This is a genomic window from Fenollaria sporofastidiosus (assembly GCF_943169635.2).
GTDB lineage: Bacteria > Bacillota > Clostridia > Tissierellales > Peptoniphilaceae > Fenollaria > Fenollaria sporofastidiosus.
Map to the genome: position 1 here is coordinate 980415 of NZ_OW968186.1, position 461373 is coordinate 1441787.

Sequence of the window (461373 nt, forward strand, 5' to 3'; positions counted from 1 at the left end):
AGGCTTGAGCCAAAGAAGAGATACGAAGGCGAGATTATACTTCTTAACGATGGTGAGGAGACCATATTCAAAGACGTTAAGTACGTAGAGATTGATATGAACTACAAGAAGATTTATAGAATAGTATTTGCTAAAGATAGTTATTGGAACAACTTAAAAGATAAATTTTTATAGGAGGCATAGATGTACGATTTTCATTTGCATTCAAATTTTTCAGTTGACTGCAAGGTCCCACCTGAGGATATGGTTAAGGAGGCTATCAAACAAGGGCTTAAAGCTATATGCTTTACTGACCACATAGACCTTTCGCTTGACCAAGACAAAAGTAAAACAGTTCTCTTTAACATAGAGGACTACCTAAAAGAGATAAATAAATTAAAATACTCTTACATAAACGAGATAGAAGTATTAAAGGGAGTGGAGTTTGGCCTTCAGCTTGGTCTTGTTGATGAGTATAACGAGCTAAGCAAGAACCCCTTCGACTTTATACTTTGCTCTATACACAGTATAGATGGAGAGAAAATCTTTTCAAGAGAGAAGAACTTCGTTAGTGACTATGAAGAAGGACAGATTAAGTACTACACACAGATGCTAGAGATCTTAAAGAACTTTGATAGCTTTGACTCACTTGCACATATCGACTTTATCGATAGGTACTACAAGTACAAAGACATTGAATACGAGTTTACAGATGCAGCTAAAGAGATAGTCTACGAGATATTAAAACTGCTCATAGACAAAGAAAAGGCATTGGAAATAAACACTGCTGCACTTCGCTTTGATATGAAGTGCTTCCATCCGCAAGATGACATACTTGATATGTATAAGGAACTTGGTGGCGAGCTAATAACTCTTGGTTCCGATGCGCACTATACACAGGACCTTGCATATGGTATAAAAGATGCTCAGAGGTATCTAAAGGATAAGGGCTTTAAGTACCTATACATCTACAAGAAGAGAAGACCATATCCAATACATTTGTAAAAATTAATAAAAAACAACTATCACTCCTTGATTATTTCTTCAAGGAGTGATAAAGTATATTTAGGGACACGAAACATTTGTAAAGGAGGAGCAATATGTTTAAATCACTAAAACCTCTTTTAAGATATTTCAGAAAGTACAAGTGGGGTTACATACTAGGGATATTCTTCCTACTGTTCATAGACGTTGTTCAGTTATACATACCTCAAATACTTAAGTACTTTGCAAACGACTACCAAAGGGGAGTCCTTACTATGAAGCTTGCGACAAAGTATGCACTTCTTACTATAGCTACAGGATTAATGGTTGCCGTTGCGAGATATTTTTGGAGAAACTACATAATAGGTAACTCGATGAGAGTTGACTATGATTTGAGAAAAGATTTCTTTTGGAAGTTAACGAGTCTTTCTCAAAATTTTTTTAATACGCACAAGACAGGGGACCTAATGAGTCTTGCGACTAACGACATAAACGCTGTTAGGATGACTCTTGGTCAAGGCATCATCATGTTTATCGACTCAACATTCTTACTTATACTTAACTTTGTAATGATGATTGCAACAACAAACGTCTTGTTTGCATCAAAAGTTTTATTCACAATACCACTTATCATACTATTAGTAACAAGATTCGGTGGTGTTATTCACTCACGCTTCAAAGCAGTGCAAGCTCAATATGGCAAGATAACAACTAGGGCACAAGAGAACTTCTCTGGCATTAGAATCATCAAAGCCTTCGGTCAAGAGGAAGAGAACAAGAAGCTCTTTATTGAAGAGAACCTTAAGTACTACGACAAGAACATTGAACTTGCAAAAATGCAAAGCTTTTTCAATCCATTTATACAAGTATTAAGCAACCTAAGCTACCTTTTCTTACTCTTCTTCGGAGCAAAAGAGGTTATGCAAGGCACTATGCTACTAGGGGACTTCATTGCCTTCAATGCATACTTAGGACTAATGATGTGGCCAGCGAGAGCCCTTGGTATGGTTATAGTCTTTATGCAAAGAGGCGCTGCATCCATGGACAGGCTTAATAATATATTCAATACCGAGCCGGAGATAGTTGATGCGAAAGATACCATCGACTTGAAAGACACAAAAGGCGAGGTCGAGTTTAAAAATGTTTCGTTTAAGTACGCAGAGGACCTTCCATATGCACTTAAAGACATAAGCTTTAAGATACGCCCGGGTAAGACACTTGCTATACTAGGTAGGACTGGTAGTGGCAAGTCGAGTATAGTTAATGTTATGCTAAGACTATACGAAGTGAATCAAGGTCAGATACTTATCGATGGTCACGACATAAGAGAAATAAAACTAAACTCACTAAGGGAGAACATCTCTTATGTGCCACAAGACGACTTTTTATTTTCAAAGACTGTTAAAGAGAACATCGAGTTTCACTACGAGCATGAGCTTGATGATGAGACCATAGAAAAGTACGCCAAGATAGCTGGAGTATATGATGACATCATGGACTTTAAGGACGGCTTTGATACCATACTAGGTGAGAGAGGCGTAACTCTATCTGGAGGTCAAAAGCAAAGAGTCTCTATAGCGAGAGCCTTAGCAAAGGAAAAGAACATACTTATCATGGACGACTCCTTATCTGCTGTTGATACTGAGACTGAAGAAAAGATATTACAAAATCTTAATAGAGACGAAAGAGGCGCATCGAAGATCATCATCTCACATAGAGTTTCAACTATAAAGGATGCAGATGAGATATTATTCATAGAAGACGGTGCTATAGTCGAGAGAGGTACTCATGATGAACTAATTAAGCTTAACGGTAGATACAATAAATTATATGAAGATCAACTACTAGAGCAAAAGATAAATAGAGGTGATGAATGATGGAAAGAAACATAGACGATATAAATTATCAAGGCAAGAAATCCAAAAACACCTTTATGAGAATGCTCTCATATGCAAGACCATATACCCTACAGTTAATCGCGACTTTCGTGATGATAATTATACTAACAGGTCTTGCGCTCCTTAGTCCATACTTAATTAAGGTTGCCATAGACGAGCATATACAAATCGAAAAGATTAGGATGTATGAGTACCCAAGCCCTAATGAAAAAACTTTAAGCGTAGTTCGTACTAAGGATAATATGCAAGGTGGTATTCCATACTTAATAAGAGAGAGTGATCTTAGTAAAGAAGAGAAGAAAGAGTATGAAGGCAGAGGCGCTTTTCATCTAAAAGAAGATGGAGACGGAGCCTACCTATACAAGTCGGGTGACGAAACAAAGACCGCCATATACGAAGTGAGCCCTAGTGAGTTTAAAGCGTATAGACAGAGGGACTTTAAAGCCATAAACAGACTGAGTTTGTACTTCCTTCTTGCAATCATCTTAACCTTCGTGCTTGACTACTTGCAAACGATGTCCATAACAGTGGCGTCACAAAAGATGATCTACAGCATGAGAATCGAAGTTTATGATCACATCATATCGAGGTCGCTTAGCTTTTTTGATAGAAACGCCATAGGTAGACTAACAACAAGACTTACTAACGACATAGAAGCTGTTAGTGAGATGTACACAGACGTAATGATAACATTGTTCAAAGACATATTTATGCTTGCAGGTATCATGCTCTTTATGTTGTCAATGGACTTAAAGCTAAGTCTACTAAGCTTCATTACTTTGCCAATCATACTAGTCGTTTCTATATACTTTAGAGACAAGATAAGAAAGATACTTGCTCTATCGAGAAAGAAGCTATCACTAATCAACTCTAAGCTTAATGAAAATATTTCAGGTATGAGATTGATACACATCTTTGGCAAGGAAGACAAGATTAACAGAGAGTTCGACGAAGCCAACTCTGACTACAGAGACACTATGCTTAGAAGAGTAAAGCTAGTCTCTATATATAGACCTGGTATAGATATAATAAGAAATATCGCTATAGCGAGCCTTATCTACTTCGGTGCGAAAGAAGTATTAAATGAGACTATGTACTTCGGTATGCTTTATCTATTCATCGACTACCTTAAGAAGTTCTTCATGCCTATCATGGACTTAACAGAGAAGTATAACATCACGCAGTCAGCCATGGTATCGGCTGAGAGAGTCTTTGCCATACTTGATGACGATAGCGAGATCAAAAATCCAGAGCATCCACTTAAATTTGACGACGTACAAGGCGAGATTGAATTTAAGAATGTAAGCTTTAGTTATATAAAAGGCGAGCCTGTGCTTAAGAACATATCCTTTAAGATAAAGAAGGGTGAATCCATCGCCTTAGTAGGTCCTACAGGTTCAGGTAAGACATCAATCATATCACTATTAACAAGGTTCTACGAGATAGACGAAGGCGAGATACTAATCGACGGCATCAACATTAACGACATAAGAAAAGAAGACCTTAGAAGGAACATAGGCGTTGTCTTGCAAGATGTATTTTTGTTCTCAGGTACTATCAGGGACAACATCAAACTTAACAAAGAGATATCAGACGAAGAGATACTTAAGATATCGAAGTATGTTAATGCCGACTCCTTTATACAAAAGCTTCCAGGCAAGTATGACGAGCCTGTTATGGAGAGGGCATCGACACTGTCATCAGGTCAAAGGCAGCTACTTAGCTTTGCAAGGACACTAGTATATGAACCAAAGATACTCGTGCTTGATGAAGCTACTGCCAACATCGATACAGAGACAGAACTTTTAATACAAGACGCGGTGAAGAAACTTATCAAAGGAAGGACATCTATCGCCATAGCGCATAGACTATCAACTATACAACACGTTGACAAGATACTCGTTATTAAGAACGGTACTATTAGAGAAGAAGGTACGCATCAAGAGCTTCTTGACAAGAAGGGTCTTTACTACGACTTATATAGATTACAATATGATAAATAGTTTAGAAAGAAAGCTAATCAAGTTCGATTAGTTTTCTTTTTTTATTCTTTATGTTTTATTCATGCGCTTAGTGGGTATATAAATAATAGTAAAATATAAAGGAGTGATATTATGGGACTATTTGATTTCATATCAGCGAAAGCGAGAGAAGAACAAAGAAAAGAAAGAATGAAGAACGCTGGCAACATTGCCATGGGTACTTTATTAGGACTAGCAGCAGGTGCTGCAGCAAGCTATCTATTTGCACCAAGAAGTGGTGAAGAAACTAGAGAGATGATTGCTAAGAAGAGTAGAGATACTTATAACGACATGAGAGAAGGCCTTGCTAATGCAACTCAAAGAGCAAAAGAGCTAGGTCAATGCGCTATGGAAAAGGCAAAAGAGTTTAAGGAAGAAGCTGCTCAAAGAGCTGAAGAACTTAAAGAAGAAGCTGAAGAAAAAGCTAAAGAGCTTAAAGATAAGGCAGAAGACAAAGCAATTGAAGCTAAAAAAGAAGTAGAAAAGAAGGCTAACGACGTTAAGAAGGATGTTGAAAAAGAAGTAGAAAAGGCTAAGAAATAGGTGATAATATGGGCATAGATTTTGGCAAGATTAAAGATGAAGCAGCTAAAAAAGCTGAAGAATTAAAGAACGAAGCTGAAAAAAAGGCTGACGAACTAAAGAACGAAGCTGAAAAAAAGGCTGACGAACTAAAGAACGAAGCTGAAAAAAAGATTGACGAAGCTAAAGATGCTGCTGAAAATGTAAAAGATGAAGCAGTAGACAAAGCTAAAGAAATTAAAGAGGATGTAGAAAACGCATTTAAGAATATTGGGAAATAGGTGATATAATGGACGCAATGTATATATTAAAATGTGTGCTAATAGTTTTTGGCATAGCAGCACTAGGTTCATTAGCTTATCTATTCATTAAAATCGCTTCATCAATTAGCACTATGAAGAACATGATGGAAGAGAACAGACTTAACATCGGTCAAACAGTAGCTAAACTTCCTGAAGTGATGAACAATGTTAACGGTATCACAAGTAATGTTAACGGACTTGTTGACGACATAAGACCAGACATCAAAGAGATTACAACAGAGACTAAGGACCTTGTAAGAGATCTTGGACCAAACATCAAAAGCGTTACTGATGATGTAAGTAGACTTGTTAATGATCTAAGACCTAATATCGCAGGCATTATGAATAACATTAACGGCGTTACATCTGATGTGTCTAGACTTACTAATACAGCTATGGGTATTACTGATAGCGCGATTAGTACTGTAAACAGAATCACATCACAAGTTGCAAACACTGCAAACAATGCTTATGGTGCAGTTAATGGTTTACTTGGCAATGTGAAGGACTCCATCTATGAAAAGAAGATGAAGTCAAAGAGCATGATTGAAAATATTATCTTGAAGGTAATGGACATTTTTAAAAGAAGCTAATAAGTTCTAAAAAGCTAATAAATTCTAAAAGAAGGACTCGTGAGAGTCCTTTTTTCTTTGCAATATTAGCAAGATTTAATTTAATATTGATAATTTTATAAAAAAGAATAAAAAACTATATAATATTCCAATAATAAATTACATGTATTAGTGTTATAATAATATGTGTGTTAATTTTAGAAAGCCTAAATTAAAGGAGAGGAAAAAATGAAAAAAATTAAAATTTTAGCAATCTTATTAATGGTCTCAATGTTATTAGTTGCATGCGGACCAAAAACAGATACTAAACCAGAAGAAACTAAGACAGCTGAAGCAACTGAAACAAAAGAATCAAGCGACACAGAAGAAAAAACAGATGATAAAGATACTGCAACATTAAATGGCGTTACAGAAGAAAATCCACTAAAAGTGGATAAAGACTCTAAGAGCGTAACAATCTATGCTAAGTACAACGGAAAATTTGAAACAGAAGCAACAAGACACTTAGCAATCTTTAAAGATGGCAAGTTAAGCGATATGTCAATCTTTTCATCTTATGTATCTCCAGTAGACTTCTACGACGCTTTAGTTGAAGTAGGAGCTGAAGCTGGTAACAACATGAATGCTGACAATGCTGCAACAACTAAGACAGAAGGCTCTAAGCTTGATGTAAGTTTAACATGGGAAGGCAAAGATAGTCCAATAGGTGTTGATGAAGTAGTTAAAGATTCAAACGGTAAAGCTTTAGACATCAGATTCTCAGGAAACATTGATAATTCGAAAGAATTCAACACAGGATGCATTACATGTCTTGATTCATGCTTCGTTGGTATTACAAGTAACGGTGAATACCCACTAGGTGCTATTGAAGAAACAAAAGAAGTGTCATTCTCAGTAGATGCTGACAAAGCACCAGAAGATGGAACTCCAGTAGCAATCACATACACAGTAAAATAGTTGAAGAAATTCTTTAATTTACTCCTTGCGATAGTAGTAGGAATTTTAGCCGCATCGATTGTATCAAGCCTTATTAGCTTAAGCCTTTGGCTAGATATGAGGGTGCATTCAAGGTATATATACTACGTTTTTATTGCACTTGCAGTTATAACTTCACTATTTATGAACAGAGCAAATGAAAAAGTCTTTTTAATTATAGAATTTATATCTATAGCATTAATTTTATGTCTTGGTAAGTTCAGAAGAATTATGTACGAGCTAAGAGAAGCAATGCGTATAAATATGAATATAAATCTATTTCAAAATATTATAATAATAATTTTGATAGTAATTAATTTAATGGTTTTTCTAAAATTTATAATAAAGAAAAAGAAGTCTGCGTAATTAAACGTAGACTTCTTTTTTTTCAATCTAATATTCGATTTCTTTCAATACTTCTTCAGTATATATGTTGATGAGTTTTATCTTTTTGTCGTCCATCATAGCAACTGAGGCGATGCCATCTTTAGGTATGGTTGTTGAACCAGGGTTTAATAAGATGATGCCGTCTTTTATATCTAAGACCTTTATATGTGTGTGGCCAGTAACTATCATCTTGATGCCGGAGTCTTTTGCGTACTCAAGCCTTGCAAATTCTGTTTCCTCATAGCCATGTATAAGCATAGTCTTAAGGCCATTGATATCAAGAACTCTCATCTTGTTTGTAAGGTCCTTATCTGTTACCATCTGATCGACGTCACTGTCACAGTTACCTCTTACGTAGATAATGTTGTCTCGCTCTTTTAAGTATGCAGCAAGATCCTTTGGATTGTAATCACCTGGAAGTGCATTACGAGGTCCGTGATATAAGACGTCGCCTAAGTGGTATATGGTCTCGCAGTCCTTAAGCACTTCAAGCGCTCTTAGTGTTTCGTCGATGCCACCATGTGTGTCGCTTATAAAACCAATTTTCTTTCTCATTATATATAAACTACCTTCTCTGTTCTTTCTTTTGCCTTTGGAACTTCATCAGCATATCCCAAAGCCATTAGTCCATATGAGATGTGATTAGCTGGAATCTTAAATGAATTCAATACTTCTCTTACGCCTTCGTCCTTGTTGCCTCTTAGTTGATTGATCCAAACAGATGCAAGTCCAAGCGCATGGCTTGCTAAGTAGATGTTTTCCATGGCAGTTGATGTGTCTGCGTCGCCTAGCTTTAGATCTTCAGGCACAGTTATTATGATTAAAGCCTTTGCATCATATATGCGGTAGTCGTCTCTATCAAGTGACTTTGCGATGGCGGAGGCTAGTCTTTGTATATCTTCTTCTTTAGTCACAACAGTGAAGAGTCTCTCTTGCTTATTCATACCTGTTGGTGAAGCCTTTGCACACTCTATTATCTTCTCAAGTAGATCACGAGGTACTTCATCAGTTTTAAACTTTCTTATGCTTCTTCTTGTCAATAGGTTTTCTATTGCGTCCATATCATCACAACCTTTCTTATAATTATTATACCACAAAAATGGGTATAATGATAAGGGTGATTATATGAAGGATAATTTTTTAATACAAGGTATGAGCTGCGCTGCTTGCACGGCAAGGCTTGAAAAAGTATTATCAAGGCAAGATGGCGTTTCAAGAGCTAATGTCAATCTATCGTCTAATAGAGCAAGAGTTATATATGACGAAAATCTAATTTCCCGTGACGATATTTTAGCTGTCATCTCAAGAGCGGGATTTACTGGCTACTATCAAGAGAGCCGTGACATAGCTAAGGAAAGGGAGCTTAGAGAGAAGGAAATAAAAACACTTAAGCGCGACTTTATCATCTCTTTAGTATTTGCTTTGCCACTTTTCTCAGTTATGTTCCTACACATGGCAGGAGTGCATGTCTTCTATGCGGATCCGTGGTGGCAGTTTGCCTTTGCGACTTTGGTACAAATTTTTGGAGGACATAGGTTTTATAAAGGAGCAATCAGCTCATTAAGGAGCAAGACCTTTAACATGGATGTGCTTGTTTCTATGGGCACCACAGCTGCCTACCTATACAGCATATACAATATGTTTATATCGAACCCGCATCTATACTTCGAGTCTTCAGCAGTCATCATTACACTAGTATTACTAGGTAAGCTTATGGAAGCTAAGGCGAAGGCAAAGACAAACGAAGCAGTTGATAAATTACAAAATTTAAAAGTCGATACTCTAACTGTCATTAAAGATGGCACTGAGAAGACTATTAATATAGACGAGCTTGAAGTAGATGACATCGTTCTTGTTAGACCAGGTGAGAGGGTCGCCTCAGACGGAGTCATCATAGAAGGCGAGGCGTCAATCAATGAAGCGATGATTACAGGCGAGAGCCTTCCTGTGAATAAAACGGTAGGTGACGCAGTTATAGGATCGACTGTCAACGGACCTAGTACGTTTAAGTTCAAGGTCACAAAGGTTGGTGACGACACTACACTAGCTAACATCATAAGGATGGTTGACGACGCAGCAAGTTCGAAGGCGCCGGTGCAAAGGATGGCAGACAAGATTGCTAATGTCTTTGTTCCATCGGTAATGGCTATTGCATTTTTAACTTTTTTGATTTATACTATATTTAAGGACGCTAATACAGGTATTATTAACGCAATCAGCGTTTTAGTTATTGCTTGCCCATGTAGTTTGGGACTTGCAACACCTACCGCCATCATGGTAGCAACTGGTAGAGCAGCACAGTCAGGCATACTTATAAAGTCTGGCGAAGTTTTGGAAGCAAATGCTAAAGTCGATGCAGTATGTTTTGACAAGACAGGCACACTTACAGAAGGCAAGCTTGCTCTTACTAAGTTTATAAACAAATCATCAATGAGTGATGCTGACATCTTAAAGTATGCTTACAGTGCTGAGAACCAATCAGAGCACTTAATAAGCGAAGCAATATCATCTTATGCAAGGGATAGAGGAGTTTCTTATATAGAAGCTGATGAGTTTGAAGCAATTCACTCCAAGGGTGTACGCGCGAAGCTTGATGGCAAGGAAATAATATTATCGAACGAAAGATACTTTGACGAGCTTGGCATAGCTTACGACAAAGACATAATGAAAGAACTTTTAGATGAGGGCGCTACTGTCATAGTCATGGCTGTAGATAAATCAGCTGTAGCTTACTTTGCAATTGAAGACAGCTTAAGAAGTGACAGTAAAGAAGCAATCGCTAAGATCAAGGCTATGGGTATAAAGACATACATGCTTACAGGGGACAATAGTACTGTCGCTAGGAACGTCTCTCGTAAACTTGGTATAGATGATTTCAGGGCAGAATTGCTTCCAGAAGATAAGCTTAAAGCCATAGAAGAGATAAAGCGCGAGTGCACAAAGCTTGCCATGGTAGGTGACGGTGTAAATGATGCACCAAGTCTCGCAAGTTCAGATGTTGGATACTCAATCGCATCAGGCACAGATGTTGCATTAGAAGCAAGTGACATAAGCTTATTAAACAATTCCATCTTTGGTGTTGTAAGAGCTTTAGAACTATCGCGAGCAGCCATGAAGATAATCAAAGAAAACTTATTCTGGGCGTTCTTCTACAACGTGGTTGGCATACCATTTGCCATGCTAGGACTACTAACACCTATGCTTGCAGGGACTGCGATGGCATTCTCATCAGTATGCGTAGTTACAAACTCACTAAGATTAAGATATAAGTAGAATAGAGGAGGAAATTTATGGATAGCAAAAAATTAGACATCGCTAGAAACAGAAAAGGTTTCATAGCTGCCTTAGACCAAAGTGGTGGATCAACACCAAAGGCCTTAAGACTATATGGTATTGATGAGGATAAGTACTCATCTGAAGATGAGATGTTTAAGCTTGTTCACGATATGAGAACAAGAATCATCAAAGCACCAAGCTTCAATAAGGATCACATACTTGGAGCAATACTATTTGAACAGACTATCGATAGAGAGATTGATGGTATGAAGACAGCTGACTACCTATGGAATAAATTAGAGATACTTCCATTCGTTAAGGTTGACCAAGGTCTTGCTGATTTGGAAAATGGCGTACAAGTTATGAAAGAGATGACTAAGCTTGACTCGCTTCTTGAAAGAGCGAAGGAAAGAGGTATCTTTGGTACTAAGATGAGATCAGTTATCAAAGAGTTCGACTGCATAGGCATCAAAGAAGTAGTTAAACAACAATTTGATTATGCTAAAAAGATCATCGCTAAAGGCTTCGTACCTATAATTGAGCCAGAAGTTGATATACATGCAGAGTATAAGGGCGAGATTGAAAAGATCTTATTACAAGAGTTAAAAGACAATATTGAAAAGCTAGATAAGGATGACTACATCATGTTAAAGCTTACACTACCTGAAGAAGACAATCTATACCTACCACTATATGACTACGACAATGTTTTAAGGATAGTAGCACTTTCTGGTGGATATACAAGAGAAGAGTCTAATGAAAGACTTGGAAGAAACCACAGAGTCGTTGCTTCATTCTCAAGAGCACTTACTGAAGGAGCAAAGGCAAGTATGACAGATGAAGAGTTTAATAAACATATGGAAGAATCTATAGAATCAATTTATAAGGAGTCGATTAAGTAATGAAAAGAATTTTAAAAGTAAACGGAATGAAATGTGAAGGATGTAGCAAAGCTATTGAAAAGGCATTAGAAAAATTTGATGAAATTGACGTTGTAACAGCTGATTTCGCATCAGGTCACGTTAATATCGAAAGCAAGGAAGAATTCGATCTAGCAAAGGCAAAGAAAGCTATCGAAGACCTTGGATATGACGTAGAAGACTATGAAGGAGTTAAATAAGAGAATACTCGATATAGCAGAAAATTTGTTAAAAATAGATTCACCATCGGGCATGTGCCAGATGGTGAATACTTATATAGAAGAGCATTTCAAAGGTAAGTTGAGCTTAGAGAAAACAAATAAGAATGCTCTTTATGCTATATTGAAGGGAAAAGATTCATCTAAGCTAAGGATAGTTACTGCTCATGTTGATACACTTGGAGGCATAGTATCAAGAGTTAAGGACAACGGCAGATTAGAGTTTGAAAACATAGGCGGCTTTATGTACGCATCACTTGAAGGAGAGTTAGTAAGAGTTTATACAAAGAAGGGCGTAGTGAGTGGAACAGTGCTTCCAAATAAGGCGAGCGTTCACACTATGGAAGACGAAAGGGAAAAGACTCTTCCAAGAGAGAGACATTCGACAGAGATAAGGCTTGACATAGTATCATCTAGTAAAGAAGAAACTATAGAGCATGGCGTAGCTGTTGGCGACTTCATTGCCTTTGAGCCGCGCACAAGAGTAACAGAAGACTTTCTTGTATCACGCTTCATAGATAATAAACTTCATGCAGCAATCATGATCTATGAGATGGAAGAAGTACTTAATAATAATATTGAGCTCGCATGTGACACGATGTTTTACTTTACAAACTTCGAAGAGCTTGGCCACGGCATAAGCTATGTACCAGACAATGCATATGAGGTACTTGCTCTTGACATAGGTATAGTTAGCTATGAGAACAACTCAGCTGAAGACAAGGTAACTATAGTTGCAAAAGATTCAAGGACACCTTACCCAATAGAATTTAGAGACAGACTTGAAGATTTAGCAATTAAAAATAAAATTGACTATGCAATAGATGTTCATCAAAGATATGGATCAGACGGATCACTTGGTGCAGTCGCAGGACTTAATTTAAACTTCGCCTGCATAGGTGTGGGAACTGACGCGTCACATCATATTGAAAGGACAAATATCAAGGCGATAGAGAACACAGAGAAACTATTGAGAGCTTACTTAGAAAATTAAATAAGGTATATACTAGATAGGCGGGCAGTACAGATGCTCGCCTTTTTATATGCGCAAAAAAAAGACTCCGAACTTAATCGGAGTCCATATAGTAATTATTTTAAATTATTTGCCAAGATTTTCATGAATCTTATCAAAAACGAATTGAACTTGTGGTCCAATAATGATTTGGATTGAATCCTTATCAGGTTTGATAAGTCCTAAAACTTTTGCTTCTTTAATTCTTGCTTCGTTAACCTTAGCGCCATCTACTAAGCTTGTTCTTAGTCTAGTTGAGCAGTAGTCGATGTCTTCAATGTTATCTTTTCCACCAAGGCCTTCGATGATGATAGATGCAACTTCATCAAAGTCATTGTTCTTTGTAACTGTATCTGCGCTTACTTCAACATCGTCATCTTCTCTACCAGGAGTCTTTAAGTTAAATGTTCTGATGAAGAACTTGAAGATGAAGTAGTAGATTACGAAGAATACTAGTCCAAGTGGAATTAGCATCCAAGGGTTATTAGCTACTGGGTTTCTTAATGATAAGAAGTAGTCAACAAAACCTGCTGAGAAACCAAAACCTGCTGTCCAGTGGAAAGCTGCTGCGATAGCAACTGAAATACCTGTTAATAGTGAGTGAACAAAGTATAGAGCTGGAGCTAAGAACATGAATGAGAATTCAAGAGGTTCAGTAACGCCTGTGAAGAATGATGCGAATGCTGCTGCAACTAATAATGATTTAGCAACGTTCTTCTTTTCAGGTTTAGCTTCTTGATACATAGCAAGAGCTGCGCCTGGAAGACCAAACATCATTACAGGGAAGAAACCTGCTTGGTACATACCTGTTACACCTTTAACAGCTGTACCTGCTTCAAGAGAAGCTGCGCCGCCTAAGAAGTTAGGTATATCGTTGATGCCAGCAATATCAAACCAGAATACTGAGTTTAGTGCGTGATGAAGACCTGTAGGTATTAGTAGTCTGTTAAAGAACGCATATATACCTGCACCTATAGCACCTAAGCTTTCAATACCTTCACCGAAAGCAACTAGAGCGCCAAATAGTATAGGCCATACATAGTAAAGAATTGCTGAAACGATTATCATGAATAAAGATGTCATGATAGGAGTAAGTCTTCTACCACTAAAGAATGCAAAAGCATCTGGTAGTTGAACTTGATAGAACTTGTTGTATGCCAATGCTGCAACAAGACCTGAGATGATACCAACGAATACGTTACCGTTGTTCATCTTTTGCCAGCCGTCAGTTAGAGCTAGTTCGGATACATCTACTCCTCTAAATACTGCAACAGTACCTGCTGAAAGAAGTGTAGTTGCGATTAAGAATGCTACTAGACCTGATAGACCTGCTGCACCGTTTCTATCCTTAGATAGACCATAAGCAACACCAACTGCGAATATAATTCCTAAGTTGTCAAGTATAGCTGCGCCTGTCTTGATTAAGAATGCAGCAACGATGCTGTTAGCGCCCCAACCATTAGGGTCGATCCAATAACCGATACCCATTAGTAGAGCAGCAACTGGTAGTATAGCTACTGGTTGCATCAAAGCCTTACCTAGGTTTTGAAGTTTTTTCATCATAATAATGACCTCCTTAATAAAATTGAATAATAATTACTATTATTATATATATTATACCATATTCATTCGAAATTAGAAATACTAAACAAAAATTTGTTTGCAAAAATTAGATATTTATTGTAGAATGAGTATAGAGACACTTAGTATTAAGTAAAATTAATTTAAGTGAATTATCAGGGGGTGTTACTATGCTTATAAAGGGAGCTAATGTTTACTGCGATGGTAAATTTATTAGAAGGGACATTGCTGTGAGTGGAGAGATCTTCACTGTATACAGTAGTGACGACATCGTTAAAGACTATGCAGATACTTACATCATACCAGGACTAACTGACATACATTTCCATGGAGCGATGGGCAAGGACCTTTGTGATGGAACTAAGGAGTCCATCGATACCATATGCGAGTATGAAGCAAGAAATGGTGTTACACAAGTCATACCTGCTACTATGACCTTAGCAGACGAAGAGCTTGAAAGGATATTCAAAGCGATTGGTGAGTATGAAGGAGGCAAGGGAGCAGAGTTTATTGGTGTGCACATGGAAGGACCATATATATCAAAGGACAAGATAGGTGCGCAAAATCCAAAATACTTAGCCGTGCCAAGTCTTGATAACTTTGACAAGTACCAAAAGCTTTCTAATAATAGAATCAAAAAGATAACCATAGCACCTGAGGTAGAAGGAGCGAAGGACTTTATTAAAGAGAGAGCAGACGAGGTTGTCATATCCATAGGACATACTGACTGCGATTACGATACTGCACTTGAAGCCTTTGACCTTGGAGCAAAATCGGTAACACACTTATTCAATGCGCTTAACGACATTAAACACAGAAGCCCTGGTGTATGCGGTGCAGCTTTTGACAGCCCTGAAGTCATGGTTGAGCTTATAACAGATGGTGTACATATACACCCTTCAGTAATAAGGATGATATATGCAATGTTTGGCGACGACAGAGTCATACTTGTATCTGACTCCATGATGGCAACTGGTCTTTCTGATGGCAAGTATAGCCTTGGTGGACAAGATGTATATGTTAAGGGCAAGAAGGCAACTCTCGAGTCGGGAACTATTGCCGGCAGTGCAAGTAATTTATTTGACTGCATTAGATATGCTTACTCGATAGGCGTACCTTTTGAATCACTAGTTAAATCTGCAGCAGTAAACTCTGCTAAGGAAGCTGGCATATATGATAAGTATGGCAGCATCAGAGTTGGCAAGTATGCAAACTTTGTTGTAGTCGATAAAGATTTAAACATAGCCGATGTATATATAAGAGGCAAACAAATAGGTGGAGTAAATGAGGATAATTAAAGGAACTATAGCTAACAAAGGTCTTGTTTTAGGCAAGGTAAAGGTCTTTAGTGATGAGAAGATTGTTATTAGTAAAGAAAAGATTGATGACTGCGCTAAAGAACTTGCAAAGCTTGATGAGGCTATAAAAGTGTCCATCAAAGGACTAGATTGCTTATATGAGAAGGCAAAAGTGGATGCAGGCGAAGAAGAGGCACAGATTTTCGAAGTGCACAAGATGATGCTTGAAGACATAGAGTATCAAGACGAAATTAGAATAAACATAAACGAAGAGAAGTTTAACGCTGCATATGCTGTGAGCTTAGCAGAAGAAAAATTTTACGAAGTCTTTAACAGCATGGACGACGAGTATTTTAGTCAAAGAGCAAAAGACATTAAAGACATATCGCAAAGATTAATTAAAAACATACTTGGAATTAAGAATTCATTTAGTGAAGGACTTGATGAGAAAGTTATTTTATACGCAGAAGATTTATTGCCAAGTCAAACTCTAAACATTGACAAGGATAAACTTCTTGCAATCGTTACAGTTAAAGGTTCAACACAATCACACACAGCAATACTAGCAAAGTCTATGAACATAGCATCGCTTGTAAACTTAGACTGTGATCTTGATAAAGAGCTTGATGGCAAGCTAGCCATACTTGATGCATATAATGGAGACTTCATTATAGATCCAGATGACGCTTTGCTTAAAGATGTAAAGAAAAGGATAGAGAAGGAAGAGGCAAGAAGGCTTGAATTAGAAAAATTAAAGACAAAAGAAGCCATCAGTAAAGACGGTACGCATATAAGCGTCTACGCCAACATTGGTAAGTCTAAAGACTTGCCGCTTGCTATTGCCAACGGTGCAGAGGGCATAGGACTATTTAGAACAGAGTTTTTATACCTTGGCAGAGACTCTCTTCCAACGGAAGAAGAACAGTTCAAGGAGTACAAGTACGTTGCCGAGGCTATGCAAGGTAAGGAAGTCATAGTTAGAACTTTTGACATAGGCGCGGACAAAAAGGTTGATTATCTAAATCTACCTGAAGAAGAAAATCCAGCTTTAGGCTATAGAGCAATAAGGATATGCCTTGACAATGAAGAATTATTCAAAGCACAGCTTAGAGCCATCATCAGAGCATCTCACTATGGCAATATAAAAATTATGCTTCCTATGATTAACGATGTATGGGAAGTAAAGAAGAGTAAAGAGATTATTCAAGAGATATTTAATGAACTTAGAGAGAAGGGCGTGCCATTTAACGAGAACATCGAAGTAGGCATCATGATAGAGACGCCGGCCGCAGCAATCATCAGTGATGACCTTGCAAAGGAAGTAAGCTTCTTTAGTATAGGCACAAACGACTTAACACAATATACGCTTGCTGTTGATAGACAAAATGAAAAGATATCAAAGCACAGAGACATTCATCACAAAGCACTACTTAAGCTGATGGAGATAACATGCGCAAATGCAAAGAAGCACGGCGTAAAGATAAGCGTGTGCGGCGAGCTTGGAAGCGACCCTGAGATGACTGAGTTTTATGTAAAGAATAAATTTGACAAGCTATCTGTTAATCCAGGACAGATACTTGAACTAAAGAGTAGAATAATTAATTTATAAGGAGGTTACTATGAAAGAATTCGAATACACAATCACAGACCCTATAGGTATACATGCAAGACCTGCAGGTCTACTTGTAAAACTACTTGCAGCTATCAAAAGCGATGTAAAGGTAGCTAAGGGTGAAAAAAACGTTAACGCAAAGTCAATACTTGGACTTATGGGCTTGCAAGCAAAGCAAGGTGAAGCTATTAAGTTCATAGTTGAAGGTGATGACGAGGACGAAGCTATAAAGAAGATAGAGGACTTCTTAAAAGAAAATTTATAATCTTGACTTATAGCCCCTTATGCTTGTATAATATAAGCATAGGGGGTATTATTATGGAAAAAGAAAATTTCAGCCCGAAAGAGATATTGTCCATGACCTTGGACAACGGTGTAAAGAAGACAAAGCTTAAAACGAGAACACAGTTCTTCTTAGGACTACTTGCAGGTATGTATATAGCCATGGGAGGAGCTGCATCAACTATAATCAACAGCCTTGGCAAAGGTTTCAATCCACAAATAACAAGACTCTTAGTTGGATTAACATTCACCATCGGCATAGTTGCAGTAGTAGTTGGGGGTGCAGAACTATTCACAGGAAACATACTTATGTTTGGAGCGGCACTTGACAAGAGAAGTAAACTAAGCACCATCATATACAACTGGCTCAAGATATTTATATATAATTTCATTGGAGCACTTATCTTTGTTTGCGTTGTTTATTATTCGAACATATTGTCTGACAGTACAAAGGAATTATTCGTAAACATTTTTAACGCAAAGACATCGCAAGGCTACTTTGTATTATTTGTAAAGGGCATAGGTTGCAACATACTAGTGTGCTTATCAGTATGGCTGAGCACAGCAAGTAAAGAGATTACAGCTAAGATCTTTGCGTCAGCCTTTCCAGTAGCAATCTTTGTTATATGCGGTTTCGAACACTGCGTTGCTAATATGTTCTACTTGCCTATAGCTATGATGATAAGTGGTAATTTTGATATGCTTGCCCTAGTGCACAATCTAATACCTGTCACATTAGGTAACATAGCAGGTGGTATGATCTTAATAACGATGTACTACTACGCTTATAAAGATTAATTTAAAATATAGTTTTAGAACAAGTACTCATATGAGTGCTTGTTATTTTTTTGCATAAAAAAGGTCAAGCCTTATATAGCTTGACCAAGATCATATATTATTTTTTTAAATTTAAAACTTTTAATAGGCTAAGAGTCGAGCCCTTCTTTGGAGTCTTCAATGCATTAGTTGTCATAAGAGCCATCTCACCACGATTAAGGTAGTCGTCACCGTTTAAGTCCAAGCCATCCATAAGGCCATATGTCACTGCATAGTCAGAGACAGCGTCCCACTTCTTTGCTTCGGATGTGTAGGCAAGTATCCTTAGTAGCACTGCTTGATACTGTCTAACGGTTACATAGCTACCAAAGCCAAACTTGTCCTTGCTCGCACCATGTATGTAGCCATTGGATACTGCCCAGTTGATATATGGCAAGTAAATCTTGTTAACATTCTTAAGATCTGTAAACTTTGTTTCAGAGCTATACTTTTTTGCTCTCTCTTCATCATTCATCAGTCTCGAAAGAATAATAATTAAATCTTCTCTCTTAAGATTCTTATCAAGCATAAGATCACCTGAGGCATCACCTTGTATTATATTGTATGACTTTAACTCTTCGGCACTTTTTTTGTATTGATCGACCATATTCTTTGCATATACATTAGCAAAGGACGATATGAACATCAAAAAGCATAAGAAGAGTGTAATTTTTTTCTTCATGCATACCACTCCACTTACATTATACTATATAATAATCATTTCGTATATTAAGTTCTTGTTACAAAACATATTTTTTAATTAATATATAGTAAAAGCCTTTATATTTAACTTGTTTGTAACATTTCTTTCACTGATTATGTGGTATAATTAATACATAAGAATTAGAAGACTAGTTATGAAAGGAGTAAACTTATGAAAAATAACTTAAAAAGAGTATTTAGTTTAGTGCTTGCACTAATGTTATGTATGACATTTATACCTACTAACACAGTAAGCGCAAAAACTTTCAAAGACGTACCAAAGTCTCATTGGGCATACAGCTTTATTAACGAGATGAGCAATCAAGGATATATCGATGGATATCCTAACGGTACATTTAAACCACAAAAATCAATTTCATTTTTAGAAGCAATGAAGTTTGCAGCTATACTTACACAATATGATCAAAACGGATTAGAAGCTGCAAGAAAAGTTTGGCTAAAGGACGTAGTAGCGCTTGGAGTACCTGATTGGGCACAAGATAATGTTGTTAAGTGCTTAGCAAAGCAAGTTATAAATATGAAGACATTACAAGCAGCTAAGAAATTAAATTTGTTTAGCTCAAATAAGCAACTAAGCAGACGTAATCTTGCAGAGTACTTTGCAAGAGCAATGAGTGTGAAGTCAAATGACCCAGTTATATCACTTCCTTACAAGGATACAAGCAATATTCCAGAAGAATCAAGAGCATTAATTGCTGGTTTGATAGACGCTGGAGTTTTATCACCACAAGGTAGTGGAAACGGTATGTTCAATGGCAACAAAGCTGTTCAAAGAGATCAAGTTGCCAAGATGGTACACTTAGCTCTTAAGTATCAAGCTACACAAGGAAACGGAGCTAACACAACACAACCTGTTCAACCAGTACAACCTGTACAACCTGTTAACCCAACACCAACAGTAGTTACAGGTACTATCACTGAATTCTCAACTACAGGTGCAACAGCTATATTAGTAGTAAATGACAACACAAGCACAGGCAAAGTATTCTCATTAAACGCTGCAACACTTATCACAGTTGATGGCAAATTAGGAAACCTTACAAACTTACTAGTGGGACAAACAGTAACTGTTACTGCAAAACAATCAATACCTGTTATGCAAGCAATCTCTATTGATGCAAAGGGAGTACAATTTAACCTTGAAGGTGAAGTAACAAACGTTGATAACGACAATAAAGAAATTAAGATTTCTTATACAGACAGCAATAAAAACAAAGTTTCAAGAGTATTCAAAGTTGACTCTGACTCATCAATAACAATTAACAATAGATCAAAGAGCCTTTACGATGTTAGAACTGGTTCACAAGTTAGAGCAAGTATCTACAATGACAAAGTTAAGACATTAGAAGTAACAGTATCTTCAGATGATTATAAAGGATATGTTAAGAGAGTAGACTACAGAGAAATCACTATCGTTTCATTAAATGGTAGAGAAAACAGATACAAACTTCCTAGAAGAGATACAGACTATGATATATATGACGACAGATATGACAACAGAAACAGCTACTACGGAAGAGAACGCAAATTGACAGCTGATGCATTTAGAAGCCTTGTTAGTAGCAACACAGCAGTATATGTAGAAATCGAAACAGACTCAAGAAATGATGATGAAGTTTCATACATCACAATTGGTGACGGCTTTGATAACGAGTATATCGTATCTTCAAACTATGGCTATAGCAGATCAAGAGATCGTAGAGACTACGAGATAGTTTTATATCCTAAGGGAACATATGATGACAATAGAAACAGAGAAACTTACTACTATGATTCAGACCTAAGAGCAGATACCTTTGATTTAAGAAGAGACAGAGATGTTAGAGTTAGAGATATAGGTCCAGGATCAAGAGTTGTTATACTTGATAAGGATAAAGACAATAATATCAAGAAGATTATGGTTATCGACTCAAGATATAATAACGGTGGAACTTATTATGGAGACGTAATAAGAGGATACGTAAGAAAAATTGACGGCAACTATATTTATTTAGATGACTATTCAAATAGAAACATTGATTATGTTATAGATATTAATAATGTCTCAGTTAGAAGTATAGAAGTAGGTAAGCCTTATTACTTTAGCGTTGATAAAAAAGATGCTAGATTACCAAAATTATATGCATACAGCGATACTGACCCAAATCCATATAGCAACAGATATGGCGGATATGAAAAGTCATTTAAAATTGCAAAGGTTGATGTCACAAGTGTGGATCAAACTATAATATATGATGATGTGAATAGCAGAATTGGTTATATTATAAACAGAAATACAGATGTAACTGGGGATTATAGCTTAACTCAAATGTTAAGTATGAATACAATGCAAATTAACGGATTATATGCATCTATCATTACTGATAGAAATAATCGAGTAATTAAATTACTTATCAAAAACAATAGATAAACTATACAAAAAATCTTAGGGCTTTTGTCCTAAGATTTTCTTGCGTTAAAAGCATTTTAATAAATGTAAATCCATTAAAAAATTTTTTTCATAGCAATAAAAAATAATTGTAATAAAGATTCTCATATGTTATAATCTTAACGAGGTGAAAACATGAAACTTGGTTTTTCAAATGAACTATATATAAAGGAACAAAGCGACTATATTCTTAAGAGGGTTGAAAAGTTTGAGAAGCTTTATATGGAGTTTGGTGGCAAATTAATTGGCGATAAGCACGCTCAAAGAGTGCTTCCTGGTTATGACGAGGACATTAAAACTGTTTTGCTTGAAAAGTTAAAGGATAGGATGGAGGTCATCATCACTATACATGCGCAAGACATCATATCTAACAAGCTTAACAATAACACAGGTCTAACATATGAGAGAGAGGCTATCAGACTTATAGAGAGACTTAAGGCAAAGGGTATTAAGATCAACAGCGTTGTTATCAATCGTTACAAAAAGGACGAAAACGTTGATAAGTTTAAAGAGTACGTGGAAGCAAGAGGCATGAGGGTCTACCTTCATGACAAGACTGAGGGCTTCCCTAATGATGTTGACAAAATTTTATCTGAAGATGGTTTTGGCAAGCATCCATACATTGAGACAACTATGCCTATCATAGTTGTAACTGGTCCAGGACCTGGTAGTGGAAAGATGACTACATGTCTATCGCAGCTATATCATGAGTACAAGCGCGGCGTTAAGGCAGGTTATGCGAAGTTTGAGACATTCCCTGTGTGGAACATGCCTCTTAAGCATGAACTTAACCTTGCATACGAAGCTGCAACTGCTGACTTAAGTGATGTTAATCAAATCGACCCATACCACTTACAAGCTTATGGTGAAATATCTGTAAACTATAACAGAGACGTACAAGCTTTCCCTATATTAAAGAAGATTCTTGATAGGATCATGGGTGAGGAGTTCTACAAGTCACCAACTGATATGGGTGTTAACAGAATCAAGTCTGGCATTATTGACGATGAAGTTGTTAGAGAGGCATCAAGACAAGAGATTATCAGAAGGTACCTAAAGGCGCTTCTTATTTATAAGATGACTAATCAAAAGAAGGACGAAGCACAAAGGATAAAGACTCTTATGGAAGAGCTTAACCTTACTGTTGAAGACAGAAAGTCTTTGGTTGCTGCAAGAAATAAAAAGGCGGAGCTTATTGAAAAAGGCATCACTAACTCAAACGTTACTGCTATCGAGTATGAAGATACTATCATCACAGGTAGAGACGGCGAGCTAATGGACTCTGCAGCGGCTGCTGTACTAAACTTACTAAAGTATATATCTAAGCTACCTGATGAATTACACCTAATCGACAAGGCAATACTTGAACCTATAAAAGAAGTTAAGGGCATCATCGAAAAGAAGGAAAGCCCACTACTTAATGTTGAAGAAGTGCTTATATGCCTTGCTACATCAAAGATGTTTAATCCGAGTGCAAAGCTTTGCATAGACAACCTATCTAAGATAAGAAATTTAAGAGCACACTCAACAGCTATGTTAAATCTAACAGATATAGAATTATTCAGAAAGCTTAACATAGACTTAACAAGTGACTATGTTGATACAAAATTTTAATTAATATAATCAATAAAAGAATCCTGATCAAACGATCAGGATTTTTTGCGTTAAAAAAGGCCAAGCTTTAATAAGTTTGACCTTGATATCTTAATTATTTTCGTCGATGTAGGCTATGGCTAAGCAGCCTGGTCCGACATGAGCACCTATAGCAGTACCTATCTCTCTAATAGTTATGTCCTTTGCATCAAACTCTTCGTTTATCATATCGTATAGTTTTTGAGCGTTTGCTAAGTTATCAGTGTGACCGATGATAGTGTGCTCTAGTATCTCAGGATTGCGTCTTGCATCTTCTAAGTAAAGACTTAGTATCTTCTTATATAGTTTTGCTTCGCCGCGCACCTTGTCTTTTAAAATTAACGCACCGTTTTCATCATTTGCAAGCAGTGGTTTTATGTTTAGAACTTGACCAACAGCTTTGATTGCCTTTGATATCCTTCCACCTCTGTAAAGGTACTCAAGGTTCTCAACAGTGAAGAGGTGTTTAACCTTACCAGCTAAGAAATTAGCTCTTTCTTCAAGCTCTTCGATGGACTTACCTTCATTATTCATCTTTATCATCTCTCTAACGATAAGCTGCTCACCTATAGTCATAGACTTGGAGTTTATAGATACCATCTTGATGTTTGGATACTTATCCTTTAGCATATTTATCGCCATGCAAGATGAGTCCCACGCAGTAGTAACGCCGTAGGAAAGACAGATGTAGATGAAGTCTTCGCCTTCTTTGCAAACCTTTTCAAAGCCTTCTAGGTATTGGTTAAGGTTGATCTGACTAGTTTTGTAGATTTTACCACTTCTCATGTTTTTATATATTTGTGAAGTCTTTATATCAAGTCCGTCACGATATACAGTCTCGATGTCATCAGTATCAATAACGCTTACATATAAGGGCTCTAAATTAAATTCTTTAATTTCATCTTGAGTGAAATCACTCGCACTATCAATTATTATTCTTGTCATTTTTTACCTCTCTCATAGCTCAAATTATATCATATAAAATTATTAAAGACAAGCACAATATTATTCTTGTATAAATAATTAGCTATGACTAATAGTATTAGTACTAAAAAATATATTTTTGTGGTATAATACATACATAAGGGAGGTTTTATTATGTCAATAGACGATAGAGTTAAAAGTTTAAGAGAACTTATGAAGAAGCATGGCATCACTATGTATATAGTTGCTACTGCAGACCCACATATGAATGAATACATCAGTGATCATTACAAGGACAGGGTGTTCATATCAGGCTTTACAGGTTCACAAGGTAATGTCATCATCACTTTGGACAAGGCGATGCTTTGGGTCGATGGTAGATATCACGTGCAAGCTGAAAACCAATTAAAGGGCACTTCATATGAGATATTCAAGTGGGGCAAACCAGGTGTTCCTACCTTTATGGAATACTTAAGAGACAATGTTAAAAAAGGCGAAGTGATTGGCTTCAATGGTAAGACTTTCTCTGAAGCTATGTTTGAAACGATAGAGGACTTAGTTGAAGATAGAGATGTAAAATTTGTTGACGACCAAGACCTTATCTCTGAAATATGGACAGACAGACCAGCTCTTAAGAAGGATAAAGCCTTCATACTTTCTTCTGAAGAAGCGGGCGAGAGCACAAAGGATAAATTATCAAGAGTTAGAGCAAAATTGAAAGAAGAAGGTGCTGATCTAAGCATCATCGCTTCACTTGATGATATATGCTGGCTATACAATATCAGAGCAAATGATATTCATTCATCTCCAGTATTGATTAGCTACGCTTACGTTGACTTTGACAAGGCTGCTATATACACAGACCTTGACAAGCTTGATGAGTGTGCTATCAAGGCTCTTAATGAACAAGGCGTAGAAGTTAAAGACTACGATGCTTTCGAAGAAGACTTAAGAAAGATTAAAGATAAGACTATCTACCTAGATGAAAATAAGATGAACAGATACATGTTCAAGCTTATAGAAGACGACAACTATGTTATTGATGGCTTAAACATCACTACAAAGTTTAAAGCTGTTAAAAATGATACTGAAATCAAGAATATAAAGGCTGCACACATAACTGATGGTGTTGCTCTTGCAAGATTTATGAAGTGGCTTAAAGAAGCGGACAAGACTACTCTTGACGAGCTTACTGTACAAGATAAATTGCACGAGTTTAGAGCAATGTCAAAGGACTTTATCGAAGAAAGCTTCGACACTATCTGTGGTTATGCAGATAACGCTGCCATCGTTCACTATATGTCAACAAAAGAAACTAACAAGAAGCTTGATAACAAGGGACTTTTACTAGTTGACAGCGGCGGACAATACAGATTCGGAACAACAGACGTAACTAGAACTATGGCCATGGGACCTCTAACAGATGAAGAAAGAAAAGGTTTTACACTTGTACTAAAGGGCTTCATAAGACTTATGAGTGTTGTATTTAAGAGAGGCACTAAGGGTATGGCTCTTGATATGCTAGCTAGACTTGACCTTTACAAGCATCAAATGGATTACTTACATGGAACTGGTCACGGAGTTGGATACCTACTAAACGTACACGAAGGACCACACAACATCTCATCTAGATACAATGACATCGACCTAGTTAGAAATATGGTATTCAGCGTTGAGCCAGGTGTTTATGAAGACGGAAAATATGGCGTAAGAACTGAAGTATTAATCCATGTAGAAGACGCAGGATCAAGTAAGTACGGCGATTTCTTCAAGCTAGTACCATTGACATACGCAGCAATTGACAAGGACGCTATAGATAAAGATATGCTTACAGCTGAAGAAGTAGCTTGGTTAAACAGCTATCACAAAGCAGTTTATGAAAAAATCAGCCCATACCTTAACGAAGAAGAAAAGGCATGGCTAGAAAAGGCAACAAGTGAAATTTAATGTTTAACTTTGAAGAAGAGATAAAGAAGCTGCCTAAGAATCCCGGCATCTACATCATGAAGAATGATAAGGGCGAGATCATCTATGTAGGTAAGGCAAAAAATTTATCTAATAGGGTGAGAAGCTACTTTAGAAGCAGTACTAATCACTCTGAAAAAGTTAAGGCGATGGTAAAAAACATTGCCGAGTTTGAATATATAATTGTTGATAATGAGGTTGAGGCTCTAATTTTAGAGTCCAACCTTATTAAGCGTTATGTTCCAAAGTACAATATCGTACTTCGTGACGACAAAAGCTACCCATACATAAAGGTAACGACTAATGAAAAGTATCCCAGGATACTTAAGACTAGGCTCTTAAGAAAAGATGGAGCGAAGTACTTCGGTCAGTATCCAAACGCTGCGAGCGTCAACATCGCCATCGACATAATAAACAGAGAGCTTAAGCTTAGAGACTGCAGCTTGAACATAGAGAAGGTAAAGGGAAAGATTAGACCCTGCCTTAACTACTTTATCGGTAAGTGCATAGCGCCTTGCAAGGAAGATGTGAGCGAAGAAGAGTACAAAGAGCTTATCGATAGAGCGATGAGGATTTTGCAAAACAAGGACAAGTCCATCTTGGAGAAATACAAGTCAAAGCTTGATGAGGCAATAACGAATTTGGAGTTTGAGAAAGCGCAAGAGTACTTAAACGTTGTAAATGCATTTAACGATATACATAAAGAGCAAAAAATTACATCGCCTGACGCCATCAACAGAGACGTTCTTAGTTATGCAGAAGGTATCTCTGACCTTATACTTGAGCTGTTCATTATACGCGATGGCAAGATTATAGAGCGAAACTACTACCTATTTGAGAACGAGAAGAAGACAGACATCAAGGAGATCTTCAAAGCCTTCATCTCGCAGCACTACTCAGCAAACATCGATATGCCAAATGAAATCATCACCGAGATCGACTTTCCGGACATGGATGAGATGGCGGATGCACTATCAAAGATTGCAAATCACAAAGTCGAGATACACGTTCCACAAAGAGGCGAGAAGAGAGCCTTGGTACTTATGGCAAAGAAGAACGCCATCGACATGGTAGAGAAACATGCTGACAGATATATAAGGAAGAAAGCTTTGAAAGATATGGCGATGAAGCGCTTCAAGGACATACTTTGGCTTGAAGATGTACCAAACAGACTTGAGTGCTACGACATATCCAATACCATGGGACAAAATTCAGTTGCATCTATGGTCGTCTATGAAAACGGCGACATGCAAAGAAATGAGTACAGACGCTTTAGGATCAAGACTATAGTCGGAGCGGACGACTACGGCTCACTAAGAGAAGTACTTGAGAGAAGATTTTTAAGAAGCAAGAAGGACAAGGAAGGTTCATTCGCAGCGCTGCCAGACATCATACTTATAGACGGCGGTCTTGGACAAGCATCGAGTGCACAGATGGTTTTAGATAAATTAGGTATAGAGATACCGGTAGTAGGTCTTAAGAAGGACGATCACCACAGAACCGACTCTCTTGCATACATGGGCGAGATTATAAAGCTTGATAAAAGTTCAGAACTTTTTAAAATACTTACAAGGATACAAGACGAGGCACATAGGTTTGCCATCACATATCACAGGTCATTAAGAGAGAAGAACATCAACAGATCCATACTCGATGAGATAGTTGGCATAGGACCGAAGAAGAAAAAGATACTCTACGAAGCCTTCGAAGATATCGATGGCATACGTAGAGCGAGCCTTCAAAAGCTCGAGTCCATAAAGGGCATATCAAAGACAAATGCAAAAGATATATATGAATTCTTCAGAAAAGATACTTAATTGATTTAAGTATCTTTTTTTAATTAAGTATCGCTTAAAATTAAAATGAAGAGTTAAAAAAATAAAAATTTTAGTAAGAGTCTTATTGTAGTAATTTTTTTTTATGAAAATTTAAAGTTTATTTAACTATTTATATAAAGCACTTGACAAATTAATTAGCTAGTGCTAACATAGATTTAGAATAAGCTTATAAAGCTGTGAATTAAAATATTATATAAGAAGATAAAAAGAAATTTTATAAAATTATTTATTAAAAGGAGAAAATTATATGAAACAATTAGGTTTTAATGATGACGAGAAAATAAAAGCTGACTACAAAAACTGGGTTCCAAAAAGAATGTTGCAGGCTAAGATTGGTGAAAGTATAGTAAGTCTTATTTTATTTGGCATATTTGGTGCAAGCGACTTAGTTCTTCAAGGAAGGCCAAGGATTATCTGCGGATTTATTCTAGGGGCATTGTGCCTAATACTTATATTAATTACTTTCTGGCTTAGCATTTTATATAAGAGTTTTGATTACAAGGGTAAAAGAAAGCTCGCTAAAGTCATAATAGAAGGGACTGCCGACTATGTAAAAATCAAAGATGGTGGAGTGGGCTTAGATGTGGGCTGCGGCAGTGGCGCGCTTACTATAGCCTGCGCCAAGAAAAATCCAGAGGCAATCATGGTGGGTTGTGATATATGGAGTGGCCCATACAAGAGTGAATTTCAAAAGAAGCTCTGCCAGGACAATGCTAGTGCTGAGGGAGTAGCGAATGTGAGATTTGAAGAAGGAAATGCAGTCAAGCTTCCATTTGAAGATGAAAGTTTTGATGCAGTGACAAGCAACTATGTTTATCACAATATAATGGGGAAAAATAAACAAAAGCTTTTACTTGAAACACTTCGTGTACTTAAAAAAGGTGGAGTTTTTGTTATTCATGATTTGATGAATAAGTCAAGATATGGAGATATGAATAAATTTATCGAAAAACTAGAAAGAGATGGCTACGAAGATGTGCAGTTAATTGATACAACAAAGGGCCTTTTTATGACTCATAAAGAAGCTGTTTTGCTGGGACTTTCTGGCTCGATGCTTCTTATTGGAAGAAAATAAAATAGTATATAAATTATTATAAAAATTTTAGAAAATTAATGAGGTATGCAAGATGAAGTACAATGGTTTTTATTTTTGCTTATTTAAAAGACCGATGAAAAAAGTTCTTATAGAGAAGTATGATAAAGTATATGCTTCGGATATTATTAGAAAGAGCAAAGGTGTCTATAGAGATTTGGTTGAGAATATGGATGACATCGGTGCTGACAACCCAATGGTTTACAATGAAATGTTTGCACTAGTATTTGTATCTCCATATTTAGCAAGCAATAAGAAGATTCCGCCAGAAACCATCCAAGAAATGATGCGCAGATCTCTCTACTATATTAAGTGGTTCTTTGCTATGACAGACTTAAATACCAAGAGAGGTAAGGCCAGCAACAAAAAGAATATAGTTAAGTATTATAAATGGTACACTCCAGAAAAAGAAAAACTTTATCCGACTTCTTTTAAGGTCGATTTCGAAGGGCAACCTTACGAAGATGCTTGTTACTATCGAATAACTCGTTGTCCAATATGTACATATACCAAGAAGCTGGGGGTAGATGAACTAATGCCACTATTCTGCGAACTTGATGATGTGATGATTACCCTTCAGCATGGAGTACTTCACAGAAAAGATACTATAGCAAATGGAGCAGATTGTTGCGATTTTTTCATCACAGGAGACAAAGAGTAATAGATAATTTATTATTTGTAGCCTATTTGATTTAAAAAACCAATACCTAAACTTTTATTAGATAAGCTTATGGGCAAGGATAATCTAAGCGTAATAGAAATGACCTATCCAAAAATTTCGAAAAATACTATTAAAAATGCCTGCAAGTTTATCTATCATTACAAGCATCCAAAGAATTTAATTAAGTTTTCAAATCCAATAATGTTTTGGAGGGGAAGCGAAGACCAACTCTGCAAAAAGTGAAAAAATATTAAGAGTATCTTCCACAAATGAAAACAGAAGTATTTGAAGGAATGGATCATGGACAATTTCTCCACGATCATCCCAAAGAATACGCGGAGAAACTAAAAATCTTTTTGAAAAAAATAAGGAGAATATTATGGATATAACTAGAGCAATATTAGATGGAATTGCAATGGCTGCTATCTTTAACGGTGCAGTGGCAGCTTTTGTACTGATTAACCCGAGATTTTTCTTTGATTCCTATCCAAAGAAAATACAAAATTCGGCTCCAGAAAAGATGACAAAAGAAGAAAAAAGAATAAATTTAATACTTACACTTATAATTTTAGGAATCGTATTTATATATGGGGTGACCTCTCTTTTACATACGGGAATAAGAGGACTTAGAGATCTTTTCTGGATGAGCTATATTCAGTGGTTAATATTAAACTTGGGAGATTTCTTTCTATTGGATGTGCTTTTGTTCCAAGGAAAGTACAAGGATAAGATAGTAATACCAGGTACAGAAGGACATGAGGACTACGAATTTGGAAATTGGATGAAACATTTGGCTATTAAAGAACATTTTATCTTAACTCCATTTTTGATAATTCCAATCGCATCTATAGTCCAAGCGTGGCTAGTGATTCTACTTGGATTATAAAATAAAATTTTAAAGGTATGACGAAAGTTGTGACACAAAAGAAGTTCGAAAAATAACACTTTAAAAAATGTGACTGATATACGATAATAATAAATAAAATAAATTTTAGCAGCTTTCTATCAAATCGATACTTATGAGATAGTTGGCATTGCTCCAAAAAGAAAAGATATATATGAATTTTTTAGAAAAGATACTTAAAAGGTTTTAGGTATCTTTTTTATATGCGCGGCACAAACATTGTAAGTAGCGAGCTACTATATGATGCACCTAAAACGATTTTTATGAAAGTCGTAAGAAGCGAGGAACTATATAGGACGTTAAGAACGATTTTTACCTTAAGTTTTATAAGCCTCTTGTAATTAAAAAATTAGTAAAAGCTTGCGCAAAATTTAATTTACAAAAAAATTTTAGTATAAGAAAAGCTTATAGGTGATCCAAATCACATTTATAAAATATTCTTGCAAATATTGAACCTTTGGTATATAATTGAAACTGTAAAAGATAATAATTTTAAATAGGAGGAATAAAAATGGCAAAAGTTTTTAAAACCATGGATGGTAACACAGCTGCTGCTTATGTATCTTATGCATTTACAGAAGTTGCTGCCATCTACCCAATAACTCCTTCATCGAATATGGCGGAAGCTGTTGACAGCTGGTCTGCTCACGGTAAAACAAACATATTTGGCGAAAGAGTTTTAGTTCAAGAAATGCAATCTGAAGCAGGTGCAGCAGGTGCTGTTCACGGCTCATTACAAGCAGGTGCATTAACTACTACATATACAGCTTCACAAGGTCTTCTACTTATGGTTCCAAATATGTACAAGATCGCTGGTGAACTACTTCCAGGTGTATTCCACGTATCAGCTAGAGCTATAGCATCACACGCTCTAAGCATATTTGGTGACCACCAAGACGTTATGGCATGCCGTCAAACAGGCTTTGCTATGTTAGCATCAGGCTCAGTTCAAGAAGTTATGGACCTTGCAAGTGTTGCTCACCTTTCAGCTATTAAAGGAAGAGTACCATTCTTACACTTCTTCGATGGTTTCAGAACTTCTCACGAAATTCAAAAGATCGAAGTTATCGACTATGAAGATCTAAAGAAACTTCTTGACAAGGACGCTCTAAGAAAGTTCAGAGAAAACGCTTTGAACCCAGAACACCCAGTAACAAGAGGTACTGCTCAAAACCCTGATATCTACTTCCAAGCTGCAGAAGCATCTAACAAACATTACGAAGACATAGTTGAGATTGCTGCTGACTACATGAAGGAACTTTCTAAGATTACAGGAAGAGAGTACAAACCATTCAACTACTATGGAGCAGAAGATGCTGAAGACATCATCATCGCTATGGGTTCTGTAACTGATACAGTAGAAGAAACTGTTGACTACTTAAACAGTAACGGCAAGAAAGTTGGTCTTATCAAGGTTAGACTATATAGACCATTCTCTAAGAAATACTTCTTCGATGTATATCCAAAGACAGTTAAGAGAATTGCTGTTCTAGATAGAACTAAGGAAAAGGGCGCTCTAGGCGAACCACTATACCTTGACGTTAAGTCAATGTTCTACGATGCAGATACTAAGCCACTTATCGTTGGTGGTAGATATGGTTTAGGTTCAAAGGATACTACTCCTTCACAAATCTTATCAGTATATGAAAACTTAGAATCATCAAACCCTATCAATGGCTTCACTATTGGTATCAATGATGACGTTACTCATAAATCACTAGAAATTAAGAAAATTATAAATACAGAACCAGAAGGAACTATCAAATGTAAGTTCTGGGGCTTCGGTTCAGACGGTACAGTAGGTGCTAACAAGTCAGCTATCAAGATTATCGGTGATAACACTGACCTATATGCACAAGGCTACTTTGCTTATGACTCTAAGAAGTCAGGTGGTGTTACAGTTTCTCACTTAAGATTCGGTAAATCACCTATCAAATCAACATACCTTATCAGTCATGCAGACTTTATAAGCTGTTCTAAGCAATCATACATCCACCTATATGACTTATTAGATGGACTTAAAGATGGCGGAACATTCTTACTAAACTGCATCTGGGACGAAAAGGAACTAGAAGAAAACTTGCCTAACAAGTTAAAACGCGCTATTGCTGAACACCATGCTAAGTTCTATACAATAAACGCAACTAGAATCGCTGAAGAAATCGGTCTAGGCGGAAGAACTAACATGATTATGCAAGCTGCTTTCTTCAAGTTATCTGAAGTACTTCCACTTGACGAAGCTATCTCTCACTTAAAAGACTCTATCGTTAAATCATACGGACGTAAGGGTGAAAAGGTAGTTAACATGAACTACCAAGCAGTTGATAAGGGTATTGAAGAATTAAAAGAAATCAAATATCCAGAAAGCTGGAAAGACTTAAAAGACGAAAAAGAAGAAAAGAAAGAAACTACTAAATTCTTTGAAGAAGTTGCTGAAGTAATGAACGCTCAAAAGGGTGACACTCTTCCAGTATCTAAGTTTATAGGTATTGAAGACGGTACATTTGAAAATGGTACAGCTAAGTTCGAAAAGAGAGCTATTGCTGTTAACCTACCTAAGTGGCACAAAGAAAATTGTATCCAATGTAACCAATGTTCATACATCTGTCCACATGCTGTAATTAGACCAATACTATTAAATGCTGATGAAGCTGCTAAGGCTCCTGCAACATTTGAAACAATTGAAGCTAAAGGCAAGGGACTAGAAGGACTACAATATAGAATGCAAGTTTCATCACTTGACTGTACAGGCTGCGGTAACTGCGCTGACATCTGTCCAGCTAAGGAAAAAGCACTAGAAATGGTTCACTTCGAAGATATTGCAGAAGTAGAAAACGAAAACTGGGATTTCGCTATGGACGAAGTCGAAGTAAAAGACGACGTTATGGATAAATTTAGCGTTAAGGGATCTCAATTCCAACAACCACTTCTTGAATTCTCAGGCGCTTGCGCAGGTTGCGGTGAAACTGCTTATGCTAAACTAATCACTCAACTATATGGCGACAGAATGATTATTGCAAACGCAACAGGTTGTTCATCAATTTGGGGAGGTTCAGCTCCATCAACTCCATACTGCGTAAACAAATGCGGTAAGGGACCTGCATGGGCTAACTCACTATTCGAAGACAACGCTGAATATGGCTACGGTTTTGCTCTAGCTGATGAAGTTAACAGAAACAGAATCAAATCTCTAATGGAAAGCTACATCGCACTAGACAAGAAAGATGCTGAACTTGAAGAAGCATTCAAACTTTGGTTATCAGATATGAGAGATGCAAGAGTAAGCAAGGAAGCTTATGCTAAGATGGCAAACAAATTAGCTAAGAAGACTGGAGACGCTCATCAAGATGAAATACTTGAACAAATCGATGAATTAAGAGACTACATGATTAAGAAGTCTGTTTGGGTATTTGGTGGAGACGGTTGGGCTTACGATATAGGCTTCGGCGGACTTGACCACGTACTAGCATCAGGTAAAGACATCAACGTATTCGTATTCGATACAGAAGTTTATTCAAATACAGGTGGACAATCATCAAAGGCTACACCAACAGCAGCTGTTGCAAAATTCGCTGCTTCTGGTAAGAAGATTAGAAAGAAAGACCTTGGTCTAATGATGACAAGCTATGGCTACGTATATGTTGCTCAAATCGCTCTAGGCGCTAACATGAACCAAGCACTTAAGGCAATCAAAGAAGCAGAAGAGTACGATGGACCATCAATCATCATCGCTTACGCTCCATGTATCAACCACGGATTAAAATGCGGTATGGGCAAGAGCGTTAACAGAGAAAAACAAGCTGTTGCTGCTGGTTATTGGCACCTATACAGATTCGATCCAAGACTTGAAAAAGAAGGAAAGAATCCATTCGTATTAGATTCAAAAGATCCAACAGAATCATTCCAAGAATTCATAGGTTCTGAAGTAAGATACACATCACTTCAAAAGGACTTCCCTGAAGAAGCAGAAATCTTGTTCAAGGCTGCTGAAGAATCAGCTAAGGAGAGACTTGCAAGCTACAAGAGAATGGCTGGCTTAGATAAATAATTTAAGTAAATATATTTAATGAGATGCGAGGAGAAATCTTCGCATCTTTTTTATTGCATTACATATAAGTATAGCTTATAATATATAAAAGGAAGTGAAGAGATGAAACTAATTAAAGCAAATAAAAAACATAAAGATATAGTACTTGCGTTTAAAAAGAAAGTAATTGAAGCTGGGGAGAGATTTTGCGGCGTAAGCGGTCTTGAAAGACTTGACTTTGATGATTGGCTTGAAAGAAATGACTTGATAGAAAACAAAAGTACTTGTCCAGAGAATATAGTACCTGCTATGCAATATATCTATGTAAATGATGAAGAGGGAGAAGTTATAGGTATGATCAATCTACGCCTTGAACTAAATGATTTTTTGATGAAATTTGGTGGGCACATAGGCTACTCAATCGCGCCAGATGAAAGACGTAAAGGCTATGCCAAGTCGATGCTTAAAGAGGGACTTAAGTTTTATAAAAATCGCGGCTATGAAAAAGTTCTTATTACATGTGACGTAAATAACATTGCCTCCGCTAAGACCATAGAAGCCTGTGGCGGTGAGCTTGAGAATATTATAAAAGAAGATGAACTTCACTCAACAAAGAGGTATTGGATAAAGCTTTAATTGGGTATATATATTTTAAGGAGTTGATTATATGTATTTACTAAGACTATATAGAGACTTTGACCTTGTCTACTCGATAGGCATGTTCAAAGAAGAAAAAGATTACAAAGAATTTTTAAAAGCAATCCCAAGTTGTAAGCCAGAAGAGGATGGATACAACTACAGGATATATCTTAAAGATTTTCCAGCACTTTTAAAGTTAAAGTTCAATGATGCTGACTTTATATTGTCAAGAGACTTATTTTTAAATAGAGAATACCTTTATGTTGACGTAGAAGAGTACCCCGTGCTTAATGAATATAAGGGCATCTATGACAAGTATCAAGTGATAGGCGGCTATGCCATCGGTACAGATGAACTCGAAGACTACGTGACAAGACGTAACAAGAAGCTCGACCTTGTTTTTAAGATACTTAAGGACATGGGTGTTGAAGCCTTCAGAGACTACTCAGACTCTGAAGATGGAGAGTGCATTATACTTAAGAAGGACTCAAGCATACTATTTGAACTAGACCCATCATTCAATGAAGACCTTCCGGACGATGAAGAAGGACTAAGAAAAGCTATCGAAGAAGAACTTAATAATAAGTAAATGTATCATAAGATCTAAGGCGTACTTAGATCTTTTTTACTACTCAAAGCTCATTGATAAGGCGTTAATAATTGTGATTAAAATGCTTGACAATTACGCTTGAATCTAATATAATGACTATATTAATATATATGTAAGGGGAGAGATGTATGGCCAAAGAACAATACTTAACAGAAGAGGGTTTAAAACAAAAGGAAGAAGAGCTCGAGTATCTTAAGACGGTTGCAAGAAAAGAAGTTGCAGAGAAGATCAAGATCGCTCTTGGCTACGGAGACTTAAGTGAAAACGCTGAATATGATCAAGCAAAAAACGATCAAGCAGCACTTGAAGAGAAGATAGCTAAATTAGAAAACATACTTAGAAACGCAGTGCTTATAGACGAAGCAGGTGAATCAGACAATAAGACAGTTAAGGTAGGCTCGAATGTTAGGTTCAAGGACATGGATACAGATGAATTCTTAGAATATCAAATCGTTGGTGTTGTAGAAGCAGATCCATTTAACGGCAAGATCTCAAATGAAAGCCCTGTCGGAAGAGCCATGATAGGCAAAAAAAGAAACCAAGTTGTTGAAGTAGAAGCACCATCAGGTTTGAAGAAATATAAAATAACAAAGATATCATAGGAGTTGAAAGATGCAAAACACAGATTTAAATGAAATGCTACAAATTCGTAGACAAAAGTTAAAAGAATTACAAGATCAAGGCAAGAACCCATTTACAATTGAAAAGTTTAATCCTGATCATCACACAACAGATATTACTGATAACTTTGAAGAATTTGAAGGCAAAGAAGTTACATTAGCTGGCAGAATTATGTCTAAGAGAGGCCACGGTAAAATCTCTTTTATGGACATACAAGATATGAAAGGAAGAATACAAATCCTTTCTAAAATCGACGAATTAGGCGAAGAAGCCTACAAGATTATCTCATACTTAGACATGGGAGACATCGTTGGCGTTGAAGGCGAAGTTTTTAAAACACAATCAGGAGAAATTAGTATTAAAGCTAAAAAGCTTACATTACTTTCCAAATCCTTACAAATACTACCTGAAAAGTGGCACGGACTAAAAGACCCTGACCTTAGATATAGACAAAGATACGTTGACCTAATCGTTAACCCAGAAGTAAAAGAAACATTCTTATTAAGAAATAAAATCATAAAAAAGATTAGAGAATTCTTAGACAATTTAGGCTACTTAGAAGTAGAAACACCTATACTTGGTAATATTGCTGGTGGTGCAAACGCAAGACCATTCTTAACACATCATAACGCACTAAACATCGATATGTCATTAAGAATAGCGAACGAACTTTATCTAAAGAGACTTATTGTCGGTGGTTTCGACAAAGTTTATGAAATGGGTAAGATGTTCAGAAACGAAGGTATGGACACAAGACACAATCCAGAGTTTACTAATATCGAGCTATACGAAGCATATGCTGACTATAACGATATGATGGAAATAACTGAAAATCTTGTTGCTTATGTAGCTAAAGAAGTTTTGGGAACTACAAAAGTTGAGTATCAAGGCAAAACTATTGATTTTACTCCACCATGGAAAAGAATCAAGATGCAAGATGCAGTTAAAGAGCACACAGGTGTTGACTTTGATAAGATAAATACAGATGAAGAAGCTATCGAAGTAGCTAAAGAACATAAATTAGAGATAAAACCTGGCATGACTAGAGGACACGTTATTAGCGAAATGTTCGAAGAATACTGTGAACAATATATGGATCAGCCAACATTTATCATTGGCCACCCAGTAGAAATTTCTCCATTAGCAAAGAGAAATCCAGATGACACAAGAATTACTAACAGATTCGAAGCCTTTGCTAATTGCTGGGAAATTGCAAACGCATTCTCAGAATTAAACGATCCAATTGATCAAAGAGAAAGATTTGAAGAGCAATTAAGACAAAAAGAATATGGCGACGATGAAGCTCACCCAATGGACGAAGACTTCTTAAACGCTATCGAGGTTGGTCTTCCACCAACAGGCGGACTTGGTATAGGCGTAGATAGACTTATCATACTATTAACAAACCAAGCATCCATCAGAGACGTAATCTTCTTCCCAACAATGAAGCCTTTAGGCTTAGAAAAGGCAGAAAATAGGGATTCGTCAAAAGAAACTTACGAAACTTACGACAAACTTACGACAGAAGAAATCGACTTTTCAAAAGTAAAAGTAGAGCCATTATTTGAAGATATGGTTGATTTTGATACATTCTCAAAATCTGATTTTAGAGTTGTAAAAGTTAAGAACTGCGAAGAAGTTCCAAAGTCTAAAAAACTATTGAAATTTACATTAGATGATGGTTCTGAAAAAGAAAGAGTTATTTTATCTGGTATTAAGGAATATTACAGCGCAGAGAGCTTAATTGGAAAGACACTACTTGCGATTTGTAATCTTCCTCCTCGTAAGATGATGGGAATCGACTCAGAAGGTATGATTATATCTGCAATTTGTGAGTACGACGGAGAAGAAAAACTTAACTTAATAATGTTGGATGATAATATTCCAGCAGGATCAAAATTATATTAAAAGAACACGCTAATTATGAAACTGGGGTTTGTTATGAATCCCAGTTTAATTTTTATATTAAGTTTGACACTACGTTATTAAACGTAGTTTCTGCTCTAGATCTATATAACACATCAGAAACAAGATCAAATCAAAAATCTTTTGGTCTAAATTATCAAAAAACTGGCAAGGAACTAATGAGCCAAGATGAAATAACTGTAATGGATGGCGGTAAGTGTATATACCAGCTAAGAGGAGTAAGACCTTTCTTATCAGATAAGTTTGATATTACGAAGCATAAGAATTACAAGTTGTTGGAAGATTATGATAAGAAAAACTTGTTTGATGTGGAAGAGTATTTAACAAATAGAGATAAAATAAAAATAAACAGAAACAGTTTGATTACAAGATTATGAATTAAGCCTAGGATAAAAATATTTTTGGTATAATATCTATATATAAACCATGGAGGTAGGCATATGAGGTCTTATGAAAGTAAGGAAGAATTAAAGAATGAGATAAAGAAAACTTTTGAAAAATATATTTCAGAGTTTGACAATATACCAGAAGAGCTAAAAGATAAAAGACTAGATGAAGTTGATAGGACACCAGCAGAAAATATTGCCTATCAAGTAGGTTGGACAACTTTACTTTTAAAATGGGAAGAAGATGAGAAAAAAGGACTAGAAGTCAAAACACCATCAGATAATTTCAAATGGAATCAACTTGGAGAATTATATAAGTGGTTCACAGATACCTATGCCCATAAATCGCTATATGAACTGAAAGAACAACTCACAAAAAATATAGAAGATATATATCTTTTGATAGATGAATTAACAGATAAAGAATTATTTAAACCACATATGAGAAAATGGGCAGATGAAGCAACAAAAACGGCTATTTGGGAAGTGTATAAATTTATCCATGTAAACACAGTGGCACCATTTGGAACGTTTAGAACTAAGATTAGAAAATGGAAAAAGTTAGTTGTTTAAATAAAATTTATTTAGAATTATAATTAAAAAACTTTTGACAAATAAGTTTTGGGGCAATTAACATAATAATTGTAACTTATTTGAATAGATAAGTTTAGTAAGATATTTGATGTGGAGAAAGTAAATATGTTTGAGCAAATAAAAGTTTTTTTTATGAAAATTTGGAACGAATTAATAATAACAATTATTGTAGGGTTTTTTATTAGGAGTTTGAAAAAGTCGAAAGAGCTTGTTAAACCGACCATTAACGAATTACTTAATAATATTGATTACAATAGCAAAAATTGGAAGGAAGAAATAGATAAAGTGTTAGAAATTAAAACTACTGTTGAGAGACATTTTCCAGAATATAAAGATTACCTTTTGATACAATATGGTTCATCAGTTATTCCTGACAATAAACTTCCAAGTGATTATGATTTTATAGTTTTGTTATTAGGATACCAAATTGAAGGAAATAGATATATGCATAATAAAGGAACTATAAGTGATGAATCGAATGAAGCAAACAAGGATCAAGTTGATATCGTTTTTAGAGATTATTTATCTTTTTTATTTGCGGCTTCAGCTGGTATGCCATATGAAAACAGCGTGATATATAATGGTAAGTTAGTAAAAGGACATCAAGGATATTTTCAATGGCTAAAAAATATAACGAAAAACATTTTGTTTGATAAAGATTTTTTAATTAGGAGGTTTAAAGAGAAGATAATAGCAGAAAAACAAGAGTTTCATAAATGTTTGAAAGAATGTGAAGAATTTGGGCATGATGAATATTACGTTATAAGAGCGGGATATTACTATATAACTTCAATTTTGCAACTCAGAAGGATTCAAAATTTTGAGAAAGTTATTACTCAAAACCAAGTTATTGAACTTTCAAAAGTCAGAAGTTTTTATGAAGATATTTTAGATGATAATATCAGAAATAAATATGAACATTTAGTTGAAAATTTAAAACGTAATAATACATTAAATTTAATAAGCATTGATGATATAAAAGAAGTCTTACTATATATTGGTGAAGAATATGATAAAAATAAATAGAATATTTAATAGAAAAAATAAAAATATAAGTATATTTTCTGAAAGCACTTTAAAGACAAGTTTTTATGAAGAACTTCAAAAAAATGAATGGTGTAATGTTATTGATGATAAACCAGATAACTTAATGGAACTGATAAAAATAAAAATTAATAAGAATCGAAAAGTATAGATATATTTGTAATATAAGATTTAAAATATGGCGATAGAAATTAAAAACTCTATCGTCTTTTTTATACTCAAAGTTAGGAGGTTAAAATGGTAAGGATATGAAGTCTCACTTAAAAAATTTAATATATAATATATTTAGCGATTGAATTAAAAGGTCAGTCGTTTTTTAATTGAAATTTATAGATTAAGGAGAAGAAATTAATGGATAGAGAAAAAGAGGAATAGTATAGCACATAACTATAAACCATTATGGATACAGTTAGCAAAGAGGACTAAAAAAACAGATGTAATAGCCATGGCAAGACTTACAACAAATGTTATAGCACAAATGGGCAAGGATAAACCAATTACAATGAAAAACATAGAAAAGATATGTAAGGCTCTATCTTGCACTCCTAATGATATTATTAGTTTTGAAGATGAATTGAAAGATAGATTTAAAACGGAACAGATATGTATTAAAATATAAAAATTATCATTTAAAACGGTAAAAACACTTGACTATTTTTTAAACTTGTGATATACTCAAAGCGAAAATAATCAAACATACAAAAATAAAAAAACAAACGAAACTGCAATTTACATAGGAGGTAATATAGTTGGAATTTTCAGATGGTGAACTACTAGTAATGGAAGAGTTGTGGAAGGGCGATGTCTTAGACGAAAATGGAGAAATCCAAGCTCTTGCCTTATCAAAAATATTGATGGAAAAGTACGATATAAGTAAAACATCTTGCTACACCTTTTTTGGAAGATTAGTAGAAAAAAGGGCGATAGCTAGGAGGTATCCTAAATATACAATTAGGGTTCTTGTATCAAGAGAGGATGCTCTTTTGAATAAGCAAAAAGAAGCCTTTCATAAACTTTTCAAAGGATCACTTTTAAATATTTGCAAAACGTTTTTACAAAATGAGAAGGTCACAAAAGAAGAAATAGAAGAAATGAAAAAATTAATAGATAGCTTTGACGAAGAGGACCAAGAGGAAGACAAGGATGGCAATAAGTCTAACTAGTGTTTTTATACTCGAAAAATCTATCAAAAGTCTTTTCTTATTAGCTATAATTTTCCTAGTTAGACCAATATTAAATAAGAAAGCCTTCAAGTCAGCAAGTATTGTTTTGTGGATAGTTTTATTAATCTACTTAATAAGTCCCTATGAACTTGAAATAGGAATAGAAAATGTAAAGGAAAATTCTATCTTACTTGCTATAACAAATTTTTTTGAGCATTCCCTTGGATGGTTAGTAAATAAAATAGGCTCTATATTTTTTAAACTAAATCGACTAATAGGTTCGGTTTTGATTTTTACTTATCTCGTAATAAAAATTTATAAATTCCATACAGTAATGAAAGGCTCTACCCTTACCCAAAATACTTTATGTAAGAAAAAAATAAGAGAATTTGGACTAAAAAGAAAAGTAGAGATTTATATAAATAACAATTTAAAAACACCCCTTACCTTTGGCATTTTAAGACCCAAGATAATCTTACAAGATCATATCTTAGCTGATGAAAAATTACTAGACCATGTTTTGATCCATGAACTAATGCACATAAAGAAATTTCATATCCTACTTAACCACCTGATAAACATTGTAGCCTGCCTATATTGGTTCAATCCACTCTTGTGGCTAAGCTTAAAATACCTAGACCAAGACATTGAAATAAACTGCGATAAGCTAGTGGTTGAAAACTTAGTCGACACAAGAAAAAATAGAAAAGCTTATTGCTCATCAATGCTAAAACTAGTGGAAAGAGAATTTTATGAAAACAACCTATATTTAAAATTAAATCCTAATATAGAAAGAATTAAGATAATAAAAATATGGAGGAAAACTCTTTTGGGACTTATAAGTTTTATCCTTGCCCTTACTTTTTCTTTGCCAGCCTTTGCCAATGTGATTGACCTAAGCCAAGATAGGGTTGAAGTTCTAGGCCAAGAGCTAAATAATTTTGAGATTAATAATGGGGGAAGAGTTGAAATAATAAGTGATGAAGAATATCAGAAATTAGAATTAGGAAGGTTATCGAGTAGACAATCTGACACAGCAAAGGTCAATGAAAAAATAAAGTTAGGAAGATTTGAAAACACCTCCTATGATTTTGAGTTTGTTGATGATAAGAACGAAGGTTTTATCATAAATTTAAAAAATATGTCTTGCTCTGGAGGAGTAGAATTTTCAGTAATTATAGAAGAAGATGGGGAAATAATTTATAAGAGAAGATTTGCCGCAGACTCTACATTAAAAGTTAAGACACAAAAAGGAAGTGCTTATATTGTCACTGTTTGTAATGAGTCTAATAAAAATTTATCGGGACAAGTAAATATAAATTCTTATACAAGATAAGAGAGGATTATATGATAATTTCAAAAGAAAAAATATTTGAGTTGATGCTAGTATTATTTTTTATGATTAATTTAAGCTCTTGTTTAAATTCTAATGATAAAACTATAAACAAAGAAAAAGATGAAATCTCTTTGACAGTTAATATTTATGATGAAAAACAAGAAACTTTTAAAGAATTAGTCACAACCCAAGACCAACAAAGGAAAATTTTAGAACAGCTGAATGAATTGAAGAAAGATTCTAGTTTATATGATTCAAAAAATCAATATCTAGGATTGGATAATGCCTATTCTGAAGGAACATATTTAATTAAAGTACATGATAATAAGGAATATGAGATAGAAATAGGAGATGACAGTTCCCTTAGTACAGATAATAAATATTGGTACAATATAAAATCGAAAAATAAGGATAAAGAGGGGATATACAAAACTTCTTATAATTTGAAAGAAAGAATAGATCAATTATATTTGAGGAAGACAAATAGTTAAACAAAGTTATATGAGGAGGTAAGAAATGAAAAGAAGATTTACTCTATTAATAGCCATGGTGATGCTGTTAACAGCAATGGCAACAAATGTATTTGCTTCATCAGCAAATAATAACTCAAAAGTCAGCCCTAAAGAATGGCAAGAATGGTTTAATGGTCTAAGTAAAGAGGAACAATTAAGTGTAAACTATGAGCCAAGTCAAGTTATAAAAGCACTTAGTGCTAATGAAGTTTCAAAAGTTAATATTGACGACAAATATGAAACCAAAACCTTTTTGACAGAACTACAGAACCTATATCCGACCATGGAAAAAAAGTCTATAAATCAATATATATCATCTTATATTGAGATTTTCAATATGTACAGGGGTATGTATCCAAATCTTTCAAATAAGGCTATCGCAGAAAAAGCAAAAGCGAATATGTTGAATAAGATAGAGTATATGATTGATGATTCAAAGTATGAAGCTAAGGATATTATAATCCGCTCAGCTAAAGAACCTGATGGGTATGAAGCCATTGTCGACTATATAAATAAAAATCTCAAGCCTAATTACTACGCTACTTTGGACACGACAGAAGAAAATATAAATATTCTAAAAAGACATATTAATAGTTTACCAAACGAAGTCAAAGAATCAGCATTGTTATATATTGAAGATATGGAATCAGGAGATAATTTCGACGAAATAATTGCTAAAAAATGTTTTTCAAGTAAGACTTTTTTAGTAGAATCTAGAGATAAGAAAGGATCCACGCATTTTCAAATCCGCTTGTTAAAAGGAAGTGTAGCTACTTTTGCTAGAGAAAAATGGAAAAAAGGTGATACAGTAGTCATTAAGTTAAAGTCTTTAAAAGGAAATGATTTAGAAGTAGGTATTTTGCCTGCCGAAGACATTAACGCTGGCTGGGGCTATAATGATTATGGTGCTCCTATAAAAAAGGTAGAAAACCCAGAAGATGATGTAAAATTTACTATTCCGAATGATGGAGAATATGGAATTTACGTTAAAGATATGAAATCAAATGCTTTTTCTTTTCTAGAATTATTTAGGGGAAAAGAAATAGTATCTACAAAGTCGGGAGGGAAAAAATCAGCAAAAGATCATAAACATGAATTAAATAATCATAATTGTATTGAATTTGAGTTAGAAGTAAATAAGAAATTTATCAATCCTTTAACTAAAACAGAAAGATTGAAATAAAATTATTAAAGAGGAAATAATTAAGAAATCAATTAGTTTAACTATGGCTTTAATGCTGTTATTGGCAATGGTAATGCCAACTTCTAGTTTTGCGATGGCTAAAGAAAAAAAACACCGCAAGTAGAATACAAGATTTAGAAACTCCGATAGTTGAGGATTTTGATGGTTTTATGATTGTGCCTTATGCCAATCATTTGGTAGTGGATAGCGAGAGTATTGGTAATAGTGGAATATCGTGGGATTAACCAAAGAACTATAACGCATATCGTGAAACCTTTAGGTTTATCGCAACATAGACATGGGAAAAAAGTAGGTATATCAAGGACGGGTATAAACAAAATAGAAACTGGGAAAACAATTCCGAGTCTTAAAACTGCTAACGATATAGCAAATGCTTTAGGGGTTTGTAAATATCAGATTTTTGACTTGGACGGAGAAGAAACATATAAATGTCATAGTCGTAATTGTTGTTAGGAATTATATGACTATATTTAGTTAGTAAAATGGAGGTGGTGTAAATGAACTTAAAAGTTGTATCAAAAGTTATCGGTTCTTTAATTCCTGCTATTATCGGGACATATTTGTTAGTTAAAGATTATATAGCAGCAGCAAATCATCCTGAATGGAGTGTTTCGCCAATGGTAATGTGGGTGAAATTTGGCGTAGGTTTGATTGTTAGTATCATCTTGCTCTTTGTTGTTTTTAGACGAAAGAATTAAACAGTTTTTGTGTTTTAAAATAATACAAATAGAAAAAATAAAGTTAAAAGCTATATTATAGCGTAGCGACTAAGATTGCACTCTTAGTCGCTTTTTATTTGATATATAAATGAAAGGAAACAAGAAAATGAGAAAATTACAACAAATAAGACAAGAGTCAAAAGAAATAAAAGATAAAATTGACGATACAGAAGAAAGATTAAGGCGACTAAAAAATCAAGAAAAGAAGATATTAAAACAAGACATAGTAAAAAGAAGAAAAGAAAGAACTCATAGGCTCATAACAAGAGGAGCAATTTTAGAAAGCTTTATAGAAAATGCAGAAGAACTAACAGATGAAGAAATAAAAAACCTACTAGAAGAAGCAACAAAGACAAAAGAATTTAAAGAAACACTAAAAATAATGAGAGAAAATTAGGGAAGATATAATAATTAAATCTCCCTTAGATTTTCTAAGGGCGCAATTATACACCCTAAAGAGTGCTTGCGTGCCTTTAGAGCCAAACCCTTGCAGGGAGCAACAACTATTCGCTTTGGGCCTGCCCAGCCAATTTTCTCCAACGAAAATTTATTTGAGTTGTAGAGATAATTAGGCGAGGGTATTAAAAGTCAATGGTAAATAAACTCGCTAAGGCTCGCCCTTGACTTTTAAAATTTGAAATGAACAAAACAATTAAGCCGACATACTGAAACAACAAAAATTAATTTAGTAGTCGGTTTTTTTAATTCTATCAGGGTCTGCCCCTGCCAATCATTCACCACGAGCTTGCAAGTGGATTGAATGATTAGGCAAAGGGTATTTCAAAACGCTCATTCACAAAGTGGATATAGAAAATTTTCTAAGCCTCCACCTAAAACAACAAAGAAAGGAAGTGATAAAAATACCCTCCTTACTGGTTTGTCCAGTAAAGAAGGTACACATCAAATAGATTCTGTCGTCTTTTTAAATTTAATTAAAGACCTAGTGAGTGTATTTTAATTATTTTAATAAAAGCAAGTCAAATTATTGTTTTTGAAAAAAATGTGATATAATATTTTATGAGAGATTAACTTGGAGGCACTTATGATAAGAGATAAATATAAAAAGAATTTTTTTAAGATTTTATTGTTATTTATAACAGGAATAATCGTAGGTAGTTTAAGTATATTTCCCATGGTTTTCATTCAAAAGGTGATTGACTACTTAACATTGGGTGTACAAAGTGAATTTGTAAAATACATAGTACTTTATTCGCTTATTTATATCTTGGTAAATATGTTTAAGATAGCCCTTGTTAATTTTGGCTCGAAATTTGAATTAAATTTGAATAGAGAGATAAAGGATGAGATTGTTGAAAGCATACTTAGTACAAAGATTGAACAATTAGAGCAAGCTGGACGCAGCAACGTCTTCAATGTGATTATTGATGATTTAAAATCGCTTGATGATAAACTAATACCGCTAATATTTGATTTAGGCTTTTCAATATCAAGCTTTGTAATTGGTTCCATTATAATTATAAATTACGATTACATCATGCTATTTGCGATGATTATCATATCTGCCATATCGACAGTAGTGATTCAAAAGATTTTACAGAGCTCAGAGCTAGCATCTGAAAAGAGTCAAATACAAAGACTTAACGTTATAAATAAATTTTTTGATATCATTGTTGGAGCGAGAGACATAAAACTATTTAACAAAGAGAAAGTTTTTACAAGCGAGTTTCACGAAGAAAATCATGATTTAACTAAGCTTGATAAAAAAATCGTAAACATCAAAAATGTTTCTCAAGCACTTGTAAGTTTACTGTTTAATTTGATTATGGCGACTCTAATTTTTATCGGAGGTATGCGTGTTAGTCAAGGTAGTCTCTCTGTCGGAGCGCTAATCGCCATAATATTGTATGCATCGATGATTACTGATCCAATATTTAATATCATAGAAAATCAAAAAGAAATATCCGCTTTTAAAAATTCTGTTAAGAGAATAGACGAGACTTTTAAAAATATAGAGAGAGAAAATATTAATTTAATCGAAGATTTTAATACAATTGAATTTAGAGACGTTTCGTTAAATTATGGAGACAATCATATTCTAAATGATTTTAATTTAATCATAAATAAAAAGGATAAATTGAAAATAAATGGCAGAACTGGCTCTGGCAAGTCGACTATTGCAAAACTAATTACTAATATGTACAAGCCAAGCTCGGGTAATGTTTATGTCGATGGTAAAGAAAATCAAACAATATCCTTATCAGCAGTTTTTCAAGAGAACAAATTGTTTAACATGTCAATTATTGATAACATCACATTCAAGTCCAAAGTAGACGAGGATAAGCTTAGTAAAATCACTAAGATATGTAGATTAGATGAAGTTATTGAAAAATATGGGAAAAACAATATAGGTTTTGATAGCAGCACATTATCAGGTGGCGAAAAGACGAGAGTACTATTAGCAAGAGTCTTATATAAAGATTGCGAACTATATATCTTTGATGAGATAAGCACAGGACTAGACGAAGCGCTTTTCTATGAGATATTTGATGACATTATGAAATATTTAGCGTCAAAGACAATTATTACAATCGACCACAAATATATATGCGAAAATTATTTCACAAAAAGCATCTCCATATAATAATATTTAAAATATGAAAAGAAAAATTAAAAAATGGATAAGAAATGCAAATCTTATCCATTTTTTAATTAAGAGAGTTTTATCCTAAACATATGGATTTATCTAAGACAAACGAAAAAGAAGTTCAAGATGTCCTTAAACTTCTCAATAACAGGCCAAGAAAATGTATTAGCTATAAAACACATCAAGAGTTATTTGATGAGTATTTATGTGAATGTTGCACTTGATTTGACAAATTATCGTAAAAAATGGTACAATATTACGAATGTTGAGTAAAACAAATTTGAATTTGTGGAGGAATAGGGATATGAATTTAGATGAATTAAGAAACGATATTATCATTAAACAGAAAAAAGGATTACCATTTATTATTACATCTGTTGTAATTTGGTTGTTTATTACTGTTGTTGCGGCATTACAAATTGATATTATGCTAAAAAATATATTGGTTTTTTGTTGCTCAACGCCTTTACTCCCACTGGCATGGAAGCTTGGGAAGAAAATGGGTGTAGATATATTTTCAAAAGCAAATGAATTGGGCAGTTTAGGTCTTTTGTTTACAATGAATCAGGTTATATATCTACTAATTGTAATGTGGGTATTTAATGCCGTTCCGGATAAAATGATTATGGTATATGCGATGGTTTTTGGAGCCCATTTATTACCATATTCATGGTTATATAAATCAAAATCATATCGGATTTTCGCAGTGATTATTCCAGTATTGGCACTTGTTTTAGGAAATATGTTTAATGGATTTGTTGTATCTGGAACATTAGCAATTGTGGAGATTATCTTCGCGATAAGCTTGTATAATGAATTTAAAATTTTTATGAAACGACAGGCATAAATCCTAGTTTGTTGAATTTAGCAAACTATAAGTTTTTATGAGATTAAACCTATAAATCTTGTACGGATATTGTGGGGCAGGAAAAGAAATCTTCCTCTATAATAAAATAAACTGACGGAAAGGGGGAATCGAAGTGCATATTATCAAGTCGTTTAACAATACGATTGATTATCTTGAAACAGTTCTCGATGATGAGATTGACGAAAAGAAAGTAACTCATTTATCAGGATATTCTTATTCAATGTTCAGTCGCTTGTTTTCTATTCTGACCGAAACAACACTCTCAGAATATTTAAGAAGCAGAAGATTGACTGAAGCAGCCGTTATTTTAAGAGATACAGACGAAAAGATTATTGATGTTGCCTTCAAATTTGGATATGAGTCATCGGATTCATTTGGAACAGCTTTTAAGAATTTTCATGGATTTACTCCTTCAGAGGTGAGAAATGGGAAACCGTTCAAATTAGTTTCACGAGTGCAATTAGCACTAAGTGTAAGAGGAGGAAGAAGTATGAATGTTACAATTCAAAAGAAAAAAGCATTTACAGTTGCAGGGGTAAATGAACAAAACATCAGTTCATCGCTATGTCCGAGTATCTGGGATAAGCTAAATGAAAAATATAGCCACGATGAACTTGCAGATTTGGGAAGTGGTCAAAGTGTAGGTGTTTGCCATGATGTGGAAAATCCAAGTACAATAAACTATATGGCAGGCTATGTTGTTACTGATGAAGACAAAGCAAGAAGCATGGGCTTAGATGTTTTGAAAGTTGAAGAAGCGGAGTATGCTGTTGTAGAGTTAATAGGAAGTGTTCCGGATTGCATTCATAACGGGTGGAAATATGTGATGGAAGTATTCTTCCCTGAGCATGGCTATGTCCATTCAGGAAAACCCGACTTTGAATATTATTACGAAGGGGATATGGATAGCAAAGACTATAAAATGGAACTTTGGATTCCGATAACTAAAGCTTAAAACACCAGTTTGTCAAGATAAAATAATTAAATAAAAACAATAGAATAGCAACTTACGAAAGCAGTAAATCGAAAAAGGTTCACTGTTTTTTCTTTGTCTATAAGTGGAAAGGAGAACTATGGAAGAAGAAAAAAGAGAAATAAAAGCACCGTCTAATAATGATGTGCACCCAGAAAACTGGACATATCATGACTTGCACCAGTCTTTTAATATGTCTAAAATAAATTTTTATCTTTTATAACGCATCATGTAATCATACAAAATTATTGATGTCGCAATCGAAACATTTAAGCTGTCACAATCACCACGCATAGGTATCTTAATCATCTCATAACGCTTTTCGTACCAAGGAAGCGATATGCCATATTTTTCGCTGCCAATCACAAAGCACGCCTTATCCTTATATTCAGTATCCATGTATATGGCTTTGGCATCAGTATCAGTTAAGTAAATGGTATAGCCATTATCCATTAGATAAGAATAAAGTTCATCGAAATTTGTATCAATAATATTCATATTAAGAAAGCTTCCAAGAGAGGAACGAACAAGTTTCGGGTGATTGATTCTGACCTTCCTATTGATAAAAACAACGTCGTAGATGGCAAGAGCATCAAGCGTCCTAAGTATAGTTCCAATATTGCCATGGATTTCAAGACCGTCAAGCACAACAAGAGGTTTTGACTGATCGATGCACTCAAACCTACCTTCATTCATAAAAAAGACCGTGATGATACCTTGAGGGTTCTTCTCCTCACTTAAGAAGTCATAAGTCTTCTTCGAAACAAAGAAAAGCTTTGCGCCCTTATCATAAGAAGAGTTAATAAGACTTTGTGCTTCAGCAGTCATTATGTAATCAGGGCAGACAACCAAGTAGTTGATCTTCTTGTTGTATTTTAAAATTAAATTCAATCCCCAAACACCCTCAAGAGCAATTTCATTTAATGGATTTGCACGAGAGTTTTTATTTAGTTTAATAAGACTAAGAATCTCAGGATGCTTTTTCGAAGCCTCAATGTATTTACCTTTAAAGTTATCCTTTATTGTAAAAAGTCTTTCTTCATCACTCATAGAATTCAAATCAATAAATTTCATATAATCACCAAGAAAATTATAGCATAAGCAGATATAAAAATCAATTTAAGCATATGACTAAGAAAATAGTGTAAAGAGGAAAGCTTGACAACAATATGGAGTGGTAAGATACAGATGGGTTAAAAATAATTCAAAAATAAATAAAAAACTTTTAAAAAGTACTTGACAAAGATAAAAATAAATGGTAGAATGGATAAGTCATCTGGAAAGACCAGAGGGCAAGCAAAACTGAATAAAAGTGAAAAGAACGATTTAAACCAATCAATTTTTATTGATAAGTAATTTCGAATTTAAGAGCCAAGGTTAACTTGGGATTAAATAAACCATTTAATCGAGAGTTTGATCCTGGCTCAGGACGAACGCTGGCGGCGTGCTTAACACATGCAAGTCGAACGATGAAAGAGAATCCGATCTCTTCGGAGTGAAGAATCTCTGGATTAGTGGCGGACGGGTGAGTAACGCGTGAGCAATCTGCCTTACACAAAGGGATAGCCTCGGGAAACCGGGATTAATACCATATGATATCACATCTTCGCATGAAGAAGTGATTAAAGAATTTCGGTGTAAGATGAGCTCGCGTCCCATTAATTAGTTGGTGAGGGTAACGGCCCACCAAGATAGCGATGGGTAGCCGATCTAAGAGGATGACCGGCCACATTGGAACTGAGAAACGGTCCAAACTCCTACGGGAGGCAGCAGTGGGGAATATTGCACAATGGGGGAAACCCTGATGCAGCGACGCCGCGTGAGCGATGAAGGCTTTCGAGTCGTAAAGCTCTGTCCTATGGGAAGATAATGACGGTACCATAGAAGAAAGCCCCGGCTAATTACGTGCCAGCAGCCGCGGTAATACGTAAGGGGCGAGCGTTGTCCGGAATTATTGGGCGTAAAGAGTGCGTAGGCGGCAAATTAAGTCAGATGTGAAAACTAAGGGCTCAACCCATAGATTGCATCTGAAACTGACATGCTTGAGTCAAGGAGAGGAAAGTGGAATTCCTAGTGTAGCGGTGGAATGCGTAGATATTAGGAGGAATACCGGTGGCGAAGGCGACTTTCTGGACTTGTACTGACGCTGAGGCACGAAAGCGTGGGGAGCAAACAGGATTAGATACCCTGGTAGTCCACGCCGTAAACGATGAGTGCTAGGTGTCTGCTCATAAGAGTAGGTGCCGTACGTTAACACAATAAGCACTCCGCCTGGGGAGTACGTACGCAAGTATGAAACTCAAAGGAATTGACGGGGACCCGCACAAGCAGCGGAGCATGTGGTTTAATTCGAGGCTACGCGAAGAACCTTACCAGGACTTGACATACCAAGGAAAGTTTTTAGAGATAAAAACCCTAGATTTATCTACCTTGGATACAGGTGGTGCATGGTTGTCGTCAGCTCGTGTCGTGAGATGTTGGGTTAAGTCCCGCAACGAGCGCAACCCTTACATTTAGTTACTAACAGGTCAAGCTGAGGACTCTAGATGGACTGCCGATGACAAATCGGAGGAAGGTGGGGATGACGTCAAATCATCATGCCCTTTATGTCCTGGGCTACACACGTGCTACAATGGTCGGTACAAAGAGAAGCGAAATAGCGATATCAAGCAAACCTCAAAAAACCGATCCCAGTTCGGATTGATCTCTGCAACTCGAGATCATGAAGCCGGAGTTGCTAGTAATCGCAGATCAGAATGCTGCGGTGAATGCGTTCCCGGGTCTTGTACACACCGCCCGTCACACCATGGGAGTAGGCAATACCCGAAGCCTGTGAGCTAACCGTAAGGAGGCAGCAGTCGAAGGTAGGGTCAATGACTGGGGTGAAGTCGTAACAAGGTAGCCGTATCGGAAGGTGCGGCTGGATCACCTCCTTTCTAAGGAGAACATTAGTTCTTTTCACTTTTGGGTTCTGCTTAAAAAATAAATATTTTATGGACCTGTAGCTCAGGTGGTTAGAGCGCACGCCTGATAAGCGTGAGGTCGGTGGTTCGAGTCCACCCAGGTCCACCATAGAAACCTTGACAAGGTATATTTTTTATGATATACTATATCAGCTAAACATTATGGATCTTGAAGAACTTAAAAAAGGTGCAAATCCTTTTAGATCCAAAAACCAAATAAAACTTAATAACCATAATCAAATGAAAACGAAACGACATTTATAAAGAAAATAAATACAGTAAATTTTAACAATAAGCGTTAAAGGATTTTAAAAAAATGAATTAGGTCAAGTTACTAAGAGCGCAGGGCGGATGCCTTGGCACCAAGAGGCGAAGAAGGACGTAGAAAGCTGCGAAAAGCTCCCTAGATCTGCAAACAAGAAACGAAAGGGAGATATCCGAATGGGGCAACCCACTTAAGCAAACCTTAAGTATCTATATATGAATAAAATAGTATATAGAGGCAATACCGGGAGAACTGAAACATCTAAGTACCCCGAGGAAAAGAAAGAAACATCGATTTTCAAAGTAGCGGCGAGCGAAATGGAAAGAGCCCGCTTAAAGAAATACTAAAACAATATCCGAATGATCTTGGAAAAATCATCCATAGAAAGTGAAAGACTTGTAAGAGAAGATATTAGAATTTCAATAAGCTATACGAGTACCACAAGGCACGAGAAACCTGGTGGGAATACGGGAGGACCACCTCCCAAGGCTAAATACTACTTGGTGACCGATAGAGAACAGTACCGTGAGGGAAAGGTAAAAAGAACCCCGAAAGGGGAGTGAAATAGAACCTGAAACCCTGCGTTTACAAGCAAAGAAAGCACGTGAAAAGTGCAATCTTGTACTTTTTGTAGAACGGGCCAGCGAGTTACTTTTGTAAGCGAGGTTAAGAAGTTAAGCTTCGAAGCCGAAGAGAAATCAAGTCTTAATAGGGCGAAATAGTTTACAGGAGTAGACCCGAAACCAGGTGACCTATCCATGAGCAGAGTGAAGTTAAAGTAAAATTTAATGGAGGCTCGAACCGGGTGTGGTTTAAAACACATCGGATGACTTGTGGATAGGGGTGAAAAGCCAATCGAACCTGGAGATAGCTGGTTCTCCTCGAAATAGCTTTAGGGCTAGCCTTTAGGATGTTTAATGGAGGTAGAGCTACTGACTGGTTGCGGGGTGTTTATACATTACCAAAACCTATCAAACTCCGAATGCCAAGAAAACAAACCTAAGGAGTCAGACATAGTGGGATAAGCTTCTATGTCAAAAGGGAAAGAGCCCAGACCATCAGCTAAGGTCCCCAAATACCGATTAAGTGGTAAAGGATGTGAAGTTACCCAAACAACTAGGATGTTGGCTTAGAAGCAGCCATACATTTAAAGAGTGCGTAATAGCTCACTAGTCGAGTGACCTTGCGCCGAAGATTTCCGGGGCTAAATCGGATACCGAAGCTGTGGACTCAACTTGAGTGGTAGAGGAGCATTGTGTAATAGGCTGAAGCAGTATCGAAAGGCGCTGTGGACGAAACACAAGAGAGAATGCTGGCATAAGTAGCGAGAAGGAGTGTGAGAATCACTCCCGTCGAAAACCTAAGGATTCCTGAGCAAGGCTCGTCCCCTCAGGGTAAGTCGGGACCTAAGGCCAGGCCTAAAGGCGTAGCCGATGGACAACTAGTAAAAATTCTAGTACTATCAAATATCGTATAAATGAAGCGGGGACACAGAAGGATAAGCTAAGCGTACCAGATGGAAGAGTACGCTCAAATAAAAAGGCATGCCAGGACTAATAACCAGGCTAAGCTGATTTATGATGAGGATCGAAACAAAGTAGAGAAGTAGCCGATTTCACACTGTCAAGAAAAGCCGCTAAATAGATAAATGATACCCGTACCGTAAACCGACACAGGTAGGAAAGGAGAGAATCCTAAGACGCGCGGAAGAACCTTTGTTAAGGAACTCGGCAAAATGACCCCGTAAGTTAGCGAGAAGGGGAGCCAGAGCGATCTGGCCGCAGTGAATAGGCCCAAGCGACTGTTTACCAAAAACACAAGTTTCTGCTAAGTCGAAAGACGACGTATAGGAGCTGACACCTGCCCGGTGCTGGAAGGTTAAGGGGAAATGTTAGCGTAAGCGAAGCATAGAACTTAAGCCCCAGTAAACGGCGGCCGTAACTATAACGGTCCTAAGGTAGCGAAATTCCTTGTCGGGTAAGTTCCGACCCGCACGAAAGGTGTAACGATTTGGGCACTGTCTCAACAAAGGATCCGGTGAAATTGAAGTAATGGTAAAGATGCCATTTACCCGCGACAGGACGGAAAGACCCCATGGAGCTTTACTGTAGGCTGACATTGGATTTCGGTAGTACATGTACAGAATAGGTGGGAGGCAAAGATCCTGGTACGCCAGTATCAGAGGAGCCGAAAAGTGGGATACCACTCCTGTAGTGCTGGAATTCTAACCTTGAGCCGTAAACCGGTTTAGGGACACTGTCAGTTGGGCAGTTTGACTGGGGCGGTCGCCTCCCAAACAGTAACGGAGGCGTTCAAAGGTTCCCTCAGCACGGACGGAAATCGTGCAAAGAGTACAAAGGCAGAAGGGAGCTTAACTGCGAGATAAACAGATCGAGCAGATGAGAAATCAGGACTTAGTGATCCGGTGGTACCACGTGGAAGGGCCATCGCTCAACGGATAAAAGCTACCCTGGGGATAACAGGCTTATCTCCCCCAAGAGTTCATATCGACGGGGAGGTTTGGCACCTCGATGTCGGCTCGTCTCATCCTGGGGCTGAAGTAGGTCCCAAGGGTTGGGCTGTTCGCCCATTAAAGAGGCACGCGAGCTGGGTTCAGAACGTCGCGAGACAGTTCGGTCCCTATCCGTCGTGGGCGTAGGAAATTTGAAAGGAGCTGTCCTTAGTACGAGAGGACCGGGATGGACAAACCAATGGTTTATGAGTTGTAACGCCAGTTGCATAGCTCAGTAGCTACGTTTGGAAAGGATAAGAGCTGAAAGCATCTAAGCACGAAGCCCCCCTTAAGATAAGATTTCCTTTAAGTAAGACACCTTGAAGACCACAAGGTAGATAGGCAGTAAGTGTAAGAGTAGTAATACTTTAAGCCTAACTGTACTAATATGTCGAAAACTTGATCAAAAGACGCTTGTTGGAAGAATTATGGTTATTAAGAAATGTGGCAGCAATAGCAAGAGGGAAACACCCGTTACCATACCGAACACGGAAGTTAAGGCTCTTAACGCTGAAGGTACTTGGTTGGAGACGACCTGGGATAATAGGTAGCCGCCACTTGAACAAAAAGACAGTTCGTTAGAACTGTCTTTTTTAATCTTATCAGAATTGCGCATGGAACTTGTTCGCTTTGTCGGCAATGCTCGAATACCTGCAGTATGCTCCGCTTGTCTCAAACTGCCACTTCGCTTAATTCATCGTAGCGTAAAGGTTCTTGTCCATTTATTGACAAGGTTCTTCTTTTATCAGCGAAATATTAGTTGTGCTTAGTACATTCTGTTTGCCAAAAACTTCCACTTCGCTTAATTCATCGTAGCGTAAAGGTTCACGTTCATTTATGGACGGGGTTCTTCTTTTGCTGAAAGATTTCATATGCGATAAATATACATATGCGCCTTATTTATAATAGCTCAAAGGATTTTTATGATAAGTCGTAATATATATTACTGTATAAAGAAAGGAGTAATAAATGTTTTACAACACTGATGATTTAAAAGACAATGAAATATATTTACATCTTAGAAAGACATGCGATGCACAGCCTGAGAAACAGTGGCTGCCTGCATACTACTACGACATTTGCTTATTAAATGGTACTAAGGTAGGTGCATGCGACTTAAGAATTGGGCATAATTCAAATACATACATTGGAGGCAACATCGGTTATGCTGTTGACGAACCTTACAGAGGCCATCACTATGCTATGAAGGCGTGTAAGCTATTGTTCACTTTAGCTAAAAAGCATGAGATGGATTATTTGATAATTGCTTGCAAACCTGATAACATACCTTCGTATCGTACTTGTGAACTTCTTGGCGGAGAACTTATAGAAGTAAAAGATGTTCCTCTAGATCATGATTTGCGTAAACAGGGATATACTAATGTTAATATATATAGGTTTGATTTAAATATTTTGTAGTATATTATATTCAATAAGAGAGTATAAAAAAATCCACCCATTTACTTGGGTGGATTTTTTCTATCTAGATATATTATTTATTTTTGTTTTTATAAATTATTTTTAGTTTTTTTAGTTCTTGCTGCATTTTTATATTTCTAAATATTTTACTTACTGAGGATGCAATCATCAGTCCTACTGCTATGGCGATTGCCATAAACAAGGCTTGTATACCTTCTGTTGCGCCGCTCTTAAGGTCGTCTGTAATGAAGTAGTTCATTGACTGATATATCTTAAGGCCAGGAACTAGTGGTATTACGCCTATAATGAAGTAGCAATTGACTGGTGTTTTTTGCCATCTTGCAAAGAATTCGCCTAAGATGCCGCATAGTAGTGAGCATAGTAGTGAAGAGAATATATAGTTAAACTTGTTTGCTGTCAAAACCATGTACAAGGTCCAGCATATCGCACCGTTGATTGCACATAGGAAGATATTTTTCTTTTGTATATTAAATAGCACGGATATAGTTGCGCATGATATGCTTGCAAGCACAAATTGTTTTATTACGTAGTTCATTATATTCCTCCAATTAGTGACATAAAGACTAGCACGCTACCAACACCAAAGGCGATGGCTACTGCTACAAAGACTGCCTCGAAGCTTCTTGCTATGCCTGAGATCAAGTCGCCACTTAAGAAGTCTCTAATACCTGATGTAAAGGCAACTCCTGGAACTAGTGGAAGTATGGAACCAACAACTATCATATTAAGGTTGTGTCCTAAATGTAGTTTAATCAAAAGCACTGCGGCAAATGTTGCTACTAAAGAGGATATAAAGTTTCCTAAAAATGGTGTCTTTGAAAGCTTTAGTATATACTCATTAATAACGAAGCCTAGGGCTGATGTAAATATTGAGCATAAAAAGTCATTTGTGCTACCGCCAAGCATTAGTGTAAACATAGCGCAGCCTATGCAAGCCATCAGTAGTATAGTTAAGAAGCTATATTCACTGCTGCCTGCAATCTCATCAAGTCTTTGCATTGCTTCTGCGACCTCTATTTTCTTTGCGCAGAAATCTCTTGAGAAAGCATTAATCATATTAACTCTGCCAATATTGTTACCTCTTGTTTCTATATTTTTAACGAGGTAGAATGAGGAGTTATTGCTACTGTCTCCGATTATGATTACTGTAGGTGAAAGGAACAGTGGTATGTCAAAGAAGCCGTAGCTTGAGAGTATCCTTTTAACAGTATCGTTTGCCCTTGAAACTTCCGAGCCGTTTTTAAGTAGCAATTCAGCAGTTCTTAGGGCGATATTATAAATTTCTTTTCTATTGTTATCGTTGATATTTTCTATTACATTTTCCATTGAATCACCAAGTATATTATAATATATTTTTGTACAAATGTCACTTATTTTGAGTAAATTCTTTATTAAATTACTTTTAAGTGTTATAATTTTATAAAGAGGTAGACATGAGAAGGAAGTATTCATTTTTTGCGTGTATTATGGTCTTAGCTGCCATATACACTTATTATTTCAATATCAATAGTTACATTTTAGCAAGCCTTGGCATCATATTAGGGGTGAGTTTCTTCACTAATAAGCGTGTTAGGCTTTATCTCATTTTATCTGTGGCAGTTTTTTCACTAACTGCCTTGTACACAAGCTATAGAGGACGCAGCATTTTTAAAAAATATAAGAATGAAAGGCATGAGTATGTATTACGAGTTGAGAACGTTAAGGAGTACGAGGGCTACTCAACGTTTATTGCTTCTGTTAAAAATATACATGGCAATGTTTTCAATGAAAAATTAAAGGCCTACTACAGCGGCAAGGCTCATTTGGAGAACTTTGACACGATTATAGTTAGCTCTAAGCTTGAAGATATACGTATAAATGCAAATCCAAACTTGTTCAACGAGAAGATGTATTATTTAACAAAGAACATCAAGTACAAGATAAAGTTTAATGACTTCGAAAAGGCTAAGTGGAAGATCTCTTTTGCAGAGAAATTAAACATCTCCTTTGAAAAGAAGCTGGATGCACTTACAAAAAACACTATGAAGGAAAGCAACGCAAACTTTCTCAATGCCATATTTATGTCGAACACGAAATTTTTGGATGAGGATGAGCTTGGAACATACCGCTCGGTAGGTCTTGGGCACCTACTTGCGGTTTCAGGACTGCATGTATCACTCATAAGCTTTGCAATCATTTTTATACTTATCACTTTTGGCTTAAGCAAGAGAAGGGCGAGCTCTATATGCATAATTTTTCTTCTGATTTATGGCGCGCTTATAGCTTATCCAGTATCCTTCCTTAGAGCAATGATACTTTTTATCGCGCTTGACCTAGCCTTTGTCTACGACATAAGCATAGAGCGAGCCCAAATCATCTCCATCGCTTTAATGATAACACTTTTAATCAATCCATACTATGTATTTTCGGTCTCCATGCTACTTTCATATGGTGCAGCTTACGCTATAGAACTTTTGTTTAGAAGATTTAAAAAGCTTATAGACAAGAAAAATAAAATGCAGGAAGCGCTTCTTTTTGTGCTAGCAATAAATTTAGTTCTTGCTCCAATTCAGCTATACACATTTCACGAGTTTAACTTTATCTCGCTGATCACAAATTTATTATTGCTGCCAATTTACTCAGGTATCATCACAATAAGCTTTGTAGTATTGCTAGCCTCGCTACTAATAAGTCCACTTGCCATCATATTTAGGATTGTAGACTATGTACTTAGCTCTTTATATGAGGTCTTGCTCTTAATAAGCAAAATTGACATTTTAAAAATCAGTCTTTACAATCAAGATGCACTGATATTCGCATATTTCATAGTCTTAATCGGCTTTTATCTAATAAATAATTTCAGCTATATGAAGGCAAAGCTTATAAGGTTTATGCTTATGATGATGGCTGTGATCTCAATATCAGGAAGCTTTGTATATATGCAAGGCCAAAGGCATTATGACACGCTAAATATGATTAGCATAGGCCAAGAGGAAGCGATGCTTCTAGACATTGCTGGAAAGAAGATAATGGTTGATGTTGCAGGTGACATTATGGGTACGTCATTTTCTTATGACAGAACGCTTAAAGATGTTTTGAAGAACTATGGAATTCATACTTTAGACATGATATTTATCTCGCACTTTGACAAAGACCACTACGGCAACCTTGTATATCTGCTAGATGATTTTAAAGTAAAGAAAATTTGCTTTTACAAAGACATTGCGACAGAGGATGTGAAGCAAAAACTTATAGAAAAGGGAGTCGAGTACATCAATCCTGAAAAATTTGAATGGATAGACTTTGGAGGCGGAGTTAAACTCAGGATGTATAAGTCTTCGAAGGCTTTGAAGGGCAACAATCGCTCATTAGTTTTCACGCTTAATGTGCACGGGACAAAGATTCTCTTCACTGGAGACATAGAAGCAATTGCGGAGAGTCATTATCTAAGTCAGCTAAGCAAGGTTGATATACTAAAGACGCCGCATCACGGATCTAAGACTAGTTCAACGAAGGAGTTTTTGGAGAAGACTAGACCTAAAGATGCAATTAGCTCGCAAGGGCTTAACAACTTTTATGGACATCCTCATAAAGAGACGCTAGAAAGGCTTAAGGCTATACACGCAAACTTTTACAGAACTGACAGGCAAGGTATGATTAGCGTAATTTTTAAAGGAGATACTTACGAGATTAAAACTTTTTACAAAGAGTATTATAAGTACCTTGATTATATGAAGAAGTACATCTTCTTATTGAGCTTGCTATCTATAATATTTTCTTATATAATAAGTATAGTTATTTATGAGTATAAAAAGTACGGAGACATGACATATGAACTATAGAAATTTCTTAAATGAAGTTAAAATGAATAATGTGAGCGGCGCTTATCTATTTAAAGGCATAGAGACTTATCTTATGGACAAGACCTTGGATGCACTTATAGATAATTATCTTGACAGCAATCAAAGACTTATGAACCTTGCAGACCTTAAGTACTCTGAGAACTTAGTTAAAGATATCAAAAGCAATATCACCATGCTTCCACTAATGGCTGAGAAAAAAATTACCATAGTGAGAAAGGCAAATGATAGCATCAAGGTCCTTAACGATGACGACTTACTTGATGAGCTTGGAAAAATGCCTGACACAAGCATAATCATCTTTATGGATGAGGACGATAGCATAAAGAAGACGCTTAAATTTTACAAGCACTTCAAGAAAAATGATCACATAGTGAGCTTTGACAAGGAGAAGATAGAGGACCTTGTTAAGTGGACAGCGCGCAAATTTAACGAGCTGGGCGTAGAAGCAGGCTTTGCTGAAGCAAGATTTTTGATCGATAGACTCGGCTTTTACAGCGACGAGAGCGTTAATATGTATAGCCTTGAATCAGAAGTTGAGAAGCTTGCAAGCTATATAGCTAAGGGCAGACTCACTCGAGGCGCAATAGAAAAAGTTGTTAAGGAAAATACCATTGACAACATCTTTGCCATGATAGATGCAATTAATAACAAAAGGACAGCTGCGGCACTTAATGAGTATGAGAAGCTTCTTACTAATGGCGAGGCAGACATAAAGACTTCGTATATGATATTTAGAAATGTAAGATTGCTACTTGAGCTAAAGGTATGCGATATAGAAAAGAAAAGCGAAGTAGAGAAAAAAGATCTATTGAAGATATCGCCATATGAGTATAAGAAGTTATCAAGCCTTGCACACGCGTATAACTATAAATTTTTGCTTAAGTTTATGAATGAACTTAAAAATTTAGATATAAGTTTGAAAAACACAAGCAAAGACAGCACAATAATGATAAAAAATTTAATATATAAGATGACAGAGTAAGTTTGTTTAAGGAAGAGGGCTAAGGCTCTCTTTTTTATTATATGCGTTATTTATAATAAAGAGAAAGATATAGAATTTTATAAATTTACTATAAAAAAGTGCAAAATCACTTGACAAAGATAAAGTTAAGAAATATGATTAAAATGAATAAAGTATTAAATAGAAAAATGATAAGGAGTGAGAATTAAATGAAAGAAAAGAACAATGCGGCTTGGGAAAGTCATGAAAAAAGAGCTAACGATAAGATTTTTTTGATTGTATTAATTATAGTTTTACTAGCATTTGCATATAGAGTTTTTGTTTATGATCAATATTTTAATCCAGAAACACTATTTATCAAAGCTGACAAACTTATGTCTAATACTGATGCTATTAAGATTGAAGATAAGTTAGTTAAGTTTGACATAGTATCTAGCTCAATAAGAAAGGAAAGGGCTGAAGGCGAGTACACTGATACAAAAGAAGTATTACTTCTTAATGATGCTGGCAAAGAGATAGGCAAAGCAAAATTTTCTAAATTTAAAGATGAGTATGTAATTAGAGTGTATAAATATGAGTGTAAAGTTGAATTATTAAATGAAAGTGCTAAACTTAATTCTTTATTACTTAAGGAAATAATTTAGTATCGAGATTAAATTTTCTATATAAAAGTTAATAAGCCCATAGATATTAATGACTAGTGTAAAAGCTAGTCATTTTTTATTTAAGAAAAAATAATTTAGGCTTAAAAATAATACTAAAGTAGTATTTTTTGGACATTTCTGTAACATGATTGTAATAATTGTAGTAAAAAGTAGCAAAATGGTTTAAAATGGTTGTAATAAAGCTAGAAATGGTTCGAAATGGTTATTAATGTTTCGAATGCATTAAGAAGGTGTTATCAATGTTCATGGGTTTATTCAAACATAGTATTGATTCAAACGGGAGGGTTATCATACCCTCTAAAATGCGTGATGAACTTGGTAAAGACTTCATAATCACGAGAGGATACGACAGATGTATCTACGTTTATAACCGCGAAACATACGAGAAAAAGCTTGAGCAATTCGATGATCTACCTGACACTGTCTTAGAAAACAGAAAATTTGAACGTGAGATGTTCCTTTATATGAACGAAGCAAACATGGACAAGAACGGCCGTGTAATGCTTCCTGAGATGCTTAGAGAGATGATGGATATAAAGGGTGACGTCTACATCATTGGTGTTAGAAAGAGAATCGAAATTTGGGATACAGAAGTTTATAAGAACTACAAGGCAACTGTCGCACCTCTTGAAGAGCTTGCAAACAATATAAAGAGAGATTAGTTATGGAGTTTAAGCACGTACCTATAATGCTTTCAGAAGTGATTAATGGCCTTGATATAAAGCCTAACGGCATTTACTTAGACGGAACCATAGGCGGAGCAGGTCACTCACAAGAGATATTAAAAAGGCTAAGTGACGACGGACTACTTATAGGTGTTGACAGGGATAAGGAAGCTCTTAATAAGGCAAACGAAGTGCTAAGTAGTGTTGGTGGCAATTTTAAGTTAGTTCACGACAACTATAGAAATATTAAAGCCATTTGCCAAAGTCTAGGTATTAAGCACCTTGATGGCATACTACTTGACATAGGTGTATCGTCATATCAGCTTGACAACAAGGACAGAGGCTTTTCATACAGACTTGATGCCAAACTTGATATGCGCATGGATCAAGAAAGTGGCAAATCGGCATACGACATCGTTAATACATACTCTAAAGAGGAACTAGAAGAGGTCATCTTCAAGTACTCGCAAGAGAGATGGGCTAGAAGGATAGCTGAATTCATCTGCGAATACAGAGAAGAAAAGCCGATAGAGACGACATTCGAACTTACTGATGTGATCAAAAGAGCAATACCTAAGAAGGCGAGAGAGAACAAACACCCTTCAAAGAAGACATTCCAAGCCTTAAGGATAGAGGTAAATGACGAGCTGGGCGCACTAAATGCTGCTTTGCAAGACGCTATCGATATATTAAATACGGACGGTAGGATAGCGATAATTACATTTCATTCGATGGAAGATAAAATTGTAAAAGACATATTTAAGTTTAATACGCTTGATTGCATTTGCCCACCTGAGAGCATTATATGTACATGCAATCATAAGAGAAAGCTAAAGCTTGTAAACAATAAGCCGCTTGTAGCAAGCAAAGAAGAATTAAAAGCTAATCCTAGAAGTGAGAGTGCAAAGCTTAGGATAGCTCAAAGAGTATAGAGGGAGGAATATTATGTCATCTGCAGCGAGAAAATTATATGATAGTCCAGTTTATTCGCAAGAAAGAACAATAAGTAGACCACTTGTTAAAAAGAATTTAAAGAGTAGATCTAAAGCAAAGGAGAGAGTAGTTAATGTCTTCTTTGTTAGAACAGTTCTTTGTGCTCTTGCACTTGGAATGATATTTACTATGCTTGTTTTTTGCGCAGATAGAGTAACTAGAGTGCAAAACTCTATAAACCATAGCAATGCTGAAATCTCAAGACTTAAAGCTAGTCTTATAGATGAAACAGCAAAGCTTGAAAGCCTTAAGAATGCAGGAGCTATAGAGTTCGAAGCAAGGACTAAGCTTGGAATGATATACCCTAATGAAAGTCAAATATTAAACATAAATACAAATAATGCTGCAGAAAAAGAGATTGACGATAAAGTTATCGTTAGTCTTGATCATGACATCGATAAAAATATAGAAGAAAGTGACAGAAAATGAAAACGCGAAATAGCGATAGACATATAAGACGAAGAAAGACAGGCAAGTTTAAAACTCCTAATAAGTATAATAGGATTTTGACTGTACTGGCTTTTTTTGGATTAATAATACTAGTATTTTTAATTAAATTATTCTCAGTGCAGATAACTGGTGCGAAGGGCTTGAAAGAGTACGCCGTTGGTCAATGGACTAAGGCGGTCAGCCTTGGCAATCAAAGAGGCTACATATACGATAGAAATAATAAACCATTAGCGGTAAATAAAAACATCGTAACTATATGGAGTGCTCCATTCAAAGAAGATGAGGATGAAAAGGAAGAAGCGAAGTTAAAGAGAGAGAAGAAGTATAACGATATAGCTGAAGAAGTTTCAACAAAGATATCTGAGATAACTAAAGAGGATGCAAAAGATATACTAGATAGAATCAAGAGCAAAAAGAGAATTAGAGTTGTTAAAGAGATGGAACTTGATGATTACAAGAAGCTTAAAGAAAGCATGGCAGGCATCAAGTTTAAAACTGTTCTTGAAATTGAAGAAAAAGCTAAGAGATACTACCCATTTAACGATTTAGCATCTCAGCTTATTGGCTTTAATGATATTGACAACGTTGGTATCAATGGCCTTGAGGTTAAGCTTAATGAGGCTTTAGAAGGTAGAGATTCTAAGAAGGTTCAACAGCTTGAAGCAAACATGAAAAACGCGCTTCCTAACCAAGAAGCAAGGATTATAGAGGGTAAAAAGAGCGTTAACGTCGTTCTAACTATTGACGAAAAACTTCAAAGAGAAGTAGAAAAGATAGCTGACGCTGCGAGAGAAAAGCAAAGCGCTGAGTCTGTATCGATCATAGTTATGGACCCAAGAGACTCATCTATACTTGCCTTAGCCAATACTGGCAGATTCAACCTAAACGACCCAAGAAATAAGCCGGACGATGTTGAAGAAGAAGTTTGGGACGAGGCAAAGGATGAAGAGAAGAATCAAATATTATTTGATAAGTGGCGTAACAACGCTATAAGTGACTCGTATGAGCCGGGATCTGTTTACAAGGTAATAAACCTTGCAGCAGGACTAGAAGAAGGCAAGCTAAATGACAACATGACATTCTCTTGTTCAGGCTCTATAAACATCTTCGGAAGAACACTATCATGCGCCGAGCACAAAGCTCACGGCACACAAAATATATCACAGGCGCTAAACAACTCTTGTAACGTTGCCTTCGTGCAAATAGGTAACATCTTAGGCAAGAAAGACCTGTTTAGATACGCAAAGGCTTTTGGCTTCGGCGAAAAAAGTGGCATCGACTTACCTGGCGAGAGCTTAGGTATACTTCCAACAAACTTTGATACTATAGGTCCAGTTGAGCTTGCAACTATGTCATATGGACACGGTCTTGCGGTAACACCTATACAGATGGCGAACGCAATATGCGCTGTTGTTAATGGCGGTACGCTTTATAAACCAAAGCTTGTTTTAAAGACTGTTGATGACTTTGGCAATGTCATAGACACACCAAAGAGTGTTGTTAGAAGAAAAGTTATTTCAGAAGATACAAGTGAGCATATGAGAAGACTTCTTGAAAGTGTTGTTAGAGACGGGCACATCAAAAGATCAAGGATAGAAGGCTACAGAATCGGCGGCAAGACAGGTACAGCACAAAAGATAGTTGATGGTAAGTACAAGAAGAACGCATATATATCGTCCTTCGTAGGAGCTTTCCCTATCGATAATCCAGAGTTTGTAGTACTTGCAATTGTGGATGAGCCAAGAAGCGGTATTGCATACGGTTCTTTGGTTGCGGCACCTATATTCCAAGATGTAGCAAAATTTATAATCGACTACTACAAAATACCTCCAGCTAGCGAGGTTACAGAAGTTGAGAATGAAAAGGTACAAGTACCTAACTTAAAAGACAAGACTATGGGTGAAGCGGGACTTGAACTTGCAGACCTATCACTAAGTTTTGATACTAATTATAAAGAATATACAGAAGAATCAGTAATCATATCACAAAGCATAAAGCCAGGTGTCTATGTTGAAAAGGGCACTGTTATAACGCTTGATGTTGAAGTTAAGAAGGAAAATACAATTCTTACACCGGACTTCAAAGGTATGACTCGTGATGAGGCATTAGGACTAGCTGAGAAGATTGGCATTAAGCTAAGAATCAATGGAGATGGCATTGTTAAGAAGCAAAGTCCTCAAGCGGATAAAGAAGTAAGAAAGAACTCTATAGTTGTATTAGATTTGGGGGACTAAGATGTTTAAAAATATAAAGACATACAGCATAATCATATCGATACTAAGCTTTCTTATACTTTGCATACTTGCGAAGATAATCATACCAGAGCTTAGAAAGTACAAACTTGGACAAAACATAAGACAGGAAGGACCTAAATCGCATCTAAAGAAGGCAGGCACGCCGACTATGGGTGGAGTCTTGTTCGTAGTAAGTTCACTACTAGCGCTTATCGCTTCATACCTTATGGGCTTTGTCTTTACAAAAGAGATCATACTACTTGCCTTAGGCAGCACTGCTTATGGCCTTGTAGGTTTTTTAGACGACTATATAAAATTCTTTAAGCACAGAAATTTAGGCTTAAGGGCATATCAAAAGCTATTATTGCAAATGCTTTTCTCAGCTCTTATAGCATACTTTGCATACAAACTAGTAGGAACTAAGGTATCTATACCATTCTACAAAGAAGTGAACTTAGGTAAGTGGGTAATCTTACTTAACTTCTTCATACTAGTTGCAAGCACAAATGCAGTTAATTTAACAGATGGACTTGACGGACTTGCGACAGGCGTTATGTCTATCATACTACTAACACTAGCGATATTCTCATTAAAGATTTCAAATATGACAACATACGCATATTCAATAATAATGTTTGCATCGCTACTAGGATTTTTATTATTTAACAAGTACCCAGCACAAATTTTTATGGGTGACACTGGATCATTGTTCTTAGGAGGCGTCTTAGCAATATTAACTATACTACTAGGACTGCACTTCTACATGATTATATATGCTTTAGTTTTGATTATGGAAACACTTTCGGTTATCATACAGGTAGTGGTGTTCAAAAAGACAGGTAAGAGAGTTTTTCTTATGAGTCCACTGCACCACCACTTTGAGATGAAAGGCATGAAAGAGACTAAAGTTGTTATGATGTTTTGCGTGTGGACACTAGTTCTATGCGTGGCATCATTAGTAATATTTTTGAGGTGATAATATGGACTACAAGGACAAAAATATTCTGATTTTAGGATATGGAATATCTGGCTACGGAGCTTCTTTATACTTTATAAGTAAAGGAGCTAATGTTTATGTTTACGATGACAACATGGATCAAATCTTAAAGGACAGGGCAAACGAGAACCTTGACGATATTAAATTTTTAACAAGAACTGAGCTTGATGCCATCGAGTTTAGCTTTGTGTTAAAGAGCCCTGGAATAAAACCATCTTCAGATATAATTCGCTACCTTGTAGACAAGAACGTTGAGATAGTCTCTGATATAGAAATACTTTATAGAGACTTTAAGAATCATAAGTTCATCGTTATCACAGGTACTAACGGAAAGACAACTACAACAACATTCATCGGCAAAGTGCTTAAAGACCTTGGCTACAATGTCAATGTCATAGGCAATATTGGAGTCTCGCCACTACTTGAAGCAGCAAGCTATGACACACACGTCATAGAGGCATCAAGCTTTCAATTAGAGTACACAAAAGATTTCAAACCTAACATTGCCATCATACTAAATATCACACCAGATCATTTGGATTGGCACGGATCATTCAAAGCTTATGAAGAGGCGAAGAAGAAAATTTATAAAAATATGGACAAGTCGTCATATTTGATACTTAATTATGACGATATCGCCTTAAATAAGGTGGATCAAGATACAAATATACTATATTTCTCATCAAAAGAAAAAGATTTAGTAGATATGAACTACATCGCACCAAACATAGTTGACAAAGATAAAAACATTGTCATAAACAAGGACGATATATTCATAAAGGGTCGTCACAACTACGAGAACCTTATGGCAGCAACTCTTGCTCTAGAAGTCTTTGGTGTTAAGAGAGAAGACATAGTTAAAGAGATAAAGGACTTCAAGGGGGTTGAGCATAGAATCGAGTTCGTTAGATCGCTTGATGATGTTGAGTACTATAATGACTCTAAGGGCACTAACCCTGATGCGTCTCTTAAAGCGGTAGAAGCCTTTGACAAGAGCATAGTTTTAATTGCAGGTGGCTATGATAAGAACATACCATTCGAAGACTTTGCATCGAAGGCGAAGAATAAGATTAGAAGCCTAGTATTATTTGGCCAAACAAAGGATAAGATCAAAGAGGCTTTCAATAATGTTGGCTACGACAAGATAACTATGGTTCAAAATATGAGAGAAGCAGTTACAGTTGCTCGCTCGCATGCACAAAAAGGCGACATAGTACTATTGTCACCACTATGCGCAAGCTGGGGAATATACAAAAACTACAAAGAACGCGGACTTGAATTTAAAAAATTAGTAAATGAGTTGAAGTAAATGAAAAATAGAAGTAATGCACCTGATTATCACATCTTAATATCTGTTATATGTCTAATCATCTTAGGCATACTGCTTGTATATACAAGCTCATACCCATACAGCTATCAGCTTGAGAATGGTAAGTATGGCGGGGTGTACTTTTTAACAAGGCACCTAGTCTTTGTCTTAGCAGGGGCAATACTATCATTAATTGCTTATAGGATTGATTATAAAAAGTATGATACAAGATTCTTTATAAGCTTTATGCTAATATCAAGTATAGTTTTAGTATTGATACTAAAGCTTACACCACTAGGTACTGACTTCGGTAAAGGAGCGAAGAGGTGGATCAACTTAGGTGGTTTCTCTTTCATGCCTTCTGACGTAATCAAAGTTGCAGCAGTCTTTTGCATGGCATCATATATGAGCAGAATTAAGATGAATAGAAGAAATATGCAAAACATCGTCGTAGTGCCTATAGCCATCATCGCATTCTTTTCTGGAATTATATACATACAAAAGGACTTAGGTACTGCAGTAACAGTTGCAGGCTCTCTATCTATCATGTACTTCATAGGTGGCGCACCGCTTGGTATAATACCGCCTGCCTTAATAGGTGGAGCAGGTGTTGTATACCTTGCGATATTTAGAAACACATTTAGAAGAGAGAGAATCTTTGGCTACCTAGATCCAATTAAGAATATAAGACACGCAGGTTGGCAGCCGGCACAAAGTTTATTTGCTTATGCCAATGGCGGCCTATCGGGTGTTGGCATTGGTAGAAGCACGCAAAAGTTCTTCTATATACCAGAAGTTTATAACGACTATATACTTGCTATATGTGGTGAAGAACTTGGTTTCTTAGGTATGATTTGCATTGTTGCCTTGTTTTCTGTTATAATCATTAAAGGATATTTAACAGCTGCAAGAGCAAAGGATAGATACGGACTTATGCTTGCAAGTGGCATCAGCTCACTTATAGCTATACAATTTTGGATAAACGCAGCGGTATCTGTTAACCTAGTGCCATCTAAAGGTATTACACTACCATTTATTAGTTATGGTGGTACATCTTTAATCATATATATGATACTAGCAGCAGTACTGTTAAATATATCTAAGAGTGCAAATTCAGAGGTGAAGTAATGCGATTTATCGTAACAGGTGGTGGCACAGGTGGACACATATACCCAGCCATGACCATAGCAAAGAAATTAATTGAGAATAATCATGAAGTAATATACGTTGGCAGAAAAGGCAGTCTTGAAGAAAGACTTGTTGCTAAAGAAGACATAGTCTTCAAAGGCATAGACATTGTTAAGATACCGAAGAAGAACCCAAAGGATGCTTTGAAGTTTTTGAGACTTCTTTTCAAATCGCTTGGTGATTGCAAAAGGATAATCAAGGACTTTAAGCCGGATCTTGTCATAGGTACGGGTGGCTATGTATCGGGCCCACTTGTCTATGAAGCACAAAGGCTGAAGATCAAGTCAGTAATCTTCGAGCTTAATGTTCACGCAGGCATCACAACAAGACTTTTGAAGAAGAGGGCGACTAGGATACTAGTTACGAATGAGAATACAAAGATGCTTCTTAATAAAGAAGACGTTACTAATATAGTTGGAATACCAATTAGAAAAGATTTTGATGATATACATGAGAAGGCAGATCACAAGTCCTACTACGACTTTGATAACGACAAAAAAATTGTCTTATCATTTGGCGGAAGCGGTGGACAAAAGTCTATCAATGAGACTGTGCTTGATATGATTAAGAAGCATTATAAGGACATGGACTTCAACATTTTCCACGTAAGTGGAACTTATGCATACAACTGGTTCAAGGGAGAACTTGATAAGGCAGGTATTGATTACACTAAATCTAATATTCGCGTTGGAGAGTATCTATATGATATGCCAAAGGCTTTGATAGATGCTGACATGGTTATCACGAGTGCAGGGGCGCTTACACTTAATGAAGTCTCCTGTGTTAGGAAACCTGTCATTATAATACCAAAGGCCTATGTTGTTGAGAACCACCAAGAGTATAACGCACGCTACTTTGAAGAGATGGGCGCTGCAAAGATGATTCTTGAGAAGGATCTTAACGAAGACCTATTATACGAAGAGGTCAATAAAATACTTCATAACGAAGATGTTTACAAGTCAATGCAAGAGGGACTTAAGAATATATTTCACAAAAACGCTATTGATGAGATATATGATATAATTATAAAAACTGTTTAAAGGTGAAATTATGGAACCAATGAGTAAAAAGGATATAAGGAGAAACAGAATAAAGAAGCAAAGACAAAGAAGGAGAAGTCTGATGAGATTCTTCGTAATTACTGTAATTGTTTTTGCCTTCATCTTGTTTATATTCAATACAAAACTCTTTGGCCTAAAGAATATAAAAGTTACAGGCAATAAAAACTTGTCAACAGATGAGATCATAAAGGCGAGTGAACTTGAGATTGGCGAGAACATACTTAAGCAAAGCTTAGCAGAAGCAAAGGCAAAGATTAAAGTTAACCCATATGTCGAGGATGCACACCTTTCTATGTCTTCAAAGGACACTATAAGTATAGAGATTAAAGAAAGATTGATTGCAGCTGAGTTCTATAGTGACTCTAAGTACATCTACATTGACGAAAAGGGTACCGTACTGGAGAATAGTAATTCATACAAGGACGGTTACCCACTAATAAAGAACTTTGACAAGACTCATCTTGAACAAGGAGAGAACTTTTATAATACGGAAGTTGGTGCTTCATTACAAGAGCTTATAGTTGAGATGAGCGCTAATAATTTAGTTAAAGATATTAAGACTATAGAGAAGAATGCAGACTTAGAGGTTTCACTTAACTATAGGAATGGACTTGTTGTTCAGCTAGGTGAGTTAAAGGACATCAGATACAAGATGAAGGTTTTAAACGAGCTTATGATTAAGCTTAAGGACAAAGGACAGGTCCCAAAGATGATTATGTTTAACAAGGGCAAAGCGCCTGTTGTAGTTTTAGATACGGGTGAATAGATGAAAATTGATAAGAAAAAGATAATGTTATTCATTGCTTGCGTAGTTGTAGGTATAGCCATAACGATGCAGCTTAAGACGGTTAGAAAAACAGTTGGCAACCCCTTAAATGTTAAGAGAGCGCAGGAGCTTGCACAAAGGGTTAAATCTCTGGAGTCTGAAAGAGATAAACTATTGCAAAGGCTTGACGAGACAGAAGACAAGCTTAGAGAGTATGAAAAACCTGGATCAAGCAACAATGAGATAGCAAAGAAATTATACGAAGAAACTGAAAAATATAAAATGATATCAGGCTATACTGATCTAAAAGGCAAGGGCATCATATTAACTATAGATGAGCCTAAGCTTGCTGATGGAGAAGTAGGCTTCGGCATACAAAATGACATCGACTTAGTACTTAGCACTATAAGCGTTTTGAACAGTGCAGGAGCAGAAGCCATCTCAATAAACGAAGAGAGATACACATCATTTACAGAGATAGTAAGTGCAGGTAAACATATAGAGGTCGGCGGAGTCAGTATGTCAGCGCCTATAGTCATCAAGGCTATAGGCGACGCCGACACCATGCAATCGGCTATAGAGTTTAAGGGCGGAATTAAGGACGAGCTTCAAAACTATAACTATCAAGTAACATTGACAGCAAGGGATGACATAGTTATACCTAGATACAAAAAGAGTATCGAGTTCTTGTATGCTAAGCCTGTTTATGAAGTGCAAGAATGAAATACAAGACTAAACGCATTGTGCTTGTCATAATTTATCTTTTAATAGGTGTCTTCTTAGGCTTATACTTAAAGACAGGCAAAGAGTTTTTCGAGCCTTTAAGCATAAACAAGATGAAAGAGACGAGTACTAAGATAAAAAATTTAAAAGCTGAGATAAAGAGCATCAATGAAGAGCTTGAGAAGCAAGACAAAAAACTTGAGACTCTTGAGAAACTTGTCAAGAACGATAGCGAGTTCTTAAAGTTCTTAAAGGATGAAAAAGTTTTTTATGAGATGATATCAGGCGACGTGGACCTTGAAGGTGCAGGCATAGTTCTAACGATTACGGAAGAGAGTGTCGATAGACCTGTCAAGAGGACCGATGTTATTCACGATAGCGACCTACTAAGAATAATTAATGATCTTAGAACTTCAGGTGCTGAGGCCATATCTATAAACGACCTGAGAGTTTATTCGAGAACAGGCGTTAAGTGCAACGGCCCTGTCGTTAGACTCAACGGCAGAACTAAGGGTGCACCTTTCATTATAAAGGCGATAGGCAACAGTGATAAATTATACTCAGCAATAAAATCACCAGGTACCTTTGCAAGCATACTAGAGACCATAAACCCAATTAAGCTTGAGATTGAACAAAAAGAAAAGGTGCTTGTTAAGAAAAAGATAGACGAAGATAAGATTATATATTCAAAAACTTTGACAGGAGAGGATAAAAAATGATTATTGCAATCATAGGTATAGTAATTGGTATACTCATAGGCTACCTATTACCATACAGCTACAATCCATATTATTCATTGTATATATCCATGGCACTACTTGCAGCGATTGACTCAGTCTTTGGCGGCTTGAATGCATACTTGGACAATAATTTTAATAATAAGCTATTTTTATCAGGCCTTATAGGTAACTCCATCATCGCTGCACTACTGACATGGCTTGGAGATATCTTAAGCATACCTCTATATTATGCAGCAATATTTGTCTTTGGAGGAAGAATTTTTAACAATTTTGCAACAATTAGAAGAAAAATACTAAACAAAATGTAAATTTTGTGGTAGAATATAAGTAATAGAGTAAATAATTAAAACTTAGTATAAAAAGGAGGATTCGTAAATGATTGATTTTGATGTAGAAATTGACCAATTTGCAAAGATTAAAGTTATAGGTGTTGGTGGAGCAGGTAACAACGCCGTTAACAGAATGGTTGATGCAGGTGTAAAGGGTGTTGAATTTATTGCTGTTAATACAGATAGACAAGCTCTTGCATCATCAAAGGCACAAAACAAAATTCAAATAGGAGATAAGGTAACTAAGGGACTAGGAGCTGGAGCTAATCCAGAAGTAGGTTCTCAAGCAGCTCTTGAAGATAAAGAAGGCATCACTGAAATGCTTAAAGGCACTGACATGGTATTTATCACAGCTGGTATGGGCGGTGGAACTGGTACTGGTGCTGCACCTATCATTGCACAAATCGCTAAGGAACAAGGCATACTAACTGTAGGCGTTGTTACAAGACCATTTGGCTTTGAAGGCATGAAGAGAGCTAAGAACGCATCTCAAGGTGTTAGCCAACTACTTGAAGTTGTTGATACACTAGTAACTATACCAAACGATAGACTACTTCAAATAGCTGACAAGAAGACATCACTAAAAGATGCATTCATTATGGCTGACGAAGTATTAAAACAAGGTATTCAAGGTATATCAGACCTTATTAGTGTTCCAAACCTAATCAACCTAGACTTTGCTGACGTTAAGACTATCATGGAGCAAAAGGGTATCGCTCATATGGGTATAGGCTTTGCTCAAGGAGATAACAGAGCAACAGATGCAGCAAAACTTGCAATCAAGTCACCACTACTTGAAACATCTATAGAAGGAGCTAAGTCCGTTCTATTAAACATCACTGGTGGTACAGACCTTGGTATGTTCGAAGTTAACGAAGCAGCAGACTTAATCAGACAATCAGTTGCTGACGATGCAAACATCATCTTCGGTGCTGGTATTGACGAAAGCCTTGGCGACTCTATAAAGATAACTGTTATTGCTACAGAGTTTGACGATGGATCTAAACCTGCTAAAAAGGATGCAAATAAAGACTCTGAAGCTGAAGAAGAAAAGAACGAAGAAAGCAGAAGTGAAAGCACTTCAAGCTTTAACGATACTTTACTAGTACCTGATTTTTTAAAGAATAATTAATTATGAAGTGTCCTTTTTGTTCTTACGAAGATTCAAAAGTATTAGATTCAAGACCTACTAATGAGGGTACTGCGATTAGGAGACGTAGAGAGTGTCTTCGCTGTAAAAAAAGATTTACAACATATGAAAAAATTGAAGAAACACCTTTAATAGTTGTCAAGAAAAACGGAGACAGAGAGACATTTGACAGAAGTAAGATATTAAAGGGCGTAATAAAATCTTGCGAGAAAAGACCTGTTAGCTTAAGTCAAATTGAAGGCTTGGCAGATAGCGTCGAAGAAAAGCTTATGAGCACTATGAAGAAGGAAGTTTCTTCCAACGAAGTAGGCGAGCTTATAATGCAAGGTCTTAAAGAGATAGACCAAGTTGCATATGTAAGATTTGCTTCAGTATATAGAGAGTTTAAAGATACTCAGTCATTTATGAAAGAGCTCCAAAAGATTATAGACGAACAAAACAATTAATAAATGAAAAATCCTGACCATGTGGTCAGGATTTTTTTGATGGGAATATTAAACTACTCGATGATTATAGGTCCATTGCTTGTTTTTATATCACCGAATAGAGTAAGGTCTGAATCGTTATTTAGTGAGGCAGTTGTTAGCTCGTCGTTATCTCTGTTAAGAACATATCTATCGTCATCAAAGACAGCTGGGCAAGTATACTTATTTATGCCTCTTAGGTTTAGCTTAACATTCTTGCTTACACTCTCTAATTCGACAGTGACAGGTCCATTGCTGTTAGTAACAATGATGTTCTCTGCACAGTTGAATACATCTTTTACATCAACAAAAGCGTTTGTTGTGTGCGCTTCTAAATTAACGAATGGAGTGTTGTATAAAGTTATTTCAGCATTTGTTGTATTTATTAGTAGATCAGTGAACTTTGAGTCCTTAATCTTTATTGAGTCGTTAGTTGTTTTAAGCTCCGACTTATTAATTATTGAATCTTCAATTTTGATATAGTCATTGCTTGTTGTTAAGTAAAGCTCGTTACATATGATAGAGTCAAGTACTATCTTGTCATTGCTTGTTGTAGCTTTAACATTTGCAAAGGATTGTGCAGGCACTAATACCTTTAGGCTTACAGCAAAGTCCTTCTTTGTAAGTTCAGAGTAGTTTGGCTCTATAAGAACTTCTTTATCATCAATATAGCAGTTGATGAACTCATAATTTTCTGGTATATCTTTCTTATCTGTATAATATATCTTGCCATAGACCTCAATTTGATCTGAGTTCGATGGAAGTATCTCTATCTTTTCATTAGTATTGTTTATAATTAAATCATATTTTTTCTTTTTGTCTAAATCTAACTTAAGTGTCGCGAACTTTTTCTTTTTTAGTCCATTGTCCATATCGAAGTTAAGGTTTGCATATACACGGCCATTCTTCATGCCTTCTTCAGCAACATGCAAGGATTTATTCACTATCTTATTAACAAAGTTTGAGATTTTGTTTGCAAACTTATCTGACATATCCATGTAATCAGAGCCTTCAGCGTTGTAATGAACTTCGTGTTTGTTGTTTGGCTTGTATTGCTTTTCATTTTTCTTTGCACCAACTGCATTCAGAAGCTTTAGCGCTTCTTCTTCGTTAATCTTTCCATCCTTTAACATCTTAAGGATCATAATTTTTTCTTCAGACATTTTAAACCTCCTTTAGTTCAAGAAGCATTTTTTCTGCTTCACTACTGCTTATTGCACCGGAATTTAATAACTCAAGTATATCTTTCTCGCTGGTACTACTCTTGCGATCAGAGATGATCTCATTTATTTGATCGAGTTTCTTAACTACAGTAGGGTAGGATATACCAAGAGCTCTTTCAATCTCTTTAATATTGCCTCTGTTTAACAAAAAAGTTTTGATAAAGTCAATCTGCTCAGCGTTAAGCTTGTAGAAAGAACTGTTTTCAAATCTTCCTTCTATGCTTGTGTTGCAGTTTTCACAAACTAGCCTTTCTATGTATAGTTTTGATCCGCACACAGGACATTCATTTAATGCTTTATTAATCATATTGACCTCCTTGCTTAAGATTATATATCTAAGAATTAAAAATGTCAATATATTTTTTAAAAATATTTAAAAATATTTAAGTTTTTACTTAAAAAAATTAATTTTAGAATAAAATAATTTAATGTTGGACATCTTGCATCTTATTTGATATAATAAAAACGGTGAGAGAATGAATTTGTTTGATATGCAAAGAGAAAAAAATTTAAAATTAGGTCAAAATTTGGCTGAAAGATTTAGACCGAAGAGTCTAGATGACTATATCGGTCAAGAAAAAGTCATCAATAAGAACTCTTTTCTATACAAAGCAATCAAGGCAGACAGACTTCCATCGCTAATACTATATGGTCCTGCAGGCACAGGTAAGACTTCACTTGCTAACGTCATTGCTAACACAAGCAAGTCAAACTTTATCAAGATAAGTGCCGTGGGTAGTGGAGTGAGCGATTTAAAGAAGGCAGTCGAAGAAGCTAAGAGGCTTTTAGAAGAGAACAAAAAGACCATACTCTTTGTTGACGAGATACACAGATTCAACAAAGCACAGCAAGATTTTCTCCTACCTTATGTTGAAGATTCAACAGTAACGCTCATAGGTGCGACGACAGAAAATCCATACTTCGAGGTCAATAGCGCGCTTATATCAAGGTGTTTCATAATAAGGCTTGAGAAGATGAGTGAAGAGAACTTAAAAGTGCTTGCGAGGAAAGCGTTGACTGACGAAGCCAATGGTCTTGCCTCACTAAAGGCTAGTATAGATGAAGACGCATTAGACTATCTAGTAAGGATATCAAACGGTGACGCGAGAAACATGCTTAACTTTTTAGAGATAGCTGTTCTTAGTCAAGACGTTGAGGGCGATATGACAAGAAAGATAAAGTTCGAGGACGTCAAAGGCTTAGTATTTGAGAGAGCTCACTCATACGACAAGAGCTCGACTATGCACTACGACACAATCTCTGCCTTTATTAAAAGTATGAGAGGCTCAGATCCTGATGCAACAGTCTTTTATCTAGCTCACATGCTAAACAATGGCGAGGACCCATTATTCATTGCTAGGCGCATAGTGATATTTGCTTCAGAAGATATAGGACTTGCCGATCCTAATGCACAGACGCTTGCGACATCAGCCTTTTATGCAGTCAAAGCCATAGGTATGCCGGAAGCTCGCATCATTTTGAGTAACGCAGCCATATACATGGCGCTTGCTGAAAAGAATAACTCGACTTACATGGCAATCAATAGGGCTATGGCAGATGTCGATAAGATTAAAGAGTTCCAAATACCTCTGCACATAAGAGACGCACACAACAACGACAAGAAGGTCTTTGGAGATCACGCGGACTACAAGTATCCACACAATTATAAGGATAAAAAACCTGAGCAAAATTATTTGCCTGAAGGTTTAGAAGATAAAAAATATTTTAATAATAATTAAGGAGGTCAACAAATGAAGGTTGGTATTAATGGTTTTGGTAGAATTGGTAGAGATGTTGCTAGGATTCTAGTTGAAGAAAACAACGGCTTAGAATTAGTGCACATCAATGCCTCAGGTGATTTAAAGACACTTAGTCATCTATTTAGAAATGATTCTCTATATGGTAGATTATCAGTTTCTTGTGAAGCTTGTGAAGACGGCTTTATGATAGATGGCAAGAAGATTACAAATACTCAATTTAGAGATCCGGCAGAGATTCCTTGGAAGGACTATGGCGTAGACATCGTTATAGACTCAACTGGAGCTTTTAAAAACAACGAAACTCTTTACAAACACATTGACAAGGGTGGAGCAAAGAAGGTTATTTTAACTGCACCTGCAAAGGGCGAAATTGACAAAACTATCGTTATGGGAGTAAATGAAAAAGAATACGACAAGACTAAGCACAATGTAATCAGTAACGCATCTTGTACAACTAACTGTCTTGCGCCATTAACTAAGGTTATAGAAGACAACTTTGGTATCAAAAGAGGTCTTATGACAACTATCCACGCTTATACTTCTGATCAAGTTTTACTTGACCACAAGCACAAAGACATCAGAAGAGCAAGAGCTGCAGCTATGTCTATGGTCCCTACAACTACAGGAGCAGCAAAGGCGGTTGCACTAGTTATACCATCACTAAAGGATAAGCTTACAGGATATGCAGTTAGAGTACCAGTACCTACAGTTTCACTTACAGACGTTGTATTTGAATTAAATAAGAACGTTACTAAGGAAGAAATCAACGAAGCTGTTAAGAAAGCAAGTGAAAATGAATTAAAGGGTATACTTGAATACGCTGAAGAAGAACTTGTTTCTGTTGACTACGTTGGCGATAGACACTCATCAATCTTCGACCCATTCTTAACTTTAGTAATAGATGGAAATCTAGTAAAGGTTGTTTCTTGGTATGACAACGAATATGGTTACAGCCACAGAGTTGTTGACCTTGCAAAATACATTGCTGATCAAGAATAATTATTATAAAAGGATAAAATGATGAAAAAAACATTAAAAGATTATAATTTTGATGATAAAAGAGTATTGTTAAGATGCGACTTCAACGTTCCTATGAAGGACGGCGTAATCACTGACAATAAACGTATATTTGAGTCGCTTCCAACAATCAAGCACCTTCTTGACAATGGAGCAAAAGTGATTATGATGAGCCACTTGGGTAGACCAAAGGGTGAGTACAACTTAAAATTCACTCTAAAGCCTGTTAAAGAAGAACTAGAAAAGCTTCTTGGAAGAGATGTAAAATTCATCTCTTGCGCAGAAGTTGTTAATGATGAAGTAAGAGAGGCAGCTAAAAATCTTAAAAAAGGAGAACTTCTTTTACTAGAAAACACTAGATTTAGAAAAGAAGAAGAAAAATGCGACGAAGCTTTCTCTAAAGAGCTAGCAGAGCTTGCAGATATCTACATTAATGATGCTTTTGGCACCTCACACAGAGCTCACGCATCAAATGTTGGTGTAAGTAAATTCTTGCCATCAGCACTAGGCTTTTTAGTTGAAAAAGAAATGAACATCATGGCTAAAGAGCTTGACGAGCCAAAGCACCCATTCATTGCTATACTAGGCGGATCAAAGGTATCTGACAAGATTGGCGTAATCGAGAACCTATTAAACAAAGCTGACAAGATACTTATAGGCGGAGCTATGGCGTTTACATTCTTAAAGGCAAAGGGTATGAACGTTGGCAAGAGCTTAGTTGAAGACGATAAGTTAGAGCTTGCACTTGAACTGTTAAAGAAGGCTGATGCAAAGAAAGTTGACTTGGTTTTACCAGTTGACGCTCTATGTGCTAAAGAGATAAAAGAAGACGCAGAAGCTGAATGCTTTGAAGTAAATCATATACCAGATGATATGATGGGTCTTGATATCGGTCCAGAAACTATTGATGTATTTACTAAAAAGCTTTTAGGCGCAAAGACTATAGTTTGGAACGGACCTATGGGTGTCTTTGAGATGGACAAGTTTAAAAACGGTACTAATGCCATCGCCAAAGCACTAGCAAACTCCGATGCAACAACTATTGTCGGCGGAGGAGATAGCGCAAGCGCTGTTCAAAAGGCTGGCTACGAAGAAAAGATTACACACGTTTCAACAGGTGGCGGTGCTTCACTTGAGCTTATGGAAGGAAAAGTTTTACCTGGCATAGCTGCTATTAATGATAAATAAGGAGACAAATTTGAAAAAATTTTTACTTGCTGCAAATTGGAAGATGAACATGGATATAAAGGAGACTGAAGGCTTCTTTAATGATTTGAAGCTAAAGCCTAATGACTACTATGATGTTTATGTCGCAGTTCCATTTACAGATATTTATTTAGCAAATAAAACTAAAAAATCGAATGATATAAAGATAGGTGCACAAAACATCTACTTTGAAGACAAGGGAGCCTTCACTGGTGAGATCAGTACTAAGATGATTAAGTCATGCGGAGCAGAATTTGTTATCATAGGTCACTCTGAAAGAAGAGAAATTTTTAAAGAGTGCGACGAGATGATTAACAAGAAGGTCCTTAAGGCAATTGATGACGATGTAGAAGTAATTCTATGTGTTGGCGAAACTTTGTCTGAGAGAGAAGATGGAGGACACTTTGATAAGATTGAAAAGCAATTAAAGGCTGACTTACTTGGAGTAGATGCTTCTAAGCTTAACAGCTTTGCCATAGCTTATGAGCCAATCTGGGCTATAGGCACTGGCAAGAGCGCTTCTAAGGAAGATGCTGAAGAGATGTGCCGTTTCGTTAGAGAAAAAGTTAAGCTTATGAATCCAAATCTTGCTCAAAAGCTAAGAGTACTATATGGCGGTAGCGTTAAAGATTCAAACGCGGCTGACTTAGCTAAAGAAGAGAACATCGACGGCTTCTTAATAGGCGGTGCTTCACTAAAGAGTGAGTCTTTTGAATCCATTGCTAAGGAGATATAAGATGTCAAAGGCAATACTAATAATACTAGATGGTTTTGGAATTGGTAAAGATAACGACGCGAACGCTGTATATAGAGCCAAGACTCCAACCATAGATAAGTTATTTAAAGAGTGTCCACACGCAAAACTACAAGCGAGCGCAGAGTATGTAGGATTGCCTACGGGACAGATGGGTAACTCTGAAGTTGGCCACTTAAACATAGGCTCAGGTAGAGTTGTCTATCAAGACCTTTCTATGATCAATAGAGATATTAAGAATGGCGACTTCTTCAAGAAAGAAGAGTTCCTTAAGGCGATAGAGCATGCGAAGAAAAACAATACTAATCTTCACCTTATGGGCCTACTAAGCTATGGTGGTGTGCACTCGCACATTGATCATATCAAGGCGCTTTTAGAGCTATGTAAAAAAGAAGGCATGGGTGAGAGAACATACCTACATGCAATCTTAGATGGTAGAGATGTTGGCATACACTCTGGCAAGAGTGATGTCAAGGAAATACTTGACTATATGAAGAGCATCTCATGCGGCAAGCTCGCATCCATAAGCGGAAGATACTATGCTATGGATAGAGATAAACGCTACGAGAGGACTGAAAAGTATTACAAGACTGTAACGTCTAAGACTCCAAATCTTGTATCGGATGACGCTGTAGAGGCTATTAAAAAATCATACGAAGAAGATGTGACTGATGAATTTATCTTGCCTTGTGCTATAAGAAATGATGGTAAAGTAACTGAAATAAAGTCTGGCGACAGCATTATATTCATAAACTTTAGACCAGATAGAGCAAGACAGATCACAGATGCATTCACCAACAAGGACTTTACTGGCTTTGATAGGAAGTTTTTAGATGACATATATTATGTGTGTATGACAAACTACGACTCCAGCTTTAATAATGTTCACATCGCATATAAAGACGAAGAGATAGTGAACACACTTGGAGAAGTTGTCTCAAAGCACGGACTAAAGCAGCTGCGCATAGCTGAGACTGAGAAGTATGCCCACGTAACATACTTTTTCAATGGCGGCCGTGAAGAAAAATTTGCTGGTGAAGATAGAATATTGATTAACTCACCAAAGGTAGCGACATACGATTTAAAACCTGAGATGAGTGCTTATGAGCTTACAGATAAGCTTGTGAGCGTTATGGGAGATTATGACCTAATCATACTAAACTATGCAAACACAGACATGGTTGGACACACAGGAGTTGTTCCAGCAATAATCAAGGCAGTTGAAACAGTTGACACATGCCTTGCAAAACTATTAGCAAAGGCAAAGGAATGTGGCTTCACAGCCATAATCACAGCTGACCACGGTAACTGCGAGGCGATGTTTGATGATGAAGGAAAACCAATCACATCACACACAACAAACCCAGTTCCAGTTATCTTATATAATGACGGAAAGCACAAGATTAAAGATGGTGTCTTGGCAGACTTAGCACCATCATTATTAGATATATTGAATATAGAAAAGCCACAAGAAATGACTGGCGAGAGTCTTTTAGTATCGGAGGATTAAAATGAGTAGAATTATTGATGTATTTGCGATGGAAGTGTTAGACTCAAGATCTAACCCTACTGTAGAAGTAACAGTTTTAGCTGAATCAGGGGCAATCGGCTCAGCTATAGTTCCATCTGGAGCATCTACTGGAGAACACGAAGCAGTGGAACTTAGAGATGGAGATGCAAAGAGATATTGCAAGAAAGGTGTATTGAAGGCTGTAGACAACGTAAACAACTTAATTGCACCAGAGATATTTGATATGGAAGTAACAGATCAAGTCTCAATTGATAAGCTAATGATAAACCTTGACGGAACAGAAAATAAGGGCAAACTTGGTGCAAACGCTATGCTTGGCGTGTCACTAGCAGTTGCTAGATGTGCTGCAAACGAGTTAAACATGCCACTTTATAGATACATCGGCGGAACTAATGCTAAAGTATTGCCAGTACCTATGATGAACATTTTAAATGGCGGTAAGCACGCTGACAACAATGTTGACATACAAGAGTTTATGATTATGCCGATAGGTGCAGAAACATTTAGAGACGCACTTAGGATGGGCTCAGAAGTTTACCACAGCCTAAAGAAAGTACTTCAAGAAAGAAAATTAGCTACAGGAGTTGGTGATGAAGGTGGTTATGCACCAGACTTATCAAGCAATGAAGAAGCTATCGAAACTATCATTGAAGCGGTTAATAAAGCTGGATATGAAGTAGGAAAGGACATCTACCTAGCCCTTGACGTTGCCGCAAGCGAGCTATATAACGCCGACACTAAGAAATATTACCTAAAGAGCGATAACGCAGAGCTAACAGACGAAGGCATGATTGACTACTATGAAAAATTAGTTAATAAATATCCACTATACTCAATCGAAGATGGTTTAGACGAAAACGATTGGGAAGGTTGGAAGAAGTTAACTGAAAGACTAGGAGACAAGATTCAATTAGTTGGTGACGACCTATTTGTTACAAACACTAAGAGAATCAAAGAAGGTATTGAAACTCATACAGCAAACTCAGTTTTAATAAAGCTTAACCAAATTGGCACATTAACTGAAACTATCGAAGCTATCGAGATGGCTCACAGAAATCATTACACAGCAGTTATTTCACACAGATCAGGCGAAACAGAAGATACAACTATCGCAGACCTATCAGTTGCGCTAAACACTGGACAAATCAAAACAGGTGCACCTGCTAGATCAGAAAGAGTTGCTAAGTATAATCAATTACTTAGAATCGAATACATGCTAGATGACACAGCAGTGTATGCAGGCAAGAGTATACTAAGAAAATAATTTAAGAAAATTTTTTACATGGGATGGGCGCTTTATGCTCATCCCATTTTTATATTTTAAATAAAACTAGAAATATTTATAAGCATATTGTATAATTAAGATAAAGTAAAATAAAAATTATCTAAACAAAGGAGAGTTTATAATGAAAGTCAAAAACGCAATATTAAGTACAATTATCGCAACACAAATTTTAAGCACAGCAGCACTTGCAGCACCAGATGAAGCAATCAAAGAATTTAAGAAAGTAGCGCCAATTAAACAAGAAGTAAAACACTTCCAAGGCGAAGTAAAACTATTCATCATTAAAGACGGAGAAAAAGTGAGAGTCGATCAAAAGATGACAGATGGCTTAAGAGTAGTTAATGGAAGAACATGTGTAGGAGTAAGAGACCTTGTAAACGCAATCGAAGGAGCAAAAGTTGAGTGGGACGGCACTAATCACATAGTCGACATCACATATGCTGGCAAGACAATATCATACCCAGTAGGAAAACCACTTATGTGGGCAGATGGCAAAGCAGTGACAATAGACGTGCCAGCACAAATCGATCCACAAATATCAAAAACATTCTTACCTATAAGAAACATAGCAGAGACATTGGGCTTCAAAGTAGATTGGGACAACAAAGCAAAGGAAGTAGTCCTAACACCAGGCGCAGGCACAGGGGTTACAACAGCTCAAACACCTACACAAAACAGCAAGACAAAGATAAAATTAGCAAGTGGAGAAGTAATTGATATAAATAAACCCATACTAGATAAAATTGAATATGATCAGGGAAAACCTTTTTTGAAATCTCATATATATGAGCTAAGCGATGCAGACTTTATTGATAATGGCGATGGAACTATGACATTTGGAAAAGGTACTAAACTTGAACAAAACTTTTTAAAGAAATTTAAAAGAGTTGACTCATCACCATCAAATCCTAATTTCAAAATAGCAGGAGAAAACAAAGGCGATACACGTATAGGAACATATGTAATAGGCGAAGGTAATCCAATGTCAGACAAGTGTTATAAAGAATGGTCAGATAAAAAAGGTCATGAGCTGTATTTTAGTGAATTAGGGGCAGTAACTGGCGAATACAAAGTAGCTAAAAATTATTTTGATGACAGTGATTCATTTTTTGTATCTGGAGACAATAGAGATGAATACCTTTTAAATTTATTTAAAGAAAGAAAAATTGATAAAACTGAAGTCAATAAATTTTTATCGACATATAAGTATGATAAAAATGAAATTTATATAAAAAGATGGTTATTAAATAAAAATATCGATTTCTATGACGGAACTGGTATTATAAATGTAACAATGAACGGTAGTAGTAGATTAGATTTACCATATATAGCTTTCTATATTACTAAAGATAAAAAAGTTTTATCAGATGAGTTTTCAGATGATTATAAATATAAAATAGATGTAGATAAAGTTATAGTGTATAAATTGTTGCCAAAATATATAAATGGAAAATATGAATACCATGATGCTCTCTTTGTAATAGATATACCAGATATTACTTTAAGAAGACTTTATACAGTAAATGAGAAGAGAAATGGACTTTTTCATATAATCACACCAAAGACAGTAAAAGAGATTAAAGGTATATAAAGTAAATAATAAATAAGGAGTGATAAAATTGAATAAATATTATAAAGCTATGCTTAGTATGATGCTTGCCTTCATACTAGGCTTTTTCTATATGATGCCATAAAACAAGAAGCGTTATGCACGGCTTTATGTATATGTAGTTGTATTAGTTATGACATTATAGGTTAAGCATGACATAAGAAATCAAGCGCATAATGACGCATCATCTATGAGATACTTGATAAGCTATGAGATAAGAAACAATTATGAATATACTTTCAAAAAAGCATTGCAAAAACTATAACGTTATGGTAAAATATATATGTTATAAGTAAGAATGGAGGTGTGTGTATGAATTACGTATTGTATGCACTAGTTGCGATTTCGGCTTTAGTATTAACTATATCAGTAGCAGCTACTGCAGGAGACGATCAAGGCTTACAAGCATTGGGCGGAGCTGAAAGCATATGGGGTTCAAAAAATCCTACAAGAAATGTTCTTTTAAAAAGAATAACTACAATTTCATCAGTTGTGTTTATGGTAACAACTTTGATACTAGCAGGTTTCAAATTATAAAATAGGAGGAAGAAATGGACAAGATTTTAATTGTAGCTCCTATAGTTGGAGCTATAGCACTATTATTTGCTTTAGTTAAAGCTCTATATGTTACTAAGCAAGATGCTGGTAATGAGAGAATGAAAGAGATTTCTGGTTATATCCAAGAAGGAGCTCTTGCATTTTTAACTAGAGAGTACAAATATCTAGCAATATTTATTGTTGTATTATTCGCAATTTTAGCACTAGCTATTAACATCGGCACAGCTGTTTGTTATTTAATCGGTGCTGTATTCTCTATTTGCGCAGGCTATATCGGTATGACTGTAGCTACTAAAGCTAACGTAAGAACAACTAATGCTGCTAAGGAAAGCGGTATGGGCAAGGCTCTAAACGTAGCTTTCTCAGGTGGTACAGTTATGGGTATGTGCGTTGTAGGTTTAGGTTTACTAGGCACAAGCATTGTTTGGATGATATTCAAAGATGCTAACATAGTTACAGGTTTCGGACTTGGTGCTTCATCAATCGCTTTATTCGCAAGAGTTGGTGGCGGTATCTACACAAAGGCTGCAGACGTTGGTGCTGACTTAGTAGGTAAGGTTGAAGCAGGTATCCCAGAAGACGACCCAAGAAACCCAGCAGTTATCGCTGATAACGTTGGTGATAACGTTGGCGACGTTGCAGGTATGGGTGCTGACTTATTCGAATCATATGTTGGAGCTATAATCTCAGCTATCACATTAGGAGCGTTAGCATTTAGCGATAACGGTATTTCATTCGCACTTGCACTATGCTCAGTTGGTATAGTTTCATCTATTATTGGTACATTATTTGTAAAGGGCGACAAGAACCCTCAAAAAGCTCTTGATATGGCTACTTGGGGAAGTTCAATAATCACTATCATCGCTTCTTACTTCTTATCTACAAAGATACTAGGTTCAATCAAACCTTTCTACGCTATCGTAGCAGGTGTTGTAGTTGGACTTATCATAGCAAAAGTTACAGAATATTATACAGCTGCTGAATATAAGCCAGTTCAAAAAGTTGCTGAAGAATCTGAAACAGGAGCTTCAACAAACATCATCGCTGGTTTATCAGTAGGTATGATGTCAACAGCTATACCTATGATTGTTATCTCAATAGGCATACTAGCTGCATTCTTCTTAGCAGGTGGATCAGAAAGTGCTGTAAACGGACTTTATGGTATCTCACTTGCAGCAGTAGGTCTACTAGCAACAGCCGCAACAACTATCGCAGTTGACGCATATGGACCAGTTGCTGATAACGCTGGTGGTATCGCTGAAATGTGCGGACTTCCAGAAAGCGTAAGAGACATTACAGATAAGCTAGACTCAGTTGGTAACACAACAGCAGCAGTTGGTAAGGGTTTTGCCATTGCTTCAGCTGCACTTACAGCTCTAGCACTATTCGCTTCATATACTCAAGCAGTTGGACTTAGTCAAATTGACTTAACAAATCCATTAACTATAGCAGGTGTATTCATTGGTGGTATGCTACCATTCTTATTCTCATCATTAACTATGGATGCAGTTGGTAAAGCTGCTAACCAAATGATTGAAGAAGTTAGAAGACAATTCAGATCCATCCCTGGTATCATGGAAGGAACTGCTAAACCAGATTATGGTAAATGCGTAGATATTTCTACTAAGGCTGCTCTTAAGGAAATGGTTATTCCAGGACTTCTAGCTGTTGTATGCCCAGTTATAGTTGGTATACTTCTAGGAACAGAAGCTTTAGGCGGTCTACTTGCAGGTTCACTAGTAACAGGCGTTCTAATGGCAATCTTCATGTCAAACGCTGGTGGAGCTTGGGACAATGCAAAGAAGTATATTGAATCAGGTGTTCATGGTGGTAAAGGATCAGATGCTCACAAGGCAGCAGTAACAGGAGACACTGTTGGTGACCCATTCAAGGATACATCAGGACCATCACTAAATATACTAATTAAATTAATGACAATAGTAGCATTAGTATTTGCACAAGTATTTGTTAGCTACGGTGGACTTATTATAAAATAAGATAAAATTGTAATTGGACTCCCCTTGATTTTAATCAGCGATGCTATTAAATAAGGGGAGCTTCATTTATAATATGGGTGATTTTATGGAAATAACAATTGACAATATTAAAATTAATTATATAGCCCTAGGCGAGTCGGAAAAGCCTGTTCTTATACTTCATGGTTGGGGCGCTTCAATAGACGCTGTTATGAGTATAGTGAACGCTTTGAAGGATACTAGAAAAGTTATTGCCATAGATTTACCAGGCCATGGCAAGTCGTCTCAGCCAGATAGAGTTTTTGGTGGAGAAGACTATGCAAATATTGTTAAGTCCTTTGTAGAGAAGCTCGGCATTGAAAAATTTGACGCCATAGGTCATAGCTTTGGTGGCAAGACCTTGATACAAATTGCTTCTGAAGGATACAAAAGGCTTGATAAGATGGTTCTTATCGATGCATCAGGTATTCTTCCTAAGAGAAGTTTTTCATATTATCTAAAAGTTTATACATATAAATTCCTTAAAAAGCTCTACAAGTTAATCTTCTTTTACAAGAGTGAAGAAGAGCTTATGAAGAAGCTTTCTAAAAAATTTGGCTCTGATGACTACAGAAACACTAGTGGCATCATGAGACAGACCTTCGTCAAGGTCGTAAATGAATCCCTTTTTGATAGGCTAAGTCTTATCAAGAACGATACTCTTATATTGTGGGGCAAAGATGACGATACAACTCCACTATATATGGGTAAAATTATGAATGAGAAGATAAAGAATTCTGCTCTTATTGAGCTTGAAGGCGGACACTTCTCATATGCAGATGATTATCAAATATTTTCACGTGTAATTAGATCTTATCTTAGTAAGGAGGAACTATGATAGCTATATTTATATTCTTGCCAATATTATTAACAGTTTTAATTTATATACATTCTTTGGCATTTTTCCAAATATTGCAATTAAATATGTACATTTCAAGCGAGTATGAGCTATGGCTTAAAAATTTTGGCTGGCTTAAGAACTCATTAAAGAAATTAACACCTGGAGATAAGAAGCCGCTTGTCTTTACTGACAGGATGAAGAGACTGATGAAGATATTTGTAAGCTTCAACGTAGTGATTATGTATACGTCAATCATCGCATATCTATTATTCGGTGAAAAAATTGCACTAGCATATTTATTAGTACTTGCTTTTGAACTATACATCATAAGAGCGAAGAGTGTAAAGTTTGCAAATATATTAGCACAGCCGATTGAGAATAAAATCAATCACGGTTTTTATATACAAGCACAAAATAAAATTAAGAAAGAAAAAGAGAATAAATTAAAGGTGGTAGGTATAACAGGAAGCTATGGCAAGACATCGACTAAGCTTGTTTTAAATGATATTGTGAAGAATAGCCTTAAGACATACGCAACGCCAAGTTCATTTAACACACCTATGGGTATATCAAAGGTAATAAACAACGAGCTTGAAAGCGGCACTGAAGTTTTCATCTCTGAACTTGGAGCAAGATATGTCGGAGAGATAAAGGAAGTTGCTGAGCTTGTTATGCCAGATATCGCCATCATCACTAACATTGGCCCATGTCACATCGAAACCTTTGGATCAATGGAGAACATTGTCAAGACAAAGTTCGAACTTATAGACACACTTAAGGAAGGCGGCCTTGCTATATTTAACTACGACAACCCATATATTAAAGAGAAGGCAGCTGAGGTTAAGACTAGAAAGGTGTATATCTCACTTGAAGATGATGCGTGTGACTACTTTGCGAAAGATATAAGTGCCAGCGAGTTTGGCACTGAGTTCACACTTGTCTACAAGAACAAAGAGTATAATTTAAAGACAAAGCTTCTTGGTAAGCACAATATATACAATGTTCTTCTTTCGGTTGCGGCAGCTCGTGAGTTAGGCATGAGCATGGAAGAGATACAAGAGGCGGTTCTTAACGTTAATCAAGTTGAACACAGACTATCACTTGTAGAGAACCCAAACAATCTTATTATCATCGACGACGCTTTTAATAGTAACCCAAGCGGTGCACAAGCGGCTCTAGATGTTATAAGTGAGTTTAAAGAAGGAAAGAAGATAGTTATCTCACCAGGCATGGTTGAGCTAGGAGAGCTTCAATACGAAGAGAATAAAAAGTTTGGCAAGAATGCAGCAACCGTTGTAGATTATTTCATTATCGTAGCAGAAGTTAATAAAGAAGCAATAAAAGATGGTCTAGTAGAAGGTGGACTTGATGAAGATAAGATACATGAGGCAGCAAGCTTAAGTGATGCACAATTAATACTACAAAAAATATGTCAAGCAGGCGACGTAATACTTTTCGAAAACGATTTGCCTGATAATTATTAGGAGTTGATAGAATGCTAAAGGTAGGCGTTATATTTGGTGGAAGAAGCGTTGAACATGAAGTATCAGTTATTACAGGAATGCAAGTAATTGAGAACATGGATAAAGAAAAATTCCTTCCAATTCCAATATATATTACAAAAGAAGGTAAGTGGCTAAGTTCAGAGGCCTTCAAGAATTTTAAAACATTTAAAGACGGTGACTTTAGTTCAGCTAAGAACGTTATGCTTGGCTGTGACTATGGAGATTTTAACCTATATATAAATCCTGAAACAAAGTCTATGTTTGACAAGAAGGTATACGAAAGGCTTGATATGGTCTTCTTCGCGCTTCATGGAACTAACGGCGAAGACGGATCATGCCAAGGACTTGTTGAGACAGTTGGTCTACCATATACAGGCACTAACGTCTTAAGTTCTGCAGTCGGTATGGACAAGGTCATAATGAAGGATGTATATAGGGCAAACGGACTTCCTGTAGTAAACTACAGGTACTACTACAGAAGTATGTGGAGAAGCTCAAAGGACAATGTTATGTCTGACATAGAAAAGAATTTAAAGTATCCATTGTTTATAAAGCCATCCAACCTTGGTTCGTCTATAGGCATATCTAAGGTTAAGAGCAAGGAAAACTTGGAAGAAGCTTTGATGATAGCCTTCAGTTATGATAAAAAGGTCATAGTTGAAGAATCAGTTGAAAACGCAAGAGAGATAAACTGCGCTGTCATGGGTTACGAAGAAAATATCGAGACATCAGAATTAGAAGAACCACTAGACTTCAAAGAACTATTGACATTTGATGATAAATATGTATCAAATAAAAAAACTCCAGGCACTAAGATGATGAGAAACCTTTTAAAGAAGGACGAGCCATTGAGACCTGAACTTGAAAGACTTGCTAAAGCAGCTTTCACATCCATTGATGCAAGCGGCAATGCTAGAGTAGACTTGCTTGTATCGAAGGACACTGGCAAGGTATACATTAACGAAATAAATACAATACCAGGTTCTATTGCGTTTTACTTATGGGAGCCAAAGGGCTACTCATTTAAAGACTTAATCACTAAGATGATTGGTATAGCAAAAGAGATTGACACTATGAGAAAAGAAACTGTTTACTCATACGATGCCGAACTCTTTAAACGTATTCAATACGGAAAGAAATTATAGGTGATAAAATGAAAATCAGGGAACTTGTAATGAACTATTTTAATAGAGAAGACTATGTACCCCAAAGCAAGAAGGACTTACTAAGAGCGTTTAAGATTACGAAGAAAGATAAGAAAATATTTGAAAGACTTCTTAAATCATTAGAAAAAGACAAAAAAATTATTTGCAGCAATGATAAATATTACACTTACAACAGTTCCCATATAATAAAAGGAAAGTATGAAGCTAATAAACGTGGCTTTGGCTTCGTTATAGGTGATGACTTTGATGTCTTCATAAGATTTGAAAACTCGATGTACGCTATGGACTCTGATGAGGTATGCGCTATAATCACAGAGAAGAAACTTGATGGTAACTATGAAGGCAAGATAATCAAGATATTATCCAGAGCTACAAAGAGGGTTGTTGGAACTTATCAAGACAATGGCAGCTTTGGCTTTATCAGATGTGATGATGTCAAGATTATATATGATGTCTTTATCAATAAGAGCAATTCAAAAGGCGCAAAGCATGGTGACAAGGTAGTTGCTGAGATCATTAAGTATCCAGACAAAAATAAAAATCCAGAGGGAAGAGTTGTTGAGATTATCGGTAAAGAAGATGATCCAGGTATAGACATCACATCCATCATTAAGTCGTACGAACTTAGAGAGTACTTTCCAAATAGAGTTAAAGATGAATTAGAAGATATTAACTATGATATAAGCTCTGAAGAGATAGAGCGCAGAGTAGACTATAGAGACTTATTAACGGTAACTATAGACGGTGTTGACTCGAAGGACTTAGACGACGCCATAAGCTTAGTGAAAAGTGGCGATATGTATACACTCTACGTACACATAGCAGACGTTGCTAATTATGTCAAGGAGCGCACATACTTAGATAAGGAGGCTTACTTAAGAGGCAACTCATACTACTTACTTGATAGGGTTCTACCGATGCTTCCAAAAGAGCTTTCGAATGGCATATGCTCACTTAATCCAAATGAAGATAGGCTAACACTATCTGTTAAGATGGATATAGATAAGAACGGGGAGGTTTTAAGTCACAAGATATCAGAGGCTGTGATTAACTCTGACTACAGACTTAACTACACACAAGTTTCAGACCTTTTAGAAGGCAAGAAGAAGGCGGCTGAACTTGGTCTTGATGCTATAGAAGATACGCTTAAGAACATGCAAGATTTAATGCATATTCTTAATGATAAGAGAAACAAAAGAGGTAACATAGACTTTGACATCGTTGAAACAAAAGTTGTTTTGGACGAGAAAGGCAAAGTTCTTGACATAAAACCAGAAGAAAGACGAGTTGCTAATAAGATTATAGAAGAGTTCATGATAGCTGCTAACGAAACTGTAGCTAAGGAATACTTTATGAAGGACTTGCCTTTTGTATATAGAGTACATGAGAAACCAAAGAGGGAGAAGATGTTCTACCTTTCTGAGTTCTTGAAACGCTTTGACTTATACATTAACCCTGATAATGTTACTCCAGCTGATTTGGCAAGGGTGCTTAATGAACTTAAGGGTAAAAAAGAATCGGCACTTATTTCAAACATAGTTCTTAGGACTATGCAAAAGGCGAGATACACTTATGAAGAGCTTGGTCACTTTGGACTTGCTTCGAAGTACTACTCGCACTTCACATCTCCTATCAGAAGATACTCAGACCTTATTATTCATAGAATCATTAAGGACTTTATGAATGGCAGACTTAAGGAAAGCAAGATTGTTTACTACGAGAAGAACCTTGATCAGATGACAAAGCATATATCTGAAACGGAGCTTGTTCAAGAGAAGGCAGAGCGCGACATAGTACAAATGAAGTGTGCTGAGTACATGCAAGATAAGATCGGCAATGTTTATGTTGGTGAAGTTTCATCACTAACATCCTTTGGCGTATATGTTATGCTTGAGAATACCATAGAAGGTCTTTGCCACTTTGCAAATATGGATGATGACTTCTATTATTTTGATGAAACAGAATACAAAGTCATCGGCAAGGACTCATTAAATGAATACAGGATAGGTATGAAGGTAAGAGTTGCTGTCCTTGATGCATCGAAAGAGACGAGAACTATTGATTTTAAAATTCTTGGAGTGGTTGAATGAAAGAAGAAGATATAAAAGTTGTAGCTAATAATAAAAAAGCGAGACACGATTATTTTATAGAAAAGACGTATGAGGCGGGCTTAGTTTTAAAAGGCACCGAAGTAAAATCCATTAGACAAGGTAGAGTGAATTTAAAAGAGAGTTATGTAATTGTTAAGAATGGTGAAATTTTCGTCTTTGGTATGCACGTAAGTCCATACAAGGAAGGCAATATATTTAACGAGGACCCACTTAGGACAAGAAAGTTATTGCTCAACAGAAAAGAGATTAGAAAGATTTCTCAAGATATAAAGCTTGAGGGCTCTACTGTTGTTCCGCTAAGATTATATTTTAAGCACGGAAGAGCGAAGCTTGAGATAGCACTTGCTAAAGGTAAAAAACTTTATGACAAAAGAGAGAGCCAAAGAGAAAAAGACATTAAAAGAAGTATTGATAGAAAGTATAAAATCTAGGAGGTAAGCAAATGAAAATCGGTGAATCAAGAGAAAATTATTTAGAGATGATACTAATGCTACAAAACAAAGGCATTAAGGTTAGAAGTACAGACGTTGCGAAGGCCCTTGATTTTTCTAAGCCAAGCGTTAGTAGAGCAGTTGGTATATTAAAAGAAGATGGTTATATCGAAGTTCAAGACGATGGCGAGCTAACATTTACAAAGGAAGGCGAAAAGCTGGCAAAACTTGTTTATGATAGGCACTGTACACTTAGAACTTTCTTTGAAAATATTGGCGTTGACCATGAGAATGCAAATGATGATGCTTGTAGGGTTGAGCACGTTATAAGCCAAGTCACATTTGATAAAATAAAGGAATTAGTTAATAAAGGTAATGAATAATATTTTAGATAGATTAAACGCAAGCCAAAGGGAAGCTGTTTTATATAACAGTGGTCCCTTATTAATCATGGCTGGGGCAGGTTCAGGCAAGACTAGAGTAGTAACATACAAGATTGCCTACCTTATAGAGAATGCACTTGCGAGTGAAAACGAAATACTTGCGATAACATTTACTAATAAGGCTGCTAAAGAGATGAAGGACAGAGTGGCATCATTTTTAAATAAAGACATCTCATCCATGTGGATAGGCACCTTTCACTCTATAGCACTAAGACTGCTTAGACGCCATGCAAACCTTGTTGGATATACAAACAACTTTACTATATATGATAGAGACAATCAATTGACTCTTATCAAAGATATACTTAAAGAGCTTGAGCTTGATCCAAAGACTTATGTGCCATCATACTTTATTAATTTAATATCTACATTGAAGATGCAAAACTTGGATGCAGATGAATACGAAAGCATTTCTGATAGCTATAGAAAGAAAACTGATGCAGAAGTTTACAGATTATATCAAAAGAAGTTGCTCGAGTATGATGCGATGGACTTTGATGACATGATAGCTAACTGCGTTAGACTTTTAGAAGAAAATGATGACGTAAGACAAATTTATCAAGAGAGATTCAAGTATGTCTTTGTAGACGAGTATCAAGATACAAACTATATGCAGTATAAGATGGTAAAGCTGCTTTCAGATCTTTACAAGAACATCTGCGTAGTAGGTGATGCAGATCAAAGTATATATGGCTGGAGAGGAGCAGACATCAGAAACATCTTAAACTTTGAAAAAGATTATAAAAATGTTAAGACTATACTACTTGAGCAAAACTATAGGTCGACTAAGAATATATTAAATGCTGCTAACAAGATTATAAAGAACAACGACGAGAGAAAGGATAAGAACCTTTGGACAGATAATCAAGATGGAGATGACATATATTGCTACATGACGCAAAGCAATGTGGAGGAGAGCTACTTTGTTGCGCAAAAGATAAAAGAGCTATTGAACGAAGGTTATAAGGAGAGCGACTTTGCAATACTTTATAGAACTAACGCTCAATCGAGATCTTTTGAAGATATGTTCTTAAAGTTTGGCATCAAATATAACATAGTTGGCGGAGTAAAGTTCTACGATAGAAAAGAGATCAAGGACATACTTGCCTACTTTAAATTTTTGGATAATACAAGCGACTTTATCTCTCTTAAGAGAATTATAAATACACCAAGAAGAGGTATTGGAGACAAAAGTGTTGAGAGTATAACAGAAGATATGATTAATAAGAATATTAGCCTTTATGATGCTCTATCCATAAGCAAGAATAAAAAGATAAAGGATTTTTATGAATGCATGGACTACATCAAGAAGCTAAAGGACAATCTTAGCTTGTCAGAGCTATATGATTTAGTTTTAGATAAGACTGAATATCTTAGTGCACTTGAAAGTGAGAACACTGTCGAAGCAAGAACAAGAATTGAAAACTTAGATGAGTTTAGAAACCTTTTACTTGATTACGAAGATAATTATGATGAGATTACACTTAAAGACTTCTTAGGAGAGATTTCACTTTTAACTGACCTTGACAAGACAGAGGATAAGGGCGAGGCAGTAACTATGATTACTATGCATAGCGCCAAGGGTCTTGAGTATAATATCGTCTTCATAGTTGGTATGGAAGACGGTCTCTTCCCAAGCGAAAGAGCTATCGATGAGGGTAGTCTTGAAGAGGAAAGAAGGCTTTGCTATGTAGCAGTGACTAGAGCAATGAAGAAGCTGTTCTTAAGCTTAGCTAAAGAGAGAAGAGTTTATGGACAAACTATAGTATCTAAACCATCAAGATTTATTGATGAAGCACAAGACGCTGTAAAGCTAGTTAACTATAGATCAGATAAATTTGATGAGAGCTCTATATTTGAAAGCTCAGTTAATAACAAGGCTTCTCATAGAGAGCAAAGCTTTGACAAGACTGTTTCACGTTTTAAATCATTTAGCGGAAGCGAAGGCCCATCAGGTGATAAGAAAGACATCAAGGCAGGCGACAAGATTAAGCACAAGGCCTTTGGTGAAGGTATGGTCGTTAGTGTCAATGGTAAGAATCTTACTATAAGTTTTCCAAATAAAGGTATTAAAATTTTGAATATTGATTTTGCACCAATAAAAAGGATAGATTGATATGGACAGGATGGAAGAATTAATCAAGAAGCTAGAGGAGTATAATTACCACTACTATGTGCTTGATGACCCTATAGTTTCTGATAAAGAATATGACAAGTTATACGATGAGCTAGTGAAGCTTGAAAATGAAACAGGAGTTCACTTGCCATACTCTCCAACACAGAGAGTAGGCGATGCGGTGCTCGATAAGTTTGTTAAGCATACACACCTTGGAAGGCTTTGGAGTCTTGATAAGGCTCAAAGCTTTGATGCACTTAGACAGTGGCACGAGAAGAACCTTCGCTTCGTAAATTCATACAACGAAACACATAGTGACAAGCTTCAAAACCTTGAGTATATACTTGAATATAAGTTCGATGGCCTTACTATCAACCTAACATACGATGAAGGAATTTTTAAGATGGGAGCAACAAGGGGCAATGGCGAGGTAGGCGAAGAGATATATGAGCAGGTACTTACCATAAAGTCCATACCTCTTAGAGTTAAATACAAAGGCAAGTTTGAGGTACAAGGCGAGGGCCTTATGCCGCTATCAAAACTTGAAGAGTACAACGAAAAGAACGAAGTGCAGCTTAAGAACGCAAGGAACGCTGCAGCAGGTGCGCTACGTAACCTTGATGTGAAGGAGACCGAGAAGAGACATCTAATAACTTATCTATACAACATTGCTTATATAGAAGGCAAGGAGTTTAAGACTCAAGAGGAGATTGTGGAGTTCATTAAAGATAACGCTCTTCCAGTTTCGAATTATCATAAAAAATTTTCAAGCATGGAAGACCTTCTTAAAGAGATAGATATACAAAAAGAAGAAAGATTAAAGCAGGATTTCTTAACAGATGGTATGGTAATTAAGATAAACGATGTAAAAACGCAAAAGCTTATGGGATATACAAATAAATTCCCACGCTTTGCTATCGCATATAAGTTCGAGGCACTTGAAACATCTACTAGGATCATAGGTGTTGAGTGGAATGTCGGTAGAAGCGCTAAGGTAACGCCAACGGCACTATTAGAGCCGGTTGATATAGGCGGAGTCACTATAAAGAGGGCGACACTTAATAACCTTGAAGACATAAAGAGAAAGAACCTTCATTTGAATGAGAGAGTTCTTATTAGAAGATCGAATGATGTTATTCCAGAGATCATGGGGCCACTAAAGACTGATGAAGAGGTCTACGACATAAAGCAGCCAGACAGATGCCCTTACTGCCATAGTAAGTTATATAAAGAAGGAGTACATTACTTCTGTCCTAATACATTAGGATGCAAGCCACAGCTTGTTAAGACCATAGTCCACTTTGCATCCAAGGAAGCGATGAACATAGATGGCTTCAGCGAAAAGACTGCTGAGTTATTCTTAGAAAAGCTTGACATAGATCAAGTGTCTATGTTATATGACCTTAAAGAAGAAGACCTACTTAAGCTTGATGGCTTCAAAGAGAAAAAGGCAAAAAATATTATTGATTCGATACAAAACTCAAAGACAGTACAGCTTAAGAACTTTATATATGCCTTGTCAATACCGAACGTTGGCGTAAAGACAAGCAGGGATCTTGCAGAGCACTACAAGAGTGTAGAAAACTTTTTAAAGGCAGACTTTAATGACCTAATTGCTATCGAAGATGTTGGTGAAATAACTGCAAATGAGATAGTTTCATTCTTAAATGATGAAACGAGTGAGAAGTCTATACAAAGTTTGTTTGAGCATGGTATAAAGGTGTTAGACGTTCAAGACCATGGCGATAGATCACTGGAAGGACTAAAGTTTGTTCTAACAGGTACGCTTGAAAACTATACGCGTGATGAACTTAAAAATATTCTTGAAGAAAAGGGGGCAAAGGTACAAGGCTCTGTATCATCAAAGACAGATTATGTAGTTGTTGGTGAGAACCCTGGTTCTAAATTTGATAAAGCGAAGACTTTAAATATAAAAATACTATATGAAAACGATCTGAAGGAGTTGATATGATGGATAGAAAAGACATTGAAAATCTATGCTACACTGCCAGACTTGCAATCGATGAGTCAGACATAGATGCATTCACAAAGAAGTTTAATGATATTATCGATATGATATCTGTAGTTAATGAGCTAGAGGATAAGGACATAGCTAAGACTTATCAAGTTAACGCTTATAAAGAGTGCTTACTTAGTGATGACGTAGTTGATACTGAGTATATGATATCAAAAGAGGAAGCACTTAAGAATGCACCAGAAGAAAAATTTGGTTTCTTTAAACTAAAAAGAGTAGTAGAAGCTTAGTATAGGAGTTATTTATGGATATTACGAATTTAAAAGCATGGCAATTAAAAGAAAAAATTATTAATAAAGAGCTTAAAGTTTCAGAAGTAACAGAGGCTTTTATTAATAGAAGCAAAGAAGTAGATAAAGATATCAATTCATTCATATCAAACGATTTTGAAGGCGCATTTGAAAGAGCAAAGTCTTTAGATGATAAAGAAGCAAAGGGCAAGTTATTTGGTCTACCTATCGGTATAAAGGACAACATCTCTGTTAAGGGAATGAAAAACACTTGCGCATCAAAGATACTTAAAGACTACGAAGCAGTTTTTGATGCAAATTGCATAGAGCATATAAATGAAGAGAACGGTATCATACTTGGTAAGTTAAACATGGATCAATTCGCTATGGGTGGTTCGAACGAAACATCATACTTTGGTCCTGTTCATAACCCACTTGATCTAAAGAGAGTGCCAGGTGGTTCATCAGGTGGATCAGCTGCTGCAGTTTCATCAAGACAAGTGCCACTTAGTCTAGGTACAGACACAGGTGGTTCTGTTAGACAACCTGCTAGCTACTGTGCTTGCGTTGGATTTAAACCAAGCTATGGAACAGTATCGAGAAACGGTGTTGTATCTTTATCAAACACACTTGATCAAGTATCAACATTTGCAAACGATGTAAAAGACCTTGCACTTATCACAAGTGCCATCACACATAAAGATCACAGAGACCTAACAAGTCTCTCTAACCCTATTGATGAGATTACTTATACTTATGATGAGGCAATCAAATACTTAAAGTCCATCAAAGTAGGTGTACCTAAAGAAGTTTTAGAAGATGAAAAAGATCCTGAAGTTGAAAAAGCATATAGAGAGAGCATAAAACTATTAAAGAACAATGGCGTTGAGATAGTAGAGATAGACCTAAAAGATCTTAAGTATGCAGTTTCAACATACTACATCATAATGAACGCTGAAGCAAGTTCAAACCTTTCAAGGTTCGATGGAGTTAAGTATGGCTTAAGAGACTTCGATGCAGAAAGCTTAGAAGAGATGTATATTAAGACAAGAGCTGAAGGCTTCGGACCAGAAGTTAAAAGGAGAATCTTATTCGGAACATATATACTTAGTCAAGACAAGGACAGAGATTACTTCCAAAATGCATTAAAGGCGAGAACACTTTTAATAAATGATTTCAAAGAAGCATTTAAAAAAGTTGATACATTATTACTACCAACATCGCCTTTAATGCCGTTTGAAATTGGAGCTAATATCAACGATCCAATAAAGATGTATAACGCAGACAAGTACACTGTTCCTGTTAATATAGCAGGTAACTGTGCTATATCCGTGCCAAGCACTAAAGAGCACATATTAAATTCTGGTATGGAATTTATCTGCGACAACTTAGAGGACAATAAACTTATCAAGATTGCTTACGCATATGAAGGGTTGGTGAAGTAGATGGCTTATAAAACTATTGTTGGACTTGAAATACACGTTGAACTTAAGACAAAGACAAAGATGTTCTGCCATTGCAAGAATGAATTTGGTGAAGAAGCTAACACAAACGTTTGTCCTATATGCCTAGGACTGCCTGGAGCTTTGCCACAAGTTAATAAAAAGGCGATAGAGTATGCGATTAAGGCAGGTCTTGCAATGAACTGCAAGATACATCAGCACACTAGATTCGATAGAAAGTGCTACTTCTATGCAGACCTTGTTAAAGGATATCAAATCACACAAGATGAGCTTCCACTATGCTACGAAGGTTACATTAATATCGAAGACGAAGAAGGCAATGAAAAGAAGATTAGGTTGATAAGAATACATGTAGAAGAGGATACAGGTAAATCACTTCATACAGACAAGGGCGAAACACTTCTTGACTACAACAGAAGTGGTGTACCACTTATAGAAATAGTTTCATACCCAGATATGAACTCAGCAAAAGAAGCAAGAGAGTTTTTGGAAAAGCTTAAGGCAACAGTTATCTACCTAGGAGTATCTGATGGTAAGATGGAAGAAGGCTCTTTAAGATGCGACGTTAATGTCAATGTAGTTGACACAGAGACAGGCGTTAAGACAAACATCTCAGAAATTAAAAACATCGGTTCATTTAGAGGCGTAGAAAGAGCTATCAATTTCGAAGAAAAAAGACACATTGCCCTACTTAAAGAAGGTAAGAACACTAAGAAAGAAACAAGAAGGTGGGACGAACTTAAGGGCGAGTCTATATTAATGAGAGAGAAGATAAAGGCTAATGACTATAGATATGCACCAGATGGCGACATACCACCTATGGATATATCTGACGAGATGATAGAGATGCTTAGAAAAGAGATGCCAGAGCTTCCAGACGAAAAAGTTGCAAGACTAGTTAAAGATTACGGCATAACGAAGGGCGATGCAAAGACACTTAGTCTTGATGTAAGCCTTGCTGATTACTATGAAGAGCTTGCAAAGAAGGTAGGCGACAACGCACTTGCACTTAACTGGCTACTAGGCGACGTACTAAGAAGACTTAAAGAAGACAACAAGAGCATTGCACAAATGCCATTTGCCATTGAAGATCTTGAAAAGCTACTTACACTTGTTAAGTCAAACAAGATTAACAACAATGCAGGAAAGAAAGTTCTTCAAGAGATGTTTAAGGAAGCGGAAGACCCTGAAGCAATCGTTAAGAGACTTGGTCTAGTTCAAGTAACAGACGAAGGAGCCATAGAAGAAGTCGTTGATAAAGTCTTGGCAGCAAATCCACAATCAATAGAAGACTATAAGAATGGTAAGAACAGAGCCTTTGGTTTCTTAGTTGGACAAGTAATGAAAGAGATGAAGGGCAAGGGCAACCCACAAATAATAAACGAGTTATTGAACAAAAAATTAAAATAGCATAAGACGATATTTATATAAGGCACATCGCAAGATGTGCCTTTTTTTATATATAGTCCACGCTTCTAATATAGTAATGAGTCTCTCATATAGTTATACGCTTCTTATATATAAGCAAGCTTTCAATATACTCCCACGCAACTTACACTAGTTGAGGCTTACATTGTTACATTTGTGTAACAGTCATTGAAAAAAGTTGCATTTTGATGCGATTGATGTTAACATATTAATTAGGAGGCATGACTATGAGAAAATTTATTTTAAGTCTACTTATTATTTTTTGCTTATTAAGCTCAAGTAATGCGTATGCAAAGAAGATTAATGTGAAAATTTCAAATAAGGAATATAAAACGCAAACGGTTAATGTAAAAGTTGATGGTGTAAACAAGGTAAGTAAGGATATGCCAAGCTTTATATACAAGAATAGAACCCTTGTACCTATAAGGTTTCTTTCAGAGACTTTTGGTGCAAAGGTTGATTGGAATCAAAAGACCCAGTCAGCCATCATAACTATGACAGATAAGAAGATTGTCTTAACTATTAACAAGGCTGTAGCAAGCATAAACGGCGTGCAAAAGAAGCTTGACAACTCATACACACCGAGAATTATCAGGGTCAATGGTGGCGGAGCAAGAACTTATGTACCGCTAAGGCTTATCTCTGAGATTTTTGGATACGAAGTCTCATGGGATCAAAACACTCAAACAGCGATCATTAATACTAATACTAGCTCTGCAGCCAATGAAGAAGATGATGATGTAATAATTTTACCAAGCGTTGATGAATTTGATGAGTTTAAACCTAATCAAGAGACGATAAAGCCAAACCCTAATGATAATAATCAGCCTACAATTAAGCCTAATCAAGATAATTATGCACATCTTTCAACTATAGTTGCGACTACTTATAATAACAGAGATGCTATATTATTTAAAGGCTTAAGGGGCAAGTACAAGGCTATGATACTTAATAATCCAGACAGGCTTGTTCTTGATTTTGATAGCGCAATCTTTGATGATCCTGAACTGTATAGAGAGTATAGGATTGCCTTTAATGGCATCAAGGGTGTAAGAGCTAGTCAGTTTGCAGACAATGAAACATCACTAGCTGATAAGAATGTAAGAGTGGTTATAGATCTTGAGGATAGTGCTATTGATTATCAAATAGATGATACTAATGATGGCCTTGTCTTCTACTTAAAGAGTTCAATGAAGAACTTCTACACTTATGACGGTAGAACTTTTATGGTCAAGAATACTGAAGGCAGAGTTTCTGATTACTATTATGATAACAATAAAAAGACTGTGACTATGAATGTTGAGACTTATAAGAACATTGAGACTGGAACTGAAAAGTTTAAAGATCCATTCATAAGTTCACTTAGCATAGAAAGAGCGGCTAATGGCTACACTTATACCATAAATCTAGTAAGAAATGTACTCATAGAAAAGCTTGATACTAGAGAAGCTGACTATGCAATTAAACTAAGTAGAATTATAAACAACAAGCCATCTGACTACTTGATTATGATAGACCCGGGTCACGGAGGAAAGGACCCAGGAGGAGTATCAAAGATTGATGGTTCTAGTGAAGTTGACTTTATCCCGATAGTTGCTAGAGCTTTGGAGGCAAAACTTAAGGCTGCAGGCTACAATGTCATGAAAACTAATGATACTATCGATGAATATGTTGATATTTTCGAAAGAGCTAAGATGGCTAATAGTGTTAACGCAGATGTATTTATAAGCATTCATGCGAATGTTGCTGATTCACCAGCTGCATCTGGCTTTGAGGTTCTTTACTCGAGTGAAGCAAAGCATAAGAACAAGACTAGAAATCAAAAAGAGCTTGCGACTTGCATACTAAACGCTGTTGGAGACCTTGTAGGTAACAAGGGCCGTGGCCTTAAGGAAGGCGCCTATGTTGTTACAAGAAATACCAATATGCCAGCAGCTCTACTTGAGATGGAGTTCTTATCAAACAAGAAGGGTCTTGCACTACTAAAGAGCCAAGCCTACCTTGACAAGATGGTGGATGGTTTATTCAATGGTATAGTAGATTACTTGAACAATTATTATTAGAGGTTGATTATGAAAAAAGTTGTTGTATCGACAAATAATGTAAATAAGTTAAAAGAGATTAAGTTAATATTTCACGAGCTAGGCTACGAAGTTCTTTCTAAGAAGGAAGCAGGCATTGCTGACTTTGATGTTGAAGAGAGCGGTACTACGTTAGAGGAGAACGCCTACATCAAGGCGAAGGTTCTGCGTGATATGGTGGAGTGTGCAGTAATAAGTGACGACTCAGGTCTATTCTGCGACGGACTATATGGCGAGCCAGGTATATACTCAGCACGTTATGCAGGTGAGCACGGCGATGACCACAAGAACAACGAGCTCTTGCTTAAAAATCTTGAAGGTAGAGACAGAACTGCTCACTTCAAGAGCGTCATTTGCTTTATAGACGACAATCATAAAGTCTTTTATGGACATGGCAATGTCGATGGCGAGATACTTCATGAGTACAGAGGCGAAGGCGGCTTTGGCTATGATCCACTCTTCTTACCAAAGGGTCATGACAAGACTTATGCAGAGATAGGCACAGAAGAGAAGAACAAGTTCTCTCATAGAAAGAGGGCCTTAGAAGATATAAAGGAAAAGATCTTACTTGAAGAAAGACATGAGGATTTATATAAAAAGGTTGATTTTGCACTTAAGCTTGATGAGATGAAAAATATATTCAGAGTGAACAAGATAGCTGATGGTTCAAGAAGAGAAAACGATGCTGAGCACAGCTTTCACGCGGCAGTTCTTGCGCCAGTATTTAAGGACATGGGAAAGTTTGAAGTTGATGCAAATAAGACAGCAGTCTTGCTTTTATATCATGATTTAATTGAGATATATGCAGGCGACACATATTGCTATGATACTAAGGGCAATGAGGATAAGAAGCAAAGAGAGAATGCTGCAGCAGATAAATTATACTCAAAGCTTGGCACACTTGGCTCAGAGCTAAGAAAGTACTGGGATGAATTTGAAGCTTGTGAGACTAATGAAGCAAAGTATGCAAATGCACTTGATAGGTTCCAACCACTCTTGATGCACTTTGCCTTTAACTCACATTCGTGGCAAGATCACAATATAACAAAAGAAGCCGTTCTTAAGAGGATGGCACCTATAAAGATATATTCAGACGAGATGTATGATTTCGTATTGGATTATGTAGAAAGTCAATTTAAGAAAGAGGAGATGAAGTAATGAAGATTACACTTAACAAGAAGAATGGTATCAAAGTTTTACCGGTATTTGAAGATGACAGAGAGTTTTTTGAAAAGGCAGAAGGACTTGACGCCTTAGTAGAAAAAGAATACTTCACAGGCAAGGCGAGCGAAGTATTTGCAAAGCTTGGCGAAGATGACATCATATACCTTGGCCTTGGTAAAAAGGACGAGATCACTACAAAGAAGATTATCGTTGCTTTCTTTGAACTAGCAAAGGCACTTAGAAAGTATAAGATTAAAGACGCAAACATAATTTTCAACAAGAAGCTTGATAAGATTTGCTACAAGACTACTATGAAGGCAATAGTTGATGGCCTTGCATGCTTTGATTATGACTTTGATAAGTATTTATCAGAAGATAAGAAGGGCACAAAGCTTGGCACTATCAACATAGAAGTTCTTGCTGACAAGGTAGACAAAGTTAAAGATGCTGTAGAAGAAGCACTTAATATAGCCGAAGGATATTCATTAACTAAGGATTTAGTTAACACTCCTGCCATAGACATGTATCCAGAAGTTTTAGCTAAGAGAGCTAAAGAAGATCTTGAGCCGCTTGGCGTTACTGTTGAAGTGTATGGCAAGAAAGAGATAGAAGAGCTTGGCATGAAGGCATTCTTAGCAGTTGCAGTTGGTTCTGACAGAGAGCCAAAGCTTATAGTTATGAAGTATATGAATGGCGAAAAAGATGATAAGCTTACTGCACTTGTTGGTAAGGGTTTAACATATGACTCAGGTGGATATTGCATCAAGCACCCACAAGGCATGGCAACTATGCACATGGACATGGGTGGAGCAGGTGCTGTTATAGGCGCAATGCACGCTATTGCCAAGAACAAAGTTAAGAAGAATGTTGTAGCAGTTGTAGCTTCATGTGAAAACTTAATCTCTGGCAAGGCATATAAGACTGGCGACCTAATCGGTTCTATGTCAGGCAAGACTATAGAAGTAGCAAACACTGATGCTGAAGGTAGACTTACTCTAGCAGATGCTATATACTATGCTGGTGAAGTGCTTAAGGCTGACAGGATAGTTGACCTTGCAACACTTACAGGAGCGTGCGTTGTTGCACTTGGCTCATATAGAACAGGTGTTGTTACAAACAACGATGAGTTTATGAATGAAATGCATGAAGCATCTAAGAAAGCAGATGAAAAGCTATGGGTAATGCCTAACGATGACGAGTATAAGGACATGGTTAAGGGAACTATGACTGATCTACTTAACTCAGTACCTGGCGGCGCTGGTATGATCACAGCTGGTATGTTCCTTGAAAACTTTGTTAAGGAAGGAACTCCTTGGATACACATGGACATAGCAGGAACTTCAGACACTTCAAAGGACTATGCACAATACAAGAAAGGCTCAACTGGAGTACCAGTTAAGACTCTTTATTATTTAATAAACTCTGAACATACTTGCTAATATTTTAATATATACAAAGCGAAAGCTCTTCTCAAACGAGAAGAGCTTTTCTAATGCAAAATTATTTACTTAAATATTTATTATATGCTTCTTCGTCTACAACTAAGTCGAACTCACCTATAAACTCAGTGAAGTCCTCTTCGTTTAAGAAGCCTCTTTTGAATCTGTATAGACCATCTTCATCATCAAGCTTAAATATGCCGCCAAAGTCGTAGCGCATAGCGCCATGAGCCTTTGCATACTTAATCATCTCCCACTGCATTTGATAGTTTGGCATATAGTTTCTGTGAAGATTGTTTGATGCACCGTACATATACCACGCGTAGTCCTTATACATGATGAGTATCGCGCTAGATAGAGGAGTAGCTTCAAAGTCTGTTAAGAAAATCTTCGCATCGTAATTATCGATGAGCCTTTTGAAGTAGTCCTTCGGTCTATATGTTATGCCGTTACGCTCAGCCATGACCTTAGTTTCTTCGAAGAATATCTCTAAGTCCTCATCACTTTGTGAGATGCGAGTCGTAACATTTTTCTTGTAGCTTAGGCGAATGTTGTAGCGAGTCTTTGAGTGGAAGCCTCTCAGTATATCATCCTCAGACTTACTTATATCGATGATGGCGTTCCTTCTTGGCTGTATGAAGCTATGCTCATCAGTGCCTCTCGTTCTTAGTTTTAATTCTGCACCCTTGTATAGCTCAAGAAGTTTCTCATCATAGAGAACGGCTGGATCGAATCTTAATAAAAAGGCATCCTTGAACTTGTCTAATTTTTTCACTTCATCAACTAGAGCTAAAACAGTTTTCTTATCATATATATCGCACACTGGTCCTCTGTTCGCATATAATAAGTACTTATCATCTACCGCCTTGACAGATAGTATACTCATAGTAGCGTATATAGCTCCATCTTTTTCTAAGTAGACATAGTCTTCGGACCAATTATTTTTTATCTTCGCCCACGCTCTGTCCTGAGTCAAGAAACTGTACTGAGACTTGCGAAGGAAGTCGTCGTATCTTTTTACTTCGTTTGCATCATTTAAGTTTAATATAGGCATCTAATCTATCAACTTCTTTCTAATTATATTGCGTTTATACTATAAACATTATAACACAAAGTATTCTTCCTTGTATAGAGATAAAAAAATTCATCATTCTTATGCAATTAGAGTGCAAAATATGTTATAATTAAAAAGGAGGTCTTTGTATGGAGAACAATTTTAACAATAATGATAATAATATAAATGATAATATAGATATTGAAGCAAAAGCTGCGAGTGAAAATGAAGTTTTAGAAGCGGCAGAGGCGCTTGCTAAGGCTAAAGCCGATGACATAAAGTCGTGGATAGTCTCTATCGTTTCGACGGTTGTCATAACACTTTTCTTAGTAAACTTTGTCTTTGCTCTAACAAGGGTAGAGGGGATATCGATGGAGCCGACTCTACATACAGGTGACAGGGTCTTTGAGTGGAAGCTCTTTAAGTACTTTAAGGAGCCTAAAAGACAAGATATAGTTGTCATTAAGGGAGAGAAGACAAACGGCGACCACTATATTAAAAGGCTCATTGGTCTACCAGGCGATGTTATCGATATCATCGATGGTGAGGTCTTTGTCAATGGCAAGGCACTTGATGAGCCATACTTAGATAGAAAGACTAGCGAACAAAACGGTAACCACTGGGTTGTGCCAGAAGGATGCTACTTCGTTATGGGTGACAACAGAGAAGGAGGAAACTCTTATGACTCGAGAAGTTTCGGCCCTATAGAGAAGTCATATTTACAAGGTAAGGCCGTGTTTAGATTTTGGCCTTTGAATAAATTAAAATTATTTAGATAGGATGATAAGATGGATCAAAAATATATTCGTAATTTTTCAATAATTGCTCACATAGACCACGGTAAATCTACTTTGGCTGACAGAATTATCGAAAAGACTGGACTACTTACTCAAAGAGAGATGCAATCGCAAGTTTTAGATAGCATGGACCTTGAAAGAGAAAGAGGAATAACAATTAAATTAAAGGCTATACGTCTAATATATAAAGCGAAGGATGGTCATGACTATATCTTTAACCTTATAGACACACCGGGCCACGTCGACTTTAACTATGAAGTTAGTAGGTCACTAAAGGCGTGTGAAGGTGCTATACTAGTTGTTGACGCAACTCAAGGTGTTGAAGCGCAAACATTATCAAACGTGTACTTAGCTATAGACCAAGACCTAGAGATACTTCCTGTTATTAATAAGATGGACTTACCGAGTGCAAGACCTGAAGAAGTTAAGGAAGAGATTGAAGATATCATTGGCCTTGATACTAGTGAGGCGCCACTTATTAGTGCAAAGAGCGGACTAAACATTGAAGATGTTTTAGAAGACATAGTAAAGAATGTACCACCACCAAATGGCGATAAGGACAAGCCACTTAAGGCTCTTATCTTTGACTCTGTATACGATGCTTACAGAGGCGTTATCTGCTACATCAGAGTTTTTGATGGCGTGATTAAAAAGGGTACAAAGATCAAGATGATGCAAACGGGATCTACTTTTGAAGTTGATGAAGTTGGTGTAAACAATACATCACTACTAAAGAAGGATACACTTGAAGCGGGAGAAGTAGGTTATTTCACTGCACAAATAAAGAATGTAAAGGACGCTAGAGTAGGTGACACCATCACATATCTTGACAATCCTACTGCTGAGCCACTAAGTGGATATAAGAAGGTAGTACCTATGGTTTACTGCGGTATATATCCAGCAGAGGGCGAGGACTTCAACAGCGTTAGAGAAGCACTTGAAAAGCTACAAGTTAACGATGCCTCACTTGTTTTTGAAGCAGAAAACTCAGCAGCACTAGGCTTTGGTTTTAGATGCGGCTTCCTAGGACTACTTCACATGGAGATAATTACTGAAAGACTAGAAAGAGAATTTAACCTAAGCATAATTACTACTGCTCCATCAGTTATATATGAAGTTCATAAGAAAGATGGCTCAACAATATTTATACAAAACCCATCCAACCTTCCTGATCCAAGCGAGATCGATTACATGGAAGAGCCAGTCGTTGATGCAGAGATTATGACTCCAAAGGATTATGTAGGAGCCATCATGGACATATGCCAAAACAGACGTGGTGAGTTTATAAATATGGAGTATCTTGATCAAACAAGAGTTACACTTCACTACAAGATGCCGTTAAACGAGGTTATATATGACTTCTTCGATGCACTTAAGTCCAACACTAAGGGCTATGCATCGCTTGATTATGAAATTTCAGGTTATCAAAGAAGCGATCTTGTTAAGGTTGACATACTTATCAACGGCGACCTAATCGATGCGTTCAGCTTGATACTACACGAGTCGAATGCTTACGAAAGAAGTAGGTCCATAGTCGAAGGACTAAAGGATGTTATACCAAGACATCAATTCCAAATACCATTGCAAGCAGCCATCGGCTCAAAGATTATAGCCAGAGAAACAATCAAGGCACTTAGAAAAGATGTTCTTGCAAAGTGCTATGGCGGCGACATTTCAAGAAAGAAGAAACTACTTGAAAAGCAAAAAGAAGGTAAGAAGAGGATGCGTCAAATCGGCTCAGTAGAGCTTCCACAAGAAGCTTTCTTATCAGTATTGAAGTACAAGGAAAAGAAATAATGAATAAATTAGGAATATATATACATATTCCTTTCTGTGAAAGAAGATGTAAATATTGCGATTTTACATCTTCTATTTTTAATCAAAGCAGAATGAAGGAGTATCTAGAACATTTATTATTAGAGATAAAAAACAATAAGGAGCTCTTAAAGGATTACGTAGTCGACACTATATTTATAGGTGGAGGCACACCATCATTATTAAGCGTAGATGAATTAACTCGCCTTGTGAATGGCTTAGCTGAGGCTATAATCTTAGATGAGACTTACGAGTTTACCATAGAAACAAATCCAAACTCCATAAGTGAAGAAAAGTTACAAGCATATAGAGAGCTAGGCATTAATAGAATTTCTATAGGAGTACAAAGCTTTAACGATAGACTGCTTAGAATCATAGGCAGGCTGCACACAGGTGAGGAGGCGCGAGAGAAGATAAAATTAGCGAAACAATATTTTGACAATCTTAGTCTTGATTTTATATTCTCACTACCTACAGAGACTTTATCAGATGTGATAGCGTCGATCGATGCAGCAAAGGACTTAGGCGCCAATCATGTATCGCTTTACTCACTTATACTTGAGGAAGGAACTAAGCTTACTAGCTTAGTAGACAGTGGCGTATATAGAGTGAACGACCAAGTGACAGATAGGCTCATATATAGAAAGGCAGTAAGTCACCTTAAGGAGCTTGGATATAAGCAATACGAGATATCAAACTTTGCAAAGGATGGCTATTACTCAAGGCACAATTACAAATACTGGTCCATGGATGAGTACCTAGGACTTGGCATGGCGGCTCACTCACTTATTAAGGACAAAAGATTTTTTAATTTGGATACATTTAACGAGTACTTTGACGATGTGAAGAAAAATATTTATCACGACGAAGAAGACTTAAGTAAAAAAGATAAGATAAGTGAGTATATAATTTTTAAGCTAAGGACTAACGAAGGTATAATCATAAATGAAATCAATAAAAAATACGATATAGACTTTGAAGATATATATAAGGAAGAATTAACTAAGGCAATGAACGAAAAGCTACTTAAAAAAGATGGCGGAAGATACTTTTACACAGAGCTTGGTAGGGACCTTGCAAACCAAGTGGAAATACTTTTTGTATAAGGAGAGGCTATGGACGAGATAATTAAAAGAGCAATTGAGTATCTAGATAATATTTTTAGTGGCAACTCAGACGGCCACGGCGCTGATCACAGCCTAAGAGTGTATAGGAACGCTTCTATGATAAGGGCGGCTTATAAATGCAATGAGCTCTACGTAGATTTAGGAGCTCTTCTACATGACGTGGACGATCATAAGCTATTTAATAATAAGCACAATGAAAACGCAAGAAAATTTTTAAGTGATAATAATTTTGATGTCGAGGCGATAGAAGATATTGTAGAGATTATTAACTCAGTTTCATTCACAAAGAACAAGGGTGCTAAACCAAAGACTCTTGAAGCGTGTATAGTGCAAGATGCAGACAGGCTTGACGCGATAGGTGCAGTTGGCATAGCGAGGACCTTTATGTATAGCGGAAGGCATAAGCGTGGCATAGAGGACTCACTAAAACACTTCGACGAGAAGCTTTTACTATTAAAGGATATGATGAATACGGATCAAGCAAAAAGGCTCGCTGATCAAAGAGATAAGTTTATGAAAGAATTTTTATCAGAGATTAATGACGAGCTTAATAATAAACAATAGATTACTATATAGAAGGCGATGATAATATCGCCTTTTTTATATTTATAAGGCTTTTTGAATAAAAATTTTAAAAAAAAGTAAATATTTTTCAAAAAAGCTTGATTTTTTTATTTTATTGGGTATAATAGAAATAGAGTTAGCACTCACTAGGTAAGAGTGCTAACAAAAATGATGGAAGGTGATCAATTGGATGAGAGAAAATTAAAGATTTTAAAAGCTATAATCAGCTCATACAATGAAACAGGTGAACCGGTTGGCTCGAGACTTGTTGCAAAAGACGAGTCCATTGGTCTTAGCTCGGCAACTATTCGTAACGAGATGCAAGACCTTGAGGAAGCGGGCTACTTAATCAAAACTCATCTTTCTAGTGGAAGGGTGCCATCACAAAAAGCGTATAGACTATACGTCGACATGGTGCTTAAGCAAGACTTTGAAAACTTATCTTCATCAGAGAAGAAATTTTTCTTAGATGATATAAAGGATAAGTCGAAGAACTTAGATAGTATGATAGGAAAGATGTCAAAAGTTTTATCAAGCTTAACAGACTTTACATCGCTAGCCTATATAAGAAAGAGCGGTGCTACAAAGCTTAAGAGCTTAGAGCTTTTAAAAGTCGACGATAAAAAAATACTTGCCATCTTTGTATATGAAAACTTTGCTATAGATAAGACACTGATAACACTTAATGAAGATATAAACGAAGAAGAGCTACAGTACTTTAAGGATATTTTAAATAAGAATTTAGCTGGTAAGTCGATTGACTCGGTTGATTTCGATTCTTTAAAATATGAAAAGGAAAGCCTTCTTAAGTATAGAGACATTCTAGAGAGTGTTTTGGAAAAGTTTTCACAAGAAGACAAGGCAAATAATATGAACAGCATATTCCTTGAAGGGATAAATAAGATTTTAAACTATCCAGAGTATGCAGACTTTGATAAGGCTAAAGAGCTTATAGAGCTTCTCGAAGATAAAAGAGGTCTACTAGATTTGCTTGAGAGTGAAAATTTGGATAAGGATCTTGTTATCAAGATAGGCAATGAAAATGATATAGATATCTTCAACAACATTGCCCTAGTTTTAAAGAACGTAAACATCTTAGATAATGAAGTTACTTTTGGATTAATAGCTCCAATGAGAATTGACTACAAAAAAGTTCTTTCTATATTTGATGATTTTCATATGGATGATTTATTTTAGGAGGGATTAGATGAAGAAAGATAAAAGTATTAATGAAGATATGGATAATGAAAAGCTTATAAATGAAGAAGCTAGCGAAGAAAAAGAGACTAGTGAAGATCAAGACGGCTTAGCAAATGAGATAAACGACATGCAAACAAAGCTTGTAAGACTACAAGCGGACTTTCAAAACTATAAAAAGAGAGTTGAGAAAGAGAAGGACGACCTTGTATCGATAGGCGTTGTTAGCATCGCAAATCAAATACTACCTGTCATTGATAACTTCGAGAGAGCCTTGGAGCATGACAGCGAGAGTGGTTCTTTTAAGGAAGGTATGGTACTTATCTATGAAGGACTTAAGGATGCTCTTAAAGCAAAGGGCATAGTTGAATTAAAGGCACTAGGCGAGGACTTCAATCCAGATTTTCATCAAGCGGTATCTATGGGCCACAACGATGAGTATAAAGAAAATCAAATCATAGAAGTATTACAAAAAGGTTATGAGTACAATGGCAAGGTTATTCGCCATGCCATGGTTATTGTAAATAAATAAAAAAATTATTAAGGAGGAAATATATTATGGGAAAAATAATTGGTATTGACTTAGGTACAACAAACTCTTGTGTATCAGTAATGGAAGGTGGAGAAGCTATAATCATTCCTAACGTAGAAGGTAACAGAACTACTCCATCAGTTGTTGCATTCACAAAAGACGGAGAAAGATTAGTAGGAGAAACAGCTAAAAGACAAGCTATAACAAATCCAGACAGAACTATATCATCAATCAAAAGAGAGATGGGTAGTAACTACAAGATTGACATAGACGGAAAAGATTATACACCACAAGATATATCAGCAATGATATTACAAAAATTAAAATCAGACGCAGAAAGCTACTTGGGAGAAAAAGTTACAGAAGCAGTTATCACTGTTCCTGCATACTTTACAGACGCTCAAAGACAAGCTACTAAGGATGCTGGCAAGATCGCAGGTCTTGAAGTAAAGAGAATTATTAACGAGCCAACAGCAGCAGCACTTGCTTATGGCATGGACAAAGAACACGGTCAACACAAGATTATGGTATATGACCTTGGCGGTGGTACATTCGACGTTTCAATACTAGAAGTAGGCGACGGTGTATTTGAAGTACTTGCTACAAGAGGTAATAACAAACTTGGTGGAGATGACTTCGACCAAAGAATTATAAATTATATCGCAGACAACTTTAAAAAGGAAAATGGCGTTGACTTAACTCAAGACAAGATGAGCTTACAAAGATTAAAAGAAGCAGCAGAAAAAGCTAAGAAAGAGCTTTCTACTACAATGACAACAAACATTAACTTGCCATTTATCTCTGCTACAGCAGCTGGTCCACTTCACTTGAACATGGACTTAACAAGAGCTAAGTTCAATGAACTTACTCACGACTTAGTCGAAAAAACAACTGAGCCAGTTAGAATGGCTATCAAAGACGCAGGTATTGATGCAAAAGACATCGACAAAGTATTACTAGTTGGTGGTTCAACAAGAATCCCAGCTGTACAAGAAGCAGTTAAACAAATCATCGGCAAAGATCCACAAAAGGACATCAACCCAGATGAATGTGTTGCTATCGGTGCATCTATACAAGGTGGAGTATTAACAGGTGAAGTAAAAGACTTATTGTTACTAGACGTTACACCACTATCACTTGGACTAGAAACATTAGGTGGAGTTACTACAAGACTTATTGAAAGAAACACAACTATACCTACAAGAAAGTCACAAATATTCACAACAGCATCTGACTCACAAACTTCAGTTGATATACACGTGCTTCAAGGTGAAAGAGAGATGGCAGCTGACAATACAACACTTGGACGCTTCCAACTAGAAGGTATAGCACCAGCACCAAGAGGAATTCCTCAAATCGAAGTAACATTCGATATCGACGCTAACGGTATTGTTAATGTATCAGCTAAGGACTTAGGTACAGGCAAGGAACAAAAGATTACTATCACAGCTTCATCTAACTTATCAAAAGAAGACATAGATAAAAAAGTTAAAGAAGCAGAAGAGTTTGCTCAACAAGATAAGAAGAAAAAAGAAAATATCGAAGTAAAGAACAACGCAGATCAAATGATATATCAAACAGAAAAACTTATGAAGGACCTTGAAGGTAAAATCTCTGACGATGAAAAGAAAGACATCGAAGCAAAACTTGCTGACCTTAAGAAAGCAAGTGAAGGCTCAGACTACGATGATATGAAGAAGAAGACAGAAGATCTAACACAAGCCTTCTACAAAGTTTCTGAAAAGCTATATAAACAAAATGCACAGGCAGGTGCAGCTGGCCCACAAGCAGGTGCACAAGGCTCTGAAGAACATAAAGGCGATGACGATGTAGTTGATGGTGACTATGAAGTTGTTGACGAAGATAAATAAGATTTATTAGATTTAGATTAAGAAGAATGGAGATCAGCTTCATTCTTCTTTTTTTTTACATAAAGCGAAGCATATACTTTTATTTTTCACGTATATTTGGTATAATATAATGTATATGATAAGTATTTTACATTTAGAAAGGGTGTAAGTTTTGAAAGATTTATACGAAGTTTTAGAGATAGAGTCAACTGCGACTGAAGCAGAGATAAAAACTCAATATAGAAAGCTTGCAAAGAAGTATCATCCAGACCTTAATCCTGGAGACAAAGAAGCTGAAGCAAGGTTTAAGGAGATATCTGCTGCTTATGAAGTCTTGGGTAATGCTGAGAAGAGAAAACAGTATGATACATATGGCGAGTCGATGTTTCAAAATGCTGGAGCGGGTGCTGGTGGATATGGAGGCTTCTCTGATGATATATTTGGAGACATCTTTGATATATTTGGCGGCGGCTTCGGAGGCTTTTCATCATCAGCTGCACAAAGTAAAAGGCCTATGTATGGAGAGGACGTTAGGTATAACCTTACTATAGAACTAGAAGATGTTCTCAATGGTACTCAAAGAGAGATAGAGATAGACAGAGTAGAAGAGTGCTCACAATGTCACGGAAGCGGAGCAAAGGATAAGGACAGTAAGAAGACATGTACGACATGCTCTGGTAGAGGCACTATTAGAAAAGAGAAGAGAACGGCATTTGGAGTCTTCATTCAAAGTGATGTGTGCCCCGACTGCCACGGAACAGGAGAGATAATTACTGAGGAGTGTCCACACTGCCATGGCAATGGTACTGAAAAGAAAAAGAAAAAGATTATTGTCAATGTGCCAAAGGGTGTTCGTGAAGACAGCGTTATCAGCATAAGAGGCGAAGGTAGCGTTGGCAAGAATGGCGGACCAAATGGCGACCTAAACGTTTACATCGACATAAGAGAGAACAAAAAATTTAAAAGAAGCGGCGATGATTTATATACAAGCGTTAGCATAAATTATTTGCAAGCAGTTTTAGGTGATCAGATTGAAGTCGATACGCTTGATGGCAAGGTGAAGCTTAATATACCTGAAGGAACTCAAAGTCATACGAAGTTTAAAATTGCGGGCAAGGGTTTATATCCACTTCACAAAAACTATAGATGCGATTTATATGTTGTAGTCAAGGTTGATGTGCCAAAGAATTTGACTAATGAACAAAAAGAATCCTTAATAAAGCACTTTAAGGATATGAATTTTGATTATGAGCCTAAGAAAAAATCATTTTTTGAAAAAATAAAAGAAAAGCTATAGGAGTTAAAATGAATTATAGAGAAATTAAATTAAAATTTAAAAAAGAATATGAAGAAAGGGTCGAAATTTTCTTATCTGACCTTGGTATTGACAACATGGCTATAGAAGATCCAGACGATTTAAAGATATTCCAAGAAAGACAAAATGCTTGGGACTTATATGATGACGACCTAATAAAATTAGAACAAGGTTATATAAGATTTACCATCTACTTAGATGACATTTCTGACAACGACGAGAGAGAAGCTAAGATTAAGGCTCATATTGAAGAGCTTGGAGGAGAATTTACTAAGGAAATTATTGACGACAGTGATTGGCAAAACAATTGGAAAAAATTCTTTAAGATTTTAAAGCCAAACAAAACTATAGTCATAGTTCCAACATGGGAAAAGTATGAAAAGAAAGATGGAGAAGAGATCATTAAATTAGAGCCAGGCATGGCATTTGGAACTGGCTCACACGAAACAACAGCTTTATGCATAAAGAAGCTTGAGGAGTATATGAAGCCTCACATGAAAGTTCTTGACATAGGTACAGGAAGCGGCATACTATCAATCGCAGCATCAAAGCTAGGTGCAAGCGAAGCTCTAGGTGTTGATATAGATCCAATGAGCGTCTACATTGCTAACGAAAATAAAAAGCTAAACGAGGTTACAAATGTAAACTTCATAGTTGGAGATCTACTTTCAAAGGTTAAGGACAAGTATGATATAGTAGTTTCAAATATACTTGCAGAAGTCATAGTTACAATGACAGGAGATCTAAACAAGTTTTTAAACAAGGACGGAATTTTTATATCTTCAGGAATATTAAAAGTGAAGTCAGCCATGGTTATCGATTCACTTGAAGCTAATGGCTTTGACATAATAGATGTAGAAGACCAAAATGAATGGACTTCAATCGTAGCTAAACATGCATAGATTTTTCGCACAAAGAAAGGCTGGGGACCTTTTATACTTAGTAAAAGAAGATATAAAGCACTTTAAGGATGTCTTAAGGATAAAAGATGACGAAGAGGTTGAAGTTTATATTGATGGTAGTGGTTATATAGCTATACTAAACTCATATGCAAAGGACGAATTATCTCTAAAAATAATTTCAGAGATAAAGGAACAATATGAACCCAATATAAAAATAACTTTATTTCAATCTCTGGTAAAGTCTGACAAGATGGACTTTATCATTCAAAAGGCTATAGAGATGGGTGTTTACTCGATAGTTCCTATCGAAACTAAGAGGTCTATTGTCAAGAAAAAGGATATCAAAGATAAAAAACTAGAGAGGTATAAAAACATCGCTAAGGCGGCAGCTATGCAGTCAAAAAGAGAGTTTATACCAAGCGTAGCTGACGCGATAAAGTTTGATGAAGCAAAAGAAATTTTAGATAGTTTTGATCTTGTTTTAATCGCGTATGAAGATGAAATTGAACATAGCATAAAGGATTTTGAAATCAAAGATAAAAAAAATATCGCCATCATTGTAGGACCTGAGGGCGGCTTCGACATAAGTGAAGTTGATGAGCTTAAGAGATGCGGCTACAAATCCATTAGCATGGGCAAAAGAATACTCAGAGCAGAGACAGCACCAATAGCACTCCTTACTATGCTTTACTATGAATACAACGGAAGTGGTCTTTTATGATGAAGGTTTATGTACAAAACTTGGGCTGCAAGGTAAATTTATATGAGGCACAAGCGATAAAAAATTCCTTTGAGCAAAGAGGTTATGAGGTTAAGGAAGACTTTGATGATATAGATGTTTACGTAATTAATACATGCACTGTTACAAACAAATCGGACTCAAAGTCGAGACAGATGATATCAAAGGTCAAGAAGAAGAATCCTGACGCTATAGTAATAATTTGTGGCTGCTACAGCCAAATCAACTCTAAAGAGATTGAAGAGATGGATATAGCTGACATCATAGTCGGCACACAAGGCAGAAACAAGATAGTAGATTATCTAGAAGAGTACTTAGATCTTGGAGTAAAGAAAAATTATGTCGAGGATAATATTGACAAAAACTACGAGGAGCTTCTCTTTGATAAAAATTTCGATAGTACTAGAGCCTTTATCAAGATAGAGGACGGCTGCAACAATTTTTGCTCATATTGTATAATACCATATGCAAGGGGCAGAGTTCGTTCAAGAGATGCTTCTAGCATAATAAAAGAGATTACTTCATTAGCTAGTGATGGATATAAAGAATTCGTTATTACAGGTATACAGATTACTGATTACGAAGATGATGATATCGATCTAATAAAACTATTAGAGATGATAGATGAAGTCCCAGGTGTAGAAAGAGTAAGACTTGGTTCAATACAGCCAAAACTGTTGAAAGACGAAACAGTAGAGAGGCTTGCTAGGCTTAAACATTTGCAGCATCAGTTTCACTTATCACTTCAAAGCGGCTCAAACAAAATACTTAAGCTTATGAACAGAAAGTACACACGAGAAGACTACATTGAAAACACTACAAAGATATATAAGGCTATGCCAGATTCATCCATAACTACAGACATCATAGTTGGTTTTCCTGGGGAAGATGACGATGATTTTAAGGAGTCCATAGACATAGTTAAAAAAGTAAATTTTTTAAAGGTTCATGTATTTAGATACTCAAGGCGTAAGGGTACAAAAGCTTATGACATGGAAGGCCAAGTGCCTGAGAGCGTTAAAAAAGACAGAGCTGAACTTTTAGAAGGCTATCAAGAAGCATCAAAACATATATTTATAAATAAGTTTATTGGTGAAGACTTTGAAGTTTTGTTTGAGGAGAACAAGGATGATTGCTATGAAGGCTACACATCTAATTACATTAGAGCCTACCTAAAAACTGATGAAGAGCTTCACAATAAAATATTAAAGGTTAAAGCGGTAGAAACATATAAAGATGGAATATTAGTAGAAAGGATTTGATCTAATGGATTGTTTATTTTGTAAAATTATAGAAGGCACTATACCTTCTGAGAAAATTTATGAAGACGATATGATGCTATGCTTCAAAGACATCAACCCAACATGTCCAGTGCATGTTCTTATGATACCTAAGAAACATATTGCATCCCTTGACGATCTTAAAGAGGGAGATGAAGAAGTAATCTCTCACATGATGCTTAAGGTTAAAGAGATTGCTAAGACTATGGGCCTTGCTAATGGATACAGACTTGTTATCAATACAGGCGAGGATGGACAACAAAGTGTTAAGCACCTACACATGCACTTAATAGGCGGCAGAAAGTTAAATTGGCCTGCAGGTTAAATCAAGAAAAATAGCAAAAAAAGATTAAAAAAGCCTTGAAAATACTTTAGATTTGTTGTATAATATCTTTAGCTTAGTCATAAATGATAGTAATTGTTTTATGAGGGGAGGGATACTATGACAGAAATAAGAGTTAGAGAAGACGAATCACTTGATAATGCACTTAAGAGATTCAAAAGATCATGCGCAAGATCAGGCGTCTTAGGAGAAGTTAGAAAAAGAGAACACTATGAAAAACCAAGTGTAAGACGTAAATTAAAATCTGAAGCAGCTAGAAGGAAAAAACATCAAAAGTTTTAATTTAATTTTATTTGAAAAGATAGAAGGTGTATGATGTCCCTTAAAAACGAACTTAAAAGTAGATATATAGAATCTATGAAAAATAAAGATACAATCATTAAAAACACTATCATGATGGTTAACTCAGCTATAAAACAAGTTGAAGTTGATCAAAGAAAAGAACTAAGTGATCAAGACATTATAGCAATTATACAAAAGCAAATAAAAGAAAAGAAAGGCGCTATGGCTGAATTTGAACAAGGCCATAGAGCTGATTTAGTCGAACAGACACAAAAAGAAATAGAAATTCTTATGGAGTACGTACCAAAGGAACTTTCTGAAGAAGAGATTAAAAGTATAATCAGTGATACTTGCAAAGAACTTGAAGACAAAGGAGCAAACTTTGGCTTAGTTATGAAGACTGTTATGTCAAAAGTTAAAGGCAGGGCAGACGGATCATTGGTTACAAATCTTGTTAAAGAATATCTAGCCGGTGCAAAGTAGCATCGGTTTTTTCTTGTGATAGAGATTAACTATCACGGCAATTTATATAAAGGGAGGATATTATGAAATTTGTAAAAACTTTAAGCAAAAGAAACTTATTAAAAACAGCTAAGCACGGCGGATGCGGTGAATGCCAAACTTCATGTCAATCAGCTTGTAAGACATCTTGTACAGTTGGAAACCAAAAGTGCGAAAATAAGAAAAATCATAAATAGACTTTGATGTACGATACTAATTTAATACATAAGTTTTATCTAAACGATAAGTATGTAATCTTAGATGTCTATAGTGGTGCTGTACACGTAGTAGATGAGATTATATATGACTTAGTTGATTACATGGAAGCTGGACTTGACGAAGCTTTAGCGAAGCTATCTACTAAGTATGAAGCTTGTGATATTAAAACTGCTTTTAAAGAAGTAGAGGAATTACACAAAGAAGATTTGTTATTTACTGCTCCTATAGAGGCTACTCAATTGGACTTAAGTAAATACAACATAGTAAAAGCTCTTTGCCTTCATGTTTCACATGACTGCAACCTTAGATGCAAGTACTGCTTTGCCTCTCAAGGCGATTTTAAAGGTAAAAGAGAACTTATGAGCACAGAAGTAGGTAAGAAAGCTTTAGACTTTTTAGTTCAAAACTCTGGCAACAGAAGGAACTTAGAGGTAGACTTCTTCGGAGGAGAACCACTAATGAACTTTGAGGTTGTTAAAGAACTTGTTACTTACGGAAGAAGCTTAGAAGAAAAATATAATAAGAATTTTAGATTCACTTTAACTACAAACTGCGTCTTGCTAGATGACGAGGTTATTGATTATTTGAATGAGAATATGTCAAACGTTGTTTTAAGTATAGACGGTAGAAAGTGCGTTAACGATGCGATGCGTCCGACTACCAATGGTAAGGGCTCATATGATTTAATCGTTCCAAAGATAAAGAAATTTGTCGATAAAAGAGGAGACAAAGACTACTATATTAGAGGTACGTTTACATCGGAAAACCTAGACTTCTCAAAAGACGTATTAGACTTCTACAACAATGGCTTTAAGAAGACTTCTATGGAACCTGTTGTAACAGATCAAAAGAAGTCTTATGCTATAAGACCAGAACATGTAGAAAGAATCAAAGAAGAGTATGAAAAGTTATCTAAAGAATACATCAAGATAAAAAGAGAAGATGATGAATTTCTATTCTTCCACTTTATGATTGACCTTGATCAAGGACCATGCTTAATCAAAAGAGCTGTAGGTTGTGGAGCAGGTTGTGAATACCTAGCTGTTACACCTAAGGGCGACTTGTATCCATGTCATCAGTTTGTAGGTGAAGAACAGTTTAAGATTGGCAACGTTTATGCTGGCGTTACAAAAACTGAATTAAGAGAAGAATTTAAGAAATCTAATGTATTTAATAAAAAAGACTGCCAAACATGCTGGGCTAAGTTCTACTGCTCAGGTGGCTGTCATGCTAACTCTTACTACAATACAGGCGATATTAACGGTGTATTTGAAATAGGCTGTGAGTTAGAAAGAAAAAGAATAGAATGTGCAATATCAGTTATTGCAAATTTAGATTAGGAGGCCAAAATGAAAAAGTTAAGCACACTTAAGATTGTGATAACAGTCATTTTAATTGCCTGCTTCGGATTAGTAGCTGTATTTGGCTTTGACTTTGCTGGATACAAAATAAAGAGCGCTAAAGACTCAATTAACCTTGGTCTAGACCTAGCTGGTGGGGTATATGTACTTCTTGAAGCTGATACAGACAAAACAGGTGAAGAACTTAGCAAAGCTATGGAACAATCTAGGGCAATTATTCAACAAAGAGTTGACGGTTTAGGAATTTCTGAACCTAACATATCTATAGAAGGTTCAAACAGAATCTCTATCGAACTAGCAGGTGCTAAGAATGCACAAGACGCTATAGAAACTATAGGTAAGACAGCTCAACTACAATTTATCGATCCAGATAATAATGTAATTTTAACAGGTAAAAACATTAAAGAATCAAAAGTTGTTTATACACAAGACAACTTAGGTAAGTCAACACCAGTAGTTTCAATGGAGTTTGACGAAGAAGGAACTAAAAAATTCGCTGATGCTACAACTAAGCTATATAACGAAACAGTTCCTGAAAAGAAAATCCTAAAGATAGTTCTAGACGGTGAAGTTATTTCTGCACCTATAGTACAAAATTCACCAATAACAGATGGTAAACCTATCATCGAAGGTGGATCAAAAGGTTTCTCAGTTGAAGAAGCATCTAAACTAGCTACATTAATCAGAGCCGGTGCACTTCCTATTGAATTAAAAGAAGTTAGATCAGAAATCATCGGAGCTTCATTAGGTATTGGTGCATTCCATAATTCAATGATGGCTATAATTATCTCAATACTACTAATCAGTTTATTATTAATCGTAGTATATAGAATACCAGGCATAGTAGCATCAATTTCGCTTATCGCATACACACTACTAGTTTTACTAGCATTCATAGTGTTCCACATCAAGTTGTCACTACCAGGTATATGCGGTTTGCTATTATCAATAGGTATGGCGGTAGATGCTAACTGTATCATCTACGAAAGAATTAGGGAAGAATTACTTAACGGTAAGACAGTAAGATCAGCAGTTGATGCAGGCTTTAAGAAAGCCATCGCTACTATCATGGACTCAAACATCACAACTATCATTGCAGGTGTTGTACTTTATGTATACGGTATCGGTTCAATCAGAGGCTTTGGTATTACACTTATCATAGGTATAGTAATTTCATTATTGACAGCAGTTGTATTGACAAAATTCTTACTAAAGAACTTTGCTCAAATTACATCTAACGAAAATAAAAAGGCATATGGAGCATAGGAGGTAAATATGATTAATTTTAACAAATTGAAAAAGTTTTTTGCTCCAATACCATTTATAGTTATCATCGCAGGTATCATCGGATTCTGCATCAACGGTTTTAACTATGGTATCGACTTCTCAGGTGGTACTATCATGAGAGTCAATGCTGGACAATTTATTGAAGAAGCAAAAGTATATGATATAGTTAATAAAGTAGACAGTGGAGCAAGCGTTGTTTATGCGGGAGCTAACAAAGAAACTATTGTTATTAAGTCTACGCTAGCTTTAACAAACGAACAAAAGAATCAAATCAGCCGTGCATTCGAAGAAGAATACAAGGTTGACAGAAACAACATCGAAGATACAACAACAGGACCATCAGTAAGTAGAGAAATAAGACAAAAGGCTGTTATATCCATCATCATCGCATCAATCTTAATGCTTATCTATGTAACATTTAGATTTGAGTGGAAGTATGGTGTTGCAGCAGTATTTGCTCTTATAGTTGACGTTCTTGTTATAGTAAGCACATATGGTATCTTTAACCTACAAATCGATTCATCACTAATCGCAGCAGCATTAACTATCGTAGGTTATTCAATCAACGCAACTATAGTTATCTTTGATAGATTCAGAGAAAACAAAAGAATGTACCCAAGGATGGAAAACTCTGAACTAATCGAGTCATCACTTAACTCAACATTCAGAAGAACAGTTCTTACAACAGTAACTACACTTATCGCAGTTGTTGTTTTATACATCCTAGGAGGCCATGTAATCGAAGCACTATGTATACCACTACTTGTTGGTATCATTGAAGGTATGATTTCATCTACATTCATTGCACCATACACATGGGGCTTACTAGAAAAGAACTTTGGTCACGGAGCTAAAGGTAAGAGAGCTTAATTAATTTATATAAGGGGAGACTTTAAGTCTCCTTTATTTTTTGTTTATTTTTAATATAGTAATATAATTATGGTGTTTTGGGTATCAATGTATCAGGTAAGTGAATTATAAAGTACATTAGTATAAGTAATTTTTATATCATAAGGAGGTTATTATGACAGAGATTTTAAAAGGTAAGCCAGTTGCCGACATGATTAAGGCTGACATGACAAAGAAGATTGAGGATTTTCGTGCTAAAGGCATTGCGCCAAAGATTGCTATAGTTAGACTAGGCGAGGATGCAAGCGACATATCATATGAAAAGGCAATACTAAAGGTTAGTGCAAACTTAAACATTGATTCTGAAGTGTTCAACATTCCTAGAGAGTCAACAACTGAAGAACTTCTTGCACTTATGGACAAGCTAAATAATGACAAGAAGATACATGGCATCTTAGTATTTAGACCACTTCCTAAGCAAATAGACGCTGAAAAGGTTGCAAACTTTATCAATCCTTATAAGGACATTGACTGCATGAATCCAATGAACCTAGAAGCAATATTTGAAGGCAAGAAGGACAGCTTTGAACCTGCTACACCTAGAGCTGCTGTTGAGATATTAGGCAGAACAGGATATGATTACACAGGTAAAAACGTTGTTATAATCAATCGTTCAATGGTAGTTGGCAAGCCACTTGCTATGATGCTTCTTAATGAGAACGCAACAGTTACTATCTGCCACTCAAAGACAAAGGATCTAAAGGCTGTTTGCAAGAATGCTGACGTAGTATTCACTGCACTTGGCAGAGCTAAGATGTTTGATAAGTCTTACTTCAATGAAGACTCTATAATCATAGATGTTGGAGTAAGTATGGACAAGGAAGGCAAGATATCGGGAGACGCTGACTATGATAATCTTCTTGACTATGTAGCAAAGATAACACCAGTACCTGGTGGAGTTGGAAGCATCACAACAACTATACTACTTAATCAAGTATTGAAGGCAGTAGAAAAACAAAATAAATAGTTAGATGCAAATAAAAAGTGCTAAGCAAAAATTTTGCTTAGCACTTTTTTGTATCTCAATATATTATGGTAATATCTTTACATCGCCATCGTCTTCGCTTCCTGTATCGTTGTTGTTATTGTGATGTTTGTTATTATTGTCACTGTTATTGTTATTATTTCTGTTGGTAATATCTGTTATTATATCGCTCCAATCAACAGTTTCATCAGGATTGTTTAAATCAATGCCATGATCTTTGTTGTAGTTATCTAAGTCTTCTTGAGTGTCTGATGCAGTAGGTGGGTAGTAGCTGAAGTCCTTAGGTATTATACCGTTGTGTTCGGCAGGATTATAAGCAGGATTTAGAGCAGTGAATACTTTTGTGATTCTTAGGTTTTCTGGTGTAAACTCTGTAGCAAGCTTGTTGTTTTCGGAGTTAACTTCTAAAGATACATGCACATCACAAACATCTTTAGGCTCGGTACCTTTTGCGAATATCTCTTGCCTTACAACGCCTCTTGGGTCTGATGAGCACAGCTCATTTGGTTTCTTTCCTGACTTAGTGCATACATACGCCTTAACTATGCCTTCAGGCTCTGTAAATTGTGGCTTGCTTTCTTTGCCTTCGTGTATCTTTGTCATTATGTGGCCCCAAAGTTTTGCTGCTAGCCAAGAGTTTTGAGTTATGGTAATCTTTGGTGAGTCGTTACCCATCCATGTAGCAGCTGCGTAGTAATTAGTGAAGCCAACAAACCAAAAGTCTGCGTTGTAGTCAGTAGTACCAGTCTTACCAGCACTTGCTTGTCCCTTAAGAACAGCGTTGCCACCAGTGTGTTCGTAGGCTGTTGATCTAAGTATATCCTTCATTACATATGCGATTTGTGGACTAACAACTCTTCTTTGCTTTGGTTCTTTCTCAAGAACAACGTTGCCGTCCTTGTCTAAGACCTTTGTATATATAATTGGTTCGTTATAAACACCATCGTTAGCTATAGCGCTGTAGGCTGCTGTCATATCTAGAGGGCTCACACCCTTAGTCATACCACCAAGTGCTAGAGAAGCTAAGTTCTCGTCGTTGTGAGTTTTGTTTTCACTCGATTCAATAAAGTTATCCCTAGATGGATCATCTTCATTTATTATACCTAAAAGCTTTAGATACTTAAGAGATGTTTTAATACCAATCTTCTTTAATGTTCTTGCTGAACTTACGTTGATAGAGTAGATCAGAGACTCTCTTAGCGTTGTTATACCTTTAAAGCCAGTGTAAACGTTGTTTGGCCATACCTTGCCATCAGCTGTAATCATAGGTAGGTCAAGGATTGGAGTTGCGGCAGTGTAACCGTTATCTAAAGCTGGCAAATATACTGCAAGCGGCTTTATCGATGAACCTGGTTGTCTTGCTGTATCAGTTGCTCTGTTTAGTATTCTTGATCCCTTTACATCACGGCCACCAATCATTGCAACTATGTGACCAGTTCTGTAGTCCATAACAACAGTTGCAGATTGTGGCTGAACAAGACCAGATTTATTAGTGTAGAAGTACTCTGGACTAATAAGTAGATTACCAGCTTCATCTTGCTTGTAGAACTTATCGTTTGTTTTAAAGAATTCTCCCTTGATTATAAAGTTGTGCTTTGCCTGTCTTAAGTAGTAAGTATCTGGCACTGCAAGACCGCCAACTCTGTGAGTTAGAAGGTTCTTTGCATCATCGATAGAGTAGAAGTCTTGTATATCACTTGATTTCTTGTAGGCATATATTCTTGGACTTGTGATATTAAGGTCGCCGTTTTCACTGATTGCGTACTCAGACTTCGGTATTATAAGGAAGCCATCTTCAGTAAGAAGATTAGATCTCTTGTAGTAGACCATGTTGCCGTTTTTGTCAATGATGTTACCTGCACTGTCAAGGTTTCTATCAACAAGTATAGGCGCTTTGTACCTTGATACGTCACCTAAAAGTATGCCGTTGAAGTTTCTATTAACTTCGTCAAGATCCTTTTGCACCTTAGTGTCAATGGTTGAGTATATTCTAAGACCGCCTGTAAATAATCTCTCTTGAGCTTTTTGCTTAGTGATTTGGTATTTTTCCATCAAATCGTGAACAACTTGATTCTTGACATAATCACTTGCGTAGCTTGTAATCTCAGCTTCTTTCTTTTCGCTAGGCTTTAGGCTAGAAGCAACATCAAAGTTTATAGCTTCGTCATATTGATCCTTAGTAATTTTACCAAGTTCAAGCATCTTCTTAAGTATTGTTCTTTGTCTTTTAACAGATTTATTGTTAAAGACAAGGATGTACTTTTCACCAAGAATTTCAGTTTCGCCAATCTTTTGCATAGTATTCTCGTCATACTTAAGAGGAGTAACCCTGTAGAATGGTTGGTAAATGTTAGGACCTTTAACTATGCCTGCAAGCAAAGCCGCTTGAGCGATGTTTATCTCGTCAACATTCTTAGAGAAGTATGTTCTCGAAGCTTCTTGCACGCCGTAGGAGTTTTGTCCCAAAGAAATCATATTTAAGTAAGACTCAAGAATTTGATCCTTGCTAAGCTTAGTCTCCAAGTTTAGAGCAAGGTATATTTCTTTTAACTTTCTAGTAAGAGTTTGCTCGTTAGACAAGAATGTATTTTTGATTAGCTGCTGAGTGATAGTTGACGCACCACGTACAACACCACCGGCTTTAAAGTTCTCGTAAAGAGATGACAAGATACCCTTAGGGTCTATACCAGGGTGCTCGTAGAATCTTTCGTCTTCTATACTAATGAAAGCATCCTTTAGATACTGAGGAACCTTGCTTAGCTTAACAAAGGTTCTGTATTCAGCAGTTTCAATTTTCTCAATTAAATTATTATCCTTATCATAGATAAGAGACGTCTCTTCAAAGCCACTGTTGATTGAGTATGGATCAATCTCAGGGGCAGTGCTAAGTATATTTACAAAAGCAAGGCCTACAGTGCCAGCAAACAAAGTTAAGGATATAAGCACAGTCATAAGCGATATGACAAGTAGCTTCTTTAGCGTAAACCTCGGCTTTCTTCTACGTTTATAATTAGACATATAATCACTCCTAATACAAATGTATACTTGTATTATACCACATATTGCGGGATTTGACATATATTTTGAAAAATATTATTTTAAACGAGGCATTTGTGCTATAATAAAGAAAATATTACACTTAAATTATATAAGGAGATACAGATGATAAGGACAAAGAAGAATCCATTTCATGCTAAGAACGTCTACATAGACTTTGACCTTGAAGATATTGATGCCATAGCCTCTGGTGCATTTAAAGAGATAAGTAAGACCTATCACGCACCACTACAGATGATGCTAGATAGTGAGGACGATCCTAAGAAGAGAGACTTTATTAAAGAGTGCGGCTTTAAGAAGATGAGGACCTGCTATAGTATGACAGTTAGAAAAGACAGCCTCATCAGTAGGGATGCAAGCAAAGCTAAGATTTCACATGCAAGAGAAGGCGAGGCTATATATGAAGAGCTTGCAAAGTGCTACTATGCTTATTATAAGAAGACACATGAGAGCATAAATCCGTTGACGGTAGACTTTGATACTTTTAAAGAGGTCTTGACTAAAGACGTTTATTATAACATGGAAGATGAAACTGCACTTGCCTTTGTAGAAGATGACGAGATAGCATACGTATATGCATCAAAGCCTCAAGAAGCTTCCGGCTTTTATATAAGCCTTTGCGAAAAGCTCTTTAATGATTATGAACAGATATACTTCGAAGCAGACGATGTAGACGCAAGCGCGATTGAACTAAAGAAACTCTTTAAAGATGGAGTTGATGAGATAACAGAGACGTGGGTTTATAGTATAGCTGATGAGTAAAGATAAGATATATTAAATGAGCTTTGCAAATACTTAGCTCAAAGTTTTGTAAAGAGCATGTCGGATAGACTTCGCGTTAAAGGCATAGAACACAATGATGTTTAGTGCATATATATGTTTAGAGCAGTATTAAAAATTGAGATACCACTTTTAACTATGTACGAGTTATTATTACCATTTGCTGACAAGGGTCTATCATGGCTCTTGCCATCTATAGGCGCAATTGTGCTTATGAAAGTCTTTGATCTAGTGACAAAGAAAAAGGCATATTAAAATATTGCTTACAACAAAGGGTGCTTTATTGAATAATTAATTTAAACATAGCGTAGATGATGAATAATTGTCTACGCTATATATTTATCTATAATAAATATTTTGACATTTAAGCATGCCTTTGGTATAATTACAAAGAGGTGCTATATGGAAAGAGCGATTATATATACAATTGAATTTGACTCAAAGACTGATGAGTATCTTGACGAACTTGAAGCGCTTCTTGAGGCATGCGACGCCGAGGCTATAGTCAGAGTGAAACAAAGTAAGGACGTACTCAACCCTCGCACGTATATGGGCAAGGGTAAGCTTAACGAGATTAAAACGCTTATTGAGGCTAATGACATCGACTTACTTGTTGTTAATGATGAGCTAAGTGGTATTCAAACAAGAAACTTGGAGGATGAGCTTGACATTAAGGTTGTTGACAGGACCAATCTTATCTTGGATATATTTGCTCTGAGGGCTGAAACTGTTGAGGCAAAGCTGCAAGTAGAGCTTGCTCAGCTTTCGTATAGGCTTCCAAGGCTTGTAGGTATGAACAACTACCTATCAAGAGAGGGCGGTGGCATCGGTACAAGAGGTCCCGGTGAGCAAAAGCTTGAAACTGACAGGCGTCATATACAAGAGCAGATTGACAGAATCAAAAACAAGCTAAAAGAAGCTCAAAAGTCGAGGGAAAACATCTCTAGAAAGAGAAATGAGAGCGAAATACCATATGTAAGCATCATCGGTTACACTAACTGTGGCAAGTCTACTATACTAAACAGTATGATTAGACTCTCAGAAAGTGGTGCAAGGGAAGTTTTAGCTAAGGATATGCTCTTTGCAACTTTGCAAACTTTTGTAAGAAAGATAAAGTTTTCTAGTGGATCTGAATTTATCGCTTCAGATACTGTAGGTTTTGTTTCGAATTTGCCAACAAAGCTGGTAGAAGCGTTCAAAGGTACACTTGAGGAGCTAAAGTATGCAGATTTAATCTTGCACGTAGTTGATATATCTGATGAGAACATGCATCTTGAGATTGAGACGACTCTTGAACTTATGAAGTCTTTAGGGCTTATGGACAAGAGGGTCTTAAGAGTATATAATAAGGTAGATAAACTTGACGAGCAAAGAAGGGCGTCTTTGAAGGATACAGATGACATTATCTACATCTCGGCAAAAGATGACGAAGATGTTAAAAAGCTTATAGACAAGATCGAGTCAATAATCAAAGATGATCACAAAGAAGTGATTATGAGAGTTCCGTTCAAGGACAGCGCTCTTGTTGACAGGCTTAAAAAGAGCTATGCCGTTGAGGTTACAAAGTACGACGAAGCTTCGATGTACATAAAAGTGAAGCTTTCTCAAAAAGATTACAATAAATATAAAGAATATGTGTGCGAATAAAGAGTACAGGTCGGTTCTGGGCCTTGTTAGCGCCGAGGATTTGATAAATAAATCAAAGTTTATAGCTCACACAAAGCACGTGACTAGCGAAGAAGAGGCTAGTAATTTTATCTCTGAGATGAAAGAAAAGTATAAGGACGCAACACACAATGTCAGCGCTTATATTATCAACGGTGCGATTCCTATAAAACGCTACGATGAAGATGGAGAGCCGCAAGGTTCATCTGCAAGACCCATACTAGGCGTTATGGAGATGGAGGGCCTCTCAAACATCGTTTGTGTTGTAACTAGGTACTTTGGAGGGATTAAGCTTGGAGTAGGTGGCCTTGTAAGAGCTTACTCTGGTGCATTTAAAAAGAGCATAGAAGATCAAATTTATGACTATGGAAGCTTTCTTAAGTACAGGCTGAGATTCCCATATTCAGAGCTTGACAAAATTAAGAATCATCTATCACATACTGTTTATGATTTAGATAATTTAGAATACATGGAAAATATTAGTGCCGACATATATATAAAGGAAGAAGATAGCAAGGAGCTTTTAGAGACGCTAAAAAACCTTGCTAATCGCGAGCTCGAATATGAGTTTGTAGATGAAGATATATGTGCACATATAGACAAAAGGATCGTGAAATAATTGAAAGATTATGAAAAGATAGTTCAAGATATGGTATCTTGGTTAAGAGATAAAAGGGACAAGACTGGCTTAAAAGGAGCAGTTTTCGGGCTTTCAGGGGGTGTTGACTCAGCTGTAGTTGCCGCTCTTTCTAAGCTTGCCTTTGGTGATGATCACTTAGCTATAGTGATGCCAATACATTCACTCAAAGAGGATGAAGTAGATGCAAAATTACTAGCAGATAAGCTAGGCATCAAAACTACCAGAGTTGACCTAACAAGCACATATGATGACTTTGTTAAAAATGCCAAGGCAGAAAGCTTTACAAAGATGAGTCTTTCTAATATAAAGCCGAGACTTAGGATGACTAACCTCTACTTATATGGACAGAATTTATCATATATGGTCTTAGGCTCATCAAATAAAAGTGAGTACCTAGTTGGCTACTTTACTAAGTGGGCAGACAGTGCTTGTGACGTATATCTACTTAGGGACTTTTACAAAAGCGAGGTATATGAACTAGCGAAGGTCTTAGGAGTACCTGATGAGATCATAAACAAAAAGCCATCAGCAGGACTATGGAAGGGTCAAAGTGACGAAGACGAGTTAGGAGTTTCGTATGACGATATAGAAAAGTATTTCGAGGGCGAGACTATTGACTCAGAAAAAGCAAAAAGAATACAAGCGCTATACAAGTCGACTCAGCATAAGAGAGACAGTATAGATTATTATAAAAAGTAAATTAATTTAGGAGGAATAAAATGTCAGGACATTCAAAATGGAAAACAATAAAGGCTAAGAAAGGTAAAGAAGACCAAAGAAGAGCCTCAGTATTTACAAAACTAGCTAGATACATTACTGTTGCAGTTAAGGAAGGTGGATCAAACCCAGAATTTAATCCATCATTAAAGTCAGCGATAGAAAAAGCTAAGGCTGAGAACATGCCTAACGACAACATTGAAAGAGCTATCAAGAAAGGTGAAGGCTCAGAAGGCGATGCAAACTACGAAAACGTTGTATACGAAGGCTACGGAGTTGGTGGAGTTGCAGTTATAGTTGACTGCTTAACAGACAACAGAAACAGAACAGCATCAGACGTAAGACACGCTTTTGATAAACATGGCGGAAATTTAGGAACAACAGGCTGCGTATCATATCTATTCGATAAGAAAGGTTTTATCGCTATAGAAAATGACGGATCAGTTGATGAAGACACTCTAACAATGGACGCAATAGATTTAGGAGCAGAGGATTTCAAAGCATACGAAGAAGGCTTCGAAATATATACAGCCGTTGAAGACTTTAACCAAGTGGTAGAAGGACTAAAGGACAGAGGCTACAAGCTAAGTGTTTTTGAAATATCCAATATACCACAAACAACAGTTAAGCTTGATGAAGAACAAGCAATCAAGTTTGAAAAGATGGTTGACGAACTAGAAGAGTCTGACGACGTTCAAAGCGTTTCACACAACTTAGAAGATTAACAATGAAGAATATGAAATTATCAGTTGCTATTATATTAAGTCTTAATATAATAGCACTTATATTATCACAAGCAATTCAAACAGTATCCTTTGATGAGAATGCTGTTTATATGAATGCAAAGCATATGGATAACTTTGACTATATTGGTAGAAGCGAAGAAGAGGTCCTTGTAGCATCGAAAGTCATAGCAGGCTACCTAAGAGGAGAGAATGAGGATGAGCATCTTGAGCTTATAGGACTAAACAAAAAAGAGATAAGCCACATGGGAGATGTAAGAAGAATATACAAAACTATTGACATAATTAAGATAGTCTCAGCAGTTATAACATTAGTTATAATAATTTTATATGCATGGAAGAAAGTCAACGTATTTGTGTTTAAAGAGCTAAGAAATGCACTCTTTATTGCATATATAATACCAATATTTTTTGGTATATTATATTTAACAAGCTTCTCCTCTGCATTCACTAAGTTTCATGAAATCTTCTTTACGAATGATTTGTGGCTTCTAGACCCAAGTACGGACCTACTTATAAGACTAATGCCCGAAGAGTTTTTCATAAGAGGTTTTCTTAAGATTCTAGCCTACTATACTGTATCAATATTCGTCATACATCTATGCAGTTTTTACTATGTTGCAAGAAGCAATAAAAATATGAAGAAGAAGGGAGTATAAAATTCATTTATGTTAGATATAGGTAATTTTATAGATCAAACTAATTTAAAACAGGATGCATCAGACTTAGACATCATAAAACTTGTTGAGGAGCAAAAGAAATATAAGTTCAGATCCATATGTATAGCACCTTCATTTTTGCAAGTTGCTCGTAAAAACTTGCAAAATATTTATCTCACTACAGTAATAGCGTTTCCAAATGGATATGCAAGTACAGAAGCAAAAGTATTTGAAGCAAAAGATGCAATAAAAAATGGAGCAAATGATTTAGATGTTGTTTCGAATATCGGAAGAATCAAGATGAGAGACTATGACTATCTGAGTAAAGAGATAAATTCTTTAAGGGAGGCAAGTTTGGGCCATATTTTAAAATTTATAATAGAAACATCCTTTCTAGACAAGGAAGATATATTTTATATAACAAATTTACTAGTTGAGGGTGGGGCTGAGTTTGTGAAAACATCAACAGGTTTTACGAAATTCGGAGCATCTATCGATGATGTAAAATTTATAAAAAAGAATTTTGATGGCAAAATAAAAATAAAAGCATCAGGTGGAATTTCTGATTATAAAACTGCGATTGATTTTATAGACGCTAGTGCTGATGTTATCGGCACTTCACACGGAATTGACATTATAAATTATAAATAAAACTAATAAATTTTGTAAAAAAAGCTAAAGAGTATTTATGAATAATTTTAAAAAAAGCTTGCAACTTTATAAAAAATAGTGTAATATATATGTAACATATAGCCGTTATTATATGAAAAAAATTTAAGGGGGAATATTAATGAAACTTAAAAAGACATTAGTGTTTTTATTAGTACTATCTATGGTATTATCAGCTTTCGCATTCGCATGCGGCAAGAAGACTGACGAACCAGCAGAAACAGGTACTGAAACAGAAGCACCAGCAGATGGCGAAGAAACTACAGATGAAGAAACAGCTGAAAGACCAACTGAGCCAAGTGGACAATTAATAATTGGTTGTATTACTGAACCAAGCGGAGACTTCTCAGGAGTATGGCAAAACAATGCAACTGACGCTGACGCTAGACGTTTAGTTCAAGGATATGGTACAGTTGATCAAACAGATGAAGGCGAATTCGTAATTGATGACTCTATCGTTGAAAAGTATGATACTAAAGAAAACGAAGATGGATCAAAGACTTACACTTTCACTGTTAAAAAAGGTCTTAAATATGCAGACGGTAAAGAAATCGATGCAAAAGACTATGTTGCTAGCTTCTTACTTTGGGGCTCAAAACTTATTGGACCTGACTTCTGTAAAGGTAAAAACACAGGTGGTATGGACCTAGTAGGTTATGATGCATTTAGTAAGGGAGAAAAGAAAGAATTCGCTGGTGTTCATCTAATCGATGATTACACTTTCTCAGCAACAATAAATCCTGATAATACACCATATTTCTATGAATTAACTTCTGTATCAGCAAGTCCAGAAGATCTAGAATTCTGGTTAGGTAAAAAAGTAGACATTAAAGATGACGGCGATGGATGTTACTTTGTTGAAGATATAAACACTGAAGAGTATGCGAATGCTGTTAAAGCAGCAAGAGATAAAAAGACTCTTCCAGCAAGCGGTCCTTATATGTTAGAAAGCTATGATGAAGCACAAAAATTAATAACTATGGTTATCAACCCTAACTTCCAAGGCGATAGATTAGGCAGAAAACCTCTAATTCAAAAAGTTATCATTAAGAAAGTTACAGAAGCAACTCAACTTGACGACTTAAAAACTGGTGGTGTTGACCTATTAAAGGGCATCACAAAGGGTGATGACATCAACGCTGGTATGGACTTAACAGAAGGCGAAGGCTTTGCTCATACAGATTATCCAAGATCTGGTTATGGTAAGATTGCATTCTCTTGCGACGTTGGACCAACTCAATATGCAGAAGTAAGACAAGCACTTGCTTACTTACTAGACAGAAACGATTTCTGTAAACAATTTACAGGCGGATACGGTTCTGTTGTTAGCGGACCTTTTGGTACAGCTCAATGGTTCTATCAAGAAACTAAGAAAGAACTTGAAGAAAAATTAAATTCTTATCCATATGACCCAGCTAAGGCTGTAGAATTACTGAAAAAAGCTGGCTTTACTCTAAACGAATCAGGCGCTGAATACCAAGAAGCCGACCCAGAAAAAGGCATAGAAGGAGACGGAACAAGATACAAAAAGATGGATGACGGTAAGTTAATGCCACTTGAAATCAAATGGGCATCTACTGAAAACAATGACGTATCTGACTTACTAGTTGTTAAATTAGCTGAAAACCCTGACCTTGTAAAAGCAGGTATCAAGATTCAAAGAGACGCAATGAGCTTTGATGAACTTCTTAACTGGATATACAGAGACGCATCAGTAGATGCTAAGTATGCTGTTCCAACATATAACATGTTTAACTTAGCTACAAAGTTCCCAGCTGGTTATGATCAAAAAGAAACATATACAACAAAAGAAGATTTAATCAAGCAAGGCTACAACACTAACCGCATCTTCGATAAAGACTTAGAGCAAGCAGCTATTGACATGGTTAAATGTTCACCAGATCAAAGAGATAAATTCAAGGAAAACTTTGTTAAATTCGTAACTAGATGGAATGAAATGCTTCCTGACCTACCACTATACTCTAACCAATTCTTTGACTTCTACAATTCTAAATTAAAGAATTGGGTTAATACTCAAATGAAGCCATTCGCATCAACAGTAATGGATGCTTGGGTTACAGAATAGTAAATATTAAAATTTAAAGTTTATTTTGTGGAAGGCAATAGAAATATTGCCTTCTATAAAAATACAGATAAGGTGGATGATGATGGGAAAATATGTTATAAAAAGAATACTTTACATGGTATTCGTATTCTTTGTTATGTCTATTTTACTTTTCTTCTTATACAATATGATACCTTCAGACCCTGCAAGAGCAGAGCTTGAACCAATGAAGGCACAATTGAAACCAGAAGAGTACAATAGAAGATATCAAGACTTAAGAAAACAATACGGTCTTGACGATCCTATGATAATGAGATATGGTAAATGGCTTGGTAGATTGTTACAAGGCGACTTAGGAGACTCAAGAGTATATAAAGATAAGGTTATAAATGTTGTAAAAGAACCTTTAAAACTTACTATATTTATTAATATTTTTGCAATAATTTTAGGTCTAGGTATAACTATACCTTTAGGTATTGCGTGTGCTGTTAAAAAGAATTCAGTTTTCGACCAAGTAACACAGGTATTAACAGTTATAGGTTACTCTATACCAGTTTTTATCACAGCACTAATGTTCATTTATGTATTTAGTGTTAAACTACAGTGGTTCCCAGTTAGTGGTATGAGAACTGCAGGAAAGAACTATACAGGTATTAAGGATACACTTGATATCTTAAAGCACATTACGCTTCCTCTAATAATCATGACAGTAGGTTCACTTGGTGGTATGACAAGATACGTCAGAGCTGCTATGGATGACGCTTTAGGCATGGATTATATTAAGACTGCAAGAGCAAAGGGCTTAAAGGAAAAGGCTGTAATTTATTCACACGCGTGGAGAAATGCGCTTTTACCAGTAGTTACACTAATTGTTGGCTGGTTTATGAGTATATTCTCTGGATCACTAATTATTGAAACAATGTTTAATTTAAATGGTATGGGTAAGTTCTACATAGATGCTTTAAACAAGAAGGACTATGACTTAGCGCTTGCAATTCAGCTATTTTATATAATAATAACTCTAGTTGGAAACTTGGTTACTGACTTAACATATGGCTTAGTTGACCCTAGAGTTAGAGTAGAAAATTAGGAGGTTAAAATGGAAAAAGAAAACAAAGATACAAAACAAATACCTCCAAAGAAAAAAGGATTTAGTTTATTCAAGAAAAAGAAAAAAGACGTCATGGTAGAAGATGACATTCAAACACCTTTTAGAACTATACTTAATGTATTTCTTGCTAACAAGGTTGCTATGACTGCATTTTTTATTTTCTTTGGTATTTTCTTATTAGTGTTAATAGGACCTTTATTCAATCCTTTAGACTTATCTTATGTTGAAACAACACAGTCTAATATTGCTCCAGGTTTTGATATACTTCCTTTACCAAACGGTCTTAAGAACATCAAAACGCTTAGTGTTGGATCTACATTCAGTGCAGCTGTTGATGAGAATGGCAAAATTTTTGTTTGGGGTAAAACAGCTATCTCTCAAAAAGTTGACGTAAGAAAAGTCCCTAAAGAAGTAAGAAAGGCTGGAAAAAATATTGTTAAAGTAGCTGCTGGTACTGACCACGTAATAGCACTTACTGATGATGGTAAAGTTCTTGGTTGGGGTAATAACAGACTTCAACAAGCAAAGGCTCCAGCAGAATTAATGGGTGTTAAAGTTATTGATATAGCCGCATCAGACCAAGTGTCTTATGCACTAGATGACGATGGATACACATACGCTTGGGGTAATATGTCTATTAATGACTACAAAGAAGGCCATGACTATCAAGGAGAAATTGTTAAAATAGCTACAAATCCTAATACAGCTTGCGGCATTACTAAAGATGGTAAGGTTGTACATTTAGGAGCTCAAGAATCGGGTCTATCAAAGGTACCTGAAATAAATGAAAAGGTTGTTGACCTTGCTTCTTCATACAATACATTCGTTGCTGTAGGAGAATCAGGCAAGATTTATATGTGGGGTAACCCAACTACAACTGGTGAGTGGGACGTTCCTGAAGATATACAAGGTAAGGTTAAGAATATATATGGACAAAGATATTCATACCTTGCTAAGTTAAATGATGATACTATCATTGAATGGGGTTCTAACTCATTAGGACAACTTAATGTGCCTCAAGAACTTAGAGGTAAAAAGGTAGATAAAGTTTATACTGGTTTCTATCAAACACATGTTGTTGATCAATCTGGAAAGGTATATAGCTATGGTCACAAAGGTTACTTATTAGGTACTGATGACCTAGGCAGAGATATCTGGAACAGAATTCTTAACGGTGGTAGAAAATCTATGACTATAGGTGCTATCGCAGTTATAATCTCGACTATCATCGGCGTAATCGTTGGTGGTATTTCAGGCTTCGTTGGAGGCTGGGTTGATAACGTATTACAAAGGGTTGCTGAAATGATAGGTTCACTACCATTCCTACCATTTGCGATGATATTATCAGCACTTGTTGGCCAAACAATGACTGCCGACCAAAAGATCTTTATGATCATGATTATACTTGGTTTACTATCTTGGACAGGACTTCAAAGACTTGTTCGTGCTCAAGTACTTTCAATTAGAGAGCAAGAGTATGTTGTTGCTGCAAGATCACTAGGTATTAAAGAAAAGAACATTATATTTAAACATATATTACCAAACACTATATCTATAATTATAGTTAATGCTACGCTATCATTCGCATCAAGTATGCTTACGGAAGCATCACTATCATTCCTAGGCTTTGGTGTTCCAGCACCATATCCAACATGGGGTAATATGCTTAACGGTGCTAATAACTCTATAATTATTCAAAGATACTGGTGGAGATGGGTATTCCCTTCTATTATACTAGGTGTTTGTGTAATTTGTATTAACTTAATAGGTGATGGCCTAAGAGATGCTATCGACCCTAGATCAGCTGAAAGATAGGAGGTAAGATTAATGGCATTATTAGAATTAAAAGACTTGCATACCTTTTTTACAACAAAAAAGGGAATAATCAAAGCTGTTAATGGCGTTTCCTATTCAGTAGAACAAGGTAAAACATTAGGAGTAGTAGGAGAAAGTGGTAGTGGTAAGAGCGTTTCTGCCATGAGTATCATTAAACTACTTGATGGTAATGGATATATTGACAGTGGTGAAATTTGGTTTGACGGAGAAAATATTACTGATATACCTAAGAACAAGATGGGTCATATCAGAGGTAATGATGTTTCTGTTATATTCCAAGAGCCAATGACTTCACTTAACCCTGTATTTACAGTGGAAAGACAAGTAAGTGAGCCGTTCATTATTCACCAAGGCATGAACAAGAAAGAAGCAGCTGAAAAAGTTGTTGAAATGCTTAGCATGGTTAAGATTCCAAATCCAGAGACTGTTGCTAAACAATATCCTCACCAATTATCAGGTGGTATGAGACAAAGAGTCATGATCGCTATGGCACTTGCTTGCGTACCTAAGCTTCTTATAGCTGACGAACCAACAACTGCTCTTGACGTTACAATTCAAGCTCAAATACTTAGACTAATGAATGACTTAAAGAAGAGAATTGGTACTTCAATACTATTTATCACTCATGACCTTGGCGTTATTAACCAAATGGCTGATGACGTTGCCGTTATGTACTGTGGTCAAGTAGTTGAAAAGGCACCAAGAGATATTATCTTCGAAGGAAAGAGTAAATTCATGCATCCATATACAGAAGGACTTATGGTATCTATACCAAGATTGGATACTCCTCAAGGCATGAAGCTAGATGCTATACCTGGAGCTGTTCCGCACCCACTAAATTTACCTAAGGGCTGTAAATTTGCGCCTAGATGTAAATATAGAACTGAAAAGTGTGACAACTATCAACCAGATCTAGTTAAGGTAGATGACAATCATGAAGTAAGATGTTTCTATCCTGAAAAGGGGGTAAGATCCGATGGAAAATAGAGAGTTACTATTTAGAATACAAAACTTAAAACAATACTTCCCAGTACAAAAAGTTGGTAAGGAAGTTAAATATGTAAAAGCTAATGATGATATCTCATTGGATATTTACAAGGGTGAAACTATCGGTTTAGTAGGAGAGTCTGGTTGCGGTAAATCTACTTTTGGTAGAACTTTATTACAACTATACAAGCAAACTGATGGTAGAACTATTTACTATGGCAGAACTAGATGGGAAGTAAATCCTAAATATGTATATAAACTAATCAATGGTTTTGCTAGCCATAAGAACAAAGTTAAAGAGCTTAAAGCTGAGATTGAGAAGGATACAGCTGCTTATGAAGCACTTGCTGAAGGCAAGGAAAAGGGAGAAGCGCTTAATAAGCTTAGAGAGGCTGAAAAGCAATATAAACTTCTTTATAAGGACTTAGCGCAAATAGCTGGAGCTTTGATATATCATGACAATGAAAGCGAAGTTAAATCTTTACTACTGAAGGAGCAAGAACTTAACCACAAAGTATTTCTTGCTAAGAAAAACGGCAAGGAAGATTCATCAGCAGAAAACGAATTAAAAGATGTTGAAGCAAAACTTGCGTCACTTAGAGAAGATGTTAAGGGACATGCTGAATACGAAAAAGCAGAAGGATATAGAGATGCTGGTGTAAACTTAGCAGAGCTTGAGTATGAAGAGATGAGACACTTAAGAAAAGATATGCAACTTATCTTCCAAGACCCATATTCATCACTTAACCCACGTATGACTGTTGGACAAATTATATCTGAAGGTTTAGTAGCTCACGATATCTACAAACAAAAGGATAAGGCACTACAAGACTATGTTGTTAAGGTTATGCAAGATTGCGGTTTAGCTCACTACTTTATACACAGATACCCTCATCAATTCTCTGGCGGTCAAAGACAAAGAATTGGTATCGCTAGAAGTGTTGCATTAAAGCCTGACTTTATCGTTTGTGACGAAGCGGTATCAGCACTTGACGTATCTATTCAATCACAAATTATAAACCTATTGATTGATTTAAAAGAAAAAGAAAATCTAACATATCTATTCATATCACATGACTTGTCAGTTATTAAATATATATCTGATAAGGTAGGTGTAATGTACTTAGGTAATATAGTTGAGTTTGCAGACTCTAAGGAGTTATATGCTAGACCAGTGCATCCATATACAGAGGCACTTCTAGGCGCAATACCAACTACTGACTCTAAGAAAGAAATACAAATACTAGAAGGAGACATACCAAGTCCTATCAATCCACCTAAGGGCTGTAAGTTCCACACTAGATGTAAATATGCTACTGAAGAATGCAAGACAGTTGTACCAGTATTTGAAGAAGTAAGACCTGGACACTTTGTTGCATGTCATCACAAGCTAAACTTAGATAAGTAATGTTTTTTCAAAAGAAAATTGATCGTGCCTTTGAAGAGCTCAAGAAAACTTCAGGTAAGTATGATGAGAAAGGTAATCTAGTCGATACTAAAAATGAAGATACTGAGAAGGGCGACATTGCTGCAATGTTTCTTGCTGCAGCTAAGGTATTCGGCCCGATCTTTATAGTTTTGATTATAATTTTAATATTAACTAGACCAAGATAAAGATTAAAGCTACGAGTAATCGTAGCTTTTTTTATGGTAGAAGCTCTTGACCATGTGTGAGAATCATATATATACATTGACAAATACATATATATAAATGAACTTAGAGCAAGGCAGAGATTAATATACAAAATATTTTGCTCTTGTTTAGTTTAGCACGATTAAGGGTAAATAAAGAATAATAATAAAGGAGGTTTTCTTATGAAAAGGAAAGTATGTTTATTTTTAATATTAGTATTGCTACTTACAAACGCAGTCTATGCAGCTGAACTTAAAGTGAATGTGCCAAACGGCTATGTTTTAAGTGAAGCAGAGATCGAAAGACTGAACCTGGTTATTAACAAGAAGATGAAAGATGAAAATGATGAAAGAGAAGACTTAGTTGGTTATGTTATACCAGTTTACAATCTATCGACAGAGTACTTATTTAACAACGCAAATAAAACATTAGAAGATTCCTTTGTTGATAAAGGAAACGCCATTATGATCATTAAAGATAAGATAGGTCCATTTATGCAAGCGGGACTAGTTAAATCAAGTAAGGGGCTTATAGTTGAAACATACTCGGATATAGACGAAGGACTACTTGAAGCCATCACTCTATTAAAAACAAAGAGTATGACAAGTCCAAGATACTTAAGTTTGGATTTGACAAGTAAACCTAGTTTAATACTTGCAAGCGAAGGCAAAGTAAACAAGGCTATATCAGTAGATCTTTTAAACAATAGGGATAAAAATAGTATAGATCTTGATGGTGCTATCTTGGATACAAACGATGTGTATGAGCAAATCAAGCAAAACAAGATTGCAGATATGGAGCTTACTGTTGAGAACCTTAAGAAAGGCGAGCCATACAAGACTGATCAAATATCACTATTTAAGCCTGTTAAAGCTCAAAAAGCAGATAAGAAGAGCTATATAAAATTAATACTTATAGTTGTATTAGTAGCTATACTTGTGATATTAGCTTACTTATTCTTAATGAAAAAGTCTTCTAAGAAAATAAACTTTAAGAACAAAAAACATAAAAAAGACAAGGACAACACAGAAGATATTAATAATGATGATATCTTGTTGTAATATATATTAAAAGGAGCTTCGATTAAGATGGGATATAGAATACTATTTTTAGTATCAGTATCGTTTGTACCACTATTACTTATTGCAATTGGAAAAATATTTGCTAAATTTCCAATCAAAGAGCCAAATATTGCTGTTGGCTTTAGAACAAAGCTTGCTATGAAGAACAAGGACACTTGGAACTACGCACAAGAATTATTCCCAAAGGTATGGATTAAACTTGGCTCATACTTGCTACCAATAAGCATTGCTGTTATGTATGTAATGCACAGTGATGATAAGGACTCTGCAGGCAGTGCTGCACTCGTTATAATGCTTGTTCAGGCTTTAGCGATGCTTGTATCAATATATAGCGTCAATCAAAAGCTAAAGAAAGCCTTCAATAGTGACGGAACACGTAAACAATTTCAATAGATAATATAATAGACTAAGTATCATGTCGATGCTTAGTCTATTTTTTAATTTCTTCTATAAATTGGCTTATTTCGTAGTCAGTGTTGTTTCTTTCTTTAAAAGCGCATATGTTTAGATTCTTCTTCGCTCTAGTCATTCCAACGTAGAATATCCTTCTTTCTTCTTCAAGCTCTACATCGCTTGCGTTGTTTGAACCGGGTATTTCATCATCAACTATGTCCACAAGAAAGACGGTGTCAAATTCTAGTCCCTTTGCACCATGTATAGTCGATAGTATAACATTGGATTCGTTCTGACTGTATATCTTATTTCTTAGCACGTTGAGTCTTAGTTTTAACTCATCCATGCTCTTAGTGTAGAGTGCAATCTCTTTTAGGAAATATATCATGGTAAGAAGCTTGTTAAAGGATTCGCTCTTGTCTCTACCTTTGCTTCTTAAGTAGCCTCTGTAGTTCATATCATTAACTATATAGTCTATGATGTTTGATGGCTTCATCTTCCTAAGAGCTTTGAAATCCTTCATTAGCTGCAGTATATAGTCCTTCTTGTAGCTTTGTATAGACTCTGAGCTGTAAAGAGTTTTCAAAACATCAATATCTGTTAATGCATAAAGCCCATTGATATCATCTTTTGATAGGTAGCCCTTGATCTTGTAGTAAATTTTTCTAAATAGGGCGGCATCGTTCATATTGAGCGAGAAATTATATATGTCAAAGATGTCATCTATAATCCAATGAGTGAAGAACCTCTCCTTCTTATCATACGATGTAAAGCTTATTAGGTAGCGCTCAAGAAACTCTGCAAGAGGTATTTGCGAAATGTTGTTTCTATATAAGATTGCTACTGTTTCACTTGCACTCTTTAGATACTTTGCGATGTAGCGGTACTCATCAAGGTCTTTGCCAAAGAGCTTTATATTGACGGGCGTCTTGTCACTACTCGAAGTGCTAAGCTCTTTTGTATACCTAAGCTTATTGTTTTTTATAAGTCTGTTAGACGCATTAATTATGCTTGGAGTAGACCTGTAGTTTTCGCTGAGCCTATAAAGCTCGGCACCTTTGTAGTATTTCTCAAAATTTAGTATCCTCTCTGGACAAGCACCTCTAAACTTGTATATGGACTGGTCGTCATCAGCAACAACAAAAAAATTCTTATCAGTATTTATAAGCTTATCAAGTATCATAAACTGTATAAGTGAGGTGTCTTGACCTTCATCAAGTAGTATATACTCATACTTGTCTTTGAACTTTGATATTATATGTTTGTCTTTCTCAAGCAAATCGTTCGCCATAATTAACATATCGTCAAAGTCAATCAAATGTTTTTTCTTCTTATAAGCTTCGAAGTCATCCACAACGACCTTGTATTCAAAAGGTCCATCGGCATCAATATAATCTTCGTTGGTATTTTTGATGTAGCCAAGTATGGATTGTATTTGATCTATCTCTTCTTCACTCGGATAAGTCTTAAGCTTTTGTATATATATCTTTCTTAGTATATCTCTCGACCTTGGCGCATCTTCAACATCGAGCAAGGTGTATTTAGTTTTCTTATATCTTTCATACTCTCTAATTATCTTGTAAGATAGGGCGTGTATAGTTAAGACACTTACTTCTTTAGAATAATTATCATCAAGCGCCTCTAGTATCCTTCTTTGCATGTCAAGCTGCTGCGACTTTGCAAATGTTATAGCAAGCACTTTATAAGGGCTTACACCCTTTTCTTTTATAAGGTATTTAATGCGGTTAACTATAACTGTAGTCTTACCAGAGCCGGGCACAGCAAGAACTAGTGCAGGTCCACTATCGTGCCTTGATGCTTTGAGCTGATTAGGATTTAATTTCATTTAATCACCATAGCTATTATATAACAAAACTTGAGAAAAATAAAGGTTTGCTAAGTACTTACACTTGTGGTATAATATAGGCGTAGTTCAAATTTTTATTTTACATATTATTTTTTAAGGGGGAGATACATTTTGTTAATGAATAATTTTCTTAAATCAAGAAAATCAGTTAGAGATTTTAAGCTTAAAGATCTAAGCGATGACACTTTAATCAAAATAAAACAACTTTGCAGCGAAGTTTCTAAAGAAGATGGACAAAGCTCTGTAAGTTTTAATCTAATTAAGGACGGCAAGAGAGTTTATGAAGCTTTAGATGGTATCGCTGGTTACTCAGGCGTTATGATTAAGTCGCCACACTATATAGTGATTAACAGAACAGACGATTCTAGTAAATCAATGATGCTTCAAAGCTACTACACTGAAAGTCTTATTACAAAGCTACATAGCTTAGACATCGCAACATGCTGGGTTGGACTATTTGGCGCATCTGAAGACAAGAAAAGAGAAGTTTTCGATATGTACGCAAACAACTTAGACTTTGTTTTAGCAATCGGTTATGAAAAACCATCAAACCCATTTGACCTAGACCAATATTCTGAAAGAAAAGCTGTTGAAGAGCTTGTATTTGACGGCAGCTTAAAAAATCATATGAGCATAGAGATGCTTGAGAACTTAGGCTTAGACGAAGTATTCTACTATGCAAGATTTGCACCATCAACATCAAACCGTCAACCTTGGAGATTCGTAATCAAGGGAAGTTATGTTGAATTATATATTGAAGATAATAATGGCAAGCCATCTTATGTTGATGCAGGCATTATGATGTACTACTTAAGAAGTATGCTTTTAATGAGAAATGATAATAACATGTGGGAACTAATTGACGATGGTGAATTAGTTGACGGCTACAGATTGATAGCAAAGATTAAGCTATAGGAGGAACTATGAAACTATTTATTGATACAGCTAATGTTGATGAAATTAAAGAGATTGCTAAGTGGGGAGTAGTAGACGGAGTTACTACAAACCCAAGCCTTATCGCTAAAGAAAAGAGAGACTTCAAAGAAGTTGTTACTGAGATAACAGGTATTGTAGATGGACCTATATCTGCAGAAGTTGTTTCACTTAAGCATGACGAGATGGTAGAAGAAGCAAAAGAGCTTGCTAAGATCCACAAAAACATCATTATAAAGGTGCCAATGACTGAAGAAGGACTTATCGCAGTTAAAGAACTTCACGCTATGGGCATTAAAACAAATGTAACACTTATCTTTACATCAACACAAGCACTTCTTGCTGCAAAGGCAGGAGCAAGCTATGTAAGCCCATTCTTAGGTAGACTTGACGACATCTCTACAGATGGACTTAATTTAATCGAAGAAATCATGGATATCTTTGGAAACTACGATTATGACACAGAAGTCATAGCTGCGTCTATAAGACATTCAATGCATGTTGTTGAATGCGCAAGACTTGGATGCGACATCGCAACTATTCCATACAAGGTATTCAAGCAAATGCTTCATCACCCACTAACTGACAGTGGTATAGAAAAATTCTTGAAGGATTGGGAAAGTGTAAAATAGGAGAGATACAATGGATAGAAATTTAGTAATGAACTTAGCAAGAGTCACTGAAGCAGCTGCATTAAGCTCAGCCCCTTGGTTAGGTAGAGGCGAAAAAAACGCTGCTGACGGAGCTGCAGTTGAAGCAATGAGAAGGATGTTTGATACTGTTGACATAGACGGTACTGTAGTTATAGGTGAGGGCGAGATTGACGAAGCACCTATGTTATATATTGGAGAGAAAATTGGTAATCATGAGGACGGAGCCCTTAAGGTTGATATCGCAGTTGATCCACTTGATGGAACAAACTCCATCGCCAATGGTATGCCAAATGCTATATCGGTAGTAGCTGTTGCACCTAAAGGATGCCTTCTACACGCTCCTGATATGTATATGAATAAAATTGCTGTTGGACCAAAGGCAAAGGGTGTTGTTGACATCGAAAAGTCTGTTACAGAAAACCTAAAAGCAGTTGCAAAGGCACTTAACAAAGAAGTATCGGAAACTACTGTTGTTATGTTAAATAGACCAAGACACGATGCTATTGTTAAAGAGCTTAGAGCAAATGGCGCTAGAATAAAATTTATAAACGATGGCGACGTTATCGCAGCTATACAAACTTGCTTTGAAGACACTAACGTTGACATGCTACTTGGTAGTGGCGGTGCACCTGAAGGGGTTCTAGCTGCTGCAGCACTTAAGTGTATGGGAGGAGAAATGCAAGGCAAGCTTCTTCCAAAGGACGAAAAGGAAAGAGAAAGATGCATTAAGATGGGCATCAACCCTGACAAAGTGCTTCACCTTGACGACCTTGTTAAAGGAGATGAAATCGCTTTCTCAGCAACTGGTGTATCACACGGCGAACTTCTTGACGGAGTTAAATTTATCAAGAAGAATGTATGTGAAACAGAAACACTAGTACTAAGAGCTGAGACAGGCACTATAAGATTCATTAAAGCAACTCATATACTAGATAAAAAACCGGAGTACGCTAAATGATTGTAGATAATCACTTAGATGATTATAAATTAGTAGAGCTGCAAGATTTTGCAAAGAGATACGGACTTAAAAACTTTACTAAACTTAAAAAGCTTGAGCTTATTGAATATATACTAAAGAGCATCCGCACTAATCAAGATGAGGATGCTTTTCAGTCGTGTAAGGACTTAGATGATTTTCTTAAAAAGGCCAAGAGCGCATCAAGTAAAAAAGCAAGCAAAGATAAAAAGGACGAAAAGAACATAAAGTCAGCACCTAATACCATAGACGGCATAGAGACTGTTCCTGCTAATGGCATCTTGGAGATATTGCCTGATGGCTTTGGCTTCTTAAGACGCGAAAATTATTCGCAAAGCGATCATGATTACTACGTCTCGCCAACATATATAAAGAAGTTTCATCTTAGACAAGGCGATGAGATTACAGGAGTAGTCAGAAAGAAAGACGAAGCAAACGAGGAGAACACAAGAAACGCCATAGTCTACATCAACAAGGTTAATGGTGACAGCTTAGATGTATGCTTTAAAAGAGCAGACTTTGATGAGCTAGTCCCTGAATATCCAGATAAGCTTATTAAGCTGGAGACTACCAAGGACGAAGTATCGACAAGGTTTATAGATCTAATCTCACCTATAGGCAAGGGACAAAGAGGCCTTATCGTTGCTCCTCCAAAGGCAGGTAAGACTACACTTATTAAGAAGATAGCTAACGCCATTAACATAAATCATCCAGAGATTAAGCTTATAGTTCTGCTTATAGATGAAAGGCCTGAAGAAGTTACAGACCTAAAGAGATCTATCAATGGCGATATCATATACTCAACTTTTGATGACGACCTTGAGAACCATATCAAGGTTTCACAAATGACGCTTGAAAGAGCCAAGAGGTTAGTTGAACACAAAAAGGATGTTGTCATACTTCTTGATAGTATCACAAGACTTGCAAGAGCATACAACATGACTATAGCACCGACTGGCAGGTCATTATCGGGCGGCTTGGATCCAGGAGCTTTGTTTGGACCAAAGAAATTCTTCGGAGCTGCGAGAAACTTTAAAGACGCTGGCAGCTTAACCATACTTGCGACTGCACTTATCGATACAGGCTCAAGGATGGATCAAGTTATATACGAAGAGTTCAAAGGCACTGGCAACATGGAGCTCTACCTTGATAGAGAATTATCGAACATGAGACTCTTCCCAGCCATCGACATATTAAACTCGGGCACTAGGAAGGACGAACTCTTACTTGATGAAAAGACTCTAAACATACAAAGGAAGTTCAGAGTGATGATGAAGAACAATGGCAATGAATATGCTGTTGAGTTCTTGCGTAAGTTTATGACTAACACTTCGTCTAATAAGGAGCTTGTTGACAGTTTAGACAAAGCACTTATTAAGAGTGAATAATTTTATAAAAGACTTGAAAATAGTCTTCTTATATGATATAATAAACAAGGTAATATTTTGCATTGAAGAGTGGCTCGCCACTCTTTATTTTATAAGAGGGGTGAGATATATGAATTATAAAAGTTTAATTGAGAAGCTTAAGCTTAAGATAGATGGAGTGCTTAAAGATATGAACGCAGAGCTTGTCGACCTTGAGATACTAAGACATAAGGACGAGATGACGGTATCTGTGTACGTATACAAGAAGGACGGCCTTGATATAGACCTACTTCAAAGCGTAACTGAGAGATTAAATCCAATATTTGATGTTGTAAGCGAATTAAAAGATAAGTATTACTTAGAAGTGTCGTCTCCTGGACTTGATAGACCCATCAAAACAGATGATGACTTTAGAAGGAATATGGACATGAAACTCGATGCAAAACTTAAGAACAAAGAAAAGCATACAGGAGTGCTAAAGAAGTATGATTTAGAGACATTCACACTTGATTGTGATGGAAAACTTATTAGTATAAAGAGGTCTGATGTAAAGATGCTTACACAGGCAATAGAATTTTAGGGGGTTATGATGAACAAAGAGTTTATAGACGCTTTAGATGAATTAGAAAAAAGTAAAGGTATATCTAAAGAAGTTATTTTTGATGCACTAGAGACTGCACTAGTTTCTAGTTTTAGAAAGAATTTTCAAACTGAACAAAATGTTTTAGTCGACATCAATAGAGAGACCGGAGATATTAAACTTTATTCACAAAAGACTGTAGTTGATGAAGTGGAAGACGATGTTAACGAAATATCGCTTGAAGATGCAAAGAAGATTAGTTCAAAGTACAAGGTGGGAGACACTGTAAATTTTGAAGAAGCTCCAAAGGAATACGGAAGAATCGCTGCTCAAACAGCTAAACAAGTTGTAATACAAAAAATTAAAGATGCTGAGAGAGAAAAGATTCACGACGAGTTCATAGTGAGAAAAGGCGAAATTATTACTGGACAAATACAAAGAATATCAAACAAAAACATCTTCATAGATATGGGCAAGGTAGAAGGTATAATCCCTCCTACAGAGCAAATTCCAAACGAAGTATATAAGATGGGAGACAGACTAAAGCTTGTTATATCTGAAATTAGAAAGACAAGCAAGGGACCACAAATAGTTCTATCTAGATCAAAAGCCTTACTTGTTAGAAGACTTTTCGAGCTTGAAGTTCCTGAAATAACAGAAGGACTTATAGGTATCTACTCAATATCCAGAGAAGCAGGCTCAAGATCAAAGATTGCTGTCTACACAAATGACGAGAGTGTCGATCCGCTAGGAGCTTGCGTTGGACAAAAGGGCCAAAGAGTAAACTCTATAGTTGAAGAGCTTAATGGAGAGAAGATAGATATAATAATCTACGATGAGAATCCAGAGGTATTTATTAAGAACGCACTATCGCCAGCAGATGTTGTTAGCTGCGAAATTAATGAAGAAGAGAAGTCAGCTATCGCCATAGTACCAAACTCACAAATCAGCTTGGCTATAGGTAAGCAAGGACAAAATGTTAGACTTGCTGCTAGACTAACAACTTGGAAGATAGACATACATCCTGAAGATCCAGACAGCTTCACTGGCCCAATGAGCGAGCCATACTACGACAGCGACAATCAAGAGATATTAAATGATTCTTTAATAGATTTATTCAAAGATGACGAAGCATAATACTTTTGAGAGAAAATGCGTTGCGTGTAGATCATTTCACAACAAGTATGAGATGATAAGACTTGCAAAAACAGATGAAGGCGTTTTTATTGACAAGAATCAAAGGATGCAAGGACGCGGAACATATGTATGCAATAACGAAGAATGTATTAAAACTGCACTAGAGAAGAACTTATTTAAGAAGTCTTTAAAGTGCAATATAGATAATGAAACCCTAGAGGAGCTTAGAAATGTAAAGAAGGAGTGATTATATGAAGACAAGAGTTTACGAGTTAGCGAAAGAATTGAATATGGAAACAAAAGAATTACTAGACAAACTCCAAGAGCTTAATTTACCACCAATGACACACCTTAGTGGTATAGATGAAGAAACTGCAAATTTGGTAAGAGATCTTTTCTTGGAAGAAGAGAAGATTAAAGTTAAAGAAAAGCCAAAGAAAAAAATTCATAAAAAAGAAGAAGATACTGAGAACGTAAGAGACAATAAACAAGCAAAAAAGAAAAGTGTAAAGCCTGAGACTAAGAAAGCTGATGGACAAGAAGCTAAAAATAATCAAGGCGCAAAGAAGAACGATACAAATAATAACAGAGAAAATAATAAAAAGAATAAGAATCAAAACAATCAAAACAATCAAAACAATCAAAATAATAACGCACCAATGAATAATAAAAAGAATAACAAGCACAACAATAATAAAAACCAAAAACAAGCTGAAGCCAAAAAGGAAGAACAAGAAGCCAAAAAGCCAAAAGACGAAGTAGTATTAATACCAGAGAATATAGTGGTTAAAGACTTAGCAGAAAAGCTAGGAGTTGGAGTAAATCAACTAATTACAAAGCTTATCATGCTTGGCTTAATGCTTAATCAAAATCAAAGCGTTGACTTTGACACAGCATCACTTATGGCGGATGAGTTCGGCGTAAAAGTTGAGCTTGAAGTTCCTCAAAGTGAAGAGGAAGCGCTTGAACTTGACTTTGAAGACAGCGAAGACAGTCTTGTTACTAGACCACCAGTAGTTACAGTTATGGGTCACGTTGACCATGGTAAGACATCACTACTTGATGCTATCAGACAAAGCAAGGTGCAAGCAGGTGAAGCAGGTGGTATCACACAAAGGATAGGTGCCTACAGTATCACTGTTAAAGGCAAAAAGATCGTTTTCCTTGATACACCAGGTCACGAAGCCTTTACACAAATGAGAGCTAGAGGAGCACAAATTACAGATATATCTGTAATAGTAGTCGCAGCAGATGACGGTATCATGCCACAAACAAAAGAAGCAATCTCGCACAGTAAGGCAGCAGGTGTACCTATCATCGTAGCAATTAACAAGATAGATAGACCAGAAGCAAATATTGAAAGAATATACCAAGAGCTTGCAGATAATGATCTACTTCCAGAAAAGTGGGGCGGCTCAACTATCACAGTAGAAGTATCTGCGAAGAAGAGAATCAACATAGATGAACTACTAGAGATGATAATACTAGTTGCTGAGATGGAAGATATCAAGGCTAACCCTAACAGAAGAGCTATGGGTACTGTTATTGAAGCACAGCTTGACAAAGGACAAGGTCCAACAGCAACTGTACTTGTACAAAAAGGAACTCTTAAGAAGGGCGACTATGTTGTATCAGGAACATCTTGCGGCAAGATCAGACTTATGGTTGATGACAACGGTAAAGGCATAATGAAGGCCACTCCAAGTACACCAGTTAAGATTATGGGTCTAAGCGAAGTGCCTGAAGCAGGCGAACTTTTCTATGCAGTTGAATCTGAAAAGAAGGCTAGAGCAATTGCTGAGATGAGAAAAGAAAAAGCTAGAGAAGAAATGATAACAGCTACACAAAAAGTTTCTTTAGACAATCTATTTGACAGAATCAAAGAAGGCGAGCTAAAAGACTTAAACGTTATCATCAAGGCAGACAACAAAGGTTCAATCGAAGCCATCGCTTCATCACTTACTAAACTATCAAACGAAGAAGTTAAGGTAAGCGTTATACACAGCGGTGTGGGCGGAATCAGTGAGTCTGACGTTATGCTTGCTAGCGCATCAAACGCCATCATCATAGGCTTCAACGTAAGACCAAACAACGGTGCTATGGACCTAGCTAATTCTGAAAGTATCGAAGTTAAGACATATAGGGTTATTTACGACATAATTGACGACATCAAGAATGCTGTTAAAGGTATGCTTAAACCAAAGACTAAGGAAACTGTCTTAGGTAGAGCAACTGTAAGAGCAACATTTAGACTTCCTTCAGGTCAAACTATTGCTGGTATTTATGTTGACAACGGCAAGATAACAAGAAACTCAAGCATAAGACTTCTAAGAGACGATGTTGTTATTCATGACGGCGGCATCTCATCATTAAAGAGATTCAAAGATGATGCAAAAGAAGTTGCTACAGGATATGAAGCAGGTCTAGGACTTGACGGATACAATGACGTCAAGGAAGGCGACGAAATGGAAGCCTACATCATAGAAGAAATTAAAGCATAGGTGAGTTTATGGACAAGAGAAGGTTATATAGAGTACAAGCTGAAATAAAAAGAATTGTATCTGAACTACTAATCGAAGGTCTTAAAGATCCTAGGATTGATAAGATGACTAGCGTATCTAAAGTTGATTTATCAAAGGATACTTCTGTGGCAACTATATACTTTTCGATATATGGTAGCAAGAAAACTAAGGAAGATACATTAGATGCCTTAGAAAACGCTAAGGGATATATTAGATCTCGTCTTGCTAAGGTCTTAGAGATTAGACAAGTGCCCGAGCTTAGATTTAAAATTGATGAAAGCGTTGAATATAGTATTGAGATACAAAAGATTTTAAACAAATTAAATATTGAAAGCGATGTAGAAGATGAAGAGTTGGATGAAGATGAAGAATAATATGAGCATAAAAGATATAGGCCTTGCTATTGAAGAAGCAAAAAGTATAAATATTGTCTCACACAGATCACCTGATGGAGACAATATAGGCTCTTCGCTTGGCTTATATCTATCATTGATACAAAAGTATAAAGATAAAAGTATAAATATAATAAAGCCTGATGATATACCGAGTAAGTATCAGTTCATCGAAGAGAAAAAGTACTATGTAGAGAATCAAAATCCAGTTGACTTACTTATAGTACTTGACTGCGCCGATGAGAGAAGGGTTTTAGATGGCGAATTGTTTAAGAAGGCAAAAAAAGTAGTAAACATAGATCATCACAAGAGCAACAGCTATTTTGGATGCATAAATTATGTCATAGAAGAGTACTCATCAACATCAGAGATAATTTTTGACATTATAAAAGAGCTGAACTTGCCACTAGACAAAGAGATTGCAACTATGATATACATCGGTATTGATACAGATACGGGCAGGTTTATGTACTCATCAACTACAGCTGAAACTATGCATAAGCTTGCACAACTTATGAGCTATGGCATAGATATTAATGAAATAAACATTAAGCTCTATAGAAGCATGAGCAAGAACATCTATGAGCTATATAGACTTGCCATAGATAAAATAAATTTCTATAAAGACTTTGCTTATGTCATTTTAAACAATGAAGATTTCGAAAAAACGAATACTACTAGAGAAGATACAGATGATATACTTGCATTCTTACAAGGACTTGAAGATTACGATATGATAGCGATTATTAAAGAAGTCAAGGACATATATAAAGTATCCTTAAGAAGCAAGTACAAGTATGATGTAGGTAATATCGGAGAAGACTTTGATGGCGGAGGACACAAGTACGCTGCGGGCTTAACTTATAAAGGCAAACTAGACGAACTTGTAAAGAGATTGAAAGGATATGTAGACAATGCAAATTAGTGGCATAGTCAATATTTTCAAAGAAAAGGGCAAGTCCAGTAGATACTATACCAATAAAGTAAAGTACATCTTAAAGACTAAGACTGGTCATGTAGGCACCTTAGATCCAATGGCTTTTGGAGTCTTGCCAATAGCAGTAGGTGAAGCTACTAAGTTTATTGACTACCTTGGCTTTGACAAGAAGGCATATATCTATAGAATAATTTTCGGAAAAACTACAGATACACTTGATGCCGAGTCTGAGATCATAGAAGAAAAGTCTTGGGACTTCGATAGAAGTGACCTAGCAAGAGTTTTAGAAGATATGGAGGGCGAGTATGAGCAAGTTCCTCCAAAGTACTCTGCTAAAAAAATTGATGGCGTCCCTATGTATAAGCTTGCAAGGGACAATGTAGATGTTGATACGAGCATAAGAGCAAAGACTGTTGAGATATATAAAAACAGGTTATTAAAGTTTAACAAAGAAAAAGAATACGCCATAGTCATGAGCGAGGTCTCTACTGGAACATATATTAGAACCTTGGCTTATGATATAGCACAGAGCTTGGGAACTATTGCTTATATTGACTACCTAATGAGGTACAATAGCGGTCCGTTAAATATAGACGAAGCCATATGCATAGATGAGCTAAATGAAACAGATCTAATGTCTGTAGATACGCTCATAAACCTACCAAAGCTTACACTTAATGAAAAGAGATTTAAGGCAGTTCAAAATGGTATGAACTCATATGTAAATGACTCTTACAAGGAAGAGTACTATAAAGTTTACTGCGCTGAAAAGTTTTGTGGCGTGGGTTATGTTAAAAAAGACCAGAACAATAGAAATAATGTTTATATGAAAAAGGTTTATAAATATGAGGATAATTAATCTAAATGATGAGTTTACAAGTAAAAATAATTATATAGCACTAGGTTACTTCGATGGAATGCACCTTGGTCACTTAAAGATTATTAAAAGCTGTATAAGTGACGCAAGAAAAGATGGCCTTATGTCATCGGTCTTATTACTTGATTTCAAAAACAAAAAGTGCTTAACTACCATAGATGATAAGATTAAAATACTCGAAGAGCTTGGTATAGATACGGTTTATATACTCGACTTCACAGATAAAATCAAAAATATGGATCCAAAAGTTTTTGTTAAGAGTATACTCATAGATAGACTAGATTCAGTAAGAACATATTCTGGAGAGGACTACAGCTTTGGTATAGATAAACTGGGGGATACTAAACTTCTTCAAGAGATGATGAAGGAGTGCGGCAGGAGCGCTGTAGTATTAAATTTTGAACTTGATGAAAAGATGCAAAAAATTTCATCGAGCAATATTAAGAAGATGATACTATCAGGCGAAGTGATGAGTGCAAACAAAGACTTATCTAGATACTACTCAATCAAATCAAGAGTCATTCATGGCAAGAGATATGGTTCATCAGTCGGCATACCAACAGCGAACTTAAATATCAACACTGAATACATCATACCATACCAAGGAGTCTACGTTACAAAGATTAAGATTAGAGACAAGATATATAAATCCATCACAAGCGTTGGTAAAAATTTAAGCTTTGATGAGGACTTTGTAAGTGTAGAGAGCAATATCTTTGACTTCAAAGAGGACATATATGATGACGTAGTAAGGTTATTTTTTATATATAGAATAAGAGACATGTTAAACTTTGAAGATAAAAGTGACTTAGTAAAACAAATCAAAGAGGATATAGAATTCGCAAAAGAATTTGAAGATTATTTATAATTATGAGTATAAAATGCTTTACAAAAGCTAAAGTTCGTGATATACTAATATAGGTACCTTATGCTATGTATATCGTTCCCGTCGATACACTTGGCTAAGGCAAATAATATTAAAGGGGGATAATAAAATGTTATCAAAAGAAGAAAAATCAAAAATTATTGACGATTACAAAATGCACGAGGGAGACACTGGTTCTACAGAAGTTCAAATAGCAATATTTACAAAGAGAATCAATGACCTAACAGAACACTTAAAGACACACAAGAAAGACCATCATTCAAGAAGAGGACTATTCAAAATGATAGGTCAAAGAAAAGGTCTTTTAAAATATTTGTATAACACTGATATTGAAAAGTATCGTGAATTAATAGACAGATTAAATATTAGAGGATAAAGAGGGCGGGGCTATCCCGCTCTTTTGTTAGATTAAAGGAGATGTGAGATGCAAGAAAATTTTAAAACTACCTTAGCTGGTAGACCTTTAGAAATTGAAACAGGAAAAATGTGCGAGCAAGCTAGTGGATCTTGCTTAGTTAAGTATGGCGATACTTATGTTTTAGTTAATGCGACAAGCACAAAAACTCCAAGAGAAGGAGTAGATTTCTTTCCACTAAGTGTTGATTACGAAGAAAAATTTTATTCTGTTGGTAAAATACCAGGAGGATATATAAAGAGAGAGGGAAGACCTTCAGAGAAAGCAGTTTTAACTTCAAGGCTAATTGATAGACCGATTAGACCTTTATTTCCTGAGGGCTTTTTTAATGATGTGCAAGTTATAGCAACTGTACTTTCTGTTGACCCAGACAACAGTCCAGAGATTGCAGCTATGATTGGCTCGTCAGTAGCTCTATGTATTTCAGACATACCATTTAATGGACCAACTGCAGCAGTATATGTTGGACTTATAGATGGAGAATACGTTATAAACCCAACACAAGAAGAGATGGAAAAGTCAGATATTAACTTATGTATATCAGGAACTAAAGACGCCATCATGATGGTTGAATCAGGCTCAAACGAAGTGTCTGAAGAACAAATGATTACAGCAATACTAAAGGGACATGAAGCAATTAAAGAAGTGTGTGAATTTGAAGAAGAAATTATTAAGAAGATAGGTAAAGAAAAATATACTTTTGAAAAATTTGAAGCTAAAGAAGAAATATTTAAAGAGATTGATGCTGAGTTTAGAGAAGACATTAAAAATTCAATTTTTGAAGCAGATAAGATTCAAAGAATTGAAAATAGCGAATCTGTAAAAGATGCTATACTAAATAAGTATCTTGAAAAATATCCAGATGATCAAAGAAGTATACTTAAGACTATTGACGATATAACAAGTGAAGAGTTTAGAAAGGGTATTCTTGAGAGAAATCAAAGACCAGATGGTAGAAATACTGAACAAATCAGACCGCTTTCTGCTGAGGTTGGAATATTACCTAGAGCACACGGCTCAGGACTATTCAAAAGGGGTCAAACTCAAGTATTAACTATAGCTACACTTGGTTCGTTTGGCGATAGTCAATCACAAGATGGACTTGTTGAAGAAGGCGAAAAGCACTACATGCATCAATACAATTTCCCACCATACTCAGTTGGAGATGTTAGACCTCTTAGAAGCCCAGGAAGAAGAGAGATAGGTCATGGTGCACTAGCAGAAAGAGCACTTGTTCCTGTTGTGCCATCATTAGAAGAGTTTCCATATACAATTAGACTTGTATCAGAAGTTCTAAGCTCAAACGGTTCATCATCACAAGCAAGTATTTGCGGTTCAACTCTTGCACTAATGGATGCGGGTGTTCCAATTAAGAAGCCAGTTGCAGGTATTGCGATGGGACTTATTAAATCAGATGACACTACAAGGATACTAACAGATATACAAGGTCTAGAAGACCACTTAGGAGATATGGACTTTAAGGTTGCTGGTACTAAAGACGGTATCACAGCTATGCAAATGGATATTAAAGTTCAAGGTATAGATGAAGAGATAATGAAGACTGCACTAAAACAAGCTAGAACAGCAAGATTTGAAATACTTGATGTAATCAAATCAGCTATTGATGCTCCAAGAGCAGAATTATCAGAATACGCTCCAAAGATTGCAACTATAAAGATTGATCCTGAAAAGATTAGAGACGTTATAGGTTCAGGTGGAAAAGTAATCAATAAGATTATTGAAGAAACTGGTGCTAAGATTGATATAACTGACAACGGCGATGTTTACATCTCAGCAGACACTATGGAAGGTGTCAACGGAGCTAAGAAGATGATTGAAGATATCGTTAAAGATGTAGAAGTTGGCGAAGTATACTTCGGTAAGGTTAACAGAATAACTAACTTCGGTGCCTTTGTTGAAGTTTTAAACGGTAAAGAAGGTTTACTACACATCTCTCAAATCTCTAAAGAAAGAGTAAATAAAGTAGAAGATGTATTAAAGCTTGGCGATGAAATCATGGTTAAAGTTACATCTATAGATGAACAAGGAAGAATTAATCTTTCAAGAAAAGCATTAGTTGAAAATGCTGACAGTGAATCTAAATAAATTTAGGGCGACAACATGGTAACTGTAAAGATAATTAATAAGAGTAAAAACGATATACCACAATACCAAACAGAAAACTCAGCTGGAGTAGATATAAGAGCTTCACTTGATGAAGACTTAGTATTAAAGGCAGGAGAGTTTAAACTAGTAAGTACAGGTATCTATTTAGAGATACCTTCTTCTTACGAAGTTCAAATAAGAGCAAGATCAGGCTTAAGTGTTAAGCACGGCATAGGTCTTGTCAATGGTATTGGCACTATTGATAGTGATTACAGAGGCGAAATCAAAGTTCCTCTAATAAACTTTTCTAAGGAAGACTTTATTATTGAAAATGGCATGAGAATCGCTCAAATGGTTTTATCTAAGTATGAGAAGATGGACTTTGAAGAAGTAGATGAGCTTTCAGACTCTGAAAGACAAGATGGCGGTTTTGGTTCAACAGGAGTAAAATAATGACACTACTTAAAGCAATAATACTCGCTATAGTTCAAGGCATAACAGAATTCTTGCCAATAAGCTCATCAGGCCACTTAGCCATACTACAAATATTATTTAATATAAAAGAAGGTAATGTATTCTTCTCACAAGTCTTACACTTCGGAACATTACTTTCTATTTTGCTTGTATATCATAAACAAGTAATAAATATGATTAAAGAATTCTTTAAGATGATAGCATCACTTATAAGAAAAGAGAAAATAACACTTAATCATTATCAAAAACTTGCACTATACATCATTATAGCGACAATACCAACAGTTATAATTGCTTTGTTTATAGAAAAGTTTTTGGACCAATTATATATGTCAGCGCTACTTATAGGTATATGCTTCTTGATAACAGCTGTATTGATTTATATTATCGATATCAATATGAGAAGCACTAAGAAGATAAGTGAAGCTGGAGTTCCTACAGTGCTTGCTATAGGTGCGGTACAAGGTATTGCTGCTTTACCAGGCATATCAAGATCTGGTTCTACTATATTTATCTCTCATGTATTAGGTGTAAGAAAGAAAGATGCAGTAGATTTTTCATTCTTACTAGCTATACCTGCTATGTTTGGTGGCTTTATCCTAGGACTTAAGGACATATATAAAGAGGGAGCTAGTGTAAGTTTCGACACAAATGCAATTGTTGGGCTTATTATTAGTTTTATTACAGGAGTTTTAGCAATCAGACTAATCAAGTTATTAGCTAAGAATAAAAAATTCCATGTATTTTCATATTACTTAGTTGTACTAGGTATTGTTTGCATAATAGCAAGTTTTTTATAAAGATATAAGCGAAGGGATTTTATGAAGACTAAAAATAACAGAACAAATAAAAGAAAAAGAAGTAAAGTAAATAAAAAGGTAGACAAGAATGAATCTTTATTGATATCAGGTCTTACAATACTTTTTGCGTCTATATTTTTGCTAATTTTTGCGAATAGCGACGCAACAGGTGTTTTTGGCAGATGGATAAAGAGTGGTCTTATCTACCTTTTTTCTATGGGATTTAATATATTTTTATTCTACTTATTAGCTATAGCCTTGGTATTATTGGTGCCAAAGTCTAGGCATTATGCAAGAAAACTTATTATATCACTTAGTATAATCTTTCTAAGTCTTTTAGTAGTCTTTGATTCGTCTACTGTACTTATGAGTTCTTTCTCATCACATGTTTCACAAGCAATCGAACTATCAACAGATTTAAACTCTGGAGGACTTATTGGCGGCGCTTTTGGATACTTATTCTACAGATTATTTGGTGCAGTAGGTACTATCATAGTTTTAGTTATTATAAATATTATTAACATCTACTCGTTAACAAGCATTAAAAAGTCTGATATAGCACAAAAGACTGACAATACTATGAATAAAATTCAAGATGGTATTGAAAGCAGCGTTGAAAAGATAAAGCTTAAGAGACAAGAGATGAAGAATAAAAAGGTTTTATCATCTGATGATATTTTTAGTGACGAGGAAAATACATCTGTTGGTGAAGAAGCTAATAAAAAAGCAGATAAGGACATTAACGAAGAAGACTTTAGTGACGACTTTGTAGACATTAAAATCAATGACTCTGCAAATCAGGAAGATATAAAATTAGATCAAGAGCAAAATAAGAAAGAGGCCTTAAAAGAAGAGACAAAAGAGACAAAAGCAAGTAAAACTACTAAGAAAGAAACTGAAAAAACTGATGAAAGTGAAGATATCGATATAAGTAAAGAGATTCATAATGAAGACATCATTCACTATGAATTTCCATCTTTAAACTTGCTTAAAGAAGCTCAAGCTAGCAACAATAGCACAAAGGGCAGAGAGATTAAAGACAACATCAAGATCATACAAGACACACTTAATAACTTCGGCGTCGATGCAAAAGTTATCGGAGTTAATAGTGGACCAACTATCACTTCATATGAGATAAGTCTTGCTGCTGGAGTCAAGGTAAGTAAGATATTAAGTCTTTCTGATAACTTGGCGCTTGCTCTTGCGACAACTGATATAAGAATACTTGCGCCTATACCAGGCAAGAGTGCGGTTGGTATTGAAGTTCCTAATAAGAACAAGGATACCCTACTATTAAAAGAAATTTTGGATACTGATGAATTTAGAAATCTAAAATCAAAATTGCCACTTGCTCTTGGCAAGGATGTAACAGGCAATACCATCATTAGCTCAATTGCAAGTATGCCTCACTTACTTATAGCAGGTGCTACAGGCTCTGGTAAGAGTGTGTGTATTAATACCATAATCATGAGTATACTTTACAAGGCGAGACCTGACGAAGTAAAACTAATCATGATAGACCCTAAGGTTGTGGAGCTAAATGTTTACAACAACATTCCTCATCTATTGATACCGGTAGTAACAAACGCTAAAAAGGCACAGTTCTCACTTAACTGGGCGGTTCAAGAGATGGAGAAGAGGTATCAATTATTTGCAAAGAACAATGTAAAAGATATGCAAAGTTACAACGAGCTTGAGACTATCACTGAGAAGATGCCTCAAATCGTTATAATCATAGACGAGCTTGCAGACTTAATGATGGTTGCTGCAACAGAGGTAGAAGACGCTATATGCAGGCTTGCTCAGATGGCGAGAGCTGCAGGTATGCACTTAATAGTTGCAACACAAAGACCGTCGGTTGATGTCATTACAGGAACTATAAAGGCGAACATTCCTTCGAGAATTTCCTTCCAAGTTTCTTCACAAATAGACTCTAGAACTATACTTGATATGAGTGGAGCTGAAAAGCTTCTAGGCAAGGGCGATATGCTTTACTACCCATCGAACCTTTCAAAGCCGATTAGAGTTCAAGGCGCCTTTGTAAGCGATAAGGAAGTTAAGAGTGTTTGTGACTTTATTAGGAACCAAGGTGAAGCAAATTATAATCAAGATGCAGTTGAGTCAATCACAACAAATAACACTAGTCAAACTATGCAAGACGATAAAGATGAATTATACGAAGAAGCAGTTAAACTTGTGGTGATGGATGGACAAGCATCTATATCATATTTACAAAGAAAGCTTAAGATAGGCTACTCTCGTGCTGCAAGAATTGTCGATCAGATGGAAGAGATGGGCGTTGTAAGCGGTTACGATGGATCTAAGCCTAGAAAAGTATTGATTGAAAAAGAAGATATTGAGAATTTAAACGGTGAAAGCGGTGAAACACTTGAATAAAGTATTTATACTTACTATGGGCTGCTCAAAAAATGATGTAGACTCAGAAACTATGGCATATAAGCTAAAGAATGATGACTATACAATTATAAACAATCCAAGCGAGGCTGATTATATAATTATCAACACTTGCTCGTTCATAAATGCAGCAAAGGAAGAGTCTATAGACGCAATATTTGATATGATTAATCAAAAGAAGGCAGGTGCTAAAATTATAGTTAGCGGCTGCCTTGCTCAAAGGTATTCAAAAGAACTCAAGGAAGAGATACCAGAGATAGATATCATAGTTGGTACGGGTATGTTCCAAAATATTGCGAGCATAATTAAAGAGTATGAAGATAATAACAAAGACGATGTTTATGTTGACAATATAAATGCAGATATTGAATATATAGAAAAGGATGCTGCGGACATTACAGAGTATGTAAAGATTGCTGAAGGCTGTAACAACCTATGCACTTATTGCATAATACCAAAGCTTAGAGGCAGACTAAGGTCGAGACCAATCGATGATATAGTTAATGAAATTAATCATCTATACAAGCTTGGCACTAAAGAAGTAATACTTATAGCACAAAACACAACAGACTATGGCACAGATATATACTCAAGACCGTCACTTGATATGCTATTGAAGGCGATACTTGACAGGACGAAGATGCCGTGGATAAGAATTATGTATTTATATCCAGACAATATTACTGATGAGCTAATTGGAACATTTAATTCATCAGATAGAATACTTAAGTACATGGATATACCTCTTCAACATGCATCAGACCACGTACTTAAGATGATGAACAGGCATATTAACAAAGAAGAGACACACGCTTTAATAAGTAAACTTAGAACAAAGATAGACGACTTAGTACTAAGAACAACCTTCATAGTCGGCTTCCCAGGAGAGAGCGAAGAAGACTTTAAAGAGCTATTAAACTTTATAAAAGAAGAAAAGTTTGATAAGCTTGGCGTCTTTGAATATAGCGACGAAGAAGGTACAAGGAGCTACTCCTTTAATGAAAAGCTTGATGAGGATACAAAGAGGCGCAGAAGAGAAGAGATTATGGATGCGCAAATGGACATCTCAAGAGCAAGTTTAGAAAAGAGAGTAGGAACAGTTATGAAGTGTTTAATCGAAGATGGGGCCGATGGCGAGTATACAGCCAGAAGCTTTATGGACGCTCCTGATGTTGATGGACTAGTTTACATAAGCACAGATAAAGATTTAGAACTTGGAAGCTTTTTTGATATTAAGATCACAGAAGCACTCGAGTATGATTTAAGAGGTGAAATTTATGAACCTAGCAAATAAAATTACAATGTTTAGAATATTTTTGCTGCCAATTTTTGTATTAAGCTGTTATTTTGATCAAAGTGGTATATCTAGCCTATTAATATTTTTACTTGGATCATTTAGCGACTTTCTAGATGGCTACGTTGCCAGAAAGTACAATATGATTACAGACTTTGGTAAATTCATAGACCCTATAGCAGATAAGATACTTGTACTAAGTGCCTTTATTATGTTTATAGAAAGGGGCTTTGTTGAGCCATGGGTAGTCATAGTAGTTTTATTTAGAGAGCTACTTATCTCTGGCTTTAGAATGCTTGCAGCGAAGAAAAATATATCCATAGCTGCAGACATCTTTGGCAAGCTAAAGACAACAACACAGTTCTTCTGTGTAATATTTTTCTTTTTAACAATTATTTTGATAAGTGGAAAGATGTTTATAATTGGCAAGGTTCTACTATATATTTCTGTAGTTTTAACTGTTTTATCAATGATAAACTATTTATATAAGAACAGGGAAGTATTACATGGAACAATGCTGTAAGATTATTGAAATCTTAAAAGAAAAGCAAATGACAATCTCGGGTGCTGAGTCCATAACAGGTGGTCTTATATCATGCGAACTTGTTAAGGTATCAGGCGCATCCGATGTCTTTCGCGGCACGCTTGTATCGTATCAATCATGCGTAAAGGTAGATACACTTAAAGTACCAGTGGATCTTATTGATAAGTACACACCGGTATCTATGCCCGTACTATCTAGTATGCTTGATGGAGCAAACGAGCTATTTAATACTGATTTTGTATATGCAATAACAGGTAGCGCAGGACCGACTTCATACGATGGTATACCTGTTGGACTTGTTTACTATGGTGTGAAGTATAAATCACATCAATATTTACATAAAAAGGTATATACAGGCACAAGATGTGATATAATAAAAGAAGCGAAGAATAATTTAATCGACTTAATATTAGAAATAATAAGTAAATAATAGAGGTGAAGAAATGGACAAGAACGAAAAAGAAAAAGCTCTTGAGGATGCTTTAAAGAAGATTGAAAAAGATTTTGGCAAAGGTTCAATAATGAGACTTGGCGATCACGCTAAGCTAAATATTGAAAGCATACCAACTGGTTGCTTATCACTAGATATGGCTTTAGGTATAGGTGGTATTCCAAAGGGAAGAATCATCGAAATTTATGGACCTGAATCAAGTGGTAAGACTACTCTTACATTGCATATCATTGCTGAGTGTCAAAAAAGAGGCGGCACAGCTGCTTTTATCGACGCAGAGCACGCTTTGGATCCTCAATATGCTAGGAACTTAGGTGTAGATATCGATAAGCTTATAGTATCTCAACCAGACAATGGTGAGCAAGGTCTTGATATAGCAGAGGCACTTGTAAGAAGTGGCGCTGTTGATTTAGTTGTTGTTGACTCTGTTGCTGCACTAGTACCAAAGACTGAGATCGAAGGAGCTATGGGAGACGCAACTATAGGTTTGCAAGCAAGACTTATGTCACAAGCAATGAGAAAGCTTTCAGGAGTTATATCTAAGACAAAGTCAACAGTTGTTTTCATAAACCAATTAAGAGAAAAGATTGGTATCATGTTTGGTAGTCCAGAAACAACAACAGGTGGTAAGGCATTGAAGTTCTACTCATCAGTAAGACTTGATATAAGAAAGTTTGATGTAATAAAACAAAAAGAGGAGACAGCAGTTGGCAAGAAGGAAGACGTCATTATAGGTAACAGAGTTCGTGTTAAAGTTGTTAAGAACAAAGTTGCACCCCCATTCAAAGTTGTTGAATTTGATATCATGTATGGAACTGGTATCTCAAAAGAAGGAGATATCCTAGACGTTGCAGTTGATAGAGGCATAATCGAAAAGGCTGGCGCGTGGTTCTCATACAATGGCGAAAAACTTGGCCAAGGTAGAGAGAATGTTAAACAATTATTTAAAGATAAACCTGAACTAATGGAAGAGGTTGAATTAAAAGTTAGAGAAGCAAGCAAAAGTGAAGACGAAGCTATAGAATTAGAAGCGTCACAAGAGACAGAAGAATAAAGTTGATATAATGAAATTTGTATTTTTAACAGATACACATATTAAAGAAAAAAATCCTATCAATAGACTAGATAATTATTTTGAAACGGTAATTAATAAGATTGACGAAGTCGCACACTTTGCTGTTGACAATAAAGTTGATTTTATAGTTCACGGTGGAGATCTTTTTGATACTCCAACCGTTTCAACTATTTGTCTTGTCAAATTTAATAGGATTCTTTTTTATTTAAAAGAGAATAATATAAATTTCTACGTAGTTAGTGGCAATCACGACATCTACGGACGCAACCCTGATACGCTTCCGAGAACACATCTAGGACTGCTTGAATCATTTGAAGCGGTAGAGATGCTTGATAGGTATAATACAGTTGAGGAAAGATGCAGTAACGGTAGGACAATCAAGATAGTGGGCACGCCATATATATACAAGATGGATGGAGAGGATAAGAAGGCATACCTATTAAATGACTATGAGAAAGATGATAATGAGTTTTTGATAAACGTTGTTCATGGTATGCTCTTAGAAAAACCATTTATTAAAGAGATAGAGCACACTGTTGTGACTGATATACTTGATACTAAGGCTGACCTTACCTTATCAGGCCACTACCATACAGGCTTTGGTGTGATTAAGCTTAATGGAAAGACGTTTTTAAATCCAGGTTCACTTACAAGGTGCTCAAATACGACTGAAGAGTATAAGAGGATGCCTCAATATGCACTAATCGAAATAAATGAAGACTTTAAATTAGATATTAAGCTCATCGATGTGAAGTGTGCAAAGCCGGGATTTGAAGTTTTAGATAGAGAGTACATCGAAAAGCATAAGAACGACAAGCTTGAAGTTCTTAACTTCGAAAATACCATCAGAGAGGCTGCAAACTTCGACAAGTACGACTACTATAGCGTCTTAGAAGAGATAATTAAGTCTGATAATGTTGAAAAGGCTGTTATAGATGAGGCGAAGAAGCGTTTAGAGAGAGCGGAGGAAGATATACATGGTCAAGATTAAAAAATTAGATCTAATAAATTTTCAATCGCATAAGTTTACTTCACTCGAATTAGCTGATGGTCTTAATGTCATAGTAGGTCCATCTGACAACGGTAAGACATCAATACTAAGAGCTATACGCTGGGTACTGTTTAACGAGCCACAGGGTATGAGTATGCTCAGAAACAATGAGGACTTCGTATCGGTAAGAATCTACTTCAATAACGACTACTCAGTGGAGAGAAAGCGCTCGAAGAAGGAGAATTTATACATCATCTACAATGAAAAGACTGGTGAAGTACAAGAGTTTAACAGCTTAAGAACTGGACTTCCACCGGAGGTCTTACACGTGATGAAGATAAAGAAAGTTACACTTGACAAGGCTAATGACATAAACTTCAATATACAGTTTCAGCACGATGGACCTTTTATGTTTAGCTTCACTGCAACACAAAAGTCAGCCCTCATAGGTAAGATGTATAAGCTTGATGTTGTTGACAAGGCAATCGACGATACTAACAAGGATATAAAGTCGCAAAAGTCAGATATTAAGAGAATCAACGAAGAGATAAAAGATCTTGATGAAAAGATACTCGTATACGCTAACATTGAAAAGGAAGAGAAACTTCTTAAAGACAGAGAGCAAATTACGAGAAGAGTAGAAGAGTCAGTAGAAAAACTAAACTTTGTAAACAAGATAAAAGAGAGCTTAGAAGAGAATACACAAAACAGAGACTACTTGCTTAATAAGATAAAAGATTTTGATAAGCTTCTAAGTAACGAGGCATTGATAGCTAAAATTACAAAAGCATATAAACTATTTGGTGAGTACAAGGTATACAAGCAAAGACTAGACAAAGTAAAGCTTGATATAGACAAGACAGAAGCAATATATACAAAGAGCAAGACTCTTACAGATAAGCTTGATATAGACAAGACAATTGTTAAGAACATAGATACATTCACAAAGCTAAGCGAGTTAAGAAAGCGCTTATTAGATGTAAACGCATCCATTGACAAGGGTAGATACTTTATCAAGGATAATGATGATAAGCTAAGTAGCGACCTAAAAGAGTATACAGAGCTTCTTCTTAAGCTAAAGAAGTGCCCTTATTGTAACTCAGATGTTGATAGAGAGCACATCGACATGATTGTTAAAGAATATTTATAATAGGTGATAATATGGATTATATAACAAGATTAGAAGCATTGAAAGATAGCTTGGATAAGGCGAAACTAAATAAGGTTAAGTATGAGGAAAGGTTAAATATCTTACTTAAAGATAGAGAGAAAATCATTGAAGAGATTAAAAAGCTCGGCATAGAACCAGACAATATTGACAATGAGATTAAAAACTTGGAAAGCAAAATAGCTTCAGACATAGCAAAGGCTGAAGACCTTATAAGAGACAATGAATAATTATACTTTAGAGATTGAAAGAATCAAAAAATTTAATAAGTCTTTAGAGAATAAAATTTTGCAGGATAAAACGAAGAGACAGATGCTACTTGAGAAGAAAGCTTCACTTGCGAAAGAAGCAGAAAACTTAGATGAGAAGAACATGATCTTTGAGAAGACAAAACTCTTACTTGAAAAGACGAGCGACTATGCAAGAAAGCAAGCGATAAAGGGCATTGAGAATATGGTTACAGGCGCCTTAAGAGAGATATTCTCCTCGCAAAGCAAGTTCATCATAGAAGAAAAGACAGTAGCTGGTAAGGTCGCTGTTGACTTTTACCTTGAAGATGAGGTCGATGGCGAGAAAGTGCTTACAGATCCACAAGAGCAAAGAGGCGGCGGCTATGTCGATATTATATCACTTGCACTGCGTTTTGCAATGATTGAAGTTTTCAATCCTAAGATCGAAGGACCAATATTATTAGATGAGCCAGCAAAGTTTGTCTCAGAAGACTACATCTACAACGTTGCAGAGTTTTTATCAAAGGTAAGCGAAAGCTTTAAAAGGCAGATAATCATGGTAACACACTCAAAGTACTTATCGAACATAGGAGAGAAGACTTTTGAAGTCATCAAAAGAGACAATGTATCAGAAGTAGTAGAGAAGTAGTAGAGAAGTAGGTGAGCTTATGTTTAAGTTTATATTTGGTGTAATAAAGCTTATCTTGATACTGCCGTTCTTACCGATAATTTTCATTGCATCATTATTTCAAGATAAGAGTCAAAAGAAGCCAAAGAAAATAAAGCAAAATAAAAAAGATGATCTTGCTTGGATAGATAGACTTGAAGAGCTAGATGCCATCATCGAAGATTAATTTAATATTGAACAAAAGAAAGGCTATGATTATTCATAGCCTTTTATATTGCAAAATTATTTAATTTTTTCTAAAAATATACTTTTAATTCTATCTAATTCTTTCTTTGCTTCAGCTTCATTCTTTGTTCTTATCGAGAAATAGAACTTAATTTTTGGCTCTGTGCCCGACGGCCTTATAGCTATCCACGAGTATGGATCAAGATAGTACTTCAATACATTTGACTTATCAAGACCAGTTTCATCATTTAAGTAGTCGACTCTTTTAACAAATTTAAGTTCATCAATCTCAGCCTTGTAATTATTTCTGAAATCATCCATGATCCTATCCATCTTTTCTTTGCCAGCAAGTCCTTCAAAGACTATGGACTCTTGTGCTTGTACAAAGTAGCCGTACTTTTTATAAAGCTCATCTAAGTGCTCTAAGATGTCCATGCCGCGCTTCTTGTAATAAGATGTCATTTGCAAAAGTATCATAAAAGCATTCACAGCGTCTTTGTCTCTAACAAAATCTTTGTAAACATAGCCTATGCTCTCTTCAAATCCAAAGAAGAAGTGCTTGTTCTTATCTTTTTCAAAGTCGTTTGCAAGCTTGCAAATATTTTTAAAGCCAGTTAAAACATCTACGCACTCTAGACCATGCTCCTCAGCTATAGCCTTTGCAAAGTCGGATGTTACGATGGACTTAACAAGGTAAGAAGTCTTTGGAGCCTTCACATGATTTAGAATGAAGTCAAGCATAAGAGCGCCAACTCTATTGCCATCTAAGATTACATAGTCATCCTTTTGTTTAAGCGCCATGTTAATCCTGTCGCAGTCAGGGTCACTTGCAAATATCACATCAGAGCCGTGCTTCTTAGCTAGTGCTATAGCTAAATTGAAAGCCTCCTTGAATTCAGGATTAGGATAAGGGCAAGTTTTAAAATCAGGGTCTGGAATTTCTTGCCTTTTCGGTATATGGTAATTATTAAAGCCAAAGTCCTTAATAACTTTAAGTATAGGCTTTAGACCAGTTCCGTTAAGCGGAGTATAGACAAAGTTTAAGTCCTTGTCCATATCTAAATCTAATTTTATAGAGTAGAGGTCTCTGTAGTAAGACTTGAAAAATTCATCATCAATTATTTTAAGAAGAGCATCGTTTGTATCAGTAATCGACACCTCATCAAAGTCGACTTCTTTCATTGCACTTTGAACACTATCTGCCATATCTTCAAGAATTTGTGAGCCGTGCTCATTATATACCTTGTAGCCGTTGTAGTCCTTAGGGTTATGACTAGCTGTAACCATAACACCAGCGCTTGCTTTATAGTGCCTTATACCATAGCTTACAAATGGAGTGGGTAGCGGCTCATTAAATAAGTATACCTTGATGCCCTCATTAGTAAAGATATTTTTACTTATATTAGCAAAGTCCTTAGACATATGCCTTGTATCATAGCCGATAACAACAGATGGATTAGAAAATTTTTGCTTTAACACCAAAGCAATAGCTTTTGCAGCAAGCTTTACAGTGTAAACATTCATCATATTAGTTCCTAGACCAAGCTTACCTCTAAGGCCAGCAGTACCGAAGACAAGGTCGCTAGCAAAGTTACTTTCAATCTTTTTGCTACTCAAAGATTTTAGAGAAGCCGCATCACTACTAGTAAGACTTGTGTAAGAAAGCCATTTATTATACCTTTCATTCGAGCTTTTAATTCTGATGTTCATTTTAGTAGAAAGTAAGTAGTAATCAGCACCGCAAAGCTTCGCAATGTCATCGATCATAATTAGAGTTCTCTTTGTATTATATTTAGTCTCGATGTATATGTTTCTAAACTTGTATGGACTTTTAAAGTCACTACCTGAACTAGAGTAGAAGCCATTATCTATATAATACTTGTATATAGCATCCTCGTTGTCAACAGACAGAATCTTTAACATTAGTTGGTATGCTTCAATATATGTTTTAACCCCATATGACTTACCATTTATATACAAGTAACTTAGTACTAGGCCTTGTTTATAATTATCATAAGTAAATGTATATGGTTTAGTGTGAATTGTTTTTGTATAAGATTTAAAAGTTTCTTGATCTTGCTCATTAATATCGTTTTTAAAATTTAATATTTTACCCATTAAATCACTCCTTAGTATAACTATTATAATACATATAAGAAATATAAACAATAAAAAAGATCAAACTAATAACAGTTTGATCATATATGGCGGGAGTATGTGCGAATCGAACACACCTATGAAGCTACAAACCCCACATGCACGGTTTTGAAGACCGGAGAGCCCACCAGGACTCATCTACCCCCAGACTTGTATATTATAGCACAATCAATATAGATTTACAAGTTATTTTATTAACAATAGAAGATTTTGATAAAAAATAAAGAAAATACAAAAAAAGTCTTGCTATTTATAAAAATATATGGTAAAATATCAATGTTATGAAATTTGGAGGTGAGATTATTGGCAAACATTAAATCTGCGAAGAAAAGAATATCAGTAATTAAGAATAAAACTTTAGTAAATAAATCTAGAAAGACTGAGCTTAAAAACCTTATAAAGAGATTTGAATTATTGGTTGGAGAAGGCAATACAGACGAAGCTAGAGAAGTACTTAAAGTGATAGATAGAAAATTAAAGAAAGCAGAACAAAGAAACTTATTCCACAAGAATAAAGTTGCTAGAAAGATGAGTAGATTAACTCATAAGTTAAATAAGGCTGTTTAGTTAAAAGAGACCTTATTGTCTCTTTTAACTATTTTAATTTTTTTAAAAGAAATTTAAAAAAAACTCTTTACAAAACGAAATTCTTGTTGTATAATGATAAGGTAGTTTTGGACCATTAGCTCAGATGGTAGAGCAACTGACTCTTAATCAGTGGGTCTAGGGTTCGAGTCCCTAATGGTCCACCACGAAGAAACGTGTTATAGCACGTTTCTTTTTTTATGTCCACAGCTATTAAAGAAGTTCATATATCAATACATTTGTGATTCTAATCAATTGACAATTAAGCCATTTAATGTTAATATATTAGTAGGTGATGATAGTGGAGAATTTTGTAATTATAGATGGTTCGAGCTTACTTAACAGGGCTTTTTATGCGATTAGATTATTGAGTAACAAGAAAGGCATATTTACTAACGGTATATATGGCTTTTTAAATATGCTTGACAAGATTAACGCTGACTACAATCCAAAGTATATGTGCGTTGTCTTCGATAGAAAGGAAAAGACTTTTAGAAAAGATATGTACGAAGAGTATAAGGGCAATAGAATGAAGTTCCCTGATGAGCTTAGCGTTCAATTTCCAATACTTAAGGACATACTTACTAAGATGGGCATAAAGGTTTTGGATAAGGCTGGTTTTGAGGCAGACGACCTTGCTGGCACTCTAACTACTATCAATTGTGAGGGCGTTAAAAAGCTTTTAATAACTGGAGATAAGGACTACTTGCAGCTTATTAAGGATGACACTGATGTTATCATTACCAAAAGAGGCGTTAGTGAATTTGATACATACAATAAAGATAAGATGAACGAGGTTTATGGTTTAAGTCCTGACGAGTTTATTGATTTAAAGGCTCTGATGGGTGACCAATCTGACAATATTCCTGGTATTTATGGCATAGGCGAGAAGACTGCTTTAAAGATACTTAGCGAGTATAGAACCATAGAAAATTTATATGAACATGCGGATGAATTAAGTAAGAACAAGACTAATCAAAGAATTATAGAAGGCAAGGACATGGCTTTTTTATCAAAGAAATTAGCTACTATCGTTAAAGATGTTGATATATCTATGAATATTGAAGACTATAAGATAAAAGATCAAGATGATGAAGCGCTTAGAGAAGTATATGAAGATCTTGAACTAAATTCAAGGTTAAAATCACTTGGTAGCACAAAAAAGGTAGAAGCTGTTGAAAATAATTTAGAGGTAGAAATTCTTGATAAAGACAATTTAGATATTCTTAAAAATCTTAAAGATGAGTTTATATTTTATATTACCACTGATACTGACAAGTATCTTAGCTCTAAAATCGTCTATATTACTTTTATCTTAGATAAAGTTTATATAATAAAAACTGACAATTTATCAGTGATAAAGCATATACTTGAAAGTTCTGAGATAAAAAAAGTATCGCACGACATAAAGAAAGTTTATGTATTAGCTCAAAAAGAAGGTATCAAGATAAATAATTTTAGTTTCGATACAGCTATCGCATATTATTTGATTGATTCAAATAAGTCTAACTATAGCATACAAAGTATGGCTATGGACTATTTGCAAAGACAAATAAATTCGTTTGAAGATATTTATAAAAAAGAAAAAATTAAAGAAAAATTAGTCTCAGCTGTTGATATGAATACAGCTGAAGGCGTATTAAGTAATGAGATTAAGACTATAAAAGATGCGTATCCAATACTTAAGGAAAAAATTGATAGTTTGGATGAAAGAACACTGTTTTATGATATAGAGCTTCCACTTAGTGAGGCTTTAGCAGATATGGAATTCATTGGATTTAAGGTGGATAGAGATGAGCTTTTAAGACTTGGCGACGAGTATGACGAACTTATCAAAGAAAAAGAAAGAATTATTTTCAGTTTAGCTGGTGAGGAATTTAATATAAATTCACCTAAGAAATTATCTGAAATACTATTTGATAAGCTAGGCATTAAGCCTATCAAAAAGACAAAGACAGGCTACTCAACTGACGCTGAAGTCTTGGAAAAGCTGTCTGACAAGCATCCGATAGCAGACCAAATTGTTGAATACAGAACTTATCAAAAGCTTAAATCAACATATATTGACGGCCTTAAGGATTTGATTGATGAGACAGGCAGGATACACTCCTACTTTAATCAAACAAATACTGCAACAGGAAGGATATCCTCGCAAGATCCAAACCTTCAAAACATTCCTATAAGGACTGAGGCCGGCAGAAAGATTAGAAAAGCCTTTGTAAGCGAGGAAGGATATACTCTTGTTGACAGCGACTACTCGCAAATCGAGCTAAGAATACTTGCCTACATTGCTAATGATGAAAAGATGCTACACGCCTTCAAAGAAGGCTTTGATATACACAGAAAGACAGCTTCAGAAGTGTTTAATATACCATTTGATGAAGTAGATAGCGAGCACAGATCGAGAGCAAAGGCTGTTAACTTCGGTATTGTTTATGGTATAAGCGACTATTCACTATCACAAGATCTAAAGATATCGAGAAAAGAAGCAAAAGAGTATATTGATAAGTATTTTGAAAAATTTTCTGGAGTTCATAAATATATGTCTGATGTTGTGGAAAAAGCCAAGGAAGATGGCTACGTTAAGACTCTTTTCAACAGAAGAAGAAATATTCCAGAGCTTCAAAACTCAAACTTTAATATAAGGGCATTTGGCGAGAGAGTTGCTCTTAATATGCCTATACAAGGCACTAGTGCAGATATCATTAAAATCGCTATAGTAAAGATATTTAATAAGTTTAGAGATGATTGTCTAGATGCACACATAATTGTAACTGTTCACGATGAAATCGTTGTAGAAGTAAAGAAAGAAGAGCTTGATAAAGTTAGAAATATCATAAGGACTCTTATGGAAAATATTGATGGCCTAGATATGGACTTGAAGGTTGACATCAATCAAGCGGACAATTGGTACGATGCAAAATAATTATGTCTTAACAGGTTCCATAGCATCTGGAAAGTCTTCAGTATTAAAAATAATTTGTGAAGAAGGATATAATACAATAAGCGCAGATGAAATTGTCACTGAGCTTTATGTTGATGAAGATTTTTTAAGAGATTATAAGAACTTTATAGGTAGAGAATACTTTACCGAAGGGTTAAAGCTTGATAAATATAAGCTTAGGGATGATATATTTAGAGATTCTGCTTTGAAAGAAAGAGTAGAATCCTTTGTGCATCCGCAAGTTTATAAAAAAATCAAAGAAAGTCTAAAAAGTGGATACAATTTTATAGAAATACCACTATTTTTTGAAGCACAAAAATATTTTCTTGAATCAGATATAGAGATAAAAGGCGTAATTTTTATGAATATAGATAAGAATTTACAAGTTTCAAGACTTATGCATAGAAATAAGATTACTAAAGAAGAGGCTGAATCAATGATTGATAGCAGAATTAGTATCGATGATAAAATAAGCTCATCAGACTATATTATTAACAACAATTCAAATTTTGATGATCTTAAAAAAGAAGTCTTGAAAACTTTGGAGAAAATAAATGAAAAAACTAATTAAATTTATTATAAAGCTGTTTATATTAATAATTGTAGCTGAGCTAGTTTACTTGCATTTCATACCTAGGAAGTATGATAAGATTATAGACAATTACTCAGCTGAATATGGAGTAGACAGATCATTAGTTAAGGCGGTAATATTTAAAGAGTCACGTTTTAAGGAAACAGCAGTTTCATCTAAAGGAGCTATTGGACTTATGCAATTAATGCCTTCAACAGCACTGTGGCTTATGAACAAGTTAAAGATAGAAGACTACAAGATAGAGTCACCACAGAACAATATAAGACTAGGAACATATTATTTGTCGTATTTAATGAGTATTATGGATGAAGATGAAGAGCATGCACTACTTGCATATAACGCAGGACCAGAGAATGCTAAGCGCTGGATAAACGCTGAAGGCTACAATAAACAAGATATGGATAACTATGTTGACTTTAATGAAACAAGAAAATATGTTAGAGAAATTAAGCTAACAAGAAACATAATTGATTTTGTTGACAAATATGGCATTCTTTTAAATGAGCTTTCAAAGTTATTGGAGGATTACTTATAGATGAAGAGAAAACTATCATTATTAATTATACTAGTACTTTGCATCACACTAGTATCCTGCAATAAGTCAAGCGATAAAAAAGATAAAACTACTTCAGATAATGAAGCTTATCTCTTATCGCAAGGGGGCAATATTAATTTGCCGCTAACGCCATTTAAGACATTTGATCCAATACTTAATGATAATCTTTACTATTTTTACTTTAAAGATTTGATATACTCTAGCTTATTTGAAGTTAACGATGATTCATCTCTAAGTAATCTCTTAGCTAGCTCTGTAGAGAAAATAGATAATACTAGATACAGAATAAAGCTTAGAGAGGGGGTTAAGTTTCATAACGGCAAAGCCTTGAGCGCTGATGATGTTGTTTTTTCGTATAATTACATTATAAATAACAAAGACAGGTCATTTTATTACAACTTAATTAATGACGAAGCTAATAAAATATTCAATGGTGCAGAGCTTTTTTCTTTAAACAGAATTGATAATAGCACTATAGAAGTGAAGTTCGCAAGTGCAAAGCCAAACAATTTATACGCTCTAACATTTCCTATAGTATCATCAACAGATGACTATAGCGATTATAAGCCGAACGGCACAGGACCTTTTATGTTTAAATCATATGAGAACAACAAAATGCTTGTACTTGAAAAGAATAAATCATACTTCAACGGACAAGCATCCATAGACACAGTTACTGGAGTTGTTATTGAAAATCCGGCTAATATAGAAGGCATATTTGAAACAGGAAAGCTAGATATGTATACAGCCTTTGATTCAAACTATCTAGAGTTTTTAAATAGCTCAAAGTACTCTGTTATAGAGTATCCATCCAATAAACTATATTATCTTGCATTCAATTATAATAAAAGTCCTTCATTAGATTTAAGAAAGATAATTGATGCTAGCATAAATAAAGAAATGATTAATAAAGAAGTTTTTTCTTCAAACTTAGAATTATGTGATGGCTTTTATCCTGACGAGTCAACATTTGGTCAGCACGATATTAAAGAGAGGGAAGACTTAAGCAATTTATTAATAAAGAAAAATGAAAATCATGAATACATTGATGAAAGAAACAAAAAGATTAAATTAAGAGTGCTTTACAATAAGAACGATGCGAAGAGAAGTGCGATAGCAAATATTATCTACACGCAGCTAGACAATTCTGGCTTTAAAGTAGAACTAATTGCTAAAGATGGAAGCAATATTGATTTTAATGAAGACTACGACATCTATGTTGGAGAATATTTAGTAAATAATGCATTCGATCTTAACTATAAATTCTCATCAAGATCAGCATCGAATTTCACGCACTATGCAGACGAGAGATATGAAGAACTGCTTAATAAATTATATACTGGCAATATAGATTACAAAGAACTTAACAATTATTTATTAAATGAAAAAATATATATACCACTAGGTTATGAAAAAAATGCTCTAATATTTAAAGAGAATATGATCTTTGATACTAAACTTAATTTTCAAAATGTATATTCAAAGATAAAAGATTTGATTATTGTGAGCGCAAAGTCTTGATAATATTTCTATTAAATGTTATAATAATTATTTGTGAAATGGGGTGATTTTATGTCAATACTTAAGACCTTTACTGGAGGCGTTCATATGCCTGAGTACAAGGAATTATCAGAAAAACAAGCTATTGAAGAGCAAAAAGAACCAAGTAGAGTTGTTATCCCACTAAACCAACACGTAGGTGCTGAATGTACACCACTTGTAAAAAAAGGCGAATTCGTTAGAGAAGGCCAAAAGATAGGGGATAGTGATGCATCTTTATATGCACCAGTTCATGCGAGTATTTCTGGTATAGTTAGAGATATTGGCAAAGTTTACACTACAGGAGGCTGGCTTGTAAATTCAATTACGATAGAAAAAGCTAGTGATGAAGAACTTGAAGCTTTAGGCAATCCAAACAGTAGTGAACTTTTGATGGAAGGTTACGGTGACTTTAGAAACTTATCTAAAGAAAAAATCATCGAACTAATTAAAGAAGCAGGAATTATAGGTATGGGTGGAGGAGCATTCCCATCGTTTGCAAAAATACAATCATCAGACGATGGCACCATAGATACTATAATCATCAACGCTGCTGAATGCGAGCCATTCTTGACATGTGACCATAGAATGATGCTTGAGTATTCTGACAGAATGATAGGCGGACTTAGGATAGTTATGAAATATCTTAACGTTAGCAGTGCTTACATAGGAATCGAAGACAATAAAAAAGACGCTATAGACTTATTAGAAGAAAAGTTGAAAGATGACAGCTACATAAAAGTAGCAGTACTTAAGACAAAGTTCCCACAAGGGGATGCTTACAGAATGGTAGACTCAATATTAGGAAGAAAAGTTCCTCAAGGTGGAAGAACTAAAAATGTTAATACGTTTGTAAGTAACGTAGGTACTTTTGTTGCCATATATGATGCTGTAACATTCGGTCACACATCTCACAAGAGAGTTGTTACAGTAACAGGCAATGGCATTAAGACACCTAAGAACATCAATGCATACGTTGGAACATCTATTAGAGACCTAGTTGAACAAGCTGGCGGATTTAATGGCAATGTTACAAAAGTAATCGTTGGTGGACCAATGACAGGTGTTGCACAATTTTCGTTAGATACTCCTATCTCTAAGAACACATCAGGTATTATACTTTTAAGAGATGAAGATTACAAAGATGAAGAAGAAAGCCAATGCATTAAATGCGGAAAATGCGTAGAAGTATGTCCAGTACATCTAATGCCACTATACATCTCAAGATATCAAGCTTTAGGCAATCTTAAGATGTGTGACAAATACAACGCACAAAGCTGTATAGTATGCGGATCTTGTTCATATGTATGTCCTGCAAAGAGATTCTTAGCTGAAAGAATTTCAGTAGCAAAGAGAGAGATTAAACAATCTCTAAGAAGATCTAGATAGGAGGTAACTATGGAAAAAAATCAAAACATTCAAGAAGAAAAGCTTTACAGAGTAAGTTTAGCTCCATATTTGCGTTCTAAATCAACTACTCAAAGGATGATGCTAGATGTTATCATAGCACTACTTCCTGCATTAGCAGCAAGTATTTACTTCTTTGGTATGAATGCACTTATGCTATGCGTAGTATCAGTAGCATCATGCGTTGTAGCAGAAGTTCTTATGCAAAAGTTATTTAAAAAGAAAGTTACAGTTAGCGACTTATCAGCTGTTGTAACAGGCATTTTGTTAGCATTTAACTTACCAGCAAGTGCACCATGGTGGATGCCAGTATTTGGTGGTTTCTTTGCTATATGCATAGTAAAACAAATATTTGGTGGAATTGGCTCAAACTTTATGAACCCAGCACTTGGAGCAAGAGCAGCTATCATGGCATCTTGGCCAGGACTAATTACTAATTACATTACACCTGATGGAGTAGCAGCAGCTACACCACTTCAACTAATGAAGGCAGGTACAACAGGTGAGTTGCCATCTTTAATGGACATGGCAATTGGTAATATCGGTGGAGTTATAGGTGAAACATGCTCAATATTATTAATCCTTGGCGGAATTTATTTAATAGTTAAGAAAATTATAGATTGGAAAATACCATGCTTATATATTCTAACAACAGCAGTTTTATTAGCTGCATTTGGTGTAGATATAAGCTTATTACCATACCATATACTTGGCGGGGGACTTATACTAGGTGCTTTCTTCATGGCAACAGACTTTGTTACTTGTCCAGTTACACCAAATGGTAGGATAGTATTTGCTATAGGTTGCGGTGTAATAACAGCTATAATTAGAGTATACGGCGGTATGGCTGAAGGTGTATCATATGCAATCATACTTATGAACACAGCATCACCACTAATTGAATCACTAACTACACCTAAAGTATTTGGGGAGGTTAAGAGCAAATGAAAGAAACATTAAAACTTGGTTTAATATTATTTATCATTGCGGCTTTCTCGGGTGGAGTTTTATCTTATACAAACAGTTTGACTAAACCTATCATAGATCAAAGAGAATATGAAGAAACTCAAGCTGCATTTAAAGAATTAATTCCAGATGCTGACAGTTTTGAAGAGCTTGATGCAGCAAAACTTGAAAGCTTAAAAAGTGAAAATAAAAAGATACAAGATATCTATGAAGCGAAGAAAGACGGTTCAGTTGTAGGATATACATTTAAAACAGCTGGATCAGGTTATGGCGGAGACGTTGTTATATTAACAGGCGTTATGAATGATAAGATTACAAATATACTTGTTTTATCACATAAAGAAACACCATCATTAGGTGATAGAATTGAACATGAAGAATTCAAAAATCAATTCGCTGACAAGGATGCAAGTAAGGAACTAGTTTTATCTAAGACTGCTTCTGGAGAAGAAATACAAGCAATATCAGGCTCAACAATTTCTTCAAGAGCAACAGTAGAAGCTGTTAATCAAGCGATTGACGCTTTAAGCAAGTTAAAGTAGAGGTGCTGAGATGAAAATATCAAAAATATTTAAAAACGGTATGGTTGATAGCAACACAATATTGTCACAATTAGTTGGTCTATGCTCAGTACTTGCTATTTCTAGTACACTTAAAAATTCAGTAACAATGGCAGCTGCTGTAATTATAGTTACAATCCTTTCAAACTTTTTCATATCCTTGTTAAGAAAGGTTATACCTTCTAAGATAAGAATACCTATATATATCGTTATAATAGCAACATTTGTTACTATCATTGACTTAGTATTGCATGCATATTTACCTGATATGTACAAGCAATTAGGCTTGTTTATCCCACTTATAGTAGTAAACTGTATGATACTTGCTAGAGCTGAGAGCTTTGCATCAAAAAATAATGTTTTCTACTCAATGCTAGATGGTCTAGCATCAGGTTTAGGATATGCTTTTGCAATATGTTTATTAGGCTTTGTTAGAGAGTTAATAGGCGCAGGTTCTATATGGGGCAATAAAATTATGCCAGGAGCCTCACTATTCGTACTACCTCCAGGAGCATTCATTGTTCTAGGTATATTTGTAGCAATCTTTAACATATACTTATTGAAAAAGAAGAAGGAGGAAAACTAGATGGGAACAATATTTAAGATTTTGATTTCTACAATCTTTGTAAACAACTACGTTTTCGCTCAATTCTTAGGAATTTGTCCGTTTTTAGGTGTTTCAAGCAAAGTAGAAACAGCGACAGGTATGAGTGTAGCAGTAACATTCGTTGTAACACTTGCTTCAATCATTACTTATTATGTACAAAAATTATTATTAGATCCATTTAATTTAGGATATTTACAAACAATAGTTTTTATACTTATCATAGCATCACTAGTACAATTTGTTGAAATGGTTATTAAGAAAATTTCACCAGCTCTTTATGGAGCAATGGGTGTTTTCCTACCACTTATTACAACAAACTGTATGGTACTAGGTGTTGCAATACTTAACATACAAAGTGGATACAGCATATTTGAAGTAATAACAAACGCTATCGGCGCATCACTTGGTTTTGGTTTAGCACTAATACTACTTTCATCACTAAGAGAAAAACTAGAACTTGTTGATGTACCAGAACCTCTTAAGGGAATGCCTCTTGCATTAATCGCAGCAGGACTTATGTCTATTGCGTTCATGGGCTTCTCTGGCTTAGTATAGGAGGTATTACAATGGAAGTATATTTAATACCTATAGCTGTTTGTGGTATCATAGGTTTGATATTTGCTGTTTTACTTTCAATAGCATCTAGAGTATTTGAAGTAAAACTAGATCCAACAGTAGATAAAGTATTATCTGCACTACCAGGAGCTAACTGCGGAGCTTGCGGATTTCCAGGTTGCGAAGGACTTGCTAATGCAATTGCAAAGGGAAGTGCACCAGTTAATTCATGCCCTGTAGGAGGTGCAGCATGTGCAAGTAAGATAGCTGAGATACTTGGCGTTGATGCAGGCGGCACTGAAAAGATGGTTGCTAATGTTTTATGCCAAGGCGACTGCGACAAAACAAAGTTCAAATATGACTACAATGGCATTGAAAGCTGTTCATTTGCATCACAAATATCAGGTGGACCAAAGTCATGTGATTTTGGCTGCGTTGGTTGTGCTTCATGCGTTAATGCATGTCCATTTGATGCTATCGAGATGAGAAATGGAGTTGCTTTTGTACTTAAGGAAAAATGTAAATCATGTAAGATATGTGTTGGAACTTGTCCTAAGAAAATTATTGAGATGGTTCCATATAAGAGCAAGGTATTTGTTAAGTGTAAGAACACTAATATGGGCAAGAAAGTTAAAGAAGCATGCGGCATAGGATGTATAGGCTGCAAGATCTGTGTTAAGAACTGTCCAAAGGATACCATAGCTTTTGAAAACAACCTAGCTCACATTGTTTACGAAGGATGTATAAACTGTACTATATGTGCACAAAAATGTCCTACAAAGGCAATACATGCTGAGAATTTAAGACCAAAGCCTGTAAAGCCAGCAGAGCCAGCAAAACCTGCTGAAGCTGCTAAACCAGCAGAGCCAGCAAAACCTGCTGAAGCTGCTAAACCAGCAGAGCCAGCAAAACCTGCTGAAGCTGCTAAACCAGCAGAACCAGCAAAACCTGCTGAAACTGTAAAAGAAGTACAAGTGACAAAGGAAGAAGAAAATAAGTAGATAATTAATTGTTTTAAGGGTATGGACAGCCATACCCTTAAAACGATAAAAGTAGGTTTTCATATGAAAAAATTAGACATAGTTTTAATTATATCTTTAATATTATTTTCGTTTATCTTTATTATTAAGGATAGATTTTTTGCGTCTAATTCAAATAATAAATACATAGCCATATCAGTTGATGGCAAAGATTATAAAAATTTAGAATTTAAGGAAAAAACATACATATATCCATTAAAGACAAAGTTTGGCTTTAATAAGATAGAGGTTGCAAAAGATTATGTAAGAGTTCTGGAGGCTGATTGCCCAAACAAGCTCGATGTACAACAAGGAAAGATATATAGAGCAAATCAAAGTATAGTTTGCATACCTAACAGAATGATTATTCAGATTAAATCAAAGGATAGTAATAATAATGATGATGAAGTGGATGCTGTGATAAAATGATGAAGACAAGAGATTTTGTTTATATTGCCTTATTTACTGTTTTTGCAGTAGTATTAAGTATCTTAGAAAATTTCATACCATTGTCATTTAGTATACCAGGCTTAAGGATTGGCTTTGCAAACATTGCAGTAATTGCTGTTTTATATATATATTCATTTAAGTACGCTTTATTTATAGTGCTTATTAAGAACTTTCTTGTCTTTTTGCAATTTGGAAATATCATTGCATTTTCAATGTCAATGTCAGGCGGTTTATTAAGTCTTATCTTTATGTATATATTTAAGCGTTATTTAGATAAGTACTTTAGTATATATGGAGTAAGTGCTGTAGGTGCATTTTTTCATAACTTTGGACAGATTACATGCGCATCTATCATATTATCCAATAAGATTATATTTGCATATTTGCCAATACTTGTTATTATAGGAACTTTTACTTCAATAGTTATAGCTAAAGCAGCTGAGCTTTTTATAAGCAGATTTAAGAATATTAGAGGTTATATAAATGAATAATTTTGAAGAGAAAAAATTAATGATGCAAGACATTAAGCTTGATGATAGGCCAAGGGAAAAATTAATTAGCCGCGGTAGAGAGTCGTTAGAGCTTGCAGAAATTCTTGCTATCATAATAGGAACAGGAACTACAAACTATAGTGCGATTGAATTATCAAAACAAATTTTAAGAAGATTCAATAATTTAGGTGGCTATGCTTCGTTAAAGGTTGAAGACTTAACCGAAGTAAGTGGCATAGGAAAAGCTAAGGCGTGCCAAATAATTGCCGCGCTAGAATTAGCTAGAAGACTTACAGGTCCAAACAGTTTGTATGAAGCTGAAAGCTTATCTGACCCTAAAAAGGTTTATAAGGCATATAGAAATGAGTTTATGAATGAAGCTCAAGAAAAGTTTATTGTGCTTGCTCTTGATACGAAACTTAAATTAATTAAGATTATAGAAGTATCTAAAGGAACTGTTAACTCTACACAAGTTCATCCAAGAGATGTGTTTAGAGACCTTGTTAAGTGCAATGCAAGCAGCTGCATATTGATACACAACCACCCAAGCGGGGACTCGAGTCCATCTAATGAAGATAAATTATTAACAAAGAGACTTGTAGAGTGTTCAAAAATTATTGGTATATCAATTTTAGATCATTTAGTTATCGGCGATGACTTCTTTAGTTTTAAAGAGCATGGCCTTATGGAGTGATATAATGAATTTTATTAAAAAACATAGAATAATTATAACAATTTTACTTATTATCGTGGCTTTAGTTCTTATTATTACAATAAATAATAAGAAAAAGAGCCTTAATAGTGTTGAGTCTGCACCTAGTGATATCATCTCAAAGGTATCATCTTTCTTTTATAGCGGTGCGAATAGAATTTCTAATGGCTTTAAAGGTTTATTTTCTAAAGAAGATTCAAAAAGCAAGATAAAAGAACTTGAAGAAAAGCTAACTATGCTTGAAGATAAGAATAGAGAGCTAGAAACTGTTATTATGAAATCTTCATATCTTAAGAAAGAATACAATTTATTACAAAATACAAAATATAATTTAATTAAAGCTAAGATAGCATCTATGGATCCTGATGAATGGTATAAGAGGTTTACTATAAATAAGGGAAGTAAAGACGGTATCAAGAATGGCGATATTGTCATAGGTGCTTCTGAGATACAAAACAATGTCTATATAGAAGGCTTGCTAGGAAAAGTTACTGATGCTTCTAGAGATTCATCAAAAATTATTTCTCTTAATGATGATAAGTTTAAAGTTAGCTTTAATATTTTAAGAAATAATGAGTCTGGTGTTATGGGCGGAACTTTTGACTCTAAAATTGAGGGTTATATGTTTGATTCTAATGCGGACGTATTAGTTGGAGATAAACTGATTACATCAAGCTCATCTGAAGAGTATCCTGCCAATATTTACTTGGGAGAAGTTGTAGAAGTGATTAATGATGAGTCTAATTTAAAGAAGATAATAAAAGTTAAAGCGGCAGTAGATATAAAAGATGTAAGCAATGTATTTGTCATAAAAAGGTAGCAATATGAAAGCATTAGCATTTTTAATTTTTGTATTTATAAACTATATTTTAAAAGTAGCGATTTTGCCAAATTTTCTACCTACAAATTTTATCTTTAATTTAACACTTTGTATTATAGTCTCGCTTGCACTTCTTGCTAAGAATAGAGAGGGTTTAACTTGGACTTTAGTCATAGCTGTATTAAATGATTTACTTTCTCATGAAGTATTATTTATGAATCTATTTTTATTTTCAATAATATATTTATTCTTATATTTCTTTAGAGATAATATAAATTTAGAGAATTTGCTAAGCATAGCTTTACTTAATATAGCTGCATATATATTTTATATGCTGTTTTCATATACACTCCTAAGCTTTATGGGCGTAGATCTTACTATAAAACATCTTTTTAGAAATATTTTTTCTATAAAGGCCTTATTTGTAGCTTTATATGGAGTACTTACGTATCTTATATCTAAAAGGATATTTAGATATAAGAATTATGATATTTAGGTGGTAGTATGAACAATATTGAAAAGAGTAATAGATATAATTTTATTAATCTTGTAGTTTTGATTATTCTAAGTGTTTTACTTATAAAACTTGCACACTTGACTTTAGTTGAAGGAGATCACTACAGATATATATCGGACAACTCTAAAATTAGGACAATAACTGTTACAGCACCTAGAGGGGAGATAAGAGACAGGTATGGAAGGTTGATAGCTGGTAATCTTCCTTCTTTTACTGTGCAAATTTATAAAGATGATATGCTTAATTTAGATGCAGATGATAGAAATAAAGCTCTTCTTGAACTTACTAGAAGTCTTGAAGAGGATGGGGTTATTTATCAAAATGACTTCCCAATAGACTTTAACTATTTTGCATATAAAGATGAGGCAGAGTATATTAGTAACGACAAAACACCTTTAAAGACTGTTATCGACTTTATGAAAAATAAAGAAGTAATTAATGATTGCTTGGATATGTACATGACTTTTAAAAATGAAGATAAAAAGTATGATGTTAGACTTGCCAATAGAGCACTTTATGCAATCAAATCAAAGTTTGTTGACTTTCCAGTTGAGTATAAGAATACTGGTGAAAAATATGAATTCATTGCAAATGATAAATTTCTTGATTTTAAACAAAAGAATGAGTTTAAAGATGACTTAAGTCCAAGAGCCCTTGTAAATGAGATTATTGTTAGTGATGATACTATATTAAGTAGAGTGTTCTCACATCCTATGATTAGAAAGCTTGTATATGAAAAGTATAAAGATAACGGTTTAGGAAACATTGTGCTTAAAGACTGTGTTAATACTTTGTATGAAGCTTATCTTGAGCAAAAAAGAACACTGATGAAAGAGTATCCAAACTATGTTACTTATGAGAGCAGTGCTAAAGATGACTTTATAAATATTTTTAAGAACACATCGCTTAAAACTATGCTTGGTAAGGCTTATAAGAATGAAGATGATGAAATTATTGCTCCAGGTAAAATACTTATTGATCTTATAAGATCAAAGAACATAGAAACAAAGGTTGAAGCTATAATTAATCCTGATACTTTAGATGTTCTTTATAGATATAAAGATCAAAATGTAGATCCAGAGCTTGCAGCTATCGATGAGCTTATTAAGGAAGCTGACAATAAAGAGATTATGGATCAGTTTATAAGCAATAACAAGATAAGACCATATGCTCAAAAGTGCTTGCTAGATGATGAAGTGCAAACAAGGATATCTATAGCAGGTGACTTTGAGTATGTTGACATGATTCAGTATAAAACCTTTTTAGAGAGAATCTTTAAGTTCAAAGATAAATTTGAAGATAAGAGTCCTGAAGAAACATTAAAAAAGGCGATGGAGAAGTATAAGATAGATGAAAATTATTTGCGTTACGAAGCAAAGACGCTTCTTAGTATATATGAGCTGTTCTTAAAACAAGGCCAGCTTGCATATCAACCTATCAACTTTGCTTATGGAATAAAACCTCAAACGGTTGCTAGAATTGAAGAGAAGCTTTATATGAATACAGGGGTTAAAATATCTATAGAACCTATAAGATATTATCCTATGGGCTCTGTCATGTGTCATGTAATCGGATCTTTAGGAAAGATTTCAAGTGATGCTGAGATAGAAAAGTATATAAATCAAAAGAAGTATTTACCGGATTCTATAATTGGTAAAACTGGCATAGAAGAGGCATATGAAGACGTTTTAAAAGGTAAAGATGGAGAGATGCTTGTTGAGGTAGACAGAATTGGCAATAAAACTAGAGTTATCTCTGAGACTAAACCTGTTAGAGGAAACACTATATACTTAAGTTTAGATGCCGAGCTTCAAAAGAAGTGCGAAAAACTACTTGAAAGAACGATTAAAACAATACCAAGAAGCGGAACTTTTCTTAGTAAATATGGTGACTTCAAGATGGAGTGGGATAGAAAAAGAAAGAGAACATATGATAATACTAGCTCAGGAGCTCTTGTATTAAATAATCCTAATACTGGCGAAGTATTAACTATGGCTAGTTATCCAGGATACAATCTAAACCTATTTGCTACCGGTATAAGTAAGACAGACTGGGACAGTTTAGGACCTGTTGAAGTGAACAATCCACTTGCAGCAAGACCATTATTAAATGTTGCTACTCAAACTGCTGTGCAACCAGGATCAATCTTTAAAATGTGCACTGGCCTTGCAGCACTTGAGAAAGGTTTAAGCCCAGAAACAAAGATAACAGACATGGGCTATGCTGAACTTGGTACAAAGAAGTTTAGGTGTTTATTGTGGACCGACTATCATATGACTCATGGAGCTATCAATTTAAGTGACGCATTAAAAGTCTCATGTAACTACTTTTTCTACTCTCTAGCAATGGGAGAGAATCAAAGACTTGGCAAGAAGCTTGATATAAAATTATCGATTGATGATATAGTTGACATGGCAAAGAGATTCGGTCTTAATGATAAGACAGGCATAGAAATCAATGTGCCTAACGAGTTCTCTGGAGGCGTACCAAATCCAGAAAAGAAGCTTCAAAATATGAGATTCTATCTAAGAAACTTCTTAAATGATAATCTGCAAGATTATGTTAAAGAAGGAGTAAGATATGATGAGGTCTTTAGGGATAAAGCTATAAAAGAAATATTGTCATGGCTTGAAGAAGGACCGAATATGACAAGAAACGAGGTTATAGAAAGTCTTGAAAAGCTTGGCTTTGATACTGAGAGAAAATTAGCTGGTAAGAGGGAAGGCATAGCTGACATTATCAAGTACACTTATTTAAATCAAGCTAAGTGGAACCTAGCAGATACACTTTATGTCACTATTGGTCAAGGTGACTCGTCATATACACCTATACAGATGTCTAACTATGTAGCGACTATCGCCAATGGCGGACAAAGAAACAAGTTAACATTGATTGATTCGATTAAATCATATGATGGATTAGAGGATATCTATACTTTTGAAAGAAAATCTGAAGATATTGGTTTAAAGAACAAGAAGGACTTAGATGTTATAAAGAGTGGTATGTATAAGGTAAGTAAACTTGGATCTGCAAAACCATTGTTTAAAGATTTCCCTATAAATATTGGATGTAAGACTGGTACTGCGGAAAAGAACGGTATAAATCCATATACAAAGATGCCATATGATTCGTTCTCATGGTTTGTGGCCTTTGCACCATACGAAAAGCCTGAGCTAGCAGTTAGCGCTCTAGTATTCCAAGGTGGTATGGGTATAAACGCTGGACCTATGGTTAGGGAAGCTATAGCAGAGTACCTAGGAATGAATAAAGAAAATATTTCTAATGATTTACCACTAGTTACAAAAGTCTTAAAGTAAGGAGAATATATTGATTAATAGAAAGAAATTAGAAAAAATATTAAAGCTTGTAGAAAAGCCTGCGAGATATATAGGCATGGAGAAGAACTCTATAGTTAAAGATTTTGAAAAAACAAAGGTGAAGTTTGCTTTTTGCTTTCCTGATATGTATGAACTTGCAATGAGCTACTTAGGACTTCACATACTTTACTTTTTGATAAATCAAAATGAAGACTACTTATGTGAGAGAGTATTCTTGCCATGGCGCGATATGCAAGAAAAGATGAGAGAGGAAGAACTTGAATTATTTTCTCTTGAAAATAAAGAAGAGCTTAAAAACTTTGATGCGGTTGGCTTCACTTTGCAGTATGAAATGAGCTTTACAAATATATTGAATATGCTTGACTTATCAAACCTTGAATATAAAAGTAAGGACAGAGGAGAGGATGATCCGATTATTGTTGCGGGAGGTCCTTGTGCAGTAAACCCTGAACCTATCGCTGAAATAATTGATGTTTTTCAAATAGGCGAAGGCGAAGAGATGATGCTAAGGTTTTTAGAGCTACTTAAGATTAAAAAAGAAACAAAACAAAGTAAGGACGAATTTCTTGAAACACTTGCTAAAGAAGATGGCTTTTATGTACCGAAGTTTTATAAGCCTCATTACAATGAGGATGCTACTATAAAAAATTATGAAAAGCTAAATCCAAATTGCAAGGATAGAGTAAAGAGGAACTATATTTCAAGCGTTGACAAGATGTTTCAAATTGACAGAATGATTGTTCCATACATCGATGTAGTTCATAAAAGAGCAGTTGTTGAGATATTTAGAGGTTGCACTAAAGGATGCAGATTTTGCCAAGCTGGCATGTTATACAGGCCTATAAGAGAAAAATCAGATGAGAACATCAAGAATATCGCCAAGACTATGATAGACAATACTGGTTATGACGATGTTAGTTTGTTCTCACTAAGTACTTGTGACTATACTAACCTTAGAGAAGTTGCTCGTGAGATGAAAGAGTACTTTGTACAGAACAATGTTAGCGTCTCACTACCATCACTAAGGCTTGACTCACCGAGCATAGATGTATTGAAGGACTTATCTGATGTGAGGAAGTCATCACTAACTTTTGCTCCAGAAGCAGGCAGCCAAAGGTTAAGAGATGTTATCAACAAAAATGTTAGCGAAGAAAATTTAATTGATGTCATGACTTATGTATTTGGAGAAGGCTGGTCTAAGATTAAACTTTACTTTATGATAGGCCTTCCTACTGAGACTGAGGATGATATAAGGGGTATAAAAGAACTTGCTTATTTAGTTAGAGATCTATTCTTTAAAAGAGATAGGGAAGATATAAAGGGAGACTTTAGACTAGTTGTAAGTACATCGTGTTTTGTGCCAAAGCCTTTCACACCATTCCAATGGTTTAAGCAAGATAGTATAGATGAATTTTACGAAAAGATAGGCATACTTCGCTCATGTATAAAAGATAAAAAGATTGACTACAACTATCACGATCCTGAGCTTAGCTATATTGAAGCGGTACTTGCAAGAGGCGACAGAAAGCTTGCGGATGCGCTTATATATGTCTACGAAGAAGAGAAGAAGGCTGAGAAAGTGGATAACGATTTTATCTACAACAATTACATGAACGCATTCAAAGAGTTTAATTTAGATCCTGACTTCTACGCAAGACGCGAAAGATCATATGATGAAGTTCTACCTTGGGATATAATAGATATTGGTGTTAGCAAAGAGTTTTTGATTAGAGAGTATGAGAAGTCGATGAAGGCAGAGACTACAAAAGACTGCAGAATTTCTTGCAATGCATGTGGTATTAAGAACTGTGAAATGAGGGGTAAGCATGAAAATTTTGTGTAAATTTACAAAGTTAGGTTACTTAAAATTCATCTCACACTTGGACCTTGTGGACTTATTTCAAAGGACTCTTTTTCAAAACAAAGTTGATGTAAAGTTCTCGGAGGGCTTTAATCCACATCCAAGGATGTCTATTGCTTATCCACTTCCACTAGGTATAGAGTCAAATAGTGAGTATATGGAGATATACTTAAACTCAAAGATTGATTTAAATGATTTTATTATTAGAATGAACGAGAAGCTTCCTCATGGCATTAAGATAGTAGAAGCAAAGTATGATGACGATGAGTCTATATCTAACAAGGTGAAGTCGGTCGTATATGCCTTTAAGCTATTGAACACTTTTTTTGAAAAGAATAAGAACGTTGATATTGTAAGCGAACTTTCGAAGATTAATGACATGGATGAGGTCGAGATAGAAAGAAAGAGAAAGAAAGGTAAGAGAAGGATCTTCGTTAAGGAAAATGCAAAAGACTTTTTGACTAGATTAGAGCTTAAAGATGATGCAATATATGCATATATAAAGATGAGTGAGGAGGGCTCGTTAAAGCCTGCACTAATATTTGACATACTTAATAAATATACAGACATAACTATGGATGAGCTTGACATAGACTTAGAACGCATAGGCTTGTATCAAGACTATGAAGGAGAGAATGAAATATTTTTATAAAAGTATAAGAATTGATTATAAATAGCTTGTAAATTATAAAATTTGATGATATAATATGAATTACAGAGTAGAGGAAATGCGCTAGTGTTAAAAGATGGGATGTAGCTTTTAAACGAATGGCGATGAGCCGCGGTATTTCTTCGCTTCCGCTGTATAAATATTATATTATTTAGCACAGCCTCTGGAATTTTATTTTAGGAGGATTTTTTTATGCAAAAAAGGAGATTTACGACTAAGAAATTAGTCCTAAGTGCATTGTTCGTTACGTTAACAATTTTAATGTCTAAATTTTTGAAAATTAAAATTGCTACTGGATTAGTTTTCTCATTTGGTGGATACCCACTAATGTTTGGTGGTATGGTTTTAGGACCTTATTACGGCTTTATGATGGGTATAGTTTCAGACGTTATAAAATTTATGCTATCACCAAGCCAATTTGGTTTTAACTTTGCCTTTACACTATTAGAGGGCTTGTTAGGATGGTTCCCAGGCTTTATGGTTTGGAAATTAACTAATGGCGAAGGTTTCTCAGCATTATTGGAGAACAGAAAGAAACAAAACATAGCAATCATATCAACAAGTTTATTTAGAGCTATATTTATAAATATTATATGTAATTCAGCACTTTTACACATATATATGGGTAAAGCACTAATAGCACTAATGACAGCAAGAATACTTAAGAACACTATAGAAATATTCTTAGTATACTTCATCCTTACAGCTATAGTTGAAGCTTTAAGAGCAAGAAAAGTTAAATTTGAGTTTTAGCTTATATATAATAAATAGTAAATGCCTCATGACATTCCGGTGAGGCATTTATTTTTGGCATAAGATAAGGCAGGATTTTTGGTCCTGCCTTTTAATTTATTTACTAGATTTATCTTTTAGAACTTTTTTCACTGCTTCATTTAATACTTTTTCATTATTCTTTCTAAAGTTACCATCTACAATGTATATTTCGTTTTTAAACTTGAATACTAAAGTAGATGTTGAGAACTTGCTAGCGATATATGCTTCTTCAAAATCATCAGAGAAACAATCGTACTTAATATACTCTATGTTACCTTGATTATTGCTAATATTTCTATCTTTAATAACGCTGTATATATAGTTTAATATGTTTTTGTTTTTGCAGTAGTAATACTCACTCTTCATAATTAAAGATTCATATTTAGAGTCTGAGTATCTTGTGAAGCTATAATTTTTTGTGTACTTATTGACAAAGAAGTTTTTATTCTCAAACTTTGTATTCATATAATACCTATTGTCCTTTATATTCTCATCCACTTGGAAGATATCTTCATTGATTGCATTATTAACAGGCATTTCCAACAGTCTTGTTTGTAGATTTGTTATCATAAATAAAGAAACAACTATAAACAAAAATCTTGGAAAGAACTTATCGAAGACCTTTTCTATGAATAGTTTATACACACCGTAAGCAAGAGCTGCTCCTATCAAGAATGAATAGCTTGAGAACAGTTTCAAGAGTGTTATATTGCCAACAGTAAAATTATATATGTCTATCGATACATAAAGAACAATCATTAGTGCAAGCAGGGTAAATAATGCTAGCATTAAAATTCTACCAAACTTAAAAGCTGAAGGCTGCTCAAATTTTTTACGCAAGCCTTTGAAGTAGAAGTAAATAATTCTTCTTAAGTACATAATGGATAGATCTAAAAATATTAGTGGCACTAAGACCATAAACATAAACTGTTTTATGTAGACAAACTTATCTATGTTTGGCCAGAATAAAAAGACTGTGTTTGCTAAAAATATCATAAAGAATGATAAGAAAACTGATATTGAGAAGAATCTTATGTTAGAGATGTTCTTCCAACTTTTTTCATCCGCATCAGCTGTAGCTTTTTTGCTCGCATTATGATTTTCATATATGTTAATATCTTTGAAGCCACAAACAAATTTAAAGCCAGCACTCTCCATATCATATAGGTGAGTTGTGAAGGCTCCAAATTTATTCTTTCTCGATGTAGTGAATGGATAACTCTCGCAAAAATATACAAAATTATTAGCATCGACTGCTTTTTCTAAGCTAATCGATGCTTTTTTTACATCTTTTATCTTGTATCCATCTTTTCTTAACTGGTTTAGATGCTCTTCAAGACCTTTGTAGTCAATGTTTTGAAAGAGCATTAATTCATTTATTCTTGTGTTTTCTTGCATAAGCTTTCACCCTTTTTATATAGTATTACGCCTAATGGTACGAGCAGTATCGATATCCATTGTGATGTTGAGAAGTATAAGAAGTGTCCTCTTACGTCATCATATCTTAAAAATTCAACTAAAAATCTTCCTATGCCATATAGTATGATATATAGGCCCGAAACTTTTCCTCTGGATCTATCTTTCTTTGAGTAGATGAACAGAATTATAAATATAATAATGTTGCCTAATGAGCTCAATAGCTGAACAGGGAAGAGCTTTACTCCGCTTAAACCAACGCTTTCTTTTGGAAAGATTACTGCAAATTTACTATTGCATGGCAAACCATAGCAGCAGCCAGCCATAAAGCAGCCGATTCTACCAAAGGCGTGTGCAAGTGGTACTTCAGGGGCCATAGAGTCTATCATATCTAAGAAATTAATTTTGTATTTTTTAGAGTAAATATACAAAGCGACTAGCCCGCCTATGATGCCTCCGTAGAATACATAGCCACCTGCTAAGATATCTCTTAGTGTTGAGACTAAGTCTTTAGTATTCTTTAAACTATCTACAACAAAGTTAAAGTCTGTTATAAGATAGAGAAGCTTTGCTCCTAAGAAGCCACCAATCATACCATATACTATGGAGTAGTAGATGGTTTCTTTATCTGCGGGATACTCTTTTTTTCTATACCAATAAACAAGGCTTGCTACAACTATGCCAAGGGCTATAAGTGAGCCATAGCTAGCAAGTCTTATTCCAAATATTGTGTAAAATGGTTTCATATTCTACCACATAGAACTCATTAAAGAGCAGCCAATGCATGATAAGCAAGCTATGCAAGCAACAGTTACAAGTAGTGTAGAGCATAAACTTATAGTGTTAAGTATTATACCTGTCTTTGCATAAGCTGTGTCTCCTTTGTTTTTAGCGTCAACACCCATGATCAAACCAACTATAGCTATGATACTTCCTATGAATGATAGTTGTCCTAAAAATATGCATAGTAGTGATACAGCACCTAAGATTAAAGATGTTAAGCCTTTGTTGCTGCGTCCATAGTTATCGTCATTAAAGCCGGTCCTATAGTTGTAATCGTTTTTATTGTAGTCATAGTAGTGACCCTTAGCTCTCTTTCTGTCTTGTCTTTCTTTTATTTCATCCTCACTTAAAACTTCTTGATCGTTGAAGTCCTTATCGTCATAAATATTGTTCATAATATCCCTCCTTGTATAGTATTATACCCCTTTAAGCATTATTATACATAAAAGAAATGAAAATTACAAGAAAAATAAAAATTTTAAAATTATCTCTTATATGGTATAATAATTAATAGAGGTGATTTTATGAGTTTTACGCATTTGCACTTGCATACTGAGTATTCTTTACTTGATGGTTCAAACAAAATAACAGAGCTTATAGATAGAGTTAAAGAGCTTGGCATGGATGCATGTGCTATAACTGACCATGGCAATATGTATGGTGTAATCAAATTTTATAAGGAAGCGAAGGCTAAGGGTATCAAACCTATCATAGGCTGCGAGGTTTATGCATGCGAAGATAAGCTTGTAAAGGACAAAGAAACACCTTACTACCACTTGATACTTTTATGCGAAAACGAAAAGGGATACAAAAATCTTATAAAGATAGTCTCAGACGCCTCTATTAATGGCTACTACTATAAGCCAAGAACTGATTTTAACTATTTACGTGAGCATAGCGAAGGCATCATTGCACTATCTGCCTGCTTAGGTGGAGAGGTGCAAAGGATGATACTCGATCAAAATATGGATGGAGCAAAAAAAGCTGCGCTTAGATATAAAGAAATATTTGGAGAAAACAATTTCTTCCTAGAGCTTCAAGATCACGGTATGAAGGAGCAAGCATATGTTAATAATTATCTTATCGATCTTTCTAAGGAGCTAGGTCTTGGACTAGTTGCGACAAACGATTGTCACTACCTACGCAAAGAGGACGCTAAGGTTCACGACGTGCTTTTATGTATACAAACTCTTTCAAAGATTGATGATGAAAACAGAATGCGCTTTCCTAGTGAAGAGTTTTATGTAAAGAGTCCTGAGGAGATGGAGAAACTCTTCTCATATGTACCTGAGGCTATAAAAAATACTGAGATTATTAAAGACAGATGTAATGTAGAGATTGAGTTTCATCAAAAACATTTGCCTAACTTTGAGATAGATGAAGACATGACGCACTCTGAATACCTTCATAAGCTTTGCGAAGAAGGTTTAAAGAAGAGATATGGACATGTCAGTGAAGACATAAAGAATAGGATGGAAACTGAGTTTAAGATTATCGACTCCATGGGCTATGTTGACTACTTCCTAGTAGTTAGGGACTTTATAATGTACGCTAAAAACAATGGCATACCTGTTGGACCAGGAAGAGGTTCTGCGGCAGGCAGCATTGTTTCTTATGCTTTAGGCATAGTTGATGTTGACCCTCTAAAGTATGATTTGCTATTTGAAAGATTTCTAAATCCTGAGAGAGTTTCCATGCCCGATATAGATGTTGACTTTGGATATGAGAGAAGATCTGAAGTTATTGACTATGTAATAAGGAAGTATCACGAGGACAAGGTTAGTCAGATTATTACCTTTGGTACACTTGCCGCAAGAGCCGTTATTCGTGATGTTGCAAGGGCTTTAGATGTGCCTTTAAACAAGGCAGATACACTTGCAAAGATGGTGCCAAGAGATCTAGACATAACCATAGACTTAGCTTTAGAGAGAAATCCTGAGTTTAAGAAAGCCTACGATGAAGACGAAGAGGCAAAGAAAATAATTGATATATCAAGACAGCTTGAGGGTTTGCCAAGGAATATTGGTACTCACGCTGCTGGTATATTAATCACTGAAGAGACTATAACAAACCACCTACCTCTTGTTAAGAACAAAGAGTCTATATCCACTCAGTACACTATGACAGAGCTTGAAGAGCTTGGATTTTTGAAGATGGACTTCTTAGGCTTAAGAAATTTAACGGTTATTCAAGATGCACTTGATATGATAGAGAAAAACTATAATCTTAAAGTTGACTTTGATAATATGGAATGCGACGACAAAAATGTTATAAATTTATTTACAAACGCTGAAACAATAGGTGTATTTCAATTCGAGTCGGTTGGTATGAGAAGGTTCTTAAAGGAATTAAAGGCCCAAAAGTTTGAAGATCTAATTGCTGCAAACTCATTGTTTAGACCGGGACCTATGCAATCGATACCAAAGTTTGTCGAGGCAAGGCATGATCCATCTAAGATAAGCTACTTAGATCCGCATCTTGAACCAATACTAAAGGAAACATATGGTTGCATTGTATATCAAGAGCAGGTTATGAGAATATTTAGAAACCTTGCTGGCTACTCACTTGGCGGTGCTGACATAGTTAGAAGAGCCATGAGTAAGAAGAAGATGAAGGTCTTGGAGCAAGAGAGAAAGAACTTTATCTATGGTAAGGACGACGGGGATGAAGTGATTATCAAGGGTGCTGTGAGAAACGGCATTAAAGAAGAGGTAGCAAATCAAATTTTTGATTACATGCTTGACTTTGCAAACTACGCCTTCAACAAGTCACACTCTGCTGCTTACTCGGTCGTTGCATATAGAACAGCCTACCTTAAGTACTACTATCCAAAAGAGTATATGGCAAGTCTACTTAGCTCTGTAATGGGCAACACTCCAGATGTAATAAAGTATCTAGAAGAGGCAAAAAGACTTGGCATAGAAGTCTTAAGACCTGATATAAACAAGTCATTTAGAAAGTTTGCAACAGAAGACGATTGTATAAGATTCGGACTTTCAGCGATTAAAAACGTAGGAAGTAATGTTATTGATTCAATACTAAAAGCCAGAGGAAAGATAGATGGCTTTACTTCATTTGAAGACTTCTTAACAAAGACTTACAAAGTTGATTCGGCTGCTATGAACAAAAAGTCTATAGAGTCTCTAATAAAAGCAGGGGCGCTTGACTCACTTGGATTGAATAGAAGCCAAATGCTTGGTTCATATGACTTTATTCTTAAGAGTATACAAAAGGATGCAAAGAGCAATGCCGAGGGACAGCTTGGTCTATTCGGACTTAGTGATGATAATTCATCCCATGCACAATACAAGGTGCCGGAAGCTACAGAACTTTCAAAGTTTATGCTTCTTGAGGGCGAAAAAGAGATGACTGGCATATATTTTTCAGGTCATCCACTTGAAGAATTTACACAAGAACTAAGAGATAACAGCGACTTTACGTCCATTGAGATGAAAGAAAAGCTTGCTGATGAAACCGATACAGACATTAAAGATAATATGTTTATTTCTTATGCAGGTATGATATCTGATGTCACTAAGAAGGTAACAAAGAATAATCAAATGATGGCCTTCATCGATTTAGAAGATATTTATGACAATATTAGAGTGGTAATCTTCCCAAGAGTTTACGAAACTTACAGAAGTTTGATAAAAGAAGGAGAGAGAATAGTAGTTAAAGGAAGATTGCAAATAAGCGCTAATGATGAGATAAACATCATAGCAGATAGAGTTAAAAGGCTTGAAAAGCGTAAAGAGACTTTATACTTAAGAATAAAAAAAGATAAAGATGATAATGATAAAATGGATATCTTGGATATTCTAAAGAAATATAAGGGAGATAACCCTGTTGTAGTGTACTTTGAAGAGACAAAGTCTACTATTGAATCCAACGATAGCACAGCTATTGACATAGACAATGAGAAGCTATATGAGGATTTAAAAATGCATTTAAACGAAGATGATATAGTTATCAAATAGGAGGAAGAATGAAGACTATTGCTATATTAACAAGTGGCGGTGACGCACCTGGAATGAATGCTGTTATTAGATCGGTTGTAAGAACAGCGATATATAACGATGTAAAAGTTTTAGCTGTAAAGGAAGGTTACAACGGTCTAATAAAGGGTGACATTGAAACGATGACACTATCGAGCGTTGCAGATATAATTCATAGGGGTGGAACTATACTTAGAACTGCAAGAAGCGAAGAGTTTATGACTGAAGAAGGTATTAATCAAGCTCTTAAAGTAATTAAGAAATTCAAGATAGATGCTATAGTCGCTCTTGGTGGAGATGGTACATTTAGAGGAGCAAGAGAGCTAGTAAAGCGTGGCATAAAAGTATCATGCGTTCCATGCACAATAGACAACGACCTTGCTTATACTGACTACACTATAGGATTTTTAACTGCAGTTGAGACAGCAGTATCCGCTATAAGTAAGCTAAGAGACACATCAGAGTCTCACGGCAGAGCTATAGTACTACAAGTTATGGGTAGAAACTGTGGAGACATTGCTCTATACTCAGGCATAGCTGGTGGTGCAGAAGCCATAGTTGTGCCAGAGCTTGAAATAGATACTGATGCCATAATTCAAAAAATAAAAAATGGTAGAAAAAGAGGTAAGAAGCACCACATCATAGTCACTGCTGAAGGCGCGCTTGATGCATACGACTTAGCAAAGATTATAGAAGAAAAGAGCGATATTGAAACTCGTGTTACGGTCTTAGGTTATGTTCAAAGAGGCGGTGTGCCTACAGTACAAGACAGAATTCTTGCAAGTGAATTTGGTTACAGAGCGGTAAACTTACTAATAGAAGGTAAGACTGGCCTTGTCTTAGGATATAAGGACGGCAAGTTTATTGAAGTAGATATAAACGAAGCACTTAATGCTAAGAAAGAGCTAAATAAAGAATTGCTTAAGATGGTAGACATACTATCGATTTAGAGGCAGACTTATGAAGAAGACTATGAAAAAGACCAAGATAGTTTGCACTATTGGTCCAAGCTCAGACTCATATGATGTCTTGAAGGATTTAGTAAGTGAAGGAATGAATGTTGCAAGACTAAACTTCTCACACGGCACTCATACGGAACATAAGACAAGGATAGATACTATAAAGAAGCTTAGAGAGGATATTGATGAGCCTATAGCGATAATGCTTGATACAAAGGGTCCTGAGATTAGGATAAAAACATTTAAAGATGGCATGATTAGGATAGAGCAAGGACAAGATTTTATTTTAACGAGCGAGGACATTGAAGGAGACGAGACAAAGGTTTCTGTCACATACAAAGACATTGCCAAGGATTTAAAGGTAAATGACAGAGTACTTATTGACGACGGTCTTGTTGAGTTCACTGTAAAATCAGTCGATGAGAACAATGTTTATATGAGGGCTGTTAACTCGGGCGAGCTAAGCGATAGAAAAGGAGTTAATCTTCCTTCAGTTAAAGTAAATTTACCAACGCTTACAGAAAAAGATGTTGAAGACCTTATCTTTGGCATAGAAAATGATGTAGATTTTATTGCAGCTTCATTTATTAGAAGCGCAAAAGATGTATTAGAGATAAGAAAAATTCTTGAGAGCAATGGCGGAGAAGACATTAAAATAATTTCTAAGATAGAAAATCTAGAAGGCGTTCAAAATATTGACGAAATAATCGAAGTATCTGATGGCATCATGGTTGCTAGAGGCGATATGGGCGTTGAGCTTGATGAGGAGGACATACCACTAGTTCAAAAAGAAATAATAAGAAAATGCAATCTAAAGGGAAAGTTTGTAATAACAGCCACTCAAATGCTAGATTCTATGATAAGAAACCCAAGACCAACAAGAGCAGAGGTAACTGATGTTGCTAACGCAATACTAGATGGATCAAGCGCGATAATGTTATCTGGAGAAACCGCTGCAGGAGCATATCCTGTTAAGGCTACTGAGATGATGAGAAAGATTGCGCTTAAAATTGAGGACAGCTTGGATTATAAAATCTTAATTAATAGCACTAATGATGAGCATGAGATAAATATAACTAATTCAATCGCGAAAGCGACTAGAGAAGCAGCACTTGATTTAAATGCAAAACTAATTATTGCAGCTACATCATCAGGGCTTACTGCAAGAAATATATCAAAGTTCAAACCAAAATCGCCAATCATCGCAGCTACTACAAATGAAAAAGTTAGAAGGCAATTATCAATTGAGTGGGGAGTTTATCCTATAAGAGCAAAGTTAGCTACAAATATTGATGAACTCTTTCATGATTCAGTAAATATTTTAAAGAATGTAAAATTTGTAAAGGAGGGAGATCTAGTCATCCTAACTGCAGGTATGCCACTAGGAAAAACTGGATCGACAAACATTATGATGGTAAAGACAGTTGGTAAACTACTATGCAAAGGTATGGGCATAGGCAAGCATAAAATTAGTGCAAGAGCATGTGTTGCAAAGAACGCACAAGAGCTTGAAGAAAAATTTAAAGATGGCGATATAGTTGTAACTATAGGCGTATATAAGGAGATGCTACCATTCATTCAAAGGTCCAAAGGCATAATAACAGTTGAAGGAGGACTTACTAGTCAAGGTGCTATAGTCGGAATAAACTACCATCTAGCGACTGTTGTTGGAGCAAAAGAAGCTATGGAAAACATTGAGAGTGGCGAGATGATAAGTGTTGACGCATCAACTGGAGAGATATATGAAGGTAAAATATTTAATGAAGGGGAAGTGATTTAATGGCAGACACAAGATCTTCGTGGCAAGAGTATTTCATGTCTATCGCTCATATGATAGCAAAGAGATCGACATGTGATAGAGCATATGTTGGTTGCTTATTAGTAAATAAGGACAACAGAATTGTCTCCAGCGGTTATAACGGAAGTATAAAGGGTAATCCACATTGCTCTGAGATAGGCCACACAATGAGAGATGGTCACTGTATAGCGACTATACATGCAGAGATGAATGCACTTTTATATTGCGCAAAAGAAGGCATCAAAGTTGATGGCTGCGTGTGCTATGTAACACATTTTCCATGCCTTAACTGCACAAAAGCGTTGATTCAAGCTGGAATAAGCAAAATTTATTACACAAATGACTACAGAGTAGACGATTATGCTTTAGAATTGCTTGACAAAAATCATATAGAGCACATTAAATTAGATGTAGATATAAAGTAGAAAATTTTGATTAGGAGGAGAAGAAAATGTTAAAAGAATTCAAAGAATTTATTTCAAAGGGTAATGTTATGGACCTAGCAGTAGGTGTTATCATTGGTGGAGCTTTCGGAAAGATTGTTAGCTCACTTGTTAATGACATCATCATGCCACTTATCGGACTTATACTTGGTGGCACAGACATGAGCAACTATTTCATTACACTAGATGGTGGTCAATACGCTACACTTGCTGAGGCGCAAGAAGCTGGAGCAGCTACTCTAAATTACGGTTTATTTATTACACAAGTAATAAACTTCTTAATTATAGCCTTTGTTATATTTATGATGGTTAAGGCTGTGAACAAAGCTAGAGCACTTACTAAGAAGCCTGAGCCAGAAGCAGCACCAACAACTAAGGAATGTCCATATTGCAAATCAACAATTGATATTAATGCAACAAGATGCCCTAACTGTACATCAGAATTAAAATAATAGAGGTGACTTATGACAATACTTAATAGAAGTGAAGTAGATAAAAATCTTACTTGGGATACGTCAGCTATCTTCAAATCTAAAGAAGAAGCAAGAAAAGAAGCTAATGATATACTAAATGCTTCATTAAAATTAAAAGAAGAGTACGAAGGAAAGCTTACTGACTTTGATACTATCGTTAAAGCATTCAAAGAGTACGAAAAAATCGTTGAAAGATTTTCGCTAGTAGTTGATTATGCATATCTAAACAAGGACGTTGACCTAACTAACTCTGTTGAACTAGCTTTCTTTAACGAGCTATTAAATATGTACAATAAGCTTGATGAGAACACATTATTTGTTGAGCTTGAGATAGCTAAGCTTGATATTCCGATGCTTGAAAAGCTAGAGAAGGTAGATGGCTTAAAGGTATATTTCCACAGTGTTATCTTAAAGAAGAAAACATACTTAAGCGATGCAGAAGAAAAAGTTATACAAGCTTTTACACCATTAACAATGGCACCAGAGCAATTATACAATACAATTAAATTGCAAGATTTAACATTTGAACCCTTCGAGGTAAACGGCAAGAAGTATAGCAACTCATATGCTTTATTTGAAGAAAAGTATGAGTATGATGAAGATAAGGACTTAAGAAGAGAATCATTTAAGCATTTTTACAATGACTTATCAAAGACTATCAACAGCACAGCTATGGCATTTAACTTAAATATGCAAACTGATAAGATTATCTCTAAGCTAAGAGGCTATGAAAGTGTAACTGATTATCTACTTGCTAAGCAAGAAGTCCCTAGAGACATCTACGAAAACCATCTTGATACAATTATGAAAGAACTTTCACCAGTTATGAGAAAATTTGCTAGAGTATTAAAAGATGGCCTTGGCTTAGAAAAAATTAATTATTATGACTTAAAGGCTAATATAGACCCAGAATTTGATCCAGAGATAACACTTGATGGAGCAAAAGAATATATCTATAATGCTTTAAATGTATTAGGTGATGAATATCTAGAACAAATTAAAAAAGTTTTAGAAGGTAAGAACATCGACTATGTTGAGAACAAAGGTAAGTACACAGGAGCATATTGCTCTACGCCAGCAGGCTTCCCTTCATATATACTTATGATATGGACAGGCAAGATGGACAGTGTGTTTACTATGATACATGAGCTAGGTCACGCAGGTAACTTTATGCTATCTCAAAAGTATCAATCATACTTTGACTCAGACCCATCTATGTTCTACTGCGAGTCACCTTCGACAATGAATGAGATGATGCTTGCCAACTACCTAATGAAGAAGACAGAAGATCCTAGGATGCTTAGATGGATTTACTTCTCAATCATTGCTAAGACATACTATCACAACTTTGTTACACACTTCTTGGAAGCATATTTCCAAAGAAAAGCATATAACTTAGTAGACGAGGGACAAAACTTAGATGCAGATACACTTAATAGATTGTACAAGGAAACACTTGAAGAGTTCTGGCAAGGTGAAGTTGAATTAACAGATGGCTGTGAGATGACTTGGATGAGACAGCCACACTACTACTCAGGACTATACTCATACACATACTCAGCAGGCTTATCAATTGCAACTAATGTATCAAAAAAGATATTAGAAGGAGATAAGGAAGCTGTTAAAGACTGGTTAGTGGCATTGAGACAAGGCGGACTATATAACCCAATCGATTGGGCAAAATTATCAGGTGTAGACATCACTACAACAGCTTCATTAAAGAATACTATTGCATATATATCATCAATAGTAGATAAAATTGAAGAATTAAGCAAGAATTTATAAAAAAATCAATGAAAATGCTTGACAAGCAAAGTATTTTGTATTAAAATATTGGTTAGTGTTTTAGAAAAGACCCGGAAACTTTTTTAAAAACAATGTTTTTTAAAGGAGGAAAAAAATGAGTTCATTTATGGCCAATGCTCAAAATATTGAGAGAAAATGGTTACTTATAGACGCTGAAGGCAAAGTCCTAGGTAGACTAGCAAGCGAAGTTGCTAAGATCTTAAGAGGAAAACACAAAGCAACTTTCACACCACATGTTGATACAGGTGATTTCGTTATCATCATCAACGCTGATAAGGTAAAATTAACAGGAAAGAAATTATTACAAAAGAAACACTACTATCACACAGGTTATCCTGGAGGACTTAGAGAAATCAGTTACCAAGATATGATGCAAAACAACCCTGAAATGGCTATTAGATTAGCTGTTAGAGGTATGCTTCCAAAGAACAGATTAGGAAGACAAATGTTTAGAAAGTTAAAAGTATATGCTGGCGCAGAACACAACCACGAAGCTCAAAAGCCAGAAGTATATGAATTTTAGGAAGGAGGACGAATAGATGGAAAAACTTATTCAAGGAACAGGCAGAAGAAAATCTTCAGTAGCTAGAGTAAGATTAGTGCCTGGCGATGGTAAATTTACTATCAACCACAGAGATATTGATCAATATTTAAAAGAAGAGTTATTAAAAAACATTGTTCGTGAACCTCTTAATTTAACTGACACACTTGGTAAATTCGATGTTTACGTTTTAGTTAACGGTGGCGGATTTACAGGCCAAGCAGGAGCTATAAGACATGGCTTATCAAGAGCTTTACTTGAAGTTGATCCTGAATACAGATCAATATTAAAGAAAGCAGGATTCTTAACTAGAGATCCACGTATGAAAGAAAGAAAGAAATACGGATTCAAGAAAGCTAGAAAGAGTTCACAATTCTCAAAGAGATAGTTTTATTACTATATACACGAAAGACCTTGCATTTGCAAGGTCTTTTTTTGTGAGTATTAAATTTTAGATCTTTTAATTAAGCCGCTTTCATCAAGCTCATATATTTCATCTGCAACATGATTTATAAAGTATCTATCATGCGAAACAAAGAAGATGGCTCCGCCAAAGGTTTTCATCTCATTACTTATACTAGGTAAGGAGAGAGGCGATATGTTTCTTGTTGGCTCATCAAGAACTAAAATATCAGGCTCCATAAGCTGCATCCTAGCAAAAAATAGCTTTGCTTTCTGTCCGCCACTAAGTTCAGAAATGTTTTTAGTCACCTCATCTTTAGTAAACTTTAGAGAAGCAAGATAAGTTCTAATCTTAGTTTCTTCATCTTTAGTAAAGTCATTTCTTAAATATTCAATAGCGTTTTTATGAACATTTAGTTCTTCCTCATAGTTTTGTGGCATATACGAGACTCTTAAGTCTTTACTTATATTATCTTTAATAATGTTTAATAGAGTTGTTTTGCCAGCACCATTCTTTCCAACGATAGCAATTTTATTATTGCCATATGATTCAAGATTTATATCTTTGGCAAGTATTTTATCACTAGCTCTTAAAACTTTAAGATGCAAGTTTAAAACACATTTGCCGTTTTCAATAAGTTTTTCTTTATTATAATTAACAAAGATTTGTTCTTCGTATTCTGGTTTTTTAGTCATTTTTCCTTTTTCCCACTCGATAAGCTTTTCGTGAGCCTTCACTTCGTGCATAGTCTTTTTAAGATACCTACCTAGTCTGTCGTTCTTTTCTCTTCTAAGATCATGCTCTACGCTATCATGAACATGCCTCCACCTTGCTTCCTTTTCATCCATGCGCGCCTTGTCGTTTTTAGCTCTTTGCATTTGAGTAGAAATTTGTTCTTCTCTAAGTTTAATATAAGTATCGTAGTCATTACCACTAATATTTATACGTGATTTTGTTTTATTTTGAAGCAGTTCAAAATGTATTATTTTATTTGCTAGTTTTTTGATGAAGTATGTATCGTGGCTTGCAAAGATGATTTTCCCGTTAAATTCTTTAAGCACTCTCTCAAGAACTTCCATAGACTCAAAATCTATATCATTAGTCGGCTCATCAAGTATTAGTAGAGAAGGACCCTTTGCTATAGCGAGTGAAATTAAAATTTTCATTCTCTCTCCGCCTGAATATGTTTCAAGCTTCCTTTCCAAGTCGTTCACATCGACGTTAAAAGCGTTGATTAATTTATAAAATTCGCCTATGTCAACAGTAAGTTCATCATTAGCATAAATAAGATCACTCAAACTTTTACAAAGCACATCAGCTGTAGCTATTTGAGGCACAATTGCTATAGATTCATCACGGCTAATCTCACCACTTATATCCGCATAAGTAAGAACATCGTTTATATTTGTAAGCGCCTTAATTAGAGTAGATTTACCATTGCCTTCTTCGCCTATAAGTGCAAGCCTGTCGCCATTGTTTATAGAAAACGTTAAATTGTCAATTATGCTTCTACCATCTTTCTTAAGTCTAATAGTTAAATTTTTTATCTGCATAGACGCCTCCTATATGATTATTTATTTAAATTATATATTAATTGCTAAATTATTTCAAATAAATATAAATTTTATAAAAATTAAAGTTAAAATATTAGCAAAAATGTATTTTATATGTTATAATGAAATCGAAGATTTCTGTTGTGAACATAGTAAAGTGTTCCTAAAGAAATTTTCACGACGCTATAATAGTTAACAATATTAAGAAGACAAGGAGGCCTAATATTTTGATGCTTAGTTTAGCTTAGGTGTTGAAATATTTCTTGTAAAAAATATTGTATATTATAAATGTAGATTAAGGAGGATGAAAAATGGAAGGCAAAAAAACTGCTTTATACGATGAACATGTAAAACTAGGTGGCAAAATTGTAAATTATGCTGGCTGGTTACTACCAGTTCAATACGCAGGCTTAATCGAGGAACATAATGCAGTAAGACAAAAACTAGGGGTATTTGACGTATCTCACATGGGTGAAGTTTGGGTTACTGGTAAAGATGCATTTGATTTTGTAAATCATCTAATTACTAATGACTTACACGCTATCGAAGACGGACAAGTACAATACAATGTTATGTGTTACGAAAATGGTGGCGCTGTAGACGACTTACTAGTATACAGATTCAACCAAGAAAAGTTCTTTTTAGTAATCAATGCAGCAAATGTTGAAAAAGACTTTGAATGGATTACTAAACAAGCTAAAAACTTTGATGTTAAGGTTGAAAATGTTTCAGATCAAACATCACAAATAGCTGTTCAAGGACCACTTGCACAAAAAGCTGTACAAAAATTAACAGATGTAGATCTAGATACTATCAAATTCTTCCACTTCATTGATGGCTTTGTACTTGCTGGTAAAAAAGTTTTAATCTCTAGAACAGGATACACTGGAGAAGACGGATTTGAAATTTACACAGATAATGATTCAATAGTTCACATCTACAAAGAAGTGTTAAAGGCTGGAGAAGAGTTTGGAATTGAACCATGCGGACTAGGATGTAGAGATACACTTAGATTTGAAGCTATGCTTCCACTATATGGCCATGAAATATCACAAGATATTTCTCCAGTAGAAGGCGGACTAAACTTCTTTGTTAAGCTAGATCAAGAAGCTGACTTCATTGGTAAAGAGGCTCTTAAGAAGATTAAAGCTGAAAACAAGAGAATACTTGTTGGCTTTGAAATGATTGATAAGGCTATACCAAGAGAAGGATATGAAATTGAAAAAGACGGCAAGAAGATTGGCTACGTTACAACAGGATATCTATCACCAACACTTGGCAAGAAGATAGGTAACGCTCTAATCGATGCATCTTACAAGGAAATGGGAGCTGAATTTGATGTAATTATCAGAGGAAAAGCTCAAAAAGCTAAACAAATTAGCAGAAAATTCTTAAAAGACATTAAAAAATAAATTATACAATTAGGAGGAATTTACAATGGAAATTAAAAAAGGTTTACTTTACACAGAAGATCATGAATGGGTTAAGGTTGATGGAAACATCGCTACAGTTGGTTTAGCTGACTACGCTCAACACAACTTAGGAGACATAGTATATGTTGAATTACCTGAAATTGATGATGAATTCTCAAAAGGCGATGCAGTAGCATCAGTTGAATCAGTAAAGGCAGCTTCAGAAGTTTTCACAGCAGCTAGCGGAAAGATAGTTGAAGTTAACGAAGCGCTTGACGATGAACCAGCTCTAATCAACGAAGGACCATATGACGCTTGGATATTCAAGATTGAAATGAGTGATCCATCTGAATTAGACGATTTAATGGACGACGAAAAATACGCTGAATTTGCTAAGGAGGACTAGTATGTATCCATATCTTAGTCAAACACCTGAAAACATAAAAGAGATGCTTGACAAGATAGGTGTAAAATCTGAAGAAGAATTATTTGATTGTATTCCTGAAAGTGTTAGATTCAAAGGCGAGTTAAACTTACCTAAACATAAATCAGAATTAGAAGTTAGAAAGATCATGAGTGATCTTGCAAATATGAACTGCTCTACAAATAAGAAAATTTGCTTCATAGGAGCAGGAGCATATGATCACTACATCCCTTCAGTAATTGGTGCTATAGCATCAAGAAGCGAGTTTTACACTTCTTATACACCTTATCAACCAGAAGTATCTCAAGGAACTCTACAAATGATATTTGAGTTCCAAACAATGATGAGCAATCTAGTAGGACTACCTATTACAAATGCTTCACTATATGACAACTCTAACGGTGTTGTAGAGTCAGCTCTAATGTGCTGCAACACAACTCGTAAGAAACAAGTTATAGTATCAAAAGCACTTAGCCCATCAGCTAGAATGGTTCTAGACACATATACACACAGCCATAACATAGAAGTTGTTGAAGTTGACATCAAAGATGGAGCAACTGACTTAGATGACTTAAAGAAGAAACTAAGCGATGACGCAGCATGCGTAATTATGCAAAATCCAAACTTCTTTGGAGTTATCGAAGATATGAAGGCTGCTTGTGACTTAACTCATGAGTTCAAGAAAACATACTTCATTGCTGACGTTGACACTAACTCACTAGGTATACTACAAAGACCTGGCGACTACGGTGCTGACATAGTAGTTGGTGAAGCGCAGGCCTTCGGTATACCACTATCTTATGGTGGACCATACCTTGGATTCATCTCATCAACTGATAAGTTCATGAGAAAATTACCAGGAAGAATCGCTGGTCAAACAGTTGATAGAAACGGTAAGAGATCTTGGGTATTAACATTAACAGCTAGAGAGCAACATATCAGAAGAGATAAGGCTACTTCAAACATATGCTCAAATCAAGGCTTAAATGTACTTTGCGCAACAATTTACATGTCACTTATGGGCAAGAAGGGCTTAAGAGAAGTTTCTGAGCAATGCGCTAAGAAAGCTCATTATCTACAAAAAGAACTTTGCAAATCTGGTAAATTTAAATTAATGTATAATAAACCATTCTACAAAGAATTCGTTATCACTAGCGATATCTGCGTAGATAAGATCAACGCAGCTCTTACAGCTAATGGTTTCATGGATGCATTTAAACTTTCTTGGTTCTACGGTGATGAATACAAGAACGCATTCATGCTTGCTGTTACTGAAAAGAGAACAAAAGAAGAAATGGATAAATTAGTAGAAGTATTGGAGGGTGTTGAATGTTAGATAGATATGACAAAGTAATATTTGAAATTTCAAGACCCGGTAGAACTGGATACAATTTACCAGATCTTGATGTTGAAGATTTAAAATTAGATAGCGTAATTCCAAGTGAATATTTAAATAAAGAAGAACTAGACCTACCTGAATTATCTGAGGTAGACGTAGTAAGACACTTTACAAATCTTTCAATAAAGAATTACGGACTTGACAACGGCATGTATCCTCTAGGATCATGTACAATGAAATATAATCCTAAGATTAATGAAGATATGGCTGCTCTTGAAGGCTTTAGAGACTTACACCCATACCAAGGCGATGGTTGCACACAAGGCGCTTTAAAATTAATGTATGACCTTGCTGAATCACTAGCTGAAATTTCTGGTATGGACGGAGCAACATTGCAACCAGCTGCAGGTGCACATGGTGAGTTAACAGGTGTTCTATTAATTAGAGCATATCATGAAGCAAGAGGAGATATGAATAGAAACAAGATGATTATCCCTGACTCTGCTCACGGTACAAACCCTGCAACTTGCTCTATGGGCGGATTTACTCCTGTAGAAATTAAGTCAGATGAAAATGGTTTAGTTGATCTTGAAGCACTAGAAGCAGCTATGACTGAAGAAGTTGCTGGTCTAATGCTTACAAATCCAAACACTTTAGGTTTATTTGACAAAAATATTGAAAAGATAGCTGAAATCGTTCATAGAAAAGGCGGTCTATTGTACTACGATGGCGCTAATATGAACGCAGTTATGGGACACTCAAGACCTGGAGACATGGGATTCGACGTTGTTCACTACAACGTTCACAAGACATTCTCAACACCACACGGCGGTGGAGGACCAGGCGGTGGACCAGTTGGTTGCAAGAAAGAATTACTTCCATTCTTACCAGTACCAGTTATCTCTAAAAATGATGACAAATACTTCCTTGACTACAATAGACCACAAAGTATAGGAAAGGTTAAAGACTTCTACGGACACTTCAGTATCCTAGTAAGAGCTTACACTTATATCCTAACAATGGGTTCAGATGGTTTAAGAAAAGCATCAACAAATGCTGTTTTAAATGCAAACTATCTATTAAGTCAATTGAAAGAAAATTACAATGTTCCATACGATACAATTTGTATGCATGAATTTGTATTAGGCGGACTAAAGAACTGTGATACTGGAGTAACAACATTAGATGTTGCTAAGGGATTAATCGATAGAGGATTCCATCCACCAACAGTATACTTCCCACTAATAGTTCATGAAGCATTGATGATCGAACCTACTGAAACAGAAAGTAAGGAAACATTGGATGCTTATGCAGCTGCACTTAACGATATCGCTAGAGTAGCTAAAGAAAATCCACAAGACTTACTAGACGCTCCAAAGACAACTATGGTATCTAGACCAGATGAAACATTGGCAGCTAGAACTCCAGTATTAACATATACTAAAGAAGAAAAATAGTAAGTAATATAATGGGGCACATCAAAGTGCCCCTAATACATAAATTTTATAGGAAGGTATAAAATGAACGCAAAATTAAAGTCTAATTTATTAATAGTTTTAGGCGCCTTTATGGTTGCCATCGCTGTTTATTTCTTTTTAACTCCAACTAAGATGACTATAGGTGGAGCTACAGGTATAGCAATTGTTTTATCGTATTTATTACATTTACCAATGAGTTATGTTTTATTTGCAACAAACATAGTTTTATTCGCTCTAGGATTTTTATTCATAGGTAATAAGTTTGGTGTAAAGACAGTACTTACATCACTTGGTATATCTTTAATTATATTCATACTAGAAAAAATTATTCCACTTGACGGACCTATAATTGATGACTTGCTATTACAAATGATAATAGCTGTTATAGTATCTGCTGTAGGTATGGCTATAATACTTAATCAATATGCATCAATTGGTGGTACAGATATACTATCTAAAATCATAAATAAATTCACTGGACTTGATCTTGGCAAGGGCGTACTACTTTGCGACTTAGTCATCACTTTATTTGTAGGCATTGTATTTGGTCTTGAAATCGGTTTATATTCACTACTAGGTATTATAATGAACGGGTTAATCATAGATTTTACTATAGACGGTTTAAATACATCTAAGAATATTATTATAAATACAGAAAAACCAGAGCTTGTTAAAGACTACATTGTTAAAGAACTTAATCACTCAGCAAACCTTTATAAGGCTGTTGGTGCATATACTGGTAATGAACATACGGTAATCATGACTGTTTGTTCAAGAAGGGACTATTTACTTTTAAAAAGATTTATAGAAAGGAATGCTCCAGACTCTTTCTTGGTTGTAATGAATGCAAGTGAAGTCTATGGCTTTAGATGGAGGAATATTTCTGAATAAAATATAAAATTACTGGAGGTACTATGTTTGATTTTGACAAAATAATTGACAGAAGCGCTTTATCATCTGCTAAGTATGAAACTTCACGTTTAGCAGGTAATGATGAGTCAGTTATACCATTCACAATTGCTGATATGAATTTTGCAACAGCTCCTGAGGTTAAAGCTGCATGTTTAAAGAGAGCAGACAGGGACTTTTATAGCTACACTTTACCAGACGATGATGTATATAAGGCTATTATTAACTGGCAAAAGGATATGCATGAGCTTGATATAAAAAAGGAGTGGATAGTATTTACTCCAGGAACTGTTCCAGGACTTGATCTTGTTATTAGATCAATAGTCGAGGATGGAGAGAAAATAATAATTCAAACACCAGTTTATCCTCCATTTTTTAATTTCTCAAATCTAAAAAACATGGAGATACTACAAAACAAACTTATATTTGACGGTAATCATTATACAATAGATTTTAATGACTTGGAAGAGAAAGCAAAGCTAGCGAAAGCAATAGTTCTATGTAATCCGCACAACCCAGTAGGAAGAGTTTGGACTAAGAGTGAACTTGAAAGATTATCTGAAATTGCATATAAGCACAACTTATTTATCGTAAGCGATGAGATGCATCAAGATTTTACTTATGGCAATAATTTTTATACTCCAATAATGAGAGTGTTTAAAAATTATGAAAAAGTTGTTTCCTTTATGGCACCTTCTAAGACATTTAATATTGCAGGTTTAAATACTGCTTATGCTGTTATACCTGATGAAAAACTAAGAGAGAAGATAATCAGTGTTGAAGCTAAATCTTTGATGGGCTCGGTCAATCCATTTGGGCTTGAGGCGTTAAAGGCAGCCTACAATGAAGGTAGATCTTGGTATAGAGAGATGCTTAAGTACTTAGAGGGGAACATTAATTATGTATGCGAGAAATTTTCCAAGATAGATGGAATAAAATTTCAAAAGCCTGAAGGAACATATTTAATCTGGGTAGACTTATCAGAATTAAAATATAGTCCAAAGGCTATGCATGAAGTTTTCATTAAGAACAAGATATTTTTATCCGATGGAGCGATGTTTGGAGATGAGATGTCGGTAAGGATTAATCTTGCTTATCCAAGAGAGATTATTTATTTCTTAGTGGATAGTTTTAAGAAGTCAATTGAAGAGATAAAAACTTTAAATAAATAAATATACTATAAACAAAAATATAGAGAGCCTAAGCCCTCTATATTTTTTTATATTCTTTAGCTAAGTCGTCTATATACTTTGTGATTATATCCTTGATATTTTCTTCTTTGAAAGGATTTTTTAATCTACTAAGCTCAATGCTTGTAAGGAAGTCTTCTTTGCTTGCGTTATCCATAAGTAGTGTCATCTTTTTGAAGGCTTCTTCCTTATCTTCCAAAAGATTGTTGTAGAAGTCAATTCCACTTAAGTCACCGATTGCATAATTAATTGAGAGCATAGGTGTATTAAATAGGGTGTGGTAGTTAAGCCACCACATGCCAACATCAAATACTTTCTCATCAACACTTATGAAAGGGAAGTACTCTTTGTGAAGCTTTCTAAATATTTCATATCTTTCCTCAAGATCTGTGTTTATATTTAGATACATAAGCTCTTCAAACTCATTAATTAAGCAGTAGAAGAGTATATCGAATAAAAGATTTATTTTATATGAAATCATATAATTTTTTGCGCCATTTTCAAACAGTTCATCAGCAAAGCTCAATATAATAAATGAGAATGCAGTAGAGTAGGCGTTAACTATATCATCTTGCGGTTCAATATACTCAATAAGCTCGTTGTATGAGCCTATATATAGAATTAGAGCATAGCTTAGGCAGGTTATGAAGTTTGAAAAGCTTAATAGGTCTGCTTCATAATTAGCGAACATAAATGTTATATCGTGGTTATATATGTTTGTTGCATAGTTATAGCTAGCTTTATTTTTTCTTGGCAATAGGTCAAGAGATTTATCGTTTATAATCTTTCTTATTATTTTACTTAAAAATGGATTATATTCTTCAAGCTTATTCGCTATCTTCTCTAATAATAGGTAAGGATCCTTTATGGGCATAGCATTGTAGTCTTTAAAGTATACTTTAAGGTCATAAGTATAAATTTGATCAACACCAAGCTTTTCTTTTTTTATATCAGCAATGACATTAGCATTAGTAGCAAGATGTTTTTTTATTGCCTCTCTAAACTTAACTATATCGTTATGATTATAATTAATTCTGCATCTTTCCTTATCGGAGTAGTCAAGGTAGTTATTATAACCAAGTCTTTTGGCTATCTTATATCTCATAATAACAAGATCTTTATACTTCTGTGCATAGTAGGTATTGCGCTCTAAGTTGCTTTTATTCATTTCTTCGAACAAACGCTTTCTTTGATTTCTATCATTAGATAGTAGGAATTTTGCTAAAGTTTTGTTAGTAATTATTTCTCCATCAAAAGAGATGGACTTTGTATTTCTATACTCATTAATCTCTTGCAAGATTTTGTTTTCATTCATATTAAGACCAACAACATCTTTCTTGTAGAGATCTTGCATTATACTTAGCTTGTCAAAATAGTACTTGCCCCACCTCTTTTTAAGTCTTTCAATATCGTCATCTTCAAGTAGTGTTAGCGCAAATTTAATCGTAGCCTTCTTAAACTCATCTTCATTACTTAAAATATATGAAAATTCATTTTTAAAGAATTCATCACTAGTATCTTGCGAAAATTTTACAAATACATACTCTTTAAAGCTATGGTAGCGCCTTTTAATTATGTCGACCTCTCTAATTAAAGTGTTTTTCTCATCAAAGTCACTAGAGCGTGCTAGACGGCTCGCATAGTAATTAACAAGGTTTGCTTCACTAAGTATATCTATTCTTTTATAATCTTTTTCAATTTTATCAAACAACATAGCCTTCATCCTTTAAATGTATTATCATATTTAATTATATATCATTAAGGAGCCTTTTTCAATTAAATAAGAATATTTATATAAAATTTTAAAAAGTAGTTGACAAGCCAGTATATATGTGATAAACTATGAATGTTAAAAATATACCGCGGCAAATATATTTTTAGAGGTGTTTTAATGTCAAGTTTAAACGGACCAAGAGTAAGAACGGTCAGAAGATTAGGCTTAAATGTCTATGGATTAGCGAAAGCTACAAAAGGTATGAAAAAAGGAGCTGCACGTTCAGATAAGAAATTATCTAACTACGGTCTTCAATTACTAGAAAAACAAAGATTAAGAGCTTACTATGGAGTGCCAGAAGTTCAATTAAAGAAGGCATTCTTAAAAGCTAAAAAGTCTAAAGATCAAACAGGTCACGCTCTTATCAAATTACTAGAAACAAGATTAGATGCATTTGTTCTTAGAGCAGGTTTTGCTCAATCAATCAGACAAGCAAGACAAATGGTTGTTCACGGACACATCCTTGTTGACGGTAAGAGAGTAGACAAGCCAGCTTATCAATTATCAGTTGGACAAAAGATCAGCTTAAAAGAAAAATCAAGATCAAATGAAATGTTTAAGGAAAACTTCCAAACAGTAGTTGGAAATTCTTATCCATACATTGAAAAAGATATTGATAAATTCGAAGCAGTTTTATCTAGATTACCAGAAAGAGAAGAAATTCCAATAGAAATCGAAGACGTTTACGTAGTAGAATATTATTCTCATTAATAAATTAGCTCTCAGAGTACTGAGAGCTTTTTCATTGGAAAAACTTTTATTAAGATTAAAGGCAGAGCATAAGCTCTGCCTTTTTAATACAAGAAGATTTTATTATTTTCAGTAATTATAGCTTCATGCGAATTTTCATCAAGCTTTTGATTGTACTTCTTCATCAAATAATCATATATTTCTTTCTTATTATTAAACTTAAGCAATTGATATGGCTCTTGGAAGCTTAGCTTTTCTAAAAAGTAATATTTCTTGCCACTTTCATACATAAGTCCTGTGTGACCAATAAAGAGAATATTCCCATCAATTTCATCATTAGAGTTTATATATACTGAGACAACTTTTACATCTTCATTCTTAAATTTAATGCCTCTTGCATCAAATTCTTTCATAATTATATCTTTATAATCTTCTTTAGCATCTTTAACGTTGATTGGTGCATAATATGTAATGAACTTTTTAAGCTCATCATCATTTAGTAGCGACTTATCACTTATAGCTTTTTTGTCAAAGTCTAATACAGAAGATTTATCATTCAGCTCTTTCTCAATGTCTAAACTGTTCTTAATTAGAGAGAATGTTGTTATCCTGCAGTTAATACCAAGAAAGTCTGGATTCTTTTGTGTAAACTTATCAATGCTATTGTTATAAGAAATATTGTCATTATACGCTGTGAACTTAGATGCTAATTCATTTGCATCAGCACTGTCGTTATATTCATCAACGTTATTCATAAAGAAGTTTACATCGTTCTCATCAAGGCATTTATCAATAAGCGCTTTCTTTAAATCGTTCTTTGTTTCATCACTTGTAATGTTAGTATACATTATAGTCTCATCATCTTCATTATCTTTATCATCAGGAGCGCTTGAAGGAGCATTTACTTCACTGTCTGTACCATTTACCTTAGGAGTACATGATACTAAAATTAAAGCCATAGATAAAGATAGTAGTAAGAATAATACTTTTTTCATATAACCACCTCAAAACAAATTATAGTTTACAAATGAGCACTTGTCAATTAGCTAAGCTTTACAAAAAGGTAACAGTTTATATTAACAAGCTTCACATATCTTTGGATAGGTGGCAATTCTTCTTTTTCTTGACATAAAATATTGCTTAGTTTATAATTAACTTAAGTAAAAGGGGGAATCAATATGAATTCAAAAGATTTGGCAAAGGATTTAATCGGTTTTATTGATAATAGTCCATGTGCCTTTTTTGCTGTTAAAGAGATTGAAAACGAACTAAAGAAATCAGACTATAAAGAACTTAAGGAAGAAGATAAGTGGAACTTAAGCTTGGGATCTAAGTACTATGTAAAGAAGAATGACTCGGCTATATTGGCTTTTGATATTCCAAAGAAAAAAGACGACTTAGCTTTTAAGATCATAGCTTCGCACTCAGATAGTCCATGTTTTAGAGTTAAGCCTCAGCCAGACATATATCAAAACGGCTACCACAAGTTAAATACAGAAGTTTATGGAGGAGCGATACTCCACACATGGTTTGACAGAGCTCTTTCATTAGCAGGTAGAGTATATACTAGAAACGAAAAGGATGCATTGCACCCACACATGCACCTGCTTAATATAGATAAAGATCTTATGAGCATAGTAAGTCTTTGCATACATCAAAACAGAGAAGTAAACAAAGGTTTTGATATAAACGCACAAAAAGATACACTTCCAATACTTGAGCTTATTAACGATACTGTCGAAAAGCTTAAATTAGAAGATGTAATTGCTAAAGAATTAAAAGTTAAGAGAGAAGACATACTTGACTTTGATTTATTTGCTTACGATAGAGAAGGTGGCAAGATTCTTGGTTTAAACAATGAATTTATGCAAGTTGGCAGACTAGATAACTTAGCTATGGCGCATCTATCATACAAGGCTTTATTAGCCAAAAAAGCATCGAAATTTATTAACTTAATATATGTATCAGATAACGAAGAAGTCGGATCTATGACTAAGCAAGGTGCAAACAGTCCATTCTTAAAGAATGTAATGAGAAGGATAATATTAGCGCTTGGTTTAGATGACGAAGAGTTCTACAGAGTAAAAGCAAAATCATTTATGATTTCATCAGACCTTGCACACGCATACCATCCAAATTATCCTGAAAAGTGCGACATTACAAATATGCCAAGGATGGGTGAGGGCGTTTGCATAAAGTATGCTGCTAATCAAAGCTACACATCTGATGCTGAGTCTGCAGCAGTATTTAAGCAATTTGCTACTAAGGCAGGAGCTAAGGTACAAGCTTTCCTTAACAGATCAGACGTTCGTGGAGGATCAACTATAGGTCCAATCAGCTCAACACAACTAGACATTAAATCGGTTGATATAGGCAACCCTATACTTGCTATGCACTCAATCAGAGAATTTGGAAGCGTTGAAGATCATTACAATTTGTATAAGATATTCACAGAATTTTTTAAATAATGAAGAGTAAAAAGACTAAGCTCTTTTCTATACTTGTCATTGCAATATCTATTCTTGTTGTTTTACTAAGTGCATATTTTATAGACGGACCAGAGAAAATCATTGCAACAGTGAGGCAAGCCAATGTTTATTATTTAATATTAGCTGCTTTCCTGATATTTTTGTTTTGGTTCTTTGGCTCACTTTCATTAAACGCACTACTAAAAGTTTTAGGAGTTAAGCTAAAGCAAGTTGATGCATTTAAAGTTACAATGACGGGCGCCTTTTTTAACGCAATCACACCATCATCAACAGGCGGTCAACCTATGCAAGTATTAAGAATGAGGGATTTTGGACTAGCGCCAGGACTTTCATCTTCAGTGGTTATATTATTACTTATAATCAACAACGTAGTTACACTAGTTCTTGGATTATTCTCAATATATTACTCATATCATAATTTAGGTAAAACCTGGTTTACGGGATTAATGATGATACTTGGCGTTGCACTAAGCGTTTTAGTAACGTTTTTAATTGCAACAGTAATCATATTTCCAAGAAAGAGTAAAGAGTTTATAGTTAAAATTGTAAAATTATTTAACAAGAAGAATCCTGTCGAACAGATAGAAAAGCTAGATAGACAGATAGACTCATTTTATGACTCATTTAGAGTTTATAAAAGAGAGGGGCTATATAAATTACTTCCTTGTGCGATTTTTGTAGCACTTCAAAACATATCACTATGGTCAATACCACATGTAGTTTTCTCAGCTTTTGGAGGACAAACGCCTGATATAGTCCTAAGTGTGTGCGCTGCATGCATGGTTGCACTTATATCTGGCTATGTTCCACTTCCAGGAGCAGCATTAGGAGCGGAGGGAGCTTTTCTTAGTATATTTGGACCACTATATAAGAACATTTCATCAGTAGCCATAGTAGTAATACTGTGGAGAGTATTTACATTCTACGCACCTATCATAGTTGGAGCGTTCTTTACAGTTAATTTTAAAACAGATAAAGAGGTTGAGAGATTTGAATAACGAAGAAAAAAAGTATATACCGAGTGTCGATACAGTACTTAGAAGACACGTACAAAAGGTTCCTGAAGCAGTATATAGATGCTCTGGCATTAACATTATGGGCAGAAGAATAAAGTCTTTAGTCTTCTCAACAGATGTTGCCATCATTAGAAACACCAATGCAGATGGAGTTATAGCTGTCTATCCATTCACACCAGAGTTATCAATAACGAAGGCCATACTAGATGTATCACCAGGACCAGTTTTTGTTGGAGTAGGCGGAGGATTAACTACAGGCCAAAGAAGCATACAGATAGCTTTTCAAGCAGAACTTAATGGAGCTTTTGGCGTCGTTGTAAATGCACCTATGAAAAACGAGGTTATAAAAGAGATGTCTGAGTATATAGACATACCTGTTATTGCATCCATCGCATCTTTTAATGATGATATTGAAGGCAAGATTAATGCTGGAGCTAGAATACTTAACATAGCAGGAGGAAAAGAGACTGCAAATTTAATAAGACACGCTAGGTCTATAGTAGGAGAAAAATTTCCTATAATAGCAACAGGCGGACATACTGATGAACATATATTAGAAACAATTAGAGCAGGAGCAAACTGCCTATCATATACACCAAGAACATCACCTGAGATACTTGAAGACATCATGGTGGCATATAGAGACAAATAAGATTAGCACCTCTATGACTAGAGGTGTTTTTCATGCACGGTATTATTTCTTTTAGATTGTTTGAATACCACACTTTTATTGAAAAAAATGATCTTTTATGATATAATCATTGTGAAATTTTATGAAGAGGTAAGAAATGAACAAGTTAGGAATAACAATTGAAGCAAAAGTAATTAAGCACAGTGGCAGTGATTATATTCTTGAAGACCTAGATAAAAACACTTATCATGCGAGGTCTGATGATAAAAAATATGACGTAGGAGACACTGTTAAGATATTTAACTATCCACTTGATGGCAAAGTTATATCATCTTTTAGGCTGCCATACATAGAAGTAGGCGAGATAAAAAATTTAAAAGTAGTCAGCAAGACAAGGATAGGTTACTTTTTAAACATGGGTCTTGATAAAGATGTATTACTACCGTTCTCTGAAGCAATAAGAGATCCAAAAGTTGGTGCTATGGTCTTAGTTAAACTTTATATTGACAAGTCGGGTAGACTTGCGACAACTATGAAGATTAGAAACACATTAGAAAGAAGTACTAATTTTAAAAAGGGAGATATAGTAGATGGTATTATCTACAACATATCCAGAGAATTTGGTTTATTTGTAGCCATTGAAGACAAATATGAGGCCATGGTTCAAAAGAAAGATGTATGTGATGACTACGAACTTGGAGAGAGAATGAAGTTTAGAGTACAAACCGTTCATGAAGACGGTAGACTTGTATTGAGCACTAAATTAGAAAAGTCAGCATACGATGAACACAAGAGTGATTCATTAAAAGTGTATGAAATATTATTAAAGAATAAAGGCAAGATGAACTACGCAGATAAGAGTGATCCTGATGATATTAGGAAAATTTTCAATATGAGTAAGTCATCATTTAAAAGGGCAATCGCCATTTTGTATAGACAAAGAAAAATTATTATCAATGACGATTCCATAGAAATTAAGGAGGATTAATATGTCAGTAAAAATTAACACAGAGGTAATTGAATTAATGCTTGTATTTTGGCAAAGCATTGCAGAGAGAGAAAAGGTTTCTGAAGATTATATCAGAAGCGTAGCAGATAGAGATGAAATGAAGTACACTTACTGCGAAGGCTTCAATGAGGAATCTGTAAGAAAAGTTCTTTCAGCAATTTCTAACAAAGAACTTTTAAATAACGCTACAAAGGAAGAAAAGAAATTCTGGAATAACAATATGTGGATGACAGAAGATTTAAGCGTTGTTAACATGATGGTTGAACCAATCAAGAAACTTAATCTTGATGCAGTTAACGCTGATAAGAAGTTAATATTTGTTCCTGGACATTTAGAAGAAAAGTATATAGATGGTAATACTATAGTAGTAAACTTCTTCAAGATCAATGTTGATATCTTTGGAGGAACAGGAGCAGTTACAGTTAACGGTAAGGATTTTAAAGAATATATATTAGATCTAGTTCAAGATAAATAATAAGTAGTAGACATCAGGAGGCAGTATGGAAATATTAAAAGTAGAGCACTTATCAAATGCTTTCGATGGAAAGGAAATTTTAAAAGATGTAAACTTTTCAGTAAATTCTGGAGAGATTATTGGTTACATTGGACCCAATGGCGCCGGTAAATCAACAACTATCAAGATAATTATGGGTCTTAACAGAGACTACTTTGGAGATGTTTCTGTTTTTGGTAAGAATATTAAAGACTCACTTGATTATAAGAAGAAGATAGGTTACGTTCCCGAAGCTAGCGAGGTTTACGAGAACTTAACAGCAATTGAAAATATAGAACTAAATGCAGCACTATATGAAATTGATGTAGAAAGTGCAGTTAGAAGAGCTAAAACTATGCTAGAAGTGCTTGAAATGAAAGACGTGATGGATTCACAAATATCATCTTTTTCAAAGGGTATGAGACAAAAGTATCTATTCGTCTTATCACTACTACATGATCCCGACATAGTCTTTCTAGATGAGCCACTTAGCGGCATTGATGCAAACTCGGTTTTAGTTATCAAAGAGATTCTTGCCTCACTTAAAAATAAAGGCAAGACAATATTTTATTCATCACATATATTGGAAGTTGTTGAAAAACTATCTGACAAGATCATACTTTTACAAAATGGAAAAGTTATACTAAATGACAGCATAGATAATATTAAAAAGACTCTTAATAATAATGAGGATAGTGATGAGTCACTTGAAAATATCTTCAATGAAGTAACTGGTTTTACTAATCACAAAGAGTTAGCAGAAGAATTTGTTAAAGCCATAGGTGAGAGTGATGTTTAAATTATTCTCACTAAAGGTGCTTGATTTATTTAAACCACTTTTTAATGGTCTTAGAGTTGATTATAATAAGCTTAGAGCAATACTTAAGGCTAAGCTTATCATGGAAAGCAGAAGAACATCTGCCTTTTCCAATAGCTTTTCAGGCCAAGAGAGCAAGAGTAAATTATCACAATTTTTTCAAAATAGCAATTTTTTCAAAAGAGGCTATATATTATTCTTAATATATGGACTAATATTAGCTGGAATATGTTATGGAGCACAGGACATAAAGACAAGGTATACAGCTTTATTCGCTGTTGGTATGTTTTTATTCTTTGCAGGTATTATAGTTGACTTTACTGAAGTACTTATAGACACAAGAGACAGAAATATATTACTTTTTAAGCCTGTTGGCGAAAGAGAAGTAAATTTAGCAAGGTTAATATCACTAATCATATATGTAGTGAAATTAGCCTTAATTATGTTTGGTCCAGCGCTTTTAGTTACAATCGTAAAAAGGCCGCAAGAAGCTCCAATACTGCTAGTAGAAGTATTTATGTTATCTGTAAGTCTCGTAATGTTTGAATATATATTTTACTATGCATTATTTAAAATATTTAAAAATCTTAATATAAAGTCTATAATAACAACAGTTCAAGTACTGATCTTTGTTGTGCTTATGATAGGCTTTCAAGTTTTTGGACACATTGTTGATAAAGAAATGGCAATAAAAATATTTTCAAGTGAAGCTTTTAAATATTTATTCATACCAATGTGGTTCACAGGGCCGTTTGAATTACTATATGGCAATTTTGAAACCATAAATATAATTTATACAGTATTATTAATTGTATTTTTCATTGGATTTATAGCTATAAATACAGCTATATCGAAAGATTTTGAAGAAATTTTATCAAAGAAAGACAAAGTTATAATAAATAAAAAGACAAGCTTTTTACAAAGGTTAACAAATAAGTTTTTTGCCAAGAACGATATGGAAAGAGCTGGGGTAAACATGGTATTTTGGATGAAGGGCTCTGATGAAAAACTAAAATTTCAATTAGGCTCTATATCACTTATGATAATTGTTTATCCACTAATCTTTCTATTTGCTGCGTTTAAGAAGGGCAGCGACCCAATGGCTGATATGGTTTTAAAAGATCATGCGAGGTTCGTGACTTTAATTAATTACATGTCATCTATAATGGCTATGGGCATTTGGCAAATTTTAAATTATGCTACAAATTATAAAGCATCAATAATACATTTAATCACAGGCAATCTAAGACTTAAAGAATTTAAAAATGGTGTAAAAAAGGGAGGATTATTTTCCTTTATATTTGTGCCAGTTTTGATAGATGCGATGCTTATGTCATTATTTGTAAAAAATGCTTGGTTTATTGACTACATCAATCCAATCATATTTATAATGCTATCAGGCGTTATCTCTTCAGATCTTTTACTAAAGAATATACCATTCTCATTGGATTTTACAAAGATTAAGAATGGTCAAAAAGGATATTTCTGGGCTGGTATGGCATCTATGTTTATAACAGCTGTGCTTACTGGATTAAACGCTCTTCTAATATTTTTAAATACACCGTTTATATATTTATATTCATTAATTGGATTAGGAGCACTAATATACTTACTTAAAAAATAGGGGAAATAATGAAAACCATAGATTTAGAAGAAAGACGAGACTTAATACTTCATGGTGACATGAAAAAGACAATAATAACGCTCGCAACACCCATAGTTTTAAACAATATAATACAAACGCTATATAATCTAGTTGACTCATATTGGGTAGCGGGCATTGGTGAGATAAGTTTCGCTGCGACTGGATTTATTTGGCCAGTTATGTTCTTATTTATATCTATTGGTATGGGTTTATCAATAGCATCAACAGGTATCATTTCTCAGCTTATGGGAAGAGGTGATGCTCAAAGAGTAAAAACATACAAAGAAAATGTTTATATATTAACAGCACTGCTGTCTATAATAGTTGTAAGTGTTGGTTTATTGTGCTCATCAACAATATTAAGATTGATGGGAGCAGAAGGAAAATTATTCGAAGAAAGTAAGGCTTACCTAGATATACTGTATTTAGGATGCCCCTTTGTATTTTTCTTCTTTTCAACAAACTCAATATTTCAGTCAGCTGGTGACACAAGAACTCCAACAATAATTAGTGGTATATCAACAATAATTAATATGCTACTAGACCCTGTATTCATATACGAAGAGATACCTTTTATAGGTTTACGTGGTTTAAATATGGGCATAAAGGGAGCTGGGCTTGCTACTATAATCTCACAAGCATTCATGGCTATAGCAATCATAATTATTGCTTATAAAAAAGGATTAATTAATCTTAATGTATTTAAATATAGCTTTGATGCTTCTGCATGTAGGAAGATTATATCCATAGGAGTTCCATCATGCATAGGCCAATCTGGTGAGGCAGTAGGCTTTATAATACTTAATACATTTGTATTATCATATGGTCAAGACGCATTAACAGCCTTTGTAACAATAAACAGGGTTACATCTATCATATCGCAACCACCAGGAGGTATAGGTCAATCAATAGTAAGTATTGTCGGTCAGAATAAAGGTGTTAAGAACTTTGATAGAGTTAAAGAGGCCTTTAGGACTGCATGTAAGATGTCAAATGTAATATGCGTTTTAGGCTCAATAATAGTATGGATATTTAGAGATCAAGTGCTGGCGCTATTCTTAAAAGATGCAAGCGAAAATCTTATGTATCTTTCAAAGCAGTTCTTATTTTTCATATTGATAACGAACTTTTGCATGGGTCTATACAACGTTTATCAAGGACTATTTCAAGGCTCGGGTAAAACTGATCTTGCAATGAAGATGCTTCTTGGTAGACTTTGGGTTTTAAGAATACCTATGATATTAGTATTCAAACATATACTGATGATGGGCCCTATTGCAATATGGCTTGCTATGAGTTTGTCAAACTTATTCACATCGTTGTATGGATATATTTTATATAGAAAAGGTAATTGGAAAGGGGATATAATCTAATGAATCAAGCTATAATTTTAGCTGCAGGCGAAGGTTCTAGAATGAAATCTTCTCTAATCAAAGTGCTGCACAAGATTAATGGCAAAGCAATGCTAAAATATGTATTAGACGCTACAGAAAGAGCTGGCTTCGATAAGAGATATCTGATAGTTGGCAACAACAAAGATAAGGTTATGGAAGAATTCTCGTCTGATAAGAGCATTGAGTTTATAGAACAAAAGATGGGTCCAGGCGAACCATATGGAACTGGTTATGCGGCCTCACTTGCTAAGAGCCATATCAATTATGATGACAATGTACTAGTTATTTTTGGAGACACACCATTGGTTGACGAAGAAGTCTTAAAAGATTTTCTTAGTTTCCATAAAGACAAGAACAACAACCTTACAATTTTAAGTGCAATCTTAGACAATTGTGATGGTTATGGAAGGATAGTAAGAGACAAAGATAATAATCTTAGTAAAATTGTTGAACAAAAGGATGCTAATGAAGATGAGCTAAAAATAAATGAAGTTAACTCTGGCATTTACTGTTTCAAAGGTGAAGACTTTTTAGACTCTATAAACAATTTAAAGAATGATAATGCTAAAAAGGAATATTATTTAACAGATGCAGTTGCTTATCTTTTAAGCAAAAATAAAAAAGTTGACGCATATATAAGTACAGATCAAAACATTGCTTTAGGCGTTAACAATCAATTGGATTTATCCAAAATTGAAGAGATTGTAAGAAAGAAGATAATTACTAAGTGGATGCTAGAAGGTGTTTACTTTAGAAATCCATCTAATGTATATATAGAAGAGAATGTTAAGATTGGTAGAGATGTTGAGATATATCCAGATGTTACTCTTGAAGGGGATACAATAATTGAAGACAATGTTAAGATATATGGACATACAAGAATTATAAATTCGCACATTGCAAAGGATGTTATAATTGAAAGCTCGCTTATTGAAGACTCCTTTATAGATGAAAGAACAAAGGTAGGACCAAATGCACACCTAAGACCAAAATCAAAGATAGGTAAGGACTGCAAGGTTGGCAACTTTGTTGAAATAAAGAACGCTAGCCTAGGCGATGGAACTAAAGCTGGTCATCTTGCATACATAGGTGATGCTGATGTAGGATGCAATGTCAATATAGGCTGCGGTGTTATATTTGCAAACTATGATGGTAAGAATAAGCATAGATCGAAGGTTGAGGACAACGCCTTTATCGGTAGTAATTCTAATATTGTGGCGCCAGTAGAGATAGGAGAAAACGCTTATGTGGCTGCTGGTTCAACAATAATTAAAACTGTTATCAAGGATTCTTTGTCTATAGCGAGAGCTAGACAAGTTGATAAGATAGATTGGGTAAAAAATAAAAAAAATATGGAGGAAGAAAAATGAATTCATTTCTAGGACAACTAAAAGTATTAACAGGAAACGCTAACAGACAATTAGCAAAAGATGTTTGTAAGCACTTGAACACTGAACTTATTGATTCAGAAGTAACACATTTCTCAGATGGAGAGATTGCTGTTAACATCAAAGAAACAGTAAGAGGCGCAGATGTATTTATCGTTCAACCAACACATGAGCCAGTTAACGATAATCTTATGGAGCTTTTAATCATGATTGATGCATGCAAGAGAGCTTCAGCTGGCAGAATCAACGCTGTTATACCATACTACGGATACGCGAGACAAGACAGAAAGACTAAACCAAGAGAACCAATCACAGCTAAATTAGTTGCTAATCTAATTGAAAAAGCAGGAGCAGATAGAGCTGTTCTTATGGACCTTCATGCAGGACAAATCCAAGGCTACTTTGATATACCAGTAGACCATCTATCAGCTATCAAACACTTAGCAGAATACTTCAAGTCATTGAATCTTAATGATGTAGTAGTAGTTTCACCAGACCTTGGCGGAGTTACTCGCGCAAGAAATTTTGCTAATGAATTAGACGCTCCTATCGCTATAATTGAAAAGAGAAGACCAAAGCCAAACGTATCAGAAGTTATGAACGTTATAGGCGACGTTGAAGGCAAAACTTGTATCTTAGTTGATGACATCATAGATACAGCAGGAACTATTTGCCATGCTGCTGAATATTTAACTGAAAAGGGCGGAGCAAAGAAAGTTTATGGCTGCGCAACTCATGGTGTATTGTCAGGACCTGCTATTGAAAGACTTATTTCTAGTAAGCTTGAAGAATTTGTTATAACTGATACAATTCCTCTAAACATAGGCAATGTTACTGATAAAATCAAAGTTGTAAGCATAGCTGATCAACTAGCTAAGGCAATCGAAAGAATTCATAACAACGAATCAATAAGCTCGATATTTGATTAATGAAACTCATAGTAGGACTAGGCAATCCTGGAGATCGCTTTGACGGAACTAGGCATAATGCTGGTTTTGAAACGATTGACATCTTAGCAGATGAGTTAAATCTTAAGCTAAACAATGCTAAGTTTCATGCACAATTTGGTTACACGACATATAATGGAGATAAGCTTTATCTAATGAAGCCTATGACATATATGAACGAGAGCGGTATAGCAATAAGAGAGTTTATGGCATACTATAAACTCAATATCAAAGATTTAATTGTAATAGTTGATGATATCGATATAAATTTTGCTACGCTTAGGATAAAAAAGTCAGGAAGTGCTGGCACACACAACGGTTTAAAGTCAATTGTTTATCAGCTTAACAACGATAAATTTACTAGAGTAAAGATTGGTGTGGGCAATAAACCAGAACATTTTGATTTGGCAGACTTTGTTCTGTCTAGATACTCTAAAGAAGAAAAAGTAGATATTGAAAAAACGTATATAAACGCTGCTAAGGCGTGTCTTTGCATCTTGGATAAAGGCGAAGATTATGCGATGAATATGTATAACGGAAAATAGGTGTAACATGGATATTTTACAAAAAGGCTTATTAGCTTTTCAATACAAAGATATAATTAAGGATATTAAAAATGGCTTAAGTCCAATCTTTATTAATGGTCTTGTTGAAGAAGCTATAGGTGTAAGTGTTAAAACTATCCAAGATGAAAGTGACACTAGCTCAATCATCATAACTTATGATGAATCAAGAGCAAGAAGACTATATGAGGATCTAAAAAATTCTCATGCAAATGTTTATTATTTAAAGAAGAGGGAGATGCTTTTCTACAATGTTAGCGACTCCTCTTTAGAAACTGAATATTCAAGAATACAGACACTTATGTCTGTACTCAAGAACAAAAACTCTATCTTGATAATGGATGTAAAGACTCTCGATGAAGAGCTTATCAGTCAAGATATCTATAAGAGCCTAAGTTTTAAATTAAAGACTAATCAAGTTGTTAATATTGATGACTTAATTAGTTCTTTAACTAAGCTTGGTTATAAAAGGGCAAGTATAGCATCTAATAAAGGTGAATTTGCCCTTAGAGGCTCTATTGTAGATATCTATGACTCGATTTCTGATATGCCATTTAGGATAGAGTTTTTTTCTGATGAGATTGATTCAATAAGAATATTTGATAAGGATACGCAAAAGACTATTGCCACTACCGAAGAAATACTTATTAATCCGGCAAGAGAGATACTTATCCTTGATGAATATAAAAAAAGCATCATTGATAATTTAAAGAAGGACTTTGACAAGACTAAAGAAACGAATAAGAGCTCATACTCGCTTATGAATGAAAAATTCAAAGAGTATTTTGAGTTATTAAGTGAGGATAGCTATGATAAGAACAGATCCTTGCTCTTAAGATATATCCCTGATAAGTATAAGTCAAGTATATTTGATTACTTTGATGACAACACTTATGTATACTTAGATGAAAGCAAAAGGCTTGAAGATGAGTATGAGAAGTACACAAAATTTCATTCTCAAGAGATGGAGTCTTTATATAAGAATGGCGAGATACTTCTTAAAGAATTTAATGCCATCATGTCTTATAATGATGTTTTGAATAAATTTAAGGATAGAAAATTAGTTTTATTATCAAATATTTTATTAAATACGAAAGATTTTAATCCTGAAGCCATATATAATTTGCACTTAAACTCCGTTACTAAGTACAATGCAAAGTATGATGCTTTATTAGAGGACTTAAAACACTATAAGCATAGAGGCTACAAAATACTTCTTTCTATAAAAGATATAGAAAGGTATGATAGGATTTATTCATTGTTTAAAGATAATGACATAGGGTTCATTCAAGAGAGTGAAGTAGAAGATAAGATATTATCAGGTCAATTGTTATTGAGAAATGATTCATCTACAAGAGGCTTTATATTTAATGAGAATAAGTTTATAGTCTTATCAGAAAACGATATTTATGGCTCACAAAAAGAAAAAATTAGAAAGAAGAAATCTTCTAAGAAACTTGATATTTCTGATATATTAGAAGGAACTTATATAGTTCACGAAGATCATGGTGTTGGTATATATAAAGGCATAGTTAAGCTTGAAGTCCTTGGCGCTAAGAAAGACTTTTTATACATACAGTACAAAGGCGAAGATAAACTTTATGTTCCTATAGCCCAGATGGATAGGATACAAAAGTTTTCTGACAAGGATAGTAAAGACGTCAAGATAAATAAACTATCTACTAATGATTGGATAAAACAAAAGTCCAAGTCAAAGAAGGCTATAGAGAAGATGGCTGAGGACTTAGTTGAACTATATGCTATTAGGAAGGAAAAAGAAGGTTTTGCTTTTTCTAAGGATACGCCATGGCAAAAAGATTTTGAAGAGGCCTTTCCATATGAGGAGACGAAGGGACAACTCGAATCTATTATCGAAATTAAAAAGGACATGGAATCCAATAAGCCTATGGATAGACTTTTGTGTGGGGATGTTGGCTTCGGCAAAACTGAGGTCGCACTGAGAGCTGCGTTTAAAGCAATCATGGATGGCAAGCAAGTTGCATTCTTGTGCCCAACAACTATACTTTGTCAGCAGCACTATGAGACAATACTTGAAAGATTTAATAAATATCCTATACGCTCAGCGATGATGTCACGTTTTAGAACGAGCAAGGAGCTTAAAAAGACTGCTGAAGAATTACAAACGCATAGTATAGACTTAGTTGTTGGTACACACAGACTTTTATCTGAAGATGTAAGATTTAAAGATTTAGGGCTACTAATCATAGATGAAGAACAAAGGTTTGGGGTTAGAGATAAAGAAAAGATTAAAAAGCTAAAAGAAAATGTTGACGTATTATCACTGTCTGCGACTCCTATACCAAGAACCATGCACATGGCACTCTCTGGGATAAGAAGTATGTCTGTTATAGAAGAAGCACCGCAAGATAGATATCCAATACAAACATATGTTCTCGAATACAACAAAAGCCTTGTAAGAGATGCCATACTTAAAGAGATGGATAGAGGCGGACAAGTCTTCTTTGTATTTAACAATGTAGAAAATATTGATAAAATGTATAATGAACTAAAAACATTAGTGCCAGAAGCAAGGATTGCTGTTGGTCATGGACAGATGAGCGAAGCAAAGCTTGAGAAGGTAATGGTTGATTTTATGTATCATAAGTATGATGTCCTTCTTTCAACGACAATTATAGAGACTGGCCTTGATATTCCAAATGCAAATACCATAATAGTATATAACTCAGAGAACATGGGCCTTAGTCAGCTTTATCAGCTAAGAGGAAGAGTAGGCAGGATGAATAGAATCGCCTATGGTTATTTCACTTATAAGGAAAACAAAGTTTTAACTGAAACACAAGAAGCGAGACTAAAAGCTATAAAAGAGTTTACAGAGCTCGGAAGTGGGTATAAAATTGCTATGCGAGACTTACAAATAAGAGGCGCAGGCAACTTATTAGGCACTTCACAACACGGTCACATCGCAGCTATTGGATACGATTTATATATAAAGTACTTAAACCTTGCTATCAAAAAGTTAAGAGGCTACGAGGTGAAAGAGGACATCGATACAAGAGTCGATATTAACGTCGATGCTTATATACCGGATGACTTTGCTCCAGACGAATATGTTAAGATGGACTTATATAAAAAGATAGCCGCTGTTGAGAATGAAGAAATGAAGAGCGAACTTATTGACGAGATAGTCGATAGATTTGCTGATATTCCAAAGTCCATTGTAAACCTAATAGATATTAGCGAACTTAGATCTATGGCAAAAGAGTTTTCGATAACATCAATCAACGAAGCGGGTGAAGATATTAGGATAGAGTTTCTTAATGATAAGGTCATAGATCCACAATGGATAGCTGATATATATAAGAAGTATAAGAACAGGCTCTATATTAACAAGAGATATATGAATGTGATTAGAGTCTCCATACTAGACGATGACAAAATAAAACTTATAAAAGATATATTAATTTTACTTAAAAGCAGTAAATATATAAAAAAAGCTTGAAAAATATTTCAAAAGGATATATAATAACTCTATGAGTAAAATTTAAGGGGAGATATAATGAAGAAACATTTTAAAATTGTTTTGCTTGCATTAACAATATTGACAATGATGTTTTCAGTATCTTGCAAAAAGACTGAAGAAGGTGCAGTAGCAACTGTTAATGGAAAAGCAATTACAGAAAAAGAGTTCACCGAAAATTACAAAGTATATGAACGTATGTATAAGCAACAACTTGGAGAAGAAGCATTAAAGAAAACTGATAAAGACGGTGTTTCATTTAAGGATAAGCTTAAAGAGAATATACTAGAAAAACTTATTGTAGATGAACTTATCAATCAAGAAATCGACAAGAAGAAGATTAAGATTGGTGACGATGAAGTTAACAAGATGTATGAACAAACTATCAAGGATATGGGCGGAAAAGAACAATACGAACAATTCTTGAAACAACAAAACATTACGGATGATTTCATCAAAGACAGTATAAAGAAGGAATACAAACAACAAAAGTTAGAAGAAGCATTCTACAAAGACAACAAAATAAGTGATGAAGAGATTCAAAAGTTCTATGACGAGAATAAAGATAAACTCGTAAAGTATAACTTGAGTCACATCATGACTGATAAGGAAGAAGATGCTAAAAAGCTTCATGACAAATTAGATGCAGGCGAAGATTTTGCTGAGCTAGCTAAAAAAGAATCTACAGATACTTACTCTGCTGCAAACGGAGGAGTTATGGGAGAAGTTCAAGCGTCATCACTACCGCAAGAGTTCTTAAATGCAGTTAATTCTACTGAAATTGGTTCATATTCTGATGTATTTAAAACAGATATGGGTTACCATATAGTTAAAGTTGATGATAAAAAAGACAAATTAGATGATCTAAAGTCAGAGATTGAACAAGCGTTAAAGAGTCAAAAGTTTGTACAATACATGAAAGACCTTAGAGCAAATGCAGAAATTAAGAAGATGGATTTACCTGAGATAAAAGAAGAAGAAAAAACAGACAAAGATAATAAAGAAAGCAAAGATGCTGAAACTAAAGATGAGAGCAAAGATAATGAAACAAAAGAAGATAATAAAGACACTGAGTCAAAAGATGACAGTAAAACTGAAGATAAATCAGATAATAAATAATTTATAAATTTTAAGGAGGATATCATGACTGAATACAAATTAAAAGCAGAAAAGCGTGAAGCTGTAGGAAAAAATAAAGTTGATAAAATTAGACAAAATGAAAAATTACCAGCAGCAGTATTCCAAAAAGGAAAAGAAACAGAAAACATCACTATAGGTGATTTAGAGTTCCAAATGTTATACCAAAAAGCAGGTATGACAAGCATTATTGATCTTGACATAGATGGTACTATAAGACCAGCTATCGTTAAGGAAATTCAAAGACACCCATTCAAGAATCAAATCTACCATGTTGGATTCCAAGGAATAAACATGGATGAAAAGATTAAGATTGAAGTTCCAGTTGAATTAATCAATAGAGATGAAATTAGAAAACAGCCATCTGTATTAAATCAACAATTAGACACTATCGAAGTTGAAGTTTTACCAGCAAATATACCTGATAGCTTCTCAATAGACGTTCAAAATATGGACTACGATGATACATTTACAGTAAGAGATTTAGTAGGCGACAACAAAGATGTTGAAGTACTTATAGATTTAGATGAAGTTGTATGTTCATTATCAATGCCAAGAGAAGAAAAAGAAGAGGAAGAAACTACTGAAACAGCTGCAGCTGACGTACCAGTAGTTGGTAAAGAAGAAAAAGCTGAAGAAGCAGATAACGAATAATAACAATATTGATTATATGCCTTGCTATTCATTAAGAGTAGCAAGGCTTTTTTTATTTAGAGCACAATATATTTTTTCCTCAGTTATATAAGTACATAAAACAAAGAAATAAATATTGAGCGAGTAGTAAAAAGTGCGGCTTATTATATTAATTTTTAAGACAATAATACATCATATTCCTTGACTTATAAGTGCCTTTATTTTATAATAAATATGTATGCAAAAGGAGAGGACTATGAATAAAAAGCCTAAGTTTAGAATAGATATAATATTAGTATTAACGATATTAGCGCTACTTGCTTTTGGAACTATAATGGTGTATTCAACAACATTATCATTTGCAAAGCCTGTACAAAACAGCCTAATGAAGACACACTTTTTGTCTTTAGCATTAGGTATATTAGTGATGTTTGTATTAATGCTTATAGATTATAATATATGGGGCAAGTTATACTTGTTTATCTATGCTGGATGCATCTTGCTTTTAATAGCAACATTGCTTTTTGGTAAGTCCGTTCACGATGCTAAAAGCTGGATACAAATAGGATCAAAATTTTCTTTTCAACCATCCGAGTTTGTAAAGGTAGGACTTATAATATCACTTGCTAAGTACATAGAGAACAATATTGACAAGCTAAACAACCCATTTGTTTTGCTTAAGATACTTGCTTTTGCATTTTTACCAGTTTTATTAATACTATTGCAGCCAGACTTCGGAACTGCGATTGTATATGTGTTTTTTATATTTATAATGTTATTTTCACAAGGTATATCTTTAAGATACGTAATGTATGCCATAGGACTTGGTGTTCTATCTATACCAGCTTTATGGTTTTCTATGAATCAATATCAAAAAAACAGAATATATGACTTTTTGGATCCCAATAGAGATGCTATGGGTTCAGGTAGACAGGTAATTCAAGGTAAGATTGCCTTGGGTTCAGGTAAGCTATTTGGCAGAGGACTCTTCAAAGGCACTCAAAATATGTATAAATATGTACCAGAAAAGCATACAGACTCAATCTTTGCCATAGTTGGAGAAGAGACTGGATTTTTTGGAGGCGCTATAATGATATTATTGTACTATTGCATGCTAAGCAGGATGATTAATATAGCTAAAAATTCAGATAATGTTTTTGGTTCAGCTATGGTATCAGGCTTTTTAGGAATGTTTTTGTTCCATATAGTTCAAAATATTGGGATGATACTTGGGATACTACCTGTAACAGGGATTCCACTACCTTTTATAAGCTATGCTGGAACCTTCCAGTTGACAAGTCTTGCTTGTATAGGGCTTGTATTGTCTGTTAATTATAACAGAGGAGTATCCAGGTTTATTGATAAGAGCTTAGATTTTATTCAATGATTATAAGTCATAGTAAAATAAAAAAGTTAATAAAGAAATACGGAGTAGATACATTTAGAATTACAAATACTGAAAGATTAATGCCTCTTGGAGATGCATCTAATGAATTTACAAAGTTTACTGAAGAAGAAAGGTTAAATCCTAAAAAACTATTTCCAAATGCACGCAGCATTATAGTCTTTGGGCTTAGCTATAACTATAAAAAAGCAGCAAGGAAGGAAAATACATATCTACTTTCTAGATCATCTTATGGATATGATTATCACAAAGTATTTATGGATAAGTTAGTAAAGATAGATAAGGAGCTTTTCAAAAATAAAGAAAGTGAAAGTCATGTCTTTGTGGATACAGGTCCATTGATAGAGAGACTTCTAGCGCAGAAATCAGGTTTAGGATTTTTGGGTAAGAACACTTGCATCATTAATCCTTTATTAGGTTCTTTTATATTTATTGGGTATATAATAGGTAATGAGCGAAGTGATTTTTATGACTTACCACTAAAGCTTGATTGCAAGGATTGCAATATTTGCGAGAGGGCTTGTCCAAATAAAGCACTTTGTAATTATAAGATGAAGATGACAAGGTGTTTGTCATATATTACTCAGAAAAAAGGCGACTTAGATGATTTTGAGAAGAGGAATTTAAAGACATATATTTATGGCTGCGATATCTGTCAAGAGATATGTCCCTACAATATAAAAGCTAAAAAAGTTTATCACGAAGAATTCCATTCTTCACAGGACTATGGGCTTGTTTATAAAGAAGATTTTAAATTAAGTAATAAAGAATTTAAAGAAAAATACAAAGCTATGTCAGCTTTGTGGCGTGGCAAAAGTATACTTTTTAGAAATGCAAACATTATAGACAATAATAATGATATAGTTAAATGAAAGGAAGGGTATTATGTCAAATGTACATGAATTAGGATTTTTAAAAGATAAAATCCAAGAATTAAAAGATCAAGGAGTTTATAGAAAATTACCTATATTAAACTCACCTGACGACGCAGAGATTGTTTTAAATGGTAAAAAAGTTATTAACTTATCATCAAACAACTACTTAGGATTTGCAAACAATCCTAGAATCAAGAAAGCATCTATCGAAGCGATAGAAAAATACGGTGCTGGCTCAGGAGCTGTAAGAACTATAGTTGGTAACATGGACATCCATGAAGAACTAGAAAAAGTTCTAGCTGAGTTCAAAAGAGAAGAAAGAGCTTTCATTTATCAATCTGGATTCAACTGTAATGCAGGAACAATCCAAGCAGTTACAGAAAAGGGAGATTTAATTATCTCTGATGAATTAAACCACGCATCTATCATTGATGGAACTAGACTTTCTAAAGCAGATAGAGCTATATTTAAGCACTCTGACATGGATAGTTTGGAAGATGTTTTAAAGGAAAAGAGAAAAGATTACAGAAACGTTCTTATTATAACAGACGGTGTTTTCTCTATGGATGGAGATATTGCTAAGTTACCAGACATCGTTGATTTAGCTGAAAAGTATGAATGTATGACATATGTTGACGATGCTCACGGCTCAGGCGTTCTAGGCGAAAACGGTAGAGGTACAGTTGATCACTTCCACCTACATGGTAGAGTTGACTTCTCTATCGGAACATTATCTAAAGCTATAGGATGTATAGGTGGTTATGTTGCTGGATCAGAAACTATGTACGAATGGTTGATTCACAGAGCAAGACCAGTATTATTCTCAACAAGTTTAACACCAGCATCAGTTGGAGCAATAACAGAAGCTATAAAGATGCTTATGGAAAGCAGTGAATATACAGACAGACTTTGGGACAATGCTAAATACTTCAAGGAAAAATTAGGCAAACTTGGCTTCAATACAGGTCACAGTGAAACACCTATCACACCAGTTATCATAGGTGAAGAAGCTAAGGCTATGGAATTCTCAAGAAAATTACTTGAAAACGGTGTATTCGTTTCAGCTATCGTATTCCCAACAGTACCAAGAGGAACTGGTAGAGTTAGATGTATGGTAACAGCTGCGCACACTAAGGAACAATTAGATGAAGCTTGCAGAATATTTGAAAAAGTAGGAAAGGAAATGAACATTTTAAAATAATGTTCGTTACTATTATGCTTATCAGCATAACTATATATGATGCTTTAAGCTTAAAAGATAAACGCATGGTTCTTAAATCGCTTATTGAAAGACTCAAGTCAAGGTTTAACATTTCGTGCTGCGAAGCTGCAGATAATGACAAGTGGCAAGTAAGCGAGATAGGCATTTCCTTTGTGTCAAACGATAGTAAGTATAATGAAAAAATTATTGAAAAGATTATAAACTTTATCGACAATGATGATAGAGTTGAAATTACAAATATAGATAAAGAGATGTATAGTTATGAGAAAAGTATTAAATAAAAAAGAAGTAAATACAGTTTTGGACTTACTGCGTCAGGATTATCCTGACGCAGGTCCTGAGCTGCATTTTACAAATGAATTTGAGCTTTTAATAGCAACGATATTATCAGCTCAAACAACAGATAAGCAAGTCAATAAAGTAACAGATAAGATGTTTAAAATATTGCCAGAGCCTATTGATTATATAGAAAGACCACTTTCTGAGATTGAAGATATGGTAAAGTCTATAGGATTTTTTAGAAACAAGGCAAAAAACATACAAAAGACTTGCGACATATTAGTACATAAATACAATGGAAAGGTTCCAAATACATATGAGGAGCTTATAGAGCTACCGGGAGTCGGTAGAAAGACTGCAAATGTTGTTTTGTCTAACGCATTTGGCGAGCAAAGGATTGCGGTTGATACACATGTATTCAGAGTCTCTAATAGAATCGGCTTAGTAAATGAAGACAATGTATTAGATACTGAAGAGGCACTTATGAAAAAGCTACCTAAGAATACTTGGTCTTTAGCACACCATCTTCTAATTTTCCATGGAAGAAGGGTATGTAAAGCACAAAGACCTTTATGTGAAGAATGTAATCTAGAAGAGATATGCTTATATAGGAAGGGAATGAAGAAATGAAAAAAGGTTTAGTACTATTTATAGTTTTGATTTTAATATTGGGCGGATCATATTTTGGATATAAAAAATACACTGAACACAAAAGAATTGAAGCTATGAAAGAAGCATTAAAAAGTGACAAAATATATGAATATATAACGGTAGACGGAGTTGATGTATCTGGACTTTCGAAAGATGAAGCAAAGGAAAAGATAATTGTATCTAAAGAAAACGAAGTTAAAGATAAAAAAATAAATGTAGCTGTAGAAGATAAAAATTATACTTTTGAGCTAAAAAATCTTGATCAAAATATGAATCTAGACAAAGCTGTAGACGAAGCATATGACTATGCAAGAGAAGGAGAGCTAGAAGAAAGATATAATAAATTACAAGAAATAAAAGAAACTGCTTTAAATATCAACATCGACAAAGAGATTGATTATTCACATGTGGATGAATTCGTAAGTAGTATCGCTAAAGAGACTAATTGTGAAGCGGTAAATGCTGAGTTTAGCGCTAACAATGGCAAAATAACCTCTACAGAAAGCAAGGATGGAAAAACACTGGATTCTGAAAAACTTAAAAATGACATTATTAATGCAATTAACAATAACGAAGATTCTGTTGTTGCGATCGTTGAGACTATAGAACCAGAAAAGAAACATTCAGACCTAGAAAAGATTAACGGCCTTATAGGATCATTTACAACAGATATAAGCTCTAGTTCAAACGAAAGAAAGACAAATATAAGAGTCTCATCAGATACCGTTTCAAAAAAACTTTTGCTTCCTGGAGAATCTTTTAATTTTAATAATGCGATAGGAGATGTAACTACAGCAAAAGGTTATAAAAATGCGCATGTATTAAAGGGCGGAGAATATGAGGACGGTCTAGGAGGAGGCATGTGTCAAACTTCAACAACACTATATAACGCTCTTATAAGAGCTGGGGTTAAAATTCTTGAAAGACACCCTCACTCAAGAGCGGCTAGCTATGTACCAAAGGGTCAAGATTGCGCGGTTTGGAGAGGAACAAAGAATTTAAGATTCAAAAATGAATTTGACTTTCCTGTATATATAGACTCAAATGTAAGTAAAAACAAAGTAACATTTTATGTATATGGTGACAAAACTAAGAAAGATTATGATATAAGCTTTAAATCAGAGATAGTTGAAGTAATTAAATCAGAAACTATTGAAAAAGTTGATCCTAGTCTTAAACCAGGTGAAAGAGTAGTTGATTTCAAGGGATATGATGGATATAGAGTAGTTACTAATAAAATTATTACTAAAGATGGAAAAGTTATCTCAAATAAACAATTTACTAAAAATTATTATCCAAAGAGAGATACGATCGTTAGAGTTTCTGAAAAATCTGCAGATATCGATAGCTCTAACCAAGATAGTGAAAATAATGATGCGGTGGTGTTACCATGATGAATATAAAAATACTTGCCTTTGATATGGATGGCACTTTACTTAATAGCGAAAAAATGGTAAGTAGAGGAACATGTGTAGAAATAGAAAGATTATACAATGAAGGGATCCATATAGTTCTTTCAAGTGGAAGACTTCACAGGTCGATTGAAGCGTACGCAAATATACTTCCCTTTAAAACATCTATAGTAGCAACTAACGGTAGCGTCGTTACTGACTATGAGGGCAGAAGAGTTTATGAAAAACCTATAGATACAGAAGCCTTCATAAAAGTAATTGATGTTTTAACTGATAATAAGATGAATTTTCATTTCTATGGAGTTAATGAATTCTATAGACTTAAAGGCACAACATCATTAAACACATACTCCAGAGTGCCAAAGAATATAAAAGATAACATAGAAATTGTTGAATATAATAATATTGAAGAGATAAAAGACTCTTGCAATGACAAGTCATATTTTAAAGTCTTATTAGTAGAAGAAAATAAAAATCGCCTTGAAGAGATTAGATCAGAGCTAAAGAAAATTTCTGGCGTAAAGATATCTAGTTCTTGGGCGAATAATATAGAGATTGTACCAGAAGGAGTCAATAAAGCTAAATCACTTAAATATTTATGTAAAAATTTAGGCTTAGATATAGAAAACCTAATGTCATTTGGAGATAATAATAACGATATAGAGATGATAGAAGAGTCAAAAGTGGGTGTTGCTATGAGTAACGCTACAAATGAACTGAAGCAAAAAGCTAATTTCATTACGGATTATGACAATAATCATGATGGCATAATGAAATTCTTAAAACAATATTTTTAGGAGGAAACTCATGGCTATTAACATAGTTTTGCACGAGCCAGAAATACCACATAACACAGGAGCCATTGCTAGGAGCTGTGTTTTGACAAATTCAAAGCTTCATTTAATAAAGCCGTTTGGATTTGAGCTTAGTGATAAATATTTAAAAAGGGCAGGCTTAGATTATTGGAAGTATCTCGATATTACTACATATGAAGACTTAAACGACTTTTTTGAAAAGAACAAAAATGTAAATTTTTATCTTGCGACAACAAAGACTACAAAGATATATTCAGATGTTAAATTTAAGGATGGAGATTTTATCTTCTTTGGTAAAGAGACAGCTGGTTTGCCGGAGGACTTTATAAAAGAGCACAGTGAAAGAGCAATTAGAATACCAATGATAAAAGACTTAAAAAGGTCTTTGAACTTGGCTAATTCATGCACAGTTATTTTATATGAAGCACTTAGGCAACTAAACTTTATGGAATTAGTGTAGGTGATGGTATGGAGTATTTATTAGGTCTGATGGGAGGCCTTGGTTTATTCCTATATGGAATGAGCCTTATGGGAGACGGTCTTCAAAAGGCAGCTGGCAGTAAATTAAAAAATATAATTGGAGCATTGACTAAGAATACATTCTTAGGTATTTTAGTTGGTACTGTAGTCACTATGATTATACAAAGCTCATCAGCAACTACAGTTATGGTTGTAGGTTTTGTCAATGCAGGACTTATGAATCTGTACCAAGCAGTAGGTATAATATTTGGAGCAAATATAGGTACAACAATTACTGGTCAAATGCTAGCCCTTAATATTTCTAAATATGCACCTATAGCAATATTTGTTGGCGTTTTATTATTTATGCTGGGCAAGAAGAAAAAAATAAAAAGCTATGCAGAAATTGTTTTAGGACTTGGCATATTATTCTTTGGTATGGCAGCAATGGGTGAAGCGATGAGGCCTTTAGGAGAAAGCCCAGTATATGCAGAGCTTATGGCTAAATTAACTAATCCATGGCTAGGCTTACTAGTTGGTTTAGTAATGACAACTATACTACAATCGTCATCAGCAGCACAAGCCATCATACTAGCTCTTGCTTCACAAAATATAATTAATATGCACATAGCATTCCCAATACTATTTGGTCAAAACATAGGTACAACAACTACAGCACTTATATCAAGTATTGGAGCCAATAGAACAGCTAAACAAGCAGCATTTATACATTTTATTTTTAATGTGTTTGGATCTATAGTATTTTTATTATTGCTAAAGAATCCGATAGAAACTTATGTTGTCAATACTTTTGCTTCACCTACGACACAAATAGCTATGGCTCACACATTCTTTAACGTTATAAATGTACTTTGGATGATGCCTTTTGCCAAAGTTTTGGTTAAGATTGCACAAAAACTTATACCAGAAAGTGACAGTAAAGAAGATAAACATTCTATTCACCTAGACTATCGTATATTAACTACACCAGGTTTAGCAATAGGAACAGTTGTGGACGAATTAACAAGAATGAATGATTTAGTATTACAAAACATAGAAGACTCAAGAAACTTATTAATTAATAAAAAGATTGAGCTTATGGAAGTCATATATGAAAGAGAAGAACTTATAAACAGCTTACAAAAAGAAATTATAGATTATTTAGTAAAGGTATCAACATCAGGACTATCTAAAGAACAACACGAAACAGTCGACGATTTATTCTTTATTGTAAACGATATTGAAAGAGCTGGAGACCACGTTAAAAACATCACTCAATTAAGTGAAGAAAGAATAAACATGGACATACATTTTACTGGTGAAGGAAAGAGAGAGCTTAACGAAATGTATGACTTAACAGTTAATGTATTTACACTAACAATGAATGCATACAAATCTATGTCTGAAGAAATGGCATATGATATTATTAATATAGAAAAGAAGATAGACGTTTGCGAAAAAGAATTTAGAGAAAAACATTTTAGAAGACTTATGAGCAATGAATGCGAAGAAGAGCAAGGCATCATATTCTTAGACACAATATCAAATCTAGAAAGAATTGGTGACCATGCTGACAACATAGCTGGTTATGTACTTAAACATTTCAAATAATTACTTTAATGTGCAAAGAAAACAGATTTTAATTCAGATATAAAAAAATTAAATGTAGAAAGGCTTGCAAATTAATACTATTTGTAGTATAATATAATCAGTAATGGACTGGACGACAGATGCGGGAGAGAACGTATGTCACCGAAGGGTAAAGAATCTAAGCTCACTACTTATATTCAAAAGTCTCAGGTAAAAGAACCGCGTTTTGACAGTACTCTGGAAAGCTTTAAGCACCGATGGAGCAATCTTGTTTAAGAGAATCTCACAGGTTATGGACAGAGAACAAGAGTGGCTTGTTTTCTGTTTTTTAATTTATGGACAATTTTGTTAATAAACAATATGTAGTATAAGGAGGAATATCATAATGTATGATGTAATTATTATTGGAGGAGGCCCTGCAGGCTTAGCAGCTGGCCTATATGCTTCAAGAGCAAGACTTAAAACACTTATCCTTGAAAAGGAAAAAGCAGGTGGACAAATCGTTATAACTGACGAAGTTGCGAACTATCCAGGTTCAGTTGAAGACGCTTCAGGTCCAAGCCTTATTAAGAGAATGAAAGATCAAGTAGACAGCTTTGGTGCAGAATTCGTAATCGATACAGTTCAAAAGCTAGAACTTAACGATAAGGTTAAGAAAGTTGTTTGCAAAGACAAAACTTACGAAGGCAAAACTGTTATAGTTGCAACAGGCGCTACACCAAGAAAGATTGGTTGCCCTGGTGAAGCAGAATTCACTGGCAGAGGCGTTAGCTACTGCGCAACATGTGATGCTAACTTCTTTGAAGACATGGAAGTTTATGTAGTAGGCGGTGGAGACTCAGCATTCGAAGAGGCTATGTACCTATCTAAGTTTGCTAGAAAAGTTACTCTAGTATATAGAAAGGGTAAAGAAGAAGCACGTGCAGCTGAAAGTATAAAAGAAAAAGCTTATAAGAATCCAAAACTTGATTATATTTGGAATGCAACTGTTGTTGAAGTTAAGGGCGACGGAATCCTTACAAGCATTGTACTTGAAGATACAAAGACTAAAGAAAGACGTGAAATATTCGCTGACGAAAATGACGGAACATTTGGTCTATTCGTATTCGTAGGATATACTCCTAAGAACGACATAGTTGAAGGCTTACTTGATATGGAAGGCGGATACATTGTAACAGATGAAAACATGCATACAAATATCCCAGGAGTATTTGCAGCTGGAGACAATAGAAAGAAAGAATTAAGACAAGTTGTTACAGCAACAGCAGATGGTGCTATAGCTGCAACACAAGCTGAAAAGTATATCAACGAACATTTCGGAGACTAATAGTCTTATAGTATAAAATTTAAGGAGGAATTGAAATGTTAGAAGTAACAAAGGACAATTTTGAACAAGAAGTTAAACAAGCTGAAGGTTATGTATTAGTGGATTTCTGGGGACCTACATGTGAACCATGCAAAGCTTTAATGCCACATATCCACGCTATGGAAGATGAATTTAAAAACGTAAAATTCACATCATTTGATATTTCAAAGGGAAGAAGATTAGCAATTGGAGAAAAAGTTATGGGCTTACCAGTAATTGCTATTTACAAAGATGGCTCTCAAGTTGATTCAAGAGTTAAAGAAGACGCTACTAAAGAATCAGTTAGAGAAATGTTAGAAAAATATAACTAAAGTTTATTTACTATTAAATAGTTAAATATATTAAAATTTTAAGGGAGGTGAGATTATGCGTCTAGAAATAGGCAACGTGCTTATTAAAGATGTTCAATTCGGCCAAGAAACAAAGGTAGAAAATGGTGTTTTATATGTAAATAAAGATGACATTATCAAACTTTGTAAGGAAGATGAACACATTAAATCTGTAGACGTAGAAATCGCTAGACCGGGAGAAAGTGTTAGAATCACACCGGTTAAAGATGTTGTTGAACCAAGAGTTAAAGTTGAAGGACCTGGTGGAGTATTCCCTGGTATCTTATCAAAAGTTGACGTAGTTGGTTCAGGTAAAACAAACGTTCTTAAAGGTTGTGCAGTAATGACAACAGGTAAAATTGTTGGTTTCCAAGAAGGTATTGTCGACATGACAGGCCCAGGTGCTCAATATACACCATTCTCAAAAACTAACAATATTGTAGTTATTGCTGAACCAATTGATGGTTTAAAGCAACACGAACATGAAAAAGCTCTAAGATATTGTGGATTCAAGACTGCAGCTTACTTAGCAGAAGCAGCAAGAAACTTGACTCCAGATGAAACAGAAGTTTATGAAACACTACCTTTAATGGAAGGTGCTGAAAAGTTCAAAGGACTTCCAAGAGTTGCATATGTTCAAATGCTTCAATCTCAAGGACTTCTACACGACACATACGTTTATGGAGTCGATGCAAAGCAAATAGTTCCTACAATTTTATACCCAACTGAAGTTTTTGATGGAGCTATAATTAGTGGTAACTGCGTATCATCATGCGATAAGAACCCTTCTTATGTACACATGAACAACCCAGTTGTTAAAGAATTGTACAAAGAACACGGTAAAACTATCAACTTTGTTGGTATGATTATCACTAACGAAAACGTTTATCTTGCAGATAAGGAAAGAAGTTCAAACTGGACTGCTAAGCTAGCTAGATATCTAGATCTTGATGGAGCTGTTGTTTCACAAGAAGGTTTTGGTAACCCAGATACAGACTTAATCATGAACTGTAAGAAAATTGAAGGCCAAGGCGTTAAGACTGTAATCATTACAGATGAGTACGCTGGTAGAGACGGTGCTTCTCAATCATTAGCGGACGCTGATAAGGCTGCAGACGCAGTTATTACTGGCGGTAACGCTAACGAATTAATTGAACTACCTAAGATGGACAAAGTTATAGGTCACCCTGAATTTATCGATACAATAGCAGGTGGATTTGACGGTTCATTAAAGGCTGATGGTTCAGTAACAGTTGAGATTCAAGCTATAACAGGAGCTACTTCTGAAGTAGGTTTTGGATACTTAACAGCAAGAGGCAAATAATTAATAATAAATTTAAAATTACAAATAGGAAAGGAGAGTTTTTGAATGTCAATATTTAATGAAAATTCAAAAGTTGTTATAATTGGCGACAGAGACGGTATTCCTGGTCCTGCTATGGAAGAGTGTGTAAAGACAACTCCAGCAGAAGTTGTATTCTCAGCTACTGAGTGTTTTGTCTGAACTGCAGCTGGCGCTATGGACCTAGAAAACCAAAACAGAGTAAAAGAAGCCGTAGATAAATACGGTGCAGAAAACATCATAGTTTTACTTGGTGGAGGAGAAGCTGAAACAGCAGGCTTAGCAGCTGAAACTGTTACAGCAGGTGACCCTACATGGGCTGGTCCTTTAGCCGGAGTCTCGTTGGGACTTAAGGTATATCATGCATTAGAACCTGAATTTAAAGAAAGTGTTGATGCAGGAGTTTATGACGAACAAATCGGAATGATGGAAATGGTATTAGACGTTGATGCTATTACTAGTGAAATCAAAAATATCAGAGATGAGTACACTCAATATAAATAGTGCCCAAAAATTTTAGTAAAAGGGGGGAAATATGATGAGTAAATTAAGAGTAGTTCATTATATTAACCAATTCTTTGCCGGTGTTGGTGGAGAAGAAAAAGCTGATATTAAACCTTACGTAGAAGAAAAGGTAATGGGTCCTGGAATGGCTTTAAATGGTCAATTCAAAGGAGAAGCTGAAATTGTTGCGACTATAGTATGTGGTGACTCATATTTCGGAGAAAACATAGAAGAAGCAAAAGCAGCTATACTAGAAATGGTTAAAAAATATGAACCGGATCTATTCATCGCAGGACCTGCATTTAACGCAGGAAGATACGGTGTAGCTTGTGCTACAATAACAGATGCAGTACAAAATGAACTTGGAATTCCAGCAATCACTGGTATGTATGTTGAAAACCCAGGCGCTGATATGTTCAAGAAATCTATATATATAGTAAGCACAAAGAACAGTGCAGCTGGTATGGTTGATGCTGTTCAACACATGGCTCCATTAGCTCTTAAATTAGCTAAGAAAGAAAAGATCGGTACTCCAGCAGAAGAAGGATACATCGAAAGAGGAGTAAGATACAATCTATTCGTAGAAGAAATAGGAGCAAGAAGAGCTGTTGACATGATGCTTAAGAAGTTAAAAGGCGAAGAATATGTTACAGAATATCCAATGCCTAACTTCGACAGAGTTGATCCAAATCCAGCTATAAAAGATATGGCTCACGCAACTATCGCTTTAGTTACATCTGGCGGTATTTGTGCAAAAGGAAACCCTGATCACATCGAAGCATCATCAGCTTCTAAATATGGAAGATATGATATTACAGGTGTAGATGCATTCACAAGTGAAAATGCTCAAACAGCACACGGTGGATATGACCCTGTATATGCTAACGAAGATCCAAACAGAGTTTTACCTCTTGACATCATGAGAGAATTTGAAAAAGAAGGTAAAATTGGTAAGCTATATAATGCATATTTCACAACAGTTGGTAACGGTACTGCCGTTGCAAACGCTAAGAAATTTGCATCAGAATTCTCAAAAGAATTAGTTGAAAACCATGTTGATGGAGTTATATTAACTAGTACCTGAGGTACTTGTACACGTTGCGGTGCAACAATGGTAAAAGAAATTGAACGTGCAGGAATCCCTGTAGTTCACATGTGTACAGTAGTTCCAATTTCATTAACAGTTGGTGCTAACAGAATAGTTCCTACAATAGCTATTCCACATCCACTTGGAGATCCAAAACTTGATCATGATGAAGAAGTTTCTCTAAGAAGAAAACTAGTTGCAAAGGCATTACATGCTTTAGAAACTGAAGTTGATGGACAAACTGTTTTCGATAAATAATTATTGTAAATAATAAATCGCCCTTTTAATTAAGGGCGATGTACATAATTATGTTTATGTCATAGTTATACTATGTTATAGATAATTCATAATAAAAAAATATTACGGAGGTGTATGGATGAATTATTCAGTATTAAAGGGTGCAGCTTATGTATTGTTACAAGCACCTGATATGGTAATCCACAATGGAACTACACAAACAACAGAAAGAACTCTACATCCAGATTCAGAGTATCTAAAGGCAGTTCCAAAACATTTAAGAAGTTTCGAAGACTGTGTTAACTATTTACCTAACCAAATTTATATAGGTAATGATGTTCCTGAAAAATTAAGAGAAGTACCTGAGCCATGGCATGAACACTTACTATCTGGCGCAGACAGACACGGTGCTAAGGGCGAAATTCTTCCACAATCTGAACTTATAGGTATGATGAAAGTTGCAGATGTTTTTGAGTTAGTTTTCTTAACTTCAGAATTTACTGATCAAGTTAGAAAAGAATTCGAAGAACATCCGCTAATCAATGATGAATTAATTGCTAGATTAGGAAAAGGTACTGAATTAGCAGAAATTGAAGGCTTAATTAATGATCACGGTGCTGAAGCAATCATGAACGAAGACAAAATCGTAGGTTGTGTTAAGAGAGCACACGATGTTGACCAAAACTTATCTGCTCACGTAATGTTTGAAAACTTAGTAGTTAAAGCATCAGGTATATTTGCTGCTTTAAACTGTATAGAAAAGAACCACATAGACCCTGCATCAATTGAATATGTGATTGAATGTTCAGAAGAAGCATGTGGCGATATGAATCAAAGAGGTGGCGGTAACTTTGCTAAATCTATAGCAGAATTAACTGGTTTAGTTAACGCATCAGGTTCAGACGTAAGAGGTTTCTGTGCTGCACCAACTCACTCTTTAATTTCTGCTGCTTCTTTAGTACAAGCTGGAACATTTAAGAATGTAATGGTAGTAGCTGGTGGTTCTAGTGCTAAACTTGGCATGAACGGAAGAGACCATGTTAAGAAGGAAATGCCAATAATCGAAGACTGTGTTGCAGGATTTGCATTTGTTGTTTCTCAAAATGATGGAGAACATCCAATAATAAGAACTGATATTGTCGGCAGACATACAGTTGGCACTGGTTCATCACCACAAGCAGTTATCACTTCTTTAGTTACAAATCCACTAACAAAAGCTGGATTAAAAATCATAGATGTAGATAAATATTCAGTAGAAATGCAAAATCCAGATATAACAAGACCAGCTGGAGCAGGTGACGTTCCTGAAGCTAACTTTAAGATGATAGGAGCTTTAGCTGTAAAGAATGGCGAAATCGAAAGAACTGCACTTCCTGATTTTATCGTTGAACATGGTATGAAAGGTTGGGCTCCAACTCAAGGCCATATACCTTCAGGAGCACCTTATCTTGGATTTGTTATAGATGATATCAAGAGCGGAGCAGTAAAAAGAGCTATGATTGTTGGTAAGGGAAGCTTATTCTTAGGTAGAATGACAAACCTATTCGACGGTGTTTCTATAGTAATCGAAAAGAACCCAGGAAAGGTTAGCGAAGAAGGTGCAGCATCTGAAGAAACTATTAAGAAATATGTAGCAGATGCAATGAGAGATTTCGCTAAATCATTCACTGAAGAAAATTAGAGGTGACGATATGTCAGACAACATTAAGAAAATGATTGGACAAGTTTTTAATGACATCGCAGATGGATTAGAAACTGGTTCATTCGGAAAAAAAGTACGTGTTGGTTTAACAAGTTTTGGTAGCGAACACGGTACTGAAAACTTAGTTAAAGCTGCAGAACTTGCTCAATCTAGAGATTCTTCAATGGAAGTTGTTCTTATTGGTCCAAAAGCAGAAACTGAATTAACTCAATATGAAGTTTCTGATGAAGATCAAGGTTATAAGAAGATGGAAGAATTATTAGATGCTGGAGAGATAGATGCATGCGTTACTATGCATTACAACTTCCCAATTGGAGTATCAACTGTTGGTAGAGCAGTTACTCCTGGTTTTGGTAAAGAAATGCTTATAGCAACAACTACAGGAACATCTTCTGCACATAGAGTAGAAGCAATGGTTCTTAATGGTATTTATGGTCTAATCGTAGCTAAGGCATTAGGAAATCAAGATCCAAGTCTTGGTATTCTAAATGTTGATGGAGCTAGACAAGTTGAGAGAGCTTTCAAACAATTAAATGATAAAGGATTTAATATTAAATTTGCTGAGTCACACAGAGCTGACGGTGGAGATGTAATGAGAGGAAATGACTTATTACAAGCTTCATGTGACGTTGTTGTTAATGACTCATTAACTGGAAATATCCTTATGAAGATGTTCTCATCATTCACTACAGGCGGTTCATACGAAGCTAACGGCTTTGGATATGGTCCTGGTATTGGTGAAGGATTTAACAGAACTATCCTTATAGTATCTAGAGCATCAGGAGTTCCTGTTGTAGCAAACGCTTTAACTTATGCTGCAGGACTTGTTAAAGGTAACTTACACAAGGTTGCGAAGGCAACATTTGAAGCAGCTAATGCAGCTGGTTTAAAAGATATACTTGCATCATTAAGTAAAGCTAATGAAAAGAAAGATGACGGACCAAAAGAAGCTGTTGCTGCTCCTCCAAAGGAAGTAGTAGAAGAAGCTATTGCTGGTATTGATATACTAGAGTTAGAAGATTCAGTTCAAGCACTTTGGAAAGAAGGCATTTATGCTGAAAGTGGTATGGGTTGTACAGGACCAGTTATAATGGTTAGTAAGAACAACTTAGATAAGGCTAAAGAAGTTTTAACAAAAGCTGGATATATAACAAGCGATGCAAATTGCTAATAAAAATGAGGCGCAAGCCTCATTTTTTATTGCAAATTTTTAAATTAAATCAGCTTAATATATTTGACAATTAACATTGGTTTATTTATCTAATGCTTGCAAATTATAATTAAGAATTGTATAATGAAATAGGTGAGTTAAATGAAAAAATACAAACAATACTTAAATGAATATATATTGGATCTAAGATCTTTAATAGAATTGTCAAGTTTTTCTTTAATAGTTCTTAGTTTAATAATATTACCTATCTCAAAGGTACACAGATTAGACATTGCATTGAGCGTGTCACTTATTTTTTATTACATTTTTATTAGGCCTAATATTAAAGATACACAAACATTCTATGTCTTTAGACTAATAGCTAGTAATGCTACGCGTAGAGCTATTTTGCACTTTGTTTTAATCAGATTAATTATAAAAAGGAGCTTAGATATATACTCGAATCATTATTTTATAAAATATACTTTAATTATGACAATTGTCTTTATATTATATTTACTTATTGTTGCATATATTAGCAATAATAAAATAAAAAAGAAAGAAATATATTTCAAAGATTTTAAATATAACGATAGACTTATAATTGACTACTACTTATCACAGACGTATCCATTAGAAAAACTTGAGAGTTTTAAATATTATTCACATCTAAGTTCTTTATATAGTGATGATAACACAAGTAGTGAGGACTTGGAGTTAAAGTATGCATATCTTAAGGAGCTTTTCTCAAAGAAGGAAGATGATGAGACTAAGGAAAAAATAAGACTAGAAATTTTAAAGAAGCTAGAAGAGGCTTATCAGTTCATAAAATTTGAAAATAAATAAAAAACATAAAAAACATAAAAAAAGTTCTTGACAATTCTTTTTGTTGGTAGTATGATTATAAGGATAAAAAATATAGGGAGGATATTATGCTTAAGGGAAGAAATTATATTGATCCAGAGGATCTAAGCCTAGAAGAGCTTGATGAGCTATTTGACCTAGGTAAAGAAATTGTAAAAAATGAAAAGGATTTTATTCACGTTTGTGACGGTAAAATCCTAGCTACTCTATTCTATGAGCCCAGCACGAGAACCAGATTTTCATTTGAAGCCGCTATGTTAAGATTAGGCGGAGGTGTTATTGGTTTCTCGGAGCCGGGCTCTAGTTCTGTAGCAAAGGGTGAAACATTAGCTGATACTCTAAGAACAGTAAGCTGCTACTCAGACATAATTGCTATGAGACATCCTAAAGAAGGCGCTCCTCAATATGGACACAATGCATGCACAGTACCACTAATAAATGCAGGAGATGGTGGACATCAACATCCTACACAAACACTTACAGACTTATTTACAATATTAAGTGCTAAAGGCAAATTTGACAATATGACTATAGGTTTATGCGGAGACTTAAAGTTCGGTAGAACAGTTCACTCGCTAATTAAGGCTATGTCAAGATATTCAGGCAATAAATTTGTACTTATATCACCAGATGAGTTAAAGGTACCAAACTATATCAAAGAGCAAGTTCTTGATAAAAAGTCTATACCATATACAGAAGTAGAAAGACTTGAAGATGTAATTGACGACCTTGATGTATTATATATGACACGTGTACAAAAAGAAAGATTCTTCAACGAAGCTGACTATGTAAGATTAAAAGACAGCTACGTTCTAGACCTTGAAAAACTAAAAAATGCAAAGAAAGATCTAGCGATACTTCATCCACTACCAAGAGTTAATGAGATAGCTGTTGAAGTAGACGATGATCCAAGAGCATGGTACTTCAGACAAGTTAAGAACGGTATGTATATAAGAATGGCACTAATTGCAAAGTTATTGGGGGTTAAATAATGTTAAGTATTAATAGTATTTCAAAAGGAATAGTTATAGATCATATCCAAGCAGGTCATGGTGTACAAATATTTGAATATTTAAATCTTAGAGAAGCTGACTTTACTGTAGCTCTTATTATGAATGCACAAAGTGATAAAATGGGCAGAAAAGACATGATCAAGATTGAAAATGAAATAGATTTAGACTTATCTGCACTAGGATTTATTGACCCAAATATAACAGTGAATGTTATAAAAGATGAAAAGATAGAAAGAAAGATAAATCTATCACTTCCAGAAGTTGTAGAAGGAGTTATCAAGTGTAAAAACCCACGCTGTATAACTTCTGTCGAAAGAAATATTCCACATAAATTTGTCTTAGTAGATAAAGAAAAAGGCAAGTACAAATGTGCTTATTGTGATCATGTTTATGGAGAATAAAATGATTATTGATAAACTATTTGAAGAAGTTCAAAAAAATGGTCCAATCTGTGTCGGTTTAGACACAGATTTCTCCTATATACCAGAACACTTAAATAGCATAGAGAGTATTTCAGATAGGGTTTTTAAATTTAATAAGGATATAATTGATGCAACATATGATTTAGTAGCGGTTTATAAGCTTCAAATTGCTTATTACGAGGCTCTAGGAGTAGAAGGACTACAGGCGTATAAGAAAACTCTAGAATACCTTAGAGAGAAGAATAAACTTAGCATAGGAGATATTAAGAGATCCGACATCGCAAAAACTGCTGAAATGTATGCAAAAGCACACTTTGAAGGTGATTTTGAGTCTGATTTCATAACTCTTTCTCCGTTTATGGGCTATGATAGCATAAAACCATATCTAAGCTACTTAGAAAGCGGTAAAAAGGGAATATTCGTACTGCTAAGAACATCAAATCCTGGTGCTTTAGACATTGAGTATCTTGAAAATAACGGCGAAACATTGTATAATATAATTGGTGATAATCTTGATAAGATTGCTGAAAAATATATTGGAGACTATGGATACTCATCTTTGGGTTTTGTTGTTGGAGATAATATTATGGACAGTGGAGAACAAGATGATATAAGAAAGAGATTTCCAAGAGAGTTTTTCTTAATACCAGGCTATGGAGCTCAAGGAGGCAAGGCATCTACTGTTAAAAAGCTATTAAACGAGTTAAATGGTGGTGTTGTCAACTCTTCAAGAGGAATCATAACTAGTCATATGAAGCATAAGGATGATGCTGATTATGATGACAAAAAATATACAAAATATATTAGAGAAGCTGTTATAAACATGAAGGAGGATATCTGTGGCTAGAAATGCATATAAAGAGGGAACGATACTAGAAAACAATCATATCGTTGACAATATCTACGTTTTAAAAGTAAGTGGTCCATTTGTAGGAGCACCTGGACAATTTTATATGATTAAATCTTGGCAAGGAACAGACCCTCTTTTAGCTAGGCCTATCAGTATCTATGACATAGATGATGAGGGCAATATCTATCTTTTAGTGGCAAATGTAGGCAGAGGAACAGATATAATGATGAATTTAAAGAAGGGCGACAAGCTATATTTGCTTGGACCACTAGGTAATAAGTTCCCATTGCCAAATAAAGATGAAAAGATTGCCTTAGTTGGCGGTTCTGTAGGTATAGCGCCACTTAAATACCTTGCTAGATCGATACAAAATATTACTAAGAACATAGATTATTATGCCGGATTTAGAGATAATCCATACCTTATAGAAGATTTTGAAGAATATGTAGAAAATACATACATATCAACTGAAAGTGGCAAGGTTGGCTACAAAGGCTATATCATAGACATAATTGAGAGTGAAAAATACGACAAGATATATACATGCGGACCATTTCCAATGATGAAGGCGCTGCTTTTAAAGGCTCATAATAGGAATAAGGTTCTAGTTAGTATGGAATCTAGAATGGCGTGCGGAGTTGGTACATGTAGAGGCTGCAGTATAAAGACAAAGGTTGGCATGAGACGTGTTTGCAAAGATGGACCAATATTTGGAGGAGGTGTGTTTTTAATTGACTGATTTAAGAGTAAAGATAGCTAATATTGAATTTAAAAACCCACTTATAGCTGCGAGCGGAACTTTCGGTTTTGGCAAAGAGTATGAAGAGTACTACGACATCTCAAAGCTTGGAGGTGTATCAACTAAAGGACTTACACTAAATCCAAAGAACGGCAACGAGGGCATAAGACTTTTCGAAACACCGAGCGGATTAATGAACAGCATTGGGCTTGAAAACCCTGGCATTCAAGCGTTTATTGATAATGAGCTAGACTTTTTACTATCAAAAGATATAATTACACTTGTAAACATTGGTGGAAATAATATAGAGGATTATCTAGAGGCAGTTAGATTAATATCAAAAACAGATGCTCAAATGATAGAGCTTAATATTTCCTGTCCAAATGTTAAAAGTGGCGGTATGGCCTTTGGTATAAAAACATGCGTTGCAAAGGATGTAGTAAAAAAGGTTAGAGATATTACAGATAAACCACTTATTGTAAAACTTTCACCAAATGCTAATGATATAGTTGAGATGGCTAAAGCATGTGAGGAAGTTGGTGCTGATGCCTTAAGTTTAGTAAATACATTTAATGCCATGGCCATAGATATATTTAGACGCAAGGCAGTATTTAATAATAAAACTGCTGGTCTTTCAGGACCTGCAATCAAGCCTATCGCTTTAAGGATGACTTACGAAGTATCTAAAGCTGTCAATATACCTGTTATCGGCATGGGTGGCATACAAAATTATAAAGATGTTATTGAATTCATTATGGCAGGTGCGAGCGCTGTGCAAGTAGGGACTATGAACTTTACAGAACCTATGATAATGTCAAATATTGTAGATGACTTAGAAAAATATATGAATGACAATAAGATTGAAAGTTTTGAAGAAATTAGAGGAATAATTTAATGAGTATAGGTATAGATATAGTTGAAATATCTAAAATTAGAAAGCTAATGGAAAATAAAAAGTTTTTGAATCGCTTCTTTAGTGATGCAGAAGTTGATCACATAAGATCATCAGCAAAGGCTGATGAGACTTGTGCTGGAATTTTTGCTGCTAAAGAGGCAATAATTAAGGCTTTAAATGGCAATTTAGATGGATTGAAATACAAAGATATATCTATACAAAGAAAAAATGATATACCATTTGCATGTGTGAATGGTATAAATTTTTTTGTCTCAATTGCACATGATGGTGATTATGCAATAAGAGTGGCAAATACTAATGATATTGCATCTAAAAATATAATTGATCAAGATTTTAAGGTTTTTAAAAAGAGGAACAACTTTACTCACAAAGGTGACTATGGAAAGATTGCAATATTTGCAGGCTCACTATCTATGACTGGAGCACCTTACTTTGCGTCCCTTGCAGCAATGAGGACTGGATGCGGTCTTTCATACTTATATGTAGATAAAAATATACAAGATATACTTAGTGTGAAACTATCAGAAACTATAATCAGAACTAATGATGTATATAATTTATCTGATATGGATGCAATTTTGCTTGGACCAGCGTGGTCATTCTTTGATGATAGAGATAAAATTTATAAGGATATAGTTAATTCTAATAAAAAACTTGTGATTGACGCAGATGGTCTTCATTATTTAAAGAAGTATGCACATAAACTAGCGTACAGAGCGGTAATCACACCTCACTATGCAGAGCTTGCTAGACTTTTAGATATGGATATTAAAAAAATAATAGACAAGCCTAATAAATATGCAAAACTTGCTAGTGATAAGTACGAAGTAGTAGTAGTCTTAAAGGGCCACAATACAATTGTTTTAGATAATAAAAAAGAATACATAAATGATACAGGAAATCCCGGTATGGCGACTGCAGGCTCAGGTGATGTTTTATCTGGAATAATTACATCATTAATCGCACAAGGCTTTACTATTTTTGATGCAGCGAAGTATGGAGTTTACTTGCATGGACTTGCAGGCGATCTTGCAAAAGAAAAGTATGGTGAGTATTCGCTTATTGCAAGTGATATTGTTGAGTTTATACCACAAGCTATTAAGATGATGGAGGTAGAATAAATGAATGGTAATAGAGCCGCTTGGCTTGAAATCAATTTAAATAACTTAGAGTACAATATTAACTCTATAAAAAAGGCTATTAATCCTGAGACAAAAATCATGCCAGTTATTAAGGCTGACGCATATGGTCACGGAGCTGTAGCTCTCGCAAAATTTATGGAGGGGCTTGGAATAGATAGATTTGTTGTGTCTGTTGCAAGTGAAGCAATGGAGCTTAGAAAAGCGGGTATTGAAGAAGATATACTTATGCTTAATTACTTAGAAGATAATTATTTAGAAGAAGTAGTTGAGTATAATTTAACAAGCGCTATATTTAGCTATGATAAGGCTAAGAAGCTAAGCGATGAAGCTGTAAGACAAAATAAAACTGCCAAGATTCACATTGCTTTGGATACTGGCATGTCCAGAATTGGTTTTCAAGCAGATGAAGTACATAGAGTAAAGTCTGTAGAAGAAATACTAAAGATATCCAAACTTGACAACATTGACATAGAAGGCATATTTACACATTTTGCTAATGCAGATATAAAAGATAAAACTTTAACAGAAAAACAATATGATAACTATAAAAAAACTGTAGCCATGCTCGAAGAGGCAGGACTTAATATAAAGATAAAACACGTCTCAAACTCAGCATCTATTATGGATTTGAAAGATTTAAACCTTGATTATGTAAGAGCTGGCATCATTCTATATGGCTATTATCCATCAGATGAAGTTATAAAAGAGAATTTGCCTTTAAAGAAATTAATGCAATTAAAAGCCTGTATATCAAACGTTAAAGAGATAGAACGCGGCGAAGGCGTTAGCTATACGTTTTCATTTATAGCAGATAAAAAGACTAAGGTTGCAACTATACCAATTGGTTATGCAGACGGAGTTAGAAGACTACTACAAAATAAACTTGAAGTTCTTTACAAAGACAAGCTACTTAAGAGTATCGGCAACATTTGTATGGATCAATTCATGGTTGATGCCAGCGGTACTGATGCTAAGATTGCTGACGTTGTTACAATCATAGGTGATGGTACAAACAAGGCAATGACATATGATGACCTTGCTAAGATAGAAGGAACAATCAATTATGAAGTTTTAACAGACATGAAGGATAGAATTTCAAGAAAATACTTTTATAATAATAAAGAAATTAGCTCTCACAACTATAAAGATATATAGTTCAAAGCTTGTAATCATATTGACTTATGAGCAATTTTAACTTATAATATAGTTGTCTTACTTATCAGAAAGGATGTGAGAATATGATTAAAAGAGGTGATATTATATACGCAGATTTATCACCTGTCATAGGCTCTGAACAAGGCGGCGTAAGGCCAGTTATAGTTATTCAAAACGATGTTGGTAACAAGTATTCACCAACTATTATTGTTGCGGCTATAACAAGCCAACTTAATAAATCTAAACTACCGACCCATATAGCAATAGATGGACCGGAATTTGGCTTGCCTAAAGATAGTGTCATCCTACTTGAACAGATAAGAACAATTGATAAGAAAAGATTGAGAGAGAAGATAGGAACTGTTACTAATAAACTTATGGAAAAAGTTGATGAAGCTATCAAGATAAGTTTATCTTTGAATAAGTAATAGTTTGTTGGACATAAATTACATATTACGGAGTTGAATATATATAAATATGAAAGTATTACATCTAATCAGCGGTGGAGATACAGGCGGGGCTAAAACTCACATTATTAATTTGCTTTGCGGTTTGAAAGACAAAATTGATGTCAAGCTAGTCTGTTTTATAGATGGTCCCTTTGCTGATGATCTAAGAAAACATGGTATAGATGTTGAAGTTCTTAACCAAAAAAGCAGGTTTGACTTTTCTGTAGTTAATAAACTTAAAGGGATTGTTGAAACAGAGCATTATGATATAGTTCATTCACATGGAGCTAGAGCAAATCTAATAAGTTATTTTTTAAAAAAGAGAGTAAAAGCAAAGTTTATCACAACAGTGCACAGCGATTATTTATTAGATTTTAAAGATAATTTCTATAAGAATATTGTATTTACAAATATTAACAAGTTTGCATTAAAGAGATTTGATAATTATATTGCGGTTTCAGACAACTTCAAGGACATGCTAGTTAGCAGAGGCTTTGATAAGTATAAAATTTTTACTATATATAATGGAATTTATTTGCAAGACAGATTAATTAAGGATAAAGAAACATATTTAAAAGAGAAAAATATAGATTATAAGGATAAATTTATAGTAGGTATTTTAGCTAGACTTGATAAAGTAAAAGATCATGAGACATTTCTTAGAGCTGCTAAAGAAGTAATTTCTAAAGATAAGTCCGTTATATTTTTAGTTGCTGGAGATGGACTAGATAAAGACCATTTACTTAACTTAAGAAAAGACTTAAATATAGAGGATAACGTATATTTTTTAGGAAATGAAGACAAGCCTTATGATTTTTTAAATGCAATAGACCTTAATGTTTTAACTAGCTTAAGTGAATCATTCCCATATGTAATTATGGAGGGCGGTTCATTAAAGAAAGCGACTATCGCTTCCAATGTAGGCGGTATTCCTAAGATAATTTTAGATGGAGAAACTGGTTACCTATTTGAAAAGCAAGACTATAAAGACCTTGCATCGAAGATATTAGAATTAAAAAACGATAAAGAGAGGTGTAGAAGATTAGGAGAAAATCTATATAAGAGAATTATTGACAACTTCACACATATAAAGATGGCTGAAAGACACATTGAAATATATAAAAAGGTGCTTGCTAAAAGTATACTGATGTCTGGCTACTTCGGATTTTCAAATTCTGGTGATGATGCTATATTAAAATCGATACTTGAGTCGTTTAAAACTTTGGACTCGAGTCTTAATATAAAGGTTCTTTCTAAGGATACTGATTTAACTGAAAAAGAATATGGAGTAGAAGCAGTAGATAGATTCCACTTCTTTAATATAATCAAAAATTTAAAGAAAACAGATATGCTTATTAGCGGTGGAGGAAGTCTATTGCAAGATAAAACTAGCTCAAGGTCCATCTGGTACTACCTTTTAATAATGAAGCTTGCCATGATTTATAAGAAGAAAGTTTTTGTTTACTCTAATGGGGTTGGACCTATTAACAAGAAATTCAATAGAACTTTTACTCGTAAGGTATTAAATAAAGCTGATTATATAACGCTTAGAGATAATGATTCATATGAATTTATAAAGTCGATAGGTGTAAATAATAAAAATATTAAAGTATTATCTGATCCAGTTTTTAATTTGAAAGAAGCTGATGACGATTCACTATGTAAAAAGTATGAGATTAACAAAAATACGGTTTTGGTTGCAGTTAGATCTTGGATGAATGATGAAAAGCTAATTGATGAGCTTGCTAAGTTTTTAAAATATCTTATTGATGCAGGTAAAAATATTGTATTTATGCCAATGCAGATACCAAGAGACACTTTAATTTCTGAAAAAATTGCTTCTAAGATTAAATCTTGTAAGATTATAGATGAAAAATATCCAGTTGAAATTTTGATGAATCTAATGAAGAGTGCTGATTTTATTATAGCTATGAGACTTCACGCTATGATATATGCTATACATCAAAATGTACCGTTTATTGGTCTTTCATATGACCCAAAGACTGACACACTTCTTAAAGATTTTGATGAATGTCTAAATATAAATGTAGATAATATAGATTACAAAGATTTGCTTAAAGCATATGAGTATATAAATTTAAAAAGGGAAGCTTTTATCGAGAAATTAAAGCTTATAAATGAAGAAAACAAGACTAAGGCGATTGAAGCAAGTAAGCTTGTACTTGAGCTTTTAGAGGATGAATGATATGGATATTAATATACTAGGTGTAAGAATAAACAATATTGATATGAACGAAGCTATGGGAAGGATAAAAGAGTTTTTTGTCAGTAGCAAAGTAAATTATATATACACACCAAATCCAGAGATAGTAATGAGAGCAGGTAGAGATGAGGAGTTTAAAACAATAATTAACTCATCATCATTAAATTTATGCGATGGCATTGGTTTAATTATAGCTTCAAAGCTTAAGAAAAAGCCGCTTAAATCAAGAGTGACTGGCTATGATACATCTATTAAGATATTAGAGCTGATGAATGAAAAGCATCTTTCTTTATTCTTGCTAGGAGCTAAACCTGGCATAGCTGAAAAGGCTATAGAAAGAATTAAAAAAGATTACCCAAACATTGTTATAGCTGGGTTTAACAATGGATATTTTAAAGGTAGTCACAATGGATATGCCTCATGTGAAGAAGAACAAGTTTTAATACAAAAGATAAATGATTCAAATGCAGATGCTATATTCGTAGGCATGGGTGCAGGATATCAAGAAAAGTTTATATATTATAATAAAGATAAGATAAATACAAAACTTGCTATTGCTAATGGCGGAGTAATTGATGTCTTGGCGGGAAATGTTAAAATAGCTCCCGCTTTCATTAGAAAGATAGGTATGGAGTGGTTATATAGGTTAGTTAAAGAACCAAAGAGATTAAAAAGACAGATGGATATACCAAAGTTCTTAATTAAGATTATTTTTACTAAAAACGCAGTAGAGTATATAGATTAAATAGGAGGTTAATATGGACGTTAAACAAAAGGTAATAAATACTATCAGAGTGCTTTCTGCAGAAGCGATAGAGAAGGCAAAGTCTGGTCATCCAGGCTTGCCACTAGGGGCAGCGCCGGCAGCATTTACATTATTTAATGAGCATTTAAAGCACAATCCAAAGAATCCAGATTGGATAAACAGAGACAGATTCATCTTATCTGCAGGTCACGGATCCATGCTTTTATATGCACTTCTTAATTTATATGGCTATGGACTAAAGATTGAAGACATAGAAAACTTTAGACAATTTGATTCACTAACTCCTGGTCATCCTGAATATATGCATACAAAGGGCGTTGAAGCTAGCACTGGACCATTAGGTCAAGGTATTGCTATGGGCGTTGGCATGGCGATAGCTGAAAAGCACTTAGCTGCTATATTTAATAAAGACGACAATAAACTTATTGACCATATGACTTATATACTTTGTGGCGATGGCTGTTTGCAAGAAGGTATATCAAATGAAGCTTCCTCATTAGCAGGAACACTAAAGTTAAATAAATTAGTTGTTTTATATGACTCAAACAATATTACTATCGAAGGCGATACAAAGCATGCTTTCACTGAAAATGTAAGAGCAAGATACGTAGCACTTGGCTGGAACACTTTATACGTTGAAGATGGTAATGACATCGAGGCTATATCTAAGGCTATAGCTGAGGCAAAGAAGAGCACAGATAAACCTACTTTAATTGAAATTAAGACTAAAATAGGCTATGGTGCTACTGGCAAAGAAGGAAGTGCTGATGCACACGGAGCACCTCTTGGAGCTGAATCACTAGCAGCTCTAAGAAAAAATCTTGCCTATGAAGAAGAGGGCTTCAATGTTAGTAAAGACGTTCTTGATTATATGGAAGAAAAAGTTGAAGACCTAGGCAAATTAGAAACAGATTGGAATAAAGAACTACAAGCATATAAGGCTAAGTACAAAGCAGATTATGATAAGCTTATGAGTTTCTACGACAAGGATGTATCTGAAGAAGTGCTAAAAGCATGTACCGATATAGAACTTAAGGATGATGCATCAAGAAGCTCTTCAGGTAAAGTTCTTAACAAGGTAAGTTCTGTATTAGAAAATCTAATTGGTGGATCTGCAGACCTTGGCCCATCAAATAAATCTGTAATGAATAAAGAAGAATTCTTCTCAAGCGAATGTCCAGGAGGAAGAAATATACACTTTGGTATTAGAGAGCATGCAATGGGAGCTATTGTTAACGGCATCTTACTTCATGGAGGTTTAAGATCATATGCAGCAACATTCTTAGTGTTCTCAGACTATATGAAGCCATCAATCAGACTAGCGTCTCTTATGCACTTACCAGCAATATATATATTAACTCATGATAGTATAGGCGTTGGAGAAGACGGACCTACTCATCAACCTATTGAGCACTTAGCAATGCTTAGAAGCATACCAAACATCAATGTGATTAGACCAGCCGACTCAAGAGAAGTTGTTTATGCATGGCAAGCAGCTCTTATGAGCAAAGAAACACCTACATGCTTGATACTTTCAAGACAAGGACTAAAGCTTCTTGACAATTCATCAGAGCAAGCACTAAAGGGAGCTTATATAGTACACAAGGAAGCAAAGGACTCAATTGACGCTATAATTATAGCAACAGGTTCAGAAGTAGCTTTGTCAATAGATGCTGCAAAAGACTTAGAAGCAAAGGGCAAATCTGTAAGAGTAGTAAGTATGCCATCACAAGAGATATTCTTAAGACAAGACAAGGCATATATTGAAAAGGTATTGCCATCAAATGTAAAGGCAAGAGTATCGGTTGAAGCACTATCAACAATGCCTTGGGGCAAATTTGTAGGCCTAGATGGTACTGCTATAGGTATTGATAGATTCGGAGCATCAGCGCCAGGCAAGGTACTGTTTGAAAAGTATGGCATTACAAAAGAACACGTTGAAGAAGAAGTAAGTAAACTTATAGAAAAATAGTTAATAATTATAAAAACCCTCTTTACTCACAATTAAGGTGACCCCACAAAGTTGGACCTAATACCAGAGTTAGAATTAAACTAGCTCTGGTATTTCTTTATCCTATCCTACCCCTAGGGATAGGAAATTTTTATGCTGCATTCTTCTTTCTATATTCTACTGGTGATAAGTATCCTAATTTTTCTTTTATCCTTTCTTCGTTGTAATATTTTATGAAATCTTCTATTGTTTGTTTTAAGTGTTCATATGAATAAAATTTGTTTCCGTAATATATTTCTTGTTTTAATATTCCAAAGAAGTTTTCCATTGGTGAGTTGTCTAGGCAGTTGCCTTTTCTTGACATAGATTGGGTGATACCGTTAGCTTCTAGTTTTGATGTGTATTGTTTCACTTGGTATGCCCAGCCTTGATCTGAGTGGAATATTCTTTTTTCTTTGCTTTTGTTAGTTACCTTTATTGCTTCGTCTAAGGCTTTTAGGATTGGTTCTATTGTTGGTTGTTTTGATATTTCATAGCTTAGTATTTCACTGTTGTACATATCTAAGTATGGATTTAGGTAGAGTTTTTTTATTTGATAGGTTCCTGTTTTATCTTTTTCTAAATACTTAAATTCTGTTGTGTCTGTTGTTATTTGAATGTATGGCTTTTCTACTTTGAAATTTCTTTTTATCTTATTGTCTGCTATTTTTCCTACCTGGCCTTTGTAGGATGAGTATTTTCTTGATTTCCTTGAAAAAGATTTTACTTGAAGTTTTAGATTTTGAACTAATCTTTGTACTTTCTTTTTATTTATTATTAGTCCTAATCTTTTTAACATAGCTGTTATTCTTCTGTAGCCATAGTTTGGATTGTCTTTTCTGATTTTTAGTATTTTATCTTCTATTTCTTTATCTTTATTTGGCCTATTTAAGCGTTTTTGCCAATACATGTATGTTGATTTTGGAGTATTGAAGTATTTTAGCAAGTCTTTTAGTTTGTATTTACTTCTTAAGACTTCAATTGTTTCAGCAATTGTCTTATTTCTGTATCTGTCATTTGAGACAATTCTATCTTTTTTTTTATTGCATCATTTTCTAGTTGAAGCCAATAGTTTTTTTCTTCTAATTTCTTTATTTTTTCTTTTAATTGTGCTTGTGTTAATGATTCGTTTTCTGAATTTGTTATGTTTGCTGATGATTCTACTTTAGTGTTTTTTAATTTCTTTGGGGATTTTGACATTTTTGAAGATCTTCCTCTCTTTTTAGAACTCAGTCCTTCTACGCCTTTTTTTCTAAAGTCATTTACCCATCTTGTTATCATTGATGGATTGTTTATCTTTAATTCATTTGCTAGGCTTTGATAGGACATTTCTCCTGTTAAGTACAAGTTTACCACATTTAACTTAAATTCTAAAGTATATTGTGTATTTTCTCTCTTTACTTTTAGTCCCTCATAGCCTTGTGTTTTATATGTATTTACCCAGGTTTTTATTACTTTTTCTGAGGGTATGAAATATTTATCTGATAAAGATTTATATGAGATATTGGATTCTAAATATTCTTTTACTAATTTAATTTTGAATTCTGTGCTATATTTTGCCATTAAAAAACTGACCTCCTTTAGTTAGTTTTTAGGTCTAACTTTTGGGGGTCAGTTCACAATGAGTAGAGAGGGTGTTTTTATGCATGAAAAGCTCATACATCTGTATGAGCTAGTTTTGTAATTAAGACAAATTATTCTTCTGAGAAATTATCAAAGTAACCTTTGATGTAAACGATAGGAGTGCCTTTGTCACCACTACCGCTTGTTAAGTCACAAAGTGAGCCTATAAGGTCTGTTAATTGCCTTGGTGTTGTTCCTTGTGACTCCATAGATCCAACTAGATTGCTACCTTTATTGTGTATTTTTTCTTTAATAGCTTCTTCTAGTTCTTCACCTTTTAATCCTGCAAAGCTATTGTCAGCAATGTATTTAAGTTTAATCTCATTTGGTGTACCTTTAAGTCCGTCTGTAAAGGCAGGAGAGACAACGGGGTCTGCTAACTCCCAAATCTTACCAACTGGGTCTTTGAAAGCGCCGTCACCATAAACTAGTACTTCTATCTTTTTACCAGTTTTCTCTTTTATTTTTTCTTGTATAGCGTAAACTATTTTCTCACAATCTCTTGGGAATAGCTTTATCTTATTCTCAGTGGATTTGTTAGAGCCGAGTAGGCCATATTTCTCGTTAAAGCCTGAACCATCGATTGATGAGTTTAATATTTCTGACAGACAGAATATCTTTTCTGCACCTGCATTTTTAAGTTTCTCCTTAGTTCTAACACGAGTGTGAATGCTACAAACTAGTATGTTCTTAGTGTATTTAAGGATGTTTCTTTCGTTATTTCCGAAAAGCATAACAGCCTGTGCACCTGCTTCTTCAATAAGTTCTTTGTAGTATTCTATATAGTCAACATTTGTAAATATATGCTTTGTATCAGGGAAACACTTTTTAAATTCTTTTTCTTCGATAATTTCTCCATAGGGATTGATGTCAAAGTTATCTAGCTCATCTGGATCACATAGGTGATTACCGACTTCGTCATGTGGGTAGCTGAACAATACATACACCTTTTTAAAAGCTTTAGCTATGCCTTTTAAGCATATTGCAAATCTATTTCTACTCATAATAGGATGTATAAGAGCGACCTCATCACAGTTAAATTTATTCTTAACATCATGAGTTATGTCATCAATACTAGCAAAGTTGTTCATAGATTTAGCAACGATGGATTCAGTTAAGCCAACAACATCTCTATCATCAATATTAAAGTTTCCAGCTTCACTTGCTTTTAGTATTGTATCTACAGCAATCTCTACTATATCGTCATTAGCCTTTATGATAGGGCACCTTAAGCCCATAACTTTTGTTCCAACATATCTTTTCATAGTGTTCTCCTTTGGAAATTTCTAATTTTTCTATCTGTTATTAAAACAGGTACTTTCATATCAAATCTGCTTATAATAACTCTATATACATAAAGTTCTTCAAAATTTATAGCAATAATCTTAGTTCTCTTATCAAGTGAGGATAAGAATCTGTCGTAGTATCCGCCACCGTAGCCCATTCTGTATCCTCTGTGATCAAAGGCAACACCAGGGACTATAACCAAGTCAAGTTTGCTTCTATCGAAGTTTTCTTTCATTTCTGGTTCTAATATACCATAAGTTCCCTTCTTAAGTTCATCAAAACTTTTTATTTCTTGCAAAAACAGACTTCTGTCTTCTTTGATTGATATCGGCAAAATGATTCTTTTACCACTTGCAAGGGAAGTTTTAATAAAGTCGTGAGTGTTAACTTCAGTACCAAAGCTTGCAAAGGCCATGATGGTATTAGCATTTTATATTCAACTGTTGACATCAATTTATCAATAATTATCTTTGACTTCTTATGTCTATCTTCTTCTGGAGATATTTTTCTTGTATCTAAGAGCTGAGCTCTCAGTTCTTTCTTGTTCAAAGAAATTCCCCTTTATTTTTAAGTGTTTTGTATTATAATGTATATGTATATTCTACCACAAAATGATTATAAATGACAAGAGGTGTTATTTTTGATAAGATTAGAAAACGTTAGCAAAAGTATGGAGAAGTTCTGCCCTAAGCGATATAAACATTCACATTAAAGCAGGTGAATTTGTTTTTGATAGGACCTTCTGGTGCAGGCAAGTCAACTTTAACAAAATTAATATTAAAAGAAATTAGGCCCACAAGCGGCAAGATATATTTAAACAACGAAGATATAACAGATGTTAGCAATAGAAAGATACCTTATATTAGAAGGTACATAGGAGTTGTATTTCAAGACTTTAGACTATTGCCTAACAAGACTGTATATGAGAACGTAGCTTTTGCTATGGAAATAATTGGCAAGAGACCAAGAGAGATTAGAAGAAGTGTACCAATCATATTAAGCATGGTTGGCTTAAGCGATAAAGCAAAGTCGTATCCACATCAATTATCAGGAGGCGAGTGTCAAAGAACAGCTATTGCTAGAGCCTTAGTTAATAAACCTGATGTTATTATAGCTGACGAGCCTACAGGTAACCTTGACTCTGATACAGCGTGGGAAATTATGAATCTTTTACAAGATATCAATAACAGAGGCACAACAATTGTTATGGCAACTCATGCAAAGAATATCGTTGATGAATTAAAAAAGAGAGTAATCACTTTAAACCATGGAAACGTTGTAAGTGATGTGTATGAAGGTGGGTACTACTGTGAAATTTAGAGAAATGATAAACATAATTAAAGATGGATTTAAGGGTATAATAAGACATTTCAGCATGGCATTCGCGTCAGTTATATCTATTCTTTCTGTGCTTTTAATTCTTGCATCGGTATTGATTATAGTTTTGAGCGTAAATAAACTTGTTGGAGACACAAAAGAAAGGATTAACGAAGTAAAGGTATTTCTGCTTGATGGCGTTGATGATGAGGGCGTTAAAGATCTTGAAGCTAAAATTAAAGACATATCTGGAGTAAAAGAAGTAAAATTTATATCTAAAGAAGAAGGACTAGAAAGCATGTTTAAGGATTGGGAGAATAAAAGCTACTTGTTTGAAGAGTATAAAGAGGACAATCCACTTCCAAATGCTTTTAAAGTTACTGTAACTGATATTGAAAATATTAATGATGTGGCTAAAGCTATTGGCAATTTACCTGGAATAGAAATGGTTAGATACTTATCTGAAGAAGTAGTTAATCTATTGAAGATCTCTAAGTATATGCAAATTGGTGGCTTTGGATTAGTAGTAGCTCTTATATTTATCTCGATATTCTTGATATCAAATACTATAAAGCTATCTATTAATTCAAGAAGAAAAGAGATAGAGATAATGAAGTATGTAGGCGCAACTAATAACTATATTACGGGACCATATGTATTTGAAGGCATATTGATTGGCCTTATAGCTTCTATACTTGCAATGCTGTTCTTAAAGTTTGCGTACACATATTTCTACTCATATCTAAATGGTTCAAGTAGTAATTTGTTTAGAAACGCACTAGTAAGCCCAGAAAGTATAATGAAAGATTTCGGTATAATCTTCATAACGCTAGGTGTAGGCATAGGTATATTAGGAAGCCTTAACTCACTAAAGAAATTATTGAAAGTTTAGGTGATTATTTGTTTAAAATAAAAATCGATTCTTATTCTATTAATAATTGCTTTAAGTTTTCAAAGCGTCTTTGCAGCAGGCAAGTTAAAGAATAAGAAAAATATCGATAAAAATTAATGAAACTAAAACTGAAATTAATATTAAGAAAAAGAGTCTAGCAGTGTATATAGCAAGATTTTAAAATATGGAAACAATATTTCTTCTATAAATCTAAGCATAAACAATCTAAATAAGTCGATAGAAGATACTGAGATTAAGATCAATCGAAAGAATGAAGAACTTCTTGACGCACAAGAAAGACTTAAAGAAAATGATTCCTTATTTAGAAAAGAATAAGAAGTATGTATATGAATACTGATGACAACTACATCACTGTATTACTTTCTTCAAAGTCACTTGACGATTACTTGTCTAAGAAGAATATGGTTCAAAGGATGGCTAAACGTGACAAGAAGCTTATAGAAAGTATTGAAAGCGAAGTAGACAATATAGTTGCATTGAAAACATCTTTAGAGTCACTAAAAACATCACAAGTTGATAATAAAAATAAGTTATCTAGTCAAAAAGATGAAGTTTCAAAGCTAAAGGTTGAACAAGAAAAGCAATTTAAGATTCTACAAAACGATATTGAAAAAGCTAAAAAGAGCTTAGCAAAGCTTGAGAAAGACTCAAGGAACCTTAGTGCACAAATATTAAAGTTGCAATCAAACACGAAAAAGTTTGTTGGTGGCAAGTTAGGATGGCCACTTCCTGGATACACAAGAATCAGCTCTCCATATGGCTACAGAACTCATCCTATATTAAAAATTACTAGATTGCATTCAGGTATAGATATACCTGCTCCTAATGGAACAAATATAGTTTCTGCTGCAGATGGTGTAGTTATATTTGCAGGTAAGTATGGCGGCTATGGCAATTTGATTTTAGTTGACCACGGCGGCAAGATTGTCACAGGCTATGCTCACTGTTCTAGACTACTTAAGAGTAAGGGAGCTAAGGTTAGAAAAGGAGAAGCGGTAGCCAAGGTTGGATCAACAGGATTTTCAACTGGTGCGCATCTACATTTTGAAGTAAGAAAGAATGGTAATTTTACAAATCCTATAAATTGGGTTAGGTAGTTTAAATATTGGAGGCAGAAATGAAATTAAAGAAGACATTAATAACATTATTAGTGCTAGCATTATTCTTAGTAAGTAATCTTATTTCATATAATGTCGGCAGCACTAATAATAAGACTGTCGATAAAAAGATAGTGGCTAAAAAAGAACTTGGAGAAAAACATAGTAATAAATTAAATGATGAGTATGTTTTAGAGAGAATTAATGAAGTCAAAAAGATGATCGACAAAAATTATTACAAAAATGCTGACGATTATGATGTTCTTATAGGCATGCTAAAGGGCGCTGTAAGCAGTTTAAATGACCCTTACTCATATTATATGACGGAAGAAGAATATAAAAAGTTTAATGAGGAAACTGATGGAGAATTTGCAGGTCTTGGTATATATGTAAGCGGTTCAATAGATGACAATCTAATTACTGTAGTCGCACCTATGAAGGGCACTCCTGCAGATAGAGCCGGATTGAAGACAGATGATAAGATTATAAAGATAAATGGTCAAGATTTTACTGCTGACAAGATGGATGATGCAGTTAGCATAAATGAGGAAAACCAGGAGAAAAGGTTAAGATAACTATTCTTAGAAGAGATGAAAATGGAAAGGCTAAATTCATAGACTTTGAGATAGTAAGAGATTATTAAAGTTCAAACAGTTTCGTCAAAATTGCTAAAAATAATATTGGATATATTCATATTACAGGTTTTGATACTCCAACATATAACGACTTTAATAAGCAGTATAAAGAACTTAAAAACAAGGAATGTGTAAACTTATACTAGATTTAAGAAACAACCCTGGAGGACTACTAAGCACATCTACAGAGGTAGTAAATACATTTTTAGATGGCGGCTTGATAATGTATACACTTGATAAGCAAAATAATAAGCAAACTATAAATGCTACTAAGGGTGCTGACGATGTAAAAATAGCCGTGCTTGTAAATAAAGGATCCGCTTCAGCTTCAGAGATAGTTGCAGGTGCATTGAAAGATAGGAAGAGAGCTACTATAATTGGTACTCAAACATTTGGTAAAGGCATTGTACAAACTGTATATAATATGCCAGATGGTGAAGGCTTAAAGCTTACAACAAGTGCATACTATACACCAAGTGGAGTTAATATACATGGAAAAGGCATAGCCCCAGATATTAACATAGAGCTAAATAAAGAAGTAAAATCGATATCTATAGACAATCTTAACAAAGATAATCAAATACAAAAGGCTATAGAAATATTAAATAAATAGGAGTAAAGACATGGCAAAAGAATTTGAATACGAAATATTAGAACAACTAGGAGAATTTTCCAACAATGGAAAAGGCATGATTAAAGAAGTAAATATCATTTCTTGGAATGGTGCTGATGGTAAAGTTGATATAAGAAACTGGAGAGAAGATCATAGCAGAATGGGCAAAGGTATATCTCTAACACATGAAGAGGCAAGAAGATTAAGAGATTTATTAAATGATATAGACTTAGGTTCAGATGATGAATCTAATGATGAAGAAATATAAGATATATAGATGAAAAAATATATATCGTTATTTGCTATACTCATCTCAATATTAATACTTAGTGCTTGCTCTAACGGTCCACTATTTATTAAAGATAGTGACAAGCGTTATGGCTTTGATGATATTGACACTCCAATAAATGACACAGAGGAGCTTGAATTAAGTGAGAATGCAGAGATTTCTTTTGTACTAAGGAAGATTAATTACTTAAAAGAAATCAATGTGCAAAACGATAGAGTAGAATTTGATAAAAACGATAGTTCATTATTAAGCATGGTTATTAAGCCATGCTTAACTGATGATATAGAGGTTTCTTCAGTAGTATATAAAAAGGGTAAGTTTCATATCTTGCTCAAGTCTAAGAAGAACTCAAAAAAGGTCTGTACTCCTTATATTAGTATCAAACTTCTTAACAAGCTTCCAGATGATATAGAAGCTGACGATTTTGTCATTGATAAGGAAAACATTAAAACTATTGATATAAAATATACCAAGGATAACGCAATTAACTATGTAAAACAAAAGTACAATTTGATTGCAAACACACCAGATTCTGCAGACCTTATATACAGATAAAGCTATATGGTTAATTAAGTATAAGTTTGTATATGATAAGAATGATTATGAGCATCCAATTAAAATATCAACATTAACTTTGATGCCAATCAGGGTAGAGTGTTATCGGTTAATGAAGAGGATATATCTAAGTTTATTGATAATGGAACTATTTTGCTCTTAACACAAAGTCTGCTTTCTACTACAACAAAAACTTGACAACAATAATAATATTTACATCTTTGATATTAAAATAAAGAGTCTAAGAAGATAATGTCTTTTGATGGATCGATAAAATCCATATATAAAAATAATGGTAATGACGATATACTAATTAACTTTAAAGATAGCTCTTCTAAGCTTAGAAGCGTTGTTTATTTTAAGAATAAAAAGAGTTTAAGTTTATAAATTACAAAGATGACTTAGATATTGTAGATGCAAACTTCAAGGGTAGTGATACTTTGCTTATAGTTAGCAAGGGAAGCATCAATGAAACAAAGATATTAGAACTTGATATTAATGATGAGAACTACATGAACTTATTTAGCGCTGAAGACAATATTATCAGAGCATCATACATTGGCGGATACTATGTTTACTTATCAAAGTACGATGTAAATCAAATGTTATACATTACAAAAGATTTCGAAGATTATGACTTTATAGATGAGGTAGAAAATTATTACTATAGTGATGAAAACTCCTTTGTATATAGGAATGATAATGAAATAGAAGGAGTAAGTTTATATGTATATAATCTTAATGAGAGATTTTATAAGAAGCTTATAAAGGAGATTACTTGTATATAGATAAGATTAATGATAAGTATATACTTGCTAAAAAGATACAAAGGCAGAGACTTATGATTTATTATCATGCAAATTGGATAATAATTTTAAGGAAGAGTTTTATTTAAAATGTTGACAATCTTAATCTATATTTAACAAACGATTTAAAGAAACTTTTAAGAGCACTAAGGTAATAGATAAGAATTATACAAAGAACATTATTTACGAGATAAATATTAGTAAAGGTGAAGAATAGTGAAGTTTAAATTAAAGTCAGATTATAAAGCAACTGGGCATCAGCCTAAGGCTATCGATTCATTAGCTAAAGGCATTGAACAAGGTTATAAAGATCAAGTTTTGCTAGGCGTAACGGGTTCTGGTAAAACTTTTACTATGGCCAATATTATAGAAAAGACGCAAAGGCCTGCACTAGTAATCGCGCACAATAAAACCCTTGCGTATCAATTATATAGTGAGTTTAAAGAATTCTTTCCAGAGAATTCTGTTGAGTTTTTTATAAGTTACTATGATTACTATCAACCAGAGGCTTACGTTGCATCTACTGACACATACATTGCAAAGGATAGTCAGATAAATGATGATATAGATGAGCTTAGGCACTCTGCAACAGCTGCTTTATTTGAACGTAAAGACGTAATTATAGTTGCATCAGTTTCGTGTATATATGGCTTAGGAGACCCTATTGACTATGAGAAATTGATGGTTTCTTTAAGACCGCAAATGCAAATTTCAAGAGACGATGTAATTAAGAAACTAATCAGTATACAGTATGTCAGAAATGATCTTAATTTTATAAGAGGCACCTTTAGAGTCAGAGGAGATATACTGGATATCTTTCCAGCATCAGAAAAGACCAATGCTTTTAGAATAGAGTTCTTTGGAGATGAGATAGATAAGATACTTGAGATTGACTCATTAACTGGAGAGATTGTAGGTACTAGAGTGCACGTATCAATCTTCCCAGCATCACACTATGCGACAACTGATGATAAAATTAAGAATGCGATTGAGAGCATAAAACTAGAGCTAGATGATAGACTTAAGTGGCTACACGAGCAAGGTAAACTCGTTGAAGAACAAAGACTTAAAGAAAGAACTAACTATGACTTAGAAATGCTTAACGAAATCGGCTTTTGCTCAGGTATAGAAAACTATTCTAGACACTTATCACAAAGAAAGCCTGGATCAAGACCATATACTTTGATAGACTACTTTCCAAAGAATTTCATAACTTTTATAGATGAGTCGCATGTAAGTGTGCCACAAATAAGGGCGATGTACGAGGGAGACAGATCTAGAAAGACTTCATTGGTTGATTATGGCTTTAGACTTCCAAGTGCACTAGACAACAGACCTTTAAAGTTTACTGAGTTTGAGTCTATGATGAATCAGGTGATATATGTTAGCGCTACACCTGCACAATATGAGATTGATAAGTCTAAAAATACAGTTGAGCAAGTAATAAGACCTACTGGCTTACTTGACCCAATCATTGAAGTTAGACCTACTAAAGGTCAAATTGATGACTTAATAAAAGAAATTAAGATTAGAGCAAAGAAAGATGAGAGAGTTTTAATAACAACCCTTACTAAGAAGATGGCTGAGGACTTAACAAAATACCTAGAGGAGCTTGGCATAGCAGTTACTTATATGCATTCTGACGTTACAGCCATAGATAGAATGCAGATAATTAAAGACTTAAGAGAGAAGAAGTATGACTGCTTGGTTGGTATAAACCTACTTAGGGAAGGACTTGACTTACCTGAAGTTTCCTTGGTAGCAATACTTGATGCAGATAAGGAAGGCTTTTTGCGTAGTGAAACATCATTAGTTCAAACAGCAGGTAGAACAGCTAGAAATGCCAACGGACTTGTAATAATGTACGCTGATACCATCACTAAGTCCATGGAAAACGCAATAAATGAGACCGCAAGAAGAAGAAAGATACAAAGTAAGTATAATGAAGAAAACCATATAACTCCAAAGACTATTAAGAAGTCGATTAGAGATGTAATTGAAGTAACTAAGGCTATGGATGATGGTGAAAAATATACTTATAGTACTAAGGGCGTACAAGATAAGATTAATAAATTAAAGAAAAAGATGAACAAGGCGGCAAAGGATCTTAATTTTGAAGATGCTGCTAAGTATAGAGATATGATAGAAGAGTTGAAGAAGGAGGAACTATTCATTGGAGAATAAAATAATTGTTAGAGGTGCCAATGAAAATAATTTAAAGAATTTAGATATTGAGATACCGAGAAATAAATTCGTAGTTATAACTGGACTTTCTGGATCTGGTAAGTCTTCGCTTGCTTTTGACACGATATATGCTGAAGGACAAAGAAGGTACGTAGAGAGTCTTTCCAGCTATGCGAGAATGTTCTTAGGCAATACTACTAAACCAAATGTTGAGTTTATAAGTGGACTTAGTCCATCCATATCCATAGATCAAAAGACTACAAGCAATAACCCAAGATCGACAGTAGGTACGGTTACTGAAATTTATGATTATCTAAGACTTTTATACGCAAGAGTAGGACAGATATATTGTCCTAGTTGTGGCAAGAAGATTACATCACAAACTATTGATCAAATTGCAGATATAATCATGAGTCATAAAGAAGGACAAAAGATTTATGTATTAGCACCAATCGTTAGAGGACAAAAAGGACAACATAAAAAAATTTTAGAACAAATACAAAAAGACGGCTTTGTGAGATATATCTTAGATGGAGAAATGCACGACATTACTGATATGCCTGAGATAGATAAGAACAAAAAGCATGACATAGACATAGTTATAGATAGACTAGTTATAAAAGATGGTATATTATCTAGATTAACTGGTTCACTTGAAACAGCAACACATTATTCTAATGGACTTGTAAAGATAAACTATCTAGATTTGTATGAAAAGTCTTATTCTACTAAGTATGCATGCATTGACTGCGGGATATCATTTGATGAGCTATCAACAAGATTATTTTCATTTAATAGTCCTTTTGGCATGTGTGAAAGGTGCAATGGACTTGGATACTTTAGAAGTATTGACAAGGATTTAGTTATACCAGATTATTCTTTATCGTTAGAAGAAGGCGTTATAGAGCCATTTAAGAGCGCAAAAAAAGGCACTTACTATTATAAGATATTTAAGTTTATACTAGATAAATATAATTTTAAAGAAGATGAGCCATTTACTAAAGCGCCTAAAAAGATGATTGACGATATATTAAATGGAACTGATTATAATGTAAAGTTTAAATACCATTCATTGTTTACAAAAACATCAAAAGATTTCAACAAGAAGTGGCCAGGTGTTTTATCTGTCATGATGGATAGATTAACAAATTCTATGTCTCAAGCAATTAGAGATAACACTGAAGAATATGTAGAAGAAGTTGAATGCCCAGAGTGTCATGGAGCAAGACTAAAGAATGAAGCACTTGCAGTTAGAGTTGGTGACTTAAACATATATGAATTCACACAGCTTAGCATAAAAGATGAGCTAGAATATATAAATAATTTAAAGCTAAATGATACAGAAGCGAAAATTGCCGAACAGATACTTATTGAAATTAAAAAGAGACTTTCATTCTTAATAACTGTTGGTCTTGACTACTTAAATCTTTCAAGAATGGCTAAGACGCTATCAGGTGGCGAAGCACAAAGAATAAGGCTTGCAACACAGATAGGATCAGCCCTAGTTGGTGTTATATATGTTTTGGACGAGCCATCCATAGGTTTACATCAAAGAGATAATTTAAAGCTAATACAGGCACTTAGAGAGCTAACAGATGCAGGAAATACTTTACTTGTTGTCGAGCACGACGAAGAGATTATGCATCATTGTGATGAGATTATAGATATTGGACCAGGCGCAGGCATTCATGGCGGAGAGCTTGTTGTTCAAGGCAATATAAAGAAAGTTATGAAGTGCAAAAAATCAATTACGGGCGATTATTTATCAGGCAGAAAGAAGATCCCTGTAAAGGATGAATACAGAAAAAGTGATAAAAATAATATCTTGAAAGTTATAGGAGCTAGCGAAAACAACCTTAAAAATATAGATATTTTAGTGCCATTAAGTGAGTTTGTTACTGTTACAGGTGTATCTGGCTCTGGAAAATCAACACTTGTAAACGACATTATATATAAATCTCTTGCTCAAAAGATAAATAAATCAAAGTATAAGCCAGGTAAGAGAAAAGCTGTTGAAGGCATTGAAAATATAGATAAGGTTGTAGTAATTGATCAAAGCCCAATAGGCAGAACACCAAGATCAAATCCTGCGACATATACTGGCACTTTTGATCTTATAAGAGATGTCTTTGCCATGACTCAAGAGGCAAAGATGAGGGGCTATGAAAAGGGTAGATTCTCTTTCAATGTGAAAGGCGGTCGCTGTGAAGCATGTAAGGGCGATGGTATATTAAAGGTTGAGATGCATTTCTTACCAGATGTCTATGTACCTTGCGAGGTATGTAAAGGTAAGAGATACAATAGAGAAACTCTTGAAGTTAAGTTTAAAGATAAAACAATTGCCGACGTACTAGATATGACAGTTGAAGAGGGACTTAAATTTTTTGAAAATCAACCGCGTATTGCAAAGAAACTACAAACGCTTTATGATGTAGGACTTGGATATATTAAGATCGGACAAAGTTCAACAGAATTATCTGGCGGTGAAGCTCAAAGGGTTAAGCTTGCTACAGAGCTTTCGAAGAAGTCAACTGGTAGAACTATATATATACTTGATGAACCAACAACAGGTCTACATTCACATGATGTTGCTAAGTTAATAAAAGTTTTAAACACCTTAGTTGACCAAAATAACTCTGTACTTGTTATAGAACACAACTTAGACGTAATAAAACAATCTGATTATATAATAGACCTTGGACCAGAAGGCGGAGATATGGGTGGAACAGTTGTTGCGACAGGTACACCTATCGAAGTAGCCCAAAATGAAAATTCATATACTGGAAAATTCTTGAAAGATATATTTATAAAGGAAGGAAAGCTAGATTAGATTAAATCAGAGGACTATAGGGTATATTACTAATACGGAGGTATTTATGAAAAGAAACTTTCTTAAAATATAATAATATTCTTATTAGTTCAAATATTTTCTTGCAACTTGTAAATGTTAAAGCAATATCTAAGCCTGAGCATAGTTTTGTTAAAGATGGAGCAAATATTATCTCACAAGATACAGTTGATTATATTAATGAAACTAATGAGAAGATGAAGGACTATGGCAGTCAAGTCGCTGTATTGACGCTCGATAGTTTGAACGGTAGAGATATAGAATCTCTTTCGAACAAAGTATTTAGAGATTGGGGCATAGGAGACAAGAAAAAGAACAACGGAGTACTTTTACTTGTTAGTTTAAACGACAGGCAAGTAAGAATTGAAGTTGGTTATGGTCTTGAAGGCGCAATAAATGATGCTAGAGCTGGTAGAATAATAAGAAATATAATTAGACCAAACTTTCAAAATAAAGATTATGATAAAGGAATTAGAGATGCCTTCGATAGTATCATTTATTATATAGGCAAGGAATATAATGTAGTGTTTCAAGATATAGATATTAATAAATTGGAACATGCGGATGATGATTATATAAGTATACCTATAATAATATTTGCGATAATTATTTTATACTTTTAACATCTAGACTCAATAGATATAGATATATCTTTGGTAGAAGAGGTAGAATGTTTAGAAGGCGTAGAGGCATTTTTGATGACGATGATCCATTTGGAGGCTTCTTCGGAGGATCAGGAGGGTCTGGTGGATTTGGTGGCTTCGGTGAGTCCGGCGGAGGCTTTGGAGGAGGCTCCTCTGGAGGAGGTGGAGCATCAGGTTCTTGGTAAATTTTAGATAAAGGAGAATTGAAATGGAAGAAAAAAGACAAAGAAGAGGTAGATTTTCACCACTTTTAATTATACTAGGAATAGTAATTGCATTAGGTGGTTTGATAGCATTTAAGTATAATGGCCTAGTTAACAAACAGGAGAACGTTAATAAAACTTGGGCAGAAGTTCAAACTCAATATCAAAGGAGAGCTGATCTTATACCAAACTTAGTTGAAACAGTTAAGGGCTATGCAAAACACGAAGAGGAAACACTTGAAAATATAGCTAAACTTAGAAGTGGATATACAGATGCAAAAACACCTGAAGATTATGAAAAGCTTGATACAGAACTAGCAAAGAATATTAACATTGTTGTAGAAAACTATCCAGATTTAAAAGCTAATGAAAATTTCCTAAGTTTACAAGACGAACTTGCAGGAACTGAAAACAGGATAGCAGTTGCTAGACGCGACTTTAATAATGAAGCTACAGAGTTTAATAAATCTGTTAGGACTTTTCCTAACAATATCTTTGCATCAATCTTAGGTTTTGATAAGTTTAAAACATTCGAGGCTCAAGCAGGAGCAGAGAACGCGCCAAGCGTTAATTTTGGCAAATAATCCAGTAAAAGTCAAACTTTGACTATGTTTGACTTTTATTGTGTATTTAAGTAAAATATTTATTTACTTATAACGATATTAGTGATATAATAACAACATAAGTAATTTTAAGGAGTGAATTAAGTGAAAGTTAATTTTGACAAAAAGAAAAATAAAGTTTACTTTAATGTAGACGTTGATTGGAAGGAATTTGAACCAAAATAGACGAAGCTTATAAGAAAATAAGATCAAAATTCAATATTCCTGGATTTAGAAAAGGTAAAGTACCTAAAATGATTATTGAACAAAACTATGGAGTTCAAGTATTCTATGATGAAGCAATAAATATAATGCTTCAAGAAATCTATCCAAAAGCTTTAGAAGAGTTGGATCTTAAAGTTGTTGATCAACCAGATGTTGATGTTAAAGACTTTAAGGAGAATGAATCTATAAACTTTACTTTTGAAGTTGAAGTTGTTCCTGAGTTTGAACTACCAAACTTTGAAGAGATTGAAGTAGAAGATGTTAAAGAAGAGTTTGATAAAGAAGTAGTTACAAACGAAATCGAAAGATTAAGAAATGAAAATGCAAGATATACAATCATTGAAGATAGAAAGACTAAGAAGGGCGACATAGTTAAGCTTGACTTTAAAGGTTATGTAGACAATGAAGCATTCCAAGGTGGAGAAGCTAAAGACTACGAACTTGAAATCGGTTCTAACTCGTTCATACCTGGTTTTGAAGATCAATTAGTAGATAGAGCTATTGGTGAAGAATTTGATGTTAATGTTAAATTCCCTGAAGAGTATCACTCAGAAGACTTAAAAGGAAAAGATGCTAAGTTTATCTGCAAAATTAATGAGATAAAGGTAAAAGAACTACCTGAGTTAGATGACAACTTTGCATCAGACGTTTCTGAATTCGACACATTAAAAGAATTTAAAGCAGACTTAAGAAAGAAATTAAAGGCTCAATTTAATGAGATGGTAGATGCACAAAGAGAAAATAAGGTTCTTGATAAAGTTCTTGAAGAAACTAAATTTGATGTTCCAAACAGAATGATTGAAGATGAAGTTGAAAATGAACTTAGAAACTTCCAATATAGACTACAAGCTCAAGGCTTAAATTATGATGACTACAAGAAATATACTGGAAAGACTGATGATGAAATTAAAGAAACATTCAAAGAGCCAGCTGAAAAGAGAGTTAAATTAGGTTTAATCCTTGAAAAATATGCAAAAGAAAATAAGATAAAAGCTACTAAGAGAGATTATGACAAAGAACTTGACAAATTAGCCGAAATGTATAAGGCAGAAGATAAAGAAGAATTTAAGAAAACAATGAGTGAAGGCTCTCTAGAATTTTAGATAGAGGCATATTAAACTCTAAATCGATAGACGATATTAAGAAAAAGTAAAATATATTTAATGGGGTGATTAAATGGCATTAATTCCTATGGTTGTAGAACAAAGTTCCAGAGGAGAAAGGTCATATGATATCTACTCAAGACTTTTAAAAGAAAGAATTATATTTTTATCAGGCGAAATTCATAATGAAATGGCTGACCTTATAGTCGCACAATTATTATTTCTAGAAGCAGAAGATCCTGATAAAGATATTCAAATTTATATAAATTCACCAGGTGGATCGGTATCAGCTGGATTTGCCATATATGATACAATGCAATATATAAAACCGGATGTATCAACAATATGCGTTGGCCTAGCTGCGTCGATGGGAGCCTTCCTTTTGGCAGCTGGTGCTAAGGGCAAGAGATATGCTCTACCTAACGCTGATATTATGATTCATCAACCACTTGGCGGAACTCAAGGACAAGCTGAAGATATTCGCATTCAAGCTGAAAAAATACTTGAAATAAGAAAGAGAATCAATAAAATTTTGTCCGAAAAGACAGGACAAAGTATCGATATTATTAATAGAGATACTGATAGGGACTACTACTTAAATGCAGAAGAAGCAGTTAAGTATGGTTTAATAGATAAAGTAATGGAGAAACACTAATTTATGTCTAAATATGATGAAATAAGATGTTCCTTTTGTGGTAAAACTCAAAATGAAGTCAAAAGACTAATCTCAGGACCAAATGTATACATTTGTGATGAATGTATACAAGTATGCATGGATATATTGGAAGAAGATCATTTATTAAATGATGAAAGCATTGATTTAGAAGATATGGTTCTTCCTACTCCGATGGAGATTAAGAAGTCTTTAGACGATTACGTAGTTGGTCAAGATGATGCAAAGAAAACTTTATCTGTTGCTGTTTATAACCATTACAAGAGAATCACAAAAGATACAAGTGACAAAGATGTTGAAATAAAGAAGAGCAATATATTATTGTTAGGACCGACAGGTAGTGGTAAAACGCTTCTTGCTGAAACTTTAGCAAGAATTTTGGATGTACCGTTTGCTATATGCGATGCTACGACTCTTACTGAAGCTGGATATGTTGGAGAAGATGTTGAGAATATCATATTAAAGCTTATACAAAATGCTAACTATGACCTAGATAGAGCAGAAAGAGGCATCATCTATGTTGATGAAATTGACAAGATTGCGAAAAAGAGTGAGAATGTTTCAATTACAAGAGATGTAAGTGGCGAAGGTGTTCAACAAGCTCTTCTAAAGATTCTAGAAGGGACTGTAGCTAACGTTCCTCCACAAGGAGGTAGAAAGCATCCTCAAGAAGAGTTTATACAAGTTGATACTAGCAATATACTTTTCATTGTTGGTGGAGCTTTCCAAGGTTTAGATGATATAATTGCTAAGAGGACAAATAAAAAGTCTTATGGATTTGGATCAGAACTATTTGATAAGGCAAAACAAAAGTCTGAAGCACTTAAGCATGTCGAGAGTGAAGACTTAATGAAGTTCGGGCTTATTCCTGAACTGATTGGAAGACTTCCCGTAACTGTAACTCTTAAAGAGCTAAACGAAGATGATTTAGTTAAAATACTTACAGAGCCAAAGAATGCATTAATTAAGCAATACCAAGAGCTTATAAGGATGGACGGAGCAGAGCTTGAGTTCACTGATGATGCAGTTAGAAGGATTGCACAAAAAGCAATTGAAATGAAAACTGGTGCAAGAGGACTTAGAAGTATTATTGAAAAAGTTATGCTTGATATAATGTATGAACTTCCTTCCAAGAAATATAATGGAACTCTTAAGATTGATAGTTCCATCATAGATGGAAAGAAAAAACTTACTTATCAAAACAATGATAAGGATAATGAAGAAAAATCGTTTCATAATAAAGCTAAGGCTTGATATATGTAGCGCAATAAGGTCGGACAAACTAGTTCGACCTTTTATTAAAGGAGAAAGATATGGATAAATATGATGAAATAATTGATAATTATTCATTTTAGATGATAATGATGAAAATACTTTCAAAGTACCCATTGTTTCTATTAACAATATAAATATTGTGCCTAATAACTACTATAGTGTTAACTTAGATAATGAAGACCTTGTTTCTGCAATTGCTAAGGCTTCAAATACTAATGGAGTTTTGCAATATTTCAACTTAAGGCAAATAGAAAGTCTATTTCAAGTATAAAGTCAGTGAATGAATTAGGTGTATTAGCTGAGATAGAGTCTATATCGCCAAATAATAAATTTATGAAGATGAACTTTAGAACGCTTTCGAAAGTTTATTTAACTAATGTCTTTAAGAGTGAAGGTATAAATTATGGCCACCTAGTTAAATTAAATGATATAAATGATTATTCTTTTGATAATCCTGAGAGTAAATCTTATTACGAGGTAATAAATAGTGCTTTAGATAAGCTAAATGCATTGATTATGGATAGCCAATCAAGTAAGGATAGAATAGTTCCTAATAAGATTGACTATAATATTTTCTAGATAGTATATTCTCAAGGCTTGATATTGATAAAAACTTACTCAAGAGTATTTAAATGCTGTTGATAAGAAGGAAAGAACTAAGATTGTTATTGATACTATCAATAAATCTGTTGTGACTATTGAGGTTTTAAAGACACTTCAAGACAAGACTAAAGAGGCCATGGATAAGAATCAAAAAGATTATATACTACATGAACAGCTTAAGATTATTAAAAATGAGCTTAATGCTGATAAGTCAGGTGCGAAAAACATATTTGATGCATACAGAAATGATATAAAGAAACTTAAAGCACCTAAAGAAGTTGAAGAGAAGGCTCTTAAAGAGATAGATAAGCTTGAACAAACTCCACTAACATCTCCTGACTATCCTTCAACACTGCAATATATAGAGCTTATTAAAGACTTACCTTGGAATAAAAGAACGGATGATACCAAGGACTTAAAGTATGCTAAGGAGATGCTTGACAAAGATCATTACGGTTTAAAAGATGTAAAGGATAGGATACTTGAGTATCTAGCTATACTTAATAATACTAAGGCCATAAAAGGCTCTATAATATGCTTTGTTGGACCTCCAGGAGTTGGTAAAACATCTATTGCTAATTCTATTGCAAATGCAACAAATAGAAATTTTGTTAGAATGTCTTTGGGAGGCATTAGAGATGAGGCAGATATTAGAGGCCATATGAGGACATACGTAGGATCTATGCCCGGTAGAATCATATCTTTAATGAAGAAAGCAAAGTCAAAGAACCCTGTTTTCTTATTTGATGAAATTGATAAGATTGGACAAGATTTTAGAGGAGATCCATCTAGTGCTTTGCTAGAAGTTTTGGATAGTTCTCAAAATAAAGATTTTACAGATAGATACTTGGAGCTTCCTTATGATTTATCAGAAGTACTATTTATAACAACTGCAAACTCGCTTGATACAATACCAGAAGCACTTTTAGATAGACTCGAAATTATAAGGATAGATGGCTATACTGATGAGGAAAAATTAAATATTGCTAAGAAATATTTACTTCCTAAATCATTGGAGAATGCTGGTATCGATAGTGATGCAATTAAATTTACTGACGAAGCTTTATATAGGCTTATCGATAATTATACTAGAGAATCTGGAGTTAGAGAGCTCGAAAGAAAGATACAATCTATAATTAGAAAACTAGTTTATAAAAATACATGGATGATAAGATTGTTAAAAGTTGATTTAAAGACTGTTGATAAATTACTAGAAGGTCCTATATTTGAATATGACTTAGTTGATAAAGAAAACAGCGTTGGTAAAGCTGTAGGTCTTGCATGGACAAGGGTAGGAGGAGACACTATCAACGTAGAAGCTCAGCTTATGCCTGGAGATGGCAAGCTAAACATCACTGGTAATCTTGGAAAAGTTATGCAAGAGTCATGCCAACTTGCTATAAGCTACTTAAAGGCAAATTATGAATACTTTAATATTGACAAGAAAAATTTAAAGATTTTGATATCCATATACATGTTCCAGAGGAGCTATACCAAAAGATGGTCCTAGTGCTGGCATAACAATTACTACAGCTATACTATCAGCACTATGTGATAAAAAAATTAACAGATACTTTGCTATGACGGGTGAAATTACTTTACTTGGCAATGTACTTGCGATAGGTGGACTAAAAGAAAAGGCACTTGCTGCTAAGAGGATGAAGATTAGAGATTTGATCTTGCCCATGGAGAATAAAAAGGACTTTGAAAAACTACCTTCTAATATAAGGGAGAGTCTAAATGTACATTATGTAAATAACTTCAAAGATCTTAGCAAAATAATATTTGTAGATGGTGATAAAGATGCTTAAGATTAATGAGCCTTTCTTAGAAAGGATGGCTGTTGATGAGAAGAGTTATCCTAACGATGGTTTAAAAGAGATAGTTTTAGTAGGCAGAAGTAATGTTGGTAAGAGTTCATTTATAAATGCACTTACTAACAGAAAGAAGCTTGCATATACATCATCATCACCTGGAAAGACAAGAACTATAAACTTCTACAATATGGACAATAAATTTAGGATAGTCGACTTACCAGGCTATGGTTATGCTAAAATATCTATGAAAGAAAGAGAAAAGTGGAAGAAGATTATTGAGGAGTACTTGGTAAAGTCCAAAAACATTGCTCTTATATGTCAAATTATAGATGTAAGGCATGAGCCTACTAAGCTTGATATGATGATGTACGACTATATATTATCAACAGGTAGTAATTATTTAATAATTGCAAATAAACTTGATAAATTAAAGTCATCACAAGTATTAAAGCAGCTAAGCATCATTAACAAAGTTTTGCATAATCTTAAGAAGGACGCACTAATACCTTTCTCGTCTCAAGACAAGAGGGGAGTTAAAGAAGTGCTAGCTAAGTTTGAAAATATAATTTAATAAATATAAAATAAAGGCGACCATACTCTATGATCGCCTTTATTATGTATTAAATACATTTTTTTAAGCCAATGATTGGCTTTAATTTGCAGTTTACAGTTTTGTGAACATGTCCTTGCCAACTCCACAAACTGGGCATACCCAATCATCAGGAATATCTTCAAAAGCAGTTCCTGGAGCTATACCTCCATCTGGATCTCCTTTTTCAGGATCATAAACGTAACCGCATGCATCGCATTCGTACTTGTCCATCTTGCACCCTCCTTCCTTTCATGTTTTCATATCATATATATACCCAAAGAATATTATTTATAACAATATGCTTAGTAATTTATTTTCACGGGTATAAATAAATTAGTGGAGGAAGGATATAATGTATCAATTTTACGGAACGGTATCTTCTAATATTGAAAGTGTAGAAGTATTTGTTGACAGAATAATTGAAAATCTTGAAAATTATTTACCTAATGAAATGATATTTAACATCAGGCTAGTTCTTAATGAGCTTTTATTGAATTCAGCATCGCATGGCAATCTATATAGTAAAGATAAAAAAGTTAAATTATACATATCGATTAGTGAAGACACTATAAAACTAAGGGTAGAGGATGAAGGTATTGGTCTACTTAGTATATGCTCAAATAAAAGTATGTGCGAGCTTGGAGGCAGAGGCTTAAAAATAGTCGAAGCTCTAACAGATAAGGTATCTAAACTGGACCATGGTATTAAGTGTACTATCTTTTCTAAATATCTTGATGATACAGAGTAAATACTTGTAATTATTAACAAAAAGTATTATAATAAAAGGTAGTGTTTAGGAGGAATAATATGTTAAGAGAAGATTTAAGAAATATAGCTATCATAGCACACGTTGACCATGGTAAAACAACTCTAGTTGATCAAATGCTTAGACAATCAGGTACATTTAGAGAGAATCAAGTTGTACAAGATAGAGTCATGGACTCTGGTGACCTTGAAAAAGAACGTGGTATAACTATACTTTCAAAGAATACAGCCGTAATACATAACGGTAAAAAGATAAATATTATAGATACACCAGGCCATGCTGACTTTGGTGGAGAAGTTGAGAGAGTTTTAAAGATGGTTAATGGCGTTGTACTAGTTGTTGATGCTTTTGAAGGACCTATGCCACAAACTAAGTTTGTATTAAAGAAAGCTTTTGAACTAAACTTGCCAGTTATTGTATGTATAAATAAGATTGATAGACCAGAAGCTAGACCAGTTGAGGTTGTTGATGAAGTTCTTGATTTGTTCATAGAACTAGGCGCTGAAGATGAAGCGTTAGAAGCACCATTTATTTTTGCTTCTGCTAAGAAGGGTTATGCTACTAATCAAGTAACTATAGAAAAAGACAATATGGATGACTTGTTTGATGCTATAGTTGAGCATATACCAGCTCCAGAGTCTAATGAAGATAAACCATTGCAACTACTTATTTCAACAATTGATTATAACGACTATGTAGGTAGAATCGGTATAGGTAAGATCGAAAGAGGAGTTATAAAGAATGGTTCAGAGGCTGTACTTGTGAACAAGCTAAATCCTGATATGAAGAGAAAAGTAAAGATAGGTAAATTATATGAGTTTATAGGCCTAGATAAAGTTGAAACTAATGAACAAAAAGGTGGAGCCATAGTTGCTGTTACAGGTATAGAAGATATATCAATTGGAGATACTATCGCTGATCCAGAATGTCCAGAGGCACTTGATTTTGTCAAGATTTCTGAGCCAACAATATCCATGAACTTCATTGTAAATGACTCACCATTTGCTGGAAGAGAAGGTAAATACGTTACATCTAGACAAATAAAGGCAAGACTTGAAAAAGAATTGCAATCAAATGTTTCATTGAGGGTTGAAGAAACTGAATCAACAGATGCATTTAAAGTATCTGGTAGAGGAGAGCTTCACTTGTCTGTTTTAGTTGAAACTATGAGAAGAGAAGGCTACGAATTACAACTTTCTAAGCCACAAGTACTTTTCAAAAATGATGAAAATGGCAAGAAACTTGAACCAATGGAGAAGGTAACTGTTGACGTTTCAGAAGAATTTGTCGGAGCTGTTATAGATAAATTATCAAGAAGAAAAGCTGAGCTATTAGAAATGAAAGAAAATTCAGCAGGATACTCAAGACTTATATTTAAAATGCCTGCTAGAGGTTTGATTGGATATAGAGGAGAGTTTATGACTGATACACATGGAGAAGGTATCATCAACTCCATCTTCTTAGGATACGAACTTTATAAAGGCGAAATACCTACTAGAACTACAGGCTCACTAATTGCCTTTGAAACAGGCGTTGCATCTAGCTACGGACTTAATATAGCTCAGGGTAGAGGTATACTGTTCATTGGGCCACAAACTGAAGTTTACGAAGGTATGGTTGTAGGTGAAAATCCAAAGGGTCTTGATATTGAAGTTAACGTCACTAAGAAGAAACAAATGACAAACACAAGAGCTGCAGGCTCTGATGACGCCATCAGGCTAAGCCCACCAAGAGTACTTTCTCTTGAGGAAGCACTTGAATTTATAGAGGACGATGAACTAATTGAAGTTACACCAAAATCAATTAGAATCAGAAAGAAGATACTAGACACAAATAAGAGATATAAATCAAAAATACAAATAAGAAATAGGGAGATTGCGGTGGATGTATCGCTACAAGTTTTAATAGGTTATTTATTAAACTTGCTTTTAGGCTTATTTATTGTTTTAAAGAAAGAAAGAATATAAAGTCAACATGGCTATGGTTAATGATACTACTTTACTTACCATTTCTTGGCTTTATCCTTTATATGTTTTTGGCCTTGACTATAGAAAGATGAAAACATTCGATGAAAAGATGACGCTTGATCGAAAAGAGAAAAGGATATTAGAAAATCAAAAGAAGTTTTATGCTCTTACTAAGTCAGAAGACTTAAACTTTGATCAAAAGAGCTTATTAACTTATGCCTATCAACAAGTGATGCTACCTTTACTGATTATAATGACGTAAAATTCTATTTTGATGGAAAAGATAAATTTAATGATTTATTTGAAGATGTAAAAATGCAGAGAAATATATTTATATTGAGTACTACATCTTTAAAACAGATAAATTAGGAAGAAAATTCATAAACTTGCTTAATCAAAAGCTAAAAGAGGGAGTAGAAGTTAGGATACTTGTAGATGCTGTAGGTTCTAGAAGCATCAGAAAGAAGTATTTTAGAGAATTCAAGAAGCTTGGAGGACAGATAGATTCGTTCTTCCCATTATTCTTCTCTAAATTCACAACCAGATTCAACTATAGAAATCACAGAAAGATTGTTATTATTGATGGTACGATTGCATACAGTGGCGGCTTTAATGTTGGCGATGAATACATTAGTAAAAGTAAAAAATTTGGATTTTGGAGAGATACACACTTTAGACTAAAAGGTGATATAGTTGAGGAATACTTAAGAAGGTTCAATTTTGATTATAGATTTGCGACTGGTATAAAAGCAGATGGTGAATACTTTAAAGATCATGATGTAAATACGCTAAACAGAATGCAGCTTGTAACATCAGGACCAGACTCAATGTTTGAGAATATTAAAAACGTCTACTTAAAGATGATAAGTTCAGCTAAAACTAGACTTTGGATACAAAGTCCATACTTCATACCTGATGATTCAATATTTGAAGCTATAAGGATAGCTGCCTTATCTGGAGTTGACGTAAGGATAATGATACCTAACAAGCCAGATCACATGTTTGTATATTGGGCTACTCTAAGCTATGTTGGACAGCTTCTTGAGGATAATGTTAAGATATATCAATACGAGAACGGTTTTTTACACTCTAAGCAAATAATTAAAGATGATGACATATGTACTGTAGGTACAGCTAACTTTGATATTAGAAGCTTTGCACTTAATTTTGAAGCGAACCTAGTGTTTTATGATCAAAAGACAAACAAGCTTTTAAGTGAACAGTTTTTGAAAGATATAGAAAAGTCATCTGTATTAACTTTAGAGAAGTACAACAAGAGAAAGAGAATTGTTAAAATAAAAGAGTCAATATCAAGACTACTATCACCAGGACTATAATAGATTATAGTCCTTTTTTATGAGTTATGATAAATATAAGGATAAAGCTATAAAAATTATCTATGTATATCATATAAAACCTTGCTTAACAATTAAAAGTGTGATATAATAACTATAAGCGTGATGCTTAAAACCAATAAAATTTAATAGGAGGTGTTTTAAGTTTGGATAAGTTTTTAACAGGCGAAGTATTGATCTCAGCTGCTATTGCTATTGTACTTGGAGCTATCATTGGATATATAATCAGAAAGATTTTAGGCGAAAAGAAGATTAAAAGCGCTGAAATTGAATCAAGCAGAATTATTGAAGAAGCTAAAAGTAAAGCAAGCCAAGAAGCTAAAGAGAAGATACTATCAGCTAAAGAAGAAATTCACAAACTAAGAAGCGACCTCGACAAAGAAGCAAAAGAAAAAGAAATCGAACTGAAAAAATCTGAAAAAAGATTGATCAACAAAGAAGAAAATCTTGATAAGAGAACACAATCTTATGAAAAGAAAGAAGAACAACTTAAAAATAAGATGAACTCTCTAAACAAGAAAGAAGAAGAAGTTGAACAATTAATTGAAGAAAGAAGAAAAGAAATTGAACGTGTTTCAAAAATGAGCACCCAAGAAGCTAAAGACATAATCTTGGATGAAGTAAAAAAAGAAATGACTCACGAATGTGCTGCTTATATTAGGCAAGCAACTGAAGATGCAAAAGAAGAAGCTCAAAAGAATGCTAGAGAAATCATAGCAGATGCTATTCAAAAGAATGCTTCAGACTATGTTGCTGAAGTTAGTGTCAATGTTGTAAATCTACCTAACGACGAGATGAAAGGAAGAATCATCGGTAGAGAAGGTAGAAATATAAGAACGCTAGAAACTTTGACCGGAGTAGATCTAATCATAGACGATACACCGGAAGCAGTAGTATTATCAAGTTTCGATCCAATTAGAAGAGAGATTTGTAAAATTGCTTTGGAAAAACTTATAGCTGACGGCAGAATTCATCCAGCTAGGATTGAAGAGATGGTCAACAAAGCTAAAGTCGAGGTAGAGACAGTTATAAAAGAAGAAGGAGAAAGAGCCGTTATTGAAGCTGGTGTACGCAACTTACATCCTGAACTAGTAAAACTTTTAGGTAGACTTAAATTTAGAACAAGTTATGGACAAAATGTTCTTGAGCATTCTATAGAAGTTGCTAAAATATCAGCAACTATAGCAGAAGAGCTTGGAGCGGACATTAGACTTGCTAGAAGAGGAGGTCTACTTCACGACATAGGTAAATCCATAGACCAACAAATGGAAGGTAGCCATGTTGAGATAGGAGTAAATGCTTGCAAGAGATATAAAGAAAACAAAGAAATTCTAAACATCATAGGTTCACACCACGGTGATGAAGAGCCAACAACAGTTGAAGCTGTTATAGTTCAAGCTGCTGACGCAATATCTGCAGCAAGACCAGGCGCTAGAAGAGAAACTTTGGAATCGTACATCAAGAGACTAGAAACACTAGAAGGTATAGCAAATTCATTCGAAGGTATCGAAAAGTCATATGCTATACAAGCTGGTAGGGAAATCAGAATAATGGTTAAACCTGAGGTTATAGATGAAGATAAAATGCTTTTAATGAGCCGCGATATTGCAAAGCAAATAGAAGAAAATTTGGAATATCCAGGACAAATAAAAGTTACTGTCATTAGAGAAACTAGAAGTACTGATTACGCTAAATAGTATTAAATTAAAATGTGTAGATGTAATGTCTACACATTTTTGTTTGTATTAAAATATTTTACGTAATATGCAGTAAAAGTATTTGTATATAGAAGATAAATTCAATAAAAATCTTTGACATTTATAAGAAAGGGTGGTATAATAGATTTAAATAAAATGTCGCTAAATATAAATTTAGTGACATAAATATACAATATCGAAAGGGCACCTAATATATGGCAATTACACAAAAACGATCCTAACTATAAAAGACTTTTAGGATATTTAAAATCAGTTAAAGGCTTATCTATTAATACTATCCAAAGTTATTACTACGATTTAAAATCTTTCCTTAAATTTGTTGCTATTCGTTTAGAAATCTTAGATCAAAATGATGAATATTATTATACATCTGTTACTGTTAATGATATTAAAAGCTTCAGATTAATGACCTATATGCCTTTATATCCTATGCAGATGAAGATCTTGATAATACTAACTATGGTAAATATAGAAAAGCTGCAGTAGTTCATGCTCTATATGCTTACCTAATGAAGGTTAATCTAATTGATAATAATGTTGCTAATGAATTAGAAATGCCTAAGATTGATCAGCGTCTACCTATATTTAACTCTTAATCAATGTGAAACGCTATTAAATACCATTATGAAGAATGAAAATAATGAAATGCGTAATCGTGATTACGCTATAATCATGTTGTTTTTGAACTGCGGCTTACGTATATCTGAGCTAACTAGCCTTAATTTAGACTCTATTAATGAAAATAGATATATCAACGTTGTTGGTAAAGGCAATAAAGAAAGACAATTGTACTTAAATGACGCAACCTTTAGTGCAATAAAGGATTATATTGAACTAAGACCAAAAGATGTTAAAGAAAGTGATAAACATGCCCTATTCATTTCTCAAAAGAAGGTTCGTATGTCAAACCGCGCTGTTCAGTATATGTTTGATAAGTATCTACTTGAAGCTGGTCTTGATAAAAATAAGTTTACAGTGCACAAGTTAAGACATACAGCCGCTACCCTTATGTACAAGTACGGCTCAGTTGATATAAGGTCCTTGCAAGAGATCCTTGGTCACACATCAGTAGCTACAACACAGATATACGCATCTTGATAACAGTACTCTTAAAAATCAATTGAAAATAATCCATTGGCCAATAGAAAAAGTATTAGAGCGAATCTAATACTTTTATTTTTATATTTATTATAATGATATCTTCCTGCGTCTACAATGTCTTGTAGCGCTATCATAAGGCCTAATTTGCCTTGCTCTAAGGACATTGATCCTTGGAAGTATGCGATATATGGCTCTCTAATAGGGCCATCTGCTGATATCTCTATGGATGAGCCGTCTATAAAGCTACCTGACGCCATAATTATTTTATTCTCATAGCCTGGCATGTCCCAAGGCTCTGGTGTTAAGAACGAGTCAACACATGCTGCCTTTTGTATTGACTTACAGAACTTAATAAGAATGTCTGGATCTTTGAACTTTATTGCACATACTATATCTGATTTGTGTTCGTTATACTCTGGTGTGCACTCAAAACCAAGTTTTGTAAATACATATGAAAACAAGCTTTGTGTCTTTAAGGCTTCGCATACTACTCTTGGTGACATATATAAGCCTTGAAGAGTTGTTCTAAGTGTGCCATAAGATAAACCAAGCTCCTTACCTAAGCCTGGTGCATATAAACGGTCTGCAGCTAGCTCTATAAGATCTTTTCTTCCTACTAAATAGCCGCCGCCTAAACTGATGCCAGCGCCAAGATTTTTAAGTAGAGATCCAGCTATGATGTCTGCACCAATATCTGTCGGTTCAATACTGTCAGTAAATTCGCCATAACAATTATCATACATGATAACTATGTCTGGATGTTTCTCTTTAAACTTAAGCATATCATCTTTTATTGCATGTAGATTGATTGCCTTTCTAAATTCATAGCCAATTGACCTTTGCACGACTATAGCTTTAGTGTTTTTAGTGATTTTCGATTCTAAGGCCTCAAAATCTATCGTATTTGCATTTAAGTCTACTTGCCTATACATAATACCTTTTTTCATTAATGAGTCCCTTAAATCGCCAATTAGGCCTATACTTTTTTGTATAGTATCATAAGGAGTACCGGTAACGTATATAAACTCATCACCATGGTCAAGAATCGAAGAAAGCATTATATATATAGCGTGTGTACCTGAAACTATAGAAGTTCTTACTAAAGCATCCTCTGCATTAAAGATGTCTTTGAAAATTTCTTCTATCTTATCTCTACCTATATCGCCATAGCCATAACCAGTTGCATAATAAAAGTCTGATGCTGCTAGTTTATTTTTGCATAGCATGTATAACTTTTATTTGATTAATCTCTTTATTATTCTCATATTCTTTGTATGTCTCACTTAATTCATCGGCTGCATTATTGACTAAATTTATGACAGCATCTGATAATTCGTATTGTTTATAAATATTATTCATTATTCCACCTTTTCCTAATGTCCTTATATATTGCATCAATAGTTTGATCTATATCGTCAAAGTTTACATCAATGAAATTTGCTTCGCTTTCACGCCTAAACCATGTTAATTGTCTTTTTGCATAATTCCTTGACTTTTGCTTGATAAGTTCAACAGCTCTATCATAAGTAATTTCTCCTTGCAAATAGCTTATAAGTTCTTTATATCCAATAGCAAGAAGAGCTCTATTCGAAGCTATTTCTTGAGTACTCATATCCTTGATAATGTCTTTAACTTCATCTAAAAGACCAGCTTCAAGCATCTTATCAACTCTTTTGTTGATTCTGTCGTATAAAAGAGCTCTATCTGTTTGAAGTATATAGATAAGCTTATCGTACTCATCATTATATACTCTAAAGTCTTTATTTTCTTCACTGTATTTATTACCACTCTTTATATAACTTCCAAGGCTCTGATTATCCTAAAAGTATCATTTACACTAAGCTTTTCAGCATACTTTAGATCAAGCTCTTTTAATTTATTATATAAATGCTCTTTGCCAAATTCTTTAGCTTCTGTACTTAGCTTTTCTCTAAGTGCTTTATCTTCAGCCTCACTGCTAAAGTCTAGTTTATATAATAAGGAATTGATATATAGACCTGTTCCTCCTATGATTATAGGGATTGTCCCACGCTCATTCATATCACTAATTAGCTTTTTTGCCTTCTTTTGATAGTCGTATACAGAGAAATTATCGTGTATACTTACTTCGTCTATCATATGATGTTTTACGCCAGACATCTCTTCATCAGTAACTTTTGCAGTTCCAATCTTCATTTCTTTATATATCTGCATAGAGTCAGACGATATAATTTCTGCATTTCCAAGCTTTTTAGCAAGCTCCACAGCGACCTTTGATTTACCAATACCAGTTGGACCCGATATAACTAAGATTTTTTCTTTCATCATTGTATCCTGTAGAACATCTTTTCAATCATATTCTTCTTAAGTATAATCATACTTGGTCTACCATGTGGACATGTAGTTGGATACTTACACTTCTTAAGGTCTTCAATAAGCTTATCTATCTCTATATTTGAAATTTTATCTCCCGCCTTAATGGCGTTTTTGCAAGCGTATTTCATAATTTTTTCCACTTTATAGTCATAAATATTAGTCTTTTCCTCGTCAAGTATTCCGATTATATCCTTAATTAAGTCTAAACTATAGTTACCTCCAAATATTATAGGTATGCTCCTAACAACAACGTTGTGGTCAGGATATATATCTATAGTGAAGCCGAACTTATTTAGAAGAGCCATGTTTTCTTTTATAGTTTCTTCCTCATTAACGGTTAGTTTTATAGGATTTACACCTTCTATAAATTGTGAATTTACCTTAGAATTTTTAAATTTTTCAGTAAATTCTTCATATAAAATCCTTTCGTGAGCTGCATGCTGATCAATCATGACAACGAAATCATTGTTGTAGTCATAAAGAAGTATGAAGGTATTAAATAAAACGCCTTCTATCTTATACGCGTCAAGTATATTGATGTCATCCATAAGAATTCTATTAGTATCATTTTAATATCATCTTCAAATATTAATATCTCTTCATAATTTTGTTTAGATTCCTTAACATTATTATTTCTATATTGCAATAATTTTGTGTCATTTATGAATTCTTTATCGTCAAAATTTGGTATATCTGCATTATTTTCTCTAGTACCTATCACTTCATCATTACTAATCTCATCTTCATATTTAGTATAGCTAGAATTAGCATAAGATATATTACTCGAAGAGTTATTATCTTCTTCATAAGTAATTATTACTGAATCATTAACTTTATCGTCATTTTCTCAACTATATTAAGCTTAGTCTCCTCTTCCCTCTCATCTTTTTATCTGAAAAGCAATTTTAGCTCAACATCGTTATTTATAATGCGCTTTAGATTTGAATTAAGTAGGACTAGTAACTCCTCTATATCTTGAATTTTAACCTCAGTTTTAGCTGGATGTATATTAACATCAAGCATGCTTGGATCTATATCAATAAATAAGAAAAACTGGGAATCTATTTAAAGGTATGGTTGATTTATAAGCTTCATTTACAAGTTTATTGATTGCATCATTTTAACAGTTCTATTGTTAATATAAAGTAGTTGATTCTTCTTATTGCTTCTATATAAAAGGTTATTTGAGATATATCCTCTGATTTTAAACTTATCACTCTCTATATTAACTTCCTTCATATTTATTGCCGTATCATAGCCATAAAGGCTGTTAATTCTTTCGTATAGACTTTGATTACTAAAAGGTCAAATATCACCTTATCGTTACTCATATACTTAAAGCCAATAGCTGGATTAGCTATAGCAAGCCTATAAAGAAGATCGTTTATTAGGTTAGATTCATAAGTATCTTTCTTCAAGAATTTTTGTCTTGCTGGTATATTGTAGAATATATCTTCGACTATTATGGACGTACCTTTATTAGTGGATATATTCTCGATCCTTTTACTGCCGTTAAAAAAGCTTATCTTGGATCCAATCTCTTCGTCTTCAGTTTTACTTATAAGTGTAACATTGCTTATAGCCTTAATACTTGCTAGAGCCTCACCTCTAAATCCCATAGTGTGTATCTTATATAAATCATCAACATTCTCGATTTTGCTTGTAGAGTGCTTAATAAAGGCAAGATTAATGTCATCTCTGTTTATCCCAGTACCATTGTCTGTTACTGAAATTTTTCTTTTGCCGCCATCATATATCTTTATAATAATATTTGTAGCACCTGCATCTATTGAGTTTTCAACTAGTTCTTTGACTACTGAGACTGGTCTTTCTATAACCTCACCAGCAGCAATTTTTTCTACTGTTTCTTTTGATAGTACTTTTATCATCTAATCACCTAATTTTTTTGCTCTTTCAATTATCTTGTTTAGCTCGTTTAGAGCATCCATTGGAGTCATTGCATTTATGTTTATATCCTTGATTGAATCAATGTAAGACATATACTTGTATTCATCCAAGCTAATATTTGTTGTTTCTTTTTCTTTTTTTCTAACGCTAAGATCTTGGTATTCAAGCCTATCCATCATTTCTTGTGCGCTTGATATAACGTCGTCATTTATGCCGCTAAGCTTTGCAACATATATACCATAACTTTTATCTTGCGCTTCGTTTTTTATCTTTCTTAAGAATATAAGATCTTCACCATCTTCAAGTATATCCATAGATATTTGCTCAACATTCTTAAAATTTTCGGTCAAATGTGGTATTTCATGGTAATGAGTACTAAAGATGGTCTTAGCTTTTATCTTTTTAGATATATACTCAAGTATAGCAAAGGCTATCGACAAGCCATCATTTGTGCTCGTGCCTCTACCTACCTCATCTAGTACAATGAAGCTATCTTTTGTAGCAAACTTTAAAATCTCGTTTACCTCTTTCATCTCAACCATAAATGTTGAATTGCCTCGTGATATATCATCTGAAGCACCTATTCTTGTAAATATTCTATCAACTATCGGAAGTTTAGCTTCACTTGCTGGGACAAAAGATCCTATTTGATTTAGGTATAAAGCAATTGCTATCTGCCTCATATATGTCGATTTACCGCTCATATTTGGCCCTGTAATTACTTTTATATACTTATTAGTATCAAAGTATGCATCGTTCTCTATAAAGGCTGTATCTTTAAGATTTTCTCTATTACTGGATGTCTTGAATTTTAAGAACAAGAACATCTTCACTTATACTAGCTCTTACATATTTATTTTTCTAGCAATGTAGGCTAAATTCACAATAAAGTCAAGATAAGCAATCTTTTCACTTAATTTTTAATTCTATATAAGCTATCAAGTAATTTCTTTTTATTTCGCTAAATAGTTCCTTTTCTAAAGTTTCAAACTTATCTTTTGCTGTTAGTATCTCTGTTTCGAGTGTTTTAGCTCTTCAGTAACAAACCTTTCACTATTAACAAGTGTAGCTCGTTTAATAAAATAGTCTGGCACAAGGTTTAAATTCGATTTTGTAATCTCATAAAAATAACCAAGTATTTTATTGTATTTTATCTTAAGATTTTTAATCTTTGTATTCTTTCTGTCCTTATCTTCAAGAAGCAGAATTTCTTTTAGTGAATCATTTTGTAGGCTTCTGTACTTATCGAGCTCTTGGTTGTAGTTAAGCTTTATAATATATTCGCTATCTAATGACTCAATGGCGGTATCTATAAGTTTAATTATATCTTGTAAATCATAAAAGCAAAATTCTTTTAATATTTTCATCTTTAATTAAATTTAAAGCATTTACAGAGTATATAATGTAGTCTTTAAGCCTTAATATATCCTGCTTACTGACAGTATTTTCATTAACTCTATTAGATATTCTGTCTATATCTCTGATATTTTAAGATAGTTTCTTATGCCCGTCATCTCTATTTCATTTTATAAAAGTACTCGACTAAGTCTAATCTTTCGTTTATATCAGAACTGTTGATAAGAGGTTTAAGCATTGCATTCTTAAGATACCTTAAACCCATAGCTGTTCTTGTTTCATTTAAAATATCAAATAGGGTTTTAGAGTTATTATTATAAGATGAATCTATCTCTAGATTTAATCTAGTTTGATCGTCAAGAAGCATTGTTTTTCTCACTATCAATAGATTCAAACTTAAAGTGTTTTAAATCATTCTTTTGAGTATATTCTAGATATTCAATAAGGTAGTAAATTGCAATTACCTTTCTATACTCATGTTTATTTGAGCATAACTCATGCTTTTCTTTTAGAGAATTAATAATATCTTCAAGGTTTTATCAACATTATAAGTTTTAACATAATTTAATGATCTCTTATTTAGATAACTAAGAAGATTTTCAAAATCATTGTAATTTTGTTAATGAAGACTTCTGCGACATTATACTTAAATATGCTATCTATAATATCATAAATATTTCCTTTTAATGAATAATCATGTGCGTCTATATCTCCAGTTAAGTAATCACACTTAACAATTGACACACCTAAATCATCAATATAAAGATAAATTATATACTTATTAATCTCTTCTCCATTTGAAGAGGTGCCAGGAGTAACTATTTTAACAATGTCTCTTTTTACAAGCCCTTGAGCAAGCCTTGGGTCTTCAACTTGGTCAACTATAACAACTTTTTTGTTCATTTGACCAAGTTTATTGATATAAAGTCAACAGCCTTAGCTGGAACACCACACATTGGCGCCCTCTCATCAAGCCCACAGTCGCGGCCAGTTAATACTAGGTCAAGCATATTGCTTGCCTCTATTGCATCATCAAAAAACATTTCAAAGAAGTCACCAATCCTATACATAACTATAGCATCCTGATTCTTTTCTTTAAGTTCTACATACTCCCTCATCATAGGAGATAATTTGTCTTTATCTATCTTCAACTTTCTCACCATTCAAAGAAAATGATTTAACATCATTTATTTTACTTTAATAATATTTCCAATATCATCTTCACTAGCTTTAAAATTAACTAGTTTAAATTCTTCAGATCTTCCAGAATAGAAATTATCATCTTTTGATGATGTACCTTCCACAAGCACATTAAGCGTTTTACCTAAATACTTTTATTCTTTTCTAAACTAATATCATTTTGAACCTCAATAAGTTTTGTAGTCTAGAATTTTTACATCATCTGGAATTTGATCATTCATCTTAGCAGCTATAGTACCAGGTCTTGTCGAGTATATAAAAGTAAAAGCTTGATCATAGCCAACCTTTTCAATAAGGTCTATTGTATCATTAAAATCATCATCACTTTCTCCAGGAAAACCTACTATGATATCGGTAGATAAGGCTATATCTCTTTTAAGAGACTTAATAAGCTTTATATTCTCTAAATAATCTTCTCTAGTATATTTTCTATTCATAAGCTTAAGTATTCTATTAGATCCAGATTGTACAGGTATGTGTAAAATGGCATAAGTTTTCTACCCCATCAAAGCATATATAAGTTCTTTTGATATATCCTTAGGATGAGAAGTCATAAATCTAATTCTTTCTAGTCCATCTATCTTAGCAATTTTGTATATAAGCTCAGTAAATGATACTTTTGGGTTAAGCGTTTTACCATAAGAGTTAACATTTTGGCCAAGAAGAGTGACTTCCTTAACGCCACTATCAACAAGATATTTAATCTCAGATAAAATATCATTAACTTCTCTAGATATCTCTCGGCCTCTTGTGTATGGTACAATGCAATATGTACAAAAGTTATCGCAGCCATACATGATATTTACATAAGATTTGAACATAAACTTTCTGTTTTGTCCTATTTTTCTCTTGTTCTTAAGTTGATTTGATCAATATTTACAACTTGTTTCTTACTGTTTAAGTGCTCTTCTAATAAATCTTCTAAAATAGCTATAGAATTAGTTCCAAATATAATGTCTACATGTTTAAATTTTCTTCTAGAAATTGCCTAGATGAGTCAATTTCCATAACACAGCCACAAACCATTATAATCTTTTCTAAGTTTTTGCTTCCATTAAGTGTTTTAAATCGCCAAGATTGCCTAATAGTTTATTCTCTGCATTCTGTCTTACTGCACAAGTGTTAAATATAACAACGTCAGCACTTTCCATATCATCCACTTCAAGAAAACCTAGTTTTGATAGTATCCAACTTATAGACTCACTGTCACGCTCGTTCATTTGGCATCCATAGGTTCTTATCATAAAACTTGGCAATCTATTGTATTTGTTTTGATAATCAATAATATATTTTCGATACTTTTCAATATTTGTCTAACTCCTAACTAATTAAAGGCACGCCTAGGCGTGCCTTTAAAATCAATTATTATTGTTCTTCAGATTCAGAATTTTCTATTGCATTTTAAATAACGCACCCATATCTTCAGATAAATCTTCATCTTGTACAGGTAATTCTTTTGTCTTAGCTTCCTTTTCTTCTTCTACTACTTCAGCTTTTTCTTCTTCATGAACTTCTTCAGCTACTGGAGCTGCTTCTTCGTTTTCATGTTCTTCTTCTTGAACTGGTTCTTCAAGTCTTCTCTTAGATACGCTAACTTTCTTATCTTCATGAATTTCTGTAATCATTACTTCAAAGCGGTCGCCAACTTTTAATACATCTTTTGGATCATTAACTCTCTTATGAGAAATTTGTGATACGTGTAATAAAGCGTCAACGCCTTCCATGATTCTTACAAAAGCACCATATGATTCAATATTAACAACTTCTACTTCAACAACATCGCCTACATGATATTTTTCAGTAAATACTGACCATGGTTCAGGAACAGTTTGTTTTAAGCCTAGTGAAATTCTGTTCTTTTCTCTGTCAACAGATAAAACTTTAACTTCAATTTCTTCACCTTGTTTTAAAACTTCCTTAGGGTTTCTGATTCTACCCCATGTAAGGTCTGTTATATGAACTAAGCCGTCTACTCCACCTAGGTCGATGAAAGCACCATAATCAACGATTCTAGCTACAGTACCTTTGATTATTTCTCCTTCTTTAATCTTTTCCCAAGCTTCTTCTCTCTTCTTATCTAGTTCTTGCTTTTCAACAGCTTTTCTTGAGAATACTAATCTTCTCTTATTTATATCAACGTCAATAATAACAACGTTCAATTCTTGTCCAACATATTCTTCAAGATTTTCTTTATATCTAACTGATACTAGTGAAGCAGGTATAAATCCTTGAATTCCTTCGTAGCTAACGATTAAACCGCCCTTTGTAAGTGATTTAACTTTTACTTTAACTACTTCGTTTCTTTCTTTAACTTCTTCAATTTTGTCCCAAACTTCCATCTCTTTCAACTTCTTAGTTGATAGAACAACATTGCCTTCACCGTCATCAATCTTTACAACATAAACTTTGATTTTATCGCCTTGTTTGTAAAGATCTTTTGGATTAACATCTTCTTCAGCTAGGTCTTCTTTTTTAATAATACCATCGCTTCTAAAATTGATGTTTACACTAACATCGTTGTCAGTTACATAAAGAACTTCGCCTTCAATGATTTCTCCTCTTGAAATTCTCTTGAAAGAATCATCAATTGCTTTAATCATTTCATCTTTTTTTGTTTCTTTAGCATCCTCCTTTTTCATTGTTTCATCGTGGTTTAAATTTTCCATTACTTTAATAGCCTCCTTAATTATATCATCAGGCACAGAAGCACCTGCTGTAATACCAATTTTATAATCTGGTTTTATTAAACTCATGTCCAGCTCATGAATATTTTCAAGTAAGTATGTTTTAGGATTAATCTCTTTTGATATCTCATATAGCTTTTAGTATTAGAGCTAAAATTCGATCCAAAACTAAAACTAAATCAACTACTTTTGCAAGCTCTCTAATAGCACTTTGTCTATTCTCAGTAGCGTTACATATTGTGTTAAATACAAGTACATCATCATTATGCTTTTCAATATAACTTGCAATCTCATAAAACTTATTGTGTATAAATGTCGATTGAGCAAAGATAGCAAGATGATTTAAGCCTGTAATATTTTAGCATCATCTAATGTTTTAAGTATTTTAACATTAGATTTTGAACGAGATGCTATAGCTTTTACCTCTGGATGTTCCTTGTCACCAACTATAATTACATTATAACCTATATTTGAATATTTTCCACTAATTCATGAATTTTTCACTTTTATGCAAGTAGTATCGCAAATATTTTATTATTTTCTTCTAAAAACTTAGTGTTTTCAAGAGTTTCACCATGCGCTCTTATAATAACATTGTTTGAAAAATATTTTATAATTATCAACTTTTAAGACCTCGCTTAGAAAAATCATTTATTACAGTTTGATTGTGTATTAAATCTCCAACTATCTCGGCGTCTTTATTTAGTTGTAAAAATTATTTGCCTTCTTAACAGCTAATCTGACTCCTGAACAAAAGCCATAATACTTTGCTAAATATATTTTCATTATAAAGATAATATCCTTTTCATTAAGTTTTCTGAGAAGTCTCCTTCTAGTTTTCAAACTCATCAACATTTATGATTTCACAAAAGTTATTTTACCTTAGTAAAAGTTTGTAGTTTGTTTCAATATGGCATGGTACTATATCAGTTCCAGTTCTTTTAGCAATTAAGTGTATTCCTTCCTTTGCTTTTAGCAGTTCCATCTACATTTCTCGTACCTTCTGGAAAAATATCAAATTATTACCACTTTTAGAGTTCTCATAACATCTTTAATTGCTCTAATATCAGCTTTTCTCTATCAACTTTTATTGCATTAGAATTTACAAGCACAAATTTTATGAACGGGTTATCGTATAATTCTTTTTGGCAAAAAGCAACATTATGCCCTAGGTTCATGGCTAAAATACTGGATCCCAGTTTGATCTATGGTTACCTGCTAATATAAAATTGCTTTCTTGTTTCAAATTTTCTTTACCTATAATTTCAAATCTAAATAAGATTTTACATATTATAATCCCGATGAATCTAATTATTCTATACATTATTTATCACCATTTTATATGAAAGCATAAGCTCAACAGTCTCGTCAATATTCTTATCATCTGTATTAATTTCTATTGCATCAATTGCCTTTGCAAGCGGATCAATTTCTCTATGCGAGTCATAGTCATCCCTGCGGATAAGATCATTTTTATTTCATCAAAATTTACTTCTAGTCCTTTTCTATATACTCTTTATATCTTCTTTTAGCTCTCACGTCAGCAGAAGCTGTCAAGAAAATTTATAATTAGTATTCTTAAGCACAACTGTACCTATATCGCGACCGTCCATGATTACAGATGATTTTGAAGCAATTTCTCTTTGTAGATCTACAAGTCGTTTTCTTACATCTCTATACTGGCAAACATAAGAAACGTTTTTGTCTATTAGTTCATTTCTTATTTTATCATCAACACAAAGTCCATCAAGAAATATATGGTTTTCAAAATAATCTATCTTAGTTTCTTCTGCAAGAGCAACAACATCTTTTTCTGATTTTGGGTCTAGATTATTATTTAAGACCTTTAATGTTAAGGCTCTGTACATTGAGCCAGTATCCACATAGTTTATATTAAGTTTCTTAGCCAACAACTTTGCTATAGTACTCTTGCCGGCACTAGTAGGTCCATCTATTGCTATCTTTAAATTCTTTTCCATATATTTATCCTTTCTTAAGGCTTTTGTTTTGCCTAAATATATATCAGTTTTATTTATATCATCATCATAAAATACAGAGGTCCTTATAACACCTTGCATTTGGTCTTCTACATACATCTCATTTAAACATATTAGTGCTGCACTATTTAGGCCAATGTATCTTGCAGCTAGAGCTGGGTATGCCCTGTCTATATCTTGCGTTGCTGTAAATAGTATGCATCTAATTTTATTTAAGTCTAAATTATTTTCCCTTATAATTTCTTTTAATAAAATTATACTTTGATTAATTATTGAACTTGCTGTATTTTGAGCTCCAACCGCTCCTCTAATTACTACCATACAATCACCTACTCTATATTCATAGCTGCCTGATGCGCTGTTGAAAATGCAATCTGAAGATTATATCCGCCCGTCAAAGCGTCAACATCTAAGACTTCACCCACGATGTAGAGATTCTTTACTAGTTTTGATTCCATAGTCTTAGGGTCAATCTCTTTTACATTGACTCCGCCAGCAGTAATTATCGCTTCATCAATGCTCCTTAAAGACGCGTATTTAAGGTCAAAATGTTTTAGATTATTAACAATGGCCTCTCTTTCAATTTTAGTTATATCACAAGCTTTTTTATAGTAATCTAAATCTATTGATTTTAAAAATATATTTATTAGCTTCTTTGGAAGTAAATTTTCAAGCACCTTACCAATAGATTTAAGATGTTCCTCAGCAAATATGTGCAAGAGTTTATTATTAATTTGCTCATAGTTTAAAGCAGGTTTTAAATCTAAGAAAATCTTATATTCTTCGTCATTATCCATATATGAAGAAGCACTTAGGATTATTGGACCAGATATACCAAAGTGCGTAAATAGCATCTCTCCAAACTCTTTGAATATGAATTTATTCTTTTTATTTACTACACTTACTTGAACATTTCTTAGTGAAAGTCCCATAAGTTCCAATTTTTCATCTCTGTTTAAATTAGTATTCATAGCAACAAGCGATGCCTTAATCGGCTTTATACTATGACCAAACTGTTGGACTAGTCTATATCCATCACCATTAGATCCAGTCACCTTGTAACTCATGCCGCCGCATGCAATTACTAAGTTTCTCGAATAATTTATTGCAGAGTTACTTGTAATCTTAAAAAAATCATCTTCTTTAATAAGGTCTTTAACAGTAGTCTCACTTTTGAAGGTGATTTTCAAATCTTTTATAAGCTTTTTGAATAACTCAATGATTTCCATGGCATCGTCAGATACTGGAAATACACGGTTACCTCTTTCAACTTTAGTTTTACGTCATTATCATTAAAGAATTTGACAAGATCTGTAGCAGTGAAGTTATTTAATGAACTATACATAAATTTACTGTTATGAACAATATTTTTAAGTATATTTTCATTATCTGAAAATTACAAATATTGCATCTACCCTTTCCAGTTATCCTGAGTTTTCTACCTGGGAATTTATTTTTATCATACAGTATTACAGATTTACCTCGCTTTGCACAGTTAATAGCAGCAAAAGTCCTGCAGCACCAGCACCAACTATTGCTACATCATATACTTTATTCATTTATCTTCATAAGGATCAAAATCATATATCATAAGACTTATAAATCCTTTCCATTTCAGTTAGATAGTTTTGAGTTGAATCAAGATTCTTAAAACTTAAACCAGCTATAATGATATTTATCAGAGATAATGGTGCTACGAATGAATCTATAAATAGTATTATGTCATTTTGGCAATTAATACTAGGTCGCTATTCTTTGCAATAGTCGTATTTGTATTATCTGTAAGCGAGATTACTTTACTACCCTTTGATTTAGCATATTTTAGTATACTTACAGATTTCTTTGAATATCTTGGATAACTTATACAGAAGAATGTGTCCTCTTCATTCATGTGTAACATATTTTCATAAACTATGTCATCATCTGAGTTGATAATTATGGCGTCTTTACCCATTAGTTTTAGATAAAAGCAAAAGTAGTTAGCAAGAAAAGATGATGTTCTAAGACCTAGAACAAAAATTTTCTGCTTTTATTTAAGATATCTATCCCCTCAAATAATTTTCTTTATCTAGATCGTTTTTAGTCTCTTTACATCATGCATATCTGTTGTTAAACATGACTCTACTAACTCGTCCATAGTTGTTATTTGTCTTAACTTAATTCTGTCAATATTTGATAGACTGATTTTAGCAAGCTCATGAATATCATCTTTTAATTCCTTGTAACCATCATAGCCTAGAAGTGTAGCAAACCTAACTACTGTTGACTCACTAAGACCAAGCTCTAACGCCAATTTTGAGCTGTTTGAAATGTTGATTTGTGAAAATTATTAAGAATATATTCAGCAATCAACCTCTGGCCCTTGCTAAAGTTCATCTTGTTTTGTTCTATCCTATAGATTAAATTTTCTCCATCATTTTCACTCCTCTTCTCTAAAATATAAGTTTTACAAGGTTTATTTTCTGATTTATGAATTCTAATTTAAGAACATTATACTCTGTCTGATCTAATTTTTAGAAACTCGTTAATCGAATCATCTTCCAAGCTTCCTTCTTCGTGACCAGGATATGTAGTTATCATTACAATTGCTGCATAGTTAAGTTTATTTATAAGGCATTCTAAAGATTTAATAGTGCTTACCGATTTAGTGACAATACTTTTATTCGCTCTGGGTAAATAGCCCAAATTATATAGCAAAGTCAACTTTTCATTTATATCTGATAAATCATCATGACTTTTATTTAAGTATATACAGTTTTGTATGCATATGAATCCAAGAGAGCCTTTAGTGTTTCCAATTGCTTTCTTTTGAATATCATATAAATATATTTTGTTGTAATTTACAGCATTTTTAAAATTCTTAAACTATCATGCCCATTACCGCAAGTCATATCTACTAATATTTTTGTTTTTAAAATGAGCTTAATAGATAGTCAATAAAATGATTTGTGTTATCTAAATATTTGTACTTCATCTAAATGATTCAACTTCTTCTCTTGATAATCTTCTAAACTCTCCAACCTTTAAAGTGCCAAGCTCTATATCGCCTATCTTGACTCTCTTAAGCATTATGACTTTATATCCTAGTACTTTGAACATATTTCTAACTTGATGATTTCTGCCTTCGCATATTGAAATAGATACTAAAGCACTGTCATCATAAACGTTTAGAACCTTAACCAAACTTGGGGCTGTCTTTATACCATCTAGATACACGCCGCTCCTAAGTTTATTAAGATCATTTTGTTGGGTGCTTTATCAAGTTTAGCGATATATTCTTTTTATATTTCATTTTTGGATGCATTATACTATTAGACCACTGGCCATCATTAGTCAAAAGCAACAAACCAGTAGTGTTTGCATCAAGTCGCCCAACCGGATAAATTCTTTTTATCTTATAATCATACAAGTCCGAAATGATTTTCTTTGCATATTTATCTTTTAATGTTGTAACATAGCCTAAAGGTTTATTTAAGGCAATATATTTTTATCTTTATCGATACTTATTTGTTCGCCATTTAGCTTAACAATATCAGCCTGTGGATCAACAAAGCATGGCATCTTTTCAACAACTTTATTGTTAACTGTAACTCTCTTTTTCTATAAGTTCATCTGCTCTTCTACGAGAAACCTCTGCATTTTCAGCTATAAACTTATTTAATCTCACTTTCTCCATTATTTTGCCTTTCTATATTAACATCCATATTTAAATCTGGTAATTGTGACAAATCTTCTAATCCAAAACTTCTAAGAAAACTTCTGTTGTCCCGTAGAGTATTGGTTTACCAGGTGTATCGAGTCTTCCTACCTCTTCAATTAAACCTTTTCGATTAAGGTATTTATAGGTCCATCTGATTTAACTGATCTAATTTTTCTACTTCCATCTTTGTAACAGGTTGTTTATAAGCAATTATTGACAGCGTTTCTATAGAAGCATTGCTTAGATTGTTCTTTGGTTTTCATTTAGTAATTTTTACATAATCATAATAAATGTCTCTAGTTATTAATTGGTAGCTACTGTTCATCCTTATTATTTTAAGACCGTCATTTGTTTCATCTAATTCACATCTTAATTTTCTAATTCCTCTTGTGCTAAATCTAAATCGATGTCACAAACTTCACTTATTGCCTTTAAATCAAGAGGATCGCCCCATGCAAATAATAAAGACTTAATTATCTGTTTTAAATCACTCACGCTCATCACCCATGTACGTAAAATTTATATCTGAGAATGTAGATTCTTGTTCGTAGCTAATAATTTTGCTTTGTATTAATTCTAAAACACTTATAAACAATGTAATAACGTATGCTACGTCAACAATATCAGGTATAAACTCACTTAATTTTATTTTTGTTCTTTTAAATTTTTAACAATATCATGTGTTACCTTTTAACACTATATTTTTCCTTTTATGCTGCTTGGTTCTTGCTTCAAAACAGTTCTCTTATTCGTTAGCAAAGAAACTAAAACTTTTGATAAGTTTTCCAATTCAAAATTTAAATCAAAGTCTCTACATCATTTTCAAGTTCATCCATAGGTTTAAAACAAAATTGTTAGACTCTTCATACATTGAATTAAGATATAATGATACATCTTTAAATATCTTATATTCTAAAATATTTTACTTAGTTCAAGCCTTGGATCTTCTTCTACGTTGTCTTTCTCAACTGGTATGAGCATTTTGACTTTATTTCAAGAAGTCTTGATGCCATTAAAAGAAAGTCACTGCTCATCTCTACATCAATTTCATCAGAAGTATTGATATAATCAAGAAATTTTCAGTAATTTCGTTTATTGGTATATCAAAGATATCCATCTTCTCTTTATCTATTAACTCTAAGAGAACGTCAAAAGGACCCTTATAGTTACTTATCTCGACATTATACATTATACAATTCTTCCTATAAGATCAATCATAAAGGACACCATAGGTATCAATATTTTATCTAGAGCTCCGCTCATAATTAACAAAAGTATTAATATGTATCCATATCTTTCATACCTAATTAAATAATACTCATACTTAAGAGGTAAGAAAGAAAATAATAATTTAGATCCATCTAAAGGTGGTATTGGTATCAAGTTAAAGACTCCAAGTACTATATTGAACCAAAATATGTTCATTAATAATTCATAGAAAATTTATTAACATTGATATGCTTTATTAAAACAACTGATATAATAGCTAAAATAAAATTTACAGTCACCCCTGCTATTGATACAAAGAATGTTCCTACTTTTCTATTTCTAAAGTTGTTTGGATTTATCATAACTGGTTTTGCCCAGCCAAACTTAAATAAAATTAAGCATATAGTGCCTATAGGGTCTAGGTGGTGTAGTGGATTTAATGATAACCTTCCATCGTTTTTAGCGGTTTCATCTCCACATAAATACGCTGCAAAACCATGAGCCATTTCATGAGGTATTATGGCAACTAGAACAGCTATGGACCTAATAATAAATTCTTGAAATTTTAAATTGCTAAGCATTATTTAAGCACCTCTAAAATATGTTTTCTTTTACAGATTTATTTGTAAAGACAATTGACTTTTGAAGCCTTTTGATTTGTTCTTTTGTTAAAGATTTGTTAGAAGATATTGTGAATAACAAGTCACCCTTAGTTATTTTGTCACCAATATTTCTTTCGTTTATTAGGCCTACAGTGTAATCAATTTTATCATCTTTTTAAGTCTGCCAGCACCTAATTCATTTAACATCATAGCGATATTTTTAAGCATATAGTGGTCAATGAAGCCATCATCGTTAGCTAATATTTCAGTTTTATATCTAGCTTTAGCAAATTTATTTGTATTTTAATGTAAGATGTATCTCCACCTTGATTGTGTACAAATTTTAAAACATTTCAAAAGCTGAGCCATTGTCTAAAACATCCATTATTTTACGTTCTACTTCTGTATACTCAAGTTCATCTAAATTTGTCAAGAGTTCAAAACTACATGCTTTATTTCTTCATATAAGTCATCATACAATTTATAATTTCCCTTTAAAAGTCGCATACTTCAATTATTTCTAAGTTGTTTCCGACTCTCTTTCCCAAAGGTTTGTTCATAGATGTAATAATGCATGTTGTATTTCTTTGAAAAGCTTTTGAAATTGCAAGCATAGCTCTAGACAACTCTCTAGCTCTATCGATATCTTCCATAAATGCTCCGCTGCCACATTTAACATCTATAACTAAAGAGTCACTTCTAAACTAAATTTTTACTTAAAATTGAAGATGCTATCAATGGAATCGAGTCAACACTTGCACATACATCTCTAAGAGCATATAATATTTTATCAGCTTTAGCAATGCTTTCAGATTGACTTACTATAAAAAATCCTAAATCCTTAGCTGTCTTTTCAATCCATTCATCACTATGATTAACTTCAAATCCTGGTATTGATTCTAGTTTATCTAGAGTGCCACCAGTAAAACCTAGGCTTCTGCCACTCATTTTTAAAAATTTGTAGCCCATAGATGCGAGTATAGGTCCTAGAATTAAACTAAGTTTATCCCCAACTCCTCCAGTCGAGTGTTTATCTAAAATATATGAGTCAATACCTTTAAAGTCTATATAGTCACCATTTTCAATTATAGCCTTAGTTAAATAATATGCCTCTTCATCGTTTAATCCATTTAAAAAGATGGCCATAAGTAAACTTGATGCTTGATAATCAGCAATTGATTCGTCCAATATACCCTTTATGAAGTAGTTAATGTCGTCTTTATTTAATACTTTTTTATCTCTTTTCTTTTCTATAATATTAATTACGTTCATTTTTAATTTTTAAATAATCATATGCATAATTAATTGCAATTATAGAGCTTGCATTTTGCACTTCTCCATATAGGACTTTCTTTTTCAAATCTTCAATCTCAACCTCTTCTAACTCTAAAAACTCACCATCATCAAGATGTTGTTCAGTTTTTATTAAGTCTTCCGCAAGGAAAAGATCAATCTTTTCATCAGAATATCCTGGAGATGTATAAAATTCCATAATATACTTAGGGTTTTTGCATAGATATCCTGTTTCTTCTTCTAATTCTCTTGTTGCAGCTTGTATAGGTGTTTCTTGTACCTCCACTAAGCCTGCAGGCACTTCTAGAAGAGTTTTATCAACAGCTTTTCTATACTGTCTTACCATTAATAATTTAGTTCCTTTAATCGCAATTATTACAACTGCTGCTTTGTGTTCTATAATTTCTCTTTTAGAATATTTTTTATTTGGCATTTCAATTGTATCAACGCGTAGGCTTAATATTTTGCCTTGATAAATTTTTCGCTTTTTAATGTTTTTCCGGTTCAATATGTTCCATTCTAATCCTCACTTTTTAATAATTCTTTTGCATTTTCTATTGCTATATCACTTATTTTACCTGAACTTAAAAGTCTTGACAGTTCAAGAACTCTTCCCTCGTAGTCAAGCTTTTTGATATGACTAATTGTAGCTACATTGTTATTGTCTTTTTCAACTAGATAATGTTCTTTTGCCTTTGCTAATATTTGCGGCAAGTGTGATATTGATATTATCTGATATTTTTAGACAGCTCTCAATTTGTTTGCAAGACAAGTTGCTGTATAACCACTTAGTCCTGCGTCTATCTCATCAAATATAATTGTATCTATATTATCAAAGCCGGCTCCTAAATTTTTATAGCAAGCATAAGTCTTGACATTTCACCACCAGATATTATTTCACTAATAGGTTTTACAGATTGACCTTTATTAGCACTCATCAATATCTCAACTTCATCGTAGCCATTGTCTTTCATATTTTGTTTCTTATCTACAGAAATTTCAACTTGAATATTATTCATATTCAATGTTTTAATTCGTTTTCGAGCATTTTGAAATCTTTGTCGCAAAGATCTTTCTCTTAATGCTTAGCTCATCTGCTTTAGCATCATATAATTTTTATCTTCTATTAAGCTCTTTTCTAAAGCTTCTCTTTCTTTTCTATATTCTTTATCTCTTTAAGTTTTTATCTAGGTTCTCTATATGCATTTATTTCTGCAATAGTATTGCCATATTTATATTTTATTTTATTTATCTCATCAAGCCTTTTATTTAATTCATAAAGTCTTTCTTGATCATAATCAATACTTTCCGAAAATACTTTATTTCTTGGTTTATATCTTTTATTAATTCTTGGTAATCTAATAACTTTTCATACCATAGATTAGCATCTTTTGAATACTCTTTTAAATCATCAACAAAATTGTTTGCGTCAGATAGCATTGAATCAATACTATAATTGTCACTATCCCTAAGTATTTGATTTATCATGTATGAAGTTTTTGATGTCTTCACTTGAATTCAGTCTTTTGATTTCTGCTTCTAGCTCAATATCCTCGTTGTCTAAAATTTCAGCTTCATCGATTTCGTTCTTTTGAAATTCGATAAAATCTATTTGATTATCAATTTCTTTTGATTACTTGGAAGATTCTTTAATCGTTTATTAGTTTTATCAATTTTATTATATAAATCAATAATTTCGGATAGTAAATTTTATAATCATTATTACCAAAATAATCTAGTATATGGATATGTTCGTTCTTGTCTAACAATGTGAACTGTTCCTTTTGTCCTAAAATATTAATGCTTATATTGCTAATATCATTTAATTCTTTAAGAGTTAAACTAAGATTGTTAAGATAGTTCATACTAGCTTTGTCTCTATATTACTCTCTTTAATATAAGTGGATTCTTTAAATTTGAATTTAATATAGTGTTAATTCTACTTAGTTTATCCTTATCAATATTAATATGAGCTTCAATTGTTGATGAATCTTTGCCATCTCTTATTTGGTTCTTACTAGCTTTTGCACCAAGAACTACAGATAAAGCATCAACTATTATAGATTTACCGCTACCTGTTTCACCTGATATTGCAGAAAACCATCATCAAAATCTAATTCCAATGAATCAATTATAGCAAAATCTTTAATATATAATTTATTAAGCATATACTCACCTACTCAAGGACTCCCTTACTAAACTAATTATATCTATCTTATCATTTACTTTGCATCTTCTAAATAAAGCGAGGTATTCTACATTACCACCACCGCCTTCTATTGGCGATTTGCATATATCATTTAGGTACATGCCTTTATTTTTAAAACATAGAACAATTTTATTTATTGCATTTATATGTAAATCTACGTCATTAAATATGCCGTTTTCCTTTTTCTTGCCAGACTCGAATTGTGGCTTTATTAAAACTACAAGACTAGAATCTTCACGTAAAATAGAATTAAATGCATCTACTAATAATGTAATTGAAATAAAGCTAAGATCTGATGTAATTATATCAAATTTATGCTCAAATGTATCTTTGCCTATATTCCTGGCATCAAAAGATTCATAAGATATAACCTTGCTATTTCCCCTTATTGATGGATGAAGTTGATCTTTACCGACATCTATTGCGTAAACCAATTGTGCTCCACATTTTATTAAAACATCTGTAAAGCCTCCAGTTGATGCGCCTATATCTATACACACCTTATCCTTAATTTCTAGTTTAAATACATCTATAGCTTTAATCAGTTTAAGTGCACCTCTAGAAACATACTTTTGGATGTCATTATCAGAGTTTATTTTAACAATATCTTTTTCATCGACGTCATAGCTTGGAGAATCAATAATTTTGTCATTCACTTGAACAAAACCACCATTAATTAACTTTTTAGCCTTAGTTCTGCTATCAATATTATTTAGTTTGCTTATATAAATATCTAATCTCATACTAGTTTTTCTTCTTAAATATGTTCTTAAATTTTAGGATTATCTTAGAAATAAAGAAAATAATTTCTCTATATTTATTTATTGCGAGACCTTTGCCTAATGATTTGCCGCCTACTGTGAATCCTGCAACACTCGCTGTTATTAGCGTTCCAATTAAAGCAATGTTTATATCATTAAATTTGTCATATATTTTACTAAGCAAGCTTGCACCCAGTGCTCCAGATATAATTCCGGCCATATCACCAACAACATCATTACAAAAACTAGAAACTTTATCTGCATTTTTTATTAAATCTATTGCTACCTTGCCTTCCTGAATACGGTTAGCTGCCATAGAGTGAAATAATTTTTGCTCTGCACTAGTTACACTTACTCCTACAATATCGAACAATATACCAATTAGTATAACGGAAAGCAGTAATATAACGCCAACAAAGATATTAACGTCTTTAAGCAAATGGTCTAATAAATAACTTAAAGCAACGGACATCATAAATGTAAAGATTGTAATAAGCAATGTCCACTTATAATCAGTCTTTACAGCTTGACGTTTCTTATTTTTTTCAACCTTATTTATACTTTTCTCTTTATATTTATTCTTAAGCATTAATTTACTCCTAATATAATATGCGCCTACTATATATTACCTTATTTTATGATATTAAAAACAAGTACTTACAATAAAAGCTGATAGTTACCTATCAGCTATAGTGGCAACTAAAAAAGTAAATCTTACGGCTTAGGTCCAGTTGGTTTTCCCTTACTAAGGCTATATGTCACCAATCATAGCGGTTTCCCATTAATTTAGTAATTATACTGTTGCCAAATATAATACTGGATTGCCACTTAGTCCGCACTGTAATCCCTTTTTAGTCATCTTACGATTTAGTCTAGAAGTTTTCCCAAACAGTATTTTATATCCTTAGCCTCTTTTGCAACTTAGGTTTCGATAACTTTTCTTATTGTCCTCTGGCCACAAGTTCAATAAAAAGACCTTATCATCCGCACTAGATCACTCAAGGCAAGCTACGCTATTTATAAAAAATAGGTTTACACAAGATAAATCTTATGCCTCCGCGACAGCAGGGTCAACGCCTACATGCCGTTGTAGATTGCCCCATCTGTCTTACTCTCAAAGAATGCCCATGACTGGGCGTCACAAGCACAAATCAAGAACTTCATCGATACGCTCTTTGGCGGATTTTTAGCCCCGCCTTCATGATATAGAATACTGACTAGAATACTACACCACTAAGTTGATTATACTATAGATGCTATGTTTTGTCAATTAAAATAAGCTTATCTGATTGGTGTCGTGCATATCTTTGAAGAAATTTATAGACTTCAAATATGTTATTACAGTATTGTTAACTTGAGTCCTCTTTTGAAAGTCTTCAATAGAATTAAATTCTCCTATCTCTCTTTCTCTAATAATATTATTTGCAGGATCTTTACCAAGCCCAGCTATGACTGTAAATGGCGGTATAACCTCTCCATTAATAACAGTAAACTTTGTAGCTAGCGACTTATCTAAATCTATAGATGACATAGTTATATTTCTAAGTTGCATCTCTTTAACTACTTCCGCTAACGACAATAGGTCACCATCTTTTTTCTTTATTTGGGGACTTTGAGATATTTCTTTTATTAGATTGTCCAAGTTTTCAATCTTATATACCAAAGCATCATAATCAAAATCGTTAATTTTTTGTGTAAAATATGTTGCATAGAAGGCAGCTGGATAGTAAACTTTATACCATGCAAGTCTATAGCTCATCATGACATAAGCAGCTGCGTGAGCCTTAGGGAATAGATATGATATCTTATGGCAACTATCAAGGTACCACTCAGGTAATGGATACTTCTTAATCTCGTCTTCATAGTTTACTATAATTGTTTCATTATCGACAACTTTCTTTTGTATTAATGGTTTGCCTTTTCTAACGAATTCCATAATCTTAAATGCTGTTGACTTATCCATGCCTGCATCAATAAGTTGGTTCATAATGTCATCTCTTGTTGATATAACTTCTGACATTGGTACATTCATTTCATTAACTAGCTTTTCAGCGTTGCTGTTCCATACGTTTGTTCCATGCGAAAGACCACTTATTCTTACAAGGTCAGAAAATGTTTTAGGCTTAGTATCTTTAAGCATGCCTCTAACAAAGTTTGTTCCGAATTCAGGTATAGCAATAGTGCCTACACCGTATTTTAGATCATCTTTATCGACTCCAAGAGCTTCTGTTGATGAGAATAATGATAATACTTTTTCATCATCAAATGGTATTTCTTCAATCTTAGTGTTTGTTAAGTCTTCTAAGTTTTTAATGATGTTTGGAACATCATGACCAAGTAAGTCTAGTTTTAATATTTTACCGCTTATTGAATGATAGTCGAAATGCGTTGTAATTATATCTGTTTGCATATCATCTGCAGGTTTTTGAATTGGAGTAAAATCTAGTATACTCTTGTTCTTAGGAACAACCATTACCCCACCAGCATGTTGACCTGTTGTTCTCTTTGAGCCTTTTATTCTCTTACTTAAGAACATTGCGTGTAAATATGAGATGCTTTTATTCTTTTTTTCTAGATAATCTAATATACATGCTGCAGCAGTTTTGTCAGCAAGCGTACCAATAGTTCCTGCTCTGAATACAAAGTTTTCGCCAAATATTTTTTCTGTATTTTTGTGTGCTGTTAGTTGATAATCTCCAGCAAAGTTTAAATCTATATCAGGTTCTTTATCGCCATGGAAGCCAAGGAATACCTCAAATGGTATTTTTTGTCCATCTCTGTTCATTTCATGTGAGCAAATAGGACAATTTTTACGTGGTAGGTCAAAGCCTGAGTCATACTTTGGATCATCTATAAACTCGCTGTGCTTACAATTTGGACATACGTAATGAGGTATAAGTGGATTTACTTCAGTTATATCACTCATAGTCGCAGCAAATGATGAGCCAACAGAACCTCTAGATCCAACAACATAACCATCTGCGTTTGATTGCAAGATAAGTTTTCTTGCTATTATATATAAAACTGCGTAACCGTTACCAATAATTGAATCAAGTTCTTTATCTAGTCTTTTCTTAACTATATCAGGAAGCGGATCTCCATATATGCTTGTAGCTTTGTTGTAGCAACAGTCCCTCAAGTCCTTATCTGAGTTTTCAATAAATGGTGGGAATGTATCCTTAGGTATAGGCCTAATGTTTTCAAACTCTTCAGCAAATTTTACAGTATTATCCACTACAATTTCTTTCGCTTCTTCTTTGCTTAAATATGGAAAATTATTCAATAGCTCTTTTGTAGTTTTAAAATAATGATCAGTATTGTTGCATTCTTTTCTATTACCAACGAAGTTTTTCTATTGAATACTAAAATGATCTATAAACATTGTCCTTTTGATCAATATAATACACATCTCCATTAGCTAATACAGGGATGTTTAATTCTTTTGCAGTATCGTATAATCTTCTATTAATGTTTTTTATTGCATCTATCTCGTGAACGCTTTCATCTTCCACTAAATATAGATATTGATCCATTGGCTGAAGCTCTATAAAATCGTAGAACTTCATCATTTCTTTAAGTTTTTCGTCCTCTTCACATCTAAGTAGTGCATTGTATATCGCACCACTGTAAGAGCCACTTCCAACTAATAAACCTTCTTTATTGTCCTCCAACTGACTTTTATAAACTATAGGTTGTCTATAGTAATTATCAATGTGTGAAAGAGATATAAGCCTATAAAGATTCTTAAGGCCAGTTAAATTTTTGCAAACATAGATACTTTATGAACATTATAGTAGTTTTTAGACTTAATCTTTGACAAAGCATCAAGGTCAATGCAGTTTTGTTCTTTTAATAAATCTAATAGCTTTAGAAAGACAAAACCTGTAGCTGTAGCATCATCTATAGCTCTGTGATGATTTTCAAGATTTATGTTGAACATAGATGTAAGTACATCTAGCTTGTGCTTCTTTAAATCAGGCAATAAGTATCTTGATAGTTCTAGTGTATCTATATATTCGTAATCAAAATGAATTCCCATCCTGTGCATAGAACTTTTGATAAATGATATATCGAATTCTGCATTGTGTGCAACTAAAACAGAATCCTTACAAAAATCCATAAATTTATCCAAAATATTATCAAAGGATGGACATCCAGCAACTGTTGCATCATCAATCGTTGTTAATTCCGTAATCCTATATGGAATATGAAAACCGGGATCTGTAAATTCAGAGAAATTATCAATGACCTTACCATCTTGTATCTTTACAGCACCCATCTCTATGATTCTGTCGTCAATAGGTGAAAAACCTGTTGTTTCCACGTCGAAAACGACAAATGTATTCTTATTGTCTCCCTTATAATTATTAACTAGTGATCTTGTGTCATCAAATAGATTAGCCTCAACTCCATATATAGGTTTAATTCCAGTTTCAATGGCGGCATCCATAATCTCAGGATAGCTTTGAACGACGTTTTTATCCATAAAACCGATGGATTCATATCCTCTTCTCTTAGCTTCATTGAAATATTCTTTTGCAGAAATAAAACCTTCTTGACTCGACATCTTTGTATGCAAACCTATCTCTACCCTTTTAATGTCTTCTTCATCATCTATAGTTTTATCTTCATTAATTATTTCATAAGAGTATATTTTATACTCATTATATTTTGAAACAAATTAACATTACCACAAAGGTAAAGCTTTACACCATCTTCTATATCATAATCATAATCATATTCGCCGTCTTTATTCTTTCTTATAAATTTACTAACTCTTATAGCCTCTTCGCCGTCGTCAACAGCAAATTTTAATAACGCATAGTCATCTCTATCTACAAACTCATATTCAAAAACTTCGCCTTGAATAGTTATAAAGTCCATATCTGAGTTTATGTCCTTTATCTTAGTACATTTGTTCTTGTCCATTTGTTTGCTATTTTGAAAAGGATTTTTACCTGATGTATCACTGCTAGCTTCACTTTTTCTTTTCTTCTTTTACTATTTTAAAATTTTCACTAATTCTATCTGCGTTGTTCTTTAAATTATCTATAAACTCTTTTTATTGACAGTTATTTCTCTACTAAGCGTTTTATTACTTTATTTTCAAAATAGAGCATAGAGACCTCATAAGCTCTAAACATGGATTAGCATTAAAACTATCAAGAAGTAGTTTATCGTCCAATGTAAAATATATGATTCATCGTTCTCTTCATATGAGATTGATCCTTCATCTATATCAGAAAATTCTACTTTTATTGTTTCAAAATAATCAGTACATTTTAAATATTTTATACTATTTATATTAATATTTTCTAAAGAGAACTTTAAAAAGTAGACTTAATTAATTCATCTACTTCTTTAATTAAATTTAGATCATTAATGTTATGATAATAAGTTATTTTAAGAGTCTCATCTTTCAAGACAGGACTCTCAAAAAGACTTTATCTTCATTTTTATAAAATCTAAGTTAATATTTAATTCTTCTGGCTTAAATAATCTCATCGTTACTTCCCGTTCTTTCAATTTCTTTTAACAATTCTTTGACTACTTCGCTTCTGTCTAGTTTTAATGACTTTGCCTTTTTTAAACAGATAAGCAAAGTCACTGCCCATACTTACACCAATATCTGCATGCTTTTGCTTCGCCAGGGCCATTAACAGGACAGCCCATGACTGCAACGCTTATGTTTTTGTTTATATTTGCTAATAATGGCTCTAGCTCTTCAACTATAGGAATAATATCTATCTTTGTTCTTGCACATGTAGGACAAGAAACAAGGTTTACAGAATTCTTACGTATTCCTAAGGCACTGAGTATCTTCTTAGCCGCTATAACTTCTTCAACAGGATCAGATGTAAGTGATACTCTTATGGTATCTCCTATACCATCTTTTAAAAGTGTTCCTATAGCTATAGATGACTTTACTATACCCACAGATGGCGAGCCTGCCTCTGTTAAGCCTAAGTGCAGCGGATAATCACACAATGATGAGAATAACCTGTTAGCATCTATACAGGTATTTACATCAGATGATTTTATGGATACCTTTATATTGTAAAATCTAGTTTATTTAACATTTCTACTTGTTCAAGAGCTCCATAAACAAGTGATTTCTCATTAACTCCAGCATACTTTTCAAGCATCTCTTTAGATATAGAACCTGAATTTGCTCCAACCCTTATAGGTAGGTTTTTATCTTTACATATGCCAACAATTTCTCTAAGTTCTGAAATTGAGTTAAGATTACCAGGATTAATTCTTATACAGTCATAACCCTCTCTAGCAGCCATCAAAGCAAGCTTATAATCAAATTGTATATCAGCAATTACTGGTACGTGTATCTTTTCTTTTATTAGTTTTATTGCTTTAGCATCATCTTCATCATTAACAGCCATTCTAATTATGTCAAGACCTTTGTCTTCCATTTTTAGCACTTGTTCAACTGTTGCTTTAACATCTTTAGTATCTGTATTGGTCATTGATTGTATAGTTATTGGGGCATCGCCACCTATAGCAACATCTCCAACAAATATTTTCTAGTCTTTTTCTTTCTATCATCTTATCAAACCTCTGACATCATTATATGTTACAAATAAGAATAAGAGTATCAATAATGAAAACCAATTATATTTACTGCATACTCAAATTTTTATTAGCTTTAATACCAGTTATCATCTCAAATAATATAAATACAGCCTTTCCTCCATCTAGAGCTGGGAAAGGTAGAAGGTTAAAATGCAAGGTTTATGCTTATAAGTCCAAGTAAAACATTACAGAGCTGAAACCTACCTTGGCGGCGCTCGCTATAGTTTTGATTATAACAACCGGACCTGATACCTCATTTTTCTTAACATTACCCTTAAAGGCTCTTGATAAAAATTCAAACATAGATCTAAAGGCATATCTGCAAGTGTTAACACTTTCTTTAAAAGCACCTGAGAAGTCATGACGTACTTGTGGCCTAATGCCAATTTTCTTATATTCATATACCTTTCCATTATCATTAATACTAGCTAGTTCAGGCTTAAGTTCAAAATTTAATAGTTTACCATCTCTTTTATTGTGATCGTATCTATATCTTTATTTGAGTTAAGTATCATGTTTCTTAGCTCAAGAAATAATAAAGGTTTTTACCATTATATGAAATTATCTCATCATTTTCTTGAATACCGGCAATATATGCCACTGAACCTGGCTCAACTTTATCAATGCGTAAATCAGTATAACCACTTTGCATATTAACTATCAAAATGCTATTACTGCTAGTATAATATTCATAAAAGCACCAGCAAGTATAACTACAAGTCTCTTATAAGCTTTAGCATTGTCAAAGCTTCTTTCATCTGAACTTTCATCGTCCTCGCCTTCCATAGCGCAGTAGCCACCAAGCGGAAATATTCTTAAAGAATAAAGAGTCTCTCCACCTTGCTTTTTCAAAATCGCAGGACCCATACCAACAGCAAACTCATTCACTTTGATTCCTGCCCATTTAGCCATAATGAAGTGTCCAAATTCATGAATTGTAACCAAAACTAAAAATACTAGAAAAGCTATTATCATACTCATATATTAATTACTCCTTAAAAACAAATTATAACAAATGGACAAACCAATAAAACGCTATCAAATCTGTCCATCACACCTCCATGTCCCGGAAATATGTATCCATAGTCCTTAATATTATAAGCTCTCTTTAGTTTTGAAAATATTAAATCACCAAATTGTGCTACAATTGGCACTAAAATAAGCCTATGTAATAATATTGATTGCAGCTTAAATTAAAGTATCTAATATAGATACGTTAGAGCTACAGTTATTATGTACGAGCCAAGCGAACCTTCAATTGTTTTATTAGGACTTACCCTCTCAATTAATTTATGCTTACCAAACAAGGTACCACATACATATGCAAACACATCGCTTGATATAGAAATTAAAATACAAGTATAAGCACATTTCTATCTTGTATGCTGTAGAAAATTGAGAATGGATATATAATAAAAATGTTGTAAATATCAAGCTTAAAAGCTTTTGATGTGAAATCTTTGTCTGCAACGCTTATTACAGAGAAAATAATACTTGCCAATAAAATATATGTTCCATTGGCATAATAAAATATAAGTATTAAGATAAATTAAAAGATTAATTAAAATTGCAAGGATATAAGTTAATATCTTCCTAGAATCTGCCATCATATTTAACATTTCATATGATGCAAGTGTTGCACATAAAAGATACCAAATCTATAGATATGGTTCATATCATAAATAATTAATATTAGAAGTAATAATACAACTACAGACGTAGCTAATCTTTTAAAAACTTTTCATTATATTCCTCCATACCTTCTTTGCCTATGTGCAAAACTATCTAAGGCTTCAGCAAAATCTTCTTTATGAAAGTCCGGCCATAACTTATCAGTGAAGTATAACTCACTGTATGCACACTGCATAAGTAAAAGTTTGATAATCTCTTCCCCACTAGTTCTAATAATTAGATCGGGATCTGGTATATGAATTATAAAAGTATGCTTTAAGATCTTCATAAGAGTTAATCACTTTACCATCGTTATTAGCAAGATTTATAGCTCTAATTATTTCATCTCTTGAACCATAGTTTAAGCAAATGTTAAGCACAAGTCCTGTGTTTTATATGTTCTTTCAATTGCTAAATCTATTACACTTTTGATTCAGGATATACCTTCCAAGTCGCCAGATACAACAATCTTAACATTGTTTCTATCTAGTTCATCAATTTGACTGTTAATATAAATTATAATTAGTTTCATTAAGAAGGATACTTCTTCCTTAGGTCTTTTCCAATTTTCTTTAGAAAAGGCATATAGTGTAAGATATTTAATGCCGTAATCAGAGGCGTACCTTACATTTTCTATAACTCTATTCATACCTTCTTTATGGCCATAAGTCCTAGGCATGTTTCTCATTTTGCCCATCTGCCGTTGCCATCCATAATTATTGCTACATGATTTGGAATCATAACTATCTCCTTGTAAATAACCCCCTGTAAAGAGGGGGTTAATATTTTACACTTCCATTAATTCTTTTTGTTTTCTTTGTAATAAGTTCTATCTTTTCAGTGTATTTATCAGTTAATTTTGAGCATCTTCTTCAAATGTCTTTCTATCATCTTCACTGATATCTCCATCTTTTCAGCCTTCTTAATAGTATCCATTAAATCTCTTCTAAGATTTCTTATTATAATCTTAGTATCTTCACCTTTCTTGGAAACTATCTTAGTTAACTCTTTACGTCTATCCTCAGTTAATTGAGGGAACGGTAAACGAATTAATTTACCGTCATTTGATGGCGTAATACCCAAGTCTGATTTTTGAATTTCTTTTTCTATTTCAGGAATGCTATTTGCATCATATGGTTGAATGACTAACAATCTAGGTTCTGGTGCTGAAATATTAGCAAGTTGTTGAAGTGGAGTCATAACACCATAATAGCTAACCATAATTTTATCAAGTAAAGCTGGGTTAGCTCTGCCAGCTCTAACTGTATTTAGATCCTCTTTAAAAACTTCTATTGTTTTATTCATTTTCGGTTCATATTCTTGACTAAATCTATCAGGCATATTAATCCTCCTTTACAATAGTTCCTATCTTTTCGCCGTCTACAACTCTTACTATGTTATCAGGATCATCTATACCAAATACTACTAGTGGTATATTGTTATCCATACATAAAGATGTTGCAGTTGCATCCATAATTTTTAAATTCTTGCCTAGTATATCTAGATAAGATAAAGTATCAAATTTTTTAGCATCCTTGTTAAGCTTTGGATCGCTATCATAAATTCCATCTACACCCTTCTTAGCTAAAAGTATAGCTTCTGCGTTAATTTCTGCAGCTCTAAGCGCAGCTGTTGTATCAGTAGAGAAGTAAGGATTACCAGTACCAGCAGCAAAGATAACAACCATCTTCTTTTCAAGTTGTCTTATTGCTCTTCTTCTTATATATGGCTCAGCCACAGCTCTCATCTCTATAGATGTTTGTACTCTTGTAAGAACATTCATCTTTTCTAAAGCATCTTGCAAAGCAAGTGCATTCATAACTGTTCCTAGCATGCCCATATAATCAGATGTTGCTCTTTGTATGTTTAATGAGTCTCTTCCTCTCCAGAAGTTACCTCCTCCAACAACAATACCGACCTCAACACCTTTTTCAGTGATAATCTTAACTCTCTTGGCTATAGACTTAATAACTTCGTTATCAATACCAGTCTTTTCGCCACCAGCTAAAGCTTCACCGCTTAGTTTTAAAACGATCCTTTTATAAGCCATAAATTAATTGCCCATTTGCTTTGCTACTTCTGCAGCAAAATCTTCTTCTCTCTTTTCTAGGCCTTCGCCAACTTCATATCTAACGAAACGTCTAATCTTAATGTTTTCGCCAATCTTAGCAATTTTTTCTTTTAATAAGTCATTTACTGTAATGCTTGGATCTTTGATGAATGGTTGGTCAAGTAAGCATACTCTTTCAAAGAATTTATGCATTCTTCCTTCAACCATCTTTTCAGCGATGTTTTGAGGTTTTCCTTCATTTATAGCTTGTTGAATTAGAACTTCTTTTTCCTTATCAATAGCTTCTTGAGGAACATCTTCTTCGCATAGATATTCTGGATTTGATGCAGCTACTTGCATAGCTATATCTTTAACGAATTCTTTAAATTCATCAGTCTTAGCTACAAAGTCAGTTTCAGAGTTAACTTCAACTAAAACGCCAATTCTTCCAGAGTGAATATAAGAAGCAACTAAGCCTTCTGACGCAATTCTTGATGCTTTCTTTTCAGCAGAAGCTAAACCTTTTTCTCTTAATAGGTCGATAGCTTTATCTATGTCGCCATCAGTTTCAACTAGGACTTTTTTGCAGTCCATCATGCCTGCTCCTGTCTTTTCTCTTAATTCTTTAATTAATTGTGCACTTATAGCCATATTTACCTCCTAATTTTCTTCGTTATTTATTTCTTCTGTGTTTTCTTCAGCTTTTTCTTCAGAATGTTCTTGTTTGCCTTGCTTACCTTCGATAACTGCATTAGCCAATGTTTCAGTTATTAATTTAACCGCTCTGATAGCATCATCGTTACCTGGTATAGCAATGTCAACTTCATCTGGGTCGCAGTTAGTATCAACTAAAGCAACTACTGGAATTCCAAGAATCTTAGCTTCGTTAATAGCTATCTTTTCTTTCTTAGGGTCAACAACGAATAATAGTTGTGGCATTCCACCCATGTCTTTGATACCATTTAGGTATTTAGCTAATTTTTCTTTTTCTGCTCTTATAGTAGCAACTTCCTTCTTAGGTAAAACGCTTAAAGAACCATCTTCTTCCATCTTGTTGTATTCTTCAAGCTTTTTAATTCTACCTTTGATAGTATTGTAGTTAGTAAGCATACCACCTAACCATCTTTGGTTAACATAGAACATTTCAGATCTCTTAGCTTCTGATTCGATAGCTTCTTGAGCTTGTTTCTTTGTTCCAACAAATAGAACCTTTCCGCCTTCTTCAACAACTTCCTTGATCAATTTGTAAGCTTTTTCAATTTGATCTACAGTCTTTTGTAGGTCGATGATATAGATTCCGTTTCTTTCTGTGAAAATGAATCTAGCCATCTTAGGGTTCCATCTTCTAGTTTGGTGTCCGAAGTGAACACCTGCTTCTAATAAGTCTTTCATTGCAATTACTGCCATGTCTTTCTACCTCCAAGTTTTTTTCTTTACACTTCATTCACCTGCCGCCTTAACTATATAATAGCACCTGAGGCGTGCATCGTGAAGTGTGCATATTTTTACTAATCAATTATAACATATATGTATACAAATTACAAGCATTTTTCTTTGAGATAAAAATTTTTATTTTTATTGTTTGTCGCTAGTATACATAACTTAAATCAAAATTTAACTAGTAGTTCATTAATTAACAATTTATTTTCATTTTCATAGAAAAAGCGAGGCATATATATTACCTCGCTTTGAATATTTGAATTATAAATTAATTTTGACTGCTATATCTTGATTAGCAACGATGTCTTTTGCTTTGCTTTTATCAAGTGACTTAACTATATCCATGTTAGTGATAACTATAGGAGTAGTAGCCTCTTTACCCTTTGACTTGATATAGTCAATGTCAAACTCAATTAACTTTTGGCCTTTCTTAACATGATCGCCTTCATTGACAAAGCCTTTAAAGCCTTCACCGTTAAGTTCTACTGTATCCATGCCGATGTGTACAAGTATTTCTACATCTTTAGTTTTTAATCCTATGGCGTGAAGAGTGTGGAAAAGCTGAACAACTTCACAATCAAATGGTGCGTATAATACGCCTTCTTTTGGTTCTATTGCAACTCCATCTCCAAGTATTTTTTGTGAAAAAACTTGGTCTTTAACATCTGTTATATCAATAAGCTCTCCTGTAATTGGAGCATATAGATCAAGTTCTTTTTTCTTTGAAAATAATCCCATATTACACCTCGTGAATTTCATCTAATATAGATCCATCTCTATATTCACTGTAACCGATAATTCTATCTTTCTTCTTTATTTCTTTTGGCTCGCCCATAAAGTTATCTGCAATTGCTTTTAATTCTTGTATTGTCATAACATTTAAACCGCTTGCCTTAAACTTATCAATTAAGTCTTGTCTCAATGGATTAACTGCTATACCTCTTTCAGTTACAAGGACGTCTATAGTAGTTCCTGGTGTTGCTATAACATCTACTCTGTTTTTAATAACTGGAAGTCTTGATGAGAATAGTTTTGAAACTATGATTGACATCTTTGCTCCAGCCGCTGTGTCTTGGTGACCACCTGAGCCGCCCATTAAAACTCCATCAGCACCTGTTATAACATTAACATTAAAATCAAGGTCTATTTCAGTAGCACCTAAAATAACTACGTCGAGGTTATCAACGACAGCTGATACTTCTGGATTGCCGTATTCGGATCCACTCATTCTTAAATGATTTGCGTTCTTTTTAATAGATTCTATTGCTTTAAGGTCGAAGCATTGAACATCATAAAGAGATGTAAATAAACCTTCTTCAAGCATATCAGTTAAGTATCCAGTTATGCCACCACTTGCAAATGATCCTTTGATGTTTTCTTTAATCATATAGTCTCTTAAAAAATCAGTAACTGCAAGTGAAATTCCACCCGCACCACTTTGGTAGCTAAAGCCATCTTTAAGTAGTCCTGATGCCTTCATTACTTTAAGTGTATCTTTAGCAATCTTAAGTCCAACTGGGTCTTTAGTAACTTTTGTTGTTCCTGATACTATACCGTTTTTATCACCAATGCTATCTACTTTTAAAATGTAATCTACATAGTCTTCTGTAATATCGCTTGGATAGTTAGGATATTCAACTATTGTATCTGTTATAGCGATTTTCTTTTTAGCATAGATAGCATCAGCTATAGCATAGCCCATAGATCCGCAGGATGCTTCTCCATTAACTCCAGAGATATTACCCATAGGGTCACAAGATGGAGCTGCAATAAAAGCGTAATCAATCACCACGTCTTTATCGATTATGCTTCTAGCTCTTCCGCCATGCGATTGCATTAGTATCTTTCCTTTAAGCTTTCCTTTTGATATAGCCTTAGCCAAATCACCAGATATATATGATGTAACTATGTTTGTTATAGTTCCATCTTCAAGCAATGGAATAAGTTCTTTATGAACTGGGAATAATGATGAAGCTACTAATGTTATATCTTTTATGCCTCTTCTTTGTAGTTCAAGCATCATCATATTTAACACAGCATCACCGTTTCTTAAATGATGATGTGAAGAAACTGTTATACCGTCCTTCAATTCAAGTTTATCAAATAGTTCTTTGATACTTTCATAAACTTTGCTTGGCTTGGCTTCTTTCTTTGGATAATCTTTCTTATTTAATATTTTTATATCATCATTATAAAAGCTCATCATATTCCTCCTTGTAATTGTCAGACATCTTTAAGGTATTTATTGCTCTTAATATTATTGGTCTATCAACCATCTTGCCATCAAGCGAGAATGCTCCTAGACCTTTTTCTTTAGCATCTTTAAGAGCTTCCATAACTCTGATTGCGTGATTAACATCTTCCTTGCTTGGAGAGAAAATTTCATTGACTGGATCAACATGTCTTGGAGATATTAAAGCCTTACCTGTCATACCCATAGCCTTAGCTTTCTTAGTATCCATAATTAAGCCTTCTATATCATCAGTATCTGTCCATGGAGTATCAACTGCTTGTAGACCAAGCGACTTTGCACATGAAACTATTCTCATTCTTGAGTACTTAATTTCATCTGATTCTTTTGTTCTCTTTGCACCTAAGTCAAGTGTTAAGTCTTCAGCTCCTAATAAAACACCTTTTACTCTATTCGATTTAGCAAGGATGTTTCTAGCGTCTTCAACACCTTGAGATGTTTCGATTAAGCAAAATATATCATACTTTTGATTATTATCATCCAAATACTTAGAAAGCGCTTCAACTGATTCTTGGGATGCTTTGGCAAGCATAATGCCATCAAAATTTAGTCCCTTTAATGCATCTAGGTCTTTATAGAAGTAATCAGTGTCAAGAGGATTAACTCTAACATATATATCTGATCCACCCTTACCTTCAGACTTAAATGTTTTTAAATATTCTTTAACAAGTTCTCTTGCTGCGTCTTTCTCAGGTAGAGATACTGCATCTTCTAAGTCTATAATTATAGCATCTGCTCCAAGTATATCAGACGATTGCAACATACCTGGATTGTTACCAGGCATAAATAACATAGTTCTATAGTTCATTTTGACTCCTTTCGATTGCAGTTCTCATTCTCGCTCTAATGGTAAAGTCTAAAGCTCCCTTATCGTTAATGACGATATTCGCTTTCTTCACGCCTTCATCTTCAAGTACCTCATTAATAGCTTTTAGAATCATATCACCATATTGCTCCTTAACAACAGAGTTTAGTGTGATTTCTAATTTGTCAGAAGGTTCTATCATAATCATAAGATCATTTGATTCAAGCGAACCTGCCTTTGCAGCTTTGCTAATTACTCGTTCTTTTCTTTCCATTCTAAATACTCCTTCTTGCCTTCAATATATAGATCCTTTCCATTTGGGTCAACTATAACAGTTGCTGGAAACTTTTCTACAGTTATCTCTCTAAGAGCTTCAGCTCCTAAATCTTCGTAAGCAATAATCTTAGCAGTTTTTATTCTATCAGCAATAATTGCAGCAGCGCCACCTATAGCGGCGAAGTAGCATGCGCCATGCTCAACGATCTTAGCTTTTACATTGTCATCTCTCTTGCCTTTGCCTATCATGCCCATAACTCCTGCGTCCATCATTTGTGGTGCATATGGATCCATTCTATAGCTTGTAGTAGGTCCTGCTGAGCCAATTACTCTTCCAGGTTTTGCAGGTGATGGTCCTACATAGTAAATACAAGCTCCTTTTGGATCGAACGGCAATTCTTTACCTTCATTAAGTAGTTCAACTAATCTTTTATGAGCTGCATCTCTTGCTGTGTATATTGTACCTGTTATTAATACATTGTCGCCTGATTTTAAATTTTTAAGAGTTTCTCTTGTAAATGGTGTTTTAATTTCTATAGCCATAGTAATATCCCCCTTTATAATGAAATAACTTTGTGTCTAGCAGCGTGACATTGAATGTTAACAGCTACAGGTAATCCAGCTATGTGTGTTGGATGAGTATTTATAAAGACTCTTAAGGCTGTTGTCTTACCGCCAAATCCTTGAGGTCCAATACCTAATTCATTAATCTTTTCAAGTAATTCTTTTTCAAGATCAGCATAGAATGGATTTTTATTATAATCATCTATATCTCTCATAAGAGATTCCTTCGCCATGATACATGATTTTTCGAAGTCTCCTCCTATACCTACGCCGACAATAATAGGTGGACATGGGTTTGGTCCAGCTGTTTCAACTGTTTCAAGAATAAATTTCTTAACACCTTCAAGTCCATCAGCAGGTTTAAGCATCTTTTGCTTAGACATATTTTCTGATCCAAAGCCTTTGGCAGCAAAAGCTATTTCGAATATATCGCCTTCAACTATTTCAAAGTGAATGATAGCTGGAGTGTTATCCTTTGTATTAACTCTATCGATAGGATCTTTAACAACAGATTTTCTAAGGTAACCATCAGTATACGCTTCTCTTACCGCTTGGTTTATAGCATCTTTTATAGATCCGTCCACATGTACGTCTTGTCCAATCTTAACAAAGCAAATAACCATACCAGTATCTTGACACATTGGAACGCTATCTCTTTGTGCAAGATTATCGTTATCTATGATAGTTGTTATTGTTTCTTTCGCTAGAGGCCACTTTTCTTTATCTCTAAGTTCAACAAGTCTGTTCATTACGTCTCTTGGTAGAACTGAAGCTATTTCCAATAGACCCTCTTTTAATTTTTTAGTGATATCACTACTTTTAATCTCTCTCAAAATTTTACCCCCTATGTATAATATGAAAGTAGCAATACAATATTGCTACTTTCAATGAAAAATATTATCTGTTATTAACTAGTGCTACTACTCTGTTCATTTCGTTATTAACGATCATGATACCTTCGTCAACACCCATACCTGGTTTAGCTAATTGTTGATCAGCTCCTGTAGCCATAGAAATATTTACTAATACTTCAGCAGATCTGTTAGTTTCATTGCAAGTACCACCGCAGTAAGCACCTACATGGTGATCTTTACAATATTTAACAGCTTCAATAGTGTTATTGATTCCGCCTAAGTCTGGAGTCTTGATTTGAATCATGTGTCCAGCGCCATTATCAACGAAGTAAACAACGTCTTCATAAGTGTTGCACCATTCATCAGCAACTAATTCTACATTAATCTTTTCATCATCAAGCTTCTTAGTTAAGTCTCTAAGAACTTCCATTTGTTTAGTTCTTTCACCCATGTCCATAGGTCCTTCAATTCTAAGTTTGAATGGTTTAGCAGCTTCTTCAAGTGTCTTTAGATATTCAGCCATCTTGTCAACATCGTTGTTAAAAGCATCACCTATAGTTCCATATACGTCGATGTGGAAAATTGGGTTGTATGATTCATTGTGTCTATGTTCAATAATTCTGTTTCTTAACCAAACAACATATTCTCTTAATAATTCACCGTTTTTACCAGTTTTTTCTTCAACATTATTAAATAGACCGTGAGGTAAAACGTCTGCTTCTTTTATAATCATCTTGTCAGCGTTTAAATATCTGTCATCGCCTGATTGAGCAAATATAGGAACTCTCTTTATTTCAACGCCAGTATTATATTCTTTTTTAACAACTTCTGCCATAGTTACTTTGTTAGTCTTAGCAACTGCATCAAGTAAAGCTTGAGTGATACCATATCTGATGGCAGTGTGTAATCTCTTGCCATCTACATGCATATGATCAAACTCTTCAGCCATTTCCTTGAAAGTAGTTATTTCTCTTCCTTCTAGTTTAGGTGCAATGTTTTTATTAATAAATGCAATAAAATCTTCTGCTAAGAAAAGTGGGTCTCTTCCACCTGCTCCTGAGTATTGAACTGCTGCACAGTCACCTAGTGCAACTTGTCCGTCTTCAAGAACTAACATAACTGAGATTGATTCTCCAGCTTGTCTGATTGCTTTAAAACCTGGAGTTACAGGATCTCCTAAATAAAACATTCCATCATGTTTTGCGCCTAATTTGATAGCCTTTTGGTCATCAAAGTAAAAACCTGTTTTACCTGCTGAGCAGATAACTTTTTTAATTTTCATAATCAAGTCTCCTTTTTATATTAATTATTTTTTGGTCTACCTATTAATTTTCCGAAGCCAACTGCAAATATATCGTCAGTTGTCATGTCAAAGCTTACTGGACGTCCTTCGAATTTTGCTCTTTCTTCAAGCTTTTCTCTATTGATGTCAAGTATATCTTTTGTAAATGGTAAGTTACCAGTGAATAGATATCTAACAGCACCGTTATTATCTCTAGCTGGCATCATCTTTCCTGCATTGTACTTAGATGGAGCAAATGGTACGTCCATAACTCCTTGTGCAAAGCCTTCTACAGTACCAACAGCTAAGTCACCCTTACCTAATTCAAATAGTTTTTCTATAATACATCTTGTTTCTGCTTTTATTAGTTCAATTTCCGCTCTTAATTCTTTACCTTCTGGTAATAATTGACCTTCTGTCATATTAAGAACCATCTTAGTAGCTCTAATACCTTCTGCGTTTGCTTCCTTAGTTGGAATACCAATAGCTTCGTGAGGTGTCTTAACGATAACTTTTGTAGCTCCTGCTAATGAACCAGTTGCAGCACCCCAAGATATAACACCAAATGCTTTAGCTTCATCTTGAGGGAAACCGCCCATCCATTGGTGGAATACTGTAGTTATTAATACATCGTTATATCCAAATTTCTTTAAGTATTCATTAACTTGTTCTTCAAGTGATCTAATTGCTGCTACGTCTTGAATTAAGTTACCGCATTGACCGTAGCCAACAGTTATGTTTTTAACGCCTTGTTCAGCTGCTAGCAAAGCTTCTACTATAGCAACTGCGTTTGATGTTGATGGTGGACAAAGTGTACCAGTAAGTGGTCCAAATGGTTCTCTGTTGATGTGTACACCATTTTCTTCATAGAAACCTACTAGTCTGTCACAATATTGCCAGTCATGTAAGCATTTATCTATAGGAACAGATTTTGCATATGGAACGTTGTAGCTTATAGCTCCACCTTCATTTGATGTGAATCCACCTGCGTGAATGATTTCAGAAAGCAATCTTGAATCTGGTGTACCATGTCTTGCTTGAAGAGGTTTAGAAACAGCAGCATAAACCATTCTACAGCCTTTAACTCCGTGGTTAACTGCTGGGAAACCATTTAATAATGATCTTCCTGCTTTTAATGATTCTTTAATACCAACTTCACATTCATCGTATCTATTTTGTCTTGTGTATGAGTCAATTGTTGATGGCAATAAGTCTGCTCCACCTTGATCAGTTAAGAATGTTAATAATTCTATGTGAGCATCGATTAGAGCAACTCCGGCTCTTGGTTGTGCTAGTGTTTTGCCTTCTTTTTTTGCCTTTGCCATCACATCGGCAAAGTTCTTCTCTTCAGGAACCTTCTTTAAAAAGTCAATTGCTTCTTGTGAATCAACCTCTGCTCCTGTGGGCCATTGTTTAAGAACTTTTTCACGCTCCGCAAAAAATTCTTCATCAGTCCATCTTTTATTTTCTACTTTCATAGCTTCCCCCTATATAACTATATATTTCTTCATCATTCTAACTGCCATGTTTTTATCAATCATTGTTAATAAACCCATAGCTGAAAGTATATAATGTTTATCTACTGAAAATTCAGGATATCTAGGCTTTAATGAGTTTAAATCTTCCTGATCATAAAGTCCAGCCTTTAGTATTTCTTCTGGATGTTCTGAATTAACTAGTATACCTCCAGTACCAATCATATGCTTTAGCTCAGTTAGGTCCTTACCTACTTGTTGATACATTGTTCCTAGAGGTGAATAAACAGCTTCTACATAGCCGCAGTGTCTTTTCATTGATATGTCAACACAAATCTTTGCCATCATTTCATCGAACTTAATTTCTTTTTCATCGGTGAAAACCAAATCAGTGTGATTGTATCTCTTTTTAAATTCTTCTTCTACATCATATCCGCTGATATCTAAGTACTTCTTTATCATCCTTAAACCAGATGCTTCATATACGCTCTCTGATGAGTATCTCATACCAAGGTCACCTTCAACAGTTCTCTTTGAAAGTGGTTCTTCCAAACCTCTATATATAACACCAGGTTTTGATGGTGCGCCATCTGCTATAGAGTGAATATCTGTTGTCGCGCCCCCTATGTCAACAACTACTAAATCACCAACGCCATCTTCATCAGGTGTTCCTAAACTAAAAGCTTCTGCCGCCTTTAAAACTGCTTGTGGTGTAGGCATCAATATGCCCGAGATGTCATCCTCAATGTGTGTCATGCCCTTGGCTTTTGTAATTCTTTCCATGAATATGTCTCTAATTGTTTCTCTTGCAGGATTAACATTGATTTCGTTAAGTTTAGGCATTACATTTTCAGTAAGTCTATATTCCACTTTATCTGCAAATATCTTTTCAATTTCATCATAGCTACTCTTATTTCCTGCAACTACAACTGGTTTAGTAATACCAATATCAGCAATTGATTGTGCATTATGTAGAATTACTTCTGTATTGCCTCCGTCAGTTCCTCCAGCTAACAAAATCATATCTGCGTTTGAATCCCTTAGCTCTTCAATCTCATGAGAGTTCATCTTATATGAATATGTCTTAATAACTCTAGCGCCTGCTCCTAAGGCTGCTCTCTTTGCTGCTTCTGCAGTAAGCTCTGGTACTAGACCTATGGCTGCAATCTTTAAGCCTCCTGCCGCTGAAGAGCAAGCAAGCTTCTTAATAATTTCTACATCGCCATCGACCTTTGACATTAAATCCTTATAAGCATTGTGATATCCAATAGCAACATCAGTCTCAACAGTTGTATAACTCTTGGCAGTTGCTATGATTTCTTCTTTTTCAATATCTATTAGAGTTAATTTTGTAAATGTGCTTCCAAAATCGATAAAAAGATATGCTTTCATTTAATTAATTCCTAAGTCCTTTTTCATATCTGCAATTGTAACTTCAGGACTAGTTCCTGGTGGATAAACCCTGTTAAAGCCCATAGCTTTAAATCTAGGTTCTACTTCTTCCCACTTTTGTTTACCAACAACTATGTTGCCTCCAACATAAAGTGGTATGTCTTTAAGACCTGCTTCATCACATGCTTCTCTCATGCCCTTGCAGTCTATCTCTCCTTGACCATATAGTGATGATACACAGATTAGGTCCGCTTTAGTTTCAACAGCTGCGTTGATGAAGTCTTCTTGAGGTGATAAAACACCTATGTTAACTACGTTAAAGCCAGCATTATTAAAAGCGTGGTCTAATATAGTCAATCCAACTGCGTGACAATCTGATCCAATTACCCCTAGGATGATTGTCTTACCATTTTTTTCTTTCATTGTACTCCTCCTATTTGAATTATATTCTCATTTTATCATATAAACATATAATTTTAAATAGTAAAAACTCATTTTTTACGGCGCTTTACTTGCAATGAATAAATTTAATGTTAATTTTCAAAATCTGTCAATTATGACTTAAAAATGCGTGCTTTTTAAATATTTTTGCAACATCTTATTTTTTACTTGCAAATCAAATTGTTAAATTTTTGTCATAGTTATCTAAATGACTTTATTATTCGTTTCAAATACTCCTCATCTGCCAAATAATATGTTCCTTCATCTTCATTTGGATTAGTTCCAAAGAAAAGCTTTTTATTTGCTAACGTAGATTTATCAATAAAAACTTTATTTGATGATATGTGCAATTGATCTACATGCAACTTAGCTTTAATAAAATCAATGTTATTCTCTTACTCCGCCTGTGATAAACTCTAATTTATCGTAATATTTTCATATAATGAATTAATAATTTTATAAGTATCTGTGATTTTATTATCTCCGCCCTTAGTTAATACACGTTTAAAGCCAAGTTCTATAAGCTTTTTGCAATTAGCATCTAAGTTTGGATCTATATCGAACGCTCTATGAAAAACATTGTCCATGCCTTCGCAGTATTTAAGTAGATACTCATTTGCCTTCATATTGATGCTTCCGTCATCATTCAAAACACCAAAAACAAAACCTTGCACTCCAAGCTCTTTAAGTGCTATGATATCTTCTTTCATAACATCTAAATCATACTTTGAATATGAGAAGCCTGCTTGTCTAGGTCTTATCATTGCAACAAAAGGTATATCTAGCTCGTTAAGTACCTTCTTACACAATCCATAAGAAGGTGTAATACCGCCTAAGACAGTTGATGCTATTAATTCTACTCTATCAGCTCCTGCTCTTTGTGCTATGAGTGTTGATTCAAATGAGTCAGTGCATACTTCTAATGTATATTTCATCATATTACCTCCAATCTATCTGTTTACTTGTATTATATCATATATTACTTTAAATGATAATAATTATTGAATATTAAATATAAATATAGTATAATGTTTGCAAGGAGAAGTAATATATTTATAGGTGAGAAAATGGAAAAGAATTATTTAGAATTTACTGCAAAAGATAATAAAAGATCAAGTATTTAGAGTGGAAAGTTGAAAACCCTAAAATGTGTGTTGAAATAATCCATGGTATGCATGATCACGCTATGAGGTATGATGAGTTTGCTAAGTTTCTCCAAGCTAACGGCATTTCTGTTTATGCTTTAGACTTAAGAGGACATGGCATGAGTGCTGTGGACAAAGAACATTTAGGTCTTGTTCCATATACAAACGCTTGGATGAAAATGGTTGATGATATCGATGTATTAAACACTATAATTAGAAAGGAAAATCCTGATAAAAAACTAGCTATGATTGGTCAATCCATGGGATCTATACTTGCCAGGACTTATGCATATAAGTTTGGTGACTATATAGATAAGTTATTACTTTTATCATGCATTAAAAGCCCAATATTTGTAAATAAATTATTTAAATTGTTTTTAAAGCTTGCTCTTGCCAAAGAAGGTTACGATGGTAAGAACGAAGCTCTTAATAAAAAAGCCTTTGACTTTATATAAGGCTAGTAAAGATAATATGCTAACATCAGATTCAGAAGAAAATGCAAAGTTTTTAAATGATCCTTTGTGTATCTTTGAATATAGTAACGGCTTCTTCCAAATGATTATTCACGGCACAGATAAGGCTAATAGAAAAGAGAGCTTAGATTATATTCCAAAGGACTTACCAATATATCTATTCACTGGAAAGAAAGATCCACTATCGAACTACGACACTGGCATAAAACAAATGTATGGACTTTTAAGAAGCAATGGTATTGATAACTTAGAGATGTATGAGTATGAGAACCTAAAACATGATTTGCTTCATGATATTGAGAAAGAAAAAGTATATCAAGACATATTAAAAGCTCTTCTTGCTTAAGAAGAGCTTTTGCTTTTATTGTATATTATCTATATCAACTAAGAGCATTGCGAAGTCATCTCTTTGATCTCCGAATGCATACTGAAGAACCGCTATATCAATCGCTTTAAGAAGCTTATTTGGCTTAGAAAGTATTGTTGTTATTAATCTATCTAGCCCAAATTCTTCGCCATGAACATTTTTACTCTCAACTATACCATCTGTGTATAGTAGAAGCTTATCTCCTGCTCTTAACTTAGTTTTTTTGACTTCATAATCACTTCCCAAGTCTATGCTCATTATTGGTCTACCCTTTGCTTCCAATACAGAAATATTGTTATCGTTAAAAATTATTGGCATAGAATTGTGACCAGCGTTTGCATAAACAAAATCTTCAGTCTTTGCATAATACACTCCATAGAAAAGTGTTATATATCTGTCACTTTGCAATGTTAGTTCCAAAAACTTATCGCTTATGTACTTAAGCGCTTTTTTTGGTTCATAATTATCTTTGTTTAAGTTTCTAACAGTCTGCCTTATAAACATTGTAAGCATAGATGCAGCAATGCCGTGGCCCGCAACATCTGCAATATAAATTACATATATGTCCTTTTCTATCTCAAAGATATCAAACATATCTCCTGATAGCGTTTCAGTTGCTTCATATAAGTAGTCTATGGCAATGTTCTTATGCTTAGTCTTTGTCGGAAGTATGTTCTTTTGAATTCTCTTAGTGATTTCCATATCGTGAAAAACATTTTCGTTGCTTTGTATAAGTTGAAGCTCAAGAACTCTTTCTCTTGTAACATCTCTAAAGACCTCTACTATGGCAACAGGGTTCATTTTATCATCATATATAGGCGAGCACTTAACTTGATAATAATTCTCGCCAATATTTAGTTCTTTTTGAATTATCTCATTCTTTTCTATAGCACTTGCTGTCTCACTTGTGTCAAGCTTTAGAAAATCATCCAATTCATCAGTGTTCATACCTGTTGGATCATAGCCAACAGCGTCCTTTAATGATTGATTAGCATAAAGAATCTTGCCATTAATATTAACTACCTTTACCCAGTCAGCCATTGCATCAAGAACTTCTACGGAGAGTATCTTGTCTAATATTTCATCTTTTCTTTCATTCTTCAAAATATCAGCTCCTATTTCTCAGGCTTTTTGCCATAAAATTGGTAGTAGTATGTCTTTAAACTGCCATTGTATAGCTTTCTATTCTTATCAGCCTTTCTTTCAAAATCTCTTTCAATCTGTTCATAAGATGTTAACACATACACAGACCATGTGTCTAAATTCTTAATCTTCTTACCAAAGTCACTATAGAGTTTTCTCAAGTCATCTTCCTCTAAACGCTTACCATATGGTGGATTTGTTATCATAACACCATAATTATTCTTAATGTCTACATCTCTAAAGTCTTTAACGAAGAAGCGTATGTCATCACTTAAACCGAGATTTTCAAGATTGTGCTTAGCTATAGCGATAGACTTATGGGAAATATCACTTGCGTCTATATATACCTTTGATTTGTAGTCAATCTTCTCCATCGCTTCCATCTTGGCTTTTTTATACAAATCTTTGTTGATAAACTTAAAATTCATACTATCGAAGTTTCTATCTAATCCAGGAGCTATGTTTCTTGCTTGCAAAAGCGCTTCTATAGCTATAGTTCCAGAACCACAGAATGGATCTAAAAACGGTCTTTCCTTATTATAAAACGATAGCTTAACTAAAGCAGCAGCCATAGTCTCCTTAAGAGGAGCTGCGCCTTGCATGTCTCTATATCCTCTTTTGTGAAGGCTCTCACCTGATGTGTCAAGAGTTATGCTTGCAATATCATTAAGTAGCGAAATCTCAAGTCTGTGTCTATGAGAAGACTTTGAAAACCTACTTATTTCATGTTTTGTTTGAAGCTTTTTAATGATCGCCTTCTCAGTTATCCTTTGACAGTCAGATATTGAAAATAGTTTTGACTTATGAGATCTTCCTTCAACAATAAAATTAGAATCTTCATCTAAAATTTCATTCCATGGAAGCTCATATATGCCATCAAAAAGTTCTTCAAAGCTCTCTGCCTTGAAGCTCTTCAAGTTTATAAGTACTCTATCAGCACACCTTAGATTAATATTTGCTCTTGCTATATCGATGTCACTTCCATTAAAATAAATGTGCCCATTATCTGTTTTAGTAACTTCTAAACCTAAATCATTCAGTTCTCTTTTAACTATCGCCTCTAGTCCAAATGAACTAGTTGCAATTAATTCATACATAATATCACTTCCAAAATAATTATAACATATAATACAGCACTTCTCAATATTAATATGTAAAATATCATTAATTATACAATATATGTGTTAAATAAATTTGATTGGGTATATATAGTGTGACAAGGGGGTTTGATAATATGAAATTATCAGAATTAATTAAAAGCGCTGACTGGAAGAGCGAAAAACACGTTCCAGTTATTCACGTAGCAAAAGAAGCAGACGCATTAAAGGTATGCGTAAGTGTTGGAGATGAAATAGCTCATCCTAATACACTTGAACATCACATAGCATGGATGAAGTTATTCTTCGTACCTGAAGGAAAGCAAGTTCCAGTTGAAGTAGCAAGTTATGTAGCATCAGCTCACGGTGAATTAGATCTATTTACTGAACCATCTATGGGCGTAAAGCTTAAAGCGAATGCAAAGGGTACTTTACTTGCACTAAGCTACTGCAACATCCATGGCTTATGGGAAAACACAGAAGTACTATAGTTTGAAAACGGCAAAGGTGGACTTTGGGTCCATCTTTTTTCATGCCTATAGATTGACAAAAGATTTATATTTATGTTATAATCAAGGCAATTTAAAGGAGTGATTTTATGAACGTTTTGACGTGTTAAAAGAAAGAGGTTACATCGACAATTGTAACTATGAAGATGACTTAAGAAAATTATTAGATAAAGAAAAATAACATTTTATACTGGATATGACGCAACTGCCAACTCATTAACAATTGGCCACTACATAACACTTATGGTTATGAAACACCTACAAGCTGCTGGACATAGAGCTATATGCTTAACTGGTGGTGCAACAACTATGATTGGAGACCCTTCAGGTAAACAAGATATGAGAAAACTTCTTACTGAGGAAACTATTAACGAAAATGCTAGAATCTTCGTTGATCAGTTATCAAGATTCATTGACTTTAAAGATGGCAAAGCAATACACGTAGACAATAAAGACTGGCTTCGTGACCTAAGATACCTAGACTTTATGAGAGATATAGGTGTTAACTTCAACGTATCTAAGATGCTTGCTTATGATTGCTACAAAAACAGAATTTCATCAGGTTTAACATTCTTTGAGATGGGCTACATGCTAATGCAAGCTTATGACTTCGTTGAGTTATATAGAAAATATGGCTGTATTCTACAAGTTGGTGGATCAGACCAATGGGCTAACATGCTTGAAGGAACTGAGCTTATAAACAAACTTGAAGGTAAGCAAGCCTACGTAATGACTCTAAAACTATTAACAAATGCTGATGGAGTTAAGATGGGTAAAACTGTTTCGGGCGCTGTTTGGCTTGATAGAAATAAAACTACTCCTTACGAATTATTCCAATACTTCAGAAATGTTGATGACAGAGATGTTATTAAGTTCTTAAAGCTTCTTACTATGCTTCCAATGGAAGAGATAAATGAATTAGCTAAGCTAAAAGACAACGAAATAAATAAAGCAAAAGAAATACTTGCATATGAAATTACAAAGGACGTTCACAGTAAAGAAGATGCAGACAAAGCTTTAGAAGCTAGCCGTGCTCTATTTAGTGGATCTGCTAATTCAGAAAACATTCCAAGCACTACTATGGATAAAAAGTTATTTGAAGATGGTATTGGTCTACTAAACTTATTAAAAAAGCTTAACCTTACTAAATCAAACTCAGAAGCAAGACAACTTATTAGTCAAGGAGGTATACTTCTAAATGGTGAAAAGAAAGTGATGCTGGTAAAGTTATTACACTAGATGACTTTAAAGATGGCGAGCTTTTAATTAAAAAGGTAAAAAGTATTTCATAAAGTTATTTATTAAATAATAAACATAAAAATAGGAGCTTCGGCTCCCTATTTTAATGTGTAAGCTAATTTTATTTATTAAGTTTTATTATTTTGCTCCTAAAGATTCCATAAGTTTACTATAAATTTCACTATCATGATATGTTCCTTCATATAATTCTGCTGTTGCGCCTAGTGCGTATATAGGCACTGGCACAGCTGTATGAGCAAATGTTGACCAGCCAATACCAGCTTTATTATCGATTATATGTGTTAGCGTTGCGCTAAATGGATTATATCCACCATATAATAAATTTGTTTCAATAGATTTAGTTCTTTTATCTTTGTCTTTCATTGATTCTGCAAAAGCTGTTTTCAATTTCGCAAGTTCATAATCATTTAGCACAAATAATTCATCTTCCTTATTAGTGTTCTTATCCTTAACTATTAGTCCAAATGATTCTTTAACTAAATTTAATGCATCCTCAAAGTTAAGATTTTATTATTTTCTTTAATTCTTCAAATTTCTTGTCAAATTCAACATAACTTAATTTTGTTTGTCAAATATTTCAAAATGAGTGTCATATCCTGTTCCTTGATAACCAAGGCTTAGTCCGCCTGTTTCATGATCGGCAGTAACTAGGATTAGTGTTTCATCTGGATGCTTTTTATAAAATGCAATAGCTTCTTGAACTGCATCGTCAAGTGCAAGTACTTCGTGTATTGATGAGAGTGCATCGTTTGCATGGCATGCCCAGTCAATTTTACCAGCTTCTGCCATGATAAAGAATCCCTTGTCATTGTCAAGCACTTCTATGGCTTTTCTAAGCGTATCTCTTAAAGTCATATCGCCTTTCTTTTGATCTAGTGTATACGGCATAGCACCATCATCTTGAATTCTTTCAGTAACTGCAAATACTTTCCCAGTATTTTTGTTAATCTTTTCAAAATCTTTCTTTGTTTCAGTTACTGTGTAGCCGCTTGCTTTTAAAATATCATAAAGATCTTTTTCTTTTTTCTTCTTGTCATCACCAGTTCTATGAGCTAGTGATCCTCCAGCAAAATAGTCAAATCCACTCGTCGCCATTTGCTTACCTATTTCATAATATTGTTTTCTAGAAGTAACATTAGCATAAAATGCTGCAGGAGTTGCGTGGTTTAGTGTTACAGTTGATATAATACCTATCTTTTTGCCCTGAGCCTTCATCTTTTCAGCAACAGTAGTAACATTCTTTTGAAGATCACTTGTCTTACCTATAACACCGGAATGAGTTTTATTACCTGAGCTTATAGCTGTGGCGGTTGAAGCTGAGTCTGGACAAAAGCTTGTAGAGTCTTCTGTATTAACAAGACCAACTGTTGGAAACTTATAAAACTCTAATGGTTTTATCTCTACTTTCTTTTTGTCTCCAGTGTAGATTTGTGCAGCATTTACTTGAGCAGCCCCATACCATCACCTATAAACAAAATACATACTTAGCTTTTTAGAATTTTACTTTCAGCAAAGCTTCTTTCACCTAGGAATGAGAAACTTGATACAAAGATAGCAAGCACTAAAATTAATACAAAGAATTTAAAATTTTTCATGGAATTCTCCCTTTCTTGTGCTTATTATAATTATTATATATTAAATATAAATATGTATTGTGTAAATTTTATGTAAAAACCTCTCTACTTAATTTAGTAAAGAGGTTTAATAATATTTGTTTAATAATTTTATTCAGTTAATTTTAAAACTCATCAATTTCTTTCTTTATAGTTTCTAGTGATGCGTCAAAGAATTCTTCTTTAGTAACATCTATGCCAACTGATTTACAGCAATCTTTAATACTCATCTTGCCTGTATTTCTTAGAAGTGTATCATATTTTCTATGAAGGCATCTCCTTCCTTCTTATATACTGTATAAGCCTCTTGCAAATAAAAGTCCAAAACAATATGGGAAGTTATAATAACCAAGTCCGCTACTGTAGTAGTGGGACTTGCATATCCACATGCCTTTGTTTAACTTTTCTGGATCTAGTCCATCTTTAAATGCTTCTTTTTGTGTATTCATCATAATCTCATCGAAATCATCTGCATCTAAAGCACCATCTTTTCTTCTTCTAAACACTTCATCTTCAAACAAGAATCTTGAATATATATCAACAACTGTTTGTGCTGCTCCTGATATAATATTTTCAAGTATAAATATCTTCTCATCATTGTTCTTTGCATCTTTAAGTGCAGCGTTATAAGTTATTGTCTCAGCAAATATCGATGCAGTCTCTGCTATTGGCATAGTATAGTCTTGATTGATTGGCGCTTCTTGGAATATAACTCTTCCGTGGTAAGCGTGACCTAGTTCATGTGCAAAGGTAATCATTGAATCAAATGTGCCACCAAAGTTAGCTAAAACTCTTGATTCTTTTATAGCTGAGCAGCTTGAGCAGAAAGCGCCGCCCACTTTACCTTCTCTAGGTTCTGTATCTAACCAATTATTTTCAAAGGCATGTTTAGCAAAGTCTCCTAACTTATCTGAGAATGAATAATATTGTTTGATAACGAAGTCTTTTGCTTCTTCGAATGTATAAGTGATACTGCCCTTACCTACTGGAGCAAATGTTTCATAGTAAGGAAGCTTATCATAGCCAAGTAATTTAGCTTTTCTTTTAAAGTACTTAACAAAATCTGGTAAATACTTTCTAACTGATGACCACATTGCATCAAGAATTTCTCTGTCAAATCTTGAATCTATAAGAGTTTTTGCTAATGGACTTTCATATCCTCTTAATTCACATTCATTTATTACTTCGCCCTTTATTGAGCTAAGTGACATTGCTATTGAGTCTCTAATTTTGTCATAGCACTCTTCTTCGGCTATAAAACTTCTTCTTCTAAGGTCTTTATCGTCTTCATATTGTAAGTTTCTAATTGCTGGTAAATTTATTTCCTTTACATCTCCATCAGAAAATTCTACTTTGCTTGTAACTTTACTAGTTAAATTAGAATGAAGTCTGTTCCACTCGTATGAACCTGTTTCTTTTATACGAGCAACAGCAATCTCTACATCATCACTAAGAGAGTGCTTTGCATTTTCACATCCCTCATTTAATATAAATCTATATTCTTTTAGAGTATCCTCTTCATCAATAATCTTGTTTATATCATCAATGCTCTTTAAAAATTTGTCAAAAATTACACTAAGCTCAATAAACTCTCTGCGAACAGTTATTAGTTTAGACTTTTCATTAAGTGCTTCTTTATTGTTAACGTTTTCGCTTAAATTTAACGATACATATCCAAATAATCTTGCTGCATAATTATCAATGATATTAGCTTTGTCTACATATTTAAGTAAAACTTTCTTTTTATCATCAAAATTATTACTTATAAAAGAATTTAGATCTTTAATTTCTTTTAAAATTTTCTCATAATCTTCTTTGTACTTAGGATCACTAAATGATTTGTAATATGCGGATAAATCCCACTTCATATTCTTCCTCCTCTTTCAAAAAAGAGGGTAGCAAACGCTACCTTCTCTTAATAATTTTTATTTCCAACATTAATTCTGTTGATTGCCTTCTTAAGTGCAAGCTCTGCCTTGAATGTATCTGTGTCTTTGTCCTCTAGTTTTCTGCTTGCTCTTTCCTTTGCTCTTTCAGCTCTGTTGATGTCTATCTCATCTTCCCACTCACAAGCGTCAGATACAACAGTTATATTGTTATTTCTCACGTCAATATAACCACCAGCACAAGCTGCAACTTTTCTTTCATCTCCATCTTTAATAACAAGTCTACCAATATCAAGTATTGTTACCAAGGGAGAGTGATTAAGAAGTATTCCTACGTCTCCTTCAATTGTTCTAGCGACAAGCATATCTATATCGCCTTCAAAAAACAATTTATCAGGTGTAACAACCTTAAGATATAATTTAGTCATTATTTTGCCTCATACTCTCAGCTTTTTTAACAGCATCATCAATTGTTCCAACAAACAAGAATGCTGATTCTGGTAAATCATCGTGCTTACCATCAAGTATTTCTTCAAAACCTCTAATAGTTTCAGCTATAGGAACATATTGACCCTCTATACCTGTGAATTGCTCTGCAACTGAGAACGGTTGTGACAAGAATCTTTGTATCCTTCTTGCTCTAGCAACAGTTAATTTATCATCTTCAGATAATTCATCCATACCAAGTATTGCGATGATATCTTGAAGTTCTTTGTATCTTTGTAGTATCTCTTGAACACGTCTAGCAACTTCATAGTGTTTTTCTCCAACTACTTGTGGGTCCAATATTCTTGATGTTGAATCTAGTGGATCTACAGCTGGATATATACCTAATTCTGAAATCGAACGTGAAAGCACTGTAGTCGCATCAAGGTGTGTGAATGTTGTCGCTGGTGCAGGGTCTGTTAAGTCGTCGGCAGGAACATAAACAGCTTGTACAGATGTGATTGATCCATTCTTTGTAGATGTGATTCTCTCTTGCAATTGACCCATCTCAGTAGCTAGTGTTGGTTGATAACCTACAGCCGATGGCATTCTTCCTAGTAGTGCTGATACTTCTGAACCTGCTTGAGTAAATCTAAAGATATTATCGATAAATAGCAACACGTCTTGATGTTTTTCATCTCTGAAGTACTCAGCCATAGTTAAGCCTGTTAAAGCAACTCTCATTCTTGCTCCTGGTGGTTCATTCATTTGACCGAATACTAGTGCAGTCTTATTAATTACTCCAGACTCTTTCATTTCGTAGTAAAGGTCATTACCTTCTCTAGTTCTTTCTCCAACTCCCGCAAAAACAGAAAGTCCACCATGCTCCTTAGCGATATTATTTATTAACTCTTGTATTAATACTGTCTTACCTACACCGGCACCACCAAATAGACCTATCTTACCACCTCTTGCATATGGAGCAATAAGGTCTATAACTTTTATACCAGTTTCAAAAACTTCTCTTGTTGTGACTTGTTCATCATAAGTAGGTGCTTGTCTGTGTATTGGGTCATATCTATCATATTTAGACTTAGGATCTTCGTCAATATTCTCACCTAAAACATTAAATAGTCTTCCTAATGTTTTATCTCCAACAGGCACCTTAATAGGACTTCCTGTATCTAAAGCCTCAGCACCTCTTACTAATCCGTCAGTTGATGACATTGAAATACATCTAACTATGTCATCGCCTATGTGTTGACTTACTTCAGCTATAAGAGGCTTTCCATTAAGATCAATTTTAATCGCGTTAAGAAGGTTAGGTAGAGAATTTTGTTTAAATCTTATATCAAGAACCGGTCCAATTATTTGTACAACTTTACCAATATTTTGATTTTCCATAATTTCACCCCTTCTAATTTAATGCATTTGCACCTGAGACAATCTCAGTAATTTCTTGTGTAATTTGAGCTTGTCTTGCTCTGTTAAATTTTAAAGACAAACTCTCAAGCATATCATTAGCATTATCAGTAGCATTCTTCATAGAGTTTCTTCTAGATGCTTGTTCTGAAGCTGCTGATTCAATCATAGCTCCAAATATAGTTATGGATATATAATCCTTTACTAATCTGTTTAAAACTTCTTCAGCAGATGGTTCATACTCAATAAGTCTGTTTTCCATATTGCCATTTTATCTATTGATTCGGCTGGTAACAGTTTAACCATACTAGGCACTAAGCTAAGTACAGTAGAAAATGAGTATAAACTAATAGTACTTCATCAATTTCTTTCTTTTATATAAATCATAACAGATGTTACCAATCTTTGCAGCATTGTTAAATGAAGGTTCTTCTGAAATATATGAAAATTCTTCCACTATGCCACTGTATCTTCTTTTGAAATACTCTCTTGCTTCAACCTCAACTAGTATAAACTTAGTTCCAATCTTATCTTCTACATATGACTCAGCCTTTCTTATAACATTGATGTTATAACCGCCAGCTAAGCCTCTGTCTGATGTTAAAACAATTATAAGTCTGTTCTTTACTTCTCTCTTCTCTAATAAATCATATCTAACACCCTTTGTATTAGCAAGTATCTCTAATACTTGATTCAACAGTGTTATAATATGGCCTTGTAAGCTCAAGTTTTGTCTAGATTTACGAAGTTTTGAAGTAGATACTAATTCCATGGCTCTAGTGATTTGCTTTATATTAGATACACTTTTAATTCTTCTTTTAATTTCTTTACTTTGTTCAGCCATAATAAACCTCTAGTTAAAAGTCTTTTAAATTCTTCTATCTTAAGTTTAAGCTCTTCTTTTATTTCGTCAGTTAATTCTTTCTTTTCAAGAATTTTCTTAGCAGTTTCGCTTGAAGTGTTTTCCATATATTCTAAGAAATCTTTTCAAATGCTTTAACTCTGTCAACAGGAATATCATCAAGATATCTGTTAGTAACAGCGAATAAAATCATAACCTCTTCTTCGACTTTTAAAGGTTTATATTGTGCTTGCTTTAGTATTTCCATAATCCTTTGACCATGATTTAGTTTATCTGCAGTATCTTTATCAAGCTCAGAACCAAATTGCGCAAATGCTAACAATTCTCTGTATTGAGCAAGTTCTAGTTTAATACCGCTTGAAACTTTCTTCATAGCCTTGATTTGTGCAGCTCCACCAACACGAGATACAGATAAACCTGCATTAACAGCTGGTCTTTGTCCTGAGAAGAATAATTGTCCTTCAAGGAATATTTGTCCATCAGTTATGGAAATAACGTTTGTTGGTATATAAGCTGAAATATCTCCAGCTTGTGTTTCTATGATAGGAAGAGCTGTTATAGATCCTCCACCTAACTTATCAGATAGTTTTGCTGATCTTTCAAGTAGTCTTGAGTGTAGATAGAAAACGTCACCTGGGTAAGCTTCACGTCCTGGTGGTCTTCTAAGCAATAGAGACATTGAACGATATGCAACTGCGTGCTTTGATAAGTCATCATATATGATAAGTACGTCTTTACCTGCATACATAAATTCTTCAGCCATAGCAGTTCCTGCATATGGAGCAATATATTGTAGTGGTGCTAATTCACTTGCTGATGAACTGACTACTATAGTGTAGTCCATCGCACCATGTTCTTCAAGCACATTTACTAATTGAGCTACAGTCGAGTTCTTTTGACCGATTGCGACGTATATACATATTACATCTTGATCTTTTTGATTTATTATTGTATCGATGGCGATAGCAGTCTTACCTGTTTGTCTGTCGCCTATAATTAACTCTCTTTGTCCCCTACCTATAGGGATGATGGAGTCAATAGTTTTGATACCAGTTTGTAACGGCTCAGATACTGATTTTCTATCAATAATGCCTGGAGCATTAGCTTCTATAGGTCTGAACTTATTGCTTTCAATCTTACCCTTGCCATCTATAGCTTGACCTAGTGAATTTACAACTCTACCAATAAGCGCTTCGCCTACTGGAACTTCCACGATTCTCCCAGTTCTTTTAACTGGATCTCCTTCTTTTAAGTTCTTATCACTACCTAAAAGCACGCAACCAATATTATCTTGCTCAAGGTTTAATGCCATAGCATAAACGCCGCCAGGTAGTTCTAGTAGTTCACCAGCCATAGCATTGTCAAGTCCGTAAACTCTGGCAATACCGTCACCAACTTCAATAATAGATCCAACTTCAACCGTATCTAATTTTTGTCATAATTTTGATTAAATTTTTATAACTGAGCTAATTTCTTCTGGTTTTAACCCCATTTAGATACTCACCTCACTATTATTTATTAATTCTTTTCTTAATTCATTCAATTGACCTTTTAATGTTGAATCGATAAGTTTATCACCGATTTTAACAATAGCCCCACCTAATAAAGTCTCATCTAAAATATTGCTTAATTTTACATGTGCTTTTAATGAAGCTGTCAATTTCTCTTCATATTTTTGATTTCTTCATCACTTAATTTGTTTTAGTAATAATCGTTCCATTTACAATATTATTATCAATATCATATAAATTATTAAATTCATCTATTACTGATGATATGATATCAAATCTTTTGGCATCAATTAAAACGAGCAAAAGTTCATTGTTAATTTTGATATATTCTTTTCATATATCTTTAATAATTTCCTTTTCTCATTTTTGATAGTAAAGGGTGATTAAATACTTCCATCAATCTAGGATTTGAATCAATAGTTTCTTTAATTAAATTTAGCTCCTCATAAACTAATTTAAGACAATCATCTTCTTTAGATGCTTCAAACATAGACTTTGCATATAAAGTAGTAGCTAATTCTTCCATTGTCCATTACCTACTTCTTCTATAGACTTTTCTATGATATCCTTGTCTTTCTTTGTGCTAATATTCTCACCAATTAGTTTTTCTGCAGCTAAAATAGCAATATTTACCATATCGCCTTTTAATTCATCCATTGCCATTGACTTTTTATTAGCAAGTTCTTTATCAGCTTTCTCCATAATTTTTCTAGACTCTTCTTTAGCATCACTAACAGACTTATTAACGATATCATCTGCTCTCTTCTTTGCTTGATCAACAATATCGTTTGCTTCCTTTTTCGCTTCTTTCAATTTAAGCTCATAGTCTCTTAATGCTACTTGAGACTTCAAATTATTTTTCTCGCTATCTTCAATGTTCTTCATTATATAATCTTGTCTTTTCTTTAGTAAATCTTTTATAGGATAGTATAAAAATTTACGCAAAATGAAATATAAAACGAGAGTGGCTGTAAGCTGAACAAGCATATTGACTAAATTAAAGTCAACGCTTACATTTAAGCCTTCCATAATAAACTATACTAAAGGCTTAACTAGGATAAGAATTAGGGCAATAACTAGTGAATAAATACCTGTTGTTTCGGCAACAGCTTGTCCTAAAATCATTGTTTGAATGATATCACCTTTAGCTTCTGGTTGTCTACCTACTGCTTCAGCACCCTTACTTGCTGCAATACCTTGACCGATACCAGGGCCTAAACCTGCTATCATTGCTATACCAGCTCCTAAAGCTGACATACCTAAAATAAAATCGTGACCTGAAATTCCTTGCATTTAAAATTTCTCCTTTCAAAATTAATTTTCTTCTTGTCCCATACCCATTGCAATGTAAATCATTGTTATCATTGCGAATATGAAAGTTTGCAACACACCTGAGAATACATCAAAGTAGATGTGAAACCATGGTGCTACTATTGGTGTAAGTAAATTACTTACAAAGCCTAGCGCAGCATATACAAGAGCCATAATTAACGAACCACTTACAATATTACCAAATAAACGGAATGAAAGCGATATTGGAAGCGCAATATCACCAATAATGTTTATCGGGAACAGTATAAAGATTGGCTCGAAATAACCTTTTATGGAATCTTTTAAGCCGTTAACTTTTATCTTGTTATAATGTATCAAAACAAAAGTTATTAGCGCTAATGTGAGTGTAACATTTAGATCTGATGTTGGAGGTTTAAATCCAAATAAACCCATCAGATTTGAAGTCAATAAAAACATCATCAAGCTAAGAATGTATGGTGAAAAGCCTTCTCTGTTCTTGCCCATAGTTTGTTCGATTAGTGAATCTATTGATGTTACAGCAAGCTCTAGAACGCTAACTAGTCCAGATGGTCTAGCTTTATAGTCGGTTTTCTTTATCTTTCCATAAGCGATAAAAATAAATACTAGTAAAGCCATGACAACTATAACAGAGTTGATAACGCTTGGTGTCAACGAATATACATTCTTACCTATCTGAAAGCTTATCGACAATTCCATCTTATTACCCCTTTTCTTTATTCAAATCTAGTGATTTGTGAAATTATTTACCAATCCTAAACACTTCAACTATAATTATCGAAAATTTAATCATGGTAAAGCCAATTGCAGTTGTATAAAATTAAAATTTGGATTTTATATGCTGCATATAATATTAAACCATATATGATGAGTCTTAAATAATAATTATTAGTAGTAAATCTCTTGCTTGATTGTGCATCCTTCTCTACAGCCTTCATAGCATTTCTATACATTAACCTAAAGAATAATATACTTATTAAGGTGCCTAAGTATAGCCCCAAAAGTAAATCCTTTCTTAAGCCATAAAGTATTAAAATTGCTAAGCTTAAAAGTAAAGCTAAGATTGCTGCTACTCTTATATACTTAAACGTAAAATCCTTATCATTTCTCATCATTATTTTCTCTTTATTATCTTTCTCTTTATTATCTTTCTTCTTAAAATAATACTTAACACTTCTATAGAAATTGTAAAAGCCTGCCGCTACACCTATTATAATAAAACAATAGAAAATACGCCATTCGTCCTAAATAATTTATCCAGTCCATAGCCGATAAGATACGAAATAACAATGCTCGATACTATATCTATGCCTATCTGACCAACTAAGGCTAGAGGCTTTTAATTTTCTATCATAATATCACCTTATTCATAAGCCTTCAGTGCTCCAACCATATCTGTTTTCTTTAACTTTTATGAACTATAAGCATAACCATAAATATAAATAAATAAGTTAGAACTGCTGAGACTATATAGTTATACCACTGAATATTTGATACAAGTTGAATATTGCTTGGTGTGATGTATTCAAGTATAAGATGCGTTAATCCAATACCTCCTGCATATCCAAGTAAAATTCTAATGTAGACAGAAGTATTGTCTCTGTAAATATAGCTTGTTAGCTCTCTTGGATAGAAACCTAAAACTCTTAAAGTTGCAACCTCTCTGATTCTTTCAGATATGTTAACATTGTTTAAATTATATAATACTACAAAAGCAAGTGTTGCTGATGGGTAAGTATAATAAGTAATATTACATAGTTAAGATTAGATAGCCAGTCATTTGCTACACTTATTGTTTTAGATACATCAAAACATACATAACGCTGTCAATTTTATTAAGATTTTAATAAAATTATCTTTAAGTTCTTTATTGTCTGAGTTAAGTTTGATTATGTCTGCATTATCTTCATATTTTTATTAAAAGCTTCTCATAATAATCTTTACTCATGTATGCATAATGTCCCAAATAGTTTTCATTACTGTTAACAACATGCATTGTGTAATATTTATTGTTTGAATCTCTAAGCTCTATGTCATCGCCTGGTTCTTTATGGATAGACTCTAATAACTTTTATTAATAATTATGCCTTCTTTAGGAATTTCTATCTTTTATTTTTTTTATTTAGTAAGTGTACATAATTATCAAATTTATCCTCATCATTTATAACCATAAGAACAACATTTTGATCCGGCATATCAACTGTGTCGGCAATAAGGCTTTCTGTTCTAATAGTCATTCTATCTTTAATATCTGTATTGTTGTCGATAAATTTAGTATATTCCTTAAGTTGATATTTAGAGAAGTCTTTATCATAATTAACTATAATGTCATAATTAAATATCCTGCCATATTGTCTATCTATAACTTGTGCAACGGCTCCTTGTATTGCAAAACCAAAGAACAATAAACTCATACAACCTGCAACACCTAAAAGTGTCATAAACATCCTTGATTTATACCTAAATGTATTTCTGAATGTTACCTTGTATAAAAGCTTAATTTCTTCCAGAAGAATGGAATTTTCTCTAAGAATATTTTAGATCCAGCTTTTGGAGCCTTTGGTCTCATTAATTGCTAGAATTTTGCTTTAAATACTTTGCTAAAACTAAACTTACTGGTACAACTATCGAAACATAGGATATAATCGCACTAATTAGTGGGAATCTTACATTAAAATAGTCAAGTGGTTTTTAAGAGTAAAAGATGCAGAGTATGTTCTAAATACCATCTTAGTTAAAATATTTTGTCCTAGTGCAACACCTATGATAACACCTATAGTTGTAGCTATAAATCCATAAAACAAATATTTTTGTATATCAAAGTTGTTGTAACCTAGTGCTTTAAATGTTCCAATTTGTGTTCTTCTTTCTTCCGCCATACGCATAAGTGCAGTTAAAGCAACGATTGATGCAATCAAGAAGAAAATGCTGGGAACACTAAAGCTAGTATATCCATTCTATGTCCAGAGTCGTAGAATAATTGTAAACCTTCAATATTTTCTCTGTCTATAATGTTATATGTTGGTCTCTTCATATTCTTAAGAACTCTTTTGCTTCATCTAAATCACTTTTTGCATCTTTTATCTTTTTATCGGCTTTTGTCTTTTCAGAATTATATTTTTAAGACCATCATCATACTCTTTTTGTCCATCAGAAATCTTTCTTTTTGCATCTTTTAATTCTCTTAGTCCCGAAGCTTTTTTGTCTTCAAACTCTTTTTGACCTTCATTGTATTTTTCAAGACCATCGTTATACTTATCATAGCCTTCATTTAATTTTATTAAGCCTTCGTCATACTTTGCTTTATTTTCTATATGTTATTTCAAGCTTATCAATGTTTTCTTTTAACTCATCTAATTGTGTTTTGCCTTTTCTAACTCTTCTTTGCCCTTCTTGAACTCTTGCAACTTATCTGCAGGTATACTTGATGCTGGCAAAGCAGACATAGCCTCTACGGCCTTATCCATCTCTTCTTTTTAGCAGTATACTCAGCCATAGAACTTTCATATGTCTCTTTAAGTTCATCTAGTTTAGATTTAAGTTCGTCTAATTTAGTTTTCCTTCATCTAAATCAGCCTTATTTTTATCTAGTGTTTCTTTACTATCATCTAAAGTTTTCTTATTATCTGCAAGTGTTTTTCAGCATCACTTATAGATTCATTATATTTTCTTTTACCATCATTATAAGACTTTCTTGCATCAGATAATTTAATATTTGCATCATCCAATTTATTTTAGCATCATTTAGTTTTCTTCTGCATCTAATATCTTTTCATCAGCTTCATCTATCTTTTCTTTTATATCTGATTTAATGCTTTCAAATTTTCTAATGATCTTTCATTAAAAGCTGTAATTAGTTTCTTTCTGCTAAGTCCAACAATATCCTTATATTCTTTATCTGTAGTTTTAAACCGTTAATACCGTCTATAAGTATTCTCGCTTTGCTCTCATCAGTATCATTAAAAGCGTCTTTGAGAACATAAGCAAAAAGTCATAATCTCCTAGGCCTTTCTTGCTAGTACCTTTCATAACTGTAGACATATTTTCTGCAGAAACGACCTTTCCTACTATAGTAAATTTATATTTTTAAAATCTTTTGCTTTCAAAATCGAATTTAGATTTTGCTCTCAAACTCTAATGTATCACCAATATTAAAAGAGCTTTTATAGGATATGCGTCAATGACTATCTCATTAATGTTTTCAGGCATCCTACCTTCAATAAGTTTAGGAGTTGATATTCTATCGGGTATTGACTCAATGCTTACTATCGCCTCATTTTTAGTCTCTACCATGTCTTCACTATATACATACTCTATGTCTTTTATATTTAATATAGAGTTAATAATATCTTTATCTTTATCCTCTAATGAAAATTGTGAATTCAAATATAAATCAGCTAAATTTGATTCGTCAATAAAGGTGTCAGCGGTTTTCTCATTAATGGACCTACTGACTTTAGGCCTGTATAAACAAATACACCAAGAGTAATCAATAAAACGATAGATATGAATCTACCTGGAGAATTTTAACTTCTCTAAAATATCTTTCCATAAAGCAGTTTTTCATAAAATCACTACCATTCTATTTCATCTATAGATTGAATATTTTCGTTAACGTACATATTTCTAACTCTGGAGTCATTAATTTCTATTACTCTGTTTGCTATTGGAGTAATTGCTTTATTATGTGTAATAATAACTACTGTGTTGCCGTCCTCCAAGCTTCTTCTTTGTAATAACTTTAATATTTTCTTACCTGTATGGTAGTCAAGTGCGCCTGTAGGTTCGTCACACAATAAAAGTTTTGGATTTTTAGCAATAGCTCTTGCTATGGCAACTCTTTGTTGCTCTCCGCCAGAAATTTGTGACGGGAAGTTATTGGCTCTATCTTCAAGTCCAACATCTTTCAAAACTTGCATTGGGTCAATTGCATCCTTTACTATTTGACTAGCAAGTTCAACGTTTTCAAGACATGTTAAGTTTTGAACTAGATTGTAGAATTGAAATACAAAGCCTATATCATATCTTCTGTAAGTGGTAAGTTCTTTTTCATTGTATTTTTGTATGTCTTTGCCATCAATTAGAATTTCTCCTTCATCAGCAGTATCCATACCTCCAATTATGTTTAATAGAGTTGACTTTCCTGCTCCTGACGGGCCAACTATAACAACTAATTCACCTTTATTAAATGAAAAATTAATATCATTGTTAGCAACAATAACGCTATCGCCCATCTTATACCTTTTATACATATGTTTTACATCTACAAACATTTTCTCACCACTACCTTAAACTAACTATTTAGAAAGTGCCTCGTCAATAGCTTTTGCCGCCTTCTTTCCAGCACCCATTGCTTCAATAACAGTTGCGCTTCCTGTTACTACGTCTCCACCTGCATATACATAATCACGTGAAGTCTTTTCTGCATCATTAACAATGATGCAGCCTTTTTCATTAAATTTAATGCCTGTACTTGTTTCTTTAATAAGTGGATTAGGTCTTGTGCCAAGTGCCATGATTACAACATCAGCATCTATTTCAAACTCTGAGCCATCAATCTTAATTGGTCTTTGTCTGCCTGATGCATCAGGTTCGCCTAATTCCATCTTTATGCATTTTACTTTGTTAACGTCACCATTTTCATCTGCTAGAATTTCAATAGGACTAGTTAAGAACATAAAGTTAATGCCTTCTTCTTTTGCATTTTCAATCTCTTCTCTACGTGCTGGCATATCTTTATCTTCTCTTCTATAAACAACTGTAACATTTGATCCAAAACGTCTTGCAGTTCTAGCTGCGTCCATCGCAACGTTTCCTGCTCCTACAACAACTGTATTTACACCTACTCTGATAGGTGTTGCAGTGTCTTCTAGATATGCTTTCATTAGATTTGTTCTTGTTAAATACTCATTTGCGGAGAAAACACCGTTATAGTTTTCGCCTGGAATATTCATAAATACTGGAAGCCCAGCACCTGTGCCTATAAAGATGGCATCATACTCATCCATAAGCTCATCTACAGTTACAGTTCTACCAAGTATTGTATTTAATTTGATGTTAACTCCTAAAGATTTAATGTTTTCAATCTCTTTCTTAACAACTCCGTCCTTAGGAAGTCTAAATTCTGGTATACCATAAGTTAAAACTCCACCAGCTTCATGAAGTGACTCTATTAATGTTACTTCATAACCCATTTTTGCTAAATCTGCTGAGCAAGTAATTCCAGAAGGTCCGCTTCCAACAACAGCTACTTTTTTACCATTGCTTTTAGCATCTTTCTTGATTCGAATACCGTTCTTTAGTGCATAATCACCAGCATATCTCTCTAATTTACCTATAGCGATAGATTCGCCTTTTTTACCAAGAATACATGTCATTTCACATTGATTTTCTTGAGGGCAAACTCTTCCGCATACAGCTGGAAGTGTAGTATATTTAAACAATTCCTCAGCGGCTTCACCAGGTTTATTCTCTGCAAGCTTATGTATAAATGAAGGTATGTCTATGTTCACTGGACACATCTTAACGCATTGTGGATTCTTACATTGAAGGCATCTTTTGGCCTCTATAACACACTCATCCTCTGTATAACCGTAACATACTTCTTCAAAATTCTTAATTCTTTTATCAGGATCTTGATATTTTACTTCAGTTCTTTTAAATCTATCCATTATCTTAATCCTCCTATCAAATTGCAGAAGTGCTTTCCTTCCTTCTCTACCTTGGAATATTGTCTTGATCTTCTTAAAACTTCGTCCCAATCAACTAAGTGTCCGTCAAACTCAGGTCCATCTACGCAAGCAAAAACAGTCTTTCCATCAACAGTCAATCTACAAGCTCCACACATACCGCTTCCATCTACCATGATTGTGTTCATTGAAACTATTGTTTTAATATTGTGCTCTTTTGTTTTTAAGCACGCAAATTTCATCATTATCATAGGTCCAACAACGATTGCATATGTATATTTCTTGCCTTTATTTGTAATTAGATCTTCTAAACAATTAGTAATAAGTCCGTTAAAACCGTATGAGCCGTCATCAGTTGCAACATAGACGTTCTTAGCAATCTTTTTCATCTCATCTTCTAGTATGATTAAATCCTTGCTTCTAGCTGCAATAATAACATCTACATCGACTCCGTTGTCATGCATCCACTTAACTTGTGGATAAACAGCTGCTGTTCCTAAGCCTCCAGCTAAAAATACTATAGATTCTTTCTTAAGTTCTTCAAGTGGAATGTTTATAAAATCACTAGGCTTTCCAAGTGGTCCACACACATCTTTTACTGTGTCACCTACATTAAGTTCTCCTAGCTTTTGAGTGGTAGCACCAATCTTTTGAACAGCTATCATAACAGTGCCGTCTTCTGGATTGCTATCACAAATAGTTAGAGGTAACCTTTCTGACTTTTCGTCGATAATAATAATTAAAATTGTCCAGGTAGAGCTTTTTGCAATATCTGGAGCTTTTATGTACATAAGAAATGTATTTAAAGCAATATCTTTTTCTCTGTAATTTCGTACACTTTAAAACCTCCTCGATAAAATTTAAGTACTCAAATATACATATATGATATCATAAAACAAGTAAATTTTCAATATTTTAAAATAAATAGGCTCACAAAATGAGCCCCTTTACTTATTATTTCACTTAATATTTTACTCTTTAAAATTTATTTTCTCAAAGTTTAAGAATAATATAAATATCAAAATTAATAATTCAATAGCAACTAAAATTTGTACAAATAGTTTGTTTTGTTCAAATGTGCCTCCAAACACTCTAAAGTACGATAAAAGGAGTGGTATAAATAAAATTATTGCTAATATAAGTTTGTTTTCCATCTGTCTTCTATAGTAGTATTCGTTGTCATCTACGCCTAATACTTCTTCTATGCTCTCGCCAACTTTTGGTTTTGCTAAAACATATATGTGAGTAGCAAAAAGACTAGCTTTATAAGATATATCTTTAGAATTACTATCAAATGTTGCTGCCATAAATGAGAATAACGATATTTGTGATGCGCTTATAGGATATTGAAAAATTTCAATATCATTCTTCCTCGCATATGCTAGAAATGATTTAACATCTTTTTCTGGGCCCTTGAAATAATAAACTTTGTATTCGTATTTAGACTCTGTTTCTTCAAATTCAAAAAATGAACCTCTTAAACTGCTTAATTTATAATTCTTTTCTCCTAAATCATTAAGCCACTTTTGCATTGAATATATGGGGTCTAAAAATTTTTTAAACTTTTTCATTAAATAACTCCATTTTGATTATTGTTGCTCATGGCCATCTCAAGTACTATAAACGCAAAGCCAAAAACAACTGCAGGTATTACCCATGCAAAGCCTTCTGATCCTAGTGGAATTCTATCTAAGAAACTTCTAATTTGTTCGAATTTTCCGATATTAGCAATAGTATCAAGTAAACTTGCCATAAATGCTCCAAGTGTTGCGCCTTTATATATAGCTTTATACTTAATGCGAGTATCAAATAAGTTCAATAATATTATGACAATTGCAACTGGATATAAAACAGAAAGTATTGGTCCTGAGAAAGTTATTATAGAATCTACGCCATTAGTTGATACTATAGCGCTAAATAAGCACGTGAAAATAACTATATGTTTGTATTTTAACTTACCATGAGTTAAGTCTGAGAAAAACTCTCCTGCTGTTGCCGTAAGACCTATAGATGTAGTAAGACACGCAAGAGCAACGGTTAAAGCTAAAGCGATTGTACCGTATTGACCCATAATCTTGTTTACCATAAATATCAAGTTAGCGACTCTGTTAGGATTATCAGCATCTATAGTAAGAAATTCGCTTCCAGTACCGCCTATGAATACAAGTCCGCCATAAACAAAAGCTAAGCAAAGTGCAGCAATAATCCCAGAGATAACTGTCATCTTGAACATATCATTTTGGCTTGTGTAGCCTCTTTTCTTAACGCTGCTAATAACTATTGTTGCCATAATTATTGATCCTATGGCATCCATTGTTTGGTAACCTTCCTTAAAACCTTTAACAAAGTTAAGAGTGCTACCAGTGTTTTAGGCACTCCAATAGGTTTTATAATTGATAATATAATTATTGTAAATAGAATAACTAAAAGTATTGGTGTTAATATTGAGCCTATCTTGTCTACTACTTTTGATTGGTTTAATGTAAAAATAATGTTAAACCAAAGAATACTATAGCTACTAAGATTGGGCTGACATTACCAAATAAAGGTTGTATTGCTATTTCATATGTAGTGGCGCATGTTCTAGGTATTGCAAGTAAGGGTCCTATACATATCATTATTAATGAGCCAAATAAAATTGAAAATGTTTTGTTTACCTTGCCTGCAACATCTTCTAGCTTTCCTCCAGCTTTAGCTGCAGCTACAACTCCAAGTATAGGCAGTCCTATACCGGTCATCATAAAGCCAATCATTGATAGGAACCACTTGTCACCAGATATAGCTCCAAGTGTTGGTGGGAAAATAAGGTTTCCTGCTCCTAAAAACATCGCAAATAATGCAAAGCCAACTACCAATGTGTCAATAATTTGTTTTCTTTTCACTTCAATCCCTCCAGTACCATAGTTATTATACTATATCTATTATTTAATGTAAATATATTTTAGCATTTTGTAACGTTCTAAAGTATTATTGTTAGTGCTGTTAGGTGTATATGAATAACAGTGCTAAAGCAAAAGGTATATGACATTATATAAGTCAGATTAATTATGTATGATAATATATAAAATCTTATCATACATACAAACATAAAAATAACTCACAGCCTAAGCCATGAGTTATTTTTATATTTATTTTGTCTACATCATTGGCATTCCACCAGGCATGCCTCCAGCCATTGGCGCATCTTCCTTAGGAATGTCTGCTACTGCTGCCTCAGTTGTTAATATCATTGATGCAACTGATGCTGCATTTTGAAGAGCTGATCTAGTTACCTTTGTTGGGTCAACTATGCCTGACTTAATCATGTCAACATATTTGTTATTAAGCGCGTCGAAACCGATACCATCTTTTTCGTTCATTACGTTTTCAACTACAACTGATCCTTCAAGACCTGCGTTTTCAGCAATTTGTCTTACTGGTTCTTCAAGAGCTCTTAGTATGATCTTAACACCAGTCTTTTCGTCGCCTTCAAAGTCATCAACTATAGCTTTCAAAGCTTTGATTGAATCAGCTAAAACTGTTCCACCGCCTGGTACTATACCTTCTTCAACAGCTGCTCTAGTTGCTGATAAAGCGTCTTCGATTCTAAGCTTTCTTTCTTTTAATTCTATTTCACTAGCTGCACCAACTTGAACAACTGCAACGCCACCAGTTAATTTAGCTAATCTTTCTTGCATCTTTTCTCTATCGAAATCAGAATCCGAAGCTTCGTATTGAGTCTTGATTTGTTTAACTCTAGATTCAATTTCTTCTTTATTTCCTGCTCCATTAACAATAACAGTTGTTTCTTTGTCAACTTTTACCTTTTGAGCAGTACCAAGTAGATCTATTGTAGCTTCTTTTAGGTCATAACCTAGTTCTTCAGAAATAACTTTTGCACCTGTTAAGATAGCAATATCTTGTAGCATTTCTTTTCTTCTGTCACCAAAACCTGGAGCTTTAACTGCAACACAGTTGAATGTTCCTCTAAGTTTGTTAACAACAAGTGTTGCCATTGCATCGCCTTCAATATCTTCAGCTATTATCAATAATGGTTTTGATTGTTTAACGATTTCTTCAAGTACAGGAAGTATTTCTTGAATGTTTGTAATCTTCTTATCAGTAATCAAGATATAAGGATTGTCAAGTTCTGCTACCATCTTATCAGTATCAGTTACCATGTAGCTTGAAACATATCCTCTGTCAAATTGCATACCTTCAACTACTTCTAATGTTGTACCCATTGACTTAGATTCTTCTACTGTTATAACTCCGTCATTACCAACTTTATCCATAGCATCAGCTATAAGTTTACCAATTTCTTTATCTCCAGCTGAGATTGAAGCAACTTGTGCTATAGCATCTGATGATTCAACTTTCTTTGAGTATGATTTAATAGTTTCAACAGTCTTTTCAACAGCTTTTCTAATACCATTTTGTAGTATCATTGGGTTAGCACCTGCAGCTATATTCTTAAGTCCTTCTCTGATTATAGCTTGAGCAAGTAATGTTGCTGTAGTAGTTCCGTCACCAGCTATATCGTTTGTCTTAGTAGCAACTTCTTTTAATAATTGTGCACCCATATTTTCAAATCTGTCTTCTAATTCGATTTCTTTTGCTATAGTAACACCATCATTAGTAATAAGTGGTGAACCAAATGTCTTATCAAGAACAACGTTTCTTCCCTTAGGTCCTAGTGTTACTTTTACAGTGTTTGCAAGTATATTAATACCTGCTTCCATTTTATGTCTTGCTTCTGCATTGAATTTAATATCTTTTGCCATAGTAATACCTCCTAGTCTTCTACAACTGCAACAATGTCAGCAAATTTTAATACAGTATATTCTACTCCATCGATCTTTGCGTTAGTTCCTGCATATGTTGAGAATATAACTTTATCTCCAACTTTAATTTCTTTTGCTTTCTTTTCATCATTAGTGATATCAGCACCTATTGCTATAACTTCTGCCATAACAGGAGCTTCCTTTGAAGCACTTGGTAGTACAATGCCTGATTTAGTTTTTTCTTCTGCTTCTAATTTTTTAATAACTATCCTATCGGATAATGGTCTTAATTTCATAATCTATTCCTCCTTACAATTTTATATAAATTCGTTTGTTAGCACTCGTCACTATTGAGTGCTAACAATTATTATATTGTAGTCAATATATTAAATATACAAGATAACATAATTTGAATTAAATAGAAATATTGAATAATTTTATTTATTATCTGTTCTATTCTCTTCTTTTTCATCTTTTAAAATTTTCTCTCATATAATAGAATAGATATTGTTGTGCGTATCCTGAAAGCTCACCGAATCTTCTTTGTCCATCCTCTTGTATAAGCTTCTTATTTTTCACTTCTCCTCCGTAGTAAAGTTCCTCCATGACTCTCTTAACCCAAACGTCGACCGGAAACGAGTCAGTTCTGCCTAAGCCAAATAGTAATATGCATTGAAAGACTTTCTCGCCTATGCCTGGAACTTCTAGTAATGTTTTTCTAATATCATCTACACTCTTCTCTTTAAGTTCATCAAAGTTAATTAAGCCTTCCTGAACCATCCTTGATGCAATAACTATCCTTTCAGATCTAAACCCTGCTCTTGCATACTCTTTTATATCTTCTGCTTTTGCATTTGACAGAGCCGCTGGACTTGGAAAAGCATAATACTCCTCATCATCAAATGGATTATTAAGTCTTTCTCCATACATATGAGAAATTTTCTTTATAGTGTTCTTGATGTTCTTTATCTGATTGTTAGCACTTATAATAAATGATATGTATGTTTCAAACGGATCTTGCTTAAGTATCCTCATACCGCCACCAAAGCCAATAGCCTTGCTTATTACTTCGTCGTTAAGAGAAAGTTTTTCTTTTATCGCATCGTAATCAGTATTTAAGTCAAAATAGTTCAAAATTTCATTTTCATCTGAAAATCACCCACTATCTCTATAGCACCATCTATAGAGCGTGCTTCTAAAACCATATCTCTAAATATAAATCTATATGCTTCTTCGTCTAGCTTTTCCATCTGAATGCTTGACCGCACTCAAATATATGAGAAGGGACAAAGCTAGTCTGTCCCTTTAATATTATCTTATTCATTATTTTATTCTTCTTATCCTCTCTTAATACTTTAAACGCTTGCTTTAGTGTCATTCTGTTTCCGTATTGAAGTGTACCTAATCTGTATATGTCACAAGCTAATTTATAAATTAAATATGCTGATATTACAAGTATTGCAAATGATATAGCTACCTCAGCGATTGATATATTTAACATACCTGCCCTTATAAACATGACAAATGGAGATGTTAATGGGAAGTATGATAAGAATGTAACAAAACTAGATTCCCATCCAGTAGTTAATGCAAATATAGCTCCAAAATAAGCAAGTACTATCAAAATAGTTGCTGACGATATTGACTGACTTACTTCTTCTATCTTGTTTACTAAAGCTCCAAGTGTAGCAAATATAAATAAATATAAGAAGAAACCCGCTATCATAAACAATATAAATATAACTAAAATTTGTATTGGTGCGCTTGTCATGCTAAATAATCCTGACCAAAATTCTTTATTGAATATATATCCTACTCCAAAACCTATAAATATGGCAGAAACTTGTAGAACCGCACTAAATACTGTTGCTAATACTTTGCTTAATATCAAGTACTTTGGTTTAGTTGATGTGATTAAAAGCTCCATAGTTCTGTCGTTCTTTTCTTTAGCAACAGATGTTGCAGTTATTTGACCATATGTTAGTATAATCATATATAACAAGAATAACAAGATATAGATGATAAAATAGTTTTGCTTTGAGTCTTTTCCTAAGATGACTTCATTTATTTGATATTGATTTGCTTCTAAGGATTTTATTTTAGAATAGTCAATACCTTCTGCTTCAATAAGCTTTTTGTATCTGTATTCATTTAAGACTCTGTCTAAGCTATCGCCCATATCAGTAAGTTTAGAGTTTAATACAAATTTTTGAATTGAGTCAGCATCGATAATTGCACCTCTATCAAGTTCTTTACTTAGTACATCATCTTTAAGCTTTTCTTCGTCAGTATATATATGAACTTCATAATTGCTTAAAAATGATTTTAATTCACTTTCGTCGACGCTCTCATCATTTATAATTATTCCTAGCTTTTGTGTCTTACTCATTTCATTTGTGATTGATTTAAATAAATTGCCTTGAATAAGTCTTGGTGCAAAGGCTGCAAGCAAGGCTAAAACAAAGAATATCGCAGTAGTTATCTTATACGATTTATTTTTTATTAGCTGCTTGAACTCAAATGAAGTAATTAATTTTATCTTATTTAGCATCGTTATCACCTACCGCTTCTATAAATATCTCTTCAAGACTTGGCTCATACTTGGCTATAGCTCTAAAATTATCTTTACTTATAGCATAATTAGCTAGTTCACTAGCTTTATCAGATGTTCTTACAATTATCTCATTGTCACTAATCTTAACATTATCTTGTCCGACCATATCAAAATATCTTGTAAATAATTTACAGCATCATTGTAAAACTTAGTCTTAATCTTCCCTCGCCCATATTTTTCTTAATTTCTTTAAGATCTCCAGTCAAAACATTGCTGCCATCTTTAATAAGAGCGATATTGTCGCAGAAGTTTTCAACATGGCTCATTTGATGTGATGAGAATATTAATAAAGTACCACTAGCAACAGCTTCTTTGATTAAATCAATAAGTATTTGTGAGTTAACTGGGTCAAGACCAGAGAATGGCTCATCAAGGATGATGATATCTGGCTTATTTATAAAGGTTTGTATGATTTGTATCTTTTGTTGATTACCCTTTGATAAAGTATCAAGATTTTTTGATTTGTATTCACTTAGCTTAACTTTTTCAAGCAGCTCAAGTGCATTATCATGACTTTCTTTTTTAGAAAGTCCTTTTATTCTTCCAAAGTAAATAAGCTGATCAAGTATGGCAGTTTTTGCGTACATACCCCTCTCTTCAGGTAAATATCCAAGTTTTATCTCTTTTCTATCAATTGGTGCACCGTCAATCAGTATCTCTCCGCTATCAGCTTTAAAAACGTCCATAAGTATCCTTATGGTAGTCGTCTTACCAGCACCGTTCCTTCCTAAAAAAGCAGTTGAACTACCGGAGCTTGTCTCTAAGTTAATTCCGTGTAAAACTTCTTTTCCAGCGAAGGATTTTTTAATGTCAATTAATTCTAGTTTCATTAATTACTCTCCTTTCTAGGTCTGCCCCTCTTCTTTGACTCTCTATATAGTCCTAATTTTTTATCATATACAATATCTTTTGCTCTATTAACATAGTCATCACTTGTGAAAGTGCCATCGTTTTTGCATTTAAGTAAATAGTTTAGTGTGAATAAGCTCTCCGATAATGGCACATTCTCAACTATGATGTCCTTATCTAAATCAAGTACAGTCGGAGCAAAGTTCCAAATCGCCTTTATACCAATTTTTTCATAAGTCCTAGCAACATCTCTCGCACTATTACTAGTAACAGCTATGACACCTATATCAATAATATTATTCTTAGCAAAATTCTCAAGTTCAGATATGTTTCTTACCTTGATGCCGTTAAAGCTAAGACCTATCATATTTGGATTGCTATCAAATAGACCAATGAATTTAAAGCCACTACTTTCAAACTCACGCGACTGTATTATTGCTTGGCCAATATTGCCAACACCAGTCAAGATTAAATTCTTTTTATAATCAAGACCAAGAACACCTTTTAAGTCCATGTATATGGTCTCAACGTGATAACCATAACCTTGTCTGCCCTCAGCACCAAAAGTGTTTAAGTCAGCTCTGATTTGAGATGCGGTAAACTTAGTGTACGCTGATAGCTCACTCGAAGAGACCCTATGTACGCCCCTTGCGTATAGGTCTTCAAAAATCACATAGTATATTGGTAATCTTTTTATTGCGTTTATTGTAATATCACGAGCCATATGTCCACACCTTTCATTATTAGAACAAATATAGTATAACATATAGAGTTTTTCTTAGCAATATTTTTTTCTTTTATGTTATAATAGAACCGAGGTGTTTTTATGACTGTACTGGCATGTAATAATATAAAAAAAGTTTTTATTGACAAGTTAATTTTTGAAAACGTTTCTATTAATATAAATGAAGGCGAAAAGGTTGCCATAGTTGGTATGAATGGTACTGGTAAGTCAACTCTACTTAACATACTATCTGGCATGCTTAATTATGATGAAGGTAATATATTTATTTCTAAGGACACTAAGATTGCCTACCTTGAACAAAACACAACTATAAGAAGCAATTTAAGTGTTTATGATGAGATGAAAAAGTCGATGAAGCACCTAATTGACCTTGAAGATGAACTAAGAAATTTTGAAGATATCATAGCTAAAGATCCAAGCGAGGAGAATATGGATAGATACTCTTTTCTTCTTGAAGATTTTGAAAAGAAAGGCGGATATACATATGACGCTGAGATAAAAAAGGTTTTAACTGGTCTTGGCTTTTCTGAAGAACAGTTTGATCAAGCATTTAACTCTCTAAGCGGCGGACAAAAATCTAAACTAATGCTTGCGAAGGCTCTTATACAAGAGTCTGACATACTTTTCTTAGACGAGCCAACTAACCATCTTGATATCGACTCTATGGAGTTCCTTCAAGACTACATCAACTCATTTACAAGGACAGTAGTTATGGTTAGCCACGATAGATATTTTCTAAATGCGACTTGTAATAAGGTTATACTTATAAAGGATCACACTACTCATGAGTACAATATGGGCTATGAAGAATATATCAAGCAAAGAAAGATAAATGAAGCAATTCAAGAGAAAGCTTATATTAATCAGCAAAAAGAAATTGAAAGACAAAAAGAGATTATCAGAAGGTATAGGTCCTACGCTACTGAAAAAAGCATTATAAAAGCAAAGTCTCGTGAGAAGATGCTTGCTAAGATTGAGCTATTAAGCGACGTTAATGATGATAGTGAGATTAATTTCAAGTTTAGGATGAAGGTAGAGTCTGGTAATGATGTCTTAGCTGTTGAACATATCAATAAAAGTTTTGGCGATTTTAAGCTTTTAAACGATATAAACTTTAATATATAAGCGTGAACATGTTGGTATCATCGGTGCTAATGGCATTGGTAAGTCTACTTTATTTAAAATTATCCTTGGCGAAGAAAGTCATGACTCTGGTGAAATACGCTTTGGAACTAACGTTAATGTTGGCTACTTTGATCAAGAGTTAGAAAAGCTGGACGTAAACAAATCTATTGCCGAAGAAATATGGGACAGCTTCCCTCGCCTTACTTACTTTGAACTGAGAAAAGCGCTTGCGAAGTTTTTGTTTATTGACGATGATATTTACAAGATGATTGATGAACTATCAGGCGGCGAAAAGCAAGAGTCTCTTTGCAAAATAATGCTTTCTGATGTAAACTTCCTCGTACTTGATGAGCCTACAAACCACTTAGATATTGAATCAAAAGAAGTTTTGGAAGAAGCTCTTAATTCTTACGAAGGCACTTTACTTGTAATTAGCCACGATAGATATTTTCTAAATAAAGTAGTAAATAAAATACTTGAGCTTAAAGCTGATGGTATACACGAATACTTAGGTGATTACGAATACTATATTGAGAAGAAAAAGCGTATGCGTGAAGAAAAAGCCTTTTTAGAAGAGCCTGAAGAGATAACTAAGACTCAAGCCAAGCTTAATAAAAAGCGTGAGAGAGAAGAAAAAGAGAGATTAAAGAAAGAAAAACAAGCGAAAGATGCACTTGAAAAGAGATTTCTGAACTTGAAAAGCACACAAACGATATTCATAATGAGCTTGCTAATCCAGATATATGATGATATAGATAGAGTTAACGATTTAAACTTTAAACTTAACGAGATAGAAGAGAAACTTAATGAATTATATGAAGAACTTATCTATATGGAGGAATAAAATGTTTGAATTAATAGGCATAAAATTTAAAGATATATTAAACATAGACCACTTACTTATTGATGATAGTGGTCTTACTATGATTATAGGACCTAGTGGAAGCGGTAAGTCTACACTCATCAAAATGCTTGACAATATTATCAGTCCAGACAGTGGCGAAATCTTATATAAATCAGATGACATAAATACTTATAAGCCACATGAACTAAGAAGAAAAGTTATTATGCAGTCACAATTCCCTGCTATATTTGAAGGTAATGTAAGAGATAATTTAAATGTAGCAAGAAAATTCAGTAAATTAGCTGATCTTGATGACGAAAAACTTCATGAACTTCTTGGTATTGTCTTGTTAGATAAAAACTTGACGATAATCCAAAAGAATTCTCTGGCGGCGAAAAAACAAGGCTTTCTATAGCTAGAGTCTTAGCAATGGATTCTGAAGTTTATCTTTTGATGAACCTACATCATCGCTTGATGATGATACTGAATGCAATCTTATTGAGAATGTAATTAAGTATCTTAAAGAGAAAATAAGAAGATAATCATGGTGTCGCACTCAGAAAAATTATTCTCCCTTGCTAATCAAATTATTAAAGTTGAGAATAAAACAGCGCGTATTAAGGAGGCCTAGTATGTTAACAGAAATATCAACATTACAGTTACTTCTATCCTTCGCCTTTATATTAGTACTTCTACTAAATATCCAAGATAAAAGGACTGTCAAATCAAATTTTAATCATAGTAGCTTCGCTAAGAATGACAATTCAGCTAATCATAACTGGCTACTTACTTAAGTACATACTAAAGAGCGATAGCCCATGGATAACTCTTTTGATACTTCTTATTATGCAAGCCTTTGCAATATTTAATGTATATAAGAGAAGCAAAGTCAAGTCCGCTAAACTAAAACAGATTATAGCCCTATGTTTTATCGGCTCCACTTTAGTATCAATTTTCTATTATATAATTGTTGTTGTGGGAGTTAGACCTTGGTATGATCCAAGATATTTCATAACAATATGCGGTATGCTTATAGGTAACACCATGACTGGCATGAGTCTTGCAATAAATTCGTATAAGAATTCATTTAAAGACCAAAGAGATACTATAGAGGCTGCTCTTATGCTAGGAGCTAAGCCAAAGGATGCAGTAACAAAAATATCGAGTGAAGCATTTAACTCTTCAATCTTGCCTACTCTTAACTCAATGCTCGGTATGGGTATAGTACTCTTGCCTGGTATGATGACAGGTCAGATACTATCTGGAACTGATCCAATGTCTGCAATACTCTATCAAGTAACGATAATGATAGCTATAGTAGGAACTGTTGGTATAACAACAAGTATATTCACTTCACTTGCATACAAAGCCTTCTTTAATAAAAGAGAGCAAATATTATTCTAAGTTAATAAGCAAAATAAACTCTACTAAAATCTAGTAGAGTTTATTTATATACGAATCTATTACCGACTCTTTCTTCTTTTCACTAAAAACGTTCTTCTCTTTCAATATATCCATAAGCCACAAAGCTTTTGAATGGAAGATGGCTTCCTTATAGTCACTTAGGACTATCTCATAAAGCTTTCCATTTAAGAACTTTGAATTTGTTTTAACGTAGTACGCATCAACATTCTCAAAGTCAACAAGCCTTAGTATGCTTATAGTTGTTAAATCTTTTTGATGATACAAGCTAAGTCCAGTGTTCTTGTACTCAACAAAGTACTTTCTGTGCTTGTTTGTATTCTTAATTTCATTTGCAAGCATCAGATAATACTTCGCAAGTGAGTTGTAATACTGATAGTTAAACATGCCCTTTTCAAATGAATCTATCTTGATAAAAGGCTTGATGTTTAGGCTAGTAATGAAATTAAAATTCTCTTTAAGAAATTCCTTCTTAGTCAAGTCGCCATTGTTGAACTGTATGATCAAAGAATGCCTCTTCTCAAAAAACACCTCAAAAAGATTCTTCCTCTTTACATAAAGCATTAAATACCACTTTCTAATTATTTAACTTCTTCTATATAGCTCCTTAAGTCACTATCTACTTCGTCAGCTAAGTAGTTAACATTTATAAGTATGTCTACATCGTGCTTTTCAGAAATTTCTTCCAAATTCTTAACTAAGCATTTTAAATCATCTTTCTTAATATCGATTATCTTATAAACACTGTCTATATAGATTTTCTAAGTCAAAGTCCATTGATAACATACCAAGCAAGAAGCCGTAGAATTTTCAATAGTATTTATACTAAAGTCACTTAAGTTAATAAGTCTAACATTAGTATCTAAAGAAAATATGTGCTCGTCCTCAACATCTAAGAACGTAATGTTGCCGTTACCTGACTTAATGTCATCGTTAGCACCATTGATTAACCACTTAGTCTTTCCTGCGCCCTTTGCTCCTAAGATTAATTTAACCATAAAATCATCCTCCTTATAATATTTACCTTGGTAATTTGATTTTCTCTTCATCTGTTCCAATATGGAATCTTTTATTCTCCACCAAGACTCGCCCCAGTTACAATGAATAGTACCCTCTTCATCTGACCTGCCGACCAATCTTTGTATTATAATATCATCTTTTATATGAGTCAAGAATATCTCTACTCTGTCTACATAATCTCTCTGTTAAGAAGTTTAAACTCATGAGCTTTATACATCTTGGCAATCTTAGTGTGCTCCATGATATAGACTGTGCAGTTTAACCTCATCTGTATCTGTCATGTTAATAAGGCGCGCATCATTGTAGATGTCGTCTATACTGTCCCATGGCAAATCAAGTATCAAGTGAGCAGCCTTTCTGATGCCATACTTAGATAATGTTTCGCATGCATCTATATAGTCCTTTGTGTTATGACACCTATTTAGAACTTTAAGGGTTTCATCGTTTGAGCTCTGAAGCCCTAGTTCAACAGTTATCTCAAGATTGTACTTATCCTTAATATCACTTAAAAACTTCATATAATCATCAAAAATAAGGTCTGGTCTTGTAGATATATTGATGCCAACAACATCTTCTGCGATGGCGTTCATTATATTTTCTTTAAACTTGTCTAACGGCATATATGTATTAGAAAAGTTTTGAAAGTAGGCTATAAACTTACTTGCTTTGTGGTTCTTAGTAATGTTTATCTTATTTTGCTCTATCTGGTCTTTAACAGATAACTTATTAGATAAATTCTCAAAGCTACCACCTTGTGCAGTGCAGAATATACATCCGCCATAAGCCTTAGATCCGTCTCTATTAGGACATGTTATGTTCAGGCTTATAGGTAGTTTATAAACCTTTGTATGAAACTTGTTCCTTAGATACTCTGAGTAGACTCTGTAGAGTTTTTTCTCATCCTCAAAGCTTATAATATTACTCATCTACCTCATTTTTCTTGTAGAATTCCTCCATAAGTTCGTCAACAATTGCATCGTCAACAACTTCAAGTTCTACATCTACACCGTTTTCATTTTCGATGTATTTATAAGGATAAACATACTCTTCTTCCTCTTCTACATCAAGTGGGAATAAGAATATATAGTCGTCTCCCTTAAAGTTAAATAGATCAAGTACAGCACATTCTAGCTCTGTTCCGTCATCTAGTGTTATGATCATTGTATCTTCGCAGTCACAATCATCATGTTCGTGATTATGTCCACAGCCGCATCCTTCATCGTGGCAGCAGCAGTCATGTTCTTCATTAATAAGATCTTTATCTTTACTCATCTTTATCTCCTCTTTCTAAAATTTGTTCGGAAAAGTCCTCAAAATTAGATATATTAACTAATTCAAGGCTTATATTTTTATTAATTTCGTTTATGTTTTCATCAGTAATAAAAGAAAGTTCAGGCTTTTTCTTAAAGTCATAACTAATTTGATCAAGGTAGTAGTTGATTAAAAAGTCCTTTTCTTCCTTTGACATATCTTTATTTCTAACACTTAAGGCAACTGATTCATAGAACTTGTACCTCAAGAATATTATAAAGCCCTCAAAGTCTTCAACATTTGTTCCTTTCTCAATCAAGAAGATAATCTTGAAGAATAGGTTCCATTTGAAGTCTGTATTTATTAGTGATAATATTTCATCGCCTAGGCTTTGTGTGAATGTGTCATTAAACAGTGGCTTTCTCTCAAACTCTATATAATTAGTGATAGATCCAAGATTTTCCTGTATCTCTGATAATCTGCCAATTAAATCGACAAACTCTTGTGAGATATCCTTTGCAGACTTCCTTCTTGCCTTCATGAATAAGTACTCACTAATCATATCGCAAGAGTCTTTGTAGTCAATGATGTAGCCGAGTTCACTCTTAACCTTTGACTTGAATATATCATGTATCGTCTTAGATACTAATTTGATAAGCTGTTTCTTCTTGTTAACTTGCACCGATGAATCTGACCTGTTAAGGTGATTATATACACTCATTAGCTGCCTATCAACCATAGTCAAGTTATCTTTAATAGTTGCCATGATGTCTATAAAGAAGTCTTCTGTAAGTACATAGTTGTAGTTCTTATATAAGACTTTGTGGTCTATATCTCCCCAGAATACATTAACAAGTGATTTAATTTGAAGCTCAAAGTGTATCTTCTTGCCATCATCATCAACATATTTACCGTCTATCTTATAAATTTCGAAACCGTTCTTTTGAATTTGTGGCTGCTCTTCAGATAGCTTTAAATATATCTTTTTATTGATATGACTTGAATAATAACCTCTGTCCTCTTTATAATTGAATAAATTTAGTAAATCTCTGTATATCTTCTTTTCATCATCTATGAACCTACACTCAATCCTAACGCCAATGATGTCTGAGATGTTTTCCATAAGGTTCTCGGGTGTCTTGTAGGCAATGTATAGGTTGTTTCTAAGTATCTTCTCTCTAAGAGACATCGCTTCCTTTACCCTGCCTCTTGCAGCTAAAAAATGATCTTTAGCACAGAAAGTGTTAGTGAAGAAATTCTCTAATATCTCTAAAATTTCCTCTAATTTATCGTTATTCTGTTCTAGTAAATCTATAGTGTCATCTATAAAATCAAATAATTCAAGCCTCATCAGCTCTCATATCCTTTCATTAAACCAAAATTTCTGGTTTGTATTTATCTTTTAAGCCGTCAATTACCTTCTTGAATGCGTTCATTTGCTTAATTTGCATAACATGAGCGCGTACTTCATCCTTAACTTCTTCAAATGGTCTAATTTTTGCTTCATTAATCTTGTTTAACTTAATTATATGATAGCCAAATTGAGTTTTTACTGGTTCAGATACTTCACCAAGACACATTGAGAATACTTTGTCATCGAATTCTTTTACCATCTGTCCTCTTTGGAAGGTACCTAAGTCTCCACCATTAGCCTTTGATGGACAGGATGAATGATCTTTAGCAAGGCTTGCAAAGTCTTCTCCAGCATCAATCTTAGCTTTAAGTTCCTTCGCCTTAGCTTCATCTTTAACTAAGATGTGGCTAGCTGATCTTGATTCTGCTTCCGAGAATTCGTCTTTAAACTCTTCATAATAGTTTTAAGCTCTTCGTCAGTAGGCTCGTCACATTTAAGAGCGTTCTTAAATGCCATGTTAGTTAGGATGTTTTCCTTTGCTTTAGCCATCTCTAGTTTGTACTCGTCACTCTCATCAAGCTTTTCATCAAGAGCTTGATTATATAACATAGCTTGATTAACCATCTCTTCAACAAGTTTCTTTACCCCGTCTTTAGATTGAAATTGCATTGTTAATTGTGGTCCAAGCATATTTGCAAAATTAACTACATCTTCTTTTTAATTTCTTTGCCGCAAACTTTTGCGACTATTTCTTTATTAATTTCCAAAATATCCTCCTCAAAATATAATCGTCTACATCATTATATTACCATATATACTTATTTTGCAAGACTATTTTATTCTTGAAAATGTGCTATAATAATTGTAAGAGGTGATTTTATGAAATATTTTTAGGTGGAGAAAATGAAAAGTTTACCTATACTCTAAGATGTTAAATAGACACGGAATTATTGCTGGAGCAACTGGTACAGGTAAGACTGTTACACTAAAAGTAATTAGTGAGATGCTTAATAATGACGGCATCAATACCTTCATTACTGATGTTAAGGGTGACATTATGAGTCTTGCTGAGAATGGCGAGAGAAACGATAAGATAGACGAAAGAATTGAAAAGCTTGGCATTGATGACTACCAAGTTGACAGCTTCCCTGTTGAAATTTTCGATATATATAAAAAAGGTGTTCCATTAAGAGCCTCTGTTACTGATGTAGGCCCCGTACTTCTTTCAAAGATGCTTGGTCTTAACGAAGTACAAAGCGGCGTCATTGATGTTATGTATAAAATCGCCGATGAGAATGGACTTAAGCTTATTGATTTTAAAGATTTGAAGATTATGCTTAAGTATATGGCAGACTTCTCAAGTGATATTTCAAATAAATATGGAAACGTTGCTAAGCAAAGTATAAACGCTATACAAAGAACTCTTATAAGATTCGAAAATGAAGGTGCTATAGACTTCTTTGGTGAACCTTCTTTTGATGTTGATGATCTTTTATTAAACAGTGGTGAAAAAGGAACAGCAAACATACTTAACTGTACTGAGCTTTATTTAAACTCAAAGATGTATCAATCTGTTGTCATATATCTACTTAGTCAAATATTTATTAGCCTTGAAGAAGTCGGTGATTTGGATAAACCAAAACTTGTTTTGTTCCTAGATGAAGCTCACCTAATTTTTAAGGACTTAAATAAAAAGATGCTTGAAAATATCGTAACTATCATAAAACTTATCAGGTCTAAGGGCGTTGGTATATTCTTCGTTACTCAAAATCCTAAAGATATACCTGAAGAAGTTCTTAGCCAATTGTCTAATAGAATTGAGCACGCACTAAGAGCTTACACTCCAAATGAGATTAAAAATGTAAAGTATGCTGCAGATAGCTTTAGAAAGAATCCTAACTTTGACAGCGAAAAAGCCATACTTAATCTTAAAACTGGTGAAGCCTTAGTCTCTACTCTTAATGAAGATGGAGAACCATCCATTGCAGAGATTACCCTTATAAGACCTCCTATGTCAAAGATTGGTATGATAGATGATGCTGTGTTTAATGACATTGTAAATAATTCTGATTTTAATAAAAATATAAAGAACCGATAGACAGAGAGTCTGCATATGAGATACTTAGTGAAAGATATGTTAAAATCAATAAAGAGATGGAAGAAGAAAAGCCGAAAAGAAGCGCAAAAGAATACAGAACAAAACAAAATCAAAAGAAGAGAAATGAAGACATGGCTGATAAAGTCATAAAAGAGTTTTCAGCGCTTTTACTTATCAAATAGGTAAAACTGTTGCAAGAGACATAATGAATACATTTAAGAAAAATTCTAAATAAAATAAAGCTATAGCCAGAGCACAATGATATGTACCCTCCTTAGTAATTTGTCTAGTAAGGAGGGTACATATAAAACTAATTCGTTCTTTTATTTATCTATAGATAAGACTAATAACATTTTAAATCTTGTAATTGCAGTTACATTGTGGATTACATTTGCCGGAAATACTATTTGTTCTCCAGATTCAATCTCGATTTCTTTGTCTCCAACAAGAAGCTTTGCCTTGCCCTCAAGTGCCATGACAAGAGCATCTCCAGGAGCCTTATGAGGTTTTAGACCTTCTCCTGCATCAAAAGCCATTAAAATACCTTAAACTCGTCTTTAGATACAAGGTCAATATTTACGATTGCTCCATCTACATAATCTAAACAGTTAATTAATTTGATTTTCTTTCCTTTTCAATATTTTCATTTCATCCTCCTCTAAGTTAATTGCGATTTCTAAAATATACTTTTTATATGTCTCTATGTCAAAAGTTTGTTTTTCAAAAGTATTAATTCATTATTTATAAGTTTTCATTATTAAAGTTAATCTCGCCTTTTAAAACAAAATATATTCTTTCTTCAGCATAGAATTCAGGGAAATGTCCGTGTTTTGGTCAAGACCCATGAGTAAGATATGACGATCACATAAATCTAAGAGTTTCTTGCTTATAGTTTGATTTTCTTTTATGGGTATGACCTCTTCTGGTGTCAATATTTTCCCTTGATAATATTTTCATTTTAATCTCCTACAATTCTAATTGGTATTACAGCCTCATATTCTTTTCATGTTTTTATTTTTCGAGTATAACCTCTACCCCAAAGGCGTCTTTCATATTTTCCTTACAGATAATATCAGACGTTTTGCCTATTTTATGTCTAGCATTTTCCATTAACATCAAGCATTTATCCGCTATTTCAAGAGCATGTGCTGGGTAATGAGTATTTATAATAACACTGATATTGTCTATTTTGGATAGTTTTTTGATTAATGAAATTATTTTTAGCTGATTTTTAAAATCAAGGCCACTTTCTGGCTCATCTAATATGATTAAGCTTGGATCTGAAATTAAGGCTCTGGCTATGAGAACCATCTGAAGTTCTCCTCCACTCATCACTGAACATGACTTATCTTTAAGATTTTCTATAGCTAAGCTTTTCATAAGATTTTCTGCCTTTTCATATTCTCTTGCACCTGGTTTTGCAAATGGCCCAAGTTTACTAGAAAGCCCTAACACTACCATATCAATTCCAGAATATTCAAAAGAAAATGATCTTTTTTGAGGAACATATGATATCTTAGACCATAAATCTCTTCTATTAAAACTTGAAATATCTTTTCCATCCATAAAACTCTTTCCTAGTTTCCATTTTTCAAAATCACATATACATCTTATAAGGCTAGTCTTGCCAACTCCATTGGGTCCTAAAATAGATAAAACCTCACCTTGATTCAAACAAAAAGATAAATTCTTAAATAATACATTATTTTCATCATGATAAAATCCTGCATCTTTTATTTCTAATTTAATTGAAACCACCCCCGGTTTTTCTAATTAAACTTATAAAAATGGGAGCTCCAATTATTGCTGTAAGAACCGATATCGGCAACTCTATTACAGAAACCGTTCTTGATAAAGCTTCTATTAGTACCATAAGACTTGCTCCTAAGGATATACTAAAAGGTAGGGTGTGAGTGTTGTTGGCTCCTACCATCATCCTTGCCATGTGAGGAATTATCAAACCAATCCATCCGACCTGACCACACATTGATATAGATGAAGCTGTAATAAGTGTTGATGCAAATATAAAAATAAGCCTAGTTCTTTTTACATTAACTCCTAGACTTTTTGCTTCATCTTCTGATAGGCTCATGATATTTAGCCTAAATATCAATAGTCTTATTATGATGACTCCCAAAATTATTAGGGGCGCAGATAACATCAAATTTTTATAAGATGATCTTGCAAAAGAACCCATAAGCCAATAACTGATGGCTGGCAACTTATCTGTCGGGTCTGCTGTATATTTTAGAAGAGACGCTAGAGCATTTGATAATGATGAAACTACAAGACCTGCGAGTATAAGCATTATCGTTGATGACCTAGTTCTACTCTTGCCAATATAAAGGGTTAAAACCACTCCAATTAATCCAAAAGCTAAAGCAAAGACTTGAATAGATAAGGTTGAAAGCGATAAAAGTATACCAATTACAGCTCCAAGACTTGCAGCTGAACTTACGCCCAATATATCAGGAGTCGCCAAGGGGTTCGAAAAAACCCCTTGGAACGCAAGACCTGCTGTGGAAAGACCGGCTCCCACTATTAGACCAGTAATAATTCTTGGTAATCTCACATTTATTATTACTGATTCAAGCATAGGGTCATAATCCCTCCCGCTTAAATAAGCATTGAAAAAATCTACAATCTGTCTGATGCTTAGAGGCATTCTCCCAATAGCAAGTGCCAAAACGCAGATCAATATAGGTAGACTAATTAGTATCACATATGAGCTTGCTGTTATCTTTTATCTTTGATAAAGATTTCTTTAATCATATATCAAACATATCCTCAATTTGTTCATTTGTTAATTCATAATCATACCATGTTTTATAATAATCTTTAATCATTGCTTTTAGATCATAGTCTTTAAATTCTTCTGGGTAAGTTGATTTTGCAAGCCAAGCTAGTACAAGTGGTCCGTCTGGATTTGGTGTAAACCAATTCCACATACCAAGCTTAGTATTATATACTTTTTTATCCTTAACAGCTTTCATGTTTGAAAAATTGATACCTTCTACTGAATTTTCAAATACATCTTTTGTTGTAATATCAAGAAGACCAGGTCCATCAAGATAAAGTATATCTGGATTCCATTGATAAAATTGTTCAATAGAAACTTTGGCGAACCCTTTTGCTTCATTAGCTAAATTTTTAACACCAATTCTATTTAGCCAGAAATCCCCAAAAACACCTTTGCCAGCAACCATTGGTACACCTTGAACATACTTCCATAAAATCACACCAGTTGGTTTTTTACTATCATCTATTTTTGAAATTCTTTCTTCAACATCTTTTACAATATCTTGACCTGCTTTTATAAAATCATCTGTCTTTCCGTTTTCGCCAAATACATCTTCTAAAAGCTTTAACCATTGTGTGTACCTATCTATTGGGTCAGCTGGTCCATTTGTACCAACTGTAGCAAATCCTACACACGGAATCCCTGTCTTTTTAAGAGTTTCATAATGTTCTTTATTCGAAGCATTGTAAAAAATAACATCTGGTTTAAGCTTCATTATTTCTTCAATATTTATATCAGATTGACTTTGAACTGTATTTTGGCTATCAAGAAGCTCTGGAGCTATATCTTTTAAAACTGTATTTGAGATTACTTGCTTAAGAGAACCCGCATAACCAACAATATACGGAGCCTTTCCATGGTGATAAGCCATATAAGTAGATAAAATAGGAATCTGGTCTATTACTATTCTTTCAATTTTCTCAGGAACCTCTATCGTGTTACCTGCGTGGTCTGTGATTGTCCTGGTTTTTTTATTTTCATCATTAGTTTTTTCTGTCTTTTCTGTATTTTCTTCCTTTTTCTCAGTTTGAGCTACTTCCTTACTTTCTAAATTTTGTCCAGTTTTTTTATTGCCACAAGCAGTCATGCCTGTTAAGGCAAGCACTGTCAAGCATAAAATTAATGATATTTTTAATAGCTTTCATCTAATCCTCCTTTTTACTTGCTAAAACTATATAAGAATTTTTGTATTTTTAGAGTTCTCTAACATTTTACAAATCTTTCCCTATTTTCCTCTGCATAAGCTTTTTATAAAATTTGCAGCCCCTACTGGTCCCTCATCTTTTATGATTGTATCCCTATCTAAGAGAATCATCTTGCCAGTCCTTTGTGAAAAAGGTCTAAAAGAATTTTCTATAAACAGTTTGTTCCAATTTTCTACGGTTAGAGGATACACATTCATGTTTGTAAATCTTGAAAGTTGCCTTCTTATATCTTCACTTTCATTTTCCACTGCCACATCATGAGTTAATAAATAACCGCCTTTTTTTAAAGCTCTGTGATAATTTTTAAGAGCCTTTGCTTTTTCTTCATTTGGAAGCATGGTAAGCATTGCTTCATTAATAATTAAATCAAATGTTTCATCCTCGAAATCCAACTTTAAGGCATCCATATTCATAACTTCAATTTCTTTGTCTAGACCTAAAAGCTTTATATTCTCCAAAGCTTGATCTATGACAACTTGGTCATTGTCTATGCCTATTATTTTGCATTTATATTTAGTATAAACTCTTATTAGGTTATCTCCTCTATTGCAAGCAACTTCCAAAACTTGCATATCTTTATCAATCTGTACCTGATCAGTAGCCAATCGGTCATAAGACCGCCGCCTGGTCTGAGCCTTGTTCTTCCAAGCATTTTAAAAATCGTGTCCAAAATAATTTTACTTTTTCCATATTTTCTCCTTTCTTATAAAAATAATTATGCATGTATAATTATAATAAAATCTTTATTTTATTAATGAAGAATATCTATATAATTTTGTCAAAAATTTTAAGGGTAGAATTGTTTTAAGCAAAAGAATTTGTTTGTTAACAATAAACAATAAAAAGATTATAGATGGGATTTATGAGATTTCCGATTATTTTCTATAAATTCTTCTTGACAACTTTTGAAAATAGATATAGTTATCATATGCTAACTAATGTTATTATACAACTCGAGCTTTTAATTGTCAATAATTTTGCATAAATATTTGTTTTATTGAAAATTATTAAAATATCTTTATAATAATGCCCGCATATAAAATTGGCCAGAGCATAAGCCCTGGCTTTTACTTGCATAAAATAAGACTAGAGCATCTGCCCTAGTCTTAATATTTATATTTTTCAACAAATATCTTTATGCTCTTATCATTCAAATCAGTATCTTCTATATCAAGTTCTTTATACTCAATACTATCTGCTACAGTCTCTTTTAATATAAAGTCTTTAAACTTGTTGAAAATTTCTTTCAAGTCATCACTTGCTTCAACAGAGATTTTAATCTTGTCAAGAACGTCAAAGTCATTTTGCTTTCTTAGTTGTTGTACCTTTGAGATGAATTCTCTTAGGTAACCTTCATCTAGTAGATCCTTATTAAGCTTAGTATCAAGTATGATGAAGACACCATTTTCCATTTCAACATTAAAGCCTTCTTTAGACTCAATTCTTACATCTACATAATCTTTCTTAATCTCAGTTGCTTCACCATTAAGCTCAATATTTTGGTCAGCGTGATCAAGCTTATCTACAAAGTCTATGCTATTAACTTTTAATAAATACTTAGTGAAGTCCTTGATCTTTGATCCAAGTATAGAACCTGCAACCTTGAAGTTTGGTTTTAAGTTGAAGTTCATATACTTCTTTAAGTCGTCCTCGTAATAAACATGCTTAACGTTAAGCTCTTCCTTAATTAGGTCAGTTAAGTCCTTAAGGTCTTCCTTATACTTACCATCGATAACTATCTCATTAAGAGGTATTCTAACCTTGATCTTAGCATTCTCTCTTGATGATCTTCCAAGCTTAACAAGTGTACGAACAAGATCCATCTTGAAGATAAGCTTTTCATCAATTAAATCCTTGTTAGCCTTTGGATAGTAGTCTATGTGAACTGACTCTAAGTCACCTAGTCTTTGATATAGTTCCTCGGCTGTATATGGAGCAAATGGAGCTATAATCTTAGAAACGCCAAGAAGTATTTCATATGTTGTTTGTAAAACAGCCTTCTTGTCATCATCAAGTTCTGTAGCCCAAAATCTTCTTCTTGAACGTCTGATGTACCAGTTTGATATATCTTCAACAACAAAATCTTGTATCATTCTAACAACATTTGTTAATTCAAACTTATCCATCTCTTCTTGTATTCTTTCAAGAAGCTTGTTGTACTTTGCAAGTATCCACTTGTCTATATCACTTCTCTTTTCATATGGCACGTCTAATGACTTTGGATCTATGCCATCAGTTTGCAAATACATGTAGAAGAAGTTGTATACATTTCTAAGTGTGTTAAAGAACTTTGAACTTATATCCTTAATACCGTCAACGTCAACTTTCTTTGTAGTCCAAGCTGGTGATACATATAATAAGTACCATCTAACAGCATCCGCACCATATTCTTCGAATAGTTCAAACGGATCTATAGTATTGCCTCTACTCTTACTCATCTTCTTGCCATACTTATCAAGAACTAGGTTATTAACAAGAACGTTCTTATATGGAGACTTATTCATCATATATGTTGATATAGCAAGTAAGCTGTAGAACCAACCTCTAGTTTGGTCTATACCTTCGCAGATAAAATCTGCTGGGAACTTGTGATCAAAGTCTTCTGTGTGTTCAAATGGATAGTGCCATTGGCTAAATGGCATTGCGCCTGAGTCGAACCAAACGTCAATTACATCCTTTTCTCTTGTCATCTTGCCGTGGCAATGAGGACATTCTAGGTGAACATCATCAACAAATGGTCTGTGTAGTTCAATGTTTTCATCAATATTTTCAATAGCCTTTTCCTTTAGTTCTTTTCTAGAACCAATGCTCTCCATGTGACCGCACTCTTCGCATCTCCATATAGGAAGTGGTGTTCCCCAATATCTAGATCTTGATAGTGCCCAGTCTTTTAAATTGTCTAACCAGTTACCAAATCTCTTTTCACCAACATAGTCAGGGAACCAGTTAACAGTATTGTTATTAGCAACGATTTTATCCTTAAACTTAGTAACTTCTATATACCAAGATGGCTTTGCATAATAAAGAAGTGGTGTATGACACCTCCAGCAATGTGGATAGTTGTGTTCTATCTTTTGTTTTCTATATAACTTGTGTTCCTTCTTAAGTTCTTCTATGATTAATGGGTCAGCATCCATTACCCACATGCCCTTCCATGGTGTATCTGTGTACTTACCTTCTTCATCAACTGGATTAAGAACAGGTAAATCATATCTTCTTGATGTATTATAGTCATCTTCACCGAAGGCAGGTGCTGTGTGTACAATACCAGTACCATCTTCCATAGTAACATAGTCAGCTTCTGTTATGAAGAAAGCTTTTTTGTCGCAATGTAGATATGGAAGTAGTTGTTCATACTCCTCACCAACTAGGTCTGAACCCTTCATCTCAGCGATGATCTCATAATTTTCAGCATCTTTTTCAAGAGCTTTTTTGAATAGAGCCTTTGCTAAATATAAAATTTCTCCAGTCGCTTTGTGTTTTATCTTAATATAATCAGCATCTTTATTAACTGTTAAGCTTACGTTTGAAGGAAGTGTCCATGGTGTAGTTGTCCAAGCAAGGTAGTATTCATTGTCTGTGCCTTTTTTCTTGAATTTTGCATAAACTGATTCTGTTTTAATCATTTCATAACCTTGAGCAACTTCATGAGATGCAAGACCAGTACCACATCTTGGGCAGTAAGGCATAATCTTGTGACCTTCGTATATTAGTCCATCCTTAAACATCTTGTCTAATATATGCCATACTGATTCAATGTAGTCATTGTCAAGAGTTATGTATGGATGATCAAGATCGATTAGATAAGCCATCTTTTCAGTCATCTTTCTCCAAAGTGATTCATACTTAAATACTGACTCTTTACATTTTTCGTTAAACTCTTTAACGCCATACTTTTCAATGTCTTGTTTATTATGAAGGCCTAATTGTTTTTCAGCTTCTATCTCAACAGGAAGTCCATGAGTATCCCAACCAGCTTTTCTGTTTACATAGTAACCTTGCATAACCTTATATCTGCAGACAGAGTCCTTTAAAGTTCTACCACTAACATGGTGAATACCAGGTTTACCGTTAGCAGTTGGTGGTCCTTCAAAGAACACATATCTATTGTCCTTATCTCTTTTATCATTTGTTAACTTTAATAAATCGATGCTGTTCCAATATTCTGATATTGCGTGTTCTCTATCAGCAACTCGATCATTTGATAAAGCTTTTAAGTCCATAATTACCTCCTTGAAGCATCGTATTTCGCTTCTATTTCTTTTCTAAGTTTATATACAAGCGTCTCGCTATCCAGTTCAACGCTATTATAATCAATACATTCGCCTTTTTTAATATCTCTACTAAGAGTAGCACCTTCATTGATAATTGAAATAGGTACCAGGTTCTTATCTCTAGATTTTTCAAAGTCTATGCACTTACCGTAGAAAGTATATCCTCCTATATAATCTAGTTTATCGCCCTTCTTCATATCCTTCTTAGCTACCACTACAACATCTGAGTAAGGTAATTCAGATATTGGTTTAATAGCTTCAAGCTTATCAAAGTGTGCTTTTAATACTGTGTTTATAGTTTCTATACTAGTTAGATGATATGGCCTATATAATACATAGTTTGGTCCATCACCCATCTTTAAGAAGCGCATCAAGTGATCAATCTTTTTTAAATCACTTTTCACTATAACAAAAACGCCGGGTGCTATACCGTTAACATAGTCAACTATACCGTATGAATTAAGTATACCGCCTTCTGACTTAAGGCAAAGTTTCTTATCAAGCGACTTAATGTCTGACTTAACACCGTGCCCTCCGTCAATATCTACTCTAAAGCCAGTAGCATTGCTCATAGTCGCCATCTCAACCATAGTCTTAGTGCCGTCAACAAAGCTTGCAAGCATCTCTTTCTTTATGCCTTTCTCTTTTGCGGATTCGCTAACAGTATCTGGATTGGCCTCTAAGTCTACTTCATTGTTCTTTCCCTTGCCTATAGCAAGTACATCAAAGCCCATAATCTTTGCTTCATTGTAAAGCTCAAGAACTGTTCCTGGCTCGTCGCCGTCTATGCCTGTATATATAAGTCCTTTTTCTTTAGCAATCTTTGATAGTATAGTGCCTACACAGACATCGCTCTCTAGGTTAAATGTAATTACGTTTTTACCATTCATTAGTGCGTTATAGCTAATCTCAGTGCCTACTATAGGCTCGCCTGTTGCATCTATCACATAATCAATGTGCTCAGATTTATATAAGAGCTCCTTGTCTTCGCATATATAATACTTATTTAAATCTTTTATTTCATCAGCACTTGTAATTTTAACAATCTTTTCTTTATCAATACCTGCTGCTAAATAAGCCTCAATTGCATCTTCAATGTGTCTTGAAGATATTAGCAAGGGATTTAAAACCTCGCTTTGTATATATTGACTAACTAGTGCCTTGCCCATAAAGCCTGCTCCTAGCAATGAAATATTTATCTTTTTACCTTGTTCTTTATATTCATAAAATTTCTTTTGATAATTTATCAAGCTTTCCACCTCAAAACTATATCATCATACGCAGCCATAGCTGACATCCATGCAAAGCTTAGATTGTAGCCTCCACACGGGCCGTCTATGTCAATGACTTCCCCGATGAAGTATAAACCTTTAAGTTTCTTTGACTCCATAGTCTTAGTATTTATCTCTTTGGTATTTACTCCACCAAGGCTTATCTGACCAATGCCATAGCCTTTATTCTTTATAATTTTTAGCTCAAATTCTTTTAGTATCTTTACTAATGTATGTAATTGTGCATCGCTTAGGTCTCTAGCTAGAATGTCTTTACTTATATTTAGCTTGTCAATAATAGGTACTATAAGTCTTTTGTGTAAAAATCCTATAAAGAAATCATCAAGTTTTTTATATCCGATTTCTCTTCTTCTATCACTTAGTAATGTATATAGTTCAGATTCACTTAAAGTATAAAAAATATCTATGCTGAACTTATAATCACTTTCCTTACCCTTTATATATCTTGACAATTGAAATACTGTTGGCCCTGATAGACCGTAGCTTGTGAATAAAACATCATCAATATTATAAGTAATTATTTTGTTATCTTTTATTAAACTTAATTTAGCTTTTAATCTAAGTCCATCAAGATGTTTTAGATACTTGTAATCGCACTCATATGGAACTAAGGCTGGCTTTGTTTCATTAATTTTCATACCAAGCTTTTTTATCTGATTAAAAAGATTTCCATCTGAGCCAAATTTAGGCATAGCAGAACCGCCACACGCCACAACTAAGCTCTTAGCCTTATAAATATTTGAGTTTTGATCTTTAAGTACAAATAAGTCCCCATCTTTATTAAAGCTTTTTACAAAGACATCTGTTTTTATAGTAACATTGTTTCTTTCGTTTTCATATCTAAGCACATCAAGCACGCTTGAGGCTTGTAATGACATTGGATATACTCTATCTTCTTCAATATATGGATATATGCCCATAGATTTGAACTTATACTCTATAGATTTATATCCATATTTATTTATTATATATGATGTAAAATCTGCATCATTATATGGGTTCTCATCAAGCTTAGTGTTAGTGTAATTGCATCTGCCATTGCCAGTTGTTAGAAGCTTTTTGCCAACTCTATCGTTTCTCTCGAGCATAAGTATATTTAATTTATCCTTATTAAGAGCTCCGAAAAATAGTGCTGCTGCACCTGCTCCTATAACTATAGCGTCATATGTCAATTCTATCCACCACTTCTTTTAATATCTTGCCAAAGCCATCATTAAAGACAAGCTTAGCATATCTATCATAAGATGTTTTATCTTTATTTATAATAATAAGATTTTCTGAGTTAAAGTATCTAATTAGTCCAGCTGCTGGATATACTTTTAAAGATGTTCCAGCAACTAGCAATAAATCTGCCTTCGACACTTCACTTATAGCATCAAGCATGACATCTTGGTCTAAGGCTTCGCCATATAATACAACATCTGGTTTAATTATTGCACCGCACTCATCACAAGTGCATGTGCCCTTAGAGTGCTTGATATACATTGCATCAAACTCTTTATGACACTTAGTGCAGTAGGATCTGTTGATATTACCATGTAGCTCTATAACTCTTTTGCTTCCTGCATCTTGATGCAAATTATCAATATTTTGAGTAATAACAGCCTTAAGTATACCCATTTCTTCTAGTCTTGCGAGTGCCTTGTGGCCTTCATTAGGTTTAACATTCTCATATATGACTTTATCTCTACAAAAGTCGAAGAATATGTCTGGATGAGCATGATAAAATTTATTACTCAAAACAACTTCTGGTTCGTATCCTTCATAAAGCCTGTCGGTATAAATGCCCCCTGCTCCTCTAAAGTCAGGTATACCGCTTTCAGTCGATACGCCTGCACCTCCGAAGAAAACCATATGCTTTGACTTTTTTACCTCTTCTACAAGAAGATCAATATCAAGCATCCCTCTTTACTCCATTTAGCATTGCGTTTAATAAAATACCAACGATAGCAGCTAAACTAAGACCGTTAAGGCTAATATTGGAAGTTATTGGAAGTTCTATAGAAAACCCAAATAGCTCTTTAAATAAACCGCCTGAGAAACCTATAAATAAAATTGATCCCATAACTATTATATTTTTAATATTAAATTTAACATGATTATCTCTAATATTTCTAATTCCGATAAAGCCTATCATTGAGAATAACATTATGGATATACCACCCATAACTGCTTGAGGTATAGTTCTTAAGAATCCGCCAAGCTTACCTACAAAGCCTAGGATAATTGCAAATACAGCTGCAAGTCTTAGTATTGATGGATCGTAATTCTTAGTAATTGCTAAAACGCCTGTGTTTTCGCCATAAGTTGTATTGGCAGGACCGCCTATTAGTGAAGCAAATACTGTAGCCAATCCGTCTCCTAATAATGTTCTATTTAGACCAGGATCTTCAATGAAGTTTTGACCAACTACTGCTCCGTTAGTAGTTATGTCTCCTAGGTGTTCCATAAATACTGCGAATATTATAGGAACTATAATTATTATCGCTTCAATGTCAAATAGCGGCAAAGTAAAGTTTGGCACTGCAAAATATTGAGCGTTATTTATCGCTGTGAAGTCAACTAGTTTAAAAGCAACTGATAGTACATAGCCAAATATAACTGCAACGAGTATTGATATTTGCTTTAAGAAACCTTTTACTAGAAATGGCCAAGCTACAGCAAGAGCTAGAGTAAGTCCAGCTACAATATATGATGTCTTTGCCATATTAAATGCTGTTGGCAATAGATTGAAGCCTATAACTATAATCATAGGACCAATTACTTGAGGTGGTAGTATCTTTTGTATTTTTTCTATACCTATGCCTCTGATGAAGAATGAAAATAATACATAGACTAAACCAGCAACCAACATACCTCCTTGAGCGTATCTTAGGTCGCCATACTTTGTTGCTACTTGCACTATAACTGGTATAAATGCAAAGGATGATCCTAAAAATACTGGCACTTTTTTCTTTGTGCAATAGTGAAATATAAGTGTACCGCAGCCTGCACTGAAAAGTGCTACTGATGGATCAAGTCCTGTAAGTATTGGAACTAAAACTGTGGCTCCAAACATAGCAATCAAGTGTTGTAAAGCTAAAATCGATTTCTTAATACTAAGAGATGCTTTCATCTTATGCCTCCAATTCTTTTAATTTTTCTGCTTGTTCGTGAGTTAGTAGAGCGTCTATCATCTCATCTAAATCCCCGTTCAAAAAGTCTTCCAATCTATATAAAGTTAAATTGATTCTATGATCAGTTACCCTTCCTTGTGGGAAGTTATATGTCCTAATTCTTTCAGACCTGTCTCCTGAACCTACTTGGCCCTTCTTAAGCTTAGCTAGTTCATCGTTTTGTTCTTGTAGCATCTTGTCATACAGTCTTGATTTAAGAACCTTCATTGCTTTTTCTTTGTTCTTTAATTGTGATTTTTCGTCTTGGCATGTAACTACAAGTCCTGAAGGTACGTGTGTAATTCTAACAGCTGAGTCAGTTGTATTAACGCATTGTCCACCGTGGCCGCTCGCTCTATAAACATCTATCTTAAGATCGTTTTCATTAATTTCGATTTCTACGTCATCAGCTTCAGGCATAACTGCAACTGTCGCAGCTGAAGTATGAATTCTTCCTGATGCCTCAGTCTCTGGTACTCTTTGTACTCTGTGTACCCCAGACTCATGTTTTAATCTTGAGTAAGCGCCTTTTCCTGTTATCATAAATATAACTTCTTTGTAGCCACCAATACCAGTTTCGTTAGTACTCATAATTTCTGTTCTGTAGCCTCTCTTATCAGCATACATAGAGTACATTCTAAATAAGTCGCCTGCAAATAGTGCAGCTTCTTCCCCGCCTATACCGCCTCTGATTTCCATGATAACGTTTCTTTCATCATTAGGGTCCTTTGGTATAAGCATAATCTTAAGGTCTTCTTCAGCTTTCTCGATGTTTTCTTGCAAATTCTTTAAATCTTCTTTAGCAAGTTCTCTCATTTCATCATCAAGATTTTCATTAAGCATTTCTTCAGTATCCTTAAGTTCTTTTAGATAAGTTTGATATTCTTTATATCTATCAACTATTGGCTTTAAGTCAGCATACTCCTTCATTGTCTTTTGATACTCTTTCATATCTTTTAAAAGATCTGGGTCCATAACTTTTTCGCCAAGTTCTTTGTACTTGTCTTCAATAAAATTTAATTTTTCTAACATTTTCTCATCTCCTAAATGCAGGCAGAAATAAATCTATCAAAGCCTTCAAGATCCTTGTAGATTTTAATATTTTTATAATTATTCTTTTCTAATATATCTTTTACAATATTTCCTTGATCGTATCCAATCTCGAAAAATACCATTCGTTTAATCTTCTCTCTAGCCTGTTTAATGATTTTTTCATAGTATTCATATCCCAAATCACCGCCTACTAAGGCAAGTTTTGGCTCTTTAAATAAATCCGCTTCCAGATTAATATATTCTTCCTTAGAAATGTACGGTGGGTTCGCTATAAGTATATCATAAGTGTCAGTAATATTATCAAATAAATCCGATAAAATAAAATTTACAGATAAATTGTTCAGTAAAGCATTTTCCCTTGATAAGTCTAAGGCATCTTTTGAAATATCAGATAAGCTTAATTCTACTGATGGATTCTCATTTTTAATAGCAAGAGCAATGGCTCCAGTTCCAGTGCACATATCTAAGATTTTGTCACCAGCTTTGATGTATTTATTAACAATATCTATTAATTCTTCAGTGCAAAATCTTGGTATTAGTGCCCTTTCATCAGTTTTTAGAACAATGTTTCTAAAATACTTCTTGCCTATGATGTAAGCCATGGGAGTGTCATTCAACCTCTTATTTAGCAGTTTAAAAAACTCTTCTTCGTTTACTTCAAAGTCTTTGTTCAAAGTTAAAAATAGCTTATCCTTCTGAGTAAGATGCTCTAAAAGCATGTATATCTCGCCCATAGGGTTGGGAATTTTCTTTCCTGACTCTTCTATATCTAACAAAGCCTTAATAATTAAATTCTTAACTACCAAGCGTCTAAACCCTCTTCACTAGGTATTACTTCTTTGACTGCAGCGATTGCTACTTCAACCATATCATCGTCCGGTTCCTTAACTGTAGCTATCTTTTGTAGCCATAGTCCAGGTTTGGAAGCCATCTTGCAAACTCCAACGTTATCGTACTTGCCTATGAATCTGTTGATTTCGTATGATATTGCAGCTATGATAGGCAGTGCGACAATTCTTGAGATTATTCTCATAAGTGGAGATGGCCAGCCAAAGAATGAAAGCACAATAATTGATATAAGCATAACCATGAATAAGAAGCTTGTTCCACATCTTGGATGATACTTACTCATCTTTTGTACGTTTTCAACTGTAAGATCAAGACCGTTCTCATAAGCAAAGATTGTCTTGTGCTCAGCTCCGTGGTACATGAATACTCTCTTTAAATCTTTTTGATTTGATATTAGAGTTATATATACTAAAAATATAGATATCCTTATCAAGCCTTCTACAAAGTTTAGTAAAAATATATTATTGATTTTATCCTTTAAGAAGTTAGCTATGAATGTTGGAATGACAACAAACATTGTTATAGCTATAAAAAAAGAAAAAACAAAAGTAAAAATATTAAACAAAGTATCCTTAAATTTATTAGTTTCCTTTTTATCCTCTTCGTCATCATAGAAGGAAGCAGAATAATAGAGAGCTTTAGTGCCTTCAGACATTGAGTCCACTAGCTTTGATATACCTCTTATGAATGGCAATTTAAAGATGAGCTTGTTGTTCTTAGCTGATTCATCTTTTACACTTACCTCTATCTCGCCATCAGGTTTTCTAACGGCTATAGAAGTCTTTTCTGGCCCCTTCATTAGTATACCTTCGATTAAAGCTTGTCCACCTATACTTGTTTTAAAATTCTTTTCATTTTTCACCTATATAATGAAAATTAGCAGAAAAGTCTGCTAATTTTCGTCTTTTTGTATCTCTTCTTGAATTTCTCTACGCGGCCACCACGTTCAGTAAACTTTTGTTTACCTGTAAAGAATGGGTGACATTCAGAGCAAACTTCTACTTTTAACTCGTCTCTTGTTGAACCTGTAACGAATGTGTTACCACATGCGCATGTAACAGTTACTTCTTTAAATTCTGGATGTATTCCTTTTTCATTTTTCACCTCTCTTATCACATTAACCACTAGATTATATCATATAAAATTAATAATTTCAAGTATTTTATAGAATTTTTAAGAATTATTTAATTAGTTCCAAACAATAATTTGTTGTTTTATACTTCAGTCTTTCTTGAAGCACCTTCATCTTCTTAAGATTTTCTTCAAGTATCTCTTTTGACTCTTCAAGTGAATGAAATTTAAGTATATTGTTGCCATCTATCTCCTTATTTTCTTTCAAGTCGTCAAGGTCATCTTTTATTTGAAAGCTCATTGCAAATAGTCTTGAGAAGATTAGAACGTTTTCATTGTATCTTCATCTTTATCAGCTAAAATACATGGGACTAGAAAAGCTATATTAAATAGTCTTCCTGTCTTATTTAGTATCATAGTCCTATATTCATCATAAGTATACTCGCCTGACTCGTCACTCTCCATGCGAATGTCTTCTGACTGACCAAGTATCATGCCTTTAACACCTGATGATCTATACATGTAACTCATTGCTTTTAATATGTTTGTATTATTACTATCTTTAAGCTTATGAGCTAGATATTCCATAGACAAATTTAAAAGTGCATCGCCACACAAAATTGCGTTTGCTTCGCCATATTTTTTGTGAACTGTAAATTTACCGCGTCTATACTCATCATTATCCATAGCTGGCAAATCATCATGAACTAAGGAGTAATTATGAATTAGCTCAAGTGCGACCGCAAAGGCATTTATTAGCTTCTTATCGAGCTCTAGCTCTCTTCCAAGGCTATATAGAATAAAGGGTCTAAGCCTCTTACCTGCATCGTATGAAGCGTATTCTATGGCCTCTGAGATGACGTCATCGTTAAGATAGGGCTTAAGCTCCATAGGTAGCCTTTTGTCAAAGCTTTCCTTAAATGTATTAATATTCATCATCGTCGTAGTCCAAATCGTCATCGTGTGCTTCGTCAAAGTCTTTGAATGAGTCTATAGTCTCAAAATCATTGTCTTCTACTTCGTAATCGATCTCTTTAGATAGATTTAAATCGTCTATCTCAATTTTTTTAATCTTCATCTTAGCTTCACTTAATTTTTTATTCAGTTCTTTGTAAAGTTTTACTGCTTTTTCAAATTCATCTATGCTCTCATCTAAACTTAGTTCTTGACTTTGTAATTTTCAAGAATGTCATCTAAGTTATCTAATGTTTTTCATAATTTAATGTCATTATTTACCTCCAACACATGAGCTTTAATGCTACTATTGTATGACTTAATGAATATATCCATACCTTCTTTAATATTATTAGCGTCTTTAATTGTTTTATTATCTAAATCGCTTAATAAAAATAGCCTCTTCTTAAAGTCTTATAAATATCATTTATAGTAAGTCTTAGCTTGAACTTTTGTAGATCCTCAGTCATTGCACTTAATTTATTATTCATAGCTTGATTTATGCTTGTTATTCTCTTTTCGATAGTATTAGTCGATTCGTCTATCCTTTTACTAACTGATGAATATATAAGCCTTGAAGCGAGCATATCGACTTTTCTCTTTAGAGTAGATGTACTTATCCATCTCTTTTTAATAAGTATCATCAGATTGTTTGTCTTTGAATAAAATTATCAATTAGAGTTTTAGTATTTAAGCTGTTTATCAAATCTCGTTTATTCTTTAAATTAGCTTCTTCGCTTGAAATATAGTGATTCATTAAAAGCTTATCTGAATTATGTTTTGATCAAGTATATCTGGTAGTTCATAGTAGTACTTGGATATGATCTCAGCCGCTTCTGATGGTGTTGCGCATCTCTTATCTGCTACGAGGTCTGCTATAAAGCTATCGATCTGGTGACCAACGGCTGTCATTACAGGTATCTTTGATGCGAATATTTTCCTAGCCATGCTCTCGTCGTTAAAAACGGCTAGCTCTTCGTAGCTACCGCCGCCTCTTGCGATAAGTATGAGATCTACATCATTCTTTTGATTAAAGTAGTCCAGTCCACTATTGATATTGTTAACTGCCATGTCCCCTTGAACGAAGGAATCATATAGAATTATGTCAATCATATTGGTTCTACGTCTGAGCACCTTTACTATATCTCTAAAGCCAGCGCTCGTTGATGATGCAATTAGTCCAAGTCTTCTTGGGTACTTTGGTATTTCTTTTTTATGTTCCTCATCAAATAGTCCTTCTTTTTCAAGCTTTTCAAGTGTTTTTCTAAACTCTCTCTTAAGCTTGCCTATGCCAAGTTCTTCCACATAGTCAACATTGATCTGATAAGTACTGTTTTGATCATAAGTAGAGATTTTACCTTTTATAAAAACTTTCATACCATTCTCAAGTGTAATCTCTTCTTCGTTCTTATAACAATAGAAGGCACACTTAATCTTGGAGCTTTCATCTTTAATCAAAAAGTATAGATGCCCTGAGTTGTTTTTCTTGTAATCAGCTACTTCTCCTTCTACATAAATCTCTTGCAAAAGAAAGTCTTGGCTCAAAACATCTTTTATATAGTCATTAAGTCCCGATACCGTGAATTTATTCATGGTAGTAGTTCCTTACATAATCACCTAAAATCGCATTTATAAACTTGTAAGAGTTGTCATCAGAATAATTTTTTGCAATTTCTACGATGTCGTTTATAACAATCTGATAAGCGATATCACTTTCAAATTTTATCTCAAAAATTGCTAATCTTAGCAAAGCTCTATCGATGTATGAAAGCCTTTCAAGTTTTGCATCTTTTAGAACATCTTTGAGCTCTAAATCAATCTTAGGCAAGTTCTCAACATATAGCTTAGCTCTATTGGCTAATTTAATTTTGTTCTCATCACTTATTTCAAGTGTTTCGAAGTATGCATCTAAGTCATCTACACTTGTATATTTATTTAGATCAAGCTGATATATTAAGTTCATTAAGTTTAATCTTGTCTTGTCGTATGACATATTATCCCTCACTAAAAAACTCCAGTAAAAATTACTGGAGTTTAATCTTATTACTTAGTAGTTTTGGCTGCTTCTTTAACGCCTTTTACATAAACGTTAACTTGCAATACATGTATGTCAGTCATCTCTTCTACAGCCGATTTAACGCTAGATTGAATTTCATATCCAACCTTGTCAATCTTTGCGCCATATTCAATGTCAACATATATGTCTATAATACAGCCTTCTTCACTGCTTTCAATTTTAATTGGTTTATTAAAATTCTTTACTCCTAATAATTCAGTAATGTTAGATCCTATACCGGATGATAAAGAGCAAACGTGTTCAACTTCACAAGTAGCCTTGCTAGCTATAGTTGCTATAACATCATCAGATATAGTAATATTTCCAATATTATTATTTTCCATAGCTTACTCTACTTAGAGTCTTCCTCCTCATCATCTTCTGGGTATTCGAAATAATCATCGTCGTCATCATAGTCATAATCATCGTCATCATAATCGAAATCGTAATCATCGTCGTCGTAGTCTTCACCATAGAAGTCATCTTCTAAATATGAAAGATCTTCGTCAACTTCAAATATATAGTCTTCTAGGTCTTCAAGTCCTGCTGCGTTATCGCAAACAGTGTCAGCCATTTCATCAAGAATATTGATGATTTCAGTTAAAATCTTTTCTTCCTTACTTTCGTCCTTCAAGCCTAAGCCTTCTGCAAGTCCCTTTAAATAAGAAACTTTCTTTGATAGTTCGTACATTTTTCTACCTCCTTAAACTCTAGATAAATATTCTCCACTTCTTGTGTCTATCTTAATTCTATCTCCAATATTTACAAATAGTGGTACATTTAATGTAAATCCTGTTTCTACAGTTGCTGGTTTAGTAGCTCCAGTAGTTGTGTTTCCTTTAACACCAGGTTCAGTTTGAGTAACTTCTAGTTCAACAAAGTTTGGTGCTTGAACTGAAAATGCTTTGCCCTTGTAGAATCTAATTACAGCTGTATCATTTTCTCTCAAGAATTGAATTGCTTCTTTAACTTCGTCTTTGTTTAATGGAAGTTGCTCATATGTCTCATTGTCCATGAAATAATAAAGTTCATCATCGTTGTATAGATATTGCATTTCTTTTGTTTCCAATTGTGCATCATTGAACTTTTCTGTTGGGTTGAAAGTTAATTCCTTTGTAGCCCCACTAAGTACGCTTCTGATAGTTGCTCTTACAAAAGCAGCTCCTTTACCTGGCTTTACATGTTGAAAGTCTAAGACTTGATAAACGTCTCCATCCCATTCAAATGTAGCGCCATTTCTAAAATCACTTGCCGATAACATATATTTCCTCCTAAATTCAAATATCTACAACTATTATATCAGTAATTGTATAATTTAACAAGTATTTTTACAATATTGAAATTTTTGCAAAGAAAAGTCGAGGCATTCTAGCTCGACTTACTTATCTTTATTATTCCTTTATATTCTTTGCACTCAGTATATACAGTTTTAAAGATTTAAGATAACTTATATTGGACTTTCCTTTTATATCTAAAACATAGCCAAATATATCCTTGTTTTCTTCTACACTTAAAGTTCCATTGATGATAATAAGACCATTGAAGTGAATTGAACCCCTAACATTTATATTGCCATCTATGATTAGTATGCCACTTCCATCTATATTTGCGTTAATGTCATTATTAAGCTCATCTTGACTTATCTTAACTATGGCCTTGCTAAAATTGAAAGTTCTATCTTCTTCATGTTCTATATCTGAAAATAATTATTAATCTCTTCTGCTTTAAACTCTTGAACATTATTCTCCAAGATATTGTTATAAAATTTTCTTTCTCATAATCTCTTAAATGCTCTATAAAGAAGATTTTGTTCATAAGAGTATAGTATGTCTCTTTAATCTTTTCCTTATTGTTTGATAATTTTCTGAGCAAAAATTTTAAAAGCACTTTTATTGGCAACGTCGTATGTTGCTAAAACAACTTTTGATTTTCATACAGACTATAATCTTTTGATTTTAAATCATATATCTCGCCACCGTTCTGATATGTACCTTCTATATCTTTAACAATGACATTTTCTACAGATTCACAGTTGTAATAAAACTGTTTCATTCTAGATCTGTTAAGATACATCATTCTTTCTATGCTTACATATTCAAATAGATATATTAATAGAGCTGTTATTAAAATATTACTGATAAAACAACTAAGCTTGCACTAGCTTTTTCATTCTATCACCTCTACATATCTTGTGCTTAATATCTTCTTATATTCTTTATCTTTAAATTTTAGATTTTATAATAATATTATCATCAGGGTTATATGTGAACGATAGATCTTTAACTCCCTTTAAAAATATGTTTTACCTGTCAGCTCTCCACCTGCTTCTCTTTTGATCTTGTCATTATCAATTATATACTCACAAGTTTTAAATTTACTTCTGCTTCTCTTTTCAAAATATAGAATTTTATTAACACTAACGGTATTGTAAAGGTCAAAATCATTTTCTATAAATGAAAAGAATAGATTGATATCATCTTCATCCTCTAAGTTCTCTTCATATCTTTTGTAAAGCTGGTAAAATTCTTAAGCACAGAGCTTGCTCCAAACAAAACAAGCGATAAGAGAAACAATGCGACAATAAGCTCAAGTAAGGTCTCTGCTTTTTATTTGATGATCTGAAATTCTTCATATATCTTACCCTCGTTATCTTGTATTGAAAGTTTAAATGTGTATAAGTCAGCTGTGTATGACTCTTTCACAAGATTAAATTTAATATCATCGCCTAAGTTTTCTTTAATCTTATCTGTCATTTTGTAAACATCTTCACTCTCATCTGACCTTATTATTTCCATTGCATTGCTTGCAAAATTGTCAAACTTTCTTATCTTCTTCGTATCTCTTTCTAACGCCATAAAATTTTTCAAAAAAACAGACAGAAAAAGTACAAAGATTGAAAATATAGCAAAAGAAATTACAACATCCATCATTGTAAGTGCTTTTTTATACTTCTTCATACCTAACCTGTCCTCCAACTGCAGCTATTATTACATTATATTCTTTGTTATTTTTATTAGACTTAAGATGAAAATTAAAATTGCCGCTAGCGCTTTTTGTTCCACCTTCAGATGTAAAAGAGTAAGTTTCATTATTTAAAAACTTTAGCTGCTTTAATTTATACACAATTTTTGCATTATTAAGGTTAGAAACAACTATCTCGTCATCTTTTACACTAAGTTCGACAGTTATTGATTGCATAATTGCACTAACCCTTGCCTTCTTAACTATTTGCACCACATTTTTAACTTCTTCTCTTTCACTAAAATTAGTAAAGTGTGCATAAGCAAGTATAAACATAGATATGATTATAGCTGCTATGCTTATAGAAATAACTGTTTCAATATATGTGAATGCTTTTTTACTCATACCTTATCTCACCTATAGATAAATAAAAATCATTTTCATTATCGTTAATAAATTCAATTGCTACTACCTTAGAATGTTTATAGTCATCACCTAAGTAGAAATATTTTAAATTTGATATTCTGCTTAAAGCTATCCTTTTTTCAATGCCTTGCGTCTTTATCACTAAATTTGCATTTGTACATCCTTCAAAGTTTACATTAATTATATTCTTACAAACACTTATATCATTTTTAGCTCTAAGTGTAATATCACCACTTTTTTTATATAATACAAGGCTGTCTTTGCTTTCATGAAAAACACTCGCATCATTTATTTGCCATGTATCTAGTAATGAATTGTCATCGTTATCAAGTACTATCGCATCTAAATCTGCTTCTTCATCTTCAAAATCTTCATTATTTATCTCGTCTATATTATTAATAAGATCATACGTATTGCCTTGCGAGTTATCTAGATTAGCAATATCTATGTTATTAATTAAAATATTATTTATAATCTCATTCTTATTTCTTTCTTCACCGTTAATATCTGCCTTAGCAATACTAATCTTCTTTGCTTTTTTTAGTTTTTCTTCATCTTTGCCGCCAGCAAAGTTAAATTTTTCTTTAATTTTTGTATTCTCATACTTAGGTAATTCTTTTTTCATAGGTAATAATATATTAGCAAAAATTAATACTAATATTATGAGTCCTTTATTTATATAGCTTCTCATCTTATCACCCTCAAAAGAAGTATAGCTAACAAGAGAACAATAATTATATCTAAAGCTATATCTATAAACTTTGAATAATTAAAAGTCTTTTATATTTTTATTTAATATATCAAATAGATCTTTAAAATAAATTGCGTTACTTATCTCTTCAAGCTCTTTTATCTTAAGCAAAACTAAAACCTTGCCGTCTGTATTATTCGCTTGATTGACTATGTAGTTATATAGCTGCTCTTTATCTAAACTATACAAATTAATGTCAAAGCTTCTTCTCAAAAGACATATTTAGCTTATCAAACTTATATATCGCCTTGTCAGTAATAATCTTTTCAATATCGTGTTCTTTTAAATTTAAGCTGAGTATATCTATCTTCTTTAATGTAGATAAATATTTCTCAAAACACTCATCATAGTCATCTAATTTAGCAATAAAGCTGTCTTTATTTAAATATTTATTATCTTTAAACTTTTGAATAAATACTTTGTGCTAGCCTCTTTATCACTATCGTCATAAAACAATTTTCTGCTACTCTACTTGTTTTATTGTTCAAAAATATATGATGAGTCAATATAAATAAGATTTTCACTATATATGCTCCTTAAATAAGTCAAAAGCTTTAAAGCAAAAAGCAAAGCTTACATACGGCACTAGTCTAACTGACTTGTCCTTACTCTTCTTTATAAAATTATTAATTAGTTTAAATAGTATTGCTAGTAACGTTGAAATGATAATAAGAAATAAATATTCCTCAAAAGGAAATATCATAAAAGTAAAAATATAAATCCACATCTCCATCACCAATCTGAGAAATGTATTTATTTTAAAATATGCGAAAAGATTAAAGCTATATATTGCCAATATCTTTATGTATGGCACATGATTAAATATAGCTATTAGTGATACAATAAATATTAAAAATAAAATAAAACTATTATACTGGGCTTCTTTTACATCCTTGTATGATATATAAAAGAACTAGAGATAAGATTATATAAAGCTACTAGCATTTCATTTCTTTATTATTTGAAAGTGCCACCGCCAGTATTAGCTGGGCTTGTTTTAGTTCCTGTAGTAATCTTATCTGGGCTAACAGTAATTACACCATTGGCGTCAATTTTAACGGTATATATAGTAGATCTATTTTGAGCTATGGATGAAGGGACTTTAACGTCATTCTTTAAGTAGCCCTCTTTAAACAATGTCTCAGAAGTCACATCATGTTTGTCTGGAAACTCATTGAAATATAGTAGTGCAACTGAACTTATTTGGTCAACATTTGCATTATGAGCAGTTCTTTCCGCACTCATCTTTATAGCTTTATAAGCTGGTATAGCAACAGCAATAAGTATTGCTACTATAGCTATAGATATAATGATTTCTACAAAAGTAAATCCTTTTTTGCTTTTACACTTCTTATTCATAATCTTTCCTCCTTCTAAGAAATAATGCTTGTCATCGAGTCATACATTGGTTTAAATACCATAAGTAAGATTAGCATGATTACTAAGCCCATAATTATAGTCATAAGCGGCTCTATAGAGTTTACAAACTTATCAAGTCTTCTCTTTAAGTCTCGTTTATATAGTGACAAAACATTCTCTATAATTTCAACGAGATGCTCTGACTCATATCCAGTTATCAATATGGTCTTTACATCTTCTAAGAAAATATGACTTGAATTAACAACGTTTTGAAATGTTTCTCCCTCGTTTAAACTCTTAGTCATCCTTTCAAATTCCGTCCTTAGGTAAATTAAATCGAAGTTTTTAGAGAAGAAATCGAAAATTTCATTAACTTTACTACCAGACTTAAGCATGCTTAGCATATAATATAAAATTCTGTAATTTATTCTAGACTTATATAAACCGTTTTTGATTCAAGCAAATATTTTGCTTAAAATATAAAATTTATCATTTTGATTAAGTATAATGCTCAAAATTACAATAATAATTATTCCAAGAATATAATAAATATAGTTATACTTTATAGAATTGCTTACTATAAGCAAAAGTTTTAAACTATCTGGCATTAGATTAGTATCATTGTCAAATAAATATGAAAATTGTGGAACTAAAAGACTATAATCATGATTATAAACGCAATCAAGGCTAGCATTAAAAACTTAGGTTTAATCATGATATTGCTGATCGTACTCTTGTACTCTTCTTGTTCGTAAAGGTTCTCGCTTATCTCTAATATTTGCTCTGAAAGGTCTTTTGAGTTTTTGCTTGTTTTTATATGTTCTGACTTCTCGGCTATCCTTAAGCTTAATAAAGATAAATTATCAAGTATGTCTAGCTTTGATAGTATATCCGACAATGTGAATCCATGCTCAATAAGATCTTTGATGAGTAAATAATAATTCTTTCAAAGGATCGCTAAGCGCTGAAGAACTTTGATACATTTGTTCAAGAATTTGTGGCAGGTTGTTATTTATCTTCAAATTAAATGCGATAATTCTGAAAAGTTTGCTATGTCCTTTCTTCTTACGCTGTTAATTTTAAGTATTCTATAAATCTTAGCAGGTCTAAAATACTTAACACTCATAAAATCAATATTAGAATCTTTAGTCTTAAGAAAGGCTTCGTAGATGTTCTTTGCGCTCACGCTTTTCGCTGCTGCATCTTCAAATATTATTTCATATTTCATTTATGTCGCCTTCTTTAAAGTCCATGTATGTTTTTCATCTATAAAATTATTTTCAAGCAAATAATTTATAGAGTCTTCAAAGCTTACATAATCAGATAGCTTCTTCATCTCATTGTAAATTTCACTTGTTAGTTTTGTATTGTTCTTTAGTAACAAGTCTCTTATCTTATCATTAATAAGTAGTATTTCAAATACTGCAATTCTGCCAAAGTATTTATCATTACCATCTTGAGCTATTAGGTCTTGCTTATCATAAGAAGACCTCAAGCGCTTAACAAGTCTTTGGTTAATTATTGCATTTAGAGAAGTAAATAGATAAGACGCTTCTACATCCATTTCTAAAAGTCTGTTGATACTTGTTACTGGGCTCATACTGTGCAAGGTAGTAATAATCTTATGACCAGTTAACGAAGCTCTAACAGCAATTTGTGCAGAATCTTCATCTCTTATCTCGCCTATGGCAATAACATCTGGGTCCTGTCTTAGTATGGCTCTAAGTGTGTTTGCAAATGTTATGTCCTTATAATCATGTATTTCAATTTGATCAATATCATTAACCCTATACTCTACTGGATCTTCAACGCTAACTATACTAAGGCGCTCTTTGTCTAGATTATTAAGCATGGTATACATAGTTGAGTTCTTGCCTGAACCTGTTGGTCCTGTAATAATAGTCATTTGATACTTATACTTAACAATCTTTTCGAATAATTCTTTTGCTTTGTCGGACAAGCCAATGTTATCAACAGTAAACATCTCTTTATTGTTTAGAATCCTAATACAAATTTTCTCTCCATATATTGCTTCGATAAAGGATACTCTAAGGTCAACTTCGCCATGACTAAATCTTCCATCTTGTGGTGCGAATTTAATCGCAGTATCGCACTCAGCCTTAATCTTGATAATGTTAACAATATTTTGATAAGCATTTTTATTAATCTTTTAAAAACACAAGTTCGCCATCAATCCTGAGCCTAATTAATATATACTTATCATACGGTTCAAAGTGTATATCACTAGCTCTATTATCAATGGCGTAATCAATAATATTTTAATAAATTCTTCAGCTTTTGTTGTTTGAATTTCTAAAATTCCTTTATCATCATATAAAGAAGATAGTTTATTCATTTGCCTTCCTTCTAATCATATAATTATATTGAACTTTCTTATCATATGGTAGATAAGCTTCCTTCATAGGTGTGTTTATATTGTCAACCTCTTGCATGTTTTCATCATAAATCTTCTCAATAGTAAATTTATCATAAAACTTAGGTCCAAATATTTCTACTTCGTCTCCTATAGAGAATTTGTTTCTCTTGAAGCTTCATAAGCTTTTTGTCTTCGTCGTAATCAATTACTTTAGCAACAAAGTCATATAATCTTATATGATGAGTTGTCATATGTTAAAGAAGCATTTTAACATCTCCAAAGAAAATGCAGTAGTAAAGTCTCTGTGACTAACTTTTTATTTCGTCAAGATAAACATTGTTATCTCTATTGTAGATGTACCTATCTAAATCTTCGTAATAATCATCAATTGCTTTTCTATATTGATTAATAACAGTTGCAACATAGTACTCAGACTTAACTCTACCTTCAATTTTGAATGAATCAACTCCCGCTTCAATTAACTCAGGAATGTAATTTATCATACATAGATCCTTAGAGTTCATTATATATGTGCCTTTTTCATCCTCTGTTATTGGATAATATTCACCTGGTCTAGTCTCTTCCATTAGATAATATTTATATCTGCATGGATGAGCGCAATCGCCCATGTTAGCATTTCTACCTGTCATAAAGTTTGATAAAAGGCATCTACCTGAGTAGCTCATACACATAGCTCCGTGCACAAAGGCTTCAATCATAATTTTATCTTTTACTTCATCTTTTATCTCTTTTATCTCTTTTAAACTTAGTTCTCTAGCAAGTATAACTCTATCTGCTCCAAGACTGTGCCAAAATTCAACAGTAGCAGTATTTGTAATATTAGCTTGTGTGCTTATATGAATTTCTTTGCTTGGTGCTAGCGTTTTAACCTTTTGGAATATACCAGGGTCTGATACAATAAACGCATCTACACCCGCATCGTCCATGCTTTGTATATATTCATCAACACCTTCTAGATCTTTATTGTGAGATATGACATTTAATGTTAAATATACTTTTTTATCTAAACTATGAGCGAGCTTTGTTGCTTCTTTTATATCATCTAAACTTAAATTCTTAGAAGCAGTTCTTAATCCAAGCTTGTCTCCAGCTAGATATACAGCATCAGCTCCATATTGTATAGCAGTTTTAAATTTTCTAAATCTCCTGCTGGTGCTAATAATTCAACTTTTTTCATCTTACTCCTTCCTTAAAAGCAATAAGCCATCGTGAACAGTAAGTAAACTTGCTGTAAACCTCTTATCGCTTTTAGTATCTTCAATAAATTTTTAAATTCTTTATTATGGTTCTATATCGTTTATTGTCTTCATCTTTAGCTACATAACCTCTAAATAAAATGTTATCTATAATTATGAGAGCATTATCACTTGTTAAATCATATACTAAGTTTAGGTACTCTTCATACTGTGATTTATTTGCGTCGATAAAGCAAAATCATATTTCTCATTATTGTCCATGCTTTTCAAAACGCTTATCGCATCATCATTAAAAGCTTTTATTTTATTTGACGAGTCATAATTTTTAAGATTTTCTTCTAATATCTTAAAAGTCTCTTCATCCTTTTCTATGGTTAATATATTAGCTCCCGAAGCTTTTGCCATAATTAAAGATGAATATCCTATAGCCGAGCCTATCTCTAAAATGTTTTTAGGCTTAATAGTTTTCAGTATTAACTCTAAAAATCTTGCCACGTCTTGAGAGACAATAGGAACCCTATTTGACTTAGCATACTCGACTAGTTCAGTAAAAGATTCTCTTTTAGAGGAAAAATCTTCTACGTAGTTAAAAACGTCCTCATCTATAAATTGACTAATCATTGTTGCTCTTGTATTCCTTTTTATCATCTAAGAACTTATTGTAATCAGATGAGAAGTTATGAGCTCCATCTGAACCCGGCTTAACTACGAAGTATAAGTAGTCAACATCAGCTGGATGAAGGCTCGCAACGATGGATGCCTCGCCAGGATTGCAGATTGGTGCAGGTGGCAAGCCATCATGTGTATATGTGTTAAATGGTGAGTCAACTTTTAAATCTTCATTTGAAAGTTTTGGCTTTCTCTCGCCAAGCGCGTATTGAATTGTTGCGCAAGATTGAAGTCTTATATTCTTCTCGATTCTATTTAAGAAAACTTTAGCTATTATAGGTCTCTCCTCATCAAGTTTAGCTTCTCTTTCAACGATAGATGCTAAAGTGATAAGCTTATTCAAATCGTCAACTTCACTACTAATCTTGCTATAAATATTATTAAAAGCATTGAGCATCATAGTGACAATCTCTTCACTACTCGAGCCTATCGCAATATCGTAGGTTGCAGGAAATAAAAATCCTTCCAAAGTATCGTTATTAATACTTGATAAAAATTCATATTTTTCTTTGTATTTATCAAGATTCTTGCATTCATTTAAAAAGTCTTCACTTGAAACAAGACCCTTTTCTTCTAATCTTTGAGCAATACGTGTTAATTCGAAGCCCTCTGGTATAGTTACTTTAACAGTTTCTCCTTTTTTACCCTCACCCTTGCCTGCAATTATATTTGCAATTTCTAGTAAAGTCATAGATTTTTTCAATTTAAAAGTACCGCTTTTTATATGTTTTTCAAGATCGTTCTCCTTTAGTACATCTTTAAAAGCAGTTCCATTCCTAATAATTTTATTTTCATAAAGCTCTCTCGCTACGTCAGAAGCACCGCTTCCTTCAGCGATTTCGATAGTATATTCAGTATCGTCATTTACATCGTAAGGTTTATACATGCTCGATACGCATGAGTTTACCTTCCATATAATTGCAATAACTATAAGTATTAAGACAGTTATTGTAATTATCCTTCTTTTTCATTAAATCACCTTTTAATTCTGTTATCATAGATATAATATATTATTGATCCAAATACTGCAACGCTTATAGCTTCTCCGCCCATGATACCTAATACTGTTGTAAAATATGGAATATTTGAGAAATATGATACCCATATTGACACTAAAATCCATTTAATATTATAGGTGGAAGCATAGCTAAATACTTAGATTTTGATTTTCTTGTTAAATATGCAGCTACTAGTGTAACTAAGCTACCGCAAATAATATCTATCATGCCATAGCCTGACATAAAAGATAAAAATATGTTTGATATTAAACATCCTATGAATAATCCAGGAACTGCTGCAGCTTCCATTAGTGGAAGTACTGTTAATCCTTCAGCAAGTCTAAGCTGTATCGGTCCAAATGTTAATTGTTGGAACGGTAATATTGTTTGCAATAGTATAAGTATTGTGTAAAGTGTAGCAATTAAAGCCGCTTTTGTAATTGTGTTTGTTTTTGTCTTCATTTTTAGTCTCCCTCGTTGAAATTTATGTAAATGAGTAAACCTATAAGCCGTGTTCTGTATTAGATGGTTATCTATCTAGTTTTAATGTTACCATTAAAATCAAGCAACTTACCTTACAGGAGGTTACGAGCAATAACCTTTTATCCTTCTTTGTTTTGCTCCGAATGGGGTTTACATGTCACCTTTAGTCGCCTAAAAGTAGGTAGTCTCTTACACTGCCTTTCCACCCTTACCAAAATGGCGGTCTATTTCTGTTGCACTATCCTTGAAGTCGCCTTCACTGGACGTTATCCAGCATTCTGCTCTGTGGAGCACGGACTTTCCTCATGCCTAAGCACGCAACCATCTGGTTTACTCATTACAAAGTTTATTATACTACAAAATGCATAAAATTCTATATTATTTCTACATTATCAGTGAAAGAAGAGAAATTTTAACTATCTCAATGCCATTTGTATGTTTCTTTAATATATCCTCTATGATATTAACAAAAGCACTCTCACTACTGTTGTGGTCTTGCATAATTAAATTAATCTTTGCATTTCTTAGTGCTTGTATGTCATGATATCCTAAATCAGATGTTATAACAGTGTCAGGCCTTTCTTCGATAGCATTTTCTACAAAATCTCTGCCACTACCATTTAATATCATAAGCCTGCTGTTACGATTATTATTTTTATATACTTGTATATATTTCGCATTATTAATATCTTTAATGATATATCCCAAATCTTTTAATGATACATCCTTTATGTCTCCAACAACTCCATAGCCCATATCATCATTTACCTTGATAGCAAAATCTGTATTAGAAAGCTTTAGATTGTCTTTGTAAAATTTATAAAAACCAGAGCTTTGAACATCGAATGATGTGTGCGCGCTATAGTATATGATGTCATTTTTAATCATATGCTTAATTAGCTTTGAGCTTGCATTCATATCAATCTCTTTTATGCCTTTAAAAATTAAAGGATGATGCGTTATCACCATATCCACATCATCCAGTTCTTTAATATCATCATATAAGAGATCAACGCTTAAATAAATCTTTTTTATATCTTCTTTATCTAGATCTATTATCAATCCAGAATTATCCCAAGGCTCTCTATACTCCTTTGGGAAGATACTTTCAATTATCTTTATAATTTCATTCTTTTTCATTGATCTTCTCCATATATTTTTTAATTTTATTTAAATCTTTACTTAACTCTTCAAACTTGCTTAAATTCTTCTCTTTGTTAATCCTATTAAGTATATCTTTTATACTCTTAATTTCATTTTCATAATACACTTTAAGGTATTCAATGTCTTGCATGTCAAAGTTAACTGGCAAAGTGTAGTCCTCAACATTAGTTTTCTTATTAATCACTTCATAGAGCCTATAGTATTTTTCTTTCTCAATAAACAAACGTTCTTTCTTTATGAAAAAATCATTCTCCTTAAAATACTTTCTAATGTTCGAGCCTTCACCCATAGCTTGTATTATTATACTACTAAAGCATCTTACCTTGTCTAAGCTCTTTGATAGTATGCTTACTATAGTCTCTTCGCCCATACCGGCAATTAAAAGTGTATCGTATCCCTTGCTATCTATATTAACAAGACCATCGCTTACAATAAATTTAATTTTATCTTTATACTTAACGCCAGAAAGTAATAGCTCAGCTTTTTCTAATGATTTTTCACTTATATCGCTTTCAATAACCTTATCTATAGTGCCATTATCCAAAAGCATCTTTGCTATATAGCCGTGATCGCAACCAACATCTATAAGCGAGGAACCTTTTTTAATGGACTTAGATATCTCAATAAGTCTCTTTGAATAATTCATTATAGTTCAAGGAAGTCTCTAAGCTTTTTAGATCTACTTGGATGTTTTAGCTTTCTTAATGCTTTTGCTTCTATCTGTCTAATTCTTTCTCTAGTAACGTCAAAGGCTTGTCCAACCTCTTCAAGTGTTCTTGTTCTGCCATCATCAAGGCCGAATCTTAAAGCTAAAACTTTTCTTTCTCTATCTGTTAACGTGTCAAGAACAGAAATTAATTGTTCTCTAAGCATAGTGTTTGTCGCTGCATCTGATGGGGACAGTATTTCTTCATCAGGTATAAAGTCTCCTAAGTGCGAGTCTTCTTCTTCACCAATAGGTGTCTCTAATGATACTGGTTCTTGAGCAATCTTTTGTACTTCTCTAACCTTTTCTACATCCATATTCATTAATTCAGCAACTTCTTCTGGAAGAGGGTCTCTACCTAATTCTTGTACTAATTGTCTTTGTGCTCTAACTAACTTATTTATAGTCTCAACCATGTGTACAGGTATTCTTATAGTTCTGGCTTGGTCTGCTATGGCTCTTGTGATTGCTTGTCTAATCCACCATGTTGCATAGGTACTAAACTTAAATCCCTTCTTGTGCTCAAACTTATCAACCGCTTTTATTAAGCCCATATTGCCTTCTTGGATCAAGTCTAAAAATTGCATACCTCTACCTACGTATCTCTTAGCAATACTAACTACAAGTCTCAAATTTGCTTCTGCAAGCTTATCTTTAGCTGACTCATCGCCTTCTTCTATCTTTTTTGCAAGTTTAACTTCTTCTTCAAAAGTAAGCAAAGGAATTCTACCTATTTCCTTAAGATACATCCTCACAGGGTCGTCAGTTATAACTATTTTGTTCTTGCCCTTTTCTTTAGCTAATTCAAGTTTATCATCCTTGCTTAATTCTTCCTCAAAAGATCTTAGCTCCTCTAAGTCAATGTCTTCTTCGTCATCGTCATCATCATCTTTATCAACATCAAAGTTTTCATCTAAGTCGATTTCTTCATCTTCATCTTTAGTGTCAATGATACTAACTTGAGCTGCATCTAGTGCATCGTAGAAAGATATAACTTCGTCTTCAGTTACTTCAAATTTATCCAAACCATCCTCAATCTCTTTATAGTTGATGTAACCTTTTGTTCTTCCTTCGTTTAGTAGCTCATACATGGCTTGTCTTTTATCTTCGCTAACGTTTTCATCTATTATCTTTATTGCTTCATCCGTTACTTTTTCTTTTTTAATTTTCTTTGTGCTAGCATTCTTTTCTTTTTTCATAAGAACACTCCCCTTCATCATTCGTTATCTCTGTGCTTTTTAATTAGTTTTAAAAGCTCCATTGCATCACCTTTGCCATCATTAATTTGTTCCAATAAATCACTCACATAGTCTTTTGATTTTAGCTTCATTCTTTTTTCAATTAATTCTTTTAGATTGATGTATGTAGATTCTTCAGATTTCTTCCTAATATCATCAATCTCTAAAAGCGCATTATCTTTATCCGCTATATCAAAATCACTAAGTTCTATCTCATTATTGCCTTCGTACTTCGACTTTAGTAGTGGCATGTTTATCTTAAATACTTTACTATAATTATCTATAGAAATTTCATTTATTATATATTTAAAATATTTAATATCCGCTAATGCATATATTAAAAGATTCTCATCTATAATTTCTATATCTAATTTTTTAATTTTTGGTACTTCTGGTACAGTATATTTTTCTCTGTATTTGTTAACATAATTTGTTTTTGAAACTTGATTGATTAGCAAACTCTTGTCAATAGAGTAGACTCTCGAAATGTAGTCTATATAAATTTCTCTCTCAATTTTGTCATTTATTTTTGACAATAGTCTCGACAACTCGTTAATTAGTTCTAATAAGTTTTCCGGATTGTTTACATCATAAAGCTGCATTAGCTCAGAAACTTCATATTCAACAGAGTTTTTTGCTTCATTAAGCTTGGCAGTAAAACCAGAAAGTCCATATTTTTTAATAAAATCATCTGGATCTAAGCCTTCTTCAAGCACCACAACATTAGCTTTAGCATTTATAAATCTAAGTATCTCTATAGCCTTATGTGTTGCATTTTTGCCTGCTTTGTCTCCATCATAACAAATATAAATTTTCTTTGCGTTTCTATTCAATAAGTTTGCTTGATTTATAGTAAAAGCTGTACCCAAATTAGCAACAGCATAATTTACACCTGCTTGATATAAACTCATAACATCAATATTGCCTTCAACAAGAAGTATTTTATCTCTATCAGCTTCTTTTTTATAAATATTGTAGCCGAATAGCAACTCTCTCTTCTTAAAGACAATATTTTCACTTGTATTTAAGTACTTAGGCATACTGTTATCCAAGCTTCTTGCGCTAAAGCCAAGCACATGATTATGCACATCAAATATAGGAAAGACTAATCTGTTTCTAAATACATCATATGAACTATCTTTTTCTTCTTTTATCTTGGCTAAACCTGCTTTAACTATGAAATCTTCACTGTATCCTTTGCCTATTAAGTAATCTTTAAGTGCTGTCCATTCATTTGGCGCATAACCTAGTTGATACTTTAAAACAGTTTCCTTGCTTAATTTCCTCTTAAGTAGATAGTCAATAGCTATCTTTGACTTTAATATTTGACTTTGGAAGAAATCAAGAGCTGTTTTATTAATATCATAAAATTTTTCTATGAGATCAATTTCAGTTTTTTTTTACTTGTTGCTTCTTGTAGAGTTATATTCGCTCTGTCAGCTAAATACTCAACTGCTTCTTGGAAACTTAAGTTCCTATACTTCTCTATAAAAGTAATGACATCCCCAGACTCTCCGCAGCCAAAACATTTGTAGTATCCATCTTTACTATTAACATGAAATGACGGCGTCTTCTCCTTGTGAAATGGGCACAGTCCAGTATATGATGCGCCTTTCTTATCTAGTTTTATATTCTCGCCAATCACATCTTCGATGTTATTGTACTCTTTAATTTTATCAATGACTGCTGCATTAATTACTTTCATATCATAACCTCATTCTTCCAAGTTTGTGGTACATATATCTTTTTAAATTCATTTATTGCATATATGTCTGACATACCCGCGATGTAATCACAAATTTCTTGATTCTTTGTTCCTTGAATCTCTTTAATATTGTCAGGAAGTTTTTCTGGATGCTCATCATAATAATCATATAACATTGATATTATGTTCTTGGCCTTGTCATGTTCCTTAGTTGTAATTGGATTAAAATAAACTTCTTTAAACATGAAAGCCCTTAAGGCAAGCATTGCTTCACCAACTTCATCAGACATTTTATATAGTTTTGTCCATAACTTTCTTTAAGTATATCTGTAATCATAGTATTGATTCTCTTTGAGTGAGAATCGCCTAAAATTTCAATAAGATCTTTTGGTATATCTTTCTCGTGCAAAACACCAGCTCTGATTGCATCATCAATATCATGATTGATATATGCAATTCGATCTGCAAACTTAACTACTCTACCTTCTAAAGTATATGCTTCGTTCGCTCCGCTATGGTTTACAATTCCATCTCTAACTTCGTCGCATAAGTTAAGTCCAAACTTTCCATTTCTTTTCTCAAGCACGTCAACAACTCTTAAGCTTTGTTCATAGTGCCTAAATCCGCCTAAATCCTTACATTTCTCATTAAGTGCGCTCTCTCCAGCATGTCCAAATGGTGTATGCCCTAAGTCATGTCCCAAAGATATCGCTTCAACTAAATCTTCATTAAGTCTTAAAGCTCTAGCAATGGTTCTGGCTATTTGGCTAACTTCAAGTGTATGTGTAAGCCTTGTCCTAAAGTGATCTCCTTTAGGCGCTAGAAACACTTGAGTCTTGTGCTTAAGCCTTCTAAATGCTTTTGAGTGTAGAATCCTGTCTCTGTCTCTTTGGAAGTCGGTTCTTATATCACACTTTTCCTCCGAAACTTTTCTTCCTCTACTGTCCGAACATTTGCATGCATATTCCGAAAGGTAAGAATCTTGAAATTTTCATATTTTCTCTAAAATTAATCATTCATCTCACCAAAATTTTACTCAAACTATCTATTATAATTGAAGCTGTCTCTTCTATAGCTTTATTTGTAACGTCAATAACCTGGCATCCAAGTTTTCCCATAATTTCCTTAGAATATCTAAGCTCTTCGTTAATTCTATCTGTGCAAGCATAGTTGCATATATCTTCTATACCTAAAGACTTCATTCTTTCTATTCTGATTTCATTAATCTTTCTATCAGAAGCAATGAGACCAAATATCCTTCTTTTGTCCTTTTCAAATAAAAACTCACTAGGTTCTATCTCTGGAAGTAACGGTACGTTTGCTACCTTGTAATTCTTATTAGCTAAATACATAGAAAGAGGTGTCTTCGAAGTCCTTGATATACCTAGAAGAACAACGTCAGCAAGGATAATGCCTCTAGGATCCTTTCCATCGTCATACTTAACTGCAAACTCGATAGCAGAAACCTTATCAAAGTACTCTTGGTCAAGTCTTCTAATAAGTCCTGCCTCTCTAATAGGTGCTTGATGTAAAACTGATTCAATAGAGTCCAAAACTTTACTCATAACGTTAACAGTTGGAATATTATATTTTCTTCCTAAGCTTTCAATATAATGTGCATGATCTTCCAATACAGTTGTAAATATAACAACTGAAGGAACTAGTTTTGCCTTTTCAAAGATATTAAATATCTTGTCCTTGCTGTCAACATAAGGGAACCTCTTAATCTCGTAAGCGTCTGGTGAAAATTGCTTGATACATGATCTAGCAATCTTTCCAGCTGTTTCACCTATAGAGTCTGAAATTACAAATATAGTTATTTCGTTCAATTAAATCTCCTCTATTTCTTTAAAATCTAAAATGGAGTTAAATTCATTTAGTATTAATGATATTAATGAAAGTCTGTTGTTCTTTATTATTTTATTATCAACTAAAACCATAGTTGAGTCCAAGAATTTATCAATGCTTTCTTTGTAAGTAGCAAGTATCTTAATTGCTTCTGTTATATCTATATCGGAAATATTTTCTTCCTTTGCCTTCAAATCTTGGTATAGAACGAATAATTCTTTTTCACTCTCTTCCATTATGTCTTGGTTAGGATCAACTTTTTCAAATTCTTTTCCTTTTGATATCTGATATATTCTCCTAAACGCAGCTAAAGCATCTTTAAATTCATCACTGTCTTTAATTCCATCTAACTTTGTTAGGACTTGTTTTATAGTTAATAAATTTAAGTCTTTATGTTTATTCATAACAGCGTTTATTAAATTTGCATCATAGTTACTATCTTGCAATATACCTATGAACCTTGTCTTAATATAATCTAAAACATTCTTCTTAACCTCGTCGTAATCAAACTTTAATTCATTTATATTGACATAGTTGTACAATGTTTCTTCAAGTAAGGAATCTATAGATACATCCAAAGACTTTTCTAATACTATATTTATAATACCCAAAGTAGCCCTTCTTATACCAAATGGGTCTTGTGATCCACTTGGTTTTGTGCCGATTGAGAATAAACCTGATATTGTATCAAGTTTATCTGCTACAGCAAGTATTACTCCTGCAGTAGTGCTTGGAAGTGAATCTTGGGCATATCTTGGTAGATAGTGTTCATATATTGCTTCTTGCACACCTACAGTTTCTCCTGATAGCTTAGCATATATCTTTCCCATAACGCCTTGAAGTTCAGTAAACTCTACAACTAGCTTAGTTGCAAGGTCAGCTTTTGATAAATATGCAGCTCTCTTAGTAGTCTCTACTGTCTCTTCTCCAACATTTAGGTCTTCACAAATCTTTTCAGATAGTTTAATGTTTCTTAATGTTTTATCGTATAATGTTCCAAGCTTATCTTGGAAGACAATTGTTCTTAAATCATTAACATAGTCTTCTAAGTTTTTCTTCCTATCTTCATTAAAGAAGAATTTAGCATCTTCCAGCCTAGCAGCAAGAACTTTTTCATTCCCTTTTCTAACTATGTCAAGATATTTATCGTCACCATTTCTAACTGTAATGAAGTGATTCATAAGTCTGTTCTTTGAATCTACAACTGGGAAGTATCTTAAGTGATCCTTCATTGGTGTGATAACCACTTCATCAGGAAGCTCAAGATATTGATCCTTAATAGTTCCAAGTAGTGGTGTTGGATATTCAACTAAGTTTGTTACTTGATCAATGATAGCTTCATCATTTTGTATCGATCCACCAACAGATTTAGCAAGTCTTTCTGACTCTAGTCTAATTCTTGCTTTTCTTTCGCTGTTATCAACAATAACAAAGTTATCTTCCATAATCTTCATATAGTCATGAGCATCAGATATCTCTATATCCTTCTTAGATAAAATCTGTGACCATTTGTTAAATTTGATACTCTTATATTCTCTAAGTTAAATTTAACAACTATGTCATTATAAAAGAGACAATCCATCTAATAGGTCTAGCAAATTTTAAGTCTCTTCCGCCCCATTTCATAGATTTTGGAAAGACTATCTTTCTAATAATACTTTCTGCGTTTCGTTCAATAAGCTCTGTAAATGTTAAGCTCTTGTGCTCTACATTAGCAAAAACATATTCAGTGCCACCCATATCTTTAAAGAAAATATCTTTTACATCTAAGCCCTTTGACTTTAAAAGCCTTGAAGTGCCTTTGTTGGGTTGCCAGCATCATCAAAACTAATTGACTTAGAAGGACCCTTGATTTCTTCTTTTCTATGCTTTCATTTTCTATGATATTGTCAATTATAGTAGTAATTCTTCTTGGTGTTGTATATACGTTTACTTCATAATCTTTGTATGAGTTTTCATTTAATAATTTCAAAAGCACTTTTAAATTGTTCTATAGCTAATTTTGAATAACTAGCAGGTAGCTCTTCCATACCTACTTCTAATAAATATCTATTTGCCATCATTAAAACCTACTTTCTTAGTAAATGGAAAGCCCATCTCTTTTCTTTGTTCTACGTATTTACTTGCTATTAGCTTAGCCAAACTTCTAACCTTTAGTATATAGTTTGCTCTTTGCGATACTGATATAGCTCCAAGTGCATCAAGCACGTTGAATGTATGTGAGCACTTTAGTACATAGTCATACGCTGGTAATATAAGTCCTTTTTCAATAATTCTCTTGCATTCGGCTTCATATCTTTCAAACATCTCTTGTAGTAAGTCCTTGTCTGCTAATTCAAAACTGTAAACAGAGTGCTCATACTCAGCTTTCTTGAATATATCACCATATGTGAAATTTTCATTCCATTGTATATCGTAAACATTGTCAACATCTTGTAAGTACATAGCAATTCTCTCAAGACCATATGTTAGCTCTGAGGATTCAATGTCTAGATTAAGTCCACCGACTTGTTGGAAGTATGTGAATTGAGTTATCTCCATACCGTCAAGCCAAACTTCCCAGCCTAGTCCCCACGCACCAAGTGTAGGTGACTCCCAGTTATCTTCTACGAATCTTATATCGTGTTTTAACGGGTCTATGCCAATCGCCTTCAAGCTATCCAAGTACAAATCTTGAACATCATATGGCGATGGTTTTAGTATTACTTGCAATTGATGGTGTTGGTAAACTCTGTTTGGATTTTCACCATATCTTGCATCCGCTGGCCTTCTTGATGGTTCTACATATACAACTCTCCAAGGCTCAGGTCCTAGTGATCTAAGAAAAGTGTGGATTCATTGTTCCTGCACCCTTCTCGACATCATAAGGCTCCATTACTAAGCAGCCTTTATCCTTCCAATAATTTAGTAAATTCATCATTAAATCTTGAAAATACATTTTGTCCTCCTCAATATTTGACTTTAAGAGTCTTAAATTCGTCTTTATCAAAATATAAAATATAATTTATAAACAAAGTTTTAAATTTTTATATTTATCATTGTATTCAACATTAATTAAGTCTTTAAATTTGCTGTCAAGCAAAAATTGATAAAGCTTAGTTCTTCTTTTATAAGTAAGTTCTTTTATAGTTACTAAGTTCAGCTATTATTGTTCCATGTTCAAATTCAAATCTATAAGTATCTACTTTATCTCTTAATTGTATTCTAGGAAAGTATCCTAATAAATATATGAGCTTTAGTATAAATGCCAAGATAAATAATTCTGCTCTTTCTGGATAAATATCCATAATATTTACTAGTGTGATTATCATCGAGTAAATATACTCATCTGACTCCTGAGTATTCAAAAGCGTTGATAATAGCTCTGATAAAAAGCAAAATTGTGAATCTTTTAATATCTGCGTTCATTAGCTGAGCTGAATATAATACCTTTGAATCATTTACTAAGAATAATTCTTTATACTTAGATAGCATGAACACTGACTCTGTAAATACAAATGAACTTCTTGAAACATTGCTTCTCAAATCATAAGCGCTTCGTACATAAGCTTTTATACGCCCAGCATTAACCGTGTATATTTCAAGTATTTTGCCGTTCTTTTCATCGCTCTTGCTAGCAATAACTATGCCTCTGTACTCTTCGGACTTACTTGTATCCAAAAAACTTCACCTGGTCTTCGTTCTTTCTCCAATTCTTGGCAACCTTAACATTTAATTTAAGATTAACTTCTGTATCAAGCATGGCTTTTATATCTTTCTTTGCAGCAAGTCTAATCTTTTTAATCATAGAGGCTTCTTTACCTATGACCATGCCCTTGTGGCTTTCTCTCTCACAATAAATGATTGCATCTATGTTTACAGCATCTTCTTTTTCTTCATACTTAAGTATTTCAATGTTTATCCCATGTGGTATCTCATCTGATAAAAAGTTTAGGCACTTTTGTCTAATAATCTCTGAAACGATAAACTTCATTGGTTTATCAGTTAAATATTCACCATCATAATACATAGGACCTGGTTTCAATACTTTTTTTATTTCATCTAGAAGCTTATCCAAGTTATCATCATTAGCCGCACTTATTGGAACAGTAATTGAATTAAGTTTTCTAGAATTTATCTCGCCTATAATTTCTTCTATATGAGATTCGTCTTTGTCAATTTTATTGATAGCAATAACTACATTCTTGTTTGCACTTGTAACTATGTCCATAAGTTCTTTTTCGCCAGCTTTAATAGGTACAGATCCATCAATTATGTATAGTATCATATCTGCATCCTCTAAAGCGGCTCTCATCACCTTATCCATGTAGTCGCCTAACTTGTTTTTCGCAATTTGATAGCCAGGAGTATCCATGAATATAATTTGTGCATCATCATCTGTATATAAAATTAATTATATCTCTAGTAGTTTGTGGTTTATCTGAGATGATAGATATGTTAAACTTAACAAGTTTATTAAGTAGTGTTGATTTACCAGCATTGGGTCTACCTACAACCGCTACATAGCCTGATTTAAATTCCATTGTTTCACCTCTTTTACTCATCTAATGAAAAGATTCTGGGAGCAGATCTTTTATATTATAAATTTTATAATCATTTACATCCTTTGCAACTATAATCTCGCAGTCTTTAGTGAACTCGCTTATGAACTGTCTACACGCACCGCATGGCATAGGATATACATCCACATTTACAATTGCTATACGTTTAATGGACCTAGAGTCAGAGCTTACTATTGCATTTGCTATTGCGCTTCTTTCTGCACATATTGTTAGACCATAAGATGCATTTTCGATATTGACTCCAGTATAAACATTGCCATCATCCATCTCTACTGCTGCAGCAACCTTAAATTTAGAGTATTTACTGTATGATCTATCTAAAACTTTAAGTGCCGATTCAATAAGCCCTTTAGTATCCATTAGCGTCCCTCCAAGCTTTTATTATATAATATTTTACGCTTAATTTCAATACTAACGTGTAATATTAAGCTCGTCTAATATATCTCTTTGTCTCTGTTCCATAATAACTCTATCATCGTCTTCAATATGATCATATCCCAAAAGGTGAAGTATGCTATGTGTGAATAAAAACATAATCTCTCTTTCAAGACTATGCCCATACTCTTTTGCTTGCTCCACAGCAACATCATATGAGATGACTACATCGCCTAGCAAGGTTTCATCTGAAGAGAAGTCTTCGATAAGTGGAAATGATAAAACATCTGTAACTTTATCAATGTCCCTGTACTCTCTGTTCAAATCTTGTATCTCTTCCTTTGACACGTAAGTAAGGCCCACTTCATAATCGTCATTAAGCCCTTCTTTTTTTAATGCTAGAGATGCTATCTTTTTCATTGTGTCTTCATAACCTGCTTCTATAGGATAGTTGTTTTCGTTATTAATTACTATATCCATCTTTTCTTCTCTTTCTTCACTTTCTTTATTAAGCTTCTTACTTTCATAAAGATTATAAGCTTCAATGATTCTTTGAACCAGTATATTTCTTACAACGTCAGTTTGAGTAAGCTCTATGAAGCTTATGCCATTGATATTTCTAAGTATATGACTGGCCGCTATAAGTCCAGACTTCTTACCCTTTGGTAAGTCTCTTTGAGTAATATCACCTGTAACAATCACCTTAGAGTTGAAGCCCATCCTTGTTAGGAACATCTTCATTTGCTCTTCTGTAGTATTTTGTGCTTCATCAAGTATTATGAAGGCTTTATCTAGTGTCCTTCCTCTCATATAAGCAAGTGGCGCTACTTCTATAAGTCCTCTTTCAGCATTTTTTTCATATTGCTCCTTGCCCATAATCTCATATAGAGCATCATAGACCGGCCTTAGATATGGATCAACCTTTTCTTTAAGGTCACCCGGTAAGAATCCTAGGTTCTCACCTGCTTCTACAGCTGGTCTTGTTAATATAATCTTAGATACTTCTTTATTTTTAAAAGCATTAACCGCCATAGCTATAGCCAAATATGTTTTGCCAGTACCTGCTGGTCCTATACCGAAGGTTATTCCAGACTTTCTAATCATATCGACATATCTTTTTTGACCAATAGTCTTAGGTCTTATAGTCTTTCCTTCACTAGTTATAGCTATAACATCTTTTGTATATCGTATAAGAGGTTCTCTTTCGCTTTTTTAACTAAGTTAATTGAATAATATATGTCCTCCTTACTAAGTGATTTTTGAGTGTCTATAAGGCTCGATAAGGCTTTTATCAATCTTTCAGCCATAGCTTCATTCTCTTCATTGTTAGAAGCTATCAATATCTTATCTGAGCGCATATCAATCTTAATATCAAGTTCCTTCTCAATTATCTTGATGTTAGAATCTAAATTTCCGGCTAACGCCTCTTGTTTGTTGCTATCAAAATTAAGTTCTCTACTCATTAATCCTCCTTAGTGCTAGTGGTTTATCTAGTATCTCTTTCATGATTATGGCCTTTGCCACATTGGTTTGTGAAAATTGTATGCTTTCGTGTTCATAATCAAAGTCTTCATAAACATTCTCTTCTACTTTTACCATTTCCTCATGCTCACTCTCATGCTCTTCTGTCTTCTTTGCCTTAAATTCGCGAAGTCTGTCTTTAATGTCCCTTGACAAATACTCATCAAGTTCTCTTGACCTATCAGAAAAATAATCATCAGCCTTAGCTTTGTAATCATCACTGATGGCTTCATCATAGTGCTTTTCCAAGTTGCCTATCTTTTTAACCTTTTCATCTGTCTTGATATTCTTAGGCTTCTTACTGTTCTTATTTTCCTGCATTGCTCTTTTATAAATTTCATCAAGTTTTTTAGTAAGATCACTGTTTTTCTTTTTCTTATTGGCTTCCGACAAAACTGTAGCAAGAGAAGATATTAGCATAAAGCAAAACGCTAATACAAATAATATATCCATACTTTTCTACTTATCTAATTTTGTGTATCGGATATGGATTTTCTCATATCGGTATCTGAATTGATATTATTCATCTTGTAATAATCCATAACTCCTAGGTTTCCATTCTTTAATGCTTCGGCGATTGCTAGTGGAACTTCTCTTTCAGCTTCGACAACTTTTGATTTCATCTTTTGAACCTCAGCCTTCATTTCTTGTTCGCTTGCAACAGCCATAGCACGTCTTTCTTCAGCCTTTGCTTGAGCTATCTTCTTATCAGCATCAGCTTGATCCATAAGTAATTTAGCTCCTATGTTTCTACCTACGTCTATGTCTGCTATGTCTATAGAAAGTATTTCAAAAGCTGTTCCAGAGTCAAGACCCTTCTTTAGAACTGTCTTTGAGATACTGTCAGGATTTTCAAGAACATCCTTGTGGCTTTGTGCACTACCTACTGTAGTTACAATACCTTCACCAACTCTTGCGATGATAGTTTCTTCTCCTGCACCGCCGACTAATCTCTCGATATTAGCTCTAACAGTTACTCTTGCTTTTACAACAACTTCTATACCATTCATAGCAACTGCAGATATATTTGGTGTTTCTATAACCTTAGGGTTAACGCTAACTTGTACAGCTTCTAAGACATTACGTCCTGCAAGGTCGATAGCAGCTGCTCTTGTAAAGTCTAGCGGTATATCAGCTCTTTGTGCAGCTATAAGTGCATCTACGAGTGTATCTACGTTACCACCAGCTAAGTAGTGAGCTTCTAGTTCATTAACTTTAATGTCTAGTCCAGCCTTTGTAGCCTTAATCATTGGGTTTATGATCTTGCTTGGTGCAACTCTTCTAAGTCTCATACCAGTAAGTGTTGCCATGCTAACCTTAACTCCTGAGAAGAAAGCTGTTATCCACAAGCCAATTGGTACAAATGAAAAGAATATACTTAAGACTATTAATCCAAGTATAACAATTATAAATCCTCCTGATGCTAAAACATTAATAATGTTTCCTAATAAAAACATACTACTTAACCTCCTTGTCAACTATTAAATATCTTCCTTTAACTGCTATAACCTTCAATGCCAAACCATTATCTAGGTAGCCATCGTAGCTTACAGCGTTGTATTTAATGCCATTAACTAATACAAAGCCCGTTGGTCCAAGTGAACTTATAGACTCTGCATCCTTTCCTACGAGTTTATTTAACTCATTAAACTCTTCTTTATTCCCTTTTAAATTTGCTTGTGTGCTTAATACAAAATGACTTAGTCCCTTAAGAGTGTAGCCTTTCTTAAACATAAATTTAATGAAAGATATATTTAAGTTTAAAGATACTACTATAGCTAATAGACCATATCTATAATTACTAAATGTTAAAGCTATGGATGTAATATAGCCAAGTATACCTATAACTCCTGTTACTGTGAAGCCTGGAATGAATATCTCTAAAACTACAAAAATGCATGAAAATATAAATATTGCTATTGGATAAAAATTGTTTATCTGACATAGCACCCTGCTTGCAAATAAAACAAAGTGTGTGATAAAAAATAATGTGATGTATAAATTTTGCTTCTTGTTGATCAATGCAAGGCTTAAGAAAAACGTGCCTACTAATACTAATAAAAATGCGGCTATATCTGTTGTGATAAACAGATTAGCATCTGCTACCAAAAATAAATTTTGCATTCAATCACCACCTAAGTATATTTACCCATTATGTATATATTTAATCAAAAATCAAGGCTGACCATTGTGACCAGCCTCTCTTGCTCTTATAACTCTTCTGATTTTTCTACGTTTTAATCTCTTTTCTTGTTGCTCTATCTCTGAAAGCCCACTTAGCTATCTCCATATTGCATCCTTGGTTTATTTCGATTACATACATGTCTTCTTTAATTTGAACAATCTTACCTAAGATGCCGCCGATAGTTACGATTTGATCTCCTACTTTAAGTGAGTCTCTTAGCTCTTGTAACTTTTGCGCTTGTTTCTTTTGTGGTCTTACTAAAAAGAAGTACGCGAATGCTCCAAATAGAACAAATGGTAGTATCATGCTTAGTAATGATCCACTAGCATTTGCTTGTGCTTGTAAAAATGTTAATGTCATTATATAACCTCCCTCTCGTGTTAATACTATTATACACTATATTACTTTAAATATCCATATTTTTATAAAATTCGTGCTTATACTCTAAGAAATAATCACCTAGTATCGACTCACGTATATTCTTCATCATCTTAAGTAAGAATGTTAAGTTGTGTATAGTCGCAAGTCTATATGCAAGTATCTCATCAACATTAAATAAGTGTCTTAGGTATGCTCTAGAGTAGTTTCTACAAGTGTAGCAGTCGCACTCTGGGTCTGGTTTAGTAAAGTCCTCTTTATACATTGCATTCTTTATAACAAGCCTTCCTCTAGATGTCATTAGCGTTCCATTTCTAGATATTCTAGTTGGTAAAACGCAGTCAGCCATGTCTATACCTCTTTCAACTGATTCAAATAGATATAAAGGTGTACCTACTCCCATGTTGTACCTAGGTTTATCTTCTGGCATGTAGTCAGTGACATAGTCCAAGACCTCATTCATAAGATCAACCGGCTCTCCAACTGATAGTCCACCAACTGCATAGCCAGGTAAGTCTATGGAGCAAATTTCTTTTGCATGCTCTTTACGCAAGTCCTTGTATAAACCGCCTTGTATTATACCAAATAAATTTTGATTCTCTCTATCGGTCCATGAGTTCTTGCATCTTTCAAGCCACCTAGTAGTTCTGTGCATAGAGTTAATAATATAGTCTCTACTTGCTGGGTATGGCGCGCACTCATCAAAAGCCATCATTATATCGCTACCTAGCTTAGTTTGTATTTCGATTGACTTCTCAGGTGATATAAATAGTTTTGAGCCGTCTATGTGTGAGCGGAACTCAACGCCTTCTTCAGTGATCTTTCTAATCTTTCCAAGGCTAAAAACTTGGAATCCGCCACTATCTGTTAGTATTGGCTTGTCCCAGTTCATAAACTTATGAAGTCCACCGGCTTTGGCTACTATGTCCTCGCCAGGTCTTAGGTACAAGTGATATGTGTTAGAAAGTATAATTTGAGCACCTAGACTCTCTAATTCATCTGGTGTCATAGTCTTTACTGTTGCTCTTGTGCCAACAGGCATAAAGATAGGCGTTTCAACCACGCCATGTTTTAATTTCATTAAACCTGCTCTTGCTTTAGTTTTACTATCTTTTTTAATTAATTCAAATTCCATATTACCTATCCAATATAAACATCGCATCGCCAAAGCTAAAGAATCTATATCTCTCTTTTACAGCTTCTGCGTATGCATTAAGTATCATTTCTTTTGATGCAAAGGCGCTAACAAGCATAATAAGTGTTGACTCTGGCAAGTGGAAGTTTGTAATTAGTGCGTCAACTGCTTTATATTCAAAGCCAGGATATATGAAAATATCTGTCCATCCGTGGCTTGCTTTGATCTCTCCCTTTGCAGCTATCGTTTCAAGTGTTCTAACTGTTGTTGTACCAACAGCTATAACCCTTCTGCCTTCTTTTTTTGCTTTGTTTATGGTCTCGCTTGCTTCCTGTGAAAGATTGTAGAACTCACTATGCATCTTGTGCTTTTCTACGTCTGTTACCTTGACTGGTCTAAATGTACCAAGACCAACATGAAGTGTTAGATAAACTATCTTCACTCCTTTGTCTTCTAGCTCTTTAAGTAGCTCCTTTGTAAAGTGCAAGCCTGCGGTAGGTGCAGCTGCTGATCCAAGGTTCTTTGCATAAACTGTTTGGTACCTATCTTTATCTTCAAGTCTTTCCTTGATATATGGTGGAAGTGGCATCTCGCCAAGCTCGTTTAGTATCTCTAAGAAAATTCCATCATATTTAAATTTGATATATCTAACGCCATCATCATCTATATCAACAACCTCAGCTCTAAGAAGTCCGTGACCAAATTCGATCTCAGAACCAATCTTCATCTTCTTGCCTGGCTTAACAAGCGTCTTCCAAGTGTCTTCTTCAGTTTGTGAAATAAGTAGAACTTCTATCTTTTCTTCTTTACCAGGTCTGTTGCCAAATAGTCTTGCAGGTATAACCTTGCTATCGTTAGCAACTAGAACGTCTCCTTCGTGAAGAAGATTTATGATATCATGAAATATCATATGCTCAACTTTGCCAGTCTTTCTATCTAAGACCATAAGTCTTGATTCGTCTCTTTTGTCTATGGGGTGCTGAGCTATCAGCTCCTCAGGTAAATCATAATAAAAATCTTTAGTTTCCATTAAATATTTCAGCTCCATCGTAGTAAAATTTTAGTATCTCGTCATACTTTAGTCCAGCCTTCGCCATGTTGTTTGCTCCCCATTGGCTTAGTCCAACACCGTGTCCCCAACCATGCCCAGAAATTTTTATCTTATCAGTCATATTAAGTGTTGGTCTCGAACTAACTTCTTCTGATTCAAAATTATCTAAAAATATAACTACATTATCTTTAATAATTACAGATACTTCTTCATCAGAAGCCTTGTCTTTATTAGCAGTTTCATTAGTAGCTTTTCCAACATATTCCACTGTGTATAAACTACTCTTAAATTTGTTTGCACCAATGGCGTTTTTGAACTTATAGTTATCTACAAGTACCTCTTTAGCTCCATCTTTTATCACAAGAGTTTTTACTCTCTTGCTTGAATTGTTTTCTTTAACATATATCTGATCTATGGAATTAATATTTATACCTTGCTTTCTAAGTCCACTAATCAAATCATTAATATTAATTTCAAAGCTCCAATTGTAGTTTGGCTCATTTATAGAGTACTTATCTTCTTTGCTGATCAAATACTTAAACTTTGTGCCCCAAACATCATTAGCATCTGCAGTATATCCGCCATTAGATGAGGAATATGTTGCATTAACAACTTTACCATCTGATAAAAGTATTTGTCCCCTAGTTTCATCAACAGCTTTTCTAACATTATCTCTTTCTGCATCAAATCCACCATAGACCTGGCTTGAAACACTATCATATAAATCAAATGACTTGTCCTTGTTTCTAGTAACGCTACAAACCGCATAAGATCTTGCAGCTACTGCTTGAGCTTTAAGCGCCTCATAAGAGAAAGTGCTAGGCATCTCTCTTGGAACAACGCCATAAAGGTACTCTTCAAGATCTACATTGTTTATAGCAGATAATTGATTATCAATGTGGTTAAAACACAAGTAGCCTCTATATCTCTTATTGTTAATCTTAATGGCTCTTGAACCTAATGATAATATCTTCATAGACTTATTAGTAGCTATGCTAGTTAAATAGTTTCCAGCTGCGTCAAAAGCATCATAATTTTGACCATTGAGTCTTAAAACAATATTCTTTTCAAATGTTTGGAACAAACTTAAGTTTGAATAGATATCTCTAACTTCAAAGCCGTCGTCACTATACAGCTTTAATTCGCCCATATTTTGTGCACTAATGCCTAATTTTACATCTACGCTTGTAATATGTTCGTATCCGTTTTCAGCTTTTGCGCTGTTTATCGATAATGCAAGTAAGAATATTGTAAGTATAATTAATATTTTATTCTTCATCATTGTCTCCTTTGTCATACTTGTAACCCATATGTTCATATGCAAGCTTTGTAGCAATTCTACCTCTTGGCGTTCTAGCAATGAATCCAAGTTGTATTAAATATGGCTCGTAAACATCTTCTACCGTAGTCCTCTCCTCGTTTGACGATGCTGCAAGTGTATCAAGCCCGACAGGATTGCCACCATACGTATTTATCATTACATCAAGTATCTTTCTATCAGTTTTATCAAGACCATAGTGGTCGATTTCTAATATATCCAAGCCCTTTTTAGCAATTTTGCCTGTTATAGTCCCATCTTCAAGAACTAAAGAGTAGTCTCTAACCCTCTTTAAAAGCCTGTTTGCAATTCTTGGAGTGCCTCTTGATCTTCTAGCTATCTCTTTAGCGCCACTTTCGTCAATATCTACTTCTAATATGCCAGCAGATCTTCTAACTATTTCGCAAAGTGATGCCTCATCATATAAATCAAGGTTTAGTATAACCCCAAATCTGTCTCTTAATGGTGAGGATAGTAGTCCTGCTCTAGTTGTTGCGCCTATTAATGTAAATCTTGATAGGTCAATCCTTACAGATCTTGCTGATGGTCCCTTACCAATGATTAAGTCAAGTGAATAATCTTCCATGGCTGGATATAAGATTTCTTCTACAGAGCGTGATATCCTATGTATCTCGTCTATGAATAATACATCATCATCTTTTAAATTTGTTAAAACTGACGCCAAGTCTCCTGGTCTCTCTATGGCAGGTCCAGATGTTATCTTGATATTTACACCCATCTCATTAGCGATGATATTTGCAAGAGTTGTCTTACCAAGTCCTGGTGGTCCATATAGAAGCACGTGGTCTAGTGGCTCGCCTCTCATCTTGGCAGCGTTGACAAAGATTTTAAGCTTTTCTTTAACGCTGTCTTGACCAATGTAGTCATTAAACCACTTTGGCCTCAAAGAATTATCAAAATTTTCTTCACCCGACCTTAAGTCAGTCGTTATTAATCTATCTTCTTCCACTTAAACACCTACTTTGAAAGCCTTTTTAATAGCTCTTTTATTAAATCTTCTACTTCCATAGTCTCGTCCAAACCCTTAGCAATGCTAGTAATTTCATATTTGTTGTAGCCAAGTGAACTTAGTGCTTCTATAGCCTCATTAAGGTTACTGCCTACACTTACAACATTTGCAAGGTCTTCAAATTCACTGCCCTTGCTAACTTTGTCCTTAAGTTCAAGAATTATTCTTTGAGCAGTTTTTTTACCAATACCAGGCGCCTTCATCAAGGCTTTTTCGTCATTTGTCACGATTGCCTTTTGCAAATCAACTACCTTTTGTTCAGACAAAATACCTATGGCAGTCTTAGGTCCTACTCCATTGACTGTTGTAATTAGGTTAAAAAAGTCGAGTTCATATCTATTAACAAAACCATATAGACTCATGTCATCTTCTCTAACTACTAAATTCATATAAATTTTTACTTCGCCATCGTAGATATCGCTCTCTATAGTTTCTTTTGATGTAAACACTTTGTAAGCAATGTTATTTACTAATAAAACTATATAATCTTTTTCTTATCTACAACCTGGCCTATCATATACTCAAACATAACTACCTCAATAAAAACTGATCTTTAAAATTAATACTTGCGCTATGAGTTAGAGCAACCGCTAAAGCGTCCGCAACATCATCAGGCCTCGGAACCTTCTCCAAATGAAGAAAAGTTTTTACCATCTCTTGCATTTGCTTTTTCTCGGCCCTACCATAGCCAGTAACAGCTTGCTTAATTTGAAGTGGAGTGTATTCATATGTTGCTAAACCCTTGTGTTTTAAGCAAAGAAGAGTTACACCTCTTGCCTCGGCAACTTGTATAACTGTCTTTTGATTCTTAAAGTAGAACAGCTCTTCTATTGCCGCCTCATCAGGATCATACTTATCTATGATAGCGCCAAGCTCAAAGTAAATCTTCTCAAGTCTTTTGTCTAAGCTAAGGTCCTTGTGTGTTGTAATCGCATCGTAGAACACATCGCGTGCCTTATTGCCGTCGTAATCAATGATGCCCACACCAACTATAGCGATGCCTGGGTCTATACCTAAAATTCTCATTTTTCCTCCTACTTCTCCATTCTAAAGACTATTATACTACAAAATATGCATAAGTTCAAGCATGCATGCGTATTTTTTGTGTATAGTGACGCATGTATGTATATCTTTGTCAAGTGAACATAAAAAGCTATCTAATTAGATAGCTTTCATTCATATAATTAAATTTATTTTACCACTCGCCAACTCTTAGGCCGGCATCAGATAATACTTTAGTTATGTTTGTATCATCATCAACTTCAAGTCTTAAGATGACTTTAAGTAGGCCCATAACCTTAGCGCTTGTTACAACCATACTTATGATATTAACCTTTTGATCCCTTATAATTCCTGCAAGTCTTGAAATTTGTCCAGGCATATCGAAGATATGTACAACAATTCTCTTACCTTTGTTGATACCAAATACTTCGCTGAACGCATCAAATATAGCTTTGTGTGTAAGTATGCCTGCAAATTGATCTTGTTCATCAAATACAGCTAAGAACGGTATTGATAACTTTCCAAGTGCATATGATGCTACTTCAATGTTTTCTACAATAGAAATCTTTTCGTATCTTTGTTCATTGAACTCAGAAACTAATTTTTTAGCGAACTTATCCTTGTCTGTGCAAGATAATTCATAATAAGTTCTGTAGATTGTTTCTTTGTGCAAAATACCAATTAACTTGTCACCATCGACAACTGGTAAACTTAAAAAGTCACCATCTTCGAATTTCTTGATAGCTTCTGCTACAGTTTCACTCGATTTTACTGTTGTAAGTTTTTCCTTAGGAATCATATAGTTCCTTACATACATAATACTACCCCTATCTGTATCTTTTAAAACCCTTTCATTTAAACCGTTCCAATAAGCATCAAAATACAAATTAGAACATGTATTTAATATAAATCTAAATGTTTCTTTATAAATAATGTTTAAATCTTCTCTCGTTATCATAGAGCTTGCAGATTTTATACCATTTCCATCAAGCTCTAATTGCCTGTCCACATATTTATTTAAAGAATAAGTTTTATCCTTGATTACTTTGTTTGAAAATTCACAAACATTAGATAATATTCTTCCACTTTTCTTCTCTTCTTATTAATTCACTTCTTAATCTTTTCTTGAATGTTCTTATTTTCTATTTAAGTTCTTAAACTGGAACAAGTATTTTTATTTACCAAGTCTTTGCTCTTATAATACTTAAGCGCCTCTTTCTCTAATGCGTTTGCTTGATTAGTACTGTTGAAGCCTTGTATATAACCATCTAAGTATATAGTTCGAGTCTATTTATATCTTCGTGTATTTGTAAAGATAATGACCTGGATATGCAGTGAGCATCTGATCTGTAGGCTATGGCTTTTGCAATTTTTTTCCTAAGTATGCCCATCGATACATACTTTGGAAATATGTTTTGCACGCCCATGTTAATATCATAAAAGCTCATCAGCGACTTTAGCGAATCAATGTCTCCTCTATAAAGAAAATTATGTTTTAATCCAACACAGATATGAGATTTTGAAATCTCAACTTGCATTTTCTTACCTCCGTCAATTGTTATTTCAATTATACTACATATTCAGGCGAAAATATATTAAGAAAAATAATTAAGTTGTGTCAAAACTTAACAATTAATATAGGCTTGATGTGGACTTGATTAAAATTTTATTATCTTTTACTAAAATAATATTTTTATATTCCTCATAAAATTTATAATTATTAAGACATATAAATTCCTCTATAGTGGATTCATTGTTTTGAAGATATGTTTTTATAGCGTTAACGGCAATCTTACTTGCCTCTTTTATATCCATTGCAAAGGCTCCGCATGATATTGCAGGTATTGCGATAGATTTAATCTTGTGCTCATCTGCTAAGTGCAAAAGATTGAAGTAGGTTTTCTCTAAAAGCTTAAACTTGTTTTTATTAGAGTCCATCGGCCCAACAACGTGTATGATGTAGTCGTTCTTTAATTTATGTGCCTTTGTAATCTTAGCGCCACCAGTATATACTCCTGCGAGTTTCACTGTATCATCTAAAAGATCATCTCCATCTTTTTCGTGTATAAGGCCATCTAAACCGCCACCTCCAAGTAAAGAATTGTTTGCAGGGTTCACTATAGACTCTACTTCTAAATCAAATATATCTGCGTAAATCGCTTCTACTTTGCAAGAATTGATTATCATACAAGCTTAACTAGTTCTACTACAGTTTCAAATGCCTTTACCATTGATTGTATTGAAGCGTACTCATATCTTCCGTGGTAGTTCATACCGCCTGTGAAGATGTTTGGACAAGGAAGACCCATAAACGATAGTCTTGCACCATCAGTTCCACCTCTAACTTGTGTTACTTTTGGCTCTACTCCAGCATTTTTCATTGCTTTCTTTGCTAATTCAACTATCTCTAGTCTTGGTTCTATCTTTTCATACATATTGTAATATGAATCTTTTATATCAAGCTCCATTGCATCATTATATTTATAATTAATGTAGTCTTGAGCATCTTTCATAAGGCACTTCTTTGATGCAAATCCTTCTTTAGTGAAGTCTCTTATGATGTAGTGCATTTGTGTTTCTTCTACAGAACCCTTCATATTTGTTAATAGTATAAAGCCTTCATAGCCTTCTGTATACTCTGGTCTTTCATTGACTGGTAGCATAGCGTTGTATTCCATAGCTACTAATTGTGAGTTAATCATCTTATTCTTAGCTGAACCTGGATGTACGTTTCTACCTCTTATAGTGATTTTAGCAGAAGCTGCATTGAAGTTTTCGTATTCTATCTCTCCAAGTGGACCACCGTCAATAGTAAAAGCATAATCAGCTCCAAATTTCTTAACATCGAATAGGTCTGCACCTCTACCAATTTCCTCATCTGGTGTAAAGGCAATTCTGATCTTACCGTGCTTTACATCTGGATTTTTGATAAAGTATTCCATAGCTGTAACTATTTCAGCAACGCCCGCCTTATCATCTGCGCCTAATAGTGTTGTGCCGTCAGTAACTATAAGGTCATCTCCCACATAGTCATTAAGCTCAGGGAAATCATTTGGGCTTAAGATAATGTTTTCTTTCTCATTTAAAACAATGTCTTTGCCATCATACTTTTCAACTATTCTAGGCTTAACGTTCTCGCCACTCATATCAGGTGATGTGTCCATATGAGATATAAGTCCTAAAACATCTTTCTTCTCATCAGTATTAGCTGGAAGTGTTGCATAAAGGTATGAATGTTCATCAAGCTCAACATCTTCTAAGCCTAATTCAATAAGTTCGTCTCTTAATTTCTTTGCAAACTCCATAATCTTTGGACTGCTTGGACAAGTTTGAGACTCCTCATCAGACTTTGTGTCAATTTTTGCGTATTTAATAAAACGATCTACTAAGATATCTTTCATAATATCACTCCTTTTAATTTTTACCCAATTAAAGAAAAATAACAAGCATAAAGCCTGTTATTGCGTTGTTTACTAAAATTATTTACTGTACTTCTCTTCTAATTCCAATAAAGATTTTTACATCATTACCATCAGAGTAGTTATAGTAGCCATCTTCTTTTAACATAACAATTCTGTGGCAAGGTATAATTATAACAATGCTGTTGCCTCTGCAAGTAGCGCCTACTCCGCGAGCATATGTCTTTTTGCCAAGTTTAAGTGCAATGTCTCCATATGTACTAGTCTCACCATAGCGAACCTTTCTTATCTCTTCTAAGGCTTTATTCTGAAACTCTTTTGCTTTTACTCTAATAGGTATGTCAAATTCCTTTCTTTCGCCTCTGAAGTACTCTTCTAGCTGCTCGACAGTTCTGTCTAATATTTCATTCTTTTCAAGTTTACTTCCATATATACCTTGGTGACCAAAACGTAAGTACACAAGAGCATCATCTTCTGCTGCTGCAGTCATCTCGCCTAGCGGGGTGTTGAAGTAGTGAACAAAATATGTCTTTTGCTTATCAAAGTAGTTTGTAATCATTTGATCATCTCCTATGTATAATTATAGTATATCATTGTTCTAAAGTCAATAAAATATTCACAATTTAAAGTGTGATTGTATTGTTTTGAGCTTCACTATATAAAACAATATTGCATAAAAAAAGAGCGAGTATTAACTCGCCCTTTCTATATAAATACTACTTACTTATTTTTCCTCTTAATGCTTGCTTGCGCAGCTGCTAGTCTTGCAATTGGAACTCTGTATGGTGAGCAGCTTACATAATCAAGTCCGATTGCATCACAGAACTCGATTGATCTAGGGTCTCCACCATGTTCGCCGCAGATACCTACGTGAATGTTTGGTCTTGTTTGTCTACCAAGTTTAGTGCCCATATCTAATAGCTTGCCAACACCTTCTGTGTCAAGTGAGTCGAATGGACTTCTTTCGTATATACCATGGTCAAGATATGCATTAACAAACTTACCATAGTCGTCTCTTGAGTAGCCCCAAGTCATTTGTGTCATATCGTTTGTACCAAAGCTAAAGAACTCTGCTTCTTTTGCGATTTCATCAGCAAGTAGTGCTGCCCTTGGAACTTCAACCATAGTACCGATTTCATATTCAAGCTTCTTATTCTTTTCTGCAAAGACTTTATTAATTTCATCAACTAACTGTTCTTTAACAAATACAAGCTCTTTAAGTTCGCCTATTAGTGGAATCATAATCATAGGTTTAATGTCTTTATGGATTTCATTGCTTACGTTGATTGCAGCTTCCATGATAGCTCTAACTTGCATCTTATAAATTTCTGGCCATGTAACGCATAGTCTACAACCTCTGTGACCAAGCATAGGGTTGAACTCTTTCATATCTTCAATTCTGTCTTTGATAACTTGAGTAGTAATGCCCATATCTTTTGCAAGACTTTCTATATCTTCCTCAGTCTTAGGTAAGAACTCATGTAGAGGTGGATCAAGTAATCTTATAACAACTCCCTTGTCCTCCATTACTTTGAATATGCCTTCGAAGTCTCCTCTTTGATATGGAAGAAGCTTTTCAAGTGCTTTTTCTCTCTCTTCTAGTGTCTTAGAAAGTATCATCTTCCTAACTTGGAATATTCTCTTATCGTCAAAGAACATGTGTTCTGTTCTACATAGACCAATTCCTTGTGCTCCAAAATCAAGTGCTTGTTTAGCATCTCTTGGGTTATCAGCATTAGCTTTTACTTCAAGTGTTCTAAACTCATCAGCCCACTCCATAAACTTAGCAAAGTTACCACTTAGTTCAGGTGTAACCTTCTTGATCTCTCCTAAGTATACACGGCCTGTAGAACCATCTATAGAAATAATGTCTCCTTCTTTAATTTCGCCGCCGTCATATCTAATAACTTTGGCATCTTCATCAACTCTTAATTCAGAACATCCTGCAACGCAGCACTTGCCCATACCTCTAGCAACTACAGCTGCATGTGATGTCATACCACCTCTTGCTGTTAGTATACCTTCAGCATGAACCATGCCATCAATGTCCTCTGGAGATGTTTCTTCTCTAACTAAGATAGTCTTAACGTTGTTCTTGTGATATTCAATAACCTTATCTGGTGAGAATACTACAACGCCTGATGCAGCTCCTGGTGAAGCTGGTAGTCCTTTTGTAATTTCTGTTTTGCTTTGAACATCTTTTTCTTCGAATGTTGGATGGAGTATTTGATCTATTGACTTAGGCTCAATTCTTAAGATTGCTTCTTCTTTAGTGATTAGACCTTCATTTACTTGGTCAACTGCTATGTTTATAGCTGCCTTTGTAGTTCTCTTACCATTTCTACATTGAAGCATGAAAAGCTTTCCATTTTCAACTGTAAACTCGATATCTTGCATATCTTTATAGTGCTTTTCAAGTTTTTCAACTGTTTCTTTGAACTCTTTATAAACGCTTGGCAATTCATTTTCAAGTCTAGCAATAGGTTCTGGTGTTCTAACGCCTGCAACAACGTCTTCGCCTTGAGCATCGATTAAGAATTCACCGAATAAAACGTTTTCACCTGTAGCTGGGTTTCTTGTGAAAGCAACACCAGTACCAGAGTTCATGCCCATGTTACCAAACACCATCTCTTGAACGTTAACAGCTGTGCCAAGTGTATCAGAAATTTCATTTAGCTTTCTGTATGTCTTAGCTCTTGGTGTGTTCCAAGACATGAATACGGCTTTAACTGCGTTAAATAATTGAACGTTTGGATCTTGCGGGAACTCTTCTCCAATGTATTTTTTATAAATTGCCTTATATTCTTTTACAATTTCTTTTAAGTCATCAGTATCTAAATCGATATCTGCTTCGATATTTCTTTTTTCTTTTTGCTTATTTAAAACTTTTTCAAATTCAGCTTTCGGGATACCCATGGCAACATCTGAAAACATTTGTATAAATCTTCTGTAACTATCATATGCAAATCTTTCATTATTTGTCTTCTTTGCAAGTCCTTCAACTGTCACATCGTTTAAACCAAGATTTAATATAGTATCCATCATGCCTGGCATTGATATCTTCGCGCCACTTCTTACTGAGAATAGTAGCGGATTTTCTTTGTCTGAAAAACCCTTGTTAGTTATCTTTTCAACATTTGCAATACCATTTCTAATTTCTTCCTTTAAATCTTGCCATAGTTCTTCATTTTCTTCGTAAAACCTGTTGCACGCTTCAGTTGTAATTGTAAATCCGTTAGGTACTGGTAGACCTAAATTAGTCATTTCAGCTAAGTTAGCTCCCTTGCCTCCTAACAAATCTCTCATATCTTTATTGCCTTCTTTAAAGCTATAAACATACTTTTCCATCTGTATCCTCCTATTGCTTATTTAATTTTGAAGATATCTAACTATATAGTTAGATACTTCCTCTATTGATTTCCCATACATAGATATAACAAATATTCCTAGCTTGCTATACATATCGCGAGCATATTCATTCTCATAGAATACTCTCTCTAATGATGAGTAAGTAGATACGCCTGTTATACCTAAGTCTTTGTCTCTTTCCTTCCTTATCTTTGATAAATATTCCTCGTCTTGTATCAAGCCTATCATCTTTGATCTATCAAAGTTTTTAATCAAATCAAACTGATCTACTTCAGGTACAAGTGGTATATTTATAGCGTTTAGTCCTAAAGAAGCAAGATAATAACAAAGAGGTGTCTTGCCAGACCTTGAAGGTCCTAAGATAATTACATCTGCACTTGATATATTGTCAAATGTTTTGCCGTCATCATTATCTATTGCATAAGCAAAAGATTTATTTACATCCATAGAAAATCACCACCTAAATTATACCACATTGTATATTTTATTCAATCGTTTGCACCATATTAGTACTTAACTAATCTTTTTAAAGAACTCAACACCTGCTTTGAATATATTTTGTATTTCAATACCTGATATATTCTTAAAAGTATCAGTCTCTACTCTTTCTGAGTGTGCCATCTTACCAAGTATCTTGCCATCTGGTGATAAGATAGACTCGATGTCGTAGTTAGATCCATTAGGGTTGTCTAAATATTCAAATGCAAGTTGAGAGTTATCTCTTAATTGTTCATATAGTTCTTTATTGATTAATAGTCTTCCTTCGCCATGTGATATTGGCACTCTATATCTTGTCCTTATCAATATACTTAAGCCATGGTGACGATGTAGTAAGTGCTTTAGTCTTTACTATCCTTGCTATGTGTCTTGCTATGTTATTGTATGTTAATGTTGGGTCGTCTTCTTCTATGTCCTTAACCTTACCATATGGTAGTAGTCCTGTCTTAATTAAAGCTTGGAAGCCGTTACATATACCAAGTATCAAACCATCGTTTTCATTAAGTAAATACTCTACAGCATCCTTTACCTTAGGGTTTCTTAAAACATTGGCAATAAACTTTCCTGATCCATCTGGTTCATCAGATAATGAGAAGCCTCCTGGTATAAATAAGATTTGACTTTCCTTAATCTTCTTAGATAAATCATCTATAGACTTATCTATGTGTTCGTTGTCTAAGTTGTTGAATACAAAGACATCAACCTTTGCACCTTCTTTTTCAAATGCATACTTAGAATCATATTCAGAGTTTGTACCAGGGAATACTGGAATAATAACTTTAACTTCGTCTACCGGCTTAGTAGATTTTGCTCTAAAATCTTTTTCAGTAAACTTATTTTCAGTCTTTTCAACTCTTGCTTCTTCTCCGAATATATCTAAAAGTGGTTTTTCATACGCTTCTTTATACTCTTCGAGGTCAATACGTCTGCCATTGATAATTATGCTTGCGTCAGTATTTGTTGTTCCTAAATACTCAATTCCTTCTAAGTCTTCAGTGTATTCAACAATGTATGAGCCATATAGCTCTTTGAACATGATGTCAGCGTCCATATTGATGTTAAAGCCAATGTCATTACCAAAAGCCATCTTCATAAGAAGTGGTAGTGTTGTATCTCTATTGATAGCTATTGCGCTTCTAACTTTCTTTCTTGAAATCAAACTTACAAGTTCAACGCTATTCTTCTTAAATTCATTTAAATCAAGTGTATTGTCATCGTTAATAGTAGTTCTTATTAAACCAAGCTTCATATTGCCCTTAAGTTCAGGTGTTACAACATCTTCTATGTTCATAGTTGTTACAGCAAATGAAATCAATGTTGGAGGCACATTAAGATTGTTAAATGTTCCGCTCATTGAGTCCTTTCCGCCTATAGATGGGATTTGTAGATCGTTACATATCTTAAATGCTCCAAGTAATGCCTCAAATGGTTTTGACCACTTATATGGATCATCATTTAATTTTTCAAAATATTCTTGGAATGTTAGTCTTGCTTTGAATGGGCTTGCTCCATGTGATGCAATTTTTGCAAGTGATTCAACCACTGCATAATAAGCTCCAAAGAATGGACTCTTTTCTGATAGATATGGATCGAAGCCATATGTCATAATGCTTGCTGTTGAAGACTCTCCTTGAGTAGTTGGAATTCTTGCAATCATAGCTTGCTCTGGTGACAATTGGTTCTTGCCTCCTAGTGGTTGAACTATACTAGCTCTACCAACTGATGAGTCAAATCTTTCTATAAGTGATTTTTTAGAAGCTACATTGATATCTGATAGTCTCCTCTTTAGTTCTAATGTGAAATCATCAGCTAAGTCATCATTAAATAACTCTGCTTCTTCAGGCTTAAATATAACATCTTGCTTTCTTGGTGCGCCTGTTGAGTTTAAGAATGATCTCTTTAGGTTACATACTTCTATATCCTTATACATCATGATTAATCTTTCAGAGTCTGTAACTTCTGCAACTATAGTTGCTTCAAGATTTTCGGCATTTGCATACTCATTAAACTTTTCATAGTCATCTTTTGCAATTACAACAGCCATTCTCTCTTGTGATTCAGATATAGCTATCTCCATTGGACTAAGTCCTTGATACTTTAGTGGTACCTTGTCTAAGTGTATTAGAAGTGAATCTGCTAACTCTCCTATAGCAACGCTAACTCCGCCTGCTCCAAAGTCGTTACACCTCTTAATCATCTTTGCTAATTCAAGTATCCTAAATAGTCTTTGTATCTTTCTTTCTGTTGGTGCATTGCCCTTTTGTACTTCAGCAGCTGAGTCCTCAACTGATTTATCTGTTTGTATTTTAGAGCTTCCTGTTGCGCCGCCAATACCATCTCTACCAGTCTTGCCTCCAAGTAAGATAATTATATCTCCATTAGCAGGTACTCCTCTGTATACATTTTCCATAGGTGCTGCTGCGATAACTGCACCTACTTCCATCCTCTTAGCTTTGTATCCTGGGTGATATACTTCGTCTACATAACCTGTTGCAAGTCCGATTTGATTTCCGTATGATGAGTATCCCTTAGCTGCGTCTAAAACTATCTTTCTTTGAGGAAGTTTGCCTTCAAGTGTATCTTCAATAGCTTCTCTTGGGTCAGCTGCTCCAGTTATTCTCATAGCTTGATATACATAGCTTCTTCCTGATAGTGGGTCTCTTATAGCTCCACCAAGGCATGTTTGAGCACCACCAAATGGCTCAATCTCTGTAGGGTGGTTATGTGTTTCGTTCTTAAACATTAGTAGATAGTCTCTAAGTCTACCGTCTATACTAACTTTAACTTTAACAGAGCAAGCATTTATCTCCTCACTTACTTCTAAGTCATTTAACTTGCCTAAGCCCCTAAGTTTCTTTGTAACTATAGTTGCTAAGTCCATAAGTGTAAGATCTTTCTTCGAATATTGCTTTCTTACTTTTAAGTACTCATTAAGTGTATTTCTAATAACTTCTATAAAATCATTTTCACCTTCGAAGTTAATATTTGTTAATTGTGTATTGAATGTTGTATGTCTGCAGTGGTCTGACCAATATGTGTCAATTAATTTTAATTCTGTTTGACTAGGATCTCTGTCTTCTTTTATAAAGTAGTCTTGGAACACTTTTAAATCTTCTAATGACATAGCAAGTGACTTACTTTCAAGGAAATCTTTTAATCCATCTTCATCAAGTTTAATAAAGCCATCATAAATAAGTGACTCAATGTTCTTATCAAAATTTTCTTTTAAAGTCGTAGGTATTCCTATTAAAACGCCTTCTGCTTGGTCAACTGTATTGATTAAGTGCTTCTTAATCTTTTTAATGTCTTCTTCAGATACATTGCCTCTAATGTCATATACTTTTTCACATCTTGCAAGTACATCATCTTTACCAAGTGTAACCTTGATAGTGTCCTTCAAACCTTGTTCTCTTTGGTCAAATTGACCCTTCTTGTATCTAACAACAAAGGCATGCTTTAAATTCTTTTCCATCTCTAAAGCGTCATCCAATAAATAAATATTATCTACTGGCTTTTCGCATAGTATGGTATTTGATATCTTATTAATTTCCTCATCAGAAAGTAATTCAATATCATATCTGTTATAAACTTTTATTGAATCAAGATTAATCTTAAGAAACTCTAATCTCTTTAGTTAAACCGTTTGATTCAGCATCAAATTCATCTTTTTACAAACATAAACTCTTAACCACTGGACCAATATCCCTCCTATAATGCATTTTATTAAATGAAATTTTTGAATTTCATCATAAACTTTCTTATATGCTTCTTCAAATGTATCAGCTTTGCAAAGTATATTTAGCACTCTGCCACCATTAGTAAGAAGCTTATCGCCATCAGCTTTAACGCCCGCATAATTTACTTTTACGTCTTTTGATAGTGTATCTAAGCCTTTTATTTCGCACCCTTTATCATATTTTGCTGGGTAGCCACCTGATGCTAATACAACATTAACAATCTTTTTATCATTAACTTCTAATTTATATTCATTAAGTCTTGCTTCACTAGTTTTGATTAACGCATCCAACAATGATGAGTCTAGCCTTTCAAGTATAACCTCAGTTTCTGGATCACCAAATCTAGTGTTAAATTCTAAAACTTTTATTCCATCTGAGTTTATCATAAGGCCTGCAAAAAGAACACCTCTGTAATCAATGCCTTCCTCTTTCAAACCTTTGATAAATGGTTTTACAAGTTCTTCTTCTATATCCTTTAAGTATGGTAGTGACATTAGGTTCGGTGAATATGAACCCATGCCTCCAGTATTTTCTCCTGTTTCGCCTTCATAGACTTTTTTATGATCCTTTGCGCTAGGAAACATTATATACTCGCCATTTGATATAAGCACATGAACAGATGTTTCGAAACCATCTATATATTCTTCGACTATTATCTTGTCATCGCCAAACTTTTTATCTAGTAATAACTCATTAAGTGCCTCGTTTATACCTTCTTCGCTTGATGCTATTATGACTCCCTTGCCTTGTGCAAGTCCATCATACTTTAGTACTACTTTATTAACTTTTGATTCATGAAGTAAGGAGTACGCATACTTCTTTGCTTCTTCGACGCTATCAGTCTCAAGATACTTCGCTGTGTCTATATTATATTTTTCCATGAACTTCTTTGAAAATGCTTTGCTCTTTTCAAACATAGCAGCTTCCTTCTTTGGCCCAAATATCTTAAGTCCTTCTGCTTCGAACTTATCGACTATACCAAAGCATAATGGATCTTCTGGACCTACTATAGTGAAGTCGATATCATTCTCTTTAGCATAATTTGCTAAGTTGTCGAAGTCCATAACAGCTAAGTCGATATTTTTGAACTCACTCTTTGTCTTGCCATTGCCAGGCGCGAATGTAATATCAACCGAACTATCTTGTTCCTTAATTTTTGAAGCAATGGCATACTCACGTCCACCGCTACCTATAATTAATATCTTCATAGCCAACTCCTTATATTTGTACAAAGCCAACTTTTTTCATTACTTTTCTTAAAGTTTTATTAGCAAGGTATCTCGCTTTATCTCTACCTTCAGCCATAAGCTTTTCAAGGCCTTCTTTATCTTGAATAACTTCATTAAAATTATATTGAAAGTCTTTTAAATCTTCGTATATAATATCTGCTAAATCCTCTTTAAACTCTTTATATCCAAGCGAGTCATACTTCTTAACTATATCTTCTGGGCTAATACCAGTGAATGAGCTATATATATTTATAAGGTTATATAGACCCTCTCTCTTTGGATCGTAAGCAAAGTTTGGCTCACTATCTGTAACGGCCTTTCTAATCTTTGAATAAATTCTGTCCTTGCTATCCATGATATAGATAAAACTGTTTTGATCTTCGTCAGACTTACTCATCTTTCTACTTGGATCTTGAAGAGACATGATTCTCTTTCCTGTCTTAGCAATGTATGCTTCAGGTACCTTAAATGTGTCTGAGTACTTACTGTTGAATCTAATTGCTAAATCTCTTGCAAGCTCCATGTGCTGAGTTTGATCTTCACCAACAGGAACTAAGTCTGTTTGATATAATAGTATGTCTCCGGCCATTAATACTGGATATGTTAATAAACCAGCATTACAGTTTTCTGGAGACTTCTTGGACTTGTCCTTATACTGAGTCATTCTATTAAGCTGACCAATATATGCTATAGTATCGAGTATCCAACCTAACATTGCATGTTCAGGTACGTGCGATTGAACAAATAATACACTTTTTTCTGGGTCAACACCACTTACCAGCATCATGGCAAATATTTCATAAGTCTTCTTCCTTAATTCCTTTGGAATCTTTGGTACGGTTATGCTGTGTAAGTCTGCAACTGCATATAAACAGTTGTAGTCATCTTGAAGTTTAGCTAAATTCTTTAAAGCTCCTAGGTAATTGCCTATGGTTAAGTCACCTGAGGGCTGTATAGCGCTAAATGCTGTTTTTCTATCCATTTTATATCTCCTTTATATCATTAAATATCGCTTTTAAATGTATTACCATCTTGAATGTTCCCACTTTCATAGCCTTTCTTGAACCACTCCACTCTTTGTTCGCTTGTTCCGTGTGTGAAGCTATCAGGAACTACTCTGCCTTGATACTTTTCTTGAAGTGTATCGTCACCTATCTTTGACGCAGCATTAATTGCTTCTTCAATATCTCCTACATCAAGTATGCCCTTGTCTTTAATGCGATTAGCAAAGACTCCTGCATAGTAGTCTGCTTGTAATTCAAGTCTTACAGAGTATTTATTGTATTCTTTTTCTGATACTTTGCCTTGCAGTGCGTGAACTTGGTCTAAGGTGCCTAATAACTTTTGTACGTGATGACCTACTTCATGTGCAAGTACATATGCCATAGCAAAATCACCCTTTGCTCCAAACTCATTCTTAAGTTGATCAAAGAAGGAAAGGTCTATGTAGATGTTCTTATCAACCGAGCAATAAAAAGGTCCAACCTGTTCAGATGCAAATCCGCAACCCGACTTGATGCCTCCATTGAAAAGAGTAAGCTCAGGTTCTTCATATTTTAGTCCGTTCTCCTTAAATACTTCATGCCACACATCTTCAGTGTCCTTTAAGACAACTGAAATGAATTCTTTGTACTCTTCTTCTCTTTCGCTTGTGATAGGTGTAACTTGTCCACTTTGTATGCCGTTGCCACTTGGACCACCAAAGATACCGTCACCAAAGACTAAGTATAAAACTAGTAAAAGTATAACTCCACCTGTACCCATCTTGAAGCCGCCAAAGTTTGGCATTGCTCCTCCTGACTGACCTCTTCTGTCGTTAACATTGGTAGATTTCTCTCTACCTCTCCACTTCATTTCATCATCCCCTATAGATTCTTAATTATATCTTCAACCTTACTTGCTACTAAATCCTCATCTATGTTCTTCATCTTTTTGTTTTCCATGATAACCTTACCGTTGATGATAGTCGTATCAACTTCACTTCCATTCATTGAGTAAACCATTGCACTAATTAAATTATTTTGTGGCTTTAAATTTGTATTATCAAGATCAATTAGTATTAAATCTGCAAGTGATCCTTCACTAATGTTTATATCCTCATCAAAAATATATTTGTATGGATTAATAGTTGCTAGCTTAAGTACTTCATCAGCGCTCATAACTTTTGGGTCAAGTGAGCGAGCTTTAGCTGCTAGTGATACTGCTCTCATCTCAGTAAACATATTTTGCATGTTATTTGAGCTTGCGCCATCAGTACCTATTGCAAGTTTTATTCCGCGCATAGACATATTTTTAATATCTGGTATACCGCTTGCTAGTTTCATATTTGAAGACACATTTAAGCTAACAAGTGCATTGTTTTTTGCTATGATGTCCATATCTTCTTCAGATAAATGAACGCAGTGAGCTAGTATTGTCTTTTGATCAAACATACCAAGCTCCTTAAATAACTTTATAGGACTCTTCTTGTATTCTTTATATGAATTATTAACTTCAGTAATAGTTTCATTAGCATGTGTGTGAATGATTAAGTCTAATTCTTTTGCAAGATCTATACAGCTCTTTAGATATTCTGGCCCTGTTGTGTATATAGCATGAGGAGCTATTGCAAGTCTTAATAAGCCATCTTTTTGATGATACTTTTCATACATGTCACGTATATTTGCTTCTCTTTCTTTTTTAACAGCATCATTTGTCATACCTCTTGCGATAAGTCCTCTCATGCCAATCTCATTTGCAGCATCAAAGACTCTTTCACAGAACATATACATGTCGTTAAAGGCAGTGGTACCTGTCTTTACAAGTTCTATAAAGGTTAAAAGGCTCGCCCAGTAAATATCTTCGGCTGTAAGCTTTGACTCGAGCGGCCATATTTTATTTTGTAGCCAATCCATAAGCTCCATATCGTCTGCGTAATTTCTGAAAACGCTCATTGCTATATGGTTATGCGTGTTAAATAGTCCCGGCATTAATAATTTATCAGTCCCGTCTATTATATATGCGCCAGAGTCATCTATGTTATCAGCAATCTTTTTAACTCTATTGCCATCAATTAAAACATCACAAGGACCTTTTACTATCGATTCTTCTACATCAATATACTTAGTATTTTTAATTAGTATCATCTTAACCTCCTATATGTGAAATTTTCTTTCGTATATACAACAAGTGGCACTATAACTAAACAAGCTGTTATGCTTAATAGTGACGCAACTAAGTTAACTTTAAGCACTCTATCGATATTGTATATGTGCACTATATTTGATAAAATAAGCGCTATTATATAGCTTGACACCTTGGCTATGAGTAAAGAAACAAGTAGAGAGAATATGTAAGATATACCAAACTTTACATGACTGAGGTATCCTATAGCATAGCCAAAACTAATTTCTATAAATAGCATAAGTGTTTTTATATCAAGGTTTAAATTTTTCTATATAATAAATTTAGTATAAAATAAGTATAACGCTAGGAAACGAGAATTTTATATCTAGTGTAAATACAGCTATATATAAATAACAGTATTGCTAGATATCGTTAAAGCCTTTGTCCAGCTTGAGTAACGCAAAATTCATGGCTAGACTTAGGGCTATAAGGACTACACTTATCATTATATCTAAAGCATTATCTTTAATAAATTTCATTATGATCTTTCCTTAATTCATTAATATTTTCGTTGTAATATTCTTTCTATCGATATTAAATTCTTTTATTATCTCTTCAAGTTTTCATCGTTCTTTACTTCAATTTCAAGATAAGGCCTGTCAAAAGTTTCTTTGTCAAATTCATCAAAATCAAAGCGAGCACCCTTATATAGATATGAGTCTCTTTATAGTCCACTTTTCAGGAATAATTCCAAGCATTTCGAAAATTTCTAAGATTGCGTCCTTATCTTTAATCTCACTGTAATCTCCTTTGAGTTACGTAGCCCACCGCTATCCTTTCCTCTTATCTTATATGTCAAGTAAAAGTCTTCTTATTATCTTTATCCACTTCTCTTAGTCTTAATAGAGATTTTAATAAATTTGTCTTAGAATCTATATCGCATTTCAGTATATAATTAACTTGCTTTTCTTCACCTAAATATTGTGCACCCTTAGATGAAAGTTCTCCTTTTAAAGCATCTAAGTCAAGATTAAAAACCTTGACTTCTTTTTCTCTTTCAATCATTATTTTATTACTAGACTCGCTAGTTTTTCATCTATGATTACAGTAACGTCTTGATGCAAGTTTAGTAGTGAAACAGGAACCTTAGATGATATCTTTTAGAATTTAAAAGATAATCTATGGCAAAACTCTTTTGTGAGCCGCTTGCAATCAAAACTATCTTCTTCGCTTTGAATATAGATCCAACACCCATTGTTATGGCAAACTTAGGAACATCATCGATGTCATCAAAGAATCTTGAGTTTGCAACTCTTGTTGATTCTGAAAGTTCTTGCACATATGTTACAGCGCTTAAGTCATCACCTGGCTCATTGAAGCCAATGTGGCCATTTTTGCCAACGCCTAAAACTTGTAAGTCAATCTCATAATGCGATAGCATCTCTTCGTATTCTTTAGCTGCCTTATCTAACTCATGATTTTCTGCATGAGGTATGTGTGTGTTCTTTTTATCAATATTGATATGGTTGAAAAGGTTCTCGTTCATAAAGTAGTAATAACTAGCTGGGTGATCCTTCTTTAGTCCAACGTACTCATCTAGATTAAAAGTTATTACATCTTTAAAGTCAATTGTTCCTTCTTTATTTGCTTTTATAAGTTCTTTATACATGCCAATAGGGCTTGATCCTGTTGCCAAACCTAATACACTGTCATGCTTTTCTTGAATTTGTTTAATAAATATTTGAGCAGCTTCTCTACTCATTTCGTCGTAATCTTTGCATACTATAACTTTCATGCTAACACCTCTCTATTAATTTAAGTTTAAAATTTAAGTAGTCACTTGATACCAATGAGTAGTCTATGCCCTCTATCAAGCCTTCTCGTCTGTACCTATGGCCCCCCGCATGCAAGTGGCCATATATACATTTATATACATTGTGTTCTTTCATCAAATCGTGAAACTGATTTGGCTTTAAGTCCATGTTAAATGGCGGGTAGTGAAGCATCACTATAATCTTCTTTGTCTTGTCCGCCTTTTCAAGTGACAATGATAACCTAATAAGCTCTCTATCTGTTATCTTCTTATCGTTCTCTTCGTCATACTTATAGTTATCCTCTTGCATCCAGCCTCTTGTTGCGCAGATTGTAAAGTCTTTATAAGTATACGCATCGTTTTGTAAAAAGTATATGGATTTAAATCCAAAACCATTCATCTTAGATATGCTTGTCCACCAATAATCATGATTACCCTTACTGATAAGCTTCTTGCCAGGCAATTCATCTATAAATTTTAAATCATCTATAGCCTCAGTAAATCGCATAGCCCATGAAGTATCACCTGGCAGCAAAACTAAGTCGTCTTCTTTGACATTCTCAAGCCAGCTTGCCTTAATCTTTTGATCATGGTTTTGCCAGTTGCCACCGAAGATACTCATAGGTTTTAAATCTGTTGAATCTAAATGTAAATCGCCTATAGCATAAATCATTTTTTCACCTCTATAACTGTATATAATTATAACACAGATTAAGCTCTGAGAGAACACTTTTTTCGTCTTTACTGCTTGTAAATAATAATACTTGCTTTTCTTTTGCTAAAGAGACAAATACCTTTAACGCGTTCTTCATTCTTGACTCATCAAAGAAGACAAGGTTTTCATCAAAGATAAGCGCTGACTTTATACCTAGAGCGTCGACTAAGGCAAGTCTTAGGCTTAGGTATGACATGGATAAGACTTGTCTACTAAGGTTTTCTTCCTCATAAACCATATTCGTATTTTTGTCTTTAAGCATTATCTTGAAGCTCTCATCTAACATAAAGAATTCATACTTATCTGATGAAAACAGATCTAAGTATTTATTCGCTTCTTTTATTATCTTTGGCATGTAGCTTGTATTAATCTCGGATATTAAACTAGAAAGTATTTCGCTTGCACAACTTAGTGCGCTCTTTCTTCTATAGAGCTCCTTCATCCTATTCTCTAGCTCATCACGTCTTAGGCTAAGCTCGTATGTTCTTTGTAAAAGAGCGTCATTGTAGTTAAGCTTTGTTTCTAATTCCTTTAGCTCTAAGTCTAATTTTCTTATCTCTTCATCAGCCTTTCTTATAGAGTAGCCTTTAAACTTTTCATACAAAGTGCCTTTAGTTTTTGCTAAATAATCAAGGACCTTCTCTTCACTTAGTTCATCAAAATTCTTTTCGCTATATGTTTTAAAAGTTCATCAAAACTTTGTAAATAGTTTTGGCTCATCTCTTGATCTTTGCTTAGTATATTCACTAATGAAATCATCATCACTAATAATATTATATTTATCTAAAATAGCTTTTTATCAATAATTAATTTTCTCTAAGCTTATCACTTTTCTTTGCTTTATCAAAATAAAACTTATAGCAAAATTATAAGAAATGCAGCTCCAATATTAAAAGCAATTCCACTTGATTTAATAAAATAATATATAAAACTAATTACACTTACTAAAAGAAATGCATATGATAATTTTTGTGCATTTTTCTAGACTCAATATTATTTATTGAATCAATTTTACTATTAAATTCAAGAAATTCTTCATAGTCGTCACTAGCAATGTTTTTATCATTTTTAAAAATCTTTCTTTTGCTTTTAAGCTCTTCTGCCTTTAATAAATTCTCTTTTCGTAATAAGACTTCGCACTCTTGTATTCATTTAAAACTCTTTTCTCATATCTTGCGCTGCATCTTTTTCTTGTTAAGATAGTTCTTTTTATCCAGCATGTCTATAGTATTTTCTTGTGACGCATATAAGTTTGCTAAATCTCTATCTAGGCTTGCAATCTCATTTTTCAGTCTATAAAGCTCTTTAGTCTTTGCATTCTCTGTACCAATCATTGCAATTTCATTATCAATATTGCTTTTTGCCTCACTTAAGTTGTACTCAGCTTCATCATTAGTCTTTAGCTTAAGCAAGAGCTCCCTTATATCGTCAAAGTCATCAAAGTATAGATCTTTCGACTGACTGATATATGTGCTCTCTGTAAAAACATTCCTTGAAAAACCTAATAAGATCTCACCTATAGACTTGTTAGACTTTGCACTTTCTCTTTTAATATCTTCAGTGATATCAAGACCGTTCTTACTTACAAAGTATGTGTCATTAATAAAGTCTCTATATATCTCATAAGTTATGCCGCTTTTTATAAATGTCATTTTGCCACTATACTCATTTTTGTTTATGGGTTTATATCTTAGGTAGTCTTTAATCTTAAGCTTTCTCTTTGTATTTGCCTTATTGACACCAAAGAGCATAAAGGAGATAAAGGCGTGTATAGTAGACTTTCCACTCTCATTTAGCCCATAGATAAGGTTAAATGATTCGTCAAAGTCTATGTGGTAATTATTAAATTTGCCAAAATTAATTATATCAAGGCTCTTAATCTTCATAGTAATTCTCCGTGCTTTGCATTGCTTTAAGTGCTATCTTGATTGCTTCTTTTCTAATATCTTCCGGATAAGCCTCTGCCTTCTTTACTATCTTTTGATATATCTCATCTGATATATTGCTTATCTCGCTTAAGTCATTAATTACTTCAAGATAGTAGAATTTACCTTTAATAAGACTTAATATCCTGTTTATATTTAAATCTGATTGTATGGTGCCCTTAAGATTGATTCTGTAAAAATTTTTATCTTTATCTGTGATTGCTTCAAACTTCCCTAATATATCTTCAAAGTCATCTTCTTTATTGATAAATATATCTTTTATAATAAATTCTCTTTGTGCAAATGAAACAAAGTTTACACTTCCTTGGATTATATCAACTTCATAAAAACCATGCTCTCCAAGCTCTTTAAAGTCAAGAGGCTCTAGTGATCCACTGTAGTATGCCCCATCCAAAACTTTACCCTTCTTGTGTATGTGTCCTAAGGCTATGTAGTTGAAGCCAGAGTACACAAGTGGACTTATATCAACTTTATACTTGCCATCATTTATATCTCCATGAAGGGCTGCTATGTTATACTTATTATGATCTAGCTCTACTCTTTTAATCGCAAAAGCACTCTCTTGATCACTTAACCAAGAAGCTCCATATACGCAAACATTCTCACCTATATCCACGCGCTCAAGCGTATCCGTTTTGAATACGTAAAGGTTCTCAGTAAAATTACTAAATAAGTAATCATCAGTGTAGTAATCGTGGTTACCGCAGGATAAAACAATTTTCCCGTAGTAGCTGTCAATGATCTTCATTAGATGCTTAGTCTCTGTATATGTAAGTGCATCTCTTTCAAAGAAGTCGCCACTAATAATAATTAAATCGATTTTATTGTCATTGGCATAATTAATAAGCCTTTCAAATGTTATGAAAAGCTCGTTTTTTCTCTCATCAGATCTTGCTCCTAGCGTCTTATTTTTGTATTTAAAACCCAAATGCAAATCTGCTGTGTGAATAAATTTATTAATATACATAGCTGTACCTTATTATATCAGTCTCTGACATAATCTTTTAATTACGGAGAAATCAAAGTTAAGTGTGTCTTTTTTCTTAAAGATGGAAAAGCTACTTGCTATCTTAAACGAAGTCTCTAAGTCATACTTTCTTTCAAAAGCTATGGCAAGTCCAAGAAGCGCCATGTTCTTGTCAATGTGCACATTAATCTTCTTGTCATAATCAAATAAGTAGTAGCAATCCTTTGTAAAAATAATCAAATTGTCATTAAATTTAAGAAGTATAATTCTGTCTTTGTCTATAGCCATAAACTTAACAACACTAACTACGTCATCAAGTGTCGTAAGTCTTAAGTTAAGTATGTCACTAAGGTCCTTGTAATCCATGGACATAGCGAAGACGTTCGAGTCCATACATAGCTTCATAGTACCCTTTGAACTAGAAACAAAAAGTTTCTTCATATATCTATTCGCTACATTGATTAGTCCTTGATAGAAGTCAGGGCTAATATTGTTATCAAAGTCTTCCATAAGAAGTGTTACTCTTGTATCGTAGATGATCTCATCAAACTTATCTATGAAGTTAAGTTCATCATCCCTAGTTATGCGAGGAGCATTTTCAATAATTCTTGTTGTACGTGCTGCTTCTTTTATATCGATAAGTGACCTTGCTTCGTCCTTAATGTTAACTAAGTAGTAATCAGAAAGATACTTCTCCAAATAGTTCCTATACTTCATAGCTGCATATCCACCTGCGAATGAAAGCACCTTGTAGTCCTCTTTTAAACTGTGAAAGATTTCACTTGCAAGATAGCTCGAACCATAAAAGGAGTCACTCATTACATCTGCAGTGTTCTTCGATGCAAGATAAAGCTTATCTAAGCTCAAGGCTTTATATTTAATCAAGTCAGTGTTAAGTAATAAAATCATCTCTCTACCTCCTCTGCTACTTATATTATACACTATATTCATAAATATTTCTTCTAAAATTATAAAAAAAGCTTTATTTATGCTATTATTTAGTATATAATATAGCCGAGGTGATTAATTTGTCGAAGAAATTATTCTCTTTTTTATTGCTCATTTGTATAATGCTTACAAGTGCAAATGTATATGCAAGTGATAAAACAGATGAGGGTGACGATACTAATAAGAATGCAAGCTTCTCATTCAATTATGATCTTGCAATAAAAAATGTCAATATAGTTAATCCAGCAAGAAACGAAATTTTATATAAATATAACATCGCTATTAGTGGAGGAAAAATTAAAGTAATCACTAAGGGTGATGTAAAGGCAAACAGAGTTATAGATGGTGAAGGTGCAATGCTACTTAGAGAGTTTATAGACCTTGATAGTACTAATGCATCTCGCGAGCTTGACCTTCTTAAAACTGCTGATGGTATTGGTAAGAGTGTAAGAGCTAACACTGCCGACATAGATGAGTGGTCTAAGTCTGTAGAAAATCTTTTAACAACTAACGACTATCTATCAATCACTGACTCTGAAAGCATTAAAAATGCCATACTTAAAGAAAGAGAGATGAAGTATGACGATGCAGCCATCAAAGATATAGTTAGCGCTATATTAAAAGAAAAGGAAGCAAAGTCTGCGGGAGTTAAAATATCAATCGAAGAAGCTAACGATCTTAACCTTCTTATCAACACTATGAAGGCTGTTAATGATGAAAATTTTGTCTTCTACATCAAGCTTAGCAAGGTTAAACATGACAATATAATTCAAACTATAAATCAAATTACAGAAATTATAAAAATAGTAAGAACAATTTTATTTTATGCGATATGAATGACTTTGCAGGTCCTGATAAGGTCTCTGCAATAGATAGCTTAATTAGTAAATATAATCAAGAGAATGAAAATCTCTACTACACATTTAATCCATTTAAGTACATTGTTTTAACTAATTATAAGGACAAGCTTGATATAGTTAAAAATACAACAACAATATATCTAAACTTCAACTTGCAAGTTCGAATAAATTCTACCAAATTCACCAGTACAAAGATATACTTACGACTACTGAAGACGTTATTGTACACGACGCACTTAGCGACTCTGACATCGCTGCTATGATAAAGTCAAAGTACTCACTAATTGCAAGCAATCCAAATCTTGCTAACACGTCAAACAAAATTTATCCACCTAACATTAACTCTTTTCTTGAGTATATCAGACTTGCAAAAGATTTGGGCCTTGATACTATCGAGATAGCTAATAAACTAAGCTACCTTCCATACAAGGTTCTAAATTTGGATAGATATATGAACGCTTCAACTATAGAAGTAGGACAAAGTGCATCATTTTTAACAATAAACTCTAAAAATATTAGTATAAATTCAAACTTACAAAGTGTAAAGCCAAGTTTAGGCGTAAAATACTTAGTACACAACGGCATCGTTACTTATAACCATGGACAACACAATCAAAAGGACGCTAAGTCTTTTATAATTAATACTATGGAAAGAAATGACGATGTTAAGAACTTCCATATAAGTTACGAGAGCGATATGTCTAAGACAGCTGAGCTAGAAAACGCATACATTATCGATGGTATAAAGTATATAAGCTTAGAAGAAATTATCGCCCCACTAAACCTTGTTTATAAAAATGAAGGCAACGGTAAATATACTATAGGCAACCTAATAAATGTTGAGTTAGGAACAAGTGATGCTAGTTTAGGTGCAGATAAGGTGCACTTAGAAAAAGAAGTTATTACGTATAACAATAATCTCTTAATCGCATTGAACGATCTTGAAAAATTATTTCAAAACTACTACAATTGCGATGTAAGTGATGATCACATATCAATCAAAGCAAGCAACAATTCAAAGATGCTTGACACAACAGACTCAGTTGAGAAAAAAGAAAGCACACCACTAATCATTAAGACAAGCTATGTAATAATATCATACATATTCTCAGCTTTAATGGTGGCCTTCGTATTAAATACATTAAAGAGAAAAAAGAGGAGAAGAAATGGAAAATTATAATTTAAAATCTATTCTTGGACCGATAATGATAGGCCCATCAAGCTCTCATACAGCGGGAGCTGCAAGATTGGGTAGGATAGCAATGAAATTAGCACCAAAGGACTTTACTAAAGTCTCTTTCTACCTACACGGTTCATTTAGAGAAACATATAAAGGTCACGGTACAGACAAAGCGCTACTTGCTGGAGTCATGGACTTCTACCCTGACAGTGAAGAGATTAAAAACTCATTTGAAATAGCTAAAGAAAGAGGCTTAGAGTATGAATTTATCAAGTCAGACCTTGGTTACGTCCATCCAAACACTGTTAAGATGGTCTTCCACTATGATGACAAAGAAGACTTCTACGTACAAGGCAGCTCCATTGGTGGAGGCAGTATACTTATAAAGGATATCAATGGTGCAGATGTTGAGTTCTCAGGTGAAAAACCTACTCTAGTTGCAAAATACATTGACAAAAAAGGTATCTTATCTAGAATAACAGCAACATTTGCAATATCTGGCATGAACATTGCCGACATGCATGTAGACAGAACTGGTAAGGTCGCAACACTTATATGCGAACTTGACTCAGACTTTGATGATTCAACTATAAAAGACATAGGCAGAATTGATGACTTCTTATTTGTTAAGTATTTAAACCCTGTTAAGGAGGACAACTAATATGTATACAAATGCACAAAGCATGATAGATGCATGCGAAGAACAAAATAAAAAGCTATATGAATTACAAATAGAACAAGAAATGGAGTCTGGCGAATTAACAAAGGATGATATTTACGAATACTTAAGAAAAACATATGAGATTATGAAAAAATCTGCCAAGGCTGGTCTTGAAACACCTATCATGTCCATGAGTGGTATGACTGGAAAAAACGCTTTTAAAGTTAACGAGTATGCTAATATTGGTAATCCAGTATCAGGCTCTTTAATCACTAAGGCTATGGCAAGAGCATTATCTACATCAGAAGTAAACGCTTCCATGGGTAGAATCGTTGCTGCACCTACTGCAGGAGCATCAGGAATACTACCAGCTACCCTTCTTACTATGCAAGAGGAGTTTGGATACTCAGATGAGGAGATATATAATGCGCTACTAACAGCATCAGCAGTTGGCGAACTAATAGCTGTAAATGCAACTATATCAGGTGCTGAAGGTGGATGCCAAGCAGAGTGCGGCGCAGCAGCTGCCATGGCGGCAGCAGCCATCATAGAGTTAAGAGGCGGAACTATAGAGAATGTTTTCACAGCTGCAAGCTTTGCTCTAAAGAACATCATGGGACTTGTATGCGACCCAGTATGTGGACTAGTTGAGTACCCATGCAACTTAAGAAATGCATCAGGTGTTGTTAATGCAATCATATCAGCTGACCTTGCACTAGCAGGTGTTGAAGCGTTAATACCATTCGACGAAACAGTTGGCGCTATGGGTAATGTTGGTAAAGAACTACCTGTTTCATTAAAAGAAACTGCTATAGGCGGAGTTGCAGGAACAGAAACAGCACAAAGGTTGTATGACGAATTTTTAAACAAATAAGTAGATGAATATAGCAAAAGAGCTCTCAATAATGAGGGCTCTTCTTTCTTTTAAATCGTATTTGTCTTTAATTTTTTCTTGATTTTTTATATAAAGTATGTTAATATATATAGGTAAGCCGAAGTGATGGAATTGGCAGACGTACAGGACTCAAAATCCTGCGGTAGCAATACCGTGCGGGTTCGACCCCCGCCTTCGGCACCATGAACAAAAAATTCTACATTTTTTGTTTCCTTTCTTTTTTGCAAGTAGCGTAATGCTACTTGCTTTTCTTTTGTCTAATATACATTAAACATATATTCTTACTATTAATTACTTATCTTAGCAATTAATGTATAGTCTACCCTCTTAATGTATGTAAATAAATAAGGCTCCTATCAAGGAGCCTCACTTATATTAGTCTTCTAAACCTAGTTTTTTGAATATTAACTTATAACCGTCAGCACCGTAGTTAAGGGATCTATTGATTCTTGAGATTGTTGCTGTTGAAGCGCCTGTTGCTACTTCAATTTCGTTGTAAGTCTTATTTTCTTTAAGTTGTTTTGCTACTTCAAGTCTTTGAGCTATTGCTTGAATTTCTTTGATAGTACAGATGTCTTCAAAGAATCTGTAGCATTCTTCCATTGTTTCTAGCGATAAGATTGCTTCGAAGAAGCCATCAGTTTGTTCGCTTTTTAATTTTGAACTGTAAGCCATTTCTTTACCTCCCTATATATTTCTTTTTTAGAATAATCCTACTATCTCTCCTGATGGTAATATATCAATGTTGTCTGCTGCTGGTACCTTTGGTAAGCCTGGCATTGTCATTATGCTACCTGTTAATGCTATCAAGAAGCCAGCGCCATTTGATACTTTAACTTCTCTAACTACTATGTGGAAGCCTTCAGGTCTTGCAAGTAAGTCTGGGTTATCAGATAATGAATATTGTGTCTTAGCAACGCAGATTGGCATCTTGTCTAAGCCTAATTTTTCTAAGCTCTTGATGTTCTTCATTGCTGGTACAGTAAATTCTACTCCGTCAGCTCCATATATTTCCTTAGCGATGATTTCTAGTTTTTCTTTGATTGATAGGTTTACATCATATAAAGGTTTGAAGTCAGCTTTGTCTTCGTCGCATACTTTGATTACTTTTTCTGCTAGATCTAATGCTCCGTCTCCACCTTTTGCGAATACTTCTGTAAGTGAGCATTCAACACCCATCTTAGCAAGTCTATCTTCTATGAATTTAATTTCATTTTCAGTATCGCTTGGGAATCTATTTATAGAAACTATAGCTGGTAGTCCAAATTTCTTAATGTTTTCTATGTGTTTTTCAAGATTTGCAAAGCCTTTTTCAAGTGCTACTAAATCTTCTTTATCGTAATTTTCTTTTGTAGCTCCACCGTGATGTTTTAAAGCTCTAATTGTTGCAACTATAACTGCTGCTGATGGCTTTAATCCGCCAAATCTGCACTTGATATCTAAGAACTTTTCAGCTCCTAGGTCTGCGCCGAAGCCTGCTTCTGTTACTGTGTAATCAGCAAGTTTCATACCAAGCTTAGTTGCCATAATTGAGTTACATCCATGAGCAATGTTAGCAAATGGTCCACCGTGGATTAATGCTGGAGTGTTTTCAAGAGTTTGTACAAGGTTTGGCATGATAGCGTCTTTCATTAACAATGTTACTGCGCCTTGTGCCTTTATATCCTTAACATAAACTGGTGATCCGTCACGTCTATATGCTATGATTACTCTTGATACTCTTTCCTTGAAGTTTTCAAGACTTGTTGATAGACATAGTATAGCCATGATTTCTGAAGCTACTGTTATGTCGAAACCATCTTCTCTAGGATAGCCGTTAGGTTTTCCACCTAAGCCAACTATAATGTTTCTTAAAGCTCTATCGTTTAAGTCAACGCATCTCTTCCAAACAACTCTTCTTATATCTATGCCTTGTTCATTGCCTTGATGAATGTGGTTGTCTAACATAGCTGAGATTAAGTTGTTAGCTGATGTTATTGCGTGAAAGTCTCCTGTGAAGTGTAGGTTTATATCAGCCATAGGAACTACTTGTGCATATCCACCGCCTGCTGCTCCGCCTTTAACGCCAAATGATGGTCCTAATGATGGTTCTCTTAGAGCTGAGATAGCTTTTTTACCTAATTTGTTTAAAGCCATTGATAAACCGATGTTAACAGTTGTCTTTCCTTCACCTGCTGGTGTTGGGTTGATAGCTGTAACTAAGATAAGTTTACCATCTTTTTTGTCTTTTAGTTTGTCAAAAACTCTTAGGTCAACCTTAGCTTTGTAGTGACCATATTGTATTAGGTCCTCATCTTCAATATTTAAGTGTGCTGCGATTTCTGTAATGTCTTTCATTTTTGCTTCTTGAGCAATTTGTACGTCTGTTTTCATTTGTACCTCCTTTTATAACATGAAAATATATTTTATACTCTACAGTATTATATACCACATTTATCGATTTAATAAACTAATTTATACTATAAATATATCTTAATACAAATAATATTGAAAGTATCCACATAAGTGGAGAAACTTCTTTATATCTACCTGCAATTGTCTTTAATATTGTATAGCTAATCATACCGAAGAAGATACCTTCAGCAATGCTGTATGCAAATGGCATCATAGCAATTGTTAAAAATGCTGGTATTGCTTCTGTATAATCTCTAAAGTTGATGTCCATGATAGGTTCCATCATAAACATACCAACTGTAATTAGTGCTGGTGCTGTTGCTGCTGCTGGTACTAGTGTAAATATTGGTGCGATAAATAATGCTAGTAAGAACATAACTGCTGTTGTTAGTGATGTTAAACCAGTTCTTCCGCCTTCAGCTACACCTGCTGATGATTCAACAAATGTTGTTACTGTTGAAGTACCTAGCATTGATCCAACTACTGTACCTACTGAGTCAGCGAAGAAAGCTTGACTTACTCTAGGTAGCTTACCATCTTTATCAAGCATATTTGATTTTGATGCAACGCCCGCAAGTGTGCCTACAGTATCAAACATGTCTACGAATAAGAATGTTAGTACTGCCATAAACATTTGAGTTGTAAATACTTGTGAAAAATCAAATTTAAATGCTATTGGTTCAACTGATGGTGGTAGTGAGAATATTTTAAATCCTTCTGGGATTTGTGTTATACCCATAGGGATTCCAATGATTGTTGTTAAAATAATTCCTAATAATAGTGCGCCTTTAACTTTTCTAATTACTAGTACAAATGTAATTAGTAAACCGATAAGTGCTAGTAGTGCTGTGCCTTCTGTAATGTTTCCTAAGCCGACGATTGTTCCTTCAGGATGAACTATTATTCCTGATCCTGATAGACCGATTAAAGAGATGAATAAACCTATACCTACTGAAACTGCTTTTTTTAGTGTCAATGGTATAGCGTCAAAAATTACTTCTCTTCCTTTGAACAATGATAGAGCGATAAATATAATACCTTCTATCAATACTGCTGTTAACGCAAACTCCCAAGAAAGTCCTTGTCCTAGTACTACTGAGTAAGCAAAGTATGCGTTTAAGCCCATACCTGGTGCTAAGGCAAATGGATATTTAGCGTATAATGCCATAATTAATGTTGCAATAGCTGCTGATAGAGCTGTTGCTGTGAAAATTGCGTTTTGATCCATGCCTGTTGAACCTAAGATAATTGGGTTTACTACTAAAATGTATGCCATAGTCATAAATGTAGTAATGCCGGCAACTATTTCGGTTCTTGTGTTAGTTCCGTTTTTCTTTAATTCAAAAAACTTCTCCATTTTCTACCTCCTAATGTCTAAAATGTCTCATATGAGTAAATATCATTGCTATGTTGTGTTCGTTACAGCACTTAATAACGTCTTCATCTGCTACTGATCCGCCTGGTTGTATAATTGCTGTAACGCCTTGTTTAGCTAGTAATTCAACCGAGTCTGTGAATGGGAAGAACGCATCTGATGCAAGCACTGCTCCCTTTGCTTTGTCTCCCGCCATCTTAACTGATCTTTCTACTGTGAAGAATCTATTTACGCTGCCTAGGCCTATACCTACTGTAGCTGAGTCTTTTGCAAGTAGTGTTGCATTTGACTTGCAGTTTTTAACAACCTTCCAGCCAAATTTAAGGTCTTCTATTTCTTTTTCTGTTGGTTTTCTATCTGTAACGCATTCAAAGTCTTCGAAAAATTCTGTATCTCTGTCTTGCAAAATCATTCCTGATAGAACTTTCTTCATATCCTTTGAACCGTACTCGTTGTTTGTAATATTGTCTATTGTTAATATTCTTCTGTTTTTCTTCTTATCTGTTAGTATCTTAAATGCTTCGTCTGTATATGATGGGGCCATAATTACTTCTAAGAATATGTCTCTCATCTCTTCAGCAGTTTCAGCATCTATCTCTCTATTAGATGCAATGATGCCTCCAAATATTGATTGATCATCACAGTCGCGAGCCTTTCTAAATGCTTCAGCTAAAGTGTCTGCAGATGCAACACCGCAAGGGTTAGTGTGCTTAACAGCAACTATAGTAGGTTTTTCTGTAAACATCTTTAGTGTCTCAAGTGCTCCATTAGCATCGTTAATATTGTTAAATGATAATTCCTTGCCATGAAGCTGCTTAGCTGATACTAATGAACCTTCTTCTACCTTTGATTCTTTGTAGAATGCCGCATTTTGATGTGGGTTTTCTCCATATCTAAGTGAGCTTATCTTCTTGTAGCCCTTTGTATAGTACTCTGGGAACTCGATACCTTGCTTTCTATTGAAGTAATCAGCAATTAATGAATCATAATATGCTGTGTAGTTAAAGACTTTACCTGCTAAGTACTCTCTAGTCTTTAGTGATGTCTCTTTATTTTCTTTTAATTCTTTTAATACTAGATCAAAATCGCTTGGATCCATAATAACAGTCACAAACTTATAGTTTTTAGCAGCCGCTCTTATCATCGATGGTCCGCCTATGTCTATCTTTTCGATTATCTCGTCGTGTGTTTTGCTTGGATCGTTAACATATTCTTCAAATGGATATAGATTATTAACGATTATGTCAATATCTGATATGTCCATCTTCTTAATAAATTCTCTGTCTTCTTCAAGATCTCTTCTATATAGAATGCCGCAGTGAATATATGGATTAAGTGTCTTTACTCTACCGTCTAAGCACTCAGGAAAATTTGTTACTTCAGTAACTTCTTCAACCTTTAAACCTGCGTCTATGAGCTTTTTATATGTTCCACCAGTTGAAATTATTCCATAGCCTAAATTTTCAAGTTCTCTCGCAAACTCAACTATGCCTGTTTTGTCATAAACACTAATCAATGCTTTTTTCATCAATTTTGCCCCCTATTATTTTATCTATCGCTTCAATCAAAATTTTATGTTCTATCTCATTTAAAATCTTCTTCTGCAAAGATTCTGCCGTTTCTTCTTCAGTAAGCTTGATCTTCCGCTGTATGATGATTTTACCTGTGTCAGTACCCTCGTCAACGAAGTGCACTGTCGCTCCCGAGTAATCATCGCCTGATTTAATTACGCTCTCGTGAACCTTCATTCCCCAGAAACCATCTCCACAATGCTTTGGTATTAATGAAGGATGTATATTTATAATCCTGCCTCTATACTTTTGTATAAATTCGTGTGATAGAATCTTTAGGTAGCCCGCAAGCACAATTAAATTAGGCTCATATTTATCAAGCACCTCAAGTATAGCGTGATTGAACTCTTCGCTAGAAGCATATTTTTTAATACTAAAGTAGTAGGAGTCAATGCCATTATCCTTAGCTCTTTCTAGTGCATAAGCTGCTTTTCTATCACTTATCAAGCAAACAATCTCAGCGTCAAGCCTTTTTTCTTTAACAGCATCGATTATGGCTTGAAAATTCGTGCCAGAACCAGATGCTAAAACGGCTATTTTAAATTTAGACATATCTTTTCCTTAGTTTCTTTTTCTTCAACGTGACCTAAGATTACGTAGTCTTCACCATGCTTCTTAAGAATTTCTTCAGTCTTAGCTAATTCGCCTTTCGATACAGCAAAGACCATACCTATACCCATGTTGAATGTGCCAAACATCTCTTCTATATGAACGTCAGCCCATGTCATTAAATACTTAAATATTGTAGGTATTTCATAATCTTTAAGATCAATAACAGCTGTGTAGCCGTCTTTAATCATTCTAGGAATGTTTTCGTAGAAGCCGCCTCCTGTTATATGTGAGATTGCCTTAACATTAACATGCTCAATGATATCCATCATTGGATCGTAGTAAATTCTTGTTGGTGTAAGTAAAACATTTAAAAGTGTGTCATCAAGTCCCTCATACTTTTTGTTTACATCAACTTTATCGTTATCAAAGATAATCTTTCTAACTAACGAGAAACCGTTTGAATGAACGCCACTTGACCTTAAACCAATGATTACATCTCCGTCTTCAAGCTTTGAGCCGTCTATAATTTTATCTTCATTTACGACGCCTACAGCAAAGCCTGCTATGTCGTACTCACCTTCTGCGTAAAAACCTGGCATCTCAGCTGTTTCTCCGCCTATAAGCGCAGCATGGCTCATCTTGCATCCTTCGGCAACACCTGAAACTATCTTTGCCATCTTCTCTGGAATAAGTTTAGATGAAGCGATGTAGTCAAGGAAGAAAAGTGGTTCAGCACCTTGACAAATGATGTCATTAACGCACATTGCCACAGCATCTATACCGATAGTATCGTGCTTATCTAAGATAAATGCGAGCTTTAGCTTAGTTCCTACACCATCTGTGCCACTTACTAGTACTGGCTTATCATATTTTTTAAGGTCTATCTTGAATAAACCAGAAAAGTTTCCTATATCGTTTAAAACTCCGTCTCTGTTTGTAGATTTGATAAGGCTCTTTATAAGTTTTACCTCTTCGTAACCTTTAGTCTTATCTACTCCAGCGTCTTTATATGTTAGTCCCATAGCTTTACCTACTTATTAAGTTCTGCATCGATTTTAACGATGTCTTCTCTCATCTTTACTTTATAGTCTTCAAGCTTCTTAGCAAGTTCATCATATTTTATTGCCAAGATTTGTACAGCTAGTATTGCTGCGTTTTCAGCTCCGTTAACGGCAACTGTTGCAACTGGAACGCCCTTTGGCATTTGAACAATTGAAAGAAGTGAATCTAGTCCATCCATTAAAGAGCTCTTTACAGGAACTCCTATAACTGGTAAAGTACTAAGTCCTGCTATGACTCCTCCTAAGTGTGCAGCCTTACCTGCAAACGTTATTATTGCCTCGATACCATTCTTCTTTGCGTTTTTAGCAAAGTCAAATGCTACTTCTGGTGTTCTGTGAGCAGAGATAACTCTTGTCTCATACTCAACTCCAAAATCATCAAGTACCTTTTGTGATTTTTCAACAACCTCTTTATCAGAGATGCTACCCATTACTAATGCAACTTTCATGTAATTACACTCCTTTAATTAAAATATTTTAAATATTCCTCATTTATATAATAATTTAGATCCTCACTTCTTATGAAGCATGATCCAATATTGGAACTTCCAACCTTGTCCTTGTAGTAATACAAAATTATGGAATTATCTACAATGTAAAATCCAGTAATATTGTTTCTAATCTTGTTCTTTTCTTCAATATTTTTTGCAAAATTATATAAAATCTTTTCTCTAACATCTTGATCTTTTTTAATCAAATCTTCGTATTTAATCTCTTCTGCACTATTATAATTAAATGTTTTTGTATAAAATTCATTTTCAATCTTATTGTCAGCATATACTTTATTGATATAGAAGCAAAGTGAAACAAGCTTATCATCTGATCTTGCTATGTCATATGTGAAGTATAACTTCTCTAGGTTATCATCATTTTTTGCCTTTTCTATGTTAGTATCAACAAAATATTTTATTTTAGCATTTATATTGTTTCTATACGCTCTTTTAACATCTTCATTGCTAAAGAATACAGGATATGCCACCGAACACTTACCATCGTTAATAATACCTGTTTTGATACCATCTATCGCATTTCTGATATATATAGTGTCAGAAACGATGAATGTATCATAATCAAGTAGATAGTATAACACATCTATAGGCAAATATAATTTTGATTTTACCAAAATTGCTTCGTTGCTAAGTTCAATACGGTCTCTGTTGTATCCGCTATAAATTTTAGAAGCAAGTTTAACTTTTATCTTCTTAATGCCTTTTTTGAAATAGCAAGTCTTATCTTCATTGTTCCAGTATATGTCGTATCTAAGCTTTGTAAATACCTCTCTTGCAGGTATGTATATAGCCTTTTTATCACCTTCAACGCGCTCTAATACTTTCTCTTCAAGGTCAGAATTAACAAGTCCAGCTAATTTATTTATATTTGAGTCATTTATTTTTAACTTATCATTATTCTTTGCATAAGAAGTAAAGCTCATTAAAAATATAAGAGCAGATAACAGGATTAATAAAAGCTTTTTCATCATACCACCTCTAAATAATTATACCACAAACAAGAAGCTATATTCAAGTAGTACTTTAACAAATGTAAAAATCCCTGCACATAAAAGTACAGGGACTAAGATCTATTGTATTAATTTTTTTAATTCATCGAGACTTAGAGATAAGCTTTCTTTATTAGCAAGGTCTCTTACTGATAAAACTTTTTTCTCAAGCTCTTCTTGGCCTATGAAGATAATGTAGTCAAAGTCATTAGTCTCAGCAAAGTCGAATATCTTCTTCATCTTCATCTTTGAATATAATACCTCTGAGTGAACGTTCAAAGCGTGAAGTTCATTTAAGATGTCTATCGAATAAGCCATGTCTATATCAAGTGGCGCTATCAAGACTGATTTTTTATCTTTTTCAAACTTTGGAAGTATATTCTTCTCGCTTAATTGGAAGAATAATCTTGTTAAACCGATGGATATACCTACTCCAGGTAAATTTCTCTTTGAGTAGAACTGTGTAAGGTTTTCATAGCTACCACCGCCAGCAACACTTCCTAGCTCTTTATAATCATCAAGAGTAGTTTCAATAACAGTTGATGTGTAGTAGTCAAGACCTCTTTGTAATTTTAATGTGAACTTATAATTGTTTTCACCAACCTTAAATAGTTTGATATTGCTTAGTACTTCCTTCATCTCAGAAAGGCCTTTTAAGAAGATTTCGTTATCAATATTAAGTCCTTCTAAGTACTTGATAGTTTCGTCATTTGTACCTTCAAACTCTATTAGTGCTAAAATCTTTTTTACAGCATCAGAATTAATGCCTTGATCTAAAAGTAGTTCTTCAAGACTCTCTCTACCAATCTTGTCATACTTATCCAAAGCGCGCACAGCCGCAACCGTATCCTCAACTCCAAGGCTTCTTAGGAAACCATTCATTATGTTTCTATTATTAATCATAATAGTAAACTTATCAAAGCCAAACTTCTTGAATATTATGCTTATAATCTTAACAAGCTCTGCATCGTAAAACTTTGAAAGTGTATCATCACCTATGATGTCTACGTCGCATTGGTAGAACTCTCTGTATCTACCCTTTTGATTTCTCTCTCCTCTATATACCTTGTCGATTTGATACCTCTTAAATGGAAATTTAAGTTCATGCTCATGCATGCTAACATATCTAGCAAGTGGTACAGTTAAGTCGAAACGTAAAGATGTCTCAGTCGAAGTGTTTTCAATATTGTAAATTTGCTTTTCAGTTTCACCGCCACCTTTAGCAAGCAGTATCTCCCTCTTCTCCATGCTTGGAGTGTCTATAGGTAAAAAAGAGAATAATTCATAAGTCTCTCTAATTATGTCCTTCATCTTATTAAAAATCAATTGCTCTTGTGGTAAAAGTTCCATAGTACCTGGCAATATTGATGGTTTTACTATCATACTAAACCTCCATTATCATCATAGTTCCTACATCAAATATATCACATTCCGTTAAAGAAATCAATTCTTTATTGATTGCTCGCGCAAATTCTTCGAGGTGAAGTCTATTTATCTCATCCTTAATGACTCCCGTTAGAAATATCTTATCAAGCGCATATCCACTTGCTCCACCTATGAAGCCATAGCTATAGTCCTTGATACTTACAAGACCTTTGTCTAATAATAGCGTTTTATATCCAAGTGAGGATATAATTTTTTCTAGGTATATGTCATCAGTCACATAATACTTGTCATCTATATCAATAACAGAGCACTTTACATAACCTTGCGAAGAGTTAATAATCTGGTCATTTTCAAAGCGAGACAATAAAGCCTCAGCACAAAAATCTTTTTTGCAAATTAAGTAATCTCCCACACGAAGCGCGTTGAACTTCACATCGTATGGGTACTTATCGAGTGAATCCTCGCCTGCATTAATTAGATTTACCTTTGTACCTTTAAATATGTCCTTATAATACTCATAAGACTCGCGGCTTGCAATTAAAGTCTCTTCATTATACTTAAAGAGCGACATATCAGGATGCGTCTTAACCACACCTTTCAATATCTTGCTCTCGTAAGATGGATAAGCTCTTATATCGTATTTTATAAGCTTTGGACTTAGAACTTTGTAGTAAGCCTTGTCAACTATAGCTATCATATACATCACCTAAGATG

481 protein-coding genes, 4 tRNA genes, 3 rRNA genes, 1 other RNA gene, 17 pseudogenes and 2 riboswitches (1 of these 508 cut by a window edge) are annotated in these 461373 nt (G+C 34.2%); of the genes and pseudogenes, 273 read left to right on the forward strand and 233 right to left on the reverse strand.

What is annotated here, in order from left to right:
• The 9 genes from KO172_RS04745 to KO172_RS04785 form a co-directional block, all read left to right on the forward strand.
• Window positions 1–174 carry the final stretch of an NAD(+)/NADH kinase gene (locus tag KO172_RS04745; RefSeq protein ID WP_215492374.1) on the forward strand. It extends 630 nt beyond the left edge of the window, so the window shows 174 of its 804 coding nt (coding positions 631–804); the start codon falls outside the window, past its left edge; it ends in the stop codon at window positions 172–174.
• Between the two features lie 9 nt (window positions 175–183).
• The gene (locus KO172_RS04750) at window positions 184–984 is read left to right on the forward strand and encodes a histidinol-phosphatase HisJ family protein (protein ID WP_215492375.1); all 801 of its coding nucleotides are present in this window, start codon (window positions 184–186) and stop codon (window positions 982–984) included.
• A gap of 95 nt (window positions 985–1079) precedes the next feature.
• A complete protein-coding gene (locus KO172_RS04755) occupies window positions 1080–2840 on the forward strand; it encodes an ABC transporter ATP-binding protein (protein ID WP_215492376.1) in 1761 nt (586 codons plus the stop codon).
• Window positions 2837–4864, forward strand: coding sequence for an ABC transporter ATP-binding protein (locus KO172_RS04760; protein ID WP_251320120.1), 2028 nt, complete (start codon window positions 2837–2839; stop codon window positions 4862–4864). Before KO172_RS04755 ends, KO172_RS04760 begins: the two co-directional genes overlap by 4 nt.
• A gap of 111 nt (window positions 4865–4975) precedes the next feature.
• Window positions 4976–5425: a YtxH domain-containing protein gene (locus KO172_RS04765; protein WP_215492377.1), complete on the forward strand. Its 450-nt coding sequence runs from the start codon at window positions 4976–4978 to the stop codon at window positions 5423–5425.
• A gap of 8 nt (window positions 5426–5433) precedes the next feature.
• Window positions 5434–5685, forward strand: coding sequence for a hypothetical protein (locus KO172_RS04770; RefSeq protein ID WP_215492378.1), 252 nt, complete (start codon window positions 5434–5436; stop codon window positions 5683–5685).
• Between the two features lie 8 nt (window positions 5686–5693).
• The gene (locus tag KO172_RS04775) at window positions 5694–6299 is read left to right on the forward strand and encodes a hypothetical protein (RefSeq protein ID WP_215492379.1); all 606 of its coding nucleotides are present in this window, start codon (window positions 5694–5696) and stop codon (window positions 6297–6299) included.
• 207 nt (window positions 6300–6506) lie between these two features.
• Window positions 6507–7235, forward strand: a complete 729-nt coding sequence (locus tag KO172_RS04780; RefSeq protein WP_215492380.1) for a YdjY domain-containing protein — start codon at window positions 6507–6509, stop codon at window positions 7233–7235.
• Window positions 7236–7619 (forward strand): hypothetical protein, encoded by a 384-nt coding sequence (locus KO172_RS04785; RefSeq protein WP_215492381.1) that lies wholly within the window; start codon window positions 7236–7238, stop codon window positions 7617–7619. It abuts the gene before it with no gap.
• Window positions 7620–7646: 27 nt separating this feature from the next.
• Here the strand turns inward: KO172_RS04785 and yfcE are convergent, their stop codons facing one another.
• Both yfcE and KO172_RS04795 read right to left on the reverse strand, forming a co-directional pair.
• Entirely contained in the window at window positions 7647–8195 is a 549-nt protein-coding gene (yfcE, locus tag KO172_RS04790; RefSeq protein WP_215492382.1) for a phosphodiesterase, read from the reverse strand.
• Window positions 8195–8701: a nitroreductase family protein gene (locus tag KO172_RS04795; RefSeq protein WP_215492383.1), complete on the reverse strand. Its 507-nt coding sequence runs from the start codon at window positions 8699–8701 to the stop codon at window positions 8195–8197. The genes yfcE and KO172_RS04795 overlap by 1 nt, the downstream gene beginning before the upstream one ends.
• Before the next feature lie 64 nt (window positions 8702–8765).
• Here KO172_RS04795 and KO172_RS04800 point away from each other — a divergent pair, with 64 nt between their 5' ends.
• Genes KO172_RS04800 through KO172_RS04815 form a run of 4 tightly spaced genes read left to right on the forward strand, consistent with a single transcriptional unit; the run spans window position 8766 to window position 13048 of the window.
• On the forward strand, window positions 8766–10913 hold the full coding sequence (locus tag KO172_RS04800; RefSeq protein WP_215492384.1) for a heavy metal translocating P-type ATPase: 2148 nt from the start codon (window positions 8766–8768) through the stop codon (window positions 10911–10913).
• 17 nt (window positions 10914–10930) lie between these two features.
• Window positions 10931–11818, forward strand: coding sequence for a fructose bisphosphate aldolase (locus KO172_RS04805; RefSeq protein WP_215492385.1), 888 nt, complete (start codon window positions 10931–10933; stop codon window positions 11816–11818).
• Window positions 11818–12036, forward strand: coding sequence for a heavy-metal-associated domain-containing protein (locus KO172_RS04810; RefSeq protein WP_215492386.1), 219 nt, complete (start codon window positions 11818–11820; stop codon window positions 12034–12036). The genes KO172_RS04805 and KO172_RS04810 overlap by 1 nt, the downstream gene beginning before the upstream one ends.
• On the forward strand, window positions 12020–13048 hold the full coding sequence (locus KO172_RS04815; RefSeq protein WP_215492387.1) for a M42 family metallopeptidase: 1029 nt from the start codon (window positions 12020–12022) through the stop codon (window positions 13046–13048). The genes KO172_RS04810 and KO172_RS04815 overlap by 17 nt, the downstream gene beginning before the upstream one ends.
• A gap of 105 nt (window positions 13049–13153) precedes the next feature.
• Here the strand turns inward: KO172_RS04815 and nagE are convergent, their stop codons facing one another.
• Window positions 13154–14629 carry an N-acetylglucosamine-specific PTS transporter subunit IIBC gene (gene nagE, locus KO172_RS04820; RefSeq protein WP_215492388.1) on the reverse strand — a complete coding sequence of 492 codons (1476 nt, stop codon included), beginning with the start codon at window positions 14627–14629 and terminating at the stop codon, window positions 13154–13156.
• A gap of 188 nt (window positions 14630–14817) precedes the next feature.
• On the opposite strand from nagE, the gene nagA reads away from it, so the two are divergent.
• Genes nagA through KO172_RS04840 form a run of 4 tightly spaced genes read left to right on the forward strand, consistent with a single transcriptional unit; the run spans window position 14818 to window position 18637 of the window.
• Window positions 14818–15945: an N-acetylglucosamine-6-phosphate deacetylase gene (gene nagA, locus KO172_RS04825; RefSeq protein WP_215492389.1), complete on the forward strand. Its 1128-nt coding sequence runs from the start codon at window positions 14818–14820 to the stop codon at window positions 15943–15945.
• Window positions 15932–17554, forward strand: coding sequence for a phosphoenolpyruvate--protein phosphotransferase (ptsP, locus tag KO172_RS04830; RefSeq protein WP_215492390.1), 1623 nt, complete (start codon window positions 15932–15934; stop codon window positions 17552–17554). The genes nagA and ptsP overlap by 14 nt, the downstream gene beginning before the upstream one ends.
• A gap of 10 nt (window positions 17555–17564) precedes the next feature.
• Window positions 17565–17822 carry an HPr family phosphocarrier protein gene (locus KO172_RS04835; protein WP_215492391.1) on the forward strand — a complete coding sequence of 86 codons (258 nt, stop codon included), beginning with the start codon at window positions 17565–17567 and terminating at the stop codon, window positions 17820–17822.
• 53 nt (window positions 17823–17875) lie between these two features.
• Complete coding sequence (locus KO172_RS04840; protein WP_215492392.1) at window positions 17876–18637, forward strand: formate/nitrite transporter family protein; 762 nt, start codon at window positions 17876–17878, stop codon at window positions 18635–18637.
• A gap of 97 nt (window positions 18638–18734) precedes the next feature.
• Here KO172_RS04840 and KO172_RS04845 read toward each other — a convergent pair whose 3' ends face one another.
• The gene (locus KO172_RS04845) at window positions 18735–19337 is read right to left on the reverse strand and encodes an S-layer homology domain-containing protein (RefSeq protein WP_215492393.1); all 603 of its coding nucleotides are present in this window, start codon (window positions 19335–19337) and stop codon (window positions 18735–18737) included.
• 192 nt (window positions 19338–19529) lie between these two features.
• Here KO172_RS04845 and KO172_RS04850 point away from each other — a divergent pair, with 192 nt between their 5' ends.
• Window positions 19530–21788, forward strand: a complete 2259-nt coding sequence (locus KO172_RS04850) for an S-layer homology domain-containing protein (protein ID WP_215492394.1) — start codon at window positions 19530–19532, stop codon at window positions 21786–21788.
• A gap of 153 nt (window positions 21789–21941) precedes the next feature.
• The gene (locus KO172_RS04855; protein ID WP_215492395.1) at window positions 21942–23420 is read left to right on the forward strand and encodes a DUF1846 domain-containing protein; all 1479 of its coding nucleotides are present in this window, start codon (window positions 21942–21944) and stop codon (window positions 23418–23420) included.
• A 90-nt stretch (window positions 23421–23510) separates the two neighbouring features.
• Here the strand turns inward: KO172_RS04855 and KO172_RS04860 are convergent, their stop codons facing one another.
• Window positions 23511–24383 (reverse strand): DegV family protein, encoded by an 873-nt coding sequence (locus KO172_RS04860; RefSeq protein WP_215492396.1) that lies wholly within the window; start codon window positions 24381–24383, stop codon window positions 23511–23513.
• A gap of 153 nt (window positions 24384–24536) precedes the next feature.
• Between KO172_RS04860 and KO172_RS04865 the strand changes: the two genes are divergently transcribed.
• The 26 genes from KO172_RS04865 (at window position 24537) to KO172_RS04990 (ending at window position 50273) form a co-directional block, all read left to right on the forward strand.
• A complete protein-coding gene (locus KO172_RS04865; protein WP_215492397.1) occupies window positions 24537–26309 on the forward strand; it encodes an aminopeptidase P family protein in 1773 nt (590 codons plus the stop codon).
• The gene (uvrC, locus tag KO172_RS04870; RefSeq protein ID WP_215492398.1) at window positions 26309–28144 is read left to right on the forward strand and encodes an excinuclease ABC subunit UvrC; all 1836 of its coding nucleotides are present in this window, start codon (window positions 26309–26311) and stop codon (window positions 28142–28144) included. Before KO172_RS04865 ends, uvrC begins: the two co-directional genes overlap by 1 nt.
• A 268-nt stretch (window positions 28145–28412) precedes the next feature.
• Window positions 28413–29240 (forward strand): class I SAM-dependent methyltransferase, encoded by an 828-nt coding sequence (locus KO172_RS04875; RefSeq protein WP_215492399.1) that lies wholly within the window; start codon window positions 28413–28415, stop codon window positions 29238–29240.
• A 52-nt stretch (window positions 29241–29292) separates the two neighbouring features.
• Window positions 29293–29919 carry an L-2-amino-thiazoline-4-carboxylic acid hydrolase gene (locus tag KO172_RS04880; RefSeq protein WP_215492400.1) on the forward strand — a complete coding sequence of 209 codons (627 nt, stop codon included), beginning with the start codon at window positions 29293–29295 and terminating at the stop codon, window positions 29917–29919.
• 379 nt (window positions 29920–30298) lie between these two features.
• Window positions 30299–30805: a hypothetical protein gene (locus KO172_RS04885; protein WP_215492401.1), complete on the forward strand. Its 507-nt coding sequence runs from the start codon at window positions 30299–30301 to the stop codon at window positions 30803–30805.
• A gap of 529 nt (window positions 30806–31334) precedes the next feature.
• Complete coding sequence (gene nifJ, locus KO172_RS04890) at window positions 31335–34871, forward strand: pyruvate:ferredoxin (flavodoxin) oxidoreductase (protein ID WP_215492402.1); 3537 nt, start codon at window positions 31335–31337, stop codon at window positions 34869–34871.
• Between the two features lie 102 nt (window positions 34872–34973).
• Entirely contained in the window at window positions 34974–35486 is a 513-nt protein-coding gene (locus tag KO172_RS04895) for a GNAT family N-acetyltransferase (RefSeq protein ID WP_215492403.1), read from the forward strand.
• Window positions 35487–35517: 31 nt separating this feature from the next.
• Window positions 35518–36078 carry a hypothetical protein gene (locus tag KO172_RS04900; protein ID WP_215492404.1) on the forward strand — a complete coding sequence of 187 codons (561 nt, stop codon included), beginning with the start codon at window positions 35518–35520 and terminating at the stop codon, window positions 36076–36078.
• Between the two features lie 149 nt (window positions 36079–36227).
• Window positions 36228–36701: a transcription elongation factor GreA gene (greA, locus tag KO172_RS04905; protein WP_215492405.1), complete on the forward strand. Its 474-nt coding sequence runs from the start codon at window positions 36228–36230 to the stop codon at window positions 36699–36701.
• Window positions 36702–36711: 10 nt separating this feature from the next.
• Window positions 36712–38628: a lysine--tRNA ligase gene (gene lysS / locus KO172_RS04910; RefSeq protein ID WP_215492406.1), complete on the forward strand. Its 1917-nt coding sequence runs from the start codon at window positions 36712–36714 to the stop codon at window positions 38626–38628.
• A 176-nt stretch (window positions 38629–38804) separates the two neighbouring features.
• Window positions 38805–39023 carry a hypothetical protein gene (locus KO172_RS08300; RefSeq protein ID WP_000076085.1) on the forward strand — a complete coding sequence of 73 codons (219 nt, stop codon included), beginning with the start codon at window positions 38805–38807 and terminating at the stop codon, window positions 39021–39023.
• A gap of 63 nt (window positions 39024–39086) precedes the next feature.
• Window positions 39087–39605, forward strand: a complete 519-nt coding sequence (locus KO172_RS04920) for a ClbS/DfsB family four-helix bundle protein (protein WP_215492407.1) — start codon at window positions 39087–39089, stop codon at window positions 39603–39605.
• Window positions 39606–39731: 126 nt separating this feature from the next.
• Window positions 39732–40652, forward strand: coding sequence for a hypothetical protein (locus KO172_RS04925; protein ID WP_215492408.1), 921 nt, complete (start codon window positions 39732–39734; stop codon window positions 40650–40652).
• On the forward strand, window positions 40636–40821 hold the full coding sequence (locus KO172_RS04930; protein ID WP_131748368.1) for a hypothetical protein: 186 nt from the start codon (window positions 40636–40638) through the stop codon (window positions 40819–40821). The genes KO172_RS04925 and KO172_RS04930 overlap by 17 nt, the downstream gene beginning before the upstream one ends.
• Before the next feature lie 294 nt (window positions 40822–41115).
• Window positions 41116–41289, forward strand: coding sequence for a helix-turn-helix domain-containing protein (locus tag KO172_RS04935; protein WP_445080617.1), 174 nt, complete (start codon window positions 41116–41118; stop codon window positions 41287–41289).
• Window positions 41290–41419: 130 nt separating this feature from the next.
• Window positions 41420–41833 (forward strand): BlaI/MecI/CopY family transcriptional regulator, encoded by a 414-nt coding sequence (locus tag KO172_RS04940; RefSeq protein ID WP_215492409.1) that lies wholly within the window; start codon window positions 41420–41422, stop codon window positions 41831–41833.
• Window positions 41814–43169, forward strand: a complete 1356-nt coding sequence (locus tag KO172_RS04945; RefSeq protein WP_215492410.1) for a M56 family metallopeptidase — start codon at window positions 41814–41816, stop codon at window positions 43167–43169. The genes KO172_RS04940 and KO172_RS04945 overlap by 20 nt, the downstream gene beginning before the upstream one ends.
• Window positions 43170–43180: 11 nt before the next feature.
• Complete coding sequence (locus KO172_RS04950; RefSeq protein ID WP_215492411.1) at window positions 43181–43660, forward strand: hypothetical protein; 480 nt, start codon at window positions 43181–43183, stop codon at window positions 43658–43660.
• A gap of 25 nt (window positions 43661–43685) precedes the next feature.
• A complete protein-coding gene (locus KO172_RS04955; protein WP_251320121.1) occupies window positions 43686–44864 on the forward strand; it encodes a hypothetical protein in 1179 nt (392 codons plus the stop codon).
• Between the two features lie 267 nt (window positions 44865–45131).
• A complete protein-coding gene (locus tag KO172_RS04960; protein ID WP_251320168.1) occupies window positions 45132–45338 on the forward strand; it encodes a helix-turn-helix transcriptional regulator in 207 nt (68 codons plus the stop codon).
• Between the two features lie 44 nt (window positions 45339–45382).
• Entirely contained in the window at window positions 45383–45583 is a 201-nt protein-coding gene (locus KO172_RS04965) for a hypothetical protein (RefSeq protein WP_215492412.1), read from the forward strand.
• Window positions 45584–45710: 127 nt separating this feature from the next.
• The gene (locus KO172_RS04970) at window positions 45711–46001 is read left to right on the forward strand and encodes a DUF3847 domain-containing protein (protein ID WP_215492413.1); all 291 of its coding nucleotides are present in this window, start codon (window positions 45711–45713) and stop codon (window positions 45999–46001) included.
• A gap of 645 nt (window positions 46002–46646) precedes the next feature.
• On the forward strand, window positions 46647–48206 hold the full coding sequence (locus KO172_RS04975) for an ABC transporter transmembrane domain-containing protein (protein WP_215492414.1): 1560 nt from the start codon (window positions 46647–46649) through the stop codon (window positions 48204–48206).
• A 307-nt stretch (window positions 48207–48513) separates the two neighbouring features.
• The gene (locus tag KO172_RS04980) at window positions 48514–49056 is read left to right on the forward strand and encodes a DUF7010 family protein (protein WP_215492415.1); all 543 of its coding nucleotides are present in this window, start codon (window positions 48514–48516) and stop codon (window positions 49054–49056) included.
• 133 nt (window positions 49057–49189) lie between these two features.
• Entirely contained in the window at window positions 49190–50032 is an 843-nt protein-coding gene (locus KO172_RS04985; protein WP_215492416.1) for an AraC family transcriptional regulator, read from the forward strand.
• A gap of 118 nt (window positions 50033–50150) precedes the next feature.
• Window positions 50151–50273: a hypothetical protein gene (locus tag KO172_RS04990; RefSeq protein WP_309557652.1), complete on the forward strand. Its 123-nt coding sequence runs from the start codon at window positions 50151–50153 to the stop codon at window positions 50271–50273.
• Here the strand turns inward: KO172_RS04990 and KO172_RS04995 are convergent.
• Window positions 50261–51124: a TrmH family RNA methyltransferase gene (locus tag KO172_RS04995; RefSeq protein ID WP_215492417.1), complete on the reverse strand. Its 864-nt coding sequence runs from the start codon at window positions 51122–51124 to the stop codon at window positions 50261–50263. The genes KO172_RS04990 and KO172_RS04995 overlap by 13 nt on opposite strands.
• A gap of 327 nt (window positions 51125–51451) precedes the next feature.
• On the opposite strand from KO172_RS04995, the gene KO172_RS05000 reads away from it, so the two are divergent.
• From KO172_RS05000 to KO172_RS05020, 5 genes are all read left to right on the forward strand, one after another.
• Window positions 51452–52986 (forward strand): 16S ribosomal RNA (locus KO172_RS05000).
• A 59-nt stretch (window positions 52987–53045) separates the two neighbouring features.
• A tRNA-Ile gene (locus KO172_RS05005) sits at window positions 53046–53122 on the forward strand.
• Between the two features lie 215 nt (window positions 53123–53337).
• A 23S ribosomal RNA gene (locus tag KO172_RS05010) occupies window positions 53338–56197 on the forward strand.
• A 36-nt stretch (window positions 56198–56233) separates the two neighbouring features.
• Window positions 56234–56350 (forward strand): 5S ribosomal RNA (gene rrf / locus KO172_RS05015).
• Together the 16S, 23S and 5S rRNA genes with 1 tRNA gene alongside form the textbook arrangement of a ribosomal RNA operon.
• A 409-nt stretch (window positions 56351–56759) precedes the next feature.
• Window positions 56760–57209: a GNAT family N-acetyltransferase gene (locus KO172_RS05020; protein WP_215492418.1), complete on the forward strand. Its 450-nt coding sequence runs from the start codon at window positions 56760–56762 to the stop codon at window positions 57207–57209.
• A 73-nt stretch (window positions 57210–57282) separates the two neighbouring features.
• Here KO172_RS05020 and KO172_RS05025 read toward each other — a convergent pair whose 3' ends face one another.
• Window positions 57283–57765, reverse strand: a complete 483-nt coding sequence (locus tag KO172_RS05025; RefSeq protein WP_215492419.1) for a threonine/serine exporter family protein — start codon at window positions 57763–57765, stop codon at window positions 57283–57285.
• A complete protein-coding gene (locus tag KO172_RS05030) occupies window positions 57765–58556 on the reverse strand; it encodes a threonine/serine exporter family protein (RefSeq protein WP_215492420.1) in 792 nt (263 codons plus the stop codon). The genes KO172_RS05025 and KO172_RS05030 overlap by 1 nt, the downstream gene beginning before the upstream one ends.
• A gap of 107 nt (window positions 58557–58663) precedes the next feature.
• Between KO172_RS05030 and KO172_RS05035 the strand changes: the two genes are divergently transcribed.
• The 17 genes from KO172_RS05035 (at window position 58664) to nrdR (ending at window position 75749) form a co-directional block, all read left to right on the forward strand.
• Window positions 58664–61051: a DNA internalization-related competence protein ComEC/Rec2 gene (locus KO172_RS05035; RefSeq protein WP_215492421.1), complete on the forward strand. Its 2388-nt coding sequence runs from the start codon at window positions 58664–58666 to the stop codon at window positions 61049–61051.
• On the forward strand, window positions 61041–62054 hold the full coding sequence (gene holA / locus KO172_RS05040; protein WP_215492422.1) for a DNA polymerase III subunit delta: 1014 nt from the start codon (window positions 61041–61043) through the stop codon (window positions 62052–62054). Before KO172_RS05035 ends, holA begins: the two co-directional genes overlap by 11 nt.
• A 188-nt stretch (window positions 62055–62242) precedes the next feature.
• Window positions 62243–62677, forward strand: a complete 435-nt coding sequence (locus KO172_RS05045; RefSeq protein WP_215492423.1) for a hypothetical protein — start codon at window positions 62243–62245, stop codon at window positions 62675–62677.
• Window positions 62678–62937: 260 nt separating this feature from the next.
• Window positions 62938–63360: a division/cell wall cluster transcriptional repressor MraZ gene (gene mraZ / locus KO172_RS05050; protein ID WP_215492424.1), complete on the forward strand. Its 423-nt coding sequence runs from the start codon at window positions 62938–62940 to the stop codon at window positions 63358–63360.
• A 2-nt stretch (window positions 63361–63362) separates the two neighbouring features.
• Window positions 63363–64295 carry a 16S rRNA (cytosine(1402)-N(4))-methyltransferase RsmH gene (gene rsmH, locus KO172_RS05055; protein ID WP_215492425.1) on the forward strand — a complete coding sequence of 311 codons (933 nt, stop codon included), beginning with the start codon at window positions 63363–63365 and terminating at the stop codon, window positions 64293–64295.
• A 13-nt stretch (window positions 64296–64308) separates the two neighbouring features.
• Window positions 64309–64785, forward strand: a complete 477-nt coding sequence (locus tag KO172_RS05060) for an FtsB family cell division protein (RefSeq protein WP_215492426.1) — start codon at window positions 64309–64311, stop codon at window positions 64783–64785.
• The gene (locus tag KO172_RS05065; protein ID WP_215492427.1) at window positions 64782–67040 is read left to right on the forward strand and encodes a penicillin-binding transpeptidase domain-containing protein; all 2259 of its coding nucleotides are present in this window, start codon (window positions 64782–64784) and stop codon (window positions 67038–67040) included. The genes KO172_RS05060 and KO172_RS05065 overlap by 4 nt, the downstream gene beginning before the upstream one ends.
• Before the next feature lies 1 nt (window position 67041).
• Window positions 67042–68016 (forward strand): phospho-N-acetylmuramoyl-pentapeptide-transferase, encoded by a 975-nt coding sequence (gene mraY / locus KO172_RS05070; RefSeq protein ID WP_215492428.1) that lies wholly within the window; start codon window positions 67042–67044, stop codon window positions 68014–68016.
• Between the two features lie 4 nt (window positions 68017–68020).
• Entirely contained in the window at window positions 68021–69346 is a 1326-nt protein-coding gene (murD, locus tag KO172_RS05075; RefSeq protein WP_215492429.1) for a UDP-N-acetylmuramoyl-L-alanine--D-glutamate ligase, read from the forward strand.
• Window positions 69347–70474, forward strand: coding sequence for an FtsW/RodA/SpoVE family cell cycle protein (locus KO172_RS05080; RefSeq protein WP_215492430.1), 1128 nt, complete (start codon window positions 69347–69349; stop codon window positions 70472–70474).
• Window positions 70474–71574: a UDP-N-acetylglucosamine--N-acetylmuramyl-(pentapeptide) pyrophosphoryl-undecaprenol N-acetylglucosamine transferase gene (locus tag KO172_RS05085; protein WP_215492431.1), complete on the forward strand. Its 1101-nt coding sequence runs from the start codon at window positions 70474–70476 to the stop codon at window positions 71572–71574. The genes KO172_RS05080 and KO172_RS05085 overlap by 1 nt, the downstream gene beginning before the upstream one ends.
• Window positions 71575–71584: 10 nt before the next feature.
• Window positions 71585–72361, forward strand: coding sequence for a cell division protein FtsQ/DivIB (locus tag KO172_RS05090; protein ID WP_215492432.1), 777 nt, complete (start codon window positions 71585–71587; stop codon window positions 72359–72361).
• Window positions 72362–73084: a DUF881 domain-containing protein gene (locus tag KO172_RS05095; RefSeq protein WP_215492433.1), complete on the forward strand. Its 723-nt coding sequence runs from the start codon at window positions 72362–72364 to the stop codon at window positions 73082–73084.
• Window positions 73081–73803: a DUF881 domain-containing protein gene (locus KO172_RS05100; protein ID WP_215492434.1), complete on the forward strand. Its 723-nt coding sequence runs from the start codon at window positions 73081–73083 to the stop codon at window positions 73801–73803. Before KO172_RS05095 ends, KO172_RS05100 begins: the two co-directional genes overlap by 4 nt.
• Window positions 73800–74132: a small basic family protein gene (locus tag KO172_RS05105; RefSeq protein WP_215492435.1), complete on the forward strand. Its 333-nt coding sequence runs from the start codon at window positions 73800–73802 to the stop codon at window positions 74130–74132. Before KO172_RS05100 ends, KO172_RS05105 begins: the two co-directional genes overlap by 4 nt.
• A gap of 67 nt (window positions 74133–74199) precedes the next feature.
• Window positions 74200–75285 (forward strand): cell division protein FtsZ, encoded by a 1086-nt coding sequence (ftsZ, locus tag KO172_RS05110; RefSeq protein WP_215492436.1) that lies wholly within the window; start codon window positions 74200–74202, stop codon window positions 75283–75285.
• A 2-nt stretch (window positions 75286–75287) separates the two neighbouring features.
• Window positions 75288–75749, forward strand: a complete 462-nt coding sequence (gene nrdR, locus KO172_RS05115) for a transcriptional regulator NrdR (RefSeq protein ID WP_019213796.1) — start codon at window positions 75288–75290, stop codon at window positions 75747–75749.
• Window positions 75750–75802: 53 nt separating this feature from the next.
• Here the strand turns inward: nrdR and KO172_RS05120 are convergent, their stop codons facing one another.
• Window positions 75803–76930 (reverse strand): SHOCT-like domain-containing protein, encoded by a 1128-nt coding sequence (locus KO172_RS05120; protein WP_215492437.1) that lies wholly within the window; start codon window positions 76928–76930, stop codon window positions 75803–75805.
• A gap of 1 nt (window position 76931) precedes the next feature.
• Complete coding sequence (locus KO172_RS05125; protein WP_215492438.1) at window positions 76932–77297, reverse strand: DUF2089 domain-containing protein; 366 nt, start codon at window positions 77295–77297, stop codon at window positions 76932–76934.
• Window positions 77298–77466: 169 nt separating this feature from the next.
• Between KO172_RS05125 and KO172_RS05130 the strand changes: the two genes are divergently transcribed.
• The 23 genes from KO172_RS05130 (at window position 77467) to KO172_RS05240 (ending at window position 107178) form a co-directional block, all read left to right on the forward strand.
• Entirely contained in the window at window positions 77467–78729 is a 1263-nt protein-coding gene (locus KO172_RS05130; RefSeq protein WP_215492439.1) for a replication-associated recombination protein A, read from the forward strand.
• 12 nt (window positions 78730–78741) lie between these two features.
• Window positions 78742–79749 (forward strand): type I glyceraldehyde-3-phosphate dehydrogenase, encoded by a 1008-nt coding sequence (gap, locus tag KO172_RS05135; RefSeq protein WP_215492440.1) that lies wholly within the window; start codon window positions 78742–78744, stop codon window positions 79747–79749.
• A gap of 21 nt (window positions 79750–79770) precedes the next feature.
• Window positions 79771–80955, forward strand: a complete 1185-nt coding sequence (locus KO172_RS05140) for a phosphoglycerate kinase (protein ID WP_374047647.1) — start codon at window positions 79771–79773, stop codon at window positions 80953–80955.
• A gap of 10 nt (window positions 80956–80965) precedes the next feature.
• On the forward strand, window positions 80966–81709 hold the full coding sequence (tpiA, locus tag KO172_RS05145) for a triose-phosphate isomerase (protein WP_215492442.1): 744 nt from the start codon (window positions 80966–80968) through the stop codon (window positions 81707–81709).
• Between the two features lies 1 nt (window position 81710).
• Window positions 81711–83237: a 2,3-bisphosphoglycerate-independent phosphoglycerate mutase gene (gpmI, locus tag KO172_RS05150; protein WP_215492443.1), complete on the forward strand. Its 1527-nt coding sequence runs from the start codon at window positions 81711–81713 to the stop codon at window positions 83235–83237.
• 1 nt (window position 83238) lies between these two features.
• Window positions 83239–84522: a phosphopyruvate hydratase gene (gene eno, locus KO172_RS05155; RefSeq protein ID WP_215492444.1), complete on the forward strand. Its 1284-nt coding sequence runs from the start codon at window positions 83239–83241 to the stop codon at window positions 84520–84522.
• Between the two features lie 142 nt (window positions 84523–84664).
• Entirely contained in the window at window positions 84665–86134 is a 1470-nt protein-coding gene (locus KO172_RS05160; RefSeq protein ID WP_215492445.1) for a copper amine oxidase N-terminal domain-containing protein, read from the forward strand.
• A gap of 330 nt (window positions 86135–86464) precedes the next feature.
• Window positions 86465–86689 (forward strand): preprotein translocase subunit SecG, encoded by a 225-nt coding sequence (secG, locus tag KO172_RS05165; protein ID WP_215492446.1) that lies wholly within the window; start codon window positions 86465–86467, stop codon window positions 86687–86689.
• Between the two features lie 14 nt (window positions 86690–86703).
• Window positions 86704–88707, forward strand: a complete 2004-nt coding sequence (locus KO172_RS05170) for a sodium-translocating pyrophosphatase (RefSeq protein WP_215492447.1) — start codon at window positions 86704–86706, stop codon at window positions 88705–88707.
• An 85-nt stretch (window positions 88708–88792) separates the two neighbouring features.
• Window positions 88793–89563, forward strand: coding sequence for an alpha/beta fold hydrolase (locus KO172_RS05175; RefSeq protein ID WP_251320122.1), 771 nt, complete (start codon window positions 88793–88795; stop codon window positions 89561–89563).
• Window positions 89560–91050 (forward strand): UDP-N-acetylmuramoyl-tripeptide--D-alanyl-D-alanine ligase, encoded by a 1491-nt coding sequence (locus KO172_RS05180; protein ID WP_215492449.1) that lies wholly within the window; start codon window positions 89560–89562, stop codon window positions 91048–91050. The genes KO172_RS05175 and KO172_RS05180 overlap by 4 nt, the downstream gene beginning before the upstream one ends.
• Before the next feature lie 11 nt (window positions 91051–91061).
• Window positions 91062–92216: a D-alanine--D-alanine ligase family protein gene (locus tag KO172_RS05185; protein WP_215492450.1), complete on the forward strand. Its 1155-nt coding sequence runs from the start codon at window positions 91062–91064 to the stop codon at window positions 92214–92216.
• Between the two features lie 8 nt (window positions 92217–92224).
• Window positions 92225–94327, forward strand: a complete 2103-nt coding sequence (gene rnr, locus KO172_RS05190; protein ID WP_215492451.1) for a ribonuclease R — start codon at window positions 92225–92227, stop codon at window positions 94325–94327.
• Window positions 94324–94779, forward strand: coding sequence for an SsrA-binding protein SmpB (smpB, locus tag KO172_RS05195; RefSeq protein ID WP_215492452.1), 456 nt, complete (start codon window positions 94324–94326; stop codon window positions 94777–94779). Before rnr ends, smpB begins: the two co-directional genes overlap by 4 nt.
• 11 nt (window positions 94780–94790) lie before the next feature.
• A complete protein-coding gene (locus tag KO172_RS05200; RefSeq protein ID WP_215492453.1) occupies window positions 94791–95162 on the forward strand; it encodes a metal-dependent transcriptional regulator in 372 nt (123 codons plus the stop codon).
• A complete protein-coding gene (locus KO172_RS05205; protein ID WP_215492454.1) occupies window positions 95155–97338 on the forward strand; it encodes an ATP-dependent helicase in 2184 nt (727 codons plus the stop codon). The genes KO172_RS05200 and KO172_RS05205 overlap by 8 nt, the downstream gene beginning before the upstream one ends.
• 1 nt (window position 97339) lies before the next feature.
• Entirely contained in the window at window positions 97340–99310 is a 1971-nt protein-coding gene (ligA, locus tag KO172_RS05210) for an NAD-dependent DNA ligase LigA (protein ID WP_215492455.1), read from the forward strand.
• Window positions 99307–99603, forward strand: a complete 297-nt coding sequence (locus tag KO172_RS05215) for an Asp-tRNA(Asn)/Glu-tRNA(Gln) amidotransferase subunit GatC (RefSeq protein ID WP_215492456.1) — start codon at window positions 99307–99309, stop codon at window positions 99601–99603. Before ligA ends, KO172_RS05215 begins: the two co-directional genes overlap by 4 nt.
• A 14-nt stretch (window positions 99604–99617) precedes the next feature.
• Complete coding sequence (gene gatA / locus KO172_RS05220) at window positions 99618–101048, forward strand: Asp-tRNA(Asn)/Glu-tRNA(Gln) amidotransferase subunit GatA (protein ID WP_215492457.1); 1431 nt, start codon at window positions 99618–99620, stop codon at window positions 101046–101048.
• On the forward strand, window positions 101049–102476 hold the full coding sequence (gatB, locus tag KO172_RS05225; RefSeq protein ID WP_215492458.1) for an Asp-tRNA(Asn)/Glu-tRNA(Gln) amidotransferase subunit GatB: 1428 nt from the start codon (window positions 101049–101051) through the stop codon (window positions 102474–102476).
• Window positions 102477–102721: 245 nt separating this feature from the next.
• The gene (locus KO172_RS05230) at window positions 102722–104557 is read left to right on the forward strand and encodes an N-acetylmuramoyl-L-alanine amidase family protein (RefSeq protein WP_215492459.1); all 1836 of its coding nucleotides are present in this window, start codon (window positions 102722–102724) and stop codon (window positions 104555–104557) included.
• 9 nt (window positions 104558–104566) lie between these two features.
• Window positions 104567–105733 (forward strand): RdgB/HAM1 family non-canonical purine NTP pyrophosphatase, encoded by a 1167-nt coding sequence (gene rdgB / locus KO172_RS05235; protein WP_215492460.1) that lies wholly within the window; start codon window positions 104567–104569, stop codon window positions 105731–105733.
• A complete protein-coding gene (locus KO172_RS05240) occupies window positions 105733–107178 on the forward strand; it encodes a leucyl aminopeptidase (RefSeq protein ID WP_215492461.1) in 1446 nt (481 codons plus the stop codon). The genes rdgB and KO172_RS05240 overlap by 1 nt, the downstream gene beginning before the upstream one ends.
• 61 nt (window positions 107179–107239) lie before the next feature.
• Here KO172_RS05240 and KO172_RS05245 read toward each other — a convergent pair whose 3' ends face one another.
• On the reverse strand, window positions 107240–108232 hold the full coding sequence (locus tag KO172_RS05245) for a lipid II:glycine glycyltransferase FemX (protein ID WP_215492462.1): 993 nt from the start codon (window positions 108230–108232) through the stop codon (window positions 107240–107242).
• A 149-nt stretch (window positions 108233–108381) separates the two neighbouring features.
• Here KO172_RS05245 and lepB point away from each other — a divergent pair, with 149 nt between their 5' ends.
• From lepB to KO172_RS05340, 19 genes are all read left to right on the forward strand, one after another.
• The gene (gene lepB / locus KO172_RS05250) at window positions 108382–109011 is read left to right on the forward strand and encodes a signal peptidase I (RefSeq protein WP_215492463.1); all 630 of its coding nucleotides are present in this window, start codon (window positions 108382–108384) and stop codon (window positions 109009–109011) included.
• A 9-nt stretch (window positions 109012–109020) separates the two neighbouring features.
• Window positions 109021–110826, forward strand: a complete 1806-nt coding sequence (gene lepA, locus KO172_RS05255; RefSeq protein ID WP_215492464.1) for a translation elongation factor 4 — start codon at window positions 109021–109023, stop codon at window positions 110824–110826.
• Window positions 110826–111950 (forward strand): radical SAM family heme chaperone HemW, encoded by a 1125-nt coding sequence (hemW, locus tag KO172_RS05260; protein WP_215492465.1) that lies wholly within the window; start codon window positions 110826–110828, stop codon window positions 111948–111950. The genes lepA and hemW overlap by 1 nt, the downstream gene beginning before the upstream one ends.
• Before the next feature lie 9 nt (window positions 111951–111959).
• Complete coding sequence (locus tag KO172_RS05265; RefSeq protein WP_215492466.1) at window positions 111960–112535, forward strand: HD domain-containing protein; 576 nt, start codon at window positions 111960–111962, stop codon at window positions 112533–112535.
• Window positions 112536–112703: 168 nt separating this feature from the next.
• Window positions 112704–113732, forward strand: a complete 1029-nt coding sequence (gene hrcA, locus KO172_RS05270) for a heat-inducible transcriptional repressor HrcA (RefSeq protein ID WP_215492467.1) — start codon at window positions 112704–112706, stop codon at window positions 113730–113732.
• Window positions 113733–113742: 10 nt separating this feature from the next.
• Complete coding sequence (gene grpE / locus KO172_RS05275; protein ID WP_215492468.1) at window positions 113743–114264, forward strand: nucleotide exchange factor GrpE; 522 nt, start codon at window positions 113743–113745, stop codon at window positions 114262–114264.
• A 26-nt stretch (window positions 114265–114290) separates the two neighbouring features.
• Window positions 114291–116135: a molecular chaperone DnaK gene (gene dnaK, locus KO172_RS05280; protein WP_215492469.1), complete on the forward strand. Its 1845-nt coding sequence runs from the start codon at window positions 114291–114293 to the stop codon at window positions 116133–116135.
• A gap of 151 nt (window positions 116136–116286) precedes the next feature.
• The gene (dnaJ, locus tag KO172_RS05285) at window positions 116287–117411 is read left to right on the forward strand and encodes a molecular chaperone DnaJ (RefSeq protein ID WP_215492470.1); all 1125 of its coding nucleotides are present in this window, start codon (window positions 116287–116289) and stop codon (window positions 117409–117411) included.
• Window positions 117412–117419: 8 nt separating this feature from the next.
• Window positions 117420–118331, forward strand: a complete 912-nt coding sequence (gene prmA / locus KO172_RS05290; RefSeq protein WP_215492471.1) for a 50S ribosomal protein L11 methyltransferase — start codon at window positions 117420–117422, stop codon at window positions 118329–118331.
• Window positions 118324–119052 (forward strand): RsmE family RNA methyltransferase, encoded by a 729-nt coding sequence (locus KO172_RS05295; RefSeq protein WP_215492472.1) that lies wholly within the window; start codon window positions 118324–118326, stop codon window positions 119050–119052. Before prmA ends, KO172_RS05295 begins: the two co-directional genes overlap by 8 nt.
• Window positions 119049–120332 carry a tRNA (N(6)-L-threonylcarbamoyladenosine(37)-C(2))-methylthiotransferase MtaB gene (mtaB, locus tag KO172_RS05300; RefSeq protein WP_215492473.1) on the forward strand — a complete coding sequence of 428 codons (1284 nt, stop codon included), beginning with the start codon at window positions 119049–119051 and terminating at the stop codon, window positions 120330–120332. The genes KO172_RS05295 and mtaB overlap by 4 nt, the downstream gene beginning before the upstream one ends.
• 4 nt (window positions 120333–120336) lie before the next feature.
• On the forward strand, window positions 120337–120675 hold the full coding sequence (locus KO172_RS05305) for a histidine triad nucleotide-binding protein (protein ID WP_215492474.1): 339 nt from the start codon (window positions 120337–120339) through the stop codon (window positions 120673–120675).
• 117 nt (window positions 120676–120792) lie between these two features.
• On the forward strand, window positions 120793–120975 hold the full coding sequence (rpsU, locus tag KO172_RS05310) for a 30S ribosomal protein S21 (RefSeq protein WP_019213754.1): 183 nt from the start codon (window positions 120793–120795) through the stop codon (window positions 120973–120975).
• Between the two features lie 75 nt (window positions 120976–121050).
• Complete coding sequence (locus tag KO172_RS05315) at window positions 121051–121458, forward strand: GatB/YqeY domain-containing protein (protein WP_251320123.1); 408 nt, start codon at window positions 121051–121053, stop codon at window positions 121456–121458.
• Between the two features lie 62 nt (window positions 121459–121520).
• A complete protein-coding gene (gene scfA / locus KO172_RS05320; protein WP_019213752.1) occupies window positions 121521–121673 on the forward strand; it encodes a six-cysteine ranthipeptide SCIFF in 153 nt (50 codons plus the stop codon).
• A 6-nt stretch (window positions 121674–121679) separates the two neighbouring features.
• Window positions 121680–123035, forward strand: coding sequence for a thioether cross-link-forming SCIFF peptide maturase (scfB, locus tag KO172_RS05325; protein WP_215492475.1), 1356 nt, complete (start codon window positions 121680–121682; stop codon window positions 123033–123035).
• 9 nt (window positions 123036–123044) lie between these two features.
• Window positions 123045–124322, forward strand: coding sequence for a protein translocase subunit SecD (gene secD / locus KO172_RS05330; RefSeq protein WP_215492476.1), 1278 nt, complete (start codon window positions 123045–123047; stop codon window positions 124320–124322).
• Window positions 124323–124331: 9 nt separating this feature from the next.
• A complete protein-coding gene (gene secF / locus KO172_RS05335; protein ID WP_215492477.1) occupies window positions 124332–125213 on the forward strand; it encodes a protein translocase subunit SecF in 882 nt (293 codons plus the stop codon).
• A gap of 154 nt (window positions 125214–125367) precedes the next feature.
• Window positions 125368–126219 carry a bifunctional 5,10-methylenetetrahydrofolate dehydrogenase/5,10-methenyltetrahydrofolate cyclohydrolase gene (locus tag KO172_RS05340; protein WP_215492478.1) on the forward strand — a complete coding sequence of 284 codons (852 nt, stop codon included), beginning with the start codon at window positions 125368–125370 and terminating at the stop codon, window positions 126217–126219.
• Window positions 126220–126282: 63 nt separating this feature from the next.
• Here the strand turns inward: KO172_RS05340 and KO172_RS05345 are convergent, their stop codons facing one another.
• Window positions 126283–129255: a transglycosylase domain-containing protein gene (locus KO172_RS05345; RefSeq protein WP_215492479.1), complete on the reverse strand. Its 2973-nt coding sequence runs from the start codon at window positions 129253–129255 to the stop codon at window positions 126283–126285.
• Between the two features lie 144 nt (window positions 129256–129399).
• Between KO172_RS05345 and KO172_RS05350 the strand changes: the two genes are divergently transcribed.
• From KO172_RS05350 to KO172_RS05425, 16 genes are all read left to right on the forward strand, one after another.
• On the forward strand, window positions 129400–130056 hold the full coding sequence (locus KO172_RS05350) for a hypothetical protein (protein WP_215492480.1): 657 nt from the start codon (window positions 129400–129402) through the stop codon (window positions 130054–130056).
• Window positions 130057–130170: 114 nt separating this feature from the next.
• Complete coding sequence (locus tag KO172_RS05355; RefSeq protein WP_215492481.1) at window positions 130171–130329, forward strand: hypothetical protein; 159 nt, start codon at window positions 130171–130173, stop codon at window positions 130327–130329.
• A gap of 147 nt (window positions 130330–130476) precedes the next feature.
• The gene (hflX, locus tag KO172_RS05360; protein WP_215492482.1) at window positions 130477–131721 is read left to right on the forward strand and encodes a GTPase HflX; all 1245 of its coding nucleotides are present in this window, start codon (window positions 130477–130479) and stop codon (window positions 131719–131721) included.
• A complete protein-coding gene (locus KO172_RS05365; RefSeq protein WP_215492483.1) occupies window positions 131708–132358 on the forward strand; it encodes an IMPACT family protein in 651 nt (216 codons plus the stop codon). The genes hflX and KO172_RS05365 overlap by 14 nt, the downstream gene beginning before the upstream one ends.
• Window positions 132359–133078, forward strand: a complete 720-nt coding sequence (gene nadE, locus KO172_RS05370; protein WP_215492484.1) for an NAD(+) synthase — start codon at window positions 132359–132361, stop codon at window positions 133076–133078.
• Window positions 133079–133098: 20 nt separating this feature from the next.
• Complete coding sequence (locus KO172_RS05375; RefSeq protein WP_215492485.1) at window positions 133099–133821, forward strand: YebC/PmpR family DNA-binding transcriptional regulator; 723 nt, start codon at window positions 133099–133101, stop codon at window positions 133819–133821.
• A 2-nt stretch (window positions 133822–133823) separates the two neighbouring features.
• Window positions 133824–134498 (forward strand): TIGR01906 family membrane protein, encoded by a 675-nt coding sequence (locus KO172_RS05380; protein ID WP_215492486.1) that lies wholly within the window; start codon window positions 133824–133826, stop codon window positions 134496–134498.
• Window positions 134499–134507: 9 nt separating this feature from the next.
• Complete coding sequence (gene deoC, locus KO172_RS05385) at window positions 134508–135149, forward strand: deoxyribose-phosphate aldolase (RefSeq protein WP_215492487.1); 642 nt, start codon at window positions 134508–134510, stop codon at window positions 135147–135149.
• A 139-nt stretch (window positions 135150–135288) separates the two neighbouring features.
• The gene (locus tag KO172_RS05390) at window positions 135289–137253 is read left to right on the forward strand and encodes an ABC transporter substrate-binding protein (protein WP_215492488.1); all 1965 of its coding nucleotides are present in this window, start codon (window positions 135289–135291) and stop codon (window positions 137251–137253) included.
• 76 nt (window positions 137254–137329) lie between these two features.
• Window positions 137330–138322 carry an ABC transporter permease gene (locus KO172_RS05395; protein WP_309557658.1) on the forward strand — a complete coding sequence of 331 codons (993 nt, stop codon included), beginning with the start codon at window positions 137330–137332 and terminating at the stop codon, window positions 138320–138322.
• Window positions 138323–138331: 9 nt separating this feature from the next.
• On the forward strand, window positions 138332–140158 hold the full coding sequence (locus tag KO172_RS05400; protein WP_215492490.1) for an ABC transporter permease subunit: 1827 nt from the start codon (window positions 138332–138334) through the stop codon (window positions 140156–140158).
• 12 nt (window positions 140159–140170) lie between these two features.
• The gene (locus KO172_RS05405) at window positions 140171–141166 is read left to right on the forward strand and encodes an ABC transporter ATP-binding protein (protein WP_215492491.1); all 996 of its coding nucleotides are present in this window, start codon (window positions 140171–140173) and stop codon (window positions 141164–141166) included.
• Entirely contained in the window at window positions 141156–142574 is a 1419-nt protein-coding gene (locus KO172_RS05410; protein ID WP_215492492.1) for an oligopeptide/dipeptide ABC transporter ATP-binding protein, read from the forward strand. Before KO172_RS05405 ends, KO172_RS05410 begins: the two co-directional genes overlap by 11 nt.
• On the forward strand, window positions 142574–142780 hold the full coding sequence (locus KO172_RS05415; RefSeq protein ID WP_215492493.1) for a hypothetical protein: 207 nt from the start codon (window positions 142574–142576) through the stop codon (window positions 142778–142780). Before KO172_RS05410 ends, KO172_RS05415 begins: the two co-directional genes overlap by 1 nt.
• 201 nt (window positions 142781–142981) lie before the next feature.
• The gene (locus tag KO172_RS05420) at window positions 142982–143860 is read left to right on the forward strand and encodes a hypothetical protein (protein ID WP_215492494.1); all 879 of its coding nucleotides are present in this window, start codon (window positions 142982–142984) and stop codon (window positions 143858–143860) included.
• A 27-nt stretch (window positions 143861–143887) separates the two neighbouring features.
• Entirely contained in the window at window positions 143888–144274 is a 387-nt protein-coding gene (locus KO172_RS05425; RefSeq protein ID WP_215492495.1) for an SdpI family protein, read from the forward strand.
• Window positions 144275–144311: 37 nt separating this feature from the next.
• Here the strand turns inward: KO172_RS05425 and KO172_RS05430 are convergent, their stop codons facing one another.
• Window positions 144312–146120, reverse strand: coding sequence for an ATP-dependent helicase (locus tag KO172_RS05430; protein WP_215492496.1), 1809 nt, complete (start codon window positions 146118–146120; stop codon window positions 144312–144314).
• Window positions 146121–146258: 138 nt separating this feature from the next.
• On the opposite strand from KO172_RS05430, the gene KO172_RS05435 reads away from it, so the two are divergent.
• The 26 genes from KO172_RS05435 (at window position 146259) to KO172_RS05560 (ending at window position 170218) form a co-directional block, all read left to right on the forward strand.
• A complete protein-coding gene (locus KO172_RS05435) occupies window positions 146259–147056 on the forward strand; it encodes a nitroreductase family protein (protein ID WP_215492497.1) in 798 nt (265 codons plus the stop codon).
• Window positions 147057–147064: 8 nt separating this feature from the next.
• A complete protein-coding gene (fsa, locus tag KO172_RS05440; protein WP_215492498.1) occupies window positions 147065–147706 on the forward strand; it encodes a fructose-6-phosphate aldolase in 642 nt (213 codons plus the stop codon).
• 10 nt (window positions 147707–147716) lie between these two features.
• A complete protein-coding gene (gene glpX, locus KO172_RS05445) occupies window positions 147717–148685 on the forward strand; it encodes a class II fructose-bisphosphatase (protein ID WP_215492499.1) in 969 nt (322 codons plus the stop codon).
• Window positions 148682–150091: a transcription termination factor Rho gene (gene rho, locus KO172_RS05450; protein WP_215492500.1), complete on the forward strand. Its 1410-nt coding sequence runs from the start codon at window positions 148682–148684 to the stop codon at window positions 150089–150091. The genes glpX and rho overlap by 4 nt, the downstream gene beginning before the upstream one ends.
• A gap of 109 nt (window positions 150092–150200) precedes the next feature.
• Window positions 150201–150650 carry a ribosome maturation factor RimP gene (gene rimP / locus KO172_RS05455; RefSeq protein ID WP_215492501.1) on the forward strand — a complete coding sequence of 150 codons (450 nt, stop codon included), beginning with the start codon at window positions 150201–150203 and terminating at the stop codon, window positions 150648–150650.
• 6 nt (window positions 150651–150656) lie between these two features.
• Window positions 150657–151787: a transcription termination factor NusA gene (nusA, locus tag KO172_RS05460; RefSeq protein ID WP_309557660.1), complete on the forward strand. Its 1131-nt coding sequence runs from the start codon at window positions 150657–150659 to the stop codon at window positions 151785–151787.
• Between the two features lie 52 nt (window positions 151788–151839).
• Window positions 151840–152034: a YlxR family protein gene (locus KO172_RS05465; RefSeq protein WP_251320124.1), complete on the forward strand. Its 195-nt coding sequence runs from the start codon at window positions 151840–151842 to the stop codon at window positions 152032–152034.
• A gap of 4 nt (window positions 152035–152038) precedes the next feature.
• Window positions 152039–154288: a translation initiation factor IF-2 gene (gene infB / locus KO172_RS05470; protein WP_215492504.1), complete on the forward strand. Its 2250-nt coding sequence runs from the start codon at window positions 152039–152041 to the stop codon at window positions 154286–154288.
• 8 nt (window positions 154289–154296) lie between these two features.
• Window positions 154297–154683 (forward strand): 30S ribosome-binding factor RbfA, encoded by a 387-nt coding sequence (gene rbfA, locus KO172_RS05475; protein WP_215492505.1) that lies wholly within the window; start codon window positions 154297–154299, stop codon window positions 154681–154683.
• Entirely contained in the window at window positions 154673–155626 is a 954-nt protein-coding gene (locus tag KO172_RS05480; protein ID WP_215492506.1) for a DHH family phosphoesterase, read from the forward strand. Before rbfA ends, KO172_RS05480 begins: the two co-directional genes overlap by 11 nt.
• On the forward strand, window positions 155616–156497 hold the full coding sequence (truB, locus tag KO172_RS05485; RefSeq protein ID WP_215492507.1) for a tRNA pseudouridine(55) synthase TruB: 882 nt from the start codon (window positions 155616–155618) through the stop codon (window positions 156495–156497). The genes KO172_RS05480 and truB overlap by 11 nt, the downstream gene beginning before the upstream one ends.
• A complete protein-coding gene (locus tag KO172_RS05490; RefSeq protein WP_215492508.1) occupies window positions 156484–157383 on the forward strand; it encodes a bifunctional riboflavin kinase/FAD synthetase in 900 nt (299 codons plus the stop codon). Before truB ends, KO172_RS05490 begins: the two co-directional genes overlap by 14 nt.
• A gap of 127 nt (window positions 157384–157510) precedes the next feature.
• On the forward strand, window positions 157511–157777 hold the full coding sequence (rpsO, locus tag KO172_RS05495; RefSeq protein WP_215492509.1) for a 30S ribosomal protein S15: 267 nt from the start codon (window positions 157511–157513) through the stop codon (window positions 157775–157777).
• A gap of 48 nt (window positions 157778–157825) precedes the next feature.
• Window positions 157826–159922 (forward strand): polyribonucleotide nucleotidyltransferase, encoded by a 2097-nt coding sequence (locus KO172_RS05500; RefSeq protein ID WP_215492510.1) that lies wholly within the window; start codon window positions 157826–157828, stop codon window positions 159920–159922.
• A gap of 15 nt (window positions 159923–159937) precedes the next feature.
• Window positions 159938–160375 carry a dUTP diphosphatase gene (gene dut, locus KO172_RS05505; RefSeq protein ID WP_215492511.1) on the forward strand — a complete coding sequence of 146 codons (438 nt, stop codon included), beginning with the start codon at window positions 159938–159940 and terminating at the stop codon, window positions 160373–160375.
• Window positions 160375–161196: an undecaprenyl-diphosphate phosphatase gene (locus KO172_RS05510; protein ID WP_215492512.1), complete on the forward strand. Its 822-nt coding sequence runs from the start codon at window positions 160375–160377 to the stop codon at window positions 161194–161196. The genes dut and KO172_RS05510 overlap by 1 nt, the downstream gene beginning before the upstream one ends.
• A 21-nt stretch (window positions 161197–161217) precedes the next feature.
• On the forward strand, window positions 161218–163593 hold the full coding sequence (locus KO172_RS05515; RefSeq protein ID WP_215492513.1) for an FtsK/SpoIIIE family DNA translocase: 2376 nt from the start codon (window positions 161218–161220) through the stop codon (window positions 163591–163593).
• Window positions 163577–164905 carry a 30S ribosomal protein S12 methylthiotransferase RimO gene (gene rimO, locus KO172_RS05520; RefSeq protein ID WP_251320125.1) on the forward strand — a complete coding sequence of 443 codons (1329 nt, stop codon included), beginning with the start codon at window positions 163577–163579 and terminating at the stop codon, window positions 164903–164905. Before KO172_RS05515 ends, rimO begins: the two co-directional genes overlap by 17 nt.
• Window positions 164889–165428 (forward strand): CDP-diacylglycerol--glycerol-3-phosphate 3-phosphatidyltransferase, encoded by a 540-nt coding sequence (pgsA, locus tag KO172_RS05525; RefSeq protein WP_215492515.1) that lies wholly within the window; start codon window positions 164889–164891, stop codon window positions 165426–165428. The genes rimO and pgsA overlap by 17 nt, the downstream gene beginning before the upstream one ends.
• Complete coding sequence (locus tag KO172_RS05530; protein ID WP_215492516.1) at window positions 165412–165879, forward strand: CinA family protein; 468 nt, start codon at window positions 165412–165414, stop codon at window positions 165877–165879. The genes pgsA and KO172_RS05530 overlap by 17 nt, the downstream gene beginning before the upstream one ends.
• A 13-nt stretch (window positions 165880–165892) precedes the next feature.
• The gene (gene recA, locus KO172_RS05535) at window positions 165893–166954 is read left to right on the forward strand and encodes a recombinase RecA (RefSeq protein WP_215492517.1); all 1062 of its coding nucleotides are present in this window, start codon (window positions 165893–165895) and stop codon (window positions 166952–166954) included.
• A 10-nt stretch (window positions 166955–166964) separates the two neighbouring features.
• Entirely contained in the window at window positions 166965–167966 is a 1002-nt protein-coding gene (locus KO172_RS05540) for a metallophosphoesterase family protein (protein WP_215492518.1), read from the forward strand.
• Window positions 167953–169116 carry an AAA family ATPase gene (locus tag KO172_RS05545; RefSeq protein WP_215492519.1) on the forward strand — a complete coding sequence of 388 codons (1164 nt, stop codon included), beginning with the start codon at window positions 167953–167955 and terminating at the stop codon, window positions 169114–169116. Before KO172_RS05540 ends, KO172_RS05545 begins: the two co-directional genes overlap by 14 nt.
• A gap of 11 nt (window positions 169117–169127) precedes the next feature.
• Entirely contained in the window at window positions 169128–169364 is a 237-nt protein-coding gene (locus KO172_RS05550) for a hypothetical protein (RefSeq protein WP_215492520.1), read from the forward strand.
• Window positions 169357–170013, forward strand: coding sequence for a P-loop NTPase family protein (locus KO172_RS05555; RefSeq protein ID WP_215492521.1), 657 nt, complete (start codon window positions 169357–169359; stop codon window positions 170011–170013). The genes KO172_RS05550 and KO172_RS05555 overlap by 8 nt, the downstream gene beginning before the upstream one ends.
• 19 nt (window positions 170014–170032) lie before the next feature.
• Window positions 170033–170218: a hypothetical protein gene (locus KO172_RS05560; RefSeq protein WP_215492522.1), complete on the forward strand. Its 186-nt coding sequence runs from the start codon at window positions 170033–170035 to the stop codon at window positions 170216–170218.
• A 56-nt stretch (window positions 170219–170274) separates the two neighbouring features.
• On the opposite strand, the gene KO172_RS05565 is transcribed toward KO172_RS05560, so the two are convergent.
• Both KO172_RS05565 and KO172_RS05570 read right to left on the reverse strand, forming a co-directional pair.
• Window positions 170275–172335 (reverse strand): phospho-sugar mutase, encoded by a 2061-nt coding sequence (locus KO172_RS05565; protein ID WP_215492523.1) that lies wholly within the window; start codon window positions 172333–172335, stop codon window positions 170275–170277.
• Window positions 172336–172422: 87 nt separating this feature from the next.
• A tRNA-Sec gene (locus tag KO172_RS05570) sits at window positions 172423–172520 on the reverse strand.
• A 157-nt stretch (window positions 172521–172677) separates the two neighbouring features.
• Between KO172_RS05570 and rpsT the strand changes: the two genes are divergently transcribed.
• From rpsT to KO172_RS05675, 21 genes are all read left to right on the forward strand, one after another.
• Window positions 172678–172941 (forward strand): 30S ribosomal protein S20, encoded by a 264-nt coding sequence (gene rpsT, locus KO172_RS05575; protein ID WP_215492524.1) that lies wholly within the window; start codon window positions 172678–172680, stop codon window positions 172939–172941.
• A gap of 109 nt (window positions 172942–173050) precedes the next feature.
• A tRNA-Lys gene (locus tag KO172_RS05580) sits at window positions 173051–173126 on the forward strand.
• A gap of 134 nt (window positions 173127–173260) precedes the next feature.
• Window positions 173261–175885 (forward strand): DNA polymerase I, encoded by a 2625-nt coding sequence (gene polA / locus KO172_RS05585; protein ID WP_215492525.1) that lies wholly within the window; start codon window positions 173261–173263, stop codon window positions 175883–175885.
• Window positions 175875–176474, forward strand: a complete 600-nt coding sequence (coaE, locus tag KO172_RS05590) for a dephospho-CoA kinase (protein WP_215492526.1) — start codon at window positions 175875–175877, stop codon at window positions 176472–176474. The genes polA and coaE overlap by 11 nt, the downstream gene beginning before the upstream one ends.
• The gene (locus KO172_RS05595) at window positions 176458–177030 is read left to right on the forward strand and encodes a lytic transglycosylase domain-containing protein (protein WP_215492527.1); all 573 of its coding nucleotides are present in this window, start codon (window positions 176458–176460) and stop codon (window positions 177028–177030) included. Before coaE ends, KO172_RS05595 begins: the two co-directional genes overlap by 17 nt.
• The gene (locus KO172_RS05600; protein WP_215492528.1) at window positions 177031–178572 is read left to right on the forward strand and encodes an ABC transporter substrate-binding protein; all 1542 of its coding nucleotides are present in this window, start codon (window positions 177031–177033) and stop codon (window positions 178570–178572) included.
• Between the two features lie 51 nt (window positions 178573–178623).
• A complete protein-coding gene (gene rsxC / locus KO172_RS05605; protein ID WP_215492529.1) occupies window positions 178624–179979 on the forward strand; it encodes an electron transport complex subunit RsxC in 1356 nt (451 codons plus the stop codon).
• Between the two features lie 9 nt (window positions 179980–179988).
• Window positions 179989–180945: an RnfABCDGE type electron transport complex subunit D gene (locus KO172_RS05610; protein ID WP_215492530.1), complete on the forward strand. Its 957-nt coding sequence runs from the start codon at window positions 179989–179991 to the stop codon at window positions 180943–180945.
• Window positions 180942–181505: an RnfABCDGE type electron transport complex subunit G gene (locus KO172_RS05615; protein ID WP_215492531.1), complete on the forward strand. Its 564-nt coding sequence runs from the start codon at window positions 180942–180944 to the stop codon at window positions 181503–181505. The genes KO172_RS05610 and KO172_RS05615 overlap by 4 nt, the downstream gene beginning before the upstream one ends.
• Before the next feature lie 10 nt (window positions 181506–181515).
• Window positions 181516–182109 carry an electron transport complex subunit RsxE gene (gene rsxE / locus KO172_RS05620; RefSeq protein ID WP_215492532.1) on the forward strand — a complete coding sequence of 198 codons (594 nt, stop codon included), beginning with the start codon at window positions 181516–181518 and terminating at the stop codon, window positions 182107–182109.
• Window positions 182110–182685, forward strand: a complete 576-nt coding sequence (gene rsxA, locus KO172_RS05625) for an electron transport complex subunit RsxA (protein WP_215492533.1) — start codon at window positions 182110–182112, stop codon at window positions 182683–182685. It begins immediately after the preceding gene.
• A gap of 11 nt (window positions 182686–182696) precedes the next feature.
• Window positions 182697–183686 carry an RnfABCDGE type electron transport complex subunit B gene (locus KO172_RS05630; RefSeq protein ID WP_215492534.1) on the forward strand — a complete coding sequence of 330 codons (990 nt, stop codon included), beginning with the start codon at window positions 182697–182699 and terminating at the stop codon, window positions 183684–183686.
• Between the two features lie 63 nt (window positions 183687–183749).
• Window positions 183750–184133 (forward strand): NusG domain II-containing protein, encoded by a 384-nt coding sequence (locus KO172_RS05635; RefSeq protein WP_215492535.1) that lies wholly within the window; start codon window positions 183750–183752, stop codon window positions 184131–184133.
• Window positions 184130–184645 (forward strand): Gx transporter family protein, encoded by a 516-nt coding sequence (locus KO172_RS05640; RefSeq protein ID WP_215492536.1) that lies wholly within the window; start codon window positions 184130–184132, stop codon window positions 184643–184645. The genes KO172_RS05635 and KO172_RS05640 overlap by 4 nt, the downstream gene beginning before the upstream one ends.
• A complete protein-coding gene (gene radC, locus KO172_RS05645) occupies window positions 184638–185339 on the forward strand; it encodes a RadC family protein (protein ID WP_215492537.1) in 702 nt (233 codons plus the stop codon). The genes KO172_RS05640 and radC overlap by 8 nt, the downstream gene beginning before the upstream one ends.
• Window positions 185340–185343: 4 nt before the next feature.
• Window positions 185344–186177 carry a rod shape-determining protein MreC gene (mreC, locus tag KO172_RS05650; RefSeq protein ID WP_215492538.1) on the forward strand — a complete coding sequence of 278 codons (834 nt, stop codon included), beginning with the start codon at window positions 185344–185346 and terminating at the stop codon, window positions 186175–186177.
• 4 nt (window positions 186178–186181) lie between these two features.
• Entirely contained in the window at window positions 186182–186673 is a 492-nt protein-coding gene (locus tag KO172_RS05655) for a hypothetical protein (protein WP_215492539.1), read from the forward strand.
• Window positions 186674–186681: 8 nt separating this feature from the next.
• Entirely contained in the window at window positions 186682–190011 is a 3330-nt protein-coding gene (locus KO172_RS05660) for a penicillin-binding transpeptidase domain-containing protein (RefSeq protein WP_215492540.1), read from the forward strand.
• Window positions 190012–190024: 13 nt separating this feature from the next.
• Window positions 190025–191875 (forward strand): TIGR03960 family B12-binding radical SAM protein, encoded by a 1851-nt coding sequence (locus KO172_RS05665; RefSeq protein ID WP_215493412.1) that lies wholly within the window; start codon window positions 190025–190027, stop codon window positions 191873–191875.
• Window positions 191859–192545, forward strand: a complete 687-nt coding sequence (locus tag KO172_RS05670) for a TIGR03936 family radical SAM-associated protein (protein WP_215492541.1) — start codon at window positions 191859–191861, stop codon at window positions 192543–192545. Before KO172_RS05665 ends, KO172_RS05670 begins: the two co-directional genes overlap by 17 nt.
• A 61-nt stretch (window positions 192546–192606) precedes the next feature.
• Window positions 192607–192699, forward strand: a riboswitch (THF riboswitch).
• A gap of 56 nt (window positions 192700–192755) precedes the next feature.
• Window positions 192756–193316, forward strand: coding sequence for a folate family ECF transporter S component (locus KO172_RS05675; protein ID WP_215492542.1), 561 nt, complete (start codon window positions 192756–192758; stop codon window positions 193314–193316).
• Window positions 193317–193412: 96 nt separating this feature from the next.
• Here KO172_RS05675 and KO172_RS05680 read toward each other — a convergent pair whose 3' ends face one another.
• Genes KO172_RS05680 through KO172_RS05690 form a run of 3 tightly spaced genes read right to left on the reverse strand, consistent with a single transcriptional unit; the run spans window position 193413 to window position 195931 of the window.
• A complete protein-coding gene (locus tag KO172_RS05680; protein ID WP_215492543.1) occupies window positions 193413–194735 on the reverse strand; it encodes a hypothetical protein in 1323 nt (440 codons plus the stop codon).
• Window positions 194714–195499, reverse strand: coding sequence for a prolipoprotein diacylglyceryl transferase (gene lgt, locus KO172_RS05685; protein ID WP_215492544.1), 786 nt, complete (start codon window positions 195497–195499; stop codon window positions 194714–194716). The genes KO172_RS05680 and lgt overlap by 22 nt, the downstream gene beginning before the upstream one ends.
• 3 nt (window positions 195500–195502) lie before the next feature.
• Complete coding sequence (locus KO172_RS05690) at window positions 195503–195931, reverse strand: hypothetical protein (RefSeq protein WP_215492545.1); 429 nt, start codon at window positions 195929–195931, stop codon at window positions 195503–195505.
• Window positions 195932–196060: 129 nt separating this feature from the next.
• Between KO172_RS05690 and KO172_RS05695 the strand changes: the two genes are divergently transcribed.
• The 8 genes from KO172_RS05695 (at window position 196061) to rpsI (ending at window position 205939) form a co-directional block, all read left to right on the forward strand.
• A complete protein-coding gene (locus KO172_RS05695; protein WP_215492546.1) occupies window positions 196061–199513 on the forward strand; it encodes a DNA polymerase III subunit alpha in 3453 nt (1150 codons plus the stop codon).
• A gap of 8 nt (window positions 199514–199521) precedes the next feature.
• On the forward strand, window positions 199522–200481 hold the full coding sequence (gene pfkA, locus KO172_RS05700; protein ID WP_215492547.1) for a 6-phosphofructokinase: 960 nt from the start codon (window positions 199522–199524) through the stop codon (window positions 200479–200481).
• Between the two features lie 22 nt (window positions 200482–200503).
• Window positions 200504–202270, forward strand: coding sequence for a pyruvate kinase (gene pyk, locus KO172_RS05705; RefSeq protein ID WP_215493414.1), 1767 nt, complete (start codon window positions 200504–200506; stop codon window positions 202268–202270).
• Window positions 202270–202713 carry a deoxycytidylate deaminase gene (locus KO172_RS05710; RefSeq protein WP_215492548.1) on the forward strand — a complete coding sequence of 148 codons (444 nt, stop codon included), beginning with the start codon at window positions 202270–202272 and terminating at the stop codon, window positions 202711–202713. The genes pyk and KO172_RS05710 overlap by 1 nt, the downstream gene beginning before the upstream one ends.
• Window positions 202714–202739: 26 nt before the next feature.
• Window positions 202740–203183 (forward strand): large conductance mechanosensitive channel protein MscL, encoded by a 444-nt coding sequence (gene mscL / locus KO172_RS05715; protein ID WP_215492549.1) that lies wholly within the window; start codon window positions 202740–202742, stop codon window positions 203181–203183.
• A gap of 12 nt (window positions 203184–203195) precedes the next feature.
• Entirely contained in the window at window positions 203196–204989 is a 1794-nt protein-coding gene (pepF, locus tag KO172_RS05720; RefSeq protein WP_215492550.1) for an oligoendopeptidase F, read from the forward strand.
• Window positions 204990–205104: 115 nt separating this feature from the next.
• Window positions 205105–205533, forward strand: coding sequence for a 50S ribosomal protein L13 (rplM, locus tag KO172_RS05725; protein WP_215492551.1), 429 nt, complete (start codon window positions 205105–205107; stop codon window positions 205531–205533).
• 16 nt (window positions 205534–205549) lie between these two features.
• Window positions 205550–205939, forward strand: coding sequence for a 30S ribosomal protein S9 (rpsI, locus tag KO172_RS05730; RefSeq protein WP_019213663.1), 390 nt, complete (start codon window positions 205550–205552; stop codon window positions 205937–205939).
• A gap of 56 nt (window positions 205940–205995) precedes the next feature.
• On the opposite strand, the gene KO172_RS05735 is transcribed toward rpsI, so the two are convergent.
• Complete coding sequence (locus KO172_RS05735) at window positions 205996–207507, reverse strand: ATP-binding cassette domain-containing protein (RefSeq protein ID WP_215492552.1); 1512 nt, start codon at window positions 207505–207507, stop codon at window positions 205996–205998.
• 311 nt (window positions 207508–207818) lie between these two features.
• Here KO172_RS05735 and gcvT point away from each other — a divergent pair, with 311 nt between their 5' ends.
• The 6 genes from gcvT to KO172_RS05765 all read left to right on the forward strand — a co-directional run bounded on the left by gcvT (window position 207819) and on the right by KO172_RS05765 (window position 214241).
• Window positions 207819–208919, forward strand: a complete 1101-nt coding sequence (gcvT, locus tag KO172_RS05740) for a glycine cleavage system aminomethyltransferase GcvT (RefSeq protein ID WP_215492553.1) — start codon at window positions 207819–207821, stop codon at window positions 208917–208919.
• Window positions 208920–208944: 25 nt separating this feature from the next.
• Entirely contained in the window at window positions 208945–209325 is a 381-nt protein-coding gene (gene gcvH / locus KO172_RS05745) for a glycine cleavage system protein GcvH (protein ID WP_215492554.1), read from the forward strand.
• Window position 209326: 1 nt separating this feature from the next.
• On the forward strand, window positions 209327–210679 hold the full coding sequence (gene gcvPA, locus KO172_RS05750) for an aminomethyl-transferring glycine dehydrogenase subunit GcvPA (protein WP_215492555.1): 1353 nt from the start codon (window positions 209327–209329) through the stop codon (window positions 210677–210679).
• On the forward strand, window positions 210673–212139 hold the full coding sequence (gene gcvPB / locus KO172_RS05755) for an aminomethyl-transferring glycine dehydrogenase subunit GcvPB (protein WP_215492556.1): 1467 nt from the start codon (window positions 210673–210675) through the stop codon (window positions 212137–212139). The genes gcvPA and gcvPB overlap by 7 nt, the downstream gene beginning before the upstream one ends.
• A 63-nt stretch (window positions 212140–212202) precedes the next feature.
• The gene (locus tag KO172_RS05760; protein ID WP_215492557.1) at window positions 212203–213051 is read left to right on the forward strand and encodes a YitT family protein; all 849 of its coding nucleotides are present in this window, start codon (window positions 212203–212205) and stop codon (window positions 213049–213051) included.
• A 23-nt stretch (window positions 213052–213074) separates the two neighbouring features.
• Window positions 213075–214241 carry a MalY/PatB family protein gene (locus KO172_RS05765; RefSeq protein ID WP_215492558.1) on the forward strand — a complete coding sequence of 389 codons (1167 nt, stop codon included), beginning with the start codon at window positions 213075–213077 and terminating at the stop codon, window positions 214239–214241.
• A 37-nt stretch (window positions 214242–214278) separates the two neighbouring features.
• Here the strand turns inward: KO172_RS05765 and KO172_RS05770 are convergent, their stop codons facing one another.
• On the reverse strand, window positions 214279–215973 hold the full coding sequence (locus KO172_RS05770) for a gluzincin family metallopeptidase (protein WP_215492559.1): 1695 nt from the start codon (window positions 215971–215973) through the stop codon (window positions 214279–214281).
• A 177-nt stretch (window positions 215974–216150) separates the two neighbouring features.
• Here KO172_RS05770 and rpsD point away from each other — a divergent pair, with 177 nt between their 5' ends.
• Window positions 216151–216744 carry a 30S ribosomal protein S4 gene (gene rpsD / locus KO172_RS05775; protein ID WP_215492560.1) on the forward strand — a complete coding sequence of 198 codons (594 nt, stop codon included), beginning with the start codon at window positions 216151–216153 and terminating at the stop codon, window positions 216742–216744.
• An 83-nt stretch (window positions 216745–216827) separates the two neighbouring features.
• Here rpsD and KO172_RS05780 read toward each other — a convergent pair whose 3' ends face one another.
• Window positions 216828–217718 (reverse strand): DUF4300 family protein, encoded by an 891-nt coding sequence (locus tag KO172_RS05780; RefSeq protein ID WP_215492561.1) that lies wholly within the window; start codon window positions 217716–217718, stop codon window positions 216828–216830.
• Window positions 217719–217901: 183 nt separating this feature from the next.
• Between KO172_RS05780 and KO172_RS05785 the strand changes: the two genes are divergently transcribed.
• The 42 genes from KO172_RS05785 (at window position 217902) to tkt (ending at window position 263321) form a co-directional block, all read left to right on the forward strand.
• Window positions 217902–219191: a M18 family aminopeptidase gene (locus KO172_RS05785; protein ID WP_215492562.1), complete on the forward strand. Its 1290-nt coding sequence runs from the start codon at window positions 217902–217904 to the stop codon at window positions 219189–219191.
• On the forward strand, window positions 219191–220210 hold the full coding sequence (locus tag KO172_RS05790; RefSeq protein ID WP_215492563.1) for a lysylphosphatidylglycerol synthase transmembrane domain-containing protein: 1020 nt from the start codon (window positions 219191–219193) through the stop codon (window positions 220208–220210). Before KO172_RS05785 ends, KO172_RS05790 begins: the two co-directional genes overlap by 1 nt.
• Complete coding sequence (locus tag KO172_RS05795; RefSeq protein WP_215492564.1) at window positions 220203–220880, forward strand: hydrolase; 678 nt, start codon at window positions 220203–220205, stop codon at window positions 220878–220880. Before KO172_RS05790 ends, KO172_RS05795 begins: the two co-directional genes overlap by 8 nt.
• 136 nt (window positions 220881–221016) lie before the next feature.
• Window positions 221017–221847, forward strand: a complete 831-nt coding sequence (locus KO172_RS05800; protein WP_215492565.1) for a CvfB family protein — start codon at window positions 221017–221019, stop codon at window positions 221845–221847.
• Between the two features lies 1 nt (window position 221848).
• Entirely contained in the window at window positions 221849–222343 is a 495-nt protein-coding gene (locus KO172_RS05805) for a TDE2712 family protein (protein WP_215492566.1), read from the forward strand.
• A 25-nt stretch (window positions 222344–222368) separates the two neighbouring features.
• Window positions 222369–223160 carry an ABC transporter ATP-binding protein gene (locus KO172_RS05810; RefSeq protein ID WP_215492567.1) on the forward strand — a complete coding sequence of 264 codons (792 nt, stop codon included), beginning with the start codon at window positions 222369–222371 and terminating at the stop codon, window positions 223158–223160.
• The gene (locus KO172_RS05815; RefSeq protein ID WP_215492568.1) at window positions 223153–224802 is read left to right on the forward strand and encodes a hypothetical protein; all 1650 of its coding nucleotides are present in this window, start codon (window positions 223153–223155) and stop codon (window positions 224800–224802) included. The genes KO172_RS05810 and KO172_RS05815 overlap by 8 nt, the downstream gene beginning before the upstream one ends.
• A gap of 8 nt (window positions 224803–224810) precedes the next feature.
• Window positions 224811–226196 (forward strand): MATE family efflux transporter, encoded by a 1386-nt coding sequence (locus KO172_RS05820; protein ID WP_215492569.1) that lies wholly within the window; start codon window positions 224811–224813, stop codon window positions 226194–226196.
• Window positions 226196–227587 (forward strand): bifunctional UDP-N-acetylglucosamine diphosphorylase/glucosamine-1-phosphate N-acetyltransferase GlmU, encoded by a 1392-nt coding sequence (gene glmU / locus KO172_RS05825; protein ID WP_215492570.1) that lies wholly within the window; start codon window positions 226196–226198, stop codon window positions 227585–227587. The genes KO172_RS05820 and glmU overlap by 1 nt, the downstream gene beginning before the upstream one ends.
• Window positions 227584–228534 (forward strand): ribose-phosphate diphosphokinase, encoded by a 951-nt coding sequence (locus KO172_RS05830; protein WP_215492571.1) that lies wholly within the window; start codon window positions 227584–227586, stop codon window positions 228532–228534. Before glmU ends, KO172_RS05830 begins: the two co-directional genes overlap by 4 nt.
• Window positions 228534–229097 (forward strand): aminoacyl-tRNA hydrolase, encoded by a 564-nt coding sequence (pth, locus tag KO172_RS05835; protein WP_215492572.1) that lies wholly within the window; start codon window positions 228534–228536, stop codon window positions 229095–229097. The genes KO172_RS05830 and pth overlap by 1 nt, the downstream gene beginning before the upstream one ends.
• A 7-nt stretch (window positions 229098–229104) precedes the next feature.
• Complete coding sequence (gene mfd, locus KO172_RS05840) at window positions 229105–232596, forward strand: transcription-repair coupling factor (RefSeq protein WP_215492573.1); 3492 nt, start codon at window positions 229105–229107, stop codon at window positions 232594–232596.
• Between the two features lie 57 nt (window positions 232597–232653).
• Window positions 232654–233733, forward strand: a complete 1080-nt coding sequence (locus tag KO172_RS05845; protein WP_215492574.1) for a peptidylprolyl isomerase — start codon at window positions 232654–232656, stop codon at window positions 233731–233733.
• 24 nt (window positions 233734–233757) lie between these two features.
• Window positions 233758–234405: a 50S ribosomal protein L25 gene (locus KO172_RS05850; RefSeq protein WP_215492575.1), complete on the forward strand. Its 648-nt coding sequence runs from the start codon at window positions 233758–233760 to the stop codon at window positions 234403–234405.
• A gap of 235 nt (window positions 234406–234640) precedes the next feature.
• Window positions 234641–235771: a rod shape-determining protein RodA gene (gene rodA, locus KO172_RS05855; RefSeq protein WP_215492576.1), complete on the forward strand. Its 1131-nt coding sequence runs from the start codon at window positions 234641–234643 to the stop codon at window positions 235769–235771.
• Complete coding sequence (gene queG / locus KO172_RS05860; protein WP_215492577.1) at window positions 235768–236661, forward strand: tRNA epoxyqueuosine(34) reductase QueG; 894 nt, start codon at window positions 235768–235770, stop codon at window positions 236659–236661. Before rodA ends, queG begins: the two co-directional genes overlap by 4 nt.
• Window positions 236662–236674: 13 nt before the next feature.
• On the forward strand, window positions 236675–237865 hold the full coding sequence (locus tag KO172_RS05865; protein WP_215492578.1) for a glycine C-acetyltransferase: 1191 nt from the start codon (window positions 236675–236677) through the stop codon (window positions 237863–237865).
• Complete coding sequence (locus tag KO172_RS05870) at window positions 237865–238167, forward strand: DUF503 domain-containing protein (protein ID WP_215492579.1); 303 nt, start codon at window positions 237865–237867, stop codon at window positions 238165–238167. The genes KO172_RS05865 and KO172_RS05870 overlap by 1 nt, the downstream gene beginning before the upstream one ends.
• A complete protein-coding gene (gene nth / locus KO172_RS05875; protein WP_215492580.1) occupies window positions 238148–238795 on the forward strand; it encodes an endonuclease III in 648 nt (215 codons plus the stop codon). The genes KO172_RS05870 and nth overlap by 20 nt, the downstream gene beginning before the upstream one ends.
• Window positions 238792–240210 carry a VanW family protein gene (locus KO172_RS05880; RefSeq protein ID WP_215492581.1) on the forward strand — a complete coding sequence of 473 codons (1419 nt, stop codon included), beginning with the start codon at window positions 238792–238794 and terminating at the stop codon, window positions 240208–240210. Before nth ends, KO172_RS05880 begins: the two co-directional genes overlap by 4 nt.
• A complete protein-coding gene (locus tag KO172_RS05885; protein ID WP_215492582.1) occupies window positions 240207–241025 on the forward strand; it encodes a Cof-type HAD-IIB family hydrolase in 819 nt (272 codons plus the stop codon). The genes KO172_RS05880 and KO172_RS05885 overlap by 4 nt, the downstream gene beginning before the upstream one ends.
• A 10-nt stretch (window positions 241026–241035) precedes the next feature.
• Complete coding sequence (locus KO172_RS05890) at window positions 241036–241503, forward strand: tRNA (cytidine(34)-2'-O)-methyltransferase (RefSeq protein WP_215492583.1); 468 nt, start codon at window positions 241036–241038, stop codon at window positions 241501–241503.
• Window positions 241504–241511: 8 nt separating this feature from the next.
• On the forward strand, window positions 241512–243113 hold the full coding sequence (locus tag KO172_RS05895) for a Na/Pi cotransporter family protein (RefSeq protein WP_215492584.1): 1602 nt from the start codon (window positions 241512–241514) through the stop codon (window positions 243111–243113).
• A 112-nt stretch (window positions 243114–243225) separates the two neighbouring features.
• Window positions 243226–243324, forward strand: a riboswitch (glycine riboswitch).
• Between the two features lie 153 nt (window positions 243325–243477).
• Window positions 243478–244419, forward strand: a complete 942-nt coding sequence (gene trxB / locus KO172_RS05900; protein WP_215492585.1) for a thioredoxin-disulfide reductase — start codon at window positions 243478–243480, stop codon at window positions 244417–244419.
• A 35-nt stretch (window positions 244420–244454) separates the two neighbouring features.
• Complete coding sequence (trxA, locus tag KO172_RS05905) at window positions 244455–244769, forward strand: thioredoxin TrxA (protein WP_019213627.1); 315 nt, start codon at window positions 244455–244457, stop codon at window positions 244767–244769.
• Between the two features lie 55 nt (window positions 244770–244824).
• Entirely contained in the window at window positions 244825–246111 is a 1287-nt protein-coding gene (locus KO172_RS05910) for a glycine/sarcosine/betaine reductase component B subunit (RefSeq protein WP_215492586.1), read from the forward strand.
• A gap of 45 nt (window positions 246112–246156) precedes the next feature.
• Entirely contained in the window at window positions 246157–246633 is a 477-nt protein-coding gene (grdA, locus tag KO172_RS05915) for a glycine/sarcosine/betaine reductase complex selenoprotein A (RefSeq protein ID WP_083304710.1), read from the forward strand.
• 34 nt (window positions 246634–246667) lie between these two features.
• A complete protein-coding gene (gene grdB / locus KO172_RS05920) occupies window positions 246668–247978 on the forward strand; it encodes a glycine reductase complex selenoprotein B (protein WP_215493416.1) in 1311 nt (436 codons plus the stop codon).
• Window positions 247979–248096: 118 nt separating this feature from the next.
• Entirely contained in the window at window positions 248097–249638 is a 1542-nt protein-coding gene (gene grdC, locus KO172_RS05925; RefSeq protein ID WP_215492587.1) for a glycine/sarcosine/betaine reductase complex component C subunit beta, read from the forward strand.
• Between the two features lie 10 nt (window positions 249639–249648).
• The gene (grdD, locus tag KO172_RS05930) at window positions 249649–250830 is read left to right on the forward strand and encodes a glycine/sarcosine/betaine reductase complex component C subunit alpha (protein ID WP_215492588.1); all 1182 of its coding nucleotides are present in this window, start codon (window positions 249649–249651) and stop codon (window positions 250828–250830) included.
• A gap of 141 nt (window positions 250831–250971) precedes the next feature.
• Window positions 250972–251655, forward strand: coding sequence for a hypothetical protein (locus KO172_RS05935; protein WP_215492589.1), 684 nt, complete (start codon window positions 250972–250974; stop codon window positions 251653–251655).
• An 86-nt stretch (window positions 251656–251741) separates the two neighbouring features.
• On the forward strand, window positions 251742–252665 hold the full coding sequence (pyrB, locus tag KO172_RS05940) for an aspartate carbamoyltransferase (RefSeq protein WP_215492590.1): 924 nt from the start codon (window positions 251742–251744) through the stop codon (window positions 252663–252665).
• Window positions 252665–253087, forward strand: a complete 423-nt coding sequence (locus tag KO172_RS05945; protein ID WP_215492591.1) for an aspartate carbamoyltransferase regulatory subunit — start codon at window positions 252665–252667, stop codon at window positions 253085–253087. Before pyrB ends, KO172_RS05945 begins: the two co-directional genes overlap by 1 nt.
• A gap of 1 nt (window position 253088) precedes the next feature.
• The gene (gene pyrF, locus KO172_RS05950) at window positions 253089–253955 is read left to right on the forward strand and encodes an orotidine-5'-phosphate decarboxylase (RefSeq protein ID WP_215492592.1); all 867 of its coding nucleotides are present in this window, start codon (window positions 253089–253091) and stop codon (window positions 253953–253955) included.
• On the forward strand, window positions 253948–254697 hold the full coding sequence (locus KO172_RS05955) for a dihydroorotate dehydrogenase electron transfer subunit (RefSeq protein WP_215492593.1): 750 nt from the start codon (window positions 253948–253950) through the stop codon (window positions 254695–254697). Before pyrF ends, KO172_RS05955 begins: the two co-directional genes overlap by 8 nt.
• Window positions 254690–255592, forward strand: coding sequence for a dihydroorotate dehydrogenase (locus KO172_RS05960; protein ID WP_215492594.1), 903 nt, complete (start codon window positions 254690–254692; stop codon window positions 255590–255592). The genes KO172_RS05955 and KO172_RS05960 overlap by 8 nt, the downstream gene beginning before the upstream one ends.
• Window positions 255592–256734 carry an NAD(P)H-hydrate dehydratase gene (locus tag KO172_RS05965; protein WP_215492595.1) on the forward strand — a complete coding sequence of 381 codons (1143 nt, stop codon included), beginning with the start codon at window positions 255592–255594 and terminating at the stop codon, window positions 256732–256734. The genes KO172_RS05960 and KO172_RS05965 overlap by 1 nt, the downstream gene beginning before the upstream one ends.
• Window positions 256735–257910, forward strand: a complete 1176-nt coding sequence (alr, locus tag KO172_RS05970) for an alanine racemase (protein ID WP_215492596.1) — start codon at window positions 256735–256737, stop codon at window positions 257908–257910.
• Between the two features lie 83 nt (window positions 257911–257993).
• Entirely contained in the window at window positions 257994–258338 is a 345-nt protein-coding gene (locus tag KO172_RS05975; protein ID WP_215492597.1) for a type II toxin-antitoxin system PemK/MazF family toxin, read from the forward strand.
• A 49-nt stretch (window positions 258339–258387) separates the two neighbouring features.
• Entirely contained in the window at window positions 258388–260565 is a 2178-nt protein-coding gene (gene csaB / locus KO172_RS05980) for a polysaccharide pyruvyl transferase CsaB (RefSeq protein WP_215492598.1), read from the forward strand.
• A gap of 1 nt (window position 260566) precedes the next feature.
• A complete protein-coding gene (locus KO172_RS05985) occupies window positions 260567–261328 on the forward strand; it encodes a WecB/TagA/CpsF family glycosyltransferase (protein WP_215492599.1) in 762 nt (253 codons plus the stop codon).
• 13 nt (window positions 261329–261341) lie between these two features.
• Window positions 261342–263321 (forward strand): transketolase, encoded by a 1980-nt coding sequence (gene tkt / locus KO172_RS05990; protein ID WP_215492600.1) that lies wholly within the window; start codon window positions 261342–261344, stop codon window positions 263319–263321.
• A gap of 130 nt (window positions 263322–263451) precedes the next feature.
• Here tkt and KO172_RS05995 read toward each other — a convergent pair whose 3' ends face one another.
• The 4 genes from KO172_RS05995 to KO172_RS06010 form a co-directional block, all read right to left on the reverse strand.
• Window positions 263452–264366: an IS3 family transposase gene (locus KO172_RS05995; protein WP_215493418.1), complete on the reverse strand. Its 915-nt coding sequence runs from the start codon at window positions 264364–264366 to the stop codon at window positions 263452–263454.
• A complete protein-coding gene (locus KO172_RS06000) occupies window positions 264309–264902 on the reverse strand; it encodes a helix-turn-helix domain-containing protein (protein ID WP_215492601.1) in 594 nt (197 codons plus the stop codon). Before KO172_RS06000 ends, KO172_RS05995 begins: the two co-directional genes overlap by 58 nt.
• 131 nt (window positions 264903–265033) lie before the next feature.
• A complete protein-coding gene (locus KO172_RS06005) occupies window positions 265034–266227 on the reverse strand; it encodes a coenzyme F420-0:L-glutamate ligase (RefSeq protein WP_215492602.1) in 1194 nt (397 codons plus the stop codon).
• Window positions 266224–266664: a 5-formyltetrahydrofolate cyclo-ligase gene (locus KO172_RS06010; RefSeq protein ID WP_215492603.1), complete on the reverse strand. Its 441-nt coding sequence runs from the start codon at window positions 266662–266664 to the stop codon at window positions 266224–266226. Before KO172_RS06010 ends, KO172_RS06005 begins: the two co-directional genes overlap by 4 nt.
• A gap of 280 nt (window positions 266665–266944) precedes the next feature.
• Between KO172_RS06010 and ftsE the strand changes: the two are divergent.
• From ftsE to yihA, 20 genes and pseudogenes are all read left to right on the forward strand, one after another.
• Window positions 266945–267569, forward strand: a pseudogene (ftsE, locus tag KO172_RS06015) (cell division ATP-binding protein FtsE).
• Window positions 267559–268458 carry a permease-like cell division protein FtsX gene (gene ftsX, locus KO172_RS06020; RefSeq protein WP_215492604.1) on the forward strand — a complete coding sequence of 300 codons (900 nt, stop codon included), beginning with the start codon at window positions 267559–267561 and terminating at the stop codon, window positions 268456–268458. Before ftsE ends, ftsX begins: the two are co-directional and overlap by 11 nt.
• A 347-nt stretch (window positions 268459–268805) precedes the next feature.
• Window positions 268806–269576 carry a murein hydrolase activator EnvC family protein gene (locus KO172_RS06025; protein WP_215492605.1) on the forward strand — a complete coding sequence of 257 codons (771 nt, stop codon included), beginning with the start codon at window positions 268806–268808 and terminating at the stop codon, window positions 269574–269576.
• 20 nt (window positions 269577–269596) lie between these two features.
• Window positions 269597–270151 (forward strand): S41 family peptidase, encoded by a 555-nt coding sequence (locus tag KO172_RS06030; RefSeq protein WP_215492606.1) that lies wholly within the window; start codon window positions 269597–269599, stop codon window positions 270149–270151.
• Between the two features lie 187 nt (window positions 270152–270338).
• On the forward strand, window positions 270339–270824 hold the full coding sequence (locus KO172_RS06035; protein ID WP_215492607.1) for a S41 family peptidase: 486 nt from the start codon (window positions 270339–270341) through the stop codon (window positions 270822–270824).
• Between the two features lie 10 nt (window positions 270825–270834).
• Window positions 270835–271092, forward strand: coding sequence for a YdbC family protein (locus KO172_RS06040; RefSeq protein WP_215492608.1), 258 nt, complete (start codon window positions 270835–270837; stop codon window positions 271090–271092).
• 9 nt (window positions 271093–271101) lie between these two features.
• On the forward strand, window positions 271102–271668 hold the full coding sequence (locus KO172_RS06045; RefSeq protein WP_215492609.1) for an LptM family lipoprotein: 567 nt from the start codon (window positions 271102–271104) through the stop codon (window positions 271666–271668).
• A 440-nt stretch (window positions 271669–272108) separates the two neighbouring features.
• Complete coding sequence (locus KO172_RS06050; protein ID WP_215492610.1) at window positions 272109–272456, forward strand: Ku family protein; 348 nt, start codon at window positions 272109–272111, stop codon at window positions 272454–272456.
• Between the two features lie 234 nt (window positions 272457–272690).
• Window positions 272691–274658 carry an excinuclease ABC subunit UvrB gene (gene uvrB, locus KO172_RS06055; RefSeq protein ID WP_479680627.1) on the forward strand — a complete coding sequence of 656 codons (1968 nt, stop codon included), beginning with the start codon at window positions 272691–272693 and terminating at the stop codon, window positions 274656–274658.
• Window positions 274648–277488, forward strand: coding sequence for an excinuclease ABC subunit UvrA (uvrA, locus tag KO172_RS06060; RefSeq protein WP_215492611.1), 2841 nt, complete (start codon window positions 274648–274650; stop codon window positions 277486–277488). Before uvrB ends, uvrA begins: the two co-directional genes overlap by 11 nt.
• A 101-nt stretch (window positions 277489–277589) precedes the next feature.
• A complete protein-coding gene (locus KO172_RS06065; protein ID WP_215492612.1) occupies window positions 277590–278129 on the forward strand; it encodes a TPM domain-containing protein in 540 nt (179 codons plus the stop codon).
• 47 nt (window positions 278130–278176) lie between these two features.
• On the forward strand, window positions 278177–278335 hold the full coding sequence (locus tag KO172_RS06070) for a hypothetical protein (protein ID WP_215493538.1): 159 nt from the start codon (window positions 278177–278179) through the stop codon (window positions 278333–278335).
• 23 nt (window positions 278336–278358) lie between these two features.
• The gene (locus tag KO172_RS06075; RefSeq protein WP_215492613.1) at window positions 278359–278937 is read left to right on the forward strand and encodes a LemA family protein; all 579 of its coding nucleotides are present in this window, start codon (window positions 278359–278361) and stop codon (window positions 278935–278937) included.
• Window positions 278938–279176: 239 nt separating this feature from the next.
• Entirely contained in the window at window positions 279177–280283 is a 1107-nt protein-coding gene (tig, locus tag KO172_RS06080; protein WP_251320170.1) for a trigger factor, read from the forward strand.
• A 73-nt stretch (window positions 280284–280356) separates the two neighbouring features.
• The gene (gene clpP / locus KO172_RS06085) at window positions 280357–280938 is read left to right on the forward strand and encodes an ATP-dependent Clp endopeptidase proteolytic subunit ClpP (protein WP_215492614.1); all 582 of its coding nucleotides are present in this window, start codon (window positions 280357–280359) and stop codon (window positions 280936–280938) included.
• Window positions 280939–280941: 3 nt separating this feature from the next.
• Window positions 280942–282210, forward strand: coding sequence for an ATP-dependent Clp protease ATP-binding subunit ClpX (gene clpX / locus KO172_RS06090; RefSeq protein WP_215492615.1), 1269 nt, complete (start codon window positions 280942–280944; stop codon window positions 282208–282210).
• Window positions 282211–282507: 297 nt separating this feature from the next.
• A complete protein-coding gene (locus KO172_RS06095; protein ID WP_215492616.1) occupies window positions 282508–282810 on the forward strand; it encodes a hypothetical protein in 303 nt (100 codons plus the stop codon).
• Window positions 282811–282907: 97 nt separating this feature from the next.
• Window positions 282908–284344, forward strand: coding sequence for an endopeptidase La (gene lon, locus KO172_RS06100; protein ID WP_251320171.1), 1437 nt, complete (start codon window positions 282908–282910; stop codon window positions 284342–284344).
• A gap of 25 nt (window positions 284345–284369) precedes the next feature.
• A complete protein-coding gene (locus KO172_RS06105) occupies window positions 284370–284645 on the forward strand; it encodes a S16 family serine protease (RefSeq protein ID WP_251320172.1) in 276 nt (91 codons plus the stop codon).
• On the forward strand, window positions 284638–285222 hold the full coding sequence (yihA, locus tag KO172_RS06110; RefSeq protein WP_215492617.1) for a ribosome biogenesis GTP-binding protein YihA/YsxC: 585 nt from the start codon (window positions 284638–284640) through the stop codon (window positions 285220–285222). Before KO172_RS06105 ends, yihA begins: the two co-directional genes overlap by 8 nt.
• Before the next feature lie 93 nt (window positions 285223–285315).
• Here the strand turns inward: yihA and rd are convergent, their stop codons facing one another.
• Window positions 285316–285474 carry a rubredoxin gene (gene rd, locus KO172_RS06115; RefSeq protein WP_215492618.1) on the reverse strand — a complete coding sequence of 53 codons (159 nt, stop codon included), beginning with the start codon at window positions 285472–285474 and terminating at the stop codon, window positions 285316–285318.
• 121 nt (window positions 285475–285595) lie between these two features.
• On the opposite strand from rd, the gene KO172_RS06120 reads away from it, so the two are divergent.
• From KO172_RS06120 to KO172_RS06150, 8 genes are all read left to right on the forward strand, one after another.
• Entirely contained in the window at window positions 285596–285991 is a 396-nt protein-coding gene (locus KO172_RS06120) for an ATP-binding protein (protein WP_215492619.1), read from the forward strand.
• A 59-nt stretch (window positions 285992–286050) separates the two neighbouring features.
• The gene (gene typA / locus KO172_RS06125) at window positions 286051–287976 is read left to right on the forward strand and encodes a translational GTPase TypA (protein ID WP_251320127.1); all 1926 of its coding nucleotides are present in this window, start codon (window positions 286051–286053) and stop codon (window positions 287974–287976) included.
• Window positions 287898–288068, forward strand: a complete 171-nt coding sequence (locus tag KO172_RS08135) for a PLDc N-terminal domain-containing protein (protein ID WP_215493428.1) — start codon at window positions 287898–287900, stop codon at window positions 288066–288068. The genes typA and KO172_RS08135 overlap by 79 nt, the downstream gene beginning before the upstream one ends.
• Entirely contained in the window at window positions 287984–288238 is a 255-nt protein-coding gene (locus tag KO172_RS06130) for a hypothetical protein (protein ID WP_215492620.1), read from the forward strand. The genes KO172_RS08135 and KO172_RS06130 overlap by 85 nt, the downstream gene beginning before the upstream one ends.
• An 85-nt stretch (window positions 288239–288323) precedes the next feature.
• Window positions 288324–289313, forward strand: coding sequence for a cardiolipin synthase (cls, locus tag KO172_RS06135; RefSeq protein ID WP_251320173.1), 990 nt, complete (start codon window positions 288324–288326; stop codon window positions 289311–289313).
• 164 nt (window positions 289314–289477) lie between these two features.
• Complete coding sequence (rny, locus tag KO172_RS06140; protein WP_215492621.1) at window positions 289478–291028, forward strand: ribonuclease Y; 1551 nt, start codon at window positions 289478–289480, stop codon at window positions 291026–291028.
• 297 nt (window positions 291029–291325) lie between these two features.
• On the forward strand, window positions 291326–291535 hold the full coding sequence (locus tag KO172_RS06145; protein WP_251320174.1) for a hypothetical protein: 210 nt from the start codon (window positions 291326–291328) through the stop codon (window positions 291533–291535).
• Window positions 291536–291673: 138 nt separating this feature from the next.
• Window positions 291674–292147, forward strand: coding sequence for a tyrosine-type recombinase/integrase (locus KO172_RS06150; protein ID WP_251320128.1), 474 nt, complete (start codon window positions 291674–291676; stop codon window positions 292145–292147).
• An 11-nt stretch (window positions 292148–292158) separates the two neighbouring features.
• Here the strand turns inward: KO172_RS06150 and KO172_RS06155 are convergent, their stop codons facing one another.
• The 67 genes and pseudogenes from KO172_RS06155 to KO172_RS06420 form a co-directional block, all read right to left on the reverse strand.
• Window positions 292159–293376, reverse strand: a complete 1218-nt coding sequence (locus tag KO172_RS06155) for a methionine gamma-lyase family protein (RefSeq protein WP_215492622.1) — start codon at window positions 293374–293376, stop codon at window positions 292159–292161.
• Complete coding sequence (locus KO172_RS06160) at window positions 293360–293509, reverse strand: hypothetical protein (RefSeq protein ID WP_215492623.1); 150 nt, start codon at window positions 293507–293509, stop codon at window positions 293360–293362. Before KO172_RS06160 ends, KO172_RS06155 begins: the two co-directional genes overlap by 17 nt.
• Window positions 293502–294457, reverse strand: a pseudogene (miaA, locus tag KO172_RS08140) (tRNA (adenosine(37)-N6)-dimethylallyltransferase MiaA). The gene KO172_RS06160 and the pseudogene miaA overlap by 8 nt, the downstream one beginning before the upstream one ends.
• Complete coding sequence (locus KO172_RS06175; RefSeq protein WP_215492624.1) at window positions 294454–295053, reverse strand: DNA mismatch repair MutL family protein; 600 nt, start codon at window positions 295051–295053, stop codon at window positions 294454–294456. The pseudogene miaA and the gene KO172_RS06175 overlap by 4 nt, the downstream one beginning before the upstream one ends.
• Window positions 295054–295393: 340 nt before the next feature.
• A pseudogene (locus KO172_RS08145) lies at window positions 295394–295744 on the reverse strand (hypothetical protein).
• A 2-nt stretch (window positions 295745–295746) separates the two neighbouring features.
• Window positions 295747–296394, reverse strand: coding sequence for a DNA mismatch repair endonuclease MutL (mutL, locus tag KO172_RS06180; protein WP_215492627.1), 648 nt, complete (start codon window positions 296392–296394; stop codon window positions 295747–295749).
• On the reverse strand, window positions 296395–297240 hold the full coding sequence (locus KO172_RS06185; protein ID WP_251320176.1) for a MutS-related protein: 846 nt from the start codon (window positions 297238–297240) through the stop codon (window positions 296395–296397).
• Between the two features lie 177 nt (window positions 297241–297417).
• Window positions 297418–297780 carry a hypothetical protein gene (locus tag KO172_RS06190; RefSeq protein WP_215492629.1) on the reverse strand — a complete coding sequence of 121 codons (363 nt, stop codon included), beginning with the start codon at window positions 297778–297780 and terminating at the stop codon, window positions 297418–297420.
• Between the two features lie 149 nt (window positions 297781–297929).
• The gene (locus tag KO172_RS06195) at window positions 297930–298136 is read right to left on the reverse strand and encodes a hypothetical protein (RefSeq protein WP_215492630.1); all 207 of its coding nucleotides are present in this window, start codon (window positions 298134–298136) and stop codon (window positions 297930–297932) included.
• A 212-nt stretch (window positions 298137–298348) separates the two neighbouring features.
• Window positions 298349–298932 (reverse strand): annotated as a pseudogene (locus KO172_RS08150) (MutS N-terminal domain-containing protein).
• Window positions 298933–298956: 24 nt separating this feature from the next.
• Window positions 298957–299079 (reverse strand): hypothetical protein, encoded by a 123-nt coding sequence (locus KO172_RS06210; protein WP_309557677.1) that lies wholly within the window; start codon window positions 299077–299079, stop codon window positions 298957–298959.
• A 57-nt stretch (window positions 299080–299136) separates the two neighbouring features.
• Window positions 299137–299790, reverse strand: a pseudogene (locus KO172_RS06215) (MiaB/RimO family radical SAM methylthiotransferase).
• 216 nt (window positions 299791–300006) lie between these two features.
• Window positions 300007–300189, reverse strand: a complete 183-nt coding sequence (locus KO172_RS06220) for a hypothetical protein (RefSeq protein WP_251320132.1) — start codon at window positions 300187–300189, stop codon at window positions 300007–300009.
• Between the two features lie 171 nt (window positions 300190–300360).
• Window positions 300361–301779 (reverse strand): 30S ribosomal protein S1, encoded by a 1419-nt coding sequence (rpsA, locus tag KO172_RS06225; protein ID WP_309557796.1) that lies wholly within the window; start codon window positions 301777–301779, stop codon window positions 300361–300363.
• 1 nt (window position 301780) lies between these two features.
• A complete protein-coding gene (locus tag KO172_RS08155; RefSeq protein WP_215493432.1) occupies window positions 301781–302008 on the reverse strand; it encodes a hypothetical protein in 228 nt (75 codons plus the stop codon).
• Window positions 301996–302142, reverse strand: a complete 147-nt coding sequence (locus KO172_RS08160) for a hypothetical protein (protein WP_215493434.1) — start codon at window positions 302140–302142, stop codon at window positions 301996–301998. Before KO172_RS08160 ends, KO172_RS08155 begins: the two co-directional genes overlap by 13 nt.
• 691 nt (window positions 302143–302833) lie before the next feature.
• Entirely contained in the window at window positions 302834–302977 is a 144-nt protein-coding gene (locus tag KO172_RS08165; RefSeq protein WP_215492632.1) for a 1-acyl-sn-glycerol-3-phosphate acyltransferase, read from the reverse strand.
• Window positions 302970–303971, reverse strand: a pseudogene (cmk, locus tag KO172_RS06230) ((d)CMP kinase). The gene KO172_RS08165 and the pseudogene cmk overlap by 8 nt, the downstream one beginning before the upstream one ends.
• 8 nt (window positions 303972–303979) lie before the next feature.
• Window positions 303980–304879, reverse strand: coding sequence for a BaiN/RdsA family NAD(P)/FAD-dependent oxidoreductase (locus tag KO172_RS06235; protein ID WP_251320133.1), 900 nt, complete (start codon window positions 304877–304879; stop codon window positions 303980–303982).
• A 488-nt stretch (window positions 304880–305367) separates the two neighbouring features.
• Entirely contained in the window at window positions 305368–305670 is a 303-nt protein-coding gene (locus KO172_RS06240; RefSeq protein WP_215493442.1) for a MurR/RpiR family transcriptional regulator, read from the reverse strand.
• A 48-nt stretch (window positions 305671–305718) separates the two neighbouring features.
• Entirely contained in the window at window positions 305719–305943 is a 225-nt protein-coding gene (locus KO172_RS06245; RefSeq protein ID WP_215492633.1) for a MurR/RpiR family transcriptional regulator, read from the reverse strand.
• A 197-nt stretch (window positions 305944–306140) separates the two neighbouring features.
• Window positions 306141–306479: an MnmM family RNA methyltransferase gene (locus KO172_RS06250; RefSeq protein ID WP_215493444.1), complete on the reverse strand. Its 339-nt coding sequence runs from the start codon at window positions 306477–306479 to the stop codon at window positions 306141–306143.
• A 141-nt stretch (window positions 306480–306620) separates the two neighbouring features.
• The gene (locus KO172_RS06255) at window positions 306621–306866 is read right to left on the reverse strand and encodes a pseudouridine synthase domain-containing protein (protein ID WP_215492634.1); all 246 of its coding nucleotides are present in this window, start codon (window positions 306864–306866) and stop codon (window positions 306621–306623) included.
• A 22-nt stretch (window positions 306867–306888) separates the two neighbouring features.
• Complete coding sequence (locus KO172_RS08170; RefSeq protein WP_215493446.1) at window positions 306889–307131, reverse strand: pseudouridine synthase; 243 nt, start codon at window positions 307129–307131, stop codon at window positions 306889–306891.
• 252 nt (window positions 307132–307383) lie between these two features.
• Window positions 307384–307506 (reverse strand): SMC-Scp complex subunit ScpB, encoded by a 123-nt coding sequence (locus KO172_RS08175; RefSeq protein WP_215493448.1) that lies wholly within the window; start codon window positions 307504–307506, stop codon window positions 307384–307386.
• Window positions 307490–307579 carry an SMC-Scp complex subunit ScpB gene (locus KO172_RS08180; protein ID WP_215493450.1) on the reverse strand — a complete coding sequence of 30 codons (90 nt, stop codon included), beginning with the start codon at window positions 307577–307579 and terminating at the stop codon, window positions 307490–307492. The genes KO172_RS08175 and KO172_RS08180 overlap by 17 nt, the downstream gene beginning before the upstream one ends.
• A 140-nt stretch (window positions 307580–307719) precedes the next feature.
• Window positions 307720–307845, reverse strand: coding sequence for a hypothetical protein (locus KO172_RS06260; RefSeq protein ID WP_309557679.1), 126 nt, complete (start codon window positions 307843–307845; stop codon window positions 307720–307722).
• The gene (locus KO172_RS08185) at window positions 307838–307999 is read right to left on the reverse strand and encodes a segregation/condensation protein A (protein ID WP_215493452.1); all 162 of its coding nucleotides are present in this window, start codon (window positions 307997–307999) and stop codon (window positions 307838–307840) included. Before KO172_RS08185 ends, KO172_RS06260 begins: the two co-directional genes overlap by 8 nt.
• A gap of 301 nt (window positions 308000–308300) precedes the next feature.
• Complete coding sequence (locus KO172_RS08190; RefSeq protein ID WP_374047648.1) at window positions 308301–308384, reverse strand: hypothetical protein; 84 nt, start codon at window positions 308382–308384, stop codon at window positions 308301–308303.
• Between the two features lie 154 nt (window positions 308385–308538).
• On the reverse strand, window positions 308539–308775 hold the full coding sequence (locus tag KO172_RS06265; protein WP_251320134.1) for a site-2 protease family protein: 237 nt from the start codon (window positions 308773–308775) through the stop codon (window positions 308539–308541).
• Window positions 308775–309140, reverse strand: a complete 366-nt coding sequence (locus KO172_RS06270) for a site-2 protease family protein (RefSeq protein ID WP_251320135.1) — start codon at window positions 309138–309140, stop codon at window positions 308775–308777. The genes KO172_RS06265 and KO172_RS06270 overlap by 1 nt, the downstream gene beginning before the upstream one ends.
• Before the next feature lie 13 nt (window positions 309141–309153).
• Window positions 309154–309324 carry a hypothetical protein gene (locus tag KO172_RS08195; protein WP_215493456.1) on the reverse strand — a complete coding sequence of 57 codons (171 nt, stop codon included), beginning with the start codon at window positions 309322–309324 and terminating at the stop codon, window positions 309154–309156.
• A 331-nt stretch (window positions 309325–309655) separates the two neighbouring features.
• Window positions 309656–309814: a hypothetical protein gene (locus KO172_RS06275; RefSeq protein WP_215492635.1), complete on the reverse strand. Its 159-nt coding sequence runs from the start codon at window positions 309812–309814 to the stop codon at window positions 309656–309658.
• Between the two features lie 46 nt (window positions 309815–309860).
• A complete protein-coding gene (locus KO172_RS06280) occupies window positions 309861–310433 on the reverse strand; it encodes a hypothetical protein (protein ID WP_215492636.1) in 573 nt (190 codons plus the stop codon).
• Window positions 310420–310962 carry an NUDIX hydrolase gene (locus KO172_RS06285; protein WP_251320136.1) on the reverse strand — a complete coding sequence of 181 codons (543 nt, stop codon included), beginning with the start codon at window positions 310960–310962 and terminating at the stop codon, window positions 310420–310422. The genes KO172_RS06280 and KO172_RS06285 overlap by 14 nt, the downstream gene beginning before the upstream one ends.
• Window positions 310963–310973: 11 nt before the next feature.
• Window positions 310974–311168, reverse strand: a complete 195-nt coding sequence (locus tag KO172_RS06290) for a hypothetical protein (RefSeq protein ID WP_215492637.1) — start codon at window positions 311166–311168, stop codon at window positions 310974–310976.
• Window positions 311169–311299: 131 nt separating this feature from the next.
• On the reverse strand, window positions 311300–311473 hold the full coding sequence (locus tag KO172_RS06295; protein WP_215492638.1) for a hypothetical protein: 174 nt from the start codon (window positions 311471–311473) through the stop codon (window positions 311300–311302).
• A 250-nt stretch (window positions 311474–311723) separates the two neighbouring features.
• On the reverse strand, window positions 311724–311894 hold the full coding sequence (locus tag KO172_RS06300; RefSeq protein WP_215492639.1) for a hypothetical protein: 171 nt from the start codon (window positions 311892–311894) through the stop codon (window positions 311724–311726).
• Between the two features lie 438 nt (window positions 311895–312332).
• Window positions 312333–312545, reverse strand: a complete 213-nt coding sequence (locus tag KO172_RS08200) for an AAA family ATPase (protein ID WP_215493460.1) — start codon at window positions 312543–312545, stop codon at window positions 312333–312335.
• Between the two features lie 81 nt (window positions 312546–312626).
• Window positions 312627–313406 (reverse strand): TlyA family RNA methyltransferase, encoded by a 780-nt coding sequence (locus KO172_RS06305; protein ID WP_215492640.1) that lies wholly within the window; start codon window positions 313404–313406, stop codon window positions 312627–312629.
• 1 nt (window position 313407) lies between these two features.
• Window positions 313408–314013, reverse strand: coding sequence for a hypothetical protein (locus KO172_RS06310; protein WP_215492641.1), 606 nt, complete (start codon window positions 314011–314013; stop codon window positions 313408–313410).
• A 681-nt stretch (window positions 314014–314694) separates the two neighbouring features.
• Window positions 314695–316707, reverse strand: a complete 2013-nt coding sequence (locus KO172_RS06315; RefSeq protein ID WP_251320137.1) for a PolC-type DNA polymerase III — start codon at window positions 316705–316707, stop codon at window positions 314695–314697.
• Window positions 316708–316786: 79 nt separating this feature from the next.
• Entirely contained in the window at window positions 316787–317200 is a 414-nt protein-coding gene (locus tag KO172_RS06320; protein WP_215493462.1) for a PHP domain-containing protein, read from the reverse strand.
• A complete protein-coding gene (locus KO172_RS06325; protein WP_215492642.1) occupies window positions 317179–317991 on the reverse strand; it encodes an exonuclease domain-containing protein in 813 nt (270 codons plus the stop codon). Before KO172_RS06325 ends, KO172_RS06320 begins: the two co-directional genes overlap by 22 nt.
• A 68-nt stretch (window positions 317992–318059) precedes the next feature.
• Window positions 318060–318353, reverse strand: coding sequence for a hypothetical protein (locus tag KO172_RS06330; protein ID WP_215492643.1), 294 nt, complete (start codon window positions 318351–318353; stop codon window positions 318060–318062).
• Window positions 318354–318915: 562 nt separating this feature from the next.
• Window positions 318916–319960: pseudogene (ispG, locus tag KO172_RS06335) on the reverse strand (flavodoxin-dependent (E)-4-hydroxy-3-methylbut-2-enyl-diphosphate synthase).
• Between the two features lie 97 nt (window positions 319961–320057).
• Window positions 320058–320168: a site-2 protease family protein gene (locus tag KO172_RS08205; protein ID WP_374047625.1), complete on the reverse strand. Its 111-nt coding sequence runs from the start codon at window positions 320166–320168 to the stop codon at window positions 320058–320060.
• Window positions 320169–320532: 364 nt separating this feature from the next.
• Window positions 320533–320664, reverse strand: a complete 132-nt coding sequence (locus KO172_RS08210) for a PDZ domain-containing protein (RefSeq protein WP_374047649.1) — start codon at window positions 320662–320664, stop codon at window positions 320533–320535.
• Between the two features lie 8 nt (window positions 320665–320672).
• Window positions 320673–320993 carry a site-2 protease family protein gene (locus tag KO172_RS06340; protein WP_215492645.1) on the reverse strand — a complete coding sequence of 107 codons (321 nt, stop codon included), beginning with the start codon at window positions 320991–320993 and terminating at the stop codon, window positions 320673–320675.
• 14 nt (window positions 320994–321007) lie between these two features.
• Window positions 321008–321343, reverse strand: a pseudogene (locus KO172_RS08215) (phosphatidate cytidylyltransferase).
• Window positions 321344–321756: 413 nt separating this feature from the next.
• Entirely contained in the window at window positions 321757–321972 is a 216-nt protein-coding gene (locus KO172_RS08220; RefSeq protein ID WP_374047626.1) for an undecaprenyl diphosphate synthase family protein, read from the reverse strand.
• A gap of 144 nt (window positions 321973–322116) precedes the next feature.
• Window positions 322117–322371 carry an undecaprenyl diphosphate synthase family protein gene (locus tag KO172_RS08225; RefSeq protein ID WP_374047627.1) on the reverse strand — a complete coding sequence of 85 codons (255 nt, stop codon included), beginning with the start codon at window positions 322369–322371 and terminating at the stop codon, window positions 322117–322119.
• 161 nt (window positions 322372–322532) lie between these two features.
• The gene (frr, locus tag KO172_RS06350; RefSeq protein ID WP_479680628.1) at window positions 322533–323024 is read right to left on the reverse strand and encodes a ribosome recycling factor; all 492 of its coding nucleotides are present in this window, start codon (window positions 323022–323024) and stop codon (window positions 322533–322535) included.
• A gap of 1 nt (window position 323025) precedes the next feature.
• Window positions 323026–323733: a UMP kinase gene (pyrH, locus tag KO172_RS06355; protein ID WP_215492648.1), complete on the reverse strand. Its 708-nt coding sequence runs from the start codon at window positions 323731–323733 to the stop codon at window positions 323026–323028.
• A gap of 3 nt (window positions 323734–323736) precedes the next feature.
• On the reverse strand, window positions 323737–324384 hold the full coding sequence (tsf, locus tag KO172_RS06360) for a translation elongation factor Ts (protein ID WP_215492649.1): 648 nt from the start codon (window positions 324382–324384) through the stop codon (window positions 323737–323739).
• A gap of 9 nt (window positions 324385–324393) precedes the next feature.
• The gene (gene rpsB / locus KO172_RS06365) at window positions 324394–325140 is read right to left on the reverse strand and encodes a 30S ribosomal protein S2 (protein WP_215492650.1); all 747 of its coding nucleotides are present in this window, start codon (window positions 325138–325140) and stop codon (window positions 324394–324396) included.
• 294 nt (window positions 325141–325434) lie between these two features.
• Window positions 325435–325911 carry a PTS sugar transporter subunit IIA gene (locus tag KO172_RS06370; protein WP_215492651.1) on the reverse strand — a complete coding sequence of 159 codons (477 nt, stop codon included), beginning with the start codon at window positions 325909–325911 and terminating at the stop codon, window positions 325435–325437.
• A 1-nt stretch (window position 325912) separates the two neighbouring features.
• Complete coding sequence (citF, locus tag KO172_RS06375; RefSeq protein ID WP_251320138.1) at window positions 325913–327379, reverse strand: citrate lyase subunit alpha; 1467 nt, start codon at window positions 327377–327379, stop codon at window positions 325913–325915.
• Window positions 327363–328232: an HpcH/HpaI aldolase/citrate lyase family protein gene (locus tag KO172_RS06380; RefSeq protein ID WP_215492652.1), complete on the reverse strand. Its 870-nt coding sequence runs from the start codon at window positions 328230–328232 to the stop codon at window positions 327363–327365. Before KO172_RS06380 ends, citF begins: the two co-directional genes overlap by 17 nt.
• Entirely contained in the window at window positions 328222–328503 is a 282-nt protein-coding gene (citD, locus tag KO172_RS06385) for a citrate lyase acyl carrier protein (protein ID WP_215492653.1), read from the reverse strand. Before citD ends, KO172_RS06380 begins: the two co-directional genes overlap by 11 nt.
• On the reverse strand, window positions 328482–329048 hold the full coding sequence (locus KO172_RS06390) for a Fe-S-containing hydro-lyase (RefSeq protein ID WP_215492654.1): 567 nt from the start codon (window positions 329046–329048) through the stop codon (window positions 328482–328484). Before KO172_RS06390 ends, citD begins: the two co-directional genes overlap by 22 nt.
• A 14-nt stretch (window positions 329049–329062) precedes the next feature.
• A complete protein-coding gene (locus tag KO172_RS06395; protein WP_215492655.1) occupies window positions 329063–329902 on the reverse strand; it encodes a fumarate hydratase in 840 nt (279 codons plus the stop codon).
• Window positions 329903–329966: 64 nt separating this feature from the next.
• Complete coding sequence (locus KO172_RS06400; protein WP_215492656.1) at window positions 329967–331205, reverse strand: methylaspartate ammonia-lyase; 1239 nt, start codon at window positions 331203–331205, stop codon at window positions 329967–329969.
• A 20-nt stretch (window positions 331206–331225) separates the two neighbouring features.
• The gene (locus tag KO172_RS06405; RefSeq protein ID WP_215492657.1) at window positions 331226–332683 is read right to left on the reverse strand and encodes a methylaspartate mutase subunit E; all 1458 of its coding nucleotides are present in this window, start codon (window positions 332681–332683) and stop codon (window positions 331226–331228) included.
• 9 nt (window positions 332684–332692) lie between these two features.
• On the reverse strand, window positions 332693–334072 hold the full coding sequence (glmL, locus tag KO172_RS06410) for a methylaspartate mutase accessory protein GlmL (RefSeq protein ID WP_215492658.1): 1380 nt from the start codon (window positions 334070–334072) through the stop codon (window positions 332693–332695).
• Window positions 334073–334495, reverse strand: coding sequence for a methylaspartate mutase subunit S (gene glmS / locus KO172_RS06415; protein WP_215492659.1), 423 nt, complete (start codon window positions 334493–334495; stop codon window positions 334073–334075).
• A 434-nt stretch (window positions 334496–334929) separates the two neighbouring features.
• Window positions 334930–335451 carry a copper homeostasis protein CutC gene (locus KO172_RS06420; RefSeq protein WP_215492660.1) on the reverse strand — a complete coding sequence of 174 codons (522 nt, stop codon included), beginning with the start codon at window positions 335449–335451 and terminating at the stop codon, window positions 334930–334932.
• A 209-nt stretch (window positions 335452–335660) separates the two neighbouring features.
• On the opposite strand from KO172_RS06420, the gene KO172_RS06425 reads away from it, so the two are divergent.
• Together KO172_RS06425 and KO172_RS06430 are read left to right on the forward strand one after the other, a co-directional pair.
• Window positions 335661–336113, forward strand: coding sequence for an alpha/beta fold hydrolase (locus tag KO172_RS06425; RefSeq protein WP_215492661.1), 453 nt, complete (start codon window positions 335661–335663; stop codon window positions 336111–336113).
• Window positions 336114–336129: 16 nt separating this feature from the next.
• Complete coding sequence (locus tag KO172_RS06430; RefSeq protein ID WP_215492662.1) at window positions 336130–336477, forward strand: serine aminopeptidase domain-containing protein; 348 nt, start codon at window positions 336130–336132, stop codon at window positions 336475–336477.
• 15 nt (window positions 336478–336492) lie between these two features.
• Here KO172_RS06430 and KO172_RS06435 read toward each other — a convergent pair whose 3' ends face one another.
• A complete protein-coding gene (locus tag KO172_RS06435; protein WP_215492663.1) occupies window positions 336493–337602 on the reverse strand; it encodes a SpoIIE family protein phosphatase in 1110 nt (369 codons plus the stop codon).
• Window positions 337603–337613: 11 nt separating this feature from the next.
• A complete protein-coding gene (locus KO172_RS06440) occupies window positions 337614–338738 on the reverse strand; it encodes a THUMP domain-containing class I SAM-dependent RNA methyltransferase (protein ID WP_215492664.1) in 1125 nt (374 codons plus the stop codon).
• 137 nt (window positions 338739–338875) lie between these two features.
• Here KO172_RS06440 and KO172_RS06445 point away from each other — a divergent pair, with 137 nt between their 5' ends.
• A complete protein-coding gene (locus KO172_RS06445) occupies window positions 338876–339229 on the forward strand; it encodes a class II SORL domain-containing protein (protein WP_215492665.1) in 354 nt (117 codons plus the stop codon).
• A gap of 240 nt (window positions 339230–339469) precedes the next feature.
• Window positions 339470–340486: a tyrosine--tRNA ligase gene (tyrS, locus tag KO172_RS06450; protein WP_309557797.1), complete on the forward strand. Its 1017-nt coding sequence runs from the start codon at window positions 339470–339472 to the stop codon at window positions 340484–340486.
• A gap of 138 nt (window positions 340487–340624) precedes the next feature.
• On the opposite strand, the gene KO172_RS06455 is transcribed toward tyrS, so the two are convergent.
• From KO172_RS06455 to KO172_RS06595, 33 genes and pseudogenes are all read right to left on the reverse strand, one after another.
• The gene (locus KO172_RS06455) at window positions 340625–340921 is read right to left on the reverse strand and encodes a hypothetical protein (protein ID WP_215492666.1); all 297 of its coding nucleotides are present in this window, start codon (window positions 340919–340921) and stop codon (window positions 340625–340627) included.
• A 141-nt stretch (window positions 340922–341062) separates the two neighbouring features.
• Window positions 341063–341935, reverse strand: a complete 873-nt coding sequence (locus KO172_RS06460; protein WP_215493468.1) for an alkaline phosphatase — start codon at window positions 341933–341935, stop codon at window positions 341063–341065.
• A gap of 472 nt (window positions 341936–342407) precedes the next feature.
• Window positions 342408–343988, reverse strand: coding sequence for a M3 family oligoendopeptidase (locus tag KO172_RS06465; RefSeq protein WP_215492667.1), 1581 nt, complete (start codon window positions 343986–343988; stop codon window positions 342408–342410).
• Window positions 343989–344035: 47 nt separating this feature from the next.
• Window positions 344036–344434, reverse strand: coding sequence for a F0F1 ATP synthase subunit epsilon (locus KO172_RS06470; protein ID WP_215492668.1), 399 nt, complete (start codon window positions 344432–344434; stop codon window positions 344036–344038).
• Window positions 344427–345836: a F0F1 ATP synthase subunit beta gene (atpD, locus tag KO172_RS06475; RefSeq protein WP_215492669.1), complete on the reverse strand. Its 1410-nt coding sequence runs from the start codon at window positions 345834–345836 to the stop codon at window positions 344427–344429. Before atpD ends, KO172_RS06470 begins: the two co-directional genes overlap by 8 nt.
• 13 nt (window positions 345837–345849) lie before the next feature.
• Window positions 345850–346698: pseudogene (gene atpG, locus KO172_RS06480) on the reverse strand (ATP synthase F1 subunit gamma).
• Window positions 346644–348208: pseudogene (atpA, locus tag KO172_RS06485) on the reverse strand (F0F1 ATP synthase subunit alpha). The pseudogenes atpG and atpA overlap by 55 nt, the downstream one beginning before the upstream one ends.
• On the reverse strand, window positions 348209–348376 hold the full coding sequence (locus KO172_RS06490) for a F0F1 ATP synthase subunit delta (RefSeq protein WP_215492670.1): 168 nt from the start codon (window positions 348374–348376) through the stop codon (window positions 348209–348211).
• A gap of 31 nt (window positions 348377–348407) precedes the next feature.
• Window positions 348408–348530: a F0F1 ATP synthase subunit delta gene (locus KO172_RS08230; RefSeq protein WP_215492671.1), complete on the reverse strand. Its 123-nt coding sequence runs from the start codon at window positions 348528–348530 to the stop codon at window positions 348408–348410.
• 40 nt (window positions 348531–348570) lie between these two features.
• Complete coding sequence (locus KO172_RS06495; protein WP_215492672.1) at window positions 348571–348753, reverse strand: F0F1 ATP synthase subunit delta; 183 nt, start codon at window positions 348751–348753, stop codon at window positions 348571–348573.
• Entirely contained in the window at window positions 348741–349256 is a 516-nt protein-coding gene (atpF, locus tag KO172_RS06500) for a F0F1 ATP synthase subunit B (RefSeq protein WP_215492673.1), read from the reverse strand. The genes KO172_RS06495 and atpF overlap by 13 nt, the downstream gene beginning before the upstream one ends.
• Window positions 349257–349262: 6 nt before the next feature.
• On the reverse strand, window positions 349263–349520 hold the full coding sequence (gene atpE / locus KO172_RS06505) for an ATP synthase F0 subunit C (RefSeq protein WP_019213523.1): 258 nt from the start codon (window positions 349518–349520) through the stop codon (window positions 349263–349265).
• Between the two features lie 21 nt (window positions 349521–349541).
• Window positions 349542–350237 (reverse strand): F0F1 ATP synthase subunit A, encoded by a 696-nt coding sequence (gene atpB, locus KO172_RS06510; protein WP_215492674.1) that lies wholly within the window; start codon window positions 350235–350237, stop codon window positions 349542–349544.
• Window positions 350238–350323: 86 nt separating this feature from the next.
• The gene (locus KO172_RS06515) at window positions 350324–350653 is read right to left on the reverse strand and encodes an ATP synthase subunit I (protein ID WP_215492675.1); all 330 of its coding nucleotides are present in this window, start codon (window positions 350651–350653) and stop codon (window positions 350324–350326) included.
• A gap of 95 nt (window positions 350654–350748) precedes the next feature.
• A complete protein-coding gene (locus KO172_RS08235) occupies window positions 350749–350853 on the reverse strand; it encodes an AtpZ/AtpI family protein (RefSeq protein ID WP_215493470.1) in 105 nt (34 codons plus the stop codon).
• An 89-nt stretch (window positions 350854–350942) separates the two neighbouring features.
• The gene (locus tag KO172_RS08240) at window positions 350943–351287 is read right to left on the reverse strand and encodes an FtsX-like permease family protein (protein ID WP_374047650.1); all 345 of its coding nucleotides are present in this window, start codon (window positions 351285–351287) and stop codon (window positions 350943–350945) included.
• Between the two features lie 353 nt (window positions 351288–351640).
• Complete coding sequence (locus KO172_RS06520) at window positions 351641–351979, reverse strand: hypothetical protein (RefSeq protein WP_215492676.1); 339 nt, start codon at window positions 351977–351979, stop codon at window positions 351641–351643.
• A 225-nt stretch (window positions 351980–352204) separates the two neighbouring features.
• Window positions 352205–352456: an FtsX-like permease family protein gene (locus KO172_RS06525; protein WP_215492677.1), complete on the reverse strand. Its 252-nt coding sequence runs from the start codon at window positions 352454–352456 to the stop codon at window positions 352205–352207.
• Window positions 352457–353672: 1216 nt separating this feature from the next.
• Window positions 353673–353924: a hypothetical protein gene (locus KO172_RS06530; protein ID WP_215492678.1), complete on the reverse strand. Its 252-nt coding sequence runs from the start codon at window positions 353922–353924 to the stop codon at window positions 353673–353675.
• A gap of 188 nt (window positions 353925–354112) precedes the next feature.
• Complete coding sequence (locus KO172_RS06535; protein ID WP_215492679.1) at window positions 354113–354811, reverse strand: ABC transporter ATP-binding protein; 699 nt, start codon at window positions 354809–354811, stop codon at window positions 354113–354115.
• A gap of 24 nt (window positions 354812–354835) precedes the next feature.
• On the reverse strand, window positions 354836–356209 hold the full coding sequence (gene gltA, locus KO172_RS06540) for an NADPH-dependent glutamate synthase (RefSeq protein ID WP_215492680.1): 1374 nt from the start codon (window positions 356207–356209) through the stop codon (window positions 354836–354838).
• Window positions 356209–357018: a sulfide/dihydroorotate dehydrogenase-like FAD/NAD-binding protein gene (locus KO172_RS06545; protein ID WP_215492681.1), complete on the reverse strand. Its 810-nt coding sequence runs from the start codon at window positions 357016–357018 to the stop codon at window positions 356209–356211. The genes gltA and KO172_RS06545 overlap by 1 nt, the downstream gene beginning before the upstream one ends.
• Before the next feature lie 180 nt (window positions 357019–357198).
• Entirely contained in the window at window positions 357199–357798 is a 600-nt protein-coding gene (locus KO172_RS06550) for a DUF2812 domain-containing protein (protein WP_215492682.1), read from the reverse strand.
• A complete protein-coding gene (locus tag KO172_RS06555; RefSeq protein ID WP_251320139.1) occupies window positions 357798–358517 on the reverse strand; it encodes a branched-chain amino acid transport system II carrier protein in 720 nt (239 codons plus the stop codon). Before KO172_RS06555 ends, KO172_RS06550 begins: the two co-directional genes overlap by 1 nt.
• An 11-nt stretch (window positions 358518–358528) precedes the next feature.
• The gene (locus KO172_RS08245) at window positions 358529–358735 is read right to left on the reverse strand and encodes a branched-chain amino acid transport system II carrier protein (protein ID WP_215493471.1); all 207 of its coding nucleotides are present in this window, start codon (window positions 358733–358735) and stop codon (window positions 358529–358531) included.
• Window positions 358705–359109, reverse strand: coding sequence for a branched-chain amino acid transport system II carrier protein (locus tag KO172_RS06560; RefSeq protein WP_215492684.1), 405 nt, complete (start codon window positions 359107–359109; stop codon window positions 358705–358707). Before KO172_RS06560 ends, KO172_RS08245 begins: the two co-directional genes overlap by 31 nt.
• Before the next feature lie 255 nt (window positions 359110–359364).
• A complete protein-coding gene (groL, locus tag KO172_RS06565; protein WP_215492685.1) occupies window positions 359365–360990 on the reverse strand; it encodes a chaperonin GroEL in 1626 nt (541 codons plus the stop codon).
• An 11-nt stretch (window positions 360991–361001) separates the two neighbouring features.
• Entirely contained in the window at window positions 361002–361286 is a 285-nt protein-coding gene (locus KO172_RS06570) for a co-chaperone GroES (protein ID WP_019213512.1), read from the reverse strand.
• A 172-nt stretch (window positions 361287–361458) separates the two neighbouring features.
• The gene (locus KO172_RS06575) at window positions 361459–362124 is read right to left on the reverse strand and encodes a DNA-3-methyladenine glycosylase family protein (protein ID WP_215492686.1); all 666 of its coding nucleotides are present in this window, start codon (window positions 362122–362124) and stop codon (window positions 361459–361461) included.
• A gap of 103 nt (window positions 362125–362227) precedes the next feature.
• Complete coding sequence (locus KO172_RS06580; protein ID WP_215492687.1) at window positions 362228–363541, reverse strand: ABC transporter permease; 1314 nt, start codon at window positions 363539–363541, stop codon at window positions 362228–362230.
• Complete coding sequence (locus tag KO172_RS06585) at window positions 363531–363710, reverse strand: DUF4162 domain-containing protein (RefSeq protein WP_215492688.1); 180 nt, start codon at window positions 363708–363710, stop codon at window positions 363531–363533. Before KO172_RS06585 ends, KO172_RS06580 begins: the two co-directional genes overlap by 11 nt.
• A 22-nt stretch (window positions 363711–363732) precedes the next feature.
• Window positions 363733–364434 (reverse strand): ABC transporter ATP-binding protein, encoded by a 702-nt coding sequence (locus KO172_RS06590; protein WP_215492689.1) that lies wholly within the window; start codon window positions 364432–364434, stop codon window positions 363733–363735.
• On the reverse strand, window positions 364434–365177 hold the full coding sequence (locus KO172_RS06595; protein ID WP_215492690.1) for a redox-sensing transcriptional repressor Rex: 744 nt from the start codon (window positions 365175–365177) through the stop codon (window positions 364434–364436). Before KO172_RS06595 ends, KO172_RS06590 begins: the two co-directional genes overlap by 1 nt.
• Before the next feature lie 102 nt (window positions 365178–365279).
• Between KO172_RS06595 and KO172_RS06600 the strand changes: the two genes are divergently transcribed.
• The 5 genes and pseudogenes from KO172_RS06600 (at window position 365280) to KO172_RS06615 (ending at window position 368571) form a co-directional block, all read left to right on the forward strand.
• Window positions 365280–366323, forward strand: a complete 1044-nt coding sequence (locus KO172_RS06600; protein WP_215492691.1) for an ABC-F family ATP-binding cassette domain-containing protein — start codon at window positions 365280–365282, stop codon at window positions 366321–366323.
• Window positions 366324–366357: 34 nt separating this feature from the next.
• Window positions 366358–367167 (forward strand): ATP-binding cassette domain-containing protein, encoded by an 810-nt coding sequence (locus tag KO172_RS06605; RefSeq protein WP_251320182.1) that lies wholly within the window; start codon window positions 366358–366360, stop codon window positions 367165–367167.
• Between the two features lies 1 nt (window position 367168).
• Window positions 367169–367582 (forward strand): ATP-binding cassette domain-containing protein, encoded by a 414-nt coding sequence (locus KO172_RS06610; RefSeq protein ID WP_215492692.1) that lies wholly within the window; start codon window positions 367169–367171, stop codon window positions 367580–367582.
• Window positions 367570–367677 (forward strand): annotated as a pseudogene (locus KO172_RS08250) (hypothetical protein); the annotation flags it as partial. The gene KO172_RS06610 and the pseudogene KO172_RS08250, both read left to right, overlap by 13 nt.
• Before the next feature lie 246 nt (window positions 367678–367923).
• A complete protein-coding gene (locus KO172_RS06615; RefSeq protein WP_251320140.1) occupies window positions 367924–368571 on the forward strand; it encodes an ABC transporter permease in 648 nt (215 codons plus the stop codon).
• A 30-nt stretch (window positions 368572–368601) separates the two neighbouring features.
• On the opposite strand, the gene KO172_RS06620 is transcribed toward KO172_RS06615, so the two are convergent.
• The 7 genes from KO172_RS06620 to KO172_RS06650 form a co-directional block, all read right to left on the reverse strand.
• Window positions 368602–369096 (reverse strand): DUF6648 family protein, encoded by a 495-nt coding sequence (locus KO172_RS06620; RefSeq protein WP_251320141.1) that lies wholly within the window; start codon window positions 369094–369096, stop codon window positions 368602–368604.
• Between the two features lie 254 nt (window positions 369097–369350).
• On the reverse strand, window positions 369351–369761 hold the full coding sequence (locus tag KO172_RS06625; protein WP_251320142.1) for a hypothetical protein: 411 nt from the start codon (window positions 369759–369761) through the stop codon (window positions 369351–369353).
• A gap of 75 nt (window positions 369762–369836) precedes the next feature.
• Window positions 369837–370535 carry a tRNA modification radical SAM protein MnmL/YtqA gene (gene mnmL / locus KO172_RS06630; RefSeq protein WP_251320143.1) on the reverse strand — a complete coding sequence of 233 codons (699 nt, stop codon included), beginning with the start codon at window positions 370533–370535 and terminating at the stop codon, window positions 369837–369839.
• Window positions 370528–370881 (reverse strand): DUF1292 domain-containing protein, encoded by a 354-nt coding sequence (locus KO172_RS06635; RefSeq protein WP_215492694.1) that lies wholly within the window; start codon window positions 370879–370881, stop codon window positions 370528–370530. The genes mnmL and KO172_RS06635 overlap by 8 nt, the downstream gene beginning before the upstream one ends.
• Window positions 370874–372211 carry a GTP pyrophosphokinase gene (locus KO172_RS06640; RefSeq protein ID WP_215492695.1) on the reverse strand — a complete coding sequence of 446 codons (1338 nt, stop codon included), beginning with the start codon at window positions 372209–372211 and terminating at the stop codon, window positions 370874–370876. The genes KO172_RS06635 and KO172_RS06640 overlap by 8 nt, the downstream gene beginning before the upstream one ends.
• A gap of 19 nt (window positions 372212–372230) precedes the next feature.
• Window positions 372231–372617 carry a peptidylprolyl isomerase gene (locus KO172_RS06645; protein ID WP_251320183.1) on the reverse strand — a complete coding sequence of 129 codons (387 nt, stop codon included), beginning with the start codon at window positions 372615–372617 and terminating at the stop codon, window positions 372231–372233.
• Window positions 372611–372883 carry a hypothetical protein gene (locus KO172_RS06650; protein WP_215492696.1) on the reverse strand — a complete coding sequence of 91 codons (273 nt, stop codon included), beginning with the start codon at window positions 372881–372883 and terminating at the stop codon, window positions 372611–372613. The genes KO172_RS06645 and KO172_RS06650 overlap by 7 nt, the downstream gene beginning before the upstream one ends.
• Window positions 372884–373142: 259 nt before the next feature.
• Here KO172_RS06650 and KO172_RS06655 point away from each other — a divergent pair, with 259 nt between their 5' ends.
• Together KO172_RS06655 and KO172_RS06660 are read left to right on the forward strand one after the other, a co-directional pair.
• The gene (locus KO172_RS06655) at window positions 373143–374312 is read left to right on the forward strand and encodes a helicase HerA-like domain-containing protein (protein WP_215492697.1); all 1170 of its coding nucleotides are present in this window, start codon (window positions 373143–373145) and stop codon (window positions 374310–374312) included.
• A 56-nt stretch (window positions 374313–374368) separates the two neighbouring features.
• On the forward strand, window positions 374369–374494 hold the full coding sequence (locus KO172_RS06660) for a hypothetical protein (RefSeq protein ID WP_309557681.1): 126 nt from the start codon (window positions 374369–374371) through the stop codon (window positions 374492–374494).
• A gap of 141 nt (window positions 374495–374635) precedes the next feature.
• On the opposite strand, the gene KO172_RS06665 is transcribed toward KO172_RS06660, so the two are convergent.
• From KO172_RS06665 to KO172_RS07085, 88 genes and pseudogenes are all read right to left on the reverse strand, one after another.
• On the reverse strand, window positions 374636–374848 hold the full coding sequence (locus KO172_RS06665) for a cupin domain-containing protein (protein WP_251320144.1): 213 nt from the start codon (window positions 374846–374848) through the stop codon (window positions 374636–374638).
• Window positions 374849–375323: 475 nt separating this feature from the next.
• Window positions 375324–376070: an ABC transporter ATP-binding protein gene (locus KO172_RS06670; RefSeq protein WP_251320145.1), complete on the reverse strand. Its 747-nt coding sequence runs from the start codon at window positions 376068–376070 to the stop codon at window positions 375324–375326.
• The gene (locus tag KO172_RS06675; protein WP_374047629.1) at window positions 376057–377034 is read right to left on the reverse strand and encodes a FecCD family ABC transporter permease; all 978 of its coding nucleotides are present in this window, start codon (window positions 377032–377034) and stop codon (window positions 376057–376059) included. The genes KO172_RS06670 and KO172_RS06675 overlap by 14 nt, the downstream gene beginning before the upstream one ends.
• A gap of 46 nt (window positions 377035–377080) precedes the next feature.
• On the reverse strand, window positions 377081–378199 hold the full coding sequence (locus tag KO172_RS06680) for an ABC transporter substrate-binding protein (RefSeq protein ID WP_215492698.1): 1119 nt from the start codon (window positions 378197–378199) through the stop codon (window positions 377081–377083).
• A 138-nt stretch (window positions 378200–378337) separates the two neighbouring features.
• Entirely contained in the window at window positions 378338–378922 is a 585-nt protein-coding gene (locus tag KO172_RS06685; RefSeq protein WP_309557682.1) for a class I SAM-dependent methyltransferase, read from the reverse strand.
• 501 nt (window positions 378923–379423) lie between these two features.
• Window positions 379424–382540, reverse strand: a complete 3117-nt coding sequence (gene ileS, locus KO172_RS06690) for an isoleucine--tRNA ligase (protein WP_215492699.1) — start codon at window positions 382538–382540, stop codon at window positions 379424–379426.
• A gap of 2 nt (window positions 382541–382542) precedes the next feature.
• A complete protein-coding gene (locus KO172_RS06695; RefSeq protein WP_215492700.1) occupies window positions 382543–383841 on the reverse strand; it encodes an NAD(P)H-dependent oxidoreductase in 1299 nt (432 codons plus the stop codon).
• Window positions 383838–385055: a BaiN/RdsA family NAD(P)/FAD-dependent oxidoreductase gene (locus tag KO172_RS06700; protein WP_215492701.1), complete on the reverse strand. Its 1218-nt coding sequence runs from the start codon at window positions 385053–385055 to the stop codon at window positions 383838–383840. Before KO172_RS06700 ends, KO172_RS06695 begins: the two co-directional genes overlap by 4 nt.
• Window positions 385045–385785: an NAD-dependent protein deacylase gene (locus KO172_RS06705; protein WP_215492702.1), complete on the reverse strand. Its 741-nt coding sequence runs from the start codon at window positions 385783–385785 to the stop codon at window positions 385045–385047. Before KO172_RS06705 ends, KO172_RS06700 begins: the two co-directional genes overlap by 11 nt.
• Window positions 385778–386998: a uracil-xanthine permease family protein gene (locus tag KO172_RS06710; protein ID WP_215492703.1), complete on the reverse strand. Its 1221-nt coding sequence runs from the start codon at window positions 386996–386998 to the stop codon at window positions 385778–385780. Before KO172_RS06710 ends, KO172_RS06705 begins: the two co-directional genes overlap by 8 nt.
• 1 nt (window position 386999) lies before the next feature.
• The gene (gene prfA / locus KO172_RS06715; protein ID WP_215492704.1) at window positions 387000–388070 is read right to left on the reverse strand and encodes a peptide chain release factor 1; all 1071 of its coding nucleotides are present in this window, start codon (window positions 388068–388070) and stop codon (window positions 387000–387002) included.
• A gap of 11 nt (window positions 388071–388081) precedes the next feature.
• On the reverse strand, window positions 388082–388897 hold the full coding sequence (prmC, locus tag KO172_RS06720) for a peptide chain release factor N(5)-glutamine methyltransferase (protein WP_215492705.1): 816 nt from the start codon (window positions 388895–388897) through the stop codon (window positions 388082–388084).
• Complete coding sequence (locus KO172_RS06725; protein ID WP_215493477.1) at window positions 388891–389739, reverse strand: DUF1385 domain-containing protein; 849 nt, start codon at window positions 389737–389739, stop codon at window positions 388891–388893. The genes prmC and KO172_RS06725 overlap by 7 nt, the downstream gene beginning before the upstream one ends.
• A 77-nt stretch (window positions 389740–389816) precedes the next feature.
• Window positions 389817–390044 (reverse strand): 50S ribosomal protein L31, encoded by a 228-nt coding sequence (gene rpmE, locus KO172_RS06730; protein ID WP_251320148.1) that lies wholly within the window; start codon window positions 390042–390044, stop codon window positions 389817–389819.
• A gap of 76 nt (window positions 390045–390120) precedes the next feature.
• On the reverse strand, window positions 390121–390312 hold the full coding sequence (locus KO172_RS06735; RefSeq protein WP_215492707.1) for a hypothetical protein: 192 nt from the start codon (window positions 390310–390312) through the stop codon (window positions 390121–390123).
• A 20-nt stretch (window positions 390313–390332) separates the two neighbouring features.
• Window positions 390333–390950, reverse strand: a complete 618-nt coding sequence (locus KO172_RS06740; protein ID WP_215492708.1) for a polyprenyl synthetase family protein — start codon at window positions 390948–390950, stop codon at window positions 390333–390335.
• Complete coding sequence (locus tag KO172_RS06745; RefSeq protein ID WP_251320149.1) at window positions 390937–391089, reverse strand: hypothetical protein; 153 nt, start codon at window positions 391087–391089, stop codon at window positions 390937–390939. Before KO172_RS06745 ends, KO172_RS06740 begins: the two co-directional genes overlap by 14 nt.
• A gap of 262 nt (window positions 391090–391351) precedes the next feature.
• Window positions 391352–391609, reverse strand: coding sequence for a hypothetical protein (locus KO172_RS06750; RefSeq protein WP_215492709.1), 258 nt, complete (start codon window positions 391607–391609; stop codon window positions 391352–391354).
• Window positions 391610–391721: 112 nt separating this feature from the next.
• On the reverse strand, window positions 391722–392558 hold the full coding sequence (gene xseA, locus KO172_RS06755; RefSeq protein ID WP_215492710.1) for an exodeoxyribonuclease VII large subunit: 837 nt from the start codon (window positions 392556–392558) through the stop codon (window positions 391722–391724).
• A complete protein-coding gene (gene nusB / locus KO172_RS06760; RefSeq protein WP_215492711.1) occupies window positions 392551–392958 on the reverse strand; it encodes a transcription antitermination factor NusB in 408 nt (135 codons plus the stop codon). Before nusB ends, xseA begins: the two co-directional genes overlap by 8 nt.
• A 50-nt stretch (window positions 392959–393008) precedes the next feature.
• Window positions 393009–393365: an Asp23/Gls24 family envelope stress response protein gene (locus KO172_RS06765; protein ID WP_215492712.1), complete on the reverse strand. Its 357-nt coding sequence runs from the start codon at window positions 393363–393365 to the stop codon at window positions 393009–393011.
• An 8-nt stretch (window positions 393366–393373) separates the two neighbouring features.
• Entirely contained in the window at window positions 393374–393712 is a 339-nt protein-coding gene (locus KO172_RS06770) for a CD1247 N-terminal domain-containing protein (RefSeq protein WP_215492713.1), read from the reverse strand.
• A 12-nt stretch (window positions 393713–393724) separates the two neighbouring features.
• Entirely contained in the window at window positions 393725–394282 is a 558-nt protein-coding gene (gene efp, locus KO172_RS06775; RefSeq protein ID WP_215492714.1) for an elongation factor P, read from the reverse strand.
• 1345 nt (window positions 394283–395627) lie between these two features.
• Window positions 395628–395978 carry a hypothetical protein gene (locus tag KO172_RS06780; protein ID WP_215492715.1) on the reverse strand — a complete coding sequence of 117 codons (351 nt, stop codon included), beginning with the start codon at window positions 395976–395978 and terminating at the stop codon, window positions 395628–395630.
• Window positions 395965–396387 carry a hypothetical protein gene (locus KO172_RS06785; RefSeq protein ID WP_215492716.1) on the reverse strand — a complete coding sequence of 141 codons (423 nt, stop codon included), beginning with the start codon at window positions 396385–396387 and terminating at the stop codon, window positions 395965–395967. The genes KO172_RS06780 and KO172_RS06785 overlap by 14 nt, the downstream gene beginning before the upstream one ends.
• Entirely contained in the window at window positions 396380–397099 is a 720-nt protein-coding gene (locus KO172_RS06790; RefSeq protein ID WP_215492717.1) for a hypothetical protein, read from the reverse strand. The genes KO172_RS06785 and KO172_RS06790 overlap by 8 nt, the downstream gene beginning before the upstream one ends.
• Window positions 397100–397177: 78 nt before the next feature.
• Entirely contained in the window at window positions 397178–397348 is a 171-nt protein-coding gene (locus KO172_RS06795) for a hypothetical protein (protein WP_215492718.1), read from the reverse strand.
• Window positions 397349–398116: 768 nt separating this feature from the next.
• A complete protein-coding gene (locus KO172_RS06800) occupies window positions 398117–398518 on the reverse strand; it encodes a prepilin-type N-terminal cleavage/methylation domain-containing protein (protein ID WP_215492719.1) in 402 nt (133 codons plus the stop codon).
• A gap of 14 nt (window positions 398519–398532) precedes the next feature.
• On the reverse strand, window positions 398533–398922 hold the full coding sequence (locus KO172_RS06805) for a type II secretion system F family protein (protein WP_309557683.1): 390 nt from the start codon (window positions 398920–398922) through the stop codon (window positions 398533–398535).
• Window positions 398923–399167: 245 nt separating this feature from the next.
• The gene (locus tag KO172_RS06810) at window positions 399168–399416 is read right to left on the reverse strand and encodes a hypothetical protein (protein WP_215492721.1); all 249 of its coding nucleotides are present in this window, start codon (window positions 399414–399416) and stop codon (window positions 399168–399170) included.
• Window positions 399417–399536: 120 nt separating this feature from the next.
• The gene (locus KO172_RS06815; RefSeq protein ID WP_215492722.1) at window positions 399537–399746 is read right to left on the reverse strand and encodes a hypothetical protein; all 210 of its coding nucleotides are present in this window, start codon (window positions 399744–399746) and stop codon (window positions 399537–399539) included.
• Entirely contained in the window at window positions 399747–400685 is a 939-nt protein-coding gene (locus KO172_RS06820; protein WP_215493481.1) for a GspE/PulE family protein, read from the reverse strand.
• A complete protein-coding gene (locus KO172_RS08305; protein ID WP_445080632.1) occupies window positions 400681–400758 on the reverse strand; it encodes a hypothetical protein in 78 nt (25 codons plus the stop codon). Before KO172_RS08305 ends, KO172_RS06820 begins: the two co-directional genes overlap by 5 nt.
• Window positions 400725–400874 (reverse strand): hypothetical protein, encoded by a 150-nt coding sequence (locus KO172_RS06825; RefSeq protein ID WP_309557684.1) that lies wholly within the window; start codon window positions 400872–400874, stop codon window positions 400725–400727. The genes KO172_RS08305 and KO172_RS06825 overlap by 34 nt, the downstream gene beginning before the upstream one ends.
• Window positions 400867–401046: a U32 family peptidase C-terminal domain-containing protein gene (locus KO172_RS06830; RefSeq protein ID WP_309557800.1), complete on the reverse strand. Its 180-nt coding sequence runs from the start codon at window positions 401044–401046 to the stop codon at window positions 400867–400869. The genes KO172_RS06825 and KO172_RS06830 overlap by 8 nt, the downstream gene beginning before the upstream one ends.
• Window positions 401047–401203: 157 nt before the next feature.
• Window positions 401204–402079 (reverse strand): peptidase U32 family protein, encoded by an 876-nt coding sequence (locus KO172_RS06835; RefSeq protein WP_508093837.1) that lies wholly within the window; start codon window positions 402077–402079, stop codon window positions 401204–401206.
• Between the two features lie 94 nt (window positions 402080–402173).
• Window positions 402174–402760: pseudogene (locus tag KO172_RS06840) on the reverse strand (O-methyltransferase).
• Window positions 402726–403739 (reverse strand): endolytic transglycosylase MltG, encoded by a 1014-nt coding sequence (mltG, locus tag KO172_RS06845; protein ID WP_215493485.1) that lies wholly within the window; start codon window positions 403737–403739, stop codon window positions 402726–402728. Before mltG ends, KO172_RS06840 begins: the two are co-directional and overlap by 35 nt.
• Window positions 403740–403893: 154 nt before the next feature.
• Window positions 403894–404241 carry a QueT transporter family protein gene (locus KO172_RS06850; RefSeq protein WP_251320151.1) on the reverse strand — a complete coding sequence of 116 codons (348 nt, stop codon included), beginning with the start codon at window positions 404239–404241 and terminating at the stop codon, window positions 403894–403896.
• Between the two features lie 27 nt (window positions 404242–404268).
• An RNA gene (rnpB, locus tag KO172_RS06855) (RNase P RNA component class A) lies at window positions 404269–404599 on the reverse strand.
• 47 nt (window positions 404600–404646) lie between these two features.
• Window positions 404647–405402 carry a Nif3-like dinuclear metal center hexameric protein gene (locus tag KO172_RS06860; RefSeq protein WP_215492724.1) on the reverse strand — a complete coding sequence of 252 codons (756 nt, stop codon included), beginning with the start codon at window positions 405400–405402 and terminating at the stop codon, window positions 404647–404649.
• Window positions 405389–406072, reverse strand: coding sequence for a tRNA (adenine(22)-N(1))-methyltransferase (locus tag KO172_RS06865; RefSeq protein WP_215492725.1), 684 nt, complete (start codon window positions 406070–406072; stop codon window positions 405389–405391). The genes KO172_RS06860 and KO172_RS06865 overlap by 14 nt, the downstream gene beginning before the upstream one ends.
• Window positions 406072–407331, reverse strand: coding sequence for an RNA polymerase sigma factor RpoD (rpoD, locus tag KO172_RS06870; RefSeq protein ID WP_215492726.1), 1260 nt, complete (start codon window positions 407329–407331; stop codon window positions 406072–406074). Before rpoD ends, KO172_RS06865 begins: the two co-directional genes overlap by 1 nt.
• Window positions 407332–407348: 17 nt before the next feature.
• Window positions 407349–408758 (reverse strand): DNA primase, encoded by a 1410-nt coding sequence (dnaG, locus tag KO172_RS06875; protein WP_215493487.1) that lies wholly within the window; start codon window positions 408756–408758, stop codon window positions 407349–407351.
• A complete protein-coding gene (locus KO172_RS06880) occupies window positions 408746–409075 on the reverse strand; it encodes a CHC2 zinc finger domain-containing protein (RefSeq protein WP_215492727.1) in 330 nt (109 codons plus the stop codon). Before KO172_RS06880 ends, dnaG begins: the two co-directional genes overlap by 13 nt.
• A pseudogene (locus KO172_RS06885) lies at window positions 409072–410088 on the reverse strand (deoxyguanosinetriphosphate triphosphohydrolase). Before KO172_RS06885 ends, KO172_RS06880 begins: the two are co-directional and overlap by 4 nt.
• Window positions 410089–410091: 3 nt before the next feature.
• Window positions 410092–410904, reverse strand: a complete 813-nt coding sequence (locus KO172_RS06890) for a pyruvate, water dikinase regulatory protein (protein WP_215492728.1) — start codon at window positions 410902–410904, stop codon at window positions 410092–410094.
• Complete coding sequence (glyS, locus tag KO172_RS06895; protein ID WP_251320152.1) at window positions 410905–412368, reverse strand: glycine--tRNA ligase subunit beta; 1464 nt, start codon at window positions 412366–412368, stop codon at window positions 410905–410907.
• 109 nt (window positions 412369–412477) lie between these two features.
• Window positions 412478–412678, reverse strand: coding sequence for a glycine--tRNA ligase subunit beta (locus KO172_RS08255; protein ID WP_374047651.1), 201 nt, complete (start codon window positions 412676–412678; stop codon window positions 412478–412480).
• Window positions 412668–412895 (reverse strand): hypothetical protein, encoded by a 228-nt coding sequence (locus tag KO172_RS06900; RefSeq protein WP_215492729.1) that lies wholly within the window; start codon window positions 412893–412895, stop codon window positions 412668–412670. Before KO172_RS06900 ends, KO172_RS08255 begins: the two co-directional genes overlap by 11 nt.
• Before the next feature lie 77 nt (window positions 412896–412972).
• Window positions 412973–413861 (reverse strand): annotated as a pseudogene (glyQ, locus tag KO172_RS06905) (glycine--tRNA ligase subunit alpha).
• Between the two features lie 386 nt (window positions 413862–414247).
• Complete coding sequence (locus tag KO172_RS06910) at window positions 414248–414583, reverse strand: recombination protein O N-terminal domain-containing protein (RefSeq protein WP_215492730.1); 336 nt, start codon at window positions 414581–414583, stop codon at window positions 414248–414250.
• Window positions 414570–415277 (reverse strand): GTPase Era, encoded by a 708-nt coding sequence (gene era, locus KO172_RS06915; RefSeq protein ID WP_215492731.1) that lies wholly within the window; start codon window positions 415275–415277, stop codon window positions 414570–414572. The genes KO172_RS06910 and era overlap by 14 nt, the downstream gene beginning before the upstream one ends.
• 19 nt (window positions 415278–415296) lie before the next feature.
• The gene (locus KO172_RS06920) at window positions 415297–415446 is read right to left on the reverse strand and encodes a GTPase (protein WP_215492732.1); all 150 of its coding nucleotides are present in this window, start codon (window positions 415444–415446) and stop codon (window positions 415297–415299) included.
• Window positions 415447–415467: 21 nt separating this feature from the next.
• Window positions 415468–415845, reverse strand: coding sequence for a cytidine deaminase (cdd, locus tag KO172_RS06925; RefSeq protein ID WP_215492733.1), 378 nt, complete (start codon window positions 415843–415845; stop codon window positions 415468–415470).
• Window positions 415846–415896: 51 nt separating this feature from the next.
• On the reverse strand, window positions 415897–416340 hold the full coding sequence (gene ybeY / locus KO172_RS08325; protein ID WP_215493492.1) for an rRNA maturation RNase YbeY: 444 nt from the start codon (window positions 416338–416340) through the stop codon (window positions 415897–415899).
• A gap of 33 nt (window positions 416341–416373) precedes the next feature.
• Window positions 416374–417021, reverse strand: a pseudogene (locus KO172_RS08330) (PhoH family protein); the annotation flags it as partial.
• A gap of 5 nt (window positions 417022–417026) precedes the next feature.
• Window positions 417027–417323, reverse strand: a complete 297-nt coding sequence (locus KO172_RS08315; RefSeq protein WP_309557686.1) for a hypothetical protein — start codon at window positions 417321–417323, stop codon at window positions 417027–417029.
• Window positions 417316–417834, reverse strand: a complete 519-nt coding sequence (locus tag KO172_RS06940; protein WP_215492734.1) for a hypothetical protein — start codon at window positions 417832–417834, stop codon at window positions 417316–417318. Before KO172_RS06940 ends, KO172_RS08315 begins: the two co-directional genes overlap by 8 nt.
• A gap of 14 nt (window positions 417835–417848) precedes the next feature.
• Window positions 417849–418838, reverse strand: coding sequence for a flotillin-like protein FloA (gene floA, locus KO172_RS06945; RefSeq protein ID WP_215492735.1), 990 nt, complete (start codon window positions 418836–418838; stop codon window positions 417849–417851).
• A gap of 1 nt (window position 418839) precedes the next feature.
• Window positions 418840–419505, reverse strand: a complete 666-nt coding sequence (locus KO172_RS06950; protein ID WP_215492736.1) for an NfeD family protein — start codon at window positions 419503–419505, stop codon at window positions 418840–418842.
• Window positions 419506–419611: 106 nt separating this feature from the next.
• A complete protein-coding gene (yajC, locus tag KO172_RS06955; protein ID WP_215492737.1) occupies window positions 419612–419926 on the reverse strand; it encodes a preprotein translocase subunit YajC in 315 nt (104 codons plus the stop codon).
• Window positions 419927–419967: 41 nt separating this feature from the next.
• A pseudogene (tgt, locus tag KO172_RS06960) lies at window positions 419968–421079 on the reverse strand (tRNA guanosine(34) transglycosylase Tgt).
• Between the two features lies 1 nt (window position 421080).
• On the reverse strand, window positions 421081–422109 hold the full coding sequence (queA, locus tag KO172_RS06965) for a tRNA preQ1(34) S-adenosylmethionine ribosyltransferase-isomerase QueA (protein WP_215492738.1): 1029 nt from the start codon (window positions 422107–422109) through the stop codon (window positions 421081–421083).
• On the reverse strand, window positions 422099–423409 hold the full coding sequence (locus KO172_RS06970) for a SpoIID/LytB domain-containing protein (protein WP_215492739.1): 1311 nt from the start codon (window positions 423407–423409) through the stop codon (window positions 422099–422101). Before KO172_RS06970 ends, queA begins: the two co-directional genes overlap by 11 nt.
• Complete coding sequence (ruvB, locus tag KO172_RS06975) at window positions 423399–424418, reverse strand: Holliday junction branch migration DNA helicase RuvB (protein WP_215492740.1); 1020 nt, start codon at window positions 424416–424418, stop codon at window positions 423399–423401. The genes KO172_RS06970 and ruvB overlap by 11 nt, the downstream gene beginning before the upstream one ends.
• An 8-nt stretch (window positions 424419–424426) precedes the next feature.
• On the reverse strand, window positions 424427–424927 hold the full coding sequence (ruvA, locus tag KO172_RS06980; protein WP_251320153.1) for a Holliday junction branch migration protein RuvA: 501 nt from the start codon (window positions 424925–424927) through the stop codon (window positions 424427–424429).
• An 82-nt stretch (window positions 424928–425009) separates the two neighbouring features.
• On the reverse strand, window positions 425010–425504 hold the full coding sequence (gene ruvC, locus KO172_RS06985) for a crossover junction endodeoxyribonuclease RuvC (protein WP_215492741.1): 495 nt from the start codon (window positions 425502–425504) through the stop codon (window positions 425010–425012).
• A 169-nt stretch (window positions 425505–425673) separates the two neighbouring features.
• A complete protein-coding gene (locus KO172_RS06990; RefSeq protein ID WP_215492742.1) occupies window positions 425674–426438 on the reverse strand; it encodes a CBS domain-containing protein in 765 nt (254 codons plus the stop codon).
• 310 nt (window positions 426439–426748) lie between these two features.
• Complete coding sequence (locus tag KO172_RS06995; RefSeq protein ID WP_215492743.1) at window positions 426749–427018, reverse strand: hypothetical protein; 270 nt, start codon at window positions 427016–427018, stop codon at window positions 426749–426751.
• A 94-nt stretch (window positions 427019–427112) separates the two neighbouring features.
• Window positions 427113–427667: a macro domain-containing protein gene (locus tag KO172_RS07000; protein WP_215492744.1), complete on the reverse strand. Its 555-nt coding sequence runs from the start codon at window positions 427665–427667 to the stop codon at window positions 427113–427115.
• Window positions 427664–428881 (reverse strand): peptidase T, encoded by a 1218-nt coding sequence (gene pepT, locus KO172_RS07005; RefSeq protein WP_215492751.1) that lies wholly within the window; start codon window positions 428879–428881, stop codon window positions 427664–427666. Before pepT ends, KO172_RS07000 begins: the two co-directional genes overlap by 4 nt.
• 82 nt (window positions 428882–428963) lie before the next feature.
• A complete protein-coding gene (locus tag KO172_RS07010) occupies window positions 428964–429458 on the reverse strand; it encodes a methylated-DNA--[protein]-cysteine S-methyltransferase (protein ID WP_215492753.1) in 495 nt (164 codons plus the stop codon).
• Between the two features lie 161 nt (window positions 429459–429619).
• Entirely contained in the window at window positions 429620–432253 is a 2634-nt protein-coding gene (gene ppdK / locus KO172_RS07015) for a pyruvate, phosphate dikinase (RefSeq protein ID WP_374047652.1), read from the reverse strand.
• A gap of 15 nt (window positions 432254–432268) precedes the next feature.
• Complete coding sequence (locus KO172_RS07020; RefSeq protein WP_215492771.1) at window positions 432269–432715, reverse strand: kinase/pyrophosphorylase; 447 nt, start codon at window positions 432713–432715, stop codon at window positions 432269–432271.
• Window positions 432716–432781: 66 nt separating this feature from the next.
• Window positions 432782–433051 (reverse strand): phosphoribosylformylglycinamidine synthase subunit PurQ, encoded by a 270-nt coding sequence (locus tag KO172_RS07025; protein ID WP_215492786.1) that lies wholly within the window; start codon window positions 433049–433051, stop codon window positions 432782–432784.
• A 1-nt stretch (window position 433052) separates the two neighbouring features.
• Entirely contained in the window at window positions 433053–436376 is a 3324-nt protein-coding gene (locus KO172_RS07030) for a phosphoribosylformylglycinamidine synthase (protein WP_215493505.1), read from the reverse strand.
• Between the two features lie 24 nt (window positions 436377–436400).
• The gene (gene purD, locus KO172_RS07035; RefSeq protein WP_215492788.1) at window positions 436401–437711 is read right to left on the reverse strand and encodes a phosphoribosylamine--glycine ligase; all 1311 of its coding nucleotides are present in this window, start codon (window positions 437709–437711) and stop codon (window positions 436401–436403) included.
• A gap of 10 nt (window positions 437712–437721) precedes the next feature.
• On the reverse strand, window positions 437722–438714 hold the full coding sequence (gene trpS, locus KO172_RS07040; protein WP_215492790.1) for a tryptophan--tRNA ligase: 993 nt from the start codon (window positions 438712–438714) through the stop codon (window positions 437722–437724).
• A 20-nt stretch (window positions 438715–438734) separates the two neighbouring features.
• Complete coding sequence (ypfJ, locus tag KO172_RS07045) at window positions 438735–439586, reverse strand: KPN_02809 family neutral zinc metallopeptidase (protein ID WP_215492797.1); 852 nt, start codon at window positions 439584–439586, stop codon at window positions 438735–438737.
• An 11-nt stretch (window positions 439587–439597) separates the two neighbouring features.
• Window positions 439598–440857, reverse strand: a complete 1260-nt coding sequence (locus tag KO172_RS07050; RefSeq protein WP_215492799.1) for an amidohydrolase — start codon at window positions 440855–440857, stop codon at window positions 439598–439600.
• Window positions 440858–441692: 835 nt separating this feature from the next.
• Window positions 441693–441902, reverse strand: coding sequence for a CYTH domain-containing protein (locus KO172_RS07055; RefSeq protein ID WP_215492801.1), 210 nt, complete (start codon window positions 441900–441902; stop codon window positions 441693–441695).
• A pseudogene (gene nagB, locus KO172_RS07060) lies at window positions 441902–442632 on the reverse strand (glucosamine-6-phosphate deaminase). Before nagB ends, KO172_RS07055 begins: the two are co-directional and overlap by 1 nt.
• 1 nt (window position 442633) lies before the next feature.
• A complete protein-coding gene (locus KO172_RS07065) occupies window positions 442634–443323 on the reverse strand; it encodes a metallophosphoesterase (protein WP_215492803.1) in 690 nt (229 codons plus the stop codon).
• 10 nt (window positions 443324–443333) lie between these two features.
• Complete coding sequence (locus KO172_RS07070) at window positions 443334–443969, reverse strand: ATP-binding protein (RefSeq protein ID WP_215492805.1); 636 nt, start codon at window positions 443967–443969, stop codon at window positions 443334–443336.
• 562 nt (window positions 443970–444531) lie between these two features.
• Window positions 444532–445251 (reverse strand): AAA family ATPase, encoded by a 720-nt coding sequence (locus KO172_RS07075; protein ID WP_215492807.1) that lies wholly within the window; start codon window positions 445249–445251, stop codon window positions 444532–444534.
• Window positions 445241–446278 carry a metallophosphoesterase family protein gene (locus KO172_RS07080; protein ID WP_215492815.1) on the reverse strand — a complete coding sequence of 346 codons (1038 nt, stop codon included), beginning with the start codon at window positions 446276–446278 and terminating at the stop codon, window positions 445241–445243. The genes KO172_RS07075 and KO172_RS07080 overlap by 11 nt, the downstream gene beginning before the upstream one ends.
• A gap of 12 nt (window positions 446279–446290) precedes the next feature.
• Window positions 446291–447187 carry a carbohydrate kinase family protein gene (locus KO172_RS07085; RefSeq protein ID WP_215492817.1) on the reverse strand — a complete coding sequence of 299 codons (897 nt, stop codon included), beginning with the start codon at window positions 447185–447187 and terminating at the stop codon, window positions 446291–446293.
• A 119-nt stretch (window positions 447188–447306) separates the two neighbouring features.
• Here KO172_RS07085 and KO172_RS07090 point away from each other — a divergent pair, with 119 nt between their 5' ends.
• The 5 genes from KO172_RS07090 (at window position 447307) to KO172_RS07110 (ending at window position 451005) form a co-directional block, all read left to right on the forward strand.
• Entirely contained in the window at window positions 447307–448062 is a 756-nt protein-coding gene (locus KO172_RS07090; protein ID WP_215492819.1) for a hypothetical protein, read from the forward strand.
• A gap of 283 nt (window positions 448063–448345) precedes the next feature.
• Entirely contained in the window at window positions 448346–449266 is a 921-nt protein-coding gene (locus KO172_RS07095; RefSeq protein WP_215492821.1) for a hypothetical protein, read from the forward strand.
• Complete coding sequence (gene sdaAB, locus KO172_RS07100; protein ID WP_215492830.1) at window positions 449253–449927, forward strand: L-serine ammonia-lyase, iron-sulfur-dependent subunit beta; 675 nt, start codon at window positions 449253–449255, stop codon at window positions 449925–449927. Before KO172_RS07095 ends, sdaAB begins: the two co-directional genes overlap by 14 nt.
• Window position 449928: 1 nt before the next feature.
• Window positions 449929–450801 carry an L-serine ammonia-lyase, iron-sulfur-dependent, subunit alpha gene (sdaAA, locus tag KO172_RS07105; protein ID WP_215492832.1) on the forward strand — a complete coding sequence of 291 codons (873 nt, stop codon included), beginning with the start codon at window positions 449929–449931 and terminating at the stop codon, window positions 450799–450801.
• Between the two features lie 117 nt (window positions 450802–450918).
• A tRNA-Leu gene (locus tag KO172_RS07110) sits at window positions 450919–451005 on the forward strand.
• Between the two features lie 192 nt (window positions 451006–451197).
• Here the strand turns inward: KO172_RS07110 and KO172_RS07115 are convergent.
• The 10 genes from KO172_RS07115 to KO172_RS07160 all read right to left on the reverse strand — a co-directional run bounded on the left by KO172_RS07115 (window position 451198) and on the right by KO172_RS07160 (window position 461356).
• Window positions 451198–451497 carry a YerC/YecD family TrpR-related protein gene (locus KO172_RS07115; RefSeq protein WP_019214736.1) on the reverse strand — a complete coding sequence of 100 codons (300 nt, stop codon included), beginning with the start codon at window positions 451495–451497 and terminating at the stop codon, window positions 451198–451200.
• Window positions 451498–451524: 27 nt separating this feature from the next.
• Entirely contained in the window at window positions 451525–453195 is a 1671-nt protein-coding gene (locus KO172_RS07120; RefSeq protein WP_215492847.1) for a formate--tetrahydrofolate ligase, read from the reverse strand.
• A 76-nt stretch (window positions 453196–453271) separates the two neighbouring features.
• Window positions 453272–454573: an NCS2 family permease gene (locus tag KO172_RS07125; RefSeq protein WP_215492849.1), complete on the reverse strand. Its 1302-nt coding sequence runs from the start codon at window positions 454571–454573 to the stop codon at window positions 453272–453274.
• Between the two features lie 10 nt (window positions 454574–454583).
• Complete coding sequence (gene purH / locus KO172_RS07130; protein WP_215492851.1) at window positions 454584–456119, reverse strand: bifunctional phosphoribosylaminoimidazolecarboxamide formyltransferase/IMP cyclohydrolase; 1536 nt, start codon at window positions 456117–456119, stop codon at window positions 454584–454586.
• Complete coding sequence (gene purN, locus KO172_RS07135; protein ID WP_215492853.1) at window positions 456100–456714, reverse strand: phosphoribosylglycinamide formyltransferase; 615 nt, start codon at window positions 456712–456714, stop codon at window positions 456100–456102. Before purN ends, purH begins: the two co-directional genes overlap by 20 nt.
• Window positions 456696–457736, reverse strand: a complete 1041-nt coding sequence (purM, locus tag KO172_RS07140; RefSeq protein WP_215492855.1) for a phosphoribosylformylglycinamidine cyclo-ligase — start codon at window positions 457734–457736, stop codon at window positions 456696–456698. Before purM ends, purN begins: the two co-directional genes overlap by 19 nt.
• Before the next feature lie 8 nt (window positions 457737–457744).
• Window positions 457745–458224, reverse strand: coding sequence for a 5-(carboxyamino)imidazole ribonucleotide mutase (gene purE / locus KO172_RS07145; protein WP_215492857.1), 480 nt, complete (start codon window positions 458222–458224; stop codon window positions 457745–457747).
• Between the two features lie 14 nt (window positions 458225–458238).
• The gene (locus tag KO172_RS07150; protein WP_309557688.1) at window positions 458239–459255 is read right to left on the reverse strand and encodes a stalk domain-containing protein; all 1017 of its coding nucleotides are present in this window, start codon (window positions 459253–459255) and stop codon (window positions 458239–458241) included.
• Between the two features lie 99 nt (window positions 459256–459354).
• The gene (hisS, locus tag KO172_RS07155) at window positions 459355–460656 is read right to left on the reverse strand and encodes a histidine--tRNA ligase (protein WP_215492862.1); all 1302 of its coding nucleotides are present in this window, start codon (window positions 460654–460656) and stop codon (window positions 459355–459357) included.
• Between the two features lies 1 nt (window position 460657).
• Window positions 460658–461356, reverse strand: coding sequence for a DUF6873 family GME fold protein (locus KO172_RS07160; RefSeq protein ID WP_215492863.1), 699 nt, complete (start codon window positions 461354–461356; stop codon window positions 460658–460660).
• Window positions 461357–461373 lie beyond the last annotated feature (17 nt).

What these genes read in the sequence shown, in the direction of transcription:
- KO172_RS04750 (WP_215492375.1), top strand. Translation starts at nt 184, where the DNA reads ATGTACGATTTTCATTTGCATTCAAATTTTTCAGTTGACTGCAAGGTC.
- KO172_RS04755 (WP_215492376.1), top strand. Translation starts at nt 1,080, where the DNA reads ATGTTTAAATCACTAAAACCTCTTTTAAGATATTTCAGAAAGTACAAG.
- KO172_RS04760 (WP_251320120.1), top strand. Translation starts at nt 2,837, where the DNA reads ATGATGGAAAGAAACATAGACGATATAAATTATCAAGGCAAGAAATCC.
- KO172_RS04765 (WP_215492377.1), top strand. Translation starts at nt 4,976, where the DNA reads ATGGGACTATTTGATTTCATATCAGCGAAAGCGAGAGAAGAACAAAGA.
- KO172_RS04770 (WP_215492378.1), top strand. Translation starts at nt 5,434, where the DNA reads ATGGGCATAGATTTTGGCAAGATTAAAGATGAAGCAGCTAAAAAAGCT.
- KO172_RS04775 (WP_215492379.1), top strand. Translation starts at nt 5,694, where the DNA reads ATGGACGCAATGTATATATTAAAATGTGTGCTAATAGTTTTTGGCATA.
- KO172_RS04780 (WP_215492380.1), top strand. Translation starts at nt 6,507, where the DNA reads ATGAAAAAAATTAAAATTTTAGCAATCTTATTAATGGTCTCAATGTTA.
- yfcE (WP_215492382.1), bottom strand. Translation starts at nt 8,195, where the DNA reads ATGAGAAAGAAAATTGGTTTTATAAGCGACACACATGGTGGCATCGAC.
- KO172_RS04795 (WP_215492383.1), bottom strand. Translation starts at nt 8,701, where the DNA reads ATGGACGCAATAGAAAACCTATTGACAAGAAGAAGCATAAGAAAGTTT.
- KO172_RS04800 (WP_215492384.1), top strand. Translation starts at nt 8,766, where the DNA reads ATGAAGGATAATTTTTTAATACAAGGTATGAGCTGCGCTGCTTGCACG.
- KO172_RS04805 (WP_215492385.1), top strand. Translation starts at nt 10,931, where the DNA reads ATGGATAGCAAAAAATTAGACATCGCTAGAAACAGAAAAGGTTTCATA.
- KO172_RS04810 (WP_215492386.1), top strand. Translation starts at nt 11,818, where the DNA reads ATGAAAAGAATTTTAAAAGTAAACGGAATGAAATGTGAAGGATGTAGC.
- KO172_RS04815 (WP_215492387.1), top strand. Translation starts at nt 12,020, where the DNA reads ATGAAGGAGTTAAATAAGAGAATACTCGATATAGCAGAAAATTTGTTA.
- nagE (WP_215492388.1), bottom strand. Translation starts at nt 14,629, where the DNA reads ATGATGAAAAAACTTCAAAACCTAGGTAAGGCTTTGATGCAACCAGTA.
- nagA (WP_215492389.1), top strand. Translation starts at nt 14,818, where the DNA reads ATGCTTATAAAGGGAGCTAATGTTTACTGCGATGGTAAATTTATTAGA.
- ptsP (WP_215492390.1), top strand. Translation starts at nt 15,932, where the DNA reads ATGAGGATAATTAAAGGAACTATAGCTAACAAAGGTCTTGTTTTAGGC.
- KO172_RS04835 (WP_215492391.1), top strand. Translation starts at nt 17,565, where the DNA reads ATGAAAGAATTCGAATACACAATCACAGACCCTATAGGTATACATGCA.
- KO172_RS04840 (WP_215492392.1), top strand. Translation starts at nt 17,876, where the DNA reads ATGGAAAAAGAAAATTTCAGCCCGAAAGAGATATTGTCCATGACCTTG.
- KO172_RS04845 (WP_215492393.1), bottom strand. Translation starts at nt 19,337, where the DNA reads ATGAAGAAAAAAATTACACTCTTCTTATGCTTTTTGATGTTCATATCG.
- KO172_RS04850 (WP_215492394.1), top strand. Translation starts at nt 19,530, where the DNA reads ATGAAAAATAACTTAAAAAGAGTATTTAGTTTAGTGCTTGCACTAATG.
- KO172_RS04855 (WP_215492395.1), top strand. Translation starts at nt 21,942, where the DNA reads ATGAAACTTGGTTTTTCAAATGAACTATATATAAAGGAACAAAGCGAC.
- KO172_RS04860 (WP_215492396.1), bottom strand. Translation starts at nt 24,383, where the DNA reads ATGACAAGAATAATAATTGATAGTGCGAGTGATTTCACTCAAGATGAA.
- KO172_RS04865 (WP_215492397.1), top strand. Translation starts at nt 24,537, where the DNA reads ATGTCAATAGACGATAGAGTTAAAAGTTTAAGAGAACTTATGAAGAAG.
- uvrC (WP_215492398.1), top strand. Translation starts at nt 26,309, where the DNA reads ATGTTTAACTTTGAAGAAGAGATAAAGAAGCTGCCTAAGAATCCCGGC.
- KO172_RS04875 (WP_215492399.1), top strand. Translation starts at nt 28,413, where the DNA reads ATGAAACAATTAGGTTTTAATGATGACGAGAAAATAAAAGCTGACTAC.
- KO172_RS04880 (WP_215492400.1), top strand. Translation starts at nt 29,293, where the DNA reads ATGAAGTACAATGGTTTTTATTTTTGCTTATTTAAAAGACCGATGAAA.
- KO172_RS04885 (WP_215492401.1), top strand. Translation starts at nt 30,299, where the DNA reads ATGGATATAACTAGAGCAATATTAGATGGAATTGCAATGGCTGCTATC.
- nifJ (WP_215492402.1), top strand. Translation starts at nt 31,335, where the DNA reads ATGGCAAAAGTTTTTAAAACCATGGATGGTAACACAGCTGCTGCTTAT.
- KO172_RS04895 (WP_215492403.1), top strand. Translation starts at nt 34,974, where the DNA reads ATGAAACTAATTAAAGCAAATAAAAAACATAAAGATATAGTACTTGCG.
- KO172_RS04900 (WP_215492404.1), top strand. Translation starts at nt 35,518, where the DNA reads ATGTATTTACTAAGACTATATAGAGACTTTGACCTTGTCTACTCGATA.
- greA (WP_215492405.1), top strand. Translation starts at nt 36,228, where the DNA reads ATGGCCAAAGAACAATACTTAACAGAAGAGGGTTTAAAACAAAAGGAA.
- lysS (WP_215492406.1), top strand. Translation starts at nt 36,712, where the DNA reads ATGCAAAACACAGATTTAAATGAAATGCTACAAATTCGTAGACAAAAG.
- KO172_RS08300 (WP_000076085.1), top strand. Translation starts at nt 38,805, where the DNA reads ATGAGCCAAGATGAAATAACTGTAATGGATGGCGGTAAGTGTATATAC.
- KO172_RS04920 (WP_215492407.1), top strand. Translation starts at nt 39,087, where the DNA reads ATGAGGTCTTATGAAAGTAAGGAAGAATTAAAGAATGAGATAAAGAAA.
- KO172_RS04925 (WP_215492408.1), top strand. Translation starts at nt 39,732, where the DNA reads ATGTTTGAGCAAATAAAAGTTTTTTTTATGAAAATTTGGAACGAATTA.
- KO172_RS04930 (WP_131748368.1), top strand. Translation starts at nt 40,636, where the DNA reads ATGATAAAAATAAATAGAATATTTAATAGAAAAAATAAAAATATAAGT.
- KO172_RS04935 (WP_445080617.1), top strand. Translation starts at nt 41,116, where the DNA reads ATGGCAAGACTTACAACAAATGTTATAGCACAAATGGGCAAGGATAAA.
- KO172_RS04945 (WP_215492410.1), top strand. Translation starts at nt 41,814, where the DNA reads ATGGCAATAAGTCTAACTAGTGTTTTTATACTCGAAAAATCTATCAAA.
- KO172_RS04950 (WP_215492411.1), top strand. Translation starts at nt 43,181, where the DNA reads ATGATAATTTCAAAAGAAAAAATATTTGAGTTGATGCTAGTATTATTT.
- KO172_RS04955 (WP_251320121.1), top strand. Translation starts at nt 43,686, where the DNA reads ATGAAAAGAAGATTTACTCTATTAATAGCCATGGTGATGCTGTTAACA.
- KO172_RS04965 (WP_215492412.1), top strand. Translation starts at nt 45,383, where the DNA reads ATGAACTTAAAAGTTGTATCAAAAGTTATCGGTTCTTTAATTCCTGCT.
- KO172_RS04970 (WP_215492413.1), top strand. Translation starts at nt 45,711, where the DNA reads ATGAGAAAATTACAACAAATAAGACAAGAGTCAAAAGAAATAAAAGAT.
- KO172_RS04975 (WP_215492414.1), top strand. Translation starts at nt 46,647, where the DNA reads ATGATAAGAGATAAATATAAAAAGAATTTTTTTAAGATTTTATTGTTA.
- KO172_RS04980 (WP_215492415.1), top strand. Translation starts at nt 48,514, where the DNA reads ATGAATTTAGATGAATTAAGAAACGATATTATCATTAAACAGAAAAAA.
- KO172_RS04990 (WP_309557652.1), top strand. Translation starts at nt 50,151, where the DNA reads ATGGAAGAAGAAAAAAGAGAAATAAAAGCACCGTCTAATAATGATGTG.
- KO172_RS04995 (WP_215492417.1), bottom strand. Translation starts at nt 51,124, where the DNA reads ATGAAATTTATTGATTTGAATTCTATGAGTGATGAAGAAAGACTTTTT.
- KO172_RS05020 (WP_215492418.1), top strand. Translation starts at nt 56,760, where the DNA reads ATGTTTTACAACACTGATGATTTAAAAGACAATGAAATATATTTACAT.
- KO172_RS05025 (WP_215492419.1), bottom strand. Translation starts at nt 57,765, where the DNA reads ATGAACTACGTAATAAAACAATTTGTGCTTGCAAGCATATCATGCGCA.
- KO172_RS05030 (WP_215492420.1), bottom strand. Translation starts at nt 58,556, where the DNA reads ATGGAAAATGTAATAGAAAATATCAACGATAACAATAGAAAAGAAATT.
- KO172_RS05035 (WP_215492421.1), top strand. Translation starts at nt 58,664, where the DNA reads ATGAGAAGGAAGTATTCATTTTTTGCGTGTATTATGGTCTTAGCTGCC.
- holA (WP_215492422.1), top strand. Translation starts at nt 61,041, where the DNA reads ATGAACTATAGAAATTTCTTAAATGAAGTTAAAATGAATAATGTGAGC.
- KO172_RS05045 (WP_215492423.1), top strand. Translation starts at nt 62,243, where the DNA reads ATGAAAGAAAAGAACAATGCGGCTTGGGAAAGTCATGAAAAAAGAGCT.
- mraZ (WP_215492424.1), top strand. Translation starts at nt 62,938, where the DNA reads ATGTTCATGGGTTTATTCAAACATAGTATTGATTCAAACGGGAGGGTT.
- rsmH (WP_215492425.1), top strand. Translation starts at nt 63,363, where the DNA reads ATGGAGTTTAAGCACGTACCTATAATGCTTTCAGAAGTGATTAATGGC.
- KO172_RS05060 (WP_215492426.1), top strand. Translation starts at nt 64,309, where the DNA reads ATGTCATCTGCAGCGAGAAAATTATATGATAGTCCAGTTTATTCGCAA.
- KO172_RS05065 (WP_215492427.1), top strand. Translation starts at nt 64,782, where the DNA reads ATGAAAACGCGAAATAGCGATAGACATATAAGACGAAGAAAGACAGGC.
- mraY (WP_215492428.1), top strand. Translation starts at nt 67,042, where the DNA reads ATGTTTAAAAATATAAAGACATACAGCATAATCATATCGATACTAAGC.
- murD (WP_215492429.1), top strand. Translation starts at nt 68,021, where the DNA reads ATGGACTACAAGGACAAAAATATTCTGATTTTAGGATATGGAATATCT.
- KO172_RS05080 (WP_215492430.1), top strand. Translation starts at nt 69,347, where the DNA reads ATGAAAAATAGAAGTAATGCACCTGATTATCACATCTTAATATCTGTT.
- KO172_RS05085 (WP_215492431.1), top strand. Translation starts at nt 70,474, where the DNA reads ATGCGATTTATCGTAACAGGTGGTGGCACAGGTGGACACATATACCCA.
- KO172_RS05090 (WP_215492432.1), top strand. Translation starts at nt 71,585, where the DNA reads ATGGAACCAATGAGTAAAAAGGATATAAGGAGAAACAGAATAAAGAAG.
- KO172_RS05095 (WP_215492433.1), top strand. Translation starts at nt 72,362, where the DNA reads ATGAAAATTGATAAGAAAAAGATAATGTTATTCATTGCTTGCGTAGTT.
- KO172_RS05100 (WP_215492434.1), top strand. Translation starts at nt 73,081, where the DNA reads ATGAAATACAAGACTAAACGCATTGTGCTTGTCATAATTTATCTTTTA.
- KO172_RS05105 (WP_215492435.1), top strand. Translation starts at nt 73,800, where the DNA reads ATGATTATTGCAATCATAGGTATAGTAATTGGTATACTCATAGGCTAC.
- ftsZ (WP_215492436.1), top strand. Translation starts at nt 74,200, where the DNA reads ATGATTGATTTTGATGTAGAAATTGACCAATTTGCAAAGATTAAAGTT.
- nrdR (WP_019213796.1), top strand. Translation starts at nt 75,288, where the DNA reads ATGAAGTGTCCTTTTTGTTCTTACGAAGATTCAAAAGTATTAGATTCA.
- KO172_RS05120 (WP_215492437.1), bottom strand. Translation starts at nt 76,930, where the DNA reads ATGTCTGAAGAAAAAATTATGATCCTTAAGATGTTAAAGGATGGAAAG.
- KO172_RS05125 (WP_215492438.1), bottom strand. Translation starts at nt 77,297, where the DNA reads ATGATTAATAAAGCATTAAATGAATGTCCTGTGTGCGGATCAAAACTA.
- KO172_RS05130 (WP_215492439.1), top strand. Translation starts at nt 77,467, where the DNA reads ATGAATTTGTTTGATATGCAAAGAGAAAAAAATTTAAAATTAGGTCAA.
- gap (WP_215492440.1), top strand. Translation starts at nt 78,742, where the DNA reads ATGAAGGTTGGTATTAATGGTTTTGGTAGAATTGGTAGAGATGTTGCT.
- KO172_RS05140 (WP_374047647.1), top strand. Translation starts at nt 79,771, where the DNA reads ATGAAAAAAACATTAAAAGATTATAATTTTGATGATAAAAGAGTATTG.
- gpmI (WP_215492443.1), top strand. Translation starts at nt 81,711, where the DNA reads ATGTCAAAGGCAATACTAATAATACTAGATGGTTTTGGAATTGGTAAA.
- eno (WP_215492444.1), top strand. Translation starts at nt 83,239, where the DNA reads ATGAGTAGAATTATTGATGTATTTGCGATGGAAGTGTTAGACTCAAGA.
- KO172_RS05160 (WP_215492445.1), top strand. Translation starts at nt 84,665, where the DNA reads ATGAAAGTCAAAAACGCAATATTAAGTACAATTATCGCAACACAAATT.
- secG (WP_215492446.1), top strand. Translation starts at nt 86,465, where the DNA reads ATGAATTACGTATTGTATGCACTAGTTGCGATTTCGGCTTTAGTATTA.
- KO172_RS05170 (WP_215492447.1), top strand. Translation starts at nt 86,704, where the DNA reads ATGGACAAGATTTTAATTGTAGCTCCTATAGTTGGAGCTATAGCACTA.
- KO172_RS05175 (WP_251320122.1), top strand. Translation starts at nt 88,793, where the DNA reads ATGGAAATAACAATTGACAATATTAAAATTAATTATATAGCCCTAGGC.
- KO172_RS05180 (WP_215492449.1), top strand. Translation starts at nt 89,560, where the DNA reads ATGATAGCTATATTTATATTCTTGCCAATATTATTAACAGTTTTAATT.
- KO172_RS05185 (WP_215492450.1), top strand. Translation starts at nt 91,062, where the DNA reads ATGCTAAAGGTAGGCGTTATATTTGGTGGAAGAAGCGTTGAACATGAA.
- rnr (WP_215492451.1), top strand. Translation starts at nt 92,225, where the DNA reads ATGAAAATCAGGGAACTTGTAATGAACTATTTTAATAGAGAAGACTAT.
- smpB (WP_215492452.1), top strand. Translation starts at nt 94,324, where the DNA reads ATGAAAGAAGAAGATATAAAAGTTGTAGCTAATAATAAAAAAGCGAGA.
- KO172_RS05200 (WP_215492453.1), top strand. Translation starts at nt 94,791, where the DNA reads ATGAAAATCGGTGAATCAAGAGAAAATTATTTAGAGATGATACTAATG.
- KO172_RS05205 (WP_215492454.1), top strand. Translation starts at nt 95,155, where the DNA reads ATGAATAATATTTTAGATAGATTAAACGCAAGCCAAAGGGAAGCTGTT.
- ligA (WP_215492455.1), top strand. Translation starts at nt 97,340, where the DNA reads ATGGACAGGATGGAAGAATTAATCAAGAAGCTAGAGGAGTATAATTAC.
- KO172_RS05215 (WP_215492456.1), top strand. Translation starts at nt 99,307, where the DNA reads ATGATGGATAGAAAAGACATTGAAAATCTATGCTACACTGCCAGACTT.
- gatA (WP_215492457.1), top strand. Translation starts at nt 99,618, where the DNA reads ATGGATATTACGAATTTAAAAGCATGGCAATTAAAAGAAAAAATTATT.
- gatB (WP_215492458.1), top strand. Translation starts at nt 101,049, where the DNA reads ATGGCTTATAAAACTATTGTTGGACTTGAAATACACGTTGAACTTAAG.
- KO172_RS05230 (WP_215492459.1), top strand. Translation starts at nt 102,722, where the DNA reads ATGAGAAAATTTATTTTAAGTCTACTTATTATTTTTTGCTTATTAAGC.
- rdgB (WP_215492460.1), top strand. Translation starts at nt 104,567, where the DNA reads ATGAAAAAAGTTGTTGTATCGACAAATAATGTAAATAAGTTAAAAGAG.
- KO172_RS05240 (WP_215492461.1), top strand. Translation starts at nt 105,733, where the DNA reads ATGAAGATTACACTTAACAAGAAGAATGGTATCAAAGTTTTACCGGTA.
- KO172_RS05245 (WP_215492462.1), bottom strand. Translation starts at nt 108,232, where the DNA reads ATGCCTATATTAAACTTAAATGATGCAAACGAAGTAAAAAGATACGAC.
- lepB (WP_215492463.1), top strand. Translation starts at nt 108,382, where the DNA reads ATGGAGAACAATTTTAACAATAATGATAATAATATAAATGATAATATA.
- lepA (WP_215492464.1), top strand. Translation starts at nt 109,021, where the DNA reads ATGGATCAAAAATATATTCGTAATTTTTCAATAATTGCTCACATAGAC.
- hemW (WP_215492465.1), top strand. Translation starts at nt 110,826, where the DNA reads ATGAATAAATTAGGAATATATATACATATTCCTTTCTGTGAAAGAAGA.
- KO172_RS05265 (WP_215492466.1), top strand. Translation starts at nt 111,960, where the DNA reads ATGGACGAGATAATTAAAAGAGCAATTGAGTATCTAGATAATATTTTT.
- hrcA (WP_215492467.1), top strand. Translation starts at nt 112,704, where the DNA reads ATGATGGAAGGTGATCAATTGGATGAGAGAAAATTAAAGATTTTAAAA.
- grpE (WP_215492468.1), top strand. Translation starts at nt 113,743, where the DNA reads ATGAAGAAAGATAAAAGTATTAATGAAGATATGGATAATGAAAAGCTT.
- dnaK (WP_215492469.1), top strand. Translation starts at nt 114,291, where the DNA reads ATGGGAAAAATAATTGGTATTGACTTAGGTACAACAAACTCTTGTGTA.
- prmA (WP_215492471.1), top strand. Translation starts at nt 117,420, where the DNA reads ATGAATTATAGAGAAATTAAATTAAAATTTAAAAAAGAATATGAAGAA.
- KO172_RS05295 (WP_215492472.1), top strand. Translation starts at nt 118,324, where the DNA reads ATGCATAGATTTTTCGCACAAAGAAAGGCTGGGGACCTTTTATACTTA.
- mtaB (WP_215492473.1), top strand. Translation starts at nt 119,049, where the DNA reads ATGATGAAGGTTTATGTACAAAACTTGGGCTGCAAGGTAAATTTATAT.
- KO172_RS05305 (WP_215492474.1), top strand. Translation starts at nt 120,337, where the DNA reads ATGGATTGTTTATTTTGTAAAATTATAGAAGGCACTATACCTTCTGAG.
- rpsU (WP_019213754.1), top strand. Translation starts at nt 120,793, where the DNA reads ATGACAGAAATAAGAGTTAGAGAAGACGAATCACTTGATAATGCACTT.
- KO172_RS05315 (WP_251320123.1), top strand. Translation starts at nt 121,051, where the DNA reads ATGAAAAATAAAGATACAATCATTAAAAACACTATCATGATGGTTAAC.
- scfA (WP_019213752.1), top strand. Translation starts at nt 121,521, where the DNA reads ATGAAATTTGTAAAAACTTTAAGCAAAAGAAACTTATTAAAAACAGCT.
- scfB (WP_215492475.1), top strand. Translation starts at nt 121,680, where the DNA reads ATGTACGATACTAATTTAATACATAAGTTTTATCTAAACGATAAGTAT.
- secD (WP_215492476.1), top strand. Translation starts at nt 123,045, where the DNA reads ATGAAAAAGTTAAGCACACTTAAGATTGTGATAACAGTCATTTTAATT.
- secF (WP_215492477.1), top strand. Translation starts at nt 124,332, where the DNA reads ATGATTAATTTTAACAAATTGAAAAAGTTTTTTGCTCCAATACCATTT.
- KO172_RS05340 (WP_215492478.1), top strand. Translation starts at nt 125,368, where the DNA reads ATGACAGAGATTTTAAAAGGTAAGCCAGTTGCCGACATGATTAAGGCT.
- KO172_RS05345 (WP_215492479.1), bottom strand. Translation starts at nt 129,255, where the DNA reads ATGTCTAATTATAAACGTAGAAGAAAGCCGAGGTTTACGCTAAAGAAG.
- KO172_RS05350 (WP_215492480.1), top strand. Translation starts at nt 129,400, where the DNA reads ATGATAAGGACAAAGAAGAATCCATTTCATGCTAAGAACGTCTACATA.
- KO172_RS05355 (WP_215492481.1), top strand. Translation starts at nt 130,171, where the DNA reads ATGTTTAGAGCAGTATTAAAAATTGAGATACCACTTTTAACTATGTAC.
- hflX (WP_215492482.1), top strand. Translation starts at nt 130,477, where the DNA reads ATGGAAAGAGCGATTATATATACAATTGAATTTGACTCAAAGACTGAT.
- KO172_RS05365 (WP_215492483.1), top strand. Translation starts at nt 131,708, where the DNA reads ATGTGTGCGAATAAAGAGTACAGGTCGGTTCTGGGCCTTGTTAGCGCC.
- KO172_RS05375 (WP_215492485.1), top strand. Translation starts at nt 133,099, where the DNA reads ATGTCAGGACATTCAAAATGGAAAACAATAAAGGCTAAGAAAGGTAAA.
- KO172_RS05380 (WP_215492486.1), top strand. Translation starts at nt 133,824, where the DNA reads ATGAAGAATATGAAATTATCAGTTGCTATTATATTAAGTCTTAATATA.
- deoC (WP_215492487.1), top strand. Translation starts at nt 134,508, where the DNA reads ATGTTAGATATAGGTAATTTTATAGATCAAACTAATTTAAAACAGGAT.
- KO172_RS05390 (WP_215492488.1), top strand. Translation starts at nt 135,289, where the DNA reads ATGAAACTTAAAAAGACATTAGTGTTTTTATTAGTACTATCTATGGTA.
- KO172_RS05395 (WP_309557658.1), top strand. Translation starts at nt 137,330, where the DNA reads ATGATGATGGGAAAATATGTTATAAAAAGAATACTTTACATGGTATTC.
- KO172_RS05400 (WP_215492490.1), top strand. Translation starts at nt 138,332, where the DNA reads ATGGAAAAAGAAAACAAAGATACAAAACAAATACCTCCAAAGAAAAAA.
- KO172_RS05405 (WP_215492491.1), top strand. Translation starts at nt 140,171, where the DNA reads ATGGCATTATTAGAATTAAAAGACTTGCATACCTTTTTTACAACAAAA.
- KO172_RS05410 (WP_215492492.1), top strand. Translation starts at nt 141,156, where the DNA reads ATGGAAAATAGAGAGTTACTATTTAGAATACAAAACTTAAAACAATAC.
- KO172_RS05415 (WP_215492493.1), top strand. Translation starts at nt 142,574, where the DNA reads ATGTTTTTTCAAAAGAAAATTGATCGTGCCTTTGAAGAGCTCAAGAAA.
- KO172_RS05420 (WP_215492494.1), top strand. Translation starts at nt 142,982, where the DNA reads ATGAAAAGGAAAGTATGTTTATTTTTAATATTAGTATTGCTACTTACA.
- KO172_RS05425 (WP_215492495.1), top strand. Translation starts at nt 143,888, where the DNA reads ATGGGATATAGAATACTATTTTTAGTATCAGTATCGTTTGTACCACTA.
- KO172_RS05430 (WP_215492496.1), bottom strand. Translation starts at nt 146,120, where the DNA reads ATGAAATTAAATCCTAATCAGCTCAAAGCATCAAGGCACGATAGTGGA.
- KO172_RS05435 (WP_215492497.1), top strand. Translation starts at nt 146,259, where the DNA reads ATGAATAATTTTCTTAAATCAAGAAAATCAGTTAGAGATTTTAAGCTT.
- fsa (WP_215492498.1), top strand. Translation starts at nt 147,065, where the DNA reads ATGAAACTATTTATTGATACAGCTAATGTTGATGAAATTAAAGAGATT.
- glpX (WP_215492499.1), top strand. Translation starts at nt 147,717, where the DNA reads ATGGATAGAAATTTAGTAATGAACTTAGCAAGAGTCACTGAAGCAGCT.
- rho (WP_215492500.1), top strand. Translation starts at nt 148,682, where the DNA reads ATGATTGTAGATAATCACTTAGATGATTATAAATTAGTAGAGCTGCAA.
- rimP (WP_215492501.1), top strand. Translation starts at nt 150,201, where the DNA reads ATGAATTATAAAAGTTTAATTGAGAAGCTTAAGCTTAAGATAGATGGA.
- nusA (WP_309557660.1), top strand. Translation starts at nt 150,657, where the DNA reads ATGATGAACAAAGAGTTTATAGACGCTTTAGATGAATTAGAAAAAAGT.
- KO172_RS05465 (WP_251320124.1), top strand. Translation starts at nt 151,840, where the DNA reads ATGATAAGACTTGCAAAAACAGATGAAGGCGTTTTTATTGACAAGAAT.
- infB (WP_215492504.1), top strand. Translation starts at nt 152,039, where the DNA reads ATGAAGACAAGAGTTTACGAGTTAGCGAAAGAATTGAATATGGAAACA.
- rbfA (WP_215492505.1), top strand. Translation starts at nt 154,297, where the DNA reads ATGGACAAGAGAAGGTTATATAGAGTACAAGCTGAAATAAAAAGAATT.
- KO172_RS05480 (WP_215492506.1), top strand. Translation starts at nt 154,673, where the DNA reads ATGAAGAATAATATGAGCATAAAAGATATAGGCCTTGCTATTGAAGAA.
- truB (WP_215492507.1), top strand. Translation starts at nt 155,616, where the DNA reads ATGCAAATTAGTGGCATAGTCAATATTTTCAAAGAAAAGGGCAAGTCC.
- KO172_RS05490 (WP_215492508.1), top strand. Translation starts at nt 156,484, where the DNA reads ATGAGGATAATTAATCTAAATGATGAGTTTACAAGTAAAAATAATTAT.
- rpsO (WP_215492509.1), top strand. Translation starts at nt 157,511, where the DNA reads ATGTTATCAAAAGAAGAAAAATCAAAAATTATTGACGATTACAAAATG.
- KO172_RS05500 (WP_215492510.1), top strand. Translation starts at nt 157,826, where the DNA reads ATGCAAGAAAATTTTAAAACTACCTTAGCTGGTAGACCTTTAGAAATT.
- dut (WP_215492511.1), top strand. Translation starts at nt 159,938, where the DNA reads ATGGTAACTGTAAAGATAATTAATAAGAGTAAAAACGATATACCACAA.
- KO172_RS05510 (WP_215492512.1), top strand. Translation starts at nt 160,375, where the DNA reads ATGACACTACTTAAAGCAATAATACTCGCTATAGTTCAAGGCATAACA.
- KO172_RS05515 (WP_215492513.1), top strand. Translation starts at nt 161,218, where the DNA reads ATGAAGACTAAAAATAACAGAACAAATAAAAGAAAAAGAAGTAAAGTA.
- pgsA (WP_215492515.1), top strand. Translation starts at nt 164,889, where the DNA reads ATGAACCTAGCAAATAAAATTACAATGTTTAGAATATTTTTGCTGCCA.
- KO172_RS05530 (WP_215492516.1), top strand. Translation starts at nt 165,412, where the DNA reads ATGGAACAATGCTGTAAGATTATTGAAATCTTAAAAGAAAAGCAAATG.
- recA (WP_215492517.1), top strand. Translation starts at nt 165,893, where the DNA reads ATGGACAAGAACGAAAAAGAAAAAGCTCTTGAGGATGCTTTAAAGAAG.
- KO172_RS05540 (WP_215492518.1), top strand. Translation starts at nt 166,965, where the DNA reads ATGAAATTTGTATTTTTAACAGATACACATATTAAAGAAAAAAATCCT.
- KO172_RS05545 (WP_215492519.1), top strand. Translation starts at nt 167,953, where the DNA reads ATGGTCAAGATTAAAAAATTAGATCTAATAAATTTTCAATCGCATAAG.
- KO172_RS05550 (WP_215492520.1), top strand. Translation starts at nt 169,128, where the DNA reads ATGGATTATATAACAAGATTAGAAGCATTGAAAGATAGCTTGGATAAG.
- KO172_RS05555 (WP_215492521.1), top strand. Translation starts at nt 169,357, where the DNA reads ATGAATAATTATACTTTAGAGATTGAAAGAATCAAAAAATTTAATAAG.
- KO172_RS05560 (WP_215492522.1), top strand. Translation starts at nt 170,033, where the DNA reads ATGTTTAAGTTTATATTTGGTGTAATAAAGCTTATCTTGATACTGCCG.
- KO172_RS05565 (WP_215492523.1), bottom strand. Translation starts at nt 172,335, where the DNA reads ATGGGTAAAATATTAAATTTTAAAAACGATATTAATGAGCAAGATCAA.
- coaE (WP_215492526.1), top strand. Translation starts at nt 175,875, where the DNA reads ATGCAAAATAATTATGTCTTAACAGGTTCCATAGCATCTGGAAAGTCT.
- KO172_RS05595 (WP_215492527.1), top strand. Translation starts at nt 176,458, where the DNA reads ATGAAAAAACTAATTAAATTTATTATAAAGCTGTTTATATTAATAATT.
- KO172_RS05600 (WP_215492528.1), top strand. Translation starts at nt 177,031, where the DNA reads ATGAAGAGAAAACTATCATTATTAATTATACTAGTACTTTGCATCACA.
- rsxC (WP_215492529.1), top strand. Translation starts at nt 178,624, where the DNA reads ATGTCAATACTTAAGACCTTTACTGGAGGCGTTCATATGCCTGAGTAC.
- KO172_RS05610 (WP_215492530.1), top strand. Translation starts at nt 179,989, where the DNA reads ATGGAAAAAAATCAAAACATTCAAGAAGAAAAGCTTTACAGAGTAAGT.
- KO172_RS05615 (WP_215492531.1), top strand. Translation starts at nt 180,942, where the DNA reads ATGAAAGAAACATTAAAACTTGGTTTAATATTATTTATCATTGCGGCT.
- rsxE (WP_215492532.1), top strand. Translation starts at nt 181,516, where the DNA reads ATGAAAATATCAAAAATATTTAAAAACGGTATGGTTGATAGCAACACA.
- rsxA (WP_215492533.1), top strand. Translation starts at nt 182,110, where the DNA reads ATGGGAACAATATTTAAGATTTTGATTTCTACAATCTTTGTAAACAAC.
- KO172_RS05630 (WP_215492534.1), top strand. Translation starts at nt 182,697, where the DNA reads ATGGAAGTATATTTAATACCTATAGCTGTTTGTGGTATCATAGGTTTG.
- KO172_RS05635 (WP_215492535.1), top strand. Translation starts at nt 183,750, where the DNA reads ATGAAAAAATTAGACATAGTTTTAATTATATCTTTAATATTATTTTCG.
- KO172_RS05640 (WP_215492536.1), top strand. Translation starts at nt 184,130, where the DNA reads ATGATGAAGACAAGAGATTTTGTTTATATTGCCTTATTTACTGTTTTT.
- radC (WP_215492537.1), top strand. Translation starts at nt 184,638, where the DNA reads ATGAATAATTTTGAAGAGAAAAAATTAATGATGCAAGACATTAAGCTT.
- mreC (WP_215492538.1), top strand. Translation starts at nt 185,344, where the DNA reads ATGAATTTTATTAAAAAACATAGAATAATTATAACAATTTTACTTATT.
- KO172_RS05655 (WP_215492539.1), top strand. Translation starts at nt 186,182, where the DNA reads ATGAAAGCATTAGCATTTTTAATTTTTGTATTTATAAACTATATTTTA.
- KO172_RS05660 (WP_215492540.1), top strand. Translation starts at nt 186,682, where the DNA reads ATGAACAATATTGAAAAGAGTAATAGATATAATTTTATTAATCTTGTA.
- KO172_RS05670 (WP_215492541.1), top strand. Translation starts at nt 191,859, where the DNA reads ATGAAAATTTTGTGTAAATTTACAAAGTTAGGTTACTTAAAATTCATC.
- KO172_RS05675 (WP_215492542.1), top strand. Translation starts at nt 192,756, where the DNA reads ATGCAAAAAAGGAGATTTACGACTAAGAAATTAGTCCTAAGTGCATTG.
- KO172_RS05680 (WP_215492543.1), bottom strand. Translation starts at nt 194,735, where the DNA reads ATGCAAGAAAACACAAGAATAAATGAATTAATGCTCTTTCAAAACATT.
- lgt (WP_215492544.1), bottom strand. Translation starts at nt 195,499, where the DNA reads ATGAAACCATTTTACACAATATTTGGAATAAGACTTGCTAGCTATGGC.
- KO172_RS05690 (WP_215492545.1), bottom strand. Translation starts at nt 195,931, where the DNA reads ATGAACAATATTTATGACGATAAGGACTTCAACGATCAAGAAGTTTTA.
- KO172_RS05695 (WP_215492546.1), top strand. Translation starts at nt 196,061, where the DNA reads ATGAGTTTTACGCATTTGCACTTGCATACTGAGTATTCTTTACTTGAT.
- pfkA (WP_215492547.1), top strand. Translation starts at nt 199,522, where the DNA reads ATGAAGACTATTGCTATATTAACAAGTGGCGGTGACGCACCTGGAATG.
- pyk (WP_215493414.1), top strand. Translation starts at nt 200,504, where the DNA reads ATGAAAAAGACCAAGATAGTTTGCACTATTGGTCCAAGCTCAGACTCA.
- KO172_RS05710 (WP_215492548.1), top strand. Translation starts at nt 202,270, where the DNA reads ATGGCAGACACAAGATCTTCGTGGCAAGAGTATTTCATGTCTATCGCT.
- mscL (WP_215492549.1), top strand. Translation starts at nt 202,740, where the DNA reads ATGTTAAAAGAATTCAAAGAATTTATTTCAAAGGGTAATGTTATGGAC.
- pepF (WP_215492550.1), top strand. Translation starts at nt 203,196, where the DNA reads ATGACAATACTTAATAGAAGTGAAGTAGATAAAAATCTTACTTGGGAT.
- rplM (WP_215492551.1), top strand. Translation starts at nt 205,105, where the DNA reads ATGAGTTCATTTATGGCCAATGCTCAAAATATTGAGAGAAAATGGTTA.
- rpsI (WP_019213663.1), top strand. Translation starts at nt 205,550, where the DNA reads ATGGAAAAACTTATTCAAGGAACAGGCAGAAGAAAATCTTCAGTAGCT.
- KO172_RS05735 (WP_215492552.1), bottom strand. Translation starts at nt 207,507, where the DNA reads ATGCAGATAAAAAATTTAACTATTAGACTTAAGAAAGATGGTAGAAGC.
- gcvT (WP_215492553.1), top strand. Translation starts at nt 207,819, where the DNA reads ATGGAAGGCAAAAAAACTGCTTTATACGATGAACATGTAAAACTAGGT.
- gcvH (WP_215492554.1), top strand. Translation starts at nt 208,945, where the DNA reads ATGGAAATTAAAAAAGGTTTACTTTACACAGAAGATCATGAATGGGTT.
- gcvPA (WP_215492555.1), top strand. Translation starts at nt 209,327, where the DNA reads ATGTATCCATATCTTAGTCAAACACCTGAAAACATAAAAGAGATGCTT.
- gcvPB (WP_215492556.1), top strand. Translation starts at nt 210,673, where the DNA reads ATGTTAGATAGATATGACAAAGTAATATTTGAAATTTCAAGACCCGGT.
- KO172_RS05760 (WP_215492557.1), top strand. Translation starts at nt 212,203, where the DNA reads ATGAACGCAAAATTAAAGTCTAATTTATTAATAGTTTTAGGCGCCTTT.
- KO172_RS05765 (WP_215492558.1), top strand. Translation starts at nt 213,075, where the DNA reads ATGTTTGATTTTGACAAAATAATTGACAGAAGCGCTTTATCATCTGCT.
- KO172_RS05770 (WP_215492559.1), bottom strand. Translation starts at nt 215,973, where the DNA reads ATGTTGTTTGATAAAATTGAAAAAGATTATAAAAGAATAGATATACTT.
- rpsD (WP_215492560.1), top strand. Translation starts at nt 216,151, where the DNA reads ATGTCAAGTTTAAACGGACCAAGAGTAAGAACGGTCAGAAGATTAGGC.
- KO172_RS05780 (WP_215492561.1), bottom strand. Translation starts at nt 217,718, where the DNA reads ATGAAAAAAGTATTATTCTTACTACTATCTTTATCTATGGCTTTAATT.
- KO172_RS05785 (WP_215492562.1), top strand. Translation starts at nt 217,902, where the DNA reads ATGAATTCAAAAGATTTGGCAAAGGATTTAATCGGTTTTATTGATAAT.
- KO172_RS05790 (WP_215492563.1), top strand. Translation starts at nt 219,191, where the DNA reads ATGAAGAGTAAAAAGACTAAGCTCTTTTCTATACTTGTCATTGCAATA.
- KO172_RS05800 (WP_215492565.1), top strand. Translation starts at nt 221,017, where the DNA reads ATGAACAAGTTAGGAATAACAATTGAAGCAAAAGTAATTAAGCACAGT.
- KO172_RS05805 (WP_215492566.1), top strand. Translation starts at nt 221,849, where the DNA reads ATGTCAGTAAAAATTAACACAGAGGTAATTGAATTAATGCTTGTATTT.
- KO172_RS05810 (WP_215492567.1), top strand. Translation starts at nt 222,369, where the DNA reads ATGGAAATATTAAAAGTAGAGCACTTATCAAATGCTTTCGATGGAAAG.
- KO172_RS05815 (WP_215492568.1), top strand. Translation starts at nt 223,153, where the DNA reads ATGTTTAAATTATTCTCACTAAAGGTGCTTGATTTATTTAAACCACTT.
- KO172_RS05820 (WP_215492569.1), top strand. Translation starts at nt 224,811, where the DNA reads ATGAAAACCATAGATTTAGAAGAAAGACGAGACTTAATACTTCATGGT.
- glmU (WP_215492570.1), top strand. Translation starts at nt 226,196, where the DNA reads ATGAATCAAGCTATAATTTTAGCTGCAGGCGAAGGTTCTAGAATGAAA.
- KO172_RS05830 (WP_215492571.1), top strand. Translation starts at nt 227,584, where the DNA reads ATGAATTCATTTCTAGGACAACTAAAAGTATTAACAGGAAACGCTAAC.
- pth (WP_215492572.1), top strand. Translation starts at nt 228,534, where the DNA reads ATGAAACTCATAGTAGGACTAGGCAATCCTGGAGATCGCTTTGACGGA.
- mfd (WP_215492573.1), top strand. Translation starts at nt 229,105, where the DNA reads ATGGATATTTTACAAAAAGGCTTATTAGCTTTTCAATACAAAGATATA.
- KO172_RS05845 (WP_215492574.1), top strand. Translation starts at nt 232,654, where the DNA reads ATGAAGAAACATTTTAAAATTGTTTTGCTTGCATTAACAATATTGACA.
- KO172_RS05850 (WP_215492575.1), top strand. Translation starts at nt 233,758, where the DNA reads ATGACTGAATACAAATTAAAAGCAGAAAAGCGTGAAGCTGTAGGAAAA.
- rodA (WP_215492576.1), top strand. Translation starts at nt 234,641, where the DNA reads ATGAATAAAAAGCCTAAGTTTAGAATAGATATAATATTAGTATTAACG.
- queG (WP_215492577.1), top strand. Translation starts at nt 235,768, where the DNA reads ATGATTATAAGTCATAGTAAAATAAAAAAGTTAATAAAGAAATACGGA.
- KO172_RS05865 (WP_215492578.1), top strand. Translation starts at nt 236,675, where the DNA reads ATGTCAAATGTACATGAATTAGGATTTTTAAAAGATAAAATCCAAGAA.
- KO172_RS05870 (WP_215492579.1), top strand. Translation starts at nt 237,865, where the DNA reads ATGTTCGTTACTATTATGCTTATCAGCATAACTATATATGATGCTTTA.
- nth (WP_215492580.1), top strand. Translation starts at nt 238,148, where the DNA reads ATGAGAAAAGTATTAAATAAAAAAGAAGTAAATACAGTTTTGGACTTA.
- KO172_RS05880 (WP_215492581.1), top strand. Translation starts at nt 238,792, where the DNA reads ATGAAAAAAGGTTTAGTACTATTTATAGTTTTGATTTTAATATTGGGC.
- KO172_RS05885 (WP_215492582.1), top strand. Translation starts at nt 240,207, where the DNA reads ATGATGAATATAAAAATACTTGCCTTTGATATGGATGGCACTTTACTT.
- KO172_RS05890 (WP_215492583.1), top strand. Translation starts at nt 241,036, where the DNA reads ATGGCTATTAACATAGTTTTGCACGAGCCAGAAATACCACATAACACA.
- KO172_RS05895 (WP_215492584.1), top strand. Translation starts at nt 241,512, where the DNA reads ATGGAGTATTTATTAGGTCTGATGGGAGGCCTTGGTTTATTCCTATAT.
- trxB (WP_215492585.1), top strand. Translation starts at nt 243,478, where the DNA reads ATGTATGATGTAATTATTATTGGAGGAGGCCCTGCAGGCTTAGCAGCT.
- trxA (WP_019213627.1), top strand. Translation starts at nt 244,455, where the DNA reads ATGTTAGAAGTAACAAAGGACAATTTTGAACAAGAAGTTAAACAAGCT.
- KO172_RS05910 (WP_215492586.1), top strand. Translation starts at nt 244,825, where the DNA reads ATGCGTCTAGAAATAGGCAACGTGCTTATTAAAGATGTTCAATTCGGC.
- grdC (WP_215492587.1), top strand. Translation starts at nt 248,097, where the DNA reads ATGAATTATTCAGTATTAAAGGGTGCAGCTTATGTATTGTTACAAGCA.
- grdD (WP_215492588.1), top strand. Translation starts at nt 249,649, where the DNA reads ATGTCAGACAACATTAAGAAAATGATTGGACAAGTTTTTAATGACATC.
- KO172_RS05935 (WP_215492589.1), top strand. Translation starts at nt 250,972, where the DNA reads ATGAAAAAATACAAACAATACTTAAATGAATATATATTGGATCTAAGA.
- pyrB (WP_215492590.1), top strand. Translation starts at nt 251,742, where the DNA reads ATGCTTAAGGGAAGAAATTATATTGATCCAGAGGATCTAAGCCTAGAA.
- KO172_RS05945 (WP_215492591.1), top strand. Translation starts at nt 252,665, where the DNA reads ATGTTAAGTATTAATAGTATTTCAAAAGGAATAGTTATAGATCATATC.
- pyrF (WP_215492592.1), top strand. Translation starts at nt 253,089, where the DNA reads ATGATTATTGATAAACTATTTGAAGAAGTTCAAAAAAATGGTCCAATC.
- KO172_RS05965 (WP_215492595.1), top strand. Translation starts at nt 255,592, where the DNA reads ATGAGTATAGGTATAGATATAGTTGAAATATCTAAAATTAGAAAGCTA.
- alr (WP_215492596.1), top strand. Translation starts at nt 256,735, where the DNA reads ATGAATGGTAATAGAGCCGCTTGGCTTGAAATCAATTTAAATAACTTA.
- KO172_RS05975 (WP_215492597.1), top strand. Translation starts at nt 257,994, where the DNA reads ATGATTAAAAGAGGTGATATTATATACGCAGATTTATCACCTGTCATA.
- csaB (WP_215492598.1), top strand. Translation starts at nt 258,388, where the DNA reads ATGAAAGTATTACATCTAATCAGCGGTGGAGATACAGGCGGGGCTAAA.
- KO172_RS05985 (WP_215492599.1), top strand. Translation starts at nt 260,567, where the DNA reads ATGGATATTAATATACTAGGTGTAAGAATAAACAATATTGATATGAAC.
- tkt (WP_215492600.1), top strand. Translation starts at nt 261,342, where the DNA reads ATGGACGTTAAACAAAAGGTAATAAATACTATCAGAGTGCTTTCTGCA.
- KO172_RS06000 (WP_215492601.1), bottom strand. Translation starts at nt 264,902, where the DNA reads ATGGCAAAATATAGCACAGAATTCAAAATTAAATTAGTAAAAGAATAT.
- KO172_RS06005 (WP_215492602.1), bottom strand. Translation starts at nt 266,227, where the DNA reads ATGAAAAGATATGTTGGAACAAAAGTTATGGGCTTAAGGTGCCCTATC.
- KO172_RS06010 (WP_215492603.1), bottom strand. Translation starts at nt 266,664, where the DNA reads ATGGCCTTTGCAAGCTTTGGTACTGAAGTTAACACTCACGACTTTATT.
- KO172_RS06025 (WP_215492605.1), top strand. Translation starts at nt 268,806, where the DNA reads ATGAATACTGATGACAACTACATCACTGTATTACTTTCTTCAAAGTCA.
- KO172_RS06030 (WP_215492606.1), top strand. Translation starts at nt 269,597, where the DNA reads ATGAAATTAAAGAAGACATTAATAACATTATTAGTGCTAGCATTATTC.
- KO172_RS06035 (WP_215492607.1), top strand. Translation starts at nt 270,339, where the DNA reads ATGTGTAAACTTATACTAGATTTAAGAAACAACCCTGGAGGACTACTA.
- KO172_RS06040 (WP_215492608.1), top strand. Translation starts at nt 270,835, where the DNA reads ATGGCAAAAGAATTTGAATACGAAATATTAGAACAACTAGGAGAATTT.
- KO172_RS06045 (WP_215492609.1), top strand. Translation starts at nt 271,102, where the DNA reads ATGAAAAAATATATATCGTTATTTGCTATACTCATCTCAATATTAATA.
- KO172_RS06070 (WP_215493538.1), top strand. Translation starts at nt 278,177, where the DNA reads ATGTTTAGAAGGCGTAGAGGCATTTTTGATGACGATGATCCATTTGGA.
- KO172_RS06075 (WP_215492613.1), top strand. Translation starts at nt 278,359, where the DNA reads ATGGAAGAAAAAAGACAAAGAAGAGGTAGATTTTCACCACTTTTAATT.
- clpP (WP_215492614.1), top strand. Translation starts at nt 280,357, where the DNA reads ATGGCATTAATTCCTATGGTTGTAGAACAAAGTTCCAGAGGAGAAAGG.
- clpX (WP_215492615.1), top strand. Translation starts at nt 280,942, where the DNA reads ATGTCTAAATATGATGAAATAAGATGTTCCTTTTGTGGTAAAACTCAA.
- yihA (WP_215492617.1), top strand. Translation starts at nt 284,638, where the DNA reads ATGCTTAAGATTAATGAGCCTTTCTTAGAAAGGATGGCTGTTGATGAG.
- rd (WP_215492618.1), bottom strand. Translation starts at nt 285,474, where the DNA reads ATGGACAAGTACGAATGCGATGCATGCGGTTACGTTTATGATCCTGAA.
- KO172_RS06120 (WP_215492619.1), top strand. Translation starts at nt 285,596, where the DNA reads ATGTATCAATTTTACGGAACGGTATCTTCTAATATTGAAAGTGTAGAA.
- typA (WP_251320127.1), top strand. Translation starts at nt 286,051, where the DNA reads ATGTTAAGAGAAGATTTAAGAAATATAGCTATCATAGCACACGTTGAC.
- KO172_RS06130 (WP_215492620.1), top strand. Translation starts at nt 287,984, where the DNA reads ATGGCTATGGTTAATGATACTACTTTACTTACCATTTCTTGGCTTTAT.
- KO172_RS06150 (WP_251320128.1), top strand. Translation starts at nt 291,674, where the DNA reads ATGAAGAATGAAAATAATGAAATGCGTAATCGTGATTACGCTATAATC.
- KO172_RS06155 (WP_215492622.1), bottom strand. Translation starts at nt 293,376, where the DNA reads ATGCTATGCAAAAATAAACTAGCAGCATCAGACTTTTATTATGCAACT.
- KO172_RS06160 (WP_215492623.1), bottom strand. Translation starts at nt 293,509, where the DNA reads ATGAATAATATTTATAAACAATACGAATTATCAGATGCTGTCATAAAT.
- KO172_RS06175 (WP_215492624.1), bottom strand. Translation starts at nt 295,053, where the DNA reads ATGGATGACATCAATATACTTGACGCGTATAAGATAGAAGGCGTTTTA.
- mutL (WP_215492627.1), bottom strand. Translation starts at nt 296,394, where the DNA reads ATGATAAAAGTACTATCAAAAGAAACAGTAGAAAAAATTGCTGCTGGT.
- KO172_RS06185 (WP_251320176.1), bottom strand. Translation starts at nt 297,240, where the DNA reads ATGTTCTTGTTCTTAAAATTCAAGACATCCAGTAATAGAGAAAATCTT.
- KO172_RS06190 (WP_215492629.1), bottom strand. Translation starts at nt 297,780, where the DNA reads ATGAAAATATTAAAAGAATTTTGCTTTTATGATTTACAAGATATAATT.
- KO172_RS06195 (WP_215492630.1), bottom strand. Translation starts at nt 298,136, where the DNA reads ATGCTTCTTGACGATCAAACTAGATTAAATCTAGAGATAGATTCATCT.
- KO172_RS06220 (WP_251320132.1), bottom strand. Translation starts at nt 300,189, where the DNA reads ATGAACGAGCGTGACAGTGAGTCTATAAGTTGGATACTATCAAAACTA.
- KO172_RS08165 (WP_215492632.1), bottom strand. Translation starts at nt 302,977, where the DNA reads ATGTATAGAATAATTAGATTCATCGGGATTATAATATGTAAAATCTTA.
- KO172_RS06235 (WP_251320133.1), bottom strand. Translation starts at nt 304,879, where the DNA reads ATGGAAATCATTGAGTTATTCAAAAAGCTTATAAAAGATTTGAAAATC.
- KO172_RS08190 (WP_374047648.1), bottom strand. Translation starts at nt 308,384, where the DNA reads ATGAGCAGTGACTTTCTTTTAATGGCATCAAGACTTCTTGAAATAAAG.
- KO172_RS06265 (WP_251320134.1), bottom strand. Translation starts at nt 308,775, where the DNA reads ATGAACATATTTTGGTTCAATATAGTACTTGGAGTCTTTAACTTGATA.
- KO172_RS06270 (WP_251320135.1), bottom strand. Translation starts at nt 309,140, where the DNA reads ATGCTTAGCAATTTAAAATTTCAAGAATTTATTATTAGGTCCATAGCT.
- KO172_RS06275 (WP_215492635.1), bottom strand. Translation starts at nt 309,814, where the DNA reads ATGGAAGATATCGATAGAGCTAGAGAGTTGTCTAGAGCTATGCTTGCA.
- KO172_RS06280 (WP_215492636.1), bottom strand. Translation starts at nt 310,433, where the DNA reads ATGAACGTAATTAATATTATAGAAAAGAAAAGAGATAAAAAAGTATTA.
- KO172_RS06295 (WP_215492638.1), bottom strand. Translation starts at nt 311,473, where the DNA reads ATGAATAATATTCAAGTTGAAATTTCTGTAGATAAGAAACAAAATATG.
- KO172_RS06300 (WP_215492639.1), bottom strand. Translation starts at nt 311,894, where the DNA reads ATGCTATCTGACGCAAACAATTTTGTTGATGATTTAAAAGAGTATTCA.
- KO172_RS06305 (WP_215492640.1), bottom strand. Translation starts at nt 313,406, where the DNA reads ATGAGATTAGATATTTATATAAGCAAACTAAATAATATTGATAGCAGA.
- KO172_RS06310 (WP_215492641.1), bottom strand. Translation starts at nt 314,013, where the DNA reads ATGCTTAAGAATAAATATAAAGAGAAAAGTATAAATAAGGTTGAAAAA.
- KO172_RS06325 (WP_215492642.1), bottom strand. Translation starts at nt 317,991, where the DNA reads ATGTCGAGTCAAGAAGGTTTTATTTCTGCAAAAGAATATTTCAATGAA.
- KO172_RS06330 (WP_215492643.1), bottom strand. Translation starts at nt 318,353, where the DNA reads ATGGACAAGAACAAATGTACTAAGATAAAGGACATAAACTCAGATATG.
- KO172_RS08210 (WP_374047649.1), bottom strand. Translation starts at nt 320,664, where the DNA reads ATGCAAAGTGGTTATACTGATTTACGCATTGATAAAGTTGAGCCAGGT.
- KO172_RS06340 (WP_215492645.1), bottom strand. Translation starts at nt 320,993, where the DNA reads ATGAGTATGATAATAGCTTTTCTAGTATTTTTAGTTTTGGTTACAATT.
- KO172_RS08220 (WP_374047626.1), bottom strand. Translation starts at nt 321,972, where the DNA reads ATGAAGATCTTAAAGCATACTTTTATAATTCATATACCAGATCCCGAT.
- KO172_RS08225 (WP_374047627.1), bottom strand. Translation starts at nt 322,371, where the DNA reads ATGAGAAACATGCCTAGGACTTATGGCCATAAAGAAGGTATGAATAGA.
- frr (WP_479680628.1), bottom strand. Translation starts at nt 323,024, where the DNA reads ATGCCTGATAGATTTAGTCAAGAATATGAACCGAAAATGAATAAAACA.
- pyrH (WP_215492648.1), bottom strand. Translation starts at nt 323,733, where the DNA reads ATGGCTTATAAAAGGATCGTTTTAAAACTAAGCGGTGAAGCTTTAGCT.
- tsf (WP_215492649.1), bottom strand. Translation starts at nt 324,384, where the DNA reads ATGGCTATAAGTGCACAATTAATTAAAGAATTAAGAGAAAAGACAGGA.
- rpsB (WP_215492650.1), bottom strand. Translation starts at nt 325,140, where the DNA reads ATGGCAGTAATTGCAATGAAAGACTTATTAGAAGCAGGTGTTCACTTC.
- KO172_RS06370 (WP_215492651.1), bottom strand. Translation starts at nt 325,911, where the DNA reads ATGGGATTATTTTCAAAGAAAAAAGAACTTGATCTATATGCTCCAATT.
- citF (WP_251320138.1), bottom strand. Translation starts at nt 327,379, where the DNA reads ATGATGAGCTTTTATAATGATGATATAAAAATATTAAATAAGAAAGAT.
- KO172_RS06380 (WP_215492652.1), bottom strand. Translation starts at nt 328,232, where the DNA reads ATGAACTATAGAACTATGTTATTTATGCCTGGTAACAATCCAGGTATG.
- citD (WP_215492653.1), bottom strand. Translation starts at nt 328,503, where the DNA reads ATGGAAAGAAAAGAACGAGTAATTAGCAAAGCTGCAAAGGCAGGTTCG.
- KO172_RS06390 (WP_215492654.1), bottom strand. Translation starts at nt 329,048, where the DNA reads ATGGCTATAGAAATTAAAACACCATTTACAAGAGAAACTCTTAAAAAT.
- KO172_RS06400 (WP_215492656.1), bottom strand. Translation starts at nt 331,205, where the DNA reads ATGAAAATTAAAAAAGTTATCTGCTCAGCAGGTAAAACAGGTTTTTAC.
- KO172_RS06405 (WP_215492657.1), bottom strand. Translation starts at nt 332,683, where the DNA reads ATGAAAGTAGAAAATAAAAGATGGACTGATGAAGAATTTTTTGCGGAG.
- glmL (WP_215492658.1), bottom strand. Translation starts at nt 334,072, where the DNA reads ATGAAAGCATATCTTTTTATCGATTTTGGAAGCACATTTACAAAATTA.
- glmS (WP_215492659.1), bottom strand. Translation starts at nt 334,495, where the DNA reads ATGAAAGAAAAAAATGGTAAGACAATCATCCTAGGGGTAATTGGATCA.
- KO172_RS06420 (WP_215492660.1), bottom strand. Translation starts at nt 335,451, where the DNA reads ATGATGAAATATACATTAGAAGTATGCACTGACTCATTTGAATCAACA.
- KO172_RS06425 (WP_215492661.1), top strand. Translation starts at nt 335,661, where the DNA reads ATGTGTGTTGAAATAATCCATGGTATGCATGATCACGCTATGAGGTAT.
- KO172_RS06430 (WP_215492662.1), top strand. Translation starts at nt 336,130, where the DNA reads ATGCTAACATCAGATTCAGAAGAAAATGCAAAGTTTTTAAATGATCCT.
- KO172_RS06440 (WP_215492664.1), bottom strand. Translation starts at nt 338,738, where the DNA reads ATGTATGAATTAATTGCAACTAGTTCATTTGGACTAGAGGCGATAGTT.
- KO172_RS06445 (WP_215492665.1), top strand. Translation starts at nt 338,876, where the DNA reads ATGAAATTATCAGAATTAATTAAAAGCGCTGACTGGAAGAGCGAAAAA.
- KO172_RS06465 (WP_215492667.1), bottom strand. Translation starts at nt 343,988, where the DNA reads ATGAAGTGGGATTTATCCGCATATTACAAATCATTTAGTGATCCTAAG.
- KO172_RS06470 (WP_215492668.1), bottom strand. Translation starts at nt 344,434, where the DNA reads ATGACTAAATTATATCTTAAGGTTGTTACACCTGATAAATTGTTTTTT.
- atpD (WP_215492669.1), bottom strand. Translation starts at nt 345,836, where the DNA reads ATGGAAAATCAAAATATTGGTAAAGTTGTACAAATAATTGGACCGGTT.
- KO172_RS06495 (WP_215492672.1), bottom strand. Translation starts at nt 348,753, where the DNA reads ATGGAAGAATTAGCTACTACTTTATATGCAAAGTCTATGTTTGAAGCA.
- atpF (WP_215492673.1), bottom strand. Translation starts at nt 349,256, where the DNA reads ATGGAAGGCTTAAATGTAAGCGTTGACTTTAATTTAGTCAATATGCTT.
- atpE (WP_019213523.1), bottom strand. Translation starts at nt 349,520, where the DNA reads ATGCAAGGAATTTCAGGTCACGATTTTATTTTAGGTATGTCAGCTTTA.
- atpB (WP_215492674.1), bottom strand. Translation starts at nt 350,237, where the DNA reads ATGGAATTGTCGATAAGCTTTCAGATAGGTAAGAATGTATATTCGTTG.
- KO172_RS06515 (WP_215492675.1), bottom strand. Translation starts at nt 350,653, where the DNA reads ATGATGAGAAATGATAAGGATTTTACGTTTAAGTATATAAGAGTAGCA.
- KO172_RS06520 (WP_215492676.1), bottom strand. Translation starts at nt 351,979, where the DNA reads ATGACACTTTTAGGTGTTGCAGGTTGTATGAGTTTATTGTTCTTTGGT.
- KO172_RS06535 (WP_215492679.1), bottom strand. Translation starts at nt 354,811, where the DNA reads ATGTTTGTAGATGTAAAACATATGTATAAAAGGTATAAGATGGGCGAT.
- gltA (WP_215492680.1), bottom strand. Translation starts at nt 356,209, where the DNA reads ATGGATAGATTTAAAAGAACTGAAGTAAAATATCAAGATCCTGATAAA.
- KO172_RS06545 (WP_215492681.1), bottom strand. Translation starts at nt 357,018, where the DNA reads ATGTACATAAAAGCTCCAGATATTGCAAAAAGCTCTACCTGGACAATT.
- KO172_RS06550 (WP_215492682.1), bottom strand. Translation starts at nt 357,798, where the DNA reads ATGAAAAAGTTTAAAAAATTTTTAGACCCCATATATTCAATGCAAAAG.
- KO172_RS06555 (WP_251320139.1), bottom strand. Translation starts at nt 358,517, where the DNA reads ATGGCAACAATAGTTATTAGCAGCGTTAAGAAAAGAGGCTACACAAGC.
- groL (WP_215492685.1), bottom strand. Translation starts at nt 360,990, where the DNA reads ATGGCAAAAGATATTAAATTCAATGCAGAAGCAAGACATAAAATGGAA.
- KO172_RS06570 (WP_019213512.1), bottom strand. Translation starts at nt 361,286, where the DNA reads ATGAAATTAAGACCATTATCCGATAGGATAGTTATTAAAAAATTAGAA.
- KO172_RS06580 (WP_215492687.1), bottom strand. Translation starts at nt 363,541, where the DNA reads ATGCTAAATAAGATAAAATTAATTACTTCATTTGAGTTCAAGCAGCTA.
- KO172_RS06585 (WP_215492688.1), bottom strand. Translation starts at nt 363,710, where the DNA reads ATGGTCGGACAAGATAATGTTAAGATTAGTGACAATGAGATAATTGTA.
- KO172_RS06590 (WP_215492689.1), bottom strand. Translation starts at nt 364,434, where the DNA reads ATGAAACTAGAATTAATTGACATTAAAAAATCCTTCGCTGGAAAAGAA.
- KO172_RS06595 (WP_215492690.1), bottom strand. Translation starts at nt 365,177, where the DNA reads ATGGCTCGTGATATTACAATAAACGCAATAAAAAGATTACCAATATAC.
- KO172_RS06600 (WP_215492691.1), top strand. Translation starts at nt 365,280, where the DNA reads ATGACTGTACTGGCATGTAATAATATAAAAAAAGTTTTTATTGACAAG.
- KO172_RS06610 (WP_215492692.1), top strand. Translation starts at nt 367,169, where the DNA reads ATGTTTGAATTAATAGGCATAAAATTTAAAGATATATTAAACATAGAC.
- KO172_RS06615 (WP_251320140.1), top strand. Translation starts at nt 367,924, where the DNA reads ATGACAATTCAGCTAATCATAACTGGCTACTTACTTAAGTACATACTA.
- mnmL (WP_251320143.1), bottom strand. Translation starts at nt 370,535, where the DNA reads ATGAGTAATATTATAAGCTTTGAGGATGAGAAAAAACTCTACAGAGTC.
- KO172_RS06635 (WP_215492694.1), bottom strand. Translation starts at nt 370,881, where the DNA reads ATGAGTAAAGATAAAGATCTTATTAATGAAGAACATGACTGCTGCTGC.
- KO172_RS06640 (WP_215492695.1), bottom strand. Translation starts at nt 372,211, where the DNA reads ATGAGGCTTGAATTATTTGATTTTATAGATGACACTATAGATTTACTA.
- KO172_RS06650 (WP_215492696.1), bottom strand. Translation starts at nt 372,883, where the DNA reads ATGCAATTTCAATCTAAAGACGGGGTAAAGAAACTTGTTGAAGAGATG.
- KO172_RS06655 (WP_215492697.1), top strand. Translation starts at nt 373,143, where the DNA reads ATGTTAAATAGACACGGAATTATTGCTGGAGCAACTGGTACAGGTAAG.
- KO172_RS06660 (WP_309557681.1), top strand. Translation starts at nt 374,369, where the DNA reads ATGGAAGAAGAAAAGCCGAAAAGAAGCGCAAAAGAATACAGAACAAAA.
- KO172_RS06665 (WP_251320144.1), bottom strand. Translation starts at nt 374,848, where the DNA reads ATGGCTTTTGATGCAGGAGAAGGTCTAAAACCTCATAAGGCTCCTGGA.
- KO172_RS06680 (WP_215492698.1), bottom strand. Translation starts at nt 378,199, where the DNA reads ATGACTGCTTGTGGCAATAAAAAAACTGGACAAAATTTAGAAAGTAAG.
- ileS (WP_215492699.1), bottom strand. Translation starts at nt 382,540, where the DNA reads ATGGACTTAAAAGCTTTATCAAATGATCGAGTTGCTGATAGAGAACAC.
- KO172_RS06705 (WP_215492702.1), bottom strand. Translation starts at nt 385,785, where the DNA reads ATGCTTGATATTGATCTTCTTGTAGAAGAGGTAAAAAAGTCAAAGCAT.
- KO172_RS06710 (WP_215492703.1), bottom strand. Translation starts at nt 386,998, where the DNA reads ATGAAAGCATCTCTTAGTATTAAGAAATCGATTTTAGCTTTACAACAC.
- prfA (WP_215492704.1), bottom strand. Translation starts at nt 388,070, where the DNA reads ATGTTAGAAAAATTAAATTTTATTGAAGACAAGTACAAAGAACTTGGC.
- KO172_RS06725 (WP_215493477.1), bottom strand. Translation starts at nt 389,739, where the DNA reads ATGAAGGGGCCAGAAAAGACTTCTATAGCCGTTAGAAAACCTGATGGC.
- KO172_RS06735 (WP_215492707.1), bottom strand. Translation starts at nt 390,312, where the DNA reads ATGAGCTTTCAAATAAAAGATGACCTTGACGACTTGAAAGAAAATAAG.
- KO172_RS06740 (WP_215492708.1), bottom strand. Translation starts at nt 390,950, where the DNA reads ATGATGAATATTAATACATTTAAGGAAAGCTTTGACAAAAGGCTACCT.
- KO172_RS06745 (WP_251320149.1), bottom strand. Translation starts at nt 391,089, where the DNA reads ATGAAGATTAAAAAAATTGAGATAGACGATTTAAATCTATCTAAAGAG.
- KO172_RS06750 (WP_215492709.1), bottom strand. Translation starts at nt 391,609, where the DNA reads ATGATACTTATTAAAAAGAGATGGATAAGTACATCTACTCTAAAGAGA.
- xseA (WP_215492710.1), bottom strand. Translation starts at nt 392,558, where the DNA reads ATGAATAAATTCACGGTATCGGGACTTAATGACTATATAAAAGATGTT.
- nusB (WP_215492711.1), bottom strand. Translation starts at nt 392,958, where the DNA reads ATGTCATACGACAAGACAAGATTAAACTTAATGAACTTAATATATCAG.
- KO172_RS06765 (WP_215492712.1), bottom strand. Translation starts at nt 393,365, where the DNA reads ATGGAAAATAATAATATTGGAAATATTACTATATCTGATGATGTTATA.
- KO172_RS06770 (WP_215492713.1), bottom strand. Translation starts at nt 393,712, where the DNA reads ATGTACGAACTATCAAAGAAAGTTTCTTATTTAAAGGGACTTGCAGAA.
- efp (WP_215492714.1), bottom strand. Translation starts at nt 394,282, where the DNA reads ATGTTATCGGCAAGTGATTTTAGAAATGGCGCTACATTTGAATGGGAT.
- KO172_RS06780 (WP_215492715.1), bottom strand. Translation starts at nt 395,978, where the DNA reads ATGAAGAAGTATAAAAAAGCACTTACAATGATGGATGTTGTAATTTCT.
- KO172_RS06785 (WP_215492716.1), bottom strand. Translation starts at nt 396,387, where the DNA reads ATGAGTAAAAAAGCATTCACATATATTGAAACAGTTATTTCTATAAGC.
- KO172_RS06790 (WP_215492717.1), bottom strand. Translation starts at nt 397,099, where the DNA reads ATGAGAAGCTATATAAATAAAGGACTCATAATATTAGTATTAATTTTT.
- KO172_RS06800 (WP_215492719.1), bottom strand. Translation starts at nt 398,518, where the DNA reads ATGAATAAGAAGTGTAAAAGCAAAAAAGGATTTACTTTTGTAGAAATC.
- KO172_RS06805 (WP_309557683.1), bottom strand. Translation starts at nt 398,922, where the DNA reads ATGCTAAGCATGCTTAAGTCTGGTAGTAAAGTTAATGAAATTTTCGAT.
- KO172_RS06815 (WP_215492722.1), bottom strand. Translation starts at nt 399,746, where the DNA reads ATGAAATATGAAATAATATTTGAAGATGCAGCAGCGAAAAGCGTGAGC.
- KO172_RS06825 (WP_309557684.1), bottom strand. Translation starts at nt 400,874, where the DNA reads ATGAATAAACTATCTTCTTTATATGATGATAAAGGAATTTTAGAAATT.
- KO172_RS06850 (WP_251320151.1), bottom strand. Translation starts at nt 404,241, where the DNA reads ATGAAGACAAAAACAAACACAATTACAAAAGCGGCTTTAATTGCTACA.
- KO172_RS06860 (WP_215492724.1), bottom strand. Translation starts at nt 405,402, where the DNA reads ATGAAAAAGAATGAAATTATAAAGATAATTGAAAGTATCTTCCCAAAG.
- KO172_RS06865 (WP_215492725.1), bottom strand. Translation starts at nt 406,072, where the DNA reads ATGAATTATTCAAAGAGACTTATTGAGATATCTAAGTCCATTAAAAAA.
- rpoD (WP_215492726.1), bottom strand. Translation starts at nt 407,331, where the DNA reads ATGAAAAAAGAAAAGAATGCTAGCACAAAGAAAATTAAAAAAGAAAAA.
- KO172_RS06880 (WP_215492727.1), bottom strand. Translation starts at nt 409,075, where the DNA reads ATGAAAGTAATTAATGCAGCAGTCATTGATAAAATTAAAGAGTACAAT.
- glyS (WP_251320152.1), bottom strand. Translation starts at nt 412,368, where the DNA reads ATGGAAGATAACTTTGTTATTGTTGATAACAGCGAAAGAAAAGCAAGA.
- era (WP_215492731.1), bottom strand. Translation starts at nt 415,277, where the DNA reads ATGGATACTCCTGGCTATCAAATTGCGAAAAACAAGTTAGGCGACTAC.
- KO172_RS06920 (WP_215492732.1), bottom strand. Translation starts at nt 415,446, where the DNA reads ATGGAATTTAAATCAGGCTATGTAGCGGTTGTAGGTAGACCCAATGCT.
- cdd (WP_215492733.1), bottom strand. Translation starts at nt 415,845, where the DNA reads ATGGATACTAAAGGGCTTATTGAATCGGCACTTAAAGTTTTAGATAGA.
- ybeY (WP_215493492.1), bottom strand. Translation starts at nt 416,340, where the DNA reads ATGGATATAGTAATTAATAACGAAAACAACTATCCTATAGAAGCAGGT.
- KO172_RS08315 (WP_309557686.1), bottom strand. Translation starts at nt 417,323, where the DNA reads ATGAGTAGAGAACTTAATTTTGATAGCAACAAACAAGAGGCGTTAGCC.
- KO172_RS06940 (WP_215492734.1), bottom strand. Translation starts at nt 417,834, where the DNA reads ATGGATATATTATTTGTATTAGCGTTTTGCTTTATGCTAATATCTTCT.
- floA (WP_215492735.1), bottom strand. Translation starts at nt 418,838, where the DNA reads ATGTTTTTATTAGGAAACATTATTAATGTTTTAGCATCAGGAGGATTT.
- KO172_RS06950 (WP_215492736.1), bottom strand. Translation starts at nt 419,505, where the DNA reads ATGCAAAATTTATTTTTGGTAGCAGATGCTAATCTGTTTATCACAACA.
- yajC (WP_215492737.1), bottom strand. Translation starts at nt 419,926, where the DNA reads ATGACATTAACATTTTTACAAGCACAAGCAAATGCTAGTGGATCATTA.
- queA (WP_215492738.1), bottom strand. Translation starts at nt 422,109, where the DNA reads ATGGAAACTAAAGATTTTTATTATGATTTACCTGAGGAGCTGATAGCT.
- KO172_RS06970 (WP_215492739.1), bottom strand. Translation starts at nt 423,409, where the DNA reads ATGAAGAATAAAATATTAATTATACTTACAATATTCTTACTTGCATTA.
- ruvC (WP_215492741.1), bottom strand. Translation starts at nt 425,504, where the DNA reads ATGAGAATTTTAGGTATAGACCCAGGCATCGCTATAGTTGGTGTGGGC.
- KO172_RS06990 (WP_215492742.1), bottom strand. Translation starts at nt 426,438, where the DNA reads ATGATAACGAGAGAAGATTTAAACATTATTTATAAAGAAACATTTAGA.
- KO172_RS06995 (WP_215492743.1), bottom strand. Translation starts at nt 427,018, where the DNA reads ATGCAAGTTGAGATTTCAAAATCTCATATCTGTGTTGGATTAAAACAT.
- KO172_RS07000 (WP_215492744.1), bottom strand. Translation starts at nt 427,667, where the DNA reads ATGATAATCAATTCTTGCAAAGTAGAAGCGATTTACGCAGATATATTT.
- pepT (WP_215492751.1), bottom strand. Translation starts at nt 428,881, where the DNA reads ATGAAAGATATCTTAGTAGATCGTTTTATTAAATACGCAAAAATTGAC.
- KO172_RS07010 (WP_215492753.1), bottom strand. Translation starts at nt 429,458, where the DNA reads ATGATTACAAACTACTTTGATAAGCAAAAGACATATTTTGTTCACTAC.
- KO172_RS07020 (WP_215492771.1), bottom strand. Translation starts at nt 432,715, where the DNA reads ATGGATGTAAATAAATCTTTTGCTTATGCAATAGATAATGATGACGGC.
- purD (WP_215492788.1), bottom strand. Translation starts at nt 437,711, where the DNA reads ATGAAGATATTAATTATAGGTAGCGGTGGACGTGAGTATGCCATTGCT.
- trpS (WP_215492790.1), bottom strand. Translation starts at nt 438,714, where the DNA reads ATGGATAGAAAAACAGCATTTAGCGCTATACAGCCCTCAGGTGACTTA.
- ypfJ (WP_215492797.1), bottom strand. Translation starts at nt 439,586, where the DNA reads ATGAAGTGGAGAGGTAGAGAGAAATCTACCAATGTTAACGACAGAAGA.
- KO172_RS07050 (WP_215492799.1), bottom strand. Translation starts at nt 440,857, where the DNA reads ATGATACTAATTAAAAATACTAAGTATATTGATGTAGAAGAATCGATA.
- KO172_RS07055 (WP_215492801.1), bottom strand. Translation starts at nt 441,902, where the DNA reads ATGATTGAAAGAGAAAAAGAAGTCAAGGTTTTTAATCTTGACTTAGAT.
- KO172_RS07065 (WP_215492803.1), bottom strand. Translation starts at nt 443,323, where the DNA reads ATGATTTATGCTATAGGCGATTTACATTTAGATTCAACAGATTTAAAA.
- KO172_RS07075 (WP_215492807.1), bottom strand. Translation starts at nt 445,251, where the DNA reads ATGAAGATTAAGAGCCTTGATATAATTAATTTTGGCAAATTTAATAAT.
- KO172_RS07080 (WP_215492815.1), bottom strand. Translation starts at nt 446,278, where the DNA reads ATGTATATTAATAAATTTATTCACACAGCAGATTTGCATTTGGGTTTT.
- KO172_RS07085 (WP_215492817.1), bottom strand. Translation starts at nt 447,187, where the DNA reads ATGATTTTATTACTTAACACTGACTTGATTAAATATAAAGCCTTGAGC.
- KO172_RS07095 (WP_215492821.1), top strand. Translation starts at nt 448,346, where the DNA reads ATGATAAAGTCAAAGTACTCACTAATTGCAAGCAATCCAAATCTTGCT.
- sdaAB (WP_215492830.1), top strand. Translation starts at nt 449,253, where the DNA reads ATGGAAAATTATAATTTAAAATCTATTCTTGGACCGATAATGATAGGC.
- sdaAA (WP_215492832.1), top strand. Translation starts at nt 449,929, where the DNA reads ATGTATACAAATGCACAAAGCATGATAGATGCATGCGAAGAACAAAAT.
- KO172_RS07115 (WP_019214736.1), bottom strand. Translation starts at nt 451,497, where the DNA reads ATGGCTTACAGTTCAAAATTAAAAAGCGAACAAACTGATGGCTTCTTC.
- KO172_RS07120 (WP_215492847.1), bottom strand. Translation starts at nt 453,195, where the DNA reads ATGAAAACAGACGTACAAATTGCTCAAGAAGCAAAAATGAAAGACATT.
- KO172_RS07125 (WP_215492849.1), bottom strand. Translation starts at nt 454,573, where the DNA reads ATGGAGAAGTTTTTTGAATTAAAGAAAAACGGAACTAACACAAGAACC.
- purH (WP_215492851.1), bottom strand. Translation starts at nt 456,119, where the DNA reads ATGAAAAAAGCATTGATTAGTGTTTATGACAAAACAGGCATAGTTGAG.
- purN (WP_215492853.1), bottom strand. Translation starts at nt 456,714, where the DNA reads ATGTCTAAATTTAAAATAGCCGTTTTAGCATCTGGTTCTGGCACGAAT.
- purM (WP_215492855.1), bottom strand. Translation starts at nt 457,736, where the DNA reads ATGGGACTAACATATAAAGACGCTGGAGTAGATAAGACTAAAGGTTAC.
- purE (WP_215492857.1), bottom strand. Translation starts at nt 458,224, where the DNA reads ATGAAAGTTGCATTAGTAATGGGTAGCATCTCTGATAAAGAGGTTGTT.
- KO172_RS07150 (WP_309557688.1), bottom strand. Translation starts at nt 459,255, where the DNA reads ATGATGAAAAAGCTTTTATTAATCCTGTTATCTGCTCTTATATTTTTA.
- hisS (WP_215492862.1), bottom strand. Translation starts at nt 460,656, where the DNA reads ATGATAGTAAAACCATCAATATTGCCAGGTACTATGGAACTTTTACCA.
- KO172_RS07160 (WP_215492863.1), bottom strand. Translation starts at nt 461,356, where the DNA reads ATGATAGCTATAGTTGACAAGGCTTACTACAAAGTTCTAAGTCCAAAG.